The 326,082-nt window shown below is 62.0% G+C and carries 322 protein-coding genes, 6 tRNA genes and 3 pseudogenes (1 of these 331 running past the window's edge); 118 read left to right on the top strand and 213 right to left on the bottom strand.

From position 1 onward, the window contains the following. Window positions 1–15: 15 nt before the first annotated feature. The gene (locus BUA69_RS21535; RefSeq protein ID WP_072866513.1) at window positions 16–321 is read left to right on the top strand and encodes a transposase; all 306 of its coding nucleotides are present in this window, start codon (window positions 16–18) and stop codon (window positions 319–321) included. A 23-nt stretch (window positions 322–344) separates the two neighbouring features. On the opposite strand, the pseudogene BUA69_RS21530 reads toward BUA69_RS21535, so the two are convergent. The 4 genes and pseudogenes from BUA69_RS21530 to BUA69_RS05455 all read right to left on the bottom strand — a co-directional run. Next, a pseudogene (locus tag BUA69_RS21530) lies at window positions 345–726 on the bottom strand (substrate-binding domain-containing protein); the annotation flags it as partial. 163 nt (window positions 727–889) lie between these two features. Continuing rightward, window positions 890–1,924 (bottom strand): ABC transporter permease, encoded by a 1,035-nt coding sequence (locus tag BUA69_RS05465; RefSeq protein WP_046135731.1) that lies wholly within the window; start codon window positions 1,922–1,924, stop codon window positions 890–892. Next, the gene (locus BUA69_RS05460) at window positions 1,924–2,664 is read right to left on the bottom strand and encodes an ATP-binding cassette domain-containing protein (protein ID WP_046135732.1); all 741 of its coding nucleotides are present in this window, start codon (window positions 2,662–2,664) and stop codon (window positions 1,924–1,926) included. The genes BUA69_RS05465 and BUA69_RS05460 overlap by 1 nt, the downstream gene beginning before the upstream one ends. Before the next feature lie 68 nt (window positions 2,665–2,732). Further along, window positions 2,733–3,521, bottom strand: a complete 789-nt coding sequence (locus BUA69_RS05455; RefSeq protein WP_244468774.1) for a FadR/GntR family transcriptional regulator — start codon at window positions 3,519–3,521, stop codon at window positions 2,733–2,735. A 309-nt stretch (window positions 3,522–3,830) separates the two neighbouring features. On the opposite strand from BUA69_RS05455, the gene BUA69_RS05450 reads away from it, so the two are divergent. Continuing rightward, window positions 3,831–4,766, top strand: a complete 936-nt coding sequence (locus BUA69_RS05450; RefSeq protein ID WP_082093865.1) for a DMT family transporter — start codon at window positions 3,831–3,833, stop codon at window positions 4,764–4,766. A 75-nt stretch (window positions 4,767–4,841) separates the two neighbouring features. Here BUA69_RS05450 and BUA69_RS05445 read toward each other — a convergent pair whose 3' ends face one another. The 7 genes from BUA69_RS05445 to phnG all read right to left on the bottom strand — a co-directional run bounded on the left by BUA69_RS05445 (window position 4,842) and on the right by phnG (window position 10,264). Then, window positions 4,842–5,453 (bottom strand): DapH/DapD/GlmU-related protein, encoded by a 612-nt coding sequence (locus tag BUA69_RS05445; RefSeq protein ID WP_046135734.1) that lies wholly within the window; start codon window positions 5,451–5,453, stop codon window positions 4,842–4,844. Continuing rightward, complete coding sequence (gene phnL / locus BUA69_RS05440) at window positions 5,450–6,151, bottom strand: phosphonate C-P lyase system protein PhnL (RefSeq protein ID WP_046135735.1); 702 nt, start codon at window positions 6,149–6,151, stop codon at window positions 5,450–5,452. Before phnL ends, BUA69_RS05445 begins: the two co-directional genes overlap by 4 nt. 166 nt (window positions 6,152–6,317) lie before the next feature. After that, the gene (phnK, locus tag BUA69_RS05435) at window positions 6,318–7,091 is read right to left on the bottom strand and encodes a phosphonate C-P lyase system protein PhnK (RefSeq protein WP_046135736.1); all 774 of its coding nucleotides are present in this window, start codon (window positions 7,089–7,091) and stop codon (window positions 6,318–6,320) included. 153 nt (window positions 7,092–7,244) lie between these two features. After that, window positions 7,245–8,126, bottom strand: a complete 882-nt coding sequence (locus BUA69_RS05430; protein WP_046135737.1) for an alpha-D-ribose 1-methylphosphonate 5-phosphate C-P-lyase PhnJ — start codon at window positions 8,124–8,126, stop codon at window positions 7,245–7,247. Then, window positions 8,123–9,211: a carbon-phosphorus lyase complex subunit gene (locus BUA69_RS05425; protein WP_046135738.1), complete on the bottom strand. Its 1,089-nt coding sequence runs from the start codon at window positions 9,209–9,211 to the stop codon at window positions 8,123–8,125. Before BUA69_RS05425 ends, BUA69_RS05430 begins: the two co-directional genes overlap by 4 nt. A 1-nt stretch (window position 9,212) precedes the next feature. Then, complete coding sequence (gene phnH / locus BUA69_RS05420) at window positions 9,213–9,809, bottom strand: phosphonate C-P lyase system protein PhnH (protein WP_046135739.1); 597 nt, start codon at window positions 9,807–9,809, stop codon at window positions 9,213–9,215. Next, the gene (phnG, locus tag BUA69_RS05415) at window positions 9,809–10,264 is read right to left on the bottom strand and encodes a phosphonate C-P lyase system protein PhnG (protein ID WP_046135740.1); all 456 of its coding nucleotides are present in this window, start codon (window positions 10,262–10,264) and stop codon (window positions 9,809–9,811) included. The genes phnH and phnG overlap by 1 nt, the downstream gene beginning before the upstream one ends. A 76-nt stretch (window positions 10,265–10,340) precedes the next feature. On the opposite strand from phnG, the gene phnF reads away from it, so the two are divergent. Further along, window positions 10,341–11,066 (top strand): phosphonate metabolism transcriptional regulator PhnF, encoded by a 726-nt coding sequence (phnF, locus tag BUA69_RS05410; protein WP_046135741.1) that lies wholly within the window; start codon window positions 10,341–10,343, stop codon window positions 11,064–11,066. Window positions 11,067–11,093: 27 nt separating this feature from the next. Here phnF and phnN read toward each other — a convergent pair whose 3' ends face one another. Beyond that, the gene (gene phnN, locus BUA69_RS05405; RefSeq protein ID WP_046135742.1) at window positions 11,094–11,657 is read right to left on the bottom strand and encodes a phosphonate metabolism protein/1,5-bisphosphokinase (PRPP-forming) PhnN; all 564 of its coding nucleotides are present in this window, start codon (window positions 11,655–11,657) and stop codon (window positions 11,094–11,096) included. Continuing rightward, on the bottom strand, window positions 11,654–12,802 hold the full coding sequence (locus BUA69_RS05400; protein ID WP_046135743.1) for an alpha-D-ribose 1-methylphosphonate 5-triphosphate diphosphatase: 1,149 nt from the start codon (window positions 12,800–12,802) through the stop codon (window positions 11,654–11,656). The genes phnN and BUA69_RS05400 overlap by 4 nt, the downstream gene beginning before the upstream one ends. Before the next feature lie 285 nt (window positions 12,803–13,087). Between BUA69_RS05400 and BUA69_RS05395 the strand changes: the two genes are divergently transcribed. The 3 genes from BUA69_RS05395 (at window position 13,088) to gltS (ending at window position 15,527) form a co-directional block, all read left to right on the top strand. After that, the gene (locus tag BUA69_RS05395) at window positions 13,088–13,837 is read left to right on the top strand and encodes a bestrophin-like domain (protein ID WP_052950606.1); all 750 of its coding nucleotides are present in this window, start codon (window positions 13,088–13,090) and stop codon (window positions 13,835–13,837) included. A gap of 63 nt (window positions 13,838–13,900) precedes the next feature. Next, window positions 13,901–14,104, top strand: coding sequence for a CsbD family protein (locus tag BUA69_RS05390; RefSeq protein ID WP_046135744.1), 204 nt, complete (start codon window positions 13,901–13,903; stop codon window positions 14,102–14,104). A gap of 223 nt (window positions 14,105–14,327) precedes the next feature. Further along, window positions 14,328–15,527, top strand: coding sequence for a sodium/glutamate symporter (gene gltS, locus BUA69_RS05385; RefSeq protein WP_046135745.1), 1,200 nt, complete (start codon window positions 14,328–14,330; stop codon window positions 15,525–15,527). 88 nt (window positions 15,528–15,615) lie between these two features. Here gltS and BUA69_RS05380 read toward each other — a convergent pair whose 3' ends face one another. Then, complete coding sequence (locus BUA69_RS05380) at window positions 15,616–16,731, bottom strand: NAD(P)-binding domain-containing protein (protein WP_046135746.1); 1,116 nt, start codon at window positions 16,729–16,731, stop codon at window positions 15,616–15,618. Window positions 16,732–16,855: 124 nt separating this feature from the next. Between BUA69_RS05380 and mazG the strand changes: the two genes are divergently transcribed. Then, window positions 16,856–17,671 carry a nucleoside triphosphate pyrophosphohydrolase gene (gene mazG, locus BUA69_RS05375; RefSeq protein WP_046135893.1) on the top strand — a complete coding sequence of 272 codons (816 nt, stop codon included), beginning with the start codon at window positions 16,856–16,858 and terminating at the stop codon, window positions 17,669–17,671. Here the strand turns inward: mazG and BUA69_RS05370 are convergent. The 6 genes from BUA69_RS05370 to BUA69_RS05345 all read right to left on the bottom strand — a co-directional run bounded on the left by BUA69_RS05370 (window position 17,668) and on the right by BUA69_RS05345 (window position 23,828). Continuing rightward, on the bottom strand, window positions 17,668–18,630 hold the full coding sequence (locus BUA69_RS05370) for an NAD(P)-dependent alcohol dehydrogenase (RefSeq protein WP_046135747.1): 963 nt from the start codon (window positions 18,628–18,630) through the stop codon (window positions 17,668–17,670). The genes mazG and BUA69_RS05370 overlap by 4 nt on opposite strands. A gap of 14 nt (window positions 18,631–18,644) precedes the next feature. Next, a complete protein-coding gene (eno, locus tag BUA69_RS05365) occupies window positions 18,645–19,922 on the bottom strand; it encodes a phosphopyruvate hydratase (RefSeq protein WP_046135748.1) in 1,278 nt (425 codons plus the stop codon). Window positions 19,923–20,030: 108 nt separating this feature from the next. Further along, window positions 20,031–20,681, bottom strand: coding sequence for a PilZ domain-containing protein (locus tag BUA69_RS05360; RefSeq protein ID WP_052950607.1), 651 nt, complete (start codon window positions 20,679–20,681; stop codon window positions 20,031–20,033). 125 nt (window positions 20,682–20,806) lie between these two features. Continuing rightward, window positions 20,807–22,327 (bottom strand): ATP-binding cassette domain-containing protein, encoded by a 1,521-nt coding sequence (locus BUA69_RS05355; protein ID WP_046135749.1) that lies wholly within the window; start codon window positions 22,325–22,327, stop codon window positions 20,807–20,809. 582 nt (window positions 22,328–22,909) lie between these two features. Further along, a complete protein-coding gene (locus BUA69_RS05350; RefSeq protein ID WP_046135750.1) occupies window positions 22,910–23,275 on the bottom strand; it encodes a hypothetical protein in 366 nt (121 codons plus the stop codon). A gap of 82 nt (window positions 23,276–23,357) precedes the next feature. Next, the gene (locus tag BUA69_RS05345) at window positions 23,358–23,828 is read right to left on the bottom strand and encodes a hypothetical protein (protein ID WP_046135751.1); all 471 of its coding nucleotides are present in this window, start codon (window positions 23,826–23,828) and stop codon (window positions 23,358–23,360) included. Window positions 23,829–24,059: 231 nt separating this feature from the next. Here BUA69_RS05345 and parE point away from each other — a divergent pair, with 231 nt between their 5' ends. The 3 genes from parE to BUA69_RS05330 all read left to right on the top strand — a co-directional run bounded on the left by parE (window position 24,060) and on the right by BUA69_RS05330 (window position 29,187). Next, entirely contained in the window at window positions 24,060–26,084 is a 2,025-nt protein-coding gene (gene parE, locus BUA69_RS05340) for a DNA topoisomerase IV subunit B (RefSeq protein WP_046135752.1), read from the top strand. Window positions 26,085–26,473: 389 nt separating this feature from the next. Continuing rightward, on the top strand, window positions 26,474–28,003 hold the full coding sequence (locus tag BUA69_RS05335) for a DEAD/DEAH box helicase (RefSeq protein WP_046135895.1): 1,530 nt from the start codon (window positions 26,474–26,476) through the stop codon (window positions 28,001–28,003). A 140-nt stretch (window positions 28,004–28,143) separates the two neighbouring features. Further along, window positions 28,144–29,187: a GGDEF domain-containing protein gene (locus tag BUA69_RS05330; protein WP_052950608.1), complete on the top strand. Its 1,044-nt coding sequence runs from the start codon at window positions 28,144–28,146 to the stop codon at window positions 29,185–29,187. Between the two features lie 186 nt (window positions 29,188–29,373). On the opposite strand, the gene aroA is transcribed toward BUA69_RS05330, so the two are convergent. The 10 genes from aroA to BUA69_RS05280 all read right to left on the bottom strand — a co-directional run bounded on the left by aroA (window position 29,374) and on the right by BUA69_RS05280 (window position 38,556). Continuing rightward, window positions 29,374–30,639 carry a 3-phosphoshikimate 1-carboxyvinyltransferase gene (aroA, locus tag BUA69_RS05325; protein WP_046135753.1) on the bottom strand — a complete coding sequence of 422 codons (1,266 nt, stop codon included), beginning with the start codon at window positions 30,637–30,639 and terminating at the stop codon, window positions 29,374–29,376. Between the two features lie 67 nt (window positions 30,640–30,706). Next, entirely contained in the window at window positions 30,707–31,087 is a 381-nt protein-coding gene (locus BUA69_RS05320; protein ID WP_046135754.1) for a HesB/IscA family protein, read from the bottom strand. A 15-nt stretch (window positions 31,088–31,102) separates the two neighbouring features. Further along, a complete protein-coding gene (locus BUA69_RS05315) occupies window positions 31,103–31,522 on the bottom strand; it encodes a VOC family protein (RefSeq protein ID WP_046135755.1) in 420 nt (139 codons plus the stop codon). A 1-nt stretch (window position 31,523) separates the two neighbouring features. Next, entirely contained in the window at window positions 31,524–31,922 is a 399-nt protein-coding gene (locus BUA69_RS05310; RefSeq protein WP_082093866.1) for an SUF system Fe-S cluster assembly protein, read from the bottom strand. Window positions 31,923–31,934: 12 nt separating this feature from the next. Continuing rightward, window positions 31,935–33,155 (bottom strand): cysteine desulfurase, encoded by a 1,221-nt coding sequence (locus tag BUA69_RS05305; RefSeq protein WP_046135756.1) that lies wholly within the window; start codon window positions 33,153–33,155, stop codon window positions 31,935–31,937. A 164-nt stretch (window positions 33,156–33,319) separates the two neighbouring features. Further along, window positions 33,320–34,531: a Fe-S cluster assembly protein SufD gene (gene sufD / locus BUA69_RS05300; RefSeq protein ID WP_046135757.1), complete on the bottom strand. Its 1,212-nt coding sequence runs from the start codon at window positions 34,529–34,531 to the stop codon at window positions 33,320–33,322. A gap of 1 nt (window position 34,532) precedes the next feature. After that, complete coding sequence (gene sufC, locus BUA69_RS05295; RefSeq protein WP_046135898.1) at window positions 34,533–35,282, bottom strand: Fe-S cluster assembly ATPase SufC; 750 nt, start codon at window positions 35,280–35,282, stop codon at window positions 34,533–34,535. Window positions 35,283–35,336: 54 nt separating this feature from the next. Further along, entirely contained in the window at window positions 35,337–35,837 is a 501-nt protein-coding gene (locus BUA69_RS05290) for a cupin domain-containing protein (protein ID WP_046135758.1), read from the bottom strand. After that, window positions 35,837–37,339 carry a Fe-S cluster assembly protein SufB gene (sufB, locus tag BUA69_RS05285; RefSeq protein ID WP_082093868.1) on the bottom strand — a complete coding sequence of 501 codons (1,503 nt, stop codon included), beginning with the start codon at window positions 37,337–37,339 and terminating at the stop codon, window positions 35,837–35,839. Before sufB ends, BUA69_RS05290 begins: the two co-directional genes overlap by 1 nt. A gap of 68 nt (window positions 37,340–37,407) precedes the next feature. Beyond that, a complete protein-coding gene (locus tag BUA69_RS05280; protein ID WP_046135900.1) occupies window positions 37,408–38,556 on the bottom strand; it encodes a cysteine desulfurase family protein in 1,149 nt (382 codons plus the stop codon). A gap of 287 nt (window positions 38,557–38,843) precedes the next feature. On the opposite strand from BUA69_RS05280, the gene BUA69_RS05275 reads away from it, so the two are divergent. Then, window positions 38,844–39,506: an alpha/beta hydrolase gene (locus BUA69_RS05275; RefSeq protein WP_046135759.1), complete on the top strand. Its 663-nt coding sequence runs from the start codon at window positions 38,844–38,846 to the stop codon at window positions 39,504–39,506. Between the two features lie 180 nt (window positions 39,507–39,686). Next, the gene (gene tyrS / locus BUA69_RS05270; RefSeq protein ID WP_046135760.1) at window positions 39,687–40,937 is read left to right on the top strand and encodes a tyrosine--tRNA ligase; all 1,251 of its coding nucleotides are present in this window, start codon (window positions 39,687–39,689) and stop codon (window positions 40,935–40,937) included. Between the two features lie 198 nt (window positions 40,938–41,135). Here the strand turns inward: tyrS and BUA69_RS05265 are convergent, their stop codons facing one another. After that, a complete protein-coding gene (locus BUA69_RS05265; RefSeq protein WP_143154425.1) occupies window positions 41,136–44,531 on the bottom strand; it encodes an AsmA-like C-terminal domain-containing protein in 3,396 nt (1,131 codons plus the stop codon). Between the two features lie 246 nt (window positions 44,532–44,777). Here BUA69_RS05265 and BUA69_RS05260 point away from each other — a divergent pair, with 246 nt between their 5' ends. After that, window positions 44,778–45,275, top strand: a complete 498-nt coding sequence (locus BUA69_RS05260) for a peroxiredoxin (RefSeq protein ID WP_046135762.1) — start codon at window positions 44,778–44,780, stop codon at window positions 45,273–45,275. 76 nt (window positions 45,276–45,351) lie between these two features. Then, a complete protein-coding gene (locus BUA69_RS05255; protein WP_143154424.1) occupies window positions 45,352–46,509 on the top strand; it encodes a M23 family metallopeptidase in 1,158 nt (385 codons plus the stop codon). On the opposite strand, the gene BUA69_RS05250 is transcribed toward BUA69_RS05255, so the two are convergent. Beyond that, a complete protein-coding gene (locus BUA69_RS05250; RefSeq protein ID WP_052950610.1) occupies window positions 46,506–46,706 on the bottom strand; it encodes a hypothetical protein in 201 nt (66 codons plus the stop codon). The genes BUA69_RS05255 and BUA69_RS05250 overlap by 4 nt on opposite strands. 129 nt (window positions 46,707–46,835) lie before the next feature. Then, window positions 46,836–47,958 (bottom strand): peptide chain release factor 2 gene (gene prfB, locus BUA69_RS05245; RefSeq protein ID WP_143154423.1). Its coding sequence is split into 2 segments (ribosomal slippage): window positions 46,836–47,888 and window positions 47,890–47,958, totalling 1,122 coding nucleotides; the frame shifts between segments, so codons are not numbered across the junction. A 140-nt stretch (window positions 47,959–48,098) separates the two neighbouring features. On the opposite strand from prfB, the gene BUA69_RS05240 reads away from it, so the two are divergent. After that, window positions 48,099–48,575, top strand: coding sequence for a hypothetical protein (locus BUA69_RS05240; RefSeq protein WP_046135764.1), 477 nt, complete (start codon window positions 48,099–48,101; stop codon window positions 48,573–48,575). 3 nt (window positions 48,576–48,578) lie between these two features. Here BUA69_RS05240 and BUA69_RS05235 read toward each other — a convergent pair whose 3' ends face one another. The 3 genes from BUA69_RS05235 to BUA69_RS05225 all read right to left on the bottom strand — a co-directional run bounded on the left by BUA69_RS05235 (window position 48,579) and on the right by BUA69_RS05225 (window position 52,946). Further along, on the bottom strand, window positions 48,579–49,079 hold the full coding sequence (locus tag BUA69_RS05235; RefSeq protein ID WP_046135765.1) for a peptide deformylase: 501 nt from the start codon (window positions 49,077–49,079) through the stop codon (window positions 48,579–48,581). 2 nt (window positions 49,080–49,081) lie between these two features. Then, window positions 49,082–51,550 carry a penicillin-binding protein 1A gene (locus BUA69_RS05230; RefSeq protein ID WP_082093870.1) on the bottom strand — a complete coding sequence of 823 codons (2,469 nt, stop codon included), beginning with the start codon at window positions 51,548–51,550 and terminating at the stop codon, window positions 49,082–49,084. Window positions 51,551–51,740: 190 nt separating this feature from the next. Beyond that, on the bottom strand, window positions 51,741–52,946 hold the full coding sequence (locus BUA69_RS05225) for an N-acetylmuramoyl-L-alanine amidase (RefSeq protein ID WP_160300134.1): 1,206 nt from the start codon (window positions 52,944–52,946) through the stop codon (window positions 51,741–51,743). A 629-nt stretch (window positions 52,947–53,575) separates the two neighbouring features. Between BUA69_RS05225 and BUA69_RS05220 the strand changes: the two genes are divergently transcribed. Then, window positions 53,576–56,356, top strand: coding sequence for an Rne/Rng family ribonuclease (locus BUA69_RS05220; RefSeq protein WP_046135904.1), 2,781 nt, complete (start codon window positions 53,576–53,578; stop codon window positions 56,354–56,356). Window positions 56,357–56,592: 236 nt separating this feature from the next. On the opposite strand, the gene BUA69_RS05215 is transcribed toward BUA69_RS05220, so the two are convergent. Then, entirely contained in the window at window positions 56,593–57,738 is a 1,146-nt protein-coding gene (locus BUA69_RS05215) for a pyridoxal phosphate-dependent aminotransferase (RefSeq protein ID WP_046135766.1), read from the bottom strand. 153 nt (window positions 57,739–57,891) lie between these two features. Between BUA69_RS05215 and BUA69_RS05210 the strand changes: the two genes are divergently transcribed. The 6 genes from BUA69_RS05210 (at window position 57,892) to BUA69_RS05185 (ending at window position 63,185) form a co-directional block, all read left to right on the top strand. After that, window positions 57,892–58,776, top strand: coding sequence for a DsbA family protein (locus BUA69_RS05210; RefSeq protein ID WP_052950612.1), 885 nt, complete (start codon window positions 57,892–57,894; stop codon window positions 58,774–58,776). A gap of 147 nt (window positions 58,777–58,923) precedes the next feature. Next, the gene (aroQ, locus tag BUA69_RS05205; protein ID WP_046135767.1) at window positions 58,924–59,361 is read left to right on the top strand and encodes a type II 3-dehydroquinate dehydratase; all 438 of its coding nucleotides are present in this window, start codon (window positions 58,924–58,926) and stop codon (window positions 59,359–59,361) included. 33 nt (window positions 59,362–59,394) lie between these two features. Beyond that, a complete protein-coding gene (gene accB, locus BUA69_RS05200; RefSeq protein ID WP_046135768.1) occupies window positions 59,395–59,886 on the top strand; it encodes an acetyl-CoA carboxylase biotin carboxyl carrier protein in 492 nt (163 codons plus the stop codon). Between the two features lie 12 nt (window positions 59,887–59,898). Next, window positions 59,899–61,245, top strand: coding sequence for an acetyl-CoA carboxylase biotin carboxylase subunit (gene accC, locus BUA69_RS05195; protein ID WP_046135769.1), 1,347 nt, complete (start codon window positions 59,899–59,901; stop codon window positions 61,243–61,245). Window positions 61,246–61,302: 57 nt separating this feature from the next. Then, window positions 61,303–61,932: a leucyl/phenylalanyl-tRNA--protein transferase gene (gene aat, locus BUA69_RS05190; protein WP_046135770.1), complete on the top strand. Its 630-nt coding sequence runs from the start codon at window positions 61,303–61,305 to the stop codon at window positions 61,930–61,932. A gap of 95 nt (window positions 61,933–62,027) precedes the next feature. After that, window positions 62,028–63,185, top strand: coding sequence for a glycosyltransferase family A protein (locus BUA69_RS05185; RefSeq protein WP_072866473.1), 1,158 nt, complete (start codon window positions 62,028–62,030; stop codon window positions 63,183–63,185). Window positions 63,186–63,289: 104 nt separating this feature from the next. On the opposite strand, the gene BUA69_RS05180 is transcribed toward BUA69_RS05185, so the two are convergent. Together BUA69_RS05180 and BUA69_RS05175 are read right to left on the bottom strand one after the other, a co-directional pair. Further along, on the bottom strand, window positions 63,290–63,715 hold the full coding sequence (locus BUA69_RS05180; protein WP_425283946.1) for a DUF2155 domain-containing protein: 426 nt from the start codon (window positions 63,713–63,715) through the stop codon (window positions 63,290–63,292). A gap of 13 nt (window positions 63,716–63,728) precedes the next feature. Beyond that, a complete protein-coding gene (locus tag BUA69_RS05175) occupies window positions 63,729–64,112 on the bottom strand; it encodes an NADH:ubiquinone oxidoreductase subunit NDUFA12 (RefSeq protein WP_046135772.1) in 384 nt (127 codons plus the stop codon). Between the two features lie 649 nt (window positions 64,113–64,761). On the opposite strand from BUA69_RS05175, the gene BUA69_RS05170 reads away from it, so the two are divergent. Continuing rightward, window positions 64,762–68,481 carry a vitamin B12-dependent ribonucleotide reductase gene (locus tag BUA69_RS05170; protein ID WP_046135773.1) on the top strand — a complete coding sequence of 1,240 codons (3,720 nt, stop codon included), beginning with the start codon at window positions 64,762–64,764 and terminating at the stop codon, window positions 68,479–68,481. A gap of 378 nt (window positions 68,482–68,859) precedes the next feature. Beyond that, window positions 68,860–69,285 carry an OsmC family protein gene (locus BUA69_RS05165; RefSeq protein ID WP_046135774.1) on the top strand — a complete coding sequence of 142 codons (426 nt, stop codon included), beginning with the start codon at window positions 68,860–68,862 and terminating at the stop codon, window positions 69,283–69,285. A gap of 140 nt (window positions 69,286–69,425) precedes the next feature. On the opposite strand, the gene BUA69_RS05160 is transcribed toward BUA69_RS05165, so the two are convergent. From BUA69_RS05160 to coxB, 4 genes are all read right to left on the bottom strand, one after another. Further along, a complete protein-coding gene (locus BUA69_RS05160) occupies window positions 69,426–71,348 on the bottom strand; it encodes an alpha/beta fold hydrolase (RefSeq protein WP_046135775.1) in 1,923 nt (640 codons plus the stop codon). A 183-nt stretch (window positions 71,349–71,531) separates the two neighbouring features. Next, on the bottom strand, window positions 71,532–71,837 hold the full coding sequence (locus BUA69_RS05155) for a hypothetical protein (RefSeq protein ID WP_046135776.1): 306 nt from the start codon (window positions 71,835–71,837) through the stop codon (window positions 71,532–71,534). Continuing rightward, complete coding sequence (gene ctaD / locus BUA69_RS05150; RefSeq protein ID WP_046135777.1) at window positions 71,834–74,329, bottom strand: cytochrome c oxidase subunit I; 2,496 nt, start codon at window positions 74,327–74,329, stop codon at window positions 71,834–71,836. The genes BUA69_RS05155 and ctaD overlap by 4 nt, the downstream gene beginning before the upstream one ends. Continuing rightward, on the bottom strand, window positions 74,326–75,009 hold the full coding sequence (gene coxB, locus BUA69_RS05145) for a cytochrome c oxidase subunit II (protein WP_244468775.1): 684 nt from the start codon (window positions 75,007–75,009) through the stop codon (window positions 74,326–74,328). The genes ctaD and coxB overlap by 4 nt, the downstream gene beginning before the upstream one ends. Window positions 75,010–75,024: 15 nt before the next feature. On the opposite strand from coxB, the gene BUA69_RS05140 reads away from it, so the two are divergent. Further along, on the top strand, window positions 75,025–75,561 hold the full coding sequence (locus tag BUA69_RS05140) for a DUF2231 domain-containing protein (protein WP_082093872.1): 537 nt from the start codon (window positions 75,025–75,027) through the stop codon (window positions 75,559–75,561). On the opposite strand, the gene BUA69_RS05135 is transcribed toward BUA69_RS05140, so the two are convergent. Genes BUA69_RS05135 through BUA69_RS05125 form a run of 3 tightly spaced genes read right to left on the bottom strand, consistent with a single transcriptional unit; the run spans window position 75,542 to window position 79,271 of the window. Further along, window positions 75,542–76,042, bottom strand: coding sequence for a CopD family protein (locus BUA69_RS05135; protein ID WP_046135778.1), 501 nt, complete (start codon window positions 76,040–76,042; stop codon window positions 75,542–75,544). The genes BUA69_RS05140 and BUA69_RS05135 overlap by 20 nt on opposite strands. Next, complete coding sequence (locus BUA69_RS05130; RefSeq protein WP_244468776.1) at window positions 76,039–76,779, bottom strand: cytochrome c oxidase assembly protein; 741 nt, start codon at window positions 76,777–76,779, stop codon at window positions 76,039–76,041. The genes BUA69_RS05135 and BUA69_RS05130 overlap by 4 nt, the downstream gene beginning before the upstream one ends. A 17-nt stretch (window positions 76,780–76,796) precedes the next feature. Then, entirely contained in the window at window positions 76,797–79,271 is a 2,475-nt protein-coding gene (locus BUA69_RS05125) for a membrane-bound PQQ-dependent dehydrogenase, glucose/quinate/shikimate family (RefSeq protein WP_046135779.1), read from the bottom strand. A gap of 226 nt (window positions 79,272–79,497) precedes the next feature. Between BUA69_RS05125 and trxC the strand changes: the two genes are divergently transcribed. Further along, the gene (gene trxC / locus BUA69_RS05120; RefSeq protein ID WP_046135780.1) at window positions 79,498–79,923 is read left to right on the top strand and encodes a thioredoxin TrxC; all 426 of its coding nucleotides are present in this window, start codon (window positions 79,498–79,500) and stop codon (window positions 79,921–79,923) included. Between the two features lie 48 nt (window positions 79,924–79,971). On the opposite strand, the gene BUA69_RS05115 is transcribed toward trxC, so the two are convergent. From BUA69_RS05115 to maiA, 3 genes are all read right to left on the bottom strand, one after another. Beyond that, window positions 79,972–82,671 carry a bifunctional acetate--CoA ligase family protein/GNAT family N-acetyltransferase gene (locus BUA69_RS05115; protein WP_046135781.1) on the bottom strand — a complete coding sequence of 900 codons (2,700 nt, stop codon included), beginning with the start codon at window positions 82,669–82,671 and terminating at the stop codon, window positions 79,972–79,974. Next, on the bottom strand, window positions 82,668–84,530 hold the full coding sequence (locus BUA69_RS05110; RefSeq protein ID WP_046135782.1) for a heavy metal translocating P-type ATPase: 1,863 nt from the start codon (window positions 84,528–84,530) through the stop codon (window positions 82,668–82,670). Before BUA69_RS05110 ends, BUA69_RS05115 begins: the two co-directional genes overlap by 4 nt. A 194-nt stretch (window positions 84,531–84,724) precedes the next feature. Continuing rightward, window positions 84,725–85,354 (bottom strand): maleylacetoacetate isomerase, encoded by a 630-nt coding sequence (gene maiA / locus BUA69_RS05105; protein ID WP_046135783.1) that lies wholly within the window; start codon window positions 85,352–85,354, stop codon window positions 84,725–84,727. A gap of 461 nt (window positions 85,355–85,815) precedes the next feature. Here maiA and BUA69_RS05100 point away from each other — a divergent pair, with 461 nt between their 5' ends. From BUA69_RS05100 to BUA69_RS05085, 4 genes are read left to right on the top strand one after another with little or no spacing between them, the layout of a single operon-like run. Beyond that, on the top strand, window positions 85,816–86,163 hold the full coding sequence (locus BUA69_RS05100; protein WP_046135784.1) for a hypothetical protein: 348 nt from the start codon (window positions 85,816–85,818) through the stop codon (window positions 86,161–86,163). Continuing rightward, window positions 86,160–87,338 carry a glycoside hydrolase family protein gene (locus tag BUA69_RS05095; protein WP_052950613.1) on the top strand — a complete coding sequence of 393 codons (1,179 nt, stop codon included), beginning with the start codon at window positions 86,160–86,162 and terminating at the stop codon, window positions 87,336–87,338. Before BUA69_RS05100 ends, BUA69_RS05095 begins: the two co-directional genes overlap by 4 nt. Further along, window positions 87,335–88,114, top strand: a complete 780-nt coding sequence (locus BUA69_RS05090) for an SDR family oxidoreductase (RefSeq protein ID WP_046135786.1) — start codon at window positions 87,335–87,337, stop codon at window positions 88,112–88,114. The genes BUA69_RS05095 and BUA69_RS05090 overlap by 4 nt, the downstream gene beginning before the upstream one ends. Window positions 88,115–88,125: 11 nt before the next feature. Continuing rightward, a complete protein-coding gene (locus BUA69_RS05085; RefSeq protein ID WP_046135787.1) occupies window positions 88,126–89,124 on the top strand; it encodes a Gfo/Idh/MocA family protein in 999 nt (332 codons plus the stop codon). Between the two features lie 191 nt (window positions 89,125–89,315). Here the strand turns inward: BUA69_RS05085 and BUA69_RS05080 are convergent, their stop codons facing one another. The 5 genes from BUA69_RS05080 to BUA69_RS05060 form a co-directional block, all read right to left on the bottom strand. Next, on the bottom strand, window positions 89,316–90,521 hold the full coding sequence (locus BUA69_RS05080; RefSeq protein WP_046135788.1) for an amidohydrolase/deacetylase family metallohydrolase: 1,206 nt from the start codon (window positions 90,519–90,521) through the stop codon (window positions 89,316–89,318). Between the two features lie 85 nt (window positions 90,522–90,606). Further along, window positions 90,607–91,686, bottom strand: coding sequence for a Gfo/Idh/MocA family protein (locus tag BUA69_RS05075; RefSeq protein WP_046135789.1), 1,080 nt, complete (start codon window positions 91,684–91,686; stop codon window positions 90,607–90,609). 95 nt (window positions 91,687–91,781) lie between these two features. Then, the gene (locus BUA69_RS05070) at window positions 91,782–92,936 is read right to left on the bottom strand and encodes an ABC transporter substrate-binding protein (protein ID WP_046135790.1); all 1,155 of its coding nucleotides are present in this window, start codon (window positions 92,934–92,936) and stop codon (window positions 91,782–91,784) included. 75 nt (window positions 92,937–93,011) lie between these two features. Continuing rightward, the gene (locus BUA69_RS05065) at window positions 93,012–93,857 is read right to left on the bottom strand and encodes an ABC transporter permease (protein ID WP_046135791.1); all 846 of its coding nucleotides are present in this window, start codon (window positions 93,855–93,857) and stop codon (window positions 93,012–93,014) included. Between the two features lie 9 nt (window positions 93,858–93,866). Further along, entirely contained in the window at window positions 93,867–94,685 is an 819-nt protein-coding gene (locus BUA69_RS05060; RefSeq protein ID WP_046135792.1) for an ABC transporter ATP-binding protein, read from the bottom strand. A 241-nt stretch (window positions 94,686–94,926) separates the two neighbouring features. Between BUA69_RS05060 and BUA69_RS05055 the strand changes: the two genes are divergently transcribed. From BUA69_RS05055 to BUA69_RS05045, 3 genes are all read left to right on the top strand, one after another. Next, window positions 94,927–95,898, top strand: a complete 972-nt coding sequence (locus BUA69_RS05055; protein WP_244468777.1) for a MurR/RpiR family transcriptional regulator — start codon at window positions 94,927–94,929, stop codon at window positions 95,896–95,898. Window positions 95,899–95,958: 60 nt separating this feature from the next. Next, window positions 95,959–97,737, top strand: coding sequence for an NAD(P)/FAD-dependent oxidoreductase (locus BUA69_RS05050; RefSeq protein ID WP_046135793.1), 1,779 nt, complete (start codon window positions 95,959–95,961; stop codon window positions 97,735–97,737). 173 nt (window positions 97,738–97,910) lie between these two features. Next, window positions 97,911–98,399 carry a GNAT family N-acetyltransferase gene (locus tag BUA69_RS05045; protein ID WP_201777466.1) on the top strand — a complete coding sequence of 163 codons (489 nt, stop codon included), beginning with the start codon at window positions 97,911–97,913 and terminating at the stop codon, window positions 98,397–98,399. A gap of 27 nt (window positions 98,400–98,426) precedes the next feature. On the opposite strand, the gene BUA69_RS05040 is transcribed toward BUA69_RS05045, so the two are convergent. From BUA69_RS05040 to BUA69_RS05000, 9 genes are all read right to left on the bottom strand, one after another. Continuing rightward, entirely contained in the window at window positions 98,427–99,524 is a 1,098-nt protein-coding gene (locus BUA69_RS05040; RefSeq protein ID WP_082093873.1) for a LacI family DNA-binding transcriptional regulator, read from the bottom strand. Between the two features lie 34 nt (window positions 99,525–99,558). Continuing rightward, window positions 99,559–100,572, bottom strand: a complete 1,014-nt coding sequence (locus BUA69_RS05035; protein WP_046135794.1) for a succinylglutamate desuccinylase/aspartoacylase family protein — start codon at window positions 100,570–100,572, stop codon at window positions 99,559–99,561. 58 nt (window positions 100,573–100,630) lie between these two features. Further along, on the bottom strand, window positions 100,631–100,975 hold the full coding sequence (locus BUA69_RS05030; RefSeq protein ID WP_046135795.1) for a RidA family protein: 345 nt from the start codon (window positions 100,973–100,975) through the stop codon (window positions 100,631–100,633). Window positions 100,976–100,998: 23 nt separating this feature from the next. Further along, window positions 100,999–101,778 (bottom strand): transporter substrate-binding domain-containing protein, encoded by a 780-nt coding sequence (locus BUA69_RS05025; RefSeq protein ID WP_046135796.1) that lies wholly within the window; start codon window positions 101,776–101,778, stop codon window positions 100,999–101,001. A gap of 28 nt (window positions 101,779–101,806) precedes the next feature. Further along, on the bottom strand, window positions 101,807–102,538 hold the full coding sequence (locus BUA69_RS05020; protein WP_046135797.1) for an amino acid ABC transporter ATP-binding protein: 732 nt from the start codon (window positions 102,536–102,538) through the stop codon (window positions 101,807–101,809). Continuing rightward, entirely contained in the window at window positions 102,525–103,175 is a 651-nt protein-coding gene (locus tag BUA69_RS05015; RefSeq protein ID WP_046135798.1) for an amino acid ABC transporter permease, read from the bottom strand. Before BUA69_RS05015 ends, BUA69_RS05020 begins: the two co-directional genes overlap by 14 nt. An 11-nt stretch (window positions 103,176–103,186) precedes the next feature. Beyond that, a complete protein-coding gene (locus BUA69_RS05010) occupies window positions 103,187–103,852 on the bottom strand; it encodes an amino acid ABC transporter permease (protein ID WP_244468778.1) in 666 nt (221 codons plus the stop codon). Between the two features lie 29 nt (window positions 103,853–103,881). Further along, window positions 103,882–105,135 carry an alanine racemase gene (locus BUA69_RS05005; RefSeq protein ID WP_052950615.1) on the bottom strand — a complete coding sequence of 418 codons (1,254 nt, stop codon included), beginning with the start codon at window positions 105,133–105,135 and terminating at the stop codon, window positions 103,882–103,884. Window positions 105,136–105,273: 138 nt separating this feature from the next. Continuing rightward, window positions 105,274–105,711: an FKBP-type peptidyl-prolyl cis-trans isomerase gene (locus BUA69_RS05000; protein WP_046135800.1), complete on the bottom strand. Its 438-nt coding sequence runs from the start codon at window positions 105,709–105,711 to the stop codon at window positions 105,274–105,276. 310 nt (window positions 105,712–106,021) lie between these two features. Between BUA69_RS05000 and BUA69_RS04995 the strand changes: the two genes are divergently transcribed. Next, a complete protein-coding gene (locus BUA69_RS04995) occupies window positions 106,022–106,645 on the top strand; it encodes an ankyrin repeat domain-containing protein (RefSeq protein ID WP_244468779.1) in 624 nt (207 codons plus the stop codon). A gap of 112 nt (window positions 106,646–106,757) precedes the next feature. Here the strand turns inward: BUA69_RS04995 and BUA69_RS04990 are convergent, their stop codons facing one another. Further along, entirely contained in the window at window positions 106,758–108,077 is a 1,320-nt protein-coding gene (locus BUA69_RS04990; protein WP_046135802.1) for a PQQ-dependent sugar dehydrogenase, read from the bottom strand. Window positions 108,078–108,172: 95 nt separating this feature from the next. Next, a complete protein-coding gene (locus BUA69_RS04985) occupies window positions 108,173–109,273 on the bottom strand; it encodes a YihY/virulence factor BrkB family protein (protein WP_046135803.1) in 1,101 nt (366 codons plus the stop codon). A gap of 258 nt (window positions 109,274–109,531) precedes the next feature. Here BUA69_RS04985 and BUA69_RS04980 point away from each other — a divergent pair. Further along, a pseudogene (locus BUA69_RS04980) lies at window positions 109,532–109,714 on the top strand (helix-turn-helix domain-containing protein); the annotation flags it as partial. 38 nt (window positions 109,715–109,752) lie between these two features. On the opposite strand, the gene BUA69_RS04975 reads toward BUA69_RS04980, so the two are convergent. Further along, on the bottom strand, window positions 109,753–110,757 hold the full coding sequence (locus BUA69_RS04975) for a sensor domain-containing diguanylate cyclase (protein ID WP_160300135.1): 1,005 nt from the start codon (window positions 110,755–110,757) through the stop codon (window positions 109,753–109,755). Between the two features lie 223 nt (window positions 110,758–110,980). Continuing rightward, a complete protein-coding gene (locus BUA69_RS04970) occupies window positions 110,981–111,259 on the bottom strand; it encodes a hypothetical protein (protein WP_143154422.1) in 279 nt (92 codons plus the stop codon). A 154-nt stretch (window positions 111,260–111,413) separates the two neighbouring features. On the opposite strand from BUA69_RS04970, the gene BUA69_RS04965 reads away from it, so the two are divergent. Further along, window positions 111,414–112,010: a 5'-methylthioadenosine/S-adenosylhomocysteine nucleosidase gene (locus BUA69_RS04965; RefSeq protein WP_046135804.1), complete on the top strand. Its 597-nt coding sequence runs from the start codon at window positions 111,414–111,416 to the stop codon at window positions 112,008–112,010. On the opposite strand, the gene BUA69_RS04960 is transcribed toward BUA69_RS04965, so the two are convergent. After that, window positions 111,999–112,322 (bottom strand): hypothetical protein, encoded by a 324-nt coding sequence (locus tag BUA69_RS04960; protein ID WP_046135805.1) that lies wholly within the window; start codon window positions 112,320–112,322, stop codon window positions 111,999–112,001. The genes BUA69_RS04965 and BUA69_RS04960 overlap by 12 nt on opposite strands. A 146-nt stretch (window positions 112,323–112,468) precedes the next feature. On the opposite strand from BUA69_RS04960, the gene BUA69_RS04955 reads away from it, so the two are divergent. Continuing rightward, window positions 112,469–112,816, top strand: coding sequence for a hypothetical protein (locus tag BUA69_RS04955; protein WP_046135806.1), 348 nt, complete (start codon window positions 112,469–112,471; stop codon window positions 112,814–112,816). A gap of 179 nt (window positions 112,817–112,995) precedes the next feature. After that, window positions 112,996–113,370: pseudogene (locus BUA69_RS04950) on the top strand (cell wall hydrolase); the annotation flags it as partial. Window positions 113,371–113,411: 41 nt separating this feature from the next. Here BUA69_RS04950 and BUA69_RS04945 read toward each other — a convergent pair. Then, complete coding sequence (locus tag BUA69_RS04945; RefSeq protein ID WP_052950618.1) at window positions 113,412–113,990, bottom strand: DUF2076 domain-containing protein; 579 nt, start codon at window positions 113,988–113,990, stop codon at window positions 113,412–113,414. Window positions 113,991–114,203: 213 nt separating this feature from the next. Between BUA69_RS04945 and BUA69_RS21145 the strand changes: the two genes are divergently transcribed. Next, window positions 114,204–114,644, top strand: a complete 441-nt coding sequence (locus BUA69_RS21145) for a hypothetical protein (protein ID WP_052950619.1) — start codon at window positions 114,204–114,206, stop codon at window positions 114,642–114,644. Window positions 114,645–114,692: 48 nt separating this feature from the next. Here the strand turns inward: BUA69_RS21145 and BUA69_RS04930 are convergent, their stop codons facing one another. The 3 genes from BUA69_RS04930 to BUA69_RS04920 form a co-directional block, all read right to left on the bottom strand. Further along, window positions 114,693–114,965 carry an EscU/YscU/HrcU family type III secretion system export apparatus switch protein gene (locus BUA69_RS04930; protein WP_046135808.1) on the bottom strand — a complete coding sequence of 91 codons (273 nt, stop codon included), beginning with the start codon at window positions 114,963–114,965 and terminating at the stop codon, window positions 114,693–114,695. Beyond that, window positions 114,962–116,578 (bottom strand): flagellar hook-length control protein FliK, encoded by a 1,617-nt coding sequence (fliK, locus tag BUA69_RS20710; protein WP_160300136.1) that lies wholly within the window; start codon window positions 116,576–116,578, stop codon window positions 114,962–114,964. Before fliK ends, BUA69_RS04930 begins: the two co-directional genes overlap by 4 nt. Window positions 116,579–116,656: 78 nt before the next feature. After that, window positions 116,657–117,400, bottom strand: coding sequence for a glycosyltransferase family 2 protein (locus BUA69_RS04920; RefSeq protein WP_046135810.1), 744 nt, complete (start codon window positions 117,398–117,400; stop codon window positions 116,657–116,659). A gap of 228 nt (window positions 117,401–117,628) precedes the next feature. Between BUA69_RS04920 and BUA69_RS04915 the strand changes: the two genes are divergently transcribed. Beyond that, window positions 117,629–118,411 (top strand): FecR family protein, encoded by a 783-nt coding sequence (locus tag BUA69_RS04915; RefSeq protein WP_052950620.1) that lies wholly within the window; start codon window positions 117,629–117,631, stop codon window positions 118,409–118,411. 6 nt (window positions 118,412–118,417) lie between these two features. Here BUA69_RS04915 and BUA69_RS04910 read toward each other — a convergent pair whose 3' ends face one another. After that, window positions 118,418–118,921 (bottom strand): DUF1993 domain-containing protein, encoded by a 504-nt coding sequence (locus BUA69_RS04910; RefSeq protein ID WP_046135811.1) that lies wholly within the window; start codon window positions 118,919–118,921, stop codon window positions 118,418–118,420. Between the two features lie 107 nt (window positions 118,922–119,028). Between BUA69_RS04910 and BUA69_RS04905 the strand changes: the two genes are divergently transcribed. Continuing rightward, window positions 119,029–119,835 carry an ion channel gene (locus BUA69_RS04905; protein ID WP_046135812.1) on the top strand — a complete coding sequence of 269 codons (807 nt, stop codon included), beginning with the start codon at window positions 119,029–119,031 and terminating at the stop codon, window positions 119,833–119,835. 4 nt (window positions 119,836–119,839) lie between these two features. Here the strand turns inward: BUA69_RS04905 and BUA69_RS04900 are convergent, their stop codons facing one another. From BUA69_RS04900 to BUA69_RS04885, 4 genes are read right to left on the bottom strand one after another with little or no spacing between them, the layout of a single operon-like run. Next, complete coding sequence (locus BUA69_RS04900) at window positions 119,840–122,548, bottom strand: sensor histidine kinase (protein ID WP_046135813.1); 2,709 nt, start codon at window positions 122,546–122,548, stop codon at window positions 119,840–119,842. Beyond that, window positions 122,548–122,823: a hypothetical protein gene (locus BUA69_RS04895; protein ID WP_046135814.1), complete on the bottom strand. Its 276-nt coding sequence runs from the start codon at window positions 122,821–122,823 to the stop codon at window positions 122,548–122,550. Before BUA69_RS04895 ends, BUA69_RS04900 begins: the two co-directional genes overlap by 1 nt. After that, a complete protein-coding gene (locus tag BUA69_RS04890; RefSeq protein ID WP_046135815.1) occupies window positions 122,810–123,190 on the bottom strand; it encodes a response regulator transcription factor in 381 nt (126 codons plus the stop codon). The genes BUA69_RS04895 and BUA69_RS04890 overlap by 14 nt, the downstream gene beginning before the upstream one ends. Before the next feature lie 57 nt (window positions 123,191–123,247). Further along, complete coding sequence (locus BUA69_RS04885; RefSeq protein WP_046135816.1) at window positions 123,248–124,873, bottom strand: helix-turn-helix transcriptional regulator; 1,626 nt, start codon at window positions 124,871–124,873, stop codon at window positions 123,248–123,250. A gap of 190 nt (window positions 124,874–125,063) precedes the next feature. On the opposite strand from BUA69_RS04885, the gene BUA69_RS04880 reads away from it, so the two are divergent. The 8 genes from BUA69_RS04880 (at window position 125,064) to BUA69_RS04850 (ending at window position 134,481) form a co-directional block, all read left to right on the top strand. After that, window positions 125,064–126,419 (top strand): substrate-binding protein, encoded by a 1,356-nt coding sequence (locus BUA69_RS04880; protein ID WP_046135817.1) that lies wholly within the window; start codon window positions 125,064–125,066, stop codon window positions 126,417–126,419. Between the two features lie 174 nt (window positions 126,420–126,593). Next, window positions 126,594–127,625 (top strand): branched-chain amino acid ABC transporter permease, encoded by a 1,032-nt coding sequence (locus BUA69_RS04875; RefSeq protein WP_046135818.1) that lies wholly within the window; start codon window positions 126,594–126,596, stop codon window positions 127,623–127,625. A 1-nt stretch (window position 127,626) separates the two neighbouring features. Then, window positions 127,627–128,769, top strand: coding sequence for a branched-chain amino acid ABC transporter permease (locus BUA69_RS04870; RefSeq protein ID WP_046135819.1), 1,143 nt, complete (start codon window positions 127,627–127,629; stop codon window positions 128,767–128,769). Window positions 128,770–128,777: 8 nt separating this feature from the next. Further along, window positions 128,778–129,542, top strand: coding sequence for an ABC transporter ATP-binding protein (locus tag BUA69_RS04865; RefSeq protein WP_046135820.1), 765 nt, complete (start codon window positions 128,778–128,780; stop codon window positions 129,540–129,542). A gap of 65 nt (window positions 129,543–129,607) precedes the next feature. After that, complete coding sequence (locus BUA69_RS04860; protein ID WP_425283948.1) at window positions 129,608–130,312, top strand: ABC transporter ATP-binding protein; 705 nt, start codon at window positions 129,608–129,610, stop codon at window positions 130,310–130,312. 553 nt (window positions 130,313–130,865) lie between these two features. Then, a complete protein-coding gene (gene uvrA / locus BUA69_RS04855) occupies window positions 130,866–133,760 on the top strand; it encodes an excinuclease ABC subunit UvrA (RefSeq protein ID WP_143154420.1) in 2,895 nt (964 codons plus the stop codon). Window positions 133,761–133,980: 220 nt separating this feature from the next. Further along, entirely contained in the window at window positions 133,981–134,133 is a 153-nt protein-coding gene (locus BUA69_RS20920) for a hypothetical protein (protein WP_156385701.1), read from the top strand. Between the two features lie 198 nt (window positions 134,134–134,331). Then, window positions 134,332–134,481, top strand: a complete 150-nt coding sequence (locus BUA69_RS04850; RefSeq protein ID WP_072866470.1) for a DUF1127 domain-containing protein — start codon at window positions 134,332–134,334, stop codon at window positions 134,479–134,481. 89 nt (window positions 134,482–134,570) lie between these two features. Here BUA69_RS04850 and BUA69_RS04845 read toward each other — a convergent pair whose 3' ends face one another. After that, on the bottom strand, window positions 134,571–135,224 hold the full coding sequence (locus tag BUA69_RS04845; RefSeq protein ID WP_046135823.1) for a glutathione S-transferase family protein: 654 nt from the start codon (window positions 135,222–135,224) through the stop codon (window positions 134,571–134,573). A gap of 117 nt (window positions 135,225–135,341) precedes the next feature. Between BUA69_RS04845 and trmFO the strand changes: the two genes are divergently transcribed. Both trmFO and BUA69_RS04835 read left to right on the top strand, forming a co-directional pair. After that, a complete protein-coding gene (gene trmFO, locus BUA69_RS04840; protein WP_046135824.1) occupies window positions 135,342–136,724 on the top strand; it encodes a methylenetetrahydrofolate--tRNA-(uracil(54)-C(5))-methyltransferase (FADH(2)-oxidizing) TrmFO in 1,383 nt (460 codons plus the stop codon). Between the two features lie 26 nt (window positions 136,725–136,750). Next, window positions 136,751–137,200: a YiiD C-terminal domain-containing protein gene (locus BUA69_RS04835; RefSeq protein WP_046135825.1), complete on the top strand. Its 450-nt coding sequence runs from the start codon at window positions 136,751–136,753 to the stop codon at window positions 137,198–137,200. Window positions 137,201–137,429: 229 nt separating this feature from the next. On the opposite strand, the gene BUA69_RS04830 is transcribed toward BUA69_RS04835, so the two are convergent. The 4 genes from BUA69_RS04830 to yajC form a co-directional block, all read right to left on the bottom strand. After that, window positions 137,430–138,275 (bottom strand): phytoene/squalene synthase family protein, encoded by an 846-nt coding sequence (locus tag BUA69_RS04830; protein ID WP_046135826.1) that lies wholly within the window; start codon window positions 138,273–138,275, stop codon window positions 137,430–137,432. Next, the gene (locus BUA69_RS04825) at window positions 138,275–138,682 is read right to left on the bottom strand and encodes an Mth938-like domain-containing protein (RefSeq protein ID WP_046135827.1); all 408 of its coding nucleotides are present in this window, start codon (window positions 138,680–138,682) and stop codon (window positions 138,275–138,277) included. Before BUA69_RS04825 ends, BUA69_RS04830 begins: the two co-directional genes overlap by 1 nt. Next, entirely contained in the window at window positions 138,666–141,215 is a 2,550-nt protein-coding gene (gene secD / locus BUA69_RS04820) for a protein translocase subunit SecD (RefSeq protein WP_046135828.1), read from the bottom strand. The genes BUA69_RS04825 and secD overlap by 17 nt, the downstream gene beginning before the upstream one ends. A 61-nt stretch (window positions 141,216–141,276) precedes the next feature. Continuing rightward, window positions 141,277–141,630, bottom strand: a complete 354-nt coding sequence (gene yajC, locus BUA69_RS04815; protein WP_046135829.1) for a preprotein translocase subunit YajC — start codon at window positions 141,628–141,630, stop codon at window positions 141,277–141,279. Window positions 141,631–141,836: 206 nt separating this feature from the next. Between yajC and BUA69_RS04810 the strand changes: the two genes are divergently transcribed. Beyond that, window positions 141,837–142,718, top strand: a complete 882-nt coding sequence (locus BUA69_RS04810) for an ATP-binding protein (RefSeq protein ID WP_046135830.1) — start codon at window positions 141,837–141,839, stop codon at window positions 142,716–142,718. Between the two features lie 250 nt (window positions 142,719–142,968). On the opposite strand, the gene BUA69_RS04805 is transcribed toward BUA69_RS04810, so the two are convergent. From BUA69_RS04805 to BUA69_RS04750, 12 genes are all read right to left on the bottom strand, one after another. Then, on the bottom strand, window positions 142,969–144,201 hold the full coding sequence (locus tag BUA69_RS04805; protein WP_082093877.1) for a M23 family metallopeptidase: 1,233 nt from the start codon (window positions 144,199–144,201) through the stop codon (window positions 142,969–142,971). A 174-nt stretch (window positions 144,202–144,375) separates the two neighbouring features. Then, the gene (gene surE, locus BUA69_RS04800; protein WP_052950622.1) at window positions 144,376–145,146 is read right to left on the bottom strand and encodes a 5'/3'-nucleotidase SurE; all 771 of its coding nucleotides are present in this window, start codon (window positions 145,144–145,146) and stop codon (window positions 144,376–144,378) included. After that, the gene (gene serS, locus BUA69_RS04795) at window positions 145,146–146,474 is read right to left on the bottom strand and encodes a serine--tRNA ligase (protein ID WP_046135923.1); all 1,329 of its coding nucleotides are present in this window, start codon (window positions 146,472–146,474) and stop codon (window positions 145,146–145,148) included. The genes surE and serS overlap by 1 nt, the downstream gene beginning before the upstream one ends. Before the next feature lie 153 nt (window positions 146,475–146,627). Then, entirely contained in the window at window positions 146,628–147,440 is an 813-nt protein-coding gene (tatC, locus tag BUA69_RS04790; RefSeq protein WP_046135831.1) for a twin-arginine translocase subunit TatC, read from the bottom strand. 3 nt (window positions 147,441–147,443) lie between these two features. Next, window positions 147,444–148,226: a Sec-independent protein translocase protein TatB gene (gene tatB, locus BUA69_RS04785; protein WP_052950623.1), complete on the bottom strand. Its 783-nt coding sequence runs from the start codon at window positions 148,224–148,226 to the stop codon at window positions 147,444–147,446. Window positions 148,227–148,287: 61 nt separating this feature from the next. Beyond that, window positions 148,288–148,500 (bottom strand): twin-arginine translocase TatA/TatE family subunit, encoded by a 213-nt coding sequence (gene tatA / locus BUA69_RS04780; RefSeq protein WP_046135832.1) that lies wholly within the window; start codon window positions 148,498–148,500, stop codon window positions 148,288–148,290. 62 nt (window positions 148,501–148,562) lie between these two features. Beyond that, window positions 148,563–149,672 (bottom strand): ABC transporter ATP-binding protein, encoded by a 1,110-nt coding sequence (locus BUA69_RS04775; RefSeq protein WP_046135833.1) that lies wholly within the window; start codon window positions 149,670–149,672, stop codon window positions 148,563–148,565. Then, window positions 149,669–150,340 (bottom strand): SMC-Scp complex subunit ScpB, encoded by a 672-nt coding sequence (gene scpB / locus BUA69_RS04770; RefSeq protein ID WP_244468781.1) that lies wholly within the window; start codon window positions 150,338–150,340, stop codon window positions 149,669–149,671. Before scpB ends, BUA69_RS04775 begins: the two co-directional genes overlap by 4 nt. Then, on the bottom strand, window positions 150,337–151,125 hold the full coding sequence (locus tag BUA69_RS04765; RefSeq protein ID WP_046135835.1) for a segregation and condensation protein A: 789 nt from the start codon (window positions 151,123–151,125) through the stop codon (window positions 150,337–150,339). The genes scpB and BUA69_RS04765 overlap by 4 nt, the downstream gene beginning before the upstream one ends. Window positions 151,126–151,229: 104 nt before the next feature. After that, the gene (locus BUA69_RS04760) at window positions 151,230–153,620 is read right to left on the bottom strand and encodes an SPOR domain-containing protein (RefSeq protein WP_143154419.1); all 2,391 of its coding nucleotides are present in this window, start codon (window positions 153,618–153,620) and stop codon (window positions 151,230–151,232) included. An 80-nt stretch (window positions 153,621–153,700) separates the two neighbouring features. Next, window positions 153,701–155,446: an arginine--tRNA ligase gene (gene argS, locus BUA69_RS04755; protein ID WP_046135837.1), complete on the bottom strand. Its 1,746-nt coding sequence runs from the start codon at window positions 155,444–155,446 to the stop codon at window positions 153,701–153,703. Window positions 155,447–155,476: 30 nt separating this feature from the next. After that, on the bottom strand, window positions 155,477–156,670 hold the full coding sequence (locus tag BUA69_RS04750; RefSeq protein ID WP_046135838.1) for a deoxyguanosinetriphosphate triphosphohydrolase: 1,194 nt from the start codon (window positions 156,668–156,670) through the stop codon (window positions 155,477–155,479). An 88-nt stretch (window positions 156,671–156,758) separates the two neighbouring features. On the opposite strand from BUA69_RS04750, the gene BUA69_RS04745 reads away from it, so the two are divergent. Further along, the gene (locus BUA69_RS04745; RefSeq protein ID WP_046135839.1) at window positions 156,759–157,109 is read left to right on the top strand and encodes a HesB/IscA family protein; all 351 of its coding nucleotides are present in this window, start codon (window positions 156,759–156,761) and stop codon (window positions 157,107–157,109) included. A gap of 326 nt (window positions 157,110–157,435) precedes the next feature. Continuing rightward, window positions 157,436–158,215, top strand: coding sequence for an exodeoxyribonuclease III (gene xth / locus BUA69_RS04740; protein ID WP_046135840.1), 780 nt, complete (start codon window positions 157,436–157,438; stop codon window positions 158,213–158,215). Window positions 158,216–158,231: 16 nt separating this feature from the next. Here xth and BUA69_RS04735 read toward each other — a convergent pair whose 3' ends face one another. From BUA69_RS04735 to BUA69_RS04715, 5 genes are all read right to left on the bottom strand, one after another. Continuing rightward, complete coding sequence (locus BUA69_RS04735; protein WP_046135841.1) at window positions 158,232–159,041, bottom strand: tetratricopeptide repeat protein; 810 nt, start codon at window positions 159,039–159,041, stop codon at window positions 158,232–158,234. A gap of 698 nt (window positions 159,042–159,739) precedes the next feature. After that, on the bottom strand, window positions 159,740–162,493 hold the full coding sequence (locus BUA69_RS04730; protein WP_046135842.1) for a valine--tRNA ligase: 2,754 nt from the start codon (window positions 162,491–162,493) through the stop codon (window positions 159,740–159,742). A 143-nt stretch (window positions 162,494–162,636) separates the two neighbouring features. Further along, a complete protein-coding gene (locus BUA69_RS04725; RefSeq protein ID WP_072866468.1) occupies window positions 162,637–163,395 on the bottom strand; it encodes a PopZ family protein in 759 nt (252 codons plus the stop codon). A 201-nt stretch (window positions 163,396–163,596) separates the two neighbouring features. Next, on the bottom strand, window positions 163,597–164,946 hold the full coding sequence (locus BUA69_RS04720) for a TolC family outer membrane protein (protein ID WP_160300137.1): 1,350 nt from the start codon (window positions 164,944–164,946) through the stop codon (window positions 163,597–163,599). A 141-nt stretch (window positions 164,947–165,087) separates the two neighbouring features. Next, complete coding sequence (locus BUA69_RS04715; RefSeq protein ID WP_046135844.1) at window positions 165,088–165,744, bottom strand: protein-L-isoaspartate O-methyltransferase family protein; 657 nt, start codon at window positions 165,742–165,744, stop codon at window positions 165,088–165,090. Window positions 165,745–166,619: 875 nt separating this feature from the next. Here BUA69_RS04715 and BUA69_RS04710 point away from each other — a divergent pair. From BUA69_RS04710 to BUA69_RS04675, 8 genes are all read left to right on the top strand, one after another. Beyond that, window positions 166,620–166,693, top strand: a tRNA-Cys gene (locus tag BUA69_RS04710). Window positions 166,694–166,859: 166 nt separating this feature from the next. Next, entirely contained in the window at window positions 166,860–168,071 is a 1,212-nt protein-coding gene (locus BUA69_RS04705; RefSeq protein ID WP_244468782.1) for a benzoate/H(+) symporter BenE family transporter, read from the top strand. Further along, on the top strand, window positions 168,068–168,688 hold the full coding sequence (gene mobA, locus BUA69_RS04700) for a molybdenum cofactor guanylyltransferase (protein ID WP_046135846.1): 621 nt from the start codon (window positions 168,068–168,070) through the stop codon (window positions 168,686–168,688). Before BUA69_RS04705 ends, mobA begins: the two co-directional genes overlap by 4 nt. Window positions 168,689–168,783: 95 nt before the next feature. Beyond that, a tRNA-Asn gene (locus BUA69_RS04695) sits at window positions 168,784–168,858 on the top strand. Between the two features lie 153 nt (window positions 168,859–169,011). After that, entirely contained in the window at window positions 169,012–170,235 is a 1,224-nt protein-coding gene (locus BUA69_RS04690) for an MFS transporter (RefSeq protein ID WP_046135847.1), read from the top strand. Further along, entirely contained in the window at window positions 170,232–170,687 is a 456-nt protein-coding gene (locus tag BUA69_RS04685; protein WP_046135848.1) for an SRPBCC family protein, read from the top strand. Before BUA69_RS04690 ends, BUA69_RS04685 begins: the two co-directional genes overlap by 4 nt. 50 nt (window positions 170,688–170,737) lie before the next feature. Then, window positions 170,738–172,147, top strand: a complete 1,410-nt coding sequence (locus tag BUA69_RS04680; RefSeq protein ID WP_046135849.1) for a cryptochrome/photolyase family protein — start codon at window positions 170,738–170,740, stop codon at window positions 172,145–172,147. A 148-nt stretch (window positions 172,148–172,295) separates the two neighbouring features. Beyond that, window positions 172,296–173,345: a cysteine synthase A gene (locus tag BUA69_RS04675; RefSeq protein WP_046135850.1), complete on the top strand. Its 1,050-nt coding sequence runs from the start codon at window positions 172,296–172,298 to the stop codon at window positions 173,343–173,345. Window positions 173,346–173,408: 63 nt separating this feature from the next. Here the strand turns inward: BUA69_RS04675 and BUA69_RS04670 are convergent, their stop codons facing one another. From BUA69_RS04670 to proS, 3 genes are read right to left on the bottom strand one after another with little or no spacing between them, the layout of a single operon-like run. After that, on the bottom strand, window positions 173,409–174,095 hold the full coding sequence (locus tag BUA69_RS04670) for an ABC transporter ATP-binding protein (RefSeq protein WP_046135851.1): 687 nt from the start codon (window positions 174,093–174,095) through the stop codon (window positions 173,409–173,411). Further along, a complete protein-coding gene (locus BUA69_RS04665) occupies window positions 174,088–175,458 on the bottom strand; it encodes an ABC transporter permease (protein WP_046135852.1) in 1,371 nt (456 codons plus the stop codon). Before BUA69_RS04665 ends, BUA69_RS04670 begins: the two co-directional genes overlap by 8 nt. Continuing rightward, window positions 175,455–176,804 carry a proline--tRNA ligase gene (gene proS / locus BUA69_RS04660; RefSeq protein ID WP_046135853.1) on the bottom strand — a complete coding sequence of 450 codons (1,350 nt, stop codon included), beginning with the start codon at window positions 176,802–176,804 and terminating at the stop codon, window positions 175,455–175,457. The genes BUA69_RS04665 and proS overlap by 4 nt, the downstream gene beginning before the upstream one ends. 303 nt (window positions 176,805–177,107) lie before the next feature. Here proS and BUA69_RS04655 point away from each other — a divergent pair, with 303 nt between their 5' ends. Continuing rightward, on the top strand, window positions 177,108–177,431 hold the full coding sequence (locus BUA69_RS04655; RefSeq protein ID WP_046135854.1) for an MmcQ/YjbR family DNA-binding protein: 324 nt from the start codon (window positions 177,108–177,110) through the stop codon (window positions 177,429–177,431). Between the two features lie 231 nt (window positions 177,432–177,662). On the opposite strand, the gene BUA69_RS04650 is transcribed toward BUA69_RS04655, so the two are convergent. The 19 genes from BUA69_RS04650 to BUA69_RS04560 all read right to left on the bottom strand — a co-directional run bounded on the left by BUA69_RS04650 (window position 177,663) and on the right by BUA69_RS04560 (window position 197,670). Next, complete coding sequence (locus tag BUA69_RS04650; RefSeq protein WP_046135855.1) at window positions 177,663–177,908, bottom strand: DUF1467 family protein; 246 nt, start codon at window positions 177,906–177,908, stop codon at window positions 177,663–177,665. 150 nt (window positions 177,909–178,058) lie between these two features. Further along, window positions 178,059–179,732, bottom strand: a complete 1,674-nt coding sequence (locus tag BUA69_RS04645) for a ribonuclease J (protein ID WP_046135856.1) — start codon at window positions 179,730–179,732, stop codon at window positions 178,059–178,061. 75 nt (window positions 179,733–179,807) lie between these two features. Next, window positions 179,808–180,644: a biotin--[acetyl-CoA-carboxylase] ligase gene (locus BUA69_RS04640; RefSeq protein WP_046135857.1), complete on the bottom strand. Its 837-nt coding sequence runs from the start codon at window positions 180,642–180,644 to the stop codon at window positions 179,808–179,810. Then, window positions 180,645–182,090, bottom strand: coding sequence for an NADH-quinone oxidoreductase subunit NuoN (gene nuoN / locus BUA69_RS04635; protein WP_072866467.1), 1,446 nt, complete (start codon window positions 182,088–182,090; stop codon window positions 180,645–180,647). A 10-nt stretch (window positions 182,091–182,100) separates the two neighbouring features. Continuing rightward, entirely contained in the window at window positions 182,101–183,609 is a 1,509-nt protein-coding gene (locus tag BUA69_RS04630) for an NADH-quinone oxidoreductase subunit M (RefSeq protein WP_046135858.1), read from the bottom strand. Continuing rightward, window positions 183,609–185,651 (bottom strand): NADH-quinone oxidoreductase subunit L, encoded by a 2,043-nt coding sequence (gene nuoL, locus BUA69_RS04625; RefSeq protein WP_046135859.1) that lies wholly within the window; start codon window positions 185,649–185,651, stop codon window positions 183,609–183,611. The genes BUA69_RS04630 and nuoL overlap by 1 nt, the downstream gene beginning before the upstream one ends. Before the next feature lie 11 nt (window positions 185,652–185,662). Further along, entirely contained in the window at window positions 185,663–185,977 is a 315-nt protein-coding gene (gene nuoK / locus BUA69_RS04620; protein WP_425283947.1) for an NADH-quinone oxidoreductase subunit NuoK, read from the bottom strand. A gap of 10 nt (window positions 185,978–185,987) precedes the next feature. After that, a complete protein-coding gene (locus BUA69_RS04615; protein WP_046135860.1) occupies window positions 185,988–186,596 on the bottom strand; it encodes an NADH-quinone oxidoreductase subunit J in 609 nt (202 codons plus the stop codon). Window positions 186,597–186,607: 11 nt separating this feature from the next. Then, window positions 186,608–187,096, bottom strand: a complete 489-nt coding sequence (gene nuoI / locus BUA69_RS04610; protein ID WP_046135861.1) for an NADH-quinone oxidoreductase subunit NuoI — start codon at window positions 187,094–187,096, stop codon at window positions 186,608–186,610. Next, entirely contained in the window at window positions 187,096–188,193 is a 1,098-nt protein-coding gene (gene nuoH / locus BUA69_RS04605; RefSeq protein WP_082093879.1) for an NADH-quinone oxidoreductase subunit NuoH, read from the bottom strand. The genes nuoI and nuoH overlap by 1 nt, the downstream gene beginning before the upstream one ends. 9 nt (window positions 188,194–188,202) lie before the next feature. Beyond that, the gene (gene nuoG, locus BUA69_RS04600; protein ID WP_046135862.1) at window positions 188,203–190,305 is read right to left on the bottom strand and encodes an NADH-quinone oxidoreductase subunit NuoG; all 2,103 of its coding nucleotides are present in this window, start codon (window positions 190,303–190,305) and stop codon (window positions 188,203–188,205) included. A gap of 5 nt (window positions 190,306–190,310) precedes the next feature. Continuing rightward, the gene (gene nuoF / locus BUA69_RS04595) at window positions 190,311–191,618 is read right to left on the bottom strand and encodes an NADH-quinone oxidoreductase subunit NuoF (protein ID WP_046135863.1); all 1,308 of its coding nucleotides are present in this window, start codon (window positions 191,616–191,618) and stop codon (window positions 190,311–190,313) included. A 9-nt stretch (window positions 191,619–191,627) separates the two neighbouring features. After that, window positions 191,628–192,935 (bottom strand): NADH-quinone oxidoreductase subunit NuoE, encoded by a 1,308-nt coding sequence (nuoE, locus tag BUA69_RS04590; protein ID WP_046135864.1) that lies wholly within the window; start codon window positions 192,933–192,935, stop codon window positions 191,628–191,630. Beyond that, window positions 192,935–194,125 carry an NADH-quinone oxidoreductase subunit D gene (locus BUA69_RS04585; protein ID WP_046135865.1) on the bottom strand — a complete coding sequence of 397 codons (1,191 nt, stop codon included), beginning with the start codon at window positions 194,123–194,125 and terminating at the stop codon, window positions 192,935–192,937. Before BUA69_RS04585 ends, nuoE begins: the two co-directional genes overlap by 1 nt. Before the next feature lie 2 nt (window positions 194,126–194,127). Beyond that, window positions 194,128–194,715 (bottom strand): NADH-quinone oxidoreductase subunit C, encoded by a 588-nt coding sequence (locus BUA69_RS04580; RefSeq protein WP_244468784.1) that lies wholly within the window; start codon window positions 194,713–194,715, stop codon window positions 194,128–194,130. A gap of 41 nt (window positions 194,716–194,756) precedes the next feature. Continuing rightward, window positions 194,757–195,359, bottom strand: a complete 603-nt coding sequence (locus tag BUA69_RS04575) for a NuoB/complex I 20 kDa subunit family protein (protein ID WP_143154418.1) — start codon at window positions 195,357–195,359, stop codon at window positions 194,757–194,759. Continuing rightward, the gene (locus BUA69_RS04570) at window positions 195,329–195,694 is read right to left on the bottom strand and encodes an NADH-quinone oxidoreductase subunit A (protein ID WP_046135868.1); all 366 of its coding nucleotides are present in this window, start codon (window positions 195,692–195,694) and stop codon (window positions 195,329–195,331) included. The genes BUA69_RS04575 and BUA69_RS04570 overlap by 31 nt, the downstream gene beginning before the upstream one ends. 529 nt (window positions 195,695–196,223) lie before the next feature. Continuing rightward, on the bottom strand, window positions 196,224–196,799 hold the full coding sequence (locus BUA69_RS04565) for an outer membrane protein (RefSeq protein ID WP_143154417.1): 576 nt from the start codon (window positions 196,797–196,799) through the stop codon (window positions 196,224–196,226). A gap of 310 nt (window positions 196,800–197,109) precedes the next feature. Then, window positions 197,110–197,670: an outer membrane protein gene (locus tag BUA69_RS04560; RefSeq protein WP_046135869.1), complete on the bottom strand. Its 561-nt coding sequence runs from the start codon at window positions 197,668–197,670 to the stop codon at window positions 197,110–197,112. Window positions 197,671–197,887: 217 nt separating this feature from the next. On the opposite strand from BUA69_RS04560, the gene BUA69_RS04555 reads away from it, so the two are divergent. Then, complete coding sequence (locus tag BUA69_RS04555) at window positions 197,888–198,517, top strand: HAD hydrolase-like protein (protein ID WP_046135870.1); 630 nt, start codon at window positions 197,888–197,890, stop codon at window positions 198,515–198,517. A gap of 106 nt (window positions 198,518–198,623) precedes the next feature. On the opposite strand, the gene BUA69_RS04550 is transcribed toward BUA69_RS04555, so the two are convergent. From BUA69_RS04550 to BUA69_RS04520, 7 genes are all read right to left on the bottom strand, one after another. Next, window positions 198,624–198,941 carry a hypothetical protein gene (locus tag BUA69_RS04550; RefSeq protein ID WP_046135871.1) on the bottom strand — a complete coding sequence of 106 codons (318 nt, stop codon included), beginning with the start codon at window positions 198,939–198,941 and terminating at the stop codon, window positions 198,624–198,626. A gap of 91 nt (window positions 198,942–199,032) precedes the next feature. Continuing rightward, window positions 199,033–199,791 carry a pentapeptide repeat-containing protein gene (locus BUA69_RS04545; protein ID WP_143154416.1) on the bottom strand — a complete coding sequence of 253 codons (759 nt, stop codon included), beginning with the start codon at window positions 199,789–199,791 and terminating at the stop codon, window positions 199,033–199,035. Further along, complete coding sequence (gene gatA, locus BUA69_RS04540) at window positions 199,788–201,272, bottom strand: Asp-tRNA(Asn)/Glu-tRNA(Gln) amidotransferase subunit GatA (RefSeq protein WP_046135931.1); 1,485 nt, start codon at window positions 201,270–201,272, stop codon at window positions 199,788–199,790. The genes BUA69_RS04545 and gatA overlap by 4 nt, the downstream gene beginning before the upstream one ends. Window positions 201,273–201,317: 45 nt before the next feature. After that, on the bottom strand, window positions 201,318–201,803 hold the full coding sequence (locus tag BUA69_RS04535; protein ID WP_046135872.1) for a GNAT family N-acetyltransferase: 486 nt from the start codon (window positions 201,801–201,803) through the stop codon (window positions 201,318–201,320). Window positions 201,804–201,805: 2 nt separating this feature from the next. Beyond that, the gene (gatC, locus tag BUA69_RS04530) at window positions 201,806–202,093 is read right to left on the bottom strand and encodes an Asp-tRNA(Asn)/Glu-tRNA(Gln) amidotransferase subunit GatC (RefSeq protein WP_046135873.1); all 288 of its coding nucleotides are present in this window, start codon (window positions 202,091–202,093) and stop codon (window positions 201,806–201,808) included. Between the two features lie 190 nt (window positions 202,094–202,283). Next, the gene (locus BUA69_RS04525; RefSeq protein WP_046135874.1) at window positions 202,284–202,667 is read right to left on the bottom strand and encodes a VOC family protein; all 384 of its coding nucleotides are present in this window, start codon (window positions 202,665–202,667) and stop codon (window positions 202,284–202,286) included. Window positions 202,668–202,730: 63 nt separating this feature from the next. Next, entirely contained in the window at window positions 202,731–203,267 is a 537-nt protein-coding gene (locus BUA69_RS04520; RefSeq protein ID WP_046135875.1) for a hypothetical protein, read from the bottom strand. A gap of 74 nt (window positions 203,268–203,341) precedes the next feature. On the opposite strand from BUA69_RS04520, the gene ruvX reads away from it, so the two are divergent. From ruvX to topA, 6 genes are all read left to right on the top strand, one after another. Continuing rightward, window positions 203,342–203,806, top strand: a complete 465-nt coding sequence (ruvX, locus tag BUA69_RS04515) for a Holliday junction resolvase RuvX (protein ID WP_046135876.1) — start codon at window positions 203,342–203,344, stop codon at window positions 203,804–203,806. Between the two features lie 231 nt (window positions 203,807–204,037). Next, a complete protein-coding gene (locus tag BUA69_RS04510) occupies window positions 204,038–205,015 on the top strand; it encodes an aspartate carbamoyltransferase catalytic subunit (RefSeq protein WP_046135877.1) in 978 nt (325 codons plus the stop codon). Next, window positions 205,012–206,313, top strand: coding sequence for a dihydroorotase (gene pyrC / locus BUA69_RS04505; RefSeq protein WP_046135878.1), 1,302 nt, complete (start codon window positions 205,012–205,014; stop codon window positions 206,311–206,313). Before BUA69_RS04510 ends, pyrC begins: the two co-directional genes overlap by 4 nt. Then, the gene (gene plsY, locus BUA69_RS04500; protein WP_082093880.1) at window positions 206,310–206,909 is read left to right on the top strand and encodes a glycerol-3-phosphate 1-O-acyltransferase PlsY; all 600 of its coding nucleotides are present in this window, start codon (window positions 206,310–206,312) and stop codon (window positions 206,907–206,909) included. Before pyrC ends, plsY begins: the two co-directional genes overlap by 4 nt. Further along, on the top strand, window positions 206,909–208,045 hold the full coding sequence (gene dprA / locus BUA69_RS04495) for a DNA-processing protein DprA (protein ID WP_046135879.1): 1,137 nt from the start codon (window positions 206,909–206,911) through the stop codon (window positions 208,043–208,045). Before plsY ends, dprA begins: the two co-directional genes overlap by 1 nt. A 291-nt stretch (window positions 208,046–208,336) precedes the next feature. Further along, window positions 208,337–210,994: a type I DNA topoisomerase gene (gene topA / locus BUA69_RS04490; RefSeq protein ID WP_046135880.1), complete on the top strand. Its 2,658-nt coding sequence runs from the start codon at window positions 208,337–208,339 to the stop codon at window positions 210,992–210,994. Between the two features lie 80 nt (window positions 210,995–211,074). On the opposite strand, the gene BUA69_RS04485 is transcribed toward topA, so the two are convergent. After that, window positions 211,075–212,124: a dipeptidase gene (locus BUA69_RS04485; protein ID WP_046135881.1), complete on the bottom strand. Its 1,050-nt coding sequence runs from the start codon at window positions 212,122–212,124 to the stop codon at window positions 211,075–211,077. 125 nt (window positions 212,125–212,249) lie between these two features. On the opposite strand from BUA69_RS04485, the gene rnr reads away from it, so the two are divergent. The 3 genes from rnr to rpmG all read left to right on the top strand — a co-directional run bounded on the left by rnr (window position 212,250) and on the right by rpmG (window position 215,333). After that, window positions 212,250–214,532, top strand: a complete 2,283-nt coding sequence (rnr, locus tag BUA69_RS04480; protein WP_046135882.1) for a ribonuclease R — start codon at window positions 212,250–212,252, stop codon at window positions 214,530–214,532. A 4-nt stretch (window positions 214,533–214,536) separates the two neighbouring features. After that, window positions 214,537–214,932 carry a DUF983 domain-containing protein gene (locus BUA69_RS04475; protein ID WP_046135883.1) on the top strand — a complete coding sequence of 132 codons (396 nt, stop codon included), beginning with the start codon at window positions 214,537–214,539 and terminating at the stop codon, window positions 214,930–214,932. A 233-nt stretch (window positions 214,933–215,165) separates the two neighbouring features. Continuing rightward, window positions 215,166–215,333 (top strand): 50S ribosomal protein L33, encoded by a 168-nt coding sequence (gene rpmG / locus BUA69_RS04470; protein WP_046135884.1) that lies wholly within the window; start codon window positions 215,166–215,168, stop codon window positions 215,331–215,333. Window positions 215,334–215,816: 483 nt separating this feature from the next. On the opposite strand, the gene BUA69_RS04465 is transcribed toward rpmG, so the two are convergent. After that, window positions 215,817–217,187 carry a PleD family two-component system response regulator gene (locus BUA69_RS04465; protein WP_046135885.1) on the bottom strand — a complete coding sequence of 457 codons (1,371 nt, stop codon included), beginning with the start codon at window positions 217,185–217,187 and terminating at the stop codon, window positions 215,817–215,819. A 165-nt stretch (window positions 217,188–217,352) separates the two neighbouring features. Continuing rightward, window positions 217,353–217,724 carry a response regulator gene (locus BUA69_RS04460; RefSeq protein ID WP_046135886.1) on the bottom strand — a complete coding sequence of 124 codons (372 nt, stop codon included), beginning with the start codon at window positions 217,722–217,724 and terminating at the stop codon, window positions 217,353–217,355. 100 nt (window positions 217,725–217,824) lie between these two features. Here BUA69_RS04460 and BUA69_RS04455 point away from each other — a divergent pair, with 100 nt between their 5' ends. The 6 genes from BUA69_RS04455 (at window position 217,825) to BUA69_RS04430 (ending at window position 223,368) form a co-directional block, all read left to right on the top strand. Further along, complete coding sequence (locus BUA69_RS04455; RefSeq protein WP_160300139.1) at window positions 217,825–218,103, top strand: DUF3572 family protein; 279 nt, start codon at window positions 217,825–217,827, stop codon at window positions 218,101–218,103. 3 nt (window positions 218,104–218,106) lie between these two features. Continuing rightward, entirely contained in the window at window positions 218,107–219,495 is a 1,389-nt protein-coding gene (locus BUA69_RS04450; RefSeq protein WP_082093881.1) for a DNA polymerase IV, read from the top strand. Then, on the top strand, window positions 219,492–219,950 hold the full coding sequence (locus BUA69_RS04445) for a RidA family protein (protein WP_046135888.1): 459 nt from the start codon (window positions 219,492–219,494) through the stop codon (window positions 219,948–219,950). Before BUA69_RS04450 ends, BUA69_RS04445 begins: the two co-directional genes overlap by 4 nt. Before the next feature lie 94 nt (window positions 219,951–220,044). Beyond that, the gene (locus tag BUA69_RS04440; protein ID WP_046135889.1) at window positions 220,045–220,809 is read left to right on the top strand and encodes a glycerophosphodiester phosphodiesterase family protein; all 765 of its coding nucleotides are present in this window, start codon (window positions 220,045–220,047) and stop codon (window positions 220,807–220,809) included. Next, window positions 220,799–221,974, top strand: a complete 1,176-nt coding sequence (locus BUA69_RS04435) for a GNAT family N-acetyltransferase (protein ID WP_052950628.1) — start codon at window positions 220,799–220,801, stop codon at window positions 221,972–221,974. The genes BUA69_RS04440 and BUA69_RS04435 overlap by 11 nt, the downstream gene beginning before the upstream one ends. Window positions 221,975–222,240: 266 nt before the next feature. Continuing rightward, window positions 222,241–223,368 carry a hypothetical protein gene (locus BUA69_RS04430; protein WP_046136788.1) on the top strand — a complete coding sequence of 376 codons (1,128 nt, stop codon included), beginning with the start codon at window positions 222,241–222,243 and terminating at the stop codon, window positions 223,366–223,368. Window positions 223,369–223,373: 5 nt separating this feature from the next. On the opposite strand, the gene BUA69_RS04425 is transcribed toward BUA69_RS04430, so the two are convergent. After that, the gene (locus BUA69_RS04425; protein WP_046136787.1) at window positions 223,374–224,384 is read right to left on the bottom strand and encodes a zinc-dependent alcohol dehydrogenase family protein; all 1,011 of its coding nucleotides are present in this window, start codon (window positions 224,382–224,384) and stop codon (window positions 223,374–223,376) included. A 136-nt stretch (window positions 224,385–224,520) separates the two neighbouring features. Between BUA69_RS04425 and BUA69_RS04420 the strand changes: the two genes are divergently transcribed. Beyond that, window positions 224,521–224,940: an HIT family protein gene (locus tag BUA69_RS04420; RefSeq protein WP_143154428.1), complete on the top strand. Its 420-nt coding sequence runs from the start codon at window positions 224,521–224,523 to the stop codon at window positions 224,938–224,940. Further along, window positions 224,937–225,587 carry a YoaK family protein gene (locus BUA69_RS04415; protein WP_046136785.1) on the top strand — a complete coding sequence of 217 codons (651 nt, stop codon included), beginning with the start codon at window positions 224,937–224,939 and terminating at the stop codon, window positions 225,585–225,587. Before BUA69_RS04420 ends, BUA69_RS04415 begins: the two co-directional genes overlap by 4 nt. Before the next feature lie 272 nt (window positions 225,588–225,859). Here the strand turns inward: BUA69_RS04415 and clpA are convergent, their stop codons facing one another. After that, window positions 225,860–228,214, bottom strand: coding sequence for an ATP-dependent Clp protease ATP-binding subunit ClpA (gene clpA, locus BUA69_RS04410; protein WP_046136784.1), 2,355 nt, complete (start codon window positions 228,212–228,214; stop codon window positions 225,860–225,862). 9 nt (window positions 228,215–228,223) lie between these two features. After that, the gene (gene clpS / locus BUA69_RS04405; RefSeq protein ID WP_082093971.1) at window positions 228,224–228,643 is read right to left on the bottom strand and encodes an ATP-dependent Clp protease adapter ClpS; all 420 of its coding nucleotides are present in this window, start codon (window positions 228,641–228,643) and stop codon (window positions 228,224–228,226) included. A 423-nt stretch (window positions 228,644–229,066) separates the two neighbouring features. On the opposite strand from clpS, the gene BUA69_RS04400 reads away from it, so the two are divergent. Together BUA69_RS04400 and BUA69_RS04395 are read left to right on the top strand one after the other, a co-directional pair. Next, window positions 229,067–230,668, top strand: coding sequence for a serine hydrolase (locus tag BUA69_RS04400; RefSeq protein ID WP_052950742.1), 1,602 nt, complete (start codon window positions 229,067–229,069; stop codon window positions 230,666–230,668). A gap of 85 nt (window positions 230,669–230,753) precedes the next feature. After that, entirely contained in the window at window positions 230,754–231,026 is a 273-nt protein-coding gene (locus tag BUA69_RS04395; protein WP_046136782.1) for a hypothetical protein, read from the top strand. A 317-nt stretch (window positions 231,027–231,343) separates the two neighbouring features. Here BUA69_RS04395 and BUA69_RS04390 read toward each other — a convergent pair whose 3' ends face one another. Both BUA69_RS04390 and BUA69_RS04385 read right to left on the bottom strand, forming a co-directional pair. After that, on the bottom strand, window positions 231,344–232,570 hold the full coding sequence (locus BUA69_RS04390; RefSeq protein ID WP_072866464.1) for a GGDEF domain-containing protein: 1,227 nt from the start codon (window positions 232,568–232,570) through the stop codon (window positions 231,344–231,346). Between the two features lie 135 nt (window positions 232,571–232,705). After that, window positions 232,706–233,614 carry a division plane positioning ATPase MipZ gene (locus tag BUA69_RS04385; RefSeq protein WP_082093968.1) on the bottom strand — a complete coding sequence of 303 codons (909 nt, stop codon included), beginning with the start codon at window positions 233,612–233,614 and terminating at the stop codon, window positions 232,706–232,708. Window positions 233,615–233,735: 121 nt separating this feature from the next. On the opposite strand from BUA69_RS04385, the gene BUA69_RS04380 reads away from it, so the two are divergent. Then, window positions 233,736–234,341: a glutathione S-transferase family protein gene (locus tag BUA69_RS04380; protein ID WP_046136780.1), complete on the top strand. Its 606-nt coding sequence runs from the start codon at window positions 233,736–233,738 to the stop codon at window positions 234,339–234,341. 67 nt (window positions 234,342–234,408) lie between these two features. Here the strand turns inward: BUA69_RS04380 and BUA69_RS04375 are convergent, their stop codons facing one another. The 5 genes from BUA69_RS04375 to mgtE all read right to left on the bottom strand — a co-directional run bounded on the left by BUA69_RS04375 (window position 234,409) and on the right by mgtE (window position 239,085). Then, on the bottom strand, window positions 234,409–235,116 hold the full coding sequence (locus BUA69_RS04375; RefSeq protein WP_046136779.1) for a DnaJ domain-containing protein: 708 nt from the start codon (window positions 235,114–235,116) through the stop codon (window positions 234,409–234,411). A gap of 1 nt (window position 235,117) precedes the next feature. Then, window positions 235,118–235,837: a hypothetical protein gene (locus tag BUA69_RS04370; protein WP_046136778.1), complete on the bottom strand. Its 720-nt coding sequence runs from the start codon at window positions 235,835–235,837 to the stop codon at window positions 235,118–235,120. A gap of 179 nt (window positions 235,838–236,016) precedes the next feature. Beyond that, on the bottom strand, window positions 236,017–236,433 hold the full coding sequence (locus tag BUA69_RS04365) for a DUF1489 family protein (RefSeq protein ID WP_280136817.1): 417 nt from the start codon (window positions 236,431–236,433) through the stop codon (window positions 236,017–236,019). A 5-nt stretch (window positions 236,434–236,438) separates the two neighbouring features. Continuing rightward, window positions 236,439–237,116, bottom strand: a complete 678-nt coding sequence (locus BUA69_RS04360) for a glutathione S-transferase family protein (protein WP_046136776.1) — start codon at window positions 237,114–237,116, stop codon at window positions 236,439–236,441. A gap of 556 nt (window positions 237,117–237,672) precedes the next feature. Beyond that, on the bottom strand, window positions 237,673–239,085 hold the full coding sequence (mgtE, locus tag BUA69_RS04355) for a magnesium transporter (protein ID WP_046136775.1): 1,413 nt from the start codon (window positions 239,083–239,085) through the stop codon (window positions 237,673–237,675). Window positions 239,086–239,208: 123 nt separating this feature from the next. Here mgtE and BUA69_RS04350 point away from each other — a divergent pair, with 123 nt between their 5' ends. Together BUA69_RS04350 and BUA69_RS20915 are read left to right on the top strand one after the other, a co-directional pair. Beyond that, complete coding sequence (locus tag BUA69_RS04350; protein WP_046136774.1) at window positions 239,209–239,586, top strand: MmcQ/YjbR family DNA-binding protein; 378 nt, start codon at window positions 239,209–239,211, stop codon at window positions 239,584–239,586. A gap of 87 nt (window positions 239,587–239,673) precedes the next feature. Then, entirely contained in the window at window positions 239,674–239,856 is a 183-nt protein-coding gene (locus tag BUA69_RS20915; RefSeq protein ID WP_046136806.1) for a hypothetical protein, read from the top strand. 521 nt (window positions 239,857–240,377) lie between these two features. Here the strand turns inward: BUA69_RS20915 and BUA69_RS04340 are convergent. Continuing rightward, window positions 240,378–240,462 (bottom strand) — tRNA-Leu (locus tag BUA69_RS04340). Between the two features lie 221 nt (window positions 240,463–240,683). Next, a complete protein-coding gene (locus BUA69_RS04335) occupies window positions 240,684–240,917 on the bottom strand; it encodes a FliM/FliN family flagellar motor switch protein (protein ID WP_046136773.1) in 234 nt (77 codons plus the stop codon). Window positions 240,918–240,991: 74 nt separating this feature from the next. Here BUA69_RS04335 and lipB point away from each other — a divergent pair, with 74 nt between their 5' ends. Both lipB and BUA69_RS04325 read left to right on the top strand, forming a co-directional pair. After that, a complete protein-coding gene (gene lipB / locus BUA69_RS04330) occupies window positions 240,992–241,738 on the top strand; it encodes a lipoyl(octanoyl) transferase LipB (protein WP_052950745.1) in 747 nt (248 codons plus the stop codon). Window positions 241,739–241,947: 209 nt separating this feature from the next. Next, window positions 241,948–242,481 (top strand): DUF4282 domain-containing protein, encoded by a 534-nt coding sequence (locus BUA69_RS04325; protein ID WP_052950737.1) that lies wholly within the window; start codon window positions 241,948–241,950, stop codon window positions 242,479–242,481. A 71-nt stretch (window positions 242,482–242,552) separates the two neighbouring features. Here BUA69_RS04325 and BUA69_RS04320 read toward each other — a convergent pair whose 3' ends face one another. Then, on the bottom strand, window positions 242,553–242,936 hold the full coding sequence (locus tag BUA69_RS04320) for a DoxX family protein (RefSeq protein WP_046136803.1): 384 nt from the start codon (window positions 242,934–242,936) through the stop codon (window positions 242,553–242,555). A gap of 386 nt (window positions 242,937–243,322) precedes the next feature. On the opposite strand from BUA69_RS04320, the gene rimO reads away from it, so the two are divergent. Beyond that, entirely contained in the window at window positions 243,323–244,699 is a 1,377-nt protein-coding gene (rimO, locus tag BUA69_RS04315) for a 30S ribosomal protein S12 methylthiotransferase RimO (RefSeq protein WP_046136772.1), read from the top strand. Here rimO and BUA69_RS04310 read toward each other — a convergent pair. Continuing rightward, window positions 244,696–245,325, bottom strand: coding sequence for a hypothetical protein (locus BUA69_RS04310; protein ID WP_052950736.1), 630 nt, complete (start codon window positions 245,323–245,325; stop codon window positions 244,696–244,698). The two genes, rimO and BUA69_RS04310, sit on opposite strands and share 4 nt — an antisense overlap. A 109-nt stretch (window positions 245,326–245,434) precedes the next feature. Here BUA69_RS04310 and folP point away from each other — a divergent pair, with 109 nt between their 5' ends. Genes folP through folK form a run of 3 tightly spaced genes read left to right on the top strand, consistent with a single transcriptional unit; the run spans window position 245,435 to window position 247,144 of the window. Next, the gene (gene folP / locus BUA69_RS04305; RefSeq protein WP_046136771.1) at window positions 245,435–246,310 is read left to right on the top strand and encodes a dihydropteroate synthase; all 876 of its coding nucleotides are present in this window, start codon (window positions 245,435–245,437) and stop codon (window positions 246,308–246,310) included. Window positions 246,311–246,314: 4 nt separating this feature from the next. Further along, a complete protein-coding gene (gene folB / locus BUA69_RS04300; protein ID WP_046136801.1) occupies window positions 246,315–246,698 on the top strand; it encodes a dihydroneopterin aldolase in 384 nt (127 codons plus the stop codon). Continuing rightward, window positions 246,698–247,144, top strand: coding sequence for a 2-amino-4-hydroxy-6-hydroxymethyldihydropteridine diphosphokinase (folK, locus tag BUA69_RS04295; RefSeq protein ID WP_046136770.1), 447 nt, complete (start codon window positions 246,698–246,700; stop codon window positions 247,142–247,144). The genes folB and folK overlap by 1 nt, the downstream gene beginning before the upstream one ends. Here folK and BUA69_RS04290 read toward each other — a convergent pair. From BUA69_RS04290 to crcB, 4 genes are read right to left on the bottom strand one after another with little or no spacing between them, the layout of a single operon-like run. After that, complete coding sequence (locus BUA69_RS04290; protein WP_046136769.1) at window positions 247,141–247,923, bottom strand: ATP12 family chaperone protein; 783 nt, start codon at window positions 247,921–247,923, stop codon at window positions 247,141–247,143. The two genes, folK and BUA69_RS04290, sit on opposite strands and share 4 nt — an antisense overlap. A 4-nt stretch (window positions 247,924–247,927) precedes the next feature. Continuing rightward, window positions 247,928–248,590: an HAD family hydrolase gene (locus BUA69_RS04285; protein ID WP_046136768.1), complete on the bottom strand. Its 663-nt coding sequence runs from the start codon at window positions 248,588–248,590 to the stop codon at window positions 247,928–247,930. Further along, window positions 248,587–249,576 carry an RluA family pseudouridine synthase gene (locus tag BUA69_RS04280; RefSeq protein WP_046136767.1) on the bottom strand — a complete coding sequence of 330 codons (990 nt, stop codon included), beginning with the start codon at window positions 249,574–249,576 and terminating at the stop codon, window positions 248,587–248,589. The genes BUA69_RS04285 and BUA69_RS04280 overlap by 4 nt, the downstream gene beginning before the upstream one ends. Beyond that, window positions 249,573–249,956, bottom strand: coding sequence for a fluoride efflux transporter CrcB (crcB, locus tag BUA69_RS04275; RefSeq protein ID WP_046136766.1), 384 nt, complete (start codon window positions 249,954–249,956; stop codon window positions 249,573–249,575). The genes BUA69_RS04280 and crcB overlap by 4 nt, the downstream gene beginning before the upstream one ends. Window positions 249,957–250,080: 124 nt before the next feature. Here crcB and BUA69_RS04270 point away from each other — a divergent pair, with 124 nt between their 5' ends. Further along, a complete protein-coding gene (locus BUA69_RS04270) occupies window positions 250,081–251,196 on the top strand; it encodes a patatin-like phospholipase family protein (protein ID WP_082093964.1) in 1,116 nt (371 codons plus the stop codon). On the opposite strand, the gene BUA69_RS04265 is transcribed toward BUA69_RS04270, so the two are convergent. Both BUA69_RS04265 and BUA69_RS04260 read right to left on the bottom strand, forming a co-directional pair. Then, entirely contained in the window at window positions 251,193–252,518 is a 1,326-nt protein-coding gene (locus BUA69_RS04265; RefSeq protein ID WP_046136765.1) for a replication-associated recombination protein A, read from the bottom strand. The genes BUA69_RS04270 and BUA69_RS04265 overlap by 4 nt on opposite strands. A gap of 2 nt (window positions 252,519–252,520) precedes the next feature. Further along, a complete protein-coding gene (locus tag BUA69_RS04260) occupies window positions 252,521–253,894 on the bottom strand; it encodes a Do family serine endopeptidase (RefSeq protein WP_046136799.1) in 1,374 nt (457 codons plus the stop codon). A 307-nt stretch (window positions 253,895–254,201) separates the two neighbouring features. Between BUA69_RS04260 and BUA69_RS04255 the strand changes: the two genes are divergently transcribed. Together BUA69_RS04255 and BUA69_RS04250 are read left to right on the top strand one after the other, a co-directional pair. Next, window positions 254,202–255,383: a type III PLP-dependent enzyme domain-containing protein gene (locus BUA69_RS04255; RefSeq protein ID WP_046136764.1), complete on the top strand. Its 1,182-nt coding sequence runs from the start codon at window positions 254,202–254,204 to the stop codon at window positions 255,381–255,383. A gap of 180 nt (window positions 255,384–255,563) precedes the next feature. Continuing rightward, on the top strand, window positions 255,564–256,094 hold the full coding sequence (locus BUA69_RS04250) for a P-loop NTPase family protein (RefSeq protein ID WP_046136763.1): 531 nt from the start codon (window positions 255,564–255,566) through the stop codon (window positions 256,092–256,094). Between the two features lie 108 nt (window positions 256,095–256,202). On the opposite strand, the gene rplQ is transcribed toward BUA69_RS04250, so the two are convergent. From rplQ to rpsL, 31 genes are all read right to left on the bottom strand, one after another. After that, entirely contained in the window at window positions 256,203–256,628 is a 426-nt protein-coding gene (gene rplQ, locus BUA69_RS04245; protein ID WP_046136762.1) for a 50S ribosomal protein L17, read from the bottom strand. A gap of 32 nt (window positions 256,629–256,660) precedes the next feature. Continuing rightward, window positions 256,661–257,680, bottom strand: coding sequence for a DNA-directed RNA polymerase subunit alpha (locus tag BUA69_RS04240; protein WP_046136761.1), 1,020 nt, complete (start codon window positions 257,678–257,680; stop codon window positions 256,661–256,663). A gap of 99 nt (window positions 257,681–257,779) precedes the next feature. Then, a complete protein-coding gene (gene rpsK / locus BUA69_RS04235) occupies window positions 257,780–258,172 on the bottom strand; it encodes a 30S ribosomal protein S11 (RefSeq protein WP_046136760.1) in 393 nt (130 codons plus the stop codon). A gap of 80 nt (window positions 258,173–258,252) precedes the next feature. Next, entirely contained in the window at window positions 258,253–258,621 is a 369-nt protein-coding gene (gene rpsM, locus BUA69_RS04230; RefSeq protein WP_046136759.1) for a 30S ribosomal protein S13, read from the bottom strand. Between the two features lie 177 nt (window positions 258,622–258,798). Continuing rightward, complete coding sequence (locus BUA69_RS04225; protein ID WP_046136758.1) at window positions 258,799–259,368, bottom strand: adenylate kinase; 570 nt, start codon at window positions 259,366–259,368, stop codon at window positions 258,799–258,801. Continuing rightward, a complete protein-coding gene (gene secY / locus BUA69_RS04220) occupies window positions 259,365–260,702 on the bottom strand; it encodes a preprotein translocase subunit SecY (protein ID WP_046136757.1) in 1,338 nt (445 codons plus the stop codon). Before secY ends, BUA69_RS04225 begins: the two co-directional genes overlap by 4 nt. Window positions 260,703–260,831: 129 nt before the next feature. Next, a complete protein-coding gene (rplO, locus tag BUA69_RS04215) occupies window positions 260,832–261,332 on the bottom strand; it encodes a 50S ribosomal protein L15 (RefSeq protein WP_046136756.1) in 501 nt (166 codons plus the stop codon). A 17-nt stretch (window positions 261,333–261,349) separates the two neighbouring features. Further along, window positions 261,350–261,538, bottom strand: a complete 189-nt coding sequence (rpmD, locus tag BUA69_RS04210) for a 50S ribosomal protein L30 (RefSeq protein ID WP_046136755.1) — start codon at window positions 261,536–261,538, stop codon at window positions 261,350–261,352. Between the two features lie 24 nt (window positions 261,539–261,562). Further along, the gene (rpsE, locus tag BUA69_RS04205; RefSeq protein ID WP_046136754.1) at window positions 261,563–262,096 is read right to left on the bottom strand and encodes a 30S ribosomal protein S5; all 534 of its coding nucleotides are present in this window, start codon (window positions 262,094–262,096) and stop codon (window positions 261,563–261,565) included. 25 nt (window positions 262,097–262,121) lie between these two features. Continuing rightward, a complete protein-coding gene (gene rplR, locus BUA69_RS04200; protein ID WP_046136753.1) occupies window positions 262,122–262,484 on the bottom strand; it encodes a 50S ribosomal protein L18 in 363 nt (120 codons plus the stop codon). Between the two features lie 12 nt (window positions 262,485–262,496). Further along, on the bottom strand, window positions 262,497–263,030 hold the full coding sequence (gene rplF / locus BUA69_RS04195; RefSeq protein WP_046136752.1) for a 50S ribosomal protein L6: 534 nt from the start codon (window positions 263,028–263,030) through the stop codon (window positions 262,497–262,499). Window positions 263,031–263,069: 39 nt separating this feature from the next. Continuing rightward, the gene (gene rpsH, locus BUA69_RS04190) at window positions 263,070–263,468 is read right to left on the bottom strand and encodes a 30S ribosomal protein S8 (protein WP_046136751.1); all 399 of its coding nucleotides are present in this window, start codon (window positions 263,466–263,468) and stop codon (window positions 263,070–263,072) included. Window positions 263,469–263,481: 13 nt separating this feature from the next. Next, window positions 263,482–263,787, bottom strand: a complete 306-nt coding sequence (rpsN, locus tag BUA69_RS04185; RefSeq protein WP_046136750.1) for a 30S ribosomal protein S14 — start codon at window positions 263,785–263,787, stop codon at window positions 263,482–263,484. A gap of 30 nt (window positions 263,788–263,817) precedes the next feature. Continuing rightward, the gene (rplE, locus tag BUA69_RS04180; RefSeq protein ID WP_052950734.1) at window positions 263,818–264,375 is read right to left on the bottom strand and encodes a 50S ribosomal protein L5; all 558 of its coding nucleotides are present in this window, start codon (window positions 264,373–264,375) and stop codon (window positions 263,818–263,820) included. Continuing rightward, window positions 264,368–264,679 (bottom strand): 50S ribosomal protein L24, encoded by a 312-nt coding sequence (gene rplX, locus BUA69_RS04175; RefSeq protein ID WP_046136749.1) that lies wholly within the window; start codon window positions 264,677–264,679, stop codon window positions 264,368–264,370. Before rplX ends, rplE begins: the two co-directional genes overlap by 8 nt. Then, window positions 264,679–265,047: a 50S ribosomal protein L14 gene (gene rplN / locus BUA69_RS04170; protein WP_035102635.1), complete on the bottom strand. Its 369-nt coding sequence runs from the start codon at window positions 265,045–265,047 to the stop codon at window positions 264,679–264,681. Before rplN ends, rplX begins: the two co-directional genes overlap by 1 nt. Window positions 265,048–265,114: 67 nt before the next feature. Beyond that, window positions 265,115–265,348: a 30S ribosomal protein S17 gene (gene rpsQ, locus BUA69_RS04165; RefSeq protein WP_046136748.1), complete on the bottom strand. Its 234-nt coding sequence runs from the start codon at window positions 265,346–265,348 to the stop codon at window positions 265,115–265,117. A 12-nt stretch (window positions 265,349–265,360) separates the two neighbouring features. Next, on the bottom strand, window positions 265,361–265,555 hold the full coding sequence (rpmC, locus tag BUA69_RS04160; protein WP_046136747.1) for a 50S ribosomal protein L29: 195 nt from the start codon (window positions 265,553–265,555) through the stop codon (window positions 265,361–265,363). 11 nt (window positions 265,556–265,566) lie between these two features. Beyond that, the gene (gene rplP, locus BUA69_RS04155; protein ID WP_046136746.1) at window positions 265,567–265,980 is read right to left on the bottom strand and encodes a 50S ribosomal protein L16; all 414 of its coding nucleotides are present in this window, start codon (window positions 265,978–265,980) and stop codon (window positions 265,567–265,569) included. Between the two features lie 15 nt (window positions 265,981–265,995). Beyond that, complete coding sequence (gene rpsC, locus BUA69_RS04150; RefSeq protein ID WP_046136745.1) at window positions 265,996–266,736, bottom strand: 30S ribosomal protein S3; 741 nt, start codon at window positions 266,734–266,736, stop codon at window positions 265,996–265,998. Continuing rightward, window positions 266,736–267,116 (bottom strand): 50S ribosomal protein L22, encoded by a 381-nt coding sequence (rplV, locus tag BUA69_RS04145; protein ID WP_046136744.1) that lies wholly within the window; start codon window positions 267,114–267,116, stop codon window positions 266,736–266,738. The genes rpsC and rplV overlap by 1 nt, the downstream gene beginning before the upstream one ends. Window position 267,117: 1 nt before the next feature. Further along, window positions 267,118–267,396 (bottom strand): 30S ribosomal protein S19, encoded by a 279-nt coding sequence (gene rpsS / locus BUA69_RS04140; RefSeq protein ID WP_046136743.1) that lies wholly within the window; start codon window positions 267,394–267,396, stop codon window positions 267,118–267,120. 3 nt (window positions 267,397–267,399) lie between these two features. Continuing rightward, a complete protein-coding gene (rplB, locus tag BUA69_RS04135) occupies window positions 267,400–268,239 on the bottom strand; it encodes a 50S ribosomal protein L2 (RefSeq protein WP_046136742.1) in 840 nt (279 codons plus the stop codon). A gap of 17 nt (window positions 268,240–268,256) precedes the next feature. Continuing rightward, window positions 268,257–268,550: a 50S ribosomal protein L23 gene (locus BUA69_RS04130; RefSeq protein ID WP_046136741.1), complete on the bottom strand. Its 294-nt coding sequence runs from the start codon at window positions 268,548–268,550 to the stop codon at window positions 268,257–268,259. Then, window positions 268,547–269,167 (bottom strand): 50S ribosomal protein L4, encoded by a 621-nt coding sequence (gene rplD, locus BUA69_RS04125; RefSeq protein ID WP_046136740.1) that lies wholly within the window; start codon window positions 269,165–269,167, stop codon window positions 268,547–268,549. Before rplD ends, BUA69_RS04130 begins: the two co-directional genes overlap by 4 nt. Then, window positions 269,168–269,869 (bottom strand): 50S ribosomal protein L3, encoded by a 702-nt coding sequence (rplC, locus tag BUA69_RS04120; protein ID WP_046136739.1) that lies wholly within the window; start codon window positions 269,867–269,869, stop codon window positions 269,168–269,170. Window positions 269,870–269,955: 86 nt separating this feature from the next. Beyond that, entirely contained in the window at window positions 269,956–270,264 is a 309-nt protein-coding gene (gene rpsJ / locus BUA69_RS04115) for a 30S ribosomal protein S10 (protein WP_046136738.1), read from the bottom strand. Between the two features lie 65 nt (window positions 270,265–270,329). Continuing rightward, window positions 270,330–271,520, bottom strand: a complete 1,191-nt coding sequence (tuf, locus tag BUA69_RS04110) for an elongation factor Tu (protein WP_046136737.1) — start codon at window positions 271,518–271,520, stop codon at window positions 270,330–270,332. A 53-nt stretch (window positions 271,521–271,573) separates the two neighbouring features. Further along, window positions 271,574–273,664, bottom strand: coding sequence for an elongation factor G (gene fusA / locus BUA69_RS04105; protein WP_046136736.1), 2,091 nt, complete (start codon window positions 273,662–273,664; stop codon window positions 271,574–271,576). 12 nt (window positions 273,665–273,676) lie between these two features. After that, window positions 273,677–274,147: a 30S ribosomal protein S7 gene (gene rpsG / locus BUA69_RS04100; RefSeq protein WP_046136735.1), complete on the bottom strand. Its 471-nt coding sequence runs from the start codon at window positions 274,145–274,147 to the stop codon at window positions 273,677–273,679. A 12-nt stretch (window positions 274,148–274,159) separates the two neighbouring features. After that, entirely contained in the window at window positions 274,160–274,531 is a 372-nt protein-coding gene (gene rpsL, locus BUA69_RS04095; RefSeq protein WP_046136734.1) for a 30S ribosomal protein S12, read from the bottom strand. Window positions 274,532–275,029: 498 nt separating this feature from the next. Between rpsL and BUA69_RS04090 the strand changes: the two genes are divergently transcribed. The 4 genes from BUA69_RS04090 to BUA69_RS04075 all read left to right on the top strand — a co-directional run bounded on the left by BUA69_RS04090 (window position 275,030) and on the right by BUA69_RS04075 (window position 277,438). Then, the gene (locus BUA69_RS04090; RefSeq protein WP_046136733.1) at window positions 275,030–275,497 is read left to right on the top strand and encodes a YbjN domain-containing protein; all 468 of its coding nucleotides are present in this window, start codon (window positions 275,030–275,032) and stop codon (window positions 275,495–275,497) included. 193 nt (window positions 275,498–275,690) lie between these two features. Continuing rightward, complete coding sequence (locus BUA69_RS04085) at window positions 275,691–276,245, top strand: hypothetical protein (protein ID WP_046136732.1); 555 nt, start codon at window positions 275,691–275,693, stop codon at window positions 276,243–276,245. After that, entirely contained in the window at window positions 276,235–276,879 is a 645-nt protein-coding gene (locus BUA69_RS04080) for a GNAT family N-acetyltransferase (RefSeq protein ID WP_046136731.1), read from the top strand. Before BUA69_RS04085 ends, BUA69_RS04080 begins: the two co-directional genes overlap by 11 nt. Then, the gene (locus BUA69_RS04075; protein WP_052950733.1) at window positions 276,863–277,438 is read left to right on the top strand and encodes a TetR/AcrR family transcriptional regulator; all 576 of its coding nucleotides are present in this window, start codon (window positions 276,863–276,865) and stop codon (window positions 277,436–277,438) included. Before BUA69_RS04080 ends, BUA69_RS04075 begins: the two co-directional genes overlap by 17 nt. A gap of 102 nt (window positions 277,439–277,540) precedes the next feature. Here BUA69_RS04075 and rpoC read toward each other — a convergent pair whose 3' ends face one another. The 8 genes from rpoC to secE form a co-directional block, all read right to left on the bottom strand. Then, window positions 277,541–281,749, bottom strand: coding sequence for a DNA-directed RNA polymerase subunit beta' (rpoC, locus tag BUA69_RS04070; RefSeq protein ID WP_046136730.1), 4,209 nt, complete (start codon window positions 281,747–281,749; stop codon window positions 277,541–277,543). 78 nt (window positions 281,750–281,827) lie between these two features. Continuing rightward, window positions 281,828–285,970, bottom strand: coding sequence for a DNA-directed RNA polymerase subunit beta (rpoB, locus tag BUA69_RS04065; protein ID WP_046136729.1), 4,143 nt, complete (start codon window positions 285,968–285,970; stop codon window positions 281,828–281,830). 350 nt (window positions 285,971–286,320) lie between these two features. Beyond that, the gene (rplL, locus tag BUA69_RS04060; RefSeq protein WP_046136728.1) at window positions 286,321–286,689 is read right to left on the bottom strand and encodes a 50S ribosomal protein L7/L12; all 369 of its coding nucleotides are present in this window, start codon (window positions 286,687–286,689) and stop codon (window positions 286,321–286,323) included. A gap of 65 nt (window positions 286,690–286,754) precedes the next feature. After that, complete coding sequence (gene rplJ, locus BUA69_RS04055; RefSeq protein ID WP_046136727.1) at window positions 286,755–287,276, bottom strand: 50S ribosomal protein L10; 522 nt, start codon at window positions 287,274–287,276, stop codon at window positions 286,755–286,757. A 307-nt stretch (window positions 287,277–287,583) separates the two neighbouring features. Then, complete coding sequence (gene rplA / locus BUA69_RS04050) at window positions 287,584–288,276, bottom strand: 50S ribosomal protein L1 (RefSeq protein WP_046136726.1); 693 nt, start codon at window positions 288,274–288,276, stop codon at window positions 287,584–287,586. A 3-nt stretch (window positions 288,277–288,279) separates the two neighbouring features. Next, complete coding sequence (gene rplK, locus BUA69_RS04045; RefSeq protein WP_046136725.1) at window positions 288,280–288,708, bottom strand: 50S ribosomal protein L11; 429 nt, start codon at window positions 288,706–288,708, stop codon at window positions 288,280–288,282. A 202-nt stretch (window positions 288,709–288,910) separates the two neighbouring features. Then, window positions 288,911–289,441: a transcription termination/antitermination protein NusG gene (gene nusG, locus BUA69_RS04040; RefSeq protein WP_046136724.1), complete on the bottom strand. Its 531-nt coding sequence runs from the start codon at window positions 289,439–289,441 to the stop codon at window positions 288,911–288,913. A gap of 39 nt (window positions 289,442–289,480) precedes the next feature. Then, entirely contained in the window at window positions 289,481–289,675 is a 195-nt protein-coding gene (secE, locus tag BUA69_RS04035; protein ID WP_046136723.1) for a preprotein translocase subunit SecE, read from the bottom strand. A gap of 259 nt (window positions 289,676–289,934) precedes the next feature. Between secE and BUA69_RS04030 the strand changes: the two genes are divergently transcribed. From BUA69_RS04030 to BUA69_RS04015, 4 genes are all read left to right on the top strand, one after another. Further along, window positions 289,935–290,201 carry a hypothetical protein gene (locus BUA69_RS04030; RefSeq protein WP_046136722.1) on the top strand — a complete coding sequence of 89 codons (267 nt, stop codon included), beginning with the start codon at window positions 289,935–289,937 and terminating at the stop codon, window positions 290,199–290,201. Between the two features lie 114 nt (window positions 290,202–290,315). Then, on the top strand, window positions 290,316–290,840 hold the full coding sequence (locus tag BUA69_RS04025; protein WP_052950732.1) for a thermonuclease family protein: 525 nt from the start codon (window positions 290,316–290,318) through the stop codon (window positions 290,838–290,840). A 48-nt stretch (window positions 290,841–290,888) separates the two neighbouring features. Next, window positions 290,889–291,173 (top strand): hypothetical protein, encoded by a 285-nt coding sequence (locus BUA69_RS04020; protein ID WP_052950731.1) that lies wholly within the window; start codon window positions 290,889–290,891, stop codon window positions 291,171–291,173. Window positions 291,174–291,312: 139 nt separating this feature from the next. Continuing rightward, window positions 291,313–291,546 (top strand): hypothetical protein, encoded by a 234-nt coding sequence (locus BUA69_RS04015; protein ID WP_046136721.1) that lies wholly within the window; start codon window positions 291,313–291,315, stop codon window positions 291,544–291,546. Here BUA69_RS04015 and BUA69_RS04010 read toward each other — a convergent pair. Then, entirely contained in the window at window positions 291,543–292,736 is a 1,194-nt protein-coding gene (locus BUA69_RS04010; protein ID WP_046136720.1) for a GGDEF domain-containing protein, read from the bottom strand. The two genes, BUA69_RS04015 and BUA69_RS04010, sit on opposite strands and share 4 nt — an antisense overlap. A gap of 196 nt (window positions 292,737–292,932) precedes the next feature. Between BUA69_RS04010 and BUA69_RS20910 the strand changes: the two genes are divergently transcribed. Together BUA69_RS20910 and BUA69_RS04005 are read left to right on the top strand one after the other, a co-directional pair. After that, on the top strand, window positions 292,933–293,100 hold the full coding sequence (locus BUA69_RS20910; protein ID WP_169749463.1) for a Thivi_2564 family membrane protein: 168 nt from the start codon (window positions 292,933–292,935) through the stop codon (window positions 293,098–293,100). Window positions 293,101–293,247: 147 nt separating this feature from the next. Further along, window positions 293,248–293,556, top strand: coding sequence for a lipoprotein (locus BUA69_RS04005; RefSeq protein WP_046136719.1), 309 nt, complete (start codon window positions 293,248–293,250; stop codon window positions 293,554–293,556). A 19-nt stretch (window positions 293,557–293,575) separates the two neighbouring features. Here BUA69_RS04005 and BUA69_RS04000 read toward each other — a convergent pair whose 3' ends face one another. Both BUA69_RS04000 and BUA69_RS03995 read right to left on the bottom strand, forming a co-directional pair. Further along, the gene (locus BUA69_RS04000) at window positions 293,576–293,872 is read right to left on the bottom strand and encodes a DUF4287 domain-containing protein (RefSeq protein WP_046136718.1); all 297 of its coding nucleotides are present in this window, start codon (window positions 293,870–293,872) and stop codon (window positions 293,576–293,578) included. A gap of 217 nt (window positions 293,873–294,089) precedes the next feature. After that, window positions 294,090–294,165: transfer RNA gene (locus tag BUA69_RS03995), tRNA-Trp, on the bottom strand. 169 nt (window positions 294,166–294,334) lie between these two features. Here BUA69_RS03995 and BUA69_RS03990 point away from each other — a divergent pair. From BUA69_RS03990 to BUA69_RS21395, 3 genes are all read left to right on the top strand, one after another. Continuing rightward, window positions 294,335–294,628, top strand: coding sequence for an ArsR/SmtB family transcription factor (locus BUA69_RS03990; protein WP_244468810.1), 294 nt, complete (start codon window positions 294,335–294,337; stop codon window positions 294,626–294,628). 109 nt (window positions 294,629–294,737) lie between these two features. Further along, the gene (locus BUA69_RS03985; RefSeq protein ID WP_046136795.1) at window positions 294,738–295,325 is read left to right on the top strand and encodes a HupE/UreJ family protein; all 588 of its coding nucleotides are present in this window, start codon (window positions 294,738–294,740) and stop codon (window positions 295,323–295,325) included. A 376-nt stretch (window positions 295,326–295,701) separates the two neighbouring features. Further along, window positions 295,702–296,859, top strand: a complete 1,158-nt coding sequence (locus tag BUA69_RS21395) for a hypothetical protein (RefSeq protein ID WP_046136716.1) — start codon at window positions 295,702–295,704, stop codon at window positions 296,857–296,859. A 244-nt stretch (window positions 296,860–297,103) separates the two neighbouring features. On the opposite strand, the gene BUA69_RS03975 is transcribed toward BUA69_RS21395, so the two are convergent. Continuing rightward, window positions 297,104–299,440, bottom strand: coding sequence for an autotransporter outer membrane beta-barrel domain-containing protein (locus BUA69_RS03975; protein WP_178371389.1), 2,337 nt, complete (start codon window positions 299,438–299,440; stop codon window positions 297,104–297,106). Between the two features lie 60 nt (window positions 299,441–299,500). Between BUA69_RS03975 and BUA69_RS20905 the strand changes: the two genes are divergently transcribed. Further along, window positions 299,501–300,097: a hypothetical protein gene (locus BUA69_RS20905; RefSeq protein WP_160300161.1), complete on the top strand. Its 597-nt coding sequence runs from the start codon at window positions 299,501–299,503 to the stop codon at window positions 300,095–300,097. 195 nt (window positions 300,098–300,292) lie between these two features. Here BUA69_RS20905 and BUA69_RS03970 read toward each other — a convergent pair whose 3' ends face one another. Then, window positions 300,293–300,649, bottom strand: coding sequence for a hypothetical protein (locus tag BUA69_RS03970; RefSeq protein ID WP_143154411.1), 357 nt, complete (start codon window positions 300,647–300,649; stop codon window positions 300,293–300,295). On the opposite strand from BUA69_RS03970, the gene BUA69_RS20900 reads away from it, so the two are divergent. Beyond that, window positions 300,648–301,364 carry a hypothetical protein gene (locus BUA69_RS20900; protein WP_046136713.1) on the top strand — a complete coding sequence of 239 codons (717 nt, stop codon included), beginning with the start codon at window positions 300,648–300,650 and terminating at the stop codon, window positions 301,362–301,364. The two genes, BUA69_RS03970 and BUA69_RS20900, sit on opposite strands and share 2 nt — an antisense overlap. Here BUA69_RS20900 and BUA69_RS03960 read toward each other — a convergent pair whose 3' ends face one another. From BUA69_RS03960 to BUA69_RS03955, 3 genes are all read right to left on the bottom strand, one after another. Beyond that, entirely contained in the window at window positions 301,365–302,135 is a 771-nt protein-coding gene (locus BUA69_RS03960; RefSeq protein ID WP_046136712.1) for a bestrophin-like domain, read from the bottom strand. A 234-nt stretch (window positions 302,136–302,369) separates the two neighbouring features. After that, window positions 302,370–302,522: a hypothetical protein gene (locus tag BUA69_RS20895; protein ID WP_160300159.1), complete on the bottom strand. Its 153-nt coding sequence runs from the start codon at window positions 302,520–302,522 to the stop codon at window positions 302,370–302,372. A 189-nt stretch (window positions 302,523–302,711) separates the two neighbouring features. After that, on the bottom strand, window positions 302,712–303,371 hold the full coding sequence (locus BUA69_RS03955) for a dihydrofolate reductase family protein (protein WP_046136711.1): 660 nt from the start codon (window positions 303,369–303,371) through the stop codon (window positions 302,712–302,714). Window positions 303,372–303,656: 285 nt separating this feature from the next. Between BUA69_RS03955 and BUA69_RS03950 the strand changes: the two genes are divergently transcribed. Together BUA69_RS03950 and BUA69_RS03945 are read left to right on the top strand one after the other, a co-directional pair. Next, window positions 303,657–304,247: an alpha/beta hydrolase family protein gene (locus BUA69_RS03950; RefSeq protein ID WP_244468809.1), complete on the top strand. Its 591-nt coding sequence runs from the start codon at window positions 303,657–303,659 to the stop codon at window positions 304,245–304,247. A 529-nt stretch (window positions 304,248–304,776) separates the two neighbouring features. Next, window positions 304,777–305,970 (top strand): GGDEF domain-containing protein, encoded by a 1,194-nt coding sequence (locus BUA69_RS03945; protein ID WP_046136710.1) that lies wholly within the window; start codon window positions 304,777–304,779, stop codon window positions 305,968–305,970. A gap of 287 nt (window positions 305,971–306,257) precedes the next feature. Here the strand turns inward: BUA69_RS03945 and BUA69_RS03940 are convergent, their stop codons facing one another. The 5 genes from BUA69_RS03940 to BUA69_RS03915 all read right to left on the bottom strand — a co-directional run bounded on the left by BUA69_RS03940 (window position 306,258) and on the right by BUA69_RS03915 (window position 312,582). Further along, entirely contained in the window at window positions 306,258–307,028 is a 771-nt protein-coding gene (locus BUA69_RS03940; RefSeq protein WP_046136709.1) for an ABC transporter permease, read from the bottom strand. Next, on the bottom strand, window positions 307,025–307,822 hold the full coding sequence (locus tag BUA69_RS03935; protein ID WP_046136708.1) for an ABC transporter ATP-binding protein: 798 nt from the start codon (window positions 307,820–307,822) through the stop codon (window positions 307,025–307,027). The genes BUA69_RS03940 and BUA69_RS03935 overlap by 4 nt, the downstream gene beginning before the upstream one ends. 89 nt (window positions 307,823–307,911) lie before the next feature. Beyond that, the gene (locus BUA69_RS03930) at window positions 307,912–308,919 is read right to left on the bottom strand and encodes an ABC transporter substrate-binding protein (protein ID WP_046136707.1); all 1,008 of its coding nucleotides are present in this window, start codon (window positions 308,917–308,919) and stop codon (window positions 307,912–307,914) included. 826 nt (window positions 308,920–309,745) lie between these two features. After that, the gene (locus BUA69_RS03920) at window positions 309,746–312,073 is read right to left on the bottom strand and encodes a KAP family P-loop NTPase fold protein (protein WP_046136705.1); all 2,328 of its coding nucleotides are present in this window, start codon (window positions 312,071–312,073) and stop codon (window positions 309,746–309,748) included. A 435-nt stretch (window positions 312,074–312,508) separates the two neighbouring features. Then, window positions 312,509–312,582: transfer RNA gene (locus BUA69_RS03915), tRNA-Gly, on the bottom strand. Window positions 312,583–312,758: 176 nt separating this feature from the next. Here BUA69_RS03915 and BUA69_RS03910 point away from each other — a divergent pair. Together BUA69_RS03910 and BUA69_RS03905 are read left to right on the top strand one after the other, a co-directional pair. Next, window positions 312,759–313,253: a cytochrome b gene (locus BUA69_RS03910; RefSeq protein ID WP_046136704.1), complete on the top strand. Its 495-nt coding sequence runs from the start codon at window positions 312,759–312,761 to the stop codon at window positions 313,251–313,253. A 144-nt stretch (window positions 313,254–313,397) separates the two neighbouring features. Beyond that, window positions 313,398–313,586, top strand: a complete 189-nt coding sequence (locus BUA69_RS03905; RefSeq protein ID WP_046136703.1) for a hypothetical protein — start codon at window positions 313,398–313,400, stop codon at window positions 313,584–313,586. Window positions 313,587–313,946: 360 nt separating this feature from the next. Here the strand turns inward: BUA69_RS03905 and BUA69_RS03900 are convergent. Further along, a tRNA-Tyr gene (locus tag BUA69_RS03900) sits at window positions 313,947–314,031 on the bottom strand. A gap of 184 nt (window positions 314,032–314,215) precedes the next feature. Here BUA69_RS03900 and rlmB point away from each other — a divergent pair. Both rlmB and BUA69_RS03890 read left to right on the top strand, forming a co-directional pair. Beyond that, a complete protein-coding gene (rlmB, locus tag BUA69_RS03895) occupies window positions 314,216–314,968 on the top strand; it encodes a 23S rRNA (guanosine(2251)-2'-O)-methyltransferase RlmB (protein ID WP_046136702.1) in 753 nt (250 codons plus the stop codon). After that, entirely contained in the window at window positions 314,968–315,360 is a 393-nt protein-coding gene (locus BUA69_RS03890; RefSeq protein WP_046136701.1) for a hypothetical protein, read from the top strand. Before rlmB ends, BUA69_RS03890 begins: the two co-directional genes overlap by 1 nt. Before the next feature lie 129 nt (window positions 315,361–315,489). Here the strand turns inward: BUA69_RS03890 and BUA69_RS03885 are convergent, their stop codons facing one another. From BUA69_RS03885 to xylF, 8 genes are all read right to left on the bottom strand, one after another. Continuing rightward, entirely contained in the window at window positions 315,490–316,383 is an 894-nt protein-coding gene (locus BUA69_RS03885; RefSeq protein ID WP_244468808.1) for a polysaccharide deacetylase family protein, read from the bottom strand. A gap of 71 nt (window positions 316,384–316,454) precedes the next feature. After that, window positions 316,455–316,925, bottom strand: coding sequence for a YaiI/YqxD family protein (locus BUA69_RS03880; protein ID WP_046136699.1), 471 nt, complete (start codon window positions 316,923–316,925; stop codon window positions 316,455–316,457). Continuing rightward, window positions 316,918–317,463, bottom strand: a complete 546-nt coding sequence (locus BUA69_RS03875) for an AAA family ATPase (protein ID WP_046136698.1) — start codon at window positions 317,461–317,463, stop codon at window positions 316,918–316,920. The genes BUA69_RS03880 and BUA69_RS03875 overlap by 8 nt, the downstream gene beginning before the upstream one ends. A gap of 303 nt (window positions 317,464–317,766) precedes the next feature. Further along, on the bottom strand, window positions 317,767–318,894 hold the full coding sequence (locus BUA69_RS03870) for an S-(hydroxymethyl)glutathione dehydrogenase/class III alcohol dehydrogenase (RefSeq protein WP_046136697.1): 1,128 nt from the start codon (window positions 318,892–318,894) through the stop codon (window positions 317,767–317,769). Window positions 318,895–318,964: 70 nt separating this feature from the next. Further along, the gene (locus BUA69_RS03865; protein ID WP_083588489.1) at window positions 318,965–319,612 is read right to left on the bottom strand and encodes a DUF1345 domain-containing protein; all 648 of its coding nucleotides are present in this window, start codon (window positions 319,610–319,612) and stop codon (window positions 318,965–318,967) included. 61 nt (window positions 319,613–319,673) lie between these two features. Further along, window positions 319,674–320,456, bottom strand: a complete 783-nt coding sequence (locus BUA69_RS03860; protein ID WP_046136696.1) for an ATP-binding cassette domain-containing protein — start codon at window positions 320,454–320,456, stop codon at window positions 319,674–319,676. A gap of 12 nt (window positions 320,457–320,468) precedes the next feature. Then, window positions 320,469–321,767 carry a sugar ABC transporter permease gene (locus tag BUA69_RS03855; protein WP_244468813.1) on the bottom strand — a complete coding sequence of 433 codons (1,299 nt, stop codon included), beginning with the start codon at window positions 321,765–321,767 and terminating at the stop codon, window positions 320,469–320,471. A 97-nt stretch (window positions 321,768–321,864) separates the two neighbouring features. Continuing rightward, the gene (xylF, locus tag BUA69_RS03850) at window positions 321,865–322,908 is read right to left on the bottom strand and encodes a D-xylose ABC transporter substrate-binding protein (protein ID WP_046136694.1); all 1,044 of its coding nucleotides are present in this window, start codon (window positions 322,906–322,908) and stop codon (window positions 321,865–321,867) included. A 219-nt stretch (window positions 322,909–323,127) separates the two neighbouring features. Between xylF and BUA69_RS03840 the strand changes: the two genes are divergently transcribed. Together BUA69_RS03840 and BUA69_RS03835 are read left to right on the top strand one after the other, a co-directional pair. Next, window positions 323,128–324,393 carry an ROK family protein gene (locus BUA69_RS03840; protein WP_143154410.1) on the top strand — a complete coding sequence of 422 codons (1,266 nt, stop codon included), beginning with the start codon at window positions 323,128–323,130 and terminating at the stop codon, window positions 324,391–324,393. 116 nt (window positions 324,394–324,509) lie between these two features. Next, window positions 324,510–325,937, top strand: a complete 1,428-nt coding sequence (locus tag BUA69_RS03835) for a mannose-1-phosphate guanylyltransferase/mannose-6-phosphate isomerase (protein WP_046136692.1) — start codon at window positions 324,510–324,512, stop codon at window positions 325,935–325,937. Window positions 325,938–326,060: 123 nt separating this feature from the next. On the opposite strand, the gene cysN is transcribed toward BUA69_RS03835, so the two are convergent. Then, window positions 326,061–326,082 carry the 3' portion of a sulfate adenylyltransferase subunit CysN gene (gene cysN / locus BUA69_RS03830; RefSeq protein WP_046136691.1) on the bottom strand. The gene runs 1,868 nt beyond the window's last position, so only the last 22 of its 1,890 coding nucleotides appear in the window; its start codon lies off the right edge, out of view — the gene reads right to left on this strand; the stop codon is at window positions 326,061–326,063.

The following is a 326,082-nucleotide window of genomic DNA, read 5'->3' as shown; positions in this document are numbered from 1 at the left end:
ACCTTGCTGGCCGACATGCCCGAGCTTGGAAAGGTCTCCGCCAAGGTCGCTGCGGCCCTTCTGGGCGTGGCCCCCTATGCGCGCCAGTCCGGCGCTTCCGATCGCAATGGGCGATGCAGTGGCGGCCGAAAGCACCTGCGCGACATCGCCTACATGGCTGTGCTCAGCGCCATCAAGGTCAAGGATCCCGTGCTCGGCAGCTTCTACCAAAGGCTCCGGGCGCGCGGAAAACCCTTCAAGCTCGCCATGATCGCTACCGTCCGCAAACTCATAACAATCCTCAATGCCATCGCCAGATCTGACCCCGCATTCAATCCATGATGCCCACGGTTGCTTGACCTGCAGCAGCAGTTCGCCCAGCGCCGTGCCGAACTGCTTGTTGTCGGTGCCAACATAGGCCGAACGCTTGCTGTCCGGGGCATCGCTATCGAAGGTGATCACGACAATGCCGGCGGCTACGGCGCGGTCGATGACGGTGGTCGCGGCGGCAATGTCGGAAACCGAAATGGCAAGGCCGTCGACGCCCTGGGTGATCAGATCTTCGATGATCTGGGCCTGGGTCGCAGCTTCGTGCTCGACCGGGCCGATATAGGTGCAGGTGACGTTCCCCAGCTCCGCGGCACGCGCCTCGCAGCCGTCGCGGGTCAGGTCAAAGAATGGGTTGTTCATCGCCTTGGGCACAACTGCGAAGGTGAAGCTGTCCTGGGCGTAGCTTGTGCCACCCATGGCGAGCGTGGCGATCGTGCCAAGCACGATGGCTGATTTCAGGTTCATCGTAGTTCCTCCTGTAACCCGGTCTGTTCCGGGTACTCTTGCGCCAGCGAAGGAATTCCGCCGGCCTCCCTACACCGCGCGCAGCCCCTCGCCACGCGTAGCGATCTACGCATTTTCATCCGTTCCTGAGGGACCGCAGGCGATCGACCAACACAGCGGCGACGATGATGCAGCCCACCAGCGTCTGCTGCCAGTATGGATCGACCCGAGCCAGCACCAGGCCGTTGCGGATGACCTCGATCAGCACGCAACCGATAATGGCGCCTGCAGCCCCGCCGACACCGCCGGCCAGATTGGCGCCGCCAATCACCGCTGCCGCAATGATGGTCAGCTCATAGGCTGTCGCCAGGTTTGCGGGGGCCGACCCGAGCCAGCCCGAAATGATGATCCCATTGAATCCGGCAGCCAGCCCGCACAGCACATAGACCTGGATCTTGACGCGATCGACATTGACGCCCGTCAACCGCCCTGCCGCTTCATTGCTGCCAATGGCAAACACATGGCGACCCCAGGCCGTATGGTTGAGCGCCAGCCACATGGCCAGCGCGCAGATCAGCAGATAGACGAAGGCGATTGGAACCGTGTCGAACAACTTGCCCGCTGTCACCAGCAGGAACAGATCCTTGTCGGGTCCGGACGGAAAGGTGCCGCGTCCGTAAGTCGCGACATAGGCCAGCCCCCGCACGATCGACAATGTGCCCAGCGTGGTGACGAACGGGCTGAGCTTGAGCTTGGCGATGGCCACCCCATTGAAGAGGCCGATAAGGGCCGCGACGCCCAGTCCTGCAGCGAGCGAGATGATCAGTGCACCGCCTGGGAACAAAGCGACCGATGCGCCCGCCAGCGCCCCCATCATCAGCGACGTCGCCGTCGCCGACAGGGCCATGGTGGATCCCACGGACAAATCGATGCCCCCCGTGATGATCACCAGCGTCATGCCCAGCGCCGCGATGGCAATGAACGAAAAATTGCGGGTGATGTTGGAGATATTGCCGGCGGTCAGGAAATTGGGTGACAGCAGGCTCATCACCACGATGATGACGACCAGCGCGGCCAGTACATAGGCCGATTGGCTGGCCAGAAAGCCCTTCTGCCAGAAGCGGGTGCGGCGAACATTGGAGAAACCCTGGGCGGCATTTTCGCTGGCCATCACGCCGTCTCCTTCGCGCCGGTTATGAGCGCCGTCACTTCTTCAGGCGAGGTCTGGGCGATCGGCTTGTCCGCGACCTTGGTGCCGCGCCGCATGACGATGACCCGTTCACAGACAGCGAACACATCCGGCATGCGATGCGAAATCAGGATTACGGCGATGCCGGCGTCCTTGAGCCGATGGATCAGGTTCAGCACCTCCGCCACCTGTCGCACCGAAATCGCCGCGGTCGGCTCGTCCATCAGGATCAGCTTGGCGTCGGCCAGGCGAGTGCGGGCAATGGCAACAGCCTGGCGCTGGCCACCGGACATCTGCCGAACATAGTCGTCGGCCCGAGTTTCAGATTTGAGCTCGGCGAACAGCTCCGCTGCGCGCTGGTTCATTGCGCTGTGGCGCAGGAATCGGAACGGCCCGAAATTGTATTTGAGCTCGCGGCCGAGAAAGATGTTCTCGGCGGCCGTCAGGTTGTCGGCGAGCGCCAGATCCTGGTAGACGGTCTCGATGCCAAGGCGACGGGCTTCGCCCGGACTGTTGATCTGCATATGCGCGCCATCGAAGCTGAGCGCACCTGACGTCGGCTGATAGATGCCGGATATGATCTTGACCAGGGTCGACTTGCCCGCACCATTGTCACCCATCAATCCGACCACTTCACCGGGTTGGATCGAAAGGCTGACATCGGACAGCGCCCGGATGGCACCGAACTCCTTTGTCACATTGTTGATCTCGAGTAGTGCCACCGAATTCCTCCCAGATGTCGGTAATTCACCTTCCGGCAATGCCGGCCTAAGTGACTGTATCGCCTGCGCTAGACCTCGCCCGCCCGTTCGATCAGACGCCCGGCTTCCCGGCGTGCGGCACGCTCGAAGCCCTCCTCGATCACCACCTTCATGGCTGTTCGCGCTTCCTCGGGCAGGCGCTCGGCAATGGCGCTGGCAATGCGGCGATGTGCGGCCACCGTCAGCGCCTTTGCGTGGTCATCCTCCACGGGCGAGCTGATGGTAAAGGCGGCTGTCAGAGCCAGTTCCACCAATGAACTGATCGACGCCATGAACGGGTTACCCGAGGCTTCGGCAACGGCCCGGTGAAATTCGAGATCATGGCGCGCAAAGCTCTCGGCGGTGCTCGCTTCACCCATCTTGTCGGCCCAGCCATGCAGGGCCAGCGCCTGTGCATCGGTCCGCCGCTCGGCGGCCAGCGCCGCCGCCTCGATCTCGATGCCGATGCGCACTTCCGCCAGACTGCGCAGGAACTGCACATCGGGCCCCTGCTCGAAATGCCAGGCCAATACATCCCCGTCGAAGAGGTTCCACCGGCCGCGTGGCAGCACGCGCGTGCCGATCCGGGCCCGGGCCTCGATCAGCCCCTTGGCCGCCAGGGTCTTGAGGACTTCGCGCAGAACGGTCCGCGACACACCGAATTCGGTCAGTAACTCGTTGTCCGCTGGCAGGATGGAGGTTTCCGGATAGCGCCCGGATACGATGGCTTCGCCAAGCTGCCACAGCACATGGGAATGCAGATTGCGCGGCGGCGTCCGGCCGGAAAGCAGCGCAATCAACTCGCCCGAATGCCTGGCATTGCCAATCGTCCCGCTCACCATCGGCCTCCTCGACCATGCTGATGACGAAGATAATCACACCTGCATTAGTAATACAATATGATACGTGACGATGGGCATTAGCCGGTTTTTTCGATCCGTCAGCACGCAGGAGAGCGCGGCATGCGATCACAGAAATTGCTGTTCAAACAAATCACGGCGCTGAGCAAAGCAATTGAAAACTGATCTAAGCTTCTGAGGGAATTGACGGGTCCCGCTCCTAATCCAGACATTGCTGCCAGCTATTGGGACGGGTCGCCGTCAGCCACCGTCGTGCCGAATACTGAAGTGCGCCTGCGGAGCGAACCCATGACGATCGAAGCGAACAATCGCCCGGGCCTGGAGAACAGCGCTGCGCTGCCACTTCTGCCCAACCTGCTCCAGGGCAAACCGCTGCTGGGGGTCACTCTCGTCATCACCGCGACGCTGCTGTTTGCCATCAATGACGCCACAAATAAATACCTGCTTGTCTCCTATGACGTGCCGCTGGTGGCAGCGATCCGCAATATCGTCCACGCCATCCTGATGATCGCCATCCTCGGCCCCTATCAGGGCCATCGTCTGGTCCAGAGCACGCGGCCCGGCCTCGTCATCATTCGCTCCGTCTGTCTGACCGTCGGCACGCTGTTCGCAGGGCTCGCACTGCAATTGATGCCTATCGCCGAGACCACGGCGATCATCTATCTCTCGCCGATCATTGTCGTGCTGCTGGCGCGGCCCATCCTGGGAGAGAGTATCGGCATAGTCGGTTGGTTGGCGGCGCTCGGCGGCTTCGCCGGCGTTGTGCTCATCGCCCGCCCAGGGGGCGGACTCGATCCCCTCGGCGTCATTTTTGCCCTCTGCAATGTCGGGGCCACAGTCAGCTACTATCTGCTCACCCGCATTCTCGCCAAAAGCGAGCGCACCCTCACCCTGTTATTCTATTCGGCCCTGATTGGCGCGATCCTGTTCGGACTTGCCATGCCCTGGTTCTGGTTCGGCGCCATGCCGAGCAATTTCGAGATCATCCTGTTCCTGAGCCTCGGAGTCACGGCGGGCCTCGGCCATTTCTGCTTTACGGCCGCCAACCGCTATGCGCCGGCCTCGGTGCTGGCGCCGATGACCTATTCGCACCTGCTCTGGGCCGGCATTCTGGGATGGCTGGTCTTTGGACAATTGCCCGATAGCTGGGGCCTCGCGGGCATGCTGGTCATTGCGGCCGCGGGAGTCGCAGTCGCGCTGCGCACCCGGTTTGCCCGCCGCTAATCCCCAGCCGCGCTCGAAGCGCGGCTGGGGTCGACCTGGTGCTATTGAAAAGCAATGGTGTGGCCGTGCCGCACGCTAGGCATACTTCTCCAGAAACGCCTCGATCCCGAGCTTGCGAAAGTCCGGCAGCGCCTGATGCAGCCGTTCATGGTCCCAGTCCCACCAGGCGAGCGCATCAAGCCGGCTTGCGACATCGTCGCTGAACCGCTGCCTGATCGTCCGCGCTGGCACCCCCACGGCAATGGCGAAATCAGCCACATCCTTGGTCACCACCGCATTGGAGCCGATGATGGCGCCATTGCCGATCGTCACGCCCGGCATGACGACCGCGCCATGACCGATCCAGGTATCGTGCCCGATGGTGATCCCCTGCCCTGCTCGCCAGTCAAAGAACGATTGATCGTCCGTCTCACCCTCGAAATACCAGGCCGAGCGATAGGTGAAGTGATGCTGCGACGCCCGTTCCATCGGGTGCATGGAGGCATAGATTCGCACATGACTGGCAATATTGGCGAATTTGCCGATCTGGGCATAGGCGATCTGGGTGTTCTCGACGCAGTAGGAATAATCCCCCATGGTCGAGCGTGACACCGAGCTGCCGGACCCCACTTCGGTATAACGCCCCAGCGTGGAACCGACGACCTTGGCCATCGGGTGGATATTGGGCTTCTCGCTGAGCCGGGTCATGCTGCAATCCTCGGTGCAAAATCGGTAACGTCGACGATACGGTCCGCCACCTGCTCACGCACTTCCTCGTCGTGGAAAATACCCAGCAGAGCGACACCGGCCGCTTTCTTCTCGGCGATCATCGCCACCACCACCGCACGATTGGTGGCGTCCAGCGATGCCGTCGGCTCATCCAGCAACAGCACCGGATGATCGGTGATGAAGCCGCGTGCGATATTGACCCGCTGTTGCTCACCGCCGGAAAACGTGGCCGGTGGCAGGCTCCACAACCGCTCCGGCAGGTTGAGCCGCGCCAGCAGGTCCCGAGCCCGCTGCTGCGCTTCCGATTTGTCGGTCCCGCGGATCACCAGCGGCTCGGCCACCACATCCAGCGCCGAAACGCGCGGCACGGTGCGCAGGAACTGGCTGACATAGCCAATCGAGTCTCGACGCAGCGTCAGCACGGTGCGCGGATCGGCGATGGCGAGATCGACAATCTCACCATGGTGCTGCAGCAGAATGGCGCCGGCATCGACACCGTAATTGCCATAGACCATCTTGAGGATCGAGCTCTTGCCAGCCCCTGATGGGCCGCCGAGCACCACGCATTCACCCGGCAAGACGTCGAAATTCACATTCGCCACCACCGGCAGCACCACCCCATCGCGCAGATGCATGGTGAAGGTCTTGGCGAGGTTTTGGACTGAGAGAGCGGTCATTGCATTGCTCCGCATTTGAAGAAGAAACCCCCACCCTTGATCCCTCCCCACAAGGGGGAGGGAGACGATGGGGCCGTTGTCTTTGTGGGCGCGGAAAAACTGTCTCTGCGCATCCCTCCCCCTTGTGGGGAGGGAATGAGGGTGGGGGTTGGGTTGAACACCGGCCTCACACCTGCAAGATCGAGCTGACCAGCAGCTGCGTATAGGGTTCGCGCGGATCGTCGAGCACACGGTCGGTCAACCCCGCCTCGATCACGCGCCCATCCTTCATCACCATCATCCGATGGCTCAGCAGCCGAGCAACCGCCAGGTCATGGGTCACCACAATCGCCGCCAGCCCCAATTCGCCCACCAGCCCGCGCAGCAGGTCCAGCAACCGCGCCTGTACCGACACGTCGAGCCCGCCGGTCGGCTCATCCATGAACACCAGCCGTGGCCCGGTCACGAGGTTGCGCGCTATCTGCAGCCGCTGTCGCATGCCACCCGAAAACGAGCGCGGCTGGTCATCGATGCGATCCGCCGCAATCTCCACCCGCCCCAGCCAGTCCAGCGCCGTTTCGCGGATATGCCCGTAATGCCGGTCACCGACCGCCATCAAACGCTCCCCCACATTGGCACCGGCCGAAACCGTCATGCGCAGCCCATCGGCCGGGTTCTGGTGCACAAAGCCCCAGTCCGTCCGCACCAGGAACCGCCGCTCGGCTTCGCTCAGCTCATAGATATTGCGCCATTGCTCATCGCGCATCCGGTAGAGGGTCCGGCCCGAACTCGGCTCCAGCGTGGCTGACAGGGAGTTCAGCAAAGTGGTCTTGCCCGAGCCGGATTCCCCCACAATGGCCAGGACTTCGCCCGGCCAAAGCTCGAAATTCACATCGGCGCAGCCAAGGCGGCTGCCGTAATACTTGGTCAGGTTCTCGACGCGGAGAAGGGGTTCAGTCATGGCAATGCTCTTTCTTCACCTCTCCCTTGGGGGAGAGGTCGACCCGCTTGGGTCGGGTGAGGGGGCCTTTTCCAAATCTGGCGCAAGGGGAAGGCCCCCTCACCCGGCGCTGCGCGCCGACCTCTCCCCCGAAGGGAGCGGTGAGAAAGTCTCTCATTCCGCTGCCTCCATCGGATCGGCACCCAACGCGCCGACATGCCCGGCAGCGCGGCGCTCTTCGCAATTGTCGGTGTCCGAGCAGACATACATATGCCCGCCCCGATCATCCAAAATCACCTCGTCCAGATAGACCTGGCTTGCGCCGCACAGTGCGCATGGCTCCTCGAAATGCTGGATCTCGAACGGATGGTCCTCGAAATCGAGGCTCACCACCTCGGTATGCGGCGGCACGGCATAAATCCGATGCTCGCGCCCGGCGCCAAACAGCTGCAACGCCTCGCTCATATGCATTTTGGGATTGTCGAACTTCGGTGTCGGGCTAGGATCCATCACGTAGCGCCCCTCGACCTTGACCGGGTAGGCATAGGTTGTGGCAATGCGGCCGTGCCTGGCGATATCCTCATAGAGCTTGACGTGCATCAGCCCATATTCCTCGAGCGCATGCATCTTGCGCGTCTCGGTTTCGCGCGGCTCAAGGAAACGCAGCGGCTCGGGGATCGGCACCTGATAGACGAGGATCTGCCCCTGCCCCAGCGCCTTCTCCGGAATCCGGTGCCGCGTCTGGATAATCGTCGCTTCGGCCGTATGCGTTGTTGTCTCGACTTGCGCGACCTTGGCAAAGAACGCCCGGATCGAGACCGCATTCGTCGTGTCGTCGGCGCCCTGGTCGATGACCTTGAGCACATCCTGCGGCCCGATGATCGACGCCGTCACCTGCACCCCGCCCGTGCCCCAGCCATAGGGCATTGGCATTTCGCGGGAGCTGAACGGCACCTGATAGCCGGGAATGGCGATGGCCTTGAGAATGGCCCGCCGGATCATCCTTTTGGTTTGCTCGTCGAGATAGGCGAAGTTGTATTGAGCGACGGCGTTCATTCCGCGGCCTCCTGCATTTCAGCCGCATCATGGTCCGCCCGCATGCGCCGGATCAGATCCAGTTCCGCCTGGAAATCCACGTAATGCGGCAGCTTCAGATGCTCGACAAATCCGGTCGCCTGCACATTGTCGGAGTGCGAAATGACGAATTCCTCGTCCTGCGCCGGCGCCACGATATCCTCGCCGAACTCGCGCGCCCGCAGCGCCCGGTCGACCAGCGACATGGCCATCGCCTTGCGCTCCGCCTGCCCGAACACCAGTCCATAGCCACGCGTGAACTGCGGCGGCACCTTCGCCGATCCCTTGAACTGATTGACCATCTGGCACTCGGTGACGCGAACGCGCCCCAGGTTCACCGTAAAGCCCAGCTCCGGCACGTCGAACTCCACATCGACTTCGCCAATGCGGATTTCGCCGACAAACGGATGGCTGCGCCCATAGCCGCGCTGCGTCGAATAGCCGAGCGCCAGCAGAAATCCTTCATCGCCGCGCGCCAGCGCCTGCAGTCGCAGGTCACGATCCAGCGGAAAATCCAGCGGCTCGCGCGTCAAGTCGCCGACCTCACGGTCCGGGTCAGTCTCCCCATCCGGCTCCATCAGCCCCTGCCGCCCCAGCATGTCGGTCACGCGCGGCGCCTGCGCCGTGTCGGCCTCGCGCGTCACCGGCTCCGGCACTGCACCATCGACAATCGATGGATCCAGCAGGCGGTGGGTATAGTCGAAGGTCGGCCCCAGCATCTGCCCACCGGGCAAGTCCTTGAACGTCGCCGAAATGCGCCGCTCGATCAGCATCTCGCCGGTTTCGATTGGCTGCGAATAGCCAAAGCGCGGCAGCGTCGTGCGATAGGCCCGCACCAGGAAAATTGCCTCGATCAGATCGCCCCGCGCCTGCACCAGCGCCAGCGCGGCCAGCTCCTTGTCATAGAGAGACCCCTCGCCCATCGCCCGGTCAACGGCCAGCCCCAGCTGCTCGACGATCTGGTCGATGCGCAGCGCTGGCACCGCACGATCACCCCGGCGGCGATCCGCCAGCAGCGCATGGGCATTGGCAATGGCGGCTTCCCCGCCTTTGACGGCTACATACATCTCAATGTCCTTCCGAAATGCGGGTGCTGCGCGGCAGGCCCATCACCTGGCCATCCGCCGCCAGCAGCAGGTCGATACCGCGCGGAAACAGCTCGCGATTGTCGGCCCACTGCACCACGAAGTCCTTGGGCAGGCCCACTGGGTTGATATGCCCATGCCCCTTGATCCCGGGCCCGCGCGTGATCAGCGTTTCGCCGCCGGACAGCGCCGGAACCGCCAGCACGATGGTCGTCGAGCGATCCGGATATTCCTGCGTTCCCAGGTTGAATTGGGCGAACGCCGGCAACTGGCTGGCACTGCTCGCCCCGGCAAACACCGCCGCGCCAGGCGCCCGCACAACCGGTGCACCGGTGTGAAAGCTGAGAAATTCCAGCACCGCCGCGTCGCCCCGCAGGGCGTCATCCAGCCAGATGCTGGTGTCGTGATCCGCCAGGATCAGCATGACGCTGGCCAGCTCGGCGCTCAGTCCGCCAATCGGTTTGGACGTCACCAGATCCCGGATGGTTCCCGGATTGGCCAACGCGTCCATGATGGCGCGAAACGCCGTCTGCGACTGCATGACCGGCTCGGCAAAGCCGCCGTCGAGAACGCTATCCATCAATTGTCTCCCCGCACCATGGTGAAGAAGTCGACCTTGGTGGCCGCCGATTCCTCGCGCCGCTTCTGGTCTGCCGCGTCAGCGAGGGCCCGCAGCGGCGCGATGATCTGGGCCTCGATGGCGTCAGCATTCTGCTGCCACAGCGCGTCGATCACCGCGATGGCCTCGGCCTTGGCCAGGTCCCGGCCCAGGCAATAGCCATGGCCGACTTCCCCGGTCTCGATCCGCACACTCGCCCGGCTTACCGTCGCTTCACCCAGATTGAACGGCGCTCCGCCGCCCCCGGCCCGGCCGCGCACCATGACGAGACCGACTTCGGGGCCGCGCACCTTGCTGTGCGCAGGCTTGTCGGCATAGCGGTCCCAGAATTCGGCCAGCGCGCGGGCCGGCGCCGCGGCCAGCGCGTCGAGTGCTGCCTTGCGCGCTGCATTATCGATTGAGGTTGCTGTCTGCATACTTGCCTCTACTTGTCTAATGAACTAGACAACTAATGTCCTGAATCCGGTCTTATGCGCTCTGTGTGAATTTGCAATGACAAGTGACAAAGATGAGTTGGGCGGGATCGCCCTATGGCGCCGCATCGCCGATGCTATCCGGCTGGACATCATCGGCGGAAAGCTCACCAATGGTGATAGATTACCGACCGAAGCCATTCTATCTGAACGGTTTTCCGCCAATCGCCATACGGTTCGGAGGGCGCTGGCTGTGCTCGCCGATGAGGGTGTTGTCGCGGCTGAACAGGGGCGTGGCACCTTTGTGCGCAGTGCCCGCCGCCTGAGCTATCCCATTGGCAAACGGACACGTTTTTCGGAAGGTCTGGCCGGACAGGCCGGCACATTGGGCACCCAGCTGCTCGGCCACCGCATCGAAAATGCCAATGCGACAATCGCCAAGGCGCTGAAGTTGAAAACCGGCGACAAGGTCGTCCGCATTGATGGCGTTTCGTCAGCCGATGGTCGGCCGCTCTCGCGTGCCACAACCTGGCTGCCCTATCGCCGCTTTCCTGATTTTGCCGAGCGCATCACCCAACTGCAGCGCTTCACTGCCGTCTTTGCCAGCTATGACATTGCCGACTATGCCCGCGCCTCGACCCGCATCTCGGCCCGCCATGCCGATGTCGAGGAAACCAAGCTGCTCGGCCTCGCCCCCGGCGCGATTCTGCTGGTCTCGGAAGCAGTCGATATCGACGCCACCGGTGAGCCGGTTTCCTACGCCCTCAGCCGCTTCCCCGCCGAACGCCTCGAACTGGTGGTTTAGGGGCTTCGCGCAGCCGCATCGCCGCTGCTAGACCCGCTCGTCCTGCCGCAATGCATCCTCAAGCAGCCGCACAAACTGCTGTCCGGCAGTCTCGATCGCCCCGGCATTATCGATGCAGACAGTGCTGGCCGGCAATGGATCGCTCACATTGCGATTGAGCCGCTTCTCGATGGACTCCGCCGTCTCGCGCCCGCGTCCGGCCAATCGCTCTGCAATCACAGCGCGATCCGCCGTCAGCGACACCACGATGGCGTGGGGATAGCGTGCCACCAACTGCGGAATGATCCGCCGCGACAGGTTAGCCACCACCACCCTGCCCGCCGCCAAATCCCGCTCCAGCGCGATAGGCAAGCCATAGCGCAGCCCATGCGCGCCCCAGCTCAGCGCAAACGCGCCATTCCGCTCGGCCTCGGCAAACTCGCCCTCGTCCATACTGTCATGATCTTCGCTGCCGCCATCGGCCTCGCGCGTCACGATGCGGCGCACGAACACCACATTGCCTGATGCTTCCAGCCGGTCACGGGCAAAGCCGATAACGCTATCCTTGCCGACCCCGCTGGGGCCGACAACGGCGACAAATGTTCCGCTCATATCACCCGGCGACCCTGGCGCCAGACGGTCAGCACGATTGGGATGCCGTCTTCAATCCGCAGATGCACAAAGTCCGCCCGCTTGCCGACGGCGATCTCACCACGATCGGTGAACCCTGCAGCCGCGGCCGGGCGCTTGGTGACCAGCTGGATCGCCTTGGGCAAGCTTACACTCTCGACCACCTCGGCCAGCGCAAAGGCGGATTGCAGCATGCTGAACGGGATATAGTCCGACGACAGGATATCCAGCAGGTCCGCCTCGGCCAATGCCCGCGCCGACACATTGCCGGAATGCGAGCCACCGCGCACCATGTTCGGCCCACCCATCAGGATCGCCATGCCGGCCGCGCGTGCCGCCAGTGCCGCCTCCATGGTGGTCGGGAATTCGGCAACGCCGATGCCCAATGCCACCGCTTCAGCGACATGATCGCCGGTCGCGTCGTCGTGGCTGGCGAGCACGATCCCCATCTCGTTGCAGGCCGCCGCAATCGCCCGTCGGTGCGGTTCCGCATAGGTCTGCGATTCTTCGGTGCGGCGCGCGGTGAAGTCTGCGAGTGCCGCGTCGCTCATCTTCAGCTTGCCCTGATAATAGGTTTTGTAGGCGTCCATGCTGGCGAACTGGCGCTGTCCCGGCGCGTGGTCCATCAGCGAGGCCAGCCGCACCTGGCTGTCATCCTTGATCGCGAGGAATGATTCGAGGCAATCCGGCGCAGAAACCTCGCAACGCAGGTGAATATGGTGCTCGGCCCGCAGCCGGCCGGCCTGGGTGCCTGCGGCAATGGCATTGGCCAGAATGCCCATCTCGGTCGCGCCCATGTCCGAATTCTCGTCCAACCCGACGCGGATGGCGTCAAACACCGTGGTAATGCCCGAGGCCGCAATCTGCGCGTCATGCGCCTGCACCGCGGCCACCGGGTTCCACCGCACCTTGGGACGCGGGGCATAATGGGTTTCGAGGTGGTCCGTATGCAACTCGACCAGGCCCGGGATCAGGTAGTCGCCATCGAGATCGAGGCCAGTCCGGCTCGGCGTGCCGATATCGGTGATCATCCCGCCATCGATCCGTACTGAACCCTGCCGCACCTCATCGGCAAGGACAATCTTGGCATTGGTCAGGACGAGGTCCCCAAGGGCGATGGTGTTCATTGGCGTGCCGTTTCTATTGTTACCGTGCTGCGCTAACTGAACTTGATGACGGTTTGGCGACGGACTGCACAGATTGAGCACAACGTCATCGGAGACGCCACATCCCGCACTTCGCTTCCTTGCCGCCAGCGCGGCGCTGACATAGGCATTCCCGGCCCCCGACCGTCCCGGCGTCGATGCCTACCATGTGGAATCCGAGCGGGTTGGATGGTTCCGGACAGTTTTTGGGGATGGTCAGCGGCGTGAAGCATGGCATAAGTGCCCCAGGGTTGGGGAACTCATGACATGCATACGATTGCCTCGTTGCCGCCGGCATTGCTGCTCGCCGCGATCACCTTCTTCTGCATTGCCGCCATGGGCTTGGCACTATTGCTCCTGCGCTACGCGAGCGGGGTCGCGAGCAAGGCACCGGAACTGGTACCGGTCGCCGCATTCCTCGGCACGATCAGCACCGCCTGGGCCCTGTCGCTGGGCTTTGCCGCATCCGACGTCTGGTCGCTGGGCTCGCGCGCCGACCAGGCTTCGGCATGGGAGCGCTCCGCCGTAACCAGGCTTCTCGGTATCGCCGAACCGAACGCGCTCGACATTCCGGTTATGCACAGCGCGTTGCTCTCCTATATGCATGCCGTCCACAACCGCGAATGGAATGACAAGGGCAACCGCCTGAGCGATCCTGAGGTCGACGCCGCTTTGCAGGCGGTCCGCCTCGCCATTGTCGGCATGACCCGGCAGGGCGTGGCCGATCCGCTGATCATCAAGGCGGCGCAGGACTTCGACGAACTGCAGGACGCCCGCAACGAACGGCTGGCCGTGGGGCAAAGCGCAGTCGACGAAACCAAGTGGTGGCTGGTGCTCTTCCTGACGGGCCTGTCGATGGTTGCGATCGCGGTAGTCCATGCGGACCGCCCCGGCGCAGGCCGCAACGCGCTGATCATCTTCGCCATCGCGGCCGGGTTCAGCATGTGGATTCTCGTCCTGCACGCCAATCCATACCAGGACATGAGTTCGCCGTTCGCGGGCTTGCTGGATACCTGACGCGGGAACACTTGCCCGGCTGACGAGTTCTCACTTCATGCAATCTCGCAAAGGAGCAAGACCATGGACTGGAATCGTGTCGAAGGCAGCTGGAAGCAACTCCGCGGCAAGGTAAAGGAGCAGTGGGGCAAACTCACCGATGATGACCTCGACGTCATCAACGGCAAGCGCGAGCAGCTCGAAGGCAAGATTCAGGAGCGTTACGGACACACCAAGGATGTCGTCCGCAAGGATATCGATGACTGGTACGACCGCCAGACCTGGTAGCCAAAACGTCCCCGCCTCCTGATAGGGGCGATAGACAGGCCTCGCCCTCTGGTCGATTTCTCTGGCGCAAATGCACCGACCAATCGCTCAGAGGGCATTCTGCATAAATGTTGCGCCGCGAAATAGCGTCGCCCTATTCGTTACGCGAAACAACAGCTTGCCTTCTGCGCCCCAGCCCCCGATGTTTTAGCCCCACAGGGTGGCGGTCGGCAGAGGCAAAGGTATGACATTTCAGATTCCAGGCCTGCTGACGCTGACCCTGGCGATTCTGGTTTATTTTGCGGGCTCGGGAATCAACCGTTCCATACCGCTGCTGTCAGGCTGGAACATTCCCGAGGCTGTCACTGGCGGCCTGCTTGCGGCCTTGATCACCCTCATCGCCTATGGCCTGTTCGGCCTGGAGGTCTCTTTCACCCTCGAAGCCCGCGATCTGCTGCTCCTCTACTTTTTCACCGGCATCGGGCTCAACGCCCGCCTCGCTGACCTGCGCTCCGGTGGCCGCCTCCTCCTGATCCTGTTGGGTCTGACGCTGGCCTTCCTGGTCATTCAGAACCTCATTGCGATGGCGAGTGCGGCGGTGCTTGGCTTGCCGCCCGGGGTCTCGATCTTCCTCGGTTCGGCCGCGTTGATCGGCGGGCACGGCACCAGCATCGCCTGGGCGCCTGTAGTGTCAGAACGCTTCAATCTGAGCCAGGCAATGGAGATCGGCATTGCCAGCGCCACTCTGGGTCTGGTCATCGCCAGCGTGATTGGCGGCCCGGTGGCACGCTTGCTGATCAAGCGGCATGGCCTGCAAGGCCCCGCCAATGAAACGCTCACCGTCGGCGTAACCGACGTCCAAACCCATCGCGACGATGATGTCAGCTATGTCAGCCTGCTGCGCACGCTGCTGGTCATGAACATTGCCATCCTGATCGCCTACCTCCTCCACGAGGTAATCAGCGACCTGGGCATTCAGTTGCCCTTGTTCGTCGTCTGCATGCTGGTGGCGATCGCCATGACCAATACCGTTCCAGCCCTGGCCCCGCGCCTCAAATGGCCGACCCGCACCCGCGCCCTGGCCCTGATTTCCGATCTGTCGCTGAATGTCTTCCTGGCGATGTCGCTGATGAGCATGCAGCTCTGGACCATTGGCGAGCTTGGCCCGTCGCTGATCGTCGTGCTGGCTATCCAGACCGCCGCGAGCATCATCTACATCCTGTTGGTCGTCTTCCCCGCCATGGGCCGCACTTATGACGCCGCCGTTATCTCCGCCGGCTTCGGCGGCATAGCGCTAGGCGCTACGCCCACTGCGATCGCCAATATGACGGCAATCACCAAGGCTTTCGGCGCCGCGCCAGTCGCCTTCATGATCCTGCCGCTGGTTTCGGCCTTCTTCATCGACATCGCCAATGCCGCCATTATTGGCTTTCTCGTTCGCTAGCCCTGGAGCCTCGACAGCTGCCGAAACCGCTGCGTGCCTCCGGCGCAAGGCTTGCCAGGACTTGCACCGTCCAGCGGCGCCGGCAGGCTCAAAGTGCCAGATATGTCATCAGTTCGCGCGCCGCCGCATCGCCCGCCCGGTTCGCGCCGATGGTCGAGGCCGATGGTCCGTAACCGACCAGATGGATGCGCGGATCCCGAGCCACCTGCGTTGCCAGGCGCCCTGTCATGGTAATGCCGCCACCTGGTTCGCGCAGCATGAGCGGCGCCAGATGATCCAGGGCGCTGCGAAAACCGGTGCACCACAGGATCACATCCGCCTGCTGTTCGGTTCCATCCGCCCAGCGCACGCCGGTCTCGGTGATTTCGGCGAACATCGGCAAGCGGTCGAGCGCGCCGCGCGCCCGCGCCGCTTCAATCGTGGGCGTCACCGGTAGCCCGGTGACCGACACCACCGAAGTCGGCGGCAGCCCCCGCCTGACCCGATCCTCCACCATGGCCACAGCCGCTCGCCCCGCCTCCTGGTCGAACGGCCCCTGCCGGAATTCCGGTGGTCGGCGTGTCACCCAGGTCGTGGTCGTAACCAGCGAAATCTCGCCCAGCAGCTGAATGGCCGAAATACCGCCGCCCACCACGATCACATGCTTGCCGGCGAACGCATCGGCGGTGCGGTAGTCCTTGGTGTGCAGCTGCAGCCCCTTGAAGCGCTGTGCTCCGGGATAGTCCGGGATGTAGGGCTTTTCCCAGGTGCCCGTCGCATTGATCAGCCCTCGAGCCGAGAAATTGCCGCGATCCGTCTCGATGCGCAGCCGTTCTCCCCGACTGCAAACGACCTTGACCGTCACCGGCCGCCAGACCGGCAGCTGGAAGCGCTTCTCATAAGCTGCAAAATAGCGCGGCACCGCCGTCGCCGCTTCCACCTCCAGTGCGTCGATATCGACCGCATCCGAAAACGGCATGCCCGGCAGGTCATGGATGCGATTGACCGTATTCAGCGTCAGGGACGGCCAACGATACTGCCAGGCCCCGCCAGCCTGGGGCGCATGATCGAGCACCATGAAGCCCCGTTGCGGATCCAGCCCCCGCCTCTGCAGGTGATAAGCCGACGACAGGCCCGCCTGCCCCGCGCCGATAACGACGATATCGACCTTGAGGGCCACATTCGCCGAGTTCGGCAGGTTCGGCGGGGTGGCGTGGTCATCCATGGCTGAATTCTCGCTGGCAGGTGGCCACAGTGTTCGCACATCTCCACCGGCGCCCGCTAGACCCACCGACAAGCGCTGACGATCTGCTATGGTCTGGGCCCGATTCCCAGCCATCGAGCCCGCCATGCAGCCCTCCCGAGACATCGCCCGCCTCATCGAGATCATGGCCGCGCTGCGCGATCCGAATGGCGGTTGCCCCTGGGACCTGGAGCAGGACTTCTCCACCATCCGCCACTACACCATCGAAGAAGCCTATGAAGTCGCCGACGCCATCGAGCGGCAGGACTTTGCTGACCTGCGCGAGGAACTGGGCGATCTGCTGCTGCAGCCGGTCTACCATGCACAGATGGCCAGCGAGGCTGGCATGTTCGACATTGGCGATGTCGTCTACGCCATCACCGAGAAGCTCATCCGCCGTCATCCCCATGTCTTCGGCGATCTCGACGCCAACGATTCCGAAGCCGCCAAGCTGCGCTGGGATGCGATCAAGGCCGAAGAGCGCGCCATCAAGGCCGCGCGCAAGGGCGACGTGATCCCCTCGGTGCTCGATGACGTGCCCGGCACGCTTCCTGCCCTCGCCCGCGCCGAAAAGCTCACCCGTCGCGCCGCCAGTGTCGGCTTTGACTGGCCCGACGCGGCGTCCGTCGCCGCCAAGGTCGAGGAAGAACTCACCGAAGTCCGCGAAGCCATCGCCTCCGGCGACAAGGATTCCGCCCAGGAAGAGATCGGCGACCTGCTGTTTGCGGTGGCCAACCTCGCGCGCCACGCGGGCATCGACGCCGAAGCCGCCCTCCGCGACGCCAACCACAAATTCACCCGCCGTTTCCACTATGTCGAAGCGCGCAGCCGCCAAGACAACGTGCCCATCGAAACGGCCGGGCTGGAGCGCCTCGACGCCTATTGGAACGAAGTTCGCGCTGCCGACAAGGCCTCAACCTAAGGCGTAACCACGACCTTACCAATGACCAGGCCGTCGCCCAGCCGCCGCATCGCGACTGCGCCCTGCTCCAGCGGACAGACGCCATCGATGATCGGGCGCAACTCACCGGCCAGGCAGCGCGCGGCGAGTTCGGCGCTATCCGCGGCCGATGCGCGATAGACCAGCAATTGCAGTCGCTTGCCACCCTTGCGGCCAACCAGGGCGCCAAACACCGCCACCTGTAACAGGCTGGCTACACGACCGCCGATCACCACCAGATTGCCACCATCCCTCAGCACGCGCGCAAATGCGCCGGCAGAATGGTTGGCAACCATATCGAGGATGAGATCATAACGCGCCGAGCCCGCGGCGAAGTCGGTCTGGCGGTAGTCGATAAACGCATCCGCGCCCAGCGACAGCAAGGCGTCACGCTTCTCGGCCCGGTCAACCGCGATAACCTCGGCCCCGAGTGCCTTGACCATCTGCACGGCAAACGTGCCCACGCCACCGCCAGCGCCATTGATCAGCACCTTGTCGCCGGGCCCCAGTTGCGGTCGCTTGCGCAAGGCCTGCAGCGCCAGGCACCCCGCCTGCGGCAAGGCAGCCGCCTCCACCCAGCCCAGCCCCGCCGGGATCGGCGCCAAGGCACTGGCCTTGGCGCAGACCATCTCGGCCAGCCCGCCCCATTTGCCCTCCGACAGATCGCCAAACACCGCATCGCCAGGCGAAAATGCGGTCACGCCTTCGCCAACGGCCACAACCGTTCCGGCAATATCGGCACCAAGGATTTTATGGGGTGGTCGCAATGGCCCTGTTATGCGGCCCATCGCTGTGCCGACCATCAGGTCCCAGTCCCAGGAGTTCAATGCAGTGGCGTGAACGCGCACCAGAACTTCACCTGGAGCCGGACGCGGCTGGGGCACTTGCTCCAGCCGCAGCGTTTCTGGCGGGCTATATTTGTCATGAACAAGAGCCCGCATCATTAGTCTCCGGCCTAGCGCCCCTTGACCACCGAATAGCCGGCATACTTGGCCGACGAGCCGAGTTGCTCTTCGATACGGATCAGCTGGTTGTACTTGGCCAGGCGGTCCGAGCGCGACAGCGACCCGGTCTTGATCTGACCGCAGTTGAGCGCCACGGCCAGGTCGGCAATGGTCGAGTCTTCGGTTTCACCCGAACGGTGCGACATCACCGAAGTGTAGCCGGCGCGGTGCGCGGTATCGACGGCGTTGAGGGTTTCGCTCAGCGAGCCGATCTGGTTGACCTTGACCAGGATCGAATTGGCGACGCCCATCTTGATGCCCGAAACCAGACGCTCGGTATTGGTGACGAACAGATCGTCGCCGACCAGCTGGACCTTCTTGCCGATGGCGTCGGTCAGGGCCTTCCAGCCCTCCCAGTCGTCTTCACCCATGCCGTCTTCGATCGAGATGATCGGATAACGCGCAGCGAGATCGGCCAGGAACTTGACGTTTTCTTCCGACGACAGCGACTTGCCTTCGCCGACCATCTCATACTTGCCGCCCTTGTAATATTCGGTGGCAGCGCAATCGAGGCCGAGGAAAATGTCCTCGCCCGGACGGTAACCGGCCTTTTCGATGGAGCGCATGATGAAGCCCAGCGCATCGTCGGCCGAACCCAGATTGGGCGCGAAGCCACCTTCGTCGCCCACATTGGTGTTGTGGCCTTCAGCCGACAGCCCCTTCTTGAGGGTGTGGAAGATTTCCGAGCCGATGCGGACGGCGTCAGCCAGGCTTTCAGCGCCAACGGGCAGGATCATGAATTCCTGCATGTCGATCGGGTTGTCGGCATGCTCGCCGCCATTGATGATGTTCATCATCGGCACGGGCAGGACATGGGCGTTCGGGCCGCCGATATAGCGGTAGAACGGCAGTTCGCTGGACTCGGCGGCGGCCTTGGCCACGGCCAGCGACACGCCGAGAATGGCATTTGCGCCGAGGCGCGACTTGTTCGGGGTACCGTCGAGCTCGATCATGGCCTGGTCGACGCCAAGCTGGTCGAGCGCGTCGAGGCCCTGGATTTCTTCAAAGATCGCCGTGTTGACGTTCTCGACGGCCTGGGTCACCCCCTTGCCGAGATAGGCCTTGCCGCCATCGCGCAGTTCGACGGCCTCATGGGCGCCGGTCGACGCGCCCGAAGGCACGGCGGCACGCCCGAAGCTGCCATCGTCGAGCACCACATCCACTTCGACCGTCGGGTTACCGCGGCTATCATAAATCTGGCGACCGTGGACGTGGATGATTGAAGACATGGAAAGCCCTTTCCCGGCTGGGACTACACAGTGTTTGAGCCTGTCTAGACGCACTGTGTGACAAGGAAAAGGGGGACGGGCGAAATAATTGCCGCCGCAGCCAAGCCGTTATTCGGGCTGGAAGGGGACCATCAGCTTTTCGACGGCGGCGAGATCCTGCAATTCTAGGAAATGTATCGCGAAGCCAACATCGAGATAGCGCACCACCTCGCCAATCAACTGCCCCAGAATGACCGGAACGCCCAGCTTGGGCCGCACCTTGGCAGAAATGGCCGCCCCGGACTGGGAAATGTCGATGACGAAGCATGGCAGCTGCTCGCCATTATCGAGCGTCAGCACGGTGCGTGGATTGCGCGGCAGGATGCGTTTATACTCACGCTTGTCGGCCGCATTGGTGATCGATGTCCGCTTGCGCCAGGCAATCTTGGCCGCCAGCTTCTGACGGTCGGCATCGGACAGGTTCAGGTCCATCGCAAAACCATCCGATATCTTGCGGGTCACGACGGCACGGAATATCCCAAAGACATCGAAATGCGCCGCGACAGTTTCGCCGACTTCGCCGATGACCGGCGCGACCACGACCGCCGTGCGGGTGGAGATCGACCGAAGCCGGCAGGCATAGACCGGAATATCTTTGCTGTTCAGCGGCTTGCGATCCGACAACGCGTAGCGCCCAGCCACTTCACCGATATAGCGCACATCATCCCAGCGCGGCTGCGGGGGCGAGGCGGACGGCGTTGAAACAAATGGATACGACATGGCTCTTCAGCAGTCATGGAAGCGCTTCGCGCATTATACCGAAAATTACTTAATGATTACTACGTAGCGAAAAATTCTGACGGCTGCCGCAGCGACGTTGCTGCGGCAGCCTATTGCCATGTCGATCAGCTTGCTGCCGCCGCCATCGCCGCGAAGAACGGTTCGGGACTCTCGACCTCCTTGAGGCGCCTGCCCTCGATCACGAAAAACCGACTGCCCAGCCCGCGAACAAAGCTGCGATCATGCGAGATCAGAATGCAGGTCGCTTCATGGGTGCGGATCTCTTCCTCCAGCCGCTCCTGCCCGGTGATGTCGACATGGTTGGTCGGTTCGTCGAGCAGGTAGAAGTTCGGTTCACTCAACCGCAGCGCCAACAGCCCCAGGCGCGCCCGCTGTCCGAAGGACAGCTCGGCAATCGGCCTGCCCTGCTTTTCCAGCGGAAAACCAGCTGCTGCCAGCAAACTCTTGCTCCGCTGGTCGCCTTGGTCAAACCGGCCGGTGATGAAATCGATAAGCGAGCCCTTTTCCGGCAATTGCGACATGGCCTGATCGACATAGCCCGGCACCACCGAGGGACTGATGCGAATGCCCTCGCTTGCATGGCCGCGCATGGCACGGTGGATCAGCCCCATGAACTGTGACTTGCCGGCGCCATTGCGCCCCAGGATCACCAACCGGTCCTGCTGGAAAATGTGCAACTTGTCGATGCGGAACAGCTTCTCTCCGACCGGCGTAGTCACATCGCAATTCTCGATCGCCACCAGAACGCGCGCATGGGTGCCGCTATTGCTCAGCCGGATTTCCCCCGAGCGCTCCTTATGCAGGGAGAGCGCGTTGCTCTCGATTTTCTCGGCCCGGTCGCGCAGCTGCTTGGACTTCACCACCAGCAGATCGCTGCCCGAATTGATGCCGATATTGGTCAGCTTGGCCGCCTGCTTGCGCAGCTTCCCCACTTCCTTGAAATCGCGCTCGCGTTTTGCCTCGGCAGCGACATCCAGCTCCTCGACGGCCAGTCGTGCTTTGCTGTATGGCAGCGCGAAATAATGCGAGGTCTCCGGCCGCAGGAACAGCGTCCGGTTGGTCGTCGCATCCAGGAACTGCCGGTCATGACTGGCAATCACCACCGGCAGGTTGCGGGCCGCCTGGTTGATCCAGCTTTCCAGCTGGAACAGCTTACCCAGATCCAGGTGGTTGGTCGGCTCGTCCAGCAGCAATGCGTCGGGCTGCAGCACCCAGCAACGGGCAATCAGCGCAATCCGCTGCCAGCCGCCACTGAGTTCGCGCAACACGCGGTGGCGCATTGCCTCGGGCGTTTCAAATTCGTCCAGCACCACATCGACCCGCCAGCTGTCGGTATCGCGGTCAGACGGCGGCAGTGCTTCGAGGATGGATTGATGCAGCGTCAAATCCATGCTCTGGGGCGGCATATCCTGCTCGACATAGCCAACCTGCAGCCCACGCGAGCGCACGATATCGCCGCCGGTCAGCTCGGTGAGCCCCGCCATGGCGCGCAGCAGCGTCGTCTTGCCATTGCCATTCCCGGCGACAAGGCCGACGCGGTCACCATCGTTGATGACGATATTGAGGTTGGAAAACAGAGTATCGGTAGCCGTGAGGCTGGCATTGCGGAGGCTGATTGAGCCCATAATTCATCTCATTTGGTGTGGCGCAACCAAAGCGCCGATGCCGTGTGGCGACGTTTGTGCGCATCGCGCAGACAAACGCCATCGAAGGGCAAACCAGAAGGATGAGACTGAATGGAAGTCCGTACCAGGTCCTGGTCAGCCCTGCAGCTGATGCCGCAGGGCGTAAACGGGGCCACGCTGACGATGCTCGAACATTGCGATCATGCAGCCCTCCTGAGCTGATGTTCCGGACGAAACATCAATAGCGCCGGCAGCGGCCGAGATCAACTCGTGAGCGTCAAACGAAATAGAAGAGAGCGGAAACCAGGGTCAGCGCCCCAAGGCGCGGCATCGACAGGTGGGCAAGCCGGTACGCAAAACTAAAAATTCCGGCTTGCTTCCACGTGTCGGAAAGCGGTGAACCAAACGGGGCCGTTTGATACGCAATACTATGGTCCCGTGCGGCTCGCATACGGCAACTCCAGACAAAAAACCGTATGCCCCCGTTGTAGCAGCGCCCCTTTAAGAAAGTGCTTTCAAGAAGCAAACGCTTCGTAAAGATGACGCTCGATCTTGGGACGGTTTTGTCTCGACCTGGGCTATTCAGTTGGCCGGCCGCAGCCTTTCCCGACTTTCGATCCGGTCGGTGCAGTAGTTGAACCGCAGCAGGTAAACCCAGTCGCCTTTGGTCGCCCGCACCTGGATGCGCTTGTTGTTGGGTACATTGAGATAGATGTTGGAATAGCCCTCGGCGGCGATCGATTTGCGGATCTGGTAGTCGGTCAGGCACATCGCTCTTTCCGGATAGAAGCCGTCGCGGCTTTCATCACCCCCGCCAAAGAACAGACCGAAAGCCAGGCTTGGCCCCTGGGCCATCGCGGGCACTGCCGACAGCGCGACCATCCCCATGATCGCGGCCAGTCCCATCGCGCGCAGCACTATCAGCGCCCGCCCTGTTGCCTTGATCATTGCGTCCTCCATGTGTGAACCGGTGAAAGCGACGAGATCCCGGCACGCCAGCCGGGATCGTTATCAACGCCTGACACGGCAATCAGCTGCCGAAATTGAACTGGAAGCCGAAGCCATTGCCATTGTTGTAGCCGCCGGTATTGCCACGACGGAGCCGCTCGATACGATCAACCTCGCCGGTGCACTTGTCGACCCGCATCGCGTAATCCCAGCTACCATACTGAGCGAGCACTTCGACACGGTCACGGCGCAGCTCGCGGGTCACTTCGACGCGGCGAAATCCATAATCGGCCAAGCCGCGACGGACCTCACGATTGGTGAGGCAGCGCTGGGCCCAGCCACCACCGTGATTGCCGCCCCAGCCGCCACCACCGTGACGTTGTGCGCCAAACGTCTCGGCGCCGCCGCCCTGTCCCCCTGGAAGCTGCAGGCTGAACGCCTGCGGGGCCTCCTGGGCCATCGCAGGGACGGCCGACACGGCAGCAGCGCCCAGGGCGATAGCAATGACCGCTGCGCGGGTGAACGTCTTGAACTTGGACTGCATGATGGTCATCTGAGGGCTCCGTGTCGCTGCGCCAATGAATTGCGCTGAGAACCAGACCCTAGCGGGCCGGCTTTGAACCCAACCGCAACCACACGTTCATCTGCCGTTCATCTGGCGCCATCGGCGGCTCACCTGGGGTCTTGCCTGTGGCTAAGCCCGGCAGAACCGGGCTGACCCAGCCCCGCGTGAGGTATGCTAAAAGGCAGATCGGGCTGATTCGGCCCCCAGCATGGATGACAGATGTCGCAAGCAGACGACCTTTTCGGCGGCGACCCGGCGCCCATTCGGCCTCAGCCCGAGGTGGAGCCAACCAAGCCCGCCTCGCGCGCCAACGCCCCCACCCAGGGCAGCTATTCGGCTGCCGATATCGAAGTGCTCGAAGGCCTTGAGCCCGTGCGCCGCCGCCCTGGCATGTATATCGGCGGTACCGATATCAATGCCCTGCACCACCTCTTTGCCGAGGTGATCGACAATTCCATGGACGAGGCCATTGCCGGCCACGCCAGCCGCATCGAGGTGCATCTGGGCGAAGACGGCTATCTGACCATCTCCGATAACGGCCGCGGCATCCCGGTGGAAAACCACCCGAAATATCCGGGCCGCTCCACCCTCGAGATCGTCCACACCGTGCTCCATGCCGGCGGCAAGTTCGACTCCAAGGCCTATGAGACATCCGGCGGCCTGCATGGCGTCGGTATTTCGGTCGTCAACGCCCTCTCCGACGAGATGATCGTCGAGGTCGCCCGTGAGCAGCAGCTCTATCGACTGACATTCTCACGCGGCAAGCCGGTCGGCGAGATCGAGAAACTGGGCCGGATCAACAACCGCCGCGGCACCACCACGCGCTTCCATCCTGATCCGCAGATCTTTGGCGAGACCGCGAAATTCTCCGCTATTCGCCTGTTCAAGATGACCCGCGCCAAGGCCTATCTGTTCGGCGGCGTCGAGCTGCGCTGGTCCTGCGATGAATCCATGGCCAGCGACGACGCCCCTGCCCGCGCCGTCTTCCACTATCCCGATGGCCTGCGCGATTTCATGGCCGCCCGCATTGAGGGCGAAACCCGCATCGTCGATGAAATCTTCTCCGGCCAGCACGGCAAGCCCGGCACCCACGGCGCCACCGAATGGGCTATCGCCTGGACGCTGGGCGACGGCGGCGTCTCCTCCTATTGCAACACCGTACCGACCCCTGACGGCGGCACGCACGAAACCGGCCTGCGCGCCGCCATCCTGCGTGGCCTCAAGAACTACGCAGAGCTGACCAAGAACAAGGCCGCCGCCGTCCTCACCGCCGAAGACGTGTTCGCCCATTGCAGCGCCATGCTCTCGGTCTTCGTGCGCGAGCCCGAATTCGTCGGCCAGACCAAGGATAAGCTCGCCTCGGGCGAAGCGACCCGTATCGTGGACACAGCCCTGCGCGACGCCTTCGATCACTGGCTCGCCGCCTCGCCTAACCAGGCCGGCAAGCTGCTGGACTGGGCGATCGATCGCGCCGAGGAGCGGCTGCGCCGCCGCAAGGAAAAGGAAATCGATCGTGCCAGCGCCACCCGCAAGCTCCGCTTGCCCGGCAAGCTTGCCGATTGCACCCAGGGCGCTGCCCAGGGCGCGGAACTGTTCATCGTCGAAGGCGACAGCGCTGGCGGCAGTGCCAAGCAGGCACGCAGCCGCGCCAGCCAGGCCGTGCTCCCCCTGCGTGGCAAGATCCTGAACGTCGCTGGTGCCAGCCGCGAAAAGATGGCGGCGAGCCAGTTGATCGCCGACCTGATCCAGGCGCTGGGCTGCGGCACCCGCGACCGCTACCGCGAAGACGACCTGCGCTACGACAAGATCATCATCATGACTGACGCCGACGTGGACGGCGCCCACATCGCATCGCTGCTGATGACCTTCTTCTTTCAGGAAATGCCCAAGCTGATCGATGGCGGGCATCTCTACCTGGCGCTGCCCCCGCTATACCGCCTGTCGCAAGGCCCCAAGACGCTCTATGCGCGTGACGATGCGCATAAGGACGAGCTGATGGAGACCGAGTTCACCGGCAAGGGGAAGGTCGACATCACCCGCTTCAAGGGCCTCGGCGAGATGCCGTTCGCGCATCTGCGCGAGACGACCATGTCGCCCAAGACCCGCACCCTGCTGCAGGTCAAAATCCTCGACGAGCTCGAGATCACCAAGTGGAGTGTTGACCGGCTGATGGGGACCAAGCCAGAGGCGCGCTTCGACTTCATCCAGGAAAATGCTGCCTTCGTGACCGATCTGGATATCTAGACGATCCGCCCTGATGGCGGTGGCGAGCAGTCATTTGCCCGCCATCGCCATGCAGCGCCTTAACCGCGTAGCGGCTTAGTTCCTCAAGACCGTTGACTTGAAAGGTCTTTGCGCTATGGTCCGCGCCGCTGGAGCATTTCCGGCTTGACGGCAAGTTTATCTGTCCGCCGAGGCTGAAGATGCCTTCATGGCCACCCCGTCGATTGCAGTATCTGCATTCCCGTCCTGTTGGCCAGACTATTGTGTTGACGTATTCCAACCCGGAATTCGCCGCCGCCAACCCGACGCAATGGCTAATGCAGCCCGCTGCGCCGTATTCCCCGAGCCCCGCTTCGAATGTGTCGAACGGATTTGGCCCAGGGCAACACCATTGAGTGGATCGACTGAATTTGACCGACGATTTTTCCGGACTTGGCCTGTCTTCCAAAGTAACCGACGCAGTCACTGCAGCCGGCTACAGCAAGCCGACCGAAATCCAGGCGCAGGCTATTCCCCACGTTCTTCAGAAGAAGGACGTTATCGGCATTGCGCAGACCGGCACCGGCAAGACGGCCAGCTTTGTCCTGCCCATGCTGCACCTGCTGGAAAACGGCCGCGCCCGTGCCCGGATGCCGCGCACCCTCATTCTCGAACCGACGCGCGAACTCGCGGCGCAGGTCAGCGAGAACTTTGAAAAATACGGCAAGAACCATCGCCTCACCATGGCGCTGATCATTGGCGGTGTCTCATTCGAAGACCAGAACAAGAAGCTTGATCGCGGCGTTGACGTGCTCATCGCGACGCCGGGCCGGCTGCTCGACCAGATCGACCGCGGCAAGATCATGCTGAACGGCGTCGAGATTCTGGTGATCGACGAGGCTGACCGCATGCTCGACATGGGCTTCATTGACGACATCGAGAAGATCGTCAATCGCCTGCCGCCGCGGCGCCAGACCATGCTGTTTTCCGCCACCATGGATGCCCAGATCGAGCGGCTGACCAAGAAGTTCCTCAAGGATCCGGTGCATGTGCAGGTGTCCCGCGCGGCCTCGACCGCCGACACCATCGATCAGAAGCTGATCAAGGTATCGTCAAAGCCCGAGGACAAGCGCGCAGCTTTGCGTTCGCGAATTTCGGCTGCCGAAAACCTCACCAATGCGATCATCTTCTGCAACCGCAAGCGCGACGTGGCGACTCTGGCCCGTTCGTTGGAGCGGCACGGCTTCAGTGCCGGTGCGCTGCATGGCGATATGGACCAGAAAAGCCGCACCGAGACGCTCGATGCGTTCAAGAACAACCGCCTGACCCTGCTGGTAGCCAGTGATGTGGCCGCCCGTGGTCTCGATATTCCGGCCGTGAGCCATGTGTTCAACTTCGACGTGCCCGTTCACGCCGAAGACTATGTGCACCGTATTGGCCGCACGGGCCGCGCCGGTCGTTCCGGCGTTGCCTACACTCTGGTTGGCCCGGCCGATAGCAAGCATCTCGACGCCATCCTCAAGCTGATCCAGCGCCCGATTGAATGGCTGGATAGCGGTCCCGCGCCCGCGGCGTCCGCACCTTCCGCTGCGCCCGAGGCTGGTGACGAGAACCGTGCCCCTCGTCCCGCGCGCTCGCGTCGTGGTGGCGCCCGGACCCGTCCGGTTGCGTCCGCCGCAACGACCGCACCAGCCGCAGAGCCCGTCGCCGCTGCAGAAGCACCGGCAAAGGTCGAGCCACGTGCTCCGCAGCAGGATAGCCGCGCCGCACCACCGGCTGAACAGCGTCAGTCCAAACCGGACGCGCGTCCGGCCAGGACTGACGGCCGTCCGTCGCGAACCCGGCCCAAACCTTCCGAAGATCGGCAAACCGACGATTCGGGGGAGAGTTCCAACTCTCCATTTGGCAATGACGGCCCCATTCCAGCGTTCCTTTTGCGGTCAACTGCACGCCCAAACTAGAGTTTGCGACATTTTCAGTGGGCAAGTCCCTGAAAACTTGACCTTGGACTGTTGTACCTGATCGGTAAGGGCGTTATCTGCTACACGTTAACCATGGCATCGTACGCGGTGCCGTGGCGCAGCGAGGTGCGGGGTGGGTTGTGTCTGAACAGGAATTCAAACGCGCGCTTGGTTATGCCAATTCCGCTTTCGACCTGCTCAAGCGCAGCGGCATTCCGCCTTACCCCCAGTTTTACGAATTGCTCTACACCTATGCGACGGGCGTCAACCCGACGCTGAACAATCGTATCAACTCGATCTTCCGCGCCGGTGACTCCCCGTCACTGAGCCTGGCAGAGGCGCTCTACAACGAGTTCCTCAAATCCGATGTCAATGACCGCATCTCCAACGTTTCGGAGCGCATGCACGCCCGCATCGAGGCTGTGCATGATGCCATCGACACGGCGATGACCACGGCAAATTCCTATTCCGGCTCCCTGCAGGCTGCCAGCGGTGATCTTGGCCGCGAGATCACCGCCGAAGCGATGAAGCAATTGGCGGAGCGCCTGTTGTCCGAGACGCGTCGCATGCAGGATACCAATCAGGCCCTTGAGATCCAGCTCGAAGCCTCGCGCGACGATATTGCCTCATTGCAGCGCGACCTCGATGACGTGCGCCGCGAGTCTATGCTCGACCCATTGACCAAGATCGCCAATCGCAAAAGCTTTGACGAAGGGCTGGCAACGGCGATTGCCGAGGCCAGCAAAGGCTCCTCGCCGCTTTGCCTGCTGCTGCTCGATATCGATCACTTCAAGAACTTCAACGACACCTATGGCCACCAGACTGGCGACCAGGTGCTGCGCCTCGTGGCGATGACGCTCAAGTCCAATATCAAGGGCAAGGATCTGGCGGCACGTTATGGTGGCGAGGAATTTGTCGCCATCCTGCCATCCACCGATATCGAAGGCGCCATGATCGCCGCCGAGAACATCCGCAAGGCCATCCAGGCCAAGGAACTGCTCAAGCGCTCAACCAATGAAAAGCTGGGCCGCATCACAGCCTCATTCGGCGTTGCCGCTTTCCGCCCTTCAGACACCGGCGCCACCCTTATCGAACGGGCCGACCGCTGCCTCTACGCGGCCAAGCACGCTGGCCGCAACCGCGTCATCAGCGAAATCGACCTGGCCGCCATCCAGGCTGCTTGAGCGGGGCTGCGTAGGCCGCCCAGCTGTTACCAATTACCCACTGGTCAGCAGCCGCCGCCGGGTCCTTAATCCCACTGAGTCATTCCCGCGAAGGCGGGAATCCATTCTTTCTCGTCACCGCCGGAATGACCTGGTGGACAATAAGCCCTCTCAGCAAGGGAACGGCCCGCCCCCAGAGCCAAGCTCCTACTCCGCCGGCTCCAGCTTGACGCCCAGGCCCGCTAGCATGTCCCAGTACGCCGGATAGGTCTTTCCCGTGCACGCAGGGTCCAGAATAGTGATCCCGCCGATCCTGAGCCCTGCCAGAGCAAAACTCATGGCAATGCGGTGATCCGCATAAGTCTCGATCCGCGCCGGCAGCGTCTGCCCCGCCAGGCCGGGATCAGCATGGACGATCAGGTCATCGCCATCTTCCTCCGCCAGCCCCGGCCGGATGCGTTGCAATTCGGTCGATACCGCCGCAATCCGATCGCATTCCTTGACCCGCAGATTGGCAATGCCAACAAATCGCACCGGATGATTGTTGAACGCCGCCAGCACCGCAATGGTCGGCACTGCATCCTGCATCTGCGAGCCGTCGATGACAGCCGGCATATTCGGAAATTGCGCAATCACCGCCTGCGCCGCCGCATCCGGCTGCGTGAAGGCATCAGCGGCCACCCCAAGATCGATCGTGCCGCCGGTCAGCACCTCGGCGCCCCAGAGATAGGTTGCCGCCGAGGCATCGGGCTCGATGGCGAAATCGGTCGACCGGTAACCGCTCGGTTGCAGACGCCACGTACCGGCATCCACCTGCTCGACCTCGGCGCCAAACGCCCGCATGGCTGCAATGGTCAGATCGACATAGCCACGCGCCCCGATATCGCTACCGGTCAGCGCGATCTCAATCGGCCCCTCCCCCAACGGCGCCGCCATAAGCAGCGCCGAGACATACTGGCTGGAGAGACCGCCATCGATCTCCACCCGCCCCTTGCCGAAACTGCCATTGCCCTTGACCACGATCGGCGGGCACCCGCTCTCGCTCGTCGCATCGATGCCCAGCGAGCGCAGCGCGGCAACCAGCGGCGCTATCGGGCGCACCCGCATATGCTCGTCGCCGTCGACAACAACCGTGCCGTCCACCGTCGCCACTGCCGCGGTGAGGAACCGTACCGCCGTCCCGGCATTGCCGAGGACCAGCGGCCCCTCCGGCGCCTGCAGGCGGCCAGTGCTGGTGACCACAAAGCTCGTTGCATCCGGCTCCTCGACACTGACACCCATCTGGCGCAGCGCGGCAGCCATCAGCACCGTGTCCTTACTCTTGAGCGCGCCGGTCAAGCGGCTGGTGCCCTTGGCCAGCGCCGCCAGCAGCAGCGCACGATTGGTGATGGATTTGGAGCCTGGGGGCGAAACGCGCCCGACAAGCGGATGATTGGGGGGAATGATCGTCAGGGCCGCAGGCAGGGCGGTCATCGGCAAACTCATGGGAAGGAGCCAAAATGCCCCTGCCTGTTAGGCCAAATGCGTCGTCAGCGCAATGTCAGGCGCTGGCCCGGGCCTCGGCAATTGCCTTGAGGTCGGCTGCCTTGAGCTGCACGCTTTCACCGCAGCCGCATTCGCCGGTCTGGTTCGGGTTCTTGAAGGTGAAACCCGAGCTCATCTTGGACTGCTCGAAATCCATGACCGTGCCCAGCAGGTACATGGTCGCCTTGGGATCGACCCAGACATGAACGCCCTTGTCCGTCACGTGGTCGTCGCCGGCCGGTGCTTCGCTGACATAGTCCATCGTGTAGGCCACGCCCGCGCAGCCGGCATTACGGATGCCGACGCGCAGCCCGATCACCGGCTTGTCGGAATCCTCGATGATCTCGTTGATCCGCTCGGCGGCTGCATCGGACAGGGACATGATTTTGAAGGCCATGACGTCGATATCCTTCTAGTAGTTCTTCCAGACACCGGGAGTGATCAGTTCAACCAGCAAACGGTCCGGATCACGAAAATAGAGACTGCGACCGCCCTGCGGCCAATCAATCACGCTTTCGATCACTATATGTAGGCCTTCGAGGTAGGATTTCCAATCCTCGAAGCTGTCGGCTGCAATGCCAAAGGCGAAATGCTGTTCTCCGTCCCCATCATGGGGCGGAATGAAGCTTCCCGCCAGCGGCACCGGCTTCAGCGTGCCCTCGCGGCGGAACAGAATCAGTACCTGCCCCTGACTGACGTTGAGCGGCGCGATCCGATCGTCGCCCCCCATTGCCTCGAACCCGAAGACATCGGCATAAAACGCCCGGCTCCGCGCCACATCCGTGACGTAGAGGCAGGTCTCAACCACGCCCTCAATCGCTGGCCGGTTCATCTTACCACCAGTTCAGCGCGACCTGAGCTTCTTCGCTCATGCGCGTCGCGTCCCACGGGGGATCGAACACCATGTTGACGGTGACGTCCTGGATACCCTCGACGCCGCGCGCCGCATTTTCGACCCAGCCCGGCATCTCGCCGGCCACCGGACAACCCGGCGCGGTCAGCGTCATGTCGATGGTCAGCTTGCGGTCATCATCGAGATCGACACGATAGATCAGGCCGAGCTCATAGATATCGACCGGAATCTCGGGATCATAGACTGTTTTTAGCGCACCGATCAGCTCGCTGGTGATGCGCTCGACCTCGGCCTCCGGCAGGCTGCCGGAATGGGTCGGCTCGATGCGGCTGGCTTCCGGCAGGGCCGGTGCGGCGGCGATTTCAGCTTCGTCGGTCATTGTGGTCCTCGCTTACGCGAAAAATTTCTGGGCGCGTTCAATGCCATCCACCAGCGCGTCGACGTCGTCCTTGCCGTTATATAGGGCGAAGGAGGCGCGGCAGGTAGAGGTGACACCGAAACGTTTGAGCAAGGGCTGGGCGCAATGCGTCCCGGCCCGCACGGCAATGCCGTAGCGATCGAGAATAGTCGAGATATCATGGGCATGGGCGCCGGCGATCTCGAACGAGAAGATCCCGCCCTTCCCCGGCGCCGTTCCGATCAAGCGCAATGAATTGATCCGGCTCAGCCGTTCCTGGGCGTAGTCAGAGACCTCCGCCTCATGGGCGGCAATGGCGTCACGGCCAAGCGTTTCCATATAGGTCAGCGCCGCGCCCAGCCCGATGGCCTGCACGATGGGGGGCGTACCAGCCTCAAAGCGATGCGGCGGCTGGTTATAGGTCACGCCATCCAGCGTCACCGTATCGATCATTTCGCCGCCACCCTGATAGGGCTGCATTTCGGCCAGCAGATCGTATTTGCCATAGAGCACGCCGATACCGGTCGGCCCGTACAGCTTGTGGCCGGTCATCACGTAGAAATCGGCGTCGAGATCGCGCACGTCCACCGGCGTGTGAACCGCGCCCTGACTGCCATCCACGAGCACGGGAATACCCCGCGCATGGGCTATGGCAATGATGTCCTTGATGGGCGCCACGGTGCCCAGCACGTTCGACATATGCGTAACGGCGACGATACGCGTCCTGTCGGTCAGCGCTGCTTCGAAGGCGTCGAGGTCAAAGCTGCCATCGTCGCGCACGTCGACCCACCGGATCACCGCGCCCTTGCGCTCGCGATGGAAATGCCACGGCACGATGTTGGAGTGATGCTCCATGATCGTCGTAACGATCTCGTCGCCCTCGCTGATGCGCGGCCCTGCAAAGGACGATGCCACCAGATTGATGGCCTCGGTCGCCGATCGGGTAAAGATGATTTCCTCAGTGCGGCCGGCATTGAGAAATTTGCGCACCGCCTCACGGCCGCCCTCATAAGCTTCAGTCGCCCGGTTAGCTAAAGTGTGCAACCCACGGTGAACATTAGCATATTCATGCCGGAAGGCATAATCCATCCGATCCAGCACCTGCACCGGCTTCTGGGCCGAGGCACCGCTATCCAGATAGACCAGCCGATTGCCGTGAATGACCTCGGACAGGATTGGGAAATCGGCGCGGACTTTTTCGAGATCGAAGGTCATAGGTGAGTTCCCGGACGCGAACGCCCTTTCAAACCACGGAGTCATTCCCGCGCAGGCGGGAATCCATTCTTCGTGCAGCCCCCCGGAGTGGAAACCCGGCAGCGCGGGAATGACTCCGGGATTGCTGCTGCGGGTCAGCTCCTGGCAGAGCCAACCCTCTTGGCTTACTTGCCGCCCAGCAGCCAGCCGTCGATGATCCCATGCAGCGCTTCGGCCAGTGCCTCGTCTTCGATGGGGTCCACGAGCTCTTCCAGGAAGCCACGGACCAGCATGGTCTCGGCCTCTTCCTTGGGAATGCCGCGGCTCATCAGATAGAACATGCTGTCTTCGTCCAGCTTGCCGCAGGTCGAGCCATGGCCGCAGACGACGTCGTCGGCATAGATCTCAAGCTCGGGCTTGCTGAGGATTTCAGCTTCGTCCGACAGCATCAGGCCCTGATGCATGAACTTGGCATCGGTCTTCTGCGCATCGCGGGCGACGACAAGCTTGCCCTGTACCACTGCCTTGCCGTGACCACGCGCGATCGACTTGAACAACGGCTGGGAAGTCGTGCCGGGCACCGCATGCAGCGCATCCATAGTGATGTCGGCGTGCTGGCCATCGGACACCAGGTTGAGCCCAGTAATGTCACCATGCGCACCCGCGCCTTCATAGCGCGGGAACAGCTGCGTGCGGCTGAGGCCTGCACCGGCATTGATCACCAGCGTCCGCAGCTTTGCGCCATCGGCCAGATGGTATTCATTGCTGGCGAAATGAGTGGCCGCACGAGCCGACAGGTCCACGGTGATATGGGTCACCACGGCGTTCTTGCCGAGCGCCATGTAGGTGCCGTGATTGCCGACATGGGCGGCGTCCGAGCCCGAAAAGGTCTCGATGATCACGGCCGAGGCATTGTCCGCCACGAAAACCTTGACCGAGTCCGTCACATGTGCGGCGGCGCCTTCGGCGCGGCGGTCGATCTGGATAACCGGATCGACGCTGCTTTCCAGCGTCAGGGTCAGACTTTCCTTGGCGAAGGCGCCATTGAGATGCACCAGCACGTCATCGCGCGTGGACAACACGCCACCCTCAGCCTTGCCGACGATCACGCCGGCAGGCGCAGTCGAAGCCGACTGGATGACGCCATTGGCGATCATCAGCTGATAGGCACCAGCGACGCGCAACGCCGGGGCACTGGCTTCGTTGGCGGCTGCAGCCTGGGGCGGGATCGCCTTCAGCAGCATCTTGAGGTCGGTATAGTGATAGCTCTCGACGCGCCGGGTCGGCAGGCCGGCCACGGTGATGCGTTCGGCCTCGGCATTGGCGCCAATGGCCTTGAGCTGGGCGATCAGGGTTTCTTCGGCTGCGTTGAGCCGGACTGGCATGGTCTGTCGCATCTTAGGCTGCCGCGCCGTCGAAGTCGGCATAGCCCTTGGCTTCCAGCTGCAATGCCAGATCCTTGTCGCCGCTCTCGACAATCTTGCCGTCGGAGAACACATGCACCACGTCAGGAACAATGTGGTTCAACAGGCGCTGATAGTGGGTGATGACCAACATCGAGCGGCCAGCCGAACGCAGCGCGTTCACGCCCTTCGACACCACCTGCAGCGCATCGATATCGAGGCCCGAGTCGGTTTCATCAAGGATGCACATCTTGGGCTGGAGCAGCGCCATCTGCAGCACTTCGGCGCGCTTCTTCTCGCCACCCGAGAAGCCCACATTGAGGGGGCGCTTCAGCATCTCGGTGTCGATGTTGAGCTCGGTGCCGGCCTGCTTGACCGCACGCATGAAGTCAGGCGTGGTCATTTCACCCTCGCCACGCGCCTTGCGCTGGGCGTTCATCGCCGCCTTGAGGAAGGTCATGGTGGCCACACCCGGGATTTCGATCGGGTACTGGAACGCCAGGAACAGACCGGCCGAAGCGCGTTCAAAAGGCTCCATTGCCAGCAGGTCCTGACCGTCGAGCAGCACTTCGCCCTCGGTGATCTCGTAGTCTTCCTTGCCGGCCAGCACATAGCTCAGCGTCGACTTGCCCGAGCCGTTGCGGCCCATCACGGCATGCACTTCACCGGCCGGGATCGTCAGGTTGACGCCCTTGAGGATCTCACGGTCTTCGATGCGCGCATGCAGGTTGCGGATTTCCAGGATTGGGGTGGTCATAGCTTGGTCTCCAATAAGAGGGGGAACGGGCTTGCGGCGCTCTCAAGCGCCCGGCTCGCCGTCCCAGTAATCGAGGTGGTTCTGGCCTTCCCGGCCACAGTGGCGGATGCGGCTACCGTCCGGGAGGCGGCTGGTAACCTGGAACTTGCCGGAATCGGGGTATTCGCAGACCTCGATATCGGAATTGTTGGCGACAGCCAGATACTTCAGCGGGACACTGCCCGTGTTGATGATCTGGTGGGCTGTATCTCGCCCTCCGGCCGGCGCGCCGAGCACGTCGCCGGCCTTGAACGGCAGGCGCTGGTCCCCGAAACGATAGGTGCCTTCGCCTTCGAGAATGACGAACAGCTCATCTTCCACATGATGGCTATGGAAGGGGCAGCTGGACTTGCCGGCAGGCACTTCGTTATAGCTGATGCCAAGCCCTTTCAGGCCCAGCAACTTGCCGAACGAAACGTCCGCGGCCTTGTAGAGCGTCCCCTGCTCCATCTGGTCGAGCGCAAGCGCCGCCAGCGTGACAACGGGGTTCGTCCTCGGATCCATCAGCCCACGCTACCTTCAAGCGAGATCGAGATCAGCTTCTGTGTCTCGACCATGAATTCCATCGGCAGATGCTGCAGCACGTCGCGGACGAACCCGTTGACGATCAGCGCCACAGCTTCTTCCTCATTGAGGCCACGCTGGGCGCAGTAGAACATCTGGTCGTCCGAGATCTTGGACGTCGTGGCTTCGTGCTCGAACACTGCCGTGCCATTGCGGCTCTCGATATAGGGAACCGTGTGGGCGCCGCACTTGTCGCCGATCAGCAGGCTGTCGCACTGGGTAAAGTTACGAGCATTCTTGGCCTTGGCGTGAGCAGAAACCTGGCCACGATAGGTGTTGTCCGAGAAGCCGGCGGCAATGCCCTTGGCAATGATGCGGCTGGACGTGTTCTTGCCCAGATGGATCATCTTGGTGCCGCTATCGACCTGCTGATAGCCGTTCGAAATGGCGATCGAATAGAACTCGCCGCGCGAACCGTCGCCACGCAGGATGCAGCTCGGGTACTTCCAGGTAATTGCCGAACCGGTTTCCACCTGGGTCCAGGAAATCTTGGAATTGTCACCACGGCAATCGCCGCGCTTGGTGACGAAGTTGTAGATGCCGCCCTTGCCGTCCTTGTCGCCTGGATACCAGTTCTGGACCGTCGAGTACTTGATCTCGGCGTTTTCCAGGGCAACCAGCTCAACCACTGCAGCGTGCAGTTGGTTTTCGTCGCGCATCGGGGCCGTGCAGCCCTCGAGATAGCTCACATATGAGTCAGCCTCGGCGATGATCAGCGTGCGCTCGAACTGGCCGGTCTTTTTCTCGTTGATGCGGAAATAGGTCGACAGCTCCATCGGGCAGCGAACGCCCTTGGGGATGTAGACGAACGAGCCGTCGGTGAAGACTGCCGAGTTCAGCGTGGCGTAGTAGTTGTCCGAAACCGGCACCACCGATGCCAGGTACTTCTGCACCAGCTCGGAATGCTCGCGGATCGCTTCCGAGATCGAGCAGAAGATGATGCCGACCTTGGCCAGTTCCTCGCGGAACGTGGTCACGACCGAAACCGAATCCATCACCGCATCGACGGCAACCTTGGGGCGCTCGACGCCTGCCAGGATTTCGCGCTCGCGCAGTGGGATGCCCAGCTTGTCATACATCTTGAGCAGTTCGGGATCGACCTCATCGAGGCTGGTCGGTGCCGGCGTCGATTTAGGCGCGGCGTAGAAATACATGTCCTGCAGGTCGATCTGCGGATAATGCACCTTGGCCCAGGTCGGCTCCGTCATCGTCAGCCAGCGCCTATAGGCTTCAAGGCGCCAGTCGAGCATCCATTGCGGCTCGTTCTTCTTGGCCGAGATGAACCGAACGGTATCTTCGCTCAGCCCCATCGGGGCCATGTCGGATTCGATGTCGGTCTCGAAACCGTATTTGTACTTGTCCACATCGAGCGCCAGCACCGAGTCCACGGTCGCGCGATCAATGTTTTCCTTGAGCGTCGGGATATCGTCGTAATCCGCCATTTCGGCTTCTCCTATTCGCCCGATGGCGATTCAAGGTCGCCGCGAGCCGTCAAAATATCTATCGCGGCCTAAGCCGCCTGCCCCTGCCGGCTGCGATGCCGGCCGAGGATGGATTCAAATCCGGCGATGAACGCCTCGACATCGGCCGCGGTGGAATTCCACCCCAGGCTGACGCGCAAGGCGCACTCCGCCAATTCAGGCGCGACGCCCATCGCTGCCAGCACATGGCTGGCGCCCACCTTGCCCGACGAACACGCCGAACCCGATGAGACAGAAAGACCCAGCAGGTCCAGACCCATCATCGCCGTTGCATTCTTGACGCCGGGCACGGCGAAATTGCTCACATTGCCGATCCGCTCGTCGCCGAAGATGACGACATCCGGCGCTATAGCGCGCAGGCCCGTTTCGAGCTTGTCGATCAAGGCAAGAAGTCCAGCATGCTGGTACTTTTCGTCGTATGCCGCCGCCGCCGCGCCGAACGCCGCGATCAGGCCTGCAGCCTCCGTACCGCCCCGCCGCCCCTGCTCCTGCCCACCACCCGGAATCAACCGGACGACATCGGCATGAGCCTTGACCAGCAGCGCGCCAATCCCCGCAGGCGAGCCGATCTTGTGACCGCTAACCGCCATCATATCGGGTGCCGACCCCGCAAAATCGAGAGGCAGCTTGCCGAAGGCCTGCACCGCATCGATGAACAGCGTGTGACGGGTCGGGCCAACCAGCGCGTTGATTCGTCCCATGGGCTGGACCACGCCGGTCTCGTTATTGACCCAATGCAGCGCCACGAGCAGCGTTTCACCCGCCGCATCGGCCCGCGCAATTTCTGCGCCCAGTTGATCGAGATCAATGAAACCATCGCCATTCAGGCCAATAGTCACAACCGGAAGCCCGGTGGCTTCTGCTGCCTTAAGGACGGCTGCATGCTCGCCGGCGCTGACCAGAATGGCTGACGAGGCGAATGCCTTGGCGCCGCCGACAATGGCCTGGGTGATGGCTTCGGTCGCTGAACCGGTGAACACAACCTGCTTGCGCTCCGCCCCGGCAAGGCTTGCGACCTGCCCCCGAGCGCTATCGATCAAATTGCGCAAGGCGCGGCCATGGCCATGGACAGATGACGGGTTGCCCACCATATCGAGGGCAGCAACCAGCGCCGCCCGTGCTTCTGGTAGAAGCAAGGACGCGGCATTATGATCAAGGTAGATCGCCGGTTTCGTCATCGTATTTCCAATGGCGCAATGCGCGCCGGTCATACCGTCCATGCCTGGAACGAGGCGGTCCAACGCCCTCAAGTCCAAACACTTCTTGAAATCTGACGCCCATTTTCATTACAAGGGGCGCTCTCACCGGCCGCGATGCGGCCGAAAACCGCGTTTTGAATAGTTCTAAACTGGTTTTTCGACCCATGTTTTAGGGAGCGGAGCGGGCTTAGTCAAGCTGCATCGCCGTTCTCTACGGGCCGTCAAACCTCGCCAACAGAGCCAAAAGTGGCCGGAAAAGCAGACCCATGCCAGAAGTGATTTTCAATGGCCCCGAGGGCCGTCTGGAAGGCCGTTACCAGCCCGGCAAGGAGCCCAATGCTCCGATCGCCATCGTATTGCATCCGCACCCGCAGTTCGGCGGGACGATGAACAACCAGATCGTCTATAACCTGTTCTACATGTTCGCTGAGCGCGGCTTTGCCGTTTTGCGATTCAATTCACGCGGCGTCGGCCGTAGCCAAGGCATGTTTGACCACGGTATCGGCGAGCTGTCTGACGCCGCCTCGGCGCTCGACTGGCTGCAGTCCATCAACCGGGAATCGCGCGGCTGCTGGATTGCCGGCTTCTCGTTCGGCGCCTGGATCGGCATGCAGTTGCTGATGCGCCGTCCGGAAGTCGAAGGCTTCATCTCGGTGGCACCGCCGGAAAACCTCTATGACTTCTCGTTCCTGGCCCCCTGCCCGTCCTCCGGCCTGATCATTCATGGCGACAAGGACCGCGTGGCTCCGCCGGCATCGGTGCAGAAGCTGGTCGACAAGCTCAAGACCCAGAAGGGCATCAATATCGAGCAGCAGATCGTTGAAGGTGCGAACCACTTCTTCGAAGGCAAGATCGATGAATTGACCGAACGATCCGCTGACTACCTCGACCGTCGCCGTCAGGAGATCGCCGACGGCGGCGGGCGCTGATTTCGGCGCATTGACGCGATCATCGTAACACCACGGAGTCATTCCCGCTGGCGGGAATCCATTCTGACGATACGCGCTTCGGCCAGAACGAATGGATTCCCGCGGCAAGTTCCCCGGGCGCATCGCGACCGGGGGCGGGAATGACCCGGCGACCACCACACGTTCCCGGGATCGTACCCAATGTCCAACTACAAATCAGACTTCCTGCGCGTGCTCGATGAGCGCGGCTTCATCCACCAGATTTCCGACCCGGAAGGTCTCGATGCCCTCGCCCTCAAGGGCCCGATCACCGGCTATGTCGGCTATGACGCGACCGCGACGTCGATTCATATCGGCAATCTGATCACCGTCACCATGCTCTACTGGTTGCAGGAAACCGGCCACAAGGCGATCAGCCTGATGGGCGGCGGCACCTCCATGGTGGGCGACCCTTCGTTCCGCGACGACCAGCGCAAGCTGCTGACGGTCGAGCAGATCGATAGCAATATCAACAGCATCAAAAAGGTCTACAGCAACATCCTGAACTATGAGGGCTCTAATCCAGCCATCATGGTCAACAATGCTGATTGGCTGCTGAAACTGAACTATGTCGAGTTCCTGCGCGATGTCGGCCGGCACTTCTCGGTCAACCGCATGCTGAGCTTCGATTCGGTGAAGCTGCGCCTCGATCGCGAGCAGTCGCTGAGCTTCCTCGAATTCAACTACATGATCATGCAGGGCTACGACTTCACCGAGCTCAACCGCCGCTACGGCACCGTGCTGCAAATGGGCGGATCGGACCAGTGGGGCAATATCATCAATGGTGTCGACCTCAATCACCGCATGGGTGGAGAACAACTCTATGCGCTGACCACACCGCTGCTCACCAAGTCCTCGGGCGAGAAAATGGGCAAGTCGGCCTCTGGCGCCGTCTGGCTCAATGGCGAGCTCTTCAGCCCGTATGATTTCTGGCAGTATTTCCGCAACACGGAAGACGCCGACGTCGGCAAGTTCCTCAAGATCTTCACCCGATTGCCCCTCGACGAAATCGCCAAGCTGGCGGCTTTGGGTGGCAACGAGATCAACGAGGCCAAGAAGGTGCTGGCCACCGAGGTCACTGCCATCGTGCACGGCCGCGCTGCTGCGGAAGAAGCAGCGCATACCGCCCGCGCCACTTTCGAGGCTGGCTCGATTGATCTGTCGCTGCCGACCGCCACGGTCACTCATGCCGAACTGGCGACGGGCCTCGGCATTCTTTCGGCCCTGGTGACCGCTGGCCTTGCTGCCTCGAATGGCGAAGCGCGCCGCCATGTCGCCTCGGGCGCCGTACGGGTCAACGATGCGCTGATCGAGGACGACAAGCTGGCCATTGGCGACAATGCGCTGCTGCCCGAAGGGGTGATCAAGCTCTCCGTCGGTAAGAAGCGCCATGCGCTGATCAAGCCGATCTGATCCAAGCTGATTTGAATTGAAGAAGGCGCCGGATGTCCGGCGCCTTTTTTCGTGGCCGCAGCTTCCCCATCCACCGTGTCATTCCGGCGCAGGCCGGAATCCATGCTGTGAACTATTGACGAGCTGGATGTGGTTGAGGGCCTTCAGCATCGATCCCGGCCTGCGCCGGGATGACATCGGGGACAGGCACTCTGGCGGTTACTCCGCCGCCCTCGGCTGTTCCTTCGCACGGAACTCGAACAGCTCCCTGAACGCACCGGGGACCAGTGCCGATAGCGGATTGATCTTGAATTCCGGCTTGTCCAGCGGACCCTGCACTGCAAAGGTCACGCCGACCAGCCCCTCACCATCGCGACCACCCAGCAACGGCCCCAGCAGCGGGATCTTCTGGAACACGCTGTTGAGCCCGAACAAAGGCACATAGGTACCTGTCAGATCGTACTGGCGCTGGTTGGTGTAGATAAAGCCGCGCATCGTGCCGCCCACCGTATCGCCGGTCAGCATCGCGTCGCTGACCTCGACACGGTCGGAGCGGCGGATGAAGTTGACAACGCCACTATCAAAATCCAGCCGGTTCTTGGCTTCGATGACCGCCCGCGAGTCGGCGTGGTTTCCCAGAACCTGGGCAACCTTAGCCTCGTCGACAATGGCAAAATTGCGCATCTGCAGCTGGCCCATATCGAGCTTCTGGCTGGAAATTGTATTCAGCACCAGATTGCCTTCGCCGCCGGCAAGCTGCGAGTAGACCCCCAGCAGCCGCAGGATCGTGCCAGCATCGCTGAATGCAACCGTGGTCACTCGCCCATCGGGCGTGGGATTGGTCGTCACGGAAAGCGCATTGCCCTCGCTGAACTGCGCAGTGACATTGGCGCGGCGGATGTCGCTACCGCGCAGCAGCAGATCGAGATCGAAGTTGAAGGCCGTGGTAGCATAAAAACCGAGCGCACGATCCAGCTCGACATCCAGCGCCAGGGTCTGCTGGATCGAGGATTGCACCCCGCCCGAGCCCTCATCCAGCCCGAAAAAGCGCTTCAGCATTGGCCGCAGGTCAAGTTGGCCGCCGCGCAGCTGGATTTTGTAGCCTCCCTCGATTGGTGCCAGCGCCAGCTGGGCATTGTCACCTGAACTGAGCGCGAACTGGCTGAACTCCGCCGACTGCAACCCGTCTTTGGCGTGATACTTGATTGCGCCAGCCATCTGCACGGTGCCGAATCCAAGCTTGATGTCGGTCAGGTCGATCAAGTCGCCCGACTGCCGGATTGTCGCCTGCATGGTTCCCGGGACGCCTCCGGCCTTGCTGACACCGATATCCTTGATCGTCAGCGCCGCGTCCTTGAGATCGACAGCCATCTGGATCGAGCCATCCGGCATCGGCTGGGCGACGAAACGCACCTTGCCAGTCAGAAACGCCGAGGCGTCAAAACCCATCGCCGCCAGTTCCTTGGCGTCGATGGTGGACGCCAGACGGAAGGCTGGCCGGGTGTCAGGCGAGCCGCCAATCTCCAACTCGGCCGGCATGCCGTCGATCTCAGCCGTACCGGCTACCTGGTAACCGTCCTGCGACGCGCTGAACGCCAGCTGGCCATTGTCGATGCGACGCTCCTGGATCGGCGCGCTACTGGCAAAGTCTGTAACATTGCCATTGATGACATAATCCACATCCAGCGGGCGCCCGACCTTCTCGTCACCCAGCGTAATCGTCGACACCAGCCCGAGATCGACATTGCCAGTCAGCGCCTTGATGTCGACCGGCAGCTCGGCATTGGCCAGCAAACCGGGCTGCTGCTCCTCAGTCAGCGCCACAAGCGCTGGGATCGAGCCGGAAATGTCACCGGAAACCTCGATCACGCCACGACCGGGAACGGAATTGTCCATGATCAGCGCCGGCTTGGAAACCTCGATCGGGCCCTTGGCGGTATCAACCCGCCCGCCACCAGCGGAGATGGTGACATTGCTGTCCCGAACCTGCAGACGGGTGTCGCCATCAATCGCGATTGGCGCCATTTCCTCGGTCGGCCGGAAGCTTGCGCCGGTACCCACCATGTCGATGCGCATCGAGTTTTTCGGCAATGGCTTGTCTTCCTCGCCGATGGCCACCGTGCCGACGGGGAAGACGAAATGCATGGTCGAATTGCCCACCGTGCCGGCCGAAACGTTGGAGACGAACCAATCCCGCGCCTCACCGCCCATCACGTAAGGCCAGAGGCGCTTGAGATCGTCGGCACTGACCCCCTTGCCGGCGACACTGACGTCAAAGCCCAGACCGGCGCGGAGCATGTCCACGCGGCCCTTGCTTTCAACAATAGCAGCGCCCTTGGTTGCCCGCATCCGGTCGATGCCGAGTGCCCCATAGAGCGGTGCTGACCAACCGGAAAAGCTAATTTCATCAAACGGTTCCGCTGGCGCCTGCATGTCGTTTGGATGCAGATAAACGTCGCTGGCCTCAATGGAAATGCCCATGGTCGGGCCATAGAGCTCGTCTAGCCCCATGGCAAATATGCCGGAGACGCGCGCCGTGCTCTGGCCAACCTGCAAAGCGGCATCGGCCAGCGTGAACTTGCCCTCGCTCGGTGACCAGGCGATATCCATGATGGAGGTAGCGATCGGAAAATAGTCGTCCTTCACGCGCAGGTCGAGGCCGGTCATGTCGACCTTGAAGGCGCCATCCAGCAGCTTGCCGGTATTTGGCTCAAAGGTGACGTTGATCGACAGTGCCCCGGCACCGCGCACTGCGACGAGGCTCTCCGGATCATCGATGAATGGCAGGAAGGAGGCAAAATCAATATTGGTGACATCGGCTTCCAGCCTGATGCCACCCGCTTCGTCCACCACCCGCGAGACGCCACCGGTCATGGCGCGCCCACCCAGGGTCGCCGAAAACGTCCCCACGGTATTGGTTCGGTCGCGCGACGGCGCCAGGTCCAGGTTGATGTCCTCGAACCGACGGAACAAGCCGTAGACCGTGTCATTCATGTCAACAATGCCGTCGCGCACGATCAGGCGAGAGAAGCGCCCCAGCTCAACCTGCTCAAGTATGTCGGCGAGCCCCTGCTCGGAGGCTTCGAGATTGTAGATTAGCCAGTCGTTATCCGAGCGCAGGCTGATTTGTGGCCCACCCGTGTCCACGCTGCGCAGATTGAGCCCCTCAGACGAAATATCCACGCTGGGATATGAATCCTCGCCCTCCATCACCCGAACGGTTGGCGCGCCGCCGTCGGAGTTTTCCAGCATTTCAAACGTGGTGACGCGGGGGCCGAACAGGTCCTGCACGATCTGCACATGGGGACCGACGATGGTTACGGTCGCACCCGGCTGCCCTATCAGGGCTCGAACCGGAGAGAACCCCAATTCGAGCGCATCAATCTGCACGCGCGCGCCGGTCTTGGTGTCCGTCAACACAACGGGAGAGAACTGAATGACGGGCCAGACCCCGCTCTCCAGTGCCAGCGCCATCTGCCCCAGTTCAAGCTTACTGGTCGGCGGCAGCGCTGACCTGACAATTGCTTGCGCGGCTTCGCTGCCGAATGGCAGCCGGATCGGGGTAATAAGCAGGACGAGATAGAGCAGCAGCGACAGTACTGCAGGAATGCCCAAGGCCCACACCGCAATTTTGGCGGCATGTCGCAGCGGATGGCGCTGCCGCTCCGTCAATGACGGCGGCGCTTCTGTGAGTGTGGTTGACGCGCTCACTTGCTTCCAGATCGAGGCTTGGCCGGAATCTCTTGGCACCCCTTGAGAATCAACCGCACGAAGCGGTCTATTGCCCAATGATACCGGCCGGAATATGGCACCGACACCCACAATACTCGCTCGATTTGCCGGGCCAGGGAAAGGCAAAAGATGACCATCCCACAGGAAGGCGACGTCGCCCCCGATTTCACCCTGCCCCTTGATGACGGCACGAGCTTCACCCTTTCCGCTCAGCGGGGTAGTCCGGTGGTGCTCTACTTCTATCCTGACGATGATACGGGCGGCTGCATCAACGAGAACCAGGAGTTCTCCGAGCTCCGCAGCGCATTTGCGGACCGCAAGGCCAGGTTGGTGGGAATTTCCCCCAACACGATCGAGTCACACCAGAAATTCCGGAAGAAATACAATCTTCTGGTGCCTTTGGCTGCAGACCCGGATCACCTAGCAATCGAGGCTTTTGGACTGTGGCAGCTCAAGAAGCTCTATGGCCGGGAGTTCATGGGGCTGATCCGCACATCCATAATCATTGATGCCGAGGGCAAGGTCCCCCGCATCATCCGCGCTACCCGTATCGCTGGCCACGCGGCCAAGATGCTCGACGCACTCGATGAGGTTCTGGCGGGCAAGTCTCCAGCAAGGCGGAAATAGCCGCCATTTCTGCCTTTATTAACCATGAGGCGCCATAATCCGCTCACCATAATTGCGGTGTGTGGAGATTTGTTGCGTGCGTAAAAAACCCAGCTTCGCCCGGTCTGGCGGCACCCCTGCGCCCACCCACAACAGGCCCGCGCGTACTGGCATCCGGCCCGCCCTGTTTTACGGCATGTTTGCGCTCCTGCTGACTGGAAACGCGCTGACGGCCACTGCATTGCTGCTGACCCCCGATATTGCACGCCTGTTCAGCGGCCAGACCGACGAACTCATCGACGCCTACGAAGACCGGCTCGCACAATTGCGCGTCGAAGTCGACCGCCTGCACTCGCGCAGTTATGCCCAGGCTGGTGACATCAACCTGCAGTTGCAGGAACTGTCGCAGCAGCAGGAAGTGCTGCTGGAGCAGCATCAACTGGTACGCCTGCTGGTCGACAAGGCCGATCAGCTCGGTATCGAGACCGCCGCGCTGGCCCCACCGGCGGGCGAATTTACAATCGCGGCTCCCCTGACCGCAAGCGGCAACCCGGATGTGGATGCAACGGCCGTTGCTATCGCTCAGATGATGGGAGAAACCCAGTTCGCGATGAGCGCCATTTCCGAGGCCGCCATTTCCAGGACCGACAGCATTGTCGCCGAGCTCTCCAATATCGGCATCCGGATTGCCCTACCCGAGGGCGAACTCGCTGGCATGGGCGGCCCGCTCCTGCCAGCGGCCGGCGTGATGACTGGGACCGGCATGATCGATGACGCCAACGCTGTCATGACCGCCCTGGTGCGCTATCAGGCTGCCCGCGAAAGCATCGAGTCTGCGCCGGTTCACATGCCCATCAGCGGAAACTTCCGCCAGAGCTCGGGCTTCGGCAATCGCAAGGACCCGTTCAGTGGCGGGCGCGCCTTCCATTCCGGGCTCGATTTCGCCGCGCCGAGCGGCAGCATCGTCTACAGCGCCGCTACCGGCATTGTAACATTTGTTGGCACCAGGTCCGGCTACGGCAATGTGGTCGAGGTTACCCATTCCAGCGGACTTGTTAGTCGCTACGCCCACCTTTCAGGTTTCCTGTCCAAAGAGGGTCAGGCTGTAACCACCGGCACGCCGATCGCCAAGGTCGGCTCAACCGGACGCTCCACCGGCCCGCATCTGCACTTTGAGGTGCGCAAGGGCGACGCGCCGCTTGATCCCATCAAGTATCTCAATGCCGGCAAGCGCTTGCTGGGCCTGATGGGTTAGCTGGCAGCTGCTTGCCAGCAAGAGACAGCACCATCTTCTGGATCGATCCGCCCGCCGATGCGAACGAAAACGTTCTTTTCCAGCACCCGCTGGGACGGGAAATTGTCGACCGCAGTCTCTGCGGCGACCGTGCGGATCCGTTCATCGGCGCGCGCCAGCGCCAGTAGCGCACCCGCGATGCTCCGGGGCGATGCCATACCCGATCTCGGGTGATTCCAGCCCAGAGCCTAGCAGGCGAAGGCCATCGGGCGCCCTGCCCGCCGCCATGCCAAGGAAATGATCATCCGTGGCGGCGACGAGGCGAAGCGTTCCGATGGCTGGTTTCGTCAATCCGAGGTCACGTCCGTGGCAACACCAACCCGCTGGGCAAGCGCCGCTTCCATGAACTCGTCAAGATCGCCATCAAGCACCAGCGACGGCTGGCCGCTTTCGACGCCGGTCCGCAGATCCTTGACCATCTGGTAGGGCTGCAGCACGTAGGAACGAATTTGGTGTCCCCAACCGATATCGGTCTTGCTGGCAGCCTGCGCGTTTGCGGCCTCTTCACGCTTCTGCAGTTCCGCCTCGTACAGACGCGACTTCAGCATCGCCATCGCCGTAGCACGGTTCTTGTGCTGGCTACGCTCCTGCTGGCAGGCCACGATAATGCCCGACGGCACGTGGGTGATGCGGATGGCCGAGTCTGTCGTGTTGACGTGCTGCCCACCGGCGCCCGAAGCCCGATAGGTATCCACCTTGAGATCGGATTCTCGGATCTCGATATCGATGGAGTCATCGACAACCGGATAGACCCAGCAGCTGGAAAAGCTGGTGTGCCGCCGCGCTGCCGAGTCATAGGGACTGATGCGAACTAGGCGATGCACGCCGCTTTCGGTCTTCAGCCAACCATAGGCATTGTGGCCCTTGACCAGGATCGTCGCCGACTTGATGCCGGCTTCTTCGCCGTCATGCATTTCGAGCACTTCGACCTTCATCTTCCGGCGTTCAGCCCAGCGCGTATACATGCGCAGCAGCATGTTGGCCCAGTCCTGGCTTTCGGTGCCGCCGGCGCCCGAATGGATTTCCACGTAGCAGTCATTGGCGTCGACTTCGCCCGAGAGCAGCGTCTCGATCTGGCGGCGGCGCGCTTCCTGCTTGAGCTCGATCAGCGCGTTTTCGGCGTCCTTGATGATTTCGGCATCGCCTTCGGCTTCGCCCAGCTCGATCAGTTCGACATTATCGCGAATGCCCGCCTCAAGCTCGCGCACGGCCTTGACCGCCACGTCGAGTTCGTCGCGTTCGCGCATTTTTGCGCGCGCCTGCTCGGGATTATTCCAGAATTCGGGGGATTCAGTCTCGGCGGTCAGCGCGTCGAGGCGTAGCTCAGCAGTTTCCCAGTCAAAGATGCCTCCTCAGCAGGGTCAGAACCTGCTCGATTTCGGCGACGGTCTTTTCGATTTCCGTGCGCATTTATGTGTCCTTGTAAACTGCGATCCATGTAGCCGAGCCATCGGGTTCGATCAACCCGGCCTTAGCTCCTATTCAGTAGTTGCCAAGTCGAGCGTTCAGGCAGACGCTGCGGCCATCTAGGTTGAGCACAGGGATCAAAAATGTTGAGGACTACACTCGCCGTTCTGGCCCTCTCGGCGGCCGGCGCGGCTTACGCACAAGACGCGGAAGTATCGGTCGCAAAAGGCGAACGCATCTCCCGAATTGGTGGCTGCCACGATTGCCACACAGCCGGTTTCAATGAAGCCGGCGGCACGATAGACCCAGCAACCGCGCTCAAGGGCAGCCCCGTTGGATTCCAGGGCCCCTGGGGGACCACCTATGCATCCAATCTGCGCATGAAAGCCCGCGAGCACACCGAAGACGACTTCGTCGCCTACATCGCCGCGCTGGAAACCAGGCCGCCCATGCCTTGGTTCAACCTGCATTATCTCGATGAAACCGAGGTGCGTTCGCTACACCAGTATATCATTTCGCTCGGCGAACCGGGTGAGCCTACCCCGGCCTATGTACCGCCCGGGCAGCCGCCCCAAAGCCCATTCATTGTTTTCGCGCCGCCCACCATGCCAGGCAGCTAGAACTTAGCTGACGCGGTTGAGCTTCTGGAATTTGCGAATTGCCGTGTCGCGCTTCAGGCGCGACAGGCGACTGAGGAAGAACGTGCCGTTGACCTGATCGATTTCATGCAGGGCGCACCGGGCCACAAAGCCCTCGAAGCGCTCCGTGTTACGTTTGCCGTCAACGGTGTCGAAGGCAATTACGGCCCATACCGGACGCTCTACCGGGGACTCGATGCCTGGCATGGAAACCGACCCCTCCGGTCCGAACTCCGTTTCTGGCGCCACCTCGAGGACTTCAGGGTTAAACATCACCAGATAATCGCGTGCCGCCGTGTCCTGGGCGACACTGATCACCACGATAGGTTCGACAGCCCCGACATGGGCCGCTGCCAGTCCATAAGCCTGGGCAGATTCCGCAGCAGCACGAAGCTGCTCGCCAATCGCGACGAGGTCACCATCAACAGGCCGGGGCGCCGCCTTCTGGGTCAGTCGCGCATCAGGAAAGGTCACAAACTCGGTCATGCTTAGAACAGCCCGCCGCGGCCCTGGTTAGGATCGGCATACTGGCCGTTCCCCTGAACTGGATAGCCCTGCTGCTGCATCTGCTGCTGTTGCAGCATTTGCTGCTCGACGCTGACATAGCCGCCATCGACACCAATTACCGAAGTGGCGAGGTTGGGGCCGGTCCCCGGCTTGAAGGCTTCGAGAATAGCCTGCTCGCCCGGATTGGCTCTGACGCCGGAAGACGGGCTGATCCATGTCGAACTCATGCCTGAAGGCACGCTGAACTGCGTTGCCGGCGTGCCCTGCAGCGCCTTGGCGACGAAATCCGTAAAGATCGGCACCGCGAACGAGCCGCCCGTCACTGCCCGGCCCATCGAGCGCGGCTGGTCATAGCCGACATAGACGCCGACGGCGAGTTCGGGGGTAAAGCCGACGAACCAGGCATCCTTGTAGTCATTGGTGGTGCCGGTTTTGCCCGCAACCGGACGCCCAAGCGACCGGGCGCCGGTTCCCGTGCCGCGCAGCACCACGCCTTCCATCATCGACGTGATCTGGTAGGCGGTCATCGGATCGAGCACCTGCTCGCGATTGTCGATGATCAGCGGCTCACCCTGCCCCTGCCAATTGCTCGCTGTGCAGCCGTCGCAGAGACGCGCATCATGACGATAGACGGTGACGCCATAGCGATCCTGAATGCGGTCGATGAGAGTCGGCACGATCTTGCGGCCGCCATTGGCGATCGTCGCATAGGCGGCGGTCATCCGCATGTCGGTGGTTTCGCCGGCGCCCAGTGCCATTGCCAGCACTGGCTGCATCGTGTCGTAGACGCCAAACAACTTGGCATATTCGGCCACCAACGGCATACCGATATCCTTGGCCAGCCGAACCGTCATGACATTGCGGCTGCGCTCGATGCCGCGACGCAGCGTCTGCGGGCCATAGAACTGCTGGGCATAGTTTTCCGGCCGCCAGATCGAGCCGTCGCTATTGCGAATTTCCACCGGCGCATCCAGCACCACGGAAGCAGGCGTATAGCCATTGTCCAGCGCTGCCGCGTAAACGATGGGCTTGAACGACGAGCCGGGCTGCCGCAAGGCCTGCGTGGCGCGGTTGAATTCGGATTCCGCAAACGAGAAACCGCCAACCAGCGCCAGGACCCGACCTGTGCGCGGATCCATGGCCACCAACGCGCCTTCGATCTCGGGCACCTGCTCCAGCGTGTAGACGCCGTCCTTGCCGGCGACCGGCGACACATAGACAACGTCTCCGACTTTCAGAATGTCTGATAACGGCTTGGAAACCCATCTTATTTCCGGGCCGGACAGGGTGCCGGTAGCCCGCTCCGGGCGCACCCCATTGTCGACGTCATCGGCGGGGCGCAGGCCAATGCGCGCCTCGTTGCCGCCCATGTCCAGCACCACGGCCAGTGTCCACTCCGGCACGTCGCGAAGCGGCACGACCTTGGCAACGTCTAGGCCCCAGTCTTCACCGATTTCAATGCTGGCCACCGGTCCGCGGAAGCCCTTGGTGTGGTCGTAGGCGATCAGCCCATCCATCAGTGCACGTCGAGCGTATTCCTGCAGCTTGGGCTCAAGCGTGGTACGAACTGACAGGCCGCCGCCATACAGCTGGTCCTCGCCATAAAGCTTGGCAAGCTCGCGGCGCACTTCCTCGGTGAAATACTCAGCCGAATAGAGCTGGCTGCCCGAGGCGCGTGGAATGACGTTGAGCGGCTCGTCCTTGGCCTGCCTGGCAGCATCTGCGGTGATGTAGCCATTCTCCAGCATCCGATCGATTACCCAGTTCCGGCGGCTGATCGCCGCTTCGGGACGACGGAACGGATGATAATTGTTTGGTCCCTTGGGCAGTGCCGCAATATAGGCCGCTTCGCTGAGTGTCAGCTGGTAGAGTGCCTTGTCGAAATAGTTCAGCGCTGCCGCGGCGACGCCATAAGAATTCAGGCCGAGGAAGATTTCGTTGAGATAGAGCTCCAGGATCTTGTGCTTGGAGAAGGTCGACTCGATGCGGATGGCCAGGATCGCCTCCTGGATCTTGCGATCCCAGGTCTGATCGGCGGTCAACAGGAAGTTCTTGGCCACCTGCTGCGTGATGGTGGAGGCGCCAACCATCGGACCGTTTCCGCCGTCGATGCGCTGCAGGACGTTGTCGCGCACGGCCCGGACCACGCCATCTATCGCGATGCCGCCATGGGTGTAGAAGTCTTTGTCCTCAGCCGAGAGGAAAGCCTGCACCAGCAGTGGCGGCACAGTCTCGATTGGCTGGAACAGGCGGCGTTCCCTGGCATATTCGGCCAGCAACGTACCATCGGCGGCGTGCACGCGTGTGGTCACCGGCGGCTGATAGTCCTTGAGCACCGTGTAATCAGGCAGGTTCGATGAGACCGTGGTCAGATAGACAACACCAACCGCAACGCCGGCCAGCGCCACAAACATCCCAAAGCCAAACAGCCAGCCGAGCAAGCGCAGCATATAGTCAGTTTCTCCTGGGCGGCGCCCGCCGGCTGACCGGCAATTCACCCGTATTCTGCGGTTCGAGCGACGCAAATCGCTCGTCCAATTCAGTCAGAATCATATCAGACGCCAGCAGAAATGTGGATCACAAGCGCCCGAGGAGGCGCGCTATCCCCGGCATAGCAGGACGCGTGACTGAATTGTCACATCACTCTTCGGGGTTCAGGCTATCGAAATAGCTCGATATGCCGCGCGCCAGGGCATCGGCGGTGCGATCGCGCCAGTCCGATTGCAGCAGATTGGCCATGTCACTGGCATTGGACAGAAAGCCCAATTCAACCAGGACGGACGGCACGTCGGGCGCCTGCAACACGAAGAAGTCGGCCTGACGCACCGGGAAGCGGCGCAGCAGCACGCTCGGCTCCAGTTGATGCACGATGGCCTGTGCGGCCATGAACGACTGCATACGCATTTCGCGGCGCATCAAATCCAGCAGGATGTCGACAACCGCCGGCGCCATCTGCGGCACGGCAAAGCCGGCAATGACGTCGGTCTTGTTCTCACTGTCGGCCAGAACCTTGTCCAGCACGTCGGTGGCATTCTCATCGCGGGTATAGACGCTGGCACCACGGATCTCGGGCTGCTGGAAGCTATCGGCGTGGATGGAAATGAAGAGATCGGCCTTGTTCGTCCGGGCCAGCGCCACGCGTTCCTCAAGCCGGAGGAACGTATCGTCTTCGCGGGTCAGCGCCACATCGAACCGTCCCGATTCAACCAGTAATTCCTGCAGACGCAGGCTGAAGGCGAGGACGATATCCTTTTCCTTGATCCCGCCCGCAGCAGCCGCACCACTGTCAATGCCGCCATGGCCGGGATCGATGACCACCAGAGGCTTGGTGGCGATAGGCAGATTGGAACCTCCGGCCGGCGTTGGTGCGTGCGCCACGGCCGCCGGCACACTGCCGGTGGAGATCGCCAGGTCCCTGGCCACATTGGCGGCGAACTGCTCCGCTGTTGCCGGAATGATGTCGACCACAAGGCGGGCCGGCTGGTCTTCGAACGGCGCCAGCAAGTACGCCTGCTGCACCTGGGCGGGAATGGACAGGGTGAGCGTCGTTCGCACACGGTCTGGCGCGGCTTGCTCGACAGCATACCCAGAAACCATCCCCTCACCGGCTGGCTTGCCGTTGGCCTCGGGGGCCGCCACCGATGCGGCACGGACATCGATAGCCAGTCGATCCGGCTCATCCAGGGAAACCAGTGCAAAATTGGTCTCTGCCCCGAGATCGATCACCAGCCGCGCCCTCTCCGGCGTCGCCGAGACGCGCACCTCGATCACCCCAGGCAATGCGGGCAGCGGGGTCGCATCCTGCGCACGGGCGGCCAATGGTGTCAGCAAGAGCAGCAAAGCCACTAGAAAATGAGGAAATTTCAACAAGCGCGGACCGGTCCCTAAGTGAGAGGTGGCCGCATGCCAAGCCGATCAGGCGAATCTGCGGCACCGCTGCTGTTATGCGCAGTTTTGTGGCGCAGGCCAACCAAGGCCAATTGAAATTGAACTGGAGGCGCAGTTTTGACTTTCCTGTTGCCAATCAGACCCAACACCCCTACACGCTAATAGTAGAGGCACATGCTTCCAGCCAAACCAGTTTGCGTGGCCAGATCGCCACCACATCCGGGTCTGGAAGTGGCCGGACAACGGGGTGAAACAGCCCTGGAGCCCCGGATCAGATGCGGCAAATCCTGTGCCTCACATAGGAATTTCGGTTTCTCGTAAACCGGACGGTTGTCGGCGCCAAAGCGCCAGCAGCCCAATAGGAAGAGGTCAGATGGCCCGCAGGCGGACAAAACGCGACGCGATCGAGATTACCGATTGCCGTTTTGCCATGCTGCATCTTCCGGCCCTGACCATATCTGCCGGTGCGCCAAACGCAGAGGTTTCGCGCCCCACCCCCCTCAAACCATTCGCCTCGCACTGCGCCACGGGAAGGATGCCGGTTTTCCGGCGCCCACTTGTCGGCGCGCGAGCGCGCGGAGTTCATTATGGCTACCAAGAGAATGCTGGTGGATGCCATCCACCCGGAAGAAACACGGATTGTCGTTACAGCGGGTAACAGGCTCGAAGAGTTCGATTTTGAATCGGCGTCCCGCCGCCAGTTGCGGGGAAATATATACCTCGCCAAGGTGACGCGCGTTGAACCGTCGCTGCAGGCGGCCTTTGTTGAGTATGGCGGCAACCGTCACGGTTTCCTGGCCTTCTCGGAAATTCATCCCGATTACTACCAGATCCCGGTTGCCGACCGCGAAGCCCTGCTGCGCGACGAGGAGGCTGAGGACAGCCATGACGATGCAACCGACGAGCACATTTCGCTGCCCGAAGGCGTAACCGAGCCCGACGCCGAGACCGACACCCAGGACATGGAAGGCGCCAGCCATATCGAGCAGGCCCCGGCCAATTCCGAACCTGTCGAATCGATCGGTGGCGCCGATGCGCTGGAAGAACTGCCGGAGCGTCGCCGCTCGCAGAACAGCCGCCGTCACTACAAGATCCAGGAAGTGATCAAGCGTCGCCAGGTGATGCTGGTGCAGGTGGTCAAGGAAGAACGCGGCAACAAGGGCGCGGCGCTCACCACCTATCTGTCGCTCGCCGGCCGTTATTCGGTGCTGATGCCCAACACCGCTCGCGGTGGCGGCATTTCGCGCAAGATTACCAACGCCGCTGACCGCAAGCGCCTCAAGGAAATCACCAGCGACCTGGAAGTGCCGCAGGGCATGGGCGTGATCCTGCGCACGGCCGGTGCTTCGCGCACCAAGGCCGAGGTTAAGCGCGACTTCGAATACCTGATGCGCCTGTGGGAGAACGTGCGCTCGCTGACCCTCAAGTCGCAGGCGCCGTGCCTCGTCTATGAGGAAGGCTCGCTGATCAAGCGGACCATCCGCGATCTCTACAACAAGGAAATCGACGAAGTGTTCGTGGCCGGCGATGACGCCTTCCGCGAAGCAAAAGACTTCATGCGCATGATCATGCCGAGCCACGCCAAGAACGTGCAGCTCTACAAGGACGATCAACCGCTGTTCTCCAAGTTCGGCATCGAAGCCCAGCTCGACTCGATGTTCTCGCCGACGGTCACCCTGCCCTCCGGCGGCTACATCGTCATCAATCCGACCGAAGCGCTCGTCTCGATCGACGTGAACTCGGGTCGCTCCACCAAGGAGCACAATATCGAGGACACCGCGCTCCAGACCAATCTGGAGGCTGCGGACGAAGTGGCCCGCCAGCTGCGCCTGCGCGATCTGGCCGGCTTGATCGTCATCGACTTCATCGACATGGTCGAGAACCGCTCCAACCGTGCCGTCGAGCGCAAGCTCAAGGACGCCCTCAAGGACGACCGCGCCCGCATCCAGGTTGGCCGCATCAGCCATTTCGGCCTGATGGAAATGAGCCGCCAGCGTATCCGCTTCGGCGTCGTCGAAAGCTCGACCCACAAGTGCCCGATCTGCGATGGCACCGGTCTCGTGCGTTCGGTGGAAAGCCTGGCGCTCATGGTCATGCGGCATGTGGAAGACCACGTGCTGCGCCGCCAGGGCCAGTCGATCAACGTTCGCGTACCGGTCGAAGTGGCGCTCTATATCCTCAACTACAAGCGCGACACCCTCACCGTGCTTGAACACCGCAATCAGCTGTCGATCACCATCACTGCTGACGGCAAGATGACCGGGCACCAGTTCGCCATCGAAAAGGGCGAAGCGCGCATCGTCTCGTTTGCCGAGACCCGTACGCTTGAGCATGTCCGTGTCGACAGCGCCGTGATCGAGGACGAAGACGAGGATATCGTCGACGAAGCCGAGAGCGAGGACGAAGACGACAAGTCGGCAACCGAGGCTGAAGCCGGTGAGGGCGAACCCTCTCGCCGCCGCCGCCGCCGCCGCCGCCGTGGTGGCGAGCGCGCTGACGACAATGGCCAGCGTCCGCCCCAGCAGCAGCGCGCTGCCCAAGCACCGCAGGTTGAAGCCGCTGTCGAAGGCGAAGAGGCCGAGGGTGAAGGCGAAGACACCGATGAGAACGGTGCACGTCCCGAAGTCGCTGGCGATGACGAGCCGCGCAAGCGCCGCCGTCGCGGTCGCCGCGGTGGCCGTCGCAACCGTCGCGATGGCGAAGGCGAGAACGGCGAACGCGCCCCCTCGCCCGCTGGTGACACTGGCCTGACGCCAGCCGAAACCAATGTGGTTGCCGAGACCCTGCTGGCCCAGGACGAGATCGTCGCTGCCGCCGAGGCCCCGGTTGAGCCGGAAGCTGTCGTCGAGGCCGAAGTCCCCGCCGAAAAGCCCAAGCGCACGCGTCGTGCCCGCAAGCCAGCCGAGCCTGCCGCTGTCGAAGCTGCAGCCGAAGCGCCGGTTGAGGCACAGCCTGAGGCCGTTGCCGCCGAGGCAGCGGTCGAAGCCGAGAAGCCCAAGCGCAAGCCCCGTGCGCGCAAGCCAAAGGCCGAGGCTGTCGAAGCTGGAGCCGTGGCGGCGCCGTCGGTGAGCGAAGCCGCTCCTGCACGCAAGGCACCGGCCAAGGCTGCACCGAAGGCCAGGCCAGCATCGACGCCTGCTCCGGAAGCCCCAGCGCCTGTGGCGGAAGCCGCAGCGCCTGCTCCAGAAGCCGCAGCGCCTGTGGCGGAAGCTGAACCCGCTGAGGCCCCCAAGCCTAAGCGCGCCAAGAAGGAATTGCCGCCTGAAGGCATCGTCGTCTCGTCGACCGCTGCCCCGGAACCCGAGGGTGAAGAGCCCGAGAAGAAGAAAAAGGGCGGCTGGTGGCAGCGCCGCCTCGGCCTCGGCTAGAAACGTCAAAAGGCGGCCTTCGGGCCGCCTTTTCTTATTCCCGCACCGGCTGCCGCCAGACCCCGACCGGGCTCGTTTGCGACGTCAAATCGCCCAGCATGCTGGATTGCTGGCTCCTGCAGCAGTGCAAGAAATGCTGACTTTTATGAAAGAATCCGGCGGATTGCTGGCCGGTGCTGGCTTTTGCTGCGAGGGCGCTTGAGCCCAGAGCGGCGGCGACCGATTACCAGCTGGGATCAGCCCAGAAACCGCGCCATCCGCTCCAAGGCCAGTTCGATGCTTTCATGCTTGCCGGCATAGGAAAACCGGACGAAGCCGTGGCCGTCAGTGCGGTCGAAGTCGATCCCGGGCGTTGCGGCGACACCGGCCTGTTCCAAGAGGGCCTCGCAGAAGGCCATCGAGTCGTTGGAGAAGCGGCCGATCCCGGCATAGGCGTAAAAGGCCCCATCGGACGGCGCGCCGATTTCAAAGCCGAGCGAGCGCAGGCCATCGTTCAGCAGGCCGCGATTGGCGGCGTAACCCGCCTTCTGCACTTCCGAATAGTCGCGCTCGCCCAAAGCCGCCGTCGCGGCAATCTGGCTGAGGGTCGGTGCGGAAATGAAGAGATTTTGCTGCAGGATTTCGGCGCGGCGCAGGAATGCCTCCGGCAACACCATCCAACCGATCCGCCAGCCGGTCATGCAGTAATATTTGGAGAAGCTGTTGATGACGATGGCATCGCGCGTCAGTTCCAGCGCGCTGACCGAGGGACCACGATAATCGAGCCCATGATAGATCTCATCGGAGATGAGCTGCACGCCCAGTCGCTTGCAGGTCGACACGATATCGGCGAGCCCCGCCCGATCGACCGCTGCGCCGGTTGGATTGGCGGGACTGGCGAACAGCAGGCCTTCAAAGGGCTCCATGGCATGGGCGGCGGCGATATCGGAGCCGGTCAGCTGCCAGCCATTGGCGGAACGCACCGGAATTTCGCTGATACCGAAACCCAATCCCAGCAAGGTGTTCACATAGGCGGGATAACCCGGCCGGGTAATGGCGATGCGGGCGCCGGGCCGGAACGCGGCATGAAAGGCCAGAATGAACCCAGCGGACGATCCCATCGTGCAAAGGATGGAATCGGGATCGACCGCGACACGATGCTGGTCGGAATAATAGGCCGCAAGCCCTTCGCGCAGCTCGGTCAAACCCTTGGCATTGGTATAGCCCTGCGCATTGGGCAGCGCCCGGGCCACGGCCTCGATTACCCGCGGCGCCGGCGGCGAACCGGGCTCGCCCACTTCAAGATGGCAAACCGTGCGGCCACCCGCCTCCAGCGCCTTGGCGCGCTTGAGGATCTCCATGGCGTGAAAAGGCATCAATCCGTCGGCTGGGGCTTGGGTCATCTTTCCGTCCTTGCTGTCGGTCCCTAGCCCGATCCGGCACCCGTCTCAACAACAATTGATGCTCCCGCCAACGCTGCGTTCACTGGCGGCTCCTATTGTGGCAGCGCAACTGCTAGAAGACCCTGCCTATTGCGATTCATCGGGAGCCTTTTCATGTCGCGTGTTACCATCGCCCTTGTCGCCCTGGCGGGCATTCTTGCCGGGGCCCTGGGCTTTTCGGTGCTCAATCGGCCCGCGCCGGAGACCGATGTCGTCGCTGTGCGTGCCATCGTCGAGGACGCGCTCGCCGCCCGTGACATCGCCGTCGCGGCTGCCACGCCGGCTACACCGGAGGTCGAGGCACCGGCACAGGTAGCGGCGCTAGATCCGGCCGAGCTCAATCCGATGATCGAGAACTTCCTGATGAGCGACCCGGCGATCCTGCAGCGCATGTCATCGGCGCTCGAGACCCAGATGGCCGCCGCCGAACGCGAACAGGCCACCACGGCCATTGCCGCGATGCAGACAGCCATCTTCAATGACCCCGACCAGGTCGTTCTGGGCAACCCCGATGGCGACGTCACCCTGGTCGAACTGTTCGACTACAATTGCGGCTACTGCCGCAACGCCCTGCCCGACCTCGCAGCGCTGCTCGCGGAAGACCCGAACCTGCGCGTCGTGCTCAAGGAATTCCCCATCCTGTCGAACGAATCGATTGATGCGGCCCGTATCGCGGTCGTGGTGAACAAGTCCGGCGCCGATTATTGGGCGTTCCACGAAGCCCTGTTCACCAGCCGCGGCAAGATCGACAAGGCAGTGGCGCTCGCAGCCGCAGCCGATCTGGGCCTGAGCCCGGTCAGCGTCGAGTTGCAGATGAACGAGCCCGGCGTGTCCAAGGCCATCCAGACCTCCTATGAGATCGCCAAGGCCCTCAACATCACCGGAACGCCGACGTATATTATCGGCAATGACGTCATTCCCGGCGCCATTGGCGTCGACGAATTGCGGGCGCGTATCGCCAATATGCGCGCCTGCGGCGAAACCCAATGTGAAGGGTAATCCCCCACAAGCACATTGATCGGCGGGCGCGGGGCGCTGCGAGCGGTACTTTCGCCGCCCCGAGCCAGCCGGTTTTTTGCGTTTTCAGTGCATTTCGTATAGTCGAGCTTGCGCAGCCCCAAGTGGCCAGTGCAAAAGGCAAAAACCATGGCAAAGCGCGTTCTCGTCCTCAACGGCCCGAACTTGAATCTCCTCGGCACTCGCGAGCCGGAGATTTATGGTTCGCTGACGCTCAAGGATGTGGAATCGGCTTGCCGGCAAACTGGCCTGGCGCTGGACCTGACCATTGATTTTCGTCAGTCCAACCACGAAGGCGAATTGATCACCTGGATTCATGATGCGCGCCAATCGGCCGATGCCATCGTCATCAATCCAGCGGCCTATTCGCATACCTCAGTGGCTATCCACGATGCGCTCAAGGCGGTCGGCTTGCCGGTCGTCGAAGTGCACCTTTCCAACATTCACCAGCGTGAGCCGTTCCGGCACCATTCATTTGTCTCATCTGTCGCCTACGGCGTCATTTGCGGCTTTGGAGTGGTCAGCTATAATCTGGCACTTCATGCACTGGCAGAAAAACTCAAATAACGATCGACGCGCAAGCGCGGGAGACCGACAAGAATGACCAAGGCATCTCAAGTGGACCAGGACCTGATCCGCACTATCGCTGAACTGCTCAACAAAGAAAATCTCGCCGAAATCGAGATCGAGCAGGACGATTTCCGTGTGCGCGTCACGCGCTCCTTCGCCAAGGAAACCGTGACCTATGCCGCCCCGCAATATGCGCCGGCACCGGTTGCTGCCCCCGCCGCCTCGCTGGCTCCGGCCGGCTCGGTCGCCGCCGCGGCTCCTGTCGCTGCCGAGGACCTCGCGTCCAATCCCGGCACGCTGACCTCCCCGATGGTGGGAACCGCCTACCGTTCGCCCGAGCCGGGCAAGGCCGCTTTCGTTGAAGTCGGCACCAAGGTATCCGAAGGCCAGACCGTCCTCATCATCGAAGCGATGAAGACCATGAACCAGATTCCGGCGCATCGTTCGGGCACGATCACCCGCATTCTGGTGGAAGACAGCCAGCCCGTCGAATATGGCGAACCTCTCGTCGTCATCGAATAAGGGGGGCATGCTGTGTTCCAGAAAGTCCTGATCGCCAATCGCGGCGAGATCGCGCTCCGCATCCTGCGCGCCTGCAAGGAACTCGGCATCCAGACCGTTGCCGTTCATTCCACTGCCGACGCCAATGCCATGCATGTGCGGCTGGCCGACGAAAGCGTCTGCATCGGCCCCAATGCCGCCAAGGACAGCTATCTCAACATCCCCGCCATCATGGCCGCCTGTGAGATCACCGGCGCCGATGCGGTGCATCCCGGCTATGGCTTCCTCTCGGAAAACGCCCGTTTCGCCAAGATCCTGACCGAGCACAACGTGACATTTATCGGTCCGTCAGCGCATCACATCGAGATCATGGGCGACAAGATCACGGCCAAGAAGACCGCCGTTGAGCTGGGCATCCCGGTGGTTCCCGGTTCTGCCGGCGCCGTCGAGACCGAACAGCAGGCAATCAAGACCGCCAAGGAAATCGGCTATCCGGTGCTGATCAAGGCAACCGCTGGTGGCGGTGGCCGCGGCATGAAGGTGGCCAAGACCGAATCCGAGCTGCTGGTCGCCTGGTCGACAGCCCGGACCGAGGCCAAGGCCGCGTTCGGCAATGACAGCGTCTATATGGAAAAGTACCTCGGCAAGCCGCGCCACATCGAAGTCCAGGTCATGGGCGATGGTCAGGGCAATGCGGTGCATCTGGGTGTGCGTGACTGCTCGCTGCAGCGCCGCCACCAGAAGGTCTGGGAAGAGGCCGGCGGGCCCACTATTCTGCCGGAAGAGCGCGATGAGATCGGCGAGATCTGCGCCGCCGCCATGCGCAAGCTCAAATATTCGGGCGCCGGCACCGTCGAGTTTCTCTACGAGAATGGCGAGTTCTATTTCATCGAAATGAACACCCGCCTGCAGGTGGAGCACCCGGTTACCGAGCGCATCACCGGCATCGACATCGTCTATGAGCAGATCCGCGTTGCTTCGGGCGAAAAGCTCTCGATGACGCAGGACCAGGTGCAGTTCTATGGCCACGCCATCGAAGTGCGCATCAATGCCGAAGACCCGCAGACCTTTGCGCCCTCGCCCGGCACCATCACCTTCTATCACCCGGCGGGTGGCGTGGGCGTGCGTGTCGATTCGGCGGTCTATCAAGGCTACAAGATCCCGCCCTATTACGACTCGCTGATCGGCAAGCTGATCGTTTACGGCCGCAACCGTGAAGAATGCCTGCAGCGCCTGCGCCGCGCGGTGGACGAGTTCGTCATCGACGGCATCAAGACCACCCTGCCGCTATTCCAGCGCCTGATGAAGGAGCCCGACATTCTCGCCGGGAACTACGACATCCACTGGCTGGAAAAGTACCTCGCCGAGAACAAGGTCTGATATTATCAAAGGGGCGCGCTGCGCCCCTTTTTCCTTGCCTGTGGGCCGGAGTTCGTCATGTCCAGACCCAACCCTTTCGATGTCGAAATCACCCCCGAGCTGATCATCCGCGCCTATCGCGCCGGGATTTTCCCGATGGCAGAGGATGCGAGTTCCACGGACCTGTTCTGGGTCAGCCCGGAAATGCGCGGCATCATCCCGCTGGATGGGTTCAAGCTCTCGACCAGCCTGCGCAAGGCCATCCGCCAATCGGACTTTACCATTCGCGTCGATACCGACTTTGCCGGGGTCATCGAGGGCTGCGCCAGCGTCGGTTCCGATCGCGACAGCACCTGGATCAACGCCTCGATCCGGGCGGTCTATGGCGAGCTGTTTCGCCGCGGCGTCTGCCACACGGTCGAAGTCTGGGACCGTGGCGCGCTGGTTGGCGGGCTCTATGGCCTGGCCATCGACGGCGCATTTTTCGGCGAGTCAATGTTCCATCGCCGCACCAATGCCAGCAAGATGGCGATGGCGCATCTGGTCGAGCGGCTCAAGGCGGGCGGCTACGTGCTGCTCGACACCCAGTTCCTCACCGATCATCTGGCCTCCCTGGGCGGCATCGAGATCCCTCGCGAGGACTATGAGGAACGCCTTGCCGACGCATTGGAATATGACGGCGACTGGACGGCCTGGGATCGCGGCTGACCAGTCCGGGCAAACGCGCCATACTGGCTCTGATGCCGCGATCCGCTAAGCTGCGAACTTGGGATACGAAAGACAGCTCAATTTTGGGGACGTGAATGCAGACTGATCGTATCCCGGAGGCCGGCCCGCACGTGCAGCTATCGTGGTCTCATTGCATTCCGACACTCAATCGCATCGATGTTCTGGAGCGTGCTGTAGGCTTGTCGCTGCGCCAGACCTTGCCGCCGACCGAGATTGTGATTGTCGACGCGGGCGACAGCGTCGCGGACAATCACAGTCGCATTCAGGCGGTACTTGCCGGCTCGCCCAGGCCCGCAACGCCTTTGATCTATCTCGCGAGTCCCATTCGTTCCAGCTCGGCGCAGCGCAATCTGGCGATTGATGTTGCGGTGGGCGACGTGTTGTTCCTGTTCGATGACGACACATTGATGTTCCCTGACTGCGCCGAGACAATCTTGAGGGCCTATGCAAGCGATCCCGAAAGGCGCATCGCCGCCGCTGGGGCCGTGCATGTAGCGCAGATGCCGATGGACGTCAGTTTAGACGCCGATCGCAAGGACACGCGGCGCAACCAGTCCGAGGCGGCTCCGGACCTGCGTGAACCTTCCCGGCGCGAGAAGTGGCTGCGCGGAATTCGCCATTGGATATGGACGGAGGTCTTTCTGATGAACGCCTCACGGCTTTTCATCCAGTATGACACGCCGCGCCTGCGGGGCAATGAAGCCGCCGTTGCCGCACTGGGCGTGGCGCGCATTTCGCATCAGCCACTGATCTCAGGCTACGCCATGACCGTACGCCGCGAGGTGGCGCGGACCGAGCGATTCGACCCGATCCTGCTGTCCTACAGCCCCGGCGAGGATATGGACGCGACCTATCGCTTCTCACGGCATGGCTTGAATGTCGCGGTAGAGGGGGCACTGGTGCACCATTTCGAAGCCGCGTCCGGCAGGATAAAGCGCAAGCAAGCGACCACCCTTGGCCTGATGAACGTTGCCAGCTTCGTCGCCAACAAGAGCAGCAGCCCCGCACGCGACATTCCCGCCTATTACCTGATGTTTGTGCGCCGGCTTTTTGCAGAATTCTGCAAGGACCTGCTCAGCCGGCGGTTCACCTTCCCACAATTCGCCGGCACGGTGCTGGCTCTGCCGCGCAGTATCGGCATCTTTCGCCACCGAAACCGGGCCGACTTCGATGGGTGGTACAAGCAACAGCAACTCGATATCCTCAAGCCCGGCCATCGCGCCGATGCCTGAGCCTGTTTCGAGCGGTCGAGGTCGGCTTAATCCTTGCGCTTGAAAACCAGCCCGGTCACCCGGTCTTCCATAGTGGGCACCTCATTGGGCACCTCGCGGGGCGGCTAACGCTTGCCCGGAGGCGGTACGTCGGTACTGGTCTTGCACGCGATCAGCCATACATCATAGACGGCGTGGTCGACGGCATTGAGCGCCGGGCTATCGGCGAACATCCAGCCGGTGAAGATGCGCTTGCTGGACCCCTGCAGGCTGCGCTGGTCCACTTCGAGAAACGCCGACGTGCGCTGGGTCTCGGTCGATGGGCGGCTATAGCAGGCGCGCGGCGTGATCTCGAGCGCCCCGAACAGCACCGTCTCGTCAATATAGACATCGAAGCGGGTGATGCGGCCGGTGATCTTGTCGAGGCCGGCAAAGGTGGCAATCGGATTGGCTACGGGCTGGGCATGGGCCGGCAAAGTCGGAAACGCCAGCGCCAGAAGAGGCGCCAGCGTCAGCAATAGCTTTCGGTGAGGTGAAGCGGTCAGGCGCAAGGCGCCGGCGTCCTTATTCAGGCGACCAGGCCTGATAGTCGCCGGTCACGCGCGGGCGCTCGCCCTTGTTCAGCATGCTCCCGTCCGGACGGTAGGCGGCCGAGGTGCCGGTCAGGTTTGGAACATGGGGCTGTTCCCAGGTGCGGGCCGCGTAATTGGCCTCGGTGGGAACGACATCGGTGCGGTGATGCATCCAGCCGTGCCAGCCGGGGGGAATCGAGGAGGCATCAGCCGGACCAGCATAGGTCACATAGCGGCGGTCGGCCTTCTTGTCCTGATAGTACTTGTTGCCGAATTCGTCGCTGCCGACAAAGTCGCCAAAACGCCAGATCCACAGGCGGGTGCCCCAGGTCGTTCCGGTCCACCAGGCAAAGATTTCGATGAGGAAGCGCTTCATACCGCAACAAGTCCATGGTGCCGCGAACGGCGTTGCAATTGGAGCGGGTTTAACACGCACATGCGCATACGCCTAGCCCCGGCGACACCCACCAGGTCTGGTGGCTCCCACCGGGTTTTCCCGAGCCGCGAATAATCGCCTTGACTCAGAGCAGGCCCGATTCGGGGGTTCGACGATGAGGGTTAATACGAAGCATTGTGGCAGCGGCGAGGCAGCGGAAGATCAAGACTTTGCGCTGGCTTAGCTGATGTCCCTGGCGTTCTCGAACAGGGTTTTGGCCACCCCAAAAGTGATCGCTGCCCGCCCCTGCCGGCGCGCAATCCGCTTGCGCTTTATCCCCGCAATCCACATATTACGCCTACTAGCTCTAGTCCTCCGGCGCAGCGCCACCACTACAATTAGTTTTCTTGCGTTGACGCCGGATTTGAATCGGCAGAGTATTTTCGACGGCCCGCAACAAACATAAAGCGGGAATAAGTCCCGGGGGACAGCATCGGCATATTAGACCGGAGCACACCCTGGGCACGGGCAGATTTCGAAGTCCGCATGGCGGGCTTCGGTTGGTGACGCGTCAAACAGATTAGATCGAGAAGCCGGGATTCGGCTCGCGGGTGCCTATGCGCCTGCTACACTGGGGATTACGACGACAATGCGCATTGAACGCCGGTTTACCAAGGCCAATGAGGACCGTTACGGCTCCATCGAATTCCGCTCGGCCACGAGCGAGATTCGCAATCCTGACGGGTCGGTGGTGTTCAAGCTTGAGAACATCGCGATCCCCTCCACCTGGAGCCAGGTCGCGGCCGATATCATCGCACAGAAATACTTCCGCAAGGCCGGCGTCGCGCAGGCCCTCAAGAAGGTCGAAGAGAACTCGGTCCCCTCCTGGCTGTGGCGCTCCGTCCCTGACGAAGCAGCGCTCGCCAAGCTGCCGGAAGCCGAGCGCTTCGGCCCGGAAATGGACAGCCGCCAGGTGTTTGACCGCCTGGCCGGCACCTGGACCTATTGGGGCTGGAAGGGCGGCTATTTCGACAGCGAAGAAGACGCCCGCACCTTCTTTGACGAGCTTTGCTACATGCTGGCGACCCAACGCGTCGCCCCCAATTCCCCGCAATGGTTCAATACCGGCCTGCACTGGGCCTATGGCATCGATGGCCCAGGCCAGGGCCACTTCTATGTGGACCCCTTCACCCACAAGCTGGTGCAGTCCAAGAGCTCCTATGAGCATCCCCAGCCGCATGCCTGCTTCATCCAGTCGGTCAATGACGACCTGGTGAACGACAATGGCATCATGGACCTGTGGGTCCGTGAGGCGCGCCTGTTCAAGTACGGCTCGGGCACCGGCACCAATTTCTCCAAGCTGCGCGGCGGTGGCGAAAAGCTTTCGGGCGGCGGCCGTTCGTCGGGCCTGATGAGCTTCCTCAAGATCGGCGACCGGGCTGCCGGCGCCATCAAGTCGGGCGGCACCACCCGCCGCGCCGCCAAGATGGTGGTCATAGATATCGATCACCCCGATATCGAGGAATACATCAACTGGAAGGTCAAGGAAGAGCAGAAGGTCGCGGCGCTGGTCACTGGCTCCAAGGTCGTTTCCAAGCACCTCAAGGCCATCATGAAGGCCGCCGTGAACTGCGAAGGTTCGGGCGACGACTGCTTCGACGTGGCGATGAACCCTGCCCTCAAGCGCGAAGTGCGCGCCGCCAAGAAGGCGCTGGTGCCGGAGAACTACATCTACCGCGTCATCCAGTTCGCCAAGCAGGGCTATACCGAGATCGATTTCCCCGTCTACGACACCGACTGGGACAGCGAAGCCTATCTGACCGTTTCCGGCCAGAACTCGAACAATTCCGTTCGCGTGACCGATGACTTCCTCAAGGCCGTCGAAACCGATGGCGACTGGAACCTGACGGCCCGCCAGAGCGGCAAGGTCATCAAGACGCTCAAGGCGCGCGACCTGTGGGAACAGGTTGGTTACGCCGCCTGGGCCTCTGCCGATCCCGGCATCCAGTACCACACCACCATCAATGAATGGCACACCTCGCCCGAGGCTGGTCCGATCAATGCATCGAACCCCTGCTCGGAATACATGTTCCTCGACGACACTGCCTGCAACCTGGCGTCGGTGAACCTGCTCCCCTACCGCAATGGCGACGGCTCGTTCAACACCGCTGCCTATGAGCACACGGTGCGTCTATGGACCATCGTGCTCGAGATTTCGGTGATGATGGCGCAGTTCCCGTCCAAGGCGATTGCGGAACGCTCCTACGAGTACCGTACGCTCGGTATCGGCTATGCCAATATCGGCGGCTTCCTGATGACTTCGGGCATTCCCTATGACTCGGCCGCCGGCCGCGCCATTGCCGGTGCCGTCACCGCCATCATGACCGGCGTCTCCTATGCAACCTCGGCCGAAATGGCCAAGGAACTGGGCGCGTTCAAGGATTACAAGCGCAATGCCAAGCATATGCTGCGCGTCATCCGCAACCATCGCAATGCCGCCCACGGCAATGCGACCGGCTATGAAGGCCTCAGCATCACCCCGGTACCGCTCGATCATGCCTCGCTGATCGATGCCAACCTCAGCGAACGCGCCAAGCTGGCCTGGGACAATGCCCTGGCCCTCGGCGAGAAGCACGGCTTCCGTAACGCCCAGGTTTCAGTTATCGCCCCGACCGGCACGATCGGCCTGGTGATGGATTGCGATACCACCGGCATCGAGCCCGATTTCGCCCTGGTCAAGTTCAAGAAGCTCGCCGGTGGCGGCTACTTCAAGATCATCAACCGCGCCGTGCCCCCGGCCCTGCGCACCCTTGGCTATTCGGAGAGCCAGATTGCCGAGATGGAGGCCTATGCGGTCGGCCATGGCAACCTCAACCAGGCTCCGGGCGTCAATCCCTCGACGCTGCGCGCCAAGGGCTTCACCGATGACAAGATCGAAGCGCTCAATGCCGGCATGGCATCGGCCTTCGACATCAAGTTCGTGTTCAACCAGTGGACGCTGGGCGTCGACTTCCTCAAGTCGCTGGGCGTCACCGAAGAGCAGATGAACGATTTCAGCTTCGAGCTGCTGCCGTTCCTGGGCTTTTCCAGGAAGGACATCGAGGCCGCCAATATCCACGTTTGCGGTGCGATGACCCTGGAAGGCGCGCCCTTCCTCAAGGCCGAACACATCCCGGTATTCGATTGCGCCACCCCCTGCGGCAAGATCGGCAAGCGCTACCTGTCGGTCGAGAGCCACATCCTGATGATGGCTGCCGCCCAGCCGTTCATTTCGGGTGCCATCTCCAAGACCATCAACATGCCAAACGACGCCACCGTGGAGGACTCCAAGGAGGCCTACATGATGAGCTGGCGCCTGGCGCTCAAGGCCAACGCCCTCTATCGCGATGGCTCCAAGCTCTCCCAGCCGCTGAACTCGTCGGTGCTGGCCGCAGCTGACGACGAAGATGAAGACGATGCCGTCGACAACCTCGTTGCCATGAATGCCGATGCTCGCATCCCGGCGATCGCCGAAAAGATTGTCGAGCGCATCGTCGAGCGCGAAGTGGAAATCCGCAGCCGCGAAAAGATGCCGGACCGCCGCAAGGGGTACACCCAGAAGGCTGTCGTTGGTGGCCACAAGGTCTATGTCCACACCGGCGAATATGCCGATGGTCGCCTCGGCGAGATCTTCATCGACATGCACAAGGAAGGCGCCGCTTTCCGTGCGATGATGAACAACTTCGCCATCGCCATCTCGATCGGCCTGCAATATGGCGTGCCGCTGGACGAATATGTGGAGGCCTTCACCTTCACGCGCTTCGAGCCTGCCGGCATGGTCATGGGCAATGACCGCATCAAGAATGCAACCTCGATCCTGGATTACGTGTTCCGCGAACTCGCCGTCTCCTATCTGGACCGCGACGACCTGGCCCATGTGAACCCGGATTCGCCGACTTCGCTCGGCAAGGGCGTTGCCGAGGAGCAGGCGCCGTCGCATGCAGCGAACAACCCTGCCCCGGTGCCCGCCGAGCGCTTTGTCTCCCGCGGCATGACCCGCGGCCGCGTCGCCAACAAGTCGCTGATGATCGTTTCGGGCGATCACCAGTACAATCCGGTCCAGGCGATGCAGACCTCGACGGTTACGGCGCTGCGTACCGCAACGGCCCTCAAGGTGGATACCCAGCTTTCGCCATCGGCCTTCGCCCCGGCTGAGCTGAGCCCCATCCCGAGCCCGCCGTCCAGCAAGGACGCCGGCCTGCTGCGCGCAGAGGCCCAAATGAAGGGCTACACCGGCGACCAGTGCACCGAGTGCCATAACTTCACCATGGTGCGAAACGGCACGTGTTTGAAGTGCGACACGTGCGGCACGACCACGGGCTGCAGTTGATCTGTCGACTGAAGAAGAAGACGCAGCCAACATATAGAGAAGGTGCCGGCAGCAATGCCGGCACCTTTTCTTATTGCCTTTACAGCGAGATCCCCGCTTCAGTTTGACAGCAATTTCTGGGCTGCGATGTATTCATCGGCTCTGGAAATACATTGCAGTTCCAACGCATGCCGATGGTTTAGACACCGATCTGAGGAACAAAAAACAAGATCGGGGCGCAATCCTCCGAGACGGGCATTGTCTGATATTCGATCGATCTGGAGCTGGTGAACATTCATTCGGGTGCGACGCACGCCGCATTGGAACTTCTGCTTCGTCGGCGTCGTTGATAGGCTTGAGGGCGTCATTACGCCCATGCATGCAAGCCAGGAGAGCACGATGAAGCGCATTGCGACCGCGAACTGGACCGGAACCCTACAGGAGGGGTCGGGAACCCTGGATGTCCCGAGTGGCGCGTTTTCGGCGCTGCCCTATACCTACAAGGCGCGGTTCGTCGATGACAGCGGTCAGTCGGGCACCAGCCCGGAAGAACTGATCGCGGCGGCGCATTCGGCATGCTTCGCAATGCAGCTCGGACATTTCCTCGCCGAAAATGGCACCCCGGCGACCAATCTCAAGGTCGATGCCGCGGTCACGCTCGTTCCGGGAACCGGCATTACCGGCAGTGCGCTAACGCTGGTCGGCACGGTGCCCGGCATCGACAACGCCACGTTCCAGGACCTGGCGGAGAAGGCCAAGGCCAATTGCCCGGTGTCGAAGGCGCTCGGCGCCATCAGCATCACGCTCGAAGCCAAACTCGGTTAGCCGGCAGACAGCACTCCTGCCCTGACCCAAGAGCGCGCGGTGAGCGCTGGGGCGTTCGAGCCGAAGCCTCCTCCAGGGGAAGCGCAGGCCCGAACGGTTTATCGCGACCGCATGCAAGTGGGACGCAGGATCGAAAACTCCTACGGGACCACGAAGGTGGGGACGAGTGCCTTGGTGCAACTCGTATCCACCTTGGCCATTGGATCGTCGATGAACGCCGCCCCAATATCCTTGGCACACTGGGAGAACTGCAGCACCCCATGGCCGGCCTCGGGGAATGTCACTGCCTGGCCGTTCGACATCGTCGCGAGCACATAGTCTGCCGCGTCTCCATTGGTCTGTGTGTCGTTCAGGCCAGCCAATGCCAGAACCGGGCGGTCGGAGGAGACGCGGGTATTGAAGCCCTCACGCGGCGCCGGTGTGAAATTGTCGCAAATGTCGTAGAATTCGAGCGTCGAGTCTGCGTCAGCGCGGACAAAAGGAAAACGATAGGCCTCCGACATTGCTTCGAAGCCCTCGCGTGAATTGAAGGGTATGTCCTCTTGGCAGGCATAGATGGCGAGGTCGAGAGACTCCCTCAGCTTGTCGAAGTATGGTGACGTATCCCGTTGCGCCCGCGCATAGAACGCCGCGACATCGCTTGACGACATCGCTGCGATGATCGTCTTGATGCCGCTGAGGCTGGGCTCTGGAATGTAAGTCTCCACAAAGGCCTCGATCGCCGCCTTGTCGGGCGTCGCGCCGACAAACCGTCCATACGCCTTGGCCATGGCAATCAGGGTATTGGCATCAAGGCCAGTCAGCGAAGCCGAGATCGCCTTATCAAGCGTGCTTTCGAGTTGTGTGAGATCGGCGGGCGCCACGCTGAGGGCCGAGATCTGCTGCAACAGGATTTCGCTCGCAGTGTTGAACCTGCGAAGCTCCTCGGCCTTGTTGAGGGCAGCGTAGGCCATGACGAGCTGATCACTGGGCACCTTGTCGATAAAGGGGGTAATCATCGTGTCGGGCGTTTGAGCGGGGGTCAGCTTACCGGCGACATAGAGATCGTAGAGCTGCGTGGTGCCCGCTGCCCATTCGCTGACAATGGCGGGGATGAAGGATGTCTGGCGCCGGTTGGTGACAATGCTGTTGCGTTCAGCGAACAGGTTGATCAGGGTGGTTAAATCGATGGCCGGGCGCGTCGCCGTGGCCGGAAACGGCGTTTCCTTGAGTTTGTCGGCAGCGGTGAGAACTGTCTCTTCGAAGTCCGGAAACGCTGCAACGCAGGCTACGTCGGCAGCGCATTGGTCGACGACGGCGCCGATGGCGAGATCGAGGGGCACGCCGTTAGTGTCGTAGGATCGAACATCGGGCGGAGCAATGCTGTCAAGTATGACCGCCCGAAGCCCCTCGGGAGCCGAGCGCAGCATTTCAAGGCCAAGCTTGGTACCGTAGGAAATTCCATAGGCATTGTAGACCGGGTATCCCAGTCCGGTCATCAAGGCCCTCACGTCCTTGGCGTTCTGCGTGGTGTTGTAGTCTGGGAGCACGATGCCACTGCTTTCGACCTCGTTCAAGCACAGGGCCAGGGGGTCGGGGGCGTCACTGTCGGGCTCGTCCTTGGCCAACTCGATGATGTTGTCAGCGAGCGTGTTGGTGCAGGCGACTGTGCGAGCCGAAATACCGGAGGCGCGCTGATCAAACAGCACCAGGTCACGTCTGTCGCGCAGGTGGTCGAACAACCCGGCGTTGAAGGCGAGATCTGGAACGGCGCGGCCGCCCGGCCCCCCATGCAGATAGACGACCGGATCGGGGGCGGGTGACAGTGAGCGAGCTTTTAGAACCGCAAAGGCCAGATCGACCCGGTTGCCGTCAGGTGCTCCGTGGTTTTCCGGCACGTCGATGCGGCCGCAGATCACCGTCTGGCCTTCGATGTCTGCGGCAGGCAATGGCCGGGGACAGGCTTCGATGGTGACTGGAAAGTGGGCGTCATAGCCGCCCGACATCAAGGGTTGAAACGCGGTTGTGTCAGGTTGCGCCACCAGCAGGGCCACAACAATCTGAAGAATTTGGTCGGGCGTCATGGCATGTCCTTGCCGTTTGCAACTCTAATTCTTGCCAGGATAATGTAGATGCTTGAGCGCACTCAGATGCGGGAGCTGTATCCTTCCACCTCACCTGCTTTTGGGCGAGAAGGCAATATAGCCCACACCGAAGCACCGTATGGCTTGGGTTAAGGCGCGCAACGGGTCCAGGGCATGCCCTGGCTAAACGCAAAGCGACAAAAACAGACTGGGAACAAAGATCACGACGGATGCAAGGATTGCTGCGACGGTGAGCCAGAGGCCGGCGCGGTCAATGGCGACCGGGTTGGCGGTGTATGCGCGGAACTGCCAGCGCAGCAGGACCAGCAGCACTGCAAGCGTAAACACGCAGACGCCCACCAACACGCCACGGTGAAGGGCTTCGGGCCAGCCCCAGACGCAGCCGAGCGCCTGCAGACCGTAAAGGCCGACAAAGGCCGCTGCCCAGATGCAGAAGCCGATCAGCAGTGGCCATAACTTGCCGATCATCTGAGCCCCCCGCCGGACAGCATCAGCAGCACGGCCCACAAGGGCACTTGCACGATCGCTGCGTAATCGGTCCAGACCCGCGTCACCCGAAGATCCGTCGCTCGAACCGACGACACGAAGCCGCCGCGACATCTCAGCCATGCATGCAGTGCCAACAGAGCCGCCACGGCTGAATGGACGGCGCAATAGGCCAGAAGCACGAAACGAAGCGCCAGGTTGGCATGGGATGTGGGATGGGGAATGATTGCCATGCCCATTACCAGTATCAGCGTCGTGGCAATTCCGACGCATGTTGCGAGCAACAGCATTGGTGCGGGCGATACGCCCTTTGCGTTGGAAATCTCGGCTCGCCGAGCCAGCGCCAAAGACGCGATGGCTGTCGCAAGAGCGATTGCCGGCAGCCAGTTGGTCGCTGGCAGGGGCTCGGCCCAACCCGGCGCGATCACCGCCAGGTAGAGCGCGCCGAACAGCAGTGAGGCGTAGAGCGTCGCATCCACGGCAATGCCACTGAGCGATGCCCAATAGGTGACATTGTCCTTCACCTCTCCATCGGCTGGAACCGCCCTGCCCTGACCGATTTCGATGGCGCCCATATTGCGCCGCGCGCCGAGTGGTCGCGTCCATAAAAAGAACAGGATGACTACGGCGACAGTCGCGACCGGCACGATCCAGTAGACCTTAAACAGGAGCCCGAGGAAGAACGCTGCGGTCGCGAGCGCAGTCCAGAGCGGCAGAAAACTGGGCTGGGGCAGGATGATCACCTGATCCGGCTCGCCGGTCATCATATCAACGCCCAGCGTCTCCTGACGGTCGGCGCGGGGAAACGCGAGATACCCCCTGCCACCGGCAAGTTCGCCACCAAGGGCATCGATGTCGAGATCATCGGCTCGGGCGTTGATTTCGGGAATAGCTACAAAATTGTACGGCGGCGCGGGCGTGGGCATGGCCCATTCCAGGGTACGCGCCTTCCAGGGATTGCGTCCTGCGCGCCGCCCAAAGCGGAACTGCATGATGATGTCGATCAGCACGAGGGCGAAGCCCATGGTCATCAGGAATCCGCCGACGGATGACAGCAGGTTGAGCCAGTCCCAGCCCCAATTGGACGGATAGGTCGAGATGCGGCGCGGCATGCCCATCAATCCGGTCAGGTGCATCAGGAAGAACGTGAGATTGAAACCAATCAGGATCAGCCAGAAGGCCGGTATCGACAGGCCATAGACGCTGCGCCGTCCGGTAAAGTGGGGCAACCAGTAGTACAGCGCCGCCAGCATGGGAAAGACGAAGCCGCCGACCAGCACGTAATGCAGATGCGCGACGACAAAGTAGCTGTCATGGGCCTGACTATTGAACGGCACCATGGCCAGCATGACGCCGGTCAGGCCGCCGCAAACGAAGACGATGAAGAACCCCACGACGTAGAGCATGGGAATATCGAACTTCGGCCGGCCCGACGCCAAGGTGCCAATCCAGGCAAATATCTGCACCGCCGTGGGGATGGCCACCAGGGCACTGGCGGCTGAAAAGAAGGCCAGGGCCAGATGGGGAATGCCCACCGTGAACATGTGGTGGACCCAAAGACCAAAGCTGAGAAAAGCCATCGCGACGATCGCCACAATGATCGCGTTGTAGCCAAGCAGCGGCCGACGCGCGAATGTTGGGATCATGGTGGATAGCACCCCCGCTGCCGGCAGGAAGATGATGTAGACCTCAGGGTGCCCGAACAACCAGAACAGGTGCTGCCACAGCAGCGGGTCACCGCCGCGCGTTGGGTCAAAAAACGGCAGGTCGAAGGCCCGCTCCAGCTCAAGCAGGATCGAGCCGAGGATGAGCGGGGGAAACCCGATCAGCATCATCCCTGCCGTTACCAGCATGTACCAGCCGAAGATTGGCATACGGGTCAGCGACATGCCCGGCGCGCGCATCTTGAGGATGGTAACGACGAGTTCCACAGCAGCGGTTACAGCCGAGATTTCGACGAAAGTGATGCCGAGTAACCAGACATCGGCATTGATCCCCGGGCTGTAGGTTCCGGACGATAGCGGCGTGTACATAAACCAGCCGGCATTGGGCGCGTAGCCGGCCAGCATGGCAATTATCAGGATCGTGCCGCCGAACAGATAGCACCAGAATCCGTAGGCGGTGAGGCGCGGAAAGGCCAGATCGCGCGCGCCGAGCAGTTTGGGCAGCATGTAGATCGCCAGCCCCTCGAACATGGGAATGGCAAACAGGAACATCATCACCGTGCCATGCATGGTGAAGATCTGGTTGTAGAGCTCGGGCCCGATGAAGGCGCTGTTTGGCGTGGCCAACTGGGCACGGATCAGCATGGCGAGCACACCGCCAATGGTGAAGAACACCAGCGCCAGAACCATGAAGCGCTTGCCCAGGATGTTGTGGTTGACGGCTGACAGGCGTCCCCATCCCGGGGGCGTCGCCCAAATCTTGTTGAGCGCCTTGTGCAGGCCGATGGGCGACATTTCCCTGCGGCTCATGGCCTGCCCCCCACTGCCGCAGGGAAGTCTGCCCCATCATGCGCCTGGGCGACGAAACTCATGGTCTCGTGCCCCGGTCCGCAATATTCCGCGCAGATGCCGTGATAGGCGCCCGGCTTATCGGCCTGCAGCCGGATCGTGTTTTCACGACCGGGTATGGCGTCGATCTTACCCCCGAGGCGCGGAATCCAGAAGCTGTGAATGACGTCTGCAGTGGTGACGACAATATCGACAGGCTCGCCGGCCGGCAGATGCAGCACATCGCTTTCGGCGCTACCGGCGATCTCGGGGTAAGTGAAGCGCCATTGCCACTGGCTGGCATGGGCTTCGACCCGCATTGCCTTTGCGCCCCCCGCACGCGGCAACAATTGCTCGCCCAAAACCAGCGCCGCGATGAGCAATCCGACAAGGATCGGGATGGGCATCATCAGCCCACCGCCGATGATCCAATGCATGGGCTTTACCGCCGCCAGCATGGCTGGCCTGAGCAGGCTAACGCTCAACAGGCCAAGCACCAGCAGAAACAGCACGCAGGCGCCCCAAAACATCACCCACCACAAAGTCGCGATATTGCTCGCGGCTGGCCCTGCAGGATCGAGCGTCGATAGCGGCGTGCCGCAACCAGTCAGGGCCAGCGGCGTTGCTGCAACAGCAGCAAATCGCAGGACAGAGGAGCCCAAATGCCGAAGCCGGACATGGAAGCGCAGGAAATCGATCGGGAAGAAGTGCCGCCCGAAGCCCATAGCGGCCACCCTAACCCCGCGATCCGAGCCGTTGCGGACAAGGACATAGGATCTGCCATTGCCGTTGCCGGGCACCCCATCCACGCCATGCTCGTTCATTTCCCTATCGCGCTCGTCATCTGCACGCTGGGCATAGATGGCCTCTACTGGATCACCGGCGACACGTTCTGGGTCCGCGTCGGCCTCTGGTCGACAGGCTTCGCCTTCGGATTTGGCGTCGTGGCGTCCATTGCCGGAACCGCCGAATTGCTGGCCGTGCCCGGCATTCGCGTTCGCGTCGCCAGTTGGAACCATGCAATCGCCGCCATGACCCTGCTGGCTGTTGCCGGCGCCAATTTCGGTCTGCGCCTCAATGTGCCGGATGCGGTTTTGCCCCATGGGCTGTTGCTTTCGGTCCTGGCAGCAATTCTCACGGCCTTGGCGGGCTGGCACGGGGGCAAACTGGTGTTTGATCATGGTGTTGGCCTCATCATCTCGACCAAGCAATGAGGTCACCCAGCGCCTCACCAAGCGCCCCCGGTGCAAAGAAGTGTTCGAGCCCGGCCGGAATGGTCCATTCCGGCTTGCCCAGAACCGTCACCAGAATGGCGGCGATCACCGCAATGGTCACCGTGCTGACGGCCACAAAGCGCCATGTTGGATAGGATTGGCCCGCTTCGAACAGGCGCAGGATTACCACGCCGCTGGTGACGTGAATGATCACCATGGCGGCCACCAGGGCCAGCTTGACCGAGAACCATGGCGCGAAGGTTGCCTGCAGGAAGATCAGAACAATGCCGGAGCCAACAGCGACAAACGCCGCCGGGGAGACCAGCGCGACGTAAAAGAACCGCGTAAAGTTGTGCAGGCGATGTAGTGAATCGCCGCCAAGGCGCCGCCGTTGCAGGTAAAGAAACGGCAGGCAGATCAGCCCCGCAGACCAGCCCGCAATGGCAATGATGTGGACGAACTTGAGGAAGACCGCACTCATGCCCCATGCCCTTGCACTGCGCGCAGGCTTGCCAGCAATCGTGCTAGGCCAACGGCGAGATAGGGCAGACTGGCCGGCACCCACATGATAAGCCCAGCCAATTGCTGGTCGTCGAGTGGATCGAGACCGAACGCCGATGTGGTTGCGAAATGCGGGGCATATAGCGGGTGCGACGCAAACACGAGCAGTGCACCCAGCAGTCCCATCTGCACCGTGAGCAACAGCAAAGTGCCTATGGCGCGCGCCGGGGTAGCCGCAAAAATGGCCGACCACATCAAGGCCGCCGAACCCAGCAGTGTGATCTGCATCAGCCAGTAGATCGGAGTATTGGAGAGCGCCAGCGCATAGGCATCCGGCGCGTGCCACAGCCAGAAAATGACGGTATGCATCACTGCCAGTGGCGCGAGCAGCTTTGCCAAAGCGTTCGAGCGCAGCACCGCGAGCGCCAACAGCGGGGCCGCGACTGCAACCAGCAAGACGTGATGGACCACCCTCGCCGAAAACAGCGCCACGGTGAGTGCGCAGAGCGGGCTGATGAAGCTGATGACCAGCACAATCATTGCACCGAAGAACCACATGCGCTCCCGATGAGAAGCCGGCCGGGAGATGAACAAGGCCATCCCCAACAGCATGATGGCGATGAGAATAGGGTCGAAATTCCACCGCCCCCAGAGGTCGTCCGGGAGCGGCGGCGGTCCGCAATAGCTGGTCGCGAGTGACGCTGGCATAAAAGTCATGACGCTGGAGCCGTGCTCTAATTGGCCGGACTGCCGGGCAAGGCGTAGGCGATGAAATAGTCCCCGATGGGCGTCTCCATGAAGTCGTGCCCACCCGCATTGATCACCACGATCTGCTTGCCGCCCGCTTCATAGGTCATCGGCGTGGCCTGACCACCGGCTGGCAATTCCACCTGCCAGACCTCTTCGCCTGTCTCGATATCGACAGCGCGCAAGATGTCGTCGGTTGCGGCGGCAATGAAGAACAGACCGGACGCCGTCACCACGCCACCGCCATTGTTCGGCGTGCCGATATCGATGGGCAGCATGGTGGGGATGCCGAAGGGGCCATTCTTGCGCGCCGAGCCAAATGGGCGGTCCCAGAGCATTTCGCGGGTGTTGAGGTCGATGGCCGCGATCCCACCATAGGGCGGCTGCTTGCAGAGCAGGCCGGTAAAGGGCACGCGCCAGCCAGCATTGACGCGAATGCCATAGGGCGACTCCGCCTGCGGGCTCAGGCTGCCATGCGAGCCGCCACCTGCGTCTGGGTCGTAGTTCGGATCCGTGATCGGCAAAACACCGAGTGCATCGACTTCTTCACGGGGCACCAGCTGGTTGTAATTGGGCATATTATTGTAATTGGCAATCATCACGCCCTTCACCGGATCGATCGCGACCCCGCCCCAATCCACACCACCGTTATAGCCAGGATACTGGATCCAGGGCTGGTCAACGGTTGGCGGCGTATAGACGCCATCATAGGCAGCCTGCCGGAACTGAATGCGGCACCACAATTGGTCAAGCGGGGTGGCGCCCCACATGTCGGCCTCAGTCAGTGTCGGCTTCAACAGGTTGGGAAAATCGGTGACATAGGGCTGGGTGGGCGACAGACGCTCGGGTTCGACGCCGCCAGTCGGAGCGGGACGCTCCTCGATATTGACCAGCGGCTCGCCGGTTTCGCGATTGAGGATGTAGAACTGCGCCTGCTTGGAGGGCATGACGATGGCCGGCACCGGCCCTTCCGGCGTCGGGAAGTCCACGAGCGTCCCCTGCCCGCCAAGGTCGTAGTCCCAGATGTCGTAGTGAACGGTCTGGTATGACCAGGCCACCTCGCCGGTTTCAACGTCGAGCGCCACGATGGCGGTGGAATAGGTGTTCTCGGCATCGGAGCGATCGCCGCCCCAATAGTCGACGGCCGAATTGCCCATCGGCATATAGACGAGGCCCAGTTCGTCGTCGCCCGAGGCGATGGTCCACATATTTGGCGTGCCGGGCGTATAGACTTCGCCCTCAGGCGGCAGTCCAGTCTCACCTGGACGCCCCATGTCCCAGGCCCAGTCGAGGGCACCGGTTACCGCGTTGAAGCCGCGGATGACGCCAGACGGCGCTTCGCGCGTCTGTCCATCGCTGACCTGACTGCCAACGACCAGAACGTCCCGGACCAGCGTCGGTGGTGAGGTCGGCGCATAAAATCCGGGCGCAGTATCTCCGATACCTTCCAGCAGGTTGACCACGCCGCCATTACCGAAATCCGGGCAAAGCTGGCCGGTCTCCGTATCAAGCGCAATGATGCGCGCATCATGGGTCAGATTGACCACGCGAGTGGCGCACAAGGCGCCGGCCTCGGCCGTCGTGTCCTCAAAATAGACCAGTCCGCGGCACGATGCGTTATAGCCGATGGCATCCACCGGCGTCTGCGGATCATAGGTCCAGAATTCGGCGCCTGTCGCCGCGTCGAGTGCGCTGATCTTGTTCAGCGCCGAGCACAGATACAGTCGATCGCCGACCTTGACCGGGGTGTTCTGATTGCCGAACGGCTCACCATCCTCGGGCAGATCGCCAGTTCGGAACTCCCAGATCTGCTCGAGCTCACCGACATTATCCCGCGTGATCTGTGTCAGGGGGGAGTAGCGTGTTGCAGCATGCGTGCCACCATAGGCAGGCCAGTCGACACCAGTCTCAAGCGCAACATACTCAACGCTGGGTGTGGCTTCGGCCGGCTGAGCGGCCGTCGAATCCGGGGTCGGCACGATTGGAGCTTCAACTAAAGGCGCCGGGGCCTCCTGGGCAAAAAGACTGGTTTCGCGCACCGAAGTCAGGACCATGGCCGAGGCGCCGAGGGACAGCACCCCCACCATGGCGGCTGCCACTGCGCCACGCGGCATTCCCATCCGACCGCGCAAAGCTGGAATGGCCAGCAGCACCAGAACGAGAATGATCGTCGGAGCGAGCAACCGCGGCACCTGCGCCCAGCCATCCAGGCCAGACTCCCAAAGTGCCCACACCAATGTGCCGACAAAGGTCAGTAGATAAATCCACACCCCGACGATGGAGTGACGAAACAGAAAGTAGGCTGACAGCACGAGGCCGAGCCCCGCCAACGCGTAATACCACGACCCGCCGAGACTTATCAGCCAGACACCTCCTGCCAATATCGGCAGGCCAAACACCATCATTGTCAGCGCCAACAGCGCAACGGCCCAAAATCCAAATCCCCGGGTCGCTTCCCCCATGCGCTGGTCTCCTTGAACACTGCTTCATGGACGCAACGAAGAAAACCCACCCCGGTTCCGACATAATTTGACTGGCGCTGCTTTGCCGAAGAGCAAAGCGCGTTTCAGCGCCGATCTTGGATGTGACGCGGTCCCGGTCAAAACTCGCGCCATGGCTGGTAGATAGCCGCCGAAGGGCATAAACAGGTAGGCAGATTTGCGCCGTGATGGCGTGCGAGGTCGAGATTTGACACAGGTCGTCTGTTCTCATTGTGGAGCGATAAATCGCGTGCCTGCAGACCGCAGCCTTCTCGAGGGCAAGTGCGGCAAATGCGGGCGCCGGCTTTTCGAAGGCCAGCCGGTGGACGTACCGGCAGCGATCCTGGAAAAGCAGATCGCCAAATCGAGCATACCCGTTTTGGTGGATGTCTGGGCGCCATGGTGCGGCCCCTGCAAGATCATGGGTCCACATTTTGAAACCGCGGCGAAGCAGGCCGAACCCAAGCTGCGCTTCGTCAAGCTCAACTCCGACGACAACCAGGCGCTTTCGGCGCGACTTGGTATCCGCGGCATTCCAACCATGATCCTGTTTCGGGAGGGCAAGGAAATCGCCCGGGTTTCGGGAGCCATGACGAGCGCCGACATCCTCCGATGGGCGAGCCAGCACGGCTAGAATTCCGCGTCGCGCTGCCAAGGCTTATGCAGGCCGCGTTTGCCCAGATCAGCTTCGGGACGAGACATCGCTGGATAGCACCAGCCGGGCCTCGATGCGGGACAGATCGTCAGCATGGGTAGTCATCGTGAATCCCAGGCTGCGGCAAAGCGCCTGCATGCGCTGGTTTTCACCCATGAGAATACCCGTCAGTTCGGCAATACCACGCGATCTGGCATAGGCGATGAGATGCTTCAACAACCCCGTCCCCAAGCCCCTGCCCTTTAGGTCGCTCCGCACCAGAAGACCGAATTCGGCGTGCCTGCCATCCGGATCGGCGGCGTATCGCACGACACCCGCCAATTCTCCCGCAGGCCGCGTCAAGGCCACGAAAGCTATGTCACGGTCATAGTCCAGTTGTGTCAGGCGCATCAGCGCGTCCGGCGAGAGGCTGGTGGTCGGCATGAGAAAGCGCAGGCGGAGATCCTCTCGCGTAATGCCCTGGAGAAACCGGGGATAGAGTTCCGCATCCACTGGTCGTATGGCCCTTACGTCGAAACTTTGATCGTCCAAGACCAGAAGCCCGGCCCAATCAGCAGGATATGGCCGAATGGCCATTGCCGGGTTGGGCGGCGCGATTGGCTGTCGGCTGGGGTCAATTTCGATACGCGCATCGACTGCGATGACACCGTTGGCGTCGGCCAGAAGCGGGTTGATATCCAGGGCCACGATCTGCGGAAAGTCGATGAGCAGCTGTGAGACCGCCTTGAGCACCAGCACGATGGCGCCGCGATCTGCCGCTGGCCGGTTGCGATAACCAGCGAGCAGCGCGCCAATGCGCACGCGATCAATCATGTCATCGGCCAGCACATCGTCGACCGGCAGAAGTTCCATCGTGGTGTCGCGCACCACCTCGACCGCAACGCCGCCGGCGCCAAACATCAGGACCGGCCCGAACACCGGATCCGTTGTTACCCCGACCAGCAATTCCTCGGCCTGAGGCCGGACCACCATCTGCTCGACCCAGAACCCCTCCAGGGCCGAACCGTGACCGGATGACGTCAGCCGGTCCTGGACAGCCTGGGCAGCCCCTCGCGCGGCAGCCGCGCTTTCGAGGTTCAGCACCACGCCGCCGAGGTCTGACTTGTGGGTCAGCGAGCTGGACACCATCTTGACCGCAAGCTGGGCGCCGCCGGCGAGCAGCTCAGTTGCCGCCGCCGCGACAGCATCGACACTGGGCACAGTCACCCCGCGCGGCACGGCAATGCCATAGGCGGCGAGGATGCTCTTGGCTTCGGGTTCGGTCAGCATGCGCCGATCCCCGGCAGCCACCTTTTCCAGCACCGCAGAGGCCGCAGCCCGATCCACATGGATGGTTTCATGGGTGGACGGAACGCGCTGAAGCCGCGAGGTCAGGCGGCGCCAGCGCGTCAGGATGCTGACGGCGTCGGCAGCTTTGGCGGGGGTATCGATGCTTGCTATGCCAGCTTCATTGAGCAGCCGGCGCGCCTCTCCAGCCGCAAATTCCCCCAGCCAGGTGGCGAGGACGGGCTTGCCGGCGATCAGACCATTCTTGATGAGACCCGCCATGGCCTTGGCCGCTGCCGTTGGCGAGGCAAGTGCGGTCGGACAGTTCATCACCAAGAGAACGTCTACATTTGGATCGGCCGCAACCAGCCTTATCGCCTCCAGATAGCGGGCGGGCGGGGCGTCGCCGATGATGTCGACCGGATTGGCGCCCGACCAGTTGGGGGGCAGAACGCCATCGAGCGCGGCTATCGTCTGCGGATCAAGCTCGGCCAGCTCGCATCCGCGTTCCACGAGGTGGTCCACGGCCAGCACGCCGGCACCTCCACCATTGGTGACAATGGCGACCCGGCCCCGCTCAAGTGGCTTGAAGCGCGCAGTAATTTCCGCCGCCGCGAACAAATCCTCGAGGTCGTTGACCCGGATAATGCCGGCACGGCGCAAAGCTGCCTCGACCACCCCATCAGCCCCTGCAAGAGCGCCAGTGTGGGTCTGAGCCGCCTTGGCCGCCTGCGCGTGGCGTCCGGCCTTCAAGGCAATCACCGGCTTCAGGCGCACCACCGCGCGCGCCGCCGACATGAACTTGCGCGCATCGGGAATGGACTCGAGATACAGCAGGATGGCGGATGTGCCCGCATCTGTCGCCAGGGCGTTGAGGCAATCGCCCACATCGACATCGGCCATGTCGCCCAGCGACACGATCTGCGAAAAGCCGATCCCTTCTGACTCGGCCCAATCGACTATCGAAGAGACGATGGCGCCCGACTGAGACAACAATGCCAGGGAACCTGCCCGGGCCGGAATGTGGGTGAAGCTCGCATTGAGACCGACCCGTGGCGCCAACAGGCCGATCGTGTTGGGGCCGATGATCCGAATGCCATGGCGCCCCGCCGCCTCAAGCATGCGCTGGCGCAGTCCATCCTGCTTGCCAATGCCTGCGGTGATCACGACGACCGCCCTGCCCCCGGCCAGGCCGATTTGCTCGACCAGATCGGGCACCGTGCCGGCCGGCGTGGCGATGACACAGAGGTCCGGCACCTCGGGCAAATCGCTCACGCGCGCATAACAGGGGCGACCGGACAGTTGAGCGTATTTGGGATTGACCGGGAATACCGTCCCGGCAAAGCCACCGGAAACAATATTGGACAGAACCAGGGCCCCCAGCGAACCCGGCCGCTCCGACGCGCCGATAAGCGCTACCGATCGTGGGGCGAAGGCTCTGTCGAGGTGCCGGATGGTCATGTTGCTGAATCCGCAAGCGAACGAGGCTGGATGGCCAGAGCCCGCAAGGCGTTCAGAATGACGGCGACGTCAATCGCTTCCTGAAGAATCGCGCCCTGCACCGGCGTCAGGTAGCCCAGTGCCGCAGCGATCATTCCTGCCACCGACAGGCCAAGGCCCACGGCAACGCTCTGGAGTGCGATCCGGCGGGCGCCCTGCGCAATCTCGATTCCCGGCAGCAGGCGGTCAAGGTGATCCACCAGCAGGACGACATCGGCGGCCTCAGCGGAAGCAGCCGCGCCCCGCGCGCCCATCGCTACGCCTACATCCGCCGCTGCCAGCGCCGGCGCATCATTGACGCCGTCGCCCACCATCATCACGGGACCATGCCCTTCCCGCTCGGTCAGGATAAGCCGCACCTTCTGGTCCGGCGTCAGCTGCGAGTGCACGGCATCCAAGTCCAATCCTGCGGTGATGACTTCGGCCACCGCCCGCCGATCCCCGGTTGCCAGCATGATCCTGTCTATCCCAAGGCGCCGCAGCCCCGCCAGAAGCCGAGGCGTTCCCGACCGCAACGCATCGGCCATCACGATGTGCCCGGCCAGCTTTCCATCGATTGCCACAGCGACAAGCGCCGAACCTGCGCCAAGGATCTTGTCCTCGGGGGCTGCGGCACCGATCCGATCGGCGACGAAGCTCGCGCCGCCTGCGACCACATTGCGGCGGCCAACCGTACCCGCCAGACCTTCTCCGGCAATCTCGACGACCTGTGCGGGAATCTGCAGGACCGCGCCACGTTCGCGCGCCGATGCCACGATGGCGCGCGCCATCGGATGTTTGGACGCCTGTTCGAGCGAGGCAGCAAAGAACAGGAGCTGCTCCTGGCTCAGGCCATCATGGGCCTCGATAGAAACGATCTGCGGACGTCCGTCTGTCAGTGTCCCGGTCTTGTCCAGCACCAGTGTCCGGATGCCGGCAAGGTTCTCAAGCGGCCGCGCGCCCTTGATCAATACACCGAACCGCGCGGCCCGCGACAGGCCGGCAACCAGCGCCACCGGGACCGCCAGGATCAACGGACAGGGGGTGGCCACCACGAGCACGGCGACGGCGCGAATGGGATCACCCGTAAGCCACCAGGCAGAGGTGGCCAGAACCACGGTAATCAGCAGGAACAGCAGGGAATAGCGATCGGCAAGCCGCGCCATGGGCGCTTTTGACCTCTGCGCCGCCTCGACCAACCGCACGATCCCGGCATAGGTGCTTTCCGAGGCACTTCGCGTGACCCGCAGATCGAACGCCTCTCCCGAATTTGTCGAGCCGCTCATCACATCCTGGCCGCGGTCCAGCAGTACCGGCATCGACTCCCCGGTCAGCGCCGATTGATCAAGGACGGCTCGATCGCTTTCGACCGTGCCGTCCACCGGGGCCACGTCGCCCTGACGGATCAGCAGCAGGTCATCTGGCTCGATATCATCGAGCGGCACCTCATCGAGCTTGCCATTGCGGTGCCGGGTGGCGGTCCGCGGCACGCGCGAAAGAAGCTGGCTCATCTCCCGGCGGGCTCGCCCCTGAGCAAAGCTCTCCAGGAAGGTCCCGCCGGAATACATGAGGGCGACGACCGCAGCCGCCAGCGTCTCTCCAAATACCAAAGCTGCCGACATCGAAAGGGCAGCTACGATATCAAGACCAAATTCCCCCCTGGCGAGACCTCGAACGATCTCGACCACGAGGGCGACGAGGACCGGAATGACACCGGCGCACCAGGCGGCTGTGGCAAGCGTGTCGTGACCGGCCCACATTAGCCCCAGGCCTGCCATCAGCCCGACCAGCGCCACGAACAACAGGACGGTATTCAGGCGGTTTTGCAGCAATAGGGGCATTGAGCGTTTAATCCCTGGTTGATCGTGACATCAGGCTGGCAGAGCTCACTCACCTTACCTTAGCGCCACAGATCGTCATTGTGCTGACCGGAGTTACCAACACCGCAATAATAGGGTCGAAGCGATGACGCCTGCGCCACCAGGGCACGGAAGTGGTAGCAGATTGGGTTCTCGGGCTTTGGAGGGAATTTGACCTAATGCTGCATGGGGAATGCCGCCAGAACCGCCGGATGCGCCTCGGCGGCACGCAGGACGGCCGCGATGCGGGGCAGGTCATCGAAGACGACGCCCCAACGGCGGGCATTGTAGATCTGCGGCACGAGGCAGATATCGGCCAGTCCCAGCTGCGCACCGGTGCAGAACGGGCGTCGCTCGAAGCCGCCCAGGAGCACCTCGAAAGCTTCGAGCCCCGGACGGATGAAGTGCACCATCCAGTCCGCCTTGACGCGGTCGCCGGGCACCAGCGCGTTGACATGGGCGACGACGTTCAGATTGCAGACCGGATGAATATCGACGGCAATGGCCTGAGCCAGGGCCCGCGCCTTGGCGCGCCTGGCCGGATCCTCCGGCAACAGTCCGAGCCTGCGTGTCTCATCGAGATATTCGATGATGGCCAGCGACTGGGTGAAACGGTGCCCATCGATATCGAGCACCGAGACGAGACCCTGCGGATTGCGGTGCCGATGTGCCTCGGACTTGTGTGAACCGGCGAGGAGATCGACCGGTACCGTGTCATAATCGACGCCAGCCAGATGCAGCGCGATGCGCACCCGATAACTTGCCGAACTACGCCAATAGTCAAACAGCGCCGGTTTATCGCTCATAATATCCTGCCAGTCCGATTACCGATTTCAGCCGCTCAACAACTTCATGCATCGTGGGATAATGCGCGGCTGTGCAGCACCGACTCCAGCGGTACTGGCCGCAGGCGTGCAATCACCTGCTCGATCATCTGACATCCCCCTCTTCGCAGACCGGGATATGAGTTGAAAACGTAACTAACAAGCCCTCGGGTCTACGCAGTGGACGAGGAAATGCGAGACACTCAGCCCGCATACCAATGTGAAATAAATTTACAAACCAATTGATCGATGGCCAGTAGCGTGCGGTGTCCTGCACCAACGGGCAACGCAAGTGGCGCGCCAACGAATGTCAAAGGCATAAGTTTCCTGTTTTTTCGACGTGTTCATTTGTTTCTTGCTCAGGCAGCAAATCTGTAACATGATTTCAGAAGCGTTCGCCCCAGCCGCGAACTGATGCACTCATCGCTGTTACGGAGGTCGCCTTGTCTGCCTTTGTGTTCGACCATGTGGGGATAACCACGACAGAGCCCCAGCCCCATGAGGACTGGGTGGAGCAAAGCCGGATCTGGGTCACCAATCCCAAGCTGCATCCGGAGCATATCGAGTTCCTGCGCTATGCGCCCGACAGCCCAGTGCCGGCCGCCATACGCGACAATCCCCATGTCGCCTATCGGGTTGAAGACCTGGAGCCGCATCTGGCCGAGCCAGGTGTCGAAATCCTGATCCCGCCATTCGTCGTCGGCGACTTTCTCGAGGTGGTGTTCGTACGCAAGCACGGCGCGATCTTTGAGTACATGCGCTATCTCAAGGATGGGTGGTTCGGCAATTGAGCTACAAGGCCATCTACACCTATGCCTGGGACCTGGCCGAGGCCGGGATTGACCGCGCCATCGATGAATTCCGCGGCCTGGGCCTAGACACCGTTACCATTGCCGGCAGCTACCATGCAGGCAAGTTCCTGCGACCGCACGGGAAGACGGGCAAGGTCTATTTTCCCGAGGATGGCACCATCTACTTCAATGCCGATCCGACGCGGTACGGCGCGATCAAGCCAGTGGCGAATACCGCACTGGGGCATGGCGATGTCCTGCGCGAACTGACCGAGGCGGGTAGTATGCAGGTCAATGTCTGGTTGGTCCTGCTGCACAATACCCACCTTGGAATGGCCCACCCGGAAGCGGTAGTGCGCAATGCGTTCGGCGACCCGTATTACTACAACCTTTGCCCTTCGGCGCCAGCGGCGCGCGCCTATGCCACTGGCCTGGCCAAGGACGTAACCGAAAGCTATCCGGTGGCCGGCATTTCGATGGAAGCGCCAGGGTTCACGCCCTATGCCCATGGCTACCATCACGAGTTCGCCCTGCTCCGCACCAATGCCTGGCTCGAAAACCTGCTGGGACTGTGTTTTTGCGACCATTGCGTGGCTGGCGCTGCACGGGCCGGGATTGACGCTGCCCGCCTCAAGGCCCAGGTCGCCACAGATATTGCCAGCTATCTCGACAGCGATCTCGACTTTCCGCCCGATATGGCCGAGGCATTCTGGCGCGCCGATATCACCGCCAATGGCGATCTTCGCCGCTATCTCGACTTCCGCAATGACGTCGTCACAACCCTTGTCGCCGAGATACGTGCCGCGGTTCGATCCGACGCTATTGTGGCCGTTATCCCCTCGGTGGCGCGGCCGACCGCGGGCGCCTGGTACGAAGGCAGCGATCTCAAGGCGCTGGCCGATACGTGCGGTATTGTCGAAGCGTGCTTCTACGAACCCAGTGCCGAGCGGGTTGCTGCGGACCTGTTCGACATCCAGCGTCGATTGCGTGGCAGCGGCAGGCTAAGGGCAATCCTGCGGCCGTCCTTTCCAGACCTCGCGACCAAGGGGGAATTCCTCGATTCCATCGCGCGGCTGCGGGCGGGCGGTATCGATGAGTTTGCATTCTACAATTGGGGGCATCTGCGGCGGAGCAATCTCGCCTGGATTGGTGAAGCATTGGGAGCCCGAGCATGAGCGGCGGCTGGGCCGGCAAGACCATTGCCATTACCGGCGCAGCGGGCGGTATCGGCCAGGGCCTGTGTCGATTTTTTGGCGCTCAGGGCGCAACCCTGGCGGCTCTGGACAGGAGCGCGGCCGTGCTCGAACTTGCCTCCGCGCTGCAGCGCGAGGGCATAACGGTGCGGGCGGCGGTGGCTGACATCACCGACCCCGCCGAGGTCGCTGCAGCATTTGCCAGCTTCGGCGCCGTTCACGTGCTCATCAACAATGCCGGTCTCTCGCGTCATCCAACGCTCCACGGGACCGACCCGCATGGCTGGGAAGAAGACATCAGCGCCAACCTCAATGGCGCCTACAATTGCGCCCATGCGGTGCTTCCGCAGATGGTCGAACGTCGGGGCGGAACGATCGTCAATGTCGGTTCGGTCAATGGCCTGCACGCCCTGGGCGACCCTGCCTATAGCGCCGCCAAGGCGGGCATGATCGCGATGACCAAGGCGATGGCCATGGAGTATGGCCGCTACAATATCCGCACCAATATCGTGCTGCCGGGCACGGTGCGCACGCCGCTCTGGGATGCACGCAAGGCCAAGGATCCCGATGTCCTCCGGACGCTGGAACGCTGGTATCCGCTCGGCCGCATTGTCGAACCGGATGAAGTGGCTCGGGTTATCGCCTTTCTCGCCTCAGACGCGGCCAGCGCCATTACCGGAGCGGCCATTCCGGTCGATTGCGGGCTGACTGCCGGCAATATCGTCATGGCGCGGGAATTGACGCTGGAAAATTTCTAAGGGGGGAGACTATGGACAAGCTGCGTATCGGCGTGATCGGCCTCGGCTGGTTTGGGGAAATCCACTGCGAGACAATTATCGGCCTGCCCAATCTGGAGCTGGCCGCCCTGTGTACCCGGACCGAGGATCGTTTGGCCGCGCTGGGAGACAGGTTCGGCGTTGCCAAGCGCTACCAGGATTACAATGATATGCTGGCGGATCCCGACATTGATGCCGTATCGATCTGCACCATGTGGGACCAGCATACGGAGCCGGCAATTGCAGCGCTGAAGGCAGGCAAGCACGTCTTCCTGGAAAAGCCCATAGCGTCCACGGTGGAGGACGCACACAAGATCGTTGCCGCTTCAAAGGAAGCCAAGGGCATCCTGTTCATTGGCCATATCGTGCGCTTCAACCCGCGCTATCGGGCCGCCAAGCAGGCTGTTGACGCTGGCCGCATCGGCAAGATTGTCGCCATGAGTTCGCGCCGCAATATTCCCGCCGCCTGGACGCCGACCATCCTCAACAAGATCGGCCCGATCGTTGGCGATGCCATCCACGACACCGACATCATGCTGTGGCTGACTGGCGACAAAATCGTCTCGGCCTATGCCCAGACGGCGGATGTTCGGGGGCTCAAGCATCCCGATATCGGCCAGACCATGTATCGCTTTGCCGGCGGCGCGACCGCGACCCTGGAAACGGTGTGGTGCATGCCCGAAAAGACGCCCTTCGATATCGACGAGCGCATGTCGATCATCGGAACCGAAGGGATTATCCATATCCAGGACACCTTCCCTAACCTCGGAATTGTCGACGCTGACCGACTGCACTCTCCCGACATCACCTACTGGCCGATGTTCGAAGGCAGCCGCGGAGGCGCACTGCGCGAGGAGTTTGCCTATTTCACCAATTGCGCCATCAGCGGGCAAAGGCCGACCATCGGCGTGCCCGAGGATGCGGCTGCCGCTCTGGAAGCGACGCTGGCGGCCGAGCAATCGGCGCGCACCGGCGACGTCGTTCGGTTCTAGGGACGAGGGCATCGCCGTTTCCGGACTTGCACCCAATCACAATTCGTCACCATCGGGCCCGACCCGAGGGTGACGATTGAGGCTGAGGAAGCGGGTGCTTCAGTGAGTGCTGTTGAAGGCCCACGCCCCCGGCCACTCCCCCGAAAAAGACAAGGCGGACCGTTGCCCTGCGGACAGAACGCCAGAAATGGCTAATGGTGATGGTGGCCGCCCAGGATGAACGGTTCTTCAAATGGCCGCCGGGCAATCTCCATGGACGTGCCTGCGACATACACCATTTCGGGCTGCAGCAGCATGGTGCCCTGGCGTTGCGTTCCCACCACGTCCTCGAAGACGTAATTGCTCTCCATCTGGCGCAGCACGGTGATGTCGGCAATTGCGCCGACGCCCAGATGGCCCAGGTCCGGCCGCCGGATGGCAAGGGCGGGCCGATTGCTCGACATTGCGATGACCTGCTGCAGCGACAGGCCGCAATTGAGTAGTTTGCTCATGGTGTGCAGCAGATCAAAGCCTGGCCCCTCCACCGCGATCACATGGACATCGCTGGAAATCAGGTCAGGCGGGAAATCCTCGGCCAGCGCGGCTTCGGCCGAGGCATAGCCGAACGCCCCCATGCCATGGGCGATGTCGAACAGGACGCCCCGCTCGCGCGCAGCTCGAATTTCAGGAAGAATCCGGCCCTGGGCGTCCAGCGCCGAATTGGGATCGGGACGGTAGCAATGGGTGAGAATATCGCCGGGCCGCAACATTGAAACCACATCGGCATAGCTGGGTGGCGGCCCGCCAATATGGGTCATCAACGGCAGCCCGACAGCATTGGCCGCTTCCAATGCCAGCTCCAGCGCGCCCAGGCCGAGCTCGCCAGTGACGGGGCCGCCAATACGCACCTTCACCCCGATAATGCGATCACGATTGGCTTCGATCTTGGCGACGCACCGATCGACCGGCAGCATTTCGCGCAGGGTTGCCTCTCCAATCGAGACGCCTTTATCGAAGCCAAAAATGCCCGGGAACGACACGTTGAGAAAGGCCAGGATCCGGTATGGCGAATGCGCCATCACATAGTCCCTGAAGCCGTCATAATTGCCCGCTCCGGCGCTGCCGGCATCAATCAGCGTCGTCACGGCAGAGCGCCTTGCGATCATCCCAGGGTCGACGCTGAGCGAGGTCGCCTTATGGTAGACGTGGGTATGGATATCGATCAAACCCGGCGCAACGATAGTGCCCGCCAGGTTCTCCACCCGCGCGCCGCCCAGTGGCAGGTCGCGTCCGATGGCCGCGATCCTGCCGCCGCTGATAGCGACGTCGAACACCCCGTCGACACCATTTCGCTCGTCCATTACATGGCCGCCGCGAAGCAAGACATCGAAGCTGCTGGCCGTCCCGGGTTCAGTCATCGCCGTTCTCCATGGGCGTCGTCCAACAGGCGATCGGCGAGACGCCGTTCGCTTGCATGGACTAATGGATGCGTGAGACGGGGCGTCAGGTCAGCTCGACCACGCGCCCCTCATTGATGCTCTGCTCTGCTGCCAGCACGATGCGCAGGCTGTTGACCGCCGCGTCCATCTGCTCGGTCAGGTCGATATCCTCGATGATGGACTTGAGGAAAAACGCCTGCTCGCGGTCACACAATTCCTGGTGACCCGGCTCGTCGGTCATGGTGAATATCTCGTCCTTGCGGACGAAGGTCTTGTCCCCGGGGTTCACTTCGGCGTGGTGATACTGGATCGCGTCGGTCTTGGTATGCTGGTCGATATCGGAAGAGTCCGAGACGCCATCCTTGTGCGCTTTGGGATTGGGCACGATCGACACGGCGCCCTTGGGACCAATCACGTCCTTCACGAAATAGGCGACTTCGCTCATCATCGGGCCCCAGCCGGCTTCGTACCAGCCCACCGAACCATCGTCGAACGTGACATGCAGGTGCCCGTAATTCGGTTTGTCCGCTTCCGCCCAGAGCTTGGCGCCGATGCCGTGCACGCGGACCGGCTTGGCGCCCGTCAACTGGCACATCACGTCGACATAATGCACGCCGCAGTCGACGATCGGGATCAGCGAGTCGATGAGGTTCTTGTGCCAGTCATAGCTGGGGCCGCCACTCTGCTGGTTGAGGTTGAGCCGCATGACCAGCGGCTTGCCCAGGGTCTGCCCCAGCTCGATGAACTTCATCCAGCTTGGATGCACGCGCAGGATGTAGCCTAGAACCAGCTTGCGGTTTTTCTCGCGCGCCAGCTTCACCACCGCCTCTGCGTCGGCAATGTTGGTCGCCAGCGGTTTTTCCATGAACACATGGGCCCCGGCATTGATCGCCTTGATGGCATATCCAGCGTGGCTGTTGGGCCATGAATTGATCGAGACGGCGTCCGGTCTGGTTTCCGCTAACGCGACATCATAGTCCTCGAACAGCGGATAGCCGGCAAGTTCGTCCGGGATTTTCTTGTCCTTGATGGACCGGCTCATCAAGCCGACGATCTCGAAACCCGGACTGCGGTGATAGGCACTGGCATGGGAGGCCCCCATATTGCCCAGACCGACCACGAGAACCCTGACTTTGTCCGGCATTGCGCCCTCCCCTTGCACCAGCCACTTCGGGCTGCTCATCAGCTGTTAGAAAGGAGCCTGGGCGGCACGAATGCCCGCCCAGCCTCATACGGTGATCAGCGAACCGCCTGATCGTAGAGACCGGCTTTGATGGCTTCCACATCCAGCGCCGCAAACGGCTCGCTCAGGACATAGGCATCGGCATCGGCCTTGACTTTGGCCGCGTCAAAATCATTGGCGGCCGCGACCAGTTCATTGGTGGCGATGTCCTCCGCCTTGAACGCCTTGGTCACCTGGCCCAGCTCATAAATGCTGTCGAAAAAGGTTTGCCACTTGGCCATATCGTGGTCGCCCCAACCAGCGCGCTTGTCCATGTCGCCCCGGTTGACAGCCAGTTGCTGCAGGATCGACACGGTGCCGATCTGAGGCCCCAGATTATTGGCGAGCGTGGGGAACTGCTCGAACACCGCTTCGACCGCGGCGCGCGGATTGTGGTAGGCGAATTCCATGCCCATGGCCCAGCCACGCAGGTACTTTCCGAGGAATTCTTTCTTGTCGGCATCGTCGAGATCGGCGGCGCGCACCACGAAGGTATTGGCAAACAGAGGCGAGTGCTTCACGCCCAGCCAGTATTCGAAGTCCAGCCCGTTCGCGATCCATTCGGCGCGCAGGCCTTCCCAGCTCAAGGCAGCATCGCCCTGCCCGGCCTGCAGCGCTGTAGCCCAGGTTGGCCAGCCGGCTTCGACATAATTGACCTTGGAAACGTCAACGCCCTGCACTGCCAGCATTGGATCGACGATTGACTGCCAGGCGGCGGAACCGAGCAGGATGGTCTTGCCTTCGAGGGTCTTGAGATCGTTGGTGCCCTCGCCTTTGCGGAAGGCCAGGCTGAAAGTATCGAGTGCCCCCATATGGAACACCGACTTCAGATCCATGCCGTTTTCGAGAGCGAACGAGAACACCCCCGGCGACGGATATCCCATGTCGGCCTGGCCTACATCGACGAACTTGACCACCGCCGTGCCGTCCGAGGGACCGGGCTGGGTGTCAAAAGCAAGGTCGCCGAAATAGCCCATCTTCTTGCCTACCCAGAGGCCGTAGTCGTCGAGCACCTCCAGCGAGCCTCGCGGCGAAATCCAGGTGAAATTGCCATAAGGCGCGCCATAAGCCCGGCTGATGCCGCCCAGCGTCGTGGCGCTGACGAGCCCGGCGGCGGAAACCTGCAGGAAAGTCCGGCGGCGCATGCCGGCGGCGCGTGTCGTGTCAGTCATAGCAGTCCCCTTGCTTGTTTAAGTGTCCCTGTAGTCTTCGATCTCCCGCCAAATTCCCCTTCGGGCGGTGTCTCGTCAGGCCTCCCAACTGGCAAACTTCTTTCCGAGCAGAAAGAAGAGAATGTAGATGAGAATGCCCAGCATCGAGAGGATCAGCACCACGGCAAAGAATTGTGGCATCTGGATCATCGAGGAATAAGAGGTAAGCCGATTGCCCAGCCCGAAGCCGCCGCCAACCATTTCGGCGCCGACTGCGGTCAACAGGCCAAAGATCGATCCGACCATCAGGCCAACGAAGATCATCGGCAGTGCCATTGGCGCGCGGATCTTCCAGAAGATCTGCAGGGTCGAGGCGCCGTAGGAGCGCGCCAGCGCGATCTTGCCGCGATCAACCCGCCGAAATCCGGTTGCGGCATTGATCATCACCATCGGGCCAACGGCCAGCGCCACTGCGATGATGCGCGGCGTATAGCCAAAGCCGAAGCGCAGGATCAGCAGCGGCACCAACGCCAGCATGGGCGTGGTTACCAGCAGCAGGATGTAGGGAGTGATGATCTTTTCCGCGAAGGGAAACTGGGTAATCACCGCGGCGAGCACGAGCCCGACCAGCGCCCCGATGGCAAAGCCGGAAAACAACTCGACCAGGGTGTGCCCCAGATGGGGCAGGATGAACCAGAAATCAGTCACAAGTGCCGTCGCGATCTCGCTCGGCTTGGGCATCACGTATTGCGGCACAGCAAACAGATTGAGCAGCAGTTCCAGCCCGCCGATGACGATCACCGCCACAATGGCGATAATGGCGACGTCGCGTACCGACTGGATGCCTGGCCCCGCTGCCAGCGCCGACATATTGGCAACACCAGCGCCACCACCGCCTGCGTCGGATTTGGAGAATTCGGGTATGGCGTCGGCGCTATCCATTTCGCTCTCCTAGCTGGCGGCCTTGGCAACGAGGCGCGGCCTGCTGGCCATGCTCTTCTGGTCACCAACGATTTCCTGCTTGATGACATTGGTGAGGTCGAAGACCTCCTTGGTCGCCATGATCTCCATGGACCGTGGCCGCGCAAACGGCACCACATGCTCACTGGCAATCCGACCCGGCCGCGCACTCATCACGATAACCCGATCCGCCAGGAAGATGGCTTCCTCGATGGAATGGGTGATCAGCACGATGGTCGTATGGGTATCGAGATAAATCTCCTCGACGAGGTGGTTCATTTCCTCGCGCGTAAACGCATCCAGCGCGCCGAAAGGCTCATCCATCAACAGCACCGATGGCTTGAACGACAGCGCGCGCACCAGCGCCACGCGTTGCTGCATGCCGCCCGAAAGCTCGCGCGGCATGCGCTGCTCGAACCCTTCCAGCCCGACCCGATGCATTAGCTGGGCGATCCAGGCCTTGTCGGGCGCCTGCCCCATGATCTCGAAGGGAAAATTGATATTGGCTTCAACCGTGCGCCAGGGCAGCAGGTTGGCATCCTGGAACACCATGCCGATATCCCGGCTGGGCTTGGTGATCTTTTGGCCGTCGAGTTCAACATCGCCCGAACTCAGACCGTGCAGACCCGACATCGACCAAAGCAAGGTGGTCTTGCCACTCCCGGATGGCCCCACGATGGAAACGATCTCACCGGTTCGTATGTCGAGGTCGCATCGGTCAAGCGCCAGCAGGTCGCCGGAGGCGGTCGGATAGACCTTCGTGGCCTGCCGCACCCTGAGTTTCACCTCGCCCGACTTATGCTCGACCATCGTGCCCCACACGTTGTTCTGCGCCGTATCAGTGGATCAAAGTCCACCCAGATGGCAGTCTGTAACTAACTTACCTCATCAGTCAAGCCGACTTCATAAAACTTTCACCGACCGCCCTAGTTGCTGATTTATAAGGCATAGCGCCCTTGCAACTTTTGTAAGTTTCTTACATCCTGCTTGGAAGAACGCGACCGGCAGGCCGCGCGGATGGGCCTCCCGGGTGAGGCATCGGGGGTCCAGCATGGCAGTCATCGCGCCCGGACAGGCACCGCACGGCAGGGGCGGGATCAAGCGCACCGGCACCGGGCACCCGGATCGCATCACCGCCCATATGCCGATCCCCGACATTCTTTCACAGATCAAGGACAACTATGCCGAACTGCGACCAGCCGAGCGGCGCGTCGCTGACGTGGTACTCGCCGATGTGGCGTTCTGCGTCGATGCCTCCAACGCCGAGATCGCCCGCCGGGCAAGCGTCAGTCAACCAACGGTTACGCGTTTCTGCCACGCGATAGGCTGCGATGGCGTGCGCGACTTCAAGGTAATACTGGCCCAGAGCGTTGTCGTCGGGCGGATGTACCTGACAGCCACGCAGCCGCCCGAGCCGACAGAGAATGGCTCCCCTCTATGGAACACCGTGTTTTCCGAGGCGCGCAACGCCCTCAACGCCGTCGAACGCCAGGTGGATCCAGCCGAGATCGTTCGTGCTGCCGAACTGGTTGCCCATGCCCACCAGGTGGCGGTATTCGGCCTGGGAGGCAGTTCGTCCGCGTTGGCGCAGGAGACGCAGATCCGCTTGTTCCGCTACGGCGTGATGGTGTCGGCCCATTCCGACCCCTACATCATGCGTATGATCGCCTCGACGCTCCGGCCTGACGACGTGGTGATCGCCATTTCTGCGACAGGACGTTCTCGCGAGGTGATCGAGGCCGTGGCCCTGGCGCGGCACTATCGGGCCAAGACCATCTGCATTACTGCGCCGGGCAGCGAACTCTCGCAGCTCAGCGATGTGCGCCTGACCGTGGCAATTCCCGAATTTCCCGACACCATGAAGCCCACGGCATCGCGCTTCGCTTTCCTGGCTATCATCGATCTTGTTTCAGTCACCACCGGCTACCGGCTTGGCGCCTCGGCGCTCGAGACACTGCGCCGCGTCAAATACAATGTCCTGTCGCACCGCAAGGGAACCGAGCTCGAACCGCTTGGAGACTGATGGTGCGCGGATCGTCAATTTCGGCCGCGCCTTTCGCCGGCCCCTGTTTGAGGGACGACCATGCACGACACAGCCTTGGCAGTTGACGCCACACTCTGGCTCAACAGTTTCTCCCAAGCCCTGGAGCGCCGGGATATCCCCGGTGCGCTGACCCTGTTCGCCCAGGATTGCTACTGGCGCGACATGGTCGCCTTCACCTGGAATGTCAAAACCACCGAAGGCAAGCCGGACATCGCGGCAATGCTGACAGCGACGCTGGAGCACACAGCGCCGTGCAAATGGCAACTCGGGCAAGTATCGGGCTCACGCAGCGGCACTATCGAAGCGTGGTTCACCTTCCAGACCAGCGCCGGTCACGGCGAGGGCATTTTTCGCATCGAAAATGGCGTCTGCGTCAGCATTCTGACGACGCTGCAATCGCTGCATGGACATGCCGAGCCGCTTGGCGCCGCCCGTCCGAAGGGCGTTCGGCACGGCGCTGATCGCAATCGCGAAACCTGGTCCGAACAAAGGTCACGCCAAGAGGCAGCGTTCGACAATGGCGAGGATCCCTATTGCCTGATCATTGGCGGTGGCCAGGGCGGCATCATGCTGGGCGCCCGCCTCAAGCAATTGGGGGTCCCCACCATCATCGTCGAAAAGAACCCAAAGGCCGGCGATTCCTGGCGCAACCGCTACCGCTCGCTCGTGCTGCACGACCCGGTCTGGTACGATCACCTGCCCTATATTCCGTTTCCCGAGCATTGGCCGGTGTTCACCCCCAAGGACAAGATGGGCGACTGGCTCGAAATGTACGTCAAGGTGATGGAGCTGACCTATTGGGGCGGCACGGAGTGCATCAGCGCCAGTTTCGACGAGGCCGAGAAGCGCTGGATCGTGCATCTGCAGCGCGACGGCAAGGCGATAACGCTGCGGCCGACCCAACTCGTCTTCGCCACCGGCGCCTATGGCCCGCCCAAATTCATCGAACTCCCCGGCGCCGATCAGTTCGCAGGCGAAATCCTCCATTCCAGCCGCTATCGCGACGGCGCCGACTATGCCGGCAAAAATTGCATCGTCATCGGCGCGGCCAGTTCCGGCCATGACGTGGCAGTCGACCTTTGGGAGGCTGGCGCTGAAGTGACCATGGTGCAACGTTCGCCCACCACCGTGGTGCGTTCCCAGACGCAGCTGGACCTGGCCTTCGATATCTACTCCCAGGTTGCAACCGAGAATGGCATCGATGTCGACAGGGCGGACATGATCGCGGCCGCAACGCCCTTCGGCCTGCAGCCGCCGGTGCAGCGGGAACTGACCGAGCGGATCAAGGCGAGGGACGCCGACTTCTACGAGAAACTCGCGGCGACCGGTTTCCAGCTCGACTTTGGCGAGGATGAAACCGGCCTGATGATGAAGGCCTATCGCACCGGATCGGGCTATTATGTCGATGTCGGCGCATCCCAGTTGATCATCGATGGAGCGATCAAGGTCAAATCGGGCATTGCCATCGACAGCCTGACCCGAACCGGCATGCGCTTTGCCGATGGCACGATTGTGCCTGCCGACGTCATCATCCAGTCGACCGGCTTTCAGTCCATGCATGAAGTCGTTGCCGGGATTGTCGACCGCGCCACGGCCGATGCCATCGGCCCATGCTGGGGCCTTGGCTCAGGCACGCGCAACGATCCGGGGCCCTGGCAAGGTGAACTGCGCAACATGTACAAGCCGACGGCGCAGGAAGCACTCTGGTTCCAGGGCGGCAACCTGGCTCTCTCGCGCTTCTTCTCCAAATTCCTTGCCCTGCAGATCAAGGCCCGGATGGAAGGGATCAGCACCCCGGTCTATCAAACGCCGTTTTGAAGGGCCCGGCGCTCCGTTTGCAGAAACAGGCCTGTCGGCGCGAACCAGGCCTTGCGCATAAAGAAGTCTTGTGGAGTAAACGTGTGAAGGCCCATTGATGGGAACAGACTTGCTTTAACGCGGATGACACCGGGCAGGTTTCTTGTACACTTGGCCTGCCGGGTGAGTGTGAGGTGCGTTTTGGCGGAGTGGTGCGAGTTTTGAGATCGGTTTCTGGTCTACCCAGCTTGGATTTGCGTTTTCGCCATGCAAATCCCGATGACTTTGTCGCCCTTTGCCTGCTGGATACGTTTGCTGCCGAGCACCCGAAGCGTCGCGAGGCAATCGCTATCTGGATCAACGAAGGCGCCTGCATCATCGCCGAAGTGAACGGGGAAGCAACAGGTTACGCTGTGCTGACAAAGCACTTCTTCGGAGCATTCTTCATTGAAATGCTGATGGTTGGCAATCGTTTCCGGGGTCGCGGCTTTGGCTTGGCGCTGCTTCGGCATCTGCAAGCGCAATGCGCGGGATCAAAGCTGTTCAGCTCGACAAATATGTCCAACCGCACGATGCAGAATCTTCTGCTCAAGGCAGGCTTCAAGCCGAGTGGCTACATCGACAATCTCGATGTGAATGATCCCGAACTGGTGTTCTTCTATCCCGCCTATCCCGATCCCTGATCGGCGGGGACCGTCGAGCTCGATGAACTAGCGCCCCGCCTGGATGTCGGCGACGCCACGCGCGGTGCTCTGACGGCAGGTCAGGTGAATGTCGAGACATTCCGAGACCGCGCCCGCGGCGTTCCCGTTGAGCCGATCAAGGATGAGTTCGCCGGCCCGGCGCCCGATAAGCTCGCTATCAACCGAGATCGTCGACAAGTTGGGTGAAAGATCGCCCGAGACATCATTGTCGCCAAAGCTGAGAATACCCAGCTCATCGGGAATCTGCCGGCCAGCCCGGCGGGCTTCCGTCAACATGCCAACCCCCAGCAGGTCATTGGCACAAAACACCGCCTCGACGTCGGGGGACTGCTGCATCAGCGTCCGGTAAGCCGTGCGGCCATCATCGACCCCGTCGACCCAGTCGATCAGCACCGGCTCGGCCACCTGCAGTCCCAGTTCGGCCGCCCGCTGGCGAAAGCCAGCCAGCCGCAGCGCTCCACGGCCGCCAGAACGGCCGACGAAGGCCAGGCGCCGATACCCCTGCCCGGCCAGATGGCTCGCCGCCAGACGCCCGGCATCGGTATTGGAAAAACCCACAAGCATATCGAGCGGATCGGGTGGATTTGCCCAGCTCTCCACGATTGGGATGTTGAGATCGCGCAGCATCTGCCGATTGTCCTCAAGCTCGATCACACCTGTAAAGAAAACAGCCGCCGGCCGCAGCGCCCGCAGCGACTGAATGGCAGTCAGTTCGCGCGAGTAGGAATACGCCGTCTGCCCGACCATGACCTGATAGCCATGGCCTTCGAGCACATGGGTGCAGGCCCGCACCGCCAGGCCAAACTGATGGCTGAGAAAATTGGAGACAAAGGCCGCCACGATCGAGGAGCGCCCCGACCGCAATGCGGAGGCATGGGGGTTCGACCAATAGCCGGTCTCTTCGACCACCTTGAGGATGAGATCGCGGGTCTTGGGCGACACCAGTTCCGGCTTGCGCAGCGCCCGCGACACGGTAATGGCCGAGACCCCTGCCCGCGCCGCGACCTCTTCGATACGCACGGGCTTGGCGCGCCCCGCCAACGGGGTCGGCGAAGCGAGGCGCAGGACGTTGTCATGGGAGTGTGCGGTCAGATCGGATCTCACTTGGCTCACTCCCCAATGACCTCAGTTCATAATTCTATTCGCCAGCGACCAGGAGACCGACCTGCATCAGGCAATCACCCGGCTGGCTGTCGCAATGCAGGCGCCGCGACAGAACGATTCCGGACTTGCCGAAATGTAGCGGCTCCTCGGGCAGGTCCAGACGATCAAAGTCATGGTACCAACCAGCGATATCACCGGCTTCGACGGCATCTCCCAGCGCAACGGCTGGCTCGAACCACCCCCGTCTTACCGCATAGATCGCTTGTGCGTGGCTTTCAAGCTTCAAGAGGGTCATCTCTTTGGCCGGCAAAGGTTTTCTTGCCAGAACAGGCTTTTGGATAATGCCCATTTCCAGCAACACATTGTCGATGGCCTGGGCCGTAATCGCCATCGAGTCACGGGTGGCAGTGCCCCCGCCCCCAAACTCGCCGCTCAGCCCAATAGCACCGGCCCGCGCCGCGCCAGCCATCGAAGTCGGCGCCTGGGAGCCGTTCTCGGCGATGAAGCCATAGGGCAGCCCCATGGCCTTCATCAAACGCAGGGCTTCGGCAAACTGCTCCGGCGGCCCCTGCCGCTCGATCAGCGCGCAATGCAGGTGCTCCATCGAGGTGCCGCCCGAATGCAGGTCGAAGACCACATCGTGATGGGGGAACAATTCATGCTCGAGGAAATAGGCAATCCGCTGTGTCGGCGTGCCGCCGAGATCACCCGGAAACGCACGATTGAGGTTACCCTCGTCCAGCGGTGAGCGGCGACGCGCCGCCATCACCGCCGGTGCATTGGCAAAGGGAATGATGGTGACCGAACCGTGCACCGCGGTCGGATCAAGCTCGCGCACCAGGCGCGACAGGCAGATTTCGCCCTCATATTCGTCGCCGTGATTGCCCGCAATCAGCAGGATCGACGGACCGTCGCCATTGCGAATGCGGCAGACTGGCACCTTCGCCTGGAAATAGGGCGAGCGATCAACGGAGAACGGGATCGAAAGATAGCTGATCGACTTGCCTTCGGCGGCCAGATCGAGCTCATGAAAAATGCCGGTGTGCATGGTGTCTCTTCTTGTAGAACCAGTGCGGGCGGCGATCGCTCGCCGCCCGCTGAGAGATTTAGATAGCCGCGATGGCAGTCATTTCGACCCGCAGGTCAGGATCGGCAAGGCGCGCCTCAAAGCAGGCACGCGCCGGCGGATTGGCCGGGTCGATCCAGGCATCGTAAACGCGGTTCATCGCATCGAAGTCGATGATGTGCGGCAGCAGCACGGTGACTGCGAGCAGCTTGGACTTGTCCGTGCCCGCCTCGGCGAGCAGGGCATCGATCTTGGCCAGAACTTCGCGGGTCTGCTGTTCGAGCGAGGACTTGCGGTTATCGGCCACCTGGCCGGCAACATGCACGACGCCGCCGTGAGAAACAGCCTGGCTCATGCGCGAGCCGACCTGAAAACGCTTGATCATGGATTGGTCCTAACCTTGTTCAATCACATGCTCGGCAGTGGCGAGGCCTCGCCGAAATACTCGACCTGGAGAGCGTCGAGCTTGCCGTTCATGCGGTTGAAGAACAGGTCGGTGTTCAGCCACTGCAGCAGGTTGTGCTCGCCCTGGTTGACGGCAGCGTGGGCTGGCGACTGGCGAATGCGGAACTTCAACTCATGGCCGGCGGCGCCTTCGGCGTTCTTGGCGATAACGCTGTTCTCGGCGAAATACTCGGTCTGGCCGGCGCCGAATGCCGCAAGCGCGGAGGCCGCATCCTCAAAGCGCACGATATTGGCTTCAGTCGCATTGTCGGTCAGCCAAACGTCCAGCGTGCTGCCGCGCGCGACAGCGATGGCCTTTCCGGCCATGTCGGCAGTGGTTTCAAAGCCGTCCGAAGCGGCACCGCCATAGACGCCGAGATCGGTGGCGACGTAGGGCGAGGTGAACATCACCTGCTGAGCGCGTTCCGGGGTAGCACCGGCGGCGGCAATCAGAACGTCGATCTGGTCGGAGAGCAGGCTGGGCAGGCGCGCCGCACCGGTCACCTCAACGATCTGCAGGTCAACGCCGAGATCGGCGGCAACCAACTTGGCCAAGCCGACATCGAAGCCGACGAGTTCGCCGGCGCCATCGCGGAAACCCCAGGGTGCCGAGTCAGCCAGCACGCCGATGCGAATGGTGCCGTTGTTCAGGATGTCCTGCAGCTTGTCGGCAAAGGCGCTGGTCGGGGCAAACGCCGCGACACTCAAGGCAGTGACGGCAATTGCAGTCTTCAAGAAATGCATAGTCTCTCTTCCTTTGCGTAAATCGACCTCAGCGGGTCGAGCTGATGAAGTTCTGAAGTTCAGGGGTCGCGGGATTGGCGAAGAGCTCGGCCGGAGGCCCCTGCTCGTGCACCTTGCCGGCATGCATGAAGACAATCTTGGACGCGACATTGCGGGCAAAGCCCATTTCGTGGGTGACCAGGATCATGGTCATGCCCTGGCGCGCCAGGTCTTCCATCACCTTGAGCACTTCGCCCACGAGTTCGGGATCGAGCGCCGACGTCACTTCGTCGAACAGCATCAGGTCCGGCGACATCGCCAGGCACCGGGCAATCGCCACGCGCTGCTGCTGCCCGCCCGACAATTGCTCGGGATAGGCGTCGATCTTTTCCGCCAGGCCAACCTGGGTCAGCACCTTGAGCGCCAGTTCCCGGGCCGCAGCGCCCTTCTGCACCCGGCCAGCCAGGATCGGCGCCAGCGTGATGTTCCGCTCCACGCTCATATGCGGGAACAGGTTGAACTGCTGGAACACGATGCCGACATGCTGGCGCAGCTTGCGCAGGTCGGTCGACTTGGCGTGAACCACCTGCTCGCCGATGCGGATCTCGCCGCTGTCGATCTGCTCGAGACCATTGATGCAGCGCAGCAGGGTCGACTTGCCCGAACCGCTCCGGCCGATGATCGTGACGATCTCGCCCTTTTCGACCTCGATCGTGACGCCCTTGAGAACCTCGAGTTCGCCGAAGGTCTTGCGGACATTATTGATTTCAACGAGCGCCATTGAGCTTGTTCTCCAGAGAGCGGGACCAGTGCGTCAACGGGAAGCAGATCGCGAAATAGATCGCGGCGACGCAGGCGTAGGACATAAGGGGCTGGAAGGTGGCGGCGCTGGCCAACTGCCCGGCGCGCGCCAGTTCGACGAAGCCGACCACCGAGGCCAGCGAGGTGTTCTTGATCAGCTGCACCAGGAAGCCGACCGTGGCTGGCAGGGCAATCTTGAAAGCCTGCGGGGCCACGACATAGCGGAAGCCCTGCCATTTGGTGAGGCCAAGGCAGGCCGCAGCCTCGGACTGGGCGGTGTGTACCGCCTGGATGCCGCCGCGCCAAATTTCCCCGAGGAACGCCGCAGCGAAAATCGAGAACACCACGCCGACAGAAACCAGCGCCGGCATCTGGACACCCAGAAACATCGGCATGCCGAAATAGAAGAACATCAGCATGGCCAGCAGCGGCACGCCCTGCACGATTTGCAGGATGCACAACGCGATCAGGTTAAGCACCTTGTTGCTGCTGGTGCGCATCTGCGCCAGCAAGAGGCCCAGCGGTGCGCCAAAGATCAGGGCGATGACCACCAGGGCAGCTGTCCACTGCACAGCCCACAGCATTGTCAGAACGTCAAAAATTCCAAACTCACGCATTCCTGCTCTCCTTAGCGTCGGGTCGGCCAGCGGAACGCGATCCGCTCGAAGCCGGAGAACAGGAGGCGCAGCGACAGCACCATGACGAAGTAGATGGCGCAGACCACCGCGTAGACTTCAAAACTGCGGAAGGTGCGGCTTTCAACGAATGCGGCGGTGTGGAACAGCTCCTCGGCGGAAACCTGCGATGCCAGTGAACTACCAAGCAACACCAGGATGATCTGGCTGGTCAGCGACGGGTAAATATTGCGCAGCGCCGGCGGCAGGATAACGTGACGGAACACCTGGAACTTGCTCAGCCCCAGGCACTGTCCGGCCTCGATCTGGCTCTTGGGAATGGATGCAAGGCCACTGCGGAAAATCTCGACCGCATAGGCACCCATATAGATCGAAAGCGCCACCGCTGCCGCATAGAACGGCGGAAACCGCAGTCCGGCATAGGGCAGCACGAAGAAGATCAGGAAGATCTGGATCAGCGCCGGAGTATTGCGGATCAGTTCGACATAGGTCGCGATCGCAATCCGTACTGGCGCAAAACGACTGCGCGACAGGCTGGCGCCGGCCAGGCCGATGGCCAACCCGAACACCGTCGCGATCAACGTGAGGGTCAGCGTCATCTGGATGCCGTGCAGGAATTCGTCCTGATAGCGCCAGAGCTGGTTGAAGTTGAGTTGCAAGATGATGGCCCTTGTTCAGTGCGAGGCGGTTAGCCGAAATGGGTCGGATAAGCCGCAACGATGGCGCCATCGGGATTGCGCCCGAACAGGATACGCCAGCGGTCAAAGCAGGTGCATGGATGGGAGATTCCGAAGGCAATCACGTCGCCAACGGCAATATCGCTCTGCGGATCGACCCGCAGGAAAGCGTGCTGGTCGTTGAGCTTGGTGACTTGACCGGGACGCTCCGCGATCTCGGCACCGTCGCGGTAAAGCGCCAGGGGCAATGGCAGGTCCTGGTCAGACGCCACATCGCGCATCCCCAACCCGCAGATCACCAAACCGGGTTCCGGGCGCGACAGCACCTCGGCCCAGACTTTGACCGCCGGCACGAATGCCTCGCTGGCCACCAATCCCGTCACCGGTGCAAAGCCAAATCGCATATCCAGAGCGGACAGCGCCCGCTGATAAACCCCGTGGTCATGAAAGTAGATTGCGCCGCTGCGCAGCACGAATTCGGCATTGCCGTCGGCCTTGAGTGCCGGCAGAAGGTCCTCAAGCACCAGATCGAAGAACGAAGAACCGCCCGCTGTCAGGATCAATGGCACATCCGGCGCGGCGGCACGCACGGCGGCAAAGGCGTCCAGCGCCAATCGGTCGAGATCGGCAATCGCCTTGCGGGTGGCGGCAGCATCGGCCTGCGCCACAGCACCCTCATAGGTAGCGACGCCCGCCAGGCTAACCAGCGCAAGGCTGGCGGCATGAGCAATGATGGCAGACACAGCGTCGAGATCGCGCGCGCCAGCCCGGCCCCGGCCCACCTCGACCAGCACCGGCAGGGTCCAGCCCGCAACGGCAGCAGCTTCGTCCACCGCATCAAGGCTGGCGATGGAGTCGACGAAGAACATGAGTTCGGCATCAGGATGGCGCTTGAGCAGCGCCCCGAAATGTCGCCCGGCAGCGCGCCCACCAATCTGGTTGGCAATCAGCAGCCGCTGGAAACCGGCATCGAGCAGAACAGAAGCCTGCTGCAGGTTCGCCACCGACAGACCCCAGGCACCGCGATCAATCAGGCGCTGGCTCAACTCAGGCGACATCGGCGTCTTGGCATGCGGCGCCAAGGACACGCCCAGCGCCTTGGCATAGCCAAACATCACATCGGCGTTGCGGTCGAAAGCCGCCTCGTCAATGGTCAATACCGGCAACGGCATCGATCCATCTTCGGGCCGCAATCCCGCCAGCAAGTCCGTCGTATCGCCGCCGGAAACCCGGCCAGCCAAACCCCGATAGAAACCGTTCAGCACGCTTCAGCACCTTGTCCGATGACAACGTTAACAGTTCCGGTCTACGGAATGATGTTAACGTTGTCAATCACAGACATCAGGTTGTGAACGGCATCCTTTTGGGCCATTCCTGCGCTGCAGGAATGGCCGGTTTGTCGGCTAGGCGGCTTTGACCACTTCAACCAGTTCAACGTCGAAGACCAGGTCCTGCCCGGCCAGCGGATGATTGGCATCCACCTTGACGCTGGTCTCGTCGAGCTCAACCACCGTGATCGGCATCAACCCGCCATCGGCGGTGCGTGCCTGCAATTGGGTGCCCACCCGCACGTCGATACCGCTCGGTACCTTGGCGCGGTCCAGCTTCTGGACGGCCTCGGGACGATGCGGGCCGTACGCCTGATCGCAGGGAATGGTGACGGTGCTCTTGTCACCCTCTGCCATCCCGGCAACGTGCGCTTCGAGCCCCTTGATCACCTGGCCCAGGCCGAGCGTGAACTCCAACGGCTCCTTGCCGGTCGAGGAGTCGAACTGGGTGCCATTGGTCAGGCGGCCAGTATAATTGATGCGGACAACGTCACCCATTTTGGCTTCGGTCATGGCTGTTTCCTTCTGAGATTGCGGGCGCAACAATGCTGCCCAATCTGGAGGCCGCGCGCAGGGCGCACACGACAGCGATGCCACAATGTAGGGATTTTGACCGCGATTGAAACCGCTTGCGGCAATTTAGCCCGCCGCACCCTACCCCATATGGCCGCTTTGGGCGGATTCAGTCGTTCAATTTCGCGCGGGTCATCTGGCCCAATGCGACGCGGTGTGGTCAGCTCAGGGATCACAAAAGGGGCGTAGAATGCGCAAGCTGATGGCTTTGAAGCCGACCGCTCTGGCGGCATTTTTGGGAGTGTCTGCAATGATTGCTGGTTCCGGCCCGAGCCTCGCCCAGGCGTCGACCCCGCTGACAATCGCCGCCACAAATGGCGATATCACAGCTCTCGAGCAGGCCATTGCAGCCGGCACTCCGCTCGAATCCCGCGATTCCAGACAGCGTACCGCCCTGATGCTGGCCGTGCAGAACCGCGATATCGAAGCCGCCCGCCGGCTGATCGAGGCAGGCGCCGACGTCAATGCCAGGGATGATATCGAAGACACGCCCTATCTGCTCGCCGGTGCCAGCGGGCAAATCGAAATCCTCCGCCTGACTCTGGCCCATGGCGCCGATCTCGCAAGCACCAACCGCTATGGCGGCACGGCCCTCATCCCCGCCTCCGAGCATGGCTATGTCGAAACTGTCGAGGCACTGATCGCCGCCGGTATCAACGTGGACCACGTCAACCGCCTTGGCTGGACGGCCTTGCTCGAGGCCGTGCTCCTCGGTAACGGCGGCCCCGATCAGGTCACCACGGTGCAGCGCCTGATCGCCGCCGGCGCCAATCTCAACCTTGCCGATCTTGACGGCGTCACGCCCCTCCAGCACGCCAATGCGCGGGGCTATGTGGAAATCGCCCGGGTGTTGGAACAAGCCGGCGCGCAATAGCCGCAACGGCAGGTCGGGGTAGCGGGGGCTTCGCATTCATCTGCGCATCATGCGGACCTCGCCAGCCGTAGGCGGGCGGCCACTTGCCTGAGCAAGTGACCGCCTGGACTCTTTAGCGGCCGGCAGCGCCTGTAACGCGCCAGACAGCGTCGCCAACGTCGTCCACCAGCAGCAGGCTGCCGTCCTTGGCGATGGTCACGCCAACCGGGCGGCCATAGGAGGTCTTTTCATCGGGTGCCAGGAAGTCCGTCAGCAGTTCGATAGGCGCGCCTTCCGGACGGCCATTTACGAAAGGAACGAGGATCATCTTGTAACCGCTGAGAATGCTACGGTTCCAGGAACCATGCTGACCAATGACCATGCCTTGCGGCATGCCCGGCAATGTCCCTTCCGGCAACCAGCACAGACCCAAAGATGCGGTATGACCACCCAGCGCATAGTCGGGTGTCAGCGCCTTGGCCACCATTGCCGGATCCTGCGGCACGCGATCGTCGACAGTCTTGCCCCAATAGGAATAGGGCCAGCCATAAAAACCGCCATCCTGGACCGAAGTCAGGTAGTCGGGCGGAGTTTCGTCGCCGAGGCCGTCCCGTTCATTGACCACGGTCCAAAGCGAGCCAGTGGTTGGCTCCCACGCCATCCCAACCGGGTTGCGCAGGCCCGAGGCAAACACCCGGCGTTCATTGGTTTCGAGATCGAGTTCAAGAATGGCGGCCCGATCCTGCTCCAATTCGATACCACCCTCGGCAATATTGCCGATGGAACCGACGCCGATATAGAGCTTGCGACCATCCTTGCTGGCGATGAGATTGCGCGTCCAGTGGCCGCCTGGCTTCAGGTCGGTTAGCTTGCGGCCGGGTGCCGTGATGCGGGTCTGGCCCTCGACATAGGGAAATGCCACCACGCTGTCGGTATTGCCGACATAGAACGTGTCTCCCACCAGCGCCATGCCGAAGGGCTGGCTCAAGTTCTCCAGGAAAACCTCGCGCACTTCCGGCACGCCATCGCCATCGGCGTCACGCAGCAGCGTGATGCGGTTGGCACTCTCACGCTGCGCGCCAGCACGGCGCATCACCCGGTTCATGGCATAGTCCATGAATCCTGTGACCTTGCTCGGCAGCGTCGAGGATTCGGCAATCAGCACGTCGCCGTTTGGCAGCACATAGGCCCAGCGCGGATGCTTGAGCCCCATCGCAAAGGCGGTGACCGCCAGCCCAGGGGCTGCGGTCGGCTTCTGTCCAGGCGCCCAGCCCGTGGCTGTCGGCATCTTCAGCGTCGGTATCTTGCCCTGCGGATGGGCGTCAGGAATGGTCGGGTTTGGCCCAAAGACCGGAGTCTTCGGCGGACCGGCATGTCGTCGGCCGATAGTGAAATACCACACTCCCCCAGCAAGCAGCGCTGCCAGGACGGGAAGGATGAGGAAGCCGGTCATTGAATTCTCCGAAAGGCAGTCGCGGCAAAGTGGTGCAACGATTCATCGGCGTTAGTTGTGCTGGAAGTCAGCGCGCGGCGCAACTGCATGACTGGCTAACGATCCCTGCCCCGCTGCACGATGCTCAGGACAATTACCGAAGCCATGGTCAATGCAATCATGCCCAACGAGACTGGATCGCGCTCCGGCCGCGTCACCGTCCGTAGCCGCCGGCGATCGGGCGGCCAGACGCGGCCAACGCTGTCGGCCATGTAGGCACCGCGCTCACCCAAAGGCAGCTCCGGTCCGGTCGTTGAATCCTGCGCCGTCTGATGTTCGATTTCCGAATTCAGCTGTGCCCCAATGATCACCAGCGTCACCGAAATCCAGATCCAGGTCAGAAAGCCGATCAACGCACCGAGCGAACCATAGGCCGCGCCATAATCGGTGAAGTTGGCCAGGTACCAGGAGAACAGAAAAGACGCCACGCCAAGCAGCACCACCGCCACAAAGGCACCCGGCGTAATCCAGTGCCACTTGGCTTTCTCCCGGCTTGGCCCCCAGCGGTAGAGGGCGCAAATCCCGACCAGCAGGACCAGCAACATGGCCCCATAGCTCGAGACGCGAACCAGCCACTCAAAGCTGCCCTCGGCGGCAAACAGATCCAGCAAGAGCGGCACCACCACCACCGTCGACACGACTAGCAGCGCCGCAATTGCGCCCGCAAACGTGAAAAGAAGCGCCAGGGCATGGACAACAAAGAACTGCCGCTTCTCTTGCTCCTGATAGGCAATATTCATCGCTTCAAACATCGCCCGGATGCCGGCACCGGCACTCCAGAAGGCGATCGCCAGCGAGGTGATCAGCGTCAGTCCAAGCGCTTCGTTCCCCTGGCTGGCCAATCGGAGCAATTGTTCGCGGATGATATCGAGCCCGCCGGGCGGCACGATGCCGACCAGCAGATCGACATGGTCGATGACGTTGGCCCGGTCGTTAAACAGACCATAGATCGAGATGAACGCATTGAGCGTCGGCACCAGCGCCAACAGGAAGTAAAACGTGACACCGGCTGCTGTCAGCAGGATGCGATCCCGCATGATGCTCATGAACACCCGGTAGAAGATGTCTTTCCATCCCGGGACCGGAATTTCGATCGGTGATCTGGCCTCCCGTCCCCGCCCGATTTGCCGGCTGAGCTCAGCGGTCGCCTTATCCATCGTCGCCCCTCACGTCCCAATCGCTGCAAGCAAAAGCAAGCCTGACGCAATTTTGTTCCTGAAAATGCTCGTGATTTTGACTTTGGCACGGTTCTTCGGCGCCGCAACTGCGAAGATGACGCCAAATTCGTACAGATACATACGGAATTAAGGAGTCGTTAACCCTAAAGGGCCACCCTTACCCTGTGTTCTGAGCAATCTATGGGGGCTCAGAAAGAAGGTAACATGTACCACCCTGCGCCTGCCGCTTCTGCCGCTGAGGCCCTTGTCGGGCTACCTGTCGCGGAGGTCGAGCGAGACTTGATCCTGGCTACGCTGCGACAAACCGAAGGCAATCGCACTCACGCCGCGGACATCCTGGGCATTTCGATCAGGACCTTGCGGAACAAGCTGCGGGACTACGCCAAGACCGGGAGCGCCATCCCACCGGCAGGCCACTGACAATGCAGCCGTGTCGCGGCGGGGATTCTTGATCCGGCCTAGTACTGACCCGTACGGGTTTCCGGCGCCGTGTAGTTTGCGCTCCAGGCGCAAATCCGGTCCCGTCCTTCGGCCTTGGCATTGTACAGCGCCTGATCGGCCCGCGACACCAGCTCCCTGGACCAACGCAGGTCGCTATGGGCCCGATAGGTAGCCGCACCGACGCTTGCAGTCACTCGCCCGGTACCGCTGCCACCATGAACCAGATTGCGTTCCAGAAGTGCTCTCCTGAACGCCTCCGCGACCTTGATCGCCCCCGCCTCGTCCATATCGGGCAGTACCGCAACAAACTCCTCGCCGCCATAGCGGGCCACGAAGTCCGCCGGGCGCGTCAGCACACGCTTGAGGCTCGCACCAACCGCCCTTAGGCAGGTATCGCCGGCCGGATGCCCGTAGAGGTCATTGAAGGCCTTGAACCAGTCGATATCGATGATCAGCAGACTGAGCGGCGAGTTGTTGCGCCGGCTTCGCGCGAGTTCGGTATCGAGCGCATGGTCGAAGGCGCGACGATTCATCAGCCCCGTGAGACCGTCGGTACTTGCAAGGACCTTGAGTTGCTCGGTGAGGATCAGCAGTTCGGCTTCGTCCCGCTTGATCTTGGTCATGTCGGACACCACCACCATCGAGGTGCCATCGTCAGTTGGCCGGGTGCGGATATGCAGCCAGTGCCCATCGAACAGATGCACTTCTTCCTCCCCCATTACGTGCAGGGAGGCCGCTATCTCATCGACCCAGCAGGCTGCATTGGCCCCTGTGCCGGCTCCCAGTTGCTCGCCGCTGGCCACGACGGCTTCGAGGATGTCGCGAAACGCGGCGCCCGGAACCCGCAGATGTGCCGTTCGCGGAAAGAATGACAGATACTGCTCGTTGCAGAAGATCAGGCGCCCTTCGGCGTCGAACATCGCCAGGCCGTCAGCCATATAGGCAAGTGCGCGCGCCAGGCGTTTCTGGCTGTCACGAAGTTGGTTTTCCAGCCGCCGCTGATCGGCAATTCGCGCGGGCACCAGATGATCCCGCAGCCAGTCGCGAGCCCGTCTCCACGAGGTGGCAAGTGCCTCCGCATGGACCAGTTCAGCCAGTCGGCTCCCCCGGCGACCCACCATCATCCTGCTTCCGCACAGCGCGTGCTGTCAGTGACGCTCAGTATCAGTCTGGCAGCGCGCCAATAACGATGTCTTACTTTTACGCGTCAATACTTCGCTATCGCGGTGATGATGGCATGGCCCTTTATTCGCCCCAATAGGTCGGCCAATAAAGATCATCGTCAAAATCAGCCGGGATTGGCGATAGGCAGCAAATGGCCTGCGCGGCAAAATTGACCTGCAGTTCGAAGTGCTTGATGTCAGCGGGCACGGCAATGCCGGTAATGAACTCGCGGGCCCGCCATTCCTGCACCCTGCAAATGCGCAACCGGCGCTGGGCTTCGGCCTCGACGTCTTCGATTCTCACATGGTCCGAGGCCCGCCCGGCACGCCCCTGCCCGCCGTCAATAACCGCCAAGCGCACGATAACCACCCTGGTCCATCGCTGCCAGCCTCATCGCCCGCAGCCGATGGCACCATTCTGTCAGGGCTCCGTTACGGAACCGGTAACGCTATTGCCACGCGAGACCAGCACCCAGTCGATTGCGCCCGCCAACGGTCGTGATAGAAGACCGGCGATGTCCATTCTCTATGTCATGGCCGCCGAGGCCGAATACGGCCCTCACCTGCGCGCCCGGATACAGCCCCTGATGACCGGTATCGGGCCGGTCGAGGCGGCTGTCGCCCTGACCCATGCCCTGACACTGGCCGAGATACAGGGAAACCTGCCCAGCCATGTCGTCTCGCTCGGGTCCGCAGGCTCGCGCAGCTTGCAACAGTGCGGGGTCTATCAGGCAATCTCGGTGTCGTATCGCGACATGGACGCATCGGCTATCGGTTTTGCGAAGGGACAAACGCCCCTACTCGACTTGCCGATTGAGGTGGCACTGACACCACCGATCACCGGGCTGGCCGCCGCGCGATTGTCGACCGGCGCCAACGTGGTCTCAGGCGCTGCCTATGACGGCATCGACGCAGACATGGTGGATATGGAGACTTTTGCCTTGCTGCGGGCCTGCCAGAAGTTTGGCATTCCCCTTATCGCCCTCCGCGGCATTTCCGATGGAGCCGACGAGCTCGCCCATATTGGCGATTGGACGCAATACCTGCACATCATCGACAAAAGGCTTGCCGACGCGGTTGCCCTTGTCGAAATGCAGCTGCTAACGCCCTGATTTCTTGTCCCGGCGCGCACGCCGCCATGTGGACCACTTACGGGTGCCACGAACGATCGCGTGATTGACTGGCCCCTGCAGAATGATCAGGTCCAACGCCAGCAGCAACATGCCCAGCGGCAGCATCCATATGCCCAGAACCGGCAGGAAGCTGAATATGCCCCCCAGGATCAGCAGGATTGCCAAGGGAATCCGCAGCAGACGGGCTTGCGGCTGACGCAGGCGCTCCAGCAGACGTGCGGCAGAGTCGGGAATGCGCCGCTGCAGACGGTCGAACTGTCGATTGAGCCGAGCATTGCTTTTTCCGCGCATCAAATCGCCTCCGCTAAGACACCTATTTGGGGACTTGTGCCTCTACATCCAAGGGCTGCCCTGCGCAATTCACTCCGAAGGGCCCAAATGGGAACCATTGATCACGAAATGGAGTTTGACTGGAACCAACCTCGGAGCGCAAAAGCATGGCCATCGCATCCAAACGTACAATTCGACAGATCGAGAACGCTGGCGAAGACGCTGTCGACGCCCTCAGCCAACAGATTGCTGCCCTGCGCAGTGAACTGGCTACACTTGCAGACGCGGTCAACGATTACGGCGGTGGCGCGCTCGTGGATATCCGCCACGACGCCGGCGAGCTGGTTAAGCAGGTCCGCCATCAGGGCGTGGTCGCAGCGCGCGAGATCAGCAAGCAAGCTCATGTGGCCGGCAAGGTCGTGCGCGACAATCCCGTGCCACTCATCGTCACTTTGGGGACTATTGCCCTGGTGTCCGCGCTGATTTTCACCGCCGACCAGCGACTGCGCCATTAGCAATGGATTAACCTTCCGGCTCAGACCTTCCTTAAGCCTGTTCGGTCATCTTCGGTTAGGTAAGCACCCTGCGCCCGGTGCCGGAGATGGCCTTTATGCTAAACCTGTCCAAAGCAATCTTGCGCGCAGCAGCGCTTGCAGTAACGGCCACAAGTCTGGGCGGCTGCAGCTTTTTCGGCATGAACTTCGGCATGGCCCAGCTGTCCGAAAAGGAATGCATGATGCGCGCCATGTATTTCGAGTCCAACCGTTCCAGCGCCGAAGGCATGCTCGCCGTGGGTACCGTGGTGATGAACCGGGTTGGCGATTCCCGCTATCCCCAGTCGGTCTGCGGCGTCGTGGGGCAGAAAAATCAATTCGCCCAGGGCGTGCTCAGCCGCAAGATGACCGATTCCGGCGCCGTGCTGGCGGCACAGATGGCCGACCAGGTCCTTTCCGGCTCCCGGCATGCTGGCGTGCAGGGCGCCCAGCACTTCCACACGGCTGGCCTGCGCTTCCCTTATAACAACATGCATTATGTGCTCGAAGCGGGCGGCAACGAGTTCTACGAAAAATACTGAGCGAAGCGGCGGCAGCCTGTCGGGGCCCCGCAGCGCTAGAATTCACCGCCGATATCGAATCCCCCAAAATCATCGCCGCCCGCATCGCCTTCGCCCGCATCGATCGGAGCCTCGACCGGCTTTTCGACTGCATGGGCGTCGCCTGACAGCATGCTGGCAATGGCGCTACCCAGCAGGACGCCACCGGTTACCCCCAGCGCAGTCTGCGCCGCCCCAGCCAGGAACCCGCCACTCGAACTCTGCCGATCCGCGTCGTCGCGATACTCGCTCCCCCGGTTCCACGGCCCCCTTGGCGCGGCCTGGGATGAGGCCTGACCGTGGGGCTGCATCCGCGCTGTTTCATTGCCGCCCCAAAGACCGCCCAGCAATCCACTAGTCGCCGGCCGACGCGCTGCCGCGGCCTCCAGATCGGCAATGCGCTGTTCAGCCATGCGCAACGCGTGTTCCTGCACAAGGATGGTCTGCGCCATGTAATATGGTGCGGCGGGAGTCTCCTGGAGACGCTCACGGACAAGCGCCTCGGCCTCGATATCGCGTGGACCACTGCGTCCGGCGACATCGGCAAGACGGTCGAAGAGGCCCTCGATGGCAATGCGGTCTTGAGGGTTCAGCAAGGTGACTCTCCCGAGGTCGTTGAACTCTCCTCGAGAGATGGGAAGGCAGGACGACCCGTGCAATGGTGCCGGACACTCGACATAGGAATTCATGCCGATCAGACCAATCACGCCGCCGTGAAAATGCCGTGATCGGGACAAATCTTTGCCCGCATTGGTGGGGTATCGGAAGGCAGCGGATCGGTTAACGATCCGAAACCACAGGATAAATTCATGAACGCCAAGTTCCTCCTGCCACTCGCTGCCGTGTCGATGTTCGCCCTTGCCGCTTGCAGCGATCCGCAGGCCCCTGCTGCTCCCGCAGCGCCGACCACCACCGAAGCGCCGGCTGCTCCTGCTGCTCCGGCCGCTCCTGCTGCTGCTCCTGCGGCGCCTGAAGCTAGCCCTGCAGCTCCCGCGGCTGCGCCCGCCGCACCTGCCGCAATGGCGCCGATGGCCCCCGCTGGCGGCGCCATGATGTCGCCTGAACAGGCAATGCAGGCTATCCAGAACCAGGCCGCCACCATGACTGACGCAGAAAAGGCCGAGACCATCGCAGCCGCCCGCAAGGCTGCTGAAGAGGCAGGCAAGGCCCAGGGCCTGACCGCTGACCAGATCAAGCAGGCAGCCGACATGGCTGAAGCAACCACCAAGCAGATGCTTGGCGTTCAGTAAGCTACAGCCGAACTGCGATCACAGCCCCGCTGCAGCAATGCGGCGGGGCTATTTCTTTGTGCCCACGCCCAAAACAAAGCCGATGACCACGGCAACGGTCTCATAGAGCTCGATGGGGATCGAATCATCGATCTCCACGCCACTGAGCGCGGAGGCGAGTACCGGATTGGCTTCGATGACGATGCCATTTTCCTCGGCCAGCGCCACAATGCGGTCGGCGACCAGGCCCCTGCCCTTGGCCACCACCTTGGGTGCCTCGCGGCTCCCCTTCTCATAGTGCAGCGCCACCGCCAGTGCACGGTCCTTGGGGGCATCGCTCATGTGCGGGCATCCACAAAATGCCCGGCAGCTGGGGCTTTGGCCGGGGCTGGTGGCTCACCATGTCGACAAAAAACTGTTCCGGGGCGCAGGCCGATATTGGTCAGTGACCGGGTGAGCTCGGGCAGCGCCGCTTCGATGGCGGCCACCGTTTCGGGTTCGGCTGCCCAGAGCATGACCCCGCTGCTTGTCCCCCTTAGACTAACCTGCGCGCCAACCGCGCCAAGTGCCGGTATATCCAGCGCAAAGCGCAGCTGCCAGCCCCGTTCGCCCTCGGCTTCGTCCCCGTTTTTGGCATCGCGGTGGATCTGCAACTGCATGAGCGTCTGGTGCGTGCCGATCATCACCGGCAGGTCCGTCGACCAGTCGGCTGCGCCTCGGCCGGTGGGATCGGGCAGCGACGCGTTCTGGTGCAAACGGATGCGTGACAACGCCGATTCTGTGCGTTCCAGCAATGACTTACCGACTTCCTCCGGCGCCTGGGCCGGGTCGAGCGGCGGTGTTTCGATGCCGCGGCCACGCGGAATGCTGCCGCGAACGGGGGGCGCGATGCCGGAAACCGGGGTCACCGGCGCGGTCGGTCCGAGCCATTTTGTCAAGGTATTACGGAGGGTTAGCAGCGCGGTCTTCATGTCGGCGGCGGGCAAGGTGCCGGGAGCCAGGCGCGTCAGCGCAGCTTCCTGGAAGATGCCGGAGCCAAGGACGGCTTTCTGCAGGGTGGCGCCGGTGAGATTGGGGCCGGTTATCGGCAAACGCAGGGCCTGCACCTGTTGGGCGGCGCGGATAACTGGTTCTGGCAACACCACTTTTCCGGCGATGGCGGTCAACGCCGTGGTCAGGCTGGTGATGCTATCCTGGCGTTGAACCGAGGCTTGCACCATCTGCGTCAGCGCCGCCTGAGGGGTCGTCGGCTGCGGCAATGGGGTGGTCACGGGCGCCGTTGGCGCCGGCGCAGATGAACCAGCAGGCTGCATTGCTGCTGGCGATGCTTGCGGCATGCTGGCGATTGCTGGCGCTTTGCTGGCAATTGCTGACTGTGCTGCCCCAGATGGCTGGGAGGGCGTGTGGTGCACTGGGGTCCCCACTGCCGGCATGCCCGGCGCGGTCGATAGTCCCGCGGTCGACGGAACCGGCGGAACACCACTTGTCCCCGTCGCGGCCGCTGCCACGGCACCGGGGATCAGTGGCGCCGACGGGGTGGCGGCAAGGGTCTGCCCGGCAATGGCGGGTGCGGGCGAGGCGGCGGCCGGGAGCACCGGTGCACTTGCTGCCGGTGCAGTCGGAGGCGGCGTCGCGGCCTGTGCCAACAGGCTGCCAGCGGGCAAGGACGGTGGCGGCAAGGCGACATTGACGACGGGCTTGCCCCCCTGCTGCAACAAGGCCAGCTGCAGTTGCGGCGTTGTCGCCTGCACCTGCAATTGCATGGTGGTCCCCACCTCCAGCAGCAGCGGCAGCTGCAGGGTGACGATCTGGCGGCCGATCTGGACCTGGGTGCCGCCGTTCTGGCCGGGACCGAGCACCCTGGCTTCGAGCATCTGCCCGGTCTGCAGCGACAGCGCCTGCAGTCCATTGCGGGCCGCCTGCACCGTCAGGGGTAATTGCGAAGGAATCGACATCGCCCAACCATGCCGCACCATGCGGCCGGCTCACACTAGCCGATTACCGGCCGATCGAAAGCCGGAAACACGAAGGCCTCAATCGGGCCGGATATCGGTATAGTCCTTGGTGGCCGGCTTGCCGCGGAAGGTGACCCAGAAGAAGTTCAGCGTGTAGGTGCCGGCGGTCTTGAACACGCCTTCCTTCTCCAGACGACGGCCCGAGGTCATCATCTTGAGGGCAAAGGTCCATTTGACCCCGCCGATCCTGGAGAGGCGCACGGCCACGTCGGTGTCTTCGCCAAAGAACTGGATGGAGCGGTCATAGCCGCCGACCGAAGCCCAGGCGGCGCGCTTGAACACGAAATTGCCGCCCTGCACCACCGAGCCAACGCGCAGCACAAAGCGGTTGAGGATATAGATCAGATAGGTCAGCCAATAGAAGGCGCCGACCATGATGCGGTTCCACAGGCTCATGTCGTAATAGACATAGGGGCCGCTGAGGCAGACCAGCTTGGGATCCTTGTTGAACTCGCGGAATACCGTATCGAGCCAACCGGCGGGAACGATGGTGTCGCTGTCGATATTGGCGATCAATTCATAACCCTCGGACGCGGCAAAGCCGGCATCGCGGGCATTGACCAGCCCCTTTTTGGGTTCATCGACGACACGAACGGTCGGGAAGCTGCGGGCGATCTCGCCGGTGCTGTCGGTCGAGGCATTATTGACCACGATGATATCGGCATCCGCGCCGGAGCGCTCGATTTCGCGCACCACGGATTCGAGGCATTTGCCGATCAGCGCCTCTTCGTTATAGGCGGGGATGACGAAGGCAAGTTTCATTGCAGCCTCTGAGATAGCGCGGCGGCCCGGAGGCTGCGTTTTCCTGCCCATATCCCGCCGCAGCGCGAACAGCAACACAAGTCGCCGGTTTTCCGCCGCTTTGGCCGTGCCGCCACGCCCAACTCTTGATGTGAATGACCTCCCGCCGGAACGGTCATTCTGCTAGTGTCGACAAACAACGACTGACGTTCATCTCGGGTTCACGGGCAATTGGTGAGAGATAGAGGCATGAACAAGCGTAGCACAATTGGGATATTCCTTACCCTCGTCTTGACCACGTTTTGCCTGCCCGCCTTCGCAGCGAATGAAGGCATGGCGGTCGGCGTAAACCCGGACGCGCTGGCGCACGGCTCGGGCGGCAACCGCACCCTGGTGGTCGGCGCCGATATCTCGGTCGGCGAGCGCGTGGTCACCGGGCGGGCGGGACAGGTGCAGATCATCTTTGCCGACCAGACCAGGCTGGTAGTTGGCCCCGGCAGCGATCTGCTGATCGAGGCCTATCTCATGCGCAATAGCGGCGCGGCCGACCGGCTGGCGATCAACGCCTTTGCCGGCACCTTCCGCTTCATCAGCGGCAATAGCCCGAAATCGGCCTATCAGATCCGTACGCCCACCGCGGCCATTGCCGTGCGCGGGACCAAGTTCGATTTCATCGTCACCCCGCGCGATACCAGGGTGATGCTCTATGAAGGCGCACTCACGATGTGTGGCGGCCGGCAGAATTGTGTCGATCTGGACAATCGGTGTGAAATTGGGGTCGTTTCGGCCAGCGCCAAGGCGCACTATCAGCGCGCCAATCCCGAGCGTGCACCGCGCAGTCAGGAATTCCGCTATGCGCGGTTCCAGCGTTCACTGCTGCCCGATTTCCGTATCAGCGGTGTCGGCACTTGCATCGACACCGCTGAACCTGCGGGTGAATCGTCGGGTGGCTCGAATTCAGGCGATACCGGCAGGGGCACGCGGCCCACACCGCCAACGACCGGACCGACCGCGCCGGGCCAGACGCCCTAGGCCGGCTTAGCCGCCGATGAAATCACGCTTGCCGACCGGAACGCCATTGTGGCGCAGGATGGCGTAAGCCGTGGTGACGTGGAAGTAGAAGTTCGGCATGGCAATGCCCAGCAGATAGGCCTGCCCCGGCTGCACGATGTCATGGCCACCCAGCTTGAGCGTGATCGGGCGCTCCTCGGAGCCGTCGATCTCGGCCGGGGTCACCTCGGCCAGCAGCGCCAGAGCCTTGCGAATGCGGGCGCGCAGGTCATCCAGCGTGACCTCTTCATCCGCCCAGGACGGCACCGGCTTGCCTGCGAGACGCGAGAGACTGCCCTTCACATGGTCGGTGGCGATCTGGACCTGCTTGGTCAGCGGCAGCATATCCGGGGCCAGGCGCGAAGCCAGCAGCACGGCGACGTCGAACTTGCGCTCCGCCGCATAGGCTTCGGCCTTGTCCAGAATGTTCAGGAGGTTATTGAGCTGGCGCGTATAAACGGGCACCGAGACGCCGTACATTGAAAGGGACATTGCGTAAGAGACCTTGATTGTCATTCGCCGAATGGCGAGTGTGTTTGTGCGCTGGACCTGTTTGCCGACACGGCCCTTGGGCGGTGCGCAGGAGCAGCCGAGTACATATGGTAGACAGGGACGAACCAAAAAAGGGGGCGAGCAGCGGGTTCGCCCGGTTTCGATCAACCTTGCGGCTGCTTTATCACAGCCAATCGCCGAAGGCCCTGCGGTTTCAGTTCTCGGTGCTGGTCGTCGACCTGGCGATCATCGCCTTTTTCATCGCGACGCCGCTGCTGCGCGACAATCCGACCTTCCTGTGGATCGACTATTCAATCGCCGCCGTCCTTGCCATCGACATCACCGCGCGCGCTCTGGCCTCGACCGACATCTGGCGCTGGTTGCGGCAACTGCCGGTTATCGTCGACATCTTCATCCTGCTGACGCTGCTGGCGCCGGCCTGGATCTTCAATCTGGGCTTTCTGCGAATCCTGCGGCTGTGGACACTGTCGCGCAGTTCAGTCGTCTGGCGGCCGCTGCGCAAGCGCGGGCTCGACGGCTACAAGGACACAATCCAGGCAGTGATCAACCTGCTGGTGTTCCTCTTCGTGGTGACCGGCTTCGTCTATACCGCCTTTGCCGGCCGCGACACCGGCATTACCGGCTATGTCGATGCGCTGTATTTTACCGTGGCGACGGTTACCACCACCGGCTTTGGCGACGTCACCCTGCCCGGCACCTGGGGCAAGCTGGCCTCGATCGTCATCATGATCATCGGCATCTCGCTGTTCGTGCGGCTGGCGCAGTCGATCTTCCGGCCCAACAAGGTGCAGTTTCCCTGCCCGCAATGCGGCCTGCAAAAGCACGATCCCGATGCGGTCCACTGCAAGGCGTGCGGGCATATTCTGAACATCCCCGATGCCGGCGACCACTGAGAGACTATGACCGAACGACGTTCAGCCTGACCCGGAAACAGGCGCCCGCCAACGGGCCGGGCACCAGTTCCAGCGAGCCGTTCATGCGCGCCACGATCTGCCGGCTGATCGCCAGACCGAGCCCGGCGCCGCTCTGATCACCATTTGCGCCGCGCAGCCCGCGCGAGAATTTCTCGAAGATCAACTTGCGCTCGCCCTTGGCAATGCCCGGACCATTATCAGCAATATCAACGATGTAGGAGCCTGACCGCACAATCGAGGTGATCCGCATGACCGGCTCTTCGGCCGTGTTGTACTTCACCGCATTGGAAATCAGGTTGATGAACACCTGGCAGAGCCGGTCGGCCTCGCCATTGACCATGGTGGGGCGCGCCCGCTGGCCCAGTTCCAGCGTCATGCCGCGCTGACGCACCAGCGCATCGCAGACTGCGATGGCCCGGTCGAGCGCAGCCTCTGCATCGGTCGGCGCATTCTCCCAGGCCCGCTCACCGCGCTCCAGCGCGCTGAGATCGAGGATTTCATCCAGCAACTTGGTCAGCCGCAGGCTTTCGCCATGGATGGTGCGGACAAAGCGCTGGCGCTGCCATTCATCGAGGTCGCCCTGCTCCATCAGGATTTCCGAGAATGACCGGATCGAGGTCATCGGCGTGCGCACTTCGTGGCTCACCTGAGAGAGGAACTCGTCCTTCTGGCTATCGAGCTCGCGCAATTGGGCATTGGCATCCTCGAGCTTTCGCGCCGTGGTGCGAAGCTCGGCCGAGGTTTTCTCCAATTGCTGAGAATATTCAATCACCTGCTGGGTTTCGTCGGCCATCTGCATCACCTCTTCCAACGAGACGTGACCGCCTGACACCACCTTGGCCAGCATGACGTGCGCCGATGCCGCGCCAATCGATCCGGCAAGCTCACGCTCCAGCCGGCCGATGAAGTCGGGAGATGGGTCCAGCATTGCCGGATCGACGCCGACCTCACGCGCCTCCACTTCGAACAACAGGGCGGCCCGGCGCTCACCCAGCACGCGTTCGGCCACGAAGAACAGGTCATTGGCCGTCGCCGAGCCGCGCATGAAATTGCCCTGCGCCACCGGGCCACGCCGGAACACATCGACGAACACGCTGGCCTGGATGCGCTCCAGCGCCGACTGGCTGGTGAACAGCGACGCCACGATCAGGATGAAGACATTGAGCGTCAGGCTCCAGAACACCGCATGGGTCAATGGATCCAACCCATCAAGCCCGAACATTGCCTCGGGCCGCAGCCATGAAATCCCCCATGGCCCGTCGACCAACAGCCGCGCCACTGCCGGCGACACTGACTCGAACGAGGGCAGGAAACTGCACCAGAACCAGACGATAAAGCCCACGGCAATGGCCAGTGTGGCGGCCCGCAGCGAGGCATCGCGCCAGAACAGCGCCGCGATCACCGCCGGGAAGAATTGCGCAATGGCGGCGAAGGAAATCAGCCCGATCGGGGCCAGGGCATCGGAGTCCCGGGTGAAGAAGAAGTAGAAGAAGCCCAGCGACAGGATCAGCACGATCGAGAACCGCCGCGCTACCAGCACCATGCTGGTCACCCCCTGACCGTCGCTGCGCTGCTGCCCGGCGGTCAGGCGCAGCACGATGGGCATGACGATATGGTTGGAAACCATGATCGAGAGCGCGATGGATTCCAGGATGATCATCGAGGTGGCGGAGGAAAATCCGCCGATGAAGGCGAACAGCGCCAACCCGTCCTGCCCGGCCGCCATGGGCAGGGTCAGCGCGAACATGTCGGGATTTGATCCCGCCGGCATGGTGGTGAGCCCGAACAGCGCAATCGGCAGGATGAACAGGCTCATCAGCATCATATAGGCCGGGAAGGCCCAGCCGGCGACGCGAAGGTGATCCTCGTTGGAATTCTCCACCACGGTCACCTGAAACTGCCGCGGCAGGCAGATGATGGCGCAGATGGAGAGGATCATCGTGGTCACCCAGCGGTCACCGAAGCTGTCGCTGGCCTGGACCGCGAAGCCCATTTCGGCAGCGCGGCTGAAGATCGTCTCGAAGCCGCCCCCGATATAAACGACGAACACCCCGACGGCGACCAGCGCGGTCAGCTTGACCACCGCCTCGAAGGCAATGGCCGCCACCACGCCATGATGCTGCTCCTTGGCGTCGATATGGCGGGTGCCGAACAGGATGGTGAACAGCGCCATGCCGGCGGCGACCCCGAAGGCGAGACCCACATCATCGATGCCGGTCAGGCTGCCGCGACCGACTTCGGAGGCGCCGGCAACGGCCTGGATCGAGGAGGTCACCGCCTTGAGCTGCAGGGCGATATAGGGCGCGATGCCGATAACGGCGATGCAGGTGACCAGCACGGCCAGCCGGTTGGACTTGCCGAAGCGCGACGACAACAGATCGGCCACCGAGGTGATGCGCTGGTTATGACTGATCCGCACCAGCCGGCGCAGTACGAACCACCAGCCGACGAAAACGATGGTCGGGCCGAGATAGATGGTCAGGAATTCCAGCCCGCTGCGGGCGGCATTGCCCACCGCGCCATAAAAGGTCCAGCTGGTGCAATAGACCGAGATCGACAGGGTATAGACCGCCGGAGAATGCAGGAAGGAGCGCTTGTTGGTGCGGGCGCGCCGATCCCCCAGATAGGCCAGCACGAACAGCAGCCCGACATAGGCAACGGCGGTGGCGATGACGAAATCGGCCGAGAGCATCAGCTATCGCCCTCCGTGCTGTCGTCAGTGTCGTCACTGGCCTCACTGCCATCGCTGCGCGGCATGAAGTGGGTCAGCACTGCGGTGCCGATGATCAGCAGCACCCACACCAGGAAAAGATAAATAACTATCTGGGGCACGCCGAAATGGCTGATGGGTTGGTTGAAGATATAGACCAGCGGCGGCACCAGCAGCAGCGCACCGAATCCGGTCAGCACCAGCATGCCGCTGGCGAGTTTGCGGGGCTCGGGCGCGCGGGCTTTAGCGCGGGGCATCTTCGCCCAGCAGGCGCCGGACTGCGCCCACCACCTCGGCATTGGCATAGGGCTTGGTGACGAAACCATCGGCGCCCAGTTCCTCGGCGATGCGCCGGTCCTGCTGCTGGCCCTTGGCCGTCAGGATGAGCACCGGCGTTTCGCGCAGGCCGGCATCCGCACGGATGGACTTGAGCACTTCGAAGCCACTGCGCTTGGGCAGCATCACATCGAGCACGACAATGCGCGGCCGCAGGCGGCGCACGCCATCGAGCGCTGCATCGCCATCGGTGACCGAGCTGATGCTCCAGCCGGCCCGTCGCAGGATGAAATCGAGCGATTCAAGAATGCTCGGCTCATCCTCGGCAATCAGGATATCTACTGCCAAATTCCCCCCAATGTGCCCGCAGTCTCCCCTCCGCGAACACCGCTCTATTATGCTCAATCAGCCGCGATCGCCAAGGTCAAAGCGTTGCGGCAGCAAAGGTGAGCGAATTTCCGGCTCGCCGCCGGGCGCCAGCGCCTCTTCCTGGCGGCTCGGACAGTCCCGCCGGGTGCAGAGCCGGCAACTCGGACCGACCGGGACATCGGCATCACTGTCGTGCAGGGCCAGCCCGGAACCATAGATTGTCCGGTCGGCGTGGAGGATGTCGCAGGCGAGCATGACCGAGGAGAATACCGCCTGCTCGTGGAACGAGGCCGTGCGGCGCTGCACCGTGCGGGCCAGAAACAGGTAGCGGGAGCCATCGGAGAAGCGGACCACCTGGCGCAGCAGCGTATCGGGCGCGCGAAAGGCGCCATAGATGGCCCAGAGCGGACAGGCATGGCCGCTATTGGGCAAGAGGAGGCCGGGCAGCGGAAAATGCTTGGTCAGCCGGCCCGCAGGGTCGGAGCGCAGGAAGCCGAAGGGAACCCCCTCCTCGCCGCGCCGCCGCAGCGTCACCAGCCGCTGCGCCACCTGCTCGAAACTGGCATTGAAGCTCTGGCGCAGATGATCAATGTCGTAGCGGACCTGTTCGGCCTGGAGCAGGAAACTGGAATATGGAAACACCATCGCCCCGGCGAGGTAGGACCCCAGCGCCCGCGAGGCCAGACGCCGCGCGACCGGGGTCGACAGCACTGCCGCCTGCAGGCTTTCGGCAATCAGGTCCGGCGCGGCCAGTTCGCCATAGAGCCGGGCCAGCTGGAATTGCCGCGTGGCCAGGGTGGTCGAGCCCTGGAACCACATGACGCGGCGGGTCGGATCGAAGCGGTATTGCCCGGGAAAGCCCTGGCCGAGGCTTTGCGAAACGCCGCCAATTTCAACGGCGACGCCAAACTTGCGCTCCAGCATCTGTGTCAGCGTGCCGACGCCGAAGGTCCCGGACCGCTCGATCTCGCCGCGCAGGGTGGCCGCGCCGTCCTCGATGGCGGGGAAATAATTGTCTCGCTCGATGATCAGATCGTCGATCTCGCGCGCCGGCGAGACGCTGCGGCGATTGCGACTGGCATTGTCGAACTGCCCGATCAGGTTGCGCGCCACATCCGACAATGCCCGAGTCTCGCGACTGATGGCGGCAACGAAACGCTCGCGCTCGGCATCGTCCAGATCGGGCACGTCCTCCAGAATTTCAGCGCTGGAGCGGACGGCCGTGATCCCGGAGAGGATCTGGTGCAGCAATTGCGACAGCAGCGGATCGCTGCGCAGCCGGTCGGCATAGGCATCGGCGCTGGAAACCGCAGCGCCATAGGCCTTGTGCATGCGCGCCAGGGCGGCGGCGCTGGCGGGATATTGGGCCACCAGTTCGCGCCGCTCATCGGGGCGAAACGGCAGCGACTCGATCATCGGGTCGGCATAGGCCTCTTCGAGGTCCTGCAGCAGCTTCTGCTCCGCCTGCCCGGTCAGATCATCGATTTCGATATCGAGATGATGGGCAATCCGGTGCAGCAGCGCCCCACCGACATCGCGTTTGTTGTTCTCGATCAGGTTCAGATAGCTCGGCGAGATTTCGACCAGGCGCGCCAGTGCCGCCTGGGAAATCTTGAGCGATTTCCGCCTGTTGCTGATGCGAAAGCCGATTGGCGCGCGCATGTCTGCCTCCTCCGTGAAATGCGCGCCTGTCAATGAATTGACTATTATTCGCGTGTTTCAGTGCAAGTATTTACAGAATATCCCTGCAAATACAACGAACTATTGCTCAAGCTTGTAAATGAGGCAGATATTGGGGTGCGGTGAGCAGCTGGCTATGTACCAGTCGCCCCGCGCCAAAAGGAGGACATCAATGACACTTCTCAAGCGTGGTTTGAGCAGGCGCAGGGTTCTGCAGACCGGCCTGGCCGGCATTATCGGTACGGGCGTTGCGCCCATGATTTTCACCAAGGGTGCGTGGGCGCAGGAGTTCTGCAACAATCCGACCGGCGACACCGTCACCTTCGGCCTCAACCTGCCTCTGACCGGCGCCTATGCCGAAGAAGGCGCGGACGAGCAGAAGGCCTATGAACTGGCCATCAAGCATCTGAACGGCGAAGGCGATGGCGGCCTGCTCAACGTGCTGCAGCCATCGGCGCTCAAGGGCAATGGCATCCTGGGCAAGAAGGTGGCCTTCGTGTCCTCCGACAGCCAGACCAAGTCGGACGTGGCCCGCGCCGGCGCCACCCGCATGATCGAGCGCGATGGCGCCATCATGATCACCGGCGGTTCGTCCTCGGGCGAGGCCATTGCCGTGCAGGGTCTCTGCCAGGAAATGGGCGTCATTTTCATGGCGGGCCTGACCCATTCCAACGACACCACCGGCAAGGACAAGAAGCGCTACGGCTTCCGCCACTTCTTCAATGCCTACCAGTCCGGCATCGGCCTGGCGCCCGTTCTCGGCCAGGAATATGGCATGGACCGCCGCGCCTACCACCTGACCGCCGACTATACCTGGGGCTGGACCCAGGAAGAGTCGATCAAGAACGCCACCGAGGCGATGGGCTGGAACACCGTGGCTGCGGTTCGCACGCCACTCGGCTCTACCGACTATTCGCAGTACCTGACGCCAATCCTGAATTCGGGCGCCGACGTGCTGATCCTCAACCATTACGGCCTCGACATGGTGAACTCGCTCACCCAGGCCGTGCAGTTCGGCATGCGTGACCGCCAGGCCAATGGCAAGGACTTCCAGATCGTCACCCCGCTCATCTCCGAACTGATGGCCAAGGGCGCCGGCGAAAGCGTCAAGGGCATTTTCGGGACGTCCAACTGGCACTGGAACCTGCAGGACGCGGGCACGATCGCCTTCACCAAGTCCTTCGGCGCCGCCTATGGCTCCCCGCCGTCGCAGGCCGCTCATACCGCCTATGTCCAGGCCCTGCTCTACGCAGATGCCGTGGAACGCGCCGGCACCTTCTATCCGCCTGAAGTGATCAAGGCGCTGGAGGGCCACGAGTTCGACGGCATGGGCAATGGCGCCACGCTGTACCGCGCCGAAGACCACCAGTGCATCAAGAACGTGCTCGTGGTTCGCGGCAATGAAAGCCCGACCAGCGAATTCGACGTGCTCAATGTCGTCCAGGAAGTGCCGCGCGAAACCGTGGCTTACGATCCGGCGATTTTTGGCGGCGAGCTTGGGCCGTCCGAACCCGTTCCAATGTGCTGATCGCTTTGCCCGCCCTGTTCGCAGGGCGGGCAAACTCACTCAGTCGACGCCATCCTGCCGACGTTGAAAGCCGTGGTCCCCTCCGGCGCCGCGGCAGGCCTGTGCAGCGACGCCTGGAGGCCACACGGCACTCGGCCTCGCGACTGGACGACCAGGCTCGCTAGGAGCAAACCAATGTTCGAAGTCATCTTTCTGCAATTCCTCAACGGGCTCGACAAGGGTGCTGCCTATGCGCTGATCGCCCTCGGCCTGACCCTGGTGTTCGGCACGCTGGGCGTGGTCAATTTCGCCCATGGCGCCCTGTTCATGCTCGGCGCTTTCTGCGCCGTACTGTTCCGCCAGCTGATCACGCTGGAAACTGTTACCCTCGATCCGACCAAGCTTTCGCCCTGGGGATCGCCGCTGGAAATCCGCGAACCGCTGGTCCAGGCCTGGTTCGGCGATTTCGGCGCCGTGCTGCTGAATTATTCCGTCCTGTTTTCGATCCTCCTGACCATTCCGGTGATGCTCGTCGTCGGCATCGCGCTTGAGCGCGGCATCATCAAACACTTCTACAAACGCCCGCATGCCGAACAGATCCTTGTGACATTCGGTCTGGCTATCGTGGCGCAGGAACTGATCAAGTCGTTCTTTGGACCCAATCCAATTCCGCAGCCCATGCCCACGGACCTGCGCGGCGCGGCCGATATCGGCGCCTTTCTGGGCATGCAGGCCAATGTCATCACCTACCCGATCTGGCGGCTGATCTACTTCCTGTTCGCAGCGGTCATCATCGGTGGGGTGTTTGCCTTCCTGCAGTTCACCACCTTCGGCATGGTCGTGCGCGCCGGCATGGCAGACCGCGAAACCGTGGGGCTGCTCGGCATCAATATCGACAAGCGCTTCACCATCATGTTCGGCCTGGCGGCTGTGGTCGCCGGCATGGCGGGGGTCATGTACACCCCGCTGCTGCCGCCGAACTACCATATCGGCATGGACTTCCTGGTGCTGAGCTTCGTCGTCGTCGTGGTCGGCGGCATGGGCTCGCTGCCCGGCGCGGTGGCCGCAGGGTTCCTGCTCGGCATCCTGCAGTCCTTCGCCTCGATGACGCAGGTCAAGGACCTGATCCCGGGTATCGACCAGATCATCATCTACCTCGTCGCCGTCGTTATCCTACTTGTACGTCCCCGCGGGCTGCTTGGCCGACGCGGCGTGATGGAGGCCTGATATGCTCACCATGCCGCGCAACGACCTGCTGCTGTTCCTGGGTTTCGCCATCGCCGTGCTGACCATGCCGATCTGGATGGCGCCGTTTGGCGCCGCCTATCCCGACCTGCTGCAGCGCTTCATGATCTATGGCCTGTTCGCCCTGGGCTTCAACATCCTGTTCGGGCTCACCGGCTATCTCAGCTTCGGTCACGCCGCCTTCTTCGGCGTCGGCTCCTATGCCGCCGTCTGGTCGATGAAGCTGCTGACCATCGACGCCCTGCCCGCGATGATCTTCGCCCTGATCATCTCCGGCATTTTCGCCCTGGCCATCGGCTATGTCAGCCTGCGCCGCAGCGGCATCTACTTTTCCATCCTGACGCTGGCCTTTGCGCAGATGAGCTACAACCTCGCCTATTCGGTGCTCACCCCGATCACCAATGGCGAAACCGGGCTGCAACTCAATATCAACGACCCGCGCTACCTGGATCGCATGTTCTCGGCTGCGACGCCAAGCGTGCCCTCGCCAACCATGCTGGGCCTGCCGCTGACCGGCTTTACCGGCTTCTATTTCTGCGCCGGCTTCCTGATCATCGCCTTCTTCATCGCCCAGCGCATCACCGGCTCGCCCTTCGGCATGATGCTCAAGGGCATCAAATCCAACCAGACCCGCATGAACTATACCGGCTTCAATACGCGGCCCTATACGCTGGCGGCCTTCGTGATTTCCGGCATGTATGCGGGCCTCGCCGGTTCGCTGCTGGCCATCACCGATCCGCTGGCCGGCGCCGAACGCATGCAGTGGACGGCCTCGGGCGAAGTGGTGCTGATGACCATTCTGGGCGGGGCCGGCACGCTGGTCGGCCCGGTGATCGGCGCCTGGCTGATCAAGTATTTCGAGAACATCTTCTCGGCGATCAACGAAAACATGCTGGCCCGGTTCTGGGACTTCCTGCCCGACGGGCTCGATCACGCGGCGGTCGTCGTCAGCGCCAAGTTTGTCGGCGAAGGCTGGTTCCTCACGCTCGGCCTGGTCTTCGTGCTGATCGTGGTCTTCCTGCCCGGCGGCATCATGGAGGGCGTACGCCGTATCGCCAGCTGGATCGACCGCAACCGCAAGTCGACGCCCAAAAGCGCCTCGCCCAAGACGCAACCTGCAGAATAGGAACCGCCATGACCAATTCCAATGTTGTCCTGCACGTTGCCGACGTCCACAAGCGCTTCGGGGGCCTGCATGCCCTTGCCGATATCGACCTGCAGGTGGAGGAAGGCCAGACCCACGCCATTATCGGCCCCAATGGGGCCGGCAAATCGACCCTGCTCAATGTCATCATCGGCAAGCTGGCACCGACCAGCGGCGCGGTGGTGTTCGATGGCACTGTGCTGACGGGCAAGAAGCCCTATCAGATCAACCAGCTGGGCATTGCCCGGGTGTTCCAGACACCGGAGATCTTCGCCGATCTCAGCGTGCTGCAGAATGTGATGATCCCCGCCCTCGCCAAGCGCGACGGCGCGTTCAAGCTCAACATGCTGCGCACGCTGGAAAGCGAGACCGAGATCCGCGCCGAGGCCGAGCATATGCTGGAGGATGTGGGCATGATCAGCCGCCGCGAAATGGCGGCCGGCAGCCTCAGCCGCGGCGACAAGCGCCGCATGGAACTGGCCATGTGCCTGATCCAGCGTCCGCGCCTGCTGCTGCTCGACGAGCCGACCGCCGGCATGAGCCGCCACGACACCAATACCACCATCGAGCTGCTCAAGAAGATCAAGAGCCGCGGCATGACCAAGGTGATCATCGAGCACGACATGCATGTGGTGTTTTCGCTGGCCGACAAGATCTCGGTTCTGGCCCAGGGCCGCATCATTGCCGACGGCACGCCCGACCAGGTGCGCGGCAATCCCAAAGTGCAGGAAGCCTATCTCGGAGGGGCCCACTGATGAGTGCCATTACCATGCAATCCCAAGTCATCACCAACAGCCAGGCTGCCTCGGTGGAAACCACGATGCCGTTCTTTGCGGTGCGCGACATGCACGCCTATTACGGCGAGAGCTATATCGTGCAGGGCGTCTCGCTCGATGTTCGCAAGGGCGAAATCCTGGCCCTGCTCGGCCGCAATGGCGCGGGCAAGACCTCGACCCTGCGCGCCATTGCCCGCACCGACGATCCGCAGATGCGGCAGGGCGAAATCTGGCTGGACGGCGCGCCGATCCACGAGATGAAGGCGTTCCAGGCCGCCCGCGCCGGCATCCAGCTGGTGCCGGAAGACCGCCGCATCATCGCCGGGCTGACCGTCGAGGAAAATCTGATGCTGGCCAAGGTGGCGCCCGGCAATGGCTGGGAGCTGGAGCAGATCTACCAGAGCTTTCCGCGCCTCGCCGAACGCCGCACTCAGGAGGGCGTGACCCTGTCGGGCGGCGAACAGCAGATGCTGGCCATTGCCCGCGCGCTGGCCCGCGACATCAAGCTGCTGCTGCTGGATGAACCCTATGAGGGACTGGCGCCGGTCATCGTGCAGGAAATCGAGCGTATCCTGCACTCGATCAAGGGACTGGGCATCACCACCATCATCGTCGAGCAGAATGCCGTGGCCGCGCTCAAGCTGGCCGACCGCGCCGTCATCCTCGATACCGGCGAAGTCGCCTTCAGCGGCACCGCCAAAGAGGTGCTCGACAACACCGAACTGCGCCACGAATACCTGGCGATCTAGCGCGTTTGCCGCTGCGGCGGCGATCAGACCCTACCCTGGTTCCTTCGGCCAAAAGGCATTGTGCCGATCTCACCTCTCCCCACCGCGGGATCCAGGGTAGGCTTCCCACCGGCGCCGGCTCACCTGCCCCGCGCCCGCGCGACGACCTGCCGGACGCAGCGTCCGCTTGATCGCGCCTGCCGCCGTGGTAGCGGCCCCGGGCAGTTCGATCCCCAAGCTATCCGGCCATCCGACGGTCTCACCGCACATCATCCGGCGCGAACGCGCCCGGGCCGGATCGCAGTCGCCGCCCTGCCATGGCATGCCCGCGGCGGCGCACCCTTGACCGAATCTGATTTGTTCCGTTTATGTTCACATCAACGACGCGATGCGATATGGTCAAAGCCACAGGACACGGTAAGGTGAGTGCGGCGCGGGGCGGCGATGGCCGTAAACCGCTTGCGGCAACGGGGTGACGCGCCTATCTCAGCCTCTCCCCGCCGGCCAAGACCAGATCCGAATTGTATTTGCCGATGCGCTGTCTCCGGCGCGCGCCCGAGCCATGGACGAAAAGATGACGTCAAAGCCTAGCCAGAACCGCGAAATCATCGTCCGCGGCGCCCGCGAACATAATCTCAAGGGCATCGACGTGCGCCTGCCGCGCGACAGCCTGATCGTGATGACCGGCCTGTCGGGCTCGGGAAAATCCTCTTTGGCCTTCGACACCATCTATGCCGAAGGACAGCGCCGCTATGTCGAGAGCCTCTCGGCCTATGCGCGCCAGTTCCTGGAAATGATGCAGAAGCCCGATGTGGAGCATATCGAGGGCCTGTCCCCCGCCATCTCCATCGAGCAGAAAACCACATCGCGTAACCCGCGCTCGACCGTTGGTACTGTTACCGAGATCTACGACTATCTGCGCCTGCTGTTTGCCCGCGTCGGCATTCCCTATTCGCCAGCCACCGGCCTGCCGATCGAGAGCCAGACCGTCAGCCAGATGGTCGACAAGGTTTTGGAATTGCCCGAGGGCACGCGCCTGTTCCTGCTGGCCCCGATGGTGCGCGGCCGCAAGGGCGAGTACAAGAAGGAACTCGCCGACCTGATGCGCAAGGGCTTCCAGCGCGTCAAGATCGACGGCGAATACTACGAGATCGAAGACGCACCAGCGCTCGACAAGAAGCTCAAGCATGATCTGGAAGTGGTCGTCGACCGCGTCGTTGTCGGCCCCGATATCTCCGGCCGGCTGGCCGAGAGCTTCGAGACCGCCCTCAAGCTTGCCGATGGCATTGCGCTGGTCGAATTCGCCGATGAGAAATCCGAAGATGGGACTGCCCGCCAGATCACCTTCTCGGAAAAGTTCGCCTGCCCGGTCTCCGGCTTCACCATTGCCGAAATCGAGCCACGACTGTTCTCGTTCAACAACCCCTTCGGCGCCTGCCCGGTCTGCGACGGCCTGGGGACCGAGCAGAAGATCGATCCCGAACAGATCGTTCCCGACCCGACGCTGTCGCTGCGCGACGGGGCGATCCTGCCCTGGTCCAAGACCTCCGCGCCCTATTATCTGCAGACGCTGCAGGCGGTCGCCAAGCATTTCGGCGCCTCCACCGGCACGGCCTGGAACGAGCTGCCTTTCGATGTGCAGCACGCCATTCTCTATGGCACCGACAAGACCGCGATCGATTTCGTCTATGACGATGGCCTGCGCCAGTACAAGACCTCCAAGCCCTTCGAAGGCGTTATCGGCAACCTTGCGCGCCGCTACAAGGAAACCGAAAGCGCCGGGATGCGCGAGGAGATCGAGAAGTATATGTCGGCTGCGCCCTGCGTGGCCTGCGGTGGCTATCGGCTGAAGCCGGAAACGCTGGCGGTCAAGATCGATGGCCTGCATATCGGCCAGGTGACCGAGAAGTCGATCCGCGCCAGCTCGGAATGGTTCGAGCGGCTGCCGGCATCGCTGAGCGAGAACCAGAAACATATTGGCGAGCGTATCCTCAAGGAAATCCGCGAACGCCTGAACTTCCTCAATGATGTGGGCCTGGATTACCTGACGCTGGCGCGCAATTCCGGCTCGCTGTCGGGTGGTGAAAGCCAGCGTATCCGCCTGGCCAGCCAGATCGGCTCGGGGCTGACCGGCGTGCTCTACGTGCTCGACGAGCCTTCCATCGGCCTGCACCAGCGCGACAATGCCCGCCTGCTGGAAACGCTGCGCCGGCTGCGCGACATCGGCAATACCGTCATCGTGGTCGAACACGACGAAGACGCCATCATGACCGCCGACTATGTGGTCGATATCGGCCCCGGCGCAGGCGTGCATGGCGGCAATATCGTCGCCGAAGGCACGCCCCAGGACGTGCTGAACCACCCCGACAGCCTGACCGGAAAATATCTTTCGGGCCGCATGGGCATCCCCATGCCGACGGAACGCCGCCAGCCCAAAAAGGGCAAGGCGCTGTCGCTGAAGGGCGCCACCGGCAACAATCTCAAGAATGTCTCTGTCGATGTGCCGCTGGGCATGTTTGTCGCCATTACCGGTGTGTCGGGCGGCGGCAAGTCGACCCTGATGATCGACACCATGTACCAGGCCATTTCACGCCGCCTCAATGGCGCGCGGGTGATCCCTGCCCCGCATGAAAGCCTCACCGGCCTCGAATATCTCGACAAGGTCATCGACATCGACCAGAGCCCGATCGGCCGCACGCCGCGCTCCAATCCGGCCACCTACACCGGGGCCTTCACCCCGCTGCGCGAATGGTTTGCCGGCCTGCCGGAATCCAAGCAGCGCGGCTATGGCCCGGGCCGCTTCTCGTTCAACGTCAAAGGCGGACGCTGCGAAAAGTGTGAGGGCGACGGCGTTCTCAAGATCGAGATGCACTTCCTGCCCGACGTCTACGTCACCTGCGACGTCTGCAAGGGCAAGCGCTACAACCGCGAAACGCTCGATGTGCAGTTCAAGGGCAAGTCGATCTCCGACATCCTCGACATGACCATCGATGAGGGCGTCGAGTTCTTCTCGGCCGTGCCGGTGATCCGCGACAAGTTCGCAACGCTGCAGCGGGTGGGCCTGGGCTATGTCAAGGTTGGCCAGCCCGCCACGACCCTGTCGGGGGGCGAGGCGCAGCGCGTCAAGCTCTCCAAGGAGCTCTCCAAGCGCGCCACCGGGCGAACGCTCTATATGCTGGACGAGCCGACGACGGGGCTGCACTTCCACGACGTGGCCAAGCTGCTCGATGTGCTGCATGAGCTGGTCGATGGCGGCAATACGGTTGTGGTCATCGAGCACAATCTCGAGGTGATCAAGACAGCCGACTGGGTCATCGATCTCGGCCCCGAAGGCGGCGATGGCGGCGGCGAGATCGTCGGTGTCGGAACGCCCGAGGATATCGCCGAGAACAAGCGTTCCCATACCGGGACCTTCCTCAAGGAAGTCATGGAACGCCGGCCGATCTTTGCCACCAAGGCGGCTGAATAGCCGGCTATCGGCCTTTCGGTAACGAAACTATGACCGGTTACACCCGCTCCGCGCCATGCGCGTGGGCGGGTGTTTCGCCTGTAGATTTCGGCAATTGCGAGAGTTTTGTGAATTTGCCATGCGGTCCGCGCATGTCGCGCTTGACGTATACGGCATGGTGGCGCCGAGCGAATGGGCCCATCCTGCGGTTGTCGTAAACCAGCTCCAGGGGAATTGACCAATGTTTGTGCGTGCCGTCTGGCGGATCAAGCGCCTGGTCGACATCAAGCAGACGTTGCGGGAAATGGACGTTCCCTCGACGCGTGATGCCGATCTGCTGGGGATTTCGGGCCCCGACTTTTCCAAGATGACCCGATCGCTGTTCGACCGCTAACCGGATCGAACCCTCAAATTTAGCAGCGGCCGCCGAATTGCCTCCCGGCGGCCGCAAGCGCGCCACCAGACTTAACCGGATGTGAACGTCTCTGGTTAAAGCCCTGCGCCCCTCGCATAGCAAGATTGAGAAATCACCCACTGCTCATCTTGGCCGACCCGACCTAGATATATCCTCGTAAACGAAAGGAGACTTCAAATGGACATTCGCAAGACTTTCAAGAAATGGGCCGCTTACCAGCAGACCGTCCGTGAGCTTGCCGCTCTCGACAATCGTCAGCTCAACGACCTGGGCATCGCTCGTACCGATATCAATCGTATCGCCCGCGACCATGCTTCTTCGCTTTAGTCGTAGCCAGACTGTACTAAGCGTCGACGAAAACCGAACACCCGCTTCTCTGTGAGACGCGGGTGTTTTGCTTTCTGGTCACGACGTGATCAGAACGCCAACCTGCCGACGAGTTCGGCATAGGACACCATCACCGTCCGGCGGAACGCCGCGCGCCCGCTGAGCCGCTGATACCACGCCTGCACATTGGGCATATCGGGACGGTCCACTGCCATGGTGAACCAACGATAGAGCGCAATGCCCGCCGCGATATCGGCATAGCTCAGCTCCTCATCCGCCAGATAGGCGTGCTGCCCCAGCTCCCGCTCCATCAGCGTCAGCGCCGCAATGGTCTTGTTGTATGCCCTGGCAATCGCCTTGGCGTCCTGCTGGTCCGTGGGCGTGCGCACCGCCAGCCAGAACAGGCCCAGCCAGGCTGGCTGAAACGTCGTCGCCGTCCAGTCGGTCCATTGATCGACCCTGGCCCGCTGACGCGGATCGGCGCGCCAGAGACTTTCCTGACCATAGGCGCCGGCGAGATAGCGGATCGTCGCGTGGCTTTCCCAGACGGTCAGGTCGCCATCCTGCAGCGTTGGCACCAGACCATTGGGATTGAGCGCGCGATAGGCCGGATCATCCAGCCCGCCATGTGAACCGCCGACGAGGCGATGCTCATAGGTGAGGCCCAGCTCTTCAAGCGCCCACAGGGTTTTCTGCAGATTGGCGGAGCTCTTGCGGCCCCACAGAATCAAGCCGGATGTCATCGCGCCCTCCCGTTGCTGCCGGCACTGTTCCCCGCAACGGAAGGGGAAGCAATAATGGAATGCAGGTTGGTTCAGACGCCAGTTGCATGGGCGCTGCAGGCTTGGTATTTGCCAGCCATGTCCACATCAGAACCTATTCATATCGTCGGCGGCGGTCTCGCCGGATCCGAAGCCGCATGGCAGGCCGCCCAGTCGGGCGCCCAGGTCGTGCTCCACGAAATGCGGCCGGTGCGCGGCACCGATGCCCACCAGACCGACAGCCTGGCCGAGCTGGTCTGCTCCAACAGCTTCCGTTCGGACGACAAGGACCAGAACGCCGTCGGGCTGCTGCACGAAGAAATGCGTCAATGCGGCTCGCTGATCATGCGTGCGGCCGACGAGCACAAGCTGCCAGCCGGCGGCGCGCTCGCCGTGGATCGGCATGCCTTCTCCGCCGCAGTGACGCAGGCAATCGAGAGCCATCCCAATATCACCATCGACCGCAATGAGGTCGCCGGCCTGCCCCCCGAGGAATGGCGCAATGTCATCATCGCCAGCGGCCCGCTGACCTCGCCGGCACTGGCCGAAGCGATCCTGGCCAAGACTGGCGAAGACGCACTGGCCTTTTTCGATGCGATTGCCCCCATCGTGCATTTTGACAGCATCAATATGGACATTGTCTGGGCCCAGTCGCGCTACGACAAGGCTGGCCCCGGCGGCACCGGCGCCGACTACCTGAACTGCCCGATGGACAAGGACCAGTACTTCGCCTTTGTCGAGGCACTGAAGGTTGCCCCGCTGCATGAGTTCAAGGACTGGGAAAAGGTCCCCTATTTCGACGGCTGCCTGCCCATCGAGGTGATGGCCGAGCGCGGCGTCGAAACGCTGCGCCATGGACCGATGAAGCCGGTTGGCCTGACCAATCCGCGCAATCCGACGGTCAAGTGCTACGCCATTGTCCAGCTGCGCCAGGACAATGCGCTGGGCACATTGTGGAACATGGTCGGCTTCCAGACCAAGATGCGCTACGGCATCCAGGCCGACATTTTCCGCATGATCCCCGGTCTCGAGAACGCCCAGTTCGCGCGCCTCGGCGGCCTGCATCGCAATACATTCCTCAACTCGCCCAAGGTGTTGAGCCCCGACCTCAAGCTCAAGGCTGATCCGCGTATCCGTTTTGCCGGCCAGGTGACGGGCGTCGAGGGCTATGTCGAGAGCGCTGCGGTTGGCCTGATCGCCGGGCGCCTTGCTGCGGCCGAGGCCCGCGGCGAGGTCATGGCGACGCCACCCGTGACGACGGCGCTGGGCGCGCTGATCGGCCATATTACCGGCGGCCATATCGAAGCCGAAGGCTATAGCGGCGCGCGCAGCTTCCAGCCGATGAACGTCAATTTCGGGCTGTTCCCGGAAGTGAAGGTCATCAAGCCGGAAGGCGTCAAATGGAAGGGCAATGACAAGGTCGTTGCCAAGCGCCGGGCCATCACCGCCCGCGCGCTCGAGGACATCAAGAGCTGGGCCTAAGGCCCGGCACACCAGCGGAGCGCGCCATGACCTCGACCGAGCTCGAAGCCTATCTCCACGCCCACATTCCGCTTTCGTCGGCAATGCAGGTGAGCGTGGTCGAGATCGGGCCCGACGCGGTTGTGCTGGGCGCTCCGCTGGCACCCAATATCAATCACCGCGATACGGTTTTTGGCGGCAGTGCATCTGCCGTCGCCATTCTCGCCGCCTGGTCCCTGCTACATTTGCGGCTGACCACTGCCGGATTTGAAAGCCGGGTGGTGATCCAGCGCAACAGCATGGACTACCTCGCGCCGATCGCCGGCGATTTTACCGCGCGCTCATACTTTGAGGCTGGCGCCAACTGGGACGGCTTTGCGCGGATGCTGGAGCGCAAGGGCCGGGCCCGAATCTCGCTGGGAGCGGTGCTGATCACCGATGGCGTCGAGGCTGGGCGGTTGAGTGGTGAGTTCGTGGCGTTTGGGGCTGGGCGGTAGGCTGCGGTTCGGCGCGCCTCGGCTAACCCAGCTTCGTCTCACCTCACTCCCCCTCCACTACACATCCACGTCATCCCACCGGGTCATTCCCGCGCAGGCGGGAATCCATTTTTCCCTTTGTGGCTCCCAAGAATGGATTCCCGCCTGCGCGGGAATGACTCCGTGGTGGGTGAATGATTCTGCGAGTGGGGATGAATTGGTGAGTGAAGCGGGACAGTTGACCGCCGCCTTACCGGTTGCGGAAGGTCCACCAGGCCAGACGCGTGATCTTGCGCCAGTCGGCGTCGTCGGGGGCGGCGGCGAAAGGCGTCGACTGGTCAGTCTGCCACAGTGCGTGCTGGGCCTTGAGCATGGCGATGGGCGCGAAGGCTGGGCGCAGCTTGCCGGGCAAGGCGATGATGGCAGTTTCGGCCTTGGCGAGATGCTCGGACGCCAGGTCGCTGATCTGGCCCAGGGCTTCGACCACGCCTTCGCTCGCCTGACCCGAGAAGATGTCGCGCTCGCGCACGCCATTGGCGGCAAAGACCGACCAGGGCAGCATGATCCGGCCCTGGGAGGCGGTGTGGCCGAAGGCGCGCAGATGCCCGATCATGGCGTGCGCGACGCCGAGATGGCCGGCGGCGTCACCGATTTCGACCAGTTCGCCATCGTTGAGGATCATCGCCGCCAGCTGATACAGCGTCGAGGCGGTCTCGCCGGCATAGCCCTCGAAGCTTTCGAGATCGGGCATGGGATCGTCATAAAGATCGAAGCGCCGCGCGCCGAGCAGGCGCTGCAGCGTGCCCTTGGGAATGCTGTAGGTGGCGATGGTATCGAGCAGCGCATCGGCGATGGGGTTCTGGCGCACTGCACCATGGCCCTGCCCCTCCAGCGCGTCGTTCCACCATTGCAGGCGGATTTCACCCGGTGTCGGATCGGAGACGCGGGCGCGAATGGCGGCGACATCGGCGTTGAAGGCATAGAGCGCCACCACGGCATCGCGATGCGCCCCGGTCAGCACCAGGGTCGACAGATAGCGGTCACGGTCACTGGTCCGCAGCGCATCGGCGGCGTGGACGAAACTCTCGGCAGCCATCAGCGCACCCTGTCGACAGCAATCAGTGCCGCAGCCACGGCCCGCTGCTCGCCAAACAGCACATTATAGGTTCGCACCGCACCGCCCGTGGCAATGGCCTCGACGATGACGCCGCGCGCCCGGAAGGCATCGCGAATGATCGGGCTGACAAAAGCGATATCCATGCCCTGCCCGATCAGCAGCACATCGATGTCGTCGGCGCAGGCCAGGACCGGCGCCAGCGTTTCCAGGGTGATCTCGGACGACTGCGTCACGTCCCAGCCATGCATACCAGTGGGCAGGCAGAGCAGCGAGCCGCGATGCGACATTTCGGCAAAGCGGAAGCCGCCATTGCCGTAAACGTCAATGGCGGCCTGATAGGGATAGTGACCGGTTTCGTTCACGGTCAACTCAGACGGATGCACCATCAGCCGATTTCGGCCGGGCATCCTTTGGCTCGTCGGCCTTCGACTTCAGGCCGAAATTGATCAGGATCGGCCCGTTGACGATGATCGACGAGTACATGCCCACCAGACACCCGAAGGTCATGGCGATGGTAAAGCTGCGGATCACTTCGCCGCCGAACAGCACCAGCGGGATCAGCGCCAGGAACACGGTGAACTGCGTGATCGTGGTGCGGACGATGGTCTGGTTGATCGACAGATCGATCAGGTCCGGCAACGGCATCTTGCGATGCTTGCGCAGGTTTTCGCGGATTCGGTCGGAGACCACCACGGTTTCGTTCAGGGACAGACCGACGAGAGTCAGCACCGCCGCAATGGACGTCAGGTTGAACTCCAGCCCCGTTATCGAGAACAGACCGATGGTCATGATCACGTCGTGGGTCGTCGTCGTCACCGCCGCCAAGGCGAATTGCCACTCGAAGCGGAACCAGATGTAGATCAGGATGGCCACCAGCGAGATGATCACCGCAATGGCGCCCTTCCAGGCAAGCTCTCCCGAAACCGTGCCACTGACCGCTTCGGTACTTCGAACCGTGTAGTTCTCCGTCGCCAGCGCCTCGCGCACCTTGGCCACGGCAACCTGGTCGGCGTCCTGCCCGCCCTCCTGAGCCTGCACACGGACCAGCACGTCTTCGGGCGTACCGAAGCCCTGCACCTGCACTTCGCCCAGGTTCAGCCCGTCAAGCAGCTCGCGGACCTTGCCGACATCGGCGGGGCCGTCTTCGTGCTGGATGACGATGGCGGTGCCACCGACAAAGTCGATACCGAGATTGAAGCCGCGGAACACGGCGGAGCCGATCGACAGCACCGACATGATGATCGAGAAGGCGATCACATAGCGCGAGATTTTCATGAACGGGATTTTGGTCCCGTCCGGAATGAAGCGGAAATGCTGGATCTTGAGGGTCTTCGGCCGGCGCCAGCGGTACCACATGCCCACGAAGTAGAGCGTGACCGTGTAGGACGTGAACAGCGAGGTCAGGATGCCGAGGCCGAGGGTAACGGCAAAGCCCTGCACCGGACCCGAACCGAGGAAATAGAGCACGACGGCAGCAATGAGCTGGGTCAGGTGGGAGTCGATAATGGTGCCCCACGCCCGATCGAAGCCGGCATTGATCGCCTGCAACGGTGTTTTACCCGCCTTCTGCTCCTCTCGTATGCGCTCGTAGATCAGCACGTTGGCGTCAACGGCCATACCGATGGTCAGAACGATACCGGCAATACCCGGCAAGGTCAGCGTGGCCCCCAGCATGGAGAGCGCACCAAAGATCAGGACGATGTTCAGGACCAGCGAGATATTGGCGAAGACACCGAACAGCCCATAGGCGATGACCATGAAGGAGACGACCAGCACCGAGGCAACGATACCGGCGGTCAGGCCATGCTGGATCGAGTCAGCGCCAAGGCTGGCATCGACGGTGCGTTCTTCGATGACGTCGAGCGAGGCCGGCAGAGCACCCGCCCGCAGCAGCACGGCCAGGTCGTTTGCCGTCTGGGTAGTGAAGCTGCCACTGATCTGACCGGTGCCGCCGGTGATCGGCTGCTGGATCTGCGGCGCGGTGATCACCTGGTTATCGAGGACGATAGCAAAGCGCTGGCCGACATTGGCCGAGGTGATCTGGCCGAAAGTGACGGCGCCACGCGTATCGAAGCGGAAGCTGACAACCGGCATGTTGCGCTGCGAGTCAAACGACGGCTGCGCATCGACCAGCGACTCGCCACCCAGGGCGATGTCTTCATAGATGAGTTCCTTGCCACCATCCTGGCTAGGCAGGATCATGGTGCCGGCTGGCAGGCCCTGGGCTTCCGCCTGGGCAGCAGACATGCCGGGATAGACCATGTGGAAGGTCAGGCGCGCGGTGCGTGAAATGATGTCCTTGAGACGCTCGGAATCGCCGAAGCCCGGGACCTGGACCAGCACGCGACTGGTGCCCTGGCGCTGGATCGAAGGCTCGGTGGTGCCGAGTTCGTCGACGCGCTTGCGGATCACTTCGATCGACTGGGCGACCAGTGCCGACATGCGCTCGGTAATGCCCTCGGGCGTCAGCGTAATGGTCAGCTTGCCGTCGGGTGTTTCGCCGAACGACAGCTCGTTGACGCCGCCAACCGCAAACATCGAATTGCTGACCGTGGTCTGCAGCGTCTGGATGGCGGTACGGGCCGCCTCCTTCTGCGTCGGATCGGTCAACTCGATGGTGATCGTGGCATTTTCCGCATCAGTGGTGATGAGATTGCCGATGCCATTCTGGTTCGCCAGAAGATTGCGAACATCGCGGCGCAGGCTCTGCAACCGCTCGGTGACAATACCATCCTCATTGACCTGCAGCAGCAGATGGGACCCGCCCTGCAGATCAAGTCCGAGCACGATAGTCTGCTGCGGCAGGAAACTGGGCCAGGCCTCTCGCACATTCTGCGGCAGAAAGCTGGGTACTGCGAAAAGCACTCCCAGCAAGGCGACAAAGGCGATGATGGCGGTGCGGAGCGGGGAGAACTGCATTGAAGTCGTCCTAGGGCAGAATCAAAACCGGAGCCCAGCGGGCTCCGGTAAAAGCTTCGAATCAGGCGGCAGGCTTGTTGTCGTTGACCGGCTCAGCCTTGGAGCGGACGTCGGCGATCATGCCGCGCACCAGCTTGACCTTCACGGTCGGAGCGATTTCGACTTCGAGGTCTTCGCCATCAACGGCCTTGGTGACCTTGCCGACGATGCCGCCGGTGGTGACCACGGTGTCGCCACGACGGATGGCCGACAGCATGGCCTGCTGTGCCTTCATGCGCTTCTGCTGCGGACGGAAGATCAGCAGCCAGAAAATGACCACCAGCAGCAGGATCGGCATCAGCTGGATGAAGATATCGGTGATGCCACCACCGGCGGGTGCGCCGGCGGCCTGTGCATAAGCGGGCGTTACAAACATGAGGCGAGCTCCTTATCGTTTTTTTCTTGGGTTTGGAGAGGTTTTACGACCCGACCAAATGTCGCTGGCGACACTGACTGGACGCATATGGGGCTTTATGCACTTGCGCCCCGTGCAAAATCGGCCGGACTATACATTTGCCCCCCGACGATTGCAAAGGCAATCCGGGGGTCACAAATTGCCGCGGATCAGACGAGGACGACCCATTGAAGACCAAGGATTATCTGGCGGATATCGCCGCTTCACTCGAGCAGATTGCCCGCTCGCTGGCCGATATCGCCCCTGCCCCGCAAACCGCCGGCCCAAGACTCGGTGACGCCAATGCTTATCACTGGGATGCCGATGCCGGTATGTTGATGCCGGTGCCCAAGGTCAGCCGCGTGCCATTATCGATGCTCAAGGGAATCGATGCGGTGCAGGACATCCTTTTGCGCAACACCGAACAATTCGCCCGGGGCCACGGCGCCAACAATGCGCTGCTCTGGGGCGCGCGGGGCATGGGCAAGAGCTCACTGGTCAAAGCCATCCACGCCGATATCGCCGAACGTGGCGATGACGGGTTCGAGCGGCTGGTGCTGATCGAAATCGCCCGCGACGACCTGACCAGCCTGCCAACCCTGATGCGCCTGATCGGCAATGAATCGGCCCGCTTCATCGTCTTTTGCGACGACCTGAGCTTCGACAAGGACGAGGGCAGCTACAAATCGCTCAAGACCATTCTCGATGGCGGGCTTGAAGGGCGGCCGGACAACGTCCTGTTCTACGCCACCTCCAACCGGCGCCACCTGATGCCGCGCGACATGATCGACAATGAACGCGCGACCGCCATCAATCCCGGCGAGGCCATTGAAGAAAAAGTCTCCCTGTCCGACCGGTTCGGGCTGTGGCTTGGGTTCCACAATTGCGACCAGCCGACATTCCTGGCCATGGTGACGGCCTATGCCGATCACTACGGGCTGGGCCTTGACGAGGAAACGCTGCGGGCGCGGGCGATCGAATGGTCGGTGACGCGTGGCGCCCGCTCGGGCCGCGTGGCGATCCAGCTGGTGCGGACGCTGGCGGGTGAGATGGGCAAGGCGGTGAATTAGGGGGGGGGGCCTTTTCGGGTCGGCGCCTCTGTCCCTCTTCCACCGGGTCATTTAATCCCCATGGAGTCATTCCCGCGCAGGCGGGAATCCATTCTGGGCTGACCTGCTCGAAGAAGAATGGATTCCCGCCTGCGCGGGAATGACCCGGTGGATAGGGAAGATTTCTGCTATCCGGCAAATACCCCGGAACTACCCCACAAACAAAAATCCCCGCTTGCGCGGGGATTTCTACGAGTGGCCTCGTTGTTTTTTAGCTGGCGAGCAGCGGCATTGGATCGACCGGGGTAGCACCCTTGCGCAGCTCGAAGTGGAGCTGGGGCTTGGTGACCGAGCCGGTCATGCCGGCGGCGCCGATTGTATCGCCGCGACCGACGACCGACCCCTTGGAGACGCTCATCGACTTGAGGTGGGCATAGGCAGAGACATAGCCATTGGGGTGACGGATCAGCACGAGGTTGCCGTAACCTTCGACGCCCGAGCCGACATAGATCACCGTGCCATTCTCGGCAGCCTTGATCGTTGCGCCTTCGGCCGCTTCGATATTGATGCCGGTGCCCTTGGACGATGCGAAATCGGTGATCACGCGACCGCTGACCGGCCAACGGAACTTGTCATTGCCCGACATGACCGGCTCGGCGGCCGGCACATTGGCGACCTGGGTAGGAGCGGCAACCGGAGCGGCGGCGACAGGAGCCGGCGCCGGAGCCGGCGTTGCCGTGGCGGCCTGCACTGCATTGCCCGCTGGAGCAGACAACTGACCGAGGGGTGCAGCTGCGGGAGCGGCGGCGACCTGAGTGGCGGCCGGCGCCTTGGTGGCCAACAGATCCGCACGTCCCGGAATGATGACCTTCTGGCCGACGACGATCTTGTCGGGCGAGGACATGCCGTTGGCCTGGACAATGGCCTGGGTGGTCACGTCATAGCGGCGCGCGATGGTGTAAAGCGACTCGCCGCTGGCGATGGTGTGGGCATAGGCATTGGCCGGTACGGCGACCAGGTTTGGCGCGGTGGCGGCGGGCGGCAAAGAGCCCAGAGCAGCGGCGGGGGGCATGGCTGCGACCGGGGCAAGGGTCTGCTGTGCGGACATGGCTTGCTGTGTTCCCATTGGAGACGTTGAACTCAATACTGGCAGGTCTTGGGAGGATACGGAGGGCGGCATGGCGCCCGTCCCGGAGGCGATCGGAGCCGAATAAACTGGCTGGTTGAAACCCTGCTGCGGCTGCTGGAACCCGCCGAAGCCGCCAACATTGGCAGGCGGCACGAACTGGTTTGCAGCCACCTGCATTGGCGGCGCGCCAAGCGAGGACGGCATGGGCTGATTCATGTTGGAGGGGGTCGACTGGCCGGTCGAACCGGTGACGGTGCTGTCGCCGAAACTGCGACTACCGAGGGCTGTACACCCCGAGAGGGCTACGGCGCCGACCAGGACGCCTGCAATCGCTACAGCACTTTTCAGTGCCCGACGGGATACGCGGTTACTCATCAGCTCACTCGTACGCAGAACCTCAACACATGTCAGAGACTAGGCCGGTAAGGTAAAGACGAGTTTAAGGCCGATGCGATTTGAGCAAAAAGCGACGCCCCTGATTCCGAATTGGGTAAGGTTAAGGGCGGCAGCCGCGCCAAAACCACAGGGCATGCGCCGCAGGACAGCAGGCTAATCCAGGCTCAGCTTGCCCTGGAGACGCGCGAGCGTCGGCGCATCGGTCTGCTGCAGGGCCAGCGGCGTAACCGTAACGGCATAGTTACGGCGCAACACCTCGAAGTCGCTGGTGGGCGTGAGCGGCAGCGGCGTTTCGGGAATTGCCACGAAGAACTTGTCGGCATTGTCGCTTTGGTAATAGCGGAACGGCGAGCGCGAGAACCGCTGGTGGGCGACGGCGGCAATGCCCGTCACCTCCTCGATATCGCAGTCTGGAAAGTTGACATTGTAATAGACGTCGCGGCCGCTGGCCGACGCCATGATGGTGCGCACGGTGGCGGCGCCATAGCGGGCGGCGTTGTGCCACTCGACGCCCCGGCCCCGCTCATAGTCGATGGACTGGCTCATGGCGATGCCCAGTGCGCCCTGCAGGGCGCCTTCACGGGCGCCGGCGGCCGTACCCGAGACATTGATGATATCGCCCAGGTTCTGCCCGGCATTGACGCCGGACAGGACCAGGTCGGGCACATGATCGCGCAGGATGTGGGTATAGCCGGTGACCACGCAATCGGCGGGCGAGCCGCCGACGACCGCGAAGCGGCGCTCGCCGCGCTGGTCGATGCTGAGTTCGCGGCCGAGCGTGAACCGATGCCCGGCCCCGCTCTGGTTGCCATCCGGCGCGACGATCCACACATCGTCGCTGAGTTCGGCAGCAATGGCGGCCATGATGGCGATGCCTGGCGCATCCACACCATCATCATTGGTGATCAGAATGCGCAGACCCATCAGCGACCGCCGATGGACTTGAGGCCACCCATATAGGGCTGCAGCACGTCGGGCACGAGGACCGAGCCATCCTCCTGCTGGTAGTTTTCCATGACCGCGATCAGGCAGCGGCCGACAGCGGTGCCGGAGCCATTGAGCGTGTGCACGAAGCGCGGCGCCTGCTTTTCGCCAGCCGGGCGATAGCGGGCATCCATGCGACGGGCCTGGAAATCACCACAGACGGACACCGACGAAATCTCGCGATAGGTGTCCTGTCCCGGCAACCACACTTCGAGGTCATAGGTCCGCTTGGCGCCAAAGCCGACATCGCCCGAACACAGGTTCATCACCCGGTAATGCAGGCCGAGCTTCTGCAGCACGGTCTCGGCGCAGCCAAGCATGCGCTCATGTTCATCGACCGAGGCTTCGGGAGAGGTGATCGAGACCAGCTCCACCTTGTTGAACTGGTGCTGGCGCAGCATGCCGCGCGTGTCGCGGCCGGCCGAACCGGCTTCCGAGCGGAAGCATGGCGTCAGCGCGGTGAACCGCAGCGGCAGTTCTTCCTCGGACAGCATGGATTCACGGACCAGATTGGTCAGCGGCACTTCGGCCGTTGGGATCAGGGCCAGACGGCCGCCGGCATGCCCGGCGAAGAACAGGTCGTCCTCGAACTTGGGCAACTGGTTGGTGCCGAACAGCGCATCGTCCTTGACCAGCAGCGGCGGCTGCACTTCGGTATAACCATGCGCATTGGTGTGCAGGTCGAGCATGAACTGGCCGAGCGCGCGCTCGAGGCGGGCCACCTGCCCTTTCAGCACCACAAAACGGCTGCCGGAGAGCTTGGCGGCGACTTCAAAGTCCATGCCGCCAAGGGCCTCGCCAATCTCGTAATGCTCCTTGGGGGCAAACGAAAAGCTGGGGCGCGGCGCGCGGACCTTGGCCACCGTCTCGGGCGTGCCGTTGCGGCCGAAATACTCGACATTGCCACTTTCGTCCGCGCCATCGGGCACGTCGTCAAACAGCAGGTTGGGAATCACGGCCAGCGCATTGTGCAGTTCCAGCTCGATGGCGCGCTCTTCGGCCTCGCCCTGCTGGATGCTGTCCTTGAGTGCGGTGACTTCGCTCATCAGCGCTTCGGCCTTGGCCTCGTCCTTCTGCGCCTTGGCCTGACCGATCAGCTTGGAAGCGGCATTGCGCTTTTCCTGGGCCTGGTTGAGCCGAACGATGATGTCGCGGCGGCGGTCATCGATGGCCAGCAGATCGGACGAGCGCACCGACACGCCCTTGCGGCGGGCAACAGCTGCATCGAACGCCTCGGCGTTGGCACGAATCCACTTGATATCGAACATCAAATTACGGGCCTGGACCCGCCTCTTCTTGGGGTCCTGACGGACCGTAAACAGACCTTGCAGCCCATCGAACACAGCGCATGGCATGGGCCACGGTGATGTGACGCGACAGGCTCACACACGGTCTACGGGAAAACGATCAACCGATCCAGATCACGGCTCGGCGGCAGCACGCTCGGCCTCTGCCTTGGCCCGGCGGCGCTCAATCATGCGAACCGACAGAATCGACAGTTCGTAGAGCAGGTACATGGGCACAGCAAGACCGATCTGGGAGATCGGATCGGGCGGCGTGATGAAGGCGGCAAAGCCCAGAATGCCGACAATGGCGTAGCGACGGCCCTTCTTGAGCAGGTCGACATGCACCAGATCGATCTGGGCCAGCAGGGTCAGCACCACAGGCAGCTGAAAACAGACACCGAACGCCAGGATCAGCGTCATGGCAAGGCCGAGATATTCCGAAACGCTGGTGAGCATGCGGATCTCTTCGGTCTGCATGCCGGCAAAGAAGTGCAAGGCCATTGGCAGCACAACGAAATACACCATGCAGGCGCCGAGGATAAAAAAGATCGGTGTGGCAACGAGATAGGGAATGAACGCGCGGCGCTCATGTTTATAGAGCCCGGGGGCCACGAACATGTAGATCTGGCTGGCCACGAACGGGAAGCCCAGGAAAATGGCGCCGAACAGGGCCAGGTTGAGCTGGGTGAAGAAGAATTCCTGCGGCGCGGTATAGATCAGCTCCAGATCGCCCGGATTGGGATAGATCGAGCGATATGGCCCCAGAAGAACATCGAATATCTGCCCGGCAAAAATGAAGCAGGCCACCATCAGCAGCACGATGGCGATGGCCGAATAGATCAGGCGCTTGCGCAGCTCGATCAAATGCTCAAGCAGCGGCGCTTCGCTGCCCGCGAGCTCGTCCGGCTTTTCTGCGGTCTTGTCTTCGATCTGCTTGGTGTCAGCCATGGTCTATTCGTCCTCGGCTTTCGCAGCATCGGCGGTGACGGGCGCGCTGGCCGCGGGGGCCTTCCTGGCAGGCTTTTCAGCCGCGCTGGCGGCAGGCTTGGCCGCGGCAGGAGCCTTCTTGGCCGCCGGCTTTTTCGCAGCCGCTGGCTTGGCTTCTGCCGCAGGCTTGGCAGCAGCGGCCGGCTTCCTGGCGGCCGGCTTCCTAGCGGTCGGCTTCTTGGCGACAGCAGCTTTGGCTGGCGCCTCGGCCATTGGCTCGGGAGCAACTGGCTTGAGATCCGTGGTGATCACCGGCCGGGTCGGCGCCGGATTTGCCTTTACCGGAGCCTTCCTGACTGCAGCCGGCTTGGCCGCGGCAACAGGTTTGGCGCTGGGCTTGAACCCGGCTTCGGCGGCAATCTCGTCATTGGTCCTGGGAACCGCGGGCGGGCTGACCGCTGGCATGCCGGCGGCGGCGCGAATCTCGTCGACAACGCTCTCCGCCTTGGGATCCGCCGGCTTGATGACGCCGCTCGGCTGCACGCCGGTCGGGGTCATGGCATTGAATTCCTTGCGGATTTCATCCGTGGTTTTCTTGAGCGGAGCGGTGATCGAGTTCCGCAGATTGCGCACTTCATCAAGACCGGTCGTCTTGTTGATCTCACGCTGGAACTCGTTTCCCATGCGCCGGATCTGGCCGATAATCTTGCCAGCCCGGCTCATGACGACCGGAAGGTCTTTTGGTCCGACGAAGATCAAAGCGGCAATGCCGATGACCAGCATCTCTGTCCAGCCCAAGCCGAGCATATGATTCTATCCTATATTCCGACGGTGCGGCCGGAAACCGGCCGCCCTCTGGCAGTCCGCCTCAGGCGTCCTTGCTCTTGTCGACTTCACGGGCATCGATATCGGCCGTGGTGGTGACGCGCTCCACAGGCTTGTCGTCATCCTTCATGCCCTTCTGGAAGGCTTTGATGCCGGAGGCAACTTCGCCCATCATGCCTGAAATCTTGCCGCGACCGAACAACAGGATCACGACAACGGCGACGACGAGTATTCCCCAAATTCCTGGCGCGTGCATTTTGGATTCCCCTTCAAGTTTTACGAACGCGTTACACGCGAAAGATAGGTTCAGAAATAGGTTTAATCGCGCCCAAACACAAGAACGTGTTCCCGGTTGAGCCGAACGAAGACATCCTGCCCCAGAGCAAGACTTGCATTGGACGGCTGGCGCACACCGACCGGGTTATCAATACCGGCCACTTTGACCTCGCAGATGTCGACACCGATGGCATCGCGCTTTCCCACAATGCGTCCGGCAATGCCCGGGCCCTGCCCCGAGATCTCGGCGCCGCCCGCCGGTCGGATGGCCACCGTGACTGCCGCGCCATCCGCAAAGCCGGGTGTCGCCACCGGCCCCAATGGCGTTGCGGCGTGGCCATCGGAAACGACGGCTTCGATCTCGCTGAGCGGCGAGAAGAAGCGCGCCGCGGCCAGATCGACCGGGCTGCGATAGATATCGGCAGCAGTGCCGATCTGGGCGATGCGGCCCTTGCGCAGCAGCGCCACGCGATCGCCCAGCACCATGGCCTCCTCGGGATCATGGGTGACGATCAGGCTGGTGGCATGGGTTTCGCGCAGCACGGCCAGGGTCTCGGCCCGCACCGTTTCGCGCAACCGCGCATCAAGGCTTGAAAACGGCTCGTCCAGCAGCAACAGGCCCGGTCGCGGGGCAACGCTGCGCGCCAGGGCCAGACGCTGCTGCTGGCCACCCGAGAGCATGTGCGGATAATCCGCCTCGCGATCCGCCAGTCCAACGCGCAACAGCGCGGCCCGGGCCTGTGGCAGGGCAGCGCTGCGGCCAAGACTGCGCAGGCCGAACAGCACGTTCTGCAGCACCGTCAGATGCGGGAACAGCGCGAAGTCCTGGAACATCAGGCCGATGCCACGCCGATCAGGCGGCACCAGCAGGCCGGGCGCGGAGACGATCTCGTTATTGATGCGCAGGCTGCCCCCATGCACCGGTTGAATGCCGGCGGCGACGCGCAGCGCCGTCGACTTGCCGGACCCCGATTCGCCCAGGAGACAGACAATTTCGCCGCGCTGCAGCGTCAAATCGAACCTGTCGAGCACGACACGGCCACCCAGGCGCACATCGACCGCATCGAACTGCAGCGTCGCGGCAAAGCTGACGCCGGAGGTGCCGCGGGCACCCCAGCCCTGCAACTCGCCTTTGGATTCGGTCATGGTCATTGGCCGGGTTCATGCTCCGTCTCATCGGCGCCATCGAGATCGCCGGGATCCAGCGGATCCTCGTCATCGCGCAGCGCACCATCGAAGGGTAGTGGTATCTGCATCGAGGGCGGCAAGCGATTGGACAACAGGCCCGAGCCCTTCAATTCATCGAGACCGGGCAGATCGCCGAGGCTCTCAAGCCCGAAATGATCGAGAAACGCGTCGGTCGTGCCATAAGTCACCGGCCGGCCCGGCGTGCGGCGGCGGCCACGCATACGCACCCAGCCGACTTCGAGCAGGATATCGAGCGTGCCCTTGCCGGTGGCGACGCCGCGCACTTCTTCAATCTCGGCCCGGGTGGCCGGCTGGTGATAGGCGATGATCGAGAGGGTTTCGAGCGCAGCGCGCGACAGCGGCCGGGTTTCGTGGCTTTCGCGGCGCAGCAGGAAACCGAGGTCTTCGGCGGTGCGGAAGGCCCATTTATCGCCGCGCCGAACGAGATTGACGCCGCGACTGGCATAGCGCTTCTGCAACTCGACCAGCAGGGCACCGGCCTTGGCCCCCTCGCCCAGATAGACCGCCATTTCGTCGGCGGCCAGCGGCTCCGAGGAAGCAAACAGCAGCGCTTCGAGAATGCGCAGATTGCGTTCGGCAATCTCGCTGCGATCCATGGCGTCGTCAGTCACTGGGCGTCACCCTTGTGGCGGCGCATGAACAGCGGCCCGAAGGCCTCGGTCTGGCGCAGGTCGATCTGGCCCAGACGCACCAATTCGAGGCTGGAGGCGAACGAGGATGCGCGCACCGTGGCGCGCTCGGCGGGGCTGAGTAGATATTGGGCCAGATAGGTATCCATCGGCACCCAGTCAAAGCTGTCGCCAATCAGGCGCTGCAGGATTTCGCGCGCCTCCTGGAGCGACCAGACGGTGCGCACATGTGGCGAATACTCGGTGGTCGCACCACGCTCGCGCTGGCCCGAATAGGCCTTGAGCACATCATACAGCGAAGCCTCCCAGATGCTCTTGCGGGCAATCTCGATGGGCTCGGGCATGCCCCGCGCATAGACCTGGAAGCCCAGGCGCGGCAGGTTCATCAGCTGGCTGGCAGCCTTGCGCATGGCCTCGAGGCGCTTGAGCCGGAATTGCAGCATCGCCGCCAGCATCTCGCCGGACGGCTCGTCGTCGCTGGCCGCCTGCGGCACCATCAGCCGGCTCTTGAGATAGGCCAGCCAGGCTGCCATCACCAGATAATCGGCGGCAACCTCGATGCGCTTCTCGCGCACGGTCTCGATGAATTTGAGATATTGCTCGGCCAGCGCCAGCACCGAAATGGCAGCCAGATCGACCTTCTGGCGGCGCGCCAGATCAAGCAGCAGATCGAGCGGACCTTCATAGCCGTCGACATCGACATACATGACATCGTCCGCTGCTGGCGCAACGGGTGTATCGAACCAATTGGTCTGATCGCCTGTCATGACATTATGGGCCGCAACGCTGGAAACTCTGCGTCATGCTTGGCCGCTAGACCCTTGGGCGTCAAGCGGATTGGGGGCAAGGCGGGCCCTACCCCCAATTCAATTCAGTTGGTGACGAAGCAGTCGCCGCCATTGGATTTGACCGAGGCGCAGATCTGGTTGGCAGACTGGGTTGACGCTGCGGGAACCCGAACGCGAAAGCGGGTGCCGACGCCGGCAACTTCGGTCTGCTGCACTTCCAGGCTCGCCCCACCAAACAGCGAACCGAAACGGCGCACGATCTCATTGGCGCTCTGCACGGCAGCCGCTTCTGTCGGCTGCGAGGACAGCTGCACATAGGCCGGAGCCGCAGTGCCAGGGGCCGGAGCAGGCGCTGCAGGTGCGCCGACGACAGCATTGACCGGCGCGGGCGCCGAAGCCACCGGGTTACGGAACGTTGCCGGGCGGTTGAGTGGGATCGTGGCAGTCTTGCCCGGGATCGGCGTGCCATTGCCATCGACGGCCGGAACCGTGGAGCCGGGCGAGACCGGAGGCACGGCGACGGGCTCTGGAGTAACGGCAACCGGCGTTTCCGGCAGCGCTTCCGCCGGCGTGGCAGCCGGTGCGGTAGCAGCGACCAGATCGGGCGCTGCCGCGCCGGGCACTGCTGGCACATTCGGACGATCGACGGGCAGGATCGCAGAACCGGCCACGCTCTCGTCACCGCTGACAATCGTGCCATCCGGGCGAACGGTCACCGTGCGCACCTTGCGGTTGGCCAGGCCCTCTTCGCTCAGGTCTGGCGTGGCGACCTGCGTGACCTCGTTGAGATCCGCCTGATCCCGGGAAACGATTTGCTCTTCGGCCCCAGGAACCACGCCGTCGATTTCGTTGAACACCACCGATTGCTGCGGTGAGGTTGTCGAGTCGACCGCAGGGGTTTCCTTGACCGGATCGGCATCGGCGGTCAGCAGCGGCACCGGGCCCGGCTCGCCACCAAGTCCCAAGACCCAGTAGAGCCCGAGGCCTGCGACCAGCAATAGCGCAACGGCAATGAACGGCCCGACCAAGGCACGCGAGAACCGCCCCGCACGCGGCGCGCGACTGCGGCGCGGCTCGGGCTCGGCCAGGCTGGAAAGTTCTTCTGGCGGCTCAACCCAGCCAATCTGGGCGCCGGTCGCGGCGGCAGCGGCAAGAATGGCCTCATCGGCGCCCGAATAGCCGCGCGATGGCGCCGCAGGCTGGCTGGGCACCGGAATAGTGGGCGTGGCAAGGCTGCGCAAGGCCGGGCTGGCCACCGGCGCGGCGGGCGCTGGTGACGAGGCCGGATGCTGGCTGTCCAGATCGACGCGCACCGCGCGCCCGATCAGGCTTTCGATCTCATCGATCGGATCCAGACCAACCGAGTCGTCAGCCGATGGCGCCGGAGATGGCTCGGCGGGTGGCACGATAGGGGCGGAACGCGGCGTGCCCATCGCCGGCGAGGGCGTGCCCATCGCTGGCGAGGGCGTGCCCATCGCTGGCGAGGGCGTGCCCATCGCTGGCGAGGACGTGCCCATCGCTAGCGAGGGCGTGCCCATCGCGACAGCCGGTGGCTCGATGCGCGACGCGGGATGCGCGGGCGCAGACGGGCTCGGCGCTGGCGCTACGGGGGTGACCCGCGACCCCAGTCCGAAGACGGGCGGGATCTTGAAGCTGTCGCTTTCAGGCTGGCCGCGCTGGGCAACCGGCTCAGCATCGCGAGCGCGCTCTTCGGCACGCGGCGGCTGCGATGGCGTATCCAGGACAGGCCGGGGCGCGGCAGTATCAGCCGGGGGAGCGGACTGCGCCGGTACGGCGGGCGCCAGGGTATCGCTCGAGAGCTCTGCAGCAATCAGATCGGCAATGGTATCGTGCTCGTCCAGATCGACCGGCGATGGCGCGACCGAGGCGGGACGCGGGGCAACCGGCGCCGGCTGGGGCGCAGCCGGGGTCGCGGCCTGCACAGGCGCTGACTGGCGCAACTCCGGAGCAGCCGGCTGGGGCTGGGGCTGGGGCTGGGGCTGGGGCTGGGGCTGGGGCTGGGGCTGGGGCTGGGGCTGGGGCTGGGGCTGGGAACGCTTGCCCAGATCGAAGTCGAAACTGAACGGTTCAACGGCATCGGCGCCGGAAGGCGTTGCCGGCGCCGACGACTGGGGCGCCACCGGACGGCTGGCGACCGGCGCGAATCCAGGCTCCTGGCGCGGCGCGGTTGCAGCCGGCTCGCTGGGACGACCCGGATCGACCCGAGGCGCAGGCGGCGTAACCGGCGCGGCAGGCGCTTCGGCAGCACCGGGAATACGCAGGGAGAATGGCTGGGGCGCAGCAGGCGTGGGCGTGGGCGCAGGTGGTGGTGCGGCTGCCGGCGGCTGGGGCCGTGGCGCGGGCTCTGGACGCTCGGTCTGAGCGTCCTGGGCCATCAGCTTGGCAAGTTCTGCAATCAAATCGTCAGACGAGTCGCCTTGTCCTGCCATATGCTGCGGTTTCGCTGTCGTCATTAAAGCAGCGCCCTCTGGTTGCTGGATGCGGCGCCTTGTTCAGGCCGTTTTTCGCCAGTCATCACACTATTGCGCCCGAATTATGAAAGCTCCTCGGGCGCCGAGACGCCCAATATTGCCAGACCATTTACAATGACCTGGCGCACGGCATCGACGAGGGCGAGTCGGGCCAGCGTGAGTGTTGGATCCTCAGCGTTAACAAAACGTAACTGAGGATCATCCTTGCCCTTGGCCCAGAAGCCGTGGAAGGCCGCTGCCAGGTCATGGACATAGAAGGCAATCCGGTGCGGCTCATGCGCCACCGCGGCGGCAGCAACAGTCCGTGGCCAGGCGGCCAGAACGCGAACCAGGTCCAGCTCCGCCGCGCTGACGATGCGCTCGATGTCAGCGCTTGCCAATGCAGCCGGCGAGAAATCGAGGCCCGGGAATTCCTTCTCGGCATTGCGGAAAATCGAATAGGCGCGGGCATGAGCGTACTGGACGTAGAACACCGGATTATCCCGTGTCTGCTCCTTGACCAGTGCGAAATCGAAGTCCATCGCCGCATCATTGCGCCGGAACAGCAGCATGAAGCGCGTGGCGTCGACACCAACTTCATCCACCACGTCAGCCAAAGTCACCAAATCACCGGAGCGCTTGGACATCTTGAACGGCTCGCCGTTCTTCATCAGCCGCACCAGCTGGCAGATCCGCACGTCCATGTCGGCCGCGTTGAGCGATACGGCCTTGGTGGCGGCCTGCAGACGCTTCACATAGCCGGAGTGGTCGGCGCCCAGCACGTTGATCATGTGCTTGAAGCCACGCAGGAACTTGTTGCGATGATAGGCGATGTCAGCGGCGAAATAGGTATATGAGCCATCCGACTTGATCAGCGCCCGGTCGGTGTCGTCGCCATAATCGGTCGCGCGGAACAGGGTCTGCTCGCGGTCTTCCCAATCCTCGGGGGTCTTGCCCTTTGGCGGCTCCAGCCGGCCCTCATAGATCATGCCCTGCTCGCGCAGCCAGGCCAGTGTGCGGGCAATGTCGCCATCGGGGCCATGCAGCTGCCGCTCGGAGAAGAACACATCGTGATGGATGCCGAGCTTGGCCAGATCGGCCTTGATCAGTTCCATCATCGCCACGAGCACGCGCTCCTTGACGATAGCCAGGGCTTCCGCCTCGGGCATTTCGAGCAGGCCCGTGCCGAACTCTTCCTTCAGCCCCTGCCCCACCGGCACCAGATAATCGCCGGGATAGAAGCCCGACGGAATTTCGACGATCTCGCCCAGCGCCTGGCGGTAGCGCAGCAGTGTCGAGCGGGCCAGGGTGTTGATCTGGCTGCCGGCGTCGTTGATGTAGTATTCGCGGGTCACATCGTAGCCCGAAAACGCCATGAGCGAGGCCAGCGTGTCGCCGAACACGGCGCCACGGGTATGGCCGACATGCATCGGGCCGGTCGGATTGGCCGACACATATTCGATATTGACCGGCGCGCCCTGCCCCAGATTGGAGCGACCATAGCTTTCGCCCTGCTGCCCGATGGAACGCAGCACCTGATGCCAGATCGGATCGGCGAGACGGAAATTGATGAAGCCGGGGCCGGCAACCTCGACCGAGGTCACGTCGTGGTCGGCCTGAAAGTGCTCGACCAGTGCGCCAGCAACCTCGCGCGGATTCTTGCCCAGCGGCTTGGCCACGATCATCGCGGCATTGGTGCTGAGATCGCCATGAGCAGCATCTCGCGGCGGTTCCACGACGATGCGAGCCAGCAGGTCTGGCCCTACTTCGGGGTAGAGAACCTGAAGCGCATTGGAAACACGCGCGGAGAAAAGGGCGAAGACGTCCATGACAAACCTAACTGCAAGTGTGCAGCCGGGTTAACGGAAATCGGGTCGAGCGTCAAACAGCCGGCCATACTCATCCAGCGCATAGGGATCAGTCATCCCGGCAATGAAGTCGGCGACCACCCGCGCCAGGGCTTGCGGCGTGGGGGCATCGGCCGCTGCGACACCCCAGCGGCCCGGCAAGTCACGGGCCTGCATGTAGTGATCGAACAGCGATCCAACCACCGCTTCGCTCTGGCGAACCGGACCCATCACCGACTCATGACGATAGACTCGCTCGAACAGGAAACGCTTGAGCCCCTGCTCCGCTGCGGCCGTTTCCGGCGAGAACGACACCAGCGTCCGCCCGGCATGGCGCACGTCCGCGGCACTAGCGACGCCGCTCCCGGCAATCTGCGCCGCGCTGGTGGCAATGACATCCTCGATGGAGCGGGTGATCAGGCGGCGCTGCACCTCATGGGCCTGCCGCTTGGGCGCAACATCGGGATAAAGCCCCAGCACTTCGGCGACGATCGGCCCGGCCAGCGGCACATCGATCATGTCTTCGAGCACAATCAGCCCGGCGCGCAGGGCATCATCGATATCGTGGGCATTGTAGGCGATGTCATCGGCGATCGCGGCCGCCTGGGCTTCGAGCGAAGCATAGGTAGAGATCCCCAGATCGGCGCTGGCGGGAATGTCGTCGATACCCGCCGGCAGCCCCTCACGGGCATAGCGCCCAAAGGGAGTGCCATCGGCATGGGTCAGCGGGCCATTATGCTTGAGGATGCCCTCCAGCGTCTCCCAGGTCAGGTTCAGCCCGTCATGCTCGGCATAGCGGTTTTCCAGGCGGGTGACCACACGCATGGCCTGCACGTTGTGATCGAAGCCGCCAAGGGCCAGCATCTTTTCATGCAGCACCCGCTCGCCGGCATGCCCGAACGGGGTATGGCCAAGGTCATGCGACAGCGCCACGGCCTCGGCCAGGTCCTCGTTGAGGCGCAGGGCCCGGGCGATGGAGCGCGCCATCTGGCTGACTTCGAGCGTATGGGTCAGGCGATTGCGGAAATGCTTGCCCTCATGATGCAGGAACACCTGCGTCTTGTGCTGCAGACGACGGAAGGCGGTCGAATGGATGATCCGGTCGCGGTCGCGCTGATATTCGGACCGCGTTGGGCTGGGGCCGGCGCCATGGAGGCGGCCGCACGACTGCTCGGGTTTACTGGCGTAAGGCGCCGTATCGCTCATTGGTGAAAACAAAGCCCTTCCCATCCCGTGCGGGAGTTACTATTTTAGCCTGACCGTTATGACATTACCAAACGGCATGGATACCGCGATGAACCAAGCTGCAACAGCCACTCCCGAAGTCGTCCTGACGGATCGGGCCGCCAAACGCGTTTCACGGATCCTCTCGAAGGAACCCGAAGGCACGGTGTTGCGAATTTCGGTCGCCGGCGGCGGTTGTTCCGGATTCCAGTATGAATACAACCTCGTACAGGAAAAGCCGGCCAGCGACGACATCGTTTTGTCGAAGGGCGACGCCATCGTGCTGATCGATTCCATGAGCCTGGAATTCATGGGCGGCGCCGAAATCGACTTCGTCGACGATCTCATCGGCCAGGCCTTCCAGATCAAGAACCCGAACGCCGTTGCATCCTGCGGGTGCGGCACGAGCTTCGCGGTTTAGGATTTTTTTGGGGGCGCTGTTGGTGCCCATCGGAATTAGCGTTTCGTCCTAGTGCGCCCAGTCCGCCCGCGGAGTCATTCCCGCGCAGGCGGGAATCCATTCGTCCCTCCACGGCTCCCATTCAAGAATGGATTCCCGCCTGCGCGGGAATGCCCCGGTGAAAGGTGGGCCCGCCATGGAAGAACGGGGGCCCCCACCACCGGCCTTGAAGGCTGCGACGGCCAGTTATCGATGGAAATCCGCGCCACCATCGATGCCGGTTTCCGCGCCAGTGGTTGCCGCACCAGCCATTGGCCGTTAGCTTGCGCGGGACTGGAGACCACAGCATGCGCATCGCCACCTGGAACATCAACGGCATCAAGGCCCGACTCGAAGTGCTGCTGCGCTGGCTCGAGGAAGAAAAGCCCGACATCGTGGTGCTGCAGGAGATCAAGACCGTCGACGAGGGCTTCCCTCGGATGGAGATCGAGGCATTGGGCTACAATGTGGAAACCCATGGCCAGAAGAGCTGGAATGGCGTGGCGATTCTATCGCTGTTGCCGTTCGACGAGGTGACGCGTGGCCTGCCCGGCGACGAAAGCGACGAACAGGCGCGGCTGATCGAGGCCGTGTTCTCGGTCGAAACCGGCGCCATCCGGGTCTGCAATATCTACCTGCCCAACGGTAATCCGGTCGATAGCGAGAAATTCCCCTATAAGCTCAAGTGGATGGAGCGGCTGACCGAATTCGTCGAGGGCCGCCTGGCGCTCGAAGAACCCTTCATCCTGCTGGGTGACTTCAACCTGATTCCAGCGCCCATCGACGCACACGACCCCGACGCCTGGTGGGGCGATGCGCTCTATCGACCGGAAAGCCTCGAGCGCTTCCGCACCCTCGCCAATCTCGGCCTGACCGACGCGCTGCGCGCCACCACGGATGGCCCGGCCTATACGTTCTGGGATTTCCAGGCCGGCGCCTGGCGGCGCAATGCCGGTATTCGCATCGATCACCTGATGCTGTCGCCACAGGCTGCGGACCGACTGGATGGCGTCACCATCCACAAGGATGTCCGCAGCTGGGACAAGCCAAGCGATCACGTGCCCGTCGAAGGCCAGTTCAGCTTCTGAACATCCGGACAGCCAGCTAGAACCTGCCGAACTGGGCCCCGACTGTCTGGGCCAGGGTCGTGGCTTCCGAGCGCTGCGCCGGCGATGCGGCCGATAGCGCATGGTTCAGCATATCGGTGACCCAGCCTTCATCGCCCGTACCGGAGACCCGTTGGCGAGAAATAGTCAGCCACATCAGGCCCTCCACGGGCTGCGGCTCGACGCCCTCCAGGCCCTTGAACAGCAATTCGCCCAGCTTCGCCTGCGCCGGCCCATGCCCCTTGCGCGCGGCCAGCGAAAACCAGCGCGCGCTTTGCAGCGGGTTCACGCCCAGCTCGTTTTCCTCCAGATAGAGCATGCCCACGCGATATTGCGCATCGGCGTCCCCAAAATAGGTAGCTGCATGCAAAAGGAGGGCGTGCGAGCGATCCGAGTCAGCCTTGATCCCAGCATCGGGGAGACCGTCGCGAAAGTAATCGCCGACCTTGACGAAGGATTGGGCGACAATGTCGGACTCGACGCCCTTGGGCGCCGCATCGGCGTGCTGATTGGCAATCTGGGAGAAATAGCCGAAAGCCTTTACCGGGTCCTTGGCAACGCCTTCGCCATTCTCATACATCGTGCCGAGCTGCCACATGGCCATCGGCTGGCCCGCATCGGCCGCATCTTCCAGAGCTGCGAGCAGGTCATCGCTGGAGACGCCGCCCCCCGCCCCATCGAGCAGGTTGGCCATATCCAGCGCCGCATCCGCGGCCGTCTGCGCCCGGGCCGGCACACCTGCCATCGCCAGGGCGAGAACGACCACCGCCGCAACGGAGATCAGGGATCTTTCCCTAACAGTCCGCATAACACTCCTTTTGTCCGCGCTTTGGCGAACCACTCGCGACCGCCGCAACTCACTGCGGCCGCTGAAAATCCCGGTCCATTCTTCCCCAACCAATCCGGCAGGGAAAGCGAACGTTAAGAATTCGGTAAACTCTGTTTGTGACCGCATTTCAGCAAAACAGCATCACAAACAAGTGCGGGAGTGCGTATCCGGTCTGGTGGTGCAGTCCTGCACCACGAAGAGCTTGAATGTCGCACGCATAGTTCCCCACTCCCGTCGACGCCGCACGCGGCCGCCGGCATTCTCCCGGGGAGCTGTCCTGAGGTCATCGGCAATCCCTGCCCGACAAACCCAGTTCCGCCCCTCGCCTCTCTCCGCCCGGTTTAGGGTCAGATTGTGGCGGGAAACATCGACAAAACGTTGATGGAAGCGTGGCCGAAATCGATTCAGCGGGCCTGTTGCGAAATCGTCACAGACTGGCGTTGCGCCGGGCGGTTTCGATGCTCAGACGGGGGTTTTACGGCCTTTTGGCCCCGGAGCCGACCGGCCTACTCAGCCAGTCTCGACCGCGAGCCCCGGGGGCGGCAGCGGCAGTGCCTCGCACATGGTCTTGGGAATTGCCCGCTGGAGCCCGTGCGCGTCGCCGGTCGCGGTTGCCGGAGAGCATAAGTCGGCGCAGACGCCTCCCTCCCCGGGGGAGGAAGGCTCGTCTATAGCTTTCAGCTCAGGCGCTTGAGCGCTTCGGCGATACGATCGCGCCGATCCACGGCGGCTTGACGACGCGCCTTCTGCTCTTCGATCACTTCTTCCGGGGCCTTGGCGACAAACTGCTCATTGCCGAGCTTCTTGTCGATCTGGCTGACCTCGCCGTCGAGCTTGGAGATTTCCTTCTCGAGACGCGCCTTTTCGGTCGGGATATCGATGAAGTCAGCCAGGGGCAGTGCCCAGGTTGCTTCGCCGACCACGAACTGTGCCGAACCGCCGGGAACATTGGCTTGCGGGGTGATCTCCTCAAGCCGTGCCAGACGGGTAATCAGCGAGGTGCCGGCGACGAGGCGACCAAGGGTCCCCTCCCCTGCGCCAACCACGACCAGCGGCAGCTTGGCGCTGGCCGGCACGTTCATCTCGGCGCGGACCGAGCGGACATTGGAGATCACGTCGATCAGCCAGGACAGCTCGGCATCGGCCGCCGGGTCTTCGAGGCCCGCGAGATCCGGCCATTCGGTCAGGATCAGCAGGCTTTCGCGCGCCGGGCCGGACTTGCCGGTTTCCGCCCACAGCTCTTCGGTGATGAAGGGCATGAACGGGTGCAGGATCTTGAGGATCTGGTCGAGCGCCCAGGCGGCAGTGGCGCGAGTCTCGGCCTTGGCAGCCTCGTTGTCGCCCATGAACACCGGCTTGGCGAACTCGACATACCAGTCACAGAACGTGCCCCAGACGAAGTCATAGGCGGCATTGGCGGCTTCGTTGAACTTGTAGTCCTCGATGCCCTTGGTGACGGCGGCCGCACCGCGCGCGGTGGCGCCGACGATCCAGCGATTGAGCGGCAGCGTATTGGCGCGGGGGTCATAGCCCTCGACGCGGAGGCATTCGTTCATTTCGAGGAAGCGCGCTGCGTTCCAGATCTTGGTGACGAAGTTGCGATAGCCCTCGACGCGGTTGACCGACAAACGGATATCGCGGCCCTGCGCGGCCATGGCTGCCAGGGTGAACCGGGTCGCGTCGGCGCCATACTGGTCGATGAGGTCCAGGGGATCGATCACGTTCCCCTTGGTCTTGCTCATCTTCTGGCCCTTTTCGTCGCGGACCAGCGCATGCATGTAGACCGTGTGGAACGGTTCTTCTTCCAGAAACTCCAGACCCATCATCATCATCCTGGCAACCCAGAAGAAGATGATGTCGAAGCCGGTGACCAGAACGCTGGTTGGATAGTAGCGCTTGAGCTCGGCGGTTTCATCGGGCCAACCCAGGGTCGAGAACGGCCAAAGCGCCGAGGAGAACCAGGTATCGAGCACGTCATCGTCGCGCTTGATCGCGGTCGGCTGGCCATAATGGGCATCAGCCTTTGCCTGCGCTTCGGCTTCGTCATAGGCGACGAAGGCGTGATTGTCCGGACCATACCAAGCCGGGATCTGATGACCCCACCAGAGCTGGCGCGAAATGCACCATGGCTTGATGTTTTCCAGCCAGGCGAAATAGGTGTTTTCGTATTGCTGCGGCACGAACCTGGTGCGGCCCTCGCGGACCGCCGCCAGCGCCGGCTGCGCCAGCACATCGGCCTTCACCCACCACTGGTCGGTCAGGAACGGCTCGATGACGACGAGCTTGGACTTTTCGTCATGGGGCACCATGATCTTCTTGTCCTCGATATGATCGAGGCCACGGGTCGGGTTGTCTTCGGCCAGCGCCGTCAGGTCGGCGACGATCTGCTTGCGCGCCACGAAGCGGTCGAGGCCGCGATACGCCGCCGGCGCGTCATCGACGATGGCGCCGCGCGTGGTGAAGATGTTGATCTGCTCAAGATTGTTGCGAACACCGACCTCGAAGTCATTGAAATCATGTGCCGGTGTGATCTTGACCGCGCCGGTGCCGAGCGCCGGATCGGCATATTCATCGGCCACGATCGGAATGCGCCGGCCCACCAGCGGCAGGTCGATGAACTTGCCGACCAGCGCGGCATAGCGCTCGTCATCAGGATGCACGGCGACGCCCGAGTCGCCCAGCATGGTCTCGGGACGGGTGGTGGCGACGATGATGTAGTCGCGAGTCTCGTATTCGGTGGGCTTGCCCTCTTCGTCATGGGCAATCGGGAACTGGTAGGTGACGCCATCGGCCAGCGGATAGCGCAGGTGCCACATATGGCCCTTGATCTCGATATTCTCGACTTCGAGGTCGGAGATTGCGGTTTCCAGGCCCGGATGCCAGTTGACCAGGCGCTTGGCGCGATAGATCAGGCCGCGATTATGCAGCTCGACAAACACCTTGGTGACGGCACGGACCATCTGGTCGTCCGGCGCGCCATTTTCGCCCATGGTGAAACGCTCGCGGCTGAAATCGGCCGAAGCGCCGAGGCGCTTGAGCTGGTTCATGATGGCGCCGCCGCTTTCGCCCTTCCACTCCCAGACGCGCTCCAGGAACTTTTCGCGCCCCATGTCGCGGCGGCTCGGCTGCTGGCGTTCCATCAGCTGGCGCTCGACGATCATCTGGGTGGCGATGCCGGCATGGTCCATGCCCGGCTGCCAGAGCACGTCCTTCTTGAGCATGCGATTGAAGCGCACCAGAATGTCCTGGATCGTGTTGTTCAGCGCGTGGCCGACATGCAGCGAGCCCGTCACATTGGGCGGCGGGATGACGATGGTGAACGGCTCGGCGCCGGGCTTGGCCCCGGCCCCGGCAGCAAATGCATTGGCTTGCAGCCAATCGGCGAAGATGCGGCCTTCGACGGCGCCCGGCTCGTAGGTCTTTTCGATCATGACGACACTCGCAACAGCAACAGCCCGCCAGGGGTCCGGGATCGGAACCGAGGGCGGGCCGGAAAACAGGATTGGGCAGACTTCAAGCAAATGCGCGCCGCAGGGTCAACAGCGGCGCGCAACAAGCTTGCTACGGGGATCGATTAATCGCCGCGCGAAATACGGACGATTTCCTTCTCGACCATGCGCTCGACGACGGATGGCAGGTTTTCGTCCAGCCATTCCTTGAGCATCGGACGCAGCATGTCGCGCAACAGCGACTCGATGGTCGCCCCGCCATTGCCCAGGCTCATATTGTTGAGCTTGGAGAACGAACTGCGGACCGCAGCATTGGTCGCCGGCTCCAGCAGCCGCTCGGTATATTCGGCGCTGAGCGAGGGATCGGGCATCGGCGCGGCCTGGGCAACCGAAGCGCTTGGACGCGGCGATGGCTCGAATGCCGGCGGTGGATTGAATACGGGTTCCGGTTCCGGCTCCGGTTCTTTTTCCGGTTCTGGTTCCGGCTCGGCTGCAGCTGGGCTGAATTCCTCGACATCAAAGGCGATATCTTCCGGCTCGACCAAGCGCGGCGTCGCCATCATCGGCTCGTCATCGCCATTCTCGGTATCCGCCAGGATCGAATCGAAGCTGAGGCCTGCCGCAGGGGCGACATCGTCTTCTTCGACAATCTGGGAGGGCGACAGCGTCAGCGGCTCGATATCTTCCAGCATATCGCTGAGATCGCGATCGATAGCCGCATTGCCAATCGACATCGGAGCGGCTGGAGCGGCCTGCATCGGCGCGGGCGCGGCCTGGATCGACGGCCGGCGTGGCACCCCAGCTGCATCGTCGTCTGCAATGATCTGACGAATGGACGACAGAATTTCATCCATCGACGGTTCTTTTGGGGCCGGCTTGTTCATCGGTGCCTCTTACTCGTGCGCAGCGACATCAGCTCCGGTCATCCGCCATACGCGACCAGCTGATTCGTTACTGCCACCTTAACCGTCGCTACCCCAACTGGGAATCGCCACCGAGGACAAGTATGGCGTCTTCCACTAAAACTTGTGGCCGGGCGATTGCCCGGCCACCAAGTGTGGACTGCGATAAGTGCGAAACTGCGATTATTCCTTGACGGTCCGCAGTTCCTGCCAGGTGTCCTCAACCCGCGCGGTATAGGCGTCCGCGGACTTGATCGTCACCGGGAGATTGAGATCGGCAGCCGAGAGACGGCCGGTCGCGGCAATGAGCGAGAACAGCGCTACAACGCGGCTGGTATTGGCACTGATCAGGGCTTCGCGCGCCGAGGTCAGTTCAGCCTGCGAATTCAGAACGTCGAGCGTGGTGCGCTGACCAAGATCGCGTTCCTGGATGACGCCTTCCAGCACCAGCTGGACGGACGACACGGCGGCCTGGGCAGAAACGATCTGGGCGCTGGCATTCTGCAGCGTCGCCCAGGAGGTGATGGTGGCTTCGCGGACCTGATCATAGGCCGACATCGCGTCGACTTCGCTCTTGATCTGGCCGAGATTGGCCTTGCGGACACTGGCCCCAAGTGCGCCACCGGCATAGATCGGGATCGACAGCGACAGCCGGACCGAACCAGAAGCATTGATGCTGACGCCGCCCGCATTGCAGCCGATGGCGCAGAGCGAGCCGATAAGATCGAGCGTGGGACCGAAAGCGGCCTCGGCCGCATCGGTGCCGGCCTGTGACGAGCGAATAGCCGCCTTGGCGCTCATGATTGCCGGATGACGTTCCTCGGCACTGGCAATGGCAGCGTCGATGCTACCGGGAACCATGTTGGAAAAGCCGACATTGGACGACAGATTCTGCGGCTTGTGGCCGACCCAGCGCTGATAGCTGGCCTGGCTGGTCTGCAGGCTGGCAATCGCCGAGCGGTGCGATGCGACGCCCTGCGCCAGGCGCGCCTGGGCCTGGGACACATCGATCTTGGTGCCTTCGCCAACTTCCAGGCGATCCTTGGCGGACTGCAACTGGGCTTCAAAAAACTTGATGTTGTTGGCGCGCAGCGTCACCAGTTCGCTGTCGCGGATCACGCTCATATAGGCGTCGGCGACGGAGAGCAGCACGTTCTGCTCGGCATTGCGGAAGGCCTGTGCGCTCAGATCGGCCAGCGCGCGCGCCTGCTCGATCTCGGCATCGGTCCTGAAATTGTCGAACAGGGTCTGACGATAGCTGAGGCCACCGGTCAGGCTGTCGGAAGTGGTGAAGCCACTATTGGTCGCGGCCCAGTTGAATGTGCCGTCGACCGCTGCACCGATGGTCGGCAATTTGCCAGCCTGGCGAAGCGCAATATCCTCAGCTGCCGATTTCACGCTCAGCAGGGCGGAAGCGATATTGGGGTTGTTCTGGTAGGCACTGGCGAGGGCCTGCGTCAGCGTCTCCGCCCGAGCGGCGCTTGGCAATGCACCCAAGGTGACAGCCATCGCACCAGCAATCAGAATTCGCATTGGATACATTGTCCGACTCTCCAGTCCGCTCACTTTACCGTGCACCAGATGGGAAGCACAACGGATATAGCCAATCTCATTTAACCCAGGGCGACGATTCAGGGTCGGTCGTGATTGTGGGGCAACACAAGGGTCACCCCCTCAAAACACAAACTCTTCCTCGCGGCGCGCAGTCTCCAGCGCCGGCAGTACGGCGTTGAAATCGGCACGGGCCGCGACGCCCTTGCCGCTCTTGACGTAAAGATGGGCCACTGCCGTTGCGCCCTGCCGGATCAGCACCACCAAGCGACCACCTTCTTTGAGCTGGCCAAAAGCTGCAGTCGGCGCCTCGTCAAGCGCACCCTCGACGATGACCACATCATAGGCGCCCTTGCCCGGCTTGCTCAGCGAGCCCTGCATGACACGTGCATTGCCGAGCCCCAGTCCGGCCAGGTTGGCATTCGCAGCGGCAACCAGCCCGGCATCTTCTTCCACGCCGACAACCGAGGCGGCCAGCTTCGCCAGCACCGCTGTCGAGTACCCGCTCCCCGCACCGATATCGAGAACACTATCCCCAGCGCCAATCTCTGCCAGCTGCAACAGCTTGCCGAACACGGCAGGCGCGGCAATGAACCGGCGCGAACCGGGTGCGCCAATCGGCTGAATATCGTCGATATAAGCAACGGCGCGGCGGGCTTCCGGGACGAAAAGCTCGCGCGGCACACTGCCCATGGCCACCAGAACGCGACGATCGCTGACGTTGCTGGTGCGCAGCTGGCTTTCCACCATCGCCTTGCGTGCCCGTTCAAAATCGATCATCTGCGGTGCCCCTGACCATTCAATATGCCGGCTGTGAATATCCTCGCCACCAGCGGGGTGCAAGGGCACCGCGCATCGACCTGGACAAAAACACCGGGACAACACCCCGACCGGCCGACTCGGTTTACCAACAAATCCTTAACCCCTGGTTGTGACGAAAGGCCGCCAAAGCCCTTGTCCGCCTTGAATTCCCCACACTGCTCGCCATCTTGGCCGGTGAGGGCCACCCCTCAATCGTATCAATGTCAGTTCGCGCTTCCTCCGGCACGGAGCGAAGCCAAGGAGGTTCATAATGCCCGCCCCAAGGCTCTGTCTGTCATGTGCAGGACCCCGGCCCCGCGCCGCCGTTCGTTGCCCATGGTGCATGGCAAGCTACACATCGCCAAAGCGCATGCCCGAACATATGTTCGGAACGCATGAGGGTGAGAAAGGCCGGGCACCGCAAACCCATGACCTTGAACGCGGATCGCCGGACTAGGTGCGACCAAAGGCGCCTGGCCTTCCCCGGCGATATGGCCATGATGGTCATAGTAGCGTCTGCCGGAAACGACGGCGCTACAGGGGCTTGAGCGCGGAGGCAACTCAGCGTTCGCCCCGCCCTTTCCTGACCAACTTGCCCCGCCAACCAGCGGGGCTTTTTGTTGGCGGCGCGGCATCCGCTATCCAGGCGGGAGGCTTGAAACTTGCCGCGCAGCCCAAAGTAATTGCCGCCCCCCCCCTCGCCACCCGGAAACCCGATCCACGCGCGGCCTGGGAAACCGCTGAATCGGAGCCGCATTCCCATGGCCGACCCACCTGTTTTTCACACACGCAGCGCAGGTGTGTGCAACTCTGTCTTGACAGGGAACGGCAAACCCAAGAGAAAGCGGGCGTGAGGCCACGTGGCGGAGTGGTGACGCAGCGGATTGCAAATCCGCGTACTCCGGTTCAATTCCGGACGTGGCCTCCAATTTTCCTGAAATTGTTCGCAGAATATCCAGCCGCGCGAGCCCGGCCGGCAGCGGACTCAGCGCGCTCCTCCAATATTCCCAAACCATCCTGTCTTGCGCTACCAATGTTGCGTCGGTCGTGTTCCGGCGCAAATTCGGTTGGCGCCGAGAGAACAGGAATGAGCCGTGACGGAATTGGCTGGCGAGCGTGAGACAATGATGCGGCGCGATATGGTGCAGCCGATCATGGCGGGGGCACTGGCCGCAGTCGTGGGTTATGCCAGCACCTTTACGCTGGTGCTGGCGGCACTGACCGCCGCGGGCGCGTCGCCACAGCAGGCGGGTTCCGGCCTGTTCTCTGTCTGCATTGCCATCGGCATCCTCAATGTCGTCGTCAGCTTCCGCAGCAAGGTGCCGGTCAGCTTTGCCTGGTCGACGCCGGGCGTGGCGTTCCTGCTGACTGTCGGCGAACCGATTGGCGGCTATCCGGCCGTCGCTGGAGCCTTTCTCGTGGCTGCGGCGCTGATTTTTCTGGCCGGCCTGATCAAGCCGTTTGCGCGCCTGATCGCCGCCATCCCGGCCCCCATTGCCAATGCCATGCTGGCTGGCATGTTGCTGACCCTTTGCCTGGCGCCGATCACCGCTGTCGCCGAAATGCCGCTGCTGGCGCTGCCGATCCTGCTCGCCTGGGGCATCGGCCTGCGATTCGCGCGGCGCTATGCCGTGCCAATCGCCGTGGTGGCAACGGGGATCGTGCTGACGCTCACCACGGACCTTCCGCCCGGCGCGCTGGATGGCACCTGGCCAACGCTGGTGCCGGTCATGCCGGTGTTCACCATGGATGCCATCGTCCGCATCGGCCTGCCGCTCTTTATTGTCACCATGGCGTCGCAGAACCTGCCCGGCCTCGCGGTGATGCAGGCCAACGGCTTCACGCTGAAGCCCGCCCCGCTCTTCCTGATGACCGGCGTCTCGAGCGCCATCTCCGCCTTCTTCGGCGGCCATACCTCCAACCTGGCCGCCATCACCGCCGCGATCTGTGCTGGCCCCGAGGCCCATCCCGATCCGGCCAAGCGCTGGCCCGCCCCGGTTTCGGCCGGTGTGGTCTATTTGCTGCTGGCACCCGGCGCGAGCCTTGCCGCCGCCTTCATCGCCGCCTCGCCGCCGCTGCTGATCCAGGCGGTCGCGGGCTTGGCCCTGCTGTCGAGCCTCGCCGCGGCACTGACGGGCGCCCTCGCCCAAGAGGAAACCCGTCTGCCCGCCATCCTGACCTTTGTCACCACCGCGTCGGGAATCACCATTCTTGGCGTCGGTGCGCCATTCTGGGGGCTGGTGGCCGGGATCGGGCTGCTGATCGTGCTCAGGCTGGGCAATGCCGTGCCCGCATCAGCCAAATGAGCGCGCGTCCCTGGGCCGTCGTTCTGGCCGGGGGCGCAGGCGAGCGATTGGGCGGCATTCGCAAGGCGGCGATTCGAATTGGCGGGCAACGGCTCATCGACCGAGTCGCAACCGCGCTTGGTGACGTTGAACAGCCGCTGATTGTTTCGACCGGCACAGCATTCGCGGCGTCATCCTCGCCCGGCCGTATCTCCGTGCCGGACCTGCACACCGATATCGGCAATCCCCTCGCCGGGCTGATAGCCGCCGTGGATTGGCTGGAACGGCAGGGCATACGTTCGGGCCAGCTGGTTTCCGTGGCCGTCGATACGCCCTTCCTGCCAGAATCATTCACCCGAACCATGTGCGACGCCCTGAATGATTCGAGCGCGGCCTATGCGGTGTGGGGTGATTCCTTTTACCCCACCAATGCGGCTTGGCGGCTGGAAGCCCTGCAAAACCTGCCAAAACGCGCCATCGAGGGTCACGGCCCCAAAAGCCTCAAGGCGCTGCTCGCCGAGCTCGATGGCAAACCCGTGGATTGGACTGCCAGTCAGCCACAGAATTCGTTCGCCAACCTCAATACGCTCTCAGACCTGGTTTTGCTGGGCAGACGAGCCATCCACGGCGGAAGCTGAGCAAACTTTTGCACATCTTCGCGCATTGGGGCTTGGCAAACCAAATCAAGTTGGCTACATGGACCTCGCTGTCGCAAGACGGCGCAAACGAGTGTTCCGCGGTAGCTCAGTGGTAGAGCAATCGGCTGTTAACCGATTGGTCGTAGGTTCGAATCCTACCCGCGGAGCCATTCGTTCCCTTCTGGTTTGAGTTGAGACTCACCACCCCCACCCCAAATCGACGGTATGATATCCCGGCATGGGTGGTGTCCGTTCGTGGCATTGCCAGAAGCGGATGAGCGGGTTAGGACTTGCTCATATTTTAGGCATCAGGACTCTCCCAAATGGTCGCCGTCGACAGCAAGGCCGCTCCGGCCGTGCAGAAAACTTCGCTCGTCATCATTCTCGCAGTCAGCGCATCGCACCTGCTCAATGACTTGATGCAATTCCTGTTGCCGGCGCTCTATCCCCTGCTCAAAGACGCCTACAATCTCGATTACATGCAGATCGGCCTGCTGACGCTGGCCCAGCAGATGACCGCATCGATTCTGCAGCCTGCCGTCGGGCTGTATGGCGACCTGAAGCCCAAACCCTATTACCTGGCCGTTTCCATGGTGTTTGCGCTGGTTGGCGTAACCCTGCTGGCGACTGCCAACACGTTCTGGATCCTGCTGCTGGCCGCCATGATCGGCGGCATTGGTTCGGCGATCTTCCATCCCGAAGCGTCCCGCGTCGCCCGCCTGGCCTCTGGCGGTCGCCTGGGCTTTGCCCAATCGCTGTTCCAGGTCGGCGGCAATGTCGGTACTGCGCTCGGCCCGCTGGCCGCAGCCTATTTCCTGCTGCCGCGCGGCCAGTCCAGCATTGGCTGGTTCAGCCTTGTCGCCATTGCGGCGCTGATCATCCTGTCGACGGTTGGCCGCTGGTATGCCGCCCATATGCGCGAACAATCGGCAAAGCCGGTGGTCAAGGCCGCCCGGCAGATGCTGTCGCGGCCCAAGCTCATCGGCGCCTTCGCCGTCATCGGCGCGCTGCTGCTCAGCAAGTATGTCTACATGTCGGCGATGACGAGCTTCTACGCCTTCTTCATGATCGAAAAGTTCGGCCTGACTCCGCAGCAGTCGCAGCTCTATCTGTTCCTGTTCCTGGGTGCAGTGGCTGCCGGTACCTTTATCGGTGGCCCCGTCGGTGACCGCTTCGGGCGCCTCACCGTGATCTGGTGCTCGATCCTGGGCGCCCTGCCCTTCACGCTGATGCTGCCCCATCTCAACCTGGTGGGCACCGCCTTTGCCAGCGTCGCCGTGGGCCTGATCTTGTCCTCGGCCTTCTCGGCCATTGTGGTCTATGCGCAGGAACTGATTCCCGGCAAAGTGGGCATGGTTGCCGGCTTCGTCTTCGGCTTCGCCTTCGGCATTGGCGCAATCGGCGCCGCCGTTCTCGGCGCCATGGCAGATCAGTTCGGCATCATCTTCGTCTTCAATCTCTGCGCATTCCTGCCAATCCTCGGCTTCTTGACGATCTTCCTGCCCAAGACCGATGAATTGGCAAAACTGGAGGCAAAACCGGCATGAACAACGGCCACGACACCGATGGCGAAAGCCAGATCACGCTGACCCGTACCATCGACGCCAATATCGAGGATGTGTTTGCCGCCTGGACCGATCCGGCCCTGATCGAGCAATGGCAGGCCGATTATGCCGAACTCGATGCCTATGATGGCGGTCTCTACAAGTTCGTCACCTATGGCGACGATGAAGATCCCGAAGAGCACGTCGTTAGCGGCGAAGTTCTCCAATATGTGGAGAATGAGCGGCTGGTGATGTCCTGGGTGCACAAGGACGAGGAAGACGACGGGGACGACCTGATCTTCGTGCTCGATATCGGCTTCAAGGCCGTCGGCAAGGATCGCACCGCTATTACCATTACCGAGCGCGGCCTCGCCCATGCCGATCCGGAATCGCGCATCTTCTCGATCGAGGCCTGGAGCGCCGCGTTGGAGCAGCTTGCCGAACTGATGGAATAAACTGAACCTTTGGCCCGTCGCCTGCGTATCGGAGGCGACGGGAGACTTTGATGACCACCAGAACCGCCGCCGCGATCGTGTGGCTCCGCAACGATCTGCGGCTTGCCGATAATCCGGCCCTGCTCGCCGCCGTAAAATCGGCCGATAGCGTCACCGCCCTTTATATCCATGAGACTGGTCCGGTCCGCGCCCCCGGCGCCGCTGCCCGCTGGTGGCTGCACCATAGCCTCGCCGATCTCGGCAATGCGCTGGCCGAGCGCGGCATCCCCCTCGTCACCGCCTCGGGCGATGCACCCCAGTGCCTGGCGGATGCCATAGCCAGCACCGGTGCATCTGCCGTGTTCTGGAACCGCCGCTATGCGCCACAGGAGCGGGCCGTGGATGCGGGGATCAAGGATTGGCTGAAGCGGGACGGCGTGCAGGTTGTCTCGTTCGCCGCCAATGTACTGATCGAGCCATGGGACATCGCCACCGGTCAGGGAAAACCCTATTCCGTCTTCACGCCGTTCTGGCGCGCGCTCAAGCAGCGCGACATTCCCACGCCCCTGCCGCGCCCCGAAGGTGACCGCATCGCGCCAACGGCCATCGCTGCCGACTACCAGCAACCCGCCTGGGCGTCGAAACTGGCGCCCTATTGGCGCATTGGCGAGTCTGGCGCCCGCGAGGCGCTGGCCGACTTCCTCGATGAACGGCTGGAGGACTACAAGCTCGGGCGCGACTTTCCCGCCGCCACCGTAACCTCGCGCCTGTCGCCGCATCTGCGCTTTGGCGAAATCAGCCCGCGCCAGGTCTGGCATGCCGCCATGGCCCTGGCGCAACGCGAGCCAGGACTGGCCGAAGCCGTGGACAAGTTCCTCTCGGAACTGAGCTGGCGTGATTTCAACTATCACCAGCTCTATCATCGCGACGACATTTCGACGGTGCCGATGCAGGCTAAATATGCTGGGATCAAATGGCGCCATGCGCCGGATGATCTCAAGGCCTGGCAGACGGGCCAGACCGGCTTTCCCATCGTCGACGCCGGCATGCGCGAGTTGTGGGAGACCGGCACCATGCACAATCGGGTGCGCATGCTGGTGGCCTCGCTGCTGGCCAAGAACCTGTTGATCGACTGGCGCCTTGGCGAACACTGGTTCTGGGATTGCCTGCTCGATGCCGATGTCGCCAGCAATCCCGGCAATTGGCAATGGGTAGCCGGTTCCGGGCTCGACGCGTCTCCCTATTTCCGCATCTTCAATCCGGTAGTTCAGGGCGAGCGTTTCGACGCCTCAGGCGATTATGTGCGCCAATGGGTCCCCGAAATCGCGGACCTGCCCGACAAATGGGTGCATCAGCCGTTTGCCGCGCCAGCCGAGGTGCTGCGCCAGGCAAATGTTGTGCTGGGCGAAACCTATCCGGTCCCAATTGTCGATCTCAAGACCTCGCGCGAGCGCGCCCTGGCGGCGGCCAAAGCCCTCTAGCGGAATGAGGTTGCCGCATTTGCGGCTGCAGGCAATCAGACTTGCCCGAAACCGCCTTGGGGCGAAAAGCCGTGCCGTATTGGACACTTGAGGCTTGTCGCCACGCCGCTGCCCGCCTAGGCTTGGGTCTTTCATGACAAATCGATCCATGGCCAAGCACCAAGACCTTATTTCCGCGATCGGCAATACACCGCTCATCCGTCTCAACCGCGTCTCCCAGCTCACCGGCTGTGAAATCTGGGGCAAGGCCGAATTCCTCAATCCGGGGCAATCGGTCAAGGACCGCGCTGCGCTGTTCATCATCCATGATGCGGTCAAGAGCGGCGCGCTGAAGCCGGGCGGCACCATCGTTGAAGGCACGGCCGGCAATACCGGCATCGGGCTGACGCTGGTCGCCAATTCGCTGGGCTTCAAATCGGTGATCGTCATCCCCGATACGCAAAGCCAGGAAAAGAAGGACGCGCTGCGCTTGTTTGGCGCCGAGCTGATCGAGGTTCCGGCCAAGCCCTACAAGCACCCCAACAATTACATCAAGGTTTCCGGGCGCCTGGCCGAAAAGCTCAATCGCGAGCTGCCCAATGGCGCCGTCTGGGCCAACCAGTTCGACAATACCTCCAATCGCCGCGCTCACGTCGAAACCACCGGCCCCGAAATCTGGCAGCAGACCAATGGCCGCATTGATGGCTTCATCTGCGCCGTCGGCTCCGGCGGCACGTTGGCTGGTGTTGCCGAGGCCCTGCGGGCCCGCAGCGAAGACGTCAAGATCGGTCTGGCCGATCCCGAAGGCGCCGCGCTCTACAGCTATTTCACTACGGGCGAGTTGAAGTCCTCGGGCAATTCGATCACCGAAGGCATTGGTCAGGGCCGCATCACGGCCAATCTCGAAGGCCTCAAGATCGACAATCCCTACCAGATCCCCGACTCAGAGGCCCTGCCCTATGTCTTCGATCTGCTGGAACATGAGGGCCTGTGCCTCGGCGGCTCCAGCGGCATCAACATTGCCGGCGCGGTGCGCATGGCGCGCGATCTTGGACCGGGCAAGACCATCGTCACCATCCTGTGTGACTACGGCAATCGCTACCAGTCCAAGCTGTTCAACCCCGAATTCCTGCGCGCCAAGAACCTGCCGGTGCCGGGCTGGCTGGAAGATCAGCCACCGATCGATATTGCTTCGGTGCTGGAAGCCGAACCGGCCTAGGCGCCTGCGGCGGCAATCTGAAAAGGATTGCCGCCAGCCTGGCGGGCGCCACGCCCGCCCGTCCTACAATATGTGGGGCACCACAAGTCCACCCTTCAGCGTCACGATGCGGTCGGCCCGCCGCGCAAGGTCATGATTATGGGTGGCGATCAGCGCCGCAGCGCCTTCATTCTTGATCAGGCTGCGCAGGGCCGCAAACACCAGATCGCTGGTTTCCGGATCGAGATTGCCTGTCGGCTCGTCGGCCAGGATCACCTTGGGATGGTTCGCAGCCGCCCGGGCAATCGCCACGCGCTGCTGCTCGCCACCCGATAGCTCCGCCGGACGGTGCGAGGCGCGCGGCCCCACGCCCAGCAGATCGAGCAGTTCCATCGACCGCGCCTCCGCCTCCCTGGGCGACTTGCCGGCAATCAATTGCGGCATCGAGACATTCTCGAGCGCCGTGAACTCGGGCAGCAGATGGTGGAACTGGTAGACATAGCCCACCGTCGAGCGCCGCAATTGCGTCCGCCCGCGATCCCCGAGCTGGCTGGTCTTGATGCCGATGATCTCGACCTCGCCGCCCTGCGGGCTTTCCAGCAGGCCCGACAGATGCAGCAGCGTCGACTTGCCGGCGCCTGAGGGCGCGACCAGCGCCACCAGTTCCCCGCTCTGCACGGTGAGATCAGCCGCTTCCAGCACGCGCACCATGGTGTCGCCGGTGCCGTAGTGACGATGCACGCCACTCAGGATCAGATGAGCCTTACTCATAGCGCAGGGCCTCCACCGGATCATATTGGGCGGCGCGCCAGGCCGGGTAAATCGTGGCAAGGAAGCTGAGCCCCAATGCGAGGCAGACCACGACGGTCACTTCATAGGGGTCGGTCTTGGACGGCAGTGTGGACAGGAAGAACACTTCTGGCGGGAAGATCGCCACGCCCAACGTGTTGGACACAAATGCCCGCAAGCCTTCGGCATTGGCGGCCACGATCAACCCGAGCACCAGCCCGACCAGCGTGCCGACCACCCCGATTGCCGTACCGGTCATCGAGAAGATGCGCATGATCGAGCCGCGTGTCGCGCCCATGGTCCGCAACACTGCGATATCAGCGCTCTTGTCCTTCACCAGCATGACGAGGCTGGAGATGATATTGAACGCCGCCACCAGGATGATCATCGACAGGATGGTGAACATCACCACCCGCTCCACCTGCAGCGCCGAGAAGAAGGTCTCGTTGCGCTGCTGCCAGTCGGTGAGCACCATTGGCCGCATGGTCTGGTCGGCCTGCAGCCGCCCGCGCATCGTCGCGATATCATCGGGATTGTTGATGAAGATCTCGGCGGCGCTGGCCTGCCCGACCCGCATATAGGCGGCATCGATCTCTTCATCGCTCGCCATCGGGTCGAGCGGCTCCTGGCCTGGCTTCAGCACATCCTCATACATCTTGAAGAAGTCCTGGGCGGGGCCAATGGGCATGTACAGAAAGAAGCTGTCGAACTCGACCATGCCGAGATCAAAGATGACATTGACTGGATAGGAGCGAACCTGCGGCGTCGAGCCGAAGGGCGTCATCTGCCCATCGGGGTTGATCAGTTGCACCTGGTCACCCAGCGACACGCCCAGCTTTTGCGCCAGGCGGTAACCGATGGCGACACCACGGCTGTCGTCCCACGAATCCCAGCCGCCCTGGACCGCAGCGCCATAGAGCAGGTCCAGCTTCTCGAGGTTTTCCGCGTCCATGCCGCGCACGGTGACACCGGTCGAACTGCCCGGTCCGGAGGCCAGCACTTGTCCCTCGACGAAATAGACGGCGAACTTGACGCCATCCACCTGCTCGAGCGCGGCAACGGTCTCCTTGTAGTCGGTGAACTGGCTCTCGATCGGGATAGCGGTGAAGTGACCGTTCAGCCCCAGGATCTTGGTCAGCAGTTCGGCGCGGAAGCCGTTCATCACCGACATGACGACGATCAGCGTCGCCACGCCAATGGCGACGCCGGTCATGGTCAGCGCGGCGATCACCGAGATAAATGCGTCCTTGCGGCGGGCACGCAAATAGCGCCCCGCCACCAGCCATTCAAAGCGCGAAAAGGCGCGCGTGCCCTTATTGAGTGCCGGCGCCGCTTCGTCGGTCAAATGTCAGTCTTTCGCTGTGGTTCGATCAGGCCCTTGATCCGGGCAACGGCATCGGCGATCGGCAGGGTTTCACGCTCGCCGGTCTTGCGATGCTTGATCTCTGCCTCGCCGGCCTTGAGCCCACGTGGTCCGATGATCAGCTGATAGGGAATGCCGATCAGGTCGGCGGTGGTGAACTTGGCGCCCGCACCCTGGTCGCGATCGTCATAGAGCATGTCGATGCCAGCGGCGACCAGCTCGTCATAGAGCGCTTCGCATGCCGCATCGCTGTCCGCGTCGCCGGCCTTGAGATTGATCAGCACCGCCTCGAACGGCGCCACGCTGACCGGCCAGACAATGCCCGCCTCGTCATGGAACGCCTCGATGATCGCGGGAACCAAGCGGGTCGGCCCGATGCCGTAAGACCCCATATGCACGGCGATTTCCTTGCCTTCCGGCCCCGTTACGGTCGCCTTCATGGGCTCCGAATACTTGGTGCCGAAGTAGAAAATGTGGCCGACCTCGATGCCACGGGCAGATACCCGATGTTCCTCGGGCACGGCAGCCTCATATTCGGCCATGTCCACCATGTCTTCGGTGGCCGCATAGAGCGAGGTCCAGTCGTCAAAAATCGGCTTCAGATCGCCACGGAAATCGGTGTCCTGACCGGGAATGGGTTTATCCAGCAGGCGGTTGTCACAGAACACGGCGCTTTCGCCGGTCTCGGCCAGCACGATCCACTCATGGCTGAGATCGCCGCCGATCGGGCCAGTATCGGCCCGCATCGGAATGGCGGTCAGGCCCATGCGGGCATAGGTGCGCATATAGGCCACGAACATCCGCTCATAGGCCTTCACCGCATCTTCCTTGCTCAGGTCGAACGAATAGGCATCCTTCATCAGGAACTCACGCGAGCGCATGGTGCCAAAGCGCGGACGGACCTCGTCGCGGAACTTCCACTGAACATGGTAGAGATTGAGCGGCAGGTCCTTGTAGGACTTCACATAGGTCCGGAAGATGTCGGTGATCATCTCCTCATTGGTCGGGCCATAGAGGAATTCGCGCTCGTGCCGATCCTCGATGCGCAGCATTTCCTTGCCATAGGCATCGTAGCGGCCGCTTTCGCGCCACAGGTCTGCCGGCTGGATGGTGGGCATCAGCAATTGCACCGCACCGGAGCGGTTCTGCTCCTCCTCGATGATCTTCTGGACCTTCATCAGCACCTTGTATCCGAGCGGCAGCCAGGAATAGAGACCGGACGCCTGCTGGCGGATCATCCCTGCCCGCAGCATCAGGCGATGCGAGACAATTTCGGCTTCTTTGGGCACATCGCGAAGCACCGGCAAAAAGTAGCGAGACAGGCGCATGTGAACTCCAGAATTTGTCGGCGACTCGTGGCTCTTGTTGATGCCCACTGAAATCCTACTCGTCCATCCGTTGCAAGCATGGAAGCCATGCAGAATCTAGGTGACAGGTACAAAATCTGTTGTTAGGGTCCCCCACAATAAAGCAAAGGCGGTCACAAACCGCCTGACGTCGACAACGTCAAGGGAGGAGCGTTGGCTGCCGCTGTATAGCGTGCCTAAGTCCAGCGTATTGTCGAACAAACTCATTTCAGCGGGGCCTTGTGCCCCGCTTTTTTGTTTCCTGGATTTGAAGGAGGTGTTTGCGTGGCAACTGCAGCAGATCTTCGCCACATCGCCCTGGAGCTTGAGGGGACTAAAGAGGCCCCGCATTTCGACCGCGTCGCCTTCAAGGTCGCTCGCATCTTCGTGACCCTGCCCGCTCACGGCCAAACCGCCAATCTGAAACTGACGCCCGAAGAGCAGGAACTCAAATGCATGGTTGCACCCGAAATATTCGCCCCCGTCGATAATGCCTGGGGGCGCCAGGGCTGGACCGAGATGACACTGGCCCCGGCTACAAGCGAAGACCTGCTTGCGGCACTGCAGATGGCCCATGCGCACGCGCTGCCGAAGGGCAAGAAGCTTTAGGGATGGCGTCAAGGTGGATTGCCCGGACAAGCCGGGCAATGACGGTGGGGGGATATCAGATGCTATCCCAGCCACTGGCACTGACCACTCGCCGCTCAGATGAGCCCCCCACCAACAGCGCTGCCCGCAAACTGATCGGCGGGCCTCTCGAATCCCGCGCGCGCGGATAGAGGACCCACGGATCAAGTCCATGGGTAGAAAGAACACGAACAATAAGGAAGTGAGGAGCCCTTAGCTCCAGTAGCGCTGCAGCGTTTCGTTGCTCAGGCCCCAGAACAGCAGCGCTGTCATGAACCCGGCCAGCACCGTGGTCGCGGCCAGTTGCCGCCACAGGCGGACCGTGACAGGAGCCCCGGGCTCGGTTCCCGGCACCACTTCGCCGGCGTCGAGCTGGCTGCGCGAGCCAATCGGCAGCACGATAAACAGACAGAGCCACCAGACGACAAAGAAGATGGCGAGGATCGAACCGATCTGCATGTTGTGTCCCTTTAACCGCACGGATGAACCGTCGAACTTGGTTTACCACGGCGACCGGCCGACGAAACCAGCAAATCGGCTGCACGATGTCGCAGGCAAAAAAAGCGCCGCAGTTGTTGCTGCGGCGCCTTTGATCGAATTAGGCCGGGATCACACGCGGTGCACGAACACCGAAACGTTGGGCTTGCGGCCCCAATAGGAATTCACTTCGTTACGGATCGCCTTGAACAGTGCCGAATTCAACACCTCGGTATCGCTGCGGCGCTTGGGCGGCACGCTCTTGAGCACGCCGGCAATGGTGTGTTCCACCAGCTCGGTCAACGACTCGTCTTCGGTCTCGGGCAGGCCCTCGATCACCAGGTCGGGGCCGGACACGATCTGCCCATTGCCATTGACGCACAGGCTGACCACGACATGGCCGCCGAACGACAGCCGGCGGCGGCCTTTGACGCCGCTCTCGTCTGGCGTGCACAGCACCAGCCCGTCGAGATAAAGCTCGCCGACGCGCACTTCGGCCGGGTGGACCAGCGGCTCGGGGAACAGGCGCACCATGTCGCCATTGCGCGCTTCCAGCACATTGGCAATCCCGGCTTCGCGGCCGAGCTTGGCATGGGCCTGCAGATGCATGGCTTCGCCATGGACCGGCACCAGCACTTCGGGCTGCATCCAGCCATAGAGGCGGCGCAGTTCTTCACGACGTGGGTGACCGGTCACGTGCACCAGGCCGTCCTTCTGCGTGATGACTTCGACGCCCTTGTCGATCAGCATGTTCTGGATGTCGTTGACTTCGCGCTCATTGCCCGGGATCGCCCAGGACGAGAAGATCATGCGGTCGCCGGCGGTCAGATCGATCACCGGGTGCTCGCCACGCGCAATGCGGGCGATGGCGGCGCGGGCTTCGCCCTGGCTACCGGTGCAGAGCAGCACGATCTTGTCGCGCGCAATAGTGCGGTAGGCATCCTGATCCAGCAGCGGCGGCACGCCTTCAAGCATGCCCAGTTCGCGGGCAATGCCGGTAATGCGGTGCAGCGAGCGGCCCGACATCACCACCTGGCGGCCGCACTTGGCGGCGGCGCGGGCGACGGAAATGACCCGGCCCACATTCGAGGCGAAGGTCGTCACCGCAACGCGGTGCTTGGATTCGGCGATCATCGCTTCGAGATTGGCCGCAACATCGGCCTCGCTCGGGCTCTCGCCGTCCTTCATCGCATTGGTCGAGTCGCAGATCAGCGCCAGGGGCGTCGACTTGTCGGCGCCAATTTCCTGCAGGCGCGCAACATCCGTGGGTGCATTGCCAACCGGGGTCGGATCCAGCTTCCAGTCACCGGTATGCAGCACGCGGCCGATGGGGGTCGAGATCAGCAGCGCATTGCTCTCGGGAATCGAGTGGGCAACGTTGATCGCCTCGATGGTGAAGGGGCCGACATTGAATGCCTTGCCCGGCCGCATGATGGTGATGTCGACATTCTCGACGATGCCGTCGCCTGCCCGCTTCGCCGCCAGCATTGCTGCGGTGAACGGCGTCGCAAAAACCGGCTTTTCAAAGCCGGGCCACAGGTCCAGCACTGCGCCATAATGGTCTTCGTGGCTGTGGGTGAGGATCAGGCCGAGAATGTCATCGGCGCGCTCTTCCAGGAATTCCGGATCGGCCATGATCAGCTCGATCCCCGGCAGGTCCGGCCCGCCAAAGGTCACGCCGCAATCGACAACGATCCACTTGCGCGAGCGCTCGGGGCCGAAGCCATACGCGCCCATATTCATGCCGATCTCGCCGACGCCACCGAGTGGCACGAAAACGAGTTCATCCCGTTGGTTTTTAGCCATGGGTTCTACTAGTCCTTTCAATGCACGACGCCGGCCGGACTTTGGTCCGCCGGTCGCCCGCGCAGTCATCTGTGGTCAGCTTCGGGCGCTGGCCGTTGCCCCAAAATGGACGTCACCAGCCGTAATGGCGATGCGTTGGTTGTCATCGGCGCGCACGATCAATCGCCCTGCGTCGTCGATGGTTTCGAAAATTCCGCGGACGATGGTTCCGTTCTGATTGACCGCAACCGGCGCTCCGATCCCTGCTGCCGAGCCGCGCCATTGCGTCAGCACATCAGCAATTCCGCGCCCGTCCTGCCAGATGCCGAAGGTTTCCACCCAGGCATCGCTGAGTGCGTCGAAAATCTCTTCCGCGCTGCGCGCCACGCCGAGATCGGCAAGGCTGGTTGCCGGATAGGGCAATCCGGCCGGCGCCGCAACCGCATTCACACCAAAACCAATGGCAATCGCATGACGGCCATCGGGAAGTTTCTGCGCTTCCAGCAGGATGCCGGCGAGCTTGGCACCGTCCGCCAGCACGTCATTGGGCCACTTGAGCGCGATCCGCGCCTTGCCGCCATTGACCATCCCATCGGCACCATCGATGCCGACCTTGACGATCCCGGCAGGCAGGATGCCCGACAGCGCACGGTTGAGGGAAACTCCGGCAACGAAGCCCAGCGTTGCAGCCAATGTGGGATCGGCATCGGGAACGATCAAGAGCGTGGCGGCGAGATTGCCATGCGGGCTTTCCCACTGGCGGCCCCGCCTGCCCCGGCCAGCGGTCTGCTGCTTGGCCGCAAACCACACGCCGCCGGCATCGCCGGCGGCGGCCGCGGCCAGCGCTTCGGTATTGGTCGAGCCAATGGCGTCATACCCGCGCAGCCGGTAACCGGCCGTGCGTGCCTTGGACCCGAGGGTGAAGCCGCTCACCTAGAACAGGCTTCCTGCAGCAACGCGTGCCGCACTCGCCAGCGAACCGCCGACGGTGAAGTAATAGGTGACAAGCAGGAAGCCGCTGACCGCCATGATGACATTGAGTTCGTTCGGCACTGCAGCGAACTCGCTGGTCGGCTCGTCGAAATACATCACCTTGACGACGCGCAGGTAGTAGAAGGCGCTGACGGCCGAAGCCAGCACGCCAACAACGGCCAGCACGAACAGCTGGGCCTCGATAGCGGCGAGGAACACGTGCCACTTGGCAAAGAAGCCAGCCAGCGGCGGCATGCCGATCAGCGAGAACATCAGGATGGCCATGATGGCCGCCACGAATGGCCGCGCCTTGGCCAGCCCTGCCAGGTCATCGATATTCTCGACATAGCCATTGCTGTTGCGCAGCGACAGCAGGCAGGCAAACAGGCCGACAGTCATGGTGATATAGATCGCCATATAGATCGCCACACCCTCGACGCCCCCCTGGGTGCCCGACGACAGACCAACCAGCGCAAAGCCCACATGGCCGATCGAGGAATAGGCAATCAGTCGCTTGATGGAGCGCTGGCCGATAGCGGCAAACGCTGCCAGCACCATCGATGCCAACGACAGGAAGACGATGATCTGCTGCCAGTCATGGCTGATCGGCTCGAAAGTATCGATAACCAGCCGAACCAGCAGCGCCATCGCCGCGACCTTGGGTGCGGTGGCAAAGAAGGCGGTGACCGGGGTCGGCGCACCTTCATAGACGTCGGGCGTCCACATGTGGAACGGCACGGCCGAGATCTTGAACGCCACGCCGGCCAGCAGGAACACCACGCCGAATACCAGACCGACCGAGCGGCCATCATTGGCAATGGCAATAACGATCTGCTGCAGATTGGTATGGCCGGTAAAGCCGTAGATCAGCGAAGCGCCATAGAGCAGCATGCCCGATGATAGCGCACCCAGCACGAAATACTTGAGGCCCGCTTCCGTCGCCCGCGGATCATCGCGCTTGATTGCAGCCAGCACATAGAGCGCCAGCGACTGCAACTCGATGCCGATATAGAGGCTCATCAGGTCATTGGCCGAAACCATCGTCATCATGCCGAGCGTCGCCAGCAGGACAAGGATGGAATATTCGAACTTGTGTGTGCCGTTTTCTTCGGCATGCGGCAGCGCCAGCATCAAAGCAAAGGCCGAGCCGCCCAGCACCAGCACCTTCATGTAGCGCGCGAAGCCGTCGGCAATGAACACGCCATTGAACAGCACGCCATCGGCGGGCTGCAGCAGCACCAGGGCGGCAACCACCACCAGCAAGCCGATGGCCAGCATCGACACGAGCGTCGAGCGCTCCTTGTTGATCACCACGCCCACGAGCAGCAGCACGATGGCCCCGATGGCGAGGAGCATCTCGGGATAGGCAGGCGCGAGGCTCGCGAAATCGGTAACGTCGGAAACCACGGGTCCCCTCCTAATGGGCTACGACTGCTGCTTCGACCGGCGCCAGGCCAACCGATGCAGAGTAATGGGCGACCAGCGCATCGACCGACGCCGCAGTGGTGTCGAGGATTGGAGCCGGATAGAAGCCGAAGAAAATGATCATGACGATCAGCGGATAGAGAATGACCTTCTCACGCAGGCTGAGATCGAGAATGCCCTTGAGGCTTTCCTTGGTCAGCGCACCGAAGATCACCGCCCGGTAGAGCCACAGCCCATAGCAGGCCGAGAAGATCACGCCGAACGCTGCACCGAACGCCACCAGGGTATTGACCTGGAACACGCCGATCATCGTCAGGAATTCACCGACGAAGCCCGAGGTCCCCGGCAGACCCACATTGGCCATGGTGAAAACCATGAACGCGAAGGCATAGCGCGGCATCCGCTCGACCAAGCCACCATAGGCGGTGATGTCACGTGTGTGCATGCGGTCATAGATGACGCCAACCGCAAGGAAGAGCGCACCGGACACCAGACCATGCGAGATCATCTGGAACATGGCGCCCTGGATGCCCAAGGCATTGCCCGCGAAGATACCCATGGTCACGAAGCCCATATGGGCAACCGACGAATAGGCGATCAGCTTCTTGATATCGGTCTGCACCAGCGCCACCAGCGAAGTGATGATGATGGCAGCAACCGAGAGCAGGAAGACGAAGTTGGCGAACTGGGCCGAGGCGTCAGGGAACATTGGCAGCGAGAAGCGCAGGAAGCCATAGCCGCCGAGCTTGAGCAGGATCGCGGCCAGGATCACCGAACCGGCAGTCGGCGCCTCAACGTGCGCTTCCGGCAGCCAGCGATGGAACGGCCACATCGGCATCTTGACCGCAAGCGAGGCAAAGAATGCCAGCCAGAGCCAGGTCTGCATGCTCTCGGGGAAGTCATGGGTCAGCAGCTTGGAAATGTCGGTGGTGCCGCCATTCCAGTACATCGCCATGATCGCCAGCAGCATCAGCACGGAGCCGGTGAACGTATAGAAGAAGAACTTGTAGCTGGCCTGGATGCGGCGCTTGCCGCCCCAGATACCGATGATCAGGAACATCGGCAGCAGCGTGCCTTCGAAGAACACGTAGAACATCGCCAGATCGAGCGTGGTGAACACGCCGATCATCAGCGTCTCCAGGATCAGGAAGACAATCATGTATTCCTTGAGCCGCGTCTCGATGGATTCCCAGCTGGCCAGGATGCAGAACGGCATCAGCAGTGCCGAGAGCACCACGAACAGCACCGAGATGCCGTCGACGCCGACGCGATAGCCGATGCTGTCGCCGATCCAGGGCATGTTCACGACGAACTGGAAGCCCGGATTGGATGGATCGAAGCTCTGCCACATGGCCAGCGACAGCACGAAGGTGACCACGGTGACCGCAAAGGCGATCCAGCGGATCGCATTGAGCGAAGTCTTGGGCGTGAACACGAGGATCGCCGCACCCAGCAGGGGCAGGAACGTCAGGATGGTCAGAATTGAATTGGCGAAGGTCATCAGATCAGTCCCCCGGCCGCGATGGCCCAGGTCAACAGCGCTGCAATGCCGATCAGCATGGCGAACGCATAGTGATAGAGATAGCCGGACTGGAGCTTGGTGACCCAGGAGGTGACGTTCTGCACCCGGCGGCCGAGGCCTTCGGTGAGCTTGCCGTCAATCAGCCAGTCATCGAAGCCCTTCCAGAAGGCATTGCCGAGCCAGAAGGCAGGCTTGACGAAGATCGTGTTGTAGAGCTCGTCGAAGTACCACTTGTTCAGCAGGAACTGGTAGAGGCCGCGATTGGTCTCGGCCAGACGCCTGGGCGTCTCCGGCGCGAAGATGTACATATAGAGCGCAGTGACAAACCCGAACAGCATCGCAATGGTCGCACTCCACTTGACCCATGTCGGGACGTGGTGAGCGGCATCGATGATCTCCGCATCAACGACGACGGAGCCGGCGAAGAAGTGCGCGATGTGTTCCACATCGTGGAAGAACATGCCGTAGAACACTGCACCCGCCACAACAGCGCCAAAGGCCAGCACATAGAGCGGCACCAGCATGACCGGCGGCGCCTCGTGGGCGTGGTCATAGGCACTGCCATGATCGGCATGGTGGTCGTCATGGGCCGCATGATCGTCGTGGTGATCATTAGCAGCCGGGCGGGGCGAACCGTGGAAGGTCAGGTGAATGAGGCGCCACGAGTAGAAGCTCGTGAACAGCGCCGCGATAACCAGCATCCAGAAGGCGAAGCTGCCGGCATTGCCACCAACGGCATAAGCCGCCTCGATGATCGAATCCTTGGAGAAGAACCCGGCAAAACCCAGCCATTCGGAGCCTGGAATGCCAACACCCGTCAGTGCCAGCGTGCCAATGAGCATCATCGCATAGGTGATCGGGATCTTCTTGCGCAGCCCGCCCATGTTCCGCATGTCCTGCTCATGGTGCATGGCGTGGATCACCGCGCCGGCCCCCAGGAACAACAGCGCCTTGAAGAAGGCGTGAGTGAACAGGTGGAACACACCGGCCGAATAGGCCCCTGCCCCCAGCGCCACGAACATGTAGCCGAGCTGCGAACAGGTCGAATAGGCGATGACACGCTTGATGTCGTTCTGCACCAGGCCAACCGTCGCCGCGAAGAACGCGGTGATGGCGCCGATGATCAAAACGAAGGTCATCGTGAACTCGGAGGTCTCGAACAGCGGCGACAGCCGCGCGACCATGAATACGCCTGCGGTCACCATGGTCGCGGCATGGATCAGCGCCGACACCGGGGTCGGGCCCTCCATGGCGTCCGGCAGCCAGGTGTGCAGCAGGAACTGTGCCGACTTGCCCATGGCACCCATGAACAGCAGCATGCAGACCACGGTCATCGCATGCAGGTCGAAGCCGAGGAAGTTGATCCGCGCTTCGGCAGCACCCTCGACGGCATGGAAAGCGCCATCGAACGTGATCTGGCCCAGCACCATGAAGGCGCCGAAAATACCCAGAGCAAAGCCGAAGTCGCCGACGCGGTTGACGATGAAAGCCTTCATCGCCGCGGCATTGGCCGACGGCTTGGTGTACCAGAAGCCGATCAGCAGATACGAGGCCAGACCCACGCCTTCCCAGCCGAAGAACATCTGCAGGAAGTTGTCGGCGGTCACCAGCATCAGCATGGCGAAAGTGAAGAGCGACAGATAGGCGAAGAACCGGCTGCGATGCGGATCCTCGGCCATGTAGCCGATCGAATAGACGTGCACGAGGCTGGAGACCGTGTTGACCACGACCAGCATGATGGCGGTCAGCGTATCGACCCGCAGCACCCAGCGCAGGTCCATGTCACCAACCTGGATCCAGCGCATCAGCTCGACCTGGATCACAGCGCTATGACCCTCGGTCGTCGCACCAACCAGCCCGTCACCAAAGGCGACGGGAATGAAAACTATCCAGGATAGCACGGCCGCAATCAGCAGCAGTCCAGTGGTGAGATACTCACTGGTCCGATGCCCGATGGTGCGTCCCAGAAGCCCCGCGACCAGTGCGCCGATGAGGGGCAGGAAAACAATCGCTTGAATCATAGCGGAGGTTCTTAGCCCTTCATCATGTTGACGTCTTCAACCGCGATGGAACCACGGTTGCGATAGAAAATAACCAGGATCGCCAGCCCGATAGCAGCCTCTGCTGCAGCCACGGTGAGGATCAGCAGGGCAAAGATCTGCCCCTGCAAATCACCCAGCTGGGCGCTGAAGGCGACGAAGTTCAGATTGACCGCGAGAAGGATCAATTCGACCGACATCAGGATGACGATGACATTCTTGCGGTTGATGAAAATACCGAACACGCCAAGCGTGAACAGAATTGCCGCTACGGTCAGGTAGTGACCGAGCCCGATACCCAAGCCCATGTTTGACCCCCTATAACCCTTGACCGCTTTTAACTTTGACGACTTCCAGCGTCTCGGAGACCTTTCGGCCGACCTGAACGTTTGGATTCTGACGCTTGACGTTTGGCTTGTGGCGCAGCGTCAGGACAATCGCCCCGATCATCGCCACCAGCAGCACCGCACCGGCGCCCTGGAACAGGAACACGTAGCGGGTATAGAGCACCTGCCCCAGCGCCCGCGTATTCTCGATGCCGCCGTCGATCGGCAGCACCGCAGCACCGGCCGTTTCCGGCGCCACCATCACGCTGCCGGCGACCAGCAGCAGTTCAAGCAGCAGCACCAGCCCGACAACCACGCCGATCGGCGCATATTGCAGGAAGCCCTGCCGCAGCGAGGCAAAGTCCACGTCGAGCATCATCACGACGAACAGGAACAGCACGGCCACGGCGCCGACATAAACGACGACCAGGATCAACGCCAGGAACTCGGCGCCGGCCAGCATGAACAGACCCGCGGCGTTGACGAACACCAGGATCAGGAACAGCACGGCATGCACCGGATTGCGGGCCGAAATGACCATCACGGCCGAGGCGATCGCAATCGCCGAGAACATGTAGAAGAAGAATAGTGGAAGGGTCATGCTCTTCCCTCTCAGCGATACGGGGAGTCGGCGGAAATGTTGGCAGCGATTTCACGCTCCCACCGATCACCGTTGGCGAGGAGCTTCTCCTTGGAGAAGTAGAGCTCTTCGCGCGTTTCAGTGGCGAATTCGAAATTCGGGCCTTCGACGATGGCATCTACCGGACAGGCTTCCTGACAGAAGCCGCAATAGATGCACTTCACCATATCGATGTCGTAGCGCACGGTACGGCGGGTGCCGTCATTCTGGCGCGGACCGGCTTCGATGGTGATCGCCTGGGCCGGGCAGATCGCTTCGCACAACTTACAGGCAATGCAACGCTCTTCCCCATTGGGATAGCGGCGCAGCGCATGTTCGCCGCGGAAGCGCGGGCTGACATGGCCCTTTTCGAAGGGGTAGTTGATGGTCGGCTTTGGCGCGAAGAAATAGCGCATCGCCAGGAAGAACGTCGAAACGAACTCCTTGAGCAGCAGCGTATTGACGAACTGGACGGCGCGCATCAGGCAACCCCTCCGTGCCAGCCCCAACCAGTGAGCTGGAGAATAAACGCAAGAACGATCACGGTGACCAGCGAGAGCGGCAGGAACACTTTCCAGCCAATGCGCATCAGCTGGTCGTAGCGGTAGCGTGGGACGATGGCCTTGGCCATGGCGAACATGAAGAACACCAGGCTCAGCTTGAGCACGAACCAGATGACGCCCGGGATCCAGGTGAATGGCGGCAGGTCGATCGGGCTGGCCCAGCCACCCAGGAACAGGATGGTGGTCATGGCGCACATCAGCAGGATCGAGATGTACTCGCCCAACATGAACAGCATGTAGGGGGTCGAGGAATACTCGGTCATGAAACCGGCAACCAGCTCAGACTCGCCTTCCGCCAGATCGAATGGCGGGCGGTTGGTTTCAGCCAGCGCCGAGACGTAGAACACCACGAACATCGGGAACAGCGGCAGCCAAAACCAGTTGAGGAAGCTCAACTGCGGCAGGCCGATCATATGGGCCAGACCCATCTCATACTGTGCCCGCACGATATCGCTGAGGTTCAGCGAACCCACGCAAAGCAGCACGGTGATGATGACCAAGCCGATGGAGACTTCATAGGACACCATCTGCGCCGCCGAGCGGAGCGAACCCAGGAATGGGTACTTCGAGTTGGAAGCCCAACCGCCGATGATGACGCCATAAACGCCAAGCGAGGAAATCGCCAGGATATAGAGAATGCCCACATTGAGGTCGGCAATCACCCAGCCCTCATTGACCGGCACCACGGCCCAGGCCGACAGCGCCAGCGTGGCAGTGATCAGCGGCGCTGCGATGAACAGGATCTTGTCGGCGCCGGCCGGGATGACGACTTCCTTGAAGGCGAACTTCAGCAAGTCGGCAAAGCTCTGCAGCAGGCCGAACGGACCCACCACGTTGGGGCCACGGCGGATCTGCACGGCAGCCCAGATCTTGCGGTCGGCCAGCAGGATGAATGCGGTGAACACCAGCAGGCAAACCAGCAGCAGCAGCGCTACATAGATGAAGCCGACATGCGTGCCCCATCCCAGGATCGGGATACCGAGCAGATAATCGAGCGCGGAGAGAATAAAGTCCATTGTGCTCCCCTACTCCGCTGCCTGCCGCAAACCGGCGGCCGTTGCGGCGCATTCGCCCATGGTTGCCGAAGCGCGAGCAATCGGATTGCTGAGATAGAATTCGGCGACAGCCGAACCGTACGGAGCCGACTTGGTCTTGATGCCGGCCTTGGCCAGCTTGACCACATCGGCAACCGAACCCGCCGCGATCTGGTCAATACGAGCCAGGTGCGGGAATTCGGCATAGATGGCGCCGCGCAGCTGCGTCAGCGAGTTGAACGGCAGTGGCATGCCCATGGCACCCGACAGGGCGCGGATGATTGCCCAGTCTTCCTTGGCCTCGCCCGGCGGGAACACGGCGCGGGTCGTTACCTGCACGCGGCCCTCGGTATTGACATAGGTGCCCGACTTTTCGGTGTAGGTCGCCGCCGGCAGGATGACATCGGCGCGATGTGCACCCTTGTCGCCATGGCTGCCGATATAGACGACGAATGCCTTGCCCATGGCCGACATGTCGTATTCGTCGGCACCGAGCAGGAACAGCACGTCGAGCTCGCCCTTGCCAGCCAGAGCAATCTGGTCGGCCGAGCAGACGCCACCGTCATGCGGCACGAAGCCGATGTCGAGGCCACCGACGCGGCTGGCTGCATTGTGCAACAGCGCAAAGCCGTTCCAGCCCTCGGCGACATTCGCACCGGTTGCCAGCTTGGCAGCCAGCGCGATGGTGTCGCGGCCAGCCTGCTTGCCCAACGTGGCATGCGAGACGGCGCCTTCACCGACGATGATCAACGGGTTCTTGGCATTGGCCAGCACTGCAGCGAACTCGCCCTTGCCGGCGGCCAGATCGGCCAGCGTCTCGAAGCCTTCGCCCAGATAGGCATAATCATAGGTCAGGTCGGCACGCTCGCCGATTACGGCGATCGGCAGGCCCTTGGCGCGCCAGGTCTTGCGGATGCGCGCATTGACGAGCGACGCTTCCTTGCGCGGATTGGTGCCAATGATGAGGATCGCGTCGGCCTGCTCGATGCCCGCAATGGTCGGATTGAACAGATAGGCCGAGCGCGGCATGGACGGATCGATCCCCGACATAGCCGGACGCACATCCGTCATGCCCGAGCCGATCGAGGCCAGCAGCGCCTTGAGCGCAAACATTTCTTCAACCGCAGCCAGGTCACCGGCGATGGCGCCGACCTTGCTGCCGGCCTTCTTGACGCGAGCAGCGACGGTGGCGAGTGCCTCGTCCCAGCCGGTCTGCTGCAGCTTGCCGCCCTTGCGAACATAGGGGCGATCAAGACGCTGGTTCTTGAGGCCATCCCAGACAAAACGGGTCTTGTCCGAAATCCACTCTTCGTTGATCGCCTCATTGATGCGCGGCAGGATGCGCATCACTTCGCGGCCACGGCTATCGACGCGGATATTGGAGCCGACAGCATCCATCACGTCGATGGATTCAGTCTTCACCAGTTCCCATGGACGGGCATGGAATGCGTAGGGCTTGGAGGTCAGCGCACCAACCGGGCAGAGATCGATGACGTTGCCCTGCAACTCGCTGGTCAGCGCCTTTTCGAGATAGGTGGTGATCTCGGCATCTTCGCCGCGACCCAGCAGGCCCATCTCGGCAATGCCAGCCACTTCCGTGGTGAAGCGAACGCACCGCGTGCAGTGAATGCAGCGGTTCATCGAGGTCTTGACCAGCGGGCCAATATACTTGTCCTCGACGGCGCGCTTGTTTTCGGCAAAGCGGTTCTTGTCCACGCCATAAGCCATGGCCTGGTCCTGCAAATCGCACTCGCCGCCCTGATCGCAGATTGGGCAATCCAGCGGGTGGTTGATCAGCAGGAATTCCATCACGCCTTCGCGGGCCTTCTTGACCATCGGCGAATTGGTGAACATTTCGGGCGGCTCGCCATTCGGACCGGGCCGCAGATCCTTGACCGACATGGCACAGCTGGCCTGTGGCTTGGGCGGTCCGCCCTTCACCTCAACCAGGCACATACGGCAATTGCCGGCTACCGACAGGCGCTCATGATAGCAGAAGCGCGGGATTTCAGCGCCAGCGGCCTCGGCCGCCTGCATCAGCGTGTAGTAGTCCGGGACTTCGACCAGTTGGCCGTCGACTTTGATATTGGCCATCGGCCTTACTCCGCCGCGATCGACGGCACGGCGCCGTCGCTGGTCGAGGACCAGGTGTATTGATCGATCCGCTCTTCGATGACGTGGCGGAAGTTGCGGATCAGGCCCTGGATCGGCCACGCAGCAGCGTCGCCGAGTGCACAGATGGTGTGGCCTTCGATCTGCTTGGTCACTTCGAACAGCATGTCGATTTCGCGCTTCTGGGCGCGGCCTTCGACCATGCGAGCCATCACGCGCATCATCCAGCCGGTGCCTTCGCGGCACGGCGTGCACTGCCCGCAGCTCTCATGCTTGTAGAAAGCCGAGAGGCGCCAGATCGCCTTGATGATATCGGTCTGCTTGTCCATGACGATCACAGCCGCCGTACCCAGTGAAGATCCGACTTCACGAAGTCCGTCGAAGTCCATTACCGCATGGCGCATTTTCTCGCCGGGCACGCACGGCACCGAGGCACCCCCGGGGATCACGGCCAGGAGGTTATCCCAGCCGCCCCGGATACCGCCGCAATGCTTTTCGATGATCTCTTCGAAGGTGACGCCCATGGCTTCCTCGAAGGTTGCCGGGGTGTTCACGTGGCCGGACACGCACATCAGCTTGGTGCCGGTATTGTTGGCGCGGCCGATAGACGAGAACCAGGCGCCCGAACGGCGCAGGATTTCCGGCACAACGGCGATCGACTCGACATTGTTGACAGTGGTCGGGTTGCCATAGACGCCCATGCCAGCCGGGAATGGCGGCTTGAGGCGCGGCTGGCCCTTCTTGCCTTCCAGCGATTCCATCAGCGCGGTTTCTTCACCGCAGATATAGGCGCCGGCACCGTGATGAACGATGATGTCCAGGTCCCAGCCGTGGATATTGTCCTTGCCGATCAGCTTGGCCGCATAGGCCTGCTCGACAGCAGCTTCCAGGCGCTGACGTTCACGGATGAACTCGCCACGCACATAGATAAACGCCAGATGTGCATCCATGGCGCGGGCAGCCAGGAGGCACCCCTCGACCAGATGGTGCGGATCATGGCGCAGGATATCGCGGTCCTTGCACGTACCCGGCTCGGATTCGTCGGCGTTCACCAGCAAGTAATGCGGGCGGCCATCGTTGACCTTGGGCATGAAGGTCCATTTCAGCGCGGTCGGGAAACCGGCACCACCACGGCCACGCAGGCCCGAGGCCTTGACCTCGCTGGTGATCCAGTCACGACCGGCCTCGATGAACTCCTTGGTGCCCACCCAGGCGCCGCGTGCGCGGGCGCCCTCGAGCGTCCAGTCGCCCTGGCCGTACAGATTGGTGAAAATGCGGTCTTTATCAGCGAGCATCGTTCACTCCTACCGCGGCTTCTTGCCGAAGACGCGGACATATTCAGCTTCGCCACCCTTGGCGAGGGCAGCAGCCTGGGCGATCCAGTCATCACGGGTGACGCGACCCTTGAAATTCAGGGTCTCTTCCACCTTGGCGATATCCTCAGCGGTAAACGCCGCCACCTGGCTCCACCTGGTAATGCCCAGGGCGTTGAGCTTGCCTTCAAGCACCGGGCCAACGCCCGAGATCAGCTTGAGGTCATCGGCAGCACCAGCCTGTGCGGCGAACAGCGGCGCAAGGCCACCCTTCTCTGCCACCGGGTTGACCTCGGTCTGATTGGCACGCGGTGCAATGATGGTCCGGCTTTTCTTGATACCAGCAGTGCTGGCGCCATCGGCCGGAGCCGCGGCACTTGCCTTGCCCGGAGCCTTGCCACCATCGACCTTGGACGCATCGGATTCGGCGCCAACGGCACCTTCCCGCATCGCCTTGTTCGGCTGCCCATTGGCATCGGCAGCGCTGGCAGCGGCCTTGCGCTCGCCTTCGGCCTGGGCCTCGGAAACCTTGGCCGCCTTGGGCGTGCCCTTGAGGGCGGGAGCGGATTCTTCGCTCACATCCTTGGGCTTGGCCGCCGTCGTCGGCGCCTGCGGCGCAGCAGCTGGTGCCGCCGGAGCTGCAGCATCGGCCGGCGGCGCTGGCGGAATGAACTTCTCGCGCTTGGCGCTCGGCGCTTCCAGCAGCGTGGTGCGGGTCGGGGCAGCCGAATGCAGCCGCTCGATCTGCGGACCTGGCTTGATGCTGTCGCCCTTGCCGGCCTCGAACGCGTCGATGATCTCTTCCAGCCGTTCGGCCGTCAGGTCTTCATAGGTATCGTGGAAAATCGCCACCATCGGAGCGTTGACGCAGGCGCCGGCGCATTCGACTTCTTCCCAGCTCAGCGTGCCGTCGGCATTGGGCGTCAGCGGGTCGTGATGGATCTTGTGTTTGCAAACCTCGATCAGCGCCTCGGCGCCACGCAGCATGCACGGTGTGGTGCCGCACACCTGGATATGGGCCCGCGTGCCAACCGGCTTCAGCTGGAACTGGGTGTAGAACGTGGCCACTTCCAGCACGCGGATATAGGCCATGCCGAGCATGTCGGCGATGGTCTCGATCGTGGCGCGGCTAACCCAACCGTCCTGGTCCTGTGCCCGCATCAGCAGCGGAATGACAGCAGATTGCTGGCGGCCGGCCGGGTAAAGCCCGATCTTCCACTCCGCCCATTTGGCGTTTTCAGCGGTAAAGGCGAAAGAAGCCGGTTGAACCGACTCATCCGCAAGGCGACGCGCAACCATCAGCGATCAACCTCTCCGAACACGATATCGAGTGACCCCAGAATGGCCGAGACGTCGGCCAGCATGTGGCCGCGACATAGGAAATCCATGGCCGACAAATGCGCAAAACCCGGCGCGCGGATCTTGCAGCGATAGGGCTTGTTGGTGCCGTCAGACACCAGATAGACGCCGAACTCGCCCTTGGGCGCTTCGACCGCGGCGTAGACTTCGCCGGCAGGAACCTTGTAGCCCTCGGTATAGAGCTTGAAGTGATGGATCAGCGCTTCCATCGACCGCTTCATGTCGCCACGGCTTGGCGGCACGACCTTGCCATCGAGCGAGGACACCGGGCCCCGGCCCTCGGGCGCGTTCAGCTTTTCGATGCACTGCTTCATGATCTTGGTCGACTGGCGCATCTCTTCCATACGGATGAGATAACGGTCGTAGCAGTCGCCGTTCTTGCCGATCGGAATGTCGAAATCCATTTCGGCATAGCATTCGTAAGGCTGGCTCTTGCGCAGATCCCAGGCAGCGCCCGAACCACGCACCATCACGCCCGAAAAGCCCCAGTTCCACGCATCGTCCAGCCCGACGACGCCGATATCGACGTTACGCTGCTTGAAGATACGGTTATTGGTCAGGAGGCTATCGATATCGGCCAGCGCCTTCGGGAAGGTCTCGCAGAAGGTGGCGATATCGTCGATCAGGTCCTGCGGCAGGTCCTGGTGGACCCCACCCGGCCGGATATAGGCGGCGTGCATGCGGCTACCCGAGGCGCGCTCGTAGAACACCATCAGCTTTTCGCGCTGCTCGAAGCCCCAGAGCGGCGGCGTCAGCGCACCCACGTCCATGGCCTGCGTGGTGACGTTCATCAGATGCGCCAGCAGGCGCCCGATTTCCGAATAGAGCACGCGGATCAGCTGACCGCGGCGCGGCACTTCCAGCTCCAGCAGCTTCTCGACGGCCAGGGCAAACGCATGCTCCTGGTTCATCGGCGCCACATAGTCGAGGCGGTCGAAATACGGCACTGCCTGCAGATAGGTCTTGGTCTCGATCAGCTTTTCAGTGCCGCGATGCAGCAGCCCGATATGCGGATCGACGCGCTCGACGATTTCACCGTCGAGTTCCAGGATCAGCCGCAACACACCGTGCGCAGACGGGTGGACCGGACCAAAATTGATGGTGAACGTGCGGACTTCCGCTTCGGACATACTCATTGCTTGGCCTTCTCGTCACCGGGCAGCACGTAATCGGTGCCTTCCCAGGGCGACAGATAGTCGAACGAACGGAATTCCTGCATCAGCTTGACCGGCTCGTAGACGACGCGCTTGCGCTCTTCATCATAGCGCACTTCGACGAACCCGGTGGTCGGGAAGTCCTTGCGCAGCGGATGTCCGTCAAAGCCATAATCGGTGAGGATACGGCGCAGGTCGGGGTGCCCCGAGAACAGCACGCCATAGAGATCGTAGGCTTCGCGCTCGAACCAGTCGGCCCCACGGAATACGCTGGTGATCGAGGGCACGGGATGCATGTCGTCAGCCGAAAGCTTGACGCGGATGCGCTGGTTCAGATGCGGGCTCATGAAGTGATAGACAACCTCGAAGCGCTCGTCGCGCTCGGGGTAGTCGACACCGCACACATCAACCATCGAAATGAACCGGCAGCGGGAATCGTCGCGCAGGAACGTCGCCACCTTGACGATCGAGTCGCGCTCGACCGTCAGTGTGAGCTCGCCATACGCCACATCCTGCGCCAGCACCGCCGAACCGAGGGAGCCTGCAATGTGCCCACCAAGATCCATCAGCGGATCAACCTGGATTGCCTCATCCATACCGAGCGACCCTATCGTTCAATCGTGCCGGTACGGCGAATCTTCTTCTGCAGCAACAGGATGCCGTAAAGAAGCGCCTCGGCGGTCGGAGGGCAGCCCGGGACATAAATGTCGACGGGCAGGATACGGTCGCAACCGCGCACCACCGAATAGGAATAATGGTAGTAACCGCCGCCATTGGCGCAGCTACCCATCGAGATGACATAGCGCGGCTCTGGCATCTGGTCGTAGACCTTACGCAGAGCCGGAGCCATCTTGTTGGTCAGCGTGCCAGCGACGATCAACACATCGGACTGGCGCGGAGACGCGCGCGGTGCGGTGCCGAAACGCTCGATATCGTAGCGCGGCATCGACATCTGCATCATCTCGACGGCACAGCAGGCCAGACCTGTCTGCATCCACATCAGCGACCCTGTGCGCGCCCAGGTGATGAGCTGCGCAGCAGTCGAGACAAGGAAGCCCTTATCGGCCAGCTCGTCGGTAACATCGGTGAAGAACGGATCATCCGCCCCTGCGGCCTTATTGGTACGCGGGTCGATCAGACCAGTCGGACGTGGTGCGATCAGCGGACCGGTATGTTCGCTCAATCCCATTCCAAGGCCCCTTTGCGCCATTCATAGATAAAGCCGACGGTCAAAACCCCGAGGAAGATCATCATCGACCAGAAGCCGAACCAGCCCACATCCCGGAAAGCCACGGCCCACGGAAACAGGAAGGCAACTTCCAGATCGAAAATGATGAAGAGAATCGACACCAGGTAGAAGCGCACGTCGAATTTCATGCGCGCGTCGTCGAAGGCGTCAAATCCCGCCTCGAAGGCGGAGACCTTTTCCGGATCGGGCCGCTTCACCGCAATGATGAAGGGCGCCACCAGAAGGGCCAGTCCGATCACGCCGGAAAGGCCAATGAAAAGGACAATCGGCAGATAGTCGCTGAGCAAATCAGTCATGCGGCAGCCTGTGTTCGATGCCGGTCAAGGACCGGGGAACGCGAGAGTTACGCAGGCAATTGGGGCGAGCGAACCAACGCGACAGTTGATGGCTAGGGCTTAGACCTTCGGCTAGTGGGTTTCAAGGGAAAGAAAATATGACTAAAAACATCACCTATCCAATACCCCCCGCCCTATCGAATATCATTCCTAATACGGCGCTTTTCTCGCAACAACCGGCTCCACCAGCACAATTTCTGCGGATACGCACTCATCGGCGCGCGCCTGCCAACGCACGCATTGCCGGCAGACCACGACCTCAACGGGGCCGCAGCAGGTGAGTCGCCCCTCTCCCCAGGCCAATGGCCATCCGGATCAGCGCCCCGCCGCGACTGACGCGCGAAAGCCAGCCGAAAACGCAAAAGGCCCCGTCGAAACGGAGCCCTTTTGAAACCAAAACGGCGAACCGGGAGGACCAGTTCGCCGAATTGGGTTTTTGCAAGACGCTTTGCAAACCGGGCGGAGACCGCCCGGTTCGCCTGCAAAATTCTTAGAAGTGGTAGAACACGCCAACGGTTGCCTTGGCCGACTCGAAGAACGAGTCAGGAGCGACATCCGAGAAGTCGCCGAGGCCGAGGACTTCGCCACGGATCGAGACGTTCTCGGTCACTGCGAATTCAACGCCGCCGCCGAGGGCGTACACGCCATCAGAAGTACCGGCGCGGGTGGTGACGCCAACGCCACCAGCTGCATAGACCAGGACCTGATCGGTGACGACAGCGCCAACGCGAGCGAGAGCCAGGAACAGGCCGGCATCTGCGTTCGAACCGAACACGTAGTCACCCTGCAGTTCCAGACCGATCAGGATCGGGTCAGCAACGATGAAGTTGGCACCAACGATACCACCGATGACACCCTGCGTAACGCTAGGAGCAAGGTTGTTGAAGGCGTTGTCGCCGTTGAAGAGACCGCCAGCTTCGATACCAGCATAGAGACCATCCCAGCTGAAACCGGCAGCTTCATAGATCGGAGCCGGAGTGGTCGGGATGAACAGGTCCGCAGCCATAGCGCCGGACGAGAGAAGGGCCGCAGCTGCGACACCAAGAGTAAGCGAACGTACAAACATATCTTGCACTCCCATAGAGTTAACCGTAGTCGACCGATAGATGCCTCACAGGCGCTCAGCTGACAACCCCGGGCGAAGCCATATTACATGGCGCGGATAAGATTTGATGACCATTTGGGGGCAGGTGTTGCGCGAAAACCGCGAAATTGGCCCAGTTTGATACAAATGCGGCAGAAACCTTACCCCGCAGGGGCGACGAGGTGTCGCAAGTCGGGCAGCGTACGACTCACCGGCATGAGTTCGCAAGAGGGAAGCGGCAAGAAAAATCCCTCACTGCCTGGCCATTTCCTGGGAATCGGCGCCGGCGGAATCAAAAATGGAAAGCGGCGCCCAGCGTTACCTGGTTCTTGTCATTGGCCCCGGTGAGCGGGAAGCCATGCAGGTACTGCGCCCGCACCGATACATTATCGGTCACCGATAGCTCGACCCCTGCCCCGACCAGCACATCGCTCTCGTCTGGCGCGCCCAGATCCAGCCCGTAGCCGCCGGCCGCGTAAACCACGACATCGTCCGCGACCACGAGACCGGCCCGACCCAGAATCTGCCCATAGCTGGTTTCGCCGACGCCGCCGGTCAGCCCCTGTACCGCCACTTCGGCACCAACCAGATAGAAGTCGAACTGCGCATTAACGCCCGCCGCAACCCCGACGCCAAATTGGCTGCCGCCAACCGGGCTGGACTGCGATACGCCATAGACACCCGCGTAGAAGCCGCCCCAGTCAAAACCACCCTCATCATGCACAGCGAGGACAGCCGGTGTGGAAGTCGGCACAGTAATCACATCAGCGGCCGTTGCAGCACCGGCGGAGACAGCCATCACCAGCGCCCCAGTCGCCAGAGCACGGAACGCCATCGTGTTGAACAGGCCCATTTCGTCCTCCTGAATGCCGACGATTCGATAACCAACGCGTCGATTTCAACCCGGGTTCCGCCAGACGCCCGCCCCGCGCCCAAAACGCCCCGACCAAGACTGCCTCCATATATAGCCCTAGTCGCGGCAGACCGCCATTCCACCGCCGGCTCACGAATGCGGCACTTGACCCTGCCCCGCCAAACCGGCAATCGACAACGTTCACGCGGAGCCAGCCATGCCAGCATATTCACTCGTCATCTTCGATTTTGATGGCACCCTTGCCGACAGCTTCCCCTGGTTCTGCTCGATCCTCAACCAGACTGCCGAGCAGTTCGACCTGCGTCCGGTCGCCCCGGAGGAAATCGAAGGTTTGCGTGAGCTGGGCAGCCGCGAGGTCATCGCCCATCTGGGCGTGCCGCTGTGGAAGATGCCGATGATCGCCAGCTATATGCGCCGCCTCGCCACCGAAGCCGCGACCGATATCCAGCTGTATCCCGGCGTAGCCGAGGCCCTCGAGGCGCTGGCCGATGCCGGCGTCCGCCTGGTCATCGTCAGCTCCAATGCCGAGGCCCCGATCCGCCAGGTGCTCGGGCCGGCCGCCGACCTGATCGATCACTATGTCTGCGGCGCCTCCCTGTGGGGTAAGGCCGCCAAGTTCCGCAAGGTGCTGAGCCAACTGGGCATCGCCCCCGCCGCCGCCATCGCCATTGGCGATGAACTGCGCGACATCGATGCGGCCCGTGACGAAGGCATCACTGCCGGCGCCGTCACCTTCGGCTTCAACTCCGCCGCGGCCCTGCGCCGTCACAACCCCGATTTCATGTTCGACAGCTTCGACGATCTCCGCAAAACGCTGCTCCGCTAAGCCGCCGCCTGCCACACGGGGTCATTGCCGCGCGTGGGAATTTCCGCCTCTTCCCCCAGCACACCCCAAAAAGAAACTCCCGCCTGAGCGGGAGTGTCCTGGTTGTTTAGTGCTTGGTCACGCCGCTGAGCGCTGCCGCGATGTGTTCCCACTCCGCTGCCACGCTGGCTGTTGCCCGCTTCTTGCCGGCCCGCCGGTACCAGTAATCGGCATTACCCATATCGGCTTCGATCCAGTGCATCAGCGCATGTACCCAGTCGAACGCCTGCACGCCTTCCATCGCCTGGACGATGTTGTGGGCCTGCTCCCATTCCGGTCCGATACGGAGCTCACCCTTTTTCAGCCACCACAATGCTTGCAGCGGCTTGCTCATATCCTTGGGCGGCTCGGACCAATCGAGCGACGTAAAGATATCCACGGCCATCCAATCACCTGAGAAACGGCAGGTCGCACCTGCCATGAACTGTCAATTGAAGGGCGACATAGACCCCAATGCCCCATAGATCAAGGCGCGCTTAGTCGGGGAAGACACGCATGCCGAACGGGCCGGCCAACGCGCTCAATTGCGATTGACTGACCTTGATCCCAGCAAACCCACGCGACCGGGTCAGATTGAGCCCATCGACCGAGGCTTCGCGCAGGTCGGCATTCTCCATCCGCGCCTCGTCCATATTGGCCGCATTGAGATCGGCGCGACGGAAACTGGTGGCGGTCAGATTGGCCTGCGAGAAATCCGCCTGCCGCAGGCTCGAGCCCTCGAACTCGCAATCATCCAGTGCCACATGGCGGAAATTACTGAAATCAAGTGCGCAATCGATGAAGCGGGCCGCGGTGACGCTGTTGCGTCCGCTCTTGCGGATAAAGCTGGCATCCTCGAAATCGGCGCCAGACGCCTTGCAGCGTTCCATGATCACAGCGTGCAGGTTTGCCCCGGCAAACCGGCACAGTGAAATGTTGGAATCGGTGAAATGCGCCGCGCGCAGCTGCGCATCGGCAAAGTCACAGCCCTTGCGCGCATCCGCATCAAACAGCACGCACCGGGTGAATACCGCATTGACCAGGTCCGCGCCGGCAAATCGGCATTCGAGAAACGTCACGTCCTCGAACACCGCTTCGCCCAGCGCGGCACTCATCAGGCTCGCGCCCTGCAGCGTGCAGTCCCGCAACCGGATCCGTCCGGACGGCAGGTCGCTCCAGTCGATATTGGATAGATCTTCGCCGGCGACGATATCGCCGGCTTTGATCGCTGCCTCGAAGGCCCGCTGGCTTGTCACCACCAACGCTTCGGCGAAAAGTCCATGTCGGCACTGCGCTCGATGACGCGCGCCGCGGCGAACAGGGTCTCTTCATCGAACGGCTTGCCGATCAGCTGCAGCCCGAGCGGCAGCCCCTGCCCGTCCTTGCCGGCCGGCACGGCAATGCCCGGCAGGCCCGCCATGTTGACCGTCACGGTGAACACGTCATTGAGGTACATCTTGACCGGATCTGCCGCCATGGCCTCGTCGCCAATGCCGAACGCGGCCGATGGGGTTGCCGGGGTCAGGATGGCATCGACGCCAGCGTTGAACGCGTCCTCGAAGTCCTTCTTGATCAGCGTCCGCACCTTCTGCGCCTGGACGTAATAGGCATCGAAATAACCGGCGGACAGCACATAGGTGCCAATCATGATGCGACGCTTCACCTCGCGGCCGAACCCGGCAGCGCGGGTCAACTCATACATGTCGGTGATGTCCTTGCCCGAAACGCGCAGGCCAAACTTTACGCCGTCATAGCGCGCCAGGTTCGACGAGGCTTCGGCCGGCGCGACGATATAATAGGCCGGCAGGGCATATTTGGTATGCGGCAGCGAGATGTCCTTGACCGTGGCGCCCTCGGCGCGCAGCCAGTCGAGCCCCTGCTGCCAGAGCTTTTCGATCTCGGCCGGCATGCCATCCATGCGGTATTCGCGCGGCACGCCGATGACGAGGCCCTTGACCCCGCGCTCGACCGCAGCCGCAAAGTCGGGAACCGCCAACTCCACGCTGGTCGAATCCTTGGCATCATAGCCCGACATCGAGGTCATCATCAGCGCCGCGTCTTCGACGGTGCGGGCAATCGGGCCCGCCTGGTCGAGCGAAGATGCGAAGGCCACAGTGCCCCAGCGCGAGCAACGGCCATAGGTCGGCTTGATGCCGACAGTGCCGGTGAAGGCCGCCGGCTGGCGGATCGAGCCGCCGGTATCGGTGGCCGTCGCGCCGGCGCAGAGCCAGGCCGCAACCGCCGAGGCCGAGCCACCCGACGAGCCGCCCGGCACCAGATTGGCATTGCTGCCTTCGGCGCGGAACGGGCTGATCACCGGACCGTAATAGGAGGTCTCGTTGGACGAGCCCATGGCGAATTCGTCCATGTTGAGCTTGCCCAGCATGACGGCGCCGTCGCGCCACAGGTTCGCCGTCACCGTCGATTCATATTCGGGCTTGAAGCCATCGAGGATGTGGCTGGCCGCCTGCGTATGCACGCCCTTGGTCGCGAACAGGTCCTTGATCCCCAGCGGAATGCCTTCGAGCGGACCGGCATTGCCGGCTGCAAGCTTGGCGTCGCTCGCCCTAGCCATCTCCAACGCCTGCTCCGGGGTTACCGACACATAGGCGTTCAGCTTGGGATTGGCCGTTTCGATGGCGTCGATATAGGCGCCCGTCAGCTCCACTGCGGTGAAGTCTTTGTCTTCCATGCCCTTGCGGGCGGCGGACAGGCTCAGTTTGGTCAGGTCGGTCAAGGAGGTCACTCTCTTAATCGTTCGGCGCCAGGCGCCAGAATTGGTTCAGGCGGCGCTCACAGGCGCCGAAAGGGGAAGTTCGAAAAACGCCGACCATTCGCTGTCGGGATAGTCGAGGAAGGGGCCGCGCGCCAAAAAACCGCTGCGGGTATAGAGCCGGTGGGCTTCCGCCATGCCCGGCCCGGTGCCGGTTTCCAGCATCAGCTGGCCCAGGCCCTTGTCGCGCGCCAGCGCCACGATGGCGTCCAGCAGGGTCGAGCCCACGCGCTTGCCGCGCACACTCGGGTCGGTGAACATGCGCTTGACCTCGCCCAGCTCGGGCGAATGGACCTTGAGCGCGCCAATGCCAACGGCATTGCCATCCTCGTCACGCGCCACGAACAGCGTGGTATCGGCACCCGCCATCTGCTCGACCGTCATCTTGAACTGGAATTCCAGCGGCGACAGCGGCAGCAGATGCTCATTGAGCGCAGCAACCAATACGCGAACGTCGTCCTGCAATGGGGTCTCGATCGCGACAGTCACGGCCATGACTATTCAACCACCTTGGGGACCATGAAGAAGTTGTCTTCCGACAGCGGCGCATTGGCGACGATCTTTTCGGGATAACCGCCATCGGTCACCACATCGTCACGGCGCCGCAGCACCATCGGGGTCACCGAGGTCATCGGCTCGACGCCAGCCACATCGACTTCGCTCAACTGCTCGACAAAACCCAGGATGGCATTGAGCTCATCCTGGTAGGCGGTCACTTCGCTCTCTTCGATGCGGATACGCGCCAGGCGCCCGATGCGCTTTACTGTTGCGGCGTCGACGGACATGGGGAACTCCAGATATCAGCTCAATCTGCGGCGTTAATAGCAACCGGTCGCCGGAAAATACAATGAAATTGGCTTATGCGGCGCATCAGCGCGCCCGCATGCCATGCGCCTCAATGCCACCCGCCCCGGCCTGACACTGCACGATCCCCGCGTTTGGGCGGCAAAGCCCCCATCGCTGGCCCTGTCCGCCTTACTCGCGGTGGAAAGCGGCCAGTTTATTGCCACTGGGGTCCCGCAAGTAGGCGGCATACCAGGTTGGTCCATAGTGCGGACGCGGGCCCGGCGCGCCCTCGTCGCTCCCGCCATGCGCCAGGGCGGCGGCATGAAACGCATCAACCTCGGCTGGTGACCTCGCCTCAAGCGCCACCATCATGCCATTGCCAACACTCGCCTGCTGCCCATCGAATGGCCGGCAGACCCAAACCGTCAGACCCGCTCCCGTTCCACCTTGGGAATAGGCCCGCCACCCGTCGAAATCGTCGTGCATGGACCAGCCGATCGTTGCCATCACAGCGTCATAGAATGCGTTCGACGCAACCGTGTCCTGCGCGCCGATTGTTACATAATTGCTCATGCGAACTCCCCTGTTTGTCCAGGAGGGAACGCTACCAAGTCAAATAGAACATATCAAGAACAACTAGACTTCCAGCGCCAGCCGCGCCTCCAGCGACACCAGGCCGGTGCCGTCCAGATGCTCCCGCAGCGCCGTGATGGCAAAGTCGACATCTTCCTCGCTGCCGGCCAGCCCGATCAACCGCGGCGGCACCACATCCAGCAGCGCCTCGCCCAGACCGCTCATCGCCGCACCGTCACCAAACAGCACTACCACTGCGTCGCCCATCCAGCGCCCCAGCCGCGGCAATTCGCCCGCCACCAGCAGGAGGGGCGGCTCGCCGAGCGCATCCACAAGCACCGCACCGGGGCCAACCGCCCATACGATCACATCAACCTGCGAATCGTCCTCCAGCGGTCGCGGCACGCGCCGGGGTTTCCACACCGTCGGATCCACCGCAGGCAGACCAGCATCACCCCCGGCAAACCCGAATACCCGATCCGCCCCCGACACCAGTTCCGCCGCGTCGATGCCCACCGGTGCCAGGGCCGCATCCGCCACCAGAATCGCCCCCCCGATATGCATCCGCATCGTCGTCCCGCCGAACCAGGTCAGTTTCATTCGTCAGATCCCTGTCGCCAAATCTGACCGGAAACTATAGGACGGGGCGCACACGGCAAAGAGACATCATCCCTATGACCGACGACATTCCGGCCAATCCGCTCGCGGGCATCCCTGCCAGTGGCAAAATCCTCGGCCTCGACCTCGGCACCAAGACCATTGGCGTCGCGATCTCCGATGGCATGCGCTATTCGGCGACGCCGCTTGAGACTATCAAGCGCACCAAGTTCACCCAGGACGCCATCCGGCTTGACGAACTGATCGCCGAAAACAAGGCCGTCGCCATCATTCTGGGCCTGCCGCTCAATATGGATGGCTCGGAAGGCCCCCGTGTGCAATCGACCCGCGCCTTCGCCCGCAGTCTCGCGCAGCGCATCACGCTGCCCATCGCCTTCTGGGACGAGCGCCTCTCGACCAGCGCCGTCACCCGCATGATGATCGAGGCTGACCTGCGCCGAGACCGCCGCGCCGAAGTCGTCGACAAACTTGCCGCCAGCTACATCCTGCAAGGCGCCCTCGACCGCCTCCGCCACAGCTAAACGCTCAGAACGCCGCGCCCATCCGCCGATCCTGCCGACGCAGGCTGCCGGGTGGCGCGCCAAAGAACTGCTTGAACGCGCGGCATGCCCTGCTCCTCCGAGCAATTCATCTGCTGATCTCCGCGGCCCAACAGCAACCGCGGCGAAGCAAAGCTTGTACAAAATCCGCTCCTCCCCTTGCTCCCCGCGCCCCCCTCCGCTAGACCGCAGAAAATAGCAGGATGGGAACGCATGGCCCAAAAAGCCTCGAACACCGCCACCGGTACGCCCGGTGATTTTCCCCCGTTCAACCAGCGCCATTTGCTGTCGATCGCCGATCTCCAGCAGCATGAGATCATTGATCTGCTGGACCGGGCCGAACGCATGGTTCCGGTCTCCCGTCAGGAGCGCAAGATCCACGCGACCCTGACCGGAAAGACTCAGATCAACCTGTTCTTCGAACCATCGACTCGCACCCAGGGTTCGTTCGAGATCGCCGGAAAGCGCCTCGGTGCGCTGGTGATGAACATGTCGGTCAAGTCCTCCTCAGTCTCCAAGGGCGAGACGCTGGTCGATACCGCGACCACGCTGAATGCCATGCGGCCCGACGTCATCGTCGTGCGACACGCGGCGGCCGGCGCAGTCGAATTGCTGAGCCAGAAGGTTGGCTGCGCGGTGATCAATGCCGGCGACGGGGCCCATGAGCACCCCACCCAGGCCCTGCTCGATGCGCTGACCATCCGCCGGAACAAGGGGCGCATTTCCGGCCTCACTGTCGCCATCTGCGGCGATATCGGCAATTCGCGCGTCGTCCGGTCCAATCTGCTGCTGCTGGGCGCGCTCAATGTACGCACGCGCGTCATCGCCCCGCGCAATCTCCTGCCCGCCGGCATCGAGCACCTCGCCACCGAGGTGTTCACCGATATGCGCGAGGGGCTCAAGGACGTGGACGTGGTGATGATGCTGCGCCTGCAGCATGAGCGCGCCAATGGCCGCATGATCCCCTCGGTCCGCGAATATTATCACTTCTATGGCCTGGACGCCGAAAAGCTGGCCTTTGCCAGGCCCAATGCCATCGTCATGCATCCCGGCCCGATGAACCGCGGCGTCGAGATTGACCCGGCCATTGCCGATGGCAACCGCTCCGTCATCACCGAGCAGGTTGAAATGGGCGTTGCCGTCCGCATGGCCGTACTCGATGCATTGCTGCCTGCAGGAGACAAGGCATGACCCGGCCCCTGCTGATTGAAAATGCCCGCATCGTTGATCCGGCCTCCGGCCTCGATCACATGGGCGCCGTTCTGGTCGAAAATGGCCGCATTGCCGATATCTCCAAAGGCGGCCCGGTCGGCGTGCCCGAAGGCGCCGAAGTCATCAAGGCCAATGGCCAGGTGCTCGCGCCGGGCCTCATCGACATGCGCGTCTTTACCGGCGAGCCCGGCAAGGAGTATCGCGAAACCCTGGCCTCTGCCGGTGCCGCAGCCGCCGCCGGTGGCGTCACCAGCTTCGTGATGATGCCCGATACCACCCCGGTAGTGGACGATGGCGCGCTGGTGGATTTCCTCATCCGTCGCGCCAAGGCCACATCCAAGGTCAATGTGCTGCCTGCCGCCGCCATCACCAAGGGCCTGGCTGGCCAGGAAATGACCGAGTTCGGCCTGCTGCGTGAGGCCGGCGCCGTCTGCCTCACCGATGGCCGCCACTCCATCCAGTCCAACGCCCTGCTGCGCACCGTCTTCAGCTACGCCGCCAATTACGGCATGACCGTGGTTCACCATGTCTGCGACGACGCGCTCACCGGCGAAGGCGTGATGAATGAGGGGCTTTTTGCCACAATCCTCGGCCTCAAGGGCATCCCTCGGGAAGCCGAGACCATCCCCTTGGCCCGCGATCTGCAGCTGGCCATGCTGACCGGCGTCAAATATCACGCCGCCCAGGTCTCCACCGCTTATTCGCTCGATCTGCTCGCCGCTGCCAAGAAACGCAGCAAGTCGATCACTGCCGGCATTTCCATCAATAACCTGGCGCTGAACGAAAACGACATTGGCCGCTATCGCACCTTCTTCAAGCTGGCGACGCCACTGCGCTCGGAGGATGACCGCCAGGCCATGATCGAGGGCCTGCGCAACGGCACCATCGACACCATCCATTCCGATCACGATCCACAGGATGCCGAGGTCAAGCGCCAGCCCTTCGCCGAAGCCTCCGATGGCGCAATCGGCCTGGAGACACTGCTGGCGGCGGCCTTGCGCCTCGTCCATTCAGGCGATGTCGACCTCGCCACCGTGCTGCGCGCCATGACCATTCGACCCGCGGAGATCCTGGGTCTCGACAGCGGGCGCATTGCCCGGGGCGCCCCGGGGGACCTGATTGTCTTCGATCTGGACTACCCCTGGCAGGTCGCCGAAGCCGATTTCCACTCGCGGTCGCGCAATACCAGCTTTGAAGGCGCTCGACTTGCTGGCAAAGTGATGCACACTATTGTGGGCGGCGCAGTCGTTCATACGCATGCCGAGGGGACGCCGTGACCATCCAGTTCATCTATGCCGCCATCCTGGGCTATCTTTGCGGCTCAGTGCCGTTCGGCCTGCTGCTGACTCGCGCCGCCGGGCTCGGCGATATCCGGGCCATTGGCTCGGGCAATATCGGCGCCACCAATGTGCTGCGCACCGGCAATCGCTGGATCGCTGCCGCCACGCTGATCCTCGACGCTGGCAAAGCCGCACTGCCCATCCTGATTGCCCGCTATTACTGGGGCGAAGAAGCCGCACGCATCGCCGCCATCGGCGCTTTCCTCGGTCATTGCTTCCCGGTCTGGCTCGGCTTCAAGGGCGGCAAGGGCGTCTCGGTGATGATCGGCTCGCTGCTGGCGCTGAGCTGGCCCGTGGGGCTGATCTTCTGCGCCGTCTGGCTCATCATCGCCTTCTCCCAGAAAATGTCCTCGCTGGCCGCCCTGACCGCCGCAGCCACCGCCCCGATCTTCGCCTTCGCGCTGGCCGACGAATGGCTGGCCGGCACAGTCGCCTTGTTGGCAGTGGTCCTGTTCTACCAGCATCGCGAAAACATCGTTCGGCTGATGAACCGGACCGAGCCCAAGATCGGCTCTGAAAAGAAGCCACAGTAATGCGTGCGCTGCGCCCGGGAGCCACTGAGCTTACCCAGGCGCAGCGCACTGCCTGGCTGCGCCTGCTGCGCACCGAGAATGTCGGTCCAGTCACCTTCCGCCAATTGCTCAACCGCTTCGGCTCCGCCGAGGCCGCTATCAATGCCCTGCCCGGCCTTATCAGGCGCACCGGCACCAATCCGCGCATCACCACCCAGATGGAAGCCGAGGACGAGCTTGCGGGCCTGCAGCGCTTCGGCGCCCGGCTGGTGGCGACGGGCGAGGCGGCCTATCCGGCCCTGCTCAATTTTATCGCCGCCGCCCCGCCCCTGCTGACCATGGCCGGAGGCGAATCGCTGGACTGGAGCCGCACCGTCGGCGTCGTCGGCGCCCGCAATGCCTCCTCCGCCGGCATCAAGATGACCCGCACGCTCGCCCAGGGACTCGGGGCTGGCGGCTACACCGTGGTTTCCGGCCTGGCCCGCGGCATTGACACATCTGCCCATCAGGCCAGCCTTGCCACCGGCACCATTGCAGTGCTGGCAGGCGGCTTCGACAAGATCTATCCCGACGAAAACATCCCTCTTGCCCACGAGATCCTCGACAATGGCGGCGCCCTGCTGACCGAAATGCCATTGGGCTGGGAGCCGCGCGCCCGCGACTTCCCCAGGCGTAACCGCCTGGTTTCGGGTTTGTCGCTGGGCGTGGTCGTTGTGGAGGCCGCCAAGCGTTCCGGCTCGTTAATCACAGCCCGCCTGGCGCTGGAGCAGAACCGCGACGTCTTCGCCGTTCCCGGCTCCCCGCTCGACCCCAGGGCCGAAGGCGGCAATGCACTGATCCAGCAAGGCGCCAAGCTGATCACCTGCGCCGCCGATATCATGGAAACCCTCGGCAGCGCCGATCCCGCCCGCACCGCCCTGTTCGATCCCGATTGGGAACCCGAATTCGGCGCCGACCCGCTCGCCCTGCCACCGCCCAGTAACGACGACAAATCCCGCCTGCTCTCATCGCTCAGCACCACGCCTGTGGAAGTCGATGAGATCGTCCGCCAGACCGGCCTTGGCGTGTCCGCCATCCAGATGCTGCTCCTCGAACTCGACCTCGGCGGCCAGATCGAATGGTCCAGCGGCCAGCTGGTCGCCCTGCGGTACAACTGACGGCCAATCATTGGGGAGAACTCAATTCCTCCCCACCGCACCCCCGCTCGTCCGGGCGGTCCATCCTCCTGCCCTGCCAGAATTGGATTGCCCGGACTAGCCGGGCAATGACGAAGGATAGGAAGCCAATGGAAGCCCCTAAATTTTCCTCTCTCTAAGAGAGAGTGTCCCCATCTCCCCCGAGGCACCGTTGACACCGTCGCTCGGCTTCACCATGTTGCGCCACCTTGGCATCCCCTTGTCACGCTCCATCCGATTGGGGTGGAAATCCGGTTTCCGAAAGCAGCGCGCATGAAAGTCGTCATTGTTGAAAGTCCGAACAAAATCAAGACGATCAGCAAGTATCTGGGCGCGGACTACGAGGTCCTGGCCAGCTTCGGACACGTGCGCGACTTGCCTGCCAAGGACGGTTCGGTTCGTCCCGATGAAGACTTTGCCATGTCGTGGGAAGTCGATTCCAAGTCGGCCAAGCGCCTTGCTGACATTGCCCGCGCCGTTAAAGGCGCCGATGAACTGATCCTCGCAACCGACCCGGATCGCGAAGGCGAAGCCATTTCCTGGCACGTTCTGGATGTGCTCAAGCAGAAGAAGGCGATCAAGAAGGATCTGCCGGTTCGCCGCGTGGTGTTCAATTCGATCACCAAGGACGCCATTCTCGAGGCGATGAGCAAATCGCGCCAGATCGATGAGCCACTGGTCGATGCCTATCTGGCCCGCCGCGCCCTCGATTATCTTGTCGGCTTTACCCTCTCGCCTATCCTGTGGCGCAAGCTGCCGGGCTCCCGCTCGGCTGGCCGGGTGCAGTCGGTGACGCTACGCCTGGTCTGCGACCGCGAGGCCGAGATCGAGAAGTTCAAGGCCGATGAATACTGGTCGGTGGAAGCCAAGCTCGCCCAGAAGGGCAAGTCCTTCCTCGCCCGCCTCTATTCGGTCGACGGCAAGAAGACCGACAAGCTCGATGTCAAGACCGGCGAAAACGCCGCCGAGCTCAAGGCCCTGATCGAAGCCGGCAATTTCAACGTGTCTTCGGTTGAAAAGAAGCCGACCAAGCGCAATCCCTACGCGCCCTTCACCACCTCGAGCCTGCAGCAGGACGCATCGTCGCGCCTCGGCCTCAGCCCGTCGCGCACCATGCAGATCGCCCAGCGTCTCTACGAAGACGGCCTGATCACCTATATGCGTACTGACGCCGTGCAGATGGCGCCAGAAGGCATTGCCATGGCCCGCAGCGCCATTGGTCGCATTTTTGGCGAACAATACCTGCCGGAAAAAGCGCGCATCTATCAGACCAAGGCCAAGAACGCCCAGGAGGCGCACGAGGCCATCCGTCCCACCGACATGTTCAAAAAGCCCGAAGACCTGCATATCGATGCCGATCAGCAGAAGCTTTACGGCCTGATCTGGCGCCGGACCCTGGCCAGCCAGATGCGCTCGGCTGAGATCGACCGCACCACGGTCGATATTTCCGTGCATGTCCCCGGCCGCGCTGTCGAACTGCGCGCCGTTGGCTCCGTCGTTACCTTCCCCGGCTTCCTCACCCTCTATGGCGTCGAAGCCAAGTCGGACGAAGACGAGATCGATGAGGACAGCCGCGAGCTGCCCGCGCTCGCCGTTGGCGACAAGCCGGACCTGCAGGCCGTCGAAATCGAACAGCACTTCACCCAGCCGCCCTCGCGATACACCGAAGCCAGCCTGATCAAGAAGATGGAAGAACTCGGCATCGGCCGTCCTTCCACCTATGCCGCCACCGTCACCACGCTGGTCGATCGCGATTATGTCCGGCTTGAAGGCAAGGCGCTGCATCCCGAAGATCGCGGCCGCATCGTCACCGCCTTCCTCGAAAGCTTCTTCACCCGCTATGTCGAATACGGCTTCACCGCCGGCCTCGAAGAGCAGCTCGACCAGATTTCTGCGGGCGAACTCGACTATAAGCAGGTGCTGCGCGATTTCTGGACCGATTTCACCGCCGCCACCCTTGAGATCAAGGATCTGCGCGTCTCTGAAGTCCTTGACGCGCTCAATGACCTCCTGGCCGACCACATCTTCCCGCCCAAGCCCGATGGCGGCGACCCGCGCGTCTGCCCCACCTGCGGCACCGGCCAGCTGTCGCTCAAGCTCGGCAAGTTCGGCGCCTTTATCGGTTGCTCGAACTATCCCGAATGCAAGCACACGATGCAGCTGTCGGATGCCGCCACTGGCGGTTCATCCGAGGCCGCTGCCGGCGATGGCATTCTGGGCACCGACCCGGAAACCGGCGAGCAGGTCTTCCTCAAGTCCGGCCGCTTTGGTCCCTATGTCCAGCTTGGCGAAGGCAAGGAGCCCAAGCGCTCATCCCTGCCCAAGGGCTGGGACGCCGCAGCCATGACGCTCGACAAGGGCCTGCAATTGCTCGCCCTGCCCCGCGATGTCGGCGTTCACCCTGAAACCGGCCTGCCCATCGTTGCCGGCCTCGGTCGCTATGGCCCGTTCATCCTGCATGATGGCAAATACGCCAACCTGCCCGACGTCGAGGAAGTCTTCACGGTCGGCCTCAACCGCGCGGTAGACCTCCTGGCCCAGAAGGCAGCTGGTGGCTTCAAGCGCGGCGGCGCTGTCGCCGCTATCGCAACCTTCGAGCACGCCAATGGCCCGATCACCGTCCGCAGCGGCAAGTACGGCCCCTATGTCAATCAGGGCAAGATCAACGCCACCATCCCCAAGGACATCAAGCCCGAGGATGTGACCGTTGATCAGGCGGTCGAATGGATCGCCGCCCGCGCCGAAGCCACCGGCACCAAGGTCAAGAAGGCGCCGGCGAAAAAGGCCGCTGCCAAGAAGCCAGCCGCCAAGAAAACCACCAAGGCCGCTGCCGGCGACGCCGAAGCCCCAGCCAAGAAGCCCGCCGCCAAGAAAGCTGCGCCCAAGAAGAAGCCCATCGAGGCTCCGGTCGACGGCGACGATCCGTTCTAAGTAATTACGAAGTCATTCCCACCTGCGCGGGAATGACTTCGTGGGTGAAGGAAGGCGCGCCACCAGCGCGCCCCGCCCCATCACCCCATCGTCCGCTCAATCATCGACAGCCAGTTCCCCATCGCGATCTTGCGCACCAGTGGCTCGCCATAGCCCTTGTCCAAGAGGGCTTGCAGCAGCTTTGGCACGCCGGTCACATCGACCATCTCCGCCGGAATCATCGCGCCGTCGAAATCCGAGCCCAGCGCCACGCCATCCTCGCCCAGCGCCTCCACCAGCCCATCCAGGTGCCTGACCACCAGTTCCATCGACGTGTCGGCGCGGAACTGCCCATCCGGTCGCAGGAACCCGGTGGCGTAGTTCACGCCCACCAGCCCCTTGCTCTCGGCAATCGCCGCCAATTGCCAATCCACCAGATTGCGCGCATGCGGGCTGATCGCATGGACGTTGGAATGCGTTGCCACCAGCGGCTTGTCGCTAATTGCCGCAACGTCGCGGAAGCCCGCCGCATTGAGATGGGACAGGTCGATCATCACGCCCAGCCCGTTGCACGCCCGCACCAAAGCCTTGCCGGCATCGGTCAGTCCCGGCCCGATATCGGGATCGGCATTGTGCCGCAGCGGCACGCCAGTGCCAAAGTCATTGGCCCGGCTCCAGACAATGCCAATCGAACGTAGACCCGCCGCGTAAAGCACGTCCAGCGCGTCCAGATCGGGGTCGATCGCCTCCGCACCCTCGATGTGAAGGATCGCCGCCAAGTGATTCCGATGAATCGCTGATTTGACCTCGGCGGCGTTCCGGCAGATCGCCACCGCGCCCGCCCTTTCCAGCCGCAGCAGGATCGAGGTCATCGCCATGGTCGAGGCCATTGCATCCGCCAGCGCCAGGTTTGGCGGCAGGTCCGATTTCGGATTGGCGGCCTGCGCGAACACCCCGGCCAGATTGCCCTTTACCGGCGGCGGGAACATCGCAAAGAACCCGCCCGCCATGCCCGCCTTCCGTGCCCGTGGCAGGTCGAGATGCCCGTCTGCACTACCCGCGATGAAGGCTTGCGTTTTGTCGGCGCCCGGCCCTTCCAGCAGCCGCAGCAGCGTGTCGTTGTGGCCGTCAAAGAACGCAATGTCAGTCATCGAAAGGCACCCCGGAATCACTATGATTGGCGCAAGGCAAGCCCAATGCCCGCCCCGGCGCAATCCAAATTGGCAATCGCGCGCGGATTGCCCTATCTATCGCGTGTATCGTCAGAAAGCCCACTATGCCCAAGCCGCCCACCAAGCCTCGTCACACCTCTGGCCCCAAGCGCCCCCGTCAGCCCGCCGCCGGTGCATTGCCGACGCGCGAGCAGCTGCTGGCGGCTCTCGCCGAGCAGACCGATATCAAGGGCAAGCGCGATCTGGCCAAGGTGTTCGGCATCCGTGGCGATTTACGCAAGCCCTTCAAGGATATGCTGAAGGAGCTTGAGGGCGACGGCGTCATCACCCGCACGCGCAAGGCGCTGCGCCGCACCGCAGCGCTGCCGGCGGTCACCGTGCTCGATATTCCCACCGATGCCGATCCCGACAATCTGCACGCCTATCCGGCGCAGTGGAATGACGAGGAAGGCGAACGCCCGACCGTCAAGGTGCTGGCCGGCCGCGATGCCCGCGTCGTCCCCGCCCCCGGCGACCGCATCCTGGCCCGCATCGATGCCGGCGACGCCGAGATCCCCGCCTATACCGCCAAGGCGATGAAGATCCTCGACAAGCCCCGCCGCGCCCATATCGGCATCGTTCGCATGGATGAGGACGGCGCTCGACTTATCCCGGTGGATCGCAAGCAGAAGGAAATGCGCATTCCGCTCGGCGATCTGCTCAATGCCGCCGATGGCGATCTGGTGGAAGTGGAGGTCAAGCTCTCCGGCCGCCTGATGATTCCGCGCGCCCGCGTGACCGCGGTGATCGGCAATCCCGAGTCCGAAGGCGCCATCAGCCTCATCGCCATCCACAATCTGGAAATCCCCTTCCGTTTCCCCGCCGCCGTTATCCGCGAGGCCGAAGAGGCCAAGGAAGCCACGCTCAAGGGCCGCGAGGACTGGCGCGATATCCCGCTGATCACCATCGATCCGTTCGATGCCAAGGATCACGACGACGCCGTCTATGCCGAGCCTGACACCGACGAGAAGAATCACGGCGGCCACATCGTTTATGTCGCCATTGCCGACGTTGCTGCTTACATTCGCCCCGGCACCGCACTAGATCGCGAAGCCTATCTCCGTGGCAATTCGGTCTATTTCCCCGATCGCGTCGTGCCGATGCTGCCCGAGCGCATCTCCAATGACCTGTGCTCGCTCAAGGAAGGCGTGCCGCGCGCTGCCCTCGCCGTGCGCATGGTCTTTGACGCCGGTGGGCACAAGCAGTCCCACAGCTTCCATAGGGTATTGATGCGCTCGGCCGCCAAGCTGAGCTATCAGCAGGCCCAGACGGCCATCGACGGCAATCCCGACGACAAGACCGGTCCGATTCTCGAGCGAATCCTCAGGCCGCTCTGGGCGGCCTATGCCGCCATGGCCAGGGCCCGCGATCAGCGCGGCCCGCTTGCTCTCGATCTACCCGAACGCAAGATCGTGCTCGATGACAAGGGCATGGTCGCCCGCATCCACGTGCCCGAACGGCTGGATGCCCATCGCCTGATCGAAGAAATGATGATCGCCGCCAATGTCGCGGCGGCCCAGACCCTCGAACAGCGCAAGACCAACCTGCTCTACCGCGTCCACGATGTGCCCAGCAGCGAAAAGCTCATGGCTCTGCGGGACTTCCTTGGCTCGCTTGATATCTCAGTCAAGAGGTCCGACGCCGTCCGCGCCAGCGATTTCAATGGCATTCTCGGCCAGGCTCGCAAGGCCGGCAATATCGAACAGGTCAGTGAAATGGTCCTACGCAGCCAGGCTCAGGCCGAATACGCGCCGGACAATTATGGCCATTTCGGCCTCAACCTTGAGCGCTACGCCCACTTCACCTCACCCATTCGCCGCTATGCCGATCTGATTGTCCACCGCGCCCTCGTGCGAGCACTCGACCTCGGCGATGACGGCCTCAGCGACAAGGAAGCCCTCGCGCTTGCCGGCATTGCCCAGCACATCTCGGCCACCGAACGCCGCGCCATGCTGGCCGAGCGCGAAACCGCCGATCGCCTGCTGGCGCAATATCTGTCCGGCCAGATTGGCGCGCGCTTCGAGGGCCGCATTTCCGGCGTCACCCGCTCCGGCCTGTTCGTGCGCCTGCGCGATACCGGCGCCGATGGCTTCATCCCGGCCTCCACCCTCGGCCAGGACTATTACCGCTATGACGAGCAGCAGCAGGCCATGATCGGCGACCGTACGGGCGAGAAGTTCGCCTTGGGCGAAACCGTGCTGGTCCGCTTGCTGGAAGTGGCTCCGGTAGCCGGAGCGCTACGCTTCGAGCTGCTGTCCGAAGGCACCCGCGTCAATCCGTCATCTTCTAGGCGCACCCAAAAGCGCCCACCTAAGTCTTACGGGCCGAAGGGCCGCAAGAAGAGGTGAGACGATGGGCGTGCAGGTAAAGACGCTTCAGAAACGCAGCGTTGGCCAGGCCATGTGGCGCGGCACTCTGTGCAAGTGCCCGCAATGCGGGACGGGCAAGATGTTCACCGGTTACCTCAAGGTTGCCGATACATGCAACAATTGCGGCGAAGAGCTGTTCCACCACCGCGCCGATGACTTCCCGCCCTACATCGCCATCATGATTGTCGGCCACCTGCTGGTCGCGGTGATGCTGCACATGGAAATGGTCTGGCACGTCAATCCGCTGGTGTACTTCTACACCATGATCCCGCTCGCGATCATCCTGCCGCTGGCCATCCTGCCCTCCACCAAGGGCTCCATCGTCGGCCTGCAATGGGCCCAGCGCATGCACGGCTTCGACCCCGCCCACCGCGACTGATCTTTGAGGGGGCACCTCGCCTCCTCTCTCTCCCGACTTGAGATTCGCCCCCCCGAATCCCTGCCACGCCACGAGATGGCCGGTGACCCAGCGCCCCGGCCCAACTCTTTCCAGCCGCGGCTTTACGCGGTTCTGCATCGTCTGACTTGACAACCGGCGGCAAATCCGTAGGTTGCGCCCAAATTCAAGCGCTGCACCTTCGCGGCGCCTCTTGTTTTGTCGAGGACACCCAAATGGCCAAAGCCGCTTCCGTCAAGATCAAGCTCGTGTCGACGGCTGATACTGGCTACTACTACGTCACCAAGAAGAACGCCCGCACCCAGACCGAGAAGCTCACGTACAACAAGTACGATCCGGTTGTGCGCAAGCACGTCGAGTTCAAGGAAGCCAAGATCAAGTAATCTGGCGCCGATCTCGACTAGTCGATCAAAAAGCCCCGCATCTCACGATGCGGGGCTTTCTGTTGCTCTGTGACGGGAGCGGGAAGCGGTGACAAGGATCCGTCGCCCCACGCAGCGGGCGGACGGAACCATGATAAATGGGAAAGTGGCTGGTCCGAAGCGGCATGTCGTAGAGGCCACTCTGTCCACATTCGGACCAGCCGCCCCACGGACCCAGGCGTTGCGGCGGACCTGGGGGAACCGTAGGGAACAATCAGCAGCATTGCCTAAGAAGTCGTGCCAGCTGCTTGACCGGACCCTATCGCGCAGCCGAAAAAACTCAAGCTATACCGAGCGATAGCGGCCGGTAATGCTTTGTTAAGTATAAGAAATAACCCTAATGTCTAAACTTGGAATCAAGCTTAGCCTCGCCCAGCGGCACATCAATTTGGCCGCTGATCTCCACGTATTGGCGCTGCTGCGCCCCGACTACGACGCCAGGGCTTAGGCAGCGTCGAAGATGACGCGATTGCGCCCCTCGCGCTTTGCCCGATACAGCGCGACATCGGCCCGCTTGATCAGCGTCTCTGGCGTGTCCGCCGCAGTTTCATTGAGCGCCAACCCCGCCGACACCGTCACCGACAGCGGGCGCCCTGCCCCAACCTCGAAACTGCGATCGCCGATGGATTGACGCACCCGCTCCGCCACCGCCTCGGCCTGCCGATAGTCGGTGTCTGGCATCAGCACCACGAATTCCTCGCCGCCAAAGCGGCAAGCCAGGTCGATGCCGCGGATATTCCGCTTCAGGCGCAGCGCAAACTCCTTTAGCACCGCATCACCAATATCGTGGCCATGCGTATCGTTGACCGCCTTGAAGTGGTCGATGTCCAGAATCATCAACGCCATATCGCGGCCCTGCTGCTGGGCCTTGCCCAGCATGACGTTGAGGTGGCGATCGAAATAGCGCCGGTTATAAAGCCCGGTCATGTCGTCGGTCACAGCCTGTGCCATGGTGGTATTGACGCTCTCGCGCAACTCGAGCGTGTAGCGTTGCCGCCGTATCTGCGTGCGGACCCGCGCCGCCAGTTCATTGCGCTCGACCGGGCGCATGACGAAATCATTGATTCCCAGATCGAGCGCCCGCAGCACCAGCGGCTTGTCGGCCTCGTCGGCCATCAGGATGATTGGCAACGTGCGGGTATGCCCCATCGTCCGGATCTGTGAGCAAACCCGCAGCGGATCGAAATCGGTCAACGCCATCGAAATGAGTACCGTTTCGTAATTTGCACCGCTCACCTGGAACACGGCATCCGCCGGTTCGGTCAGCACATCCACATTATGTTCGTCGGACAGATAGCTTTTGACGCGCTCGCCATGGCGCGCATCGCTGTCGATGACCAGCACCGAGCCACCCTTGGTGGAAGTGCTGTCCATTGCCCGCAGGGCGTCCTCGATGGCCATTTGCTGGCCGGTCTGCGCCCGCGCCCGCAATTCATCGGTCAGCGTCTTCAGCCGCACCAGGCTCTTGACCCGCGCCACCAGCGCCATGTCATCGACAGGCTTGGTCAGGAAATCGTCGGCCCCGACTTCCAGCCCGCGCACCCGATCGGATGGCTGGTCCAGCGCGGTCACCATCAATACGGGAACGTGGTGGGTCTTGGGATTGGCTTTCAGTCGCCGGCAGACTTCAAACCCGTCCATGCCGGGCATCATCACGTCCAGCAACACGATATCGACCTGCGAGCTGTTGCAGATCTCGATCGCTTCCGGCCCGGAGCTGGCCGTGACAACCTCGTAATATTCGGCTGCCAAGCGCGCCTGCAGCAGGCGCACATTGATTGGAATGTCGTCGACGATGAGAACGCGTGCGGTCAAAGCAGAAGATCCCAGTTTCCAGTCGCCAGCCGGCAGCGTCCACCGCCGGCGTCGAAACCGCCAAATCGATGCAGGCGCGGTCAGCGAGCCTACGCGCCAGGAAGCGTCTGGAGGGTCAGAAAACCGCGCCGACGGGCAGGCGCCAGCAGCAGCGCCGGTTACCGATCAGGCCGGACCAATATAGTGGGCAATGGTTTCCAAAAAGTGTGGCACGGAAATGGGTTTTGAGATGTAACCCTCACAGCCGCCTTGAAGAATCCGCTCCTCGTCGCCCTTCATGGCGAATGCGGTAACGGCTATCACCGGAATATGGGCGAGCTCGTCATCATCCTTGAGCCACTTGGTCACCACCAACCCGGAAACCTCGGGCAGCTGAATGTCCATCAAGATCAGATCGGGATGATGAGCGCGTGCAAGATCGAGCGCTTCCATGCCATTACGAGTCTGGATCACGGCATAACCACGCGATTCGAGCAGATCGTTGAAGAGCTTCATGTTGAGCTCGTTATCTTCCACGATCATGACTGTCTTGGGCATTGGTCCTCGCTTTACACCGTCCCGGTGCCTGCAGCGCTTCGTTTTGCCGCTTCATTCAGCTAGCATTGAATATCTTACAAAACACCAAATGAGGCCCTTGGTGCCAATTCTTCATAAAGCCGAGCCCGATCTCGGCTCTCTTGCCGATACCTGCCTTGGCTACCTCGCCGAGAACCCGGACGATCTGCTGCGCTTCATGGAATTTGCCGGCTATGATCCGGCATCCCTGCGGCGCTCAGTCGGCTCGGCTCAACTGCAGCGTGGCCTCATCGACTACTTTGCCTCAAACGAATCGATTCTGCTCGCACTCTGCGCCAATGCCGCAATGACGCCCGAAAGCTTCATGCGCGTCTGGCACCAGCTCAATCCTGCCGGGTGAGCCATGGCCGCGCCCTGGCTCTGTCGTGATTGCCTCGCGTTCGGAACGGCCGCTGCCGCGCCGGCGCGCTGCGGCACGTGCGGATCACCCCGGATACGCAGCCATGAAGAATTGTTCTCGCTCTCCATCGCCCATGTCGACTGCGATGCCTTTTATGCCTCGGTCGAAAAACGCGACGATCCCAGCCTGCGCGACAAGCCGCTGATCATCGGCGGCGGGGTGCGCGGCGTTGTCTCCACCTGCTGCTACATTGCCCGCCAGTCTGGCGTCCGCTCCGCCATGCCGATGTTCAAGGCGCGTCAGCTTTGCCCCGATGCAGTGATCATCAGGCCGAACATGGCCAAATATGTCGAGGTCAGCCGCCGGATACGCGGCTACATGGATGCCTTGACCCCCTTGGTCGAACCACTCTCCATCGATGAGGCGTTCCTCGACCTCAACGGCACCCAGGCGCTGCACAAGGCCCCGCCTGCCCTGGTGCTTGCGCGCTTTGCCAAGGCAGTCGAAACCGATATCGGCGTCTCCATATCGGTCGGGCTCAGCCACAACAAATTCCTCGCCAAGGTGGCATCCGATCTCGATAAGCCACGCGGCTTTGCCGTTATCGGTGCCGCCGAGACTGTCTCCTTCCTCGCGCCCAAGCCGATCAGCCTCATCTACGGCGTCGGCAAGGTGCTGGCCGAGACCCTGCGCAAGGACGGGCTCGTCACCATCGGCCAGTTGCAGGACGAGCCGCCCGAAAACCTGATGCGTCGCTATGGGGAAATGGGCGCCCGCCTCTCCCGCCTGGCGCGCGGTGAGGATAGTCGCCGCATTTCTACCGGCGGCGAAATGAAGACCGTCTCCTCCGAAACCACTTTCAACAGCGATATCTCCTCGCTTGAGGCGCTCTCGACCGAGTTATTGAATGTCACCGAACGGTTGTCCGAACGGCTCAAAGCCAAGAACATTGTCGGCGACACGGTCACTCTAAAACTGAAATCTGCCGGTTTCCGCTTGCGTACACGCGCGCGTCACCTGATGATCCCGACACAACTGACGAATGTGATCTACGAAACCGGCCTGCAATTGCTGGCACGCGAGATCGACGGCACTGCATTCCGGCTGATTGGAATCGGCGTTTCGGGTATCGATACTGCCGATGGCACGGATCCAGCCGATTTGCTGGAGCCGGCAGTGGCACGCAAGGCGGCTGCCGAGCGCGCCATGGACCGGGTCCGCACCCGGTTCGGCCGCGAAGCCGTCGTGCGCGGCAAGCTTTATAAACCCAGGCCGGACGGTGGTCCGGCAGCGGCAACAAGTCCGGATGCCAGTCCGGTAGCAGAGACAATGAGGGCGGACGCCGATCCGACCCTGACCGAAAATGACAGAACCGAAGGCAAGATACGATGACCAGCCCGATCGAAAAGCTCCGTGAACTCGGCTATGAGCTGCCCACTGCCAAAGCACCCGTTGCCAATTACGTCCCCGTGGCCCGCTCCGGAAACATCCTCTACATTTCCGGCCAGCTTTCGAGCGATGAAAACGGCGTCACCACCGGCCTGCTCGGCGACAACATGAATGTGGTGCAGGGTGGCAATGCCGCCGAACTCGCCGCCACCAACATTCTGGCCCAGATCGTCCACAATGGCGGCGTCGAGCTGACCGACATCAAGCGCATCCTCAAGATCACCGTGCTGGTCGCCTCCACCCCGGACTTCTTCGAGCAGCACCTGGTCGCCAATGGCGCCTCCAACCTGCTCGTCGGCGTGCTCGGCGACAAGGGCAAGCATGCCCGCGCTGCGTTCGGCGTTGCCGCCCTGCCCTTTGGCGCTGCCGTGGAAATCGAAGCGGTCGTGGAGGTCTAGCCTCCTGCCGGGACGGGGATGGCCCGCCAGCCGTTACATCCCCGTCATAAACCGCTGCCACTCACACACGCTCAATCTTCTCGACGAGGCCATTATGACCGATACGCCGCTCTTTCCCCGTCCCGTCGCCCATCGCGGCCTGCACAACCGCGTCGCGGGCATTATCGAGAACAGCGCCAGCGCCTTCGAAGCCGCGATTGCGGGCAATTTCGCCATCGAACTCGACCTGCAACTGACCAGCGACGGCGTTGCCGTGGTCTTCCACGATGACGAGCTCAAGCGCCTGACCGGCAAGGAAGGCCGCGTCTCCGACATCACTGTCGCCGAACTGACCGCGACCCCGTTGCTTGACAGCGCCAAGGGCGAATGCCCGCAGCGCTTCACCGATTTCCTGACCCAGATCGGCGGCCGCACCATGCTGCAGGTCGAGCTCAAGCGTCAGCGCGATATGGCCGGCACCCAGCTGCTCGCCCGCGCCGCCGCCGAGGCCCTCAAGGGCTATGAGGGGCCGGTCACCGTCGAGTCGTTCGATCCCAACCTGATCACCCTGGTGCGCCAATTCGGCTTCACCGGCCCCCGCGGCATCATCACCTATGATTATGAGCGCAAGGATTGGGACGATGGGCTGACCGAAGACCAGCGTTTCACCCTCCGCCACCTGCTGCACTGGCACGAGACTCAGTTCGATTTCATCTCCTGCGACAAGGCATCGTTGAAGATGCCCGCTATCCAGTTCTGGCGCGCCCTCGGCAAGCCGGTCACCGGCTGGACCATCCGCTCGGCAGTTGAAGCCGCCGAAGCCGCTCCCCATATTGACCAGATCGTCTTTGAAGGGTTCGACCCGGAACTTGCCCAATAACGGCTACATCGCCACGGTCCACCCCACGACGGCAGCCATAGAGGCTGCCGTCTGGAATTCGCTTGTCCCATCCGCTTCAGGCAAGCCTGATAACCCCTTCCTCGACCACGCCTTCTTTATGGCGCTCGAACAATCCGGCTGCGCCACGGCACGCACCGGCTGGCAGCCCCAGCATATCCTGCTGAGCGATGCCGCCGGGACGCCGCTCGGGCTGATGCCACTGTTTCTCAAATCCCATTCCATGGGCGAATACGTCTTCGACCATGGCTGGGCCAATGCCTATGAGCAGGCCGGCGGCTCCTATTATCCCAAGCTGCAATGCGCGGTGCCCTTCACGCCGGTGACCGCCCCCAAGCTGCTGGTGCCCTCGGGCCACGCCGAAATCGAAGCCGCGCTGCTGTCCGCCGCCCAGCAGCTCGCCACCCAGCGCAATGCCTCCTCGGTCCACGCCACTTTCGTGCCGAAATCCGAGGCCGAGCTCATCGAAAGCGACGGTTGGCTGAAGCGCCTCGATACCCAGTTCCACTGGCACAATCAGGGTTTTTCCAGCTTCGACGACTTCCTCGAAACTCTCTCATCGCGCAAGCGCAAGACCATCCGCCGCGAACGCCGCGATGCGCTCGCCGATGGGCTGACCGTCAAATGGCTCTCTGGCAGCGATTTGCAGGAACACCACTGGGACGCCTTCTACGATTTCTACGAGGATACCGGCGCCCGCAAATGGGGCCGCCCCTATCTCAACCGCGAGTTCTTCTCCCGGCTCGGCCAGACCATGGCCGACCGCATTGTCCTCATGCTGGCCTATGATGGCCCCACCCCGATTGCCGGCGCCATCAACTTCGTCGGCTCCGACCGCATTTTCGGCCGCAACTGGGGCTGCACCCGCGACGTGCCGTTCCTGCATTTCGAGCTCTGCTATTACCAGGCCATCGACTACGCCATCGCCCATAAACTGGCCGTCGTCGAAGCCGGCGCGCAGGGCGAACACAAACTCGCCCGCGGCTACGCCCCCGCCACCACCTACTCCGTCCACTGGATCGCCCATCCCGGCCTGCGCGACGCCATCGCCGACTATCTCGCCCGCGAACGCGCCTCCGTCACCCGCGAACAGGAAGTCCTCGACACCTTCACCCCCTTCCGCAAGGGCGACCGCACCGACCGATAGTCCCCCCACCAGCCGTCATCCCGGCGTAAGCCGGGATCCAGTTCCTTGCCCTGCCCCCCTTAGCCAGTCCCCTCAGTCATCTCCCTCCCCCTTGAGGGGAGGGATCAAGGGTGGGGGTGCTGCGCCCCCCCCCCCCTCGCTCGGCGTCCTGCTTAAGCCCGGGCCCCTGCCTCGGGCCCTTGCCCCCATCCCCGTGACACCATCCCCTCTGGCCCTCCTGCTCCCACCGGCTTATGTAAGCGTGTCGTTACGTTCGGGACCGCCGCATGACTTTCTGGGACATCATCGCCTTCATCCTCCAGACCGCCCTGGTCTTCGTCGTCTCGACGGCGCTCTTCGATGCCCTGCATTGGACCCTGCATAAATGGGAAGGCTCGCGCTTCAAGCTGCTGCGCACCTTCTCGTCGTGGCATTGGGTGCATCACAAATTTCTCGGCCTCGATATGCAGATCAACCCGGCCTATGCCCGGCAGAACATCTGGTTCCATATCGTCCCCGAATACCTGACCGGCATGGCCGGCACGCTGATTTTCCTGCTGGTTTTCCCCTGGCCGCCTATCGCTGTCGTCGCCGCCATCCGCACGGTGATGCTGGTGATGACGCTCAAGGAAGAAGGTCTCGACTACAATCACATGTCGATGGACCGCGTTGGCGGCCAGCAGGGCCTGCTATGGGTGAACAATAATTATCACGCCATGCATCACGTCTATCCGCATAACTTCTTCTCGTCGTTCAGCAATGTATTCGATCTGCTGTTCGGCACCACCTGCCAGATCAAGGGCCGCAAGTTCCTGGTCACCGGCGCCAGCGGCGCCTTTGGTTCTGCCATGGTCAAGAAGCTGGAAAAGCTCGGCGGCATCGTCGAGACCGCCAAGTCTGGCTCCGATTTTTCCGCCGGCGACTATTCGCGCATGCAGGAAAAACTGACCCGGGCCGATGTGCTGGTGCTGGCCCACGGCGCCAAGACCGATGATTGCTGGAATGCCAATTACGTCACCTTCACCGAGCTGATCGATCTCTTCACCGAGATCGGCAAGCCCCGCCTCGCCCCGCCCGAAGTCTGGGCGCTGGGTTCGGAGGTCGAGTTCCACGGCGATATGGGGCTGGACGAGCTCAAGGCCTATTCCGCCTCCAAGCGCGCCTTCGCCGCCCGCGCCCGCCAGTATTATCGCAGTGATGCGCTGCTCTATCGCCACGTCGTGCCATCGTCTTTCACCTCGCCCATGGGCAAGGGTGCGATGAGCGCCGGCACCGCCGTCAACATGGCCCTGTTCGGCATTCGCCGCGGCTTTTCCTATGTGCCGGTCACCCTCACCGGCATGGCCTTCCTCAATTATTTCCGTTTCCGCTATTTCCAGAAGGACGAACCGGAACAGCTGAAACCGGCTGAATAGCCGGCTCAGGGCACTGCGATAATCTTGACCTCGCCCGGCGCCGGCGCTGCCCCGACAATGCCGGCCACCTCCTCGAGCCCAATGGTCCGGCTGATCAGCCGATCCAGCTCCAGCGTTCCCGCCGCCACCATGGCGGCTGCCCGCGCATGGGTCAGCGGATTGAGCCAGGCGCTTTCGATCCGCAGTTCATTGACCAGCAGCTCATAGGGCACCACCGGCACTTCGACGCCCGCCGGCGTTACCCCGAACAGCACAAACGTGCCGCCGCGCCGCGCCATGCTGATCCCCTGCACAAAGGTCTGCGGCACCCCTGCACATTCCAGCACGACATCGACGCCGCCCTTGATCAAGCCGCGCAGCGCCGCGACCGCATCCTCGGCCACCGGGTCAACCGCCTCCGTCGCCCCCAGCGTCAATGCCAGTTCCCGCCGCGCCTGCTGCCGCGTGATCATGACGATCCGGCTCGCGCCCGCCAACCTAGCCAGTTGCACCATCAATAGCCCGATCACCCCGCCACCCAGCACCGCCACGCTATCGCCGGGCCGAATGCGCGCCACGTCCAGCCCATGCAGGCAACAGGCCAGCGGCTCGCAAAATGCCCCATGCAGAGGGTTGAGATCGGCAGGCAGTAGATGCGCCTGCCCCTGCGGCACGACCACGTAGTCGGCAAACCCGCCATCCCGGAACACGCCGATAGCCGTCAGGCTGTCACAGAGATTGGGCCGCCCCGCCCGGCATTGCTGACACCAGCCACAGGCAATATTGGGGTCCCCGGTAATCCGCTCCCCAGGCGCAAACCGCGTCACGCCCGACCCGATAGCCTCGACGATCCCGCAAAACTCATGCCCCAGCGTCACTGGCAGCGCCGTCGGATATTCACCCTTGAACATGTGCCGGTCCGATCCGCAAATGCCGACCGCCTCCACCCGCACCAGCAGATCATCCGGCCCCGCCTCAGGCCGCGCCACCATGCGCATCGCCATGCTGCCGATCGCTTCCAGCCGTACTGCCCGCATGCTCCTGCTCCCTTTTCGGGCAATCTTGGCGCATCCCGCTCAGCTCGCATAGCGCTGTATCGAAGTGCAGGCCCACACGCCCTTGCCCCCTCCGCCACGCCGCGCCAAACTCAGGCCAGATCCAGACTGCGAGAGAATCATGACCTACGATCCATCCAATATCTTCGGCAAAATCCTGCGCGGCGAAATTCCAGCCCATAAGGTCTACGAGGATGAGACTGCGCTGGTAATGATGGACATTTTTCCCCAGTCGCGCGGCCACACGCTGGTCATTCCCAAAGCACCCTCGCGCAACCTGTTTGATGCCGATCCGGCCGTGCTCGCTGCAGTGATCCCCTTGGTGCAAAAGGTCGCCAATGCGGTCAAATCAGTCACCCATGCCGATGGCATTCGCCTCGCCCAGTTCAACGAGGCGCCCGCCGGCCAGAGCGTCTTCCACCTGCATTTCCATATCATCCCCGCCTATGAGGGCATTCCGCTGGCTGCCCATGGTGGCGGCAAGGCCGATGATGCCGAACTCTCGGCCCTCGCCAGGGATATCGCGGCGCAGCTGTGACGCCGACGCCAAAACTCAGCCTCGGCCTGCTGTTGACCGCATCTGCTGGCTTCATAGATGCCGTCGGCTTCATCGAATTGGGTGGCTTCTTCGTTTCCTTCGTCAGCGGGAACACCACCCAGTTGGGCGACGCTCTCGCTACCGACGCCCTGCCGGTGGCTCTTGTTACCGCTTCTCTGATTGCCCTGTTCTTCATCGGCAGCGTCGCCGGCGCCTCGCTCGCACTGCTCCATCGCCGCTGGGCCGCCAGCGCCGTCCTCGCCTTCGTGCTCGTCGCAATGGGTACTAGCCTCGGCCTTTCCGCCGCTGGCTTCACGGCTACCCAAGCCATGCTGGCCCTCGCTGTCGCCGCCGGGGCGCAGAATGCCATTCTGCAGTCCGAAGGCGCCGTTCGCCTAGGCGCCACTTTCGTCACCGGCACCATGTTCGCCGCCGCCCAGGACCTCGCCAAGGCGCTCCGCCATCAGGCCCCACCGTGGCGCTGGGTTCAGCACCTGCTGGTCTGGACCTCCCTGCTGCTCGGCGCCGCCCTCGGCGCGCTTGCCTATCATGCGGTCGGCATCTATGCGCTCATCGCCCCCATCGTCGTCTACGCCGCGTTCTTCCTCGCCTATACAATGCTGGGCCCGCGCCGCGTCCAGACTTGAATCATCGCGCAAAGCACCCGATTCACCCCCGCAGGCACCACCGCTTACCCACTGATTTCATTACCCTATTTCCACATGAAAAACGCCGGGACGTTGCCCGGCGTCTGTTCTGATCTCAGCCCCGGTCCATTGGCGCCACTATCGACATCAGCTTCAACGCCATCGGCGTCACGAACTGGGTCACGAGGAACGCAATTGGCCAGGCGGAGACACGAGAAGAAAAAAGGCCGGGATCGCTCCCGGCCTTCGTTCAGTCTGCGAGGCCCTAAGACCTAGCTTTTTTCTTCCGCCGCCTTGGGCGCCTTCTTGGCGCGCGGCTTGGCCAGCGCCTTCGGCTTGGCCGGACGCGGCGGCACCGCGATCAGCTCCAGCTTGGCTTCGCTGCCTTCGCCAACCACGGCCACGGTCACCGTGCCGCCATTGACCAGTTCGCCAAACAGCACCTGCTCTGCCAATGGCTTCTTGACGTATTCCTGGATCACCCGGCCCAGCGGGCGGGCGCCCATGCGTTCGTCATAGCCATGCTCGGCCAGCCAATCGGCAGCTTCCGGCGTCAGGTTGATGGTCACGCCACGCTCGGCCAGCTGACCTTCAAGCTGCAGCACGAACTTTTCGACCACGCGACGGACAACCTCACGCGGCAGCGGCGCGAACGAGATGATCGCATCGAGCCGGTTGCGGAATTCCGGCGTGAACAGCCGGTTGATGGCTTCCTCATCGTCGCCCTGCTCGCGCTTGCGGCCAAACCCGATCGGGGCCTTCTGCAAGTCCATGGCCCCGGCATTGGAGGTCATGATCAGGATGACATTGCGGAAATCCACCGACTTGCCGTTGTGGTCGGTCAGCTTGCCGTGGTCCATCACCTGCAACAGGATGTTGTAGAGATCGGGATGCGCCTTTTCGATTTCGTCCAGCAGCACCACGCAATGCGGATGCTGGTCGACGCCATCGGTCAGCAGCCCGCCCTGGTCAAACCCGACATAGCCCGGAGGCGCACCGATCAGGCGCGACACCGTATGGCGCTCCATATATTCGGACATGTCGAACCGCAGCAGTTCCACGCCAAGTGTATCGGCGAGCTGCTTGGCCACTTCGGTCTTGCCGACGCCGGTCGGGCCGGTGAACAGGTAGGAGCCGATCGGCTTTTCCGGTTCACGCAGTCCGGCACGCGCCAGCTTGATTGCCGACGACAGCGCCGTGATCGCCGCATCCTGGCCGAACACCACCGACTTGAGGCTGCGCTCCAGCCCGCTCAGCAATTCTGCATCGGACTTCGATACCGACTTGGGCGGGATACGCGCGATGGTGGCGATCGTCGCCTCGATGTCCTCGACATCGATCACCTTCTTGCGCTTGTCCTCGGTCAACAGCATCTGGCTGGCGCCGGTTTCGTCGATCACGTCGATCGCCTTGTCCGGCAGCTTGCGGTCATTGATATACCGCGCGCTCAGCTCCACCGCGGCCTTGAGAGCCTCGTCGGTGTACTTGATCTTGTGGAACTCTTCGAAATACGGGCGCAAGCCTTTCACGATCTCGATTGCATCGGGGATCGTCGGCTCGTTCACGTCGATCTTCTGGAAGCGCCGGACCAGGGCCCGATCCTTCTCGAAGAACTGGCGATATTCCTTGTAGGTGGTCGAACCGATGCAACGGATCGCCCCGGAAGCCAGCGCCGGCTTGAGCAGGTTCGAAGCATCCAGCGCCCCACCCGAGGTCGCGCCGGCACCAATCATGGTGTGGATCTCGTCGATAAACAGCACCGAGTTGGGCAGCTTTTCCAGCTCCTTCATCACGGCCTTGAGGCGTTCCTCAAAGTCACCGCGATAACGGGTGCCGGCCAGCAGCGAGCCCATGTCGAGCGCATAGATCACCGCTTCCTTGAGCACCTCGGGCACATCGCCTTCAACGATCTTGCGCGCAAGACCTTCGGCGATGGCCGTCTTGCCGACGCCAGCGTCACCCACATAGAGCGGGTTGTTCTTGGAACGGCGGCAGAGGATCTGGATGGTCCGGCGCAATTCGGCATCGCGGCCGATCAGCGGATCGATCTTGCCGGAGCGGGCCTTGGCATTGAGATCGACGCAAAAATCGGCCAAGGCCGAACTTTTGGCGTTCTCGCCACGCCCGCCTTCTGCGCCGCCCTCGCCACCTTCATCGGCACCACGCACCTTGCGCTCCTCGCTGGGACCGGACTTGGTGATCCCGTGGCTGATGAAATTGACCGCGTCCAGCCGGCTCATGTCCTGCTGTTCGAGGAAATAGGCGGCATGGCTTTCGCGCTCGGCGAAGATAGCCACCAGCACATTGGCGCCGGTAACTTCCTCCCGGCCGGAGGATTGCACATGGATCACCGCGCGCTGGATTACGCGCTGGAACGCCGCCGTGGGGCGCGCGTCCTGACCATTGGCAACGATCAGGCTGTCCAGTTCTTCATTGATAAAATCTTCGAGGTCGCTCTTGAGCGCGTCGACATCGACGTCACAGCCATTGAGAACCGAAATGGTCTCCCGGTCGTCCGTCAATGCGAGCAGCAGATGCTCGAGCGTTGCGAACTCGTGGTTGCGCTCACGCGCCAGGTTCATCGCCTGATGCAGAGCCTTTTCAAGTCCGCGTGAAAATGAGGGCATGTGATGTTCCTATTGCTTTTCCATCACGCATTGCAGCGGATGCTGATTTTTGCGTGCCGTGTCCATGACCCGTGTGACCTTGGTTTCGGCCACTTCGTATGGATAGACGCCGCACTCCCCAACCCCCTTTTGGTGGACGTGCAGCATGATCTGCATGGCTTCTTCACGCGATTTGTTGAAGACGTCCTGCAGCACGAGAACGACGAACTCCATGGGCGTGTAGTCGTCGTTTAGCAGCAGCACCCTGTAGAGGTTAGGGCGCTTGGTTTTGGGCCGTGTTTTCGTCGCGGTCCCGGTTTCTGTTCCGCCGCGTCCATCTCCCCCCTTGCCCCCTTCATCGTCCTGGGGCCCGGCATGAGCCGGGGCCGGCGCAAGCCGCAATGCGGCTCCCGCATCTGCATCGTGATCGAGGAGAGCGAAGGTCTTCATGGTCAGATATCTGTCGTAAGGGAAACGAAGCAGCATGGTGGACCCATTATGTAAGCAAAATCTACCCAGTGTTAAGGGCCAATCCATCTCATATTCGTGAGCTGCCCAAACACCAGGAAATCAGCCGGTTTTCTGACTTCCACCACCGCATCGGAGGTCGTCGCGGTGCGGGCCGGGATGCAGGTTTCTACGCCCCCTTTCCGCCAAACACCGACTTTCCCGCCGCCCCCTCTCACGCAAAAGTAACCGCCACACCACACCACCGCCAAAATCGGTGGCATTTTACGGAATGGTAACGGCAGCGGCGTATCTTCGTGTCGGTAATGGTGAGCGCGCGGTGGTTTAGGGGCTACGCGCGCCAGCCAGCTGAGTAGTTGTGTACGGGTGCTGTCGTCACCCGAGAGTAATGAGTTGGAGTACCGGGTGGCTTCCCAGGCGAAATCCCCTTGGCGGGCAGTCTTTGTTCGCGCCATTGCCGCTTTCATTGTCTCGCTCGCGGTGCTTGCGCACACGGCGGCGCCGGCCCACGCTATCGAAAACCTTCGAAAATATGCGGGCATTGTTGTCGACGCCAAGTCCGGCAAGGTCCTCTATGAAGAGGCAGCAGACAGCCGACGCTATCCGGCTTCGGTGGCCAAGGTGATGACGCTCTATGTGTTGTTCCAGGAGCTGTCTTCCGGCAATCTCAAGCTTTCCACCAAGATGACCGTGTCCCGGCATGCCGCTGCGGCCGTGCCGACCAAGCTCGGCCTGCGCGCTGGTTCCACCATCACGGTTGAGGATGCCATCAAGTCGCTGGTGACTCTTTCGGCCAACGACATGGCCCGCGTCATCGCCGAGCACATCTCTGGCTCGGAAGAAAAATTCGCCGAACGCATGACCGCGACCGCCCGGGCGCTGGGCATGCGCAACACCACGTACCGCAACGCCTCGGGCCTGCCCGATGGCGGCCAGATCACCACCGTGCGCGATCAGGCCATTCTCGGTATCGCCGTCTACCAGCACTTCTCGAATTATTACGAGTTCTTCCAGACCAAGAGCTTCTCGTACGGTCGCAAGACCTATGGCAACCACAACCGCGTGCTTGGCTATATGGGCGCCGTCGATGGCATCAAGACCGGCTACATCAACGCAGCTGGCTCCAATCTGCTGACTGCCGCCCGCAAGGACAATCGCCACATCGTCGTCGTCGCTTTCGGCTTCAATTCGGCCGGCTCCCGCGACCAGAAGGTGCGCGATCTCGTTGCCAGCTATTTGCCCAAGGGGCGCCAGGGCAATTATCTGCAGACCGCGATGATCCCGCAGCCAGGCCGGCAGGGCAGCGCCAACGTTCAGGTCGCAGTCGCCCAGCCGACCCGCCCCGTCTTCGTCTCTCCCATGCCTCTGCCAGGCTTCCGCCTGGCCCAGTTGGTCGCGGCCAATGGCGCGCAAGCCCAGCCCCGGGCCATGCCCGTCGCCATCCAGCCGCCGGTCACGGTGGCCAGCACTGCGCCCTTCCCGGCGCCGATGCCCGCAGATCTCGGCCTGCAGCCCGCCGTCCAGGCCGCCAACACACTTGCCGCGCCCAGCCAGGCGCCGCAGCCCGCCTATCCCAGCCAGGATGTCATCGGTGCCTGGCTCAGCGAAACCTATAGCCTGGGCGCGCCACCGGCCGCACTCGGCCAAACCCCGGCCTCTGCTCCACTCCTGCCACCCGGCAATGTTGAGCAGGGCGGCAGCCAGCCTATCGACCTGATGACCAGCGGCTCCATCGGCGCCGTCGCTGCAGCCGCGCCGCAGCCCGGTGGCTGGATTGTCCAGATCGGCGCTGCACCGACCGAAGAGAATGCCCGTGGCCTGCTGAGCGATGCAGCCGGCAAGGTCACCAATCTCTCGGACTTCCGCTCCTATGTGGAACGCTTCGATAAGAACGGTCAGACCTTCTTCCGCGCCCGCTTCGTCGGGTTCGGCGACCGCGATGACGCAACCAATATGTGCAACGCCCTCAAGCAGCAGAATCTCTCCTGCCTGGCGATGCAGGGCTGATCCAGCCCATTAAGAAGCCGCGAGCCGGACATTCAAGTCCGGCCATTCAGGGAAGCAAATTGGTGCCTGTGTTTGGAGTAGCCCAATGAGCGAACGTTCTGCCCTCACGGAGCTGGCCAACTTTGTTGGTCGTTCCAGCCTTGCGTCCGAAGACCTTGGTGTTCGTCGCCGTGCCCTCAACGGCATGACGGCACGCCTCCTGCCCCGCCCGCAACGCCGCTCCGTCGGCGAACTGCTGGGCGCGGTCCTGGCGCTGTCATCACGCACCCGCCGCGCCGGCCACCCACCGGTCAGCATCGAGCTTGATGTCTTCGCCCCCGGCGGCAAACGCGCACTGCGCATGATGATCGGCCGCTAACCGCTGCCAAATCCTCCCAAGACCCGCGGCCTCCCCGCGGGTCTTTGCTTGTCCGTCACCTGCCGGATGCCGAGCTTCCTCTTCCATCCGCCCTTCCCCAAGGCGCGCCAGCTCAGCGCTGTCACTGCGGCAACGACCACGCGGGCTCTGCCTCAGCCGCCGCTCCCCTGCTCATTCCCGTGATGACGGAACCCGCCTGCTTCCGCCCGCAAGGCCGAAGGAGGTTCCCGCCTAGCCCGGGGACACCACATTGATTTCCTGAATTTGACTTAGGCCGATCCGACAACCGGTCACGACGCTCTGGCGGGCCCAAGCCCCTAGGCGCGGCGGCGGCCCCGAATTTCCGTTACCTTGCCCACCGTCTGCGGCACCGGCACCTTTGGCGCGGCGATAGCCAGTACGGCGCGGTTGCGCCCCGTCGCCTTGGCCTCATAGGTCGCAGCATCGGCTTCGCTTAGCAGGTCCTCGAGCACGTAGCCGCAGATATCCGTTGATGAAATCCCGATGCTCACCGTGCAGCGCACCGTGCCCCCCAGCACTTCCACCGCCGTTGACTGGAACGTATCGCAGATGCGCTCGGCCACCGCGTGGGCCTCGCGCAGCGTCAGGCCAGGCAGCAGGCAGCAGAATTCCTCGCCACCCATGCGAAACCGCAGGTCCTCATAACGCAGACTGGCAGTCAGCACCTTGGCAAACTCGCCCAAGACGCGGTCGCCGGCATCATGACCATAACGATCATTGACCAGCTTGAAGTGATCGAGATCCAGGGTCAGCAGTGCGAGCGGCGAGTGAATGTTCTTCTGCCGGCGCATCAGCCGCTCGGCATCACTGACAAACGCCCGCCGGTTCGGCAGGCCGGTCAACACATCCGACTCCGCCAGCGTGCGCTGCGCTGCTTCGTGCCGCTCCTTGGTCAGGCTGACCATCAGGAAACTGATAAACGCAGCATGAAAGAAGATAACGAAGTTGAACGTCGCCATCGCCGCTGGGTGGAGGTCAAGTCCGCCGATGGGAAACGGCAGCAATCCGACCGCAGCTATGCGGAAGGCAAAAAAGAATCCGGCGCTGACAAAAAAACCAATCGCCGGACCATAGGATGGCAGGCCTTCGTCGCGGTTGAGCCAGAGTTCGCGGGCCGCCATCAGCAGGAAGCCGGCTGCGGGCAGCGAAGCGACAATCACCCGCACGCCTACCATTTCACTAAAGCCGGTGATGATGAAACTGCTCATCCACAGGGTCGGCGCGGCGATGATGGGCAGCCAGATCACCCGGCGGCCGGCAAAAACGCGGCAGGAGACCCAAAGGAAGCCGAACGCCAGCAGCAGAAATGCAGTGCCAACACCCATCGAGTAGAGATTGGGAACGTTACCACGTGGCGCCAGGAAAAGCGTTGCCAGCGCACCCATGAGATAGCCCAGCGCCAGCCATCCGAGCCACGGCGCACGGCGATCGCGCTGCCACATGAAAACGAAGAGCGTGCCAAGCACGAATACGATCGCACCGGTTGCAACGACGATAGTGAAATTGTCGATTTCCAAGCTCACACCACCGCATCGGCAGCCGGATCTGGCGAGCCGGCATGCATTTCACCGACGGGCATCCTAGTGTTCAACGGTTTCTCGAACCTGAACAACCTCACCGACTGAAGATAAGAATTTGCATTATTTGCGAGGTAACTGTCAGCTGTCGTTACTGACAAGATGCATGAACCTGCCGGCAATGCCCTCGCCCTCGTTTGGGCGGGCCAATACTGCCTTGCGCGCCGCCGCCCGCTCGCTCGTCGGCAAATGCAATGCAGTCACCAGCGTCTTGTATTCCTGCCTTGCGCTGATATGCGACATTGAGGGAAGTCCGCCGAGTAATTCCTCACTCAACGGATCAAAGACCGTCATCCCGGTGGGAAACAGCGAGCGGAAGATCACCCGCTCGGCAATGCCATCGGCCACCCGACATCCCAGCCGCGTCGCAATGCGCTCCAGCGTGGTTTGCACCTGCCGCATATTGCGCGATGACAGCATCGAGATGCGATTGCGCACCAGCACCCAGTCGAAGGTTCGCCCATCGATCGTCAGTCGCTCGGAGCGAGCGCGCTGCACCAGCCGGGCATAATGGCTCATCTCGAGCGGTTCGCCGGTCATTGGGTCGATACGGGCCATCACATTCAGATCGATCAGGCTGTCATTGATCGGGGTGATCAACGTGTCGGCCAGCGAATGAGCCAGGCGGGTTAGATGGGTATCGAAGCCGGGCGTATCCACCAGCAGGAAATCGACATCCTGCTCGACCTCCCCCACCGCCTGCCGAAACAGGTCGAACTCGACGCGATGGTTCTCACTGATCGAATCACCGCGCGACAATGGCAGGTGAAAATGGGTGGTGTGGGGGAGCCTGAGCCCCTTGGCCCGCGCCCATTCGCGGCGGTTGCGCACATAGTGGGTTAGTGTCTGCTGCCGACTGTCCACGTCGATGCTGGCGACCTTATAACCCTGATAGAGCAGGTAGATAGCCAGATGAAAGGCCGTCGTGGACTTGCCCGAACCGCCCTTTTCGTTGCCAACAACGATGACATGCGCGCCTTGCCGCGTCATCCGCAATGCTCCACTATCTCGGGGGATAGTCGGGGTTTAGCCGTCCCGGCACAAGGCCCCCAAGTCCGAACAATCGTCATCGGCTCAATGTCTGAGGCTTGCCTACCGGGGGAAATACACAATGATTCTGTATGGCGGCGCGCTCTCGCCCTTCGTGCGCCGGGTGGCGCTATGGCTCACCCTGCAAGATCGTCCGTTCGAGCGGCGCCCGGTCAAGGTGCTCGCCAGCGACTTTGACGGCATCACCGCCCTCAACCCACTCGGCCGCGTCCCGGTGCTGGTCACCCCAGAGGGCGATAGCCTGATCGAGACATCCGCCATCATCGATTACCTTGAGGACACGGCGCAACCCGCCAAGCGCCTGCTTCCCGCCACCGGCCCCAGCCGGCGCCTCGCCCTGCAACAGATCGGTTACGCCAATGGCATTGCCGAAAAGGGCGTCGCGCTGGTCTATGAAACCATCCGCCGCCCCACCCAATTCCACTGGCCCGATTGGCAGCAGCGCTTGTCCCTGCAGGTCCGCAATGGCCTGGACGCCCTTGAGGCCCAGGCCGATTGGCCCGATGACTCCCCGCTCTGCGGGCCCACCATCTGCTCGGTATCCGCCTACGACTTCATCGCCGTCGCCCATCCCGGCCTGCTCGGCAGTCTGCCTCGCCTCGCCGCCCTCTCCAGCCGCGCCAACGCTCTCCCTGCCTTTGCAGACAGCTACCCGGTGATGACGTGAAATCCCCCGGCCATCCAGCCACCTGGGTGGCCGCATCTGAATTGCCGGACCGGCCCCACAGGGCGCCCTACCGCTTCAGCAAAAGGTCCCGGGCTTCATTGATCTTGGACGCCAGATAGCTCGATCCGCCGTGATCGGGATGCACACCCTTCATCAGTTCCCGATGCGCCGCACGAATATCCTCATCGCTCGCTCCCGGCTGTAGTCCCAATACTGCATAGGCCTCTTCCACCGGATCGCCCGCGGCACCCGGCCCACCGCCGCCGCGCGCCTGCTCCTCGAAATACTCGCGCCAACCAGCCCGGTTTGCATCCAGCCAGCTTTCCAGCAGGCTGACACTATCGGGGTCGCCGACGATCTCCTGAATCAGCGCCCGCGTCTCGTCCTCGCCCAGATTCATCAGGTCTTCGCCGGCAAATTGCCCCGCCCGCACCATGCCATGCACTGCGCCGCTGTCGTGATCCAACTCCATCGCGAAGTACCGACTGCGCACCTTGGATACATCGCTGTCGCTATCATCCGGGCCCCGGCCAAGCTTTTCCAGGTCGAACGGGCCCAGGCGTCCGGTACGCAGGATCGACGCTGCCGCCACCCCGAGAAACGCCGCCAGGTCCACGCGGCGCGCGATCAACAGCAGCGCCGCTAGCACTGCCGCGCCGCCGCCGACACCCCAGCGCAGCGTCTTGCTGCGGGTTTGCGGACTGGTATTGCGAAAAGCCTGATAGGCAGCCAACACAGCTAGCAGGACAATGCCGCCAATAAAAAAGTAGGTCATGTCAGCGCAATTGCCCCAGCAGTGCCTGAGCCGAAGCTGTCTTCTGCAGTTTCAACAGGTCCCTTCCGCCGCTGGCATAGGCCGCCACCGCCTTCAGCAACTCGGCCAGCTCTTTCGGCGCCGAGGCGTCAAAGCGCGCATAGGCGCCCTTGCTCAGCCGCGCAAATTCGCGGAACGCCGCTTCCACCCGGGTGTCGCGCCCCTCCTGGAACACGAACATTGGCAGACCCAGCAATCCCAACTGTCCGGCCTTTTCCGCCAGGTCATCGACATTTTCCTCGATCGCATCGCCGACAAACACTACCGCGTTGATCCGTCGCTTGGCGTGTTCAGCGCGGGCATGGGCAAACACCTTGGAAATCTGGGTATTGCCGCCGCGGCAGTCGATCCCGCTCATCAGCTTGGCCAGGGCCGAAGCGTCGGTGACCCACTTTGAGGCGCGGCACTCACCGAATCCGCGGAAATATTGCAGTTGCACCTGCAGCGCACTCTCCTTGGGAATCGCCTTGAACATTTCCGCCTGCAGGCCCTGCGCCAGGTCCCAGGTCGGCTGCCGGCTCATCGTCGCGTCCAGCGCAAACAGCAGCCGCCCTTGCTGGCTACCGCCTGGCCGCGCCATGGCGCCCACCTGCTTGACGAAATCGGCAATATCGCTGCTGGCGGATGTCTTTTCGACATTCGCTCCCGGCGTCGGCTTCAGGCTGCGGTCATTTTCTCCCATAGGCAGAATATGTGGCCCCCGCCTCCGCCCCGCAAGCCCGCAAACCCGCGCAGGTCCACACATACCCGCGAACGCACCACGGCGCGCCTCCAAAGGCCAGCTGCCCGCCCACCGGGCATTCCCCTCAGGTCGGAATCCATTCCTCGCTGCCCGATAGCCTCACTCGGCTACCAATCCGCCTAGATCAACCCCAGCTTCGCCAGGTCAGCCGCCAGTTCCATCGCATCGTCATTGCCATTCGCGGCAAGATCGGGTGGCGCGTCTTTGGTTTCGAGATAACGCCAGCCCTGGAATGGCCGCTTGGGATAGGGAACCGTGCGCACCAGCTCCGGGCTCATCACGATGTCGCAGTAGTTCTTGCCCTCATCATCGGCATGCGTCGCCAGCCGCAGGATCGGCTGCCGGCAGCAGATCACCCCGGCGATCACCCAGTAGATCGACCCCTGCCCCACCATTTCCTCGGCGCGCTTCGGCATCATGCGGGTGCGGTGCACATGCACATCCTCGCCATAATCAGCCCCCCACCAATGTGCCCGCTCATTGCGGTAGCCCTCCAGCTCCTCGATGCTGGAAACACCCACGCACAACTTCACCATATGGATCATGCCAGCGTACCCCGCGCCACGCGGCCCTGGATCACGTCGATTTCGTCGTCATCGACAATCCATGGCTCCTTCAGCGCCAGCGCCAGCCATTCCTGGAATGCCGGCAGGCCATAGATCGCCTCCACATAGGCAGTAGAAGTGTCCGAGACCGGCAACCCATAGGTGCGGATACGTGTCGCCAGCGGCGCAAACATCGCGTCAGCCGCGGTGAATGCGCCAAACAGGAACGGCCCGCCCGATCTGGCCAGCAATTGCCCCCACAGCGTTTCCACCCGGTGCAGGTCCTGCCCCACCGCGTCAGCCGACACCTTGCCCGCATGATTGGCCCGCAGGTTCATCGGCGCATGCCCACGCAGCCCCAGGAATGCCGAATGCATTTCCGCGCTCGCCGCCCGCGCCAGCGCCCGCTGCTGCAGATCCGCCGGCCAGATCGGCTTGTCGGGATAAAGATCAGCCAGGTATTCGATGATCGCGATGGTTTCGGGCACCACCAGCGCGCCATCGATCAGCACCGGCACCTTGCCCGTCGGCGATCGCGCCGCCAGCGTCTCGCGCCAGCCATCCCCGGACAGCAGCAGCACTTCGTCTTCGAAGGGGATTTCGAAATGCGCCAGCACCAGCCAGGGGCGCATCGACCAGCTGGAATAATTGCGATTGCCAATCAGCAGTTTCATCGGATTGCCTCGGGGGTGGAATAAGAGAAGGGCGCCCAGTGGCCGGGCGCCCTTCCAAATTTGGTGTCAGTGAAAGAACTTTAGCGTCTAAACGCCAGCAACCACGGAAAATACCAGTCCCATTGACAACAGGCAGACCAGTGTCCAGGTCGCCGCACGCCAGATATTGGACTTCGGTTGACTTCGCATATACCGCTCCTTGTCAGCCGTTCACTCCCGCAGTGCTCCCTGTGTGGCCCACACGCAGCACGCGGTAGTAAAGCGTTAACTGCGTCACAAACTCTTGGCAAGCGGCGAAGTTGCCACAGTCCACAGACACTGAACCGTCAGGGTTAAGAGAGCAGCGGCGCAAAGAGCGGCATTTTAGCCATGCCGGACTGGCCAGGGGAAAGCCCTTTGCGCGAAGCAGGACGGCGCCTCCTGGGGGCTGCAGGCGGCAATAATTCCAACAACTTTCTCGTCCGAACCAGCGTCCTGCTGCCCCTCGAAGCCCCAGCGCAAGCCTTTGATATGTTGTAAAAATCCAGCCCCACGCTGCCTTTCGCGGATTACCCGCCTAGAACAGCCCGAACCACAGCCCCGCAATACCGAGGAACGCGAAGAATCCAACCACATCGGTGATCGTGGTCACGAACACCGCCGAGGCGATTGCCGGGTCAGCCTTGAGCTTGTCCAGCGCCAGCGGGATCAGGATACCCGCCGTCCCCGCCACAACCAGATTGATCACCATGGCCAGCCCGATGACCGCTCCAAGGTCCACCTGACCGTATCGGAGCGCGGTTACCACCCCGATCAGAATGGCGAAGATCACGCCGTTGATCAGCCCCACGACCATTTCACGGGTAATCAGGCGCCGCAGCCGCCGTCCGTCGATTTCGCGCATTGCCAGCGCCCGCACCGTCACCGTCATCGTCTGCGTGCCGGCATTGCCGCCCATCGACGCCACGATCGGCATCAGCACGGCCAGCGCCACCATCTGCTCGATAGTCGCATTGAACAGCCCGATGACCAGCGACACCATCACTGCGGTAAACAGGTTCACCACCAGCCAGGGCACGCGGCTGCGCACAGTATCGCTGATCGCGTCGGAGATATCCTCGTCGCCGACGCCGGCCAGCAGCTTGATGTCCTCGTCGGCCTCTTCGTGGATCACGTCGACGATGTCGTCGATGGTCAGGACGCCCACCAGCCGCTTTTCATCCACCACGCCCACTTCCACCAGGTCGTATCGCTCGAAGTCGCGCGCTGCCTCTTCCTGGTCCTCATTAGCATCGACCAGAATGACATTGGTATTCATGATGTCTTCGATCCGCGTCTCGCGGCGCGAACGCAGGAACTTGTCGAGCGGGATGATCCCCAGCACCTGGTAGGACGCATCCACCACATAGATCTGGTAAAACTCGTCCGGCAGATCCGGCTCCGAGCGCAGGTAGTCGATCGTCTGCCCCACCGACCAGAACGGCGGAATGGCGATGAAATCGGTCTGCATCCGCCGACCGGCTGATTCCTCCGGGAAATCCAGGCTCCGCTTCAAGCTCAGACGCTCGAAGGTCGGCAGTTGGGACAGCACGTCCTCGCGGTCGGCCTGTTCCAGATCCTCGAGAATCGTCACCGCGTCGTCGTTATCCAGCCCGGTCACGCCGCGCGCGATATCGGCGTTGGACAATTCATCCATCAGGTCGACGCGGACGCTCTCGTCCACCTCGGTCAACGCTGAATAGTCGAACTTGTCGCCCAGGATGCGGACCAGCGCCAACCGCTCGTCGGGATCAAGCGATTCAAGCACGTCACCGGCATCGGCCGCGTGCAGCGGCTCCATCACCGTGGCAATATCGTCCGCCCGTCCTGCAGCCAGATAGGCCCGCAAGCGTTCAAGCCAGAGCGGACTGATCCGGTCCTCGCTGTCGCGCAGCGTATTGGGGTCAATCCCGGCCTCGGGGCCGGGTGTTGTCTCTGGATCTGTGCTCACTGGGGGCCCTTGTGTTTCCGGGGTTTCGGGGCGCCCCCAGCTGTAGCCAATCAGCTCCCGATGCGCCAGACTAGAGCATCTGCCTCCGCCGATTTTTGTACTGCAAAGTTGGAGTGGCCGACCATGAGACTAGCATCCGACCTGGATCCCGCTTTTGCCCGCATCGAAGCCCTGGCTGCGGCCCGCGCCCTGCCCGGCCTTGAACGCGCCACCAGCCATGGCGCCCCGGCCCTGTGCGTCCGCACCAAACCTTTCGTCCGCCTCAAGGACGCAGATACCCTCGTGCTGCTCTGTCCCACTGAGCAGAAGATCTTGCTGATGGAAATCTCTCCCGAAATCTACTTCGAGACCGATCAATATGTCGGCTGGCCTGTCGTGCTGATCCGCCTGTCGGCCATATCCGATGAGGAATTGTCACTGCGTCTGGAGAATGCCTGGCGCTTCAAGGCGCCAGCCAAGCTGGCCGCTCAGCGCCCTCCGGCCTCGCCTGCCGGCAACTGAAGGCCCCATCTTTGCCCCAATGCAGGCCGACTGTCCCAGCGCTAGCAGACCCGACCAAGATCGATAATCCAACCAAATGGAGATCCCATGTCCAAGTTCCTGATGGCGCCCGCAGCGCTCGTCGTCATGCTCACGCTTGCCGCCTGCGGCGATGCGCCCGCCGAAACGCCACCGCCACCGCCCGCAGCCGAAGCGCCCGCCGCGGTGCCGCCAGCGGCAACTCCGCCCCCGGCAGAGGCCCCGGCCGCCACTCCCCCTGCGAGCAACTAGCACAGCTCAGGCGCCGCCCCTGTAGGGCGGCCCGCTTCTTAAGGGCCTGCGGACCTGATCCGCCGGCCCCCGCTATGCGTGAGTGTGTTTTGAAGCGCGATCACCCACAGCTCAGTCGAGCAGAGCAATCGCCCGCCGAGGGTAACAGCGGGCGCAGCCAGCGCCGACGCTTCCGGCGCAAACCTTCGACTATCCGCTATGCCCGCCAGTGGCCCTAGATTTCAGCCCACATCGCCGAAGTCAGCGCCCAGAGCAACACGACAATACCCGCCAGAATGCCTCCAAGTGGCTTATGCTGCCGTTTAGTTCGCCCCGCCTGCTCAGCCTGTCTAGCGTCATGCATGGCAACCTCCCCTGTGAGATCGGAACCAAGCCAATTGTGCGCTCGTTGCCGCCCCGGCTCAATTCAACACTGATCACGGTTTGAGATTTCAGCGGCGGCGGAGCTGCCACCTGCCATCGCGCCAACAAAAAGGCCGCCCCGAAGGGCGGCCTGTTTTTGTGTCACATTTTAAAGTGACTGGTGCGGTCGAGAAGACTCGAACTTCCACATCTTGCGATACAGCGACCTCAACGCTGCGCGTCTACCAATTCCGCCACGACCGCACATCATGGTAGAGCGACGCCCGGGGGCGCAGCGAGCCGGGATGTAGCAAAGGTCTGCCCGAACCTCAAGCGCTTAAATCGAGGAATTCCACCAAGCTGTTGGAAACTTCCCCGATAGCCCCGCAATCCCGGCCATTGCGCTGCAAACATTCTTTTCTGGCCGAGCCCTGAAGACGCAAAAGCCGCCCGATGGGGCGGCTTTTGCGTCAGTACGACTTTGATTAGCCCCGCTTGAAGGCCTTTTGAGAAATCAGCACCCGCAGGTGCCCTTCTTCGACACTGACTTCGCCCCGGGCGACCAGTGTATTGTTAGCATAGATTTTGAGCGGATCATTTTCCATCGCATCGAGTTCGATCACCGCGCCACGCCCCATGCGCAGCAAATGGTGGATCGGCATGGTTGCCGCACCAAGCTCGACAGTGATGTCCACTTCAATATTGTCTAGAGTGTTCATAGATAAGGGTTCGAACTCCGCTCCGGCGCTAAGCTGGGCGCACGGATTCTGTGTGGAGTAATAGTCTGGCAATGATGGTTATGGAACCGTTAACACCCGCAGCCACCGCTTGCGACAGTGGCAATAAACTGGCCCGCGCCGACCTTATGCCCGTCCAATGGGTCATTTCGGCTGCCCCCATGCCCTATCCTGAGGCGCTGGAGGCCATGCGCCGCCGCGCCGCTGCCATTGCCGCTGGCGATGCCGGTGAGGCCGTCTGGCTGCTGGAGCATCCCCCGCTTTACACAGCCGGCACCTCCGCCGTGCCCGCCGACCTGCTGACCGATCGATTCCCGGTTTATGACGCCGGCCGGGGTGGCCAATACACATATCATGGCCCCGGTCAGCGCGTAGCCTACCTGATGCTCGACCTGCGCGAGCGCGGCCGCGACATCCGCTGCCTGGTGCAGGGCCTCGAAGGCTGGGTAATCGACACCCTCGCCGCCTACAATGTGGTGGCTGAGCGCAGCGCCGGCCGCATCGGTGTCTGGGTCAACCGTCCCGACAAGGGCCCCGGCCGCGCCGACAAGATCGCCGCCATCGGCGTCCGCGTCTCCAAATGGGTGACATTCCACGGCATTTCGCTGAACATCTCACCCGATCTCGACCACTATGCCGGCATCGTCCCCTGCGGCATCACCGATCAGGGCGTCACCAGCTTTGAGGACCTCGGCCAGCTCGCCTCCATGCCCGAAGTCGATTCGACCCTGCGCACCACCTTCGAATCCCGCTTCGGCCCCACAGTCACCACCACCGACGAAGCCCTGCTGCGCACGCTTTGAGCTCCGATACCGCAACGCCTAAACTGCTGAGCGCTGGATAATCTCAAGGGATATGGGTATGCAGGGCCCGAAGAGATTTTTGGCAGGCCGAGCCGAGAATGGCGGTTTTCGAGAACCGGAGCGCAGCGTACTTTGGTACGTGAGCACCGAAAGCGCAGAACAGCCGTCATTTGCAGGCCGGCATGGCGAAAATATCGAAGGAGCCCAAAATGACGTTGGATGATCTGAAACGCCTCTTCACCCGCCAGACGCTGTTCAAGCTCGATGCGATCCTGTCGCCCAAGCTGGTGCCGATTCTATACGCACTCGGCCTGGCCGGCATTCTGCTCTGGGCCGTCAGCCATCTGTTCTTCACCTTTGGCTATGGCTTCGGCAATGGCCTTTGGGGCCTTTTGGAAATCGCCGTATTTGGCCTTCTGTCGCTGGTCGGCCTGCGCATCGCCTGCGAAGCGCTACTGGTCTGGTTCAAGTCCCATGAGAGCTCCGGCGAGAGCGTCAATCGCTCGCGTTACTCAACCTCCCTGCTCGATGAAGTGCGCGAAGCCATTCGCGACCTGGCCGAGGAAGGCGAGGACGATTACGCCGAGGCAGACGAATACATCACCCCGGCCACTGAACCGGCGCCCTATCAGCCCGTCCCGCCCGATGCCCCCTCGGGGTCTCGCGCGCCGTCCACAGTGGCAGGCGAGGTGTTCAAGCCCAAGCGTACCGCCAAGCGGACCCCGCCCTCGCCGCGCACCTGACCCGCCAAATTCCACACAACAAAAAGGCCGCTGCGACCCATGTCACGGCGGCCTTTTTGAGTCAGCGTTGCTTATGCGCGACGGCTGTCGACGCTCCAGGCGCCCGGGCCGGCGAATACCAGGTACAGGAAGAAGAAGCAGAACAGGATGGCCGCGTCGCCGCCATTGTTGACCGGGAAGCCATTCATCGGCGCATGCACCATCCAGTAAGCCACGGCCATCGTACCCGAGGCGATCAGCGCTGCCGGGCGGGTGAAAAGGCCCAGGATGATCAGGATACCGGTGACGATCTCGATGATGCCGGCCGCGCCGAACATGCTGGCGATCGGCGGCTGCATTTCAGTAGCGGGGAAGCCGAGGATCTTCTGGGTACCGTGGGCCAGGAACAACAGGCCAGCAACGATGCGGAGCACGCCGAGGGCCTGCGGCGCGTAGGCGGAGAGACGATTAAACATGGAATGCCTTTCGAAGAGGATGTCCTGATTCACGTACAGAACGGGGATGCGCAGCTAACCTATTGATTCGATTCACCGTGAGCCGTCTTAGCCGCACACTCTGTTCACTGTTCGCGACCGATCCGGCCGCACTACCCGCTTACTACCGCACGATCTAGCGGCTTTTCGCAATTGCCTGGCGCCCCCCTTTTGCTATCCATCGCACACACATCGCCGTGATTAGTTCCGCCCAACGCATGGCCGCCCCTCATCATCGGCAAGACACGATCATTGCTTTTTTCGCCATTTCTAGTATGACGTCGGCAACTTTCAGTATCCGCAGCTGCTCTTTGGCCCGCCCTCCCGGCGCGGACGGGGCACTGCCTGAGCATTTCCGGGAACATTCAGTGTCCAACCTTACCAAGGCTCCCCAGCCAATCGCGCCGGCCAATCCGGGCCAGGCCCCAAAGATCGGGCTTGTCAGCCTCGGTTGCCCCAAGGCGCTGGTCGATAGCGAGCGCATCATGTCCACCCTGCGCTCGCAGGGCTACTCCTTCAGCCGCGACTATGCCGGCGCCGATATCGTGCTGGTCAATACCTGCGGCTTCCTCGATAGCGCCAAGCAGGAAAGCCTCGAGGCCATCGGCGAAGCGCTGAACGAAAACGGACGCGTCATCGTCACCGGGTGCCTCGGCGTCGAAGAAGAGCTGATCCGCAAGACCCACCCGTCCGTGCTCGCCATCTCCGGCCCGCATCAGTACGAAAACGTCGTCAACGCCGTCCATGAGCACCTGCCGCCGGTGCCGAACCGCTTCATCGATCTCGTCCCGGAACAGGGCCTCAAGCTCACCCCGCGCCATTACGCCTATCTCAAGATTTCCGAAGGCTGCAACAATCGCTGCTCCTTCTGCATCATCCCGCAGATCCGCGGCGATCTCGCCTCGCGCCCCGCAGCCGGCATTCTCGGCGAAGCCGAGGGGCTGATCCGCAGCGGCGTCAAGGAACTGCTGGTGATCAGCCAGGACACGTCGGCCTATGGCCTCGACATCAAATATGCCGAGTCCAATTATCGCGGTCGCCCGGTCAAAGCCAAGTTCTACGACCTGGCCAAAGAACTCGGCCAGCTCGGCGCCTGGGTCCGCCTGCACTATGTCTACCCCTATCCGCATGTGGATGCGGTGATGGAACTGATGGCCGAGGGCCTGGTGCTGCCCTATCTGGATATTCCGTTCCAGCACGCCTCGCCCAAGGTGCTCAAGGCCATGCGCCGCCCGGCCCACCAGGAAAAGACGCTGAATCGAATTCTCGACTGGAAGCGCCAAGTCCCTGATCTGACTGTGCGTTCCAACTTCATCGTTGGCTTCCCCGGCGAAACCGAAGAAGATTTCGAGGTCATGCTCGATTTCATCGAGGAAGCCGAGATCGACCGCGCCGGCTGCTTCAAATACGAGCCTGTCACCGGCGCTCCCGCCAATGAACTCGATGGCATCGTCCCCGATGATGTCATGCAGGACCGCTTCGAGCGCCTGATGGAAGTGGCGCAAAACGTTTCGGCCGGTCAGCTGGCCAAGAAGGTCGGCCGCACAATCGACGTGCTGGTGGATGATGTCGATCCCGACAACAACCGCGTCATCGCCCGCTCCAAGTGGGATGCGCCCGAGATCGACGGCCAGGTCATCGTCTCCGATGCCGACGGTATCAAGGTAGGCGACCTCGTCTCGGTCACCGTCACCGATAGCGACGAATACGACCTCTTCGCAGTGCCGGCCAAGCCAACAAACTAAAGCGTTTTCAACCCGCTAACGCCAATATCGGAATCACTATCCAAACGCCGCCCATCGGGCGGCGTTTCTGCCTCCAAAACCACCGGCATCGTTCGCATCGCCTCATACATCCGCTGCGTCCGCCGATACGGCCAGGCGTCATACAGCAACAGCTCAATCGGCCGCCACAACCCCACCCAGCCGGCGATCACGAAGCCCTCGCTGAACAGGCGATTGAGCCAGGACGGCAGCAACGCCGCTGTCGCCAGCACGCTCGACATCGACAGGCAAACGCCCAGAAATCCCAGCCCCAGCCACAGCGCTTGCCGCCCGGCCAGTTGCGTCTCTTCCAGCAGCAGATCAAGCTCATCGATCCGCGCCTCGCAATAGCGGTCCATTGCCGCGTTAAGCCGCTGCTCGGCCCCTGGTGTGATCTCGCTCGCGGGCACTTCCAGCACCAGCCGCGACTGCTGCGCATGATGCAGGCCCTTGGCCGCCAATTGCCTATGGAGCGTCTCGACGCCGGTGCGCAGCCGCACTGGCCCGACCAATGGATCCCGGTTGGTCTCGCCGAACAGATGGTCGAGCGAACCCAGCTTTAACCGCACCGTGATGGTCGCGTCAGATCGATTGTCGCGATCGCTCATAGCCTTGCTCCCCCGCTTTGTTGTTGCCTGAGAACGCTCGTGTGTCAAAACCTCCCGCAGGTTGCGCTACCATCTTGTAGCTGCACCCGGCGGGGTCTACTTCTCCACCATGACAATGCATTCGACGCACCATATCGCCCTGCCCCATGGCGGCCGGCTCACGCTTGGCCCTACCGCCGTCGTCATGGGCATTCTCAATGTCACGCCGGACAGCTTCTCCGATGGCGGCCAGCACGATATGCTGTCGTCGGCCGTCGCCCATGCCCAGACCATGCTCGCCCAGGGTGCCGATATTATCGACATTGGCGGCGAAAGCACCCGTCCCGGAGCGAGCCTTGTTTCCGTGCAGGAAGAGCTGGATCGGGTCATCCCGGTAATCGAGGCGCTGATCGCTATTGGCATCACCGCGCCCATCTCGGTCGATACCTACAAGCCCCTGGTTGCCGATCAGGCCATTCAGGCCGGGGCCAGCATCATCAACGACGTGCATGGCCTGCAAGGCGCGCCGGAGATGGCCGATATTGCCGCACTGCATCGCGCGCCCGTCATCGCCATGCATTGGGACCAAGCGCGTGACCTCGACAAACCCTTGCTTGATGAGGTCGACCGCTACTTCGCCGAAACCTTGGCCATCGCTCAGCGCGCCGGCATCGCGCCCGATCAGCTCATCCTCGATCCGGGCTTCGGCTTCGCCAAATCCGTGGCCGACAATTACGCGCTGCTCAACAGCTTCGACAAGTTGGGTTCAATCACCAAAAATCCCACCTCCGCCATGCCCATTCTCATCGGCACGTCGCGCAAATCCATGATCGGAAGACTGCTCGGCAACCAGCCCGATGAACGCCTGGCCGGCACCATCGCCACCAATGTGCTGGCCTATGCGCGGGGCGGCCACATCTTTCGCGTTCACGACATCAGAGCCAATCGGGATGCCCTTCGCGTTGCCCAGGCAACGCTGTATGGTCCGCCCAGCGATCTGGGGTAAAACCATGGCCGAAGCATACACGGGCGACCGTATCATCCTGAAAGATTTGGGCTTTTACGGCTACCATGGCCTCATGCTCGAGGAAAAGGCGCTCGGCCAGCGATTCTTCATCGATCTGGAATGCGGCGTCGATCTGTCCGCCCCCGCCACCACCGATCACTTCGGCCACACCGTGTCCTATGCGGATATCTACGATGTGGTCAAAGCCGCGTTCGAAGATCGCCGCATGCACCTCATCGAAGCGGTGGGCCAGAACATCATCGACGCGATTTTCGCGGCATTTCGGGACGTGAACTGGATCATCATCCGCGTCCGCAAGCCCGAGGCACCGATCGCCATGGTGCGCGGCGAAGCCGCTATCGAACTCCACCGCCAGCGGAAACAATAATGAAGTCAGCGGCTTGGCTCAGTCTCGGCGCCAATATCGGCGATCCGCCAGCCCAGCTTGCGGAAGCCATCAGCCGCGTCGACGCGCATCCCCACATCGCGGTCATTGCCCGCTCAACCGTGATCACCACCAAGGCCTGGGGCAAAACCGATCAGCCCGATTTTGCCAATATGGCAATCGGCGTCGAGACCGATCTCGAACCCCTGGAATTGCTCGAAATTCTGCTCGGCATCGAACTCGAAATGGGCCGGGAACGGATCGAAATCTGGGGGCCCCGCGTCATCGATATCGATATCATCGCCTATGACCGCATCGCGATGCAAAGTGACCGGCTGACCCTGCCCCATCCCCATGCCCATAATCGGGACTTCGTGCTGGATCCCCTCACGGAAATCGCCCCGGAAGTCGCCGACTGGGTTATTTCTGTCGCCTCTGCGCCGCGCTAATTGCGCAGCGCGTCCAGCACCTTGATCGTCGCATCGAACTCGCGCCGGCGCTTCTCGCGCCGCAGCACGGCTTCTTCGTCGGCCCCCCAGAACGAAATCTGGTAATCTTCATCCACATGCGCCGCCAGCCAGACATGGTCCGGGGTGAACAGCCTGTGCCAGAGGCCGATAGTCAGGATCCCCGAGCCCGTCAGCCCGGTGATCGAAACCAGCGCGGTCAGTACCAGCAGGTTCTCCGGCTCCAGCGCCGCCGCCAGTTTGGCCAGCGTGGCCTTGGGCTGTTCCTGGTGAATAATGCCGGCAGTTGGCTGGAAACTCACGCCAAAATGGCGGGCAACGCGCACCAGCGCATCGTCCCAGACTGCTTCCTGCTCCGCTACCAGCGTCTGCGGTCCCTCAGCCCGATACAGCAGCAGGTCACTCGCCACGAACTTGATCACCTCGTCGCGGAACGCCGGCACCATGGCCTCGCCGCTCTCGATCGCCGAGTTGATCAGCCGCACTGTCGGCATGGTCTCGGCGTCGACGCGCTCACCCTGTGCCGCCCATTCTTCCGCCATCGTCGTGGCAATCGATGCCGCCGGAACGATGACCGGCAGCCGCAGCCCCGGTGTCTTGGCCGGGCGCCCGTCAAACGTCACGGTAAACCCGCCATCGACCGGCTCTACTGCAACCTCCTTGTAGAGGCGCTTGGGCAGGTCCGCCTTGAAGTCACGCTTCTGCGACCGGCCATAGCCGTCATCGCGGTGCTTTTCGGCGTCTTCGAGTTGATCGCGCATAGTCTTACCCCAGTACTTGCCGGATCGCCGCATCGAGATCGTCATAGCGGTCGACCATCAGATCGGCGCCGGCGGCCACCAGCTCACTCGGCTCATGATAGCCCCAGGTCACCCCGATTGTCCGCGCGCCGGCCGAACGGCCGAGTTCGATATCGAAAGTGGTGTCGCCAATCATCACCGTCTCTTCTGGCGCCGCGCCGGTTTCGGCCATTGCCCGCAGCAGCATCCCGGGATGCGGCTTTGAGGGGTTATGGTCAGGCGTCTGCAGGGTGACGAAAAATTCTGCCAGGCCATGCATGGAGAGGATGCGGTGGACGCCCGTCAGGCCCTTGCCCGTGGCAATGCCCATCCGCACGCCCGGCGTCAGGTGCAGCCGCCCAAGGGCCGCCATGGCGCCCGGAAACAGCCCTTCGCGATCCCCCTCGGTCAGCAGCGACGCCCGGTAATGCCCCCGATAGTCTTCGACCAGCCGGTCGATGAGTACGGCATCATCGCTCTTGGCCAGGCGCCCCAGCGCTACCGGCAGGGACAGCCCGATGACCCGGCGCGACTCGGCCGGCGTCGGTGGCGTCAGCCCGGCCTGCTCAAACGTCGTGACCATGTGTTCTGTAATCAGCGCCTGCGTATCGATCAGCGTGCCGTCCATGTCGAACATGATGAGCGTCATGCGCCCTCCTCCGGGTCCCCGCCCTGCACGTCATAGCGGTCCGGATCGAACCCAAGGGCATCGAAGCTCTGCCGCATATGCGGCGGCAACGGGGCCGAAACATCCAGCCGCTTGCCTCCCCGCAGCGGCAGCGCAATGCGCCGCGCATGCAGATGCAGCCCTTCGCCCAGGCCGGGGGCACCCTGCCAGTTCTCTATATTGAAGTAACGCGGATCCCCGATGATTGGCGTGCCGAGCTGGGCCATATGCACGCGCAACTGATGCGTGCGGCCGGTCACCGGCTTCAGCGTCACCCAGGCAAAGCGCCGGCTGGCGGTATCGGTAGTCGAATAGTAACTAGTCGAATGCTGCGCACCCGGCGTGCCATTCTTGACCACGACGACCTGCTCGCCATCCAGGCCACCCTGCTTTGCCAGGAAGCACGAAATCTCACCCTGCAGCGGATGCGGATTGCCCGCCACCAGCGCCCAGTAGATCTTGCGCGCCGAGCGCGAGCGGAACACCGACCCGAAATGGCTGGCGGCCGCCTTGGTCTTGGCCACGACGAGACAACCCGAGGTGTCCCGGTCCAGTCGATGCACCAGGCGCGGCGCCTCGCCCTTCTTGTTCGGCAGGCTTTTCAGCATGCCATCGACATGGCGCTTGGTGCCGCTGCCACCCTGCACGGCGAGGCCCGACGGCTTGTTGAAGACGTAGATATCGTCGTCTTCATAGATGATCAGGCTGCGCAAGAACTCAGCGTCCTGATTGTTGAGCTTGACTGGCTTGACCACATCGGGATCGTCGATCGGCGGAATACGCACGGTCTGCCCCGGTGACAACCGCGTACTGGTCGTCACCTTGGCCTTGTCGACCTTGATCTCGCCATTGCGGATCAGCTTCTGCAACCGTCCAAAGCCGAGCTGCGGAAAATGATACGCGAACCAGCGATCAAGCCGCATTCCGTCTTCGTCGTCGCCGACCTGTCGCTGTTGAACCGCACTCATATTGGGCTGCCCCGGGTCATCAAAAGCCCCAGATATAGCCCGCAGAGGCAAACCACAACCGACAACAATGCATAGAGCACCGCCTGTGCCACGTCACCGCGCTCTATCAGCACCACGGCATCGAGCGAAAACGTCGAAAACGTGGTGAATCCACCCAGAATACCAACTGCCACGAACAGCCGCGCCTCATTGCCCCAGGCAGGCAGCGTCCGCGCCATGACGCCGATGAACAGCCCCATGCAGACCGCCCCCAGAACATTGATCAGCAGCGTTGCCAACGGAAACGAGGCAGTCCAGAACCGGCTCACCAGATGGGACAGGCCATAACGCGACATCGCGCCTAGTGCCCCGCCAATACCGACCAGTATGTATCCCTGCATGGAGCCTCGCCTGTTTGAATAAGGAAATTGAAAACTTTGCTGCGCAAGTCTGCCGGACTTGCTCATGAATATGGTTTAGCCTGCAATCTAGTATGGGCTGCAGATTTGTCGCCCGGGGGCCTCAATGCTGGTTTTACGTTCAACTTTCCTCGCAGTGGCGCTGCTTGCTCTCGCCGCTTGCAGCTCGATGGCGCCGCGCCAGCCTGTGCCGGAGAACCTGGCCGCGTCGGCGTCGATCCCTGCCGATCAGAAGCTTCGGTATTGGGGCGATGATCGCGAATTCGCGGACATCCACTCCCACATTGCCCCCGGCAGTGACGGCGACGTCGATTATCTGACTCTCTCGGGCGGCGGAATCAATGGCGCATATGGTGCAGGGTTCCTGGTGGGCTGGAGCGCCAAGGGCAACCGGCCGCAGTTCGAGGTCGTCACCGGCATCAGCGTCGGCGCCATGATGGCCCCGATGGCCTTTCTCGGACCCGCCTATGACGAGCGCCTCAAGTCGGTGTTTTCGACCCTGACCCAGGAGGCCAGCCCAACGGCCGATTTCATCTCGGCGATCTTCGGTGCCCCCTCCATTCTCAGCAACGCGGTCCTGCTGGCGAGCATTCGCTATCTCGTCGACGACCAGGCGCTGGCTGCGATTGGCAGCGCCCACCGCCAGGGCCGGCGTCTCTATGTCGGCACCACCAATCTGGATGCCCAGCGCCCGGTTATCTGGGATATCGGTGCCATCGCTGTCAGCAATCTACCCAACAAGCTGGACCTGGTGCACCAGATCATCCTGGCCTCGGCAGCCGTTCCCGGCGTCTTCCCGCCTGTCCTGCTCGACGTGACCGCCCAGGGGGTCCAGTTCGATGAACTTCACGTTGATGGCGGCGTCACCCAGCAGGTCTTGCTGATGCCCGGCGGCTACGAGGGTTTCGTCAAGGGCCGTCGCGGCGTGCAGAAGCTCTACGTGATCTTCAATGGCGTCGTGGCCCCCACCCCCGCTGCGGTGAAAATCTCCAGCGTCTCGCTGTTGCAACGAGCAGTCCCGACGCTGCTCAAATATCTCGGTCGCGGCAATATCGAGCAGTTGGCGACCTCCGCCAGTCGCGCCGGCCTTGCCTTCTGGCTGACCGCAATCCCGGCGGAATTCCCCGAGAGCAAGAGCATTTTCGGCAGCCCGGCATGGCTGACGGCCCTTTTCACTTATGGCTATGAGAGTGGCCGCGCCGGGATCTGGCAGAAAGACTAGCCGTCGCGGCTGCCCTTCTGCGCCCGTAACCGTTCGAAATAGTCCAGCCGCTTGCGATAGTCGCGCTCGCTGCCGCGCTCGACCGGCTCGTAGAATTTCTGCCGACCGATCTTTTCGGGGAAATATTGCTGCCCCGAAAAGCCCTCTGGCGTGTCGTGGTCGTAAATGTAGCCGTCGCCGTAGCCAGACCCCTTCATCAGCTTCGTGGGGGCGTTCAGGATGACCATTGGCGGCATCGGCGAGCCCGTGGCCTTGGCGACGCTCATCGCGCCCTTGAAGGCCGTGTAGACGGCATTCGACTTGGGGGCGAGCGCCAGATAGACCACGACCTGCGCCAGCGCCAGCTCGCCCTCGGGCGAGCCCAGCATCTGAAACGCATCGCGCCCTGCCACGGCCTGCGGCAGGGCCAGCGGATCGGCCAGTCCGATATCCTCCACGGCCATGCGGATCAGCCGTCTTGCCAGGAACAGCGGGTCCTCGCCGGCATCCAGCATGCGGGCGAAATAGTACAGCGCCGCATCGGGGTCCGAACCACGGATGGTCTTGTGCAGCGCCGAAATCAGGTTGTAGTGCCCATCCTGGGCCTTGTCATAGATCGGTGCCCGCCGCTGGATCACGGTCAACATGGTCGCAGCGTCGAGCGTCTCCCCCGGCTTGGCTGAGGCCAGCACCTCTTCGACCAGACCCAGCAAGGCCCGTCCGTCGCCATCGGCGAGCGTGAGCAGGGTATGGCGCGCCTCGGCGTCGAGCGGCAGCGCTGCTCCCGCCAACGCCTCCGCCCGCACGACCAGCTTTTCCAGGTCCTCAAGCCCCAATGACTCAAACCGCAGCACCTGGCTGCGCGACAACAAAGCCGCATTGAGCTCGAAGGACGGATTTTCGGTCGTGGCGCCCACCAGCACCACGGTGCCGTCTTCCATCACCGGCAGGAAGCCATCCTGCTGCGCCCGGTTGAACCGATGGATCTCGTCGACGAACAGCAGCGTCTTGTGCCCGGAAAGGCGCTCGAAGCGCGCCTTCTCGAACACCTTTTTGAGGTCCGCAACCCCGGAGAACACCGCCGAAATCTGCTCGAACGAGTAACCGATTTGATCGGCCAGCAACCGCGCCACCGTGGTCTTGCCAGTGCCGGGTGGCCCCCACAGGATCAGCGAGCCCAGTCGCCCGGAGGCAATCATCCGGCGCAAAGTGCCGTCGGGGCCCAGCAAATGGGTTTGCCCGATCACCTCATCGAGTGAGCGTGGCCGCAACTGATCGGCCAGCGGCCGGCGCGTATCGTCGTCGTTTGCCTGCTCGGGCTCTCTCGCGAAAAGATCGGCCATACCTATCCACTGACTATGCTCTGCATCACCTTCCCGCCGCGCTGCAGGATAATCTGCCAGGTGCGGACGCGATTGGATGCGGTCGTTTGAAACACGCGCGCAGTATCCATCGGCACGTTGTTGAGCGAAAGGATGATGTCGTCGACCCTCAAGCCCATCTGATCGGCGGCGGACCCCGGTTCGATAGCCGTAATGATCACGCCCTTGGCGTCGTACGGCAGCCCTTTGGCTTCGGCAAGGGCTGCCGTCAATTGCTGCACGCTGCTGCCGGCAAAGCGTGAATTACCGCCAATGCTGGCCCGCATGTCCTCGCTGGCAATCGGAGCCGCTTCCACACTGAAACTCACCGTTTCAGTCGCCCCGCCCCGCAGCCGCTCCAATTGCGTCACCTGCCCGATTGGCTTGGTGGCCAACCGGAAGTTGAAGCTGCTGGGATCATCGACCCGCACCCCGTCGACCGCCAGGATCACATCGCCCGAGACAAACCCGCCCCGTGCCGCCGGCCCGTCCGGCGCCACTTCTGTGATCAGCGCCCCATGCGGCGCGGGCATGCCCAGGCTCGCCGCAATATCGGCCGTCACCGCCTGCATCTTGGCCCCAAACCATGGCCGCACGATCTGCCCACCGGCAACGCCCGCTTCTGCCACCAGCCGCGCCATATTGGCCGGAATGGCAAAACCAATGCCCACCGAGCCACCGGTCTGCGAGTAAATCGCGGTGTTGATGCCCACCAGCCGGCCACTGAGATCGACCAGCGCTCCGCCCGAATTGCCGGGATTGATCGCCGCATCGGTCTGGATGAAGAACTCGTAGTCGCTCCGCTCTACCCCAGTGCGCGCCAACGCCGAGACGATACCGCTGGTGACCGTCTGCCCCACCCCGAACGGGTTGCCGATTGCCAGGACCAGGTCGCCGACCTCCAGCGCATCGGAATCGGCAAACGAGATTGCCGGAAAACTGGTGCCATTGGGCTCGCGGATGCGCAGCACCGCCAGGTCCGTCTGCTGGTCCTCGATCACCACATCGACGGCAAATTCCCGCCCATCCGACAGCGCGATTCGCACATCGGTCGCCCCTTCGATGACATGGCGATTGGTCAGGATCACCCCGCCGGCATCGACAATCACGCCAGAGCCCAGTGCTTGCGATTCCCTGGGGCGGCTCTGGAAGCGCCCTTCATTGCCGAAGAACCGCGAGAAGAACGGATCGTTGGCGAAAGGCGAAGCCGCCCGTTGCTCGATGCGCGTCGCATAGACATTGACCACCGATGGCGACACGGATTTCACCACCGGGGCGAAGGTCAGCTTCATCTGCCCCTCGGTTTCCGGCACCACCGGAATTGCCACCGGCGCAATGTTGGCGACAGGCGGCGCCATCTGTGCATTGCTGGGCCCATTGAGCGGAGACAGGGCGATACCGCCGACAATGGCCAGAACCGCAAGAGCGCCGACAGCCAGCACGAGACTGCGCAAGGACATCAATCTAAATCCTTCCAGAACCAAGTTATCCCAGCCATTTCCGGCTGCACGAGACTTGCACGAAAATACCCCGAATCCGGCGTCAAAAAGGCGTCAAGCGATCACCTTAAATGCAGGACAAATAATAGTTTGCGCGTGGGGGCACACCGCCCTATATGCAGCGCTCGATTCAACGCTACTCTTGGCCCGAAAGGCAGGATGTCCAATGACAGACGAGCCGAACCACGTTTACCCGAACACCTCTGCCCTCATCGCGGCGGAAGCCCCGGATTTCCCGGCCTTCCTGTTCTCTGAACGTGAGTTGCATAAGGCCACAAAGGTCTTCCGCAAGGGCTTCGACGGTCTGTTGACCTATGCCGTCAAGTGCAACCCATCGCCCCACATCATCGCCCAGCTGCATCGCGAAGGTTTGAAGGCGTTCGACGTCGCCTCCAATACCGAGATGGAGCTGGTGCGCGATTATGCCCCCGGCGCGGTCATGCATTACAACAACCCGATCAAGAACAAGCGTGAGATCGCTCGCGCCTATGAAGAGTTCGGCGTTCGCTCCTTCACCATCGACCATCCCCAGCAGCTGGACCAGCTCGCTGCCGTTGTATCGCCCTCGCGCGATGTCGAAGTGACGACCCGTTTCAAGGCCGGCAAGGCGCTGAAGTCCTATGACTTCGGCATCAAGTTCGGCGTCATGGAACAGGGCGCCGCCGAAATCGCCACCATGGTCGAGCAGATGGGCTACACGCCCAGCCTGTGCTTCCACGTCGGCAGCCAGTGCGAAGACGCCTACGCCTATGAGCGCCACATCGCTGCGGCCGCCCGTATCGTCGAAGAGTCTGGCATTGAACTGAAGCGCCTCAATATCGGCGGCGGCTATCCGGCCCCCTACCCGACCAGCGAAGCGCCCCCGATGGACTATTACTTCGAGACCATCTCGACCGCCGTGAGCGACCACTTTGGCGAAAAGAGGAAGCCAGAGCTGATCATCGAGCCTGGCCGCGCCCTTGTCACGTCGTCGACCTCCCTGCTGCTGCGCGTAAAACACCAGCGCGGCGGCCAGTCCGTCTATGTCAATGACGGCGCTTATGGCAGCCTGATGGAAGTCAAGTTCATGCACTTCACCCCGCCGGTTCGCGTCTGGCGCGGCGCCCGCGTGCATGACAATGACGCGGATTTCTCGGAATTCACCATCTGGGGCCCCACTTGCGACAGCTATGACGTGCTGCCCCAGGTGTTCACCCTGCCGGCCGATATCGACGAAGACGACTGGATCGAGTTCGGCCTGATGGGTGCCTACACCCAGGCATCGCTGACCCCGTTCAACGGCTTCGATCGCCGCGACCAGTTCTGGGTCGAGGAAGTCTATACTGGCAAGGACGTCCAGCCCGAATAGGCAGGACCGGCTTGCATGGGCGAGGGTTCGGCGCTATAGCCCCCGTCCCCGATCCGGCGGCAGCAATGCTGCAGCAAATTGTGGGCTGCTCCCTCTGGGAGCGGCCCTTTTCTATTGGAGCCCCCGCCGCCTCGATCAGCTTTTCCACCCCGATCCACCAACGACATATCGGAACTGAAAATGCATGACCTCCCCCTCGAAACGCTCGGCCGACGCATCTGCATCCTTGGCCCCACCAATGCCGGCAAGTCCACCCTTTGCGCTGCAATCGCCCGCAAGCTGGGAGTACCGGCTGTCCATCTCGACCAATTCCGCCACCTCCCCAATACCGATTGGGAGCCTCGGCCTGATGCGGAATTTCACGCCCTGCATGACGCGGCCATCCTCGCCCCTGAATGGGTGATGGACGGCAATTATTCCGCCTTGCTGCCACAGCGCTTCGCCCGGGCCACGGGGATCATCGCGCTCGATGGGCATTACCTGGCGCGTTTCGGCCGCTATCTCCGCCGCACCCTGTTTCAGCCCGACCGCGCCGGCGGTCTTGAGGGCAAGCGTGACAGCATCAAGCTTGAAATGATCCACTGGGTCTGGAAAACCCGCAACAGCTTCGGCCGCTATCACGCCCGCGCCTGCAGCACCGGCTTGCCAATCGTCACCTGCCGTTCACTGGCCGATCTCAGGTCCCTGGGCCGCGCCTGGGAGCTGGACTGACAGGTACCCCGTGTTACGGGCAACACAGGGCCCATACCCCTGCCCCGGAACGAAAAGGGCGGCCGCGAAACTCGCGGCCGCCCCAAATCTGTCGCGCAGACCAAAGTCTTACGCTGCTTCGGACTCTTCGTCGTCACGCACATGGACCGGACCGCTGTCCTGGCCCTTGGCATTGACGTCGCGATCGACGAACTCGATCACGGCCATCGGAGCGTTGTCGCCGTAGCGGAAGCCGGCCTTCATGATGCGGATATAGCCGCCCTGACGGTCCTTGTAGCGCGGCCCGAGAATCTCGAACAGCTTGCGAACCTGATCTTCGTCGCGCATCTGGGCAATCGCCTGACGACGAGCGTGCAGGTCGCCGCGCTTGCCGAGGGTGATCAGCTTCTCGACGATCGGACGCAGGTCCTTGGCCTTGGGAAGCGTAGTGACGATCTGCTCGTGCTTGATCAGCGCGGCAGACATATTGGCGAACATGGCCTTGCGGTGGCTGGCAGTCCGGTTGAGTTTGCGACCTGAATTACCGTGGCGCATGGTGGTCTCCTAAAGTGCTTGGCAGCGCGCGATCAATAATGATCTTCGTAGCGCTTGGCGAGGTCATCGATATTCTCGGGTGGCCAATTGGCAACGTCCATTCCGAGATGAAGGCCCATCTGCGCGAGCACTTCCTTGATTTCATTGAGCGACTTGCGGCCGAAGTTCGGCGTCCGCAACATCTCGGCTTCCGTCTTCTGGATCAGGTCGCCGATATAAACGATGTTATCGTTCTTGAGGCAGTTGGCCGAACGCACCGAAAGTTCAAGCTCATCGACCTTCTTGAGCAGCGCCGGATTGAAGGCGAGTTCAGGAACGGTATCCTGGGCCTTTTCCTTGCTGGGCTCTTCGAAGTTCACGAATACCGACAGCTGGTCCTGCAGGATCCGCGCGGCATAGGCCACGGCGTCTTCCGGCGAGATGGCGCCATTGGTTTCGACCTGCAGGGTCAGCTTGTCCTTATCCAGGCTTTCGCCGGCACGGGTAGCATCGACCTTGTAGGACACGCGACGAACCGGCGAAAACAGCGAGTCGACCGGGATATAGCCGATCGGTGCGTCTTCGGGACGGTTCTTGTCGGCCGGGACATAGCCCTTGCCGTTATCAACGGTGAACTCGATATTGATCTCGGCGCCATCGTCGAGGTGGCAGATGACCAGCTCGGGGTTCAGCACTTCGATGTCGCCGGTGACCTTGATGTCGCCGGCAGTAACAGCGCCCGGGCCCTGACGCGAAAGCGCCAGACGCTTGGGACCTTCCCCACCCATCCGCAACGCGATTTCTTTCACGTTGAGAACGAGATCGGTGATGTCTTCGCGCACGCCCGGAAGCGAGGAGAATTCATGCAGGATGCCGTCAATCTGGATTGCAGTCACTGCCGCGCCCTGAAGCGACGACAGCAGCACGCGACGAAGGGCATTACCCAGGGTAAGCCCGTAACCGCGCTCAAGCGGCTCGGCAACTACCGAAGCCACGCGCGCGTTATCGCTGCCCGAAACAATCTCCAGCTTGGTCGGCTTAATCAGTTCTTGCCAGTTCCTCTGGATCGTCACAGGTTGTGTCCTTTCAAAATCGCGGCCCTCGCCCGGCCGCTCCGCCGCAAACGCAATAAGACTCCCGGCCGCCTCGGCCGGGAGCTTTCAATCGGTCTATTAGACGCGGCGCCGCTTGCGAGGACGGCAACCATTGTGCGGGATCGAGGTCACGTCGCGGATCGAGGTAACGTTGAACCCAGCTGCCTGGAGAGCGCGAAGCGCCGATTCACGACCCGAACCGGGACCACGAACTTCGACCTCGAGGGTCTTCATGCCGTGTTCCTGCGCCTTCTTGGCGGCATCTTCGGCAGCAACCTGAGCGGCATAAGGGGTCGACTTGCGCGAGCCCTTGAAGCCCATCACGCCAGACGAGGACCACGAGATCGTGTTGCCCTGCATGTCGGCGATGGTGATCATGGTGTTGTTGAACGATGCATTCACGTGGGCAACACCCGACGTGATATTCTTGCGCTCCTTGCGGCGGACGCGCGTGGTTTCAGTCTTTGCCATTTAAGTCCTCTATTCGATATCTGCGCTGCCGTTAGCCAATCGGCCCCGGCAGCTACATCGAAGAACCCGATATCGGGTTCTTACTTCTTCTTGCCGGCGATCGCCTTTGCAGGACCCTTGCGGGTACGAGCATTGGTATGGGTGCGCTGACCGCGGACCGGCAGGCCGCGACGATGACGCAGGCCACGATAGTTGCCCAGGTCCATCAGGCGCTTGATGTTCATCGCCACATTGCGGCGAAGATCACCTTCCACGACGTAGTCGCGGTCGATAGCTTCACGGATCTGGATGACTTCCGCGTCGGTCAGTTCATTGACCCGGCGCTCTGCCGGAATGCCAACCTTGGTGCAGATATCCTCGGCGAACTTGTCGCCGATCCCGTGGATATACTGCAGCGCAATAACTACGCGCTTATTCGTCGGGATATTGACGCCAGCAATACGAGCCACGTCTGCTCTCCTTCATTCAGCGCGAACCATCACGGCTGGCGCCCTTAAACAACAAGGGACCGGATTTCGACCCCAACCGAAATGAGGAACCGAATCCAGCCCAATAATCCATGAGACTGACGCGGTTCTTTAAGGATAAGACCAGACAGAGTCAACTGCCCAGCCCAATCCGAAACTTTAGCCTTCGATAGCTGCCTTGATCGCGGCAGTCACCTGCTCGACCGGCTCCATGCCATCGACGGCTCGCAGCAGACCTTCGTCGGTATAGTACGCGACGAGTGGAGCGGTCTGCTCCTGGTAGACATTGAGGCGCTTGCGCAGCACTTCCTCGTTGTCGTCGGCGCGGGCGCCGCCGCTTTCCTTGGCGCGGTTGATGACGCGCTCAACCAGCACATCCGCATCCGCCTTGATCTCGATAACAGCGTCGAGCTTGACGCCCTTCTCGACCAGCATCAGGTCGAGCGCCTCGGCCTGCGCGATGGTGCGCGGGAAACCATCGAGAATGAATCCAGGCTTGCAGTCTTCGGCATCGAGGCGTTCCGAGACGATACCATTGACGATGGCATCGGACACCAGATCACCACGATCCACGATGGCCTTGGCTTCCAGACCGAGCGGCGTCTTCGCGGCGATGGCCGACCGCAGGATGTCACCGGTAGATAGCTGAGGAATACCGTAGGCTTCGACCAGAATCTTGGCCTGAGTACCCTTCCCCGCTCCCGGCGGCCCCAAAAGGATCAACCTCATCGACGCTTACCTCCCCCAAGACGAGACTTCTTGACCAGACCTTCATACTGCTGGGCAATCAGGTGGCTCTGGATCTGGCTGACCGTATCCAGGGTCACCGTCACCATGATCAGCAGCGATGTACCGCCGATAAACTGGCTGACCGCAAGCTGGCTCACCAGGACTTCCGGGATCAACGCCACGAAAGTCAGGTACAGCGCACCGACGACCGTGATGCGCGTCAGCACGTAGTCGATGTGCTGGGCCGTGCGCTCACCCGGACGGAAGCCCGGAATGAAGCCGCCGGAACGCTTCAGGTTATCGGCCGTCTCGGTCGGATTGAACACGATGGCCGTATAGAAGAAGGCGAAGAAGATGATGAAGAACGCGAACAGCGCCAGATAGAGCGGCTGGCCGCGGCCGAGCATGGCGGTCACCACCTGCAGCCACTGCGGAGCGTTACCCTGTGCAGCAAACGACGCGATGGTCGCCGGCAGCAGCAAAAGGGACGAACCGAAGATCACCGGGATAACACCGGCAGTATTCAGCTTGAGCGGCAGGTGCGACGTGTCGCCCTGGAACATCTTGTTGCCGACCTGGCGCTTTGGATACTGGATCAGCAGCCGGCGCTGGGCGCGTTCAAAGAACACAATAATACCGATGACCACGATCGCCAGGATCACCAGACCGATGGCAGCCAGCGGCGGCAAGGCCCCTGTCCGGCTCAACTCGAGCGTCTGCACGATGGTCGTTGGCAGGTTGGCCACGATACCGGCAAAGATGATCAGCGAAATGCCGTTACCCACGCCACGTGCAGTAATCTGCTCGCCCAGCCACATCAGGAACATCGTGCCACCAACCAGGGTGATCACGGTGGAGATGCGGAAGAACCAGCCTGGGTTCAGAACGACGCCCTGGCTCGCTTCCAGGCCGACAGCGATGCCATAGGCCTGCACGGCGCAGAACACGACCGCCAGATAGCGGGTGTACTGGTTCATCTTGCGACGACCGGCCTCGCCCTCTTTCTTGAGAGCTTCTAGACGCGGCGACGCCGTGGCGATCACCTGCACCACGATGGACGCGGTAATGTAGGGAATGAGGTTGAGGGCAAAGATCGCCATACGCTCAACGGCACCACCAGCGAACATGTTGAACATGCCGATGATGCCCTGCTGCGACTGTTCGAAAGTCGCGCGGAAGGCGTCGGGATCAATGCCGGGAACCGGAATGAAGGTACCCAGACGATAGACAAGCAGCGCGCCCAGTGTGAACCAGATCCGCTGCTGCAGGGCCTTCGCCTTGGAGAACGTCGAAAAATTGAGATTACGTGCCAGCTGTTCGGCTGCGGACGCCATGTATCGCTCCCTATGGCTTCAAGGCCAGGTGCGCTCGGAGCGCTTCAGGGCACAGATGCACCTGCATCCCTAACGCAACAAACCAAAAAAAGGCGCACCCGACCGATAGTCGGGTGCGCCAAACCGACATTAGCCGGCGTATGGAGTCTTCTTCCACGGCGCCTTGGCCGGGATGAGCTCGACCTTGCCGCCAGCAGCTTCGATAGCCGCAAGCGCGCCCTTGGTGGCGTAGTCAACCTTGAACGTCACCTTCTTGGAGGTGAAGCCCTCGGCGCCGATCAGACGCACACCGTCCTTGACGCGACGGATGACGCGGGCAGCGATCAGCGCCTGGGCGTCGATCACAGCAGTCGCATCGAGCTTGCCAGCATCGAGGTAGGCCTGAACGCGGTCGATACGGACCTCGTTCCAGTTGCCAGGATTAAGGGCATTAAAGCCGCGCTTAGGCATACGCATGTGAAGGGGCATCTGGCCGCCTTCGAAGCCGTTGATCGCAACGCCCGAGCGTGCTGTCTGGCCCTTGCCGCCGCGACCACCGGTCTTGCCCTTGCCCGAACCGATGCCGCGACCAACGCGGATGCGGACCTTGTTCGCGCCGGGATTATCGCGCAGTTCATTCAAACGGGTCATCTGATCGACCTTCTCTCTTACTCGCCGACGACGCGGACGAGGTGCGGGAGCTTGTTGATCATGCCGCGAACTTCCGGCGTATCAAGCAGCTCACGCTTCTTGTTCATCTTGTTGAGCCCGAGACCGATAAGGGTCGCGCGCTGCACCTTGTCGCGGCGGATCGGCGAACCGTACTGCTCTACGATGAGGGTCTTTTTCTCAGCCATTTTTTCTCTCCGTCCCTATCGGGCTCAGACTTCGGCCGCAGATTCGCCGCGGCGAGCCTGCAATTCCGAAACCTTCAAGCCACGACGGGCAGCAACCGAGCGCGGGCTATCGACACGCTTGAGCGCATCAAAGGTGGCACGCACCATGTTGTAGGGGTTGGCAGTGCCCTGCGACTTGGCGACGATGTCGTTGATACCCAGGGTCTCGAACACAGCGCGCATCGGACCGCCGGCAATGATACCGGTACCCGGAACGGCTGCACGCAGGATCACCTTGCCGGCGCCATGGCGACCATGCACGTCGTGGTGCAGGGTGCGGGCATCGCGCAGCGGCACGCGGATCATCTGGCGCTTGGCCTGCTCGGTTGCCTTGCGGATCGCTTCTGGAACTTCACGGGCCTTACCGTGACCGAACCCGACGCGGCCCTTCTGGTCGCCGACGACTACGAGAGCGGCAAAACCGAAACGACGGCCACCCTTCACAACCTTGGCCACACGATTGATGTGCACCAGGCGGTCGATAAATTCGCTTTCGCGCTCTTGAACGTCTCTGCTCATAGTAACTTCTTTCTCGCGCCGTGGATCAGAACTGCAGACCGCCCTCACGGGCAGCGTCTGCAAGGGCCTTGACCCGGCCATGATAGATGTAGGCGCCGCGATCGAAGATCACCTCGGCAACGCCGGCCTTGGTACCGCGCTCGGCAATCAACTTGCCGATCGTTGCAGCAGCCTCGGCGGTCGAACCGTTCTTGACCGATGCCTTGACGTCCTTGTCGAGCGTCGAAGCGGCGGCCAGCGTACGGCCTGTCGCGTCGTCGATGATCTGGGCGTAGATATTCTTGTCCGAACGGAAAACCGACAGACGCGGACGACCAAAGGCACGAGCCTTGAGCGCCTTGCGGACACGGGCCTTGCGGCGCTCCGCTCCCTTTGCACTGATAGCCATTGCAGGCGCTCCTTACTTCTTCTTGCCTTCTTTGCGGAAGACGAACTCGCCCGCATAACGTACACCCTTGCCCTTGTAGGGCTCGGGCGGACGCCAGCCGCGAATATTCGCCGCAACTTGGCCGACCTGCTGCTTGTCGATACCGGTGATGACGATTTCCGTCGGCACTGGGACAGCGAGCGTGATTCCCTTGGGGGCTTCATAGATCACTTCGTGGCTAAACCCAAGCGAGAGCTTGATGTCCTTGCCCTGCATGGCGGCGCGATAACCAACGCCCTGGATTGCCAGCTTGCGTTCGAAACCGGCGCTGACGCCAGTGACCATGTTCTGGATCAGGGCACGGGTAGTGCCCCATGCCGCACGGGCAAACCGTGAGTCGTTCGCCGGCGACACGACGATACCCTCGTCGGTCTGCTCGACATTGATGGCTTCCATGAGCTGGATGCTCAGTTCGCCCTTGGGCCCCTTTGCGGAAACGGTACGACCATTGATCGTAACCGTAACCCCGCTGACCGGTGCAACCGGCTGTTTGCCTGTACGTGACATGCGTAGTTATCCTTGAGTAATCGTCTTACCACGCCTTCCTTAGAAGACGCGGCAGAGTACCTCGCCGCCGACATTGGCAGCCTTAGCTTCGTGGTCCGCCATCACACCCTTGGGCGTGGAGAGGATCGATACGCCCAGGCCATTGGCGACCTGGGGAATATTCTTGACCGATGCATACACGCGACGGCCGGGACGCGAAACGCGCTCGATCGTGCGGATGACCGGATCGCTGTCCGAGTACTTGAGTTCGATTTCGTACTCGGCAGCACCGTTCTCGAACTTGGTCTCCGAGTAGCCGCGGATGAAACCCTCGGACTGGAGAACGTCCAGCACGCGACCGCGAAGGGTCGAGGCTGGGGTCGAAACGGAGTTCTTGCGACGCATCTGCGCATTGCGGATGCGGGTCAGCATATCACCGATAGGATCTGAAAAGCTCATGTCTAACGTCTCCTTACCAGCTCGACTTGACCAGGCCCGGGATCTGACCCAGGTTGCCCAACTGGCGCAGCGCGATACGGCTCAGCTTCAGCTTGCGGTAATAGCCACGGGGACGACCCGAGACTTCACAGCGGTTACGGACGCGCACCGGTGCCGAGTTACGCGGCAGTTCGGCGAGCTTGAGCTGGGCGCCAAAGCGCACATCCATGGAAGCCGACTGGTCCTTGGAGAGCGCCTTGAGCGCAGCACGCTTGGCGGCGAACCGCTTTGCGAGCGCAGCACGCTTGTTGTTCTTAACGATGGAGCTGGTCTTGGCCATGTCCTGATCCTTATGCCTTCCCCTGCCCGCTTATTTGCGGAAAGGGAAGTTGAAAGCCTTGAGAAGCGCGCGCGCTTCATCATCCGTCTTGGCCGTCGTGCAAACCACGATGTCCATGCCCCAGACCTGATCAACCTGGTCGTAGTTGATTTCCGGGAAAATGATGTGTTCCTTGATGCCCATGGCATAGTTGCCACGACCGTCGAAGGAATTCGGGTTCAGACCACGGAAGTCACGAACGCGCGGCAGTGCGATGTTCACCAGGCGATCAAGGAATTCATACATGCGCTGCTTGCGCAGTGTGACCTTGACGCCAAGCGGCATGTCTTCGCGGACCTTGAAGCCAGCGATCGACTTGCGAGCATGGGTGATGACCGGCTTCTGACCAGCGATCTTTTCCAGATCGGCAGCAGCGGACTTGACCTTCTTGGTGTCGTTGACGGCTTCGCCAACGCCCATGTTCAGCACAATCTTGTCAAGCCGCGGCAGCTGCATGACGTTCGTGTAGCCGAACTCCTCGGTGAGCGCCTTCTTGATCGACTCATCATAGTCGATGCGAAGGCGAGGAATGTAAACGGTCTCAGCCATCGATCACGTCTCCGGTGCTCTTGGCGACGCGCGTCTTGACGCCGTCCTTGATCTGGAAACCGACGCGGGTGGCCTTGCCATCCTTGTCAGCGAGCGCGAGGTTCGACAGATGGATCGGCGCTTCTTTAGTGAAGATGCCGGCATCGGTCGACGCGGTCTGCTTGGTGTGGCGACGGACAAGGTTGATACCCTGCACCAGTGCCTTGGTTTCGGTCGGGATGACCGAAAGGACCAGGCCGGTTTTGCCCTTGTCCTTGCCGGTCAGGACGACGACCTTGTCGCCCTTCTTAATCTTGGCAGCCATTACAGCACCTCTGGTGCAAGCGAGATGATCTTCATGTGGTTCTTGGCGCGAAGCTCGCGCGGAACCGGTCCGAAGATACGGGTGCCGATCGGCTCTTTCTGATTGTTGATCAGAACCGCGGCGTTCTTGTCGAAACGGATCACCGTGCCATCAGGGCGACGGATATCGAAAGCGGTACGAACGACGACCGCTTTCATAACCTGACCCTTTTTAACGCGGCCGCGCGGGATCGCGTCCTTGACCGACACCACGATGATGTCGCCAACGGAAGCGTACTTGCGATGCGAGCCGCCCAGCACCTTGATGCACATGACGCGACGCGCGCCGGAATTATCCGCGACGTCGAGATTTGATTGCATCTGAATCATGACTGGATGCCTTCTTGTTAAACCGACCCGCCGTCCCCGGCTCGCCGACCTTAAATCCTAAATTCGTTTACGCCGACGGAACAAGCGTCCAACGCTTGTTCTTCGAGATCGGAGCGCATTCCTCGATCCACACGATCTGGCCGACCTTGGCCACATTGGCCTCGTCGTGAGCGTGATACTTCTTGGACCGGCGCACGGTCTTCTTCATCACCGGATGCGTGAAACGGCGCTCAACGCGCACCACGACCGTCTTCTCATTGGCGTCGGAGACAACAGTCCCCTGTAGAACGCGCTTTGGCATGGTCGCGGCTCCTTACTTTGCTGCGTTCTTTTCGCCGAGGATCGTCTTGATCCGCGCGATGTCGCGGCGGACCTTCTTCACCTGGCCTGGCGATTCGAGCTGCTGGGTAGCACGCTGGAAGCGCAAGTTGAACTGTTCTTTCTTGAGGTCGACGAGCTGATCCTTCAGTTCGTCTGCGGTCTTGGCCCGCACATCACTGGCTTTCATCGCTCGTGTCCTTAGTCGGCAATGCGGGTAACAACCCGCGTCATGATCGGGAGCTTCATCGCGCCGAGGCGCAGAGCTTCCTTGGCAACGTCCTCGGGGACGCCGTCGATTTCGAATACAATGCGGCCTGGCTTAACGCGGGCAGCCCACAATTCGACCGAACCCTTGCCCTTACCCATACGAACTTCAGTCGGCTTCTTGGACACCGGAAGGTCTGGGAAAATACGGATCCAGACACGGCCCTGGCGCTTCATTTCGCGGGTGATCGCGCGGCGAGCCGCTTCGATCTGGCGAGCAGTTACGCGCTCGGGTTCGGTTGCCTTGAGAGCATACTGGCCGAATGCAAGCTCAGTGCCGCCCTTGGCAACGCCATGGATACGGCCCTTATGGGCTTTGCGGAACTTTGTCTTCTTAGGTTGCAGCATAATGAACTAACTTTCTTATGCGCGTTCGCGGTCGCGATCGCCACGCTCACGACGTGGTTCACGTTCAGCACGCTGGCCGCCCTGATCTGCACCTTCCGTCGCACGGCGCTCATGCGCAGTGGGATCGTGCTCGAGGACTTCGCCTTTGAAAATCCAGACCTTGATACCGATGATGCCGTAGGTCGTCGCGGCTTCAGCTGTACCGTAGTCGATATCCGCACGCAGGGTGTGCAGCGGGACGCGACCCTCGCGGTACCATTCGGTACGAGCGATGTCGGCGCCACCGAGACGGCCACCAACATTGACGCGGATACCACCGGCGCCCATGCGGATCGCGGTCTGCACAGCACGCTTCATGGCGCGACGGAATGCCACACGGCGTTCCAGCTGCTGGGCGATGCCCTGGGCAACCAAAGTCGCATCGGTTTCCGGCTTGCGCACTTCAACGATGTTGATGTGCACTTCGCTGTCGGTGAACTTCTTCACCTTGGCGCGGATCTTGTCGATGTCTGCGCCCTTCTTGCCGATCACGATACCCGGACGGGCAGTGTGGATCGACACGCGGCACTTGCGGTGCGGACGTTCGATGACGACCTTGGAGACCGCTGCGGCCTTGAGGTCTTCGAGCAGCATGGTGCGGATCTTCAGGTCTTCCTGAAGCAGCGTACCATATTCGCCCTTATTGGCGTACCAACGGCTGTCCCACGTACGGTTGATACCGAGGCGGAAGCCGATTGGATTGATCTTCTGGCCCATTATGCGGCCTCCTCAACTTGCCGAACGATGATCGTCAGATGCGCGAACGGCTTCTGGATCTGCGACGAACGGCCACGGCCACGAGCGGTAAACCGCTTCATGACGAGCGAATTGCCCACAAAGGCTTCGGCAACGACGAGAGCGTCGGTATCGAGACCGTGGTTGTTTTCGGCGTTGGCAATGGCGCTCTCGAGCACCTTCTTCACCTGGCCGGAAATACGCTTGTGGCTGAATTCGAGTTCGGCCAGAGCCTTCTCGACCTTCTTGCCACGGATCAGCTGGGCCAGAAGGTTGAGCTTCTGAGGGCTGATGCGCAGCATGCGCAGCACAGCCTTGGCCTCGTTGTCCGCAAGCGCGCGCTGGGTTTTTGGCTTGCCCATTTTACTTCCTCTTGGCCTTCTTGTCGGCCGCATGACCGTAATAGGTACGGGTCGGTGCGAATTCGCCGAACTTGTGACCGATCATGTCCTCGGTCACGTTGACCGGGATATGCTTGTGGCCATTGTGAACGCCGAAGGTGATACCCACGAACTGCGGCAGGATGGTCGAGCGACGGCTCCAGATCTTGACCACATCGTTGCGGCCTGACGTCTGGGCCTTCTCGGCCTTCTTGAGCATGTAGCCGTCGACAAACGGCCCCTTCCAGATTGAACGGGTCATGGCTTACCTGCCCTTCTTCACGTGACGGCTGCGAACGATGAACTTGTCCGTTGCCTTGTTGCTGCGCGTCTTCTTGCCCTTGGTCGGCTTGCCCCAGGGCGTAACCGGATGACGGCCACCCGAAGTACGGCCTTCACCACCACCATGCGGGTGGTCGATCGGGTTCATGGTCACGCCGCGGTTGACGGGCTTGCGGCCCAACCAGCGCGAACGACCAGCCTTGCCAAGCGAAGTGTTCGAGTGGTCCTGGTTCGAGACGGCACCGACGGTTGCAAGGCAGGTGCCATGCACGCGGCGCTGCTCGCCCGAGTTCAGGCGAAGGATCGCCCAACCCTGGTCACGACCGACATACTGGGCATACGCACCAGCCGAACGGGCGACCTGGCCACCCTTGCGGGGCTTCAGCTCGATATTGTGGACGATCGTACCGACCGGCATACGCTCGAGTGGCATGGAATTGCCGGGCTTCACGTCGACGGTCTGCATCGAGGAGATGACCTTGTCGCCGGCAGCAAGACGCTGCGGTGCGATGATGTAGGCCTTCTCGCCGTCTTCGTAGATCACCAGGGCGATGAATGCGGTCCGGTTGGGATCGTACTCAAGACGCTCGACGGTGCCAACCATGTCAAACTTGACACGCTTGAAGTCGACCATGCGATAGGTGCGCTTGTGACCACCACCACGGTGGAACGCAGTGATGCGACCACGGTTGTTACGGCCACCGGACTTGCTGAGGCCCTGGGTCAAAGTCTTGACCGGAGCGCCCTTCCAGAGTTCCGACCGATCGGTCGTGATCAGCTGACGACGACCTTCGGAAGTTGGGTTGTAAGTTTTAAGAGCCATTTTTTGTCTCTATTCCCTTAGAGGCCGGTCGAAATATCGATCGACTGGCCGTCGACGAGGGTAACAACAGCCTTCTTGACGTCATTGCGGACGCCGATCTTGCCGCGGAAGCGCTTCACCTTGCCCTTGCGGACCAGGGTGTTCACTGCCTTGACCTTGACCGAGAACAGCTGCTCGACGGCAGCCTTGATCTCGGGCTTGCTGGCATCGATAGCCACGTCGAAAACGACCTGGTTGTTCTCCGAGGCCATCGTCGACTTTTCAGTCACGACGGGGTTACGGACGATGTCATAAGCGCTGAGCTTGTTCATGCGAACCTCGCTTCCAGCGCTTCGAGCGCTGCCTTGGTCAGGACGAGCTTTTCGCGCTTCAGGATCGACACAACGTTGATCCCCTGCACCGGCAGCACGTCGATATGCGGGATGTTGCGGGCAGCCAGAGCAAAGTTCTGGTCGACAGCAGCACCATCGATGATCAGCGCATTCAACCAGTCCAGCTTGCCGAAGGTGACGCGCAGGGCGGCAGTCTTCGGAGCCTTGGTGGCAACGCTGTCCAGCACGATCAGCTCACCGGCTGCGGCCTTGGCCGACAGGGCATGCTTGAGTGCCAGGGCGCGAACCTTCTTGGGAAGGTCGATAGCGTGGCTGCGCGGGGTCGGACCGAATGCACGGCCACCACCACGGAACTGGGGAGCCTTGCGATCGCCGTGACGGGCGCCGCCCGAACCCTTCTGCTTCACGAACTTCTTGCCCGTGCGCACGCCTTCCGAACGATTCTTGACGTCGTGCGTACCAGACATTGCCTTGAGCTGCTGATAACGAACCATGCGGTGCAGGATGTCCTGACGGACTTCCAGACCGAAGATGTCATCTGCAAGTTCAATCTTGCCGGCAGACTTGCCGTCGAGAGATGTAACCTGGAGTTCCATTTACTTCGCTTCCCCCGCAACGTCTGCAGCGGCCTTGAACGAACCTGGGAAGGCAGCGTTCTTGGGAGCAGGCTTCTTTACGGCGTCTTTAATCATGATCCAGGCGCCCTTGGACCCTGGGACCGAACCCTGGACCATGATCAGCCCGCGTTCCACGTCGGTCTTGACGACCGTGAGGTTCTGCGTGGTGATGCGACGATCGCCCATGTGGCCAGGCATCTTCTTGTTCTTGAAGGTCTTGCCCGGGTCCTGACGGCCACCGGTCGAACCGATCGAACGGTGCGAAACCGACACGCCGTGGGTAGCCCGCAGACCGCCAAAGTTCCAGCGCTTCATGCCGCCGGCGAAACCCTTACCAATCGAGGTGCCGGTGACATCCACCAGCTGGCCTTCGACAAAGTGGTCAGCCTGCAGCTGCGCGCCGACCTCGATGAGGTTCTCGGCGTCGACGCGGAATTCCGCGACGTGGCGCTTGGGCTCCACCTTGGCAACGGCGAACTGGCCGCGCTCTGCCTTGGTCGTGTTCTTAACCTTGGCCTGCCCTGCGCCCAATTGCAGCGCGACATAGCCGTCTTTTTCCGACGTCCGCTGGCCTACCACCTGGCAGTTCTGCAGCCCGAGCACCGTAACGGGCACATGGGCGCCGTCATCAGTGAAAATGCGGGTCATGCCCAGCTTCTGTGCGATCAAACCAGAACGCATCGGTTGTTACCTTTTCTAATTGGCACTGGACCGGGTCATTGTGTCCCAAGAGGACCCTTTGGATGGTCAGCGCGAAAACTTAGTCTTTAGAGCTTGATTTCGACGTCGACGCCGGCGGCGAGATCGAGCTTCATCAGTGCATCAACCGTCTGGGGAGTCGGATCCACAATGTCCAGGAGACGCTTGTGGGTACGAATCTCGAACTGCTCGCGTGCCTTCTTATCGATATGCGGCGAGCGGTTCACGGTAAATTTCTCAATTCGCGTCGGCAGCGGGATCGGACCACGGACCTGAGCACCGGTGCGCTTCGCCGTCGAGACGATTTCGCGGGTGGATGCATCGAGGACGCGATGGTCAAAGGCCTTGAGCCGGATGCGAATATTTTGACCGTTCATCTTGTAAATCCTGACATCAATGATCGTGGCGCGCGCACATCGCGCGCCACGAAGTCATTCGCTTCTTACTTAAGGATCTTCGCCACGACGCCGGCGCCGACGGTGCGGCCACCTTCACGGATAGCGAAGCGGAGCTTCTCTTCCATGGCGATCGGAACGATGAGCTGAACGTTCATGTTGATATTGTCGCCCGGCATAACCATTTCCGTGCCTTCAGGCAAGGTCACAATGCCAGTCACGTCCGTGGTACGGAAGTAGAACTGCGGACGGTAGTTGCCGAAGAACGGAGTGTGACGACCGCCTTCTTCCTTGGTGAGGATATAGGCCTCAGCAACGAAGTCGGTGTGCGGGGTCACGGAGCCGGGCTTGCAGAGAACCTGACCGCGCTCAACCTGAGTACGATCGATACCGCGGATCAGTGCGCCAACGTTGTCGCCAGCCTGGCCCGAGTCGAGCAGCTTGCGGAACATTTCAACACCGGTAACGGTGGTCTTCTGGGTTGGCTTGATGCCGACGATTTCGACTTCTTCACCAACCTTGACGATACCGCGCTCAACGCGACCGGTAACCACGGTGCCGCGACCCGAGATCGAGAACACGTCTTCGATCGGCAGCAGGAACGGCAGGTCAACCGGACGTTCTGGCTGCGGGATGTACGCGTCAACAGCAGCCATCAGCTCGAGAACGGCATCGTGGCCGAGCTTCTTGTCGCTGTCTTCGAGAGCGGCCAGAGCCGAACCCTTGATGACCGGGATGTCGTCGCCGGGGAATTCGTACGAGCTCAGGAGCTCGCGGACTTCCAGCTCGACGAGCTCGAGCAGTTCCGGATCGTCGACCATGTCGCACTTGTTCAGGAACACGACCAGCGCCGGAACGCCAACCTGACGGGCCAGCAGGATGTGCTCGCGGGTCTGGGGCATCGGGCCGTCGGCAGCCGACACGACCAGGATCGCGCCGTCCATCTGGGCAGCACCGGTGATCATGTTCTTCACATAGTCGGCGTGGCCCGGGCAATCGACGTGAGCATAGTGACGGTTAGCCGTCTCGTACTCGACGTGCGAGGTGTTGATGGTGATCCCGCGTGCCTTTTCTTCAGGCGCGCTATCGATCGACGCATAGTCCTTGAACTGCGCGCCACCGGCTTCCGCCAGAACCTTGGTGATCGCTGCGGTCAGCGAGGTCTTGCCATGGTCGACGTGACCGATGGTGCCGATGTTGCAGTGAGGCTTATTGCGGGAAAACTTTTCCTTGCCCATCGCTTCTCTCCGTATTCGTTAGCCTGCGGCCAACCTTGAGTTTCAGTTTCTAATTAGGCGTATTTGGCCTGGACTTCGTCAGCGACTGCCTGCGGGACCTGCTCGTAGTGGTCGAACGACATCGAGTACTGTGCACGGCCCTGGCTCATCGAGCGGAGGGAGTTCACGTAGCCGAACATGTTCGCGAGCGGAACGTAGGCATTCACGACCTGGAGGACGCCACGGCTTTCAGTGCCGTGGATCTGACCGCGCCGGGAATTCAGGTCGCCGATGACATCGCCCATGTAATCGTCAGGCGTTGTAACTTCAACCTTCATGATCGGCTCGAGGATCTTCGGGGCTGCCTTGCGGAGAGCCTCGTTGAAACCGGCACGACCGGCGATTTCGAACGCCAGCACCGAGGAGTCGACGTCGTGGTAAGCGCCTTCGGTCAACGTCACCTTGACGTCCACGATCGGGAACCCGATCAACGGACCAGCCGACATGACCGACTTCACGCCCTTCTCGACACCCGGGACGTATTCCTTGGGCACCGAACCGCCGACGACGGCGTTGACGAAAGTGAGACCCGTGCCGACTTCACCAGGCTCGACAGTGAGCTTGACGCGAGCGAACTGGCCCGAACCACCCGACTGCTTCTTGTGGGTATAGTCCACATCGGCCTTCTTGGTGATCGTCTCACGATAAGCCACCTGCGGCTGACCGATATTGGCTTCGACCTTGAACTCGCGACGCATACGGTCGACGAGAATGTCGAGGTGAAGTTCACCCATGCCCGAGATGATGGTCTGGCCGGATTCTTCGTCGGTCTTGACGCGGAAGCTTGGATCTTCGGCAGCAAGGCGATTGAGCGCGAGGCCCATCTTTTCCTGGTCAGCCTTGGACTTCGGCTCCACCGAGATGTCGATAACCGGCTCTGGGAAGATCATGCGCTCAAGGATAACCGGCGAGGAGCCAACGCAGAGCGTGTCACCCGTGGTGGTGTCCTTGAGGCCAACGATAGCGACGATGTCGCCAGCATAGGCTTCCGTGATCTGCTCGCGGCTATTGGCGTGCATCTGGAACAGGCGACCGATACGCTCGCGCTTTTCCTTGACGGTGTTCTCAAGCATGTCGCCCTGCGACAGCTTGCCCGAATAGATGCGGCAGAAGGTCAGCGAGCCCATATGCGGGTCGTTGGCAATCTTGAAGGCCAGCATCGACAGCGGCTCGCTGTCATCGGCGTGACGCTCGATCGGCGCTTCCGTACGGGCATCGATGCCCTGGATAGCCGGGATGTCAGCCGGGGACGGCAGATAGTCGACAACGCCATCGAGCAGGGGCTGAACGCCCTTGTTCTTGAAGGCCGAGCCGGCAAACACCGGGAAGAACTTCACATCGCAGGTGCCGCGACGCAGCAGGCGACGGATGGTCTCGTTGTTCGGCACTTCACCGTTGAGATAGGCTTCCATGGCAGCGTCGTCGACTTCAACGGCAGCCTCAACGAGCAGCTCACGATACTTCGCAGCCGATTCCTTGAGGTCTTCCGGGATCTCGACGACATCCCACTGGGCACCGAGCTCTTCGTTGCGCCAGACGATGGCGTTCATCTCGATCAGATCGACAACGCCCTTGAACTCGCTTTCAGCGCCGATCGGCAGCTGAACAACGACGGCCTTGGCACCCAGACGAGTGGCAACCATCTCGACGCAGCGATAGAAATCGGCGCCGATCTTGTCCATCTTGTTGACGAAGATGAGACGCGGAACGTTGTACTTGTCGGCCTGGCGCCAGACGGTTTCCGTCTGCGGCTCAACACCGGCATTCGCATCCATCAGCGCAACGGCACCGTCAAGCACGCGCAGCGAACGCTCGACTTCAATGGTGAAGTCAACGTGGCCGGGGGTGTCGATGATGTTGAAGCGGTGCTGAGTGCCGTCGCGACCCTTCCAGAAGGTCGTGGTCGCTGCGGACGTGATCGTGATGCCGCGTTCCTGCTCCTGCTCCATCCAGTCCATGGTGGCGGCGCCGTCATGGACTTCGCCGATCTTATGGGACTTGCCGGTGTAGTAGAGGATACGTTCGGTCGTCGTCGTCTTGCCAGCATCGATGTGAGCCATGATGCCGAAGTTACGGTAGTGATCGATTGCGTAATCGCGTGCCATTTTAAGCTCCAACTACCAGCGGTAGTGCGAGAAGGCACGGTTGGCATCAGCCATACGGTGCGTATCTTCGCGCTTCTTGACGGCCTGGCCGCGACCGTTGAGAGCATCCATGAGCTCGCCCGACAGGCGTTCACGCATGGTGTTCTCACCGCGCTTGCGGGCAGACTCGATCAGCCAGCGAATGGCCAGGGCCTGCTGACGATCGGTACGGACTTCAACCGGAACCTGGTAGGTGGCACCGCCGACGCGGCGCGACCGGACTTCAACCGACGGGCGGATGTTGTCGAGAGCGGTATGGAACACCGTGATCGGGTCCTGCTTGCTCTTGGCTTCCACGATGTCGAAGGCACCGTAAACGATGCTCTCTGCGGCCGACTTCTTGCCGTCCTTCATCAGGGAGTTCATGAATTTGGTAAGGACGAGATCGCCGAACTTTGCGTCCGGAATAACGTCACGCTTCTCTGCGCGGTGGCGACGGGACATGACTCTATCTCCTTACTTCGGACGCTTCGCGCCGTACTTCGAACGGCGCTGCTTGCGGTCCTTCACGCTCTGCGTGTCGAGGACACCGCGGAGCACGTGGTAGCGGACACCGGGAAGGTCGCGAACACGACCGCCGCGGATAAGCACGACAGAGTGCTCCTGCAGGTTATGGCCTTCGCCCGGAATGTACGAGATCACTTCGCGGGAGTTGGTCAGGCGAACCTTCGCAACCTTACGCAGAGCCGAGTTCGGCTTCTTCGGAGTGGTCGTATAGACACGTGAGCAAACGCCGCGCTTCTGCGGGTTGGCTTCCATCGCCGGAACTTTGTTCCGCTTTGGCTTGCTGGCGCGTGGTTTGCGGATCAGCTGATTAATGGTGGGCATTGAGCTCTTTCCATCGTCCAAATACGTTTCGATCACAACACAGCAAACCAAAACGGCGCTCGCTCGTGACCCAAAGGGAACGGCGGCGCCTTAATTGCAGCGGATCGGCGCCCGATTAAGGGGACGATCATGCGCACAAGGATTTACTACGTCTATCTACCCGACAGTGTGTTTGAGTGTCCTGGGTTCCCGCACAAGATGGCAGGTCCCCGAAGCGACATTCACGACCGACCGCTAAGGTAGCTGCTGTTTAGTGCCGGCGACTCGATGCGTCAAGGATTCTTTCGTGAAAAACTGCATAGCCCCCTTGCATTGAGCAGCAATCTTTAACCTTGGCGGGGAAACCGCCAGCAAAGCCTTCCCCTGCCCTGCGGGCTACTTGGCCGCGACCTGCTTTTGACTCCCGGGCGGGTTGGAAACACCTTGCCGTGTGTCTAAGAGCGCCTCAACGTCCAGTGACGGGCGACTCGCCAACAGAATCGGAGCAAGGGAAACAAGATGAAGCTGCAGACGATATTGACCGCCGGCGCCCTGGCGGTTGCCCTCACCGCATCGGCTCACGGTCAGAGCCTGTTGACCGGCGCCGACGTGGACGAAGTGCTGAACGCCGCCCGCGGCTACGGTTCGGCCACCCTGACCACCCAGTCCAATGGTGATCCGCACATCTCGGGCAAGATGAACGGCATCAGCTATCAGGTGTATTTCCGCAATTGCACCGACCACACCAATTGCGAGGACCTGAACTTCTATCTCGGCTTCCTCGATATCAAACCGACGCTCGAGGTCATCAATGACTGGAACTTCAACAAGCGTTTCAGCCGAGCTTATCTCGACAGCGACAACGATGCCTGCGTCGAGATGGACCTGGACCTCGCTGTTGGCGTCACCGCCGAATATCTCGACTCCACCTTTGGCCTCTGGAGCCTGGTCGTCTCTCAATATGCCGAGCATGTCGGCTACAACTAGTCGAGCCTGAAGGCGTCGGGGGCCGTTGCGCCCCTGACAACCGCCATTGCCTATTGCGCGTCTTGGCGCACTCCCTCCCCATCCAGACCTACGCACACAGCGAGCAGGCGCCGCTTCCTCGAGCGCCGCCACGTTGACAGGCCTTGTGACCCCAGCATACATACCGACCGGTCGGTTTTTATTGAGGATCACGATGGCTATTCCAATCCCCCACTTCCTGCATGACGTCTTTGGCACCAGCCAGACCCCATTTCAGTTGGCGGCAATTATCGCGTTCGGGCTGGCGGTTCCCGTCGCACTCGCATTGCAGGCGCCCGACCTTCTTGCCAGCCTTCCACCCTGGCGGCTGGTGCTGGCCGGTCTGATCATTGCCGATATCGCCGCAGGCTGCGTGGCCAATCTCACCCGGTCCACCAACGACTTCTATGCAGTCCGTCCTCGGAACCGCTGGGTCTTTATCGCAATCCACGGTCACATCGTGGCAACCGCCCTGCTCCTCGGCGCCGACCTGATGGCCTCCATCGCCATCTGGGCCTTCACCATTGCCGGGGCCGTGATCGTCAACCTGCTGAAGCGCCAGCAGGACCAGGTTTTCGTCGCGGGTCTGCTGTTGGCAATCGGTTTGACCGGCATCGCACTTTGGCCAGGAATGACGCAGCCGATGATCTGCATCGGGGCCCTGTTCATGCTCAAGGTGTTGGTGCACTTCGCCGTGGACCATTCGCGGGACAGCCGCAATGTCGCCTGACCGGCCCTCCCCTATTATCCGGGATCTGACGTCCGCCGATCGTCTCGATTTTATCGACTTGATGCGCGATGCATTTGTAGCCGATCCACTGTTCCTGCTCGCCTTTCACCGTGATCGCTATCACCAGCAAACCGCAAGCTTCCTATCCTTCATGTTCGACATGATCGGCATTCTCAAAGGACGACGCCGGGGCGCCTTCGTGAATGGTCAATTGGTCGGCTGCTCGCTGCTGGAACTGCCCCGTTCGGATGGCCCGTTTGGCATGCTCCGGGTCGGCCTGCGGTTTCTGCCCGTGGCCTTCAAGCTGGCCGGTCCGGCTACGCGATTGCTCAATGACTATATGCGCTACACGCGTGCTGCCGCGCCAACCCGCCCCCACCATTACCTCTGCATGGTCGGCATTGCACGCAACCGGCAAGGGATGGGCCTTGGCAAGGCACTGGTGCAGGACGCGATTGCCATCGCGGACGCAGACAGGGGCTCGGTCGGCCTGGCGCTCGACACCGAAACTCCCGACAATGTCTCGCGTTACCAACGCTGGGGATTCGAACTGGTGGCACAGGTGGATCTGGGTAAGGTGGAGGCTTACTGCATGTTGCGAGCAAACCGGGGTGCCGATGAAGGAAACGCGTGACACCATTATCGAGCACGCCTTTAGCCTGTTCATGGAACGCGGCTATGACAGCGCGAGCCTGGCCGACATCGTCAAGGCCAGCGGGCTGTCAAAGGGGGCCGTGTATCATCATTTCCGCGACAAGCAGGAATTGCACGATGCCGCCATCGAGCACTTCTTCCTGCGTTTCTTCGGCGCCGGCACGTCCGCGCCATCCCCAGATGAGTCCCTGGCGGCGGTTCTGGACGATCTCGTGGCAGGCTATGAACGCCTTCTGCTGTCCGTCGCAACGGTCACGCCCGACCAGAATGCCTACTACCGGTTTCTGTTCTCCATCCTCCCCAAGGTGCGTGTGACCCTGCAGGAAGCGATCGCCGCGACACGGGCGCGACTGACCCAGGCGGCGCGAAACGATCAGAATGCCGGCCTGCTCGCCATGGCGCACAAACCGGAAGATGTGGCTGACCAGTGTCTTGCGATGATCGAGGGAACCGGGCTGCTCGCGACCCTTGAAGGCAGAACCGACGCGCCCGACGCCATGCGGCGCATGCTTGGCGGCTATCGCGCCAGCCTGCAATAGCCCGGGACGGCGCAGGCGACACGCCGCCGGCTTTACAATCGAACGACCCAATAAAAAGGGGGCCTTGCGGCCCCCTTTTCTGAACTTGTGATGTCCCCTGGCCTATTCGACCGGGGTTTCCGCCACTGCGCGGGCCTTGGGCGCCGGGATCGCGGCGGTGTTTGCCTGGCGGCGACGCTCTTCGAGAATGAGGTCGTCGCGCTTGGTCGCGATCAGCTTGGCCGAGGAGATGCCCGCACCGGTACCGGCTGGGATCAGGCGGCCGACGATGACGTTCTCCTTGAGACCTTCGAGCAGATCGGCCTTGCCGGAAACCGCTGCTTCCGTGAGGACGCGGGTGGTTTCCTGGAACGAAGCAGCCGACACGAACGAACGCGTCTGCAGCGATGCCTTGGTGATGCCGAGCAGCACCGGATTGGCAGTCGCCGGCTTCTTGCCGTCGGCAACGAGCTGGTCGTTGAGCTCGTCGAAGTCCAGCTTGTCGAGCTGCTCGTCCTTGAGCAGGCCGGTATCGCCTGGATCCACGATCTCGACCTTCTGCAGCATCTGGCGAACGATCACCTCGATGTGCTTGTCGTTGATCAACACGCCCTGCAGACGATAGACCTCCTGGATTTCATTGACGAGGTAACGAGCAAGCTCTTCCACGCCCTTGATTGCCAGAATGTCATGCGGTGCCGGGTTGCCGTCGAGGATGTATTCGCCCTTCTCGATGGTGTCGCCTTCCTGCAGGTGGAAAGGCTTGCCCTTCGGGATCAGGTACTCGACCGCATCGCCGTTTTCGTCATGCGGCTTGATGATGACGCGACGCTTGTTCTTGTAGTCGCGACCGAAGCCGATGATGCCGTCGATCTCGGCGATGATGGCGTGATCCTTGGGACGACGTGCCTCGAACAGCTCCGCCACGCGCGGCAGACCGCCCGTGATGTCCTTGGTCTTGGCCGATTCCAGCGGGATACGGGCCAGCACGTCACCGGGCGAGACCTTCTCGCCTGGCTCCACGTTGAGCACGGCATCCACGCTCAGCAGGTAGCGCGCTTCGCCACCACGATCGACCTTCACCACCGAACCCGAGCGGGCGATGGCCAGGGCAGGACGAAGACCTTCGCCGCGCTGGTTGGTCCGCCAGTCGATGACAACGCGCTTGGTGAAGCCCGTTGCTTCGTCGGTGTTTTCCGCAACCGATGCACCGTCCACCAGGTCCTCGAACACCACTTCACCCTCGACTTCGGCGAGGATTGGACGGGTGTAGGGGTCCCATTCGGCCAGACGCTGGCCGCGGCGGACTTCGTCGCCTTCCTTGACCAGCAGCTTGGAGCCATAGGTCACGCGATGGACCGTACGTTCCTTGCCTTCGGCATCCAGGATCGCCAGCGACACGTTACGGGCCATGACCACGAGCTTGTCGCCCGCAACCTTGACGACGTTCGGATTGCGGATGGTCACCTTGCCTTCAGCGCCGGACTCGAGGAACGAGCTATCGACCACCTGAGCCGTGCCACCGATGTGGAACGTGCGCATGGTGAGCTGAGTGCCCGGCTCGCCGATCGACTGAGCGGCAATAACGCCAACGGCTTCACCCATATTGACGGGTGTACCGCGGGCCAGGTCACGGCCGTAGCAGGCCGCGCAGGTACCCTGGCGCATGTCGCAAGTCAGTGGCGAACGAATACGGATCGACTGGATCCGTGCTTCTTCGATGATGTCGACATGCTTTTCTTCGAGCAGGGTGCCCTTGGCAGCGATCAGGTCGCCGGTCAGCGGATGATTGATATCATCTGCAGCCGTACGGCCCAGCACGCGCTGGCCAATGGATGCCACGATCTGGCCCGCATCGACGATCGGCTCCATGGTCAGGCCGCGCTCGGTACCACAATCGGTGGCAACGATGATCGCGTCCTGCGCCACGTCGACGAGACGACGGGTCAGGTAACCCGAGTTCGCAGTCTTCAGCGCCGTATCCGCCAGACCCTTACGGGCACCGTGGGTGGAGTTGAAGTACTCGAGAACGTTCAGGCCTTCCTTGAAGTTAGCCGTGATCGGGGTCTCGATGATCGAGCCGTCCGGACGCGCCATCAGGCCGCGCATACCAGCAAGCTGCTTCATCTGGGCCGGTGAACCACGAGCGCCGGAGTGGCTCATCATGTAAACCGAGTTGATCGGCTTCTGGCGCTTGCTTTCCTCATTGATCTGAACGGCAGCAATGCCCTTCATCATCTCTTCGGCAACCTTGTCGCCACACTTGGCCCAGGCGTCGACCACCTTGTTGTACTTTTCGCCCTGAGTGATCAGGCCGTCATTGTACTGCTGCTCGAATTCCTCGACCTGCTTGCGAGCCGCTTCCACGATCGCATACTTGGTCGGCGGAATGACCATGTCGTCCTTGCCGAACGAGATGCCGGCCTTGCACGCATGGGTGAAGCCCAGCTGCATGACACGGTCACAGAAAATGACCGTCTCCTTCTGACCGCAACCACGGTAAACCGTGTCGATCATCTTGGAGATCATCTTCTTGGTCATCAGCTGGTTGGCAGTCGCGAACGGAACCGCGGCATGCTTGGGCAGAATCTGGCCGATGATCATGCGGCCCGGAGTCGTTTCCACGATCTCGGTGACCTGCTCGCCCTTGTCGTTGAACGACACGACGCGGCCCTTGATCTTGGTGTGCATGGTGACGATGCCGTTATAGAGCGCGTGCTCCAGCTCGCCCATCGAGGAGAACATCATCCCCTCGCCCGGCTCGTTATCGTTCATCAGCGACAGGTGATAGAGACCCAACACGATGTCCTGGCTCGGCACGATGATCGGCTGGCCGTTGGCAGGATGCAGGATGTTGTTGGTCGACATCATCAGCACGCGCGCTTCCAGCTGCGCTTCGAGCGACAGCGGAACGTGAACGGCCATCTGGTCACCGTCGAAGTCGGCGTTGAAAGCCGAGCAGACGAGCGGGTGCAGCTGGATTGCCTTGCCTTCAATCAGAATGGGCTCGAACGCCTGGATGCCAAGACGGTGAAGCGTCGGCGCACGGTTCAGCAGAACCGGGTGCTCGCGGATCACTTCGTCCAGGATATCCCAAACCTCGGGCTTTTCCTTCTCGACCAGCTTCTTGGCCTGCTTGACGGTCGAAGAGAAACCCTTCGCTTCAAGACGGCTGTAGATGAACGGCTTGAACAGCTCGAGCGCCATCTTCTTGGGCAGGCCGCACTGGTGCAGCTTCAGGTTCGGACCCACGGTGATGACCGAACGGCCCGAATAGTCGACGCGCTTACCCAGAAGGTTCTGGCGGAAGCGGCCCTGCTTGCCCTTGAGCATGTCGGACAGCGACTTCAGCGGACGCTTGTTGGCACCGGTGATGGTGCGGCCACGGCGGCCGTTGTCGAACAGCGCGTCAACAGCTTCCTGCAGCATGCGCTTTTCGTTGCGGATGATGATGTCCGGAGCGCGCAGCTCGATCAGGCGCTTCAACCGGTTGTTGCGGTTGATGACGCGACGATAGAGGTCGTTCAGATCGGACGTGGCGAAGCGGCCACCATCGAGCGGCACCAGCGGGCGCAGTTCGGGCGGGATCACCGGAATGATCGTCATGATCATCCATTCGGGCTTGTTGCCCGAAACGATGAACTGCTCAACGATCTTCAAGCGCTTGGCGAGCTTCTTGGGCTTAAGTTCAGTGGTGGACTCAGCAATTTCCACGCGCAGGTCAGCAGCGATCTTCTCCAGCTCGAGACCGAGCAGGATGTCGCGGATAGCCTCGGCGCCGATCTTGGCGGTGAAGCTGTCGGCACCATATTCGTCCTGGGCGTCGAGGAACTGCTCTTCGGTCAGCAGCTCAAGCTGGCTGAACGGGGTCAGGCCGGCGTCGAGCACGACGTAGTTTTCGAAGTACAGGATGCGCTCGATGTCCTTGAGCGTCATGTCGAGCAGCAGCGCGATGCGCGACGGCAGGGACTTCAGGAACCAGATATGGGCAACCGGAGCGGCCAGTTCGATATGGCCCATGCGCTCGCGGCGAACGCGAGACAGGGTGACTTCCACACCGCACTTTTCGCAGATGACGCCCTTGAACTTCATGCGCTTGTACTTGCCGCACAGGCACTCATAGTCCTTCACAGGGCCAAAGATGCGCGCGCAGAACAGGCCGTCACGCTCGGGCTTGAACGTACGATAGTTGATCGTCTCGGGCTTCTTGATCTCGCCGTAGGACCAGGAAAGGATCTTTTCCGGGCTCGCGATCGAGATCTTCATCTGGTCGAAGGTCTGCACCGGAACCGCCGGATTAAACGGGTCCATGACGTGGGAATGATGATTCATCAATTCTCTCCTCTTTCCATCAGGTCCGGGCCGAAGCCCGAACCTTTCCGGAAGTGAATGGGGGTAGGAAGTGCCGGTTTATTCCGCCGCTTCCTGAGGAGGTGCGAGCTCCGCTTCGGCCGGGGCATTCGGATCTTCGATCTCGCGCATGTCCAGTTCGACATTGAGACCGAGCGACCGGATTTCCTTGACCAGAACGTTGAAGCTCTCGGGGATACCCGCTTCGAACGTATCGTCGCCACGCACGATGGCTTCGTAGACCTTGGTACGACCCGCAACGTCGTCCGACTTGATGGTGAGCATTTCCTGGAGCGTATACGCCGCGCCATAGGCCTCGAGAGCCCACACTTCCATCTCGCCGAAGCGCTGACCGCCGAACTGGGCCTTGCCGCCGAGCGGCTGCTGGGTGACCAGCGAGTAAGGACCAATCGAACGGGCGTGGATCTTGTTGTCCACCAGGTGGTCGAGCTTGAGCATGTAGATATACCCAACCGTCACCTGACGATCGAACTGCTCACCGGTACGGCCATCGAACACGGTCGACTGACCCGATGCCTTGAGCCCTGCCCGCTCCAACATCACCACGATGTCGGCTTCCTTGGCGCCGTCGAACACTGGCGTCGCGATCGAAACACCCTTGGAAAGGTGTTCGCCGAGGCGGACCATGCCGTCGTCGTCGAGGTCGGTGATGCTCTCATCACCAGCAAACAGATCCTGAACTTCCAGGCGCAACGGCTTCAGATCGCCATTGCGATGATACGCACGGACCAATTCGTCGATCTTCTTGCCCATGCCGGCGCAAGCCCAGCCCAGGTGAGTCTCGAGAATCTGGCCCACGTTCATGCGCGAAGGCACACCGAGCGGGTTCAGCACGATGTCGACCGAAGTACCGTCTTCAAGGTACGGCATGTCTTCCACGGGAACGATGCGCGAAACCACGCCCTTGTTACCATGGCGGCCGGCCATCTTGTCGCCCGGCTGGATCTTGCGCTTGGTTGCGATGAAGACCTTGACCATCTTCATCACGCCCGGCGGAAGTTCGTCACCGCGCTGCAGCTTGTCGACCTTGTCGATGAAGCGCTGTTCGAGCAGGCGGCGGCTCTCTTCATACTGGGCATGAAGCGCTTCCATCTCGGTCATGACCTTGTCGTCATCGACCGCGAACTGCCACCACTTGGAGCGGGGCTGAGCCTCGAACATCTGGTCATTGAGCTTGGTGCCCACGACATAGCCCTTGGGACCTGCCGTAGCGGCCTTACCGAACAGCATTTCCTTGAGACGCGCATAGACGTTACGGTCGAGGATCGACTGTTCGTCGTCACGGTCCTTGGCCAGGCGTTCGATTTCCTCGCGCTCGATAGCCATGGCGCGCTCGTCCTTGTCGATGCCGTGGCGATTGAACACGCGCACTTCAACAACAGTACCAGCATCGCCCGGCGGCACGCGCAGGGAGGTGTCACGAACGTCGGAGGCCTTCTCGCCGAAGATGGCGCGGAGGAGCTTTTCTTCCGGCGTCATCGGGCTTTCGCCCTTCGGCGTGATCTTGCCGACCAGGATGTCGCCCGGTGCAACTTCCGCACCGATATGGACGATACCGGCTTCGTCGAGGTTCTTCAGCGCTTCTTCCGACACGTTCGGAATGTCGCGGGTGATTTCCTCGGGCCCAAGCTTGGTATCGCGCGCCATCACTTCATATTCCTCGATGTGGATCGAGGTGAAGACGTCCTGCATGGCGATTTTTTCGCTGAGCAGGATGGAGTCTTCGAAGTTGTAGCCATTCCACGGCATGAACGCGACGAGCACGTTGCGGCCCAGAGCCAGATCGCCCAGTTCGGTCGACGGACCGTCGGCGATGATGTCGCCCTGGTTGACGTGATCGCCAACAACCACCAGCGGACGCTGGTTGATGCAGGTCGATTGGTTCGAACGCTGGAACTTCATCAGGTTGTAGATATCGACGCCGGACTTGGAGGCATCGGTCTCTTCGGTGGCGCGAATAACGATACGCGTCGCGTCAACCTGATCGACGATACCCTTGCGCTTGGCAACGATAGCCGCACCCGAGTCACGGGCAACGATGGCTTCCATGCCGGTGCCCACGAACGGCGCTTCGGCACGCAGCAGGGGAACGCCCTGCTTCTGCATGTTCGAGCCCATCAGCGCGCGGTTGGCGTCGTCGTTTTCGAGGAACGGGATCAGCGAAGCCGCAACCGACACCATCTGCTTGGGCGAAACGTCCATCAGATCGACGTTTTCCTTGGGCGTCAGGCCGTTGTCACCAGCGTGGCGGGCGATAACGAGTTCGTCCTCCAGCTCGCCAGTGGCAGTGATCTTCACGTTCGCCTGGGCGACGTAGTGCTTGGCCTCTTCCATGGCGGAAAGGTAGACGACCTCATCGGTCACCTTGCCATTGACGAACTTGCGGTACGGGGTCTCGATGAAACCGTACTTGTTCACGCGGGCATAGGTCGCCAGGTTGTTGATCAGACCGATGTTCGGACCTTCTGGGGTCTCGATCGGGCAGATACGGCCATAATGGGTCGGGTGAACGTCGCGGACTTCAAAGCCGGCACGCTCGCGGGTCAGACCACCAGGCCCAAGCGCCGACAGGCGACGCTTATGGGTGATTTCCGAGAGCGGATTGGTCTGATCCATGAACTGGCTGAGCTGGCTCGAGCCAAAGAATTCACGCACCGCAGCCGCTGCCGGCTTGGCGTTGATCAGGTCCTGCGGCATCACCGTGTCGATTTCGACCGAGCTCATACGCTCCTTGATGGCGCGTTCCATGCGCAGCAGGCCGAGGCGATAGGAGTTTTCCATCAGCTCGCCCACCGAACGCACGCGGCGGTTGCCGAGATTGTCGATGTCGTCGATTTCGCCACGGCCGTCGCGCAGGTCCACCAGGGTCCGCACGACTTCCACGATATCTTCCTTGCGCAGCGTCCGCTGCGTATCGGGGGCATCCAGCTCCAGGCGCATGTTCATCTTGACGCGACCAACAGCCGACAGGTCATAGCGCTCGCTGTCGAAGAACAGCGACTTGAACATGGCTTCGGCAGTGTCGACGGTCGGCGGCTCGCCGGGACGCATGACGCGGTAGATGTCGAACAGCGCGTCTTCGCGGCTCTCGTTCTTGTCGATGGCCAGCGTGTTGCGGATATAGGCGCCAACGCTGATATGGTCGATGTCCAGGATCGGCAGCTCGTCGAAGCCGAGCTCGACCAGCTTGACGAGCAGCTTCTCGTCGATCTCGTCGCCGGCTTCCACGTAGACTTCGCCGGTCTGCATGTTGATCAGATCTTCGGCGATATACATGCCGTACAGGTCTTCATCGACCGCCAGCAGGTGCGTCAGACCGTTCTCGGCCAGCTTCTTGGCCTGGCGAGCCGAGAGCTTCTTGCCGCCTTCATGCACGACGTCGCCGGTCTTGGCGTCGATCAGGTCATGGGTCGGCTTGGCATTGCGCATCTTGTCGGCGTCGTATGGCTTCTGCCAGCCGGATGCGGTCTTCTCGAAGGTCAGCTTGTCGTAGTAGGTCTCGAGGATTTCCTCGGTGTCCATACCCAACGCCTTGAGCAGCGAGGTAACCGGAATCTTGCGGCGGCGGTCGATACGCGCGAACACCACGTCCTTGGCGTCGAATTCGATATCGAGCCAGGAGCCGCGGTAGGGAATGATCCGGCCGGCAAACAGCAGCTTGCCCGACGAGTGGGTCTTGCCCTTGTCGTGGTCGAAGAACACACCAGGCGAACGGTGCATCTGCGAGACGATAACGCGCTCGGTACCATTGACGATGAAGGTGCCGTTCGACGTCATGAAGGGCATGTCGCCCATATAGACGTCCTGCTCCTTGATGTCCTTGACGGAACGGGCGCCGGTTTCTTCGTCCACCTCAAACACGATCAGGCGCAGCGTCACCTTGAGCGGGGCAGCGAACGTGATGTCGCGCGCACGGCACTCATCGATGTCGTACTTGGGCGCCTCGAACTCGTACTTGACGAATTCCAGCGATGCAGTGTTGGAAAAATCGGTGATCGGAAAAACCGAACGGAATACGGACTGCAGCCCCTCGTCAGGACGCCCACCCTTGGGCTCGTCGACGAGAAGAAACTGATCATAGGAGGCCTTCTGGACCTCGATCAGATTGGGCAGCTCCGTGACTTCGCGAATGGACCCGAAGGATTTACGAACCTTGCGGCGGCCGTTGAACGTGGTAGCCATGAAAGCTCCTGTTTCTTTAGCGTTATCTCGGAGGCAGATAACCAAAGAGCCGACTATCAGCCGTCGGATCTCGGGTTATTTGCCCTGTAGAATTCTCAAGCTCGGCGACGCCATGGCACCCTTCCCGAGCCGCAGGAAAGGCAATTGGCACGACAAACGTCAAAAGCCCCATGGCAAAAACCATGAGGTCTATGGAACGTCAGCGTGCCTCAGACATCGAAATCGTCATATGTTCCGCGAATTGGTGCCAGCGACCCATCCAATCGGCCGCGGCGAATCATCTCCAGGAGATGAAGAAGCGAGATGGCACATAACGCGCCATCTCGCAAATTTCAAGTCGAAAGTCGAAATTACTTGAGTTCGACCTTGGCGCCGGCAGCTTCCAGCTTTGCCTTGATGTCGGCAGCTTCGGCCTTCGAAGCGCCTTCCTTGATGGCCTTGGGAGCAGCTTCGACCAGTGCCTTGGCTTCGCCGAGGCCCAGACCGGTGATGGCGCGGACTTCCTTGATGACGTTGATCTTGTTGTCGCCGAACGAGGCGAGGATCACGTCAAATTCGGTCTTTTCTTCAGCGGCAGCAGCCGGAGCGGCAGCAGCAGCGGCAGCGACCGGAGCGGCGGCGGAAACGCCCCACTTTTCTTCCAGCATCTTCGAAAGTTCCGAAGCTTCCAGAACGGTCAGGGCAGACAGGTCGTCTACGATCTTGGCGAGATCAGCCATTTGATAAATCTCTCTTTTTAGGTGTTAGGTTCGAACCATGGATGGCCCAGAATGGGCCGGTAGGGTTACGCTGCTTCGCTGCTCTTTTCCGCATGCGCGGCCAACAGACGGGCGATGCCGCCAGCCGGCGCCACGACGACAGATGCGATACGCGTTGCGGGCTGCTTGAGCATCCCGGCCAGCGTTGCACGCAGTTCGTCGAGCGAAGGCATGGTCGCCAGTGCCTTGACGTTATTCGCGTCAAGAGCGGTCTTGCCCATAGCGCCACCAAGAACGACGTACTTTGCGTTCTTTTCAGCAAACTTCGCCGCAATCTTGGGCGCAGTCATGGGGTCGGCCGCATATGCAATGACGATCGGCCCGGTAAGCAGGGCCGACATGTCCGCATTGTCGGTTTCTTTCAGAGCAAGCTTGGCAAGACGGTTTTTCGCGATCTTTACCTGCCCACCAGCTGCCTTGATGTCCCGGCGAAGGGTTTCAAGGTGAGCCACGGTGAGACCGGTATTCTGCGCGAGGACGATCGATCCAGCGCCCGAGAGGGCTGACTGGAGCGAAGCGACAAGCTCACGCTTTTCCGCTCTTTCCACTGCTAGTCTCCACATTGAGCCCGGCGAAAGACTGCCGGACCATTGCCAATTGCTGCCCTCCTAACCCCGTGCGGGGTGGAGGAGCAACGGTTACATGCCTGTCAACCGTGCCCCTAAGGGCAACTGGCCTGGTTCGAACCACGACACACAGGCCCTTGCGGACCCGGAAATCTTGGTTTTCACCCCATCTATGCTGGCGTCGGTGGACATTAAGCCAACCCAGATTGGTTGGCACCGGCAGTCTCGGACAGGACTTTACCCTCCTTGCGGAAGGCAAGACTGGACGGGCGAACCCGTCCAGAATTTCTTAGAGAGCCGAAGCCGGCTCGACGTGTACGCCTGGGCCCATCGTCGACGAGACGGCGACGCGCTTGACGTAGGTGCCCTTGGCACCGGCAGGCTTGGACTTCAGAACGGCGTCGGTGAACGCCTTGATGTTCTGCAGCAGGGCTTCGTTCGAGAACGACACCTTGCCAACGCCAGCGTGCAGGATACCGGCCTTCTCGACGCGGTATTCCACGGCGCCGCCCTTGGCTGCCTTGACGGCGCCGGCGACATCGGGAGTAACCGTGCCAACCTTGGGGTTCGGCATCAGGTTGCGCGGGCCCAGGATCTTACCCAGGCGACCGACCAGCGGCATCATGTCAGGGGTGGCAATGCAACGATCGAAATCGATCTTGCCAGCCATGATCTGTTCCATCAGGTCTTCGGCGCCAACGATGTCGGCACCAGCCTTGAGGGCTTCGTCTGCCTTGGCATCCTTGGCGAACACAGCCACGCGCACGGTCTTGCCGGTGCCGTTGGGCAGGTTCACGACGCCACGGACCATCTGGTCGGCGTGACGCGGATCAACACCGAGGTTGATCGCGATTTCGATGGTTTCGTCGAACTTGGCCGAAGCCCGGTCCTTGACCATCTTCACCGCTTCATCAAGCTTGTACAGCTTGTTGCGGTCGATGCCCTCACGAGCCTTGACGATCTTCTTGCCAGCTTTTGCCATCTATCAGCCCTCGACCTGAATGCCCATGGAACGGGCAGAGCCGGCGATCATCGACACAGCAGCGTCGATATTGTCGGCGTTGAGATCCTTCATCTTCTTTTCGGCGATATCACGCAGCTGCGCCACGGTGATGGTGCCAGCCGATTCCTTGCCCGGCAGCTTGCTGCCCGACTTCAGGTTGACGGCCTTCTTGATGAAGTAGGTGACCGGCGGCTGCTTCATCTCGAAAGTGAAGCTCTTGTCGGCATAGGCGGTGATCACGACTGGAATGGGCGAACCCTTTTCCATTTCCTGCGTGGCAGCATTGAATGCCTTGCAGAATTCCATGATGTTCAGGCCGCGCTGACCGAGTGCCGGCCCGATCGGCGGGGACGGCGTTGCGGAGGCAGCGGGTACCTGCAGCTTTACGTAGCCAACGATTTTCTTTGCCATAATCGTCCTATCTTAAAATGCCCGCTGTCACGCGGACCGTTTGACGCTGTGGTCTGAGGTTTGACCGGCAGCTTGGCAGCCACCGCCCTCTCCCACAGATTTCATCCCGCCGAAGCGCGATGTTCTCTGGCTTACGCCAGAAACTCGGTATTGCCGCACCTGCACCGCAGCCACCAGAAAGGGCCGCGCTGGCGCGACAGGATCAGACCTTTTCGACCTGACCGTATTCGAGCTCCACCGGAGTGGGACGCCCGAAAATTGACACTTCGACCTTGAGGCGCGCGCGCTCTTCGTCGACCTCTTCCACCACGCCGTTGAAGCTGGCGAATGGGCCGTCCGAGACGCGGACATTTTCGCCCACTTCGAAGGAAACCGAAGGCTTGGGATGCTCGACGCCTTCCTGCACCTGCTGCAGGATCGCCATTGCTTCCTTTTCCGAGATCGGCATCGGCTTATTGTCCGAACCGAGGAACCCGGTAACCTTGGGTGTATTCTTGATCAGGTGGAATGCCTGATCGGTCATTTCCATCTTCACCAGCACATAGCCGGGAAAGAATTTGCGCTCGGCATCGACCTTGCGGCCGCGACGGACTTCGACGACCTTTTCGGTCGGAACGATCACATCTTCGAACAGGTGCTCAAGCTTGGTCTGAGCGACCTTTTCCTTGATGGATTCCGCCACCTTGCGCTCGAAATTCGAGTAAGCCTGAACGATGTACCAGCGTTTGGCCATGCCGCGTCGCCGCTCCTAAATTCTAATTTCCGAACCCGCTCAGCGGATCGACAACAACAGCGAAACCAGCCACGAGATGACCTGGTCGGCGAGCAGGAAGAACAGACTCGCAGCAGTCACCAGAACAAGCACCATGATCGTCGAGATCAGGACTTCATTCCGCCCCGGCCAGGTAACCTTGGAAACTTCCGTGCGCACCTGCTGCAGGAATGTGATCGGGTTCGTACGGGCCATATGCGAATCAACTCTTTGGGTTTTTGGTGCAAAACCAAAGGCCGCGCAGGTTACCCGCACGGCTGGAAGTTGGGTATCTAGAGGGTTTACCCACCAAATGCAACTGGCCGACGCTCAGATTTTGCCACCACGCCTCCGAACCGGAGGCCTGCAGGAGTTAACAAAGAATGGAGATAAATACAAATCCGGCTTGCCAGCCCCTCAAGGGCATCGTTTGATCTATTGCCGTGGAATTTATTCTGTCTGAGGGGGCAGATATATGTCGTTCGAGGTTAAGGCCTGCCAGGTTCTCTATTACGGTCCACACGGGGCCATCGCCGGCCGCACCACCGGCGTTGTCCGCGTTCGCATCCATGAGACCTTCATGGGCAATGCCAGCGATTACGCCCTCGATCTCAAGGTCCGCTGCGATACCGGCCCTGCCCCGGCCAATGAGGTCCGCACGGCCCTCCTGGCCCACGCGGCTCATCAGCTGAACCGCCTCAAGGCCCGCCACACCGAGAAATTCCGGACCGCAGCCGAATAGCAGCCTGACGCCGCCCCCTTCCATTACGCAGAACCGCCTACGCGATCCTGCGCTCACACTTGCTTAGCCAGTCGCCTCATATCCTTGCGCATTCGCCAGCGCGAGGGATGTCGCATGAGCACTTTTCGCAGGTTCGGCCGCGCCGGCTTCCGGCCGGCACCGCGCCCAGGCGGCTGGCGGCGCCTGTTGGCGGCGCGCTGGGAGATCTTCGCCAGCCTCGTCATCCTCACCTCCGCCAGCCTGATCACCGTCGAAGTCTTCCCCACAATCGCCGATGCCGCTCTTCCCCGGCGCGGCGTCAATCTCTGCACCGGGGCGGCTGCCACCGATTGCGTCATCGATGGCGACACCATCCGCTGGGCCGGCCAGATTATCCGCCTCCAGGATATCGACGCCCCCGAGATCCGCGATTTCAAATGCCCCGCCGAACAGGCCCTCGGCAATCGCGCAACAGAACGGTTACGCGAACTGATGGGCAGCCCCATTATCGAGCTTACTCGCATCGGCAGTCGCGACGAAGACCGCTATGGCCGCAAGCTCCGCGTCGTCTCCGATGGTCGGCACTCGCTCGGTGCCATTCTGGTCGCCGAGGGGTTGGCCCGCCCATGGGATGGCGCCCGCCGCAGCTGGTGCGGCTGATCCCGCCGCAACGCGTGATTTGCATCCGCCTCGGCTGCGCACCATTATATGGCCATGAGCATCCGCACCTCCACTCGGCGTATCTGTCTGACCCTGCTTGTTCTGGGCGCAACGGCCATGCCCGCGCTGGCCTATTGCCCGAGCGTGCCGGACGGCCCCGAGACCAACAATGTCGAGAACAGCCGCGAACGCGCCCTCTGCATGCAGGGCCAGCTGGAATATGACGCCAGCATTCAGCGGATGCAGTCGCAGTTCGACAGCCTCAAGACCAGCATCGACCAGCTGGAAATCCAGCGCCGCTTCGACCGCCTCCCCCGCCCCGGCCACTTCTAGCCGCACGTTCTGACTATAGAGGGCCTGCCCCAGACCCGGTGTCATCCGGCTCCGGAGCGCGCCCCGCTCCGTCAGCCCCAGATTTCCCACCGCCCGCCGCGAACTGTGTTAAGCCCTCGGCTCCAACCAGCGAGGCCCCATGGTCACCGCCTATATCGTGCAGAGCTTTCAGCTTCGTGGGCGCAAGCTCACTCCCGACCAGCCCAAGACCGCCAAGACCCGCGAGGCCTGCATCGCGCTGGCCGAACGCATGGGCGAGTACAAGGCTGGTGTCTTCGCCTTCTCCCAGGATGTCGATATCGAAACCGACACCTATGACGAGCCCCGCGTCCTGCTCAGGCTCGGCTCGCTACCGCCCGGCCTGCCCGATTAATCCGCCTGGGGCGCCCGAACCAGGCGAAGCGGCTGGCGCACCCCCGCATCGAACGCCGCCACGCCGTTGCGGCCCGCCGACTTGACGCGGTAGAGCGCCGCATCGGCCCGCGCCAGCACCGATGTGTGCGTTTCCGCATCGCCATTGGGGCCATCTGCGACCCCGATGCTCACCCGCAGCGTAAGCCGGCGGTCCCGCCAGTGCAGCGGCGATGCCGCCAGTTCCGCCTGAATGCGCCTTGCCGCCACCATGGCGGCGTCCGCATCCGTCTCGGGCATCAATGCGCAGAACTCGTCCCCGCCCTGCCGGGCCAACAGGTCGCCATCGCGCATGACGGCGCCCGCCACTCCGGCAAAATGCACCAGCGCCGCGTCGCCGGCGGCATGGCCATGGGCGTCGTTGATTTCCTTGAACTCATCGAAATCGATGACCATCAGCGCATAGCGCCGCCCATTGCTCTTGGCGCGCACCTGCTCCTGCGCCAGCCGCTCATTCAGCTTGCGCCGATTGGCCAGCCCCGTCAGTTCGTCGCGATCTGCCAGTTCCGCCACTTCCGCGCGCAACCGCTCGATTGTCATGACCGCAAAGCCGAAATTCCACACCACGCCGCTGAAGATCACGCAGAGTAGGTTATAGGAGGCAATCTGGTAGAACACCGCGAAATCCAGATGCCCCGCCATTACCAGCGCGTTCGACGTGATCGTAGACACATGGCCAACAAAGCCGACGGCCATGGCGAAGGCAGCGATATAGCGGCCAGCGGCATATTGGCGCCGGGTCATCACGAAGATGATCCCGAGCAGCATCGGCATGGACTGGCCGGCCGAATAGACCACGCTGCGCGCCCGGTCATTGTCATGAAACACCAGCATCATCACGACGCTGGCCAGCGTGCAGATAACGGCGACATCCTGCCGCCCAGCCGCACCGAAGAAGCGCCGCACCCCCACCCAGAGCTGGAAGAAGCCCAGGATGACAATGCCATTGCCGATGACGGCAGGCGCCAAAGCCCCGGCATTGCCCTGGATCGCCAATACGGCTCCGCCCAGCGTCATCAGCAGGCACCCGGCCAGCCAGTAGCGCGCGGCAATCAGCGGGCGATAGCTCACCACGATTGCCGCCCAGATCACCGAGACGGTGAGCGAATTGAGCAGAATGACGATATAAAGCGTCAGGAAATCCAGTGCCATCTGTGCCTCCGCGATCGAGCGGAAGCTGTAGGCCGCGCGATGTTAAATGACCATCAAGCCGATTGGCGGCATTTGGCTGCAGGCCGATGCGCGCCGTTAACGCTGCTGGCGCCCATAATGGCGTCCCCGCTCACGGAACGACTTGCTCGCGGCCTGCGTTGTGCAGCAGCGCAGTTGGCGCTATCGGAGATTTCGCATGGGCACGTCGGCACTTATCAGCATTCTCGTCACCTTTCTCGTCGTCGTTCTCATCCTCTGGCTGGTCCAGCGGCTGCCCGTCGAAGCGCGTTTGCGCCAGATCCTGCAGATCGTGGTGATCGTCCTCGGCATCATCTCGCTGCTGAAATACCTCGCCGTGTTCTAGGCGCTGGCCTCACCAGGACTGAACCGACGGCCCGGATTGCCATCCGGGCCGTTTGCTTTTGCCATCCCGGTCTTGCGGGCGGCGCCCGCCCGCTTGTGACCTGACCGGCCCGACGCTAGATTGCCGCGCAATTGCGGAGATTCATCGATGAAGAAGATCATTCTGCTGGTTGGCGCGGCCGTGCTTCTGGCTGGTTGCCAGACCACCAGCCCCGAAGAACGACTGGCAAATCAAAATGCCACCTGCGCCGGCTATGGCTTCAAGCCGGGCACCGATGGCTTTGCCAATTGCATGATGCAGATGGACCGCGACGAACAGGCCGACTACCGGCGCCGACAGCAGGAACTGAGCGATTCCATGTATGACATGAACCGCTCGATGCGGATGAACCGACCGGTCATCTGCAATACGGTTGAATCGCCAACTGGCGCATCCACCACCACCACCTGCTTCTGATCCCAGCGGCAGCCCGGGGTCAGCCCTGGGCTGGCTTGCTCGCCGCCCCATCAAGCCACAGCATATCGCTCTCGTCCCGGTGCGATCCCGTCGAGCCGACATGCTTTGCGTCGATCGCCGGCCCCTTCTTGATGACATGCACCATGGCCATCCCATGCCCACGCCCGAGATCGTACTCGGCCTTCAGCCAGTCAAGAATTTGCCCGGCCTTGACGCTGGGATCATCCAGGCCCTTCGATTTCGCCAGCACGACGATCTGTCGTGGCGTGAGCCCGGTTTTGACCTCTACGGCGTCGAGATAGGCCTGGAATGACATTGCGATTTCTCCAATCAGTGCTCGGCATTTGAAACGCAGAACCGCGCTCCTCTGCCTTCACGACGAAGCTGACAGCCCGGTTTCGACAACCAGTTCAGAAAACTTTATGCCCGGAACCGCCAGCACCTTCCGCAAGCATCACATGAACAAACGCCACTAACCGGCTGTCATATCGACAACCGGCTGCACCGCTTTGGAATTTCTTGGATTTATTGCCTGGCAGGGGCGGGGGGACTCGAACCCACGACCCTCGGTTTTGGAGACCGATGCTCTACCAACTGAGCTACACCCCTTCAGGCGAGGCTGTGTCTAATGGCAAAGCCTGCTTCGCGCAAGACCCCCAATCGCGCTTGCACGCACTTATCTGCGGCTGGGCGTCATGAGCGGTCACGCCCCGGCACTGGCGAATCGTCGGCGCACATGGGCAGACTCCCCAATCCCAGCAGCAAGGCCACCGCCCCCGTGAGCGAACCGACCCCCGAGCAGATCGCCACCATTGCCCAGACCTATCGTCTGCTGGGCGATGCCACGCGACTGCGTATCCTGCTGGTCTGCCTGCAGGGCCCCCTGCCCGTCAACGAAATCGCCCGCCGGACCGAGGCCTCGCAATCCCTGGTCAGCCACCACCTGCGCCTGCTGCGCGCTGCCCGGCTGGTCAAGGGTACGCGCCAGAACAAGCAGGTGTTCTACGAGGCCGGCGACGATCATATCCGCCATATGCTGGCCGACATGATCGACCACGTCGCCGAGCACTAGCCGGGATTTACAAACAGCCGCCCGCCCTCAATACTCAATGCGCGAGTTTGTGGAAGTCGGAAGGGTGGCACGCGGTGCCGCCCGCGATTTGATTCCCGAAAGGATCACCATGCGCCTGCTCCTCGCCCTGCTGCTGACCGTCCTGCTCCCCAGTGTTGCCTTTGCCCATACCGGTGTCGGCGAGACCGCAGGCTTCGTCTACGGCTTCCAGCACCCCATTGGCGGCATTGACCACGTCCTGGCGATGATCGCCGTTGGCGTTTTTGCCTATGTTCTGGGCGGCAAGGCGCTGTGGCTGGTTCCCCTGTCCTTCATCGCCATGATGATCGCTGGCTTCGCCCTTGGGGCGAGCCAGCTCGACCTGCCATTCGTCGAACTCGGCATCGCCCTTTCCAGCGTCGTCATCGGCGCCGCGGCGGCAATGGGCCGCCCGATGCCGGTTGCCGCTGCCATGGGTCTGGTCGGCATCTTCGCCATTCTCCACGGCCACGCCCACGGCGCCGAAATGCCGGAAACCGCCGGTGGGTTCGTCTATGCGGCCGGCTTTGTCGCCGCCACCGCGCTGCTCCATCTCACCGGCATTCTCGCCACGTCCGGCGTCGCTGCCCTTGTTGGACGCCATGGCCGGCCTGCGGCCCGATTTGCCGGTGCAGCTTTCGCACTGGCCGGCGTCGGCGTGCTGGCCGGCTGGCTCTGATCGGGCACCAGCGGCCCACATTGCCGCCGCATTTTGCCAGCGCGACTGCCCGATTTCTGCGGGTTAGGACCGAGGATGACCATCTTTGCCAGGCTGGCAATAGCCTGATGTCTCCAACTTTGCCGCGCTGTCACAGCCGGAAAATTTGCCGTTTCAAGACCTCAGTCGGCTGCAGGTCGGTCATCTGCCACCCCCGATTGCCCCATCGCCACGGCCGCGCCCTACTTTGCCCAGAAGCTTGGGGCAGGTTGCGCTCCCTGCAGCCGAGCCGACCAGGCCGCCAACCGGCGGCGATGCTGCCGCGAACCGTAGCGGCCAGCAGCATCAACCGGCCACAAGTTGAGGTCACTGACCCTTCGGGACAGGAGAAGCAAGTTTGCTCAGAGTTTTGTACTTGGTCCCCAATCTGGCCGATGCTGCCGTCGCGCGTCGGATCGAGATGATGCGAACCGGCTCTGCCCAGGTGGCAGTCGCCGGCTTCCGTCGCGCCGATACGGCCGTGCCCGATTTCGATGTCAGCGCCTATTTGGAATTGGGTGAAACCTTCGATGCGCGCTTCGTCCAGAGCATCATGGCGGTCATCCGGGCCCATGGCACCCTGACTCGCCGCGCCGGCGCGCTGGGGGTGCCCGACGTCATCGTAGCGCGCAATCTCGAAATGCTGTCGCTGGCCAGCCGCCTGCAGTCCCTTTGGCCCAGCCGCCCACCCATCGTCTACGAATGCCTCGACATCCACCGTCTGCTGCTGCGCGGCGATGTGGTCGGCCGTGCCATGCGCAGCGCCGAGCGCCACTGGGCCAGAAAGGCATCGTTGCTGATCACCAGCTCGCCCGCCTTCCTCACCAACTACTTCGACATTCACGGCGCCCCACCCGCCCTTGTGGTGGAAAACAAGGTACTCTTCGAACACGGCCAGCGCGGCATCAACCCCGCCCTCACCCCTGGCCCAGCCGTGCCACTGCGCATCGGCTGGTTCGGAGCCCTCCGCTGCCGCAAGTCGCTCACCGCCCTTGCCGATTTCTCCAATGCCATGGGCGGCCGGGTGCAAGTCATCCTGCGCGGCCGCCCAGCCCTCAGCGAATTCGATGACTTCCATGGCTTCGTCGCCGCCCAGCCGCACCTCACCTTTGCCGGCCCCTATCGCAATCCCGGCGATCTGGCTGCCATCTATTCCAGGGTGCACCTGGCCTGGTCCATCGACTGCTTCGAGGAAGGCCAGAATTCCAGATGGCTGCTGCCCAACCGCATCTATGAGGGGAGCTTGCACGGTGCCGTCCCCATCACCCTGGAGGGCACCGAAACCGCCGCCTTCGCCAAGCGCCAGGGCATCGGCATCGCCCTGCCCGACATCACCCAGCCCAGCCTCATGGCCCGCATCGCCACGCTCGGTCCGCAAAAGCTGGCCGACCTGGCCAGCGCCGTCGCCAGCCGCAATCCCAGCAACTTCGCCTACGGCGCCACCGATTGCCACGCCTTCGTCTCGCGCCTGCAACGCCTGTGCGACCCGAAACCCAGCCTGACGGAGGCCGCATGACCATTGCCGACGCCCCCGCAAGCCCGCAAACCCTGATCGCCGTCCCCACCATCAGCGCGACCTCCATCTGGCGCCCTGCTTGATGGCCTGATGGTCGAGGCCGAGGCCATGGCTGCCTCAGCTTATCAACGTCACCCGTCGCGACATGAGGCTCATCGGCCCCGCCCTATCGTGCAGGGGTGCCATGGTCACGCTTCGGACCGTCAAAGTCGTCGTCTGCCCCGCTAACGAACCGCAAGGTGGACTAGAACTCCAGCGTCAATCCGGCCCTGGCTGTGTGATCCGTCCGGCCGCCGAAAAAGCGCCCGGTATAGTCAACCGACAGCTTAAGCTGCTCGGAGGCCGACCAGGTCAGTCCTGCGCCCAGTTCGAGGCGATCTCGACCGGACGTTGGGCTGACCACCGAGAACGGCGCTCCACCGCCAGCGAGCGTAACGGTCGACGTGGTGACATTGTCGCCGAAATTGTGCAGCCACAGAGCGCGGCCGCTGATTTCGAACTCATCGGCGCCGCCTTCAAGCCCATAGGCGAACTGCACACCAAGCGCCGATGTCAGACGCCAGGCGCTGCTGGCGGCAACAGTTGCGTTGAGGCCGGCCGCCCCGGTTTCGCTGAAGCCGCCATATCCGGACCAACCCAGCGACATGCCGGCCAGCGGGCCGACCTTGAGCCCATCGGACAACTCGAAGCCATATCCGGCCATGAGCGTGGCATCGACGCCCTGCATCCAGTATTGCGCGGCGGCCGTGTTGGTCAGGCCGCCGATGACGATATCGCGGGTGCTCGAAATATGGTTTGCCCCGTAGCTGAGGCTGCCGGAAACCGCCCAAAAATCGTCGGACCATTCGCCATAGAGGCCCACTTGCCCGCCTTGGGCATTGCTGCTGGCAAGGCGCGTCGGTGTGGTGGTCGTGGTGGCGGTGTAACCGACGCCCAGGCCAGCCACAGCCTCGCCACCCGCCAGGGTGCTACGCCGCTCATATCCCACCGCAAGACCACCCGCGGCCCATTCCGTCGTGGCGCCATTGCCATCGCTTTCGATGACACCGCGGCCCGCCATTGGCGTCATCCAGACGGCGTTGGCCGCGAACGGTGTCACCACCGGCTCCGCCGAGCCGACCGGACCGACCAGACCAATGCCGGCATCAACATAACTCATCACCGCGCCGGAGCCGCCGCCGGAGCCGCTGCCCATGGTGCCCTGGAACAGAGAAAAGGCCTGGTCGAACACCGCCTGGCCCGAAGCGTGACTGTCTCCCGAGGCGAGTTCATAAGCGCGCCTGGCGTCTGCGGGCGAGAGTCCAGTCAGCCCATTGGCTACCGGATCGCCTGGTGCGAATGCGCCAAGGGCATTGGCTGCCCCCGTCTGGTTCGACGTCTCGGCGACGTCCGCGAAGCTGGTATCGTTGCGCTTCAGCGTCAGATAGGCGTTGACCGGATCATAGGACAGCGTGGAGTCCAGGAAGGCGAAGTCATCGGTGACCGAGGCAAACCTGCCGCTCAGCCCGGCCGATGTGATGATGGTGTAGGTCGTGTCGGCTGCAAATGTCTTGCCATCGTCGCCGCTATTGACGGGACCAACCTGCACGGTCGCGCCCGGGTCGATGGTGACGGCGCCAGTGACGGCAACAAGATCGCTGTGAACACCAAGCGCATTGCCGCCGGCCGCGACTTCGACCTGCAGCACGGCTGCCGCACCCAGATCAAGGCCACCAGCAATTGTGAGCGTACCGATCGAATTGCCGGCCGCCAGGATACCCGAGGCAATGGTGGTGGTGCCAACCGTGCCAGAACCTTTCAGGGCGCCGCCATTTACGGTGAGCGCCGACGCGGCGATGGACCCGCTTACCGAAAGCGTTCCGGCATTGACGCTCGTGGCGCCGATATAGGTATTTGTGCCGCTCAGAACCAGCGTGCCCGCACCAGATTTGGTCACTGCCCCATTGCCGCTGATCACGCCGCCATAGGTGCTGGAATCGCTGCGATTGAAGGCCAGCGTTCCTGCATTGGCGACATTGCCGGAGAGTGCACCGGCGGTGCCGCCATTGCCGACCTGCAGGGTGCCGGCATTGATCGTTGTGCCGCCGCTATGAGTGGCATTGCCCGTCAAGGTCAGCGTGCCAGCGCCGGACTTGGTCACCACGCCAGCGCCGCTGATGGCACCGCCAAACGTCGAGGCGTCGCTGCGATCGAAGGCCAATGTTCCGGAATTGACGACATCGCCCGAGAGAGTTCCGGCGGTGCCGCCGTCCCCGACCGACAGGGTGCCGGAATTGATCACTGAGCCGTTCCAGGTCCCGACGGTCAGGATCGCGCCGGTATTGGCCAGCACGGCTCCATTCCAGGTTCCCCCGTTGAAGATGGTGCCTGCATTGGCCCGGACATCGCCGTTCCAGATGCTCTGGGCGTAATAGTTACTGATGAAATTGTCATTGGTGAAAATATCACCTTCCCACAGCCCACCATTATAAATATCGCCGCTATTAGCCAAGATGTTGCCGTTCCAGATGCTCTCCAGATCATAATTGTCGATGGTACCGGAATTGCTTACAACGTCTCCGTTCCAAGTGCTGGTGTCCATATTGTTAATGGTACCGGCATTTTCCCAGACGTCACCCGTCCAGGTGCTGTTTAACATTGATTGGATGATACGGTTATTGGTTCTGACGTCGCCGCGCCAATCGCCGTTTTTCTGAATGATCGTGCCGGTATTGGCCATCACATGGCCCACCCATTGCGGGCGGTCCGCGCTGCCTGCGTCGCCTTGGCTAAAAAGGTCGCCGCTGTTGTGAACATCGCCATGCCAGGTCGCAGAATGATAATTGATAAGGGTTCCGCTGTTATCGAGCACGTCCCCTACCCAGCTGGCTCCGGCGTAATTGTTGACAAAGCCCTGGTTTTCTCTGAGGTCGCCAGTGACCGCGCCAGAATTGTTCAGGCCGTCCAGAAGGCCAGCCGCCTTCACGTCCATCGACTGAAAAGTCAGCTGTCCGGTCGCATCAATGGTCAGGCGGCCTGCCCCTACTTCAATGCTCCCGGCCGTCTGTGCGTCAACGACTATGGCGCGAGATTGCCCGATGACGACATTGTCGCCGATCGCTGGCAGTCCCATTGGACTCCAGTTCGTCGGATCGTTCCAGCCATCCACTGCATGCGGATTCCCGTTCCACGTAAAGTTCTCCGCCTGCGCGCTGTGAACGCCCGCAATCAGGCTCATGCCGGCGACCCCGGCCAGTAGCGCTCGCTGCTGGCTTCTCCGACGCGCGCCAATTGAGGGGGCACGCGTCCGAGCGGGCGGCGCCAAGAGCTTGAAAAACTGCACAAAGACACCGGGGTGGTTTCAACGAATCGGAAATTGACTGTCTGCTGAGTGATCCCGCGTTGCAATGCGAAAGAACTGCCGCGTGCCAAGTATCAAGCGCGCCACGCCCCCTCAAATCCCAAAACCTGCTGTTCGCACAACGGGGCCGGCGAACATTGTTGTCTTCATGATCCGCACCTTCATCCAGCTCATCGGCGAAGAACTGAAGACTATCTTGCTGCTGTCAGCATCGGCGCGGCGCACCTGCCCACCCATGCCTGGACCATCACCCCGTGTTTCGGCGACATTGGCGCCGCCCGGCTGGTGCTGACGGCGGCCTATCGCGTTATCGGCAATCTCTGGGTGAGTGCGGGTGCCCATATCGTCAAAGATTGGACAGAATTTCTTGGCCCATTGGCGCTGGCCGGCATGGCAGGCCATACGCCCATCGAGCCCGGCTCCCGACAGAACTGGAGGAGAATAGGTCATGCGTTCGTTCAAGGTGATGCTTGCCGCCATGCTGATGGGGAGCGTTGCGCCGATCATGGCGCAGACATCGGAAGTCGTCGCCATCGCCGATGCGGCGACAACCAGTGTCGAGGGCACGATCAGCGGCGAGGACTATATCGACTATGTGGTGAGCGCCAAGGCAGGCCAGGTCCTGTCGGCAGGCCTCACGTCCGTCGATAAATCGGTCAATTTCAACGTTCTGCCCCCTCAGGGCGACGAGGCCCTGTTCACCGGTTCGATCTATGGCACGGATTATGTCGGTCGCATTCCCGAAGATGGCGATTACACGATCCGCGTCTATCAGATGGGTGCTGCCGCCTCCGAAGGGCTCGACAACGACTTCACCCTGGAGCTTGGGCTGGATGTCGAGAGCCTGCCCGAGCAGGAGGATGCGATCGTGGAGGGCACGGACTATAACGCGACCGGCACATTGCCATGCACCTTCGAAGCCAATCCGGATGCACCGGAATGCACGTTTGGTGTCCGCCGCGCCGGGGATGGCGCCGCCAGCGTATTCGTCACCACGCCCAATGGCTTTGTGCGGCAGCTCGACTTTGCCGCGGATGGGAAAGTGACGGCCCCGGGCTCCGACGCGCCCATCGAAGCCGTGGTGCAGGGCGAAGACACGGTGGTCAACATCAACAAGGGTGAGGAAGTCTATCGCGTGAAGGACATCATCGTCCTGGGCGATTGACTAACCGCGGCCCAGGTCAAGATTCAGCGCCTCGGCCAGATTGACCAGGGCCACGGGCTGCAGCGGCATTGGCTCGCTGAACGGATTGGCCAGGCCATAGATCAAGAACAGGATCAGGCCGGTATAGGCGCTGAAGAGCACCAGCAGGGTCACGCTTTGCCCACGGGCCGGGTAGATGTAATGCCCGACGGCAATGAGCACGACACCCGACAGGGCTGCGAACCAGAAGAAGTTTGCGATCGACGTGCCTGCTTCGGCCGCGCGCACGTCGCGCGATAATGAAACGTCGTGCAACCGTGCCAGCATGTGCTGGCGCAGGTCCTGTTGTCGTGCATTGGTCGGTTCGAGGTTGAGAACTTGCCGATAGGCGACGTCCCATGCCGACCAGGCCGTCGCGCTCAGGCCGTCTCCCTTGCCCAATGATGCCAATTCGTCGTCCAGCACGGTCTCGAGATAGGTCAGCATTTGCCGCCTGATGGCGCTGGCATTGGGGTCCTGGTAACGAGCGGCGTCATTGTAGATATCGGCCACGGCGCTTGCTTCGACGGCAACCTGGGCCTCGAGGCGCTGGTAGGCGGCCAGTTCCTGGGCAAAAACCAGGGCAAGGATCAGCCCATGCAGCGCCCCTATGCGAGACACCATGGCTGTGGCCATGTCGCGATGCTGATCTCGCCCAACCGGAGTGAATTTCTGCGCGATTAGATATGCTGCGACAGATACTGCGGAAGTTCCCGCGATGAAGACTGCAGCCCAAAGAATGTTCGCCAGCATGTCTCGCCCTCCGCACCTGACCAGGGTTTTGACATGCAAAACGGCAACCGGAAAGCCATGGAGCACCAGGGTGTGTAGCGCCTTCCTAATAAACCACCGCGCCCCAAACCGGTCAGTCCGCCCATATCTGACCTGGACTTGGGGCAGCGCCGGCTTGGCGATCGATGCGATGGATCGCGCCCAGACATCGGCGTTCATCGGACAACAACAGCTGCAGGAACCAGCGGCTGAAGGTTATTCGATCTTGCCTGAGAGGCTTTCGGGCGCATCGATGGCGCGCAGCCATTTCACGGACTTGATCTGCCGGGCCGGATCGAAGGCCTGCAAGTCGGCCAGCAGCCCCGGCAGATGTTCCGCGCCGTAGGTTGTGTAGATGGTCTGGCGCATTGCTGTCTGTCGGAATTCGACCCCTTTTTCTGCCGTTCAAACCATCCGTTTAGAATGCCAAAAGCTGCCGCTAGGGGCCGCACAACTCACACTATGGAACGCAGACCATCGGCCATACTCTAGGGGGTATAGGTCTCCGCTAGGTGTGCCCGGCGGGCACTGCCGGGGTCCTCGTTTCGCTCCAAGGCTTCAGGCTTGCGATCGGCCACGTCCGACTTCAGACATCTTATCAGTGTCGAGCGTGTCTGTTTGGTAATGCGGCCGCCCCTTGGGCTGGTAGCTCTGCATCGTCAGACCCCCCGGGCTAGTGTGCGAGGAAAGCAGCTCAAGAGCAATGTCTGGGCCAGTTTCGGGGAAAAGCCGTGTGCCTTGTCCAATAACGACCGGATAGATCACCACATCTAGCTGATCGACCAAATCATGCGCTAACAGCCATCGAACAAGTTTGCCGCTGCCTGGAACAAGCAAAGTGCCCTCATTCTGAACCTTCAAATTGCGGATGGCATTAGCGACGTCACCTGACAGCACTGAGGTGCCCGCCCATTGCGGATCGGTCAGCGTGCTGGACACAACATATTTGGGCCGACTGTTCAATGCAGCGGCAATGGCGCTTGTGCTGGTATCTTCGAACTTGCCCCACGAGCGCGCAAAAATATCGTAAGTCCGCCGCCCGAACAGGAACGCCCCCGCCCCACCATATGCCTCATCGAGATACTGCATGCCAACAGGGTCAATGATCGGAATGGCCCACCCTCCGCGTTCGAAGCCACCGCTCCGGTCTTCTTCGGCCCCGCCCAGCCCCTGCATAACTCCATCAAGGGTGAGATTGGTTGTAGTTTTCAGTTTCATGGTCTGTGTCCTTTTGCTCTGCGTCACAGTCCTACGACGAGTGGCTAGCCTGAATTTCGACGCCTCCCGAAAGTTGTGTCCTTGGATGCGGCGATGATGGCCTTACATCGCAGTCGAACAGGGAGGGAGAGAAAATTGCTGCTGTGAATGTCGGGTTCGGTGCGCCGCTTGCCAAAAGCTGCCTGTCGGCTTTCCACCCCTATTCAGCCGATCCGAATTCGACCCCGTTTCGGCCGATTAGTCGAGGTGATATCTGCGACGTAAGCAGACATCGAGGCCGGCTCAATGAAACTCCAAAAGTCCTTCATACCTTCAAGTGAGCCTGGCGTTGCTCTGGAGATAGTCACCGCGAAGCCCAGCGGAGAAGGTCCGCATCCAACCATCGTCTTCCACCATGGCTCCACTGGGAATGGCCGGAACAAATCGCTCTACACCAGAACGGTGGCTCCTGCGGTCATGGCAAACTACTTTGTCGAACGCGGCTGGATGGCACTGTTCCCGCAACGAAGGGGTAGAGGGAGATCCGGCGGTATATATGGGGTGGGGCTTAACTCAGACGGCTCCGGCTATTCCTGTGACGTTGAAATCGCGATTGCAGGCTTCGAACGAGCAGTTGAGGACGTCGATGCCGTCGTCGACCATCTGCACGGCCGAACCGATGTGGACAAGGAAAGGCTTCTCATTGGGGGCGTTTCACGCGGAGGTATTTTGGCTATCGCGTATGCCGGGATGAGGCCCAATACGTTTCGTGGCTCCATCAACTTCAACGGCGGCTGGCTCGGGAGGGGGTGTCCAAACCATGAAATCGTCAATCCGCAGCTTTTCGAGCGGGGCGCGCCAGCGGGGGTGAAAACCCTTTGGCTGCATGGCAGTTAGGACCAATATTATCGGATGTCGCACTGCAGGGGGAACTCCGATCAATTCAGGTCCGCAGGTGGAGAGGGAAACTTCGTCGCGGCGCCCATGGGTCACGCATTGATGTTCAAGCCCGCTCTTTGGACGCAACACCTAGACCAATACGTTCAAAGCGTAGTGGACTGAGCAAAACTACCAAGTCTGCTTTGCGATGAACCGAGCCGAAAAGCCGCCGGTTGCCTTTCCACCCCTATTCAGCCGATCCGAATACGACCCCAAAACTGCCACTGGCGGTCGAGTTTGGCTATCTCTGATAGCGGCCATTCAGCCCGATGCAATAGAAGAGTCAAATACCAGCGCTCAGTATTGGACGGGCACTGATCCTGTGCCGCCAGGTCGGACTATGACCCGAGAGCACGCCTGTCATGTCCCCGACACCCTCTGCTTTAACTATACCTGAATTGTGGGCCATCCTTCAGTCGCGGCTAAAGGTCCCTTAAAGAACTGCCGTGGTATCGAGCAAATCGGTGCAACAACCACTGTACGACTGATGCAGCGTCAAACTGAATCTAGCGATCTTTACAAGGCCCTCGTTGAGGCTCTTTCCGAAAATGTGCTGCCTACGGCTTCCATTGGGGTGATCTTTTTCGGCATCGGCCTTTACACCTACAGCCAGACCGGCGCCGCACTTGCCCTCGGCCTCACAATCCTCGGGGGCCTGGCATCGGTTCTCAAAGTCTTTTTGATCCTCTTTCATCGCCGGACCATGGTCGTTCGTTCGCCCACGCTTGGAGCCATCGAACGGTTCGAAGTGGGTCACGCTATCGCGACATGGTGCATGGCGGCTCCTATCGGCGCCCTGAGCGCTCTCATGTTTTCTCTGCCCGAGCCGCATCTGCATGTGGTTGGAACCGCTCTGCTCTTTGGATACTGCGCAGGCGTCGCGACCCGCATATCAGTGCGCCCAGTAATCGCGATCGGCGCGGTGATGTTCGCTGCGGCACCGGCTATTACCTCTGCGCTGCTGTTCATGCAGGACGCGCGCTTAATGATCGCTGCGGTCTTCGTGCTGTTTTTCTTGAACGCTTTGGAGACGATTTCGCATCTTCACCGGAATGCCAGCCGCCTCATCGCGATGCGTCTGAAACTGGCCAATCTGGCGCGGCTCGATCCACTAACCTCACTCCATAATCGTCTTGGCTTGCAGGAGGCGTTCAACGCTCTACCGCGTAATCGGGGAGGCTCTGTCGCGGTCCATGCTTTTGACTTGGATGGCTTCAAGTCGGTCAATGATCAATTCGGCCACGCGACAGGGGATCGGCTCCTGCAGGCCCTCTCCGAGAGGCTGCGTCAGGTTGTTGGTCAGAACGGCGTGGTCGCCCGCGTCGGCGGCGACGAGTTCGTGGTCTTGCAGACAGGACTGGATAGTGAGTCTGGCCCAGGCCTTCTGGCCAGTAATATCCATCGAGAACTGACGGAGCCCTACGAAGTCGGCACCGGCCAACCAGTCCAGATAGGGCTCAGTCTTGGCTTCAGCATTGCCGACGAAAGCACAGCATCGCTGGACTCGCTCGTCCGAGAGGCAGATTCAACAAGCTATCAAGTCAAGAGAACTGGCGGCGGATTTCGCTCCCACCGATCACAACAGTCAGGCCGCACAATTGCGCAGAAAAGCGGGCACGCACGACAGAAACCAGACGTCCTGACATCCGAAGAACTGCCTGTTCAAGTGCCGTATGTTTAAAGGCGAGCACGGCGACAGGCCGGTCAACCGCCAGCTTCGAGGCCCTTTGCGCCAGAAGCCGCCTGTCCCCTCTCCACCCCGTCGCGGCCGCAAGGAGCGCGCAAAACGTCGAGCCATAGCAGCCCGTCCAAAGACGACCCCATTTTTGCCATTCGCCATTAATTTATGAAACCTGTTCCAGCGCGCCGTCCCGGGCTTGGCGCATGTCAGCGCTACTACCCAGGTTTCCCTTGGTAGCTGTTGGCTGCGTGTCAGCAGCTATCCACGGTCCCGACTTTCTCGATATCTCATGTCGGGCGACGCTCTGCCCAGCCGGCAAATATGCGCTCCAGCGCCACCACAATATAGTAGAGGAGAATACCGAGCACCGCGAGCGCGATTAGCACCGCAAACATCAGCGGATAGTTTGAGGCAATTCGACCGGAGTCGAACAGGCTGCCAAGGCCGCGGCCATGCGGCGCAACGATCTCGACCAGATTGGTGCCGATGAAGGCGAGCGTCACCGCCACCTTCAGGGCACCGAAGAATTCCGGCAGCGTTTTCGGCAAGGCAATCTTCCAGAAGACGGTGAGCCGGGACGCGCCGAGCGAGCGCAGGATGTCGCGATATTCCGGCTCCAGCGTCGAAAGACCGATGGCAATCGAAACCGAGATGGGGAAGAAGGAGATCATGAAGGCGACGAGGATGGTGTTGAAGTCGTGCTGCCCGATGAATATGAGTGCGACGACCGGCACGACCGTTGCCTTGGGGATCGCGTTGAACCCCACCAGCAGGGGGTAAAGTGCGTCATTCAGCACACGGCTGAGCCCCATGATCATGCCAAGGATTGTGCCCACAACCACCGCAAGCCCCAGCCCGACCACAGTGCGCCACAGAGTCTGCCACGCATTGATCGCAAACAGCTCGCGATACTGCCAGAATGCGGGCCACAGGTCCGACGGGGCGGCCATCTTGTAGGTCGGCCAGCCCATGTACCAGACCCAGAACTCCCAGAGCGCCAGCACGATGATGATGGCGATGATGGGGCTGAGTATCTTCTGCAAATCGTGGCGCGTCATGCCGTCATGTCCTTTTCGCCGCCGCGACCCTGCGCTATCTCAATCTGGTTGCGCAGTTGGGCCAGCCACTCTACCGCTTGCATCGAATAGAGCATGTCGATGGGACGCGGCCCCGGCACGTCGATATCGAGCACGAATTGCGTAGTGGCCGGTCGACCCGAAAGCACGACAACCTGATCGGCCAGATAGACCGACTCGCGCAGGTCGTGAGTGATGAGCAAGGCGGTGAAGGGCTCGTCGATACGAAGCTGGTGCATGAGTTGCCAAAGATCCTCGCGCGTGAAGGCGTCGAGCGCGCCGAACGGTTCGTCCAGGATCAGGATGTCAGGCTTGTGGACCAGGGAACGGCAAAGCGAAGCGCGCTGGCGCATGCCGCCGGACAATTCGGACGGACGTTTACCCTCAAAACCCTGCAGGCCCACCATGGCCAGTAGCGCGCGGGCGCGCTCCTCCTTCTGTTCCTTGGGCATCCTGGGCGCAACGATCTCCAACGGTAGGATCACATTCTGCAGGATCGTACGCCATTCCAGCAGAACCGGGTTCTGAAATGCCATGCCCACGCTTTTGCGCGGGGATTTGACCTGTTCGCCATGCAGCAGAACTTCACCACTGTCGGGAAACATGAGCCCGGCGATCAGCCGGGTGAGGGTGGATTTACCGCAACCGGAGGGACCGACAACGGCACAGAAATCGCCTTCGGCGATGGACAGGCTCAGGTCTTTCAGGACCGGCAGGGGACCGGCCGCAGTCTTGTAACTATGGCTTACGCCCTTGATCTCGATGAGTTTGGTCACGCGTACTTTCAGTACCTTGTAGGGCAATCATGGGTGGTGCGGGGAGGCGCCGCGCTCTTGGCGCGGCGTTCGAGTTTCATCGCTGGAGGTCACTCGACCATGAGGCTGCCGTCGTCGGGCAGATAAGAGCCATCGAAATAGAGGCTCGCCTCTGGTCCGTTGATAAACTCATAGGTGACGGCAATCTGCTCAAGCGAGCGGGCGAACCGTGCCTCATCGATCCCGCCAACGCCGTTCTCGCGCACCCAGTCGGTCATGATGTTGTCGCGCAGCGCAAGTTCGAGCCGCCGTACCTCAAGATCTTTATCCATCGCCGGGTTGCGCGACACCATGGCGTCGACGCCGGCTCCGGGGTCGTTCACCGTATCTTGCAGCCCCTTGGCAACAGCGCGCAGGAAGCCGGTCAGTTGTTCCGGGTTCTCCTTTGCGAACTCGGTATTGGCGATGATGACATTGCCATAAAGCTCGAGGCCGTAATCGGCCATCAGCAGGACCGTCATATCCTCTTCCGGAACGCCGAGGCGAATGCTGTTGAGGAAAGAGGTGAAGGAGAAGCCGGTTACAGCCGCCACCTGTCCCTCCGCCAGCATCGGCTCACGGGTGGGAAAGCCGACCGGCTCCACCGTCACCTTTGAGACGTCGATGCCGTTGGCCGTGGCGAAGACCTGGAACTGTGCCCAGGCGCCGTCGGGTGGCGGTGCGCCGAGCACGCGGCCTTCCAGATCCTTCGGCTCCTCGATGCCTAGGCTCTTGCGCCCGACAATGGCGAAGGCCGGCTTATCGTAGAACATCATCACCCCGGTGACTGGCGCGTCGGGATTCTGGTCAAGGAACTTGATCAGGCTCGCCATGTCAGCAAATCCCACCGGAAAGGCTCCGGTCGCGACCTTGGGAATCGCATCCAGTGAACCCTGGCCCGCCGTGATCTCGACCGAAAGCCCCTCGGCTTCGAAATGGCCGTTCTCGAGCGCCATGAAATAGGGAGCGGCCGGTCCTTCGAACTGCCAATCCAGCGCAAAGGGCATCTGGCTCTGGGCAAATCCTGAACCTGCAAGCGCAAAGCTTGCAGCCGTGACGAAAATCACGCGTCTAAGCATCGCTGATAACCTCCCCGTGGAACGCGGTTCCTGTTGATCTTGTTGCATATTGCTGCGTGGACCGCTTCCTCTGAAGTCAGAGTAGAATATTGGTGGCCCCCGTCAAGGTGGAGCGGTCGGCTAACTGTCGCGACAATTGAATTCCTTATTCGCGTCTATATAATCCATGGAGAGTGATGCCATTGTCGGCGAGTCAAAATGCGATAGCCGCGGAGGTAGCTTCCAACTCCGCCGTATCGATGTTTTCGCTATAGTGCTGCACTTCTTCTTTGGCTTCGCCCTTGCCTATGTAACTCGCGGGAATATGTCACTCGCGGGAAATAGCTGGCTGCTGCATCCGGTACAGCATGGGGAAACCCGGCAGCTTTTCCGTTTTCCGGTGCTGGGGCATATGCAGTAGATAGACAAACAAGCGCGACTTTAGACCACGGATGAGCGTCTGCTTTCCAATAGACTTGTCCAAAAGCGACCAGTCTGAAAGTCACCCCGAAGGCAACGGCCTGCAGCCGACCCCATTTCGGTTATTGGCATCGCCGCCGTCGCGGCTCAAAAGCGGACGCACTAGTTGTGGGCTAATCTCGCTATGGAGCGAGTACCGGTTCGAGTTGGAATAGACCGAGCGGTTGGCCTACACGACAAAACGCCTCCGTGGGGCGCATTGCTGTCTGTCGGAATTCAACCCCGTTACGGTCATCCACGAAGCGCATTCGTTTTTCAAAAGCTGCCGTCTGCGTCATGCTGGCCTTCCTTTTGTAGGCAAAGTTGCCAGGGTGTTTCCGACGCGAAGTACCCACTTCCCAACACTGGAACTGGGCGCATTTCAATATTAAGACCGTCGATCAGCCGGCCCGTGTTCCGGAGTCTCTCTGGCTTTGATGTATCGCCGAGCCGCCTCAACTGTTGCAGGATCGTCCGAACTGAGGTGCCGCTTCGCCTTGGCGTCCAGCACCTCAAGGTCGACGAATTCCTTTGCCCAGTCTGGAACATACTCCCAATAGGAGGGACGCCCGGTGCTTCTGACGCCGCTAACAAGAAAGTTTACAAGCTCGGGAAAGTAGCGGCGACTCCGAACAGCCTTCTTAAGGAACGCGACCACTTCGGCGTCCCCTGCATGATCGCGCCAAAACCATAGTATGGCACTAGGAATAGTCTGATCGAAAACCCATGAGACCGTTTTATTAGCTCTGAACTTATTTAATAGCGCCCGGATAACCTCATCTTCTCTCCCTGCCATCTCCAAATCCACGGTGCTCTTGATTGGCCTGGCAGATGGGCCTAGGGCCGTTCGGCAGATAGAGGCAACTATTGAGAGGTCGTCGGCCTCGCGGATAAGAGTAAGCAACAAGGATGCTCGCTCATCCGGGGGGGTTGCCAGCAAACCGCGGATAATAATGCTTTGAATACGGGTAGAATTTGTGTCGTCCAGCAAATTTGCGGCACGCGGGTCATCCGTTCCTAAAAGCGACGGCGCTGCCTTGACCAGGGCCAATGCCATCGGGATCGGGATCGGGATCGGTGTGCCATCGCCGTAGTGCTGCCGGAGATCATCGAGAAATTGAGCCCGAATTTCGTCAGGCCGATCCGAGCTGTCCGCTCTAGCCAGCATCTCTGTGAGCTTTCTCGCTGGGTCCGGCGATGTCAGCAATTCCTGAACTTCCAGCGAACTGATGGCGTCGTCTGGAACAATCAGTTCTAGGTAAGCTTGCCTATTATCAAACACTTGAAGTCGGCGATCAATTCGCGCGTTTTGGCTCGATCCAGGATTGTGCCTACTCATTACACGTGCGACCGCTGGAAAGAGCCATTCTAATATCGATGCGGCTTCCTTGGTATCGAACTGCTGGCTTTCGACCAGATGTTTTAGCTCATTTCCCAACAGAGAAAGATCAAGGCCGCATAGCGCTCGTAAGTTCTCCCGAATGAATGTGTGCAGTACGGGGTCTGCAAGATGTGTCAGTTGGAGCAGCAGAAAATCGGATGCATCTAGATGCACACCCACCGCATCCCAACCCGCTCTAAACATGTTCCCCAATCGTATGGCATCTCTTGGGGTCTTCAGTGCAGGCAGCACAATTGCGCGCCAAACCTCCCCCAATCGGTCACTTGCTGGGCTGACTATGTCCGGGGCAATGCCGTTCAAGCATTCGTTGAACAGAGACGTAAGTGCCTGTTTGCTTGCAGGAGGCGTACTACGTTTATACTGAACAATTTTCTCTAAGTAAGCTCTTCCATCGAGTCGAGTGCCAAGTCGTATAAGTTTCTCTAAATTTTCGACATCATAGCTTAGAAGATAAATGATATTGGGAAGGCGACCTAAGCCTTTCACCAAGCCAACCATCTCGGACGCTTCTCGTGGTGTTAGGCGATCCAGGTCATCAATCGCAATAACCACTTTGCGGCCACGCAGCCGCTGCAGCGCTCTTTCTAAGTCAGCCCTACGCTCTTCTAAGGTTGCCGGTAAGGCATGGCCGGATTGAAACCATTGAGTGAGTACGTTGAACGCAGCTCCTGCGCCGGGATACAGACTGTCGACAGCGGCGCCTGCAATTGGTGCTAGCTCCGAAACCGCCTGCGAATACTGTGCAAAACTAGCCTCCACCTCGGGGCCCAACCGGGCGCCTATGGATCGAGCCAGTTCCCGAATGAATACCGAGGCGAGTTCAGAGCTTTCGGGTATGAGCCACGGCTCAAACGTGGTGAAAATAACGCGACCATTGTCTGGGATGGTCCGGCACATTCGGAAATAGCGGTAGAGATCCACCCCAAATTTCTGATCTTCGGCTGCCTGCTGTGCGTGCCTCCTATTTACCACATCCTGCGTGAAATACTGCAAATCAACGGTTAGGGGATCGTAGGCGGTGGCAAAATGTTTGGGTGCGAGGGATCGTAGGCGATGCATCTCAAGCTCAGACCCGGTGTCTCCATGGAAAACGGGGAGTGCTGACCGCTTGACCATCTCCAAGTGCAGCAACTCTTCACGAACCATGTGAATTATGCTGCTCTTACCGGACCCCCAAGGCCCCTCTAGGCCGATAACATACCCTTCGTCGCCTGCCCGCAAGTTGGCTATAAAATGTGCGAGGCCAGCAGCAAAGCGCTGCCGATCCAAGCGATCGTGCTCTGCGTGCCGAACGGCACCCAACTCCCTTTGCATGTTTGCCCCCAGACGTTGAGTCCTTCGCACCTTTTGGACGATTTCGAGCTACGTAGGAAGTCGGAGATGTCCGTCGCCAACATCATTCCAAAGTGCGCCTAGTCAGAGTGTTCGCCATGAGAGGCCGGCGTCCGGTACTTGATCACCTGAACCTCAACCAAGCCTAAGAATATGGACGAGGCAGAGTGACTGTTCTGCCTGCGGTGGTTGGCATTCCAATCAGACTGCTGTCGGAGACAATTCACCATAAGCTGCCCGTCCGCGCCCCACCCCTTAGCTGCCACCGACACCATGACCGACGCGTGTCGATGGTCGCGACGATTTGGCCAGCGACCTGACAATCGCCGAAGCACTGTCAAAACAGGTGCAATCGAACGCGTTGAACCGACCCAACAGGTTCAGTCGCTCTACAGCACGATTGGGTGGGAAAGGATCTGGAGCGGGTAGCGGGAATCGAACCCGCATATTCAGCTTGGAAGGCTGCTGCTCTACCACTGAGCTATACCCGCCCGTTCAGGCGATCCGAGTGCTGGCTATCTACCCAAGATAGAATTGGATGGCAATGGGCAGACGGCCCGAGTGGGCGAATATGCCCGCACCAACGGCACGAAGCCGGCTTGCATCCCGGAATGGACAGCACCATCTTGTTTGGCACCGACACGCCATGCCCTTCAGAGCAAGCTCCATGACCACTGCCGCTGCCACTCCACAGAATTACTCATCGCTCCAGAAATCCTTGCACTGGATTATCGCCGCGCTGGTGCTGTTCCAGCTCTTTGTGCATACGGGCATGGAACAGGCCTGGATTGCGCGCATGGGCGGGGTGGCCGAAGGCATCAATCCCCTGCCCCATATCCTGGCCGGCATCGCCATTCTGATCCTGGCCACATGGCGTTTGTTCATACGGCTGCGGCGCGGGGCGCCGCCTCACCCGCCTAGGCAGAGCAAGGCGCTGACCCTTATGGCCACCGCAATTCACTTCATCTTCTACGCGCTGCTGTTCATCCTGCCGCTGACAGGCCTGCTGGGTTGGTTCGGCCATGTCGAGGCAGCCGCACTCGCCCATGTCTATATCCAGCTGGCCTTCCTGCCGCTGATCGGCTTGCACGTGGCCGGGGCGCTGGCGCAGCATTTCTACTTCCGCACCAATGTCCTGCGCCGCATGACGGTCTCGCGCTGAAGCCAACGCGCCCGCCGGGTTTCCGGTCGGCGCCCTGCCATCCCCCGGCCAGTCTCGTCGATGAACGGATTCTGAACGGCCAGATCAGCTGCAGTTCAAGTCGAACCCTGCATGGTCCAGTCAACAGACGGGGGCGATGGAAAAATGGGTTCGGTTACACGCGGCGCGATTATCACACTGGCCTTTGCGGCGGCATTGATCGTGCCGGCACTGGCGGGACTGTCACGGGCCCCCAATTCGCCGGGTCAGGATCGCAGCGGCTGCTGGGAACTGGTCAACCAGGCCAATGCCGGGACCATGTTCGAGATCTGCTCCTCCTCACGGCACTGGTAGTCGAAGCCATCTGCCGGGTGTCGGCCGGGCGCGCCCGGGATGGGGGGACAATAATTGCCCTGCCCGCAATGGCGACACCTGAGAATCACCCCTGCTGCCGCTAGCAAGCTGCTTGAAGCATCGGTCGTGTGGAGCCCGCCGGGGATAGGTGTGACTGCCCCGATCCAGAATCGTCCGCGCAGCAATTGCCGACAAGAATCGCAGAGGACGGCATGGGGCGAAACGCCGGGCTTTGATGCGCACCGCAGCGGCAAGCCCAGGAACCCTCTCGGACGGGGACGACTGGCGACTGCCGCCTTGTCTGTATTGAGCAGGAAGGCCCGGAAGTTCAGGGACTTCGGGGGCCGGCTTCGAGGACGTTGGTGGAGGGGACTGGATTCGAACCAGTGTACGCTAAGCGGTCAGATTTACAGTCTGATGGATTTAACCACTCTCCCACCCCTCCACTGACAACGTCTCTCGAGCGGGACAACGAAGCACCGAAGCGCGTCGTCGGGCGGTTTATGGTGATCTGTGACAGGAGTGTCAACACCTGTTCCAGCTTGCCAGCAAGAAAACCAGCATGCTGACTGAATTGACACCCCGCACAACGCTTGCTGGCCCTGCCTAAAGGCGCTACGCCTGCCGCTATGAGCATCAACAAATTTCCCCCCAAGCCGCGCTACAATCCCGATGATGGCCCGGTCTATCTCTATGGCCTGCACACGGTTCGCGCCGCGCTGGACAATCCCAACCGCATCAAGAAGGTGCTGCTGGCGACGCCCAACGCCCTGAATCGCCTCAAGGAAACCGGGGAGATCGGCAAGGTTCTGGTTAAGGAAACCACGCCCAAGGAACTCGATCGCCTCTTGGGCGAAGACGCCGTCCACCAGGGCGCGGCGCTCGAAGTCGACCCGGTCAGCCGTTTCGGGCTCAACGACATCAACCCGCTCAAGCTGGTTGTGGTGCTCGATCAGATCACCGATCCGCACAATGTCGGCGCGATTCTGCGCACCGCCTGCGCCTTTGGGGCCGATGCAGTTATCACCACTGCGCGCCACTCGCCGCGCGAAACCGGTGTCATGGCCAAGTCCGCCTCGGGCGCTCTGGACCTGGTGCCGATGATCGAGGTGCGCAATTTGGGTGACGCACTCGAAACTCTCAAGAAACGCGGCATGTTAGTGCTGGGCTTTGATTCGGAAAGTGAACAGCAGCTCAAGCCCCGCGACGGCGATATTCCGCTCGCCATCGTCATGGGCGCCGAGGGCAAGGGGCTGCGCCAGCGCACACGCGAGCTCTGCGACGAGATGGTAAAATTAGATATGCCCGGCCCGATCAAGTCGCTCAATGTCTCTAATGCCGCCGCGATTGCGCTGTTTGCGGCCACTGCCGGACGGTCCTGATGTCGAGCTTTGAACCCTTTGCCATCGCCCTGCGCCTCAGCGGCGTCACGCTGAGCCAGGCCGAACTGGAAACCGAGCTGAAGGCTCTGACCAGCCGATTCGAGCCCGAGGACGCCGCCAACAGCCACTACGCCCAGGTCGATCTCGACGAGGATAACCCTGTGCGTGCCATCCTGGCCTTTGCCGAGGCCTCCGGCGCCCGCGTCGCGGCCCTGCTGGAAGCCCGCAAGATCGGCAAGGCGGTTCTCGATATCGCCTTCGACTTCCCCGAGGAAGGCGAAGCCATGTCAGCCCGCCTGCCCGCCCACATGGCCCTGGCTATCGCCAGCCACGACATCGATGTCGAAGTCTCGGTCTACCTGACCGACGTGGAAGACGCCGAAGAGGACTGAGGCGTTTGGGCAGACAGCGCCGGCCAAATCCTTGCAATCACGGCGTCATTCCCGCCTGTGCGGGAATGACGCCGTGGGTACGCTGAGGCACCGGACCGCTCCGGGACCTGCCACCTACGGGACGGTCGCCTACAGCGTGGTCCGCACCGTGGGGCCATCGGCGGTGATGACGTCACGACCGAAGATGCCGGTATCCTTGGGCGCCAGACGCACAACCGAATAGCCGCGGGCCTGCAGTTCGGCGAGGAAGCCGGGCAGCATGGCGACTGTGCGAGCGTGGATATCATGAAACAGGATGATGCCGCTGCCGCGCGCATCGAGCCGTGCCAGGGTGCGTGCGGCGACCGTCTCCGGCGTATCCTTGTAATAATCCTTGCTGTCGATATCGACATCCAGAACCACCACATTTCCCTGCATCATGCTGGTGCGCAGGAACCCGCTCTGCGCCAGATAGGGGAAGCGGAAGAACGGCGCCGGGGCCGCGCCAGTGCCGGCCAACGCGGCAGCCACGGCGCGCTCACCGCGAGCAAAATCATCCAGCGCTTCCTGGCGCGTCAGCGTCGTCAGGTCGGTATGATCATAAGTGTGGCTGCCAACGGTGTGGCCGCGCAGCGCGACCTGCTGGGCCATCTTGGGATAGGCCTCCGCAGCCCTGCCCAGCATGAGGAAGGTCGCCTTGACCCCATACTCGTCGAGAGTATCGAGAATGGCATTGGTGCGGCCGGGGCGCGGACCGTCATCAAATGTCAGGATGACTTCGCCAGGGCGCAGCGCGATGTCGGTGGTCGAGGCAACCGCCATGGTGCGGCCGGCCAGATGGGTCGAGGAAAACACCCGCATGGGCATGGGCTGGGCCTTTGAAATCGGCACCGAGCCGGGCAGGATCGTGTCGGTGACGACGGCGCGATCAACCGGCCTTGCACTGAAGCTGGAGACTTCCAGTTGCGTACTGGGTGGCTTGGCACACCCGCCGAGCAGCGCGCCCGTTACCACAAGCGACATAACAAAACGCGAAACCAACACGACCTGAACTCTGCATGATCACAACAGGGTCCAGTTTTTACGATTATGGTTAATAATCCCTTCGGCGCCGACTATTTTGACGATCCAGCAGCCGTCTTTGACTTGCGCACCAGCGTGTCCAGCGCACTGAGAAAGGCCGAGCGATCGGCGGGCCGGAAACTGGCGTTGTAGCCTTTGCTTTCTCCGGTTTCGCGCAGGTGCTGGTTAAGCTCGCGCATCGCCAATGCCATGCCGATGGAGTTGTCGGTGAAGGGCTTGCCGGTAAATCCGAGGACATGACAGCCCTTGGCCAGCGCCCGGCTGGCGAGCGGGATATCGGCTGTGAGCACGATATCATTGGCCTGCGCCTGCTCGACAATCCAATCATCGGCAGCATCGGCGCCCTGCGATACCACGACGACCTTGATCATCGGATCGCGCGAGGGCCGCACGCCGCCATTGCTGACCAGGGTGACGACCAGTCCGTGCCGCTCGGCCACGCGCATTGCCTCGTCCTTCACCGGACAGGCATCGGCATCGACGTACAGGATCGGATCAGGCATTGGCGATGACATCCATGACAAAACCCAGCCGCTCGGCCAGTGGCGCCTTGGGCAGTTCGACAATGCGATAGCCCAGTTCGGCATAGACGTCACGCAGGGTCTCGAAGGTGCGAACGGCCTCGTCCCAATCCTGCTTGCGCTCGGCGTCGTTGACATAGATCTCTCGCCAGGGCGGCGCGAAGAACACTGCGGCATTGTAGCGATAGAGCTCGGCCGCCTTGGCAACATGGGCGGCCGTGGGCAGGCTACAGAGGCGGCGATAGCCGATGATGTCGGGGACGCCACGATCGCAGAGGGTGACAGCGCCGCTGGCAGAGGCCGCAGCATGGGTCTGGATATCGCGGTCGAGCATCAGCTCGCTATAGAGCGCCTGATCGGCCCAGGGCAGCGCCGGGCCGCCAATGGCCAATTGCGACTGGATGATCGCCCTGCCCGCTTCCTGACCCACGCTGAGGCCGCTGGCGGCCGCTGCAGCCAGCAAGGTGGTCTTGCCTGAACCTGGACCGCCGGTGACGATAAAAAGTCTGTCGTGACTCATACTTGTGCCTTTCAGCGTAAGTGCGACGGGAAATCGATGTTTCATCGGGGAAGCGCGAGGGCGCGCGGCGGCACGCCTTACGCGCGGAGCGGGCATGTCCGACACGTATCGACCGCCTGTGGCGCTACAGGCGCGTCCGGACGCCGTTCATGACCGATAGGCTAGAAGCGCAGGCGCCGGGTTGCAAGACACCGGCATGCTCGAAAGTGTCCCGCGGACAAAGGCGAATGGCTGGCGCCACATTTGCGCCAGCCATCATGAGTTGTCGAACAGGCCGTACGCCTGCGGCGGAGGAGAGGCCTCTTAGTAGACGACGACGCTGCGGATGCTCTCGCCCGAATGCATCATCTCGAAGCCCTTGTTGATGTCTTCAAGGCGCAGCGTATGGGTGATCATCGGATCGATCTCGATCTTGCCATCGAGATACCAGTCAACGATCTTTGGCACGTCGGTACGGCCCTTGGCGCCGCCGAACGCGGTGCCCATCCAGGTGCGGCCGGTGACCAGCTGGAACGGACGGGTGGAGATTTCCTGCCCGGCGCCAGCGACCCCGATAACCACCGACTTGCCCCAGCCGCGATGGCTGCACTCGAGCGCCTGACGCATAACCGTTGTGTTACCGGTGCAGTCAAACGTGTAGTCCGCGCCACCGATCAAGTCGCCGCGGCGCTTGGTCAGGTTGACGATATAGGGAACGACGTCACCCTCGATTTCCTTCGGGTTGACGAAGTGGGTCATGCCGAAGCGCTCGCCCCAGGCCTTCTTGTCATTGTTGATGTCGACGCCGATGATCATGTCGGCGCCAGCCAGACGCAGGCCCTGGATGACATTGAGGCCAATGCCCCCGAGACCGAAGACCACGGCCGTCGCCCCGATTTCGACCTTGGCGGTGTTGATGACCGCGCCAATGCCTGTGGTCACGCCGCAGCCAACATAGCAGACCTTGTCGAAAGCAGCCGAGGCGTCGATCTTGGCCACGGCAATCTCGGGCAGCACTGTGTAATTGGAGAAGGTCGAGCAGCCCATATAGTGATGGATCGGCTTGCCCTCGAACGAGAAGCGCGATGTGCCGTCGGGCATCAGCCCCTGCCCCTGGGTGGACCGGATCGCGGTGCAGAGATTGGTCTTCCCCGAACGGCAGGAATAGCACTCGCGGCATTCGGGCGTGTAGAGCGGGATGACGTGGTCACCCTTCTTGACGCTGGTGACGCCCGGGCCGACATCGACGACGACGCCAGCGCCCTCGTGGCCGAGAATGGCCGGGAACAAGCCCTCCGGATCCGCGCCCGACAGGGTGAAGTCATCGGTATGGCAAAGGCCTGTCGCCTTGATCTCCACCAGAACTTCGCCGGCGCGGGGGCCTTCGAGATCAACTTCTACGATTTCGAGCGGCTTTCCAGCCTGAAAGGCAACGGCGGCGCGGGTTTTCATTTTGGGGTCTCCGATTCACGAATTTGCCGGACCCTCGCACACCCTCTGCCGCTGGGCAACGTGGCCAAAGCTATAGCGACACCACGACATTGACGGTCGCGGCGACGATCACGGTATTGAAAAAGAACGAGAAAATTCCGTGCATCAGCACCAGGTGCTGCATTTCGCGTGACGTGACATTTACGTCGGCCACCTGCGCAGTCATTCCGATCACATATGAAAAATACAGGAACGCGATCCCGTCCGGCCTGTCGCCGCTGGGAAACTGAAGCCCGGCGCTATCGTCTCGCCCGGTCTTGGAACGCGCATCGCCCCTAGGCTGGGCATAATACACATAGGCATAGTGATGCGCCGCCATGGCATGCACGGTCAGCCAGCCCAGCGGCACGGCAGCGCCGGTTGCGATCAGTTGCAGGCTGTTCGGGTCATGCGAGGCCACAAGCTGGAACAGCGACACGACGGCCATCACGATCAGCCCGATGGTGGCCAGGAAGATGATCCAGGCGGGGGCATCTTCAAGGTCGGCATGTTTATCGAGGAACGCCGAACTCGCCCGCGGGAAGAACCACAGGCTCATGCCCATATAGACCGCGAAGAACGCAATCGACCCCCATAGCACCGCCTGCCCCGGGGCAACCAACAGGCTCGCCAGGCCCACGACCAGGCCGGCCGCGACGGCAAAGTAGAACGACCTGTGGCGCAACGATCTGTCAAACACGCGCAGCTATCCCCGCCCCCGACCAAGATAGCTGTTGGCGTAGCGACAGCAAGACTCGAAATCAGTCTGCGACGGCGCCTGGACCGGCCACAGCCCCCGCCGGAGCCTTGCCGGCAATGATCATTCCCAGAACTTCGTCCTTGGTCACGTCGCTGGTGCGTGCGGTACCGACCACCTGCCCATTCTTCATGACCACCAGCCTGTCCGCCAGATCGAACACGTCGTGGATATCGTGGCTGATCAGGAAGATGCCGATGCCATCGGATTTGAGCTGCTTGATCAGGTCGCCCACCTGTGCCGTTTCCTGCGGCCCCAGTGCTGCCGTCGGTTCATCCATGATCAGGATGCGGGCATTGAACAGGATGGCCCGGGCAATCGCCACCGACTGGCGCTGGCCGCCCGAGAGGGCTTTGACCGGCTCCTTGAAGCGGCGGAAATTGGGATTGAGCCGCCCCATGACCTCGCGCGCCTTGGACTCCATCGCCGCATCATCAAGCGTACCGATGGCGGTGGTGATCTCGCGCCCAAGGAACAGGTTGGCCGCAGCATCCACATTGTCGGCGACGGCAAGCTGCTGATAGATGGTTTCGATGCCATAGCCCTTGGCATCGCGCGGATTGTTGATGGCGGCGTCGCGTCCATCGATCTTGATGCTGCCGCTGTCGCGCTTGTAGGCGCCCGACAGGATCTTGATCAGGGTCGACTTGCCGGCGCCATTATGGCCGAGCAGGCCCACGACTTCACCGGGATAGAGATCGATCGATGCCCGATCGACCGCGCGAATGCCGCCAAAGGAGATCGAGATATCATTCATCTCGACCAGCGGAGTTCTGGTGTCCAGCATGTTTCGGACTTCCTAGTTTTTGTTGCGCCGGTAAAGCGTGTCCAGCCATACCGCGAAGACGAGAACGATACCGACGACGATGGACTGGAGCGGGCTATCGAGCCCCATCAGCACCATGCCTGACTGCAGCGACTGCATGACCAGCGCCCCCAGCAATGCCCCGGCAATGGTGCCGACGCCGCCGGCCAGCGAGGTGCCGCCGATGACTGCTGCCGCGATGACATAGAGTTCGTCCAGCGTGCCCAGCGCATTGGTCGCCGCATTGAGGCGGGCCGACGAAATCGCCGCCGCGATGGCGCAGAGCGCCCCCATCAGCATGAAGATCTTGACCGTGACCCAGCGGGTATTGATGCCGGCCAGTTCCGCCGCCTCGGGATTGCCGCCCATGGCAAAGACGTAGCGGCCAAAGCGGGTGCGGGTCGAAATGAAGGTCATTACCACCCCCACGCCCAATGCGATCAACACCGGAATTGCGATGCCGTGCGAGATGAACAGCCCACCGTCCGGCACGGCGATGCCGTTTGCTTCGGCGAAGGCCTCGGCGATCCGGCGCGGCCAGGGATAGGCGTTGGCCACCCAGACTGCCCCAATGGCAAGACCGCAACCGATGACGGCCAGCGAGACCTCTGCCCAGATCGGGCGTAGTGGAAAGTTGAAACGCAGGCGCTGGCGGCGACCGAAATAGAGGCCGAGTACGATGGCCGCGCAGGCGACGATCGCCACGACCCAGCTCCAGAACGCCCCGATCGAACCGCTGGGACCGCCCCCCATCAGCTGGAAGGTGGGGTCCATCGGCGCTACTGTCCGGCCCATGGTCACCCACCATGCCGCCCCGCGCCAAACCAGATAGCCACCCAGCGTGACGATGAAGGCCGGCACTTTGAGATAGGCGATGATCGAGCCCTGCAGCGCGCCGATGCCGACGCCCACCGCAAGCCCTGCCCCCAGCGACAACGCCCAGATCAACGGATGTCCGAAGCCCAGGCCCATCTGGACCGGCAGGATATCGGTCTGCATCACGCCCATGACCATGCCCACCAGCCCCAGGATCGAGCCGACTGACAGGTCAATATTGCGGGTGACGATGACCAGCACCATCCCGGTGACCATCACGGCCACCGAGGCGGTCTGCACCGACAGGTTCCATAGATTGCGCGGTGTCAGGAACAATCCGCCCGACAGGATATGAAAGCCGACCCAGATAATGGCCAGCGCTCCGACCATGCCCAGCAGGCGCGTATCGAGTTCCGTCGCGATCAGGAACCGTTGCAGTGGATTTTGTGCGAACCGGCTGGGATGCGCGGCAGCCAGAGTGGCATGCTGATCGGCCAAGTGAAATTCTCCCCATTACAGCGGTGCCGCGGCCTTTGCCGCGGCACCGCCAATTTGAGACTATTACGCCTCGAGCCTAGTTACACGCAGCAACGCTACCGGCGGCGACGCCCTGGCACACCACATCCTTGGCAACCCAGCCGGCGTCGATGACGACGTTGAGGTTGTCCTTGGTTATGGCGACGGGGGCGATGAAGAACGCGTTCATTTCAACGCCCTTGGGGCCGCCGGAGAACTTGGACGTGCCGGTGACTGCGTCGAGTGCGGTGCCGCCAGCCAGCTCGAGGGCGACTTCAGCCGCCTTCTTGCCCAGCTCGCGGGCGTCCTTCCAGACCGACACGGTCTGGGTGCCCAGAGCGATGCGGTTGAGGGCGGCGTGGTCGCCGTCCTGACCCGAAACCGGCACCGAACCAGCAAGACCCTGCGCCGCCAGGGCCGCAATGGCGCCGCCGGCAGTGCCGTCATTGGAGGCGACGACAGCGTCGACTTCATTATTATTGGCGGTCAGGAACTGTTCCATGTTCGCCTGTGCCACTTCCGGATTCCAGTTGTCGGTATAGGCTTCGCCGACATTCTTGATGTCGCCCTTGTCGATGGCAGACTTCAGCACTTCCATCTGGCCTTCAAACAGGAAATCGGCATTGGGATCGGCCGAATTGCCCTTGATGAAGACGTAATTGCCGGTCGGCTGCACGGCATAGACGCCGGCGGCCTGCAGGCGACCGACTTCCTTGTTGTCGAAGGTCAGGTAAAAGGCGTCCGGATTTTCGATCAGGCGGTCATAGCCGACCACCGGGATTCCTTCGGCGACGGCGGCGGCAACGGCCGGACCAACAGCTTCACTGTCCTGGGCCAGCACGATGATGGCGTCAGCGCCCTGCGAGATCAGGCTTTCGATGTCGGTCAGTTGCTTTGCGGCTGACGACTGGGCGTCGGCAGAAATGTACCGGGCGCCGGCGGCGTCGAGCACGTTCTTGATCGCCGCTTCGTCGGTCTTCCAGCGCTCCTCCTGGAAATTGTTCCAGGACACGCCAACGACGAGCCCGTCCTGCGCCATGGCGGCGCCGGCCGTGCCGGAAATGACGGTCGTGCACAGCAAGACCGCTAAAAACTTGTTCATCAATGTCCTCCCTTTGGGCAGTGTCCCCGCCCCGCATTCTGCCGGTGGCTTCGCCCCAGCGGCCCCCTCCACCAGCGCCCTGAGCATTATTTCGCTGCTCGAAAAAATCACTGGCATGCAGCACGATCTGCTGTCAACTTCAATTTCGATACTCGAATTAAATCCGCAGCTGCGCTAATGGCAGTGAGAGCTTGCAACGACCATTAAGGAGATGACCGCTTGGCGCGTCACGTTAGCGATAGCGACAGCGTCCGGCGGCAAAACCGGGGTTTGGTCATGGGGGCGTTGCGCGTCAACGGGTCCTTGTCGCGTACGGCTCTTGCCGCGCAGACGGGGCTGAGCCATGCCAGCATTACAGCCATCACTCAGGACATGCTGGCCCAGGACATCATTGTCGAGTTGGCGGCCGGAGAGAAAAGCGACGCCAAGACGCGGGGCCGCCCCGCCGTTCTGGTCGGTTTCAATCGCGCCATCGGCTATGCCGCCCTGGTTGAGATTGACGTCAACCGCACACGCCTGTCGCTGGTGGATCATGGTGGCGTGCTGGTCGATCGTATCGAGACGCCGCTGACCCCCGCCACCTTTCATGGGACACCACCGGTCGCGTTCCTGCGCGAGCGGCTGGAACAATTGGTCAGCCGCAACCCGACAGAAGCGCGAAAGCTGCTTCGTGTTGCCATCTCGGTGCAGGGCATCCTCGACCGCGACGGCCTCGGTCTCAAATGGTCGCCCATCCAGCACCTTGCCGGAACGCCGCTGGTGAGCCAATTGACCGAAATCTTCAATCTCCCCGTGACGCTCTACAAGCGCGGCCGGCTCCTCGCCGAGGGCACGCGCTGGCTCAACCCGAACCTGCATGACGCCAGCGTCGCTACCGTGTTTGTTGGCTCAACCGTGGCCATGGGCATGACCTTCCGGGGGCAGATCCTGGGGCGCAGCGACGAAGGCGCCACCGAATTCGGCCATATGAACCACATTCCCAATGGCGCGCTCTGCCGCTGCGGCATGCGTGGCTGCGTCGAGGCCTATGCCTCGGACTATGGCGTATTGCGCACCGCCTATTCCGTCCCCGAAACCGCTACCCCCGCCCCGGCCGTTCCGGCGGCTGAGTATGACGGACTCATCGCCCGGGCCGAAGCTGGCGACCGTGCGGCGACCCATGCGTTCAACCTAGCCGGGCGCGCCATCGGCTTTGGCCTCAGCCGCATGATGGCAGTGTTTGACCCTGCCCATATCCTGATCGTTGGGCCAGGTGCCCGCGCCTTTCCGCTGATGCGGGCCGAGATCGATGCGGCACTGGCTGGGGCACTCGTCTGCCGCGTCAACGGCATGCCGCAGATCGTCGCCCTCCGCGATGAAGGTGAACCGATCTTCCACGGCCTGATGATGAAGACGCTCAACGAAATCGACCAGAATGACTTCGCTGCCTTGCCCAGCGCCCCACGCGCCGCGCCAGAATTCGCGAGCACCGCTGCCCGCCGGTAACCAACATTGTCAAAGCAACGGCCAGTTGATTGCTTTTGGACTGATTTCGACCCAATACTTTTCAACGCAGGTTCAGCGACTTGCAGGCGCTGCTTCTCACAATAGGCGGAGTTGGAATGAGTGGATTGATCGTACCCGTCATTCTCGCCGGCGGACAGGGGACACGGCTCTGGCCGATGTCGCGCGCCGCGCGGCCCAAGCAGTTCCTCACCCTGACCGGGCCGATCAGCCTCTATCAGCAGACCCTGCGCCGGGTTGAAGACCCTGCGGTCTATACCCCCGCCATCGTCATCACCAATTCCGAATACCGCTTCATCGTCGCCGAGCAGGCCGAGGAACTGGGGCACCCACTTGCCGGCATGCTGCTGGAACCGGTGGTGCGCAATACCGCCGTCGCCATCGCCGCCGCCGCCTTCTACGCGATCAACAAATTCGGCGCCAAGGCCGTCCTGCATGTGCTGCCATCCGACCATGACGTGGCGGTGGACGCGGGCTATTTGCAGGCAGTCGAGCGCGCTGCCGAAGCCGCCCGCGCCGGCCGTCTCGTCACCTTCGGCATCGTGCCGACAGCGCCCGAAACCGGTTATGGCTACATCAAGGCTGGCGCCCTGATCAGCGATGATATCAACGCCGTTGACCGCTTCGTCGAAAAGCCTGACCTGCCACGCGCCCAGCAGATGCTGGACGACGGCGGCTATCTGTGGAATTCGGGCATGTTCATGATTGGCGCGGCGGCGTTCCTGGAGGAATGCGAAGCGCTGGCGCCTGAAACCTTTGCCGCCGCCCGCGATGCAGTCGCCGGTGCGCGCACCGACCTCGATTTCGTTCGTCTTGATGAGGCGACCTTCGCCAAGGCACCCAACATCTCGGTCGACTATGCCATCTTCGAACGCACGAGCCGCTCGGCAGTGGTGCCTGTCAGCTTTGGCTGGTCGGACCTGGGCAGCTGGGATGCCGTGTGGAAGGCCAGCCCCAAGGACAGCGCCGGCAATGTCGCCAATGGTGCCGCGACACTAAACAATGTCACGCGCTCGCTGGTTGTGACCGACCACGCCCATATCGCCATTGAGGGCCTCGACGATATCGCTGTGATCGCCAGCGCAGACGCCGTCTATGTCGGCCGCCTCTCAGAGGCCCAGAAAGTCGGTCCAATGGTCAAGGTGCTACGCGGGCAACCCGCGACGGCCAGCCTGACCGAAATCCACCGCACCGCCTACCGCCCCTGGGGCGGCTATTCCTCGGTACTCAATGGCGAGCGCTTCCAGGTGAAACGGCTCTTCGTCAAACCCGGCAAGAAGCTCTCGCTGCAAAAGCACCACCACCGCTCCGAACACTGGATCGTGGTGCGCGGCACGGCGGAAGTAACCATCGATGGCGTCGTCAGCATGGTTTCGGAAAACCAATCGGTCTATCTGCCACTGGGATGTACGCACCGGCTCGGCAATCCCGGCAAGATGCTGCTGGAACTAATCGAAGTGCAGACCGGCTCCTATCTCGGCGAGGATGACATCATCCGCATCGAAGACGAATTCGGCCGCGCCTGAACGAGAAAGGCGCTCCAATGGAGCGCCTCCCCCTTCAGCCTGCCAGAATGGCGACCTGTCGAGCCAGCTCGAACAGAAATTGGGCCGCTCAACCGTGGCGGCACAGGGCACCCCGGCCCACGCCTAGATCTTCAACCACCCATGC

Origin of the sequence: Devosia limi DSM 17137, from assembly GCF_900128975.1 — a bacterium.
Lineage (GTDB): Bacteria > Pseudomonadota > Alphaproteobacteria > Rhizobiales > Devosiaceae > Devosia > Devosia limi.
This window is presented reverse-complemented; position numbering and strand designations above follow the sequence as displayed.

Coding starts and splice junctions, on each gene's coding strand:
- BUA69_RS04325 (WP_052950737.1), top strand. CDS start 241,948: ATGACGTTGGATGATCTGAAACGCCTCTTCACCCGCCAGACGCTGTTC.
- nusG (WP_046136724.1), bottom strand. CDS start 289,441: ATGGCCAAACGCTGGTACATCGTTCAGGCTTACTCGAATTTCGAGCGC.
- BUA69_RS20915 (WP_046136806.1), top strand. CDS start 239,674: ATGTCCAAGTTCCTGATGGCGCCCGCAGCGCTCGTCGTCATGCTCACG.
- BUA69_RS03945 (WP_046136710.1), top strand. CDS start 304,777: ATGCAGCGTCAAACTGAATCTAGCGATCTTTACAAGGCCCTCGTTGAG.
- uvrA (WP_143154420.1), top strand. CDS start 130,866: ATGACGTCAAAGCCTAGCCAGAACCGCGAAATCATCGTCCGCGGCGCC.
- BUA69_RS05030 (WP_046135795.1), bottom strand. CDS start 100,975: ATGATCAAGCGTTTTCAGGTCGGCTCGCGCATGAGCCAGGCTGTTTCT.
- BUA69_RS04960 (WP_046135805.1), bottom strand. CDS start 112,322: ATGCGCGGAAAAAGCAATGCTCGGCTCAATCGACAGTTCGACCGTCTG.
- BUA69_RS03905 (WP_046136703.1), top strand. CDS start 313,398: ATGGGTTCGGTTACACGCGGCGCGATTATCACACTGGCCTTTGCGGCG.
- BUA69_RS05425 (WP_046135738.1), bottom strand. CDS start 9,211: ATGTATGTAGCCGTCAAAGGCGGGGAAGCCGCCATTGCCAATGCCCAT.
- rpsL (WP_046136734.1), bottom strand. CDS start 274,531: ATGCCCACCATTAATCAGCTGATCCGCAAACCACGCGCCAGCAAGCCA.
- BUA69_RS04690 (WP_046135847.1), top strand. CDS start 169,012: ATGGTCGCCGTCGACAGCAAGGCCGCTCCGGCCGTGCAGAAAACTTCG.
- fliK (WP_160300136.1), bottom strand. CDS start 116,578: ATGTCGATTCCTTCGCAATTACCCCTGACGGTGCAGGCGGCCCGCAAT.
- BUA69_RS05155 (WP_046135776.1), bottom strand. CDS start 71,837: ATGATCGGCAAGTTATGGCCACTGCTGATCGGCTTCTGCATCTGGGCA.
- BUA69_RS21145 (WP_052950619.1), top strand. CDS start 114,204: ATGAACGCCAAGTTCCTCCTGCCACTCGCTGCCGTGTCGATGTTCGCC.
- BUA69_RS04870 (WP_046135819.1), top strand. CDS start 127,627: ATGCTCACCATGCCGCGCAACGACCTGCTGCTGTTCCTGGGTTTCGCC.
- BUA69_RS20900 (WP_046136713.1), top strand. CDS start 300,648: ATGCGTTCGTTCAAGGTGATGCTTGCCGCCATGCTGATGGGGAGCGTT.
- rplK (WP_046136725.1), bottom strand. CDS start 288,708: ATGGCAAAGAAAATCGTTGGCTACGTAAAGCTGCAGGTACCCGCTGCC.
- BUA69_RS04255 (WP_046136764.1), top strand. CDS start 254,202: ATGACAGACGAGCCGAACCACGTTTACCCGAACACCTCTGCCCTCATC.
- BUA69_RS04910 (WP_046135811.1), bottom strand. CDS start 118,921: ATGTCCCTTTCAATGTACGGCGTCTCGGTGCCCGTTTATACGCGCCAG.
- nuoL (WP_046135859.1), bottom strand. CDS start 185,651: ATGATTCAAGCGATTGTTTTCCTGCCCCTCATCGGCGCACTGGTCGCG.
- rpsC (WP_046136745.1), bottom strand. CDS start 266,736: ATGGGCCAGAAGATCAATCCAATCGGCTTCCGCCTCGGTATCAACCGT.
- BUA69_RS05015 (WP_046135798.1), bottom strand. CDS start 103,175: ATGCGTGAGTTTGGAATTTTTGACGTTCTGACAATGCTGTGGGCTGTG.
- BUA69_RS04320 (WP_046136803.1), bottom strand. CDS start 242,936: ATGTTTAATCGTCTCTCCGCCTACGCGCCGCAGGCCCTCGGCGTGCTC.
- BUA69_RS04675 (WP_046135850.1), top strand. CDS start 172,296: ATGGCCAAGCACCAAGACCTTATTTCCGCGATCGGCAATACACCGCTC.
- BUA69_RS03890 (WP_046136701.1), top strand. CDS start 314,968: ATGTCGAGCTTTGAACCCTTTGCCATCGCCCTGCGCCTCAGCGGCGTC.
- BUA69_RS05310 (WP_082093866.1), bottom strand. CDS start 31,922: ATGACCGACGAAGCTGAAATCGCCGCCGCACCGGCCCTGCCGGAAGCC.
- BUA69_RS03950 (WP_244468809.1), top strand. CDS start 303,657: ATGAAACTCCAAAAGTCCTTCATACCTTCAAGTGAGCCTGGCGTTGCT.
- BUA69_RS04650 (WP_046135855.1), bottom strand. CDS start 177,908: ATGCAGATCGGTTCGATCCTCGCCATCTTCTTTGTCGTCTGGTGGCTC.
- BUA69_RS04550 (WP_046135871.1), bottom strand. CDS start 198,941: ATGGCCGTGGATATCTTTACGTCGCTCGATTGGTCCGAGCCGCCCAAG.
- BUA69_RS04380 (WP_046136780.1), top strand. CDS start 233,736: ATGATTCTGTATGGCGGCGCGCTCTCGCCCTTCGTGCGCCGGGTGGCG.
- phnK (WP_046135736.1), bottom strand. CDS start 7,091: ATGACTGAACCCCTTCTCCGCGTCGAGAACCTGACCAAGTATTACGGC.
- BUA69_RS05395 (WP_052950606.1), top strand. CDS start 13,088: ATGCATACGATTGCCTCGTTGCCGCCGGCATTGCTGCTCGCCGCGATC.
- BUA69_RS04485 (WP_046135881.1), bottom strand. CDS start 212,124: ATGACTGACATTGCGTTCTTTGACGGCCACAACGACACGCTGCTGCGG.
- BUA69_RS03975 (WP_178371389.1), bottom strand. CDS start 299,440: ATGGACACCAGCACTTGGAACGGAGACGTTGTAAGCAATTCCGGTACC.
- rplE (WP_052950734.1), bottom strand. CDS start 264,375: ATGGCTGAGACCGTTTACATTCCTCGCCTTCGCATCGACTATGATGAG.
- BUA69_RS05290 (WP_046135758.1), bottom strand. CDS start 35,837: ATGGATCCGAGGACGAACCCCGTTGTCACGCTGGCGGCGCTTGCGCTC.
- BUA69_RS03835 (WP_046136692.1), top strand. CDS start 324,510: ATGAGTGGATTGATCGTACCCGTCATTCTCGCCGGCGGACAGGGGACA.
- clpA (WP_046136784.1), bottom strand. CDS start 228,214: ATGCCCTCATTTTCACGCGGACTTGAAAAGGCTCTGCATCAGGCGATG.
- BUA69_RS04395 (WP_046136782.1), top strand. CDS start 230,754: ATGAGCGAACGTTCTGCCCTCACGGAGCTGGCCAACTTTGTTGGTCGT.
- accB (WP_046135768.1), top strand. CDS start 59,395: ATGACCAAGGCATCTCAAGTGGACCAGGACCTGATCCGCACTATCGCT.
- BUA69_RS20910 (WP_169749463.1), top strand. CDS start 292,933: ATGGGCACGTCGGCACTTATCAGCATTCTCGTCACCTTTCTCGTCGTC.
- tatB (WP_052950623.1), bottom strand. CDS start 148,226: ATGCTCGGCTTGGGCTGGACAGAGATGCTGGTCATCGGCATTGCCGCT.
- xth (WP_046135840.1), top strand. CDS start 157,436: ATGCGCATCGCCACCTGGAACATCAACGGCATCAAGGCCCGACTCGAA.
- BUA69_RS20920 (WP_156385701.1), top strand. CDS start 133,981: ATGTTTGTGCGTGCCGTCTGGCGGATCAAGCGCCTGGTCGACATCAAG.
- rpsH (WP_046136751.1), bottom strand. CDS start 263,468: ATGAGCTTTTCAGATCCTATCGGTGATATGCTGACCCGCATCCGCAAT.
- BUA69_RS04520 (WP_046135875.1), bottom strand. CDS start 203,267: ATGAAACTGACCTGGTTCGGCGGGACGACGATGCGGATGCATATCGGG.
- BUA69_RS04525 (WP_046135874.1), bottom strand. CDS start 202,667: ATGAGCAATTATGTAACAATCGGCGCGCAGGACACGGTTGCGTCGAAC.
- BUA69_RS03910 (WP_046136704.1), top strand. CDS start 312,759: ATGACCACTGCCGCTGCCACTCCACAGAATTACTCATCGCTCCAGAAA.
- BUA69_RS05260 (WP_046135762.1), top strand. CDS start 44,778: ATGACCATCCCACAGGAAGGCGACGTCGCCCCCGATTTCACCCTGCCC.
- BUA69_RS04850 (WP_072866470.1), top strand. CDS start 134,332: ATGGACATTCGCAAGACTTTCAAGAAATGGGCCGCTTACCAGCAGACC.
- BUA69_RS04130 (WP_046136741.1), bottom strand. CDS start 268,550: ATGAACAAGCTCAGCGCTTATGACATCGTCCGTAACCCCGTCGTGACT.
- BUA69_RS04615 (WP_046135860.1), bottom strand. CDS start 186,596: ATGACCCTTCCACTATTCTTCTTCTACATGTTCTCGGCGATTGCGATC.
- BUA69_RS04895 (WP_046135814.1), bottom strand. CDS start 122,823: ATGCCCCGCGCTAAAGCCCGCGCGCCCGAGCCCCGCAAACTCGCCAGC.
- BUA69_RS03940 (WP_046136709.1), bottom strand. CDS start 307,028: ATGACGCGCCACGATTTGCAGAAGATACTCAGCCCCATCATCGCCATC.
- rplP (WP_046136746.1), bottom strand. CDS start 265,980: ATGCTGCAACCTAAGAAGACAAAGTTCCGCAAAGCCCATAAGGGCCGT.
- rpsQ (WP_046136748.1), bottom strand. CDS start 265,348: ATGCCAAAGCGCGTTCTACAGGGGACTGTTGTCTCCGACGCCAATGAG.
- BUA69_RS04030 (WP_046136722.1), top strand. CDS start 289,935: ATGTCGTTCGAGGTTAAGGCCTGCCAGGTTCTCTATTACGGTCCACAC.
- serS (WP_046135923.1), bottom strand. CDS start 146,474: ATGTTCGATATCAAGTGGATTCGTGCCAACGCCGAGGCGTTCGATGCA.
- secY (WP_046136757.1), bottom strand. CDS start 260,702: ATGGCGTCCGCAGCCGAACAGCTGGCACGTAATCTCAATTTTTCGACG.
- BUA69_RS05345 (WP_046135751.1), bottom strand. CDS start 23,828: ATGACCATCATGCAGTCCAAGTTCAAGACGTTCACCCGCGCAGCGGTC.
- eno (WP_046135748.1), bottom strand. CDS start 19,922: ATGTCTTCAATCATCCACGTCCACGGTCGCCAGATTTATGATAGCCGC.
- tatA (WP_046135832.1), bottom strand. CDS start 148,500: ATGCACGCGCCAGGAATTTGGGGAATACTCGTCGTCGCCGTTGTCGTG.
- BUA69_RS04430 (WP_046136788.1), top strand. CDS start 222,241: ATGACTTTCTGGGACATCATCGCCTTCATCCTCCAGACCGCCCTGGTC.
- secE (WP_046136723.1), bottom strand. CDS start 289,675: ATGGCCCGTACGAACCCGATCACATTCCTGCAGCAGGTGCGCACGGAA.
- BUA69_RS04010 (WP_046136720.1), bottom strand. CDS start 292,736: ATGGCACTGGATTTCCTGACGCTTTATATCGTCATTCTGCTCAATTCG.
- BUA69_RS04085 (WP_046136732.1), top strand. CDS start 275,691: ATGGCTATTCCAATCCCCCACTTCCTGCATGACGTCTTTGGCACCAGC.
- BUA69_RS03985 (WP_046136795.1), top strand. CDS start 294,738: ATGCGCCTGCTCCTCGCCCTGCTGCTGACCGTCCTGCTCCCCAGTGTT.
- BUA69_RS05465 (WP_046135731.1), bottom strand. CDS start 1,924: ATGGCCAGCGAAAATGCCGCCCAGGGTTTCTCCAATGTTCGCCGCACC.
- trmFO (WP_046135824.1), top strand. CDS start 135,342: ATGTCCACATCAGAACCTATTCATATCGTCGGCGGCGGTCTCGCCGGA.
- BUA69_RS05185 (WP_072866473.1), top strand. CDS start 62,028: ATGCAGACTGATCGTATCCCGGAGGCCGGCCCGCACGTGCAGCTATCG.
- BUA69_RS05080 (WP_046135788.1), bottom strand. CDS start 90,521: ATGACTGAACCCGGGACGGCCAGCAGCTTCGATGTCTTGCTTCGCGGC.
- dprA (WP_046135879.1), top strand. CDS start 206,909: ATGCGTGCGCTGCGCCCGGGAGCCACTGAGCTTACCCAGGCGCAGCGC.
- BUA69_RS04920 (WP_046135810.1), bottom strand. CDS start 117,400: ATGAAACTTGCCTTCGTCATCCCCGCCTATAACGAAGAGGCGCTGATC.
- rplV (WP_046136744.1), bottom strand. CDS start 267,116: ATGGGCAAGCCAAAAACCCAGCGCGCGCTTGCGGACAACGAGGCCAAG.
- BUA69_RS04555 (WP_046135870.1), top strand. CDS start 197,888: ATGCCAGCATATTCACTCGTCATCTTCGATTTTGATGGCACCCTTGCC.
- BUA69_RS20895 (WP_160300159.1), bottom strand. CDS start 302,522: ATGCGCCAGACCATCTACACAACCTACGGCGCGGAACATCTGCCGGGG.
- BUA69_RS04585 (WP_046135865.1), bottom strand. CDS start 194,125: ATGTCCGAAGCGGAAGTCCGCACGTTCACCATCAATTTTGGTCCGGTC.
- BUA69_RS04985 (WP_046135803.1), bottom strand. CDS start 109,273: ATGGATAAGGCGACCGCTGAGCTCAGCCGGCAAATCGGGCGGGGACGG.
- BUA69_RS05055 (WP_244468777.1), top strand. CDS start 94,927: ATGGCAGTCATCGCGCCCGGACAGGCACCGCACGGCAGGGGCGGGATC.
- BUA69_RS04360 (WP_046136776.1), bottom strand. CDS start 237,116: ATGAAACTGCTGATTGGCAATCGCAATTATTCCAGCTGGTCGATGCGC.
- nuoI (WP_046135861.1), bottom strand. CDS start 187,096: ATGCGCGCCGTCCAGTTCGTCAATACGCTGCTGCTCAAGGAGTTCGTT.
- BUA69_RS04450 (WP_082093881.1), top strand. CDS start 218,107: ATGGCCGCGCCCTGGCTCTGTCGTGATTGCCTCGCGTTCGGAACGGCC.
- BUA69_RS05050 (WP_046135793.1), top strand. CDS start 95,959: ATGCACGACACAGCCTTGGCAGTTGACGCCACACTCTGGCTCAACAGT.
- clpS (WP_082093971.1), bottom strand. CDS start 228,643: ATGAAGACCTTCGCTCTCCTCGATCACGATGCAGATGCGGGAGCCGCA.
- BUA69_RS04075 (WP_052950733.1), top strand. CDS start 276,863: ATGAAGGAAACGCGTGACACCATTATCGAGCACGCCTTTAGCCTGTTC.
- BUA69_RS05070 (WP_046135790.1), bottom strand. CDS start 92,936: ATGACTGACACGACACGCGCCGCCGGCATGCGCCGCCGGACTTTCCTG.
- rpsK (WP_046136760.1), bottom strand. CDS start 258,172: ATGGCAAAGACTGAAACCACGCGCGTCCGCCGCAAGGAGCGCAAGAAT.
- phnG (WP_046135740.1), bottom strand. CDS start 10,264: ATGCAGACAGCAACCTCAATCGATAATGCAGCGCGCAAGGCAGCACTC.
- rplL (WP_046136728.1), bottom strand. CDS start 286,689: ATGGCTGATCTCGCCAAGATCGTAGACGACCTGTCTGCCCTGACCGTT.
- pyrC (WP_046135878.1), top strand. CDS start 205,012: ATGACCCGGCCCCTGCTGATTGAAAATGCCCGCATCGTTGATCCGGCC.
- rplQ (WP_046136762.1), bottom strand. CDS start 256,628: ATGCGCCACGGTAATTCAGGTCGCAAACTCAACCGGACTGCCAGCCAC.
- BUA69_RS04805 (WP_082093877.1), bottom strand. CDS start 144,201: ATGAGTAACCGCGTATCCCGTCGGGCACTGAAAAGTGCTGTAGCGATT.
- BUA69_RS05355 (WP_046135749.1), bottom strand. CDS start 22,327: ATGGGCTCAATCAGCCTCCGCAATGCCAGCCTCACGGCTACCGATACT.
- BUA69_RS04905 (WP_046135812.1), top strand. CDS start 119,029: ATGGTAGACAGGGACGAACCAAAAAAGGGGGCGAGCAGCGGGTTCGCC.
- phnL (WP_046135735.1), bottom strand. CDS start 6,151: ATGACCGCTCTCTCAGTCCAAAACCTCGCCAAGACCTTCACCATGCAT.
- BUA69_RS04775 (WP_046135833.1), bottom strand. CDS start 149,672: ATGACCATGACCGAATCCAAAGGCGAGTTGCAGGGCTGGGGTGCCCGC.
- BUA69_RS04880 (WP_046135817.1), top strand. CDS start 125,064: ATGACACTTCTCAAGCGTGGTTTGAGCAGGCGCAGGGTTCTGCAGACC.
- BUA69_RS05400 (WP_046135743.1), bottom strand. CDS start 12,802: ATGAACACCATCGCCCTTGGGGACCTCGTCCTGACCAATGCCAAGATT.
- BUA69_RS04000 (WP_046136718.1), bottom strand. CDS start 293,872: ATGTCATTCCAGGCCTATCTCGACGCCGTAGAGGTCAAAACCGGGCTC.
- BUA69_RS04260 (WP_046136799.1), bottom strand. CDS start 253,894: ATGGCGCCGCCTGTCGCCAACATTGCGCCGGTGGCAATTCCGGTGGTG.
- BUA69_RS04370 (WP_046136778.1), bottom strand. CDS start 235,837: ATGGGAGAAAATGACCGCAGCCTGAAGCCGACGCCGGGAGCGAATGTC.
- BUA69_RS04285 (WP_046136768.1), bottom strand. CDS start 248,590: ATGACGCTCATCATGTTCGACATGGACGGCACGCTGATCGATACGCAG.
- BUA69_RS04875 (WP_046135818.1), top strand. CDS start 126,594: ATGTTCGAAGTCATCTTTCTGCAATTCCTCAACGGGCTCGACAAGGGT.
- rplN (WP_035102635.1), bottom strand. CDS start 265,047: ATGATTCAGATGCAATCAAATCTCGACGTCGCGGATAATTCCGGCGCG.
- BUA69_RS03955 (WP_046136711.1), bottom strand. CDS start 303,371: ATGAAACTGAAAACTACAACCAATCTCACCCTTGATGGAGTTATGCAG.
- BUA69_RS05250 (WP_052950610.1), bottom strand. CDS start 46,706: ATGGCATCGCCCCGGAGCATCGCGGGTGCGCTACTGGCGCTGGCGCGC.
- BUA69_RS04335 (WP_046136773.1), bottom strand. CDS start 240,917: ATGAACACTCTAGACAATATTGAAGTGGACATCACTGTCGAGCTTGGT.
- BUA69_RS04865 (WP_046135820.1), top strand. CDS start 128,778: ATGACCAATTCCAATGTTGTCCTGCACGTTGCCGACGTCCACAAGCGC.
- mazG (WP_046135893.1), top strand. CDS start 16,856: ATGCAGCCCTCCCGAGACATCGCCCGCCTCATCGAGATCATGGCCGCG.
- tuf (WP_046136737.1), bottom strand. CDS start 271,520: ATGGGCAAGGAAAAGTTTTCCCGCAATAAGCCTCACTGCAACATCGGC.
- BUA69_RS04990 (WP_046135802.1), bottom strand. CDS start 108,077: ATGACCGGCTTCCTCATCCTTCCCGTCCTGGCAGCGCTGCTTGCTGGG.
- fusA (WP_046136736.1), bottom strand. CDS start 273,664: ATGGCACGCGATTACGCAATCGATCACTACCGTAACTTCGGCATCATG.
- nuoG (WP_046135862.1), bottom strand. CDS start 190,305: ATGGCCAATATCAAAGTCGACGGCCAACTGGTCGAAGTCCCGGACTAC.
- BUA69_RS04290 (WP_046136769.1), bottom strand. CDS start 247,923: ATGCGCGATCAACTCGAAGACGCCGAAAAGCACCGCGATGACGGCTAT.
- rpsS (WP_046136743.1), bottom strand. CDS start 267,396: ATGACCCGTTCAATCTGGAAGGGGCCGTTTGTCGACGGCTACATGCTC.
- rpsG (WP_046136735.1), bottom strand. CDS start 274,147: ATGTCCCGTCGCCACCGCGCAGAGAAGCGTGACGTTATTCCGGACGCA.
- BUA69_RS03875 (WP_046136698.1), bottom strand. CDS start 317,463: ATGAGTCACGACAGACTTTTTATCGTCACCGGCGGTCCAGGTTCAGGC.
- yajC (WP_046135829.1), bottom strand. CDS start 141,630: ATGTTTGTAACGCCCGCTTATGCACAGGCCGCCGGCGCACCCGCCGGT.
- BUA69_RS03930 (WP_046136707.1), bottom strand. CDS start 308,919: ATGCTTAGACGCGTGATTTTCGTCACGGCTGCAAGCTTTGCGCTTGCA.
- phnN (WP_046135742.1), bottom strand. CDS start 11,657: ATGAGCGGAACATTTGTCGCCGTTGTCGGCCCCAGCGGGGTCGGCAAG.
- BUA69_RS05115 (WP_046135781.1), bottom strand. CDS start 82,671: ATGACCATCCGGCACCTCGACAGAGCCTTCGCCCCACGATCGGTAGCG.
- BUA69_RS04930 (WP_046135808.1), bottom strand. CDS start 114,965: ATGAGCGATGCCCCCAAGGACCGTGCACTGGCGGTGGCGCTGCACTAT.
- BUA69_RS04715 (WP_046135844.1), bottom strand. CDS start 165,744: ATGATCGATTTTGAACGGGCACGCAAGGCGATGGTGGAAAGCCAGCTG.
- xylF (WP_046136694.1), bottom strand. CDS start 322,908: ATGAACAAGTTTTTAGCGGTCTTGCTGTGCACGACCGTCATTTCCGGC.
- BUA69_RS04375 (WP_046136779.1), bottom strand. CDS start 235,116: ATGACCTACTTTTTTATTGGCGGCATTGTCCTGCTAGCTGTGTTGGCT.
- BUA69_RS05125 (WP_046135779.1), bottom strand. CDS start 79,271: ATGGGGGAAGCGACCCGGGGATTTGGATTTTGGGCCGTTGCGCTGTTG.
- ruvX (WP_046135876.1), top strand. CDS start 203,342: ATGACCGACGACATTCCGGCCAATCCGCTCGCGGGCATCCCTGCCAGT.
- rplD (WP_046136740.1), bottom strand. CDS start 269,167: ATGGAACTCCAGGTTACATCTCTCGACGGCAAGTCTGCCGGCAAGATT.
- rpmC (WP_046136747.1), bottom strand. CDS start 265,555: ATGAAAGCCAGTGATGTGCGGGCCAAGACCGCAGACGAACTGAAGGAT.
- BUA69_RS04350 (WP_046136774.1), top strand. CDS start 239,209: ATGAGACTAGCATCCGACCTGGATCCCGCTTTTGCCCGCATCGAAGCC.
- BUA69_RS05170 (WP_046135773.1), top strand. CDS start 64,762: ATGCGCATTGAACGCCGGTTTACCAAGGCCAATGAGGACCGTTACGGC.
- BUA69_RS04310 (WP_052950736.1), bottom strand. CDS start 245,325: ATGAGCGATCGCGACAATCGATCTGACGCGACCATCACGGTGCGGTTA.
- aat (WP_046135770.1), top strand. CDS start 61,303: ATGTCCAGACCCAACCCTTTCGATGTCGAAATCACCCCCGAGCTGATC.
- BUA69_RS05315 (WP_046135755.1), bottom strand. CDS start 31,522: ATGAACCGGCCAGCGATTGAGGGCGTGGTTGAGACCTGCCTCTACGTC.
- BUA69_RS04630 (WP_046135858.1), bottom strand. CDS start 183,609: ATGACCTTCGCCAATTCAATTCTGACCATCCTGACGTTCCTGCCCCTG.
- BUA69_RS04830 (WP_046135826.1), bottom strand. CDS start 138,275: ATGGCTGCCGAGAGTTTCGTCCACGCCGCCGATGCGCTGCGGACCAGT.
- surE (WP_052950622.1), bottom strand. CDS start 145,146: ATGGGTCTGCGCATTCTGATCACCAATGATGATGGTGTGGATGCGCCA.
- BUA69_RS05060 (WP_046135792.1), bottom strand. CDS start 94,685: ATGGTCGAGCATAAGTCGGGCGAGGTGAAACTCAGGGTGCGGCAGGCC.
- BUA69_RS04365 (WP_280136817.1), bottom strand. CDS start 236,433: ATGGTGAAGTTGTGCGTGGGTGTTTCCAGCATCGAGGAGCTGGAGGGC.
- rplR (WP_046136753.1), bottom strand. CDS start 262,484: ATGGCTATCAGTGCAAAGGGAGCGGAGCGCCGCAAGGCCCGTGTCCGC.
- BUA69_RS04440 (WP_046135889.1), top strand. CDS start 220,045: ATGACCGATACGCCGCTCTTTCCCCGTCCCGTCGCCCATCGCGGCCTG.
- rplA (WP_046136726.1), bottom strand. CDS start 288,276: ATGGCAAAAGCTGGCAAGAAGATCGTCAAGGCTCGTGAGGGCATCGAC.
- BUA69_RS04385 (WP_082093968.1), bottom strand. CDS start 233,614: ATGACGCGGCAAGGCGCGCATGTCATCGTTGTTGGCAACGAAAAGGGC.
- BUA69_RS05020 (WP_046135797.1), bottom strand. CDS start 102,538: ATGGCGCTCGTTGAAATCAATAATGTCCGCAAGACCTTCGGCGAACTC.
- BUA69_RS05035 (WP_046135794.1), bottom strand. CDS start 100,572: ATGCACACCGGCATTTTTCATGAGCTCGATCTGGCCGCCGAAGGCAAG.
- BUA69_RS04760 (WP_143154419.1), bottom strand. CDS start 153,620: ATGACGACAGCGAAACCGCAGCATATGGCAGGACAAGGCGACTCGTCT.
- parE (WP_046135752.1), top strand. CDS start 24,060: ATGTCGCAAGCAGACGACCTTTTCGGCGGCGACCCGGCGCCCATTCGG.
- rplF (WP_046136752.1), bottom strand. CDS start 263,030: ATGTCACGTACAGGCAAACAGCCGGTTGCACCGGTCAGCGGGGTTACG.
- BUA69_RS05160 (WP_046135775.1), bottom strand. CDS start 71,348: ATGACGCCCGACCAAATTCTTCAGATTGTTGTGGCCCTGCTGGTGGCG.
- BUA69_RS05380 (WP_046135746.1), bottom strand. CDS start 16,731: ATGGATGACCACGCCACCCCGCCGAACCTGCCGAACTCGGCGAATGTG.
- BUA69_RS04995 (WP_244468779.1), top strand. CDS start 106,022: ATGATTGCTGGTTCCGGCCCGAGCCTCGCCCAGGCGTCGACCCCGCTG.
- tatC (WP_046135831.1), bottom strand. CDS start 147,440: ATGGCTGACACCAAGCAGATCGAAGACAAGACCGCAGAAAAGCCGGAC.
- BUA69_RS04685 (WP_046135848.1), top strand. CDS start 170,232: ATGAACAACGGCCACGACACCGATGGCGAAAGCCAGATCACGCTGACC.
- topA (WP_046135880.1), top strand. CDS start 208,337: ATGAAAGTCGTCATTGTTGAAAGTCCGAACAAAATCAAGACGATCAGC.
- BUA69_RS04645 (WP_046135856.1), bottom strand. CDS start 179,732: ATGGCTAAAAACCAACGGGATGAACTCGTTTTCGTGCCACTCGGTGGC.
- phnF (WP_046135741.1), top strand. CDS start 10,341: ATGACAAGTGACAAAGATGAGTTGGGCGGGATCGCCCTATGGCGCCGC.
- BUA69_RS04745 (WP_046135839.1), top strand. CDS start 156,759: ATGAACCAAGCTGCAACAGCCACTCCCGAAGTCGTCCTGACGGATCGG.
- rpmG (WP_046135884.1), top strand. CDS start 215,166: ATGGCCAAAGCCGCTTCCGTCAAGATCAAGCTCGTGTCGACGGCTGAT.
- BUA69_RS05360 (WP_052950607.1), bottom strand. CDS start 20,681: ATGTCGTATCCATTTGTTTCAACGCCGTCCGCCTCGCCCCCGCAGCCG.
- BUA69_RS04730 (WP_046135842.1), bottom strand. CDS start 162,493: ATGATCGAAAAGACCTACGAGCCGGGCGCCGTCGAAGGCCGCATCTTC.
- lipB (WP_052950745.1), top strand. CDS start 240,992: ATGGTTATGGAACCGTTAACACCCGCAGCCACCGCTTGCGACAGTGGC.
- BUA69_RS04860 (WP_425283948.1), top strand. CDS start 129,608: ATGCCGTTCTTTGCGGTGCGCGACATGCACGCCTATTACGGCGAGAGC.
- BUA69_RS05235 (WP_046135765.1), bottom strand. CDS start 49,079: ATGACCGAGTTTGTGACCTTTCCTGATGCGCGACTGACCCAGAAGGCG.
- BUA69_RS05085 (WP_046135787.1), top strand. CDS start 88,126: ATGGACAAGCTGCGTATCGGCGTGATCGGCCTCGGCTGGTTTGGGGAA.
- BUA69_RS04955 (WP_046135806.1), top strand. CDS start 112,469: ATGGCCATCGCATCCAAACGTACAATTCGACAGATCGAGAACGCTGGC.
- BUA69_RS03880 (WP_046136699.1), bottom strand. CDS start 316,925: ATGCCTGATCCGATCCTGTACGTCGATGCCGATGCCTGTCCGGTGAAG.
- BUA69_RS04265 (WP_046136765.1), bottom strand. CDS start 252,518: ATGGCCGATCTTTTCGCGAGAGAGCCCGAGCAGGCAAACGACGACGAT.
- gltS (WP_046135745.1), top strand. CDS start 14,328: ATGACATTTCAGATTCCAGGCCTGCTGACGCTGACCCTGGCGATTCTG.
- BUA69_RS04225 (WP_046136758.1), bottom strand. CDS start 259,368: ATGAGGTTGATCCTTTTGGGGCCGCCGGGAGCGGGGAAGGGTACTCAG.
- BUA69_RS04670 (WP_046135851.1), bottom strand. CDS start 174,095: ATGAGTAAGGCTCATCTGATCCTGAGTGGCGTGCATCGTCACTACGGC.
- BUA69_RS04270 (WP_082093964.1), top strand. CDS start 250,081: ATGCTGGTTTTACGTTCAACTTTCCTCGCAGTGGCGCTGCTTGCTCTC.
- BUA69_RS05075 (WP_046135789.1), bottom strand. CDS start 91,686: ATGCCGGACAAAGTCAGGGTTCTCGTGGTCGGTCTGGGCAATATGGGG.
- rplC (WP_046136739.1), bottom strand. CDS start 269,869: ATGCGTTCTGGTTTGATCGCACAGAAGCTGGGCATGACCCGCATTTTC.
- gatC (WP_046135873.1), bottom strand. CDS start 202,093: ATGTCCGTCGACGCCGCAACAGTAAAGCGCATCGGGCGCCTGGCGCGT.
- tyrS (WP_046135760.1), top strand. CDS start 39,687: ATGTCCAACTACAAATCAGACTTCCTGCGCGTGCTCGATGAGCGCGGC.
- BUA69_RS05240 (WP_046135764.1), top strand. CDS start 48,099: ATGTTGAGGACTACACTCGCCGTTCTGGCCCTCTCGGCGGCCGGCGCG.
- BUA69_RS04765 (WP_046135835.1), bottom strand. CDS start 151,125: ATGACAGGCGATCAGACCAATTGGTTCGATACACCCGTTGCGCCAGCA.
- BUA69_RS04580 (WP_244468784.1), bottom strand. CDS start 194,715: ATGGATCTTGGTGGGCACATTGCAGGCTCCCTCGGTTCGGCGGTGCTG.
- BUA69_RS04575 (WP_143154418.1), bottom strand. CDS start 195,359: ATGGCGCAAAGGGGCCTTGGAATGGGATTGAGCGAACATACCGGTCCG.
- mobA (WP_046135846.1), top strand. CDS start 168,068: ATGAGCGCGCGTCCCTGGGCCGTCGTTCTGGCCGGGGGCGCAGGCGAG.
- BUA69_RS05350 (WP_046135750.1), bottom strand. CDS start 23,275: ATGATCAAGGCAACAGGGCGGGCGCTGATAGTGCTGCGCGCGATGGGA.
- BUA69_RS04535 (WP_046135872.1), bottom strand. CDS start 201,803: ATGGCCGTGACTGTCGCGATCGAGACCCCATTGCAGGACGACGTTCGC.
- folK (WP_046136770.1), top strand. CDS start 246,698: ATGAAGTCAGCGGCTTGGCTCAGTCTCGGCGCCAATATCGGCGATCCG.
- BUA69_RS05450 (WP_082093865.1), top strand. CDS start 3,831: ATGACGATCGAAGCGAACAATCGCCCGGGCCTGGAGAACAGCGCTGCG.
- nuoK (WP_425283947.1), bottom strand. CDS start 185,977: ATGGGCTTGGGTATCGGGCTCGGTCACTACCTGACCGTAGCGGCAATT.
- phnH (WP_046135739.1), bottom strand. CDS start 9,809: ATGGATAGCGTTCTCGACGGCGGCTTTGCCGAGCCGGTCATGCAGTCG.
- BUA69_RS04750 (WP_046135838.1), bottom strand. CDS start 156,670: ATGAGCGATACGGCGCCTTACGCCAGTAAACCCGAGCAGTCGTGCGGC.
- BUA69_RS03960 (WP_046136712.1), bottom strand. CDS start 302,135: ATGCTGGCGAACATTCTTTGGGCTGCAGTCTTCATCGCGGGAACTTCC.
- BUA69_RS04560 (WP_046135869.1), bottom strand. CDS start 197,670: ATGGGCCTGTTCAACACGATGGCGTTCCGTGCTCTGGCGACTGGGGCG.
- BUA69_RS03970 (WP_143154411.1), bottom strand. CDS start 300,649: ATGACCTATTCTCCTCCAGTTCTGTCGGGAGCCGGGCTCGATGGGCGT.
- BUA69_RS05165 (WP_046135774.1), top strand. CDS start 68,860: ATGAAGCGCATTGCGACCGCGAACTGGACCGGAACCCTACAGGAGGGG.
- BUA69_RS04020 (WP_052950731.1), top strand. CDS start 290,889: ATGGCCATGAGCATCCGCACCTCCACTCGGCGTATCTGTCTGACCCTG.
- BUA69_RS05175 (WP_046135772.1), bottom strand. CDS start 64,112: ATGAAGCGCTTCCTCATCGAAATCTTTGCCTGGTGGACCGGAACGACC.
- BUA69_RS04885 (WP_046135816.1), bottom strand. CDS start 124,873: ATGCGCGCGCCAATCGGCTTTCGCATCAGCAACAGGCGGAAATCGCTC.
- BUA69_RS04445 (WP_046135888.1), top strand. CDS start 219,492: ATGACCAGCCCGATCGAAAAGCTCCGTGAACTCGGCTATGAGCTGCCC.
- folP (WP_046136771.1), top strand. CDS start 245,435: ATGACAATGCATTCGACGCACCATATCGCCCTGCCCCATGGCGGCCGG.
- BUA69_RS04090 (WP_046136733.1), top strand. CDS start 275,030: ATGAAGCTGCAGACGATATTGACCGCCGGCGCCCTGGCGGTTGCCCTC.
- BUA69_RS05280 (WP_046135900.1), bottom strand. CDS start 38,556: ATGACGAAACCGGCGATCTACCTTGATCATAATGCCGCGTCCTTGCTT.
- BUA69_RS05090 (WP_046135786.1), top strand. CDS start 87,335: ATGAGCGGCGGCTGGGCCGGCAAGACCATTGCCATTACCGGCGCAGCG.
- BUA69_RS05230 (WP_082093870.1), bottom strand. CDS start 51,550: ATGCTGCGCTTGCTCGGCTGGCTGTTTGGCTTTGGGATGTTTGTGGCG.
- BUA69_RS03860 (WP_046136696.1), bottom strand. CDS start 320,456: ATGCTGGACACCAGAACTCCGCTGGTCGAGATGAATGATATCTCGATC.
- BUA69_RS04725 (WP_072866468.1), bottom strand. CDS start 163,395: ATGAACAAGCCGGCCCCAAAAGAACCGTCGATGGATGAAATTCTGTCG.
- BUA69_RS04460 (WP_046135886.1), bottom strand. CDS start 217,724: ATGCCCAAGACAGTCATGATCGTGGAAGATAACGAGCTCAACATGAAG.
- nuoF (WP_046135863.1), bottom strand. CDS start 191,618: ATGCTCGCTGATAAAGACCGCATTTTCACCAATCTGTACGGCCAGGGC.
- BUA69_RS04080 (WP_046136731.1), top strand. CDS start 276,235: ATGTCGCCTGACCGGCCCTCCCCTATTATCCGGGATCTGACGTCCGCC.
- BUA69_RS05130 (WP_244468776.1), bottom strand. CDS start 76,779: ATGACTTTTATGCCAGCGTCACTCGCGACCAGCTATTGCGGACCGCCG.
- BUA69_RS05220 (WP_046135904.1), top strand. CDS start 53,576: ATGGCTACCAAGAGAATGCTGGTGGATGCCATCCACCCGGAAGAAACA.
- BUA69_RS05390 (WP_046135744.1), top strand. CDS start 13,901: ATGGACTGGAATCGTGTCGAAGGCAGCTGGAAGCAACTCCGCGGCAAG.
- BUA69_RS21535 (WP_072866513.1), top strand. CDS start 16: ATGCCCGAGCTTGGAAAGGTCTCCGCCAAGGTCGCTGCGGCCCTTCTG.
- BUA69_RS05370 (WP_046135747.1), bottom strand. CDS start 18,630: ATGCGGGCTCTTGTTCATGACAAATATAGCCCGCCAGAAACGCTGCGG.
- nuoE (WP_046135864.1), bottom strand. CDS start 192,935: ATGGTTGCGCGTCGCCTTGCGGATGAGTCGGTTCAACCGGCTTCTTTC.
- BUA69_RS04280 (WP_046136767.1), bottom strand. CDS start 249,576: ATGAGTGCGGTTCAACAGCGACAGGTCGGCGACGACGAAGACGGAATG.
- BUA69_RS04025 (WP_052950732.1), top strand. CDS start 290,316: ATGAGCACTTTTCGCAGGTTCGGCCGCGCCGGCTTCCGGCCGGCACCG.
- crcB (WP_046136766.1), bottom strand. CDS start 249,956: ATGCAGGGATACATACTGGTCGGTATTGGCGGGGCACTAGGCGCGATG.
- BUA69_RS05320 (WP_046135754.1), bottom strand. CDS start 31,087: ATGGCCTTCAAAATCATGTCCCTGTCCGATGCAGCCGCCGAGCGGATC.
- argS (WP_046135837.1), bottom strand. CDS start 155,446: ATGGACGTCTTCGCCCTTTTCTCCGCGCGTGTTTCCAATGCGCTTCAG.
- rplX (WP_046136749.1), bottom strand. CDS start 264,679: ATGGCTGCCAAGATTAAGAAGGGCGACAAGGTCGTCGTCCTGACCGGC.
- BUA69_RS05135 (WP_046135778.1), bottom strand. CDS start 76,042: ATGAGTGCGGTCTTCCTCAAGTTCGTCCACATCATTGCCATTGCGGGC.
- BUA69_RS04570 (WP_046135868.1), bottom strand. CDS start 195,694: ATGACTGATTTGCTCAGCGACTATCTGCCGATTGTCCTTTTCATTGGC.
- BUA69_RS03870 (WP_046136697.1), bottom strand. CDS start 318,894: ATGAAAACCCGCGCCGCCGTTGCCTTTCAGGCTGGAAAGCCGCTCGAA.
- BUA69_RS04250 (WP_046136763.1), top strand. CDS start 255,564: ATGCATGACCTCCCCCTCGAAACGCTCGGCCGACGCATCTGCATCCTT.
- BUA69_RS03920 (WP_046136705.1), bottom strand. CDS start 312,073: ATGCAAAGGGAGTTGGGTGCCGTTCGGCACGCAGAGCACGATCGCTTG.
- BUA69_RS05305 (WP_046135756.1), bottom strand. CDS start 33,155: ATGACCTTCGATCTCGAAAAAGTCCGCGCCGATTTCCCAATCCTGTCC.
- sufB (WP_082093868.1), bottom strand. CDS start 37,339: ATGGCGGATTACGACGATATCCCGACGCTCAAGGAAAACATTGATCGC.
- BUA69_RS04005 (WP_046136719.1), top strand. CDS start 293,248: ATGAAGAAGATCATTCTGCTGGTTGGCGCGGCCGTGCTTCTGGCTGGT.
- ctaD (WP_046135777.1), bottom strand. CDS start 74,329: ATGAGCCGCAGGGAAATGTCGCCCATCGGCCTGCACAAGGCGCTCAAC.
- sufD (WP_046135757.1), bottom strand. CDS start 34,531: ATGCGACAGACCATGCCAGTCCGGCTCAACGCAGCCGAAGAAACCCTG.
- BUA69_RS04845 (WP_046135823.1), bottom strand. CDS start 135,224: ATGACATCCGGCTTGATTCTGTGGGGCCGCAAGAGCTCCGCCAATCTG.
- BUA69_RS05025 (WP_046135796.1), bottom strand. CDS start 101,778: ATGCATTTCTTGAAGACTGCAATTGCCGTCACTGCCTTGAGTGTCGCG.
- BUA69_RS04720 (WP_160300137.1), bottom strand. CDS start 164,946: ATGCGAATTCTGATTGCTGGTGCGATGGCTGTCACCTTGGGTGCATTG.
- nuoH (WP_082093879.1), bottom strand. CDS start 188,193: ATGGACTTTATTCTCTCCGCGCTCGATTATCTGCTCGGTATCCCGATC.
- BUA69_RS05215 (WP_046135766.1), bottom strand. CDS start 57,738: ATGACCCAAGCCCCAGCCGACGGATTGATGCCTTTTCACGCCATGGAG.
- secD (WP_046135828.1), bottom strand. CDS start 141,215: ATGCAGTTCTCCCCGCTCCGCACCGCCATCATCGCCTTTGTCGCCTTG.
- BUA69_RS05210 (WP_052950612.1), top strand. CDS start 57,892: ATGTCGCGTGTTACCATCGCCCTTGTCGCCCTGGCGGGCATTCTTGCC.
- aroA (WP_046135753.1), bottom strand. CDS start 30,639: ATGACCGCCCTGCCTGCGGCCCTGACGATCATTCCCCCCAATCATCCG.
- BUA69_RS04425 (WP_046136787.1), bottom strand. CDS start 224,384: ATGCGGGCAGTACGGCTGGAAGCGATCGGCAGCATGGCGATGCGCATG.
- BUA69_RS04475 (WP_046135883.1), top strand. CDS start 214,537: ATGGGCGTGCAGGTAAAGACGCTTCAGAAACGCAGCGTTGGCCAGGCC.
- maiA (WP_046135783.1), bottom strand. CDS start 85,354: ATGAGCGATAAACCGGCGCTGTTTGACTATTGGCGTAGTTCGGCAAGT.
- BUA69_RS04565 (WP_143154417.1), bottom strand. CDS start 196,799: ATGTTTGTACGTTCGCTTACTCTTGGTGTCGCAGCTGCGGCCCTTCTC.
- rpsJ (WP_046136738.1), bottom strand. CDS start 270,264: ATGAACGGTCAAAATATTCGCATCCGGCTCAAGGCCTTTGACCATCGC.
- BUA69_RS05140 (WP_082093872.1), top strand. CDS start 75,025: ATGGAAGCGCAGGAAATCGATCGGGAAGAAGTGCCGCCCGAAGCCCAT.
- folB (WP_046136801.1), top strand. CDS start 246,315: ATGGCCGAAGCATACACGGGCGACCGTATCATCCTGAAAGATTTGGGC.
- rpsE (WP_046136754.1), bottom strand. CDS start 262,096: ATGAGCAGAGACGTTCAAGAGCGCGAAAGCGAATTTATCGACCGCCTG.
- rplB (WP_046136742.1), bottom strand. CDS start 268,239: ATGGCTCTTAAAACTTACAACCCAACTTCCGAAGGTCGTCGTCAGCTG.
- BUA69_RS04015 (WP_046136721.1), top strand. CDS start 291,313: ATGGTCACCGCCTATATCGTGCAGAGCTTTCAGCTTCGTGGGCGCAAG.
- rplO (WP_046136756.1), bottom strand. CDS start 261,332: ATGACCCGTTTGAATGAACTGCGCGATAATCCCGGCGCGAACAAGGTC.
- aroQ (WP_046135767.1), top strand. CDS start 58,924: ATGGCAAAGCGCGTTCTCGTCCTCAACGGCCCGAACTTGAATCTCCTC.
- rlmB (WP_046136702.1), top strand. CDS start 314,216: ATGAGCATCAACAAATTTCCCCCCAAGCCGCGCTACAATCCCGATGAT.
- proS (WP_046135853.1), bottom strand. CDS start 176,804: ATGCGCCTGTCTCGCTACTTTTTGCCGGTGCTTCGCGATGTGCCCAAA.
- rpoB (WP_046136729.1), bottom strand. CDS start 285,970: ATGGCTACCACGTTCAACGGCCGCCGCAAGGTTCGTAAATCCTTCGGG.
- rnr (WP_046135882.1), top strand. CDS start 212,250: ATGCCCAAGCCGCCCACCAAGCCTCGTCACACCTCTGGCCCCAAGCGC.
- rpsN (WP_046136750.1), bottom strand. CDS start 263,787: ATGGCCAAGACCAGCTCCATCGTTAAGAACAACAAGCGTGCTGCGCTC.
- BUA69_RS05000 (WP_046135800.1), bottom strand. CDS start 105,711: ATGACCGAAGCCAAAATGGGTGACGTTGTCCGCATCAATTATACTGGC.
- BUA69_RS04510 (WP_046135877.1), top strand. CDS start 204,038: ATGGCCCAAAAAGCCTCGAACACCGCCACCGGTACGCCCGGTGATTTT.
- rpmD (WP_046136755.1), bottom strand. CDS start 261,538: ATGGCTGAGAAAAAGACCCTCATCGTAGAGCAGTACGGTTCGCCGATC.
- BUA69_RS04835 (WP_046135825.1), top strand. CDS start 136,751: ATGACCTCGACCGAGCTCGAAGCCTATCTCCACGCCCACATTCCGCTT.
- BUA69_RS05445 (WP_046135734.1), bottom strand. CDS start 5,453: ATGACCCGGCTCAGCGAGAAGCCCAATATCCACCCGATGGCCAAGGTC.
- BUA69_RS04900 (WP_046135813.1), bottom strand. CDS start 122,548: ATGCTCTCGGCCGATTTCGTCATCGCCACCGCCGTTGCCTATGTCGGG.
- rpoC (WP_046136730.1), bottom strand. CDS start 281,749: ATGAATCATCATTCCCACGTCATGGACCCGTTTAATCCGGCGGTTCCG.
- BUA69_RS04915 (WP_052950620.1), top strand. CDS start 117,629: ATGAACAAGCGTAGCACAATTGGGATATTCCTTACCCTCGTCTTGACC.
- BUA69_RS05065 (WP_046135791.1), bottom strand. CDS start 93,857: ATGGATAGCGCCGACGCCATACCCGAATTCTCCAAATCCGACGCAGGC.
- BUA69_RS05430 (WP_046135737.1), bottom strand. CDS start 8,126: ATGAACGCCGTCGCTCAATACAACTTCGCCTATCTCGACGAGCAAACC.
- BUA69_RS04735 (WP_046135841.1), bottom strand. CDS start 159,041: ATGCGGACTGTTAGGGAAAGATCCCTGATCTCCGTTGCGGCGGTGGTC.
- BUA69_RS04680 (WP_046135849.1), top strand. CDS start 170,738: ATGACCACCAGAACCGCCGCCGCGATCGTGTGGCTCCGCAACGATCTG.
- BUA69_RS04825 (WP_046135827.1), bottom strand. CDS start 138,682: ATGGTGCATCCGTCTGAGTTGACCGTGAACGAAACCGGTCACTATCCC.
- BUA69_RS05110 (WP_046135782.1), bottom strand. CDS start 84,530: ATGCCCCTATTGCTGCAAAACCGCCTGAATACCGTCCTGTTGTTCGTG.
- BUA69_RS05275 (WP_046135759.1), top strand. CDS start 38,844: ATGCCAGAAGTGATTTTCAATGGCCCCGAGGGCCGTCTGGAAGGCCGT.
- BUA69_RS04965 (WP_046135804.1), top strand. CDS start 111,414: ATGTCCATTCTCTATGTCATGGCCGCCGAGGCCGAATACGGCCCTCAC.